The 461,373-nt window shown below is 32.0% G+C and carries 453 protein-coding genes, 8 tRNA genes, 2 other RNA genes and 1 riboswitch (2 of these 464 running past the window's edge); of the genes, 253 read left to right on the top strand and 210 right to left on the bottom strand.

Translation table 11 applies throughout. From position 1 onward, the window contains the following. Positions 1-2,010, bottom strand: partial view of a protein-disulfide reductase DsbD family protein gene (locus AC1EUV_RS07365; protein WP_480198033.1) — the 5' portion only. 30 nt of this gene lie to the left of the window's left edge; only the first 2,010 of its 2,040 coding nucleotides appear in the window; it begins with the start codon at positions 2,008-2,010; its stop codon lies off the left edge, out of view. A gap of 228 nt (positions 2,011-2,238) precedes the next feature. Continuing rightward, a riboswitch (SAM riboswitch) is annotated at positions 2,239-2,348 on the top strand. A 51-nt stretch (positions 2,349-2,399) separates the two neighbouring features. On the opposite strand from AC1EUV_RS07365, the gene AC1EUV_RS07360 reads away from it, so the two are divergent. From AC1EUV_RS07360 to metF, 3 genes are read left to right on the top strand one after another with little or no spacing between them, the layout of a single operon-like run. Continuing rightward, positions 2,400-3,407, top strand: coding sequence for a homocysteine S-methyltransferase family protein (locus AC1EUV_RS07360; RefSeq protein WP_480198032.1), 1,008 nt, complete (start codon positions 2,400-2,402; stop codon positions 3,405-3,407). Beyond that, positions 3,400-6,063: a methionine synthase gene (metH, locus tag AC1EUV_RS07355; protein WP_480198031.1), complete on the top strand. Its 2,664-nt coding sequence runs from the start codon at positions 3,400-3,402 to the stop codon at positions 6,061-6,063. Before AC1EUV_RS07360 ends, metH begins: the two co-directional genes overlap by 8 nt. 1 nt (position 6,064) lies before the next feature. Continuing rightward, on the top strand, positions 6,065-7,021 hold the full coding sequence (metF, locus tag AC1EUV_RS07350; RefSeq protein WP_480198030.1) for a methylenetetrahydrofolate reductase [NAD(P)H]: 957 nt from the start codon (positions 6,065-6,067) through the stop codon (positions 7,019-7,021). 33 nt (positions 7,022-7,054) lie between these two features. On the opposite strand, the gene AC1EUV_RS07345 is transcribed toward metF, so the two are convergent. Next, positions 7,055-7,129 (bottom strand) — tRNA-Pro (locus AC1EUV_RS07345). Between the two features lie 163 nt (positions 7,130-7,292). Here AC1EUV_RS07345 and AC1EUV_RS07340 point away from each other — a divergent pair. After that, positions 7,293-8,342, top strand: a complete 1,050-nt coding sequence (locus AC1EUV_RS07340) for a hypothetical protein (RefSeq protein ID WP_480198029.1) — start codon at positions 7,293-7,295, stop codon at positions 8,340-8,342. A gap of 59 nt (positions 8,343-8,401) precedes the next feature. Here AC1EUV_RS07340 and AC1EUV_RS07335 read toward each other — a convergent pair. Further along, positions 8,402-8,476, bottom strand: a tRNA-Pro gene (locus AC1EUV_RS07335). An 84-nt stretch (positions 8,477-8,560) separates the two neighbouring features. On the opposite strand from AC1EUV_RS07335, the gene AC1EUV_RS07330 reads away from it, so the two are divergent. The 6 genes from AC1EUV_RS07330 to scpA all read left to right on the top strand — a co-directional run bounded on the left by AC1EUV_RS07330 (position 8,561) and on the right by scpA (position 14,776). Then, positions 8,561-9,667 (top strand): PQQ-dependent sugar dehydrogenase, encoded by a 1,107-nt coding sequence (locus tag AC1EUV_RS07330; RefSeq protein WP_480198028.1) that lies wholly within the window; start codon positions 8,561-8,563, stop codon positions 9,665-9,667. Between the two features lie 88 nt (positions 9,668-9,755). Further along, positions 9,756-10,361 (top strand): uridine kinase, encoded by a 606-nt coding sequence (gene udk, locus AC1EUV_RS07325; RefSeq protein WP_480198027.1) that lies wholly within the window; start codon positions 9,756-9,758, stop codon positions 10,359-10,361. A gap of 7 nt (positions 10,362-10,368) precedes the next feature. Beyond that, positions 10,369-10,689: an FtsB family cell division protein gene (locus AC1EUV_RS07320; protein ID WP_480198026.1), complete on the top strand. Its 321-nt coding sequence runs from the start codon at positions 10,369-10,371 to the stop codon at positions 10,687-10,689. Further along, entirely contained in the window at positions 10,689-12,071 is a 1,383-nt protein-coding gene (locus tag AC1EUV_RS07315) for a methylmalonyl-CoA mutase subunit beta (RefSeq protein WP_480198025.1), read from the top strand. Before AC1EUV_RS07320 ends, AC1EUV_RS07315 begins: the two co-directional genes overlap by 1 nt. A gap of 3 nt (positions 12,072-12,074) precedes the next feature. Continuing rightward, positions 12,075-12,716 carry a hypothetical protein gene (locus AC1EUV_RS07310; RefSeq protein ID WP_480198024.1) on the top strand — a complete coding sequence of 214 codons (642 nt, stop codon included), beginning with the start codon at positions 12,075-12,077 and terminating at the stop codon, positions 12,714-12,716. Next, positions 12,716-14,776 carry a methylmalonyl-CoA mutase gene (scpA, locus tag AC1EUV_RS07305; protein ID WP_480198023.1) on the top strand — a complete coding sequence of 687 codons (2,061 nt, stop codon included), beginning with the start codon at positions 12,716-12,718 and terminating at the stop codon, positions 14,774-14,776. The genes AC1EUV_RS07310 and scpA overlap by 1 nt, the downstream gene beginning before the upstream one ends. Here the strand turns inward: scpA and AC1EUV_RS07300 are convergent. From AC1EUV_RS07300 to AC1EUV_RS07270, 7 genes are all read right to left on the bottom strand, one after another. Beyond that, entirely contained in the window at positions 14,773-15,480 is a 708-nt protein-coding gene (locus AC1EUV_RS07300; RefSeq protein ID WP_480198022.1) for a DUF4197 domain-containing protein, read from the bottom strand. The genes scpA and AC1EUV_RS07300 overlap by 4 nt on opposite strands. Before the next feature lie 8 nt (positions 15,481-15,488). After that, positions 15,489-15,848 carry a cupin domain-containing protein gene (locus AC1EUV_RS07295; protein WP_480198021.1) on the bottom strand — a complete coding sequence of 120 codons (360 nt, stop codon included), beginning with the start codon at positions 15,846-15,848 and terminating at the stop codon, positions 15,489-15,491. Positions 15,849-15,961: 113 nt separating this feature from the next. Then, the gene (locus tag AC1EUV_RS07290; protein WP_480198020.1) at positions 15,962-17,542 is read right to left on the bottom strand and encodes an amidase; all 1,581 of its coding nucleotides are present in this window, start codon (positions 17,540-17,542) and stop codon (positions 15,962-15,964) included. Between the two features lie 46 nt (positions 17,543-17,588). Beyond that, positions 17,589-17,810, bottom strand: coding sequence for a hypothetical protein (locus tag AC1EUV_RS07285; protein WP_480198019.1), 222 nt, complete (start codon positions 17,808-17,810; stop codon positions 17,589-17,591). Positions 17,811-17,857: 47 nt separating this feature from the next. Continuing rightward, positions 17,858-18,502: a DinB family protein gene (locus tag AC1EUV_RS07280; RefSeq protein ID WP_480198018.1), complete on the bottom strand. Its 645-nt coding sequence runs from the start codon at positions 18,500-18,502 to the stop codon at positions 17,858-17,860. 102 nt (positions 18,503-18,604) lie between these two features. Further along, positions 18,605-19,381 carry a hypothetical protein gene (locus AC1EUV_RS07275; RefSeq protein ID WP_480198017.1) on the bottom strand — a complete coding sequence of 259 codons (777 nt, stop codon included), beginning with the start codon at positions 19,379-19,381 and terminating at the stop codon, positions 18,605-18,607. 106 nt (positions 19,382-19,487) lie between these two features. Continuing rightward, complete coding sequence (locus tag AC1EUV_RS07270) at positions 19,488-21,731, bottom strand: transglycosylase domain-containing protein (RefSeq protein WP_480198016.1); 2,244 nt, start codon at positions 21,729-21,731, stop codon at positions 19,488-19,490. Positions 21,732-21,964: 233 nt separating this feature from the next. Here AC1EUV_RS07270 and AC1EUV_RS07265 point away from each other — a divergent pair, with 233 nt between their 5' ends. Next, the gene (locus AC1EUV_RS07265; protein ID WP_480198015.1) at positions 21,965-22,480 is read left to right on the top strand and encodes a DUF2892 domain-containing protein; all 516 of its coding nucleotides are present in this window, start codon (positions 21,965-21,967) and stop codon (positions 22,478-22,480) included. Between the two features lie 106 nt (positions 22,481-22,586). Here the strand turns inward: AC1EUV_RS07265 and AC1EUV_RS07260 are convergent, their stop codons facing one another. Beyond that, a complete protein-coding gene (locus AC1EUV_RS07260) occupies positions 22,587-22,877 on the bottom strand; it encodes a type B 50S ribosomal protein L31 (RefSeq protein ID WP_480198014.1) in 291 nt (96 codons plus the stop codon). A 113-nt stretch (positions 22,878-22,990) separates the two neighbouring features. On the opposite strand from AC1EUV_RS07260, the gene AC1EUV_RS07255 reads away from it, so the two are divergent. Further along, complete coding sequence (locus AC1EUV_RS07255) at positions 22,991-24,010, top strand: glutaminyl-peptide cyclotransferase (RefSeq protein WP_480198013.1); 1,020 nt, start codon at positions 22,991-22,993, stop codon at positions 24,008-24,010. A 40-nt stretch (positions 24,011-24,050) separates the two neighbouring features. Continuing rightward, a complete protein-coding gene (locus tag AC1EUV_RS07250; protein WP_480198012.1) occupies positions 24,051-25,574 on the top strand; it encodes a hypothetical protein in 1,524 nt (507 codons plus the stop codon). 43 nt (positions 25,575-25,617) lie between these two features. Here AC1EUV_RS07250 and AC1EUV_RS07245 read toward each other — a convergent pair whose 3' ends face one another. Both AC1EUV_RS07245 and AC1EUV_RS07240 read right to left on the bottom strand, forming a co-directional pair. Next, a complete protein-coding gene (locus AC1EUV_RS07245) occupies positions 25,618-25,998 on the bottom strand; it encodes a hypothetical protein (RefSeq protein ID WP_480198011.1) in 381 nt (126 codons plus the stop codon). Between the two features lie 77 nt (positions 25,999-26,075). Further along, entirely contained in the window at positions 26,076-27,353 is a 1,278-nt protein-coding gene (locus AC1EUV_RS07240) for a metal-dependent hydrolase family protein (protein ID WP_480198010.1), read from the bottom strand. An 80-nt stretch (positions 27,354-27,433) separates the two neighbouring features. Between AC1EUV_RS07240 and AC1EUV_RS07235 the strand changes: the two genes are divergently transcribed. Genes AC1EUV_RS07235 through rluF form a run of 5 tightly spaced genes read left to right on the top strand, consistent with a single transcriptional unit; the run spans position 27,434 to position 31,974 of the window. Next, positions 27,434-28,111, top strand: a complete 678-nt coding sequence (locus AC1EUV_RS07235; protein WP_480198009.1) for an SDR family NAD(P)-dependent oxidoreductase — start codon at positions 27,434-27,436, stop codon at positions 28,109-28,111. A 4-nt stretch (positions 28,112-28,115) separates the two neighbouring features. Then, complete coding sequence (locus tag AC1EUV_RS07230) at positions 28,116-28,709, top strand: SprT-like domain-containing protein (protein WP_480198008.1); 594 nt, start codon at positions 28,116-28,118, stop codon at positions 28,707-28,709. Beyond that, entirely contained in the window at positions 28,709-29,788 is a 1,080-nt protein-coding gene (locus tag AC1EUV_RS07225; protein WP_480198007.1) for a mannose-1-phosphate guanylyltransferase, read from the top strand. Before AC1EUV_RS07230 ends, AC1EUV_RS07225 begins: the two co-directional genes overlap by 1 nt. A gap of 25 nt (positions 29,789-29,813) precedes the next feature. After that, positions 29,814-31,241 carry a DUF389 domain-containing protein gene (locus AC1EUV_RS07220; protein WP_480198006.1) on the top strand — a complete coding sequence of 476 codons (1,428 nt, stop codon included), beginning with the start codon at positions 29,814-29,816 and terminating at the stop codon, positions 31,239-31,241. A gap of 1 nt (position 31,242) precedes the next feature. Continuing rightward, positions 31,243-31,974: a 23S rRNA pseudouridine(2604) synthase RluF gene (gene rluF / locus AC1EUV_RS07215; protein ID WP_480198290.1), complete on the top strand. Its 732-nt coding sequence runs from the start codon at positions 31,243-31,245 to the stop codon at positions 31,972-31,974. A gap of 1 nt (position 31,975) precedes the next feature. Here the strand turns inward: rluF and AC1EUV_RS07210 are convergent, their stop codons facing one another. Then, positions 31,976-32,746: an ABC transporter ATP-binding protein gene (locus AC1EUV_RS07210; RefSeq protein WP_480198005.1), complete on the bottom strand. Its 771-nt coding sequence runs from the start codon at positions 32,744-32,746 to the stop codon at positions 31,976-31,978. After that, on the bottom strand, positions 32,743-33,486 hold the full coding sequence (locus AC1EUV_RS07205; RefSeq protein WP_480198004.1) for an MlaE family ABC transporter permease: 744 nt from the start codon (positions 33,484-33,486) through the stop codon (positions 32,743-32,745). Before AC1EUV_RS07205 ends, AC1EUV_RS07210 begins: the two co-directional genes overlap by 4 nt. 118 nt (positions 33,487-33,604) lie before the next feature. Here AC1EUV_RS07205 and pafA point away from each other — a divergent pair, with 118 nt between their 5' ends. Continuing rightward, positions 33,605-35,248 (top strand): alkaline phosphatase PafA, encoded by a 1,644-nt coding sequence (pafA, locus tag AC1EUV_RS07200; protein ID WP_480198003.1) that lies wholly within the window; start codon positions 33,605-33,607, stop codon positions 35,246-35,248. 208 nt (positions 35,249-35,456) lie between these two features. Here pafA and AC1EUV_RS07195 read toward each other — a convergent pair whose 3' ends face one another. The 7 genes from AC1EUV_RS07195 to porU form a co-directional block, all read right to left on the bottom strand. Continuing rightward, entirely contained in the window at positions 35,457-36,062 is a 606-nt protein-coding gene (locus AC1EUV_RS07195; RefSeq protein WP_480198002.1) for a hypothetical protein, read from the bottom strand. Between the two features lie 7 nt (positions 36,063-36,069). Beyond that, the gene (locus tag AC1EUV_RS07190) at positions 36,070-36,285 is read right to left on the bottom strand and encodes a hypothetical protein (protein WP_480198001.1); all 216 of its coding nucleotides are present in this window, start codon (positions 36,283-36,285) and stop codon (positions 36,070-36,072) included. A gap of 83 nt (positions 36,286-36,368) precedes the next feature. Then, a complete protein-coding gene (locus AC1EUV_RS07185) occupies positions 36,369-37,430 on the bottom strand; it encodes a 3-oxoacyl-ACP synthase III family protein (protein ID WP_480198000.1) in 1,062 nt (353 codons plus the stop codon). A 121-nt stretch (positions 37,431-37,551) separates the two neighbouring features. Next, positions 37,552-37,929: a group III truncated hemoglobin gene (locus AC1EUV_RS07180; protein ID WP_480197999.1), complete on the bottom strand. Its 378-nt coding sequence runs from the start codon at positions 37,927-37,929 to the stop codon at positions 37,552-37,554. Between the two features lie 15 nt (positions 37,930-37,944). Further along, positions 37,945-38,427: a cytidine deaminase gene (gene cdd / locus AC1EUV_RS07175; protein ID WP_480197998.1), complete on the bottom strand. Its 483-nt coding sequence runs from the start codon at positions 38,425-38,427 to the stop codon at positions 37,945-37,947. 91 nt (positions 38,428-38,518) lie between these two features. Further along, positions 38,519-39,667: a type IX secretion system outer membrane channel protein PorV gene (porV, locus tag AC1EUV_RS07170; protein ID WP_480197997.1), complete on the bottom strand. Its 1,149-nt coding sequence runs from the start codon at positions 39,665-39,667 to the stop codon at positions 38,519-38,521. A gap of 31 nt (positions 39,668-39,698) precedes the next feature. Next, entirely contained in the window at positions 39,699-43,166 is a 3,468-nt protein-coding gene (porU, locus tag AC1EUV_RS07165) for a type IX secretion system sortase PorU (RefSeq protein ID WP_480197996.1), read from the bottom strand. Positions 43,167-43,327: 161 nt separating this feature from the next. Here porU and gldJ point away from each other — a divergent pair, with 161 nt between their 5' ends. Both gldJ and AC1EUV_RS07155 read left to right on the top strand, forming a co-directional pair. Further along, complete coding sequence (gldJ, locus tag AC1EUV_RS07160; protein ID WP_480197995.1) at positions 43,328-45,073, top strand: gliding motility lipoprotein GldJ; 1,746 nt, start codon at positions 43,328-43,330, stop codon at positions 45,071-45,073. Between the two features lie 68 nt (positions 45,074-45,141). Beyond that, positions 45,142-46,413, top strand: a complete 1,272-nt coding sequence (locus tag AC1EUV_RS07155) for a UDP-N-acetylmuramoyl-tripeptide--D-alanyl-D-alanine ligase (protein ID WP_480197994.1) — start codon at positions 45,142-45,144, stop codon at positions 46,411-46,413. 13 nt (positions 46,414-46,426) lie between these two features. Here the strand turns inward: AC1EUV_RS07155 and AC1EUV_RS07150 are convergent, their stop codons facing one another. The 4 genes from AC1EUV_RS07150 to AC1EUV_RS07135 all read right to left on the bottom strand — a co-directional run bounded on the left by AC1EUV_RS07150 (position 46,427) and on the right by AC1EUV_RS07135 (position 51,154). Continuing rightward, entirely contained in the window at positions 46,427-47,158 is a 732-nt protein-coding gene (locus tag AC1EUV_RS07150; protein ID WP_480197993.1) for an alpha/beta hydrolase, read from the bottom strand. A 65-nt stretch (positions 47,159-47,223) separates the two neighbouring features. After that, a complete protein-coding gene (argE, locus tag AC1EUV_RS07145; RefSeq protein WP_480197992.1) occupies positions 47,224-48,369 on the bottom strand; it encodes an acetylornithine deacetylase in 1,146 nt (381 codons plus the stop codon). Then, a complete protein-coding gene (locus tag AC1EUV_RS07140; RefSeq protein ID WP_480197991.1) occupies positions 48,369-49,763 on the bottom strand; it encodes a YfcC family protein in 1,395 nt (464 codons plus the stop codon). Before AC1EUV_RS07140 ends, argE begins: the two co-directional genes overlap by 1 nt. Before the next feature lie 125 nt (positions 49,764-49,888). Next, positions 49,889-51,154, bottom strand: coding sequence for a DEAD/DEAH box helicase (locus tag AC1EUV_RS07135; protein ID WP_480197990.1), 1,266 nt, complete (start codon positions 51,152-51,154; stop codon positions 49,889-49,891). Between the two features lie 180 nt (positions 51,155-51,334). Here AC1EUV_RS07135 and AC1EUV_RS07130 point away from each other — a divergent pair, with 180 nt between their 5' ends. Next, a complete protein-coding gene (locus tag AC1EUV_RS07130) occupies positions 51,335-51,958 on the top strand; it encodes a peptidoglycan DD-metalloendopeptidase family protein (protein WP_480197989.1) in 624 nt (207 codons plus the stop codon). Between the two features lie 55 nt (positions 51,959-52,013). Here AC1EUV_RS07130 and AC1EUV_RS07125 read toward each other — a convergent pair whose 3' ends face one another. Both AC1EUV_RS07125 and AC1EUV_RS07120 read right to left on the bottom strand, forming a co-directional pair. Then, positions 52,014-52,817, bottom strand: a complete 804-nt coding sequence (locus AC1EUV_RS07125) for a hypothetical protein (protein ID WP_480197988.1) — start codon at positions 52,815-52,817, stop codon at positions 52,014-52,016. Between the two features lie 98 nt (positions 52,818-52,915). Then, positions 52,916-55,756 carry an ATP-binding protein gene (locus tag AC1EUV_RS07120; RefSeq protein WP_480197987.1) on the bottom strand — a complete coding sequence of 947 codons (2,841 nt, stop codon included), beginning with the start codon at positions 55,754-55,756 and terminating at the stop codon, positions 52,916-52,918. Positions 55,757-55,994: 238 nt separating this feature from the next. Between AC1EUV_RS07120 and AC1EUV_RS07115 the strand changes: the two genes are divergently transcribed. Together AC1EUV_RS07115 and AC1EUV_RS07110 are read left to right on the top strand one after the other, a co-directional pair. Beyond that, positions 55,995-56,540, top strand: coding sequence for a cupin domain-containing protein (locus AC1EUV_RS07115; RefSeq protein WP_480197986.1), 546 nt, complete (start codon positions 55,995-55,997; stop codon positions 56,538-56,540). 36 nt (positions 56,541-56,576) lie between these two features. Next, a complete protein-coding gene (locus tag AC1EUV_RS07110) occupies positions 56,577-57,086 on the top strand; it encodes a hypothetical protein (RefSeq protein WP_480197985.1) in 510 nt (169 codons plus the stop codon). Between the two features lie 68 nt (positions 57,087-57,154). Here AC1EUV_RS07110 and AC1EUV_RS07105 read toward each other — a convergent pair whose 3' ends face one another. From AC1EUV_RS07105 to argS, 3 genes are all read right to left on the bottom strand, one after another. Beyond that, entirely contained in the window at positions 57,155-58,357 is a 1,203-nt protein-coding gene (locus AC1EUV_RS07105) for a PGAP1-like alpha/beta domain-containing protein (RefSeq protein WP_480197984.1), read from the bottom strand. Between the two features lie 208 nt (positions 58,358-58,565). Then, positions 58,566-59,264, bottom strand: coding sequence for a DUF6090 family protein (locus AC1EUV_RS07100; RefSeq protein ID WP_480197983.1), 699 nt, complete (start codon positions 59,262-59,264; stop codon positions 58,566-58,568). Positions 59,265-59,376: 112 nt separating this feature from the next. Then, the gene (argS, locus tag AC1EUV_RS07095) at positions 59,377-61,161 is read right to left on the bottom strand and encodes an arginine--tRNA ligase (protein WP_480197982.1); all 1,785 of its coding nucleotides are present in this window, start codon (positions 61,159-61,161) and stop codon (positions 59,377-59,379) included. Positions 61,162-61,237: 76 nt separating this feature from the next. On the opposite strand from argS, the gene AC1EUV_RS07090 reads away from it, so the two are divergent. The 4 genes from AC1EUV_RS07090 to AC1EUV_RS07075 all read left to right on the top strand — a co-directional run bounded on the left by AC1EUV_RS07090 (position 61,238) and on the right by AC1EUV_RS07075 (position 63,593). Then, positions 61,238-61,603, top strand: a complete 366-nt coding sequence (locus tag AC1EUV_RS07090) for a cupin domain-containing protein (RefSeq protein ID WP_480197981.1) — start codon at positions 61,238-61,240, stop codon at positions 61,601-61,603. Continuing rightward, positions 61,600-62,019 (top strand): VOC family protein, encoded by a 420-nt coding sequence (locus AC1EUV_RS07085; protein ID WP_480197980.1) that lies wholly within the window; start codon positions 61,600-61,602, stop codon positions 62,017-62,019. The genes AC1EUV_RS07090 and AC1EUV_RS07085 overlap by 4 nt, the downstream gene beginning before the upstream one ends. A gap of 201 nt (positions 62,020-62,220) precedes the next feature. Beyond that, on the top strand, positions 62,221-63,339 hold the full coding sequence (locus tag AC1EUV_RS07080) for a DEAD/DEAH box helicase (protein ID WP_480197979.1): 1,119 nt from the start codon (positions 62,221-62,223) through the stop codon (positions 63,337-63,339). Positions 63,340-63,341: 2 nt separating this feature from the next. Continuing rightward, positions 63,342-63,593: a DUF1456 family protein gene (locus AC1EUV_RS07075; protein WP_480197978.1), complete on the top strand. Its 252-nt coding sequence runs from the start codon at positions 63,342-63,344 to the stop codon at positions 63,591-63,593. Positions 63,594-63,602: 9 nt separating this feature from the next. On the opposite strand, the gene folD is transcribed toward AC1EUV_RS07075, so the two are convergent. The 4 genes from folD to AC1EUV_RS07055 form a co-directional block, all read right to left on the bottom strand. After that, positions 63,603-64,478: a bifunctional methylenetetrahydrofolate dehydrogenase/methenyltetrahydrofolate cyclohydrolase FolD gene (gene folD, locus AC1EUV_RS07070; RefSeq protein ID WP_480197977.1), complete on the bottom strand. Its 876-nt coding sequence runs from the start codon at positions 64,476-64,478 to the stop codon at positions 63,603-63,605. A 54-nt stretch (positions 64,479-64,532) separates the two neighbouring features. Then, positions 64,533-65,864: a signal recognition particle protein gene (ffh, locus tag AC1EUV_RS07065; RefSeq protein ID WP_480197976.1), complete on the bottom strand. Its 1,332-nt coding sequence runs from the start codon at positions 65,862-65,864 to the stop codon at positions 64,533-64,535. A 54-nt stretch (positions 65,865-65,918) separates the two neighbouring features. Then, positions 65,919-66,527, bottom strand: coding sequence for an SGNH/GDSL hydrolase family protein (locus tag AC1EUV_RS07060; RefSeq protein WP_480197975.1), 609 nt, complete (start codon positions 66,525-66,527; stop codon positions 65,919-65,921). 79 nt (positions 66,528-66,606) lie between these two features. Further along, positions 66,607-67,455: an alpha/beta hydrolase family protein gene (locus tag AC1EUV_RS07055; protein WP_480197974.1), complete on the bottom strand. Its 849-nt coding sequence runs from the start codon at positions 67,453-67,455 to the stop codon at positions 66,607-66,609. A 146-nt stretch (positions 67,456-67,601) separates the two neighbouring features. Here AC1EUV_RS07055 and AC1EUV_RS07050 point away from each other — a divergent pair, with 146 nt between their 5' ends. Further along, on the top strand, positions 67,602-68,417 hold the full coding sequence (locus AC1EUV_RS07050) for a methyltransferase domain-containing protein (protein ID WP_480197973.1): 816 nt from the start codon (positions 67,602-67,604) through the stop codon (positions 68,415-68,417). Here the strand turns inward: AC1EUV_RS07050 and AC1EUV_RS07045 are convergent. The 5 genes from AC1EUV_RS07045 to AC1EUV_RS07025 all read right to left on the bottom strand — a co-directional run bounded on the left by AC1EUV_RS07045 (position 68,414) and on the right by AC1EUV_RS07025 (position 71,515). Then, a complete protein-coding gene (locus tag AC1EUV_RS07045; RefSeq protein WP_480197972.1) occupies positions 68,414-68,938 on the bottom strand; it encodes a DinB family protein in 525 nt (174 codons plus the stop codon). The genes AC1EUV_RS07050 and AC1EUV_RS07045 overlap by 4 nt on opposite strands. Positions 68,939-69,006: 68 nt before the next feature. Next, entirely contained in the window at positions 69,007-69,516 is a 510-nt protein-coding gene (locus tag AC1EUV_RS07040; protein WP_480197971.1) for a DinB family protein, read from the bottom strand. A gap of 9 nt (positions 69,517-69,525) precedes the next feature. After that, positions 69,526-70,080: a DUF1572 family protein gene (locus AC1EUV_RS07035; protein ID WP_480197970.1), complete on the bottom strand. Its 555-nt coding sequence runs from the start codon at positions 70,078-70,080 to the stop codon at positions 69,526-69,528. A 61-nt stretch (positions 70,081-70,141) separates the two neighbouring features. After that, positions 70,142-70,645, bottom strand: coding sequence for a peptide-methionine (R)-S-oxide reductase MsrB (msrB, locus tag AC1EUV_RS07030; protein ID WP_480197969.1), 504 nt, complete (start codon positions 70,643-70,645; stop codon positions 70,142-70,144). Positions 70,646-70,648: 3 nt separating this feature from the next. Beyond that, the gene (locus tag AC1EUV_RS07025; protein ID WP_480197968.1) at positions 70,649-71,515 is read right to left on the bottom strand and encodes an alpha/beta fold hydrolase; all 867 of its coding nucleotides are present in this window, start codon (positions 71,513-71,515) and stop codon (positions 70,649-70,651) included. A gap of 58 nt (positions 71,516-71,573) precedes the next feature. On the opposite strand from AC1EUV_RS07025, the gene AC1EUV_RS07020 reads away from it, so the two are divergent. From AC1EUV_RS07020 to AC1EUV_RS07010, 3 genes are all read left to right on the top strand, one after another. Continuing rightward, a complete protein-coding gene (locus tag AC1EUV_RS07020) occupies positions 71,574-72,392 on the top strand; it encodes a M48 family metallopeptidase (protein WP_480197967.1) in 819 nt (272 codons plus the stop codon). A gap of 65 nt (positions 72,393-72,457) precedes the next feature. Beyond that, positions 72,458-73,753: an MFS transporter gene (locus tag AC1EUV_RS07015; protein WP_480197966.1), complete on the top strand. Its 1,296-nt coding sequence runs from the start codon at positions 72,458-72,460 to the stop codon at positions 73,751-73,753. A 24-nt stretch (positions 73,754-73,777) separates the two neighbouring features. Continuing rightward, positions 73,778-74,296, top strand: a complete 519-nt coding sequence (locus tag AC1EUV_RS07010; protein WP_480197965.1) for a lipocalin-like domain-containing protein — start codon at positions 73,778-73,780, stop codon at positions 74,294-74,296. Between the two features lie 64 nt (positions 74,297-74,360). On the opposite strand, the gene AC1EUV_RS07005 is transcribed toward AC1EUV_RS07010, so the two are convergent. Further along, the gene (locus tag AC1EUV_RS07005) at positions 74,361-76,103 is read right to left on the bottom strand and encodes a DEAD/DEAH box helicase (protein ID WP_480197964.1); all 1,743 of its coding nucleotides are present in this window, start codon (positions 76,101-76,103) and stop codon (positions 74,361-74,363) included. Positions 76,104-76,216: 113 nt separating this feature from the next. Then, positions 76,217-77,611, bottom strand: coding sequence for a hypothetical protein (locus AC1EUV_RS07000; RefSeq protein ID WP_480197963.1), 1,395 nt, complete (start codon positions 77,609-77,611; stop codon positions 76,217-76,219). A gap of 156 nt (positions 77,612-77,767) precedes the next feature. Here AC1EUV_RS07000 and AC1EUV_RS06995 point away from each other — a divergent pair, with 156 nt between their 5' ends. Beyond that, entirely contained in the window at positions 77,768-79,384 is a 1,617-nt protein-coding gene (locus tag AC1EUV_RS06995; RefSeq protein ID WP_480197962.1) for an ABC-F family ATP-binding cassette domain-containing protein, read from the top strand. Between the two features lie 37 nt (positions 79,385-79,421). Here the strand turns inward: AC1EUV_RS06995 and AC1EUV_RS06990 are convergent, their stop codons facing one another. The 6 genes from AC1EUV_RS06990 to AC1EUV_RS06965 are packed head-to-tail and all read right to left on the bottom strand — an operon-like array spanning position 79,422 to position 85,681. After that, positions 79,422-79,748 (bottom strand): DUF6515 family protein, encoded by a 327-nt coding sequence (locus AC1EUV_RS06990; RefSeq protein ID WP_480197961.1) that lies wholly within the window; start codon positions 79,746-79,748, stop codon positions 79,422-79,424. A gap of 51 nt (positions 79,749-79,799) precedes the next feature. Then, on the bottom strand, positions 79,800-80,267 hold the full coding sequence (locus AC1EUV_RS06985; RefSeq protein WP_480197960.1) for a hypothetical protein: 468 nt from the start codon (positions 80,265-80,267) through the stop codon (positions 79,800-79,802). Positions 80,268-80,275: 8 nt separating this feature from the next. After that, a complete protein-coding gene (locus tag AC1EUV_RS06980; protein ID WP_480197959.1) occupies positions 80,276-80,866 on the bottom strand; it encodes a hypothetical protein in 591 nt (196 codons plus the stop codon). A gap of 39 nt (positions 80,867-80,905) precedes the next feature. Then, a complete protein-coding gene (locus AC1EUV_RS06975; RefSeq protein WP_480197958.1) occupies positions 80,906-81,445 on the bottom strand; it encodes an RNA polymerase sigma factor in 540 nt (179 codons plus the stop codon). Positions 81,446-81,501: 56 nt separating this feature from the next. Continuing rightward, complete coding sequence (locus tag AC1EUV_RS06970; RefSeq protein WP_480197957.1) at positions 81,502-83,961, bottom strand: TonB-dependent receptor; 2,460 nt, start codon at positions 83,959-83,961, stop codon at positions 81,502-81,504. A 25-nt stretch (positions 83,962-83,986) separates the two neighbouring features. Beyond that, entirely contained in the window at positions 83,987-85,681 is a 1,695-nt protein-coding gene (locus tag AC1EUV_RS06965) for a M23 family metallopeptidase (RefSeq protein ID WP_480197956.1), read from the bottom strand. A gap of 163 nt (positions 85,682-85,844) precedes the next feature. Here AC1EUV_RS06965 and AC1EUV_RS06960 point away from each other — a divergent pair, with 163 nt between their 5' ends. From AC1EUV_RS06960 to rny, 4 genes are all read left to right on the top strand, one after another. Continuing rightward, positions 85,845-86,135 (top strand): hypothetical protein, encoded by a 291-nt coding sequence (locus AC1EUV_RS06960; RefSeq protein WP_480197955.1) that lies wholly within the window; start codon positions 85,845-85,847, stop codon positions 86,133-86,135. Between the two features lie 7 nt (positions 86,136-86,142). Then, on the top strand, positions 86,143-86,433 hold the full coding sequence (locus AC1EUV_RS06955; protein ID WP_480197954.1) for a cell division protein ZapA: 291 nt from the start codon (positions 86,143-86,145) through the stop codon (positions 86,431-86,433). Between the two features lie 50 nt (positions 86,434-86,483). After that, positions 86,484-86,591: non-coding RNA, 6S RNA (ssrS, locus tag AC1EUV_RS06950), on the top strand. Between the two features lie 48 nt (positions 86,592-86,639). Further along, on the top strand, positions 86,640-88,205 hold the full coding sequence (gene rny / locus AC1EUV_RS06945; protein WP_480197953.1) for a ribonuclease Y: 1,566 nt from the start codon (positions 86,640-86,642) through the stop codon (positions 88,203-88,205). A 54-nt stretch (positions 88,206-88,259) separates the two neighbouring features. Here the strand turns inward: rny and xerD are convergent, their stop codons facing one another. Next, the gene (xerD, locus tag AC1EUV_RS06940; protein ID WP_480197952.1) at positions 88,260-89,156 is read right to left on the bottom strand and encodes a site-specific tyrosine recombinase XerD; all 897 of its coding nucleotides are present in this window, start codon (positions 89,154-89,156) and stop codon (positions 88,260-88,262) included. Between the two features lie 56 nt (positions 89,157-89,212). On the opposite strand from xerD, the gene AC1EUV_RS06935 reads away from it, so the two are divergent. Continuing rightward, on the top strand, positions 89,213-89,794 hold the full coding sequence (locus AC1EUV_RS06935; protein ID WP_480197951.1) for a porin family protein: 582 nt from the start codon (positions 89,213-89,215) through the stop codon (positions 89,792-89,794). 73 nt (positions 89,795-89,867) lie between these two features. On the opposite strand, the gene AC1EUV_RS06930 is transcribed toward AC1EUV_RS06935, so the two are convergent. After that, positions 89,868-90,200 (bottom strand): TM2 domain-containing protein, encoded by a 333-nt coding sequence (locus AC1EUV_RS06930; protein ID WP_480197950.1) that lies wholly within the window; start codon positions 90,198-90,200, stop codon positions 89,868-89,870. 48 nt (positions 90,201-90,248) lie between these two features. On the opposite strand from AC1EUV_RS06930, the gene AC1EUV_RS06925 reads away from it, so the two are divergent. Further along, positions 90,249-91,133, top strand: coding sequence for a hypothetical protein (locus tag AC1EUV_RS06925; RefSeq protein WP_480197949.1), 885 nt, complete (start codon positions 90,249-90,251; stop codon positions 91,131-91,133). 5 nt (positions 91,134-91,138) lie between these two features. Continuing rightward, entirely contained in the window at positions 91,139-91,555 is a 417-nt protein-coding gene (gene aroQ / locus AC1EUV_RS06920; protein ID WP_480197948.1) for a type II 3-dehydroquinate dehydratase, read from the top strand. On the opposite strand, the gene AC1EUV_RS06915 is transcribed toward aroQ, so the two are convergent. The 4 genes from AC1EUV_RS06915 to AC1EUV_RS06900 form a co-directional block, all read right to left on the bottom strand. Continuing rightward, on the bottom strand, positions 91,552-92,016 hold the full coding sequence (locus AC1EUV_RS06915) for a GNAT family N-acetyltransferase (protein ID WP_480197947.1): 465 nt from the start codon (positions 92,014-92,016) through the stop codon (positions 91,552-91,554). The two genes, aroQ and AC1EUV_RS06915, sit on opposite strands and share 4 nt — an antisense overlap. Positions 92,017-92,021: 5 nt before the next feature. Further along, positions 92,022-92,510, bottom strand: coding sequence for a MarR family winged helix-turn-helix transcriptional regulator (locus AC1EUV_RS06910; RefSeq protein WP_480197946.1), 489 nt, complete (start codon positions 92,508-92,510; stop codon positions 92,022-92,024). A gap of 75 nt (positions 92,511-92,585) precedes the next feature. Then, a complete protein-coding gene (gene ftcD, locus AC1EUV_RS06905; protein WP_480197945.1) occupies positions 92,586-94,277 on the bottom strand; it encodes a glutamate formimidoyltransferase in 1,692 nt (563 codons plus the stop codon). A gap of 1 nt (position 94,278) precedes the next feature. Beyond that, positions 94,279-95,889, bottom strand: a complete 1,611-nt coding sequence (locus tag AC1EUV_RS06900; RefSeq protein ID WP_480197944.1) for a hypothetical protein — start codon at positions 95,887-95,889, stop codon at positions 94,279-94,281. A 135-nt stretch (positions 95,890-96,024) separates the two neighbouring features. Here AC1EUV_RS06900 and AC1EUV_RS06895 point away from each other — a divergent pair, with 135 nt between their 5' ends. Both AC1EUV_RS06895 and AC1EUV_RS06890 read left to right on the top strand, forming a co-directional pair. Beyond that, positions 96,025-96,750, top strand: a complete 726-nt coding sequence (locus AC1EUV_RS06895; protein ID WP_480197943.1) for an FKBP-type peptidyl-prolyl cis-trans isomerase — start codon at positions 96,025-96,027, stop codon at positions 96,748-96,750. Positions 96,751-96,905: 155 nt separating this feature from the next. Next, a complete protein-coding gene (locus AC1EUV_RS06890; protein WP_480197942.1) occupies positions 96,906-97,082 on the top strand; it encodes a hypothetical protein in 177 nt (58 codons plus the stop codon). On the opposite strand, the gene AC1EUV_RS06885 is transcribed toward AC1EUV_RS06890, so the two are convergent. The 6 genes from AC1EUV_RS06885 to AC1EUV_RS06860 form a co-directional block, all read right to left on the bottom strand. Beyond that, positions 97,079-97,549 (bottom strand): nucleoside deaminase, encoded by a 471-nt coding sequence (locus tag AC1EUV_RS06885; RefSeq protein WP_480197941.1) that lies wholly within the window; start codon positions 97,547-97,549, stop codon positions 97,079-97,081. The two genes, AC1EUV_RS06890 and AC1EUV_RS06885, sit on opposite strands and share 4 nt — an antisense overlap. A 6-nt stretch (positions 97,550-97,555) precedes the next feature. After that, positions 97,556-98,953, bottom strand: a complete 1,398-nt coding sequence (gene fumC, locus AC1EUV_RS06880; RefSeq protein ID WP_480197940.1) for a class II fumarate hydratase — start codon at positions 98,951-98,953, stop codon at positions 97,556-97,558. A gap of 60 nt (positions 98,954-99,013) precedes the next feature. Continuing rightward, positions 99,014-99,634 (bottom strand): YqaA family protein, encoded by a 621-nt coding sequence (locus AC1EUV_RS06875; protein ID WP_480197939.1) that lies wholly within the window; start codon positions 99,632-99,634, stop codon positions 99,014-99,016. Between the two features lie 78 nt (positions 99,635-99,712). After that, positions 99,713-102,187, bottom strand: a complete 2,475-nt coding sequence (locus AC1EUV_RS06870; protein ID WP_480197938.1) for a TonB-dependent receptor — start codon at positions 102,185-102,187, stop codon at positions 99,713-99,715. A 90-nt stretch (positions 102,188-102,277) separates the two neighbouring features. After that, a complete protein-coding gene (locus AC1EUV_RS06865) occupies positions 102,278-103,153 on the bottom strand; it encodes a hypothetical protein (protein ID WP_480197937.1) in 876 nt (291 codons plus the stop codon). Between the two features lie 27 nt (positions 103,154-103,180). Further along, positions 103,181-103,642 (bottom strand): hypothetical protein, encoded by a 462-nt coding sequence (locus AC1EUV_RS06860; RefSeq protein WP_480197936.1) that lies wholly within the window; start codon positions 103,640-103,642, stop codon positions 103,181-103,183. A gap of 149 nt (positions 103,643-103,791) precedes the next feature. On the opposite strand from AC1EUV_RS06860, the gene AC1EUV_RS06855 reads away from it, so the two are divergent. After that, positions 103,792-103,956, top strand: coding sequence for a hypothetical protein (locus tag AC1EUV_RS06855; RefSeq protein ID WP_480197935.1), 165 nt, complete (start codon positions 103,792-103,794; stop codon positions 103,954-103,956). 58 nt (positions 103,957-104,014) lie between these two features. Here the strand turns inward: AC1EUV_RS06855 and AC1EUV_RS06850 are convergent, their stop codons facing one another. Both AC1EUV_RS06850 and arsC read right to left on the bottom strand, forming a co-directional pair. Next, a complete protein-coding gene (locus AC1EUV_RS06850) occupies positions 104,015-106,390 on the bottom strand; it encodes a TonB-dependent receptor (protein WP_480197934.1) in 2,376 nt (791 codons plus the stop codon). A gap of 93 nt (positions 106,391-106,483) precedes the next feature. After that, positions 106,484-106,822, bottom strand: a complete 339-nt coding sequence (arsC, locus tag AC1EUV_RS06845; RefSeq protein WP_480197933.1) for an arsenate reductase (glutaredoxin) — start codon at positions 106,820-106,822, stop codon at positions 106,484-106,486. A 70-nt stretch (positions 106,823-106,892) separates the two neighbouring features. Here arsC and AC1EUV_RS06840 point away from each other — a divergent pair, with 70 nt between their 5' ends. From AC1EUV_RS06840 to AC1EUV_RS06825, 4 genes are all read left to right on the top strand, one after another. Beyond that, entirely contained in the window at positions 106,893-107,660 is a 768-nt protein-coding gene (locus AC1EUV_RS06840) for a TatD family hydrolase (protein ID WP_480198289.1), read from the top strand. Beyond that, on the top strand, positions 107,644-108,132 hold the full coding sequence (locus tag AC1EUV_RS06835; protein WP_480197932.1) for a methylated-DNA--[protein]-cysteine S-methyltransferase: 489 nt from the start codon (positions 107,644-107,646) through the stop codon (positions 108,130-108,132). Before AC1EUV_RS06840 ends, AC1EUV_RS06835 begins: the two co-directional genes overlap by 17 nt. Positions 108,133-108,205: 73 nt before the next feature. Beyond that, positions 108,206-111,595, top strand: a complete 3,390-nt coding sequence (locus AC1EUV_RS06830; protein WP_480197931.1) for a hypothetical protein — start codon at positions 108,206-108,208, stop codon at positions 111,593-111,595. Positions 111,596-111,632: 37 nt separating this feature from the next. Further along, the gene (locus tag AC1EUV_RS06825) at positions 111,633-111,986 is read left to right on the top strand and encodes a nuclear transport factor 2 family protein (RefSeq protein ID WP_480197930.1); all 354 of its coding nucleotides are present in this window, start codon (positions 111,633-111,635) and stop codon (positions 111,984-111,986) included. 31 nt (positions 111,987-112,017) lie between these two features. Here the strand turns inward: AC1EUV_RS06825 and AC1EUV_RS06820 are convergent, their stop codons facing one another. The 3 genes from AC1EUV_RS06820 to AC1EUV_RS06810 form a co-directional block, all read right to left on the bottom strand. Next, positions 112,018-113,559: a glycine--tRNA ligase gene (locus AC1EUV_RS06820; protein WP_480197929.1), complete on the bottom strand. Its 1,542-nt coding sequence runs from the start codon at positions 113,557-113,559 to the stop codon at positions 112,018-112,020. 96 nt (positions 113,560-113,655) lie between these two features. Continuing rightward, positions 113,656-114,561 carry a hypothetical protein gene (locus AC1EUV_RS06815; protein ID WP_480197928.1) on the bottom strand — a complete coding sequence of 302 codons (906 nt, stop codon included), beginning with the start codon at positions 114,559-114,561 and terminating at the stop codon, positions 113,656-113,658. 201 nt (positions 114,562-114,762) lie between these two features. Next, positions 114,763-115,320 (bottom strand): class I SAM-dependent methyltransferase, encoded by a 558-nt coding sequence (locus AC1EUV_RS06810; RefSeq protein WP_480197927.1) that lies wholly within the window; start codon positions 115,318-115,320, stop codon positions 114,763-114,765. 43 nt (positions 115,321-115,363) lie between these two features. Here AC1EUV_RS06810 and AC1EUV_RS06805 point away from each other — a divergent pair, with 43 nt between their 5' ends. The 9 genes from AC1EUV_RS06805 (at position 115,364) to hppD (ending at position 124,053) form a co-directional block, all read left to right on the top strand. Then, positions 115,364-116,059 carry a ComF family protein gene (locus AC1EUV_RS06805; protein ID WP_480197926.1) on the top strand — a complete coding sequence of 232 codons (696 nt, stop codon included), beginning with the start codon at positions 115,364-115,366 and terminating at the stop codon, positions 116,057-116,059. Between the two features lie 34 nt (positions 116,060-116,093). Continuing rightward, positions 116,094-117,689 (top strand): Ig-like domain-containing domain, encoded by a 1,596-nt coding sequence (locus AC1EUV_RS06800; protein WP_480197925.1) that lies wholly within the window; start codon positions 116,094-116,096, stop codon positions 117,687-117,689. 135 nt (positions 117,690-117,824) lie between these two features. Next, positions 117,825-118,961: an Mrp/NBP35 family ATP-binding protein gene (locus AC1EUV_RS06795; RefSeq protein WP_480197924.1), complete on the top strand. Its 1,137-nt coding sequence runs from the start codon at positions 117,825-117,827 to the stop codon at positions 118,959-118,961. Positions 118,962-118,964: 3 nt separating this feature from the next. Further along, entirely contained in the window at positions 118,965-119,201 is a 237-nt protein-coding gene (locus AC1EUV_RS06790) for a NifU family protein (RefSeq protein WP_480197923.1), read from the top strand. Between the two features lie 67 nt (positions 119,202-119,268). Beyond that, on the top strand, positions 119,269-120,324 hold the full coding sequence (locus tag AC1EUV_RS06785) for an NAD(P)/FAD-dependent oxidoreductase (protein WP_480197922.1): 1,056 nt from the start codon (positions 119,269-119,271) through the stop codon (positions 120,322-120,324). After that, entirely contained in the window at positions 120,324-121,232 is a 909-nt protein-coding gene (locus tag AC1EUV_RS06780; protein WP_480197921.1) for a sterol desaturase family protein, read from the top strand. The genes AC1EUV_RS06785 and AC1EUV_RS06780 overlap by 1 nt, the downstream gene beginning before the upstream one ends. Beyond that, positions 121,225-121,554 carry a 2Fe-2S iron-sulfur cluster-binding protein gene (locus AC1EUV_RS06775; protein ID WP_480197920.1) on the top strand — a complete coding sequence of 110 codons (330 nt, stop codon included), beginning with the start codon at positions 121,225-121,227 and terminating at the stop codon, positions 121,552-121,554. Before AC1EUV_RS06780 ends, AC1EUV_RS06775 begins: the two co-directional genes overlap by 8 nt. A gap of 159 nt (positions 121,555-121,713) precedes the next feature. Beyond that, positions 121,714-122,880, top strand: coding sequence for a homogentisate 1,2-dioxygenase (locus AC1EUV_RS06770; protein ID WP_480197919.1), 1,167 nt, complete (start codon positions 121,714-121,716; stop codon positions 122,878-122,880). Positions 122,881-122,892: 12 nt separating this feature from the next. After that, entirely contained in the window at positions 122,893-124,053 is a 1,161-nt protein-coding gene (gene hppD, locus AC1EUV_RS06765; RefSeq protein ID WP_480197918.1) for a 4-hydroxyphenylpyruvate dioxygenase, read from the top strand. Positions 124,054-124,094: 41 nt separating this feature from the next. On the opposite strand, the gene AC1EUV_RS06760 is transcribed toward hppD, so the two are convergent. Genes AC1EUV_RS06760 through AC1EUV_RS06750 form a run of 3 tightly spaced genes read right to left on the bottom strand, consistent with a single transcriptional unit; the run spans position 124,095 to position 126,351 of the window. Then, positions 124,095-124,460: a cupin domain-containing protein gene (locus AC1EUV_RS06760; RefSeq protein ID WP_480197917.1), complete on the bottom strand. Its 366-nt coding sequence runs from the start codon at positions 124,458-124,460 to the stop codon at positions 124,095-124,097. A 27-nt stretch (positions 124,461-124,487) separates the two neighbouring features. Continuing rightward, positions 124,488-125,168, bottom strand: coding sequence for a CPBP family intramembrane glutamic endopeptidase (locus AC1EUV_RS06755; protein ID WP_480197916.1), 681 nt, complete (start codon positions 125,166-125,168; stop codon positions 124,488-124,490). A gap of 10 nt (positions 125,169-125,178) precedes the next feature. Beyond that, positions 125,179-126,351, bottom strand: a complete 1,173-nt coding sequence (locus AC1EUV_RS06750; protein ID WP_480197915.1) for a metallophosphoesterase — start codon at positions 126,349-126,351, stop codon at positions 125,179-125,181. Between the two features lie 205 nt (positions 126,352-126,556). Between AC1EUV_RS06750 and AC1EUV_RS06745 the strand changes: the two genes are divergently transcribed. The 6 genes from AC1EUV_RS06745 (at position 126,557) to AC1EUV_RS06720 (ending at position 131,625) form a co-directional block, all read left to right on the top strand. Continuing rightward, positions 126,557-127,381, top strand: a complete 825-nt coding sequence (locus AC1EUV_RS06745) for a sensor histidine kinase (RefSeq protein WP_480197914.1) — start codon at positions 126,557-126,559, stop codon at positions 127,379-127,381. Then, on the top strand, positions 127,378-128,073 hold the full coding sequence (locus AC1EUV_RS06740; protein WP_480197913.1) for a LytR/AlgR family response regulator transcription factor: 696 nt from the start codon (positions 127,378-127,380) through the stop codon (positions 128,071-128,073). The genes AC1EUV_RS06745 and AC1EUV_RS06740 overlap by 4 nt, the downstream gene beginning before the upstream one ends. Before the next feature lie 117 nt (positions 128,074-128,190). Continuing rightward, positions 128,191-129,393 (top strand): IPT/TIG domain-containing protein, encoded by a 1,203-nt coding sequence (locus AC1EUV_RS06735; protein WP_480197912.1) that lies wholly within the window; start codon positions 128,191-128,193, stop codon positions 129,391-129,393. A 50-nt stretch (positions 129,394-129,443) separates the two neighbouring features. Further along, the gene (locus tag AC1EUV_RS06730) at positions 129,444-130,007 is read left to right on the top strand and encodes a hypothetical protein (protein ID WP_480197911.1); all 564 of its coding nucleotides are present in this window, start codon (positions 129,444-129,446) and stop codon (positions 130,005-130,007) included. Between the two features lie 152 nt (positions 130,008-130,159). Further along, a complete protein-coding gene (locus tag AC1EUV_RS06725; RefSeq protein WP_480197910.1) occupies positions 130,160-130,870 on the top strand; it encodes a tetratricopeptide repeat protein in 711 nt (236 codons plus the stop codon). A gap of 167 nt (positions 130,871-131,037) precedes the next feature. Next, positions 131,038-131,625, top strand: a complete 588-nt coding sequence (locus AC1EUV_RS06720) for a hypothetical protein (protein ID WP_480197909.1) — start codon at positions 131,038-131,040, stop codon at positions 131,623-131,625. Between the two features lie 4 nt (positions 131,626-131,629). Here the strand turns inward: AC1EUV_RS06720 and AC1EUV_RS06715 are convergent, their stop codons facing one another. From AC1EUV_RS06715 to kynU, 11 genes are all read right to left on the bottom strand, one after another. Then, positions 131,630-132,709, bottom strand: a complete 1,080-nt coding sequence (locus AC1EUV_RS06715) for an amidohydrolase family protein (protein ID WP_480197908.1) — start codon at positions 132,707-132,709, stop codon at positions 131,630-131,632. 25 nt (positions 132,710-132,734) lie between these two features. Beyond that, on the bottom strand, positions 132,735-133,145 hold the full coding sequence (locus tag AC1EUV_RS06710; protein ID WP_480197907.1) for a PaaI family thioesterase: 411 nt from the start codon (positions 133,143-133,145) through the stop codon (positions 132,735-132,737). Next, on the bottom strand, positions 133,138-133,677 hold the full coding sequence (locus AC1EUV_RS06705; protein ID WP_480197906.1) for a 3-hydroxyanthranilate 3,4-dioxygenase: 540 nt from the start codon (positions 133,675-133,677) through the stop codon (positions 133,138-133,140). Before AC1EUV_RS06705 ends, AC1EUV_RS06710 begins: the two co-directional genes overlap by 8 nt. Before the next feature lie 91 nt (positions 133,678-133,768). Next, positions 133,769-134,554 carry an SDR family oxidoreductase gene (locus tag AC1EUV_RS06700; protein ID WP_480197905.1) on the bottom strand — a complete coding sequence of 262 codons (786 nt, stop codon included), beginning with the start codon at positions 134,552-134,554 and terminating at the stop codon, positions 133,769-133,771. Then, positions 134,555-134,995, bottom strand: coding sequence for a GNAT family N-acetyltransferase (locus AC1EUV_RS06695; protein ID WP_480197904.1), 441 nt, complete (start codon positions 134,993-134,995; stop codon positions 134,555-134,557). It lies immediately after the preceding gene. Between the two features lie 7 nt (positions 134,996-135,002). Beyond that, positions 135,003-136,442 carry an aldehyde dehydrogenase gene (locus AC1EUV_RS06690; protein ID WP_480197903.1) on the bottom strand — a complete coding sequence of 480 codons (1,440 nt, stop codon included), beginning with the start codon at positions 136,440-136,442 and terminating at the stop codon, positions 135,003-135,005. 1 nt (position 136,443) lies between these two features. Continuing rightward, a complete protein-coding gene (locus AC1EUV_RS06685) occupies positions 136,444-136,890 on the bottom strand; it encodes a hypothetical protein (RefSeq protein WP_480197902.1) in 447 nt (148 codons plus the stop codon). A 7-nt stretch (positions 136,891-136,897) separates the two neighbouring features. Further along, on the bottom strand, positions 136,898-137,299 hold the full coding sequence (locus tag AC1EUV_RS06680; RefSeq protein ID WP_480197901.1) for a RidA family protein: 402 nt from the start codon (positions 137,297-137,299) through the stop codon (positions 136,898-136,900). Positions 137,300-137,304: 5 nt separating this feature from the next. Next, a complete protein-coding gene (locus AC1EUV_RS06675) occupies positions 137,305-138,744 on the bottom strand; it encodes an FAD-dependent oxidoreductase (RefSeq protein WP_480197900.1) in 1,440 nt (479 codons plus the stop codon). Between the two features lie 2 nt (positions 138,745-138,746). Beyond that, positions 138,747-139,361, bottom strand: a complete 615-nt coding sequence (locus AC1EUV_RS06670) for an FMN-binding negative transcriptional regulator (RefSeq protein ID WP_480197899.1) — start codon at positions 139,359-139,361, stop codon at positions 138,747-138,749. Then, on the bottom strand, positions 139,361-140,638 hold the full coding sequence (gene kynU, locus AC1EUV_RS06665; RefSeq protein WP_480197898.1) for a kynureninase: 1,278 nt from the start codon (positions 140,636-140,638) through the stop codon (positions 139,361-139,363). Before kynU ends, AC1EUV_RS06670 begins: the two co-directional genes overlap by 1 nt. A gap of 85 nt (positions 140,639-140,723) precedes the next feature. Here kynU and AC1EUV_RS06660 point away from each other — a divergent pair, with 85 nt between their 5' ends. From AC1EUV_RS06660 to AC1EUV_RS06625, 8 genes are all read left to right on the top strand, one after another. Next, positions 140,724-141,872: an MFS transporter gene (locus AC1EUV_RS06660; RefSeq protein ID WP_480197897.1), complete on the top strand. Its 1,149-nt coding sequence runs from the start codon at positions 140,724-140,726 to the stop codon at positions 141,870-141,872. Beyond that, a complete protein-coding gene (locus tag AC1EUV_RS06655) occupies positions 141,873-143,411 on the top strand; it encodes a YifB family Mg chelatase-like AAA ATPase (protein WP_480197896.1) in 1,539 nt (512 codons plus the stop codon). A 70-nt stretch (positions 143,412-143,481) separates the two neighbouring features. Continuing rightward, positions 143,482-144,348, top strand: a complete 867-nt coding sequence (locus AC1EUV_RS06650; protein ID WP_480197895.1) for a DUF6438 domain-containing protein — start codon at positions 143,482-143,484, stop codon at positions 144,346-144,348. A gap of 14 nt (positions 144,349-144,362) precedes the next feature. Further along, a complete protein-coding gene (locus tag AC1EUV_RS06645; protein ID WP_480197894.1) occupies positions 144,363-145,583 on the top strand; it encodes an Nramp family divalent metal transporter in 1,221 nt (406 codons plus the stop codon). Then, positions 145,583-146,317: a 5-oxoprolinase subunit PxpA gene (gene pxpA / locus AC1EUV_RS06640; protein ID WP_480197893.1), complete on the top strand. Its 735-nt coding sequence runs from the start codon at positions 145,583-145,585 to the stop codon at positions 146,315-146,317. The genes AC1EUV_RS06645 and pxpA overlap by 1 nt, the downstream gene beginning before the upstream one ends. Position 146,318: 1 nt before the next feature. Beyond that, positions 146,319-147,053 carry a 5-oxoprolinase subunit PxpB gene (pxpB, locus tag AC1EUV_RS06635; RefSeq protein WP_480197892.1) on the top strand — a complete coding sequence of 245 codons (735 nt, stop codon included), beginning with the start codon at positions 146,319-146,321 and terminating at the stop codon, positions 147,051-147,053. Next, the gene (locus tag AC1EUV_RS06630; protein WP_480197891.1) at positions 147,046-147,894 is read left to right on the top strand and encodes a 5-oxoprolinase subunit C family protein; all 849 of its coding nucleotides are present in this window, start codon (positions 147,046-147,048) and stop codon (positions 147,892-147,894) included. Before pxpB ends, AC1EUV_RS06630 begins: the two co-directional genes overlap by 8 nt. Before the next feature lie 2 nt (positions 147,895-147,896). Continuing rightward, positions 147,897-148,310: a 3D domain-containing protein gene (locus AC1EUV_RS06625; RefSeq protein WP_480197890.1), complete on the top strand. Its 414-nt coding sequence runs from the start codon at positions 147,897-147,899 to the stop codon at positions 148,308-148,310. Here AC1EUV_RS06625 and AC1EUV_RS06620 read toward each other — a convergent pair. Beyond that, positions 148,276-148,893 carry an HAD family hydrolase gene (locus AC1EUV_RS06620; RefSeq protein ID WP_480197889.1) on the bottom strand — a complete coding sequence of 206 codons (618 nt, stop codon included), beginning with the start codon at positions 148,891-148,893 and terminating at the stop codon, positions 148,276-148,278. The two genes, AC1EUV_RS06625 and AC1EUV_RS06620, sit on opposite strands and share 35 nt — an antisense overlap. Before the next feature lie 2 nt (positions 148,894-148,895). Continuing rightward, on the bottom strand, positions 148,896-149,990 hold the full coding sequence (gene prfB / locus AC1EUV_RS06615; protein WP_480197888.1) for a peptide chain release factor 2: 1,095 nt from the start codon (positions 149,988-149,990) through the stop codon (positions 148,896-148,898). 122 nt (positions 149,991-150,112) lie between these two features. Here prfB and AC1EUV_RS06610 point away from each other — a divergent pair, with 122 nt between their 5' ends. Genes AC1EUV_RS06610 through AC1EUV_RS06600 form a run of 3 tightly spaced genes read left to right on the top strand, consistent with a single transcriptional unit; the run spans position 150,113 to position 153,981 of the window. Beyond that, positions 150,113-152,497, top strand: a complete 2,385-nt coding sequence (locus AC1EUV_RS06610) for a zinc-dependent metalloprotease (RefSeq protein ID WP_480197887.1) — start codon at positions 150,113-150,115, stop codon at positions 152,495-152,497. Between the two features lie 9 nt (positions 152,498-152,506). Further along, on the top strand, positions 152,507-153,529 hold the full coding sequence (locus AC1EUV_RS06605) for a threonine aldolase family protein (protein ID WP_480197886.1): 1,023 nt from the start codon (positions 152,507-152,509) through the stop codon (positions 153,527-153,529). Continuing rightward, the gene (locus tag AC1EUV_RS06600; protein WP_480197885.1) at positions 153,529-153,981 is read left to right on the top strand and encodes an N-acetyltransferase family protein; all 453 of its coding nucleotides are present in this window, start codon (positions 153,529-153,531) and stop codon (positions 153,979-153,981) included. Before AC1EUV_RS06605 ends, AC1EUV_RS06600 begins: the two co-directional genes overlap by 1 nt. On the opposite strand, the gene AC1EUV_RS06595 is transcribed toward AC1EUV_RS06600, so the two are convergent. Next, positions 153,982-154,473: a hypothetical protein gene (locus tag AC1EUV_RS06595; protein WP_480197884.1), complete on the bottom strand. Its 492-nt coding sequence runs from the start codon at positions 154,471-154,473 to the stop codon at positions 153,982-153,984. Between the two features lie 87 nt (positions 154,474-154,560). On the opposite strand from AC1EUV_RS06595, the gene AC1EUV_RS06590 reads away from it, so the two are divergent. From AC1EUV_RS06590 to AC1EUV_RS06575, 4 genes are all read left to right on the top strand, one after another. Next, a complete protein-coding gene (locus AC1EUV_RS06590) occupies positions 154,561-155,907 on the top strand; it encodes a M28 family peptidase (RefSeq protein ID WP_480197883.1) in 1,347 nt (448 codons plus the stop codon). Between the two features lie 116 nt (positions 155,908-156,023). Then, positions 156,024-156,671: a peptide-methionine (S)-S-oxide reductase MsrA gene (gene msrA / locus AC1EUV_RS06585; protein ID WP_480198288.1), complete on the top strand. Its 648-nt coding sequence runs from the start codon at positions 156,024-156,026 to the stop codon at positions 156,669-156,671. 94 nt (positions 156,672-156,765) lie between these two features. Further along, complete coding sequence (gene folE / locus AC1EUV_RS06580) at positions 156,766-157,362, top strand: GTP cyclohydrolase I FolE (protein WP_480197882.1); 597 nt, start codon at positions 156,766-156,768, stop codon at positions 157,360-157,362. 47 nt (positions 157,363-157,409) lie between these two features. Next, positions 157,410-157,697 carry a hypothetical protein gene (locus tag AC1EUV_RS06575; protein WP_480197881.1) on the top strand — a complete coding sequence of 96 codons (288 nt, stop codon included), beginning with the start codon at positions 157,410-157,412 and terminating at the stop codon, positions 157,695-157,697. Positions 157,698-157,700: 3 nt separating this feature from the next. On the opposite strand, the gene AC1EUV_RS06570 is transcribed toward AC1EUV_RS06575, so the two are convergent. Next, a complete protein-coding gene (locus AC1EUV_RS06570; protein ID WP_480197880.1) occupies positions 157,701-158,006 on the bottom strand; it encodes a DUF6787 family protein in 306 nt (101 codons plus the stop codon). Positions 158,007-158,112: 106 nt separating this feature from the next. Further along, positions 158,113-158,748 (bottom strand): DUF937 domain-containing protein, encoded by a 636-nt coding sequence (locus tag AC1EUV_RS06565; protein ID WP_480197879.1) that lies wholly within the window; start codon positions 158,746-158,748, stop codon positions 158,113-158,115. A 166-nt stretch (positions 158,749-158,914) separates the two neighbouring features. Between AC1EUV_RS06565 and AC1EUV_RS06560 the strand changes: the two genes are divergently transcribed. From AC1EUV_RS06560 to AC1EUV_RS06520, 9 genes are all read left to right on the top strand, one after another. Continuing rightward, positions 158,915-160,240: a dicarboxylate/amino acid:cation symporter gene (locus tag AC1EUV_RS06560; RefSeq protein ID WP_480197878.1), complete on the top strand. Its 1,326-nt coding sequence runs from the start codon at positions 158,915-158,917 to the stop codon at positions 160,238-160,240. 21 nt (positions 160,241-160,261) lie between these two features. After that, positions 160,262-161,296: a glutathione synthase gene (gene gshB, locus AC1EUV_RS06555; protein ID WP_480197877.1), complete on the top strand. Its 1,035-nt coding sequence runs from the start codon at positions 160,262-160,264 to the stop codon at positions 161,294-161,296. 6 nt (positions 161,297-161,302) lie between these two features. Then, the gene (locus AC1EUV_RS06550) at positions 161,303-162,142 is read left to right on the top strand and encodes a sulfurtransferase (RefSeq protein ID WP_480197876.1); all 840 of its coding nucleotides are present in this window, start codon (positions 161,303-161,305) and stop codon (positions 162,140-162,142) included. 12 nt (positions 162,143-162,154) lie between these two features. After that, positions 162,155-162,985: an N-formylglutamate amidohydrolase gene (locus AC1EUV_RS06545; RefSeq protein WP_480197875.1), complete on the top strand. Its 831-nt coding sequence runs from the start codon at positions 162,155-162,157 to the stop codon at positions 162,983-162,985. A gap of 33 nt (positions 162,986-163,018) precedes the next feature. Beyond that, entirely contained in the window at positions 163,019-164,176 is a 1,158-nt protein-coding gene (locus tag AC1EUV_RS06540; RefSeq protein ID WP_480197874.1) for a peptidase MATCAP family protein, read from the top strand. Positions 164,177-164,180: 4 nt separating this feature from the next. Continuing rightward, positions 164,181-166,004 carry a CPBP family glutamic-type intramembrane protease gene (locus AC1EUV_RS06535; RefSeq protein ID WP_480197873.1) on the top strand — a complete coding sequence of 608 codons (1,824 nt, stop codon included), beginning with the start codon at positions 164,181-164,183 and terminating at the stop codon, positions 166,002-166,004. Between the two features lie 807 nt (positions 166,005-166,811). Continuing rightward, complete coding sequence (locus AC1EUV_RS06530; RefSeq protein WP_480197872.1) at positions 166,812-167,219, top strand: hypothetical protein; 408 nt, start codon at positions 166,812-166,814, stop codon at positions 167,217-167,219. Between the two features lie 82 nt (positions 167,220-167,301). Next, complete coding sequence (locus AC1EUV_RS06525; protein ID WP_480197872.1) at positions 167,302-167,709, top strand: hypothetical protein; 408 nt, start codon at positions 167,302-167,304, stop codon at positions 167,707-167,709. Between the two features lie 19 nt (positions 167,710-167,728). Beyond that, positions 167,729-168,334 carry a DUF2911 domain-containing protein gene (locus AC1EUV_RS06520; protein WP_480197871.1) on the top strand — a complete coding sequence of 202 codons (606 nt, stop codon included), beginning with the start codon at positions 167,729-167,731 and terminating at the stop codon, positions 168,332-168,334. Positions 168,335-168,516: 182 nt separating this feature from the next. On the opposite strand, the gene AC1EUV_RS06515 is transcribed toward AC1EUV_RS06520, so the two are convergent. Continuing rightward, complete coding sequence (locus AC1EUV_RS06515; protein ID WP_480197870.1) at positions 168,517-168,927, bottom strand: thiol-disulfide oxidoreductase DCC family protein; 411 nt, start codon at positions 168,925-168,927, stop codon at positions 168,517-168,519. A 110-nt stretch (positions 168,928-169,037) separates the two neighbouring features. Here AC1EUV_RS06515 and AC1EUV_RS06510 point away from each other — a divergent pair, with 110 nt between their 5' ends. From AC1EUV_RS06510 to AC1EUV_RS06495, 4 genes are read left to right on the top strand one after another with little or no spacing between them, the layout of a single operon-like run. Continuing rightward, a complete protein-coding gene (locus tag AC1EUV_RS06510; RefSeq protein WP_480197869.1) occupies positions 169,038-169,730 on the top strand; it encodes an ABC transporter ATP-binding protein in 693 nt (230 codons plus the stop codon). Between the two features lies 1 nt (position 169,731). Further along, positions 169,732-170,961, top strand: a complete 1,230-nt coding sequence (locus AC1EUV_RS06505) for an ABC transporter permease (RefSeq protein ID WP_480197868.1) — start codon at positions 169,732-169,734, stop codon at positions 170,959-170,961. A 14-nt stretch (positions 170,962-170,975) separates the two neighbouring features. Then, on the top strand, positions 170,976-172,238 hold the full coding sequence (locus tag AC1EUV_RS06500) for an ABC transporter permease (RefSeq protein ID WP_480197867.1): 1,263 nt from the start codon (positions 170,976-170,978) through the stop codon (positions 172,236-172,238). Positions 172,239-172,283: 45 nt separating this feature from the next. Beyond that, positions 172,284-173,399, top strand: coding sequence for an efflux RND transporter periplasmic adaptor subunit (locus tag AC1EUV_RS06495; RefSeq protein ID WP_480197866.1), 1,116 nt, complete (start codon positions 172,284-172,286; stop codon positions 173,397-173,399). 58 nt (positions 173,400-173,457) lie between these two features. Here AC1EUV_RS06495 and AC1EUV_RS06490 read toward each other — a convergent pair whose 3' ends face one another. From AC1EUV_RS06490 to AC1EUV_RS06480, 3 genes are read right to left on the bottom strand one after another with little or no spacing between them, the layout of a single operon-like run. After that, positions 173,458-174,051: an acyloxyacyl hydrolase gene (locus tag AC1EUV_RS06490; RefSeq protein WP_480197865.1), complete on the bottom strand. Its 594-nt coding sequence runs from the start codon at positions 174,049-174,051 to the stop codon at positions 173,458-173,460. A 46-nt stretch (positions 174,052-174,097) separates the two neighbouring features. Further along, positions 174,098-174,985: a 3-hydroxyacyl-CoA dehydrogenase family protein gene (locus AC1EUV_RS06485; protein WP_480197864.1), complete on the bottom strand. Its 888-nt coding sequence runs from the start codon at positions 174,983-174,985 to the stop codon at positions 174,098-174,100. Between the two features lie 47 nt (positions 174,986-175,032). After that, on the bottom strand, positions 175,033-175,992 hold the full coding sequence (locus tag AC1EUV_RS06480; RefSeq protein WP_480197863.1) for a Gfo/Idh/MocA family protein: 960 nt from the start codon (positions 175,990-175,992) through the stop codon (positions 175,033-175,035). Positions 175,993-176,078: 86 nt separating this feature from the next. Here AC1EUV_RS06480 and AC1EUV_RS06475 point away from each other — a divergent pair, with 86 nt between their 5' ends. After that, positions 176,079-176,723, top strand: coding sequence for a protein-L-isoaspartate(D-aspartate) O-methyltransferase (locus tag AC1EUV_RS06475; protein WP_480198287.1), 645 nt, complete (start codon positions 176,079-176,081; stop codon positions 176,721-176,723). On the opposite strand, the gene nadC is transcribed toward AC1EUV_RS06475, so the two are convergent. Further along, positions 176,724-177,584, bottom strand: a complete 861-nt coding sequence (gene nadC / locus AC1EUV_RS06470) for a carboxylating nicotinate-nucleotide diphosphorylase (protein WP_480197862.1) — start codon at positions 177,582-177,584, stop codon at positions 176,724-176,726. Between the two features lie 43 nt (positions 177,585-177,627). On the opposite strand from nadC, the gene rlmH reads away from it, so the two are divergent. Continuing rightward, entirely contained in the window at positions 177,628-178,101 is a 474-nt protein-coding gene (rlmH, locus tag AC1EUV_RS06465; protein ID WP_480197861.1) for a 23S rRNA (pseudouridine(1915)-N(3))-methyltransferase RlmH, read from the top strand. 7 nt (positions 178,102-178,108) lie between these two features. Here rlmH and AC1EUV_RS06460 read toward each other — a convergent pair whose 3' ends face one another. Further along, positions 178,109-179,209 carry a hypothetical protein gene (locus tag AC1EUV_RS06460; RefSeq protein WP_480197860.1) on the bottom strand — a complete coding sequence of 367 codons (1,101 nt, stop codon included), beginning with the start codon at positions 179,207-179,209 and terminating at the stop codon, positions 178,109-178,111. 118 nt (positions 179,210-179,327) lie between these two features. On the opposite strand from AC1EUV_RS06460, the gene AC1EUV_RS06455 reads away from it, so the two are divergent. Both AC1EUV_RS06455 and mscL read left to right on the top strand, forming a co-directional pair. Then, positions 179,328-180,593 (top strand): hypothetical protein, encoded by a 1,266-nt coding sequence (locus AC1EUV_RS06455; protein ID WP_480197859.1) that lies wholly within the window; start codon positions 179,328-179,330, stop codon positions 180,591-180,593. 37 nt (positions 180,594-180,630) lie between these two features. Beyond that, a complete protein-coding gene (gene mscL, locus AC1EUV_RS06450; RefSeq protein WP_480197858.1) occupies positions 180,631-181,080 on the top strand; it encodes a large conductance mechanosensitive channel protein MscL in 450 nt (149 codons plus the stop codon). Positions 181,081-181,095: 15 nt separating this feature from the next. Here mscL and AC1EUV_RS06445 read toward each other — a convergent pair whose 3' ends face one another. The 4 genes from AC1EUV_RS06445 to AC1EUV_RS06430 all read right to left on the bottom strand — a co-directional run bounded on the left by AC1EUV_RS06445 (position 181,096) and on the right by AC1EUV_RS06430 (position 185,469). Then, a complete protein-coding gene (locus AC1EUV_RS06445) occupies positions 181,096-182,802 on the bottom strand; it encodes an alkaline phosphatase family protein (protein ID WP_480197857.1) in 1,707 nt (568 codons plus the stop codon). Between the two features lie 79 nt (positions 182,803-182,881). Further along, positions 182,882-183,907, bottom strand: a complete 1,026-nt coding sequence (locus AC1EUV_RS06440) for a DUF2268 domain-containing putative Zn-dependent protease (RefSeq protein WP_480197856.1) — start codon at positions 183,905-183,907, stop codon at positions 182,882-182,884. Between the two features lie 10 nt (positions 183,908-183,917). Beyond that, complete coding sequence (locus AC1EUV_RS06435) at positions 183,918-184,544, bottom strand: CPBP family intramembrane glutamic endopeptidase (RefSeq protein ID WP_480197855.1); 627 nt, start codon at positions 184,542-184,544, stop codon at positions 183,918-183,920. 82 nt (positions 184,545-184,626) lie between these two features. Next, positions 184,627-185,469, bottom strand: coding sequence for a hypothetical protein (locus tag AC1EUV_RS06430; protein WP_480197854.1), 843 nt, complete (start codon positions 185,467-185,469; stop codon positions 184,627-184,629). 137 nt (positions 185,470-185,606) lie between these two features. Here AC1EUV_RS06430 and AC1EUV_RS06425 point away from each other — a divergent pair, with 137 nt between their 5' ends. Both AC1EUV_RS06425 and AC1EUV_RS06420 read left to right on the top strand, forming a co-directional pair. Next, positions 185,607-186,692 (top strand): sensor histidine kinase, encoded by a 1,086-nt coding sequence (locus AC1EUV_RS06425; protein ID WP_480197853.1) that lies wholly within the window; start codon positions 185,607-185,609, stop codon positions 186,690-186,692. 5 nt (positions 186,693-186,697) lie between these two features. Then, positions 186,698-187,456, top strand: coding sequence for a LytR/AlgR family response regulator transcription factor (locus AC1EUV_RS06420; protein ID WP_480197852.1), 759 nt, complete (start codon positions 186,698-186,700; stop codon positions 187,454-187,456). Positions 187,457-187,594: 138 nt separating this feature from the next. Here AC1EUV_RS06420 and AC1EUV_RS06415 read toward each other — a convergent pair whose 3' ends face one another. Together AC1EUV_RS06415 and AC1EUV_RS06410 are read right to left on the bottom strand one after the other, a co-directional pair. Further along, positions 187,595-187,786 carry a cold-shock protein gene (locus AC1EUV_RS06415; RefSeq protein ID WP_339754736.1) on the bottom strand — a complete coding sequence of 64 codons (192 nt, stop codon included), beginning with the start codon at positions 187,784-187,786 and terminating at the stop codon, positions 187,595-187,597. 123 nt (positions 187,787-187,909) lie between these two features. Continuing rightward, positions 187,910-188,764: a CPBP family intramembrane glutamic endopeptidase gene (locus AC1EUV_RS06410; protein ID WP_480197851.1), complete on the bottom strand. Its 855-nt coding sequence runs from the start codon at positions 188,762-188,764 to the stop codon at positions 187,910-187,912. 87 nt (positions 188,765-188,851) lie between these two features. Here AC1EUV_RS06410 and AC1EUV_RS06405 point away from each other — a divergent pair, with 87 nt between their 5' ends. After that, positions 188,852-189,433 carry a non-canonical purine NTP diphosphatase gene (locus AC1EUV_RS06405; RefSeq protein WP_480197850.1) on the top strand — a complete coding sequence of 194 codons (582 nt, stop codon included), beginning with the start codon at positions 188,852-188,854 and terminating at the stop codon, positions 189,431-189,433. 106 nt (positions 189,434-189,539) lie between these two features. Here AC1EUV_RS06405 and AC1EUV_RS06400 read toward each other — a convergent pair whose 3' ends face one another. Genes AC1EUV_RS06400 through AC1EUV_RS06385 form a run of 4 tightly spaced genes read right to left on the bottom strand, consistent with a single transcriptional unit; the run spans position 189,540 to position 195,826 of the window. After that, positions 189,540-190,412 carry a DUF1684 domain-containing protein gene (locus AC1EUV_RS06400; protein ID WP_480197849.1) on the bottom strand — a complete coding sequence of 291 codons (873 nt, stop codon included), beginning with the start codon at positions 190,410-190,412 and terminating at the stop codon, positions 189,540-189,542. A 50-nt stretch (positions 190,413-190,462) separates the two neighbouring features. Then, positions 190,463-191,314 carry a mechanosensitive ion channel family protein gene (locus AC1EUV_RS06395; protein ID WP_480197848.1) on the bottom strand — a complete coding sequence of 284 codons (852 nt, stop codon included), beginning with the start codon at positions 191,312-191,314 and terminating at the stop codon, positions 190,463-190,465. Position 191,315: 1 nt separating this feature from the next. Continuing rightward, positions 191,316-193,967 (bottom strand): DNA gyrase/topoisomerase IV subunit A, encoded by a 2,652-nt coding sequence (locus AC1EUV_RS06390; protein ID WP_480197847.1) that lies wholly within the window; start codon positions 193,965-193,967, stop codon positions 191,316-191,318. Next, complete coding sequence (locus AC1EUV_RS06385) at positions 193,967-195,826, bottom strand: DNA topoisomerase IV subunit B (RefSeq protein WP_480197846.1); 1,860 nt, start codon at positions 195,824-195,826, stop codon at positions 193,967-193,969. The genes AC1EUV_RS06390 and AC1EUV_RS06385 overlap by 1 nt, the downstream gene beginning before the upstream one ends. 143 nt (positions 195,827-195,969) lie before the next feature. Between AC1EUV_RS06385 and AC1EUV_RS06380 the strand changes: the two genes are divergently transcribed. The 5 genes from AC1EUV_RS06380 (at position 195,970) to AC1EUV_RS06360 (ending at position 202,628) form a co-directional block, all read left to right on the top strand. Beyond that, positions 195,970-196,749, top strand: a complete 780-nt coding sequence (locus AC1EUV_RS06380) for a CDP-alcohol phosphatidyltransferase family protein (protein ID WP_480198286.1) — start codon at positions 195,970-195,972, stop codon at positions 196,747-196,749. Positions 196,750-196,858: 109 nt separating this feature from the next. Then, entirely contained in the window at positions 196,859-200,167 is a 3,309-nt protein-coding gene (locus tag AC1EUV_RS06375; RefSeq protein ID WP_480197845.1) for a T9SS type B sorting domain-containing protein, read from the top strand. A 21-nt stretch (positions 200,168-200,188) separates the two neighbouring features. Next, complete coding sequence (locus AC1EUV_RS06370; RefSeq protein WP_480197844.1) at positions 200,189-201,157, top strand: PorP/SprF family type IX secretion system membrane protein; 969 nt, start codon at positions 200,189-200,191, stop codon at positions 201,155-201,157. Between the two features lie 22 nt (positions 201,158-201,179). Then, complete coding sequence (locus AC1EUV_RS06365) at positions 201,180-201,482, top strand: hypothetical protein (RefSeq protein ID WP_480197843.1); 303 nt, start codon at positions 201,180-201,182, stop codon at positions 201,480-201,482. A gap of 327 nt (positions 201,483-201,809) precedes the next feature. Beyond that, a complete protein-coding gene (locus AC1EUV_RS06360) occupies positions 201,810-202,628 on the top strand; it encodes a hypothetical protein (protein WP_480197842.1) in 819 nt (272 codons plus the stop codon). A gap of 75 nt (positions 202,629-202,703) precedes the next feature. Here the strand turns inward: AC1EUV_RS06360 and AC1EUV_RS06355 are convergent, their stop codons facing one another. From AC1EUV_RS06355 to AC1EUV_RS06335, 5 genes are read right to left on the bottom strand one after another with little or no spacing between them, the layout of a single operon-like run. Next, positions 202,704-203,399 (bottom strand): tetratricopeptide repeat protein, encoded by a 696-nt coding sequence (locus AC1EUV_RS06355; RefSeq protein ID WP_480197841.1) that lies wholly within the window; start codon positions 203,397-203,399, stop codon positions 202,704-202,706. Positions 203,400-203,458: 59 nt separating this feature from the next. Next, positions 203,459-204,199, bottom strand: a complete 741-nt coding sequence (gene lptB, locus AC1EUV_RS06350; RefSeq protein ID WP_480197840.1) for an LPS export ABC transporter ATP-binding protein — start codon at positions 204,197-204,199, stop codon at positions 203,459-203,461. A gap of 3 nt (positions 204,200-204,202) precedes the next feature. After that, positions 204,203-204,802 carry a YdeI/OmpD-associated family protein gene (locus tag AC1EUV_RS06345; RefSeq protein WP_480197839.1) on the bottom strand — a complete coding sequence of 200 codons (600 nt, stop codon included), beginning with the start codon at positions 204,800-204,802 and terminating at the stop codon, positions 204,203-204,205. Positions 204,803-204,835: 33 nt separating this feature from the next. Continuing rightward, complete coding sequence (gene tatC, locus AC1EUV_RS06340; protein WP_480197838.1) at positions 204,836-205,651, bottom strand: twin-arginine translocase subunit TatC; 816 nt, start codon at positions 205,649-205,651, stop codon at positions 204,836-204,838. 1 nt (position 205,652) lies between these two features. Continuing rightward, positions 205,653-206,618 carry a KpsF/GutQ family sugar-phosphate isomerase gene (locus AC1EUV_RS06335; protein WP_480197837.1) on the bottom strand — a complete coding sequence of 322 codons (966 nt, stop codon included), beginning with the start codon at positions 206,616-206,618 and terminating at the stop codon, positions 205,653-205,655. Between the two features lie 81 nt (positions 206,619-206,699). Between AC1EUV_RS06335 and recQ the strand changes: the two genes are divergently transcribed. Continuing rightward, on the top strand, positions 206,700-208,892 hold the full coding sequence (gene recQ, locus AC1EUV_RS06330) for a DNA helicase RecQ (protein ID WP_480197836.1): 2,193 nt from the start codon (positions 206,700-206,702) through the stop codon (positions 208,890-208,892). On the opposite strand, the gene AC1EUV_RS06325 is transcribed toward recQ, so the two are convergent. Together AC1EUV_RS06325 and AC1EUV_RS06320 are read right to left on the bottom strand one after the other, a co-directional pair. Continuing rightward, positions 208,889-209,578 carry a ZIP family metal transporter gene (locus tag AC1EUV_RS06325; protein ID WP_480197835.1) on the bottom strand — a complete coding sequence of 230 codons (690 nt, stop codon included), beginning with the start codon at positions 209,576-209,578 and terminating at the stop codon, positions 208,889-208,891. The genes recQ and AC1EUV_RS06325 overlap by 4 nt on opposite strands. Further along, entirely contained in the window at positions 209,575-210,300 is a 726-nt protein-coding gene (locus tag AC1EUV_RS06320) for a class I SAM-dependent methyltransferase (protein WP_480197834.1), read from the bottom strand. The genes AC1EUV_RS06325 and AC1EUV_RS06320 overlap by 4 nt, the downstream gene beginning before the upstream one ends. A 111-nt stretch (positions 210,301-210,411) precedes the next feature. On the opposite strand from AC1EUV_RS06320, the gene AC1EUV_RS06315 reads away from it, so the two are divergent. Both AC1EUV_RS06315 and AC1EUV_RS06310 read left to right on the top strand, forming a co-directional pair. Next, complete coding sequence (locus AC1EUV_RS06315) at positions 210,412-211,569, top strand: THUMP domain-containing class I SAM-dependent RNA methyltransferase (RefSeq protein ID WP_480197833.1); 1,158 nt, start codon at positions 210,412-210,414, stop codon at positions 211,567-211,569. A gap of 308 nt (positions 211,570-211,877) precedes the next feature. After that, the gene (locus AC1EUV_RS06310; protein ID WP_480197832.1) at positions 211,878-212,624 is read left to right on the top strand and encodes a M15 family metallopeptidase; all 747 of its coding nucleotides are present in this window, start codon (positions 211,878-211,880) and stop codon (positions 212,622-212,624) included. A gap of 54 nt (positions 212,625-212,678) precedes the next feature. Here the strand turns inward: AC1EUV_RS06310 and AC1EUV_RS06305 are convergent. Continuing rightward, positions 212,679-212,752: transfer RNA gene (locus AC1EUV_RS06305), tRNA-Met, on the bottom strand. 129 nt (positions 212,753-212,881) lie between these two features. On the opposite strand from AC1EUV_RS06305, the gene AC1EUV_RS06300 reads away from it, so the two are divergent. Both AC1EUV_RS06300 and AC1EUV_RS06295 read left to right on the top strand, forming a co-directional pair. Continuing rightward, positions 212,882-213,262, top strand: a complete 381-nt coding sequence (locus AC1EUV_RS06300) for an START-like domain-containing protein (protein WP_480197831.1) — start codon at positions 212,882-212,884, stop codon at positions 213,260-213,262. 101 nt (positions 213,263-213,363) lie between these two features. Further along, complete coding sequence (locus tag AC1EUV_RS06295; RefSeq protein WP_480197830.1) at positions 213,364-214,191, top strand: aminotransferase class IV; 828 nt, start codon at positions 213,364-213,366, stop codon at positions 214,189-214,191. On the opposite strand, the gene AC1EUV_RS06290 is transcribed toward AC1EUV_RS06295, so the two are convergent. The 5 genes from AC1EUV_RS06290 to AC1EUV_RS06270 all read right to left on the bottom strand — a co-directional run bounded on the left by AC1EUV_RS06290 (position 214,188) and on the right by AC1EUV_RS06270 (position 218,682). Continuing rightward, positions 214,188-214,745, bottom strand: coding sequence for a YqgE/AlgH family protein (locus AC1EUV_RS06290; RefSeq protein WP_480197829.1), 558 nt, complete (start codon positions 214,743-214,745; stop codon positions 214,188-214,190). The genes AC1EUV_RS06295 and AC1EUV_RS06290 overlap by 4 nt on opposite strands. 89 nt (positions 214,746-214,834) lie before the next feature. Further along, on the bottom strand, positions 214,835-215,107 hold the full coding sequence (locus AC1EUV_RS06285) for an HU family DNA-binding protein (RefSeq protein WP_480197828.1): 273 nt from the start codon (positions 215,105-215,107) through the stop codon (positions 214,835-214,837). Positions 215,108-215,295: 188 nt separating this feature from the next. Continuing rightward, positions 215,296-216,240: a methionyl-tRNA formyltransferase gene (gene fmt / locus AC1EUV_RS06280; RefSeq protein WP_480197827.1), complete on the bottom strand. Its 945-nt coding sequence runs from the start codon at positions 216,238-216,240 to the stop codon at positions 215,296-215,298. Beyond that, positions 216,233-218,143 carry a RecQ family ATP-dependent DNA helicase gene (locus tag AC1EUV_RS06275; RefSeq protein ID WP_480197826.1) on the bottom strand — a complete coding sequence of 637 codons (1,911 nt, stop codon included), beginning with the start codon at positions 218,141-218,143 and terminating at the stop codon, positions 216,233-216,235. Before AC1EUV_RS06275 ends, fmt begins: the two co-directional genes overlap by 8 nt. Next, the gene (locus tag AC1EUV_RS06270; RefSeq protein ID WP_480197825.1) at positions 218,143-218,682 is read right to left on the bottom strand and encodes an AAA family ATPase; all 540 of its coding nucleotides are present in this window, start codon (positions 218,680-218,682) and stop codon (positions 218,143-218,145) included. The genes AC1EUV_RS06275 and AC1EUV_RS06270 overlap by 1 nt, the downstream gene beginning before the upstream one ends. 135 nt (positions 218,683-218,817) lie before the next feature. Between AC1EUV_RS06270 and AC1EUV_RS06265 the strand changes: the two genes are divergently transcribed. The 7 genes from AC1EUV_RS06265 (at position 218,818) to glmM (ending at position 228,221) form a co-directional block, all read left to right on the top strand. Then, on the top strand, positions 218,818-219,099 hold the full coding sequence (locus AC1EUV_RS06265; protein ID WP_480197824.1) for a DUF493 family protein: 282 nt from the start codon (positions 218,818-218,820) through the stop codon (positions 219,097-219,099). 98 nt (positions 219,100-219,197) lie between these two features. After that, on the top strand, positions 219,198-221,096 hold the full coding sequence (locus tag AC1EUV_RS06260) for a peptidylprolyl isomerase (protein ID WP_480197823.1): 1,899 nt from the start codon (positions 219,198-219,200) through the stop codon (positions 221,094-221,096). Positions 221,097-221,128: 32 nt separating this feature from the next. After that, positions 221,129-221,953: a hypothetical protein gene (locus AC1EUV_RS06255; protein ID WP_480197822.1), complete on the top strand. Its 825-nt coding sequence runs from the start codon at positions 221,129-221,131 to the stop codon at positions 221,951-221,953. Further along, positions 221,946-223,343, top strand: coding sequence for a peptidylprolyl isomerase (locus tag AC1EUV_RS06250; protein WP_480197821.1), 1,398 nt, complete (start codon positions 221,946-221,948; stop codon positions 223,341-223,343). The genes AC1EUV_RS06255 and AC1EUV_RS06250 overlap by 8 nt, the downstream gene beginning before the upstream one ends. A 12-nt stretch (positions 223,344-223,355) precedes the next feature. Next, complete coding sequence (locus tag AC1EUV_RS06245; RefSeq protein ID WP_480197820.1) at positions 223,356-224,309, top strand: AAA family ATPase; 954 nt, start codon at positions 223,356-223,358, stop codon at positions 224,307-224,309. Between the two features lie 186 nt (positions 224,310-224,495). Beyond that, positions 224,496-226,736 (top strand): 30S ribosomal protein S1, encoded by a 2,241-nt coding sequence (gene rpsA, locus AC1EUV_RS06240; protein ID WP_480197819.1) that lies wholly within the window; start codon positions 224,496-224,498, stop codon positions 226,734-226,736. Between the two features lie 93 nt (positions 226,737-226,829). Beyond that, positions 226,830-228,221, top strand: a complete 1,392-nt coding sequence (gene glmM / locus AC1EUV_RS06235) for a phosphoglucosamine mutase (RefSeq protein ID WP_480197818.1) — start codon at positions 226,830-226,832, stop codon at positions 228,219-228,221. Here glmM and AC1EUV_RS06230 read toward each other — a convergent pair. Further along, a complete protein-coding gene (locus AC1EUV_RS06230; protein ID WP_480197817.1) occupies positions 228,218-229,108 on the bottom strand; it encodes a lysophospholipid acyltransferase family protein in 891 nt (296 codons plus the stop codon). The genes glmM and AC1EUV_RS06230 overlap by 4 nt on opposite strands. Positions 229,109-229,170: 62 nt before the next feature. On the opposite strand from AC1EUV_RS06230, the gene AC1EUV_RS06225 reads away from it, so the two are divergent. Further along, positions 229,171-229,818, top strand: coding sequence for a rhomboid family intramembrane serine protease (locus AC1EUV_RS06225; RefSeq protein ID WP_480197816.1), 648 nt, complete (start codon positions 229,171-229,173; stop codon positions 229,816-229,818). 5 nt (positions 229,819-229,823) lie between these two features. On the opposite strand, the gene AC1EUV_RS06220 is transcribed toward AC1EUV_RS06225, so the two are convergent. From AC1EUV_RS06220 to AC1EUV_RS06185, 8 genes are all read right to left on the bottom strand, one after another. Then, positions 229,824-230,720: a haloalkane dehalogenase gene (locus tag AC1EUV_RS06220; RefSeq protein ID WP_480197815.1), complete on the bottom strand. Its 897-nt coding sequence runs from the start codon at positions 230,718-230,720 to the stop codon at positions 229,824-229,826. Between the two features lie 18 nt (positions 230,721-230,738). Further along, positions 230,739-231,110 carry a VOC family protein gene (locus tag AC1EUV_RS06215; RefSeq protein WP_480197814.1) on the bottom strand — a complete coding sequence of 124 codons (372 nt, stop codon included), beginning with the start codon at positions 231,108-231,110 and terminating at the stop codon, positions 230,739-230,741. Between the two features lie 149 nt (positions 231,111-231,259). Continuing rightward, entirely contained in the window at positions 231,260-231,871 is a 612-nt protein-coding gene (locus tag AC1EUV_RS06210; protein WP_480197813.1) for an alpha-ketoglutarate-dependent dioxygenase AlkB family protein, read from the bottom strand. Position 231,872: 1 nt separating this feature from the next. Beyond that, positions 231,873-232,796, bottom strand: coding sequence for an alpha/beta fold hydrolase (locus tag AC1EUV_RS06205; RefSeq protein ID WP_480197812.1), 924 nt, complete (start codon positions 232,794-232,796; stop codon positions 231,873-231,875). A gap of 11 nt (positions 232,797-232,807) precedes the next feature. Beyond that, positions 232,808-233,251, bottom strand: coding sequence for an SRPBCC family protein (locus AC1EUV_RS06200; protein WP_480197811.1), 444 nt, complete (start codon positions 233,249-233,251; stop codon positions 232,808-232,810). 76 nt (positions 233,252-233,327) lie between these two features. Further along, positions 233,328-233,846, bottom strand: coding sequence for a DUF4468 domain-containing protein (locus AC1EUV_RS06195; protein ID WP_480197810.1), 519 nt, complete (start codon positions 233,844-233,846; stop codon positions 233,328-233,330). 194 nt (positions 233,847-234,040) lie between these two features. Beyond that, the gene (locus AC1EUV_RS06190; protein ID WP_480198285.1) at positions 234,041-234,850 is read right to left on the bottom strand and encodes a DUF4062 domain-containing protein; all 810 of its coding nucleotides are present in this window, start codon (positions 234,848-234,850) and stop codon (positions 234,041-234,043) included. A 276-nt stretch (positions 234,851-235,126) separates the two neighbouring features. After that, positions 235,127-236,383 (bottom strand): hypothetical protein, encoded by a 1,257-nt coding sequence (locus AC1EUV_RS06185; RefSeq protein WP_480197809.1) that lies wholly within the window; start codon positions 236,381-236,383, stop codon positions 235,127-235,129. A gap of 128 nt (positions 236,384-236,511) precedes the next feature. Between AC1EUV_RS06185 and priA the strand changes: the two genes are divergently transcribed. The 3 genes from priA to AC1EUV_RS06170 all read left to right on the top strand — a co-directional run bounded on the left by priA (position 236,512) and on the right by AC1EUV_RS06170 (position 240,857). Further along, positions 236,512-238,962, top strand: a complete 2,451-nt coding sequence (priA, locus tag AC1EUV_RS06180) for a replication restart helicase PriA (protein ID WP_480197808.1) — start codon at positions 236,512-236,514, stop codon at positions 238,960-238,962. 114 nt (positions 238,963-239,076) lie between these two features. Beyond that, a complete protein-coding gene (locus tag AC1EUV_RS06175; protein WP_480197807.1) occupies positions 239,077-240,108 on the top strand; it encodes a hypothetical protein in 1,032 nt (343 codons plus the stop codon). 101 nt (positions 240,109-240,209) lie between these two features. After that, positions 240,210-240,857, top strand: a complete 648-nt coding sequence (locus tag AC1EUV_RS06170) for a porin family protein (protein WP_480197806.1) — start codon at positions 240,210-240,212, stop codon at positions 240,855-240,857. Positions 240,858-240,873: 16 nt separating this feature from the next. Here the strand turns inward: AC1EUV_RS06170 and AC1EUV_RS06165 are convergent, their stop codons facing one another. Both AC1EUV_RS06165 and AC1EUV_RS06160 read right to left on the bottom strand, forming a co-directional pair. Further along, positions 240,874-241,416 (bottom strand): DinB family protein, encoded by a 543-nt coding sequence (locus tag AC1EUV_RS06165; RefSeq protein ID WP_480197805.1) that lies wholly within the window; start codon positions 241,414-241,416, stop codon positions 240,874-240,876. Between the two features lie 31 nt (positions 241,417-241,447). Beyond that, on the bottom strand, positions 241,448-242,341 hold the full coding sequence (locus tag AC1EUV_RS06160) for a sterol desaturase family protein (protein WP_480197804.1): 894 nt from the start codon (positions 242,339-242,341) through the stop codon (positions 241,448-241,450). Between the two features lie 118 nt (positions 242,342-242,459). Here AC1EUV_RS06160 and rpsF point away from each other — a divergent pair, with 118 nt between their 5' ends. The 5 genes from rpsF (at position 242,460) to AC1EUV_RS06135 (ending at position 247,362) form a co-directional block, all read left to right on the top strand. Further along, positions 242,460-242,801 carry a 30S ribosomal protein S6 gene (gene rpsF / locus AC1EUV_RS06155; protein ID WP_480197803.1) on the top strand — a complete coding sequence of 114 codons (342 nt, stop codon included), beginning with the start codon at positions 242,460-242,462 and terminating at the stop codon, positions 242,799-242,801. A 3-nt stretch (positions 242,802-242,804) separates the two neighbouring features. Next, complete coding sequence (rpsR, locus tag AC1EUV_RS06150) at positions 242,805-243,101, top strand: 30S ribosomal protein S18 (protein WP_480197802.1); 297 nt, start codon at positions 242,805-242,807, stop codon at positions 243,099-243,101. Positions 243,102-243,115: 14 nt separating this feature from the next. Next, the gene (gene rplI / locus AC1EUV_RS06145) at positions 243,116-243,571 is read left to right on the top strand and encodes a 50S ribosomal protein L9 (protein ID WP_480197801.1); all 456 of its coding nucleotides are present in this window, start codon (positions 243,116-243,118) and stop codon (positions 243,569-243,571) included. Positions 243,572-243,700: 129 nt separating this feature from the next. Continuing rightward, positions 243,701-246,799 carry a TonB-dependent receptor gene (locus tag AC1EUV_RS06140; RefSeq protein WP_480197800.1) on the top strand — a complete coding sequence of 1,033 codons (3,099 nt, stop codon included), beginning with the start codon at positions 243,701-243,703 and terminating at the stop codon, positions 246,797-246,799. A gap of 83 nt (positions 246,800-246,882) precedes the next feature. Then, positions 246,883-247,362, top strand: coding sequence for a DUF6495 family protein (locus tag AC1EUV_RS06135; RefSeq protein ID WP_480197799.1), 480 nt, complete (start codon positions 246,883-246,885; stop codon positions 247,360-247,362). Here the strand turns inward: AC1EUV_RS06135 and AC1EUV_RS06130 are convergent. Next, the gene (locus tag AC1EUV_RS06130) at positions 247,349-247,933 is read right to left on the bottom strand and encodes a hypothetical protein (protein WP_480197798.1); all 585 of its coding nucleotides are present in this window, start codon (positions 247,931-247,933) and stop codon (positions 247,349-247,351) included. The genes AC1EUV_RS06135 and AC1EUV_RS06130 overlap by 14 nt on opposite strands. Next, entirely contained in the window at positions 247,926-248,615 is a 690-nt protein-coding gene (locus AC1EUV_RS06125; protein ID WP_480197797.1) for an SIR2 family NAD-dependent protein deacylase, read from the bottom strand. The genes AC1EUV_RS06130 and AC1EUV_RS06125 overlap by 8 nt, the downstream gene beginning before the upstream one ends. Before the next feature lie 51 nt (positions 248,616-248,666). Between AC1EUV_RS06125 and AC1EUV_RS06120 the strand changes: the two genes are divergently transcribed. The 4 genes from AC1EUV_RS06120 (at position 248,667) to AC1EUV_RS06105 (ending at position 253,186) form a co-directional block, all read left to right on the top strand. Further along, positions 248,667-249,335, top strand: coding sequence for a TrmH family RNA methyltransferase (locus AC1EUV_RS06120; protein ID WP_480197796.1), 669 nt, complete (start codon positions 248,667-248,669; stop codon positions 249,333-249,335). Between the two features lie 95 nt (positions 249,336-249,430). Further along, positions 249,431-250,921 (top strand): DUF1800 domain-containing protein, encoded by a 1,491-nt coding sequence (locus AC1EUV_RS06115; protein WP_480197795.1) that lies wholly within the window; start codon positions 249,431-249,433, stop codon positions 250,919-250,921. 6 nt (positions 250,922-250,927) lie between these two features. Further along, positions 250,928-252,538: a DUF1501 domain-containing protein gene (locus tag AC1EUV_RS06110; protein WP_480197794.1), complete on the top strand. Its 1,611-nt coding sequence runs from the start codon at positions 250,928-250,930 to the stop codon at positions 252,536-252,538. A 213-nt stretch (positions 252,539-252,751) separates the two neighbouring features. Next, entirely contained in the window at positions 252,752-253,186 is a 435-nt protein-coding gene (locus tag AC1EUV_RS06105; RefSeq protein WP_480197793.1) for a cold-shock protein, read from the top strand. A gap of 10 nt (positions 253,187-253,196) precedes the next feature. Here AC1EUV_RS06105 and AC1EUV_RS06100 read toward each other — a convergent pair whose 3' ends face one another. The 8 genes from AC1EUV_RS06100 to AC1EUV_RS06065 all read right to left on the bottom strand — a co-directional run bounded on the left by AC1EUV_RS06100 (position 253,197) and on the right by AC1EUV_RS06065 (position 259,983). After that, a complete protein-coding gene (locus tag AC1EUV_RS06100; protein ID WP_480197792.1) occupies positions 253,197-253,415 on the bottom strand; it encodes an RNA-binding S4 domain-containing protein in 219 nt (72 codons plus the stop codon). 2 nt (positions 253,416-253,417) lie between these two features. Beyond that, positions 253,418-253,792, bottom strand: coding sequence for a hypothetical protein (locus tag AC1EUV_RS06095; RefSeq protein ID WP_480197791.1), 375 nt, complete (start codon positions 253,790-253,792; stop codon positions 253,418-253,420). Then, positions 253,792-254,994, bottom strand: a complete 1,203-nt coding sequence (locus tag AC1EUV_RS06090; protein WP_480197790.1) for an alanine dehydrogenase — start codon at positions 254,992-254,994, stop codon at positions 253,792-253,794. Before AC1EUV_RS06090 ends, AC1EUV_RS06095 begins: the two co-directional genes overlap by 1 nt. A gap of 6 nt (positions 254,995-255,000) precedes the next feature. Further along, positions 255,001-255,408, bottom strand: coding sequence for a tRNA (adenosine(37)-N6)-threonylcarbamoyltransferase complex ATPase subunit type 1 TsaE (tsaE, locus tag AC1EUV_RS06085; protein WP_480197789.1), 408 nt, complete (start codon positions 255,406-255,408; stop codon positions 255,001-255,003). 2 nt (positions 255,409-255,410) lie between these two features. Continuing rightward, positions 255,411-256,130, bottom strand: a complete 720-nt coding sequence (locus AC1EUV_RS06080) for a YebC/PmpR family DNA-binding transcriptional regulator (RefSeq protein WP_480197788.1) — start codon at positions 256,128-256,130, stop codon at positions 255,411-255,413. A gap of 15 nt (positions 256,131-256,145) precedes the next feature. Beyond that, positions 256,146-256,787: a hypothetical protein gene (locus tag AC1EUV_RS06075; protein WP_480197787.1), complete on the bottom strand. Its 642-nt coding sequence runs from the start codon at positions 256,785-256,787 to the stop codon at positions 256,146-256,148. Positions 256,788-256,801: 14 nt separating this feature from the next. Further along, on the bottom strand, positions 256,802-258,430 hold the full coding sequence (locus AC1EUV_RS06070) for an acyl-CoA carboxylase subunit beta (protein ID WP_480197786.1): 1,629 nt from the start codon (positions 258,428-258,430) through the stop codon (positions 256,802-256,804). 71 nt (positions 258,431-258,501) lie between these two features. Then, positions 258,502-259,983 carry a helix-turn-helix domain-containing protein gene (locus AC1EUV_RS06065; RefSeq protein WP_480198284.1) on the bottom strand — a complete coding sequence of 494 codons (1,482 nt, stop codon included), beginning with the start codon at positions 259,981-259,983 and terminating at the stop codon, positions 258,502-258,504. Between the two features lie 128 nt (positions 259,984-260,111). Between AC1EUV_RS06065 and aceB the strand changes: the two genes are divergently transcribed. The 11 genes from aceB to AC1EUV_RS06010 all read left to right on the top strand — a co-directional run bounded on the left by aceB (position 260,112) and on the right by AC1EUV_RS06010 (position 269,559). Next, positions 260,112-261,710, top strand: a complete 1,599-nt coding sequence (gene aceB / locus AC1EUV_RS06060; RefSeq protein ID WP_480197785.1) for a malate synthase A — start codon at positions 260,112-260,114, stop codon at positions 261,708-261,710. A 68-nt stretch (positions 261,711-261,778) separates the two neighbouring features. Then, the gene (locus AC1EUV_RS06055; protein WP_480197784.1) at positions 261,779-263,410 is read left to right on the top strand and encodes an isocitrate lyase; all 1,632 of its coding nucleotides are present in this window, start codon (positions 261,779-261,781) and stop codon (positions 263,408-263,410) included. 134 nt (positions 263,411-263,544) lie between these two features. Then, positions 263,545-263,907, top strand: coding sequence for a DoxX family protein (locus AC1EUV_RS06050; RefSeq protein WP_480197783.1), 363 nt, complete (start codon positions 263,545-263,547; stop codon positions 263,905-263,907). A gap of 6 nt (positions 263,908-263,913) precedes the next feature. After that, positions 263,914-264,444, top strand: a complete 531-nt coding sequence (locus tag AC1EUV_RS06045; RefSeq protein ID WP_480197782.1) for an NADPH-dependent FMN reductase — start codon at positions 263,914-263,916, stop codon at positions 264,442-264,444. A gap of 3 nt (positions 264,445-264,447) precedes the next feature. Continuing rightward, complete coding sequence (locus AC1EUV_RS06040; protein WP_480197781.1) at positions 264,448-264,873, top strand: DUF1801 domain-containing protein; 426 nt, start codon at positions 264,448-264,450, stop codon at positions 264,871-264,873. Positions 264,874-264,884: 11 nt separating this feature from the next. Next, positions 264,885-265,316: a (4Fe-4S)-binding protein gene (locus AC1EUV_RS06035; protein ID WP_480197780.1), complete on the top strand. Its 432-nt coding sequence runs from the start codon at positions 264,885-264,887 to the stop codon at positions 265,314-265,316. A gap of 2 nt (positions 265,317-265,318) precedes the next feature. Continuing rightward, positions 265,319-265,600 (top strand): GNAT family N-acetyltransferase, encoded by a 282-nt coding sequence (locus AC1EUV_RS06030; protein WP_480197779.1) that lies wholly within the window; start codon positions 265,319-265,321, stop codon positions 265,598-265,600. Between the two features lie 14 nt (positions 265,601-265,614). Beyond that, positions 265,615-265,863: a glutaredoxin family protein gene (locus tag AC1EUV_RS06025; RefSeq protein WP_480197778.1), complete on the top strand. Its 249-nt coding sequence runs from the start codon at positions 265,615-265,617 to the stop codon at positions 265,861-265,863. 10 nt (positions 265,864-265,873) lie between these two features. Continuing rightward, positions 265,874-266,311 (top strand): MarR family winged helix-turn-helix transcriptional regulator, encoded by a 438-nt coding sequence (locus AC1EUV_RS06020; RefSeq protein ID WP_480197777.1) that lies wholly within the window; start codon positions 265,874-265,876, stop codon positions 266,309-266,311. A 235-nt stretch (positions 266,312-266,546) separates the two neighbouring features. Then, positions 266,547-267,416: a pirin family protein gene (locus tag AC1EUV_RS06015; RefSeq protein WP_480197776.1), complete on the top strand. Its 870-nt coding sequence runs from the start codon at positions 266,547-266,549 to the stop codon at positions 267,414-267,416. Positions 267,417-267,531: 115 nt separating this feature from the next. Next, a complete protein-coding gene (locus tag AC1EUV_RS06010) occupies positions 267,532-269,559 on the top strand; it encodes an oxidoreductase (RefSeq protein ID WP_480197775.1) in 2,028 nt (675 codons plus the stop codon). Between the two features lie 13 nt (positions 269,560-269,572). On the opposite strand, the gene AC1EUV_RS06005 is transcribed toward AC1EUV_RS06010, so the two are convergent. Together AC1EUV_RS06005 and AC1EUV_RS06000 are read right to left on the bottom strand one after the other, a co-directional pair. Then, positions 269,573-270,568: a hypothetical protein gene (locus AC1EUV_RS06005; RefSeq protein ID WP_480197774.1), complete on the bottom strand. Its 996-nt coding sequence runs from the start codon at positions 270,566-270,568 to the stop codon at positions 269,573-269,575. After that, positions 270,568-271,635, bottom strand: coding sequence for a prenyltransferase/squalene oxidase repeat-containing protein (locus tag AC1EUV_RS06000; protein ID WP_480197773.1), 1,068 nt, complete (start codon positions 271,633-271,635; stop codon positions 270,568-270,570). Before AC1EUV_RS06000 ends, AC1EUV_RS06005 begins: the two co-directional genes overlap by 1 nt. Positions 271,636-271,746: 111 nt before the next feature. Between AC1EUV_RS06000 and AC1EUV_RS05995 the strand changes: the two genes are divergently transcribed. From AC1EUV_RS05995 to ettA, 6 genes are all read left to right on the top strand, one after another. After that, positions 271,747-272,136, top strand: coding sequence for a hypothetical protein (locus tag AC1EUV_RS05995; protein ID WP_480197772.1), 390 nt, complete (start codon positions 271,747-271,749; stop codon positions 272,134-272,136). Between the two features lie 38 nt (positions 272,137-272,174). Next, positions 272,175-274,001 (top strand): adenylate/guanylate cyclase domain-containing protein, encoded by a 1,827-nt coding sequence (locus AC1EUV_RS05990; protein WP_480197771.1) that lies wholly within the window; start codon positions 272,175-272,177, stop codon positions 273,999-274,001. 47 nt (positions 274,002-274,048) lie between these two features. Beyond that, positions 274,049-274,558: a Pycsar system effector family protein gene (locus AC1EUV_RS05985; RefSeq protein WP_480197770.1), complete on the top strand. Its 510-nt coding sequence runs from the start codon at positions 274,049-274,051 to the stop codon at positions 274,556-274,558. 20 nt (positions 274,559-274,578) lie between these two features. Next, positions 274,579-275,163, top strand: a complete 585-nt coding sequence (locus tag AC1EUV_RS05980) for an HD domain-containing protein (RefSeq protein ID WP_480197769.1) — start codon at positions 274,579-274,581, stop codon at positions 275,161-275,163. An 87-nt stretch (positions 275,164-275,250) separates the two neighbouring features. After that, positions 275,251-275,433, top strand: a complete 183-nt coding sequence (locus tag AC1EUV_RS05975) for a CAL67264 family membrane protein (RefSeq protein WP_480196406.1) — start codon at positions 275,251-275,253, stop codon at positions 275,431-275,433. A 47-nt stretch (positions 275,434-275,480) separates the two neighbouring features. Beyond that, positions 275,481-277,172 carry an energy-dependent translational throttle protein EttA gene (gene ettA, locus AC1EUV_RS05970; protein WP_480197768.1) on the top strand — a complete coding sequence of 564 codons (1,692 nt, stop codon included), beginning with the start codon at positions 275,481-275,483 and terminating at the stop codon, positions 277,170-277,172. Positions 277,173-277,181: 9 nt separating this feature from the next. Here ettA and AC1EUV_RS05965 read toward each other — a convergent pair whose 3' ends face one another. From AC1EUV_RS05965 to AC1EUV_RS05940, 6 genes are all read right to left on the bottom strand, one after another. After that, positions 277,182-277,550 carry a DUF2200 domain-containing protein gene (locus AC1EUV_RS05965; protein WP_480197767.1) on the bottom strand — a complete coding sequence of 123 codons (369 nt, stop codon included), beginning with the start codon at positions 277,548-277,550 and terminating at the stop codon, positions 277,182-277,184. Between the two features lie 27 nt (positions 277,551-277,577). Then, positions 277,578-278,021, bottom strand: coding sequence for a hypothetical protein (locus AC1EUV_RS05960; RefSeq protein WP_480197766.1), 444 nt, complete (start codon positions 278,019-278,021; stop codon positions 277,578-277,580). A 40-nt stretch (positions 278,022-278,061) separates the two neighbouring features. Next, a complete protein-coding gene (locus tag AC1EUV_RS05955) occupies positions 278,062-278,808 on the bottom strand; it encodes a DUF6090 family protein (RefSeq protein WP_480197765.1) in 747 nt (248 codons plus the stop codon). Positions 278,809-278,917: 109 nt separating this feature from the next. Beyond that, the gene (locus AC1EUV_RS05950; protein ID WP_480197764.1) at positions 278,918-280,252 is read right to left on the bottom strand and encodes a S41 family peptidase; all 1,335 of its coding nucleotides are present in this window, start codon (positions 280,250-280,252) and stop codon (positions 278,918-278,920) included. Positions 280,253-280,283: 31 nt separating this feature from the next. After that, positions 280,284-281,039, bottom strand: coding sequence for an MBL fold metallo-hydrolase (locus tag AC1EUV_RS05945; RefSeq protein ID WP_480197763.1), 756 nt, complete (start codon positions 281,037-281,039; stop codon positions 280,284-280,286). A gap of 91 nt (positions 281,040-281,130) precedes the next feature. Continuing rightward, positions 281,131-281,655, bottom strand: coding sequence for a DUF7935 family protein (locus AC1EUV_RS05940; protein ID WP_480197762.1), 525 nt, complete (start codon positions 281,653-281,655; stop codon positions 281,131-281,133). A gap of 181 nt (positions 281,656-281,836) precedes the next feature. Between AC1EUV_RS05940 and AC1EUV_RS05935 the strand changes: the two genes are divergently transcribed. The 9 genes from AC1EUV_RS05935 (at position 281,837) to AC1EUV_RS05895 (ending at position 291,022) form a co-directional block, all read left to right on the top strand. Further along, the gene (locus tag AC1EUV_RS05935) at positions 281,837-284,167 is read left to right on the top strand and encodes an ATP-dependent helicase (protein ID WP_480197761.1); all 2,331 of its coding nucleotides are present in this window, start codon (positions 281,837-281,839) and stop codon (positions 284,165-284,167) included. A gap of 57 nt (positions 284,168-284,224) precedes the next feature. Continuing rightward, positions 284,225-284,875, top strand: a complete 651-nt coding sequence (locus AC1EUV_RS05930) for a DUF4290 domain-containing protein (protein ID WP_480197760.1) — start codon at positions 284,225-284,227, stop codon at positions 284,873-284,875. A gap of 21 nt (positions 284,876-284,896) precedes the next feature. Beyond that, positions 284,897-286,207: a UDP-N-acetylglucosamine 1-carboxyvinyltransferase gene (gene murA / locus AC1EUV_RS05925; protein WP_480197759.1), complete on the top strand. Its 1,311-nt coding sequence runs from the start codon at positions 284,897-284,899 to the stop codon at positions 286,205-286,207. A gap of 107 nt (positions 286,208-286,314) precedes the next feature. Further along, positions 286,315-286,851, top strand: coding sequence for a nucleotide exchange factor GrpE (locus tag AC1EUV_RS05920; protein ID WP_480197758.1), 537 nt, complete (start codon positions 286,315-286,317; stop codon positions 286,849-286,851). Between the two features lie 8 nt (positions 286,852-286,859). Then, entirely contained in the window at positions 286,860-287,978 is a 1,119-nt protein-coding gene (dnaJ, locus tag AC1EUV_RS05915) for a molecular chaperone DnaJ (RefSeq protein WP_480197757.1), read from the top strand. A gap of 354 nt (positions 287,979-288,332) precedes the next feature. Beyond that, positions 288,333-288,635: RNase P RNA component class A (rnpB, locus tag AC1EUV_RS05910), an RNA gene on the top strand. 50 nt (positions 288,636-288,685) lie between these two features. Then, positions 288,686-289,357, top strand: a complete 672-nt coding sequence (locus AC1EUV_RS05905; protein ID WP_480197756.1) for a Crp/Fnr family transcriptional regulator — start codon at positions 288,686-288,688, stop codon at positions 289,355-289,357. Between the two features lie 71 nt (positions 289,358-289,428). After that, on the top strand, positions 289,429-290,328 hold the full coding sequence (locus AC1EUV_RS05900; RefSeq protein WP_480197755.1) for an anti-sigma factor: 900 nt from the start codon (positions 289,429-289,431) through the stop codon (positions 290,326-290,328). A 112-nt stretch (positions 290,329-290,440) separates the two neighbouring features. Then, entirely contained in the window at positions 290,441-291,022 is a 582-nt protein-coding gene (locus tag AC1EUV_RS05895) for a TlpA family protein disulfide reductase (protein ID WP_480197754.1), read from the top strand. On the opposite strand, the gene AC1EUV_RS05890 is transcribed toward AC1EUV_RS05895, so the two are convergent. The 11 genes from AC1EUV_RS05890 to AC1EUV_RS05840 all read right to left on the bottom strand — a co-directional run bounded on the left by AC1EUV_RS05890 (position 291,023) and on the right by AC1EUV_RS05840 (position 306,034). Beyond that, positions 291,023-292,201: an aspartate aminotransferase family protein gene (locus AC1EUV_RS05890; protein WP_480197753.1), complete on the bottom strand. Its 1,179-nt coding sequence runs from the start codon at positions 292,199-292,201 to the stop codon at positions 291,023-291,025. Positions 292,202-292,206: 5 nt separating this feature from the next. Next, positions 292,207-293,790 (bottom strand): OstA-like protein, encoded by a 1,584-nt coding sequence (locus AC1EUV_RS05885; RefSeq protein WP_480197752.1) that lies wholly within the window; start codon positions 293,788-293,790, stop codon positions 292,207-292,209. Between the two features lie 83 nt (positions 293,791-293,873). Beyond that, the gene (locus AC1EUV_RS05880; RefSeq protein WP_480197751.1) at positions 293,874-295,145 is read right to left on the bottom strand and encodes an adenylosuccinate synthase; all 1,272 of its coding nucleotides are present in this window, start codon (positions 295,143-295,145) and stop codon (positions 293,874-293,876) included. Between the two features lie 9 nt (positions 295,146-295,154). Next, positions 295,155-295,598, bottom strand: coding sequence for a Fur family transcriptional regulator (locus AC1EUV_RS05875; RefSeq protein ID WP_480198283.1), 444 nt, complete (start codon positions 295,596-295,598; stop codon positions 295,155-295,157). Positions 295,599-295,694: 96 nt separating this feature from the next. Further along, entirely contained in the window at positions 295,695-297,911 is a 2,217-nt protein-coding gene (locus tag AC1EUV_RS05870; protein WP_480197750.1) for a RelA/SpoT family protein, read from the bottom strand. 41 nt (positions 297,912-297,952) lie between these two features. Then, the gene (locus AC1EUV_RS05865; RefSeq protein WP_480197749.1) at positions 297,953-299,185 is read right to left on the bottom strand and encodes a M48 family metallopeptidase; all 1,233 of its coding nucleotides are present in this window, start codon (positions 299,183-299,185) and stop codon (positions 297,953-297,955) included. A gap of 1 nt (position 299,186) precedes the next feature. After that, complete coding sequence (locus AC1EUV_RS05860) at positions 299,187-299,648, bottom strand: C40 family peptidase (RefSeq protein ID WP_480197748.1); 462 nt, start codon at positions 299,646-299,648, stop codon at positions 299,187-299,189. Then, entirely contained in the window at positions 299,649-300,446 is a 798-nt protein-coding gene (locus AC1EUV_RS05855; RefSeq protein ID WP_480197747.1) for a TrmH family RNA methyltransferase, read from the bottom strand. Between the two features lie 67 nt (positions 300,447-300,513). Then, positions 300,514-301,818: an amidohydrolase family protein gene (locus tag AC1EUV_RS05850; RefSeq protein WP_480197746.1), complete on the bottom strand. Its 1,305-nt coding sequence runs from the start codon at positions 301,816-301,818 to the stop codon at positions 300,514-300,516. Between the two features lie 12 nt (positions 301,819-301,830). Next, a complete protein-coding gene (locus AC1EUV_RS05845) occupies positions 301,831-304,866 on the bottom strand; it encodes an amidohydrolase family protein (protein ID WP_480197745.1) in 3,036 nt (1,011 codons plus the stop codon). Between the two features lie 91 nt (positions 304,867-304,957). Further along, positions 304,958-306,034: a DUF3810 domain-containing protein gene (locus tag AC1EUV_RS05840; protein WP_480197744.1), complete on the bottom strand. Its 1,077-nt coding sequence runs from the start codon at positions 306,032-306,034 to the stop codon at positions 304,958-304,960. Positions 306,035-306,173: 139 nt separating this feature from the next. Here AC1EUV_RS05840 and dnaB point away from each other — a divergent pair, with 139 nt between their 5' ends. The 5 genes from dnaB to folE (AC1EUV_RS05815) all read left to right on the top strand — a co-directional run bounded on the left by dnaB (position 306,174) and on the right by folE (AC1EUV_RS05815) (position 312,083). Further along, entirely contained in the window at positions 306,174-307,685 is a 1,512-nt protein-coding gene (gene dnaB / locus AC1EUV_RS05835; RefSeq protein WP_480197743.1) for a replicative DNA helicase, read from the top strand. A 9-nt stretch (positions 307,686-307,694) separates the two neighbouring features. Then, on the top strand, positions 307,695-308,951 hold the full coding sequence (locus AC1EUV_RS05830) for an asparagine synthetase B (RefSeq protein WP_480197742.1): 1,257 nt from the start codon (positions 307,695-307,697) through the stop codon (positions 308,949-308,951). Between the two features lie 436 nt (positions 308,952-309,387). Continuing rightward, positions 309,388-309,966 (top strand): DUF4126 domain-containing protein, encoded by a 579-nt coding sequence (locus tag AC1EUV_RS05825; protein ID WP_480197741.1) that lies wholly within the window; start codon positions 309,388-309,390, stop codon positions 309,964-309,966. Positions 309,967-310,000: 34 nt separating this feature from the next. Then, positions 310,001-311,374 carry a histidine--tRNA ligase gene (gene hisS, locus AC1EUV_RS05820; RefSeq protein ID WP_480197740.1) on the top strand — a complete coding sequence of 458 codons (1,374 nt, stop codon included), beginning with the start codon at positions 310,001-310,003 and terminating at the stop codon, positions 311,372-311,374. 61 nt (positions 311,375-311,435) lie between these two features. Beyond that, on the top strand, positions 311,436-312,083 hold the full coding sequence (gene folE / locus AC1EUV_RS05815) for a GTP cyclohydrolase I FolE (protein ID WP_480198282.1): 648 nt from the start codon (positions 311,436-311,438) through the stop codon (positions 312,081-312,083). Between the two features lie 52 nt (positions 312,084-312,135). Here folE (AC1EUV_RS05815) and AC1EUV_RS05810 read toward each other — a convergent pair whose 3' ends face one another. After that, positions 312,136-313,188 carry an acyl-CoA reductase gene (locus AC1EUV_RS05810; RefSeq protein WP_480197739.1) on the bottom strand — a complete coding sequence of 351 codons (1,053 nt, stop codon included), beginning with the start codon at positions 313,186-313,188 and terminating at the stop codon, positions 312,136-312,138. Positions 313,189-313,252: 64 nt separating this feature from the next. Here AC1EUV_RS05810 and AC1EUV_RS05805 point away from each other — a divergent pair, with 64 nt between their 5' ends. Both AC1EUV_RS05805 and speB read left to right on the top strand, forming a co-directional pair. Beyond that, a complete protein-coding gene (locus AC1EUV_RS05805) occupies positions 313,253-313,606 on the top strand; it encodes a 4Fe-4S dicluster domain-containing protein (RefSeq protein WP_480197738.1) in 354 nt (117 codons plus the stop codon). Between the two features lie 95 nt (positions 313,607-313,701). Beyond that, positions 313,702-314,469, top strand: coding sequence for an agmatinase (gene speB, locus AC1EUV_RS05800; RefSeq protein ID WP_480197737.1), 768 nt, complete (start codon positions 313,702-313,704; stop codon positions 314,467-314,469). Between the two features lie 63 nt (positions 314,470-314,532). On the opposite strand, the gene AC1EUV_RS05795 is transcribed toward speB, so the two are convergent. From AC1EUV_RS05795 to AC1EUV_RS05780, 4 genes are all read right to left on the bottom strand, one after another. Then, complete coding sequence (locus tag AC1EUV_RS05795; protein WP_480197736.1) at positions 314,533-317,334, bottom strand: TonB-dependent receptor; 2,802 nt, start codon at positions 317,332-317,334, stop codon at positions 314,533-314,535. Between the two features lie 153 nt (positions 317,335-317,487). Further along, positions 317,488-320,442, bottom strand: coding sequence for a TonB-dependent receptor (locus AC1EUV_RS05790; protein WP_480197735.1), 2,955 nt, complete (start codon positions 320,440-320,442; stop codon positions 317,488-317,490). A gap of 17 nt (positions 320,443-320,459) precedes the next feature. Continuing rightward, positions 320,460-321,461: a FecR family protein gene (locus AC1EUV_RS05785; protein ID WP_480197734.1), complete on the bottom strand. Its 1,002-nt coding sequence runs from the start codon at positions 321,459-321,461 to the stop codon at positions 320,460-320,462. A 108-nt stretch (positions 321,462-321,569) separates the two neighbouring features. Further along, complete coding sequence (locus AC1EUV_RS05780) at positions 321,570-322,142, bottom strand: RNA polymerase sigma factor (protein WP_480197733.1); 573 nt, start codon at positions 322,140-322,142, stop codon at positions 321,570-321,572. A gap of 135 nt (positions 322,143-322,277) precedes the next feature. On the opposite strand from AC1EUV_RS05780, the gene ychF reads away from it, so the two are divergent. Genes ychF through AC1EUV_RS05750 form a run of 6 tightly spaced genes read left to right on the top strand, consistent with a single transcriptional unit; the run spans position 322,278 to position 329,064 of the window. Continuing rightward, the gene (gene ychF / locus AC1EUV_RS05775; RefSeq protein WP_480197732.1) at positions 322,278-323,369 is read left to right on the top strand and encodes a redox-regulated ATPase YchF; all 1,092 of its coding nucleotides are present in this window, start codon (positions 322,278-322,280) and stop codon (positions 323,367-323,369) included. Between the two features lie 9 nt (positions 323,370-323,378). After that, positions 323,379-324,509, top strand: coding sequence for a tRNA guanosine(34) transglycosylase Tgt (gene tgt, locus AC1EUV_RS05770; protein ID WP_480197731.1), 1,131 nt, complete (start codon positions 323,379-323,381; stop codon positions 324,507-324,509). Beyond that, positions 324,510-325,595, top strand: a complete 1,086-nt coding sequence (locus tag AC1EUV_RS05765; protein WP_480197730.1) for an LptF/LptG family permease — start codon at positions 324,510-324,512, stop codon at positions 325,593-325,595. Beyond that, a complete protein-coding gene (locus AC1EUV_RS05760) occupies positions 325,582-326,478 on the top strand; it encodes a DMT family transporter (RefSeq protein ID WP_480197729.1) in 897 nt (298 codons plus the stop codon). Before AC1EUV_RS05765 ends, AC1EUV_RS05760 begins: the two co-directional genes overlap by 14 nt. 51 nt (positions 326,479-326,529) lie before the next feature. After that, positions 326,530-327,483: an acetyl-CoA carboxylase carboxyltransferase subunit alpha gene (locus tag AC1EUV_RS05755; RefSeq protein WP_480197728.1), complete on the top strand. Its 954-nt coding sequence runs from the start codon at positions 326,530-326,532 to the stop codon at positions 327,481-327,483. 9 nt (positions 327,484-327,492) lie between these two features. Beyond that, positions 327,493-329,064 (top strand): NAD(P)H-hydrate dehydratase, encoded by a 1,572-nt coding sequence (locus AC1EUV_RS05750; RefSeq protein WP_480197727.1) that lies wholly within the window; start codon positions 327,493-327,495, stop codon positions 329,062-329,064. Between the two features lie 31 nt (positions 329,065-329,095). On the opposite strand, the gene AC1EUV_RS05745 is transcribed toward AC1EUV_RS05750, so the two are convergent. The 6 genes from AC1EUV_RS05745 to AC1EUV_RS05720 form a co-directional block, all read right to left on the bottom strand. Further along, positions 329,096-330,118 (bottom strand): TlpA family protein disulfide reductase, encoded by a 1,023-nt coding sequence (locus AC1EUV_RS05745; RefSeq protein ID WP_480197726.1) that lies wholly within the window; start codon positions 330,116-330,118, stop codon positions 329,096-329,098. 84 nt (positions 330,119-330,202) lie between these two features. Beyond that, positions 330,203-330,727, bottom strand: coding sequence for a TlpA family protein disulfide reductase (locus tag AC1EUV_RS05740; RefSeq protein WP_480197725.1), 525 nt, complete (start codon positions 330,725-330,727; stop codon positions 330,203-330,205). A 141-nt stretch (positions 330,728-330,868) separates the two neighbouring features. Next, positions 330,869-331,174: a hypothetical protein gene (locus AC1EUV_RS05735; RefSeq protein WP_480197724.1), complete on the bottom strand. Its 306-nt coding sequence runs from the start codon at positions 331,172-331,174 to the stop codon at positions 330,869-330,871. A gap of 70 nt (positions 331,175-331,244) precedes the next feature. Then, positions 331,245-331,625, bottom strand: coding sequence for a hypothetical protein (locus AC1EUV_RS05730; protein ID WP_480197723.1), 381 nt, complete (start codon positions 331,623-331,625; stop codon positions 331,245-331,247). 43 nt (positions 331,626-331,668) lie between these two features. After that, a complete protein-coding gene (locus tag AC1EUV_RS05725; protein ID WP_480197722.1) occupies positions 331,669-332,115 on the bottom strand; it encodes a YybH family protein in 447 nt (148 codons plus the stop codon). Positions 332,116-332,159: 44 nt separating this feature from the next. Continuing rightward, positions 332,160-334,706, bottom strand: coding sequence for an ATP-dependent Clp protease ATP-binding subunit (locus tag AC1EUV_RS05720; RefSeq protein WP_480197721.1), 2,547 nt, complete (start codon positions 334,704-334,706; stop codon positions 332,160-332,162). A 224-nt stretch (positions 334,707-334,930) separates the two neighbouring features. On the opposite strand from AC1EUV_RS05720, the gene gyrA reads away from it, so the two are divergent. Both gyrA and AC1EUV_RS05710 read left to right on the top strand, forming a co-directional pair. Then, on the top strand, positions 334,931-337,450 hold the full coding sequence (gyrA, locus tag AC1EUV_RS05715) for a DNA gyrase subunit A (RefSeq protein ID WP_480197720.1): 2,520 nt from the start codon (positions 334,931-334,933) through the stop codon (positions 337,448-337,450). A 15-nt stretch (positions 337,451-337,465) separates the two neighbouring features. After that, positions 337,466-338,746: a tetratricopeptide repeat protein gene (locus AC1EUV_RS05710; protein WP_480197719.1), complete on the top strand. Its 1,281-nt coding sequence runs from the start codon at positions 337,466-337,468 to the stop codon at positions 338,744-338,746. Between the two features lie 59 nt (positions 338,747-338,805). Here the strand turns inward: AC1EUV_RS05710 and AC1EUV_RS05705 are convergent, their stop codons facing one another. Both AC1EUV_RS05705 and AC1EUV_RS05700 read right to left on the bottom strand, forming a co-directional pair. After that, positions 338,806-339,576 carry a C40 family peptidase gene (locus tag AC1EUV_RS05705; protein WP_480197718.1) on the bottom strand — a complete coding sequence of 257 codons (771 nt, stop codon included), beginning with the start codon at positions 339,574-339,576 and terminating at the stop codon, positions 338,806-338,808. A gap of 5 nt (positions 339,577-339,581) precedes the next feature. After that, complete coding sequence (locus tag AC1EUV_RS05700; RefSeq protein WP_480197717.1) at positions 339,582-340,757, bottom strand: acetyl-CoA C-acyltransferase; 1,176 nt, start codon at positions 340,755-340,757, stop codon at positions 339,582-339,584. A 130-nt stretch (positions 340,758-340,887) separates the two neighbouring features. Between AC1EUV_RS05700 and AC1EUV_RS05695 the strand changes: the two genes are divergently transcribed. Next, positions 340,888-342,945: an HD family phosphohydrolase gene (locus tag AC1EUV_RS05695; RefSeq protein ID WP_480197716.1), complete on the top strand. Its 2,058-nt coding sequence runs from the start codon at positions 340,888-340,890 to the stop codon at positions 342,943-342,945. Positions 342,946-342,981: 36 nt separating this feature from the next. Here the strand turns inward: AC1EUV_RS05695 and AC1EUV_RS05690 are convergent. The 3 genes from AC1EUV_RS05690 to AC1EUV_RS05680 form a co-directional block, all read right to left on the bottom strand. Continuing rightward, positions 342,982-343,055, bottom strand: a tRNA-Arg gene (locus AC1EUV_RS05690). A 13-nt stretch (positions 343,056-343,068) separates the two neighbouring features. Further along, positions 343,069-343,143 (bottom strand) — tRNA-Pro (locus tag AC1EUV_RS05685). A 27-nt stretch (positions 343,144-343,170) separates the two neighbouring features. Then, a tRNA-Ser gene (locus tag AC1EUV_RS05680) sits at positions 343,171-343,257 on the bottom strand. 234 nt (positions 343,258-343,491) lie between these two features. Here AC1EUV_RS05680 and AC1EUV_RS05675 point away from each other — a divergent pair. The 12 genes from AC1EUV_RS05675 to fabD all read left to right on the top strand — a co-directional run bounded on the left by AC1EUV_RS05675 (position 343,492) and on the right by fabD (position 353,612). Beyond that, positions 343,492-343,953, top strand: a complete 462-nt coding sequence (locus AC1EUV_RS05675) for a (2Fe-2S)-binding protein (protein ID WP_480197715.1) — start codon at positions 343,492-343,494, stop codon at positions 343,951-343,953. Continuing rightward, entirely contained in the window at positions 343,953-346,151 is a 2,199-nt protein-coding gene (locus AC1EUV_RS05670) for a xanthine dehydrogenase family protein molybdopterin-binding subunit (RefSeq protein ID WP_480197714.1), read from the top strand. The genes AC1EUV_RS05675 and AC1EUV_RS05670 overlap by 1 nt, the downstream gene beginning before the upstream one ends. Before the next feature lie 4 nt (positions 346,152-346,155). Further along, positions 346,156-346,788, top strand: a complete 633-nt coding sequence (locus tag AC1EUV_RS05665) for a nucleotidyltransferase family protein (RefSeq protein WP_480197713.1) — start codon at positions 346,156-346,158, stop codon at positions 346,786-346,788. Between the two features lie 72 nt (positions 346,789-346,860). Further along, entirely contained in the window at positions 346,861-348,150 is a 1,290-nt protein-coding gene (locus tag AC1EUV_RS05660) for a carboxypeptidase-like regulatory domain-containing protein (RefSeq protein ID WP_480197712.1), read from the top strand. Positions 348,151-348,289: 139 nt separating this feature from the next. Continuing rightward, complete coding sequence (locus AC1EUV_RS05655) at positions 348,290-348,736, top strand: hypothetical protein (protein WP_480197711.1); 447 nt, start codon at positions 348,290-348,292, stop codon at positions 348,734-348,736. Between the two features lie 2 nt (positions 348,737-348,738). After that, a complete protein-coding gene (locus AC1EUV_RS05650; protein ID WP_480197710.1) occupies positions 348,739-348,939 on the top strand; it encodes a helix-turn-helix transcriptional regulator in 201 nt (66 codons plus the stop codon). Between the two features lie 139 nt (positions 348,940-349,078). Beyond that, on the top strand, positions 349,079-349,639 hold the full coding sequence (locus AC1EUV_RS05645) for a DUF4251 domain-containing protein (protein ID WP_480197709.1): 561 nt from the start codon (positions 349,079-349,081) through the stop codon (positions 349,637-349,639). A gap of 1 nt (position 349,640) precedes the next feature. Continuing rightward, positions 349,641-350,291, top strand: coding sequence for a class I SAM-dependent methyltransferase (locus tag AC1EUV_RS05640; RefSeq protein ID WP_480197708.1), 651 nt, complete (start codon positions 349,641-349,643; stop codon positions 350,289-350,291). Positions 350,292-350,355: 64 nt separating this feature from the next. After that, a complete protein-coding gene (locus AC1EUV_RS05635) occupies positions 350,356-350,781 on the top strand; it encodes a hypothetical protein (RefSeq protein ID WP_480197707.1) in 426 nt (141 codons plus the stop codon). 133 nt (positions 350,782-350,914) lie between these two features. Further along, positions 350,915-351,949 (top strand): leishmanolysin-related zinc metalloendopeptidase, encoded by a 1,035-nt coding sequence (locus AC1EUV_RS05630; protein WP_480197706.1) that lies wholly within the window; start codon positions 350,915-350,917, stop codon positions 351,947-351,949. Between the two features lie 389 nt (positions 351,950-352,338). Then, entirely contained in the window at positions 352,339-352,572 is a 234-nt protein-coding gene (locus tag AC1EUV_RS05625) for a hypothetical protein (protein WP_480197705.1), read from the top strand. Positions 352,573-352,721: 149 nt separating this feature from the next. Continuing rightward, on the top strand, positions 352,722-353,612 hold the full coding sequence (fabD, locus tag AC1EUV_RS05620) for an ACP S-malonyltransferase (RefSeq protein WP_480197704.1): 891 nt from the start codon (positions 352,722-352,724) through the stop codon (positions 353,610-353,612). Between the two features lie 228 nt (positions 353,613-353,840). Here the strand turns inward: fabD and AC1EUV_RS05615 are convergent, their stop codons facing one another. Both AC1EUV_RS05615 and AC1EUV_RS05610 read right to left on the bottom strand, forming a co-directional pair. Then, on the bottom strand, positions 353,841-354,539 hold the full coding sequence (locus tag AC1EUV_RS05615) for a LytR/AlgR family response regulator transcription factor (RefSeq protein WP_480197703.1): 699 nt from the start codon (positions 354,537-354,539) through the stop codon (positions 353,841-353,843). A 13-nt stretch (positions 354,540-354,552) separates the two neighbouring features. Beyond that, a complete protein-coding gene (locus AC1EUV_RS05610) occupies positions 354,553-355,551 on the bottom strand; it encodes a sensor histidine kinase (protein ID WP_480197702.1) in 999 nt (332 codons plus the stop codon). Between the two features lie 193 nt (positions 355,552-355,744). Between AC1EUV_RS05610 and AC1EUV_RS05605 the strand changes: the two genes are divergently transcribed. The 12 genes from AC1EUV_RS05605 (at position 355,745) to AC1EUV_RS05550 (ending at position 367,453) form a co-directional block, all read left to right on the top strand. After that, positions 355,745-357,733: an alpha/beta hydrolase-fold protein gene (locus tag AC1EUV_RS05605; RefSeq protein ID WP_480197701.1), complete on the top strand. Its 1,989-nt coding sequence runs from the start codon at positions 355,745-355,747 to the stop codon at positions 357,731-357,733. A 9-nt stretch (positions 357,734-357,742) separates the two neighbouring features. Then, positions 357,743-358,684, top strand: a complete 942-nt coding sequence (locus tag AC1EUV_RS05600) for a hypothetical protein (RefSeq protein ID WP_480197700.1) — start codon at positions 357,743-357,745, stop codon at positions 358,682-358,684. Then, a complete protein-coding gene (locus tag AC1EUV_RS05595) occupies positions 358,677-359,582 on the top strand; it encodes a TolB-like translocation protein (protein WP_480197699.1) in 906 nt (301 codons plus the stop codon). The genes AC1EUV_RS05600 and AC1EUV_RS05595 overlap by 8 nt, the downstream gene beginning before the upstream one ends. A gap of 333 nt (positions 359,583-359,915) precedes the next feature. Next, entirely contained in the window at positions 359,916-360,593 is a 678-nt protein-coding gene (locus AC1EUV_RS05590) for a response regulator transcription factor (RefSeq protein ID WP_480197698.1), read from the top strand. Positions 360,594-360,803: 210 nt separating this feature from the next. Further along, the gene (locus AC1EUV_RS05585; protein ID WP_480197697.1) at positions 360,804-361,325 is read left to right on the top strand and encodes a hypothetical protein; all 522 of its coding nucleotides are present in this window, start codon (positions 360,804-360,806) and stop codon (positions 361,323-361,325) included. 109 nt (positions 361,326-361,434) lie between these two features. Next, positions 361,435-361,629: a hypothetical protein gene (locus AC1EUV_RS05580; protein ID WP_480197696.1), complete on the top strand. Its 195-nt coding sequence runs from the start codon at positions 361,435-361,437 to the stop codon at positions 361,627-361,629. Positions 361,630-361,731: 102 nt separating this feature from the next. Further along, complete coding sequence (locus tag AC1EUV_RS05575; RefSeq protein WP_480197695.1) at positions 361,732-362,247, top strand: hypothetical protein; 516 nt, start codon at positions 361,732-361,734, stop codon at positions 362,245-362,247. A gap of 199 nt (positions 362,248-362,446) precedes the next feature. Further along, positions 362,447-363,025, top strand: a complete 579-nt coding sequence (locus tag AC1EUV_RS05570; RefSeq protein WP_480197694.1) for a hypothetical protein — start codon at positions 362,447-362,449, stop codon at positions 363,023-363,025. 332 nt (positions 363,026-363,357) lie between these two features. Continuing rightward, positions 363,358-363,927 carry a hypothetical protein gene (locus AC1EUV_RS05565; protein WP_480197693.1) on the top strand — a complete coding sequence of 190 codons (570 nt, stop codon included), beginning with the start codon at positions 363,358-363,360 and terminating at the stop codon, positions 363,925-363,927. A 202-nt stretch (positions 363,928-364,129) separates the two neighbouring features. Beyond that, complete coding sequence (gene vsr / locus AC1EUV_RS05560; RefSeq protein ID WP_480197692.1) at positions 364,130-365,956, top strand: DNA mismatch endonuclease Vsr; 1,827 nt, start codon at positions 364,130-364,132, stop codon at positions 365,954-365,956. After that, positions 365,946-366,665: a PmeII family type II restriction endonuclease gene (locus AC1EUV_RS05555; RefSeq protein ID WP_480197691.1), complete on the top strand. Its 720-nt coding sequence runs from the start codon at positions 365,946-365,948 to the stop codon at positions 366,663-366,665. Before vsr ends, AC1EUV_RS05555 begins: the two co-directional genes overlap by 11 nt. 83 nt (positions 366,666-366,748) lie before the next feature. Next, on the top strand, positions 366,749-367,453 hold the full coding sequence (locus AC1EUV_RS05550) for a hypothetical protein (RefSeq protein ID WP_480197690.1): 705 nt from the start codon (positions 366,749-366,751) through the stop codon (positions 367,451-367,453). Between the two features lie 1,027 nt (positions 367,454-368,480). Here AC1EUV_RS05550 and AC1EUV_RS05545 read toward each other — a convergent pair. From AC1EUV_RS05545 to AC1EUV_RS05530, 4 genes are all read right to left on the bottom strand, one after another. After that, a complete protein-coding gene (locus AC1EUV_RS05545; protein ID WP_480197689.1) occupies positions 368,481-368,663 on the bottom strand; it encodes a zinc ribbon domain-containing protein in 183 nt (60 codons plus the stop codon). A gap of 84 nt (positions 368,664-368,747) precedes the next feature. Next, the gene (locus AC1EUV_RS05540) at positions 368,748-370,721 is read right to left on the bottom strand and encodes an alpha-ketoacid dehydrogenase subunit alpha/beta (protein ID WP_480197688.1); all 1,974 of its coding nucleotides are present in this window, start codon (positions 370,719-370,721) and stop codon (positions 368,748-368,750) included. 116 nt (positions 370,722-370,837) lie between these two features. After that, the gene (locus tag AC1EUV_RS05535; protein ID WP_480197687.1) at positions 370,838-371,323 is read right to left on the bottom strand and encodes an Lrp/AsnC family transcriptional regulator; all 486 of its coding nucleotides are present in this window, start codon (positions 371,321-371,323) and stop codon (positions 370,838-370,840) included. 64 nt (positions 371,324-371,387) lie between these two features. After that, positions 371,388-372,509, bottom strand: a complete 1,122-nt coding sequence (locus AC1EUV_RS05530) for a M14 family zinc carboxypeptidase (protein WP_480197686.1) — start codon at positions 372,507-372,509, stop codon at positions 371,388-371,390. A gap of 242 nt (positions 372,510-372,751) precedes the next feature. Between AC1EUV_RS05530 and AC1EUV_RS05525 the strand changes: the two genes are divergently transcribed. Continuing rightward, a complete protein-coding gene (locus AC1EUV_RS05525) occupies positions 372,752-373,111 on the top strand; it encodes a helix-turn-helix domain-containing protein (RefSeq protein WP_480197685.1) in 360 nt (119 codons plus the stop codon). 53 nt (positions 373,112-373,164) lie between these two features. Here the strand turns inward: AC1EUV_RS05525 and AC1EUV_RS05520 are convergent, their stop codons facing one another. The 5 genes from AC1EUV_RS05520 to AC1EUV_RS05500 form a co-directional block, all read right to left on the bottom strand. Continuing rightward, entirely contained in the window at positions 373,165-375,621 is a 2,457-nt protein-coding gene (locus AC1EUV_RS05520; protein WP_480197684.1) for a M1 family aminopeptidase, read from the bottom strand. A 108-nt stretch (positions 375,622-375,729) separates the two neighbouring features. Further along, on the bottom strand, positions 375,730-376,296 hold the full coding sequence (locus AC1EUV_RS05515; RefSeq protein ID WP_480197683.1) for a DUF4252 domain-containing protein: 567 nt from the start codon (positions 376,294-376,296) through the stop codon (positions 375,730-375,732). Between the two features lie 2 nt (positions 376,297-376,298). Then, positions 376,299-376,847, bottom strand: coding sequence for a DUF4252 domain-containing protein (locus AC1EUV_RS05510; protein WP_480197682.1), 549 nt, complete (start codon positions 376,845-376,847; stop codon positions 376,299-376,301). Between the two features lie 29 nt (positions 376,848-376,876). Beyond that, complete coding sequence (locus AC1EUV_RS05505) at positions 376,877-377,323, bottom strand: hypothetical protein (RefSeq protein WP_480197681.1); 447 nt, start codon at positions 377,321-377,323, stop codon at positions 376,877-376,879. Continuing rightward, a complete protein-coding gene (locus AC1EUV_RS05500; protein ID WP_480197680.1) occupies positions 377,310-377,819 on the bottom strand; it encodes an RNA polymerase sigma factor in 510 nt (169 codons plus the stop codon). Before AC1EUV_RS05500 ends, AC1EUV_RS05505 begins: the two co-directional genes overlap by 14 nt. A gap of 198 nt (positions 377,820-378,017) precedes the next feature. Between AC1EUV_RS05500 and AC1EUV_RS05495 the strand changes: the two genes are divergently transcribed. From AC1EUV_RS05495 to AC1EUV_RS05485, 3 genes are read left to right on the top strand one after another with little or no spacing between them, the layout of a single operon-like run. Next, positions 378,018-379,541, top strand: coding sequence for a S41 family peptidase (locus AC1EUV_RS05495; RefSeq protein ID WP_480197679.1), 1,524 nt, complete (start codon positions 378,018-378,020; stop codon positions 379,539-379,541). Between the two features lie 60 nt (positions 379,542-379,601). Continuing rightward, positions 379,602-379,973: an RNA-binding S4 domain-containing protein gene (locus AC1EUV_RS05490; RefSeq protein WP_480198281.1), complete on the top strand. Its 372-nt coding sequence runs from the start codon at positions 379,602-379,604 to the stop codon at positions 379,971-379,973. 34 nt (positions 379,974-380,007) lie between these two features. After that, positions 380,008-380,505, top strand: coding sequence for a phosphoribosyltransferase family protein (locus tag AC1EUV_RS05485; protein WP_480197678.1), 498 nt, complete (start codon positions 380,008-380,010; stop codon positions 380,503-380,505). Here AC1EUV_RS05485 and AC1EUV_RS05480 read toward each other — a convergent pair. Further along, on the bottom strand, positions 380,486-380,998 hold the full coding sequence (locus AC1EUV_RS05480) for a shikimate kinase (RefSeq protein ID WP_480197677.1): 513 nt from the start codon (positions 380,996-380,998) through the stop codon (positions 380,486-380,488). The genes AC1EUV_RS05485 and AC1EUV_RS05480 overlap by 20 nt on opposite strands. Before the next feature lie 111 nt (positions 380,999-381,109). Here AC1EUV_RS05480 and AC1EUV_RS05475 point away from each other — a divergent pair. From AC1EUV_RS05475 to AC1EUV_RS05465, 3 genes are all read left to right on the top strand, one after another. Continuing rightward, positions 381,110-381,182, top strand: a tRNA-Lys gene (locus AC1EUV_RS05475). A 62-nt stretch (positions 381,183-381,244) separates the two neighbouring features. Next, a tRNA-Leu gene (locus tag AC1EUV_RS05470) sits at positions 381,245-381,328 on the top strand. A gap of 94 nt (positions 381,329-381,422) precedes the next feature. Further along, complete coding sequence (locus tag AC1EUV_RS05465) at positions 381,423-382,250, top strand: carboxypeptidase-like regulatory domain-containing protein (protein WP_480197676.1); 828 nt, start codon at positions 381,423-381,425, stop codon at positions 382,248-382,250. Between the two features lie 46 nt (positions 382,251-382,296). Here AC1EUV_RS05465 and AC1EUV_RS05460 read toward each other — a convergent pair whose 3' ends face one another. The 4 genes from AC1EUV_RS05460 to AC1EUV_RS05445 all read right to left on the bottom strand — a co-directional run bounded on the left by AC1EUV_RS05460 (position 382,297) and on the right by AC1EUV_RS05445 (position 389,039). Beyond that, positions 382,297-383,118, bottom strand: a complete 822-nt coding sequence (locus AC1EUV_RS05460; RefSeq protein ID WP_480197675.1) for a prohibitin family protein — start codon at positions 383,116-383,118, stop codon at positions 382,297-382,299. 47 nt (positions 383,119-383,165) lie between these two features. Next, positions 383,166-385,190, bottom strand: a complete 2,025-nt coding sequence (locus AC1EUV_RS05455) for a VWA domain-containing protein (RefSeq protein ID WP_480197674.1) — start codon at positions 385,188-385,190, stop codon at positions 383,166-383,168. 19 nt (positions 385,191-385,209) lie between these two features. Continuing rightward, positions 385,210-385,956 (bottom strand): 3-oxoacyl-[acyl-carrier-protein] reductase, encoded by a 747-nt coding sequence (gene fabG / locus AC1EUV_RS05450; RefSeq protein WP_480197673.1) that lies wholly within the window; start codon positions 385,954-385,956, stop codon positions 385,210-385,212. 119 nt (positions 385,957-386,075) lie between these two features. Beyond that, entirely contained in the window at positions 386,076-389,039 is a 2,964-nt protein-coding gene (locus AC1EUV_RS05445) for a M16 family metallopeptidase (RefSeq protein WP_480197672.1), read from the bottom strand. Between the two features lie 166 nt (positions 389,040-389,205). On the opposite strand from AC1EUV_RS05445, the gene AC1EUV_RS05440 reads away from it, so the two are divergent. Next, positions 389,206-391,137 carry a S9 family peptidase gene (locus tag AC1EUV_RS05440; protein ID WP_480197671.1) on the top strand — a complete coding sequence of 644 codons (1,932 nt, stop codon included), beginning with the start codon at positions 389,206-389,208 and terminating at the stop codon, positions 391,135-391,137. Positions 391,138-391,213: 76 nt separating this feature from the next. Here AC1EUV_RS05440 and sucD read toward each other — a convergent pair whose 3' ends face one another. From sucD to AC1EUV_RS05405, 7 genes are all read right to left on the bottom strand, one after another. Then, positions 391,214-392,086, bottom strand: coding sequence for a succinate--CoA ligase subunit alpha (sucD, locus tag AC1EUV_RS05435; RefSeq protein ID WP_480197670.1), 873 nt, complete (start codon positions 392,084-392,086; stop codon positions 391,214-391,216). A gap of 84 nt (positions 392,087-392,170) precedes the next feature. Continuing rightward, positions 392,171-393,109 (bottom strand): UDP-3-O-(3-hydroxymyristoyl)glucosamine N-acyltransferase, encoded by a 939-nt coding sequence (locus AC1EUV_RS05430; protein ID WP_480197669.1) that lies wholly within the window; start codon positions 393,107-393,109, stop codon positions 392,171-392,173. Positions 393,110-393,117: 8 nt separating this feature from the next. After that, positions 393,118-393,687 carry an elongation factor P gene (gene efp, locus AC1EUV_RS05425; RefSeq protein WP_480197668.1) on the bottom strand — a complete coding sequence of 190 codons (570 nt, stop codon included), beginning with the start codon at positions 393,685-393,687 and terminating at the stop codon, positions 393,118-393,120. Between the two features lie 9 nt (positions 393,688-393,696). Further along, positions 393,697-394,482, bottom strand: a complete 786-nt coding sequence (lpxA, locus tag AC1EUV_RS05420) for an acyl-ACP--UDP-N-acetylglucosamine O-acyltransferase (protein WP_480197667.1) — start codon at positions 394,480-394,482, stop codon at positions 393,697-393,699. Positions 394,483-394,487: 5 nt separating this feature from the next. After that, positions 394,488-395,882: a bifunctional UDP-3-O-[3-hydroxymyristoyl] N-acetylglucosamine deacetylase/3-hydroxyacyl-ACP dehydratase gene (locus tag AC1EUV_RS05415; protein ID WP_480197666.1), complete on the bottom strand. Its 1,395-nt coding sequence runs from the start codon at positions 395,880-395,882 to the stop codon at positions 394,488-394,490. Next, positions 395,882-396,916 (bottom strand): UDP-3-O-(3-hydroxymyristoyl)glucosamine N-acyltransferase, encoded by a 1,035-nt coding sequence (lpxD, locus tag AC1EUV_RS05410; RefSeq protein WP_480197665.1) that lies wholly within the window; start codon positions 396,914-396,916, stop codon positions 395,882-395,884. Before lpxD ends, AC1EUV_RS05415 begins: the two co-directional genes overlap by 1 nt. Positions 396,917-396,958: 42 nt before the next feature. Beyond that, positions 396,959-398,161 (bottom strand): HD domain-containing protein, encoded by a 1,203-nt coding sequence (locus tag AC1EUV_RS05405; RefSeq protein WP_480197664.1) that lies wholly within the window; start codon positions 398,159-398,161, stop codon positions 396,959-396,961. A gap of 59 nt (positions 398,162-398,220) precedes the next feature. On the opposite strand from AC1EUV_RS05405, the gene porX reads away from it, so the two are divergent. From porX to AC1EUV_RS05355, 10 genes are all read left to right on the top strand, one after another. After that, positions 398,221-399,768: a T9SS response regulator signal transducer PorX gene (gene porX, locus AC1EUV_RS05400; protein WP_480197663.1), complete on the top strand. Its 1,548-nt coding sequence runs from the start codon at positions 398,221-398,223 to the stop codon at positions 399,766-399,768. Positions 399,769-399,904: 136 nt separating this feature from the next. Further along, on the top strand, positions 399,905-400,969 hold the full coding sequence (gene serC / locus AC1EUV_RS05395; RefSeq protein ID WP_480197662.1) for a 3-phosphoserine/phosphohydroxythreonine transaminase: 1,065 nt from the start codon (positions 399,905-399,907) through the stop codon (positions 400,967-400,969). A 5-nt stretch (positions 400,970-400,974) separates the two neighbouring features. Then, complete coding sequence (locus AC1EUV_RS05390; RefSeq protein WP_480197661.1) at positions 400,975-401,925, top strand: D-2-hydroxyacid dehydrogenase; 951 nt, start codon at positions 400,975-400,977, stop codon at positions 401,923-401,925. Continuing rightward, the gene (locus AC1EUV_RS05385) at positions 401,926-403,161 is read left to right on the top strand and encodes a DUF1015 domain-containing protein (protein ID WP_480197660.1); all 1,236 of its coding nucleotides are present in this window, start codon (positions 401,926-401,928) and stop codon (positions 403,159-403,161) included. It abuts the gene before it with no gap. A 30-nt stretch (positions 403,162-403,191) separates the two neighbouring features. Continuing rightward, complete coding sequence (locus AC1EUV_RS05380) at positions 403,192-403,848, top strand: YggS family pyridoxal phosphate-dependent enzyme (RefSeq protein WP_480197659.1); 657 nt, start codon at positions 403,192-403,194, stop codon at positions 403,846-403,848. Next, positions 403,848-404,042 carry a YwbE family protein gene (locus AC1EUV_RS05375; protein WP_480197658.1) on the top strand — a complete coding sequence of 65 codons (195 nt, stop codon included), beginning with the start codon at positions 403,848-403,850 and terminating at the stop codon, positions 404,040-404,042. Before AC1EUV_RS05380 ends, AC1EUV_RS05375 begins: the two co-directional genes overlap by 1 nt. 103 nt (positions 404,043-404,145) lie before the next feature. Next, a complete protein-coding gene (locus AC1EUV_RS05370) occupies positions 404,146-405,435 on the top strand; it encodes a metal-dependent hydrolase family protein (protein WP_480197657.1) in 1,290 nt (429 codons plus the stop codon). A 150-nt stretch (positions 405,436-405,585) separates the two neighbouring features. Then, complete coding sequence (locus tag AC1EUV_RS05365) at positions 405,586-405,936, top strand: hypothetical protein (protein WP_480197656.1); 351 nt, start codon at positions 405,586-405,588, stop codon at positions 405,934-405,936. Positions 405,937-406,085: 149 nt separating this feature from the next. Then, on the top strand, positions 406,086-406,373 hold the full coding sequence (locus AC1EUV_RS05360; RefSeq protein ID WP_480197655.1) for a YdhR family protein: 288 nt from the start codon (positions 406,086-406,088) through the stop codon (positions 406,371-406,373). 96 nt (positions 406,374-406,469) lie between these two features. Then, positions 406,470-406,610 (top strand): hypothetical protein, encoded by a 141-nt coding sequence (locus AC1EUV_RS05355; protein WP_480197654.1) that lies wholly within the window; start codon positions 406,470-406,472, stop codon positions 406,608-406,610. A gap of 5 nt (positions 406,611-406,615) precedes the next feature. Here AC1EUV_RS05355 and holA read toward each other — a convergent pair whose 3' ends face one another. Beyond that, positions 406,616-407,620: a DNA polymerase III subunit delta gene (gene holA / locus AC1EUV_RS05350; RefSeq protein ID WP_480197653.1), complete on the bottom strand. Its 1,005-nt coding sequence runs from the start codon at positions 407,618-407,620 to the stop codon at positions 406,616-406,618. Between the two features lie 29 nt (positions 407,621-407,649). Between holA and AC1EUV_RS05345 the strand changes: the two genes are divergently transcribed. The 7 genes from AC1EUV_RS05345 (at position 407,650) to AC1EUV_RS05315 (ending at position 412,124) form a co-directional block, all read left to right on the top strand. Continuing rightward, positions 407,650-408,090 carry a type I restriction enzyme HsdR N-terminal domain-containing protein gene (locus AC1EUV_RS05345; protein ID WP_480197652.1) on the top strand — a complete coding sequence of 147 codons (441 nt, stop codon included), beginning with the start codon at positions 407,650-407,652 and terminating at the stop codon, positions 408,088-408,090. After that, positions 408,087-409,082 carry a glycosyltransferase family 2 protein gene (locus AC1EUV_RS05340; protein WP_480197651.1) on the top strand — a complete coding sequence of 332 codons (996 nt, stop codon included), beginning with the start codon at positions 408,087-408,089 and terminating at the stop codon, positions 409,080-409,082. Before AC1EUV_RS05345 ends, AC1EUV_RS05340 begins: the two co-directional genes overlap by 4 nt. A gap of 26 nt (positions 409,083-409,108) precedes the next feature. Beyond that, on the top strand, positions 409,109-409,552 hold the full coding sequence (locus AC1EUV_RS05335) for a nucleoside deaminase (RefSeq protein WP_480197650.1): 444 nt from the start codon (positions 409,109-409,111) through the stop codon (positions 409,550-409,552). A 2-nt stretch (positions 409,553-409,554) separates the two neighbouring features. Continuing rightward, complete coding sequence (locus AC1EUV_RS05330) at positions 409,555-409,875, top strand: TfoX/Sxy family protein (protein WP_480197649.1); 321 nt, start codon at positions 409,555-409,557, stop codon at positions 409,873-409,875. A 6-nt stretch (positions 409,876-409,881) separates the two neighbouring features. Beyond that, positions 409,882-410,394, top strand: coding sequence for an SRPBCC family protein (locus AC1EUV_RS05325; RefSeq protein WP_480197648.1), 513 nt, complete (start codon positions 409,882-409,884; stop codon positions 410,392-410,394). A 125-nt stretch (positions 410,395-410,519) separates the two neighbouring features. Further along, positions 410,520-411,392, top strand: coding sequence for an OmpA/MotB family protein (locus AC1EUV_RS05320; protein ID WP_480197647.1), 873 nt, complete (start codon positions 410,520-410,522; stop codon positions 411,390-411,392). A gap of 126 nt (positions 411,393-411,518) precedes the next feature. Next, complete coding sequence (locus AC1EUV_RS05315) at positions 411,519-412,124, top strand: trimeric intracellular cation channel family protein (RefSeq protein WP_480198280.1); 606 nt, start codon at positions 411,519-411,521, stop codon at positions 412,122-412,124. Here the strand turns inward: AC1EUV_RS05315 and AC1EUV_RS05310 are convergent. Both AC1EUV_RS05310 and AC1EUV_RS05305 read right to left on the bottom strand, forming a co-directional pair. Further along, positions 412,121-412,966 carry a transketolase gene (locus AC1EUV_RS05310; protein ID WP_480197646.1) on the bottom strand — a complete coding sequence of 282 codons (846 nt, stop codon included), beginning with the start codon at positions 412,964-412,966 and terminating at the stop codon, positions 412,121-412,123. The two genes, AC1EUV_RS05315 and AC1EUV_RS05310, sit on opposite strands and share 4 nt — an antisense overlap. A gap of 88 nt (positions 412,967-413,054) precedes the next feature. Beyond that, a complete protein-coding gene (locus AC1EUV_RS05305) occupies positions 413,055-413,480 on the bottom strand; it encodes a hypothetical protein (RefSeq protein ID WP_480197645.1) in 426 nt (141 codons plus the stop codon). 191 nt (positions 413,481-413,671) lie between these two features. Between AC1EUV_RS05305 and AC1EUV_RS05300 the strand changes: the two genes are divergently transcribed. From AC1EUV_RS05300 to AC1EUV_RS05290, 3 genes are all read left to right on the top strand, one after another. After that, complete coding sequence (locus AC1EUV_RS05300) at positions 413,672-414,040, top strand: DoxX family membrane protein (protein ID WP_480197644.1); 369 nt, start codon at positions 413,672-413,674, stop codon at positions 414,038-414,040. A gap of 103 nt (positions 414,041-414,143) precedes the next feature. Then, positions 414,144-415,442, top strand: a complete 1,299-nt coding sequence (locus tag AC1EUV_RS05295; protein ID WP_480197643.1) for a dipeptidase — start codon at positions 414,144-414,146, stop codon at positions 415,440-415,442. Between the two features lie 20 nt (positions 415,443-415,462). Then, positions 415,463-416,761, top strand: coding sequence for a T9SS type A sorting domain-containing protein (locus tag AC1EUV_RS05290; protein ID WP_480197642.1), 1,299 nt, complete (start codon positions 415,463-415,465; stop codon positions 416,759-416,761). Here AC1EUV_RS05290 and AC1EUV_RS05285 read toward each other — a convergent pair. Both AC1EUV_RS05285 and AC1EUV_RS05280 read right to left on the bottom strand, forming a co-directional pair. Further along, a complete protein-coding gene (locus AC1EUV_RS05285; RefSeq protein ID WP_480197641.1) occupies positions 416,758-417,219 on the bottom strand; it encodes an acyl-CoA thioesterase in 462 nt (153 codons plus the stop codon). The genes AC1EUV_RS05290 and AC1EUV_RS05285 overlap by 4 nt on opposite strands. After that, complete coding sequence (locus tag AC1EUV_RS05280; RefSeq protein ID WP_480197640.1) at positions 417,170-417,562, bottom strand: acyl-CoA thioesterase; 393 nt, start codon at positions 417,560-417,562, stop codon at positions 417,170-417,172. The genes AC1EUV_RS05285 and AC1EUV_RS05280 overlap by 50 nt, the downstream gene beginning before the upstream one ends. A 96-nt stretch (positions 417,563-417,658) precedes the next feature. Here AC1EUV_RS05280 and AC1EUV_RS05275 point away from each other — a divergent pair, with 96 nt between their 5' ends. Further along, a complete protein-coding gene (locus AC1EUV_RS05275) occupies positions 417,659-418,270 on the top strand; it encodes a dioxygenase family protein (RefSeq protein ID WP_480197639.1) in 612 nt (203 codons plus the stop codon). Here AC1EUV_RS05275 and AC1EUV_RS05270 read toward each other — a convergent pair. Next, the gene (locus tag AC1EUV_RS05270; RefSeq protein ID WP_480197638.1) at positions 418,267-419,157 is read right to left on the bottom strand and encodes a DUF72 domain-containing protein; all 891 of its coding nucleotides are present in this window, start codon (positions 419,155-419,157) and stop codon (positions 418,267-418,269) included. The two genes, AC1EUV_RS05275 and AC1EUV_RS05270, sit on opposite strands and share 4 nt — an antisense overlap. Before the next feature lie 93 nt (positions 419,158-419,250). Between AC1EUV_RS05270 and AC1EUV_RS05265 the strand changes: the two genes are divergently transcribed. Further along, complete coding sequence (locus tag AC1EUV_RS05265) at positions 419,251-419,658, top strand: glyoxalase (RefSeq protein WP_480197637.1); 408 nt, start codon at positions 419,251-419,253, stop codon at positions 419,656-419,658. Here the strand turns inward: AC1EUV_RS05265 and AC1EUV_RS05260 are convergent. Together AC1EUV_RS05260 and AC1EUV_RS05255 are read right to left on the bottom strand one after the other, a co-directional pair. Continuing rightward, positions 419,651-420,520 (bottom strand): SIR2 family protein, encoded by an 870-nt coding sequence (locus tag AC1EUV_RS05260; protein ID WP_480197636.1) that lies wholly within the window; start codon positions 420,518-420,520, stop codon positions 419,651-419,653. The two genes, AC1EUV_RS05265 and AC1EUV_RS05260, sit on opposite strands and share 8 nt — an antisense overlap. 6 nt (positions 420,521-420,526) lie before the next feature. Next, positions 420,527-421,204: a DUF2461 domain-containing protein gene (locus AC1EUV_RS05255; RefSeq protein WP_480197635.1), complete on the bottom strand. Its 678-nt coding sequence runs from the start codon at positions 421,202-421,204 to the stop codon at positions 420,527-420,529. 118 nt (positions 421,205-421,322) lie between these two features. Between AC1EUV_RS05255 and AC1EUV_RS05250 the strand changes: the two genes are divergently transcribed. Continuing rightward, positions 421,323-421,739, top strand: a complete 417-nt coding sequence (locus AC1EUV_RS05250) for a hypothetical protein (protein ID WP_480197634.1) — start codon at positions 421,323-421,325, stop codon at positions 421,737-421,739. A 48-nt stretch (positions 421,740-421,787) separates the two neighbouring features. Here the strand turns inward: AC1EUV_RS05250 and AC1EUV_RS05245 are convergent, their stop codons facing one another. Continuing rightward, positions 421,788-422,690: a patatin-like phospholipase family protein gene (locus AC1EUV_RS05245; RefSeq protein ID WP_480197633.1), complete on the bottom strand. Its 903-nt coding sequence runs from the start codon at positions 422,688-422,690 to the stop codon at positions 421,788-421,790. A 67-nt stretch (positions 422,691-422,757) separates the two neighbouring features. Between AC1EUV_RS05245 and AC1EUV_RS05240 the strand changes: the two genes are divergently transcribed. The 13 genes from AC1EUV_RS05240 (at position 422,758) to AC1EUV_RS05180 (ending at position 438,301) form a co-directional block, all read left to right on the top strand. Further along, positions 422,758-423,798, top strand: a complete 1,041-nt coding sequence (locus AC1EUV_RS05240) for a WD40/YVTN/BNR-like repeat-containing protein (RefSeq protein ID WP_480197632.1) — start codon at positions 422,758-422,760, stop codon at positions 423,796-423,798. Beyond that, positions 423,798-424,358 carry a hypothetical protein gene (locus AC1EUV_RS05235; RefSeq protein ID WP_480197631.1) on the top strand — a complete coding sequence of 187 codons (561 nt, stop codon included), beginning with the start codon at positions 423,798-423,800 and terminating at the stop codon, positions 424,356-424,358. Before AC1EUV_RS05240 ends, AC1EUV_RS05235 begins: the two co-directional genes overlap by 1 nt. A 171-nt stretch (positions 424,359-424,529) precedes the next feature. After that, entirely contained in the window at positions 424,530-425,570 is a 1,041-nt protein-coding gene (locus AC1EUV_RS05230) for a hypothetical protein (protein WP_480197630.1), read from the top strand. A gap of 82 nt (positions 425,571-425,652) precedes the next feature. Continuing rightward, positions 425,653-426,888 (top strand): peptidase T, encoded by a 1,236-nt coding sequence (gene pepT, locus AC1EUV_RS05225; RefSeq protein ID WP_480197629.1) that lies wholly within the window; start codon positions 425,653-425,655, stop codon positions 426,886-426,888. An 85-nt stretch (positions 426,889-426,973) separates the two neighbouring features. Continuing rightward, positions 426,974-428,179 carry a diaminopimelate decarboxylase gene (lysA, locus tag AC1EUV_RS05220; protein WP_480197628.1) on the top strand — a complete coding sequence of 402 codons (1,206 nt, stop codon included), beginning with the start codon at positions 426,974-426,976 and terminating at the stop codon, positions 428,177-428,179. Positions 428,180-428,219: 40 nt separating this feature from the next. After that, positions 428,220-429,860, top strand: coding sequence for a M1 family metallopeptidase (locus tag AC1EUV_RS05215; protein ID WP_480197627.1), 1,641 nt, complete (start codon positions 428,220-428,222; stop codon positions 429,858-429,860). Positions 429,861-430,077: 217 nt separating this feature from the next. Further along, positions 430,078-432,525, top strand: coding sequence for a bifunctional aspartate kinase/homoserine dehydrogenase I (gene thrA, locus AC1EUV_RS05210; protein ID WP_480197626.1), 2,448 nt, complete (start codon positions 430,078-430,080; stop codon positions 432,523-432,525). A gap of 3 nt (positions 432,526-432,528) precedes the next feature. Beyond that, positions 432,529-433,449: a homoserine kinase gene (locus tag AC1EUV_RS05205; protein WP_480197625.1), complete on the top strand. Its 921-nt coding sequence runs from the start codon at positions 432,529-432,531 to the stop codon at positions 433,447-433,449. After that, positions 433,450-434,736, top strand: coding sequence for a threonine synthase (thrC, locus tag AC1EUV_RS05200; protein ID WP_480197624.1), 1,287 nt, complete (start codon positions 433,450-433,452; stop codon positions 434,734-434,736). A gap of 34 nt (positions 434,737-434,770) precedes the next feature. Continuing rightward, positions 434,771-435,853, top strand: a complete 1,083-nt coding sequence (gcvT, locus tag AC1EUV_RS05195; RefSeq protein ID WP_480197623.1) for a glycine cleavage system aminomethyltransferase GcvT — start codon at positions 434,771-434,773, stop codon at positions 435,851-435,853. 78 nt (positions 435,854-435,931) lie between these two features. Then, positions 435,932-436,216, top strand: coding sequence for a 4a-hydroxytetrahydrobiopterin dehydratase (locus AC1EUV_RS05190; protein WP_480197622.1), 285 nt, complete (start codon positions 435,932-435,934; stop codon positions 436,214-436,216). 13 nt (positions 436,217-436,229) lie between these two features. After that, positions 436,230-437,357 (top strand): lactonase family protein, encoded by a 1,128-nt coding sequence (locus tag AC1EUV_RS05185; protein ID WP_480197621.1) that lies wholly within the window; start codon positions 436,230-436,232, stop codon positions 437,355-437,357. Between the two features lie 47 nt (positions 437,358-437,404). Continuing rightward, entirely contained in the window at positions 437,405-438,301 is an 897-nt protein-coding gene (locus tag AC1EUV_RS05180) for an MBL fold metallo-hydrolase (protein ID WP_480197620.1), read from the top strand. Here the strand turns inward: AC1EUV_RS05180 and AC1EUV_RS05175 are convergent. Next, positions 438,298-438,840, bottom strand: coding sequence for a 1-acyl-sn-glycerol-3-phosphate acyltransferase (locus AC1EUV_RS05175; RefSeq protein ID WP_480197619.1), 543 nt, complete (start codon positions 438,838-438,840; stop codon positions 438,298-438,300). The genes AC1EUV_RS05180 and AC1EUV_RS05175 overlap by 4 nt on opposite strands. 89 nt (positions 438,841-438,929) lie before the next feature. Here AC1EUV_RS05175 and AC1EUV_RS05170 point away from each other — a divergent pair, with 89 nt between their 5' ends. Together AC1EUV_RS05170 and AC1EUV_RS05165 are read left to right on the top strand one after the other, a co-directional pair. Next, a complete protein-coding gene (locus tag AC1EUV_RS05170; RefSeq protein ID WP_480197618.1) occupies positions 438,930-439,472 on the top strand; it encodes a DsrE family protein in 543 nt (180 codons plus the stop codon). Next, positions 439,472-440,782: a DNA recombination protein RmuC gene (locus tag AC1EUV_RS05165; RefSeq protein ID WP_480197617.1), complete on the top strand. Its 1,311-nt coding sequence runs from the start codon at positions 439,472-439,474 to the stop codon at positions 440,780-440,782. The genes AC1EUV_RS05170 and AC1EUV_RS05165 overlap by 1 nt, the downstream gene beginning before the upstream one ends. 3 nt (positions 440,783-440,785) lie before the next feature. Here the strand turns inward: AC1EUV_RS05165 and AC1EUV_RS05160 are convergent, their stop codons facing one another. Continuing rightward, the gene (locus AC1EUV_RS05160; RefSeq protein ID WP_480197616.1) at positions 440,786-442,507 is read right to left on the bottom strand and encodes an FG-GAP-like repeat-containing protein; all 1,722 of its coding nucleotides are present in this window, start codon (positions 442,505-442,507) and stop codon (positions 440,786-440,788) included. An 89-nt stretch (positions 442,508-442,596) separates the two neighbouring features. Then, positions 442,597-443,871, bottom strand: coding sequence for a serine hydroxymethyltransferase (glyA, locus tag AC1EUV_RS05155; RefSeq protein ID WP_480197615.1), 1,275 nt, complete (start codon positions 443,869-443,871; stop codon positions 442,597-442,599). Between the two features lie 112 nt (positions 443,872-443,983). Here glyA and fahA point away from each other — a divergent pair, with 112 nt between their 5' ends. The 5 genes from fahA (at position 443,984) to AC1EUV_RS05130 (ending at position 449,688) form a co-directional block, all read left to right on the top strand. Continuing rightward, positions 443,984-445,264, top strand: coding sequence for a fumarylacetoacetase (gene fahA, locus AC1EUV_RS05150; protein ID WP_480197614.1), 1,281 nt, complete (start codon positions 443,984-443,986; stop codon positions 445,262-445,264). Between the two features lie 157 nt (positions 445,265-445,421). Beyond that, the gene (locus tag AC1EUV_RS05145) at positions 445,422-446,594 is read left to right on the top strand and encodes a hypothetical protein (protein ID WP_480197613.1); all 1,173 of its coding nucleotides are present in this window, start codon (positions 445,422-445,424) and stop codon (positions 446,592-446,594) included. A 50-nt stretch (positions 446,595-446,644) separates the two neighbouring features. Further along, the gene (locus tag AC1EUV_RS05140) at positions 446,645-447,805 is read left to right on the top strand and encodes an alkaline phosphatase family protein (RefSeq protein ID WP_480197612.1); all 1,161 of its coding nucleotides are present in this window, start codon (positions 446,645-446,647) and stop codon (positions 447,803-447,805) included. Between the two features lie 110 nt (positions 447,806-447,915). Then, positions 447,916-449,100: a hypothetical protein gene (locus tag AC1EUV_RS05135; protein WP_480197611.1), complete on the top strand. Its 1,185-nt coding sequence runs from the start codon at positions 447,916-447,918 to the stop codon at positions 449,098-449,100. A 141-nt stretch (positions 449,101-449,241) separates the two neighbouring features. Continuing rightward, positions 449,242-449,688, top strand: coding sequence for an META domain-containing protein (locus tag AC1EUV_RS05130; RefSeq protein ID WP_480197610.1), 447 nt, complete (start codon positions 449,242-449,244; stop codon positions 449,686-449,688). A 13-nt stretch (positions 449,689-449,701) separates the two neighbouring features. Here the strand turns inward: AC1EUV_RS05130 and ytxJ are convergent, their stop codons facing one another. Then, the gene (gene ytxJ / locus AC1EUV_RS05125) at positions 449,702-450,073 is read right to left on the bottom strand and encodes a bacillithiol system redox-active protein YtxJ (protein WP_480197609.1); all 372 of its coding nucleotides are present in this window, start codon (positions 450,071-450,073) and stop codon (positions 449,702-449,704) included. A 118-nt stretch (positions 450,074-450,191) separates the two neighbouring features. On the opposite strand from ytxJ, the gene clpB reads away from it, so the two are divergent. After that, positions 450,192-452,780: an ATP-dependent chaperone ClpB gene (gene clpB, locus AC1EUV_RS05120; RefSeq protein ID WP_480197608.1), complete on the top strand. Its 2,589-nt coding sequence runs from the start codon at positions 450,192-450,194 to the stop codon at positions 452,778-452,780. 232 nt (positions 452,781-453,012) lie between these two features. Further along, on the top strand, positions 453,013-453,423 hold the full coding sequence (locus AC1EUV_RS05115) for an Hsp20/alpha crystallin family protein (RefSeq protein WP_480197607.1): 411 nt from the start codon (positions 453,013-453,015) through the stop codon (positions 453,421-453,423). 57 nt (positions 453,424-453,480) lie between these two features. Here the strand turns inward: AC1EUV_RS05115 and AC1EUV_RS05110 are convergent, their stop codons facing one another. Beyond that, positions 453,481-454,203, bottom strand: coding sequence for a CAP domain-containing protein (locus AC1EUV_RS05110; RefSeq protein ID WP_480197606.1), 723 nt, complete (start codon positions 454,201-454,203; stop codon positions 453,481-453,483). A 192-nt stretch (positions 454,204-454,395) separates the two neighbouring features. Between AC1EUV_RS05110 and AC1EUV_RS05105 the strand changes: the two genes are divergently transcribed. Next, positions 454,396-454,758 (top strand): PDZ domain-containing protein, encoded by a 363-nt coding sequence (locus AC1EUV_RS05105; protein ID WP_480197605.1) that lies wholly within the window; start codon positions 454,396-454,398, stop codon positions 454,756-454,758. A gap of 3 nt (positions 454,759-454,761) precedes the next feature. Here AC1EUV_RS05105 and AC1EUV_RS05100 read toward each other — a convergent pair whose 3' ends face one another. Beyond that, positions 454,762-455,688 (bottom strand): alpha/beta fold hydrolase, encoded by a 927-nt coding sequence (locus AC1EUV_RS05100; protein ID WP_480197604.1) that lies wholly within the window; start codon positions 455,686-455,688, stop codon positions 454,762-454,764. 84 nt (positions 455,689-455,772) lie between these two features. On the opposite strand from AC1EUV_RS05100, the gene AC1EUV_RS05095 reads away from it, so the two are divergent. Next, on the top strand, positions 455,773-456,276 hold the full coding sequence (locus AC1EUV_RS05095) for a SixA phosphatase family protein (protein WP_480197603.1): 504 nt from the start codon (positions 455,773-455,775) through the stop codon (positions 456,274-456,276). On the opposite strand, the gene AC1EUV_RS05090 is transcribed toward AC1EUV_RS05095, so the two are convergent. Next, the gene (locus AC1EUV_RS05090) at positions 456,273-456,686 is read right to left on the bottom strand and encodes a DUF6691 family protein (RefSeq protein ID WP_480197602.1); all 414 of its coding nucleotides are present in this window, start codon (positions 456,684-456,686) and stop codon (positions 456,273-456,275) included. The two genes, AC1EUV_RS05095 and AC1EUV_RS05090, sit on opposite strands and share 4 nt — an antisense overlap. A gap of 3 nt (positions 456,687-456,689) precedes the next feature. After that, positions 456,690-457,247 carry a YeeE/YedE family protein gene (locus tag AC1EUV_RS05085; RefSeq protein ID WP_480197601.1) on the bottom strand — a complete coding sequence of 186 codons (558 nt, stop codon included), beginning with the start codon at positions 457,245-457,247 and terminating at the stop codon, positions 456,690-456,692. A 72-nt stretch (positions 457,248-457,319) separates the two neighbouring features. Here AC1EUV_RS05085 and smpB point away from each other — a divergent pair, with 72 nt between their 5' ends. The 5 genes from smpB (at position 457,320) to AC1EUV_RS05060 (ending at position 460,985) form a co-directional block, all read left to right on the top strand. Then, entirely contained in the window at positions 457,320-457,778 is a 459-nt protein-coding gene (gene smpB, locus AC1EUV_RS05080) for an SsrA-binding protein SmpB (RefSeq protein WP_480197600.1), read from the top strand. Further along, positions 457,775-458,707 (top strand): geranylgeranylglycerol-phosphate geranylgeranyltransferase, encoded by a 933-nt coding sequence (locus AC1EUV_RS05075; protein WP_480197599.1) that lies wholly within the window; start codon positions 457,775-457,777, stop codon positions 458,705-458,707. The genes smpB and AC1EUV_RS05075 overlap by 4 nt, the downstream gene beginning before the upstream one ends. Next, complete coding sequence (locus tag AC1EUV_RS05070; protein ID WP_480197598.1) at positions 458,694-459,275, top strand: Maf-like protein; 582 nt, start codon at positions 458,694-458,696, stop codon at positions 459,273-459,275. The genes AC1EUV_RS05075 and AC1EUV_RS05070 overlap by 14 nt, the downstream gene beginning before the upstream one ends. Before the next feature lie 50 nt (positions 459,276-459,325). Next, positions 459,326-460,279 (top strand): transketolase family protein, encoded by a 954-nt coding sequence (locus AC1EUV_RS05065; protein WP_480197597.1) that lies wholly within the window; start codon positions 459,326-459,328, stop codon positions 460,277-460,279. A gap of 79 nt (positions 460,280-460,358) precedes the next feature. Beyond that, positions 460,359-460,985: an outer membrane beta-barrel protein gene (locus AC1EUV_RS05060; protein WP_480197596.1), complete on the top strand. Its 627-nt coding sequence runs from the start codon at positions 460,359-460,361 to the stop codon at positions 460,983-460,985. A gap of 60 nt (positions 460,986-461,045) precedes the next feature. Here the strand turns inward: AC1EUV_RS05060 and AC1EUV_RS05055 are convergent, their stop codons facing one another. Beyond that, a protein-coding gene (locus tag AC1EUV_RS05055; protein WP_480197595.1) for an FKBP-type peptidyl-prolyl cis-trans isomerase crosses the window boundary here: on the bottom strand, positions 461,046-461,373 show its final stretch. The gene runs 536 nt beyond the window's last position; the window shows 328 of its 864 coding nt (coding positions 537-864); its start codon lies beyond the right edge, outside the window — the gene reads right to left on this strand; its stop codon occupies positions 461,046-461,048.

Below are 461,373 nucleotides of genomic sequence, written 5' to 3'. Positions count from 1 at the left end.
TTTAAAATTACCAATTCCTTCTTTTAACCATGCCAAGTAACTTTCTATGTTAGGATCATAAGCTGAATACTCATTTAGATTATCACCATTATGATCTAATAATACATAATATGGTTGAGCATTGGCTTTGTATTTTTTTATCTGAAAATCACTCCACTTGTTACCTATAGATTTGATCTTTTTACCAGTAGTCTCAGAAGTATATTGTTCACTTTCTGGTAATGCTCTTTTGTCGTCTACATATAGAGAAATTAAAACAATATCATTTTTTAAAATATTAAGAATTTTTGGGTCAGACCATACGCGTTCTTCCATTTTACGACAATTTACACAGGCATGACCAGTAAAATCTAATAATACAGGCTTATTTTCTTTTTTGGCATATTCCATTCCCTTATTGTAATCTAGAAATGCGACAATGTTATGCGGTCCATATTTCGCTCCTTCTGGTAGGGATTCTTTAACTCCATTATCACTACTTGAAAATTTCATATAGCCTACGCCATTAGGAGACTCGCTATATTGCATAGGTGGTGGGAAACCACTAATAAATTTAAGTGGTGCTCCCCATAAACCAGGAATTAGATATATTGTAAATGATAAAACGATTAAACCAAAACTTAATCTGCCAACAGATATGTAAGTTAAAGGCGAATCATGAGGAAGTTGAATTTTGCCAAAAAGATAAAGAGTTAAAGCACCAAATATAGCGATCCATATGGCTAAAAATACTTCTCTTTCTAATAAATGCAATTGCAAAACTAAATCTGCATTTGATAAAAATTTAAATGCCAATGCTAATTCAAGAAAACCTAAAACTACTTTTACTGTGTTTAACCATCCACCAGATTTGGGTAATGAATTTAACCATCCCGGGAATGCTGCAAATAATGCGAATGGCAAAGCTATAGCTGATGAAAATCCTAACATACCAACAATTGGAGCAATACCACCTTTTGATGCTGCTTCCACCAGTAAAGTTCCCACTATTGGTCCAGTACATGAAAAGGAAACAATTGCTAATGCCAATGCCATAAAAAATATCCCTATAAGTCCACCTTTGTCTGCCTGCGCATCAACTTTAGTACCCCAAGAACTGGGTAGGGTAAGCTCAAAAGCTCCTAAAAAGGATACTGCAAAGATTACCAGTAATAAAAAGAAAATTAGGTTAAACCAAACATTGGTCGATAAAGCATTCAGCGAATCGGCACCAAAAATAGCCACTACTAAAGAGCCCAATAAAACATAAATTATAATGATAGATAAGCCATAAATAATAGCATTCTTGATACCTGCTGCTCTAGTTTTACTTTGTTTTGTAAAAAAGCTTACAGTCATTGGTATCATGGGAAAAACGCAAGGTGTCAAAAGGGCGGCAAAACCAGAGAAGAACGCAATTAGAAAAATACCTAGAAGGCCTCTACTTTTTTTCTTTTCTTTCTTAGTAATTTTATCCTTCGAGACACTATTATTAATATCACTTTTGGAATTATCATTTGCTACATTACTAACATTTTCAGATGTGTTATTTGAGATGTTTATGTCTGTTGCAGCTTCACCTTGTGCAGAAAAGTTTAATTCAACTTCTGTTGGAGGTAAGCAATTAGAATCATCACAAACCATAAACTCAACTGTTTCAGTAATATCAATTTTATCCTCAGTTAAGAGTTGAATTCGCTGTTTAAAGGAAGCTTTGTCTTCAAAGTATTTAATATTCATTTCGAATACTTTATCAAACTCTTCGTGACCTTCTTCTTCTTTAGTTTTACCAATTAGTTTATACTTTCCTTCAATATCTTTAAAGCTAAATGTGGTAGGTATTGGACCATCTTCGGGAATGCTTTGTGAGTATAAATGCCAACCCTGATCTATAGTGGCTGTTGCAATCAAATCAAATTCTGATTCAGTTATTTTTTCAACAGAAGTTGTCCATTTTACAGGTTCGTAAATTTGTGAAAAAGAGTTTAATGTAACTCCTAAAAGTATAAATAGAATGGATAGTTTTTTCATTTTATAAATAATAATGATGCTAAGATAATCTTCTTAGGCGGTAAACTGAAGTCATCATTACAAATAATGAAACTATAAAGTTGATTTTAAGAAAATTTTGGCTTTAATATTAGACAATCAATATAAATTATTAAGCTATGAGTTTGTAGGGATAATTAAAAAACATTGAAAAAACTTTGATATTAAATTATTTTAATTGAATATTTGTCTTGTTCATTAATTTATTGATTGTTATCACGAAAGGCAGAGGGATTAGACCCAACGAAGCCTTAGCAACCCTTTTCTTTTAAAGTAGGTGCTAAATTCTACAAATTATTTATTAATTTGAAAGATAACCGCTAGTAATATTCTCTTACTTTTCGGATGACATATTGATACAAAATTCAATAATGTCTACCATTTATACAGAAATACAAAAACGAATTCTTATACTCGATGGAGCTATGGGTACTATGCTTCAGCAGTATAATTTTACTGAAGAAGACTTTCGTGGAGAGCGGTTTAAAGATTATCCCACTTCGCTAAAAGGAAATAATGACCTTTTATCTATTACGCAACCCGACGCTATTAAAGAAATTCACCAGAAATATTTTGAAGCAGGCGCAGATATCATAGAAACCAATACATTTTCAGGAACTACAATTGCAATGGCAGATTATCAAATGGAAGATTTAGTCTATGAATTGAATTATCAATCAGCCAAAATAGCAAAAGAGGTGGCTTTGGAGTTTACAAATGTTAACCCTGAAAAACCTCGATTTGTAGCTGGTAGTATTGGTCCAACCAATAGAACGGCTAGTCTTTCGCCAGACGTTAATGATCCTGGTTATAGGGCTGTGACTTTTGATGAATTGCGAATTGCATACAAGCAACAAGTAGAAGCTTTAGTTGATGGTGGTGCAGATATTTTATTGGTAGAAACCATTTTTGATACATTAAATGCAAAAGCCGCTTTATTTGCTATAGAAGAGGTTAAAGATGAAAAGCAAATTGATATTCCAATTATGGTGTCAGGTACTATTACTGATGCATCTGGTAGAACATTGTCTGGTCAAACTGTTGAGGCTTTTTTAATTTCTATTTCTCATATTCCATTATTAAGTGTAGGTTTTAATTGTGCATTAGGTGCAGAACAGTTAAAACCCTATTTACAAAGATTATCTAGAGAATCTAATTTTTATACATCTGCACATCCAAATGCAGGATTGCCAAATGCTTTTGGTGAATATGATGAATCACCAAAAGATATGCAACAATTTATTGAGAGCTATTTAAAAGATGGTCTTATTAATATTATTGGTGGTTGTTGCGGCACTAGTCCTGCACATATTAAGGCAATTGCAGAAGTAGCTTCTACTTATGAACCTAGAAAAATTATAGAAAAGGTAAATGAATAGATACTTAACATTATCAGGTTTAGAGCCATTAGTGGTTACACCCCAAAGTAATTTTATCAATGTGGGTGAGCGTACAAATGTTACGGGTTCTCGTAAATTTCTTCGATTGATTAAAGAGGAAAAATATAATGAAGCACTAGCAGTAGCTCGACATCAAGTGGAAGGAGGCGCGCAGATTTTAGATGTGAATATGGATGAAGGCATGCTAGATGGTGTGCATGCTATGAAAACTTTTCTTAATCTTATTGCGTCCGAACCAGATATTGCTCGTATTCCAATAATGATAGATAGCTCTAAATGGGAGATTATTGAAGCTGGATTACAAGTAGTCCAAGGTAAATCTGTAGTAAATTCTATCAGCCTAAAGGAGGGAGAAGAAGAATTTATTCGGCAAGCAAAATTGATTAAACGGTATGGAGCTGCAACTATTGTTATGGCATTCGATGAAGTAGGGCAAGCTGATAATTACAAACGGCGCATAGAAATTTGTGAACGCTCATATAAAATATTAGTAGACATTGTTCACTTTCCACCTGAGGATATCATTTTTGATCCAAATATTTTTCCTGTGGCTACAGGTATGGAAGAGCATAAAAAAAATGCACTAGATTTTTTTAATGCTACTAAATGGATTCGTGAGAATTTACCTTATGCCAATGTATCTGGTGGTGTAAGTAATGTTTCTTTTTCATTTAGAGGAAATGATATAGTACGCGAAGCAATGCATTCGGCATTTTTATATCATGCGATTCAGCATGGTATGAATATGGGTATAGTTAACCCAACAATGTTAGAGGTATATGATAATATTCCGGAAGATTTATTAGAACATGTAGAAGACGTATTGTTAGATAGAAGAGATGATGCAACAGATCGATTACTAGATTTTGCCGAAACGGTAAAAGGGATTAAAAAGGATGATTCTGTAAAAGCAAAAGAATGGAGGAGTGGTAATTTACAAGATCGCATAACACATAGTTTAGTAAAAGGTATAGATGCACATGTAGTTGAAGATGTTGAAGAAGCAAGACTATCTGTTTCAAGACCTATAGAGGTGATTGAAGGACATTTAATGACGGGTATGAACGTAGTTGGTGATTTATTTGGCAGTGGTAAGATGTTCTTGCCTCAGGTAGTGAAATCGGCGCGTGTTATGAAGAGGGCCGTGGCACATTTACAACCATTTATTGAGGCTGAAAAAGATGGAAAAGCTCAATCGGCTGGTCGCATTCTTATGGCAACTGTTAAAGGTGATGTTCATGATATAGGTAAAAATATTGTGAGCGTTGTTTTAGGATGTAATAATTATGAAATTGTTGATTTGGGTGTAATGGTACCTCCAGAAAAAATAATAGAAGCAGCTAAAAAAGAAAATGTAGATGTTATAGGATTAAGCGGTTTGATTACTCCTTCATTAGATGAAATGGTATACCTCGCTAATGAAATGGATAAACAACAAATGAATATTCCATTGTTAATTGGGGGTGCTACAACATCTAGAGCACATACAGCTGTAAAGATAGCACCGAAATACCAAAATACAGTTGTTCATGTAAATGATGCATCACGCGCTGTAACTGTAGTTGGTAACTTATTACAGGAAAATAATAAGATTTATAAAAGTCAAATCCGAGATGAGTATATTAAGTTTAGAGAGCAGTTTTTAAATAGAAGTAAACAAAAAGAATATGTTTCTATTGAAGAAGCACGCAAAAGAAAGTTCAAAATTGATTGGAATAATTCTAAAATAGCCAAACCAAATAGTTTAGGTATACAAGTCATTGAAGACTTTGATTTAAAAAAATTAGTAGATTTCATTGATTGGAGCCCTTTTTTCCGTTCTTGGGATTTACATGGAAGGTATCCGGCTATTTTTGAAGATGAAGTTGTAGGTAAACAAGCTACAGAACTATATAAGGACGCAAAAGGACTTTTAGATAAAATTGTAACTCAAAAATTACTAAAGGCAAAAGCTATATTCGGATTGTTCCCTGCAAATTCTATAAATGATGATGATATTGAAGTTGAAGTATATAATAAGACGTATAAATTCCTATCGCTGCGACAGCAATTAAAGAAGCGAGAAGGTAAACCAAGCTTTGCTTTAGCTGATTTTATAGCTCCAAAAGACTCAGAATTACAAGATTATATGGGATGTTTTTGTGTTTCGACAGGGTTTGGAACACAAGAACTAGCTGAGCAATTCGAAGTTGATAATGATGACTACAATTCTATTATGGTAAAGGCTTTGGCAGATCGCTTGGCTGAAGCTTTTGCAGAATATTTACATAAAGAAGTACGAACAAAACATTGGGGATACGCATCTGGAGAAAACCTTAATAATGAAGAACTAATTAAAGAAAGTTATAAAGGTATACGTCCGGCACCTGGTTATCCTGCATGTCCAGATCACTTAGAAAAGAAAACCATTTGGAAAGTACTAGATGTAGAAAAACAGATTGGTGTTCAATTAACAGAAAGTTTAGCCATGTGGCCAGCTGCTAGTGTAAGTGGTTATTATTTTGCCAACGAACAAGCTAAATATTTTGGCTTGGGTAAAATTACAGAAGGCCAGTTAGAAGATTATAGAAAAAGACGAGATATAAATATTGATAAGGCCAGAAAATGGTTGAGCCCTAATTTAGTAAACAACTAGCATGAAAGTAACCGAACATATAAAAAAAGCAAACGGAAAAACATTGTTTTCCTTTGAAATACTACCTCCGTTAAAAGGACAAGATATTCAATCAATTTTCGATAATATTGATCCTTTAATGGAATTTAATCCTCCTTTTATTGATGTAACATATCATAGGGAAGAATATACTTTTAAAGAATTAGAGAATGGATTGCTTAAAAAGCAAGTTGTAAAAAAACGTCCAGGTACAGTTGGAATTTGTGCCGCCATCCAAAATAAATATCAAGTAGATGCAATTCCCCATATTTTATGCGGTGGATTTACAAAAGAGGACACAGAAAACTTTTTAATTGACCTTGATTTCTTAGGGATTAATAATGTGGTGGCTTTACGTGGTGACGCAGTTAAAAGTGAAATCTATTTTAAGCCAGAGAAAGAAGGACATCATTTTGCAAGTGACCTAGTAAATCAAATTCAAAAACTAAACAATGGCATATATTTAGATGATGATTTACAAAATACGTCAAAAACAGATTTTTGTATAGGTGTGGCTGGTTACCCAGAAAAACACGCTGAGGCACCAAGTTTTGATAGCGACATACATTTCTTAAAAAAGAAAATTAAAAAAGGTGCTGATTACATTGTTACACAGATGTTTTTTGATAACACAAAATATTTTGAATTTGTTGATAAGTGCAGGTCAGAAGGCATCACTGTCCCGATAATACCAGGATTAAAACCTATTTCAACAAAAAAACAATTGAATTTGATTCCGCATCGATTTAAAGTAGATCTACCAGATGAATTAATAATGGCCGTTGTAAAATGTAAGGACAATAAAGAGGTTAGACAAGTAGGTATTGAATGGAGTATTGCACAGAGTAAAGAACTTATTAAAAACGGAGTTCCTTTTTTACATTACTATTCTATGGGGAAAAGTGATAATATTAAAGCAATTGCCTCAAAGGTATTTTAAGAATATTATTGAAGACTTCGTTAAATCTCTTTGTCGGGGTGAGAGGATTCGAACCTCCGATCTCACGGCCCCCAGCCGTGCACTTTAACCGGACTAAGCTACACCCCGAGAGCTTCCAAAAATATAAAAAGTTACTAAAGAAATGCTTGTTTAATTTAGGAGATATTAACATTCATAACGTCTGAAGTTGCTAACTAAAAAATATCACATTGATATAATTTTAATAGTTTGATTTTTAATGTCTTATATTTGTAATAGCTACCAAGTTATTATGAAAAAGTCTAGATTTAAATTTCTTTTAATTTCTTTGTTGTTTTTTTATTGTATTTCGTTTTCTCAGAAGATAAATGAGTTAAAAGAGACATTACTTTTTGATACAACGGAAATTCTTGGTATTGAGTTGAGGTATTCACAAAAAGGTATTAAGAAAAATTCCAAGAAAGGCTCATATATAAAAGCTAACCTAACATATCTAAATAATGATGGTTCTCATAATATCTTAAATGCAGATATAAGAGCAAGAGGTAATTATAGGCTTAAAAATTGTTATTATGCTCCAGTGAAAATAAAGATTAATGAATTAGAATCTAAAGAGACATTATTTGAAGGACACAAAAAATTCAAAATGGTATTACCATGCCTTAGACAGAAAAGTTCTAATGACAATGTTGTTAAAGAGTATTTAGCTTATAAAATTTATGAAAATATCTCACCTTATCATTTTAAAACTAGGTTATTAGATGTTAAATTTATAGAACTCAGAGGAAATAAAACCATAGAGCATAAAATAAAGGGTATATTAATAGAAGATGATTTAAATTTTGCAAAAAGACATCAAGGCAAAGTGTTAAAAAGACCAATCCACCCTTTACAACAAGATGATATTTGTTCTGTAAAAAATGCGTTTTTTCAATATATGATTGCTAATACAGATTATTCTATGGCGTATCGACATAATGAGAAACTTTTTTATATCAATAAAAAAATAATATGTACTCCTTATGATTTTGATATGTCTGGTCTAGTAAATGCTAGCTATGCAGTAGTCTCTCAAATTCAAAATGAACAATTACCAATTAGTAAAGTTACTCAAAGAATGTATAGAGGTTTTAAAAGAGATCGGAAATATCTTGAAGAAGCTAGGCAAGATTTTATTAAAAAAAAGCAAGAAATCATTACTGTAATTGATGAGATAAAGCCATATTTTGATGATAAAGATAAATTTAAAGAAGCTAAAATGTTTATCTTAAGTTTTTATAATACATTACTAGATACTAATCAATTTAATAAGAAAATAGTGAGTAAGGCACGAACAAAGTAATCAATTATTAAAACTAGACTCTTCAGTTAGAAAATTTGTTTCTGCCAGAATTTAATTTGTCGGGGTGGCAGGATTCGAACCTGCGACCTCCGCGTCCCAAACGCGGCGCGATAACCGGGCTACGCTACACCCCGAAAATAAGTTTGCAAATATATGCTTTTTCTTAACAGTTACAATAGATTATTATTTGTAAATTCACTTCACTTAACACTCCTGTAATGAAACATTTATTTTATAACTGTGCACTCATATTTCTAATCACTTTTTCTGCTTGTGCTCAGAAGAGTACGCCTAAGAACTCCGAATATACATATGAAGTTATTGTGCCTGATTTATATAACCCTTGGGGTTTTACATTTTTGCCTGATAATTCTTTACTTGTTAATGAAAAGTCAGGGAAATTAATTCAATATAAAGGGGATAAGAAGTCCGAAATAAATGGATTGCCTGAAGTTGAATTATTAGGTCAGGGAGGACTAATGGACATTAAATTGCACCCTAACTATAGTGAAAATGGATGGATCTATATTTCTTATGCATCTACTGAAGGTGCAGGTAATGGTGCTAATACTGCGATAATGAGATTTAAACTAAATAATAATCAAATTATTAATAAGCAATTACTTTATAAAGCTACTCCAAATACCGGTAGAGGACAGCATTTCGGATCAAGAATTGAATTTGATAATGAAGGGTATCTTTATTTTACAATTGGTGATCGTGGTAATAGAGATGTGAACCCACAAGATATTACAAGAGATGGTGGTAAAGTATATCGTTTAAACGATGATGGTTCAATTCCTTCAGAAAATCCTTTTGTAAATAGTACTGACGCTAAACCTGCAATTTTTTCTTATGGCCATCGTAACCCTCAAGGAATGATAAAACATCCTACTACAGGAGAAATATGGACTCACGAACATGGTCCAAGAGGAGGCGACGAAATAAATATTATAAAAAAAGGTGAAAATTATGGTTGGCCTTTGGCTAGTTATGGTATAAATTATGACGGAACATCATTTACTGAACATACATCTTTACCAAAGATGGTGTCACCTATTCATTATTGGACACCGTCTATAGCTCCAAGCGGAATGACATTTGTTACTGGTAATGTTTACCCTGAATTAAAAGGTAATTTATTAGTCGGGTCTCTTAGATTCCAATATTTAAATCGATGTATAATTGATGGAAGTAAAATTGTGAAAGAGGAGCGGTTATTAGATGGTATAGGTCGTGTGCGTAGTATACAACAAGGATCAGATGGTTATATTTATTTGGGAGTAGAAAATTTAGGAATTGTCAAAATGATTCAAAAGAACTAACTCTGTACAGTTTTTACAAATCAAAAAACTTTATTTAAAAAGATTAAAATAATTAGTTACTTTGCCTTAACCAAATAAACTAATTTTCATGCTTATTATCGGAATTGCTGGGGGTACGGGTAGTGGTAAAACTACTGTAGTAAACCAAATAATAAATGAATTGCCAGACGAAGAAGTAACTGTAATTTCTCAAGATTCATATTATAAAGCAACCGATAATCTTACCTTTGATGAGCGCTCTAAAATTAATTTTGATCATCCTAGAGCTATCGATTTCAAATTATTAGTTGAACATCTAAATAATTTAAAAAAGGGTAATGCCATAGAGCAACCAGTATATTCATTTGCTACTCATAATAGAACAAAAGATACCATAAAGACACATCCAAGTAAGGTGGTTATAGTCGAAGGTATTTTAATTTTTGCAAAGCGAAAAGTACGTGATTTATTAGACATTAAAGTATTTGTTCATGCTGATTCAGACGAACGATTAATAAGAAGGTTAAAACGTGATATTCAAGAACGAGGTAGAGACATGGATGAGGTGTTGCAGCGATACCATGAAACCTTAAAGCCTATGCATGAGCAGTTTATAGAACCTATGAAAGAATATGCAGATCTTATTATACCTAATAATAAATACAATACTGTTGCGGTAGATATTGTTAAGACTATTATTAATGAGAAATTATAGGTTTTAGATGACATTCAAACAATTTAGAAATAAGCCTTTTGTGAAATTTATTAGTAATAGATATGTTATTATTATATTGATATTTCTAGTTTGGATGCTAATTTTCGACGAGAATTCCTATTTAAACCATCGCGAATTAGATAAAGAGATTGATAAACTCGAAAAATCTACTGATTATTATAAAGACGAAATCAAACGTGATAAAAAGGTTATAGAAAATTTGAAAGATCCAGATTCATTGGAAAAATTCGCACGTGAAGAATATAGAATGAAAAAGAAAAATGAAGATATTTATATTATTGAATTTGATACCTTAAAAGAGAAATAATGAGTGAGTTTTTATTTAACGAATTTGATAAGGTATCAGCAAAACAATGGAAGCAAAAGATTCAAGTTGATCTTAAAGGAGCTGATTATAATGAAACTCTGATTTGGGAATCAAATGAAGGAATAAAAGTAAAACCTTTCTACCATCAAGATAATTTTGAAACTATAGAGGTTCCTGAAGTTGATGGCGAAACAGCTATTTGTCAATCTATTTTTATTTCAGATGAGCAAATAGCAAATTTTTTGGCAAAAGATGCCTTAAGTCGTGGTGCAACTACCATAAAGTTTGAAGGTAATGAACCTTTTGATATTGAAAAACTTCTACAGAATGTTACCCCAAACGAAGTCGAAGGATATCTTTATTTTAAATTAAATTTCCTTTCAGAAAGTTTTTATACCGATCTTATAGAAAGGACTAAAGATTATAAAGTATTTCTTAATATCGATCCAATCGGTCGACTTGCTAAAGATGGTAATTGGTTTAGAAACAAGGATGCTGATTTTCAAATTGTTAAAAATTTACTTTCTAAGTCATCTGAAAAGGTAAACGTAATAGGTGTTGATGTTAGTTTGTATCAAAACGCAGGAGCAAATAGTGTACAACAAATAGCATATGCGTTGGCACATGCCAATGAATACCTAAACGTTATTACAAACGATAAAAATGTTATTACGAGTGAAGTCGAGAAGTCTTTTCAATTCAATTTTGCTGTCGGGAGCAATTATTTCTTCGAAATTGCCAAGCTAAGAACATTCAGATATTTATGGAGCCAGTTATGTAAAGAGCATAACCTAGAAATTGAGCCGCAAATTTTTGTTACACCAAGTACACGTAATAAAACATTGTATGATTATAATACCAATATGCTCCGTACAACTACAGAATGTATGAGTGCATTGTTAGGGGGGGCAAATACAATATCAAATATTGCTTATGATTCAATTTATAATAAAAAGAATGAATTTGGTGAACGAATAGCGCGAAATCAATTATTGATTTTAAGAGATGAAAGTTATTTTAAAGAAGCATCAAAGTTTACCGAAGGATCTTATTATATAGAATCTTTAACCAAGCAATTAGCCGAAAAAGCGTTAGAATTGTTTAAAGATATTGAAAAGTCAGGAGGATTTTTAAAGCAATTATTTGAGGGAACAATTCAACGTAAAATTGCTGAAAGTGCTCAAAAAGAACAAACTCAATTTGATAACGGAGCTGAAATTTTATTAGGAACAAATAAGCACCCTAATCAAAAGGATGTAATGAAAAATGATTTAGAGTTGTATCCATTTGTAAAAACAAAAACCAGAAAAACATTGATTCAACCAATTATACCAAAGCGTTTAGCTGAGCAATTAGAACAAGAACGTTTGAACAATGAATAATAGATGAGAAAGATTTTATTTTTAGTATTGATAGCGGTTGTATTATCCTGCAAAAAAAGTAAAGGGTTTAGTGAAGATATGCTTAAGAAACCTGTTGATTTTGGGCAATATTATGCACTTGAAAAAGATCAGATAAAACTATTTTTACCCGAAGGTTATAAAGAATTATCAGAGAGTGAAATTAAAAGTTTTCATGAGTCCATAAGTAATAAAGATGAGCGTTACTATTACAAAAAAGCTTATGAACAAAGAAAAGTAACTCGAGGGAACCATTATGACTTTTATAATGAAGAATTATTTTCAGAAGTTTATGTAAATGCACTTCCTTATATGCCTTTTAATAAGAGTAATGCAAGCCAATTGCTTTACTATCTGAGAAAAAATCATGAACAATACCAAAGAGCAACAGGGATTTTTCATAATAAAATTAAAGCAACTTACATAGGTCAACAAGGTTTACAGGTATTTAAAGCCAAATATCGGTTAACAAGATTCAATTCTTATGATGAGAATTCTGATGAAGAAGATTACGAAATGTTTAGTACTATTTATTTGATTTCTTCAAATCAAAAAACATTTTTATTGAATATTATGACACCTTTTGAAATGGATTTTGATCCTTTTATTAGAAAGATACAACTATAATGCTGAGGAAAAATATTCAAAATATAGAACTCAAAACTCAACACTCAAAAGTAAAAATTTTTGAGCATGAGAATTTTGTTGCCGGTATTGCCCCAAATTTACGTGGACCATATTCAACAATGTATGTACGCCGTCCATGGACGATCCGTCAATATGCAGGTTTTTCTACTGCAGAAGAGAGTAATGCCTTTTACCGTAGAAATTTAGCAGCTGGTCAAAAAGGCTTGTCTGTAGCATTCGATTTAGCTACACATCGCGGATATGATTCAGATCACGAGAGGGTACAAGGAGATGTAGGTAAAGCTGGTGTAGCTATCGATTCTGTTGAGGATATGAAAATTCTTTTTGATCAAATTCCTCTGGATCAAATGTCAGTATCAATGACTATGAATGGTGCTGTATTACCAATTCTAGCATTTTACATAGTAGCTGCAGAAGAGCAGGGGGTAAGCCCTGAAAAATTATCTGGAACTATCCAAAATGACATTCTAAAGGAGTTTATGGTGCGTAATACATATATCTACCCACCGACACCTTCAATGAAGATTATTGCTGATATTTTTAAATATACCAGCAAGAATATGCCAAAGTTTAACTCTATTTCCATTTCTGGTTATCATATGCAGGAAGCTGGAGCTACACCTGAAATTGAATTGGCATATACCTTAGCAGATGGATTAGAATATATTAGAACTGGAATCGAAGCTGGAATGGATATAGATAGTTTTGCTCCGCGTTTATCGTTTTTCTGGGCTATTGGTATGCACCATTTTCAGGAAATTGCTAAGCTTAGAGCTGGTAGGATGTTATGGGCTAAGATTGTCAAACAATTTAATCCTAAGAACTCTAAATCATTGACATTAAGAACACATTGCCAAACAAGTGGTTGGAGTTTAACAGCTCAAGATCCATTTAATAATGTGGCTAGAACTGCAATAGAGGCTATGGCAGCAGCTTTTGGTGGTACACAGAGTTTACATACAAATGCCTTAGACGAGGCGATTGCTTTGCCTACCGATTTTTCGGCGCGCATAGCTCGTAATACCCAAATTTATATTCAAGAAGAGACTAAAATTACGAAGACGGTTGATCCCTGGGCTGGTTCTTACTATGTAGAACAACTAACAGAAGATATCGCTAATAAAGCTTGGGAATTGATTCAGGAAGTAGAAGACCTTGGTGGGATGACTAAGGCGATTGAAAAAGGAATACCAAAACTAAGAATAGAGGAAGCAGCGGCTAAAAAGCAAGCACGAATAGATAGTGGACAAGATGTAATTGTAGGAGTAAATAAATATCAGTTAAAAGAGGAAGACCCATTACATATCCTTGAGGTAGATAATCAGGCTGTTCGTAATTCTCAGATCAAAAGACTAGATCAACTTAAAGCAGATAGAAACCCTGAAAAAGTAAGAGAAACCCTGACTAAATTAACTGAGTGTGCTAAATCGAGTGAAGGAAATTTACTAGCTTTGGCTGTAGATGCTGCTAAAGAAAGAGCTACCTTAGGAGAGATATCTAACGCTTTAGAATCTATTTTTGGGCGATATAAAGCAAGTATAAATTCAATAACTGGCGTGTATAGTAGAGAAATAAAAGAAGATGAAAGCTTTAAAAAGGCAATTGAACTAGCAGATAAATTTGCTGAGTTAGAAGGTCGTCGTCCTCGTATTATGGTTGCTAAAATGGGGCAAGATGGACATGATCGGGGAGCTAAAGTTGTAGCTACCAGTTTTGCCGATCTTGGTTTTGATGTAGACATTGGTCCATTGTTTCAAACACCCAAAGAAGCTGCCAAGCAGGCTGTGGAGAACGATGTACATATTTTAGGTGTTTCTTCTTTAGCAGCTGGGCATAAAACCTTAGTACCTCAAGTTTTAGAAGAACTGAAGAATTATGGACGCGAAGACATTATGGTTATAGCTGGTGGCGTAATTCCACCACAAGACTATCAATTCTTATTTGATGCTGGTGTGGTAGGTGTTTTTGGACCTGGTACTAAAATTGCTAAAGCTGCAATTGAAATATTAGAAATATTAATAGAAAGCACAGAAGATTAATCCTGTAAAGCAAATACACGTTGTAAAAGTGTATTTGTTCTTGAGGCAATATTTGTTCTAATTTCTTTCTCTTGTATGGCAATCATAGTGTAAACACCACCTAAAGCTTCATTTGTTACATAATCTGTCAAGTCAGGATTTACTTTATTAAATACAATTGGTAAACTATTGTATTTATTGATTAGGTTTTTCCAAATTTCATCTGCTCCTACCTTTTTGAATGAACTATTTATAACTGGATGAAACTTATCATATAACTCCTTTGAAGTATTGTTTTCTAAATAATTAGTTGCAGCATTATCACTACCTAATAAAATATTTCGAGCATCAGCAAAAGTTATATTAGTTACTGCATTTACAAAAATTGGTGTCGCTTCTTTAACGGCATCTTCAGCAGCCCTGTTTAATACTTTTAATCCTTCATCTGCTAAATTACCTAAGCCTACATTACGTAATGTTTTGTCTACTTTTTGCAATTCTTGTGGAAGCAGAATTTTCACTAATTCATTTTTATAGAAACCATCTTTTAAGGTTAATTTTTGCACTTGTTTATCTATGCCAATTTCTAACGCTTGTTTTAATCCGGAAATTATATCGGTATTTGAAACGGTAGCTTGAGGAAGTTGGTTTACTACTTGTTGTAATTCTGCACAAGAGCTTAAAATGAGCATTGACAGAAAAAGAGATATTCTTAAGTGTTTCATTTTTTTAATTAGATTTTTTCAAATTTTTCTTTTGTCAGTGCATGTTTAACGTTTCCTGTATGTTTAATATTACTTGGTTCAAATAATAAAACCCAGACTTCTTCATGAGCTATAGGTTTGTGCTCAACACCTTTTGGTACAATAATCATTTCTCCTTCATTGAGTGTAATAGTTTTATCTCTAAATTCTAAAACAAGGCTACCTTTAATAATAAAGAATAATTCATCTTCATTTTTATGATCATGCCAAACAAATTCACCTTTGAGTTTGGCTAGTTTGACGTCTTGTCCATTCAATTGTCCAATAATTTTCGGGCTCCAATGCTCATTGAATAAATTAAACTTTTCTTTAATATTTGCTACTTCCATATTTTTTAATCTTATTGTCAATTCGAGTGGTTTTAGAAGAAAAAGTGTATCGAGAATTATTTGTTTTCGACACAAAATTCTTTCAGAATTTCATTCAAACTGACCCTGTGCTGTTAATGTTCTAAAAACTTGGGTGCTTTTCTATGTTTTGTTCCCTGTTCATAAGCATAAGCAATTTCTAATAAATTAGGCTCACTCCAAGCACGACCAAATATAGAAATACCAACTGGTAATTCACCAATAAAACCCATTGGAACCGTAATATTAGGATATCCTGCTCTTGCAGCTGGAGATGAACTCCCTAGCCCAAAAGAATCTCCATTTAAATGATCTGTTTTCCATGCTGGTCCTCCTGTAGGAGCAACAATAGCATCCAAATTATGTTCATTCATCACTCTATCTATGCCATTCTCTCTAGATCCTTTTAACATATTAGCCAACGTAGTTTTATATTCTTTAGAATCTAAGCCACCTTTTTCTTGTGCCATTTCTAAATAGCGCTGGTTGAAAAACTCTAATTCAATAGAATCTTTTTTATTGAATTCAATCAATTCTTCTAGGTTCTTAATCTTAGCGTTTGATCCAAGAGATTCAAAGTATTTATTTAAGCCATCTTTATATTCATAAAGCATAATTTGAAAGGACATACCACCAATAGTATTATCAGCAATTTTATCTATTTCAATAATTTCTGCTCCCTGGGTTTTCATATAATCTATAGCCTGATTAAAAAGTGTATCTACCTTAAAATTTCTTCCTAAAGGAGCTTTATACATGCCTATTCTTTTTCCTTTTAGACCATCTTTTTTTAAGAATTGAGTATAATCTTTTTGAATATAATCTTTACTAGCTAAAGTTTTTGTGTCAGTTGAGTCAACTCCCGTTAAAACATTTAAACAAAGTGTAGCATCAGTCAATGATCTTGCCATCGGTCCTGCAGTATCTTGAGTAAATGAAATTGGAATTATACCTGAACGACTTATCAAACCAACTGTTGGCTTTATGCCCACGACGCCATTTGCATTTGAAGGACAAACAATAGAACCATTTGTTTCTGTACCAATAGCAATTAAGCTTAACCCGGCTGAGACCGAAGCGCCAGAACCAGAGCTTGATCCGCACGGGTTGCGATCTAAAACATATGGGTTTTTTGTTTGACCATTAATTCCGCTCCAACCACTTGAGGACATTTGCCCTCTAAAATTTGCCCACTCGCTTAAATTCGCCTTAGCAATTATTATTGCTCCTGCTTCTTTTAGTTTTTTTGCTACATAACTGTCTTGTAAAGGTTTTGACTCTTGTAAGGCCCTTGATCCTGCAGTGGTATACATATTGTCATGTGTGTCAATATTATCCTTTAAAATGATTGGAATACCATGTAATGCTCCTCTAGATCTTCCTCCTTTTAATTCTTGATCTAATTGCTCTGCTATAGTTAATGCATCGGGATTTACTTGAATAATGGAGTTTAATTTTGGGCCGTTATTATCTATTTCTTCAATTCTGTTTAAATATTTTTGAGTAACATCTTTAATAGTGAATATCCCATTATTGTAACCTTCTTTAAGGTTGCTTATCGTAATATTTTCGAAATCGAAATCAGTTTCTTTATTGTTATCAACTTTTGTTTCTTGTTTACATGTTACAAATAGAAATAAAAAAGATAGCGTTGCTAGTTTTTGAGCAAAAGACATTAAGTATAGTTTTTAGAATTATTATGTAGTATAAAGATATTTAATTTTAGTGAATGAGTAACTTTTTAGTTGTTGCATCAACTTCTTTCCATACATGTGGATTGTGAATAGTATCATTTTCTTGTCGCCACTTTTTATACGAACCTAGCTCATCAACTTCACGTTCACTAATTAGTTCCATGGTTTTACCAGATATAGATCGTTCATATTCTTGAACGCCACATACTTCACATATTCTAATTGTAGTTTTTGGTAAAAGTAATAACAACAAAAGCAGTGCAAAAAATATAAAAATGAGATACTTAAAGTTAAATCTCACTTTTTGGGTAATCTTTTCTTAATAAACTTTATTTGTCCAAGATGATTTGATTCATGTTCGCAAACATGAAACCATTTGCAATAATTGTTTGTAGGTTTATTTTGAAAAAAAACTTCTGATTTTTGAATCCAATTATCATCACGTTTGGTAAATTCTTTTTTAGTTACATCTCGTACTTCTTCTAACTTATTTAAATAATATGAAATATCATTTCCTTTTATTACTTCTCTTCCTTTCTTACCAAGACCCATAGGTACATCCCATTCTTTTTTAATATCATCACTCCAACTTCCCCATTCCATTTCATTAAAAGTATTTAGTTGATAATATTTTTCTGTAGCAGCTAAGTGTAAAAGCATAGCTCCAATTGAATTTGATTCATCATCTATTTGATAATCTAATTCTTCGGCAGAAAGATCTTTGACCTGTCTTACTACCAATGCTCGCATCATGGTCATCATAGAAAGTAATGAACCAACATGAGAAGAATAACCTTCTTGTGGACCTACCATATAAATATTATCATTTGAATGGAGTAATGGAGTTTCTGCCTGAGTCATTGAAGGAATCAGTGCAATTCCTGCGGTTAGCAGTGCTGACTTTTTGATAAAATTTCTGCGATTATCCGAAGATGTTTCCATTTTAAAGAAAATTTAGTTAATTCTTTAAAGTTAAGCTAAAATTGAGTACAAAAAAATCCGCAACAAAATTGCTACGGATTTTTAATTTTTTATATAAAAATACTAGTCTTCAGATATATTAGCAACGGCCTTACCTAAAGCTTCTTCTTTAGTACTTTTTACAAATTCAAATTCACCATCAAGTTGAATTTTTACAAGTTCTCTGTCATTATTAACCCAGTAGTAAGCAGGTTTTACTTTTTTGCCTTGATGTACAAATTTGTGTAATGATTGAGTTTCACCAGCAACATCAGTATCAAATTGACCTAAATAGTTAATAGTTTGACCTTTTTTTACATATAATTTTGTTTCATCTAAAGAATTAAACTTAAAAGTACCTTCTGCTTTATTAAATGGTAAATTAGGAACAACAGCCCATACATTGAAAGATGGTATAGTTTCTAATGGCATTCTAATAACCGCGCTATGATTTGGATATAAAAATTGATTTACTTCTGGATCATTGGTAATCTCATTTTTAAAATCACCTTGAAAACTCCAATACGAAGCATTTCTTTTTGTTTTCACACGCTCACCATTATAAACCACAGGATTCATATTAGAATCTATAGTGCCATTAAATTGAATTTTTGAAGCGTTTGCTAATTTATTACTCTCACAAGTTGTAGAGGTCGTAAACTGTAATTTTTCATTACCAAAATAAGCATTTACAGTAGTGTTAAGAATTGATTCAGCATTATCAACATCAACTCTTTCTAGGCTAATATATCCGCTACCATCAGTAGCTTTATACCAGACTTTTTTAGATTTTTTTTCGCCATTAAATGCCGAAAGTACTAAAAGGCAAGCAATTAATACAAGGGGTAGATTTCTTTTCATGTTTAAGCAATTAATAATTATTAATAGTCAAATATAAGTTATTTTGCTAATAATTAGACGTTCATATTGTTAAATGGTTGCTTTTTCTTAACCAAATGCATGTATTTTAAGACTCCTTACGTCTTTCTTCTCTTCGTTTTTTACGCTTTGCTTTTCGTTCTGCGCGCCGTCTAGCTCTGTCTAATGTAGTTTCTTCTTTTTTAAATATGCCGTTGAAGAATTTTGATATTCCAGAGTCTTCTTCATAATCTTCACAAGTCATCGTAACTGCTAAATCATCTGATAGACTATCAAATTCAGAGATATATGTTTTTTTAATCCAATTCGTTTTTTGTACGCGTTGCAATGTTTTAGCAACCAGAGGTAAAGCCAGTGTGCTACCAGCTCCATTTGATCCAGAATTAAATTTGATTATTGGTGAGGAAGCTCCAACGCGTGTTACTAGTACTAATTTAGGATTGTATGCTGCAAACCATGCATCTGCATAATCTTGTGAAGTTCCAGTCTTTCCTGCCAAAGGTAAATTGATTCCGTATTTATTTTTTAAAGAAGCTCCAGTACCATCAGTTACCGCCTTTTGTAACATTGCATTTAATAGCGTGGTTATTTTCTCGCTTAGTATGCGCTTTTCACTTTTTAGTAGCTTATTATAGTAAATAACTTTACCTTCTGATGTTTTTATAGATACAATAGTTTTAGGCTCTATTTTATATCCACCATTTGCAAAGGCTGAGTAGGCAATAGCTGTTTCATAAATACTTGCACTTGATGTACCTAGTGCTAATGAAGGTTTGTTTATTAATTTCTGTGAAAAACCCATACGATTCCATAAACTATCAATTGAACTAAATGGAGTTTCTAAAAAGAGGTTTATAGTAGGAATATTCAATGATTTTGCCAAGGATGCTGCTAATGTATAGTTACCACCAGTAGACTTATCATAATTCTGTGGTTGCCAGTTGTTAAAGTCCGTCAGTACTAATTTATCATTATCTAGATAGTCACAAGGAGACATGTCATTTTCTAAAGCAGTAGCGTACAAAATGGGTTTAAAGGTAGATGCAATCTGTCTCTGAGCAAAAATCTGGTCATAAGGTTGTGTTCGATAATCGATACCGCCTATCCATGTTTTTACAGCTCCGGTAGTAGGCTCTAAAGCCAAAAAACCGGCATGCAATAATGTAAGCGTGTGTTTTAAACTATCTCTGACAGAAATAGAATCGGTATAAAAACCATTCCAACCGAAAAGTTCTCTGTTTTTTCGCTCATTTGCCTTTTTACTAAGCTTCAAACGTTTTAATTCTTTAGTTACTAATTCATTCAGTTTTTTATTACTTTGACCACTTTTGTGCTGTTTTCTTAAGCGATTTTGCATAACGCTTAAATGACTTTTAAAAGCATTAAGAGCGTATTTCTGAAGATTTAGATTTAGCGTTGTTTTAATAGTTAATCCGCTTTTTTCAATACTATAATCTGTACCATCTCTTTTATTAATAGCATCTAAGATCTTCTTTACATCTTTTTTTACTTCAGCTAAAAAATAATTAGCTGGACCTTCAGATTCTAAATTGGCATAGTCTAATTTTAATGGAAGTTGTTGTAGCGAATCTTTTTCTTTAGTTTGTATATATCCATATTTTTCCATTTGCGCCAAGACAACATTGCGACGATTTATTGCATTTTCAGGGTACAATCGTGGATTGTAATAGGTGTTGGCTTTTAGCATACCAATTAAGACAGCAGCTTCCTCTTTTTTTAGCTTTTCAACTGGTTTGTTGTAGTAGCGTCTAGAAGCTGTTTCTATACCGAGTACGTTTTCCCCGAAAGGGACAGTGTTTAAATAAAGCGTTAGAATATCTTCTTTAGAATAAATACCTTCTAATCTATGGGCTAAAAAAGCTTCTTTAGTTTTATTTACTAACATGGTCAACGGGCCATACTTTTTACGGCCATACATATTCTTTGCTAGTTGCTGATTAATGGTGCTACCACCTCCAGCACTTTTTTTATTAAAGAGTATGGTTTTAAAAAGCACACGTAGCAAACTACGAGAATCTACCCCTTCGTGTTCAAAATAACGAGCGTCTTCGGTCGCGACTAAAGCATTTATAAGATGCTTAGGTAATTTATCATAGGTAATATTTATTCTGTTTTCGGCATAATATTTACCTATAATTGAACTCTCTTCAGATAGTACTAAGGTTGCGGTTTGATTCTTGAATTCTTTCAATTGATCAGCCGTATAGAGAGGGCCAAAAATCCCATAATACACTGATGTTATATATAAACTAAAACCTATACCGCATATAAGAATAATGGTTATTAAATACTTGAATAGTTTTTTAAACATTGATAGAAAGGAGAATTATCATTTAAAATCTTTGATTTTAACGTTATAATTTACTGATTATTATTTGATAAGTATAGTATTCTTAATAAATTTATTTTGTTCTATGTATTCTATCTGATGCATAGAAAGTTTAGTTTAAATTTGGCTCCTATGGAGTTAGTTTTTTGAACTTTTTTATATGAGGTAAAGCCAAAATCATTTTGTAAATTGCGCCTCTAAATTTTAATTTCTAGATGTTTAATAAAAATATAAAATTAGTATTAGCTGTAGGTATTTTTGCTTGGGCGGTTTATCAATTTGTAGAAGGTAATATTGGTAATGGAATCTCTTTGATTTTATTGGCGGGTATATTTGTTTTTTTCTATTTTAAGAATGAATTTTTGTTACTAGCGTTTTTACGTATGCGTAAACAAGATTTTGCAGGTGCTACTAAGTGGTTATCATATATTAAGAATCCAAGTGCTGCCTTAATACAGAAACAAGAAGGGTATTATAATTTTTTGCAAGGTATTATGGTGTCTCAAACTAATTTAACTCAGGCGGAAAAGTTTTTCAAGAAAGCTATTAAACTCGGCTTATCAATGGATCATGATCTTGCTATGGCAAAATTACAATTGGCAGGTGTTGCTGCTACTAAGCGTAGAAAAAGAGAAGCAACTAATCTAATAGCTGAAGCTAAGAAACTAGATAAGCATGGTATGCTCAAGGAGCAAATACAACAACTAAAACAACAAATGAAACGTATTTAGTTACAATAAGTTTCTTAAAATTAAAAAACCTCGAAATGTATATTTCGAGGTTTTTTGTTTCCAATCTTAAAGGGGAGAAAGGATAGAAATCTTTAATGAGCTAAATTTATTCTTCTTCTTGAGAAGCAGCTTCTACTTTAGGAGCTTCTTTTTTAAACTTAGCATATTTGTTTTTAAACTTATCAATACGACCAGCCGTATCAACTAATTTAACTTTACCAGTGTAATATGGGTGTGATGTTCTAGAAATCTCAAGTTTCACTAACGGATACTCAACACCATCTACCTCAATTGTTTCTTTTGTATCAGCAGTAGAACGCGTTAAAAACACATCATTGTTAGACATATCTTTAAAAGCGACCATTCTATAATTTTCTGGATGAATTCCTTTTCTCATCGTAATCTTCTTTTTAATTGTTAAATAACTGCTTTGCAGTTTTGAGAGTGCAAATTTAATACTATTTTTGAAAATTCAAACTATAAAAATACTTTTTACTCAAAAATTAAATAATGACCTTTAGATTACTTTCTATCATTAGTGTTTTAGCACTTTTTTTATCAGCTTGTGGTAACCAATATAAGTTAAAATTGACCTCTCCGAAAACCATAAATGTAAATGAGAAATTGAGTTTTACAGTTTCAGAAAAGAATAACAAACCTATTGATTCTGTTCGTTATTACCTTGACGGGAAGCGCTTAATCGCCAATTCAGACATTAATATAGATAATAATCGACTAGGTAAACATGCTATATCAGCTACAGTTTTTTACGGTGAAAAGCAAAAACAGCTAACAAACACAGTACATTTTTTAGCGGCAGAAGCTCCAGAAATTTATGTATATGAAATTGTAAATGAATTTCCACATGATAAAGATGCTTTTACACAAGGACTGGAATTTCACAACGACTTCTTATATGAAAGTACGGGACAATATGGAGAATCATCTTTGAGAAAAGTAAATTTAGAAACAGGTGAGGTATTACAAAAACATGATTTAGGAAAACAGTATTTTGGCGAAGGCATAACTATTTTTGGTAATAATGTTTACATGTTAACTTGGCAAAGTAAAAAAGGATTTGTATTCGATCTTGAAACTTTTGACCAAAAGAATGAGTTTGTTTATAATCAAAGTAAAGAAGGTTGGGGTTTAACTCATAATGCAGAAAAATTGATTAAAAGTGATGGTACAGAGCGTATTTGGTTTTTAAACCCTGATACGCAAAAAGAAGAGGGTTTTATTGAAATTTATACCAATAAGCGCAAAGCTGATGATTTAAATGAATTAGAATATATAGATGGTAAAATCTATGCAAATATGTGGCAGCGTAATAGTATAGTAATTGTTGATTCAAAAAGTGGCGCCGTTGTTGGTATAGTAGACATGAAAGGGTTGCAGTCTAAAGCAGGTCAATCTGGTAATGATCATGTTCTTAATGGAATAGCCTATGATGCGGCTAATAATCGTCTGTTTGTAACTGGTAAGAGATGGAATAAAGTCTTTGAAATAAAGCTTAAAAAGAAGCAATAAACTAATAGTTATCTTAGTTATAACTTTATAAAATTAAAGAATGCGTTCTGGTCTTTTTTTACTTATTGTACTTCTCGTTTCATTAGGTTCGTGCCGTAAAGATTTTGATACTATTCTAAGTAAAGGTGAACTTCAATTTTCTAAAGACACTATTTTTTTAGATACTGTTTTTACAAATGTTGGTTCTAGCACAAGAAGCTTTAAAGTTTATAATAGAAGTAATGATGCGATTACAATTCCAACTATTGCGTTAGGTAGGGGAGATAATTCTTTTTATCGATTAAATGTTGATGGAATTCCTGGTAAAGCATTTCAGAATATCGATATACTTGCAAAAGACAGCATTTACATATTTGTAGAAGCTACTATAGATTTTAATCAAGTTACAAACCCTATTTATACCGACTCTATTGTTTTTGATGCTGCTAATAACTTTCAAGATGTAGATTTGGTAACCTTAGTTCAAGATGCGCACTTTTTGTTTCCTAGTCGTGACTCGCAAGGTATTGTAGAAACTATTGTTTTGGGTCAAGATGAAATGGGTGATGATATAACAGTTAATGGATTTTTATTGGATGATGATACTACTTGGCAAAATGATAAACCCTATGTAGTCTATGGTTATGTAGGCGTGCCTGCTAATAAGACATTAACCATAGAGGCAGGAACAAAAGTTTACTTTCATGACAATTCAGGATTATTAGTACAACCAGAGGGTTCTTTAAAAGTAAATGGAGAATTAGATAATGAAGTTATTTTTGAAGGCGATCGTTTAGAACCTACTTTTTCTGAAGTTGCTGGGCAATGGGGTACAATATGGCTTCGTTCGGGAAGTAAAAATAATGAGATTGATTATGCCATTATTAAGAACGGAGTTATTGGTTTGTTGGTTGATGATATAAATGGAACAGATCCAACTCTTACAATAAAAAATACGCAGATTTATAATACCTCTAATTTTGGAATTTTAGGTAGGCAAACAAATATTCTTGGTGAAAATCTTGTGCTGGCTAATAGTGGTCAATCTGTACTTGCATGTACAGTAGGAGGCGTCTACAATTTTACACATTGTACATTTGCCAACTATTGGAGAGGTGGATTTAGACAATTTCCGACTGTACTGGTAAATAACTTTTTTACTTCTATAGAGAATGGAAATGAGATTGTAACTCCAGTTGATTTACTAGCTGCTAATTTCACCAATGTCATCATTGATGGAAATCAGAATGTAGAATTTATAGTTGATAGAGTAGAAGGAGCTGATTTTAATTTTAATGTAGAAAATAGCTTATTAAAATTTGACACCACTAATACTGAATTATTAAATAATCCACTTTTTGATTTTAATGATGGTAGTTTATATCAAAATATTATTTTAAACGGCGAACCTCGATTTCGAGATATAATTAATAATGATTTTATTATTGGACAAGATTCAGGTGCAAATGGTAATGCGTCTTTAACTGGAGCTACCTTAGTACCATTTGACATTTTAGGCGTTAATAGGACTTCATTACCAGATATTGGTGCTTATCAACATATTAATTTTGAAGAGGGTAATTAGATTCGCAGCAATGAAATATACACCTTGTTGTAGTGCGTTTTTATTAAATCGTTTTCAATATTTTTTTAGCCTCCAAAATGGAAATTTCCTTTTCAGAATCAACTAATTTCATTGCTTTAGCATTTGCATGCTCACAGGAATCTCGAATAGCCCTTTTTTCAACTTCCGATATTCCGCCTTCATTCATTTCCAATTGTTGAATAACCATGATAAATGAAGGCCCGAAGATACCATTCCTTTCCGGAACCAATTCTTTGGTAATTTTTCTCATTAAAATTTCCGCTTTTTCATAGTCCGAAAACACTATTCTCGAATCAGAAAATTCCCCATCCATACTTTTACATTTTCCATTATCTAATCTACAGATTTCAATCCGATTCTTATATAATTTCACAAATAGTGGGATACCCTTAAAAAGCTTCATTTGATTAGTTTAATGCACTACAACGGTATGTATATAGTTAATATTAGCTATATATTTATTATAACAGTTTTAGAATTTTATTTTTTATACACCTTACCATTCTTCATCACAAAAACTACATTTTCCATAGTATTTATATTTTTAGTTGGGTCATCATTTACAGCAATAATATCTGCTAATTTCCCTTTTTCAATAGAACCTAGTTCATCGGTCATTTCTAATACTTTTGCATTGGTAACAGTAGCAGATTGTATGGTTTCCATTGCTGGCATACCAGCTTCAACCATATAACCAAACTCTTTACCATTTTCACCATGATCAAAAACACCAGCATCAGTACCAAAAGCAACACCAACACCTTTTTTATAGGCTTTACCAAAAGTATCTTGAATTTTTGGCCCTATTGCTAATGCCTTAGGTACAATAATTTCAGGGAAGTAGCCTTTAATCTTTGCCTTAGCCTCTACAGACTTACCAGCTGTAATAGTAGGTACATAATAGGCATTATGTTTTTTCATCAAGTCCATAGTTTCTTCGCTCATTAATGTGCCATGTTCTATAGTTTTTACACCTCCAATTATAGCACGTTGCATACCTTCATCACCATGAGCATGGGCAGCAACGTGCATACCATAATCTTTAGCTGTTTGCGTTATTGCCTTTATTTCCTCTACAGTAAATTGAGGGTTTTGTCCACTTTTCGCAACGCTTAACACACCACCAGTTGCTGTTATTTTAATCATGTCAGCTCCATTTTTATAACGCTGACGCACCGCTTTTTTAGCATCATCTACACTATTTACTACACCATCTTTTGGCCCAGGATCTCCCATTAGCTCTTTGCGCCTACCATTTGTTGGATCGGCATGACCACCAGTGGTTCCTATAGCTTTTTCCGCCGTTATTATTCTAGGCCCATCTACTTTTCCTGCATTTATTGCATTTCGAAGTGAAACATTTACTCCACTTCCACCAAGGTCTCTAACCGTCGTAAAACCTGCTAATAAGGTTGTTTTAGCATACTTTTGAGCATCGTAGGCTACATCGGCATCATTCATAACATATTCTTCTATATACGATTTTGGGTTTAATTGCCCCTCAATATGTACATGCATATCAATCAATCCAGGCATTACAGTTTTATCCTTTAAATCTATAATCTGAACCTTATCACCTTTGGGTATAACATAACCCGCTATAACATTCTTAATTTTGTTGCCAGAAACAACAACGGTCATTTCTTTTTTAATTTTTCCTGTATTGGTATCTATTAATTTTCCGCAATAGAGGTATTTTTCTTGAGCATTAATTGCTAAAGACATCATTAAACATAAAATAAAAAAGAACTGTTTCATTGTATTTGAATTATTTGTTAGAAGTCATAAAAGTATCAAAAAAAAGTGGTAGATTTCTCTCATGATCCTATATTAATAGAATGAATAAAAAAAATATAGTTATTACAGGTGCAAGTAGAGGTATAGGTTTAGAATTGGTAAAGCAATTAACCACTGCGGGACATAAAGTTCTAGCGCTTTCGCGGAATGTGGACCCGTTAGAGAATTTGTCTTCAGAAAATCTAAGTGTAGATATCGGTAATGACGCTGACTTAGCAAAAGTAAGAGACACAATTTCCAAGAATTGGAAGCAAGTAGATTGCATTATTCATAACGCAGGAAAGTTAATTAATAAGCCATTTTCTGATACTACTACATATGATTTCTTAGAAGTTTATAAAGTGAATGTCTTTGCTGTGGCGGAATTGACGCGCTTATTATTGCCTTTTCTTAAAAAGGGTAGTCATGTAGTTTCAATTAGTAGTATGGGAGGCATACAAGGAAGCATGAAATTTCCAGGATTGGCAGCTTATTCATCTTCTAAAGGAGCTATAATTACGTTAACTGAGCTACTCGCAGAAGAATACAAAGAGAAAGGTATAGCCTTTAACGCATTAGCTCTAGGGGCAGTACAAACAGAAATGTTAGAAGAAGCTTTTCCCGGTTATAAAGCGCCAACTACAGCTACAGAAATGGCAACTTATATAGCTGATTTTACTTTAACTAAGCATCAATTTTATAATGGTAAAGTATTGCAAGTATCTTCGAGTACCCCATAAATGAATGAAAGAAGTATTGCAAAAATATATTCCAGAAGCTGCTGTTGATTTAGTTATTGAATTATTAGATCAAAACCCATGTACTCTAAAAGTCGTAAGAAATCGTAAAACTAAACATGGTGATTTTAGACGTCTAACCAATGGTAAAGAAATAATTACTATTAATAGTGATCTGAATCAATATCGATTTTTACTGACATTGATTCATGAATTAGCACATTTAGCTACCTATAAAAAACATAAAAGAGTAAAGCCACACGGAATTGAGTGGAAGCAAACTTTTCAGCATTTAATGTTGCCCTTTTTGCGTCCTGAAATTTATCCTGAAAACTTACTTCCGCTTTTGGCGAATTATTTTAAGAACCCTAAAGCAAGTACAGATACCGATGTTAAATTATCATTAGCGTTAAAACAATATGACGAACGCAATGGAAAGAGCTTTATATTTGAATTATCCATAGAACAAAAATTTATCTATAATAAACGTATTTTTGTGAAAGGCGAAAAACGCCGAACACGTTTTGGATGTGTTGAAGTAAAAAGTGGTAAAACCTATTTATTTCATCAAAATGCAGAAGTAGAATTAATAGAGAATTAATGAATAAGAATTATTACGCAGTAATTATGGCTGGTGGCGTTGGTTCACGATTTTGGCCAGTGAGTACCCAGAATTTCCCTAAACAGTTTCATGATATGTTAGGAACTGGAGATTCTTTAATCCAAAAAACATTTGATCGTTTAGGTAAATTGATTCCAAACGAGAATATTTTAATATCGACAAACCAACGTTATAAAGATTTAGTATTAAATCAATTAGCGGGAAAAGTTACTGATAAACAGCTTGTGTTAGAACCAGCAATGCGAAATACAGCTCCCTGTATTTTATATTCAGCATTAAAAATTTACAATGAAAACCCAGACGCAGTAATGATAGTGGCTCCTTCCGATCATTGGATAGAAGATGAATACGAATTTATAAGTAATATTGAAACTGCCTTTAAAGCTTGTGCATCACACGATATTTTAATGACCTTGGGTATACAACCATCGTATGCTAATACTGGTTATGGATATATTCATTTTGAAAATGAGAATTCCGAAATAAAGAAGGTAAAACAATTTACCGAAAAACCAGATTTAGAAACTGCTACTCAGTTTTATGAAAGTGGAGAATATTTATGGAATGCTGGTATATTTATTTGGAGTATGAAAAGCATACTTAAAGCGTTTGAAGATTTTTTGCCTGAGATGCATCAGCTATTTTGTGAAGGCAATAATGTGTATAATACTGAATTTGAAGATGATTTTATTAAATCAAATTATGAGAACGCTGAAAATATATCCATTGATTATGGCGTGATGCAAAGCGCAAATAATATTTATGTGTTACCAGTAGATTTCGGATGGAATGATCTAGGTACTTGGAGTTCATTATACGAGAAGTTACCTAAAGATAATGCGAGCAACGCTACGGTAAATGGTAAATCTATTTTTAAGAATGCGTCTGGCAATATGGTAAGTACGCAATCTAAGAAACATGTAGTGATACAGGGGCTAGATGATTTTATTGTGGTGGAAAAAGATGATGTATTGCTTATTTGTCCTAAAAAAGAAGAACAGCATATCAAACAAATAGTTGCCAAAGTAAAAGAAACTTTTGGTGATGAGTTAGTATAATTCCTATAAGTTAAAATCGAAACCTATGGAAGAAGATAAAAAAGTAGAAGTAGAATTAGACATAAAAAAGGAGGAAGTAAAAAAAGAATTTACAGGCTTTTTTGCTAGTGTAAAAGAATTTTTAAATGGCCTTCTAGATATCCGCCGGGGCACAGATAAAGAAGGTACCATACAAGAGATTAAAGACAATATTTTTATGCGTGGTCATACAGCATGGATACTTGTTTTCTCCATTCTTATAGCATCTATTGGTCTAAATGCCAATTCTACAGCGGTGGTTATCGGAGCTATGTTAATTTCTCCTTTAATGGGGCCAATTTTAGGTGTTGGTATGTCCATTGGTATTAACGATATAGATACATTACGTAAATCTATGGTCAATCTTGGAGTAATGATCGGCTTAAGTTTATTAACATCTTTCTTATTCTTTTTAATTCCATTATTTCAAGAAGCTACACCAGAAATATTAGCTAGAACGCGTCCAGATGTCCGTGATGTTTTTATTGCTATTGCTGGTGGCTTGGCTTTAATAGTAGCAATTAGCAGACCTTCTCCTCAAACAAATACAGTTGCTGGTGTTGCAATCGCTACGGCATTAATGCCACCTTTATGTACTGCAGGTTATGGACTAGGTACTGGTAATTTAAATTTCTTTTTTGGAGCCATGTTCTTATTTACCATCAATACTATTTTTATTGCATTAGCAACATTTTTGATTGTGAAGTATTTACGCTTTCCGATGGTTAAGTATATTAATTCTGCGAGACGTAAAACAATTGCGCGTTTTGCCTCATTTGTAGCTTTTGTAATTTTGGCAGGAAGTATTTATTCTTTTTATAATCTATTTAAAGAAAATCAGTTTAAACAAATGGCGCATAGCTTTATTCAAGAATTAAAGGATGGAGGAGTAGCTATTTTAGGAGAGGATAAAGAGAATGTAAACTATTTAGATAGAACTATTACGTTGCCATTGCTCGGTAGTATGAGACCTCAATCTGAGATTGATGGGTGGAAGGTAAAGATGCAAGAGATGGGATTAAAAGATGTGAATCTGGTTATTCAACAAGGTGATGATTCTGAGATCAGGCAGCAAGTACAAGATCTGCAAGATTTATATTCTCAAAATCAAAAGATAATTACTTCGCGTGATGAAACAATTAAAGAAAAAGATGAAAAAATTCGATTGTTAGAGAATCAATTATCTAGAATAAATGAGAGCAGTGTTCCTTTATATCAAGTGGGTGAGGAGGCTAAAGTGTTATTTCCGGCGTTGGAAGAATTATCATATTCAGATAAGATTAAAACTAATTTCAAATCAATAGACACAGTAAGAGTTTTTCAATTCAATTGGTACGATTCTATACCTAGAAAAACAATTAGACAAGATGATCCTAAATTGAGAGCCTGGTTAAAAACACGTCTAAAATTAGATACATTGCGCGTAAGCAATTAGTATAGAAGAACAACATTTGATACGTATTAATAAATATCTTACTGAAGTTGGTTATTGTTCTAGACGAGCTGCTGACAAGTTGATTGACCAGGGTCGTGTAACAATTAATGGCAAAGTACCAGAATTGGGCACGAAGATTTCTACGACAGATGAGGTTCGCGTAGATGGTAAATTAATAGGCGAATCTAAAGAACAACATGTATATCTAGCTTTTAATAAGCCTATAGGTATTGTTTGTACTACAGATACGCGTGTAGAGAAGGACAATATTATTGATTACATAAACTACCCAACGCGAATTTTTCCTATTGGTAGGCTAGACAAGCCGAGTGAAGGGCTGATTTTTTTAACTAATGATGGTGATATAGTAAACAAGATTTTACGCGCAAGAAATAACCATGAAAAGGAATATATTGTTACTGTTGATAAGCCAGTAACTAGTTACTTTATTCGAAAAATGGGTAATGGTGTACCAATTTTAGACACGATTACCAGAAAGTGTCATGTTGAGCAAATTAGCAAATACAAATTCAAAATAATTTTGACTCAAGGGTTGAATCGACAGATTCGCCGTATGAGTGAATATCTGGGTTATAAAGTAACCAAACTAAAGCGTATTAGAATTATGAATATTTCTTTAGATGTTTCAGTAGGGAAGTGGCGTTATTTTACTGAAGGTGAGTTAAAAGAATTAAATAGATTGGTGTCAAATTCTACAAAAGAAAATAATTAAACTACAAATTATCTTCCTTTAATTGAGCTTCTCTAACTTTTTTAAATAGGTTAGAAGAATAGACAAAGTCTGTCACAGCTTCGTTGTCAGTTTTAAACACAAGATCACTATGTCCATCCCATTCTTTAACTCCATTTTTTAGGAAAATAATCTTTTCTCCAATTTCCATCACAGAATTCATATCGTGCGAATTAATAATTGTTGTAATGTTGTATTCTTTTGTGATTTCCTGAATCAGATTATCAATAACAATTGCTGTTTTTGGGTCAAGCCCTGAATTTGGTTCGTCACAAAACAAATATTTAGGATTCATTACAATAGCTCTAGCGATTGCTACACGTTTTTGCATACCACCTGAAAGCTCAGCAGGATATTTTTTGTTAGAATCTTCAAGATTAACACGTTTTAGCACAAAGTTCACACGCTCTAACATCTCATCTAAAGGTTTTTTGGTAAACATCTTTAGAGGAAACATAACATTTTCTTCTACTGTTGAAGAATCAAAAAGGGCACTTCCTTGAAATACCATACCGATGTCTTTTCTTAGATTTCTTTTATCATCTTCATTCATTTCAGTATAGCTCACACCATCATAAGAAATATCACCTTTTTCTGGAGTAAATAATCCTAGCATACATTTTAAAAGAACTGTTTTACCTGAACCACTTTGCCCAATAACTAAGCTAGTCTTACCGTTTTCGAAAGTAGCATTAATACCCTTGAGCACTGGCTCACCATCAAACTCTTTATAAATATCTTTTACTTCTATCATTTGCCAAGTATCATTTGAGTTAAAAAGTAATTTAAAACGATAATGACAATACTTGTCCAAACTACAGCTCTAGTACTGGCTTTACCAACTTCAATAGCACCGCCATTAACAAAAAAACCATGATAAGCTGGTATTGTTGCAATTACAAATGCAAATACCGCTGTTTTAATAATAGAATATGTGAAATGAAATGGTATAAAGCCAAATCGTATTCCCTCAATGTATTCATTTGAACTGACGAGTCCAGTAATGATGCCAGCAACCCATCCTCCAAAAATTCCTAAAAAAATACTGATAATAATGATAAATGGATAAAAGAATACAGTAGCAATGATTTTAGGCAACACTAAATGATTTAAAGAATTAATACCCATTACTTCTAATGCATCAATTTGCTCGGTAACACGCATAGTACCAATACTTGATGTTATGTATGAACCAACTTTTCCGGCTAGTATAATTGAGATAAGAGTAGGGGAAAACTCTAATATTAAAGACTCCCTAGATGCAAATCCAATCAAATATTTTGGAGTTAGTGGATTTTCTAAATTTAGCGCCGTTTGTATAACAACTACACCTCCAACAAAGAATGAAATAAAGGCAACAATTCCAATAGAACTAATGCCAAGGTCTTCTATTTCTTTAAAAATAGCTTCTCTAAAAACAGAACCTTTTTGAGGTCTTTTAAAGACATTACTTAGCATGCTAAAGTATTTGCCAATATGTTCAATATAATTCATCTATATAATGAGAATAATTGCTATATAATTAAGATTAATTCATAATTACATAACTTCAAAAATAGGATTTTAAATATTAAATAGACTATTTTTGATAAATATTAAAATCAAAATTCTTATGAATCGATTTCTCACATTTTTGTTGGCTTTAGTATTTATTTCTTTGGCAAATGCACAACAACAAAATTCATTAGAGAATACAAGACCTAAGCTAGTTGTTGGTATTGTTGTGGATCAAATGCGATATGATTACTTAACTAGGTTTTATGATAAATATGGAGAAGGAGGTTTTAAACTTTTAATGAACAAAGGATTTAATTGTAAGAATAATCATTACAATTATGTGCCTACTTATACAGGTCCCGGTCATGCGTCAATTTTTACTGGTACAACACCAAAATACCATGGTATTATATCCAATCAATGGTATGATAAAGTGACAAAAAAAGAAGTGTATTGTGCTTCTGATACATTGGTTAGCCCAGTAGGTTCTGGAAGCAATGATGATAGAATGTCTCCTCGTAGGTTATTAACAACTACTTTTTCTGATGAGAATCGGTTATATACGCAGATGAAAGGAAAATCAATAGGTATTTCTATAAAAGATCGTAGTGCCATATTCCCTGTGGGACATACAGGTAACGCCGCTTATTGGTTTCATGGTAGCGGTATTGGGAAATGGGTAACTAGTTCATATTATATTGAGAAGTTACCAAAATGGGTAAATGATTTTAATGATAAAAAGAACATAGAGACCTATCTAAAGGAATGGAAAACACTTTATGATATAAATACCTATACAGAAAGTGGACCAGATTTAAATACTTTTGAAGGTGGATTTGTAGGAAAGAAAACAGCAACGCTGCCATATGATTTAAATGCACTAAAAGATGATAACTGGGGATATAGTATTATAAAATCTTCACCTTTTGGCAATTCGCTAACTACAGATTTTGCACTAAAAGCAATTGATGCTGAAGAACTAGGTAAAGATAACCATACCGATGTGCTAACAATCAGCTATTCTAGTACAGATTATATTGGTCATAACTTTGGAGCCAACTCAAAAGAAATAGAAGATACTTATATAAGGCTAGATAAAGATCTTGAACGTTTACTTAATAATTTGAATACCAAAGTAGGTAAAAACAATTATGTAGTTTTCTTGACCTCAGATCACGGAGCTGTAAATGTTCCTTCATTTCTCGAAACCTTAAGAATACCTTCTGGTTACTTTAGCTTAGCTCATTTTACTAGACAATTAAATGGATTTTTGATTAAAAAATATGGCACTACAAAAATCATAGAAAATTTTAGCAATAATCAGTTGTTTATTGATAGAGATAAATTAAAAGAATTAAGCTTAGATTTATTAGAAGTTGAAGAAGCTATAGCTGAAGAAATTATAAATTTTAGGCATATTGCAAAGGTCTATACTGCACATACTATGAGTACTACGGCTTTTAATAAAGGAGTTGAAGAATTGTTACAGAATGGATATAATCAGAAAAGTTCTGGCGACATTTTGGTAGTAAAGGATCCTGCTGTTATTACCTATCCTAAAACAGGTTCTACACATGGTTCAAGCAACAATTACGATACGCATGTACCGTTGCTATTTTATGGAAAAGGGATTAAAAAAGGAAGTTTGTATAGAAAGACAACTATTACTGATATTGCACCTACAATTTCTGTGCTATTACAAATGAGTTTCCCGAATGGAGCTACTGGCGAGGTTATTCCTGAAGTTTTTGATCGATAAATTTGTCAATCTTTCTTTTATGAATTATTTTTCTTTTCTTTTTTTCAGAATTTATAATTTGCAAAACGAGTAGAAAAGCAAATAATAGAAGTGCTATAATTATCTTGTTCGCCATCATCTTTAGAGTATTTAACAATATTTAAACGCCCTTAATTTGAGTTTATTATATAAAAAAAACCTCTGATGAATTTCAGAGGTTTTTATGTACTTATTCTTTTTTATCTTTTTTTACCTTATCAAGCTTTTCTTTTTGCTTCTTTACTTTCTCTCTTGAAGATTTTACCTTTTCTTGTACTTTATTTAGTTTTTCTTCTACAATTTTAATTTTTTCTTCTTTTTTAGCGTGCTCTTCACCACTAACTCTTTTCTCTTCCTTAGCTCTATTATTTCTTTCACGAGCTTTTTTTAGACGTTCTCTCTGATAATTTATGATACGTTCATTATTTACAAGTCTCTCTTCGTCTCCTTTTACTTTATTTTTAGCTTCTTCAGCTCTAGTTTGACCAAATTCCTTCCCAGAAAGATTACCCTTATTTTTACCATAAGCATTTCCATTTCCTTTATCATTTTTCTCCTTCTTTGCCCTTTTTTCTTTTTTTTCCTTTCTGTTGTTTTGCTCTAGCTCTTCAGCTTCTTCTTCAATGTCTTCGCCAACCTTTTTTACTTTTTCTTTAGCTTCTTTGGTCTTTTCTTTACCTTTTTGCTTCATTTGTTCAGACTTTTCTTTGCCTTTTCCTTTCTGAGCGTAGGTAAATTCTGTTCCGGTAAACACAACTAAAGCTACAATCGCTATGATTATTTTAATTGATTTCATGTTTTAATTATTTTATAATACTGTCTAATTCTTTTAAATCTTGTTCAACTTGTTTTAAGTCAGCTTCAACTTCAACAGTAGAAGCTTTAACTTCTTGGGCTAATTCTTCAACTTCCTGTACAGTTTTAGCTAACTCTTCATTTTCTTTTTTTGATTTTTCATTTCCGCAACTAGCTAAAAATAAAATAGCTGTAAATAGAGCTAAAATTTTTGATAATTTCATAAGTGATATTTTAGTATTTGACACTAAAACGAAGTATAAGTCACTTAAGTATGTTGATTAACAGAATGTTATTAACTCTTAGATTAGTATTTATAAACAATTGCATTTATATTCATGCCTGCTCCAACTGAGGCCAAGATAATAACATCACCTTTTTTAACTTGATGATTTTCTAATTGTCCTTTTACAACTAGATCAAGCAATGTAGGAACCGTGGCGACCGAACTATTCCCTAGTTTATGAATGCTCATTGGCATTACATGCTCTGGTTCAGGTGTTTTATATAATCTAAAGAATCTTTTAATAATAGCTTCATCCATTTTTTCGTTTGCCTGATGTATAAACACCTTTTTAACATCATTAATTGATACGCCACTTTTATCTAGGGCAACTTTCATTGCTAATGGTACATTATTTAAAGCATATTCATAAATTTTACGACCATGCATTTTAATATAACGTACCTTCGGATCGGTATTTGGTATATTCGACTTACCCATAAATAGGTAATTGGCTTCTTCGTAGGTGTGCGACTGTGTAGCATGACTCATGATGCCAGATTTACCATTTTCACTAAATTCTAAAACACAAGCACCGGCTCCATCAGAATAAATCATAGAATCTCTATCGTGCATATCTAAAACCCTAGATAAAGTTTCAGAACCAATTACCAAACATTTTTTTGCTAAGCCTGCTCGTATAAAGGTATGTGCTTGAATAACTCCTTCTACCCATCCCGGGCAACCAAAAATAACATCATAAGCAACGCAATTTGGGTTTTTAATCTTTAACAAATATTTTACTCGTGCTGCTAAGCTTGGCATAATATCAGTTTGAATAGTCCCTTTTTTTATGTCACCAAAATTTTGAGCTAAAATGATATAATCTAATTCTTCAGGATTAACACCTGAATTTTCTATGGCTCTTTGCCCTGCAATAGCAGCTATATCACTAGATTGTTCTGTATCGGTTACATAACGTCTTTCTTCAATACCAGTAATAGCTTTGAATTTTTTAATAATAACATCATTTTTAGCCTCAAAAGGCTCATTTTTGTCGCTATAAAATCGTTCATTATTAAAATCTTCGTTTGTTTTAACAACTGATGGTATATAACTTCCAGTTCCTGTTATTACAGAATTCATATGGTTAGGCTTTTATATTAAGGCTAAGCTAAGTCATTTTATATAAAACCAATGAGAATAATTAAAATACTTTTATTAGATATTTGATTTTTAGATATGTACTAACTCTGAGTATAAAAAATTATAAATCCTGTAATTTTATTTGCATGATAGTAGCAATTGATAAAGCTCGATTTTTTGCTATAATAGATTTTTGACCACTAAAATTAGCATCAATAGAAGTGTTAAAATGAGTTAGCCAAATATCAAAATGCTCCTTTTTAAACGGTTTGACTTTGTGTAGTGAAAAATGAGGTTTCATTGCATTTTTACTATATTTTGTAGTTCCAAAGAGAATGTCTTCCCAAAAATTTGCAATGGTTTCAAGATGTTTTTTGAGTTCTTGTTCAGTATTTATATGCTCAAAAAAATAGCTAATTAGATTATCACTTAAAAGCTTTTTATAGAACTCATCAATAAAATAATCAATATCTTCTCGAGTTGTGATGTCTTTTTTCATAAAAGAGAATCACTTTTAAAGGAATGATTTATCAAAGCCTAAAGGAAGTAGATTTTTTAGAGATGTAGTTTTAATGATCTTACCAGTCTCTCCCATAAAAAATATTGCTATAGGTTTTTTTTGTTTGGTTTCATATTCCGCAATGGTCTGTCTACAGGAGCCACAAGGCGCAACAGGTTGGTCTACTTTTTTATTAGTCGAACTTGCTGAAATTGCCATTTTTAAAATAGTTTCTTTTGGATAATTTGCTCCAGCGTTATAGATAGCTACTCGTTCGGCACATAATCCTGAAGGATAAGCTGCATTTTCTTGATTATTGCCTAAAATGATTTCCTTATTATCTAATAGTAGGGCTGCACCTACACTAAAGTTCGAATAAGGAGCATATGCTTTCTTTCTTGCAGCTATGGCTTGTTCCATTAATTGTTGTTCTTCTAAAGACAACTCATTAATGTCATCGTAAACAATGAACTCTGTTTTTAGTTCAATTCTTTTCATTTGCTTAAATAGGAACCTTAAATATAGATAAAAAAATAATCATTTCAGCATACACCAAAATGATTATTTTATCTTTTTTATGTAATTCTAATTAAAAATCTTCATAAGAATCACCGAAGTTAAATGTTAGAGAAAAACGTAATGTGTTTTCTAATGGGTTATTTACATCTGATGAATTTAATAAGTATGACAGATTTAAATCTATCGCATTAAATCTAAAGCCAGCACCTAAAGTAAAATATTTACGTTGTCCTTTTTGTTCACTTTCATTAAAATACCCTGCTCTAAACGCAAAGGTATTATCATACATGTACTCAGCACCTAAGGCCCAGGTGAATTCCTTTAATTCTTCGCTAAACCCGCCAGGTGCATCACCAAAAGATTGGAAAATACCACCTAAAAAGCCAGTATCCTCTTGTCTATAACCAATAAGTTCGCCAGCACTATTTGTAACGGGTATACTAGGACTTGGCACCAATAATTTGTTGAATTCTAGATTAGTTGATATTGTATTAAAGTCATCTAAAATAAAGTCAAAACCACCACCTAATTTTAAATTTGTTGGTATAAAATTTTCTTGTCCTCCATCAGTCAAGGTCACTTTTGGGCCTATATTAGAAATGTTGAAACCTCCGCGCCATTTACCATTAAAACTTCCATAATTTTTTTCTTCTGATTGATAGTAACCAGATACATCAACAGCAAATGTATTTACGGTATTTATGTTTGAGTTATCCACATTTAATGCATAATCTGAACGAATATATCGCACGCCAACTGCCATAGCATATTCTTCACTTAGCTTTAATCCATATGAAAAGTCCAATGCTAATTCATTTGGATTTTCTGACCCAATACCTTGTCCATCACCAGCAGTTAGCTCTATAGTACCTAAAGAAAAGTATTTTAGGCTAGCTGCCCAGGCGCTACTTTCATTAATTCTATTTGCAAATGATAAGCTACTAATGAATACATCATTAGTAAGATTTCGTAACCATGGCGTATAATTGACACCAATAGCATATTGTGATTCTAAGAAAGTAAATTTTGCAGGATTATGGTGTTGCGAGTTTGCATCTGGTCTAGAAGCAACACCTATATCACCCATACCTCCAGATCGCGCATCAGGTACAATTAATAAGAATGGAGCTGCGGTAGTGATAGGGTTATCAATATCTTGTGAATATCCTTTTACTAATGAAGCGGATATAATGACTAAAAATAAAAGTGTTTTTTTCATGAAAATGAGAGTCAGTTTTCGTTAAAGGGATTTACTGTAATATTACTAGTTTTTCAAATTTTTTAGCCTTGGCATTTGATAATGTAGATCGAACATTTAATTTATAAACATAAACACCTTTACCAATTTTATTACCAAAATCATCTAAACCATCCCAAGAAATTGTTCGTGCTAAATTTCCTTCTGTTTGAACGGTCTGATTGATTGTCTTAATCAGTTTACCAGAAACAGTAAAAATTTGTATTTGAACTTCTAGAGGTTCATTAGGTTTATTATGATTAAACCAAAACTCTGTGTAGTTAATCATCGGATTCGGGTAATTTAACACATGGTCAAGTACCAAATCTCTATCATCTACTACAACAAAATTTAACGTAGCTTCTGACGGATTATTGTATGTATCCCAACATTTAAATGAAATTGTATGCGGACCAGGTTCTAAATTTCTAAATGGAAATTTTACTTTACCCTTCGTAAAATCATCTAATTCAGTCTGATAGAAGTCGTTTAAAATAAAAGGGTTGGCCTGATCGCCATCTAATACTGCAATAATATCATGGTCTACTGCAGTTATTGATGTATTAATTCCAGAATTATCTTCGAGTACTCCAATTAAAAAAGGAGATTCATTAGTGTTGCCACCGTCTACAAAAGATTCATCATTCATAAATAATTTTATGGTTGGGCCTAAGTTATCTTCTGGGGCATTTTCATTAATACCACCAATAACTATATCTCTATTAAATCCCGATTTATCTATTTGTTGATTATCTGCATACATGCTAATTTTTGATTTACCAAAAGCTATTCTAATATCTCTTGGTACTATAAAGTCGAATTTAAAAGTGCCATTGGTTACTGAGGCCTGTCCTCTAAAAATTTTACTTTCTATAGCGTCAAAAGTTAATTTTCTTCCAAAATTATCATTATCCAAAGTGCTTCTGTCTACAGACTTGTCAAAAATGGTTGCAGATAATTTTCCATTAAAGTTACTCAATTGCGTATCAGATGCGTCAGTTACTATGCCTTCTAAAGTGACTCTAGACAAGGCTTTTAAGGTGTCTAAAGACTGAGTAATATCAACATTATTCATTTTAGTGATTTTTATGTTTGGCTTTGGTTGCGCCAATTTCATTGCAGGGTCTCCTAAAAAATATACAAATAAGCGTTGACTTGTTCTCGGTGATAACGGATCATTTTTCATTTCCATCATAGCTTGAGCAATCGTATAGTTTTCATTATTAAAACTAAAAAGCTTTTCTATAAGTATTTCATTATAACGTTGCCCTACAGAAATAAAAATTTCTCTTGTTGTTGTAATCATACTTGTTGCACCTCCATTTGGGTTGAGAAAAACAAATTCACCTGCAGTGGGGCGTAGTGGATTATCAAAACGAGAGAATTCACAAGTCACAGTAACCATTAGAGGTAAGGTATTAGGATTATTCCAGCTATTGATCTGGTCTACTTCTAAAAATCGTTCATTAGCCCAACCACCTTCACCTCCATGACCAAAATAGTTTAAGACCAATGTGCCAGTTTCAATGGCATTGTCAATTGCTTCTTCAACAGTTGGATAGCGTTCACCTCCAGAAGATGTTTGCTGTACAAAAGCATCTGCATAGATCTTTGTAATATTTAGTTCTGGTTTATTTAGCGCAATCTCATCAGCTATACGTTCTACGGTTTGCTGTAATACAAATTCACCCGCAGTGTCAGGATCATCAGCTACAACTGTAATTCTGTTGCGCCAATCACCAAAAGAACTTGTAGCATAATATGATAACGTTTTATCAATTGTTTGTTTAGCTTCTGTAATGGTAGTAACTGGATATCTGCCTGTAACTACGTCTTGTTGATCTGTAGTAGTCAATGCCCCTTCGCTATCATCCATCATTCCATAATAATCATCTGTCACATAAGATCTAGCGAGATCAAAACTTTCAAAAGATTGAAAAGCAGGAATGATATTATTATTACTATTTATTCTGTCTTTAAAATCATAAGATGCATCACCGAATAGACATACAAATTTTATACGTTCATCTGTGCTTGTTGCATTTACATACAAATGCCTCACAAAATCTCTAATTGCAGTTAGATCCGGAGAACCAGAACTAAATTCATTATAAATTTGATTGATATCTATAACCAATGTATTGAGGTCTGAATTTGTTCTATGATATTCTGCAAGTCTTTCAGCTTCGTTTGATAAATAATTTTGGGTAATAATTACATAATCTACATTTTGCAGAATGTGTAAATTCTGATTTGAAATTAGGCTATTTGATAACAATTCAGGAGTGAAATAATCATTATCATTTAGAGTAATATATTCGCGCAAAGCTCCTCCATTTGATTTAAACGTGAAGTTACTACTACTAGATTGATTAGTTATAATTGATGGGTTTATATAATCTGTTACATCCCATAATTGAGCTATATTATTTGAGTTTTGTATAGTATATTCAATAATAGAAGTAAAAGGTTCATTTGACGCTTGAAAGTTTCTGAAAGAGAATTGTTTATCATCAGCAGTTAAATTCTTCTTCCCAATAATTTCTACATAATCTAAATGTGCTCTTGCTGATGGATTACCATTATTATTATAAGTGATCTCTACAGCTATTTGTTCACTAGAAACATTTATGTTTTGAATGGCTTCACGTGGAATTGCTAATGTTAAATTATTAATAGAAGATGGTATTGCGGGAAAATTAATAGTTGTTAAATTTTGACCATTTACTTTAATTTCCATAGAAGAGGTTGTAAACGATTCTATAACACCTCTTACACGTACGTAAATGTCTTGGCTATTAGCAATATTATTAAAGGTAAAGTTAACGGTGGTAGTGTTTTCAAAACTAAGATCTTGACCAAACCATTGTTGACCATTTGAAAACAAATTTACTTCATCTTCTTCATAAACTAAATAATCATTAAATGTATTGACCTGGAAAGTGGCCGGCGATGTATTCTCAGGAGCTGTTTGTATTCTCTTACCTAATCCATTATCGGTCGTAATAAAATAATATGCTTTATCAGAATAGATATTATTTTGGTGTCTAGTTAATTCGGGTTGTGAGGTATTAGTAATCCATTGGTGTGGGCCTTTCGCATAAAACAATATAAAATCATTAGGATCAAAACTATCATCTGCCTCTCCTATTACTTGTATAGCATTTTCTTGAAGACCGTCATATCTAAAATTACTATTTAACATAGGTAGTAATTGACCGCCATTACCAAATATTCGAATATTTTTAGGATTAATTTCGCTAACGTTTATCCCTAAATTTTGTAAAAAAGATCTATCAATTCTAAAAACCCCAGTTGTATCTACAGCGAACTTATACCAAGTACCATTTGATAATACAGAATTTTTTACCGTAGAAGTAGATGTTAGTTTTTGCGCAGAAGTTACTTGTGACAGTAAGGAGTAGCTTATAAACAAAGCTATAATAAGAATTAGAAATTTAGGTGTCTTAAGCATCTTCATATACAAAACGAAAGTTAACATGTGTTATTTTAATATTTTGCAACATTACATATAATAAAGAAATAAAACAATCGTTATACATGCATCGAGTGCACTTTGTGTACCGTGTAGATTAAAATAAACAGGACTACAAAACCCCTAAATTAAATATTAAAGTAAATATGAAAAGGTTTATAGGAAAAAAAGTTTTATTAACTGTTCTTATCGCAGGATTTTTAGCTAGCTGTGGAAAGAAAGGTAGAACATCTTCTGAATTGACAGGTTGGAACTTTAATGATCCAACATATGGAGGATTTACAGCAAATACTAACTATCAAGGTCAAAAGGTGCCACCAGGAATGGTGTTAATAGAAGGTGGTACGTTTACCATGGGTAGAGTACAAGATGATGTAATGTTCGATTGGAATACCACACCTACAAAACAACAAATTAGATCTTTTTATATGGATCAAGCTGAGGTGACTAACTTAGAATATTTATTTTATTTACAATATTTAGAAAAGGTTTTCCCTCCGCAGGATGATAATTACAGAAAAATTTATCAAGCCGCTTTACCTGATACATTGGTATGGAGAGACGCACTTGGGTTTAATGAATTATTGACAGAAAGTTATTTACGTCACCCATCTTATGCCGATTATCCAGTAGTTGGTGTTTCTTGGAATCAAGCTACTGAATATTGTAAATGGAGAACGGATAGAGTTAATGAAAAGATTTTATACGATAAAGGTGTACTAAATAAATTATTTGACCAAGACTCATTAGTTGTAGAAGGGAAAAATCGTTTTGATACTGGTGCATATTTAGCAAACCCATACTTATTATTTGATGGAGATTCTTCAATCTATAATAAAGGTTTACCTGATTATACACAAAAGCGTAAAAAGAGTGATAAAGGTCCAAAAAGAGATGCGGACGGTAACAAGATTAAAAGAACAAGAGGAAGTAAAAAATCTTCTAAAGGTCAATTTACAGGGCGTCATGTAAAAACATCAGACGGTGTTTTAGCACAACGATTTAGATTGCCGACAGAAGCTGAATGGGAATATGCTGCAAAAGCATTAATAGAAAATAGAGAATATAATACTATTAGAGGTCGTAAAAAGTACTCTTGGAATGGTCGTTATACACGTGATCAATCTAAAAGAAGAGCAGGTGATCAATTAGCTAACTTTAAACAAGGTAAAGGAGATTATAGTGGTCTTGCGGGATGGAGTAATGATGGTGCAGATATTACCATTAAAGTGAAATCTTATGATCCTAATGCATTTGGTTTATATGATATGTCTGGTAATGTTGCGGAATGGGTAGCAGATGTATACAGACCAATAGTAGATAATGATGCAAACGACTTTAACTACTTTAGAGGTAATGTATTTAAGAAACCATTGATTGATGCCGAAGGTAAAGTAGTAGTAGTAGATTATAACAGTATTGAATTTGATACTTTGGATAATGGTAAGATAGTACCAAAAGATTTACCAGGTAGTGTTAAGTATGTGCCAATTACTAAGCGTGATGCATTTATGAGACCTAACTATGAAAAAGCTAATAACATAGCAATTGGTGATGGTGACCTTTCTTCTACAAGAGATTATTTTAAAGAAGAGGATGAAATGGAAATCAAGCCAAGAATGTATAATTCGCCTAAAAACCCTCGTCAGATCGGTGAAAGTGGATTAATTATTCAACAATATGATACACAAAAACGTACAACACTAATTAGTGACCAATCAAGAGTATATAAGGGCGGGTCATGGAGAGATAGAGAATATTGGTTAGATCCTTCTCAGCGTAGATATCTACCGGAATATATGGCTACCAACTTTATCGGTTTCCGTTGTGCAACAGATAAATTAGGAGCTATGACACAAAAAAGGAGACGTAAGACTCCGTTAAGAAAATAATTATAACCAAAGATCATATTTACAAGAAACTCAACACAATTTTGTGTTGAGTTTTTTATTTTTACGCAATGGACATATCCCAAATATATCAACTTTATAAAAAGACATTTTTAGTTTCTACTGATACTAGAAAAATTACGCATGGCTGTATATTCTTTGCTTTGAAGGGTGACAATTTTAATGGCAACGCCTTTGCGGAAGAAGCTTTAGAAAAAGGGGCTTCTTATGTTTTAATAGATGAAGCTAGCTATAAAACAGACCGAAGAATGCTACTCGTTGATAATGTTTTAGAGACGTTACAAAAACTAGCAACATATCATAGAAGACAATTAGACATTCAAATTATTTCTTTAACGGGGAGTAATGGCAAGACTACTACCAAAGAGTTAATAAATGCAGTGCTATTAAAAAAGTTTAAGACCACAGCTACATTAGGAAATTTAAATAACCATATTGGGGTTCCATTGACTTTGTTGTCTATGACGGATAAAACGGAAATAGGTATTGTAGAAATGGGTGCTAATCATTTAAAAGAAATAGCATTTTTATGCTCAATTGCAGAACCAGATTATGGTTACATCACCAATTTTGGAAAAGCGCATTTAGAAGGGTTTGGTAGTCTAGAAGGCGTAGTAGAAGGTAAAACAGAACTTTATGGATACCTTAAGGAAAATGATAAGCAAGTATTTGTGAATGCCAACGATCAAAAGCAATTAGAAAAATCTAAAGGAATACAACAAATTACTTTTGGCAATACCAATCCTGATATAGATATTAAGTTTTTGGAAGCGAACCCATTTGTGAAGGTTAGATATAATGGTAAATTGATAGAAAGTAAACTTATAGGTAGTTATAATTTTAATAATATTGCTGCTGCAATTACTATTGGTAGCTATTTTAAAGTTGATGGTAGTCTTATGAAAGAGGCTATCGAAAGTTATACGCCATCTAATAATAGATCACAAATTATTCAAAAAGGTTCTAATAAGATTATTTTAGATGCTTATAACGCTAACCCAAGCAGTATGCAGGTTGCTTTAGAGAATTTTTCTGGTTTAACCGGTAAAAATAAGATTGCCATTTTAGGAGATATGTTTGAACTTGGAAGTGAAGCTAAAGACGAACATCAAAGAATTGCTAATTTAGCTATTGATTTTAATATAGATAAAGTATATCTACTGGGTGAAAATTTCTATAAAATTTCGAACTCTAAAGTAAAAAAATATAAAACCTTTGAGGATTTTAAAGATCATTTCTCTGGTCAGAATATTGAAAATTCAACTCTTTTGATCAAGGCCTCTCGTGGAATGGCTTTAGAGCGCATTTTAGATATACTTTAATTCTACAATAATCTTATTTACTTGCCTCTAGAAACTTTTCAAAAGCCTTCCAATAGCCTTTTTGTCCATCAGTTGTTTCCCATAAGGCACGTGAACCATGAATACCTTTTTCTAGAGGTTTATAATGTTTAATGTATTGGGGTTTTACATTACGAAGTAATTTTTCCACAGGTTTAGTTTCTCTATTTGATGAGGTTATAAAAGCAGGTATCTTAATAGGTTTAATCAACTTGGCTAGATCCTTCCCTTTTAAATATTCTCCAGGACTAAAAGCAGCAACAGCTTTAATCTTTTTATTGCGTTCACCGGCAATCCACAGAGCTAAAGAAGCAGAGTAGGAGCTACCAACGAGAATAATAGGTTGTTTCCCGTTAAGGTTATACAAATAGTCAATAGCAGCTTCAACATCTTGCTTAGCACCTGCAAACCCGACATTCATTCTTTTATTATTGGCATCAATGGCAGTTTGGTTTTTAATGCCATTAGCCTCATTACCGGATCTCTGATCAACTGCCATACAAGAAAAACCTAGATCATTTAATTTTTTAGCTGTTTTGATGTATTCACCACGACTAAAACCAGCTTGATGGCATAATAAAACTGTTGGGGGTATATCTTTTAAGAAATAAGTGTCGGCTGTTATTTTTACAGAATCTTTCGCATAAAAATTAATAGTTTGTTTTTCAACTTGAGCAAAAGAAACATGTAAAAAGAAAACAAAAATAAAAAAGAAAGCTTTTTGCATAATTAGATCAATTTATTAGCTAAACTTAATAAATAATTGAAAAGCAAAATAAATTTTAACGCTTTTTAAGAAAATTCAATTACTAAATTTTCTAACATTTCAACTCCTTTTTGTAACTGATTTATTTCTGTAAATTCATCGGCTCGGTGCGCTTGCTCAATAGAACCTTGACCACAAATAATAGCCTGAAAGCCTGCTTCTGCAAATTGACCAGCTTCGGTTGCGTACGCCGCGGTATCCCAAGTATAATTATTAACTAATTTTTGGGTAAAAGCAACTATATCATCATTTTGACTAGTGTCTAGAGTTGCGACTGGAGGGTGTAATACCGTATTCGTAATTTTAAATTCGGGGTACTTTTTGCGAACTTCTTTTTCATGCTGAGCACAAAAGGCATAATAATCTTCAAAAATTTCTAAAATATTATCTTTTGGTATTACACGTACATCCCATTCAAACACAGTGTAATCCGCAACTACGTTGGTTGCAATTCCTCCATTTATCTGCCCAACATGTATAGTAGAATGAGGTGGGTTAAAACGATCGTCTTTATTTTTTAAAACGAGTTCTTTCATCTTCTTTTCTAACCAAATAATAAGCTTTGTACTTTCGTGTATGGCACTTACCTCTTTATGTATCCCGCTGCTATGTCCAGCAGAACCATTTACTTCTGTTTTTAAATAACAAATACCTTTTTGACCTATAATTGGTTGTAATAAAGATGGTTCTCCGATAATCGCATATTTTGGAGTTTCTTTATAATATGATTTTATGTGCTCGGCTAGTTCTGGCGCCGCGAGGCACCCTATTTCTTCGTCATAGGAAAATGCAAAGTAGATTGGTGTTTTTAAATCTGCTTTTACCATTTTTGGCAATACAGCTAGACAGCATGCTAAAAAACCTTTCATGTCTGCTGTACCTCTTCCGTATAATTTGCCATCCTTTTCCGTTAAGGTAAAAGGATCTGTAGTCCAATTTTGACCTTTTACAGGAACCACATCAGTATGTCCTGATAATATAACGCCATCATTAACTTCAGGACCAATTCTACAATGTAAAGAAGCTTTGGTATTATCCTTATTAGGGACTAAGACCGTTTCAATATCGTAATTTTCTATATACTCCTTAATCCAATATATAATTGATAAGTTGCTATCTCCACCTAGAACAGGAAAAGAAACTAATTTTTCTAAAATTTTGATAACTTCCATTAACTATAATTAATTGCTGTTGCTACCACAAGCGCTACCCACGATATTGCTAAAATCGCTAAAACTACCGGTAAAATAAATTTAAGCCATCTATCAATTGGTACTCTGCACATGCTCAACATGGCGATCAAACCACCAAGCGTAGGGTTTACTAAATTAGTAACTCCATCGCCGATTTGAAACGCTAACACAGTAGTTTGTCTTGTTAAACCTAATACCTCCCCAAGAGGTATCATAATTGGCAATGTAGCTAAGGCTTGACCACTACCAGACGGTATAAATAAATTAATTACGCTTTGCGATATTGACATACCAATAGCAGATAGATATTGAGGTAAACCTTGCAATACTTCTGCCATTTGAAAAGAAATGGTATCACTTATATTTCCCATTTCCATTAATACTTTAATAGAGGTTGCAAAACCGACCATAAAAGCTCCAGGAGCGGCAATAGCTACACCTTTCAAAACATTTTCGCTTAACGTTGTTGCAGACATTTTTGAAGCAATACCACAACCTATTGCTATCATTAAAAAAATAGCTGAGAGCTCATTAATATACCAAGATCTTGTAAATACTCCCCAAAGTATTACTAGTAAACCTATTACAAAGATTGATATTACTATAATGTCTGTTAAGCTGAGTGTATAATCTTTAAGTTTCTTTGATAGAGAAATTCCTTCTTCATTTAATCCTTTTCCTAAACCTTTATCAGGATTTTTAGTAATTTTTTTTAAATACCTTACATTATAATATGCTATTAAAGCTAAACCTAAAAAACATAAAATACTACGAAGCCAAGCTCCAGAAAATAATGCTAACTCTCCAATTTTATGTCCAACACCAACGGTATATGGATTAATAGGTGATAGACCAAAACCAATAGTAATTGCACCAACTGAGATTCCAGCAGCTAAAATTAGGTCACCACCCAAAGCTAGGCTTAATACGGCGGCAATTGGCACTAGCCCTATGTTATGTTCATAACCTACGGCCACACCCATAAAGCCATAAAAAAATGTCATTAATACTACAATTAGGTATTTTTTTTCATTCCCAAGTTTATTTACAAGTGTACCTACTGCATTTTCAACGGCTTTAGTAGCATTCATGATATTAAACATAATTCCGCCCGCCAATACCACAAAGATTACCTCTGCAGCAGTTTTAAAACCTAGCGGAATTGCCATAAACATATCTAAAAAAGAAACTGGTGTATTGGTAATTTGTTTATAAGAGCCAGGCATTACTCTATTTTTTCCATCTATTAAAACACGTTCAAATTGACCAGCAGGTAATAAATATGTTAATACAGTAACAAAAATTATGATGATAAAAATTAATACAATGGCATGAGGGATTTTAGAATACCATGGTTTTCTAGGAATGGTCAAAGTTTATGTAGTTTAAAAGTGCAATATAAGAACTATTGTTTTATATGAAACTGCCTATCTTTTTTATGAAAGTTATCTTTAGGCTTATGTAACATTAAAGTTGCATTTTCCACAATACGGAAGTTTTATGAATCCCTATTTCTAGATCTATTTCTACTCGATTTCCCCCTATTATTATTTTTTCTACCCCTGCGAAAGTTTCTAGATTTAGAATTCTTTTTTAAAGGTTCAGATTCTTCTTTTGCTTCATTTATATCATGAATAAAAGGATGCTCTTTTATTACAGGAATATTTTGACGAATTAGTTTCTGAATACTTTTCAGATATGGGCGTTCGTCTTTATCACAAAATGATAACGCTATACCACTAGCTTTTGCTCTACCAGTTCTACCAATACGATGTACATAAGTTTCGGGAATGTTAGGTAAGTCATAATTAATAACAAAAGATAAAGCAGATACATCAATGCCTCTAGCCGCAATATCTGTGGCTATTAAAACACGTGTATCACCATTTTTAAAATTCTCTAAGGCTTTTTGTCGTGCGCCTTGCGATTTGTTACCATGAATAGCTTCTGCTTTTATTTTAGCTCTATCTAGTAGCTTTACTATTTTATTTGCACCATGTTTTGTGCGAGAAAAGACCAGTGTAGAACCTGTTACTCTGGTTTCTAGTAAATGAATCAGCAATTTTATTTTAGCTTTTTTTGAGACAAAATATAGAGCTTGATCTACTTTTTCGGCTGTTGCTTGTTTTGGTTTAATAGTCACTTTTTCGTACTTGCCTAATATTTTTTGAGATAAGGCTATAATACTAGCTGGCATCGTCGCAGAAAAGAATAGAGATTGACGTTTAGGAGGTAACTTTGCGATAATCTTTCGAATATCATGTATAAAACCCATGTCTAGCATCTGGTCAGCTTCATCTAATACAAAATATTCAATGTCTCTTAATGTAATAAAGCCTTGTTGCATTAAGTCTAATAACCTACCAGGTGTAGCTACTAAAATATCTACACCTTGTTTTAAAGCTTGGGTTTGTGCGCCTTGTTTTACCCCACCAAAAATGACGGTATTTTTTATACCTGTGTATTTACCATAAGCTGTAAAACTCTCCGCAATTTGTATTGCAAGTTCTCGAGTAGGTGTAACAACTAAAGCTTTTATTCTACGCTGTTTGTCTCTAAGCTTAATATTATTGTAAAGGTGTTGTAGTATGGGTATCGAGAATGCAGCAGTTTTGCCTGTACCAGTTTGTGCACAACCTAATAAATCTTTGTTACGAAGTAAAATTGGAATTGATTGTTCTTGTATAGGTGTTGGTTGCGTATAGCCTTGGTCGTCTAGGGCTTTTAATATAGGCTCAATTAAACCTAAGTCTTTAAATGTCATATAGTTTTTTGTACAGAGCACAAAGGTAGTTGATTAATTAGTACAATTTGCTTTTATATTATTTAAGTAAAGTTTATTCGAGTATTCTTATTTTTACGCTTCAATAATGTGTTTTTATTTATGCTAAAGAAATCTTTTTCTAAATTTTTAAATGCTATACGTAATAAACCACTTTATGTTATGGACGATTCAATTGCTTTAGATAAATATATGGCTATTAATCTGTCAGTTGAGAATAAAGACTTAAAGGAAATTAATATTTCTAATTATAAAGAATGTGATACTTATATCAACTCATACTTAAAAAAATACAATGCACAAATAGCTTATGGCGGATATCTTGAAGAACGAAATTTGTATAAAGGCGAGCACAATTTTATCGGATCTGAAGAGCGAAACATTCACTTGGGTGTTGACCTTTGGTGTAAATCTGGAACAAAAGTTATTGCTGTTTTAGATGGAGAAATTCATAGTTATAATAACAATAAAAGTTTAGGCGATTATGGACCAACTATTATTATAAAACACGTAATGGATGAGGTGGAATTCTATTCTTTATATGGTCATTTAAGCTTGAATTCTTTACAAGGATTACAAATAGGACAGAAGGTTACAAAAGGGCAAACCATTGCTACTTTGGGTTTGTCAGAGGTTAATGGAGGTTATGCACCTCATTTACATTTTCAATTGATTAAAGATTTACAAAATAATTTTGGTGATTATCCAGGTGTTTGTAGTAAGAAAGATTTAGAGTTTCATAAAATGAATTGCCCTAATCCAAATTTACTATTGGGATTGAGGTAGTTTCGCTTATCAAGATCTAAATACAATAAAAATGTAATATTTCTTTAAGATTGGCTTATTGTTCGTAGTAATTAAAATTATAAGTATATGTTTCAGAAAGAAATTGTAGCACACCTTTCCAAACAAATCCATTTTCATTATAATCAAATGCTATCGATCGGTATTCTTGATAAAAATGTCCAATACCTGTTAATTTAGAAGAACTTGTTGGATTTTCATCTGAAATTTTCAAATTCAAAACAGCATAAAGTACACCAAGTTGTAATTCAAAAACTGGGTTATGAATAGGATTGAGTTTTACTTTACTATTAAAATCTGAAAAAGTAGTTTCACTTACATATTCATTGTTGGGATTGTTGTCACTAACGGATAAGGTGATACTCTCTATATTATTATTTAAGTCCCTAGTGAATATTTCTTCTATAATTGTATTATTATTATCAGTATAAAATATCTTCGTAGAATCGATGAATTCATTAGTTGTTTTAATAATCACTGTACTCTCATTAATTGAGTTTTCAACAGGGGTTATGGTTATTTGATTATTGTCATACTCAATAGTAAATTCAGTAGTTTGTTCATCACTGGGATTGAAATAGTTAATAGTTACTATCAGTCCTACAGCTTTATCATTATCATAGTCTAAGTCGAATGTAGTTTTATGACTTATGCTGGTAAATTCAATATTTTGAATACGATCATTTTCAGAGTAAAAAATCTCTGTTTTCAGCGCATTAGTTTCTATTAACTTTAGTAATCCCGGGTTTTCAATAATAGTATCCTCACGGTCATCTTCAGTAGAGCAAGAAACTATCAACAAGACTGCAATTAAGCAAAAGAATAATTTGAATTTTTTCATATGTTCATAATAATGCATATAACGTTTGAATTCAATCAAAGTTATTAATTGAATGGCGAATTTCGAAGAAAAATTGATAAGAAACAAATGAAATTAACTCATACTTTACTAGGCAGTATACCGAACTTTTCTTTAAAACTTTTAGTAAAATAAGACATATTAGAATATCCTACTGAATAGGCAATTTCTGAAACAGAACCAGCCTTGCTTTCAAGTAATTTTCTTGCTTCGTTTAATCGTATTTCACTTACTAGTTGCCCTGCAGACTTATTGGTTAAAGCCTTTAATTTTCTGTGTAATTGCGCTCGACTAAAACCTACATTAGAAGCAATATCTTCTACAGATAGAAGTTCATTATCTAAATTATTTTTAATAGTTTTTGCTACTTTTTGTAAAAACTGATCATCTACAGATTGTAGATCTAAATCTTCAATGAGGGTCAGATCTAATGATTTAAATTGTTCCCATATTTTTTTGCGAGCTGCTATTAAATTTTTGGTACGTATTAAAAGCTCGTCGGCATCAAAAGGTTTTGTAATATAAGCATCAGCACCTAAAGTTAATCCAGCCATTTTATTAGATTGTCCCGCTTTAGCGGTTAGCATGATAACAGGAATATGACTGGTCTTTAAATTTGCTTTAAGTGAATTACAGAGCTGATAACCATCCTTTTTTGGCATCATTACATCACTAATTACTAAATCTGGTATATGCTCAAAGGCCATTCGTTCACCTTGCAATCCGTCGTCAGCGGTAATTACTTTATAATGATGTTTTAATATCTCTGAAATAAACTCCTGTAGGTCTTTATTATCCTCTACTAAAAGCACAACATTTTCATGATGTTCATTAGTAGAATCATCTTGATTCACCAATTCTTTCTCATCAATCAAAGATTCATCAAGCTTATTATTTTCCTCATAAATTTTTCGAATTATTACAGATTCGGGCAAATCATTGAGTGTGATTGGTAGTCTTACTTTAAAGGTTGTACCACGGCCTTTTTCACTATGTACACTTATTTTACCATTATGTAAGTCTATGAGTTCTTTAGTTAAGGCTAACCCTATACCAGACCCTTTGGCCTCAGTTCCTTCAACTCTATAAAAGCGATCGAAAATACGATTGATTTCTTCTTTACTTATTCCTTTACCAGTATCACCTATTTCTAAAGTTATATTTTTATTATTATGACTAACATCTATATTTACCGCTCCACCTTGTGAAGTGTATTTAAAAGCATTAGAAAGAAGATTATTAATTATTTTTTCAAGTTTGTCTTTATCATAGTAGGCTAGTTTAGGTTCTTCTGCAAAATGAGTATTTAAACTAATATTTTGACGCTCTGCCATGCTTTCAAAAGAAAATACCTGGGAGCGAATGAATTGCATTAAATTACCTTTCTTTAAATTTAAATGAAGATTGCCACTTTCAATTTTTGAAAGATCCAATAATTGATCAACGAGCATTTGCAATCTTGAGGTATTTTTTTTAATAACTTGAAAAGATTTTTCATTTAATAAAATGGAGTTATTCAACTTATCGCTCGATAGTTTTTTAGCTTGTTGTAGCGGGCCATTTATCAACGCTAATGGTGTTCTAAATTCATGACTTATGTTGGCAAAGAAGCGTGTTTTAACTTCATCAAGATCTTTCATCCGTTGTATCTCAGCGAAAGAACGCTCAGATTGTAATCTTTCATCTTGTGCTCTTTGCGTTGTTTTTTGCTGTCTATAAGCAATACCAAATGCGTATATAATTATCTGTAGAAATATACCAGTAGCAAAAGGGTCTATTCTAAAAGGAAGTTTTATAATTCCCATTGCCCAAAGTGTTCCAACAATTAAAAAAAGACTAGCTATCAAAGAACCTATACCGAAGTACCTAGCAAAAAGGTCTTTTTTAAAGCTTAAAACTATAGAAAGTATGAGACTACCTAAGGTATAAATATTTAATAGTTGATAGTGTATACCTACACTTGTAAAATATGTTTGGGGTTTAAAAATAATTACATAGCTCGTCATAATAATTATTTCTGCTAGTATAAATAATGCTAAACCTAGCATAAATTTATCCAGTACAGGAAACTTCTTTTTAGACTCAACAAAAGACCTACCAAAAAACCAAAATGTAAAATAGATACCATTGGCAATGAGCATCCAGACTGGATATCTAAACTTCGATATAGAGCCAAGAATAAGCCCTATTGTCATAGCTTGGGTTAACATACAGAACAGTAACCATAGCGAAAACCAAAAAAAGATACGCTGTCTTGAATAAATAAATTGTAAGATGTGGAATAAAAAGATTATAAAAGTTACTCCAAACATAAAAATATTAAAACTGTTGTTGAATTGATAGATTTGATGATAAAAAGGTTGTTTTGGGCTTCTTGCAGATAAATTAAAATAAGTAGGATAACCAATGCTGTTTCCTTGGGCCTTAATTATTATTGAGATAGGTAAATTTTTCGGTAGATCATCAATTTTAATGTTATTTAAAACCCAATTAGCCTTGCTATCTCTTTCTTTTTTTGGGTATTCTACACCACTCTTTTTATGAAACAATAATTGATTGTTTGCATAGGCATATACATCTATTTTTCCGTTGCTTTTTGTCCATGCTGGCGGGCCAATCATTTTGTCTTCAAAATGTAAGCCCCATCCTTTTAAAGAGTCTTTAATTATTAGATTTAGTTTTCCCCAATAGGTAGTTCCAACATTTAGATACCTAGGTAATTCATTACCTTTTTGAAAATGCATGATTGAATCACGAAGAATAATTTCTGGCGTAAAACTATCTGTACTATCAGCATATACTTTAAGGTGTGTATTAAGATCATGAACAGGATATTTAGGGTCTAGTTCATAAATACTTTGCCCAGATACCAATTGTATCGCGAGCATAAATAATAAAGTATATAATAATCTAAGCTTCATATTTTATCGAAAAGTTACTAAAATTTATCTGTATTTCTATTTAAATGCTAAGATCACCAGTTTGATTATGAAGCACTAACACCATTGTTTCATTATATAACATAACTGTCTCTTCTATCACTTTTGATACAAAATAGCTATAGGTTGCAACCTGAGTGTTAACAGATCATGCTTTCTAAAAATAGCTTTGTACTAAACTTTTAAAGGTCATCAAATTAGAATTAAAAAAAACATAGTTATGAATAGAAAAACATTTTTAAATCAGTTAAAAGGAATAGGAGTACTAGCCATGCTTCCCGTAACTTCAGTAATGGCAAATACTACTTCAGGCCCTGTTACAGATAAAAGGACAAAAGAAAAAGTAATTACAGCTGAAGCTGGAAAAGAATTAATGGTACTTGGTAATAAACAAGTACATAAGTTAGTAGGTAAGGATACTAATAATCAGTTTTTTGAATGGATTGATTATTTAAAGCCAGGGTCTGGTATTCCGCCACATGTTCATACCAAAGAAGATGAAATATTTCGTGTAGTAGAGGGAACTGTAGAATTTACTATCGGAGAAAAAAAATCTGTTTTACAAGCTGGTGATATGGCATTTGCACCTAAAAATATTCCACATTCGTGGAGAGTTGTTGGTGATAAAGATGCTCAATTAAATGTTTCTGTATATCCTGCTGGCATGGAGTTTATGTTCGAAGAATTTGACAAAATGCCTCCAGGGAAACCTGACCTTAATAAAGTAGCAACTATAAGTGCAAAGTATGGAATTAAGTTCGTGTAAACAAATAACAAATTATTAATCAAAATCATAAATAACATGAAAACGAAAAAATTAAAAATGTTAAAAGTATTGTCTCTTTTACTTTTAATCACCGCTTTTTTAGGGTGCAGCAGCGATGATGATGGAGTACAGCTCGCTCAATGGGAGATTGAAGTTAATCAATTAAAAGAAGCTATGGCCAAATATGAAAATATTGATGTAGCTACCTCAGAAGGCTTTTTTGATGTATCTGGGTTTGTACCTAACATGGGGCATCACTATCTTTTGCCTCCACGAGTTGATAATACTTTTGAATTGTTAAGTCCAGAGATAATATTGTACGCGCCTGATAGTAATGGGAATATGGAATTTGTTGCAGTAGAATATGTAACTCCGGTTGTAGATTTAGATAATCCAGAAACGCCACCTGAAGGATTTACAGGAAGCGAAGACCATTGGCATTTGAATACTAATTTAAGTCAGTGGCAATTACATGTATGGATAGGTAAAGATAACCCTGACGGAATCTTTGCAGAGTTTAATCCCGCTGTTGGAACCGGAAACTAAACTTTGAAAAATTGTTTTGAAAAAGAGCTTTTGATTAATAAACCCAAACTGAAAGTTTGGGTTTATTTTTAAATATACAACCACTCCTTTATTTTAGTATATACTTTTGGACTACTTAGCAAATCTATATGAGTACTCTCATAAGTGATCCAAGTATTTTTTTTCTTAAAATTTAAATTTTTAATAGCATCTTTATGTTTCCCTAAGGCACTATCTATACCAACCAACCTATCTCCTAATAATCGAGATGATAATGAGTCTGTCTCTTTTTTAACACAAGCAGCTATACTAAAACATGCTATTTGTTCAGGTAAAGGAATGATTTGTTTTTTTTCTGTTTGCATTTCGAAACGATCACTACCTTGCCAATCTTGATCCACTAGATAACCATACCTTAAATCTGTTACACCAGCACTTCTTATTTTCCCTAGTCTTGCAAAAGGTTTTGTATAGGGTATTGTCTCTAGAATAACATCTAAATAGTTACCAGCCCTTTCTAAAGGTGTGCCATGATGAGGTGTTCCTAAAAAAACGACTTTTTTTAGATGCTTTATCCAATGTTTTTGTTGCTGTTGCCCATAATGCATTGCACTTCTAGTTACTAAACCACCCATACTATGAGCAACAATGGTTAGTTCTTCTATAGGTACTGGCCAATTAACTATTAATTTTTCTAATAATTCATTAAAGTTTTGCCCATTGGTAGAAATATGGCGACCACTATTGTAATGTAGGTAAATAAGTGTTTTGCGTAACTCTTTTGCTAATACTACACCATGGTTATGTTCTTTTTGGGTCCATTGTATATCATTCATACAAGAACCATGTACCATCAAAAGTATTTTTCCATTTATATCAGGATAAGCTAATGTAATATTTTTACTATCAAGTGGTATAACTTTTGCCTGATGCCTAAATTGCATAGTAACCCTTAACGGATTTTCTTTTTCTTCTAAATAATCTCCGATCACGCCATTTAAAGCTGACCTTATAGCTTCCTTTTTCTCTGTACTTTTTAGTTGGCCAAATGTAGGTGCTAATTGTTCTAAACCTTTATCTAAACCATTTCCGATAAGTTTGGTACTCCATTTAATATTTTTATAAGTAATACCAGCTATATTAGTAATAAGATGTTGAATGGGAGTTGACGGTAAAAATGGAGGATGTACAACTCGCTTGTGCATTGCCTCGACCAAATCTGTTATACCTAATGTAGCTTCTGTAATTAAACGAGTAATGCCTTGTAAATCTGAATTTTTATTTTTTGACATTTAATACTGTGCCTATGATACATGAAAGATAAATAAATTTGAGTTTGTTTTGGCTAAAAAAGAAAAAGTTCGCTTATCGTGTTTGTGTATGATTTCGTTGCGTATTTCAGTAACTAAATTAGCAAATACAAACCAGATAGAAAATCCGCGAGGATTTTCGTAAGTAGGCGAGTACTAGCAATGAATTATACACGGTGTTGTGCTTTCGTTATTTTTTAGAAATTAAGCTAATCAATTCCTTTGCCTTAATAGCGTTTTCCTCAATTATAAGTATTTGATTTTCAAAAGTAGAAATTTGCCAATTTACAAGGGACATTAATTTTCCGTTTTCTAACTCTTCAATAACTTCTTTAGGGTCGACAAGAAAATCTTTTTTATGATTTAACATTAAGAGTAAAGGGCCTTCAATATGATCCGACACAAAGTTTGCGTGAAATTCAATATTACTATTATATTTTACACAATTTACCAAGTAATATGTTTGTAAACTTTTACTTATTTGACTATTTTCAATATGCTTTATAATTCCAGATTCTAACATTTTAGTATAAGATAATCCAAAATTTTTGGAACTTGAATTCATCGCCAAAGAATTTGGCAATTGAGACAAATCAATTTCATCATATTTTCTTTCAGTAACCTTATAAAGGTAGTCAGTGTATCTTTTTATGTTAGATATATTCTCATTAAAATGAATTATGTCCGACTCTAATTCAGCTTCTATCTGTTCCAAGAAATTCGCTACTTCCTTTTTTTCTAACCTGTTTGTATTCCAATTATTAATCGATAAGGCAATTAAAATTCCAATAACAACAAGAAAAATTTCACCAATTGCATATTTAAAATACTTTCCAGTTTTGTTTTCCATAAGTAAGTTTTGGCGAATTTGTCTAAAGAATTTTATCATTGGTTAGCGGTTGGTTTTAATGAAGCACAAAGTTTAGATATCGTTCCGTTTTAATGAACTATATCGGTCGATAAGCGAAGTTAGCCGAAAATAATTTAAGAATCAAGCTAAATTACATACGCTCAGGTACTGTAATACCTAATAAACCAAAAGCAGATTTAATTACTTCAGCAACCTTATCAGAAAGTTGTGTTCTAAAGATTTTTTCTTGCTCACTTTGTGAGCCCAAAATAGGTACACTTTGGTAGAATGAATTGTATTCTTTTACCAGATTGTAAGTATAATTAGCAATTAATGCTGGACTATAATTCTGTGCAGCTTGCTCAATTGTTTCTGGAAAAAGTGAAAGCTGTTTTAAAAGATTACGTTCTTTTTCATGTAAAGACTCTTCGATTACGCTTAGGGTGTTAGAATAATCAAAATCAGCTTTTCGTAAAATTGATTGAATTCTAGCATAGGTATATTGAATAAAAGGACCAGTATTTCCTTGAAAATCGATAGACTCTTTTGGGTCAAATAGAATTCGTTTTTTAGGATCTACTTTTAAAATATAATATTTAAGTGCTCCAAGACCTATGGTTTTATACAAAGATTTCTTTTCATCTTCTGTATAACCTTCTAATTTGCCTAATTCCTCAGAAATTTCTCGAGCAGTATTAGCCATTTCTATAATCAAATCGTCAGCGTCTACTACTGTTCCTTCACGAGATTTCATCTTTCCTGAAGGAAGATCTACCATGCCGTAGCTTAAATGGTAGAGGTTTTTAGCCCAATCAAATCCTAATTTCTTAAGTATTAGAAATAATACTTTAAAGTGATAATCTTGCTCATTACCAACAGTATATACTAACCCACCAACATCTGGATGATCTTTAATACGTTGAATGGCCGTACCAATATCTTGGGTCATATAAACAGCTGTGCCATCTGAACGTAATACTATTTTTTCATCTAAACCTTCATCGGTTAGATCACACCAAACGGAACCATCTTCTTTTTTAAAGAATACGCCCGTTTTTAAACCTTCTGCAACAAACTCTTTTCCTAATAGATACGTGTTACTTTCATAATATAACTTATCGAAATCTACACCTAAGTTTTTATAGGTTATATTAAATCCATCATATACCCAACCATTCATCATTTTCCAAAGCTCTACTGTTTCTGATTGTCCAGCCTCCCATTTTCTGAGCATCGCTTGAGCTTCGAGTAGGATAGGGGCTTGCTTTTTAGCATCTGCTTCAGTAATACCTTCCGCGACAAGCGTATTGATTTCTTTTTTATACTCTTGATCAAATTTTACGTAATAATTCCCAACAAGTTTATCTCCTTTTAATTCTGTTGATTCTGGCGTCTCACCATTTCCATAACGTTGCCAAGCTAACATACTTTTACAGATATGTATACCTCTATCGTTAATGATCTGCGTTTTGTAAACTTTTTTACCCGATGCTTTTAAGATTTCGGCAACTGAATATCCTAAAAGAATATTACGCATATGTCCTAAATGTAATGGCTTGTTTGTATTAGGCGAAGAATATTCTACCATTACGGCATTTTCATCCATGTTAAGAAAAGAAATTCCATAATTAGTAGTTTGATAAATTTCGTTAAACTGATCCAAGAAATAAGTGTCATTTAATTCAATATTCAAGAACCCCTTTACTACGTTAAAATTGGCAACTTCACTTACATGTTCTTTAATATATTCACCTAACTTAGTGGCAATCTCAACAGGATTTCCTTTAACTACTCGTAAAAAAGGAAACACCACAACAGTAATATCACCAGTAAATTCTTTACGCGTAGCTTGAAATTCAACAGATTCTATAGATGCATTGTAAATCTCGTTAAACGCTTTTTCTATTGTGTGCTTAAGTGTTTCTTGAATAGTCATTCATCAAAAAATTAAGGCGCAAAATTAAACATTTAGCTTTCAAATTGCTATTTTTATTCTTGGTAATTAAGATACTATGTCTAAAAAATATACAATTCAAAAATCTCCATTTATAGTACCCACTACTGACGGAAAACTAATTGAAGAGCATTTTGGTAATGCCACTGATGGTAATTCAAATATTAGTATTGCTCACATGGTGGCGCCTCCTGGTTGGAGCGAACCTTTTCAAACGCCTGAATTTGATGAGTATACCTATATTATTAGGGGAAAAAAACAGTTTATAGTTGATGATGAGACTCTGGTTTTGGAACAAGGACAATCTATAAAGATAGATAAGAATACTCGAGTTCAATACTCAAATCCGTTTGATGTGGAATGCGAATATTTAGCTGTGTGCTCGCCTGCTTTTTCAATAAATTTGGTAAATAGAGAAGAATGAGTATTCAACCATTTCATATAGCCATACCTGTTCATAATTTAGATGAATGCCGAACTTTTTATAGAGAAATTTTAGGCTGCGAAGAAGGCAGGAGCAGTGATCATTGGGTAGACTTTAACTTATTTGGACACCAATTAGTGATTCATTACAAACCTAAATCAGAAGAACAATTGCACACTAATCCTGTGGATGGTAAAAATGTACCTGTACCTCATTATGGGGTTGTACTCGAGTGGGAACAATTTCACACTTTTGTTAATGAACTCGAGGCAAAAGGAGTTGAATTTGTCATTGAACCTTATGTCCGTTTTAAAGACGAGATAGGGGAGCAAGCTACAATGTTTTTTTTAGACCCTGCATGTAATGCTTTAGAGTTTAAAGCATTTAAAGATATTACTCAGCTATTTGCAAAATAAAGGTTAAAGATTTCTTAAATAAGAATTCCTTAACATTCTACGATTGTATTATGAGTAATTTTATACAATAAATCTAAAGTTATGCTAGTGTATTTAATTATAGAACTTATTTTAGCCATTCTTTCTTCCGTGGCTTAATGATTTTGTTACTTAGAACGTTTACTACTTATAAGAAGCATATATTTGCATTTTATAAGAGATATGTCGGCATTTTTAGATTTAGGAGTTAACAAAAAATATATAAAAGCTTTAAACGAATTAGGGATAAAATCACCTACAGAAATTCAAGAAAAAGCAATTCCCATCTTAGTAAATTCAAAAACAGACTTTATTGGCTTAGCGCAGACGGGTACAGGTAAAACAGCTGCTTATGGTTTACCAATTTTACATAGCATTGATGCAAATTTACCTATTGTTCAAGCATTGGTTTTGTCACCAACAAGAGAATTAGTTCAACAGATTAAAAAACAGTTATTTAAATTTACTAAGTATACTGATGACAAGATATTTCTAGAAGCTATTTATGGAGGTGAAAAAATTGATAAGCAAATAAATCGTTTACAAAGACCTACACATGTTATTGTGGCTACTCCTGGGCGTTTAATTGATTTGATAGAAAGAAAAACGGTCGATCTTAGAGCAATTAAAACGTTGGTTTTAGATGAAGCTGATGAAATGTTAAGCATGGGTTTTAAACAAGAATTAGATACTATTTTAAAGTACACTGCTGGAACTAGAAATACATGGTTATTTTCCGCCACAATGCCTGATGAAATTCAGAAAATTATTATGAATTATATGAGTACTGATGCGGAAAAAGTTGAAGTAAACAAAAATGCTCTAGTAAACGCAAATATTAGCCATCAATATTTCTTAACTTCTATAAAGGATAAAACAAGCAAACTTTTGCAAGTTCTTGATAAAAGAGTTGAAGATAGAGGTATTATTTTTTGTCGTACAAAGCTCGGTGCGCAAAGCTTAGCTAAAGAATTAAAAGAAGAAGGATTTTCAGTAGATGCATTAGAAGGAGATATGCAACAAAAAGAACGCGATAAAGTAATGCGTGCATTTAAAAATAAAAGCTTGCAGCTTTTGGTTTCAACAGATGTTTCAGCTAGAGGGATTGATGTAAATAATCTTGGTTTTGTCATTCACCACCAATTACCTGAAAATTTAGAATATTACACGCATAGAAGTGGTAGAACGGCTAGAGCAGGAAAGACAGGAGACTCTATTGCTTTGGTTTTGCCAAGTGAACTACAGCGTATTCACGAAATTCAAAAGGCACTAGGTATTCAGTTTAAAGAATCAATTATTTAGATATGGCATTGACAAATAATGATATTTTTAAAAAATTGAGAGTAGCATTAAAGTTACGAGACGATGATATTGTAAAGATTTGTGCTTTAGTAGATTTTAAAGTGTCTAAATCAGAAATAGGTTCTTTTTTTAGGAATGAAAATCATCCTAAGTATGTTGAATGCGGAGATCAAATTTTACGTAATTTCTTAAACGGATTGGTGATTCACTTACGAGGACCAATGCCTCTAAAAAAAGAAAATAAATCCAGTTAAAGAATAAATTTAGCTTTTATTTTCGCAAGCCAGAAGTGTGTTTTTTAATAACATAGCGATAGTCATAGGTCCGACACCACCAGGAACTGGTGTAATAAAGCTAGACTTTTTACTCACCTCTTCGAAAGCTACATCACCAGCTAAACGATAACCTCGTTTTTTAGAAGTGTCATCAACACGTGTAATACCTACGTCTATTACTACTACTCCTTCTTTTACCATATCAGCTGTTAAGAATTCAGGAATACCTAAAGCGGCAACTATAATATCTGCTTGACGTGTAATTTCAGGTAAATTTTTAGTACGACTATGTGTTAGAGTTACTGTAGCATTACCTTGTTTTCGTTTTTGAGCAAGTAGTATACTCATTGGCTCTCCAACTATATGACTTCTACCAATTACTACTACATGTTTTCCGCTTGTTTCTACTTCATAACGCTCTAATAATTCTAAAATCCCGTATGGTGTAGCAGGTAAAAAAGTAGGCATATTTAAGGCCATTTTACCAACATTAGTAGGGTGAAATCCATCCACATCTTTATCAGGATGTACAGCCATGGTTACTTTTAATTCATCAATATGTTTTGGTAGGGGTAATTGAACGATGAATCCATCGATGTCAGCATCGTTGTTTAATTTGTCAATTTCATTCAATAGTTCTTCTTCAGAAATGGTATCTTCTAACTTAACCAAAGTAGACTTAAAGCCAACTCGTTCACACGATTTTACTTTACTGTTCACATAGGTCATGCTGGCACCATCGTTCCCGACAAGTACAGCTGCTAGATGGGGTGTTTTTTTACCTTCGGCCTTACGCTTGGCGACAATTTCTGTAATTTCATCTTTAATAGTATTCGAAGTCGTTTTTCCGTCAAGTAAAATCATTTATTTAGAGTTTTTATAATTAAAAAAGGCTACTTAAGTAAGCAGCCCGTTATATTATCTTCCCATTCCTTTCATCATTTGCATCATGCGTTTGCCGCCTCCACCTTGCATCATTTTCATCATTTTGCTCATCTGATCAAACTGTTTCATGAGTTGATTCACTTCTTGAACGGTTGTGCCAGATCCCTTAGCAATACGTTTTTTTCTGCTTGCATTGATAGTTGCTGGCGTACTTCTTTCTTTAGGTGTCATTGAATGAATAATAGCTTCTATACCTTTAAAAGCATCATCGTCTATATCTACATCTTTCATCGCTTTACCAACGCCAGGTATCATACCAACAAGGTCCTTCATGTTACCCATCTTTTTGATCTGTTGAATCTGCTTTAAGAAATCATCAAAACCAAACTGATTCTTGGCAATTTTCTTTTGAATTTTACGAGCTTCTTCCTCATCATATTGTTCTTGAGCACGCTCTACTAACGATACCACATCACCCATACCAAGTATACGGTCTGCCATACGATCAGGATGGAAAACATCGATTGCTTCCATCTTTTCACCGGTACCTATAAACTTAATAGGCTTGTCTACAACTGATTTAATTGATAAAGCAGCACCACCGCGTGTATCACCATCTAATTTGGTTAATACTACACCTTCAAAATTTAAAATGTCATTAAAGGCTTTTGCAGTGTTTACAGCATCTTGACCTGTCATAGAATCTACTACAAACAGTGTTTCTTGAGGCTGTACAGCTTTATGAATGTTCGAAATTTCAGTCATCATTTCGTCATCAACAGCTAAACGACCAGCGGTATCAATAATAACTACATTTTTTCCATTTGCTTTTGCATGTTTGATGGCGTTTTGAGAAATTTCAACCGGATTTTGATTTCCTTCTTCAGCATATACTTCAACACCAATCTGCTCACCAACAACTTTTAATTGATTGATCGCCGCAGGACGGTACACATCACAACCGACCAACAATACTTGTTTGGTCTTTTTATTTTTAAGGTAGTTAGCCAGTTTCCCTGAAAAGGTAGTCTTACCAGAACCTTGTAAACCAGACATTAAAATAACAGTCGGTGATCCGCCAAGGTTAATACCTGCAGTTTCGCCACCCATTAACTCGGTTAACTCATCTTTAACAATCTTTACAAGTAGTTCACCTGGTTTTAATGCTGTTAATACATTCTGACCAAGTGCTTTTTCTTTAACACGGTTTGTAAATTGTTTAGCTATTTTAAAGTTAACATCGGCATCTAAAAGGGCTCTACGAACCTCTTTAAGCGTTTCTGCAACATTTATTTCGGTAATTTTTCCATGTCCTTTTAAAACATGAAAGGCTTTATCTAATTTATCACTTAAATTATTAAACATAATCCTGCGTCATTTTTTGTAAGTGGCAAAGATAAGAATTTGTGTGTAGAAATTTTAATTGGAAAAGAGTGTTTTTACGATAATTTCAGCAGCTTTTTTACTGCCTTTTTCGGATGGATGAAATCCATCTGCCCCATAATAGGAAAAGTCATTAGTTTCATCGAAATGCTCCTTCCAAATCTTACCGACAGGTGCGAGGAAGGCTTTATTTTTTTCAGCAGCATCTGTATGATTTTTGATCACGCCATCATAGGTTTGGTAGTACTGTCTCGATGGCCACACCATAAAATAGACCAATTTTGTTTTGTTTTGATCACACAGTTTTTTAATTTTTTTGCCATATTGAATAAGACTGCTTCTACCATAAGGTTGTGACGATGGGCCTTGTTGAATGATCACAAAATCGTAATGATTCTTTTTTATCAACTCTTGAACTATACCATCATTAAAATGATCTTCTAAAGCATAGTTTGGCTGGGCGATCATTTTGGTTATAACCTTTTCACCTTCTTTTTTGGCTTCATCTTCTACAAGTACGGGTAAATTATTGGTATAAGTAAGACTGTTACCAATAAAGAGGATGCTAGTTTTGGCATCAGATTGAGAAAATCCAATCTGAACTAAAATAATTAATAAACCGAAAATAATTTTTTTATCATGCATTTTATACGGGATTGATTAATATAGATTGAAAGTAATTATTAGATATAGTTAATACTTATAGCTGTAGTAAATGGTGTTTTTATTTTTTATTTTTGTTTAGCCATTCTATTAGTGTATTTATTACTTTAACTCTATTACTAATGAAATTATGATCAGATTCTAACATTTCAAAATCAACATTTTCTAATGGTTTAATCCAATTCTGATTGTTTTGGGTGTCTTCTATTAATAATACTTTTTTCTGTTTTAACAGGTCTTTATATAATAGTACATCGTATCGAGTTTTATTATCAAATATTTCTTGTAAAAAAGCTGAAGGATTTATATTTAGCATTATTTGCTTTTTTAGGTACTTTTTCCATCTTGAAAGTTTACTTAAATCGTGAATAGGATGAGTGCTGGAACCAGCATTCATAGATGAGATAGCTATAATTTTCTTTACTCTATTGTTTTTACTCCCTTGTATTAAAGCAATTCCACCACCAAAACTGCGTCCTAATATCACAAAATCATTAATGTTTATTCTTAATTTTTTAGAGTTTTCATTATTAGATAAGTATTTTATTATTTCATCTACATCTTCTAGACAATTGGAGTATAAAAACTCTCCTTGACTTCCCCATGACCCTCGATAATTAAAATGAATTACATTTCTACCCGTTCTTCTCAAAGATTGAGCGATATCAAACTGGTTATCATTTCCAGGTAATCCATGCACCATTATTACCGTTTCTTTTGGCTTTTTTCCACTAGCGATAAAAGCGTATCCTGCAATCGAATCTCCTTTTATATCAATAATCATTTCCTTATTGAAAGCTGGAAACATTGAATCAACAGAAAAATCACTGAAAGCTTTATTGCTATATGTTTGACCTACTCCGTAATAATGAATAAGTGCAATGGAGACTAATATTATTATTTTTCTCATGATTTTATTTAACTGATACCAATTTAATATAATTTGTTTAATACTTTATTAAAGTGAATGTTGGTAAATAAAGTTAGTTTTTTAAATAGTCACAATCAATATTTTCAAGTATATTTTATAATTTAGATACAAACTAACTCTTACTAATGTCACAACAAGAAAACAATGCCTATATTTTAGGTACAGAAACTGCAGAATTACATCGTTTAGGCTTACAGCACCAAGTTTGGTCTAGTGAGGCCATTAAAAGCTGGGAATTAGCAGGCTTTACTGCCGGGCAAACCTTTTTAGACTTGGGTTGTGGTCCTGGATTTTGCACCACCGAATTAGCCTATATAGCAGGAGAAAAAGGTAAAGTAATAGGCATTGATAAATCTGCATATTATATTGATTTTTTAGATAAAGTTGCTGAACAATTTAACTTAAATATTGAGACACAATGCTGTGATTTTGATGATATGCAATTAGATGATAATAGTATAGATGGTGTGTATGATCGTTGGGCCATGGCATGGATATCAAACCCTAAAGAGGTACTTGCCAAGATTCATAAAGCATTAAAAAAAGATGGAGTAGTGGTAACTCAAGAATATTTTGATTGGTCTACTTTACAATCGGAACCTCATATACCAGCTTTAGCTAAAGCTATTGCCGCAGCATTACAAAGTCTTAGAGATCAGAATGATATTGACGTTGGCAGAAAGCTACCAATATATTTTGAGGAATGTGGTTTTAAAGTAATTAGCACACGACCGCTTACAAAAATGGCAACGCCTAATCAGTTTACTTGGCATTGGCCAAAAAGTTTTTTTCATATCTACTTTCCTAAATTAGTTGACGCAGGTTATTTAACTCAGAAAGAAGTAGAAGAAGCTTTATTAGCTTTTAAAGACTTAGAAAAAATATCAGGCGCTACAATTTTTACACCTGCAATGCGTGAAGTAATTGCAAGAAAAATTTAATGTCTATCTTTTAAGGTATTTGTGTGATGTTCTACATGATAGGCTGTCCACATAATAATTTCGCGTACGGGCATTTTACCCATTAAGGGATGTGGTAAAATAAGATTATCAAGGTCTTTATCTTTCCATTTATTGGTTTTGTATTGTAACTTTTTATTTTCTGTTTTAAGTCTATTTAAAATATAGTCTTTCTCACTGGGTTTAGGAATTTTTACTTTTGAATTAAACTCTTTTGCTTTTTCTATATTTTGTGACAATTTATCTTGATACTTTTTTACAACGGCGTCATACGCTCTAACTTCTCTATTTGCTTTACCGAACTTAGAACGGAGCAAAAATTTAGGCATACTTAACGCATCATTTACCTTTTTTATACTTTGTAATAAATGTAGAGAATGTTGTCCAGAAGTCCATTTACCATTTGGGCCCTTTTCCCAGTTTTCTTGGGGTTCAGTCTCTAACCAATTAAACAAGTTCTTGTGTTTTTCTTCTAATAATTCTGTAATAGATTCCTTATCCATAAGTGATGAATTTTCGCTTTAAATATATAAAAAATGAAAAACTTACTATTTTAAGAAAATTATGGATGTTATTGTTCTAAGATTTCTAGGATACTTGCTATATGGTGATCGTCATGTTCTGCGGTAAAAAATGCCATATCTACAGCTCTCATCGGTACTTTTAATCGTGGATGTGTTGCAACGAATTGTTGTGAATCATCATCTAAACTCTTTAAAGAGGTAATTAAAACTGCTCTTTTTAGATTAAATTCTTCAATCAATTTTTTAATAGATTTTTCATTATGATTAGCGGCATAAGTTCTTTTATTACTCATGTCTGCTGCTCTTAAAATTTCTTTTCTATTCATAAAATCAGTAACTCTACCAATATGTAAATCTTCTAGATCGACCAAATGACCTATATGTTCTTTGATACTCCATTTGTTATCAAATTGATTTCTCAAATAATCATCAGGTATATTTTTAGTCAAACTTTTTATACGGATAGTAACATCGCCAAGTCGTGATAAAATATTTGGTAGCCATCCTGGTGGAATATCTAAGTTAAACTTACGATCTACCCATTTTGTGCGTTGCATAATTAAAGTTTAAAGTTCGTCTAAAAAATGACCTCTATGTTTTTCTTTGCTAAATTTTTCTTTGTTATATGCTTCAGATTGATTTTTTGGTACTGACAAGCTTTTCCAATTACTGCCTTTCATCATTTTCCCTAAATAGACTATTTGTCCAACATGGAACGGATAATGGCATAATTGTCTATTAATAGCTTCGGTAACAGAATGCCCTATATTTCTTATATAAACAATACGATCTAAATCCTCAGCTTTGAGCGAATTAATAATAGTAAATAAGGAATGCCATCCAGATTCCCAATAGGCAATAACTTCTTCTTTAGTAGTAAAAGTATTTATAAATTCTTGATCTCTATTTCGCCATTCTTTTTCACCATCTTCGGTGTAGAAATTCGTCCAACGACTTAGCATATTACCGGCAATATGTTTTACAATAATGGCTATAGAATTATCATCTATATTACTTTGCCAAAATAGTTGTTCTTCAGTAAGTTGTTCAAATGTTTTATCACCCAGACCTTTGTAATAATTAAATTGTTTTTGAATGCTGTCTATATAATTTTCTTTCATGCTATTATAAATAAAAAGAGCCCTCAAAACTGAGGACTCTAATTTAATTAAAACTTTTATCTTATTCTGATTTTACAAATTTAATAGAACTGGTATTTACACAATATCTTTTACCGGTTGTTTCGCGTGGACCATCATCAAAAATATGACCTAAGTGGCTATCACATCTTGTACATGTAATTTCTGTACGAATCATACCATGACTTGTATCTCTCGTGAATTCTATAGTACCGGGTATTGAATCATCAAAAGAAGGCCAACCACAGTGCGATTCATATTTAGTGCCCGATTCAAACAATTGTAAATCACATGCTCTACAATGATATGTACCTTTCTCGAAATGCTTAGTATAACCACCATCTCCGGGTCTATCTGTACCTTTTTGGCGTAGTACATAATATTCTTGCGGCGTAAGCTCTGCTTTCCACTCAGCTTCAGTTTTAACCACTTTTTCTACCTTTTTTGTCATTTGTTTTTTTGTAAGTTTTTCACTTTTCTTCTGTTGTGCAATTGAGGTACAACTTATTAATACCAACACTAGAGATAAAGACAGTAAGCGTTTCATAGTTTATACTTTAATAAATTCAATAATTCTTTTTATTACGTCGCTATTCCGTAAAATTTTTCTATGGCCTAATCCATTAGTAATTACCAATGAGCCATGTTGTAAATTTTGACGTAATTTAAAAGCACTACTTACATCTACATCTGTATCTTTAGTATCATGTAAAACCAATACGGGTATTGTAATCTTTTTGGCAGATTCGTTAGCCGAAATAGTTTTTACATTTTTGCTATTTGTATTATTAATATGTGTTTTAATTTTATCAGAAACTTTTTGTTTTAATTGTAATTTTTGAACAAAGGCATTAATTATTTTATTAAAAGAGCCTTCAATACCAATAGTAACAATCTTGTTGGTAAATGGACTTTCTGCTTGTGCATTTAGAATAGTAATACCACCATATGAGTGACCAATAGCAGCTTCAAATGGACCATATTTCTCAGCAATATATTTTACAATTTCTACATTTTCTAGTAACGAAATTGACTTACCTTTTGATTGACCATGAGCAGGAGCATCGTAGGTTATCACCATCATACCATTTTCTAACAATTTATCGGCAATTTCATATAATTGAGTGCCTCTACCAGCCCAACCATGCGTCAATAAAACCTTAGTTTTTGAAAATCCATATTCATAAAGCACGACTTCATTTTCTACTCCTGGTATTTGGATAGGAATGTTCTTTGCACTCTTACGCATCATCAATTCACGCTCAGGTGTTGGAAGTTTTGGAGGCGTTAAAAATAATTTTAAAGCAAACTTAGCAGCTAAAGAAGTCGAAAGAAATTGAAGTGTTTTTCCTTTGGTTATAATAGAAGAAGGAACTTCAAATGCATTTTTTGGAACGGATTTTGAATTGTTATTCATGAACACTAATTTAGGTAAAATTTGTATATTTACGAGTAAACAAAAAACGAATAGTATTATGAAAAAAATAGTAGCACTTAGTATAGTTTCTTTATTCCTGTGGAGCTGTAGTACTGTGCCGATTACAGGAAGAAAGCAATTTAGCTTAGTTAGTGATGCACAAATTTTGCCAATGGCTTTCCAACAATATCAAGGATTTCTTGATAATAATAAAGTTTCTACAAATGCAGAGATGACCAACCAAATTAAAACGGTTGGTAAACGTATTGCTGGTGCTGTAGACCGCTATATGCGAGCAAATGGTATGGCAGAAAAAGCGGATGCCTATAGATGGGAATTTAACCTTATTGATGATAAAACTGTAAATGCTTGGGCAATGCCTGGTGGTAAAACTGTTTTTTATACTGGCATCATGCCTATTGCTAAAAATGTTGATGGTGTTGCTGCCATTATGGGGCATGAGGTAGCACATGCTTTTGCTAGACACGGAGCAGAGCGAATGTCAACAGGTATGCTGGCACAAGCTGGTGGATTGGGCGTAGCATTGGCTACGGGTAATAAAAGTCCACAACAACGTCAATTATGGATGACGGCCTATGGTATTGGTTCGCAATTGGGGCAGCTAAAATTTAGTAGAACTCACGAAACCGAAGCTGATAAGTTAGGCGTAGTATTTATGATTATGGCTGGGTATAATCCTGCTGAATCTGTAAACGTTTGGGTACGCATGAGTCAACGTGCAGGCAAACAAGCTGCTCCACCAGAATTTTTAAGTACACATCCTTCTAATCAGACACGTATTAAAGGATTAACTGAATGGATTCCGCAGGCTAAAGTGATTGCAAAACGCTTAAATGCCCAAACTATGGCTAACTAAAAGATATTAGAATTAATTAGTACATTGTGAGCCGATCTTAACCGATCGGCTCTTATTTTTTACTTATGCTACAACGAGGAGACAAAAAATTAATCAATGCCTGGGCTTTTTACGATTGGGCAAATTCAGTATATTCTTTAGCAATTTCAACAGCTATTTTTCCATTGTATTATGGTGCAGTAACTAAAGATAAAGTAGTTTGGTTTTTAGGTACTAATTGGGATCATCCAGATTCACTGTATAGCTATGCGCTCTCATTTTCTTTTTTAATAGTCGCGTTTATTTCACCAGTACTTTCAGGTATTGCAGATTACACGGGCAATAAATTGAAATTTTTAAAGGCGTTTTGTTGGCTAGGGTCGCTTTCTGTAATGGCTTTGTATTTTTTTGATGGACCTGAAACCACTTGGATTGGTATTGTTTTTTCCATTTTGGCAAGTATTGGCTTTTGGGGGAGTATTGTTTTTTACAATGCATATTTGCCTGAAGTTGCTTACCCAGAACAACAGGATGCAGTTAGTGCTAAAGGATTTATTTATGGATACGCTGGTTCGGTTATATTGTTGATTATTAATTTAATAATGATAATGAAGCCTGAACTATTTGGAATTGAAACTGGTATGGCATCTCGTATTTCATTTATTATGATAGGTCTTTGGTGGCTTGGTTTTTCACATGTAACTTTTAGTAAGCTACCGAATAATGTATATCATAAAAAGCCAGAAAAGGATTATATCTGGAAAGGATTGAGAGAGTTACAGATCGTTGCAAAAGACTTGGTTAATTATCCACAACTTAAAACTTTTTTGATTTCATTTTTCTTGCTGAGTGTTGGTGTACAGACCATTATATTAATGGCAGCAATTTTTGGATCTAATGAATTAGGACTGCCATCTACTAACCTTATTATAACAATAATTGTGGTGCAATTAGTAGCAATAGTTGGTGCTGCAATTTTTTCTAGGGTTTCTGCACGTGTTGGAAATATTAAGGCACTTAAAATAACTTTAGCTATTTGGACTGGTGTTTGTTTTTTAGCCTTTATGCTAGATAAGAGTCAAGAAAATGTGCATATTTATTTTTATGGATTAGGTGGATTATTAGGCTTAGTGCAAGGTGCTATTCAATCTTTAACACGATCTACGTATTCTAAGCTATTACCTGAAACTGAAGACCATGCAACCTATTTTAGCTTTTATGATGTCACTGAAAAAATAGCCATTGTTTTAGGAACTTTTGTTTATGGTTTGTTATATGCGATTACAGACTCTATGCAATGGAGCGTATTGTTTTTGGCTATATTCTTTTTAGCGTCATTTATAGTATTGAGCTATGTTAAGAAAACGAAATATGTTCAATAATTAATTTAATATAAAAACAGTGATATGAAGAGTTTACAATTTTTAATAATATTATTTATTGTTTTTTTATTAATTAGATGTAATAATAAGACGAATATTTCAGACTCAGAGGTGAATCAATTTTTAGGACTTTGGTCTCTTCATATTGTGGAACAAAGGGATCCTGTAACTAATGCTTGGAGTGAATGGAGAAATGGAATGCAGGGCTACATTCTATATGATGATAAAAACAATATGTCCGTTCATTTAACTACAAAAGGCTATGAAAATACAGATCTCGATTTTCCTAACTTTACTGATACAATATCAAATGATGCACTAAAGTATCTAACAAATTCATACACTTACTTTTCAAAATATAGTATAGATACTGTAAGGAATGAAGTTACACATGCTAGAATATCTCATTCTAATCCACAAGAATGGAATGATGTAGTAGTAAGAAGATATACTTTTAAAGGAGATACTTTAATTCTCAAACCATTAGAAAAATCAAATGCACAATTGAGGTTAAAATGGATTAAAGACTCTAAGAACAACTAAAAAAACGACCAGCTAAAAACGTAAGTTTCTAACTGGTCTAAGGTAATTCAAATTTCCACTAAAACTACCTTTTTCTACTTCTTCTACCACTAGATTGGTTTCTATTACTATTGCTTTGATAAGAACGATTTCCTTTATTAAAATCACCTCCTCCAGAGCGACGTCTTCCTCCACCAAAACCACCACGTTTTCTGCCCCTAGATTGTAACTTTTGCTTTTTAGTCACCTCTACAATTACACCTCTTCCTTCAAATTCAGTATTTCTAAAAGATTTTAGAATAGCATCTTCAACATTCTTGTCAATTTCAAAAAATGAAAAGTTTTTAAGTATTTCTATTTGACCAATCTCAACATTTCCTTTATCTAAATTTTCATTGATAAATCCAATTAAACGGGCAGGATTTAATTTATCTATTTTTCCTAAATTAATATAGAACCTAGTAAAGTTTTCATCTCCACTTCTTCTGCGCTCTTTAGATGTGTCGCCATTTAGGTCTTGAGCACCTTCATAATAAGATAAAAATTGATTGAATTCTATAGAAACAAATTTTCTAATTAACTCTTCTCTATCTAATCCTTCTAATTTAGAATAAATTCCATCAAGGTAACCTTCAATTTGACTTTCATTTACTTCAACATCTTTTACTTTTTCTATTAATTTGAATAATTGTTTCTCGCAGATTTCTTTTCCATTAGGAACTTGTTTTGCATCAAACTTTTTGCCGATCTTTTTTTCGATTGGTGAAAGCTTTCTCTTTTCTCCGTTAGTAACAATTGCTATAGAAATACCCTTGTTTCCAGCTCTACCTGTTCTACCACTTCTGTGTGTATAAGACTCGGCTTCGTCTGGTAGTTTATAATTAATTACATGAGTTAAGCTGTTAACATCCAGCCCACGAGCTGCAACATCTGTAGCAACTAAAATCTGTAAATGTTTATTTCTAAACTTTTCCATAACAATATCTCGTTGTGCTTGCGAAAGATCACCATGCAGAGCATCTGCGTTATAACCATCTGCAATTAGCTTGGCAGCAACATCCTTTGTTTCTCTACGAGTTCTACAAAAAACAATACCATAAATATCTGGATTGATATCAGCTAAGCGTTTTAAAGCAGGATATCTATTTCTCTCTGAAACCAAATAAAATTCATGCGAAACATTATCAGAACCAGAATTGCGTCTACCAGCGTCTATTTCTACTGGATTCTTCATGTAGTTCTTAGCTATAGCGTTTACTTCTTTTGGGAAGGTAGCTGAAAATAATAAGGTTTGCTTGCTATTAGGAGTTACTTCTAGAACTTTATCTAAATCTTCTTTAAAGCCCATATTAAGCATTTCATCGGCTTCATCTAAGACAACCCATTTTATATTACTTAATTTTAACTTTTTACGATTTATAAGATCTACAGTTCTACCAGGAGTACCTACAACAATTTGAGCACCTTTTTTTAAACCTCTAATCTGTTTTTCGATATCTGATCCGCCATAGACAGTAATCACATTTAGATTTTTAATGTTTTTAGAGAATTCTTCTATGTTTTTGCCAATCTGTATAGCCAATTCTCTTGTAGGTGATAAGATTATGGCTTGTGTTTCTTTAGAAGCTGTATCGACTTGTTCTATAATAGGCAAACTAAAAGCAGCAGTTTTACCTGTACCAGTTTGAGCAAAGGCTTTTAAGTCATCTTTTGATGCTAAAATTTGCGGAATTGTTTTTTCCTGAATAGGAGTTGGTTGTTCATACCCTAGATCAACTAAAGCAGAAACAATTACTTGGTTTAAACCAAGTTCATTGAATTGAGACATATGTATTATTTATCAAACTAAGGCTCCAAAGTAAAATGCTCGTTAGCAGATAAATAAGCCCCTTGTTTATGAGGGCGCAAAAGTACATTAAATAAATTGATAAAGCACTATAATTAGTGTTTTTCAAGTTTCTTCAATTGTTTTTGAAAGTAATGACTAGAGAGATGAGTAAATCCTTTTTTTGCAATACCATTTTTATCAACTAATATGGCTCTAGAATGATCCAAATGTAACCAACTATTATCAATGTTTTTATCTAATCTGAATTGCTCCTTATCAGTTAATTTATAGGATTTAACATAAGATTTCCATTTAGGATTATTAGCATCTATACCTACAAATAAAATATCTGGGAATTGTTTTTTAAGATATTTTACACGCTTAGCCATATTCTCTATCTGACGATGACTTTTTGGCCAAAAATAGATGACAGCATTAGAACCTTTTACTACATCATTGATAAGTACTTTATTACCATAAGAATTTAAAACAATAAGTTTAGGGAGTTCAGTATTATCAGGTAAATTTTCATTAGCGCTAATAAGATTTCTTATTTCAGCATTATGTTTTTCATCAGTAGAATATTCAAAAAATAACTTCTTAGCTCTTTCCTTTTGTGGTTTAGAAATATAATCACTTAGACATACATTCCACATGGCTTCACCAAGTAGATTGTTTTTTAATTTTTTATTTTTAACATTATCTGCAACTATCTCTAGAAAATTAACAGCCATTGAGCTTTTATGTTCATCAAGTATTTCTTGCTCATAGCTTAAATGATATATATAGGTTTTAATATAATCGTGATATGCATACAGGTCATGCAGATCATCATCGTTCATGTTAATACTTTTTCTGAACTTATAGAATTTAGGAAGCATGTGGGGGTATTCTTTTAAACCCAATGCTTTTTTATGACGATAAGGGTATGCCTCTTTCTTTTTATATAATGGAAGTTCCATTGCTGCTACTGCATATTTTTCAAACAATGGAGAAATATCTGAAGCATCCTCTTTTAAAGTATAGAATAACTTTTGTTTTTCTTTTAATAATGAATCTATTTTTAATTGAAATAAGCTGTCATTCAGTTTATAATAATCATAAAATAATTTATCCTCTTTTTCATTAATTAAAAATATATTAATCAGCAAATTATTTTTGTCTGCTCCTTTACCGCTAAAAACAAGTGACTCATCAAAGTCCCAGGTATTAAGTCTCATCAATAAGCTATCAGTAGGCTCTAAAAAAATAAATTGTACTTCAGGGCCATGTTTAAAAGTGTACATTCCTTCTTTAATAGAATCAAATTCGAAAAGGAATTTATTTTTTTCTGATAACTTTGTTGAATCTAAAAGTTGTTCTCCTTTAAAAAAGAAAATATGAGAATCTTTAGGGTTAATGATTTTCCCCCCAAAATAAGTAGTATCGGTGACACCTTTTTCACCAACACAAGCAGAGAGAACGATAAGAAGAAGTAATAGTAATTTATATTTCAATAACTTTTTCATTTAAAATGAGCTCAAATCTAACATAATCCTTTCAACAAAACAAAAGTAGCTATCAGACTTGTGCAACCCTGTTAATTAGATGTTAAAATATACCGTTAATAATAGTTAAAAAAGGTGCTATTTCATTACTTTTGCCAAAATTTTAAAATAGGCAATATGTTAACGGTTTCTAACTTATCTGTACAATTTGGTAAACGTATATTATTTGATGAGGTAAATACAACCTTTACTAAAGGCAATTGTTATGGAATTATAGGTGCTAATGGTGCTGGTAAATCTACTTTTTTGAAGATACTTTCTGGTCAACAAGAAGCTACATCTGGCTCAGTTTCATTAGAAACTGGTAAACGTATGTCTGTACTTTCCCAAGATCACTTTGCTTATGATGAATTTCCAGTTTTAGAAACGGTATTAAAGGGTAACAAGCCTTTATATGATGTAAAAACTGAAATGGATAAACTGTATGCTGATTACTCTGATGAAAATGCTGATAGAATAGGAGAGTTGCAAGTACAATATGAAGAAATAGATGGTTGGAATGCTGAAAGTGATGCTGCAGCTTTATTATCAAATTTAGGAATCAAAGAAGATTCACATTATACATTAATGGGCGATTTAGATGGAAAGTCTAAAGTACGTGTATTAATTGCTCAGGCACTATTCGGAAATCCTGATGTGTTGATTATGGATGAGCCTACCAATGATTTGGATTACGAAACTATTTCTTGGTTAGAACATTTTTTAGCAAATTATGATAACACTGTGATCGTAGTTTCACACGATAGACACTTTTTAGATGCCGTTTGTACACATATTTCTGATATAGATTTTAGTAAGATTAATCACTATTCTGGTAATTATACGTTCTGGTATGAATCAAGCCAATTGGCGGCCCGTCAACGAGCTCAGCAGAATAAAAAAGCTGAAGAAAAGAAAAAAGAATTAGAAGAATTTATTCGTCGTTTTTCTGCCAATGTTGCAAAGTCTAAGCAGGCTACAAGTAGAAAGAAAATGATCGAAAAATTAAATATTGAAGATATAAAGCCATCAAGTAGACGTTATCCGGCTATTATTTTTGATCGTGACCGAGAAGCTGGTGATCAAATATTAAATATTGAAGGGTTAAGTAAAACGTTGGATGGTGAACTATTATTTAAAGATATTCACATCAATTTGACCAAAGGTGATAAGGTGGTTGTTTTTTCTAGAAACTCTAAAGCGGTTACTGCTTTTTATGAAATAATTAATGATCAAATAAAAGCTGACTCAGGAAAATTTAATTGGGGAGTTACAACTTCGCAAGCATATTTACCACTAGATAATTCAGAATTCTTTAAAAGTAACTTGACTTTAGTAGATTGGTTACGTCAGTGGGCGACTACTGAAGAAGAACGAGAAGAGGTTTATATACGTGGATTCTTAGGTAAAATGATATTTAGTGGCGAAGAAGCATTAAAGAAATGTAATGTGTTGTCTGGAGGAGAAAAAGTACGTTGTATGCTGTCTAGAATGATGATGATAAGAGCCAATGTATTAATGATAGATGAACCAACAAATCATTTAGATCTAGAATCTATACAAGCATTCAATAATTCATTAAAGAATTTTAAAGGAACGGTTTTATTTTCTACACACGATCACGAATTTGCACAGACAGTTGCTAATCGTATTATTGAATTAACACCTAGTGGTGTTATAGATCGTTATATGACATTCGATGAGTATTTTCAAGATGATAAGATTAAAGAGTTAAGAAATAAGATGTATTCGTAAACTAAAAAAGGAAGCTATTTAGCTTCCTTTTTTAGTTTTATAATCTTACTACTTCGTAGTAGTCATTTCCTTTTTTATAAAATACTCCTCTGCATTTATAATACTTTTTACCAGCCATACTTACAATTTTACCACCTTCGGGTAAAAAAGTAATCTTAGCTCCTTTAGGGGCAGGTTTTAATACATACTTGTTTTTCATTTTAGTATGCCATAATCCATCTATAACATAGTAGGTAATTCCATCATGTTTTGCAATGTTTTCTTGCTTTTCTGTATGCTTTATAGTTTCTTTTTCTTGGGCTTGTATAGTTGTAAACCCTAAGAACATAATCAACATCAATACTATATTTTTTAGCTTATTCATCTGTAAAAGATTGTTTTATATTATCAATTTAGTTTAATAACGTAGTTTCTGTTAGTTTCTTGCACGTTTTTGCAAATTACTTTTGCGTTTATTTCTAAATTCTCTCAATAACTTTTTATTGAAATCTTGTTCTGCTCTAAAAAGCATTATAATTTTTTTCCCAGAAACAATATTTTTAAGTTTTTGTTGTAGTTCTTGTTTGGCTTTTGCTACTTCAAAATCTATATTTATAAATTCACTTAAAATAGTATTAGCTTCGTTATCTGATAACTGATTAACACCACCAGCTTCTCTCATTCTCTTCGATAATTCCCTGGTTTTTAAAGTTTTTAAACTATAGATTTTCTTATCGTACTCGTTATAAACTGGCCAGAATTGCTGTGCCTCTTTTGAAGATAAATCAAGAGCATTAGTTATAAAGGCCGTTTTCATTGCTTTTATTTTTTCCCTAGCATTTTGCTGAGCAAATACTTGCAGTGAGAACAAGGTTATAATTAGTATTAAAAAAAACTTTTTCATTACTTTTTTTAGTTTTCCAAGATCATACTTTCAACATCCGTACCATTTAAATAATCTAACAGCTCAGCATCCTCGTCAAAAGTATCATTTTCTGATAAATCTACATCATTAAAAACCTCTGCAATTTCATAGCTATCTAGAGAAATTAAATCACTTTCAATCCATTCTTCAATTTCTGTTTCAGCCACTGCATCTGAAGGTGATGTTCTATTATAATTGATCACAAAAATGAATAATAAAGAAGCTGCTACAGCCAATGGAAGAATTACTTTTTTAAGACGGCTATTTAATGAAATAACTTTTGGTTCTTTTTGCTTTTCTTCATTTATTCGGTCAAAGACTCTATCTTCAAGTGTATCAAAGTAATCTTTTGGAATATCGAAACTTTCGGTTTTTATAAATTCTTTACCTAATTTATTAAATAGATTATCTTCAATTGAATCAAAATATCCTTTTGGTGTAGTAAAGCCATCCTTATCGGGAAATGTTTTTGTTTTTAATTCAGTCATAACGGAATCTTCTATGGTGTCAAAATATCCTTTCGGAACTTTGAATCCGCTTCCTTTTTGTTTTAATATGTCTAAATTACTTTGTTTCATTTCGCCAGTAAGACTAAAAATTACATAGATGGTTTAATATTATTGTGTTAAAAAATGCTCAATTTTTTTTACCGCATGATGGTATGATGCTTTTAACGATCCAACAGAAGTCTCTAGCGCATCAGATATTTCTTGATATTTCATATCATCAAAATACTTCATATTAAATACTAATTGTTGTTTTTGAGGTAATGTAGCAATTGCCTTTTGTAATTTTAATTGCATTTCATCGCCATCGTAATGTACATCTGCCTCTAAACTTTCGGCTAGCTTATATTGCATTTCACTAATGTCAATATTATTGCTTTTTGCTCTTTTATTGATAAAAGTTATTGATTCATTAGTTGCGATACGATACATCCATGAATAAAGTTTGCTATCTGCATTAAATTTATCAATATTTCTATAAACTTTTATGAAAGTGTTTTGTAATACATCGTCGGTGTCATTATGTGAAATGACAATTTTTCGAATATGCCAATACAAACGCTCTTTATATTGCGTCATTAATTCTCTGAACGCAATATCTTGAGTCTGTGCATTTTTTAGCTGTTCGATAAGTACCGATTCTTCTATCACTAAGCTTGGATTTTGTACTTAGACTATTAACGAAGAAAAAGGTTTAATATTGAATGTTAAAAGCGAACACTTGTTTTAATATTTAAAACTCTACCAGATAAGAAGTTTGGTACAGCTACGGATTGTTGCGAAGCAATATCGCGCACCCATGTATTTGTGATAGAATTTTGAACATCGAACATATTAAATAGCTCGATACCTACAGAAAATTCTTTAAATTTTTGTAGCCAAGTTGCTCTTGGCTTCTTTTTTTGATCTACCAATACATAAGAAATACCCACATCTGACCTAAAATAATCTTTTAATCGATTTTGAAATATATAGGGATCGGCATATGAAGGCGACCCTCCAGGAACACCAGTATTATATACCATGTTTAAATACATTTTTAGATTAGGATTACTTGGTACATAATCTTGAAAAAGGATGGCAAATTTTAATCTCTGGTCAGTTGGTCTAGAAATATAGCCACGATCTTCAATATTTTCTTTGGTGATTAAATAACCGAAAGTTACATATGATTCTGTACCTGGAACAAATTCACCGTTTAATCGAGCATCAAAGCCTGTAGCATATGCTTTTGCATTGTTTTTAGCACGATAACGTATTTGAACATTATCTACTGTAAACGGATTTACATCCGATAATGATTTATAATAGGCTTCGGTAACTAATTTAAAAGGTCTATCCCATAATTTAAAGCTATAATCGTTACCTAATACAAAATGTATAGAACGCTGTGCTTTAACTTCAGGATGTACTATTCCAAGAGAATCTCTTAGTTCACGATAAAAAGGAGGCTGGTAATAATAACCACCAGATAATCTAAAAAGCATATCTTTTTTCCAGTCTGGCTTAAACGCAAATTGTGCTCTAGGGCTTATAACGGTATGCTTGTCTGAGGCTTCATTTTTTGGTTTAACAGTCCAGTTTTGGGCTCTCACACCTAAGTTAATCCACAATTGATGCTTGCCGATATCAAATTGCCTACTCCATTGTGCAAACCCAGAAATACGATTTGTGGTCACATCGTTAAAAGCTCTGGCACTTGTAAAAGGAACTATAGGACCAACAAAAGGAGTATAAGGTTCATCATTTCTTGGCAACAGACTAGGTGGTCTTATTGAGAACCCAGCAGAATCTATCACTTCCCATTCAATAATCCTATCCTTGATATTTTCTGTTTGATACTTAACGCCAATTTCAAAAACATTTTCATCTTTTTTTAAAGTAGCTTTTGCCTGTACATTCGAGATAAATGCATCAAGATCATTACGAGCATGATCTAATTGTGAGCCAATTGATTGTGTAAATTCTACATCACCAAAATTATCACTACCAAAATCTGCATTCACTTCACCAATGCTGTAAGCACCAAAAATATCAAAATGTTCTTCTTCTTGAGTATTATAAGTAGAAGTAATTAAATTAAGAACTAGATCATCATTTACTATGTAAGTTGCTTTTAAAGCTCCAAATAAGGTTAAGTAGTTGTCATTTTCACGCCCTTCATAATTAACAACTAGTGCTTGAGCGTTTGCAATTGTTCCAAAATTTGTTCTACGAGTTATTGGAGTATAGTCATAATTATTCAGTGAAAATGTACCTAAAAAATCTAAGCTAAATTTATTAGTAAATTCATAGGATAGATATGTTTGCGCATCAGTAAAATTAGGTCTAAAGTTGGTTTCAGTATCCTTTGAGTTGACAAAAAGACTATTATTTCTATAGCGTATACCTAATATTGCTGATAATTTTTTGTCAAGCATTTCTCCTTCAACGGTAACACTTGCTCCTAGTAAGCTTGCATCTGCTGCTAGATTAAATTCTTTAGGTTTTTTATAGGTAATATCTAAAACAGAAGATAATTTATCGCCATATTTGGCTTGAAATCCGCCTGCCGAAAATTTTATATTCCGAGTTAAATTAGGATTCACAAAACTTAATCCTTCTTGTTGACCAGATCGAACCAAAAATGGCCGATAAACTTCAATTCCGTTTACATAAACAAGGTTTTCGTCATAATTTCCACCACGAACATTGTACTGTGTACTTAATTCATTATTACCACTAACGCCCAAGCCAATATTTCGCAACGTTGCTTCAATACCAGCGTTAGCACCAGGTAATTCCTTGGCGGTTTCTATATTTACATTGTCTATACCTTTTACTTTATCTCTATTATCTTGAACAACAACTTCTTTGATCTGTTCTGTTTTGGTTTTGAGTTTAGGGGAAAAAGTTACCGTACGATTTCTAGAAACACGAATCCGTTTAGTTAAAGTGTTGTATGAAACGTGGCTAAATATAATAGTTATAAATCTACCAGAAGGAATTTGTAATTGATATTCGCCTTTAGTATTAGAAGCTGTACCAGTTTTCTCAAAGCGTATAGTTACATCTTTAATTGGTTGGCCATTTTCATCTTTTATAATACCTTTTAAAGTACCAGTTTGGGCATGTAAGAAACTTATAAATAGAAAAAAGACAAAAGTAGCTGTAATAGAATTTTTCAAAAAAAGAAGCTTTACGTTCTAAAAATTATGGTTTTCTATAAAACGTTGCAATATACGTATTCGTATTATTAACATTATCAACAGCAATTAGTTTTAATGTATGTTTCTCACCTGCTAAAACCTTGTCATTAAAATCGTAAGTTAGTAATCCTCTTTTGGCATCAAATTCCATTAAAATCCATTCACCATCAATTTCTGCTCGGTACGATTTTATTCCTGAAAGGCCATCCGATATACGTACTTTCAAATATCGAAATTTACTTAAATCTTGGTTCTTTTTAAAATTAATTGGTTTGATTTTAGGTTTTTGATTATCAGAAAACAAAGCATAGTTGCCTAAATAATTATTCAATGTGTATAGTTTGTTTTCTTTTCGCTCTGTTCTGGAATAATATGGTATTCCTTTTGTATTTATCCTTCCTATAAATAACTTGTCTTGTTCATCTTTTGAATATCTAGAAACATTGAATGTTAAAGTAAATTTTCTATGTACTGGTACGCCAGGATTGTGAAGTTTTACAACATCATCCTCATGTTTAAAGTCAAAATAAAAATCATTATAAAAGCTACGCTTCGGAAAAGCTACCGTTACTGTACTATCAGAAATTTTATTAAATATATTTCTTTTAAAGTGATACGGCGTCTCCTTTATGCGCTTTTTAACATAAATTGAATCTTTCTTACCTTTTACAGGAATAAGAAGTTTCGTTTCATTTCCTTTAAAATCTGTCGCTTTTATTTGCACAGTATAAGAAGCACCATCTTCTACTTTTAAATAACCTTTATTTATTAATTTTTTATAAATACTAAGTTTATTAGCTGGTTCTACAAAGCATTTTTGTATACGCTGTCTTTTTTTATAAAATCGACCAAAGTCTATTAATGAGTTTATATACCGAGATTCACTAAAAGAAAATGTATTAACAGTATGTTGGTACATAGTAGTGCCATTTACCTTCATCTCTAGATTGAACAAACCATTATTATTTAATGCACCATCTAGTTTATCTATTGCATTAATACCAAAACCAATAGTTCCATAAGCTTCAATTTTTTGAGCCAATAAACTACCATCTGCCTGTTTTTTTAAGGTCAATTCTTTAATTCGACTACTTTGATTAACATGAGAAGTGTCTCCAAAAGAATAGACAACACCAGCTCTTATTTCAGGTTTTTTTGAATCGGCAACATCAATACCAAAATACATAGGGTTGATTGGCTTAGCATCAGCATCTCTTATTTCGTAATGCAAATGGGGGCCGCCAGAACTACCACTGTTTCCGCTAAAAGCGATTATTTCGTCTTTTTCTACTTTTAATTCATTTGATTTTGGAAATAGTTGAATAACAAAACTTTCTTTTTCGTATTGTTTCTTCTTAACGTACTCCTCAATTTTGGGTGAAAACTTGTTTAAATGACCATATACAGTTGTGTAACCGTTTGGATGCGTAATGTATAACGCTTTGCCATAACCCCAATGCGATATTTTTATACGAGAAACATATCCTTCAGCAGAAGAAAACACCTTTAAACCTATTCTCTTTTGAGTCTTAATATCTAAACCAGAATGAAAATGATTGCTACGCAATTCGCCAAAGGTTCCGCTAAGAATTAGTGGTATATCTAATGGTTTCCTAAAATAATCTTTAGGATAATCCATTTGAGAATTAGACAATAAAATAGAACCGAAAAAAAGTAAAACTAAAAGTATTCTCCCCATAATTTTGGCTAAAATACAGATTAGAAAATAAAATCAAAAAAGAAAAATTAAGAAATTGTGAATCAGATATTTGTGCATAACTTTTCACATAAAACACCAAAACAGTTGCTTAATTAAAACAGTAATGCTAAATTTGTTGATATAGTTTATACTCTTTGTTTTAATGAGTAATGTTTTAGAAATAGTTGATTCTCTGCAAAGTAAATTAGATAAACTAATTACTAAGTATGAATTATTAAAAGTTGAAAATCAACAATTGCTTGAAAAAAGTAATCAACTAATTCAAAAAATAGATTCGCAGAAAGAATCGATGAGTACAATAGAAAATAAGTACGAATCATTAAGAGTTGCTAATGCAATTGTAGGCAGCAAAGAAGATAAACATACAACTAAATTAAAGATAAATACGTTAATACGCGAAATTGATAAATGTATTGCTCAGTTAGGTGAGTAGGTTCTAAATGGATGATAACCTTAGAATAAAAGTTACTATTGGAGATAGAGTTTACCCCTTAACAATAAAGAGTGAAGGTGAAGAGGAAGGTATTCGCAAAGCCGTAAAGAAAATAAACGATCTTATAAAGAAGTTTGAAGAGAATTATGAAGTGAGAGATAAGCAAGATGTGTTAGCAATGTGTGCTTTACAGTTTGCGTCTTTACAAGAGGTTAAAAGTATTTATAACGAGCAAGATGCTCTCAAAATTGAAAGTAAAATAAAAGAGATGAGTTCGCTGTTAGATTCTCATCTATAAGTTCTTTAAAATACAACAATTACTGCCTACATTAGTTATTTGTTTATTAAACTCAACACGATTTTATTAAAAAGGGTGAGTTTTAGTTGCGAAAGCGTGCCAATTTAATTTGGATTTTTGACCAACTAGTTAGCCCTAAACTTGTTTACAAGGAGTTTAAAAACCCCAAACTAGTGTAGGCTTTTTTTATACTTAAAATTAACGAAATGGAAGGAATGATAATGCCAATATTACTTGGTGTAGTTGGTTTGATTATAGGCTTTATAATAGCTAAAGCTTTAGAAAAAAACAAAGCATCGCTAATATTGAAAAATGCCAAAAAACAAGCCTCATCTGTGTTAAAGGAAGCTAGATTAGAAGGTGAATCACTTAAAAAGGATAAAATATTACAAGCAAAAGAAAAATTTATAGAGTTAAAAACAGAACACGAAAAAGTAATTCTTGCGAGAGATAAAAAGATTACTGAAGCTGAAAAAAGAATACGCGATAAAGAATCAAAGATATCACAAGAGTTAGATAAAAATACAAAGTTGAGTAAATCTCTAGAGGCTAAACAAGCAGATTATAATTATCGCCTAGAGTTTTTAGAAAAGAAAAAAACTGAAGCTGAAAAATTGCATAAAAAGCAAGTAGAGCAGCTTGAAGTTATTTCAGGTTTATCGGCAGACGATGCAAAAACTCAATTGGTTGAATCTTTAAAAGAAGAAGCTAAGACAGATGCCATGGCTGTTATTCAAGATACAATTGAAGAAGCTAAATTAACCGCTCAACAAGAGGCAAAAAAGATAGTATTAAGTACTATTCAACGTGTAGGGGTAGAGCAAACAGTAGAAAACTGTGTATCGGTATTTAATTTAGAATCAGATGATGTAAAGGGTCGTATTATTGGTCGTGAAGGTCGTAATATTAGAGCATTAGAATCTGCTACCGGAGTTGAAATTATTGTTGATGACACGCCAGAAGCGATTATTCTTTCTTGCTTTGATCCTATACGTAGAGAGATTGCGCGTTTATCTATGCATAAATTAGTTACTGATGGTAGAATTCACCCCGCACGTATAGAAGAGGTCGTTGCTAAGACTAAAAAAGAAATCAATCAAGAAATTATAGAAGTTGGTAAGCGTACAGTGATCGATTTAGGTATTCACGGATTACATCCTGAATTAATTAAAACTGTAGGTAGGATGAAGTACCGTTCTTCTTACGGACAAAATCTTTTGCAGCACTCACGCGAAGTTGCAAATCTTTGTGCTTTAATGGCAGCAGAACTTGGCTTAAACCCTAAAGTTGCTAAAAGAGCAGGACTATTACATGATATTGGTAAAGTGCCAGAAACTGAAAGTGAATTGCCACATGCGTTGCTTGGAATGGAATGGGCTGAAAAATATGGTGAAAAGAAAGATGTATGTAATGCTATTGGTGCTCACCATGACGAAATTGAAATGAAATCATTGATAGCACCTATTGTACAAGTATGTGACGCCATATCTGGTGCAAGACCAGGAGCTAGACGCCAAGTATTAGATTCTTATATACAACGATTAAAAGACCTAGAAGATGTTGCTTTTGGGTTTTCAGGAGTTCAAAAGGCATATGCTATACAAGCCGGTAGAGAGTTACGCGTAATTGTAGAAAGTGAAAAAGTTGATGATATAAAGGCATCAGAATTATCATTTAATATTTCTCAAAAAATACAAAATGATATGACATATCCTGGTCAGGTTAGAGTGACGGTAATTCGTGAAACACGAGCTGTTAATATCGCCAAGTAAAATTTACTAATTCAAATATTGTTGAAGATCCTTTTCCGTTACGGAGAAGGATTTTTACTTTCTAGGATGATACTTTTCTACAACTTCTTTTAAGAAGGTTTTATCAATATGCATATAGACTTCAGTAGTAGTAATGCTCTCGTGACCTAACATTTGTTGTATTGACCTAAGATCTGCTTCATTTTCTAATAAATGTGTGGCGAAAGAATGCCTAAATGTATGTGGACTCACATTTTTTCTAATTCCTGCTTTTTCTGTAGCATCTTTAACTATTAAAAAGATCATATTCCGTGTAAGCTGTTTTCCTCTTCTGTTTAGAAACAAAGTGTCTTCGAACCCTTTTTTAGGTTTTATATGATTTCGAACTTGATTTATGTAAATTAGAATTAGTTTCTGAGTATACGAGTTGATAGGGACAAACCGCTGTTTATCACCTTTACCAATAACACGGACAAATCCTTCATCAAAAAATAGATCTGAAAGCTGTAAGGTAATAAGTTCCGTAACACGTAACCCGCAGCTATATAAAGTCTCCAATATGGTTTTGTTACGTTGCCCTTGAGGTAAGCTAAGATCAATAGAATCTATAATTGACTTTACTTCTTCAAAAGATAAGGTATCTGGTAATTTTCTACCAATTTTTGGAGCTTCAATAAGCTGTGTAGGATTGTCTGTTCTATAATCTTCAAAAATCAGATAATCAAAAAAACTACGGAGACCAGAGATTATGCGAGATTGCGATCGTGCATTTACTGTTTTAGCAATCTCATATACAAATTGCTGTAGGGTGTCAAGAGAAATGGTTATTGGAGAAACGATGATTTCATTGGTATCTAAAAATTGCATCAATTTTTTTACATCTCTTGTATAATTTTGAACAGAATTAATAGCTAACCCTCGTTCTATTTTAAGATATAGTTGATAATCTTTCAATGCATTATGCCAATTCATAATAAAAAATCACTTCTAATTTTAGTATATTGCAATATAACTTTAAATCAATTATTATGAAAAAAATGAGTTTAGTTATCCTATTAGTAATTTTTAGTATTACTTCAATAAATGCTCAAGGAGAAACTAGTTTTGGTGTAACAGGTGGATTTATCAATGGTTCAGGTAAAGCTTCTGTTGCTGGTTTTGATATAGCAGAAGTACAGAATGGTTCAGGTTTTTTTATTGGATTATTAGCCGACATTGGAGTGGCGGAAAAATTTAGTGTGCAGCCTGAAGTGCTTTATGCTGGGATAGATGGAGAAGGAGTGATATTAATACCAGTTATGGCTAAATATTATATTGCAGAAAAATTTAACTTACAAGCTGGACCTCAGTTAGACTTCTTAACAGGATTAAATGAATTTGAGAAAAGAGCAATTAAAACAACAGGATTTAGTTTAGGTTTTGGAGCAGGGTTCGATATTAATGAAAGTTTTGCAGTACAAGCTAGATATAATATTGGGCTAAATAATAGAGTAGACAGTGGTTTAACAGATCTTATAGATGATTTAAATATACCTATTATTGGTGGTTTAATCAATCCAGAACTTAAAGTAAATACCTTTCAAATTGGTTTAGTTTATAACTTTCAATAGTTTATTATAAATTGATAGAATAAAAAAAGCCAATGTTTTGACATTGGCTTTTTTTATCTTATGGTTAATTAGGTTAAAATTTGTCAGTCAGTATATTGATTAAATCAACAATAGCCCAAATTCCAAGACCTCCAATAGTAAGAATAAATAAGATATTCCAACCTACTGGTTTTTTGTAGTACCATCTGTGAGCAGCAAAGGGCCATCCTAAAAAGAACCATAAAGCCACACCAACCCACTTGTCTTGATTTTGACTTGAAGTAGTTAACGCAACAACTTCCTCGGTTTCTACTTTCAATTCAGAATTTACATCTGTTTTGGCTACTCTTTTTACAGGAAAAGAGGCATAAGTAGCGGTAATAGTTAACATAAACACTAATACCGTAATGATTGTTTTGATTTTCATAATATATTAATTTAATTTGCCATCCAAAGTACTAAAAACTTTATCAAAATGAAACCAAAATATTCTTTTTTGATTATTATATTTTTAACCTTTTCTGTATCAGTATTAAAGGCTCAGCAACATCATGAATTTTTAGGTTTTGTGTTTCTAAATGATACGACTAACATATCCTATAGGTTGATATTTTCAGAAAATAAAGGAGAAATAAGTGGTTATTCTATCACAGATTTACATGGTGAACATGAAACTAAAAATGTAATTTCTGGAAAATATGACAAGCAGAAAAAAGAATTTGTTTTTAAAGAGAAAGATATTGTTTATACAAAGTCACCTGTAACCCAGCAAGATTTTTGTTTTGTTAATTTTACGGGTAAACTAAAATTAGCTAGTAAGAAAAGTAAACTGACAGGTAGTTTTAAGGGACTCTTTAATGATGGAACTAAGTGTATCGATGGAGAAATTAGGCTCGCTGGTACAGAAGCTTTGTATAAAAGAATGAATAGATTGAGCAAGAAAATTTCTAAAACAAAAAGAATAGACGATGCTACCAAAAAAAGAATAAACCCTGTTAGAATTTTAGATAGCATAAGAATGAATACATTGAAGGAAGGTGAGGTTACTTCAGTTTTTTGGAAATCTAATAAATTTAAGATGGAGATTTGGGATGCGGGCAAAGAAGATGGAGATAGAATTACTGTTTTAGTGAATGGCAAAGAGGTCTTGGCCAACTACGAAATCACTCATACAAAAAAGATAGTTACTTTTGATTTGGTAAAACAAAAGAATATCGTTGTAATTAAGGCAGAAAATATGGGGAATATATCGCCAAATACTGCTAAAATAGCTTTGTATGATGGAAATAATGAGTTAGGTTTATATACAAATCTTAATAAAGATAAAACAACAACGGTAACTGTAATTAAGCGTAAATAACATAGATGAAACTTATAATTATTAACGGCCCTAATTTAAATTTGCTTGGTAAACGAGAACCAGAAGTTTATGGGAATACCAGTTTTGAAGATTTGTTTAAAGAGCTACAGAATAAATATCCTCAACTTCAGTTAGACTATTTTCAGTCTAATATTGAAGGAGAAATTATAGATAAACTGCACGAAGTAGGATTTAATTATGATGGCATTATTTTAAACGCAGCAGCTTATACACATACTTCAGTTGGAATTGGTGATGCGGTTAAAGCAATAGAAACTGGGGTTATAGAAGTGCATATTTCTAATGTTTCTTCCCGTGAAGAGTTTAGACATAATTCTTATATCGCTCCGAATGCTTCAGGAATCATTATTGGTTTCGGATTAAAAGGATATGAACTTGCTATCGAATCTTTTTTAGACTAAAGTTTCAAAACCATTTTTATATCACTTCTGGCATACGGGCTATTTGCTTGAATAGCTACTTCTTTAAAGCCATATTTTCTATATATATAAATTGCATTTTCTAATTTAGTGTTAGAATAGAGCAGGAGCTCTTCCCATCCTTGATTTTTAGCAAACTCAATACAATATTGCATAAGTTGTTGGCCAATTTTTAATCCTTGAAATTTAGGCGAAACGGCCATCTTGCTCAATTCGTAACCCTCGTCTTCATTCATTAAAGCGACTGTACCCGCTACTTGTCCTTGCTGTAGAGCAAAGAATATATGCCCACCTTTATCTATAATGTAGTTTTTTGCATTATTTAAAACTTCTTTATCATGCTCTTCAACATAAAAAAATTTCTCTAACCATTCAATATTTAAATCTCTAAAATGATTTGAATATTCTTCTCTAAATGATATTATTTCTATAGGATGTTTCATCATCATTATTTTAACTTAGTAATTACAGTTTCACTAAATGATTTTTTATTTAATTCAGTTTCAACATAAGTAATATGATCTAGCAATGTTTTATTTTCTCTTTTCTGTGTTATTTTTTTTATTTCTTCGTCTATTATTTTCCAAACTGGTTTTAATTCTTCTAGAATCGTTGTACCTTTTTCCGTCAAACTGATTTTACGTTTTCTTTTGTCATGTTTATCTGTTATAGAAACTATTAGTTTCTTTTTTATTAAACTATTAACATATTGTGTTACTGCTGGTTGTGTAACTTTTAATGAGCTGCTAATCTCACTAATTGAAAGTTCATCTTGTTCACTAACAAGTTTAAAAATAGGCATATGATAAGGGTCAAAATCTAGCTTTGATTCTTTGTATATCCTTATAACTTCTTTCATTATTTGATCACTAAGTCTTTTTAATCTTGAACCTAAAGCCAGCTCTTGAAATTGTATTAACTTATCAGAATTATTCATTATACATAAATATTTATATAAATACTTATGCAAATTTATAAAATATTATTTAAATACCAAAATGGAGTAGTAGTATTACATTTTACTATCAATAAGATCGATAATTTCTTTTTCTTCTTTTAAAGTTGACTGATAGATAATTTCAGCTTTATCTAAAATATTATCTGCAAAGTTTCTATCTTTTATGTCTTTTGCATTTATACGAACGTTAAAATACGCTCCAATTACGGCAGTTCTAGCGCATAACACACCAACTCCGGCATCAGATAACGAATTTTGAAGTCCATCTTTTGCCATTGCTTTCATCACTTCTATAGAATTGTAAGCAGTTTGCATAACTTGAAGCGGAACTTCAGTAGCATATTTTGTTGCATTTTCTATAGCTTGTTGACGTATTTTTTTCTCTTCATCAGAACCTTTTGGCATTCTAAATCCTTCAATAATTTTGTTGAATGCATTCGTATCTTCATCAACTAGAAACAGTAGTTTGTTCTTGTAATCTTGCCCCTTTTCAGCCCATTTAGAATAGAATTCCCACTTTTCATCCCATCCTGGCTTATGGGCTGATAGATTAGCAACCATGGTGCCTAATGAAACCCCTAAGGCGCCTACATATGCAGAGATTGATCCACCACCTGGAGCCATAGATTCACTAGCGGTTTCATCCGCGAAATCATCTAACTTAAAATCAATTAATTTCTTAGAATTATCGTCAAGCATATATTCAATAACTTTTTCTTTAGGATTAAAAGGTTTTAAATCGTCTAAACCAAGTGACTTTATCGCAATTTTTATTTTTTCCGATTCTGCAATACCCAATGAACGATTTTGCTTGATTAGAAAATAATTAGCCGCATCTAACATTGCTTTTAGGGGCACAAGACCAACTAGTTCTGAACCGGTAACACGTAAACCTCTTTCTTGAGCAACTTTGCAACTTTCGTCAAAAGCCTCATGCATAGACGTAATTGAAATATTGGTTAAGTTATAAGAAATCTGAGCGATACCATACTCTTCAATATACCAACCAATTCCTTTTACGGCTTTCAGCTTGCCAGGCATACGAACTGGTTCTCCATTTTTGTCTAATATTTTTTTGCCAGTAATAGGATTTCCTTCACGTTTAATTCTACCAGCTTCGCGAATATCAAAGGCAATTGCATTAGCGCGACGCGTAGAAGTAGTATTTAAATTAATATTATAAGCAATTAAAAAATCGCGAGAAGAGATGGCAGTGGCGCCACTTCTAGAAACAGAATCATTAAACTCTGATGGCCCGAAATCTGGTTTCCAATTGGGATCAACTAATTTTTTCGAAAGCCCTTCATATTCACCTGAGCGACAATTTGCTAAATTCTTTCGCTTTTCTTCTTTTGCAGCGTTCTCGTAGAAATATCCTGGTATACCAAGTTCATCACCAACTCGTTTTCCTAATTTATGAGCATATTTAGCTGTTTCTTCTAAGGTTATGCCTGAAATTGGTACTAATGGGCAAACGTCTGTAGCACCAAAACGAGGATGTTCACCAGAATGCTTCCTCATATCTATTAGTTCGGAAGCCTTTTTAATTAATCGAAAAGCTGCTTCAATAACCGGTTCGGGTTCGCCAACAAAAGTTATTACAGTTCTATTTGTTGCTTTACCAGGATCTATATCTAATAATTTCACGCCTTCAACTGTTTCAACAATTTTAGCTATTTCATTAATTCTTGCTGAGTCTTGTCCTTCACTGATATTAGGAACACATTCTATAAGTTGCTTTTGCATTTTAATTACAATCTAATTTATTACTTATTCTATATACTCTGGAATAAGGAGATATAGTACCATTTACTACACTTTTTACACGAACATACCAATCGCTCCCATAAGCTACAGGAAGTCCAAAAGTATTGGTAGTACGGTGAGAAGTTTGATAATATGCCCAAGTAGAACTTGTTGTATACTCAACAATATACTCAGTTGCGTTGTTAACTGGAGCCCATTTTACTAAAGCTATATCGTAACCAGAGTTTGAAGTTATAACGGATGAGAACTGAGTAGGAGCATTATTATTTTTTACTACTAAAACTTGGGAAGGGTAGGATTCATACCCATCGAAATTTCTTACAGCTTTTATTCTTACATAAAAAATAGCATTTTTAGCTATTGGTATTCCCAAGATATTATTAGTTCTTATAGAAGTAGTAAAATAAGCAAAAGTTGGACTTGTAGAATATTCAGCAATGTATTCTGAGGACCCACTAACCTCCCTCCAAGTGATACGTGCAATATCTGGATTTCCAATTGTAATTGATGAGGATAAATCAACAGGAATTTGTGCATCTGTGTAGTCAACAATATTACCATGATTGCCCAATTCATTTCGCTCTAGGAAATAATTGTTATTTGGAGACCTAACTCTGATAACATTTTTCAACCTAACATCATTGGGAGGTGTGTCTAAAATAAACTTATTATCTGTAAAAATAGTTTCTTCTCCTACGATAGATGCAAACCTGAAACCACCATGACCGTCTGGGTTCGGATATATTTTGTTTCTTAAGTCAAAAGTATTATTTTCTATAACGGCACCTGGGGCACCATTTATAGTCCAAATGCGATCGTTAAGCCAATTATTCTTTATTTTGACATTACTTGTTAATCCATCATTAATTGTATCGCTTTGTAACACAATAGCCGCGTTACCAGTTTCAATATCAAAAACATTACCTTCAATTAAAATATTAGTTAATTCATCGTTAGGAGCGAAACCAGACGCATTGTCAATTTTCATTCCAGGTGTTCCCGTTCCTTTATTAACATTAAAGCAATTATCTTTAATTGTTAATTTTGATAGTTTTTGCCCAAAAAAACAATTTGCAAACCCATTCATATTATTATTTCTAATTATTACTTCGCCTACCCGATCAGATTGAGTAACTACAGTCGTTGCAGAAATTGCAATTGGATAATTGGTATCAGGATCATAAGGTGCATCTGTATAAAAAGTGTTATTCTCAATAAGAACATATTTGTGGCCTCCTCTAATTCTGATTGCTAAGCCATCAGGATTTGCAAAAGTAGAATTCTTAACAATTATACTATCATAACCTTTGCCTACATAATTATCTGGATCCTCAGGCGTAATATCTGTAGTTATAAATATTTCTGCTTCGTTAAACGTTATTCCATCAAAAATTAAGGTGCCACAGCTTTCAGAAGCTAAAATATTTATGTCATTGGATATTACATCTCCTGAATTATACAATGGATTTGGGTTTCCACAGCTAGATGAAGATTTATTATTTATACTAATTTCAATAATAGATTCTTTTTCGCAATTAAAAAGAATTATTATAAAGATAAAAAAAACCAAACTTTTAAAAAATAATTTCATAATAGAGTAATTGGTGTTTTATATTATATCAAATTTAAAATTGTTTTCTAAATAGAATACATCAATCAACAAAAAATGTAAAGAATAATCATATAATTTTTCTATTTTTGGCGCTTATTAAAAATGAAATATAGAATGAGATTACTTAAAATTTTTGCTGTTGTACTATTTGTAGCAACATTGGCTTCTTGTAATAGTCAAGGAGTAACAAAGAAATCATTAGATAGCGAAGTTGATTCAGTTAGTTATGCTATTGGTATGGACATAGCCAATAACTTAAAAAGATTTGATGAACTTGATAGAGAATTATTAATTCAAGGAATTAGAAATGGTATAGATTCTACAAATCTTTTAATGAATTATGATAAGATAACACCAGTTGTTAGAGCTTATATGACTAAAAAACAGGTTGAAGATCGTGAAAAACAGCAAGAAGATGCTTTAAAAAATGCTGAAAAAGAATTTGGTGAAGTAAAAACAGCTGGGGAAATTTTTTTAGAAGAAAATAAAGCAAAAGAAGGCGTAAAAATTACAGAAAGCGGTCTGCAATATGTAGTTCTTAAAGAAGGTAGCGGTGCTAAACCAGTACCCGCGGATAAAGTAAAAGTACATTATCATGGAACTTTAGCAGATGGAACTGTATTTGATAGTTCGGTAGATAGAGGTACTCCATCTGAGTTTTTTGTAAGTCAAGTTATTAGAGGATGGACTGAAGGTTTACAATTAATGTCAGTAGGTTCAAAGTATAAATTTTTTGTTCCACAAGAATTAGCTTATGGAGCTTTTCCTCGTCAAGGTGGAAAGATAAGACCGTTTGATGCCCTAGTATTTGAAGTAGAATTATTAGATATAGTTAAATAACAATATAATTATTAATAAGAATTTTAGAAGCCAGTAACAAATAGTTACTGGCTTCTTGCTTTTACTAGATTATTGTTGGAATATTTTTTGGTTAAAGGAATATATACTAAAACCATTTTATGATTCGTTATTCTAAATAATCAAACTCGCTAAACATGGAAAACAATTTTAACCCTGAAAACGAATCAACACGTTTTAAAAAAAAGAAAAAGAAATACTTCGATCCTTACAAGAAAGATAAGTATACCATATCAAAATTAAAAGAATATAAAAAATATCTCGAATATTTGGAGACAGTAAGAGCTCAAGGTAATTTAGATTTAGAGTATTAATATTCTATTTTATCTTCTTTCTCGGACCATTTTTTAAATGGTTCTAACGCAATATCTCTAGCACATTGTTCAAAAGGAATACTACGCTTATCGTAAGGTAAAGGAATTTCTTTATAGATAAATTCATCATCAAACCCAATATCAGCAGCATCCTGTTGATTACTACCATAGTATACCTTTTTAGGCCGAGCCCAATAAATGGCACCTAAACACATAGGGCAAGGCTCACATGATGTGTATATTATACAATCGTCTAACTGAAAAGTTCCTAAATTTTTACAAGCATCTCTAATGGCAGTAACTTCTGCATGTGCCGTTGGGTCATTTGTTGAAGTTACTTTATTATTTCCTCTCCCAACTATTTCTCCATCTTTTACAACAATACAACCGAAAGGACCTCCTTCATTATTTTGCATTCCTTTTAAAGCAGCTTTTACTGCTTCACTCATAAACTCTTTATGGTTCATTGATCTTTATTTTAAACTTCCAGTCATATCTTCTGGCTTTACCCATTCATCATACTGCTCTTCAGTAACATAGCCTAACCTTATAGCTTCTTCTTTTAAAGTAGTTCCATTAGCATGCGCTGTATTAGCAATTTCAGCAGCTTTGTAATAACCTATTTTGGTATTTAAAGCAGTTACTAGCATTAAAGAATTATTCAATAACTCTTTGATCACTTTAGTATTAGGCTCAATACCAACAGCACAATTAACATTAAATGACACACAAGCATCACCAATTAATCTAGCCGATTGTAATAGATTGGCTGCCATCATAGGTTTAAATACATTTAATTCGTAATGTCCTTGTGTCCCACCAACAGTTACTGCAACATCATTACCTATAACCTGTGCACAAACCATAGTTAAGGCTTCTGCTTGGGTAGGGTTAACCTTGCCAGGCATAATTGATGAGCCAGGTTCATTAGCAGGGATAATCAGCTCACCAATACCTGAACGAGGCCCTGATGCCATCATTCTAATGTCATTTGCTATTTTATTTAAAGAAACTGCTAATTGTTTTAAAGCTCCATGAGATTCAACAATAGCATCATGCGCCGCTAAAGCTTCAAATTTATTTTCAGCAGTTATAAATGGTAAGCTTGTAAAATCAGCAATATATTTTGCTACAGTAACATCATAACCATTAGGAGTGTTTAATCCTGTTCCTACAGCAGTACCACCTAAAGCTAATTCAGAAAGATGGTCTAATGTATTTTTCAATGCTTTTAATCCATGATCTAATTGTGATACATAGCCAGAAAATTCTTGACCAACAGTTAAAGGAGTTGCATCCATTAAATGTGTACGACCAATCTTAACTACATCTTTGAATTCTTTAGCTTTGCTATCTAAGGTGTTTCTTAGCTTTTCTACTCCTGGAATAGTAGTTTCTACAATCATCTTATAACATGCAATGTGCATACCAGTGGGGAATGTATCGTTAGATGATTGTGACTTGTTTACATCATCATTTGGCTGAATAGTCTTTTCTCCTTCCCCAATCTTTTTGCCTGCAATTTCATGAGCTCGGTTGGCTATCACCTCATTAACATTCATATTACTTTGGGTGCCAGAACCAGTTTGCCAAATAACCAATGGAAATTGATCATCATGTTTTCCACCAAGTATTTCATCACATACCTGAGCAATTAAATTGCGTTTTTCTTCAGCTAAAACCCCTAGTTTACAGTTGGTATAAGCTGCAGCTTTTTTAAGATAAGCAAATCCGTAAACAACCTCTAAAGGCATTGATGCTGGAGCTCCAATTTTAAAATTATTTCTTGATCTTTCAGTCTGTGCGCCCCAATATTTATCGGCAGGTACTTTTACCTCGCCCATAGTATCTTTTTCTATTCTGTAGTCCATCTAAATGAATTGATTTTGTGGACTGCAAAGTTACAAAATAGCTGATGAATGATAGTTGAATTATTGAACGATTTGGAAGATTGCTAAAGCATAAATAGCAAAACGGGCGAACCGAAATAATCCAAATGCAATAACACCTTTTAAAGGATACTGTATCATACCTGCTGCCATGCAAGTAATAGAAAAGGGTATAGGTAATAAAGCTCCGGTAAGAATTAAAAACCCACCCCACTTTTTAGTATTCTTTAAATGCTTTGCCATTTTGTTTTCGAGATAATTCTTAATGGCATTTATTTTTAAAGCAGCTTTTCCTATAAAAAATGAGATAATACCACCTATATAAGATAGCGTTGCTAAAATTGATAGTGATAAAATGGGATTACTCGTTTTTTTAGACCAAGCAATGAAAATCTCTGGAGGAATTAACCCTAAGAATGATTCTGATAAAAAGAAAATAATGAGAATACCCTTAGTAGAATAGATTTCAGTTATTCTCTGAAGCCCATCATTTATATTGTAAACATAAGAGTTGAATAGAACCAGAGCAATAACAATAGCTAAAATAGGCAATATAGCTTTCTTTAAGCTATTACCTATAAAACTATAAAAACCGGTATATGAATAATACTGATGTAATAGTTTAAACCTTGACTTCTTTTGTGCTCTAGCGCCTTTTTTCATTTTCAAACAAGGCGCAAAAGTAAGAACTATTTTACGTTAATCAAATACCATACTTTATGATTAACTTAAATTTATGAATTAACCACCAAATTCACCTTCTCCACCTTCAAAGTTTTCTCTTTGTGGACGTTCACGCTTCTTCTTTTGATTGAAACGATAAATAAAACTTAATGATATTTGACGCTCGCGCCATTGAAATTCTCCTTCAGAAAGTGTAGTTGGATTTTCTCTACTACCGAAATAAGTAGTGCTTTGACGCTTACGTGAGTTGAACAAATCATTCACATTTAAAACTAAAGAGGCCTTGTCTTTGAATAAATCTTTACTAAAAGATAGGTTGGTAACAAATATTCCGTCTCTATCTGATTGTGCATTTGATTGCGGTCCTCTATACATAATACGAGTTTGCCATTGAATCTTAGGAGGTAAGGTAATTCTTGAGTTAAAACGAGTAAACCAGCTACTTTCATTTACTTCATTTAAGATAGTTGTTACCTGATCTCCGCTCGGAGTTGTATAGACATAAGTAAATGCATCAGTATTAAACTTGAAGTAGTTAAAAGAAGCGGAAAACCTTGCCCATTTTGTCGGAGAATAGTTTGCAGTGAATTCAAAACCATAACGGTTTTCATCATTCAAATTAATAGGCTGTCTGATAAATACATTTGTACCGTTTCTTACTTCTGTAATTGATACTGGCCTAATTAAATCTGTAGAAATTTGATAGTATAGGGATGCTCCTAAATCTAATTTGATAATTTTTGTATTATATCCTAGGTCAAATGAACTTGTAAATGTTGGAGTCAAATCTGGATTTCCTCTAAAGATATTAGTTGCAGAACTTCTACTTTCAAAAGGATTTAAAAACCAATGACGAGGTCTTCTTAACCTTCTACTGTATCCTAAAGTAATATTTTCTCTATCATTTAGTTCATAACCTAAATTTATTGTTGGAAACCATTCTGTAAAGTTTTTATCAGATGTTTGATTGGTTGTAATAACATCTAAATCAATATCTGTTATTTCTGTTCTTAAGCCCAGTAAATATGAAAATTTATTTATTTTACTACCAAACTGAGTGTAAAATGCATAGATATTTTGCTTGAAGTTAATAGCATTTGATGGATCAAAACTATTATTAGGATCTAAGATGCGAACTCTAAAATCAGAATCTAAGTCTTGCAAGGTTGTTTTGTGCCCAATTTCGAACTGACTCTTTTCACCTATAGGCAATACATAATCTATTTGCAATAATTTATCAGTAGAACTAGTTATTTGTGAATTATTTTCTGAAAGTGTTCCATTCGTTGTAATTGGGGCGTTTTCGGTTTCATTACTTTCACCATATTGTAAATCAATGGTAAGTTTTTGCCCTTTACCGTCAAAATTATTGGTGTAATTTATAGAGTATTGAGTATCTGCACCGTCTTCTACTTCATCTTCTATACGAATCTCATCATGAAGTATTTGAGTTGGGTCATCAAACTGATATCTACTGGTAATATTGGTAGCTACATCATCTCCTTTGGAATCTCTGTAAAAGAAGGAACCTGTAATAGAACTATTTTTGGTTAAGTAATACTCTAAACCTAAAGAAGCATTAAAATTTTTATTTTTTCTATCAAAAGTTCTATCCTCGGTTTGGGTGCTATCAATAATATTATCATTACCTAGATAAGAGAATTTTGAAAAGGAATTTCCAGGACCCTTTCTATAAGAATATCCAATATTTGAAAACAAATTAATTTTCTTTGTACGATAGTTTAGGTTAGGCGCTATTCTTAGTTGATTAGGATATCCTGCAGTGAGGTTGACAGAACCATTAAAACCTGTTATTTTTCCTTTTCTTAGAATAATGTTTAAAATTCCTGCAGTACCTTCTGCATCATAGCGTGCAGAAGGGGAGGTGATTACTTCTACCTTTTCTATGGCGTCTGCAGGTAAATTACGTAATGCATCAGTACCATTTAAACCTACTAAAGCTGATGGTTTACCATCTATAAGAATTCTAACATTTTCATTCCCTCTAAGGCTTACGGCTCCTTCGGCGTCTACATTTACAGAAGGAACGTTGTCTAAAACATCTGAGGCAGTACCCCCTTTAACGGTCATATCTTTACCAACGTTATATATTTTTTTATCGAGTCTAATTTCTACAGTCGATTTTTCAGCAATAACTTCAACTTCATCTAAATTTTCACTATCAGTTTCTAGAAAAATTGTGCCTAAATTTAGATTCTCTAGAATAGATTTATTATTTATTTTATGAGTTTTAAATGAGATAAATTCAACTGAAATATTATAGGTTCCCTTAAAGACTTCTATTGTAAAATTTCCTTTGTTATCGGTTAGACCACCAGTAACTCTTTTTCCTCTAACAGGAGTAATTACAATGGTGGCATATTCTAAAGGTTGCTTAGTTTCTTTATCAATTACTTTACCTGTAATTTCAACTTTTTCTATTTGAGTATTTCTTTGTTGAGGTCTTTGAGAAGTTGCTATTTGACACATTGTTAAAACAAATATCAATAGCAGTATTTGATTAATTTTCATTAAATTATGATAATTTGAGTTAAAAACTCTTAGATAGATCGAAAGTACTTTGGTTTAAATTAGTTTCAGTTAAAAATCTGTTAAAAGAAATTACTTAAAACTAAAAATATAACTTATACCAGCGTTAATAAAGGTAGTGTTATCTAAATTCCGTTCAAAGGCAAGCGCATTTGGAAAGTTGAAATTGTAACCAAATTCAAATTGAAAATCGTTAATTTCTAAATTTAAAGGAATTGATAATTGTGTATTTCTAAGGGCATATGTTTCAAACTCATTTACAATTCTATCAATTATTGGGAGATCAATTACCAGATCATCAATTCTTGAAGTATCTATATTTTCATTACCCAGAATAAATGACAATTGAAGATTTAAAGATACTTGATGTTTGTTATTTATTTTAAAAAGATCAACTGAGCTGTAAATTTCAAAGTTATTTTGAATTCCTTGTTCTTCACCAAAAAAGTATGATACACCGGCAGAGGCACCTAGTAATTGGTTGTTAGTTTCAATACTAAAAGTTGCATCTAAACTATTCTCAAAATCTCTTGACTCAGAATCTGTAAAGATATATCTACTATAACTTAGGTCATAACTAAAATTGTCATGTTTTCCGAAGCTATTTGTATAACCTGCTATTGCGGTAGTTAAATCCCATTTTGGATCAAATTCGCTATAAAAGGCTCCAGACATGCCTAAATAAAAACCACTATGGTGTTGATATAATATTTGGGGAGAAAGGCTAAACTGATCTATATTTAAATCTCTACCAAGAAAATATGTTTTATCATTATATTCTAAAGAAATATAAATTAAATGTTGTTTACTTAATTGATCAATATAATCTATAACATCTAACTCTTCGGAGATTAATTCATCTATAATGGCGTCAATTTCTTCTTCGGCCTGAGCATAAGAATTGATGGCAATAAACGAAAGTGCAAGAATTAAAAAAAACTTTTTCATATAGATTTAGGTAAGTATAAAAAGCTCTTATTGATCAATATTTTGTCTTATTAATTGTCGTAAACGACGAATCAACCTTTTTCTATCACGTATTTTTTTATCATTAATAAAATGTCTTAATCGTACCATCTGTCGTTTAGATATTGTTTTTCTAAATTGTATACGTTTATTCTTTAATATATTTCTATTTGTTTTAAGGTCAGATAATTGCTTCGAAGAAAGAGATTTTCTTAGCAATTTAGCTCTATCAGACTTTGATAAGTTCTTATTTGCTAAAATTCTTTTTTGATCGGCAGAAAGATTGTTTTTGATACTTTCTCTAATTTGTCTTTTTAAAAGTAATTGCTCTTTTAATATTGTTTTCTGCTCTTGTGTTAGTGAAAGAGAATTTAATTCAGTATCATAATTTTCATTTTCTTGAGAAAAAGAAAACGTGGTACCCATAAATAGTACTACTATAACTGTGAAGAGTTTTTTATAAAACACCATTTCTAATTCATTTTTAGTTAATTAGACTACTAAACTTCAAAAAGGTTTAAAACTATTAATATGTTGAACTAAAAAATAAGAAAATATATATGCAAAGTAAAAAATATATTTTATTTTTGACCTAAATTTAAATGCTTCAAATTTTTATTATGGAATTTCAACATTTTGTAGGTTTCTTAATTTTCTTAACCGTTTTTACAATGGGTTTTTGGATGATGATATTTTTATTGACTTTTGTAATTCCTTATTGGATTATAGGTTATTTAAGAGAAGAATTTAAATTAAAACGAGAAGCTAAGAAGAAAGATAATTAGGTTTTAAGGATAAAGTTTATATAAAAAAAGGATGGTAAATACCATCCTTTTTTATTGCTTACAGTTTTTTATCTTGTTTATCTTCTAGATCATCTTTGTTTATATCTCGACTTCTATCTTTTGAACTTCGCCTTTTTTGATTAAATCTATACGTAAATGTTAATTGGTATTGGTTTTCGTAACGAACATCTCTAAAAGTTAATGTGTTAGCTTCAAAAGATCGATAATTAAACTTTTTAGAGCTAAAAACATCTGTAATCTTAAATGTTAATGAAGCTTTCTTTTTAAATAGGTCTTTACTAATAGTTAAATTAGAAAAATGAATGGTTCTAAGTTTTGTTAAACCATTTTCTATAGGTGATTGATATACATGTTGCGCATTTATCTTTAATCCATTATTAAATGAAAGAAAAGCACCACCGCTCGCATACCAAGTAGTGTTAGTTATATTGTAGGCTGGATCAATTGCATTGGTGATTTTTTGCCTATAAGGACTTACATAAGCATTTAGTCTAAAGTTCTTAGAAAACCTATAAGTTAAGTCTAGATCAACACCAGTAACATTGTTATCTCCGCTGTTGATAGGGATTCTTCTAAAAATGTCTTGTCCATCTGAAGTTTGCTCACCAGTATTTTCAATTACTGATAAAAATTGATCAGAAGCAAAATTTAAAAAGATAGAAGAAACTAACGTTAGCTTTTTAAAACTTTTATCATATAAAATTTCAAGGTAATTCGTATAAAAAGGATTTAAATTTTGATTACCTACAGTTTGAAAACGTTCATCTGTATAAGCAATAAACGGATTAATTTGTGCAATTGTTGGTCTATCTATAGAACGAGAATAATTTAAAGACAAATAACTATCATCATCAATTTCATATGCAAGTGTAGCAGATGGAAAGATATCAGTATATGATTTGTTAATCTCAGAGTTAGAATTTTGCTGTCCTAAATCTATTTCAGATATCTCTGCTCTTAACCCTAGTGAATATGAAAACTTGTTATGTGTTGCATTATATAAACCATAAAAAGCATGCACTTTTTCATCATAATTAACCATATCATCGAGGCCGCCAATAGTTACAAAATCATTAATAAGATTATCGAATTGTGAAACATTAAAATCATTATCATAAAATCGGAATGTGCCTTTATAACCAAGTTGTAAGGTTTGATTTTCATTAAAAGGAAATGTATAATCTATTTGAGCTAAGAAATTATCTAATGTTTGATCTTTATCAGATTTTTGAAGGATTAAGTCACCAATATTCGGAATCTCATTAATATTGGTTTTATTTTCAGAATCAGTATTTTCATATTTTAGATCAATAGATAAGTTATGTCCATCATCATTAAATTTGATTTTATGACCAATGCTAGCTTCAATTCTGGAACCATCATCATTTTCATTTACATTTCTGATAAAATCAGGTTCAGAAAGATTAGATCTAAAGTTTTTATTATTACTGTTTACTAGAAAAGACGTAGAGAGCGTGTGTTTTTCACCTAAATAAAAATCACTACCGATATTAAAAAGAAAGCTATTACGCTTTTGGTTATCAACTCTATGCTCAGAAAAATCAAAAAATGGTTGACTAATATTGGTAAACTTTTTTCTATTCTGGTTATTAAAACTAATTGTTGAATACAGATTCATATTGTCTGTATCTTCATTAATAAAAGTAGAAAACCCATGATTGTCTGGGATACCTGTATGTACCTCAATTGAACCATTTAACCCTATTCCCTGTCTTTTTTTAGTAATTATATTTAGAATAGCTCCACCGCCGCCTTCGGCACTATATTTGGCAGATCTAGTAATAATTTCGACTCTATCGATGCTGTTTGAAGGAATTGTTTTTAGAATATCTGTATTATTGTCTAAACCAAATTGTGGCTTACCATCTACTAATACTGTTGCATTACCACCACGGGCTTGAATGTTACCTTCATCATCAACTCTAACAGATGGAGTATTGTTTAGTACATCAATAGCATTACCACCCACATTTGCAATATCGGCTGATGCATTGTATACTTTTTTATTGAATTTAGATTCAAAAATTTTTTTCTCTGCTACTATTTCAACTTCATTTAAAGTATTATCTGGTGATAAATTAATGACACCAAGGTTAAAATTATCTTTAAATTCTTGTAAAGAGAGAACGTAAGTTTTAAAAGAGAGAAACTGAATTTTTATAGTATAAAACCCTGTTGTAATTTGCAGTTTAAACTTTCCGTTTTTAACTGTAGAAGTACCAGCTAAAATACTATCAGTTTTTGATTGAACCGTTACAGTAGCATATTCTAATGGTTCTTTTGTTTCATTGTCTATTACTTTTCCAGAAATTGTAATTTGTTTAGTATTTACATTCTGACTAAAAACAGTAAAGTTTAAAAAAAGTAAAATAAACAGGAAGCAATTTTTCATACAATTTGGCGTATAAAAAACAAAAGTATCATAACTTATTGAATTAAAAAATAGTGGTTTATAGTGATTTTTATACCCATAAACCACTAGTTTTTATAATAGTTTTTTTATATTTTCAGGAGGTCTTCCTATTACAGCTTTGTTACCTTTAACTACTATAGGTCTTTCTATCAATTTTGGATGTTCGCTCATAGCTTTTAAAACCTCATCATCGCTTAGTTCTTTTCCTTTAAAATGCTCTTTCCAGATTTTCTCATTTTTTCGAACTAATTGAATAGGTTTTATATCAAGCATTTCTAATATTGCTTTTAGTTCTAAAGTTGTTGGAGGGTTTTCGAGATAGTTTACTATTTCAAAATCTTGATTTGACTCTTCAAGAATAAAAAGGCCTTCACGACTCTTACGGCATCTATTATTGTGATAAATTTTCATGAATGTTTATTTATGATGTAAATATAGTTAAGCCTTTTTAAAAACTAAGTTATCTTTGGCATTCTATACTATGATTATTACAGACACACATACACATCTTTATTCTGAGCAATTTGATGACGATAGAAAAGCAATGATGCAACGCGCTTTTGATGCAGGAATTTCTCGTTTTTTTATTCCAGCAATTGATTCTTCGTACACGGATTCGATGTTAGCTTTAGAAAAATCATATCCTGATAAAGTCTTTTTAATGATGGGTTTGCACCCAACATCAGTAAAAGAAAATTATAAAGAAGAATTAGCTTTAGCAAAAAAATGGTTAGATAAGCGTCATTTTTATGCTGTTGGAGAAATTGGTATTGACCTATATTGGGATAAGAGTTTTTTAGAACAACAACAAGAGGCTTTTAAGACACAAATTAAATGGGCAAAAGAAAAAGAGCTACCAATTATAATTCATTGTCGAGAATCTTTTGATGAAATATTTGAAGTTTTAGAAGGTGAAAAAGATGAAAAATTACGAGGAATTTTCCATTGCTTTACAGGAAATTTAAAACAAGCACATAGAGCATTGTCTTTTAATATGAAATTAGGCATTGGTGGAGTTGTTACCTTTAAAAATGGAGGTGTTGATAAGTTCTTAAACGAAATTTCACTAGAAAACATTGTCTTAGAGACCGACTCACCTTATTTAGCACCAGTACCTTTCCGAGGAAAGCGAAATGAAAGTAGTTATATTGTTAATGTTTTGGATAAATTGGTAGATATTTATAATTTAACTCCTCAAGAAATAGCTGAGATTACTACACAAAATTCTAAAGATGTTTTTCGAATTTGATAAAGTAACATACTATAAAACTCCGATTGGTATTGCCAGAATTGTTGGCGATGAAAATGGAATATCGTCAATTTCGGTTGTAGACGGTGAGCAAGAGACTTCAGATGTAATTCCAGAGCCCTTACAAGAATGTGTTAGGCAATTGGATGAATATTTTAACAAAGAAAGAAAAACATTTAGCTTAAAGTTAAACCCTGAAGGTACAGACTTTCAGAAAAGTGTGTGGAATGAGTTAGAACAAATACCTTATGGAGAAAAGCGTAGTTATATGAAGCAAGCTGAAAAGTTAGGTGACGTAAAAGCGATTAGAGCTGTTGCTAATGCGAATGCTAAAAATCCAATTTGGATAGTTGTTCCATGTCATCGTATTATTGGAAGTGATGGTTCATTAACTGGTTATGCCGGTGGTTTGTGGCGTAAAAGATGGTTGCTAGAGCATGAAAATCCACCATCTCAACAATCTTTGTTTTAAAACTTCTATTTGATCTAAAACACTACTCATTTAATTTTTAAATTATTTTTACTTTCAAAACGTTTTGTATTTGATGAAGAAAGTTATTTGTCTTTTTTTACTATTAGTAGGATTTTCTTCTCTTGCACAGACGCCATCTAAAAACTTTAGAAAAAAAACAATAAAGGTTGTTAGTGATACAATTCGGGTTGATTCAATAAGTATTAGTCCTTATAACTTTAAAGTTTTCGATAATAACAAAATTCTGATTGATAGTGTCAACTATGCAATTGATTTTTCGAAAGCTTTACTAGTCTTAAATAGCAAGAAATATAGTGAAATCATGGTTGAGTATAATGCACTACCTGAATTTCTTACCAAGAGCTACAGTATATTCGATAAAAGCATGATTGTACCTAAAAGAACAAACACATCTAGATTATATAGTGCAAAGCCAAAGAAAAATAATAGCTTTTTTAAACCTTTTGATGGTTTAAATACGAGCGGAAGCATATCACGTGGATTTACAGTTGGCAATAATCAAGATGCAGTACTAAATTCAAATCTTGACTTGCAAATATCAGGATATTTATCTGACAAAGTACAACTAAGAGCTTCTATTACCGATACAAATATTCCATTACAAGATGGAGGATATACACAGCGTTTAAATGAATTTGATCGTGTTTTTATTGAATTATTTAGTGATAACTGGTCTATAAAAGCTGGTGATGTCAATCTGCAAAATACAACTAGTAATTTTCTAAGGTTTAATAAAAAAGTAGCAGGGGTGGATGTTAATGCAACTTTAAATCATGAAAACAGTAAAACAAATGCTTACGCTTCTGGTGCCATTGTAAGAGGTCAATTTGCACGAAATTCTATTGTTGCACAAGAAGCAAATCAAGGCCCTTATCTAATCTCTGGTAATGCCAATGAACAGTTATTATTAATAATTTCGGGTAGTGAAACGGTTTATGTAAATGGCACCCCACTAAGACGTGGCGAAAATTATGATTATATAATTAATTACAATACGGCAGAGATAACTTTTAATCCAACGTATCCTATCAATGCTAATATGCGTATCGTGGTTGAATACCAATTTGCTGAACGTAATTATACACGTTTTGTAACCTATAACGGTGCTCAGTACGAATCAGATAAATTAAAAATCGGGTTTAATTTTTACAACGAAAACGATGCTAAAAATCAAACTAATCAACAAGATCTTACCGATACACAACGTCAAATTTTAGCTGATGCAGGTGACGACCTTACAAAGATGGTTGTTCCATCTGCCATTCCACAGGCATTTTCTGAAAATGCAATTTTGTATAAAAAAGAATTAATAAATAGTGAAGAGGTATTTGTATTTTCAAATAATGAAAATGATGATTTGTTTACCGTTCGTTTTAGTTTTGTAGGGACAAATCAGGGTAATTATCGAATTCAGAGTACAGTAGCTACTGGCAGAATTTATGAATATATAGCTCCGTTAAGCGGAGTTTCACAAGGTGATTACGAGCCTATTGTACAATTAGCCGCTCCAGATAAATTACAAATAGCGACGCTTAATGCTGAGTATATCCCTTCAGATAAGACACAGATTCAAACAGAAATAGCCTATAGCAATAATGATATAAATTTATTCTCTTCATTAGATGATAATAACAACACGGGATTTGCAGCCAAAATAAACTGGAATCAGTTATTGATTGATGAACCATGGAAACTGACGGCATCAATAGGTTTTGAAACAATTGATCAAGATTTTAAAACTATAGAGCGCTTTCGTAACATTGAGTTTAATCGTGATTGGGATTTGGTGAACCCTCTCGGGAATCAACAGTTTTTAAAAACATCAATGGCATATCAAAATAAAGAAAAAGGTATTGTTTCTTATATGTTTGAAAACCTCCGCTTTAGCAAAAACTTTAATGGGATTCGGCACAACTTTTTATCTGATTTACATTTAAATAAAACAAATATAAATCTTAATGGTAGCTTTTTGAGTAATGATAATGAGATAACTGAAACTGAATTTTTGAGATGGTATTCTACTGTAAAACAACATTTTAAAAAAAGTTGGGTAGGGGTAAAGTTTAATACAGAAGATAATGATAGAAGAGAATCGATTACAAATATTCCTTCTGCGTTAAATCACAAATTTGTAGAATACGAAGCTTTTACAGGAGTGGGAGATACGGCTAAGGTACATGCTGAATTTGGTTATAATTATAGAACTACTGATAGTGTTCGAGTAAATCAATGGCAACACATTAATAACACTAATACTTATTTTTTACGTTCTAAATTAATACAATCTAAAAATGCTGATCTTAACATTTTTGCTAGTTATAGAACTATAGATAACGAGAATACAGCTAATGAAGAAGCTCTTAATTCTCGTCTAATATATCGTCAACAATTGTTTAATAACGGTATTTCTTTTAATACAGTTTACGAAACAAATTCTGGAACGTTGCCGCAACAAGAATTTAATTATGTAGAAGTTGAGCCCGGACAAGGTTTTTATAGGTGGATAGATTATAATGAGAACGGAATTCAAGAATTAGATGAATTTGAAATAGCCCAGTTTCCAGATGAGGCTATTTATGTTCGTGTAGCTCTACCAACAACCCAATTTATAAAAACGCATCAAAACAAATTTAGCCAGGCGTTAACATTAAATGCTTCACAATGGAGAAACAAAAAAGGATTTAAAAAATTTCTATCACATTTTGTAAACCAATCTTTTGTTCTAGTAGATAGTAAAACAGAGAGAGAGGGTAATTCTTTTAATTTAAATCCATTTGATATTGATAATTCATTGTCGTTGATTTTAAATTTAAAAAATAGCTTGTATTTTAATAGAGGTAAACAGCTATATTCAACAATATATACTTATTTAGACACACGTAATAAAACGGCTTTTTCTTTTGGTACACAAGAGAATATTTTAAGATCTCATCAGTTACAATTTATTCATAAGATTGGTAAGTTTTGGTTATTTGATGTTAAAGGAATTAAAACAGAAAATGAAAGTACTTCTAATAGTTTTACTAGTAGAAATTTTTTGTTAGAGAATTATACACTGAACCCAAAAATATCTTATATCTATAGTAAGAACTCACGCTTTGAAGTATTTTATAACTTTAAAAATAAAGAAAATCAATTGGGTGATTTAGAAACTTTAGAAAGTCAGAACATTGGCATCAATTTTTTTGCTGCAAATAAGCAAAAGTTATCTTTAAATGCCACTGCAACAGTTTTTTTTAATGACTTTAATGGAGAGCAGAACTCACCTGTAGCATTTCAGATGTTAGAAGGATTGCAACCAGGCACTAACTATACTTGGAACTTAAATTTTCAACATAAGATAACATCTTATTTAGACATTAATCTTAATTATTTAGGGAGAAAATCACCTACATCTAAATCAATTCACACAGGCACTATACAATTAAGAGCATCCTTTTAGAATTTATAATTAACTTGAAAACTAAAAATCAATCATTATGAAATCTAGAGAACTAATACAGAGATGGTTTGAAATTTGGAGAAAAGGAGATTTCCATAGTATTCCTGTTTCAGATACTTTTAAACATACAAGCCCTTTTGGCACAATCGATGGTAAAAAAGCCTATCTAGATTTAGTAGAATCTAATAAAGATAAATTTTTGGGTTACCGTTTTGAGATTCATGATGAAATCTATGGAAAAGATAATGCCTGTGTGAGATATACGGCCAAACAAGGTGATGACTTTTCTCTAGATGTTAGTGAATGGTATTATGTTAAAGATGGTCTTATTGAAGAAATTGTTGCTTACTATCATATAGGTGAAATTAAAGAAGAGCGCCAATTAGAATAATTTATCTTGATTCTTAATGAAATTTAGTAAACTATATCTTCATTAACCAAGAACGTACGTCTACTTCTTGCTTGATAATAGTTGATAATTCTTCAATCTTTACGCGTTGCTGCTCCATAGTATCCCTATGACGAATAGTAACTGTATTATCTTCTAAAGTATCATGATCTACCGTTATACAGAAAGGTGTTCCGTTGGCGTCTTGCCTTCTATAGCGGCGTCCTACAGCATCTTTTTCATCATAAATAACATTGAAATCCCATTTAAGATCATCAATAATTTTTCGAGCTATTTCTGGTAAACCATCTTTTTTTACTAATGGTAGAACTGCAGCTTTTGTAGGTGCTAGTACAGCAGGTAGCTTTAACACAGTACGTGTAGTGCCATTTTCTAATACTTCTTCTTGTAATGAATTTGAAAAAACTGCTAAAAACATTCTATCTAAACCAATAGATGTCTCTAGTACATATGGTACATAACTTTTATTTTCTTCAGTATCAAAATACTGCAGCTTTTTACCTGAAAATTCTTCATGCTGTTTAAGGTCGAAATCAGTTCTTGAATGAATACCTTCTAGTTCCTTAAATCCGAATGGGAATTTGAATTCGATATCTGAAGCAGCATCGGCATAATGTGCTAATTTTTCATGATCGTGGAATCGGTAATTATCTTCACCCATACCAAGTGACAAGTGCCATTTTAAACGTACTTCTTTCCAATGTTTATACCATTCAGCTTGTGTGCCTGGTTTGATAAAGAATTGCATTTCCATTTGTTCAAACTCACGCATTCTAAAGATAAACTGGCGTGCTACAATCTCATTTCTAAATGCTTTACCAGTTTGAGCAATACCAAACGGAATTTTTTGTCTACTTGTTTTTTGAACATTCAAAAAGTTTACAAATATACCTTGTGCCGTTTCTGGTCTTAGATAAAGATCCATGGCACTTTCGGCAGAAGCACCTAGTTTGGTGCCAAACATTAAGTTGAATTGCTTAACGTCTGTCCAATTTTTACTTCCGGTTAACGGATCGGCAATTTCTAATTCTTCAATCAATGCTTTAACATCAGCTAAATCTTCATTATCTAAAGACTTCGCCATCCGATAAAGCGTCTTATTTATTTTTTCTTGGTATCCTAAAACTCTTGGGTTTGTAGCTAAGAACTGTCCCTTGTCAAAAGAATCACCAAATCGTTTAGCAGCTTTTTTTACCTCCTTTTCAATTTTAGCTTCGATCTTAGCGCAGTAATCTTCGATCAATACATCAGCTCGATAACGTTTTTTAGAATCTTTATTATCGATTAATGGATCATTAAATGCATCAACGTGACCAGAAGCTTTCCAAGTAGTAGGGTGCATAAAGATGGCAGCATCTATCCCTACAATATTTTCATTCATTTGTACCATGGCTTTCCACCAGTAGTCACGAATATTCTTTTTTAACTCAGCACCATTTTGAGCATAGTCATAGACAGCGCTAAGCCCGTCATAAATTTCACTACTCTGAAAAATGTATCCATACTCTTTGGCATGAGATACTACCTTTTTAAATTGATCGTCTTGATTTGCCATAAGGCGCAAAAATAGCTAAATTAAGAGAATGATAAAATAAAAAGGGAAGCAATTATGCTTCCCTTTTATTGGTTTTATTTTGGTATATATATATTCTTATAATCCTAAGAATGCATCTTTTAATTCTAATGTAGTAGCACCTACTAATACACCATCAACATAAACTTTGATAGGGTATAAACCTTTAGAAAACTTTTGAGAAATATTTTCTACAAATAGAACTACATCTTTTGCAGCATTTTCATACTCAACAGCAGTTTGATCAGTATAACCAACTTCTTCGCCAGTAGTTAAAGCAAATGTGCCTTTTTGGCTAATGATTTTTCCACTTGGAGTGTTGATAATAACAGTAGCTTGCTTTTCACCAGGAGTAGCAATTTCATTCTTTTCAAGTCTAAATGAAACTCTTACTGCAGTAGCTTTTTGAGCTTTATTAGTTTCTGCATACTTACCATTACTTCTTAAACGCATAGCAGTAGCATTTACAGAATTCACTCTTAATACTCCACCAATCTCAACTTTTTTAGCAAGATCTAAATTTTGTGCAATTAACGTGTCGTTATAACTAGTTTGCTCAATTAATTTACCAGTAATACTGTCTTTTTCTACAACTAATAAATTGTTAGCTAATTTTAAAGAATCTGTTAGATTTACCAATCTTTCGTTTGTAGACTCAAGATCAGCAATTTTAGATCTATAACGTCTAATCAATCTCCAATTAGTGTTCTTTAAGTTTTTAACTGAATCTCTAAACGCAACTATTTTTTCTCTCTCTACTTTTAACTCTTCAGACATTGTTGTGTTCTGAGCTATGGCATTGTCATATTTTTCTTCCATAGCAGTTAGGTTTCCTAAAATTTGTTCTTTTTCTTCTTTTAGGAATTGTTCAGCTTCTTGATGTTTGCTGTTGCTTCTTAAAGTATAGGCTCCAAGCCCAACTAATAAAGCTAGTAAAATACCAATAAGGATTTTTTTGTTGTTTGAAGATTTGTTTTCTTCCATGGTTTAAAGTTTAATTTTTGAGTTAAAAAAGACTATGTTGCTTCAAACGTAAATTTAAGCAAAATGGTATATTAAAACTCTAGTTTTTTTAATTCGTTAATAACATAAATTTAGTAGGGCGTATTTACACCTTTTAACTTAGCAAAATTAGAAACCAATTCTAAAGAGAATCTAAAGATTAGAAATAACTGCACTAAAAGATTATTTTTTGCACTTATATATAAATGCTGGAGGTATATTTCGCACTTCAAATTCAAGTTCTACACTATCTTTAAAAACTTTTTTTAACCTTTTATAATAGGTTAAAGAATATTGGTATTGAATAAATAAACTGTTGTTTTTTAAGGAGTTATATGAATTCTTAAGAATTGATTTTGCAATTTTTTTTGGAAGGTTTGTCAACGGCAAGCTTGATACTATATAATCAACTTTTTCTATATTCAATTTTTCTATTTCAATCTGTATATTTTCTGCAGATTCCTTTAGAAGGATGAAACGTTTATCGTTAATTTCTGATAAGTAATCATAAAATTGATCATTAATTTCAAAACTGATTAATTTACTGTCATTAGATAGATTTGTTAATAAGTCTTTAGTTAAAGAACCGTTACCTGGACCAAATTCTACTATGGTTATTGTTTTAGAAAAGTTAATATCTTCTAACATTCTCTTGGTTAAAAAACGAGAACTGGGTACGATAGTACCAGAAGATTTTAAATTTTTAACTGCTTCCTTAAAGAAAGCTCTTTTAGTTTGCAAATTTTTTCAGTTTAAATAAAACAGTTAACTTTCTAGAAAATAGATGGCAAAGATGCATTTTTTTAAAGAGATATTTAACTTGTTCTTTCCAGAAGTTTGTAATTGTTGTAATGAACAGTTATTGAAAAATGAAAAGCTTATTTGTTTAAAATGTAGGTTTGATCTACCATTAGCCGAAATAACTAATGTGAACGATAATTTAGTAGAAAGAGCATTTTATGGTAGAATTCCTATAGAGTTTGCCACTTCTTTATTTCTGTACAAGCAAAAAGGCTCTGTACAGAAATTAATTCACCAATTAAAATATAAAGGTAATGAAGAACTTGCAGTACTATTTGGTCAATGGCTCGGAAATGAATTGAATAAAAGTGATAGATTACCAAAAATAGATTATGTGGTTCCTGTTCCATTGCATAAAAGAAAGTTAAGAACAAGAGGATATAATCAAGTAACCAAATTCGGTCAAGAAATTGCTAAAGAAATTGGTGCTATATTCATAGAAGATAAATTAGTATCAATTTCAACTTCAGAAACTCAATCTAAAAAACAACGTCTTGATCGTTGGAAGAATGTAAAAGAGAAGTTTTATCTGAACGATAATCAGATGTTTAAAAATAAAAGCATCTTATTAGTTGATGATATTATTACAACTGGAGCTACTTTAGAAGCATGTGTCATTGAATTGCAAAAGTCTGAGAAAGTAAAAATTAGCATTGCGTCTATAGCTTTTACATCGTAAAAAATAGTTGTTAATTTGCTGTAAATATTATGTAATGATCTTTAGAGTATTTATACTACTTTTTTTATTGGTATTTGCCACTTCTAATTGCGCTAAACGAGGACGTCCAACTGGCGGACCTAAAGATTCAATTGCGCCAGTAATGGTAACTGCACGCCCTAATTTTGAAACAACCAATTTTAAGGAAGATGAAATTCGAATTTATTTCGATGAGTATATAAAGCTTAAAGATTTAAGTAAACAATTGGTTATTTCACCCCCAATGAAATATCAGCCAATTATTACTCCTCTGGGTACTCCTAGTAAGTATATTAAAATAAAAATCTTAGATACTTTAAAAGAGAATACCACGTATACATTTAATTTTGGACAAAGTGTAGTCGATAATACAGAAGAAAATCCATTGCGAAACTTTAAGTATGTGTTTTCTACAGGCGACTATATAGATTCTTTAAAAGTTTCGGGTACTATTAAAGATGCATTTAATGAGTTAGCCGATACAGATGTGTCAATATTATTATATGAATTGAATGAAGCTTATAAAGACTCTACAATTTATAAAGAAAAACCATTGTACGTGGGGAATACTTTAGATTCTACCTTGTGGGAAATCACAAATATAAAAGCTGGTAAATATAAAATTATAGCACTTAAGGATGCAAGTAAAGATTATATATTTAACCCTAAACAAGACAAAATAGGTTTTCTCGAAAAGGAAATTAGTATACCAGAAGATTCTGTTGGACATGAAGTTATTTTATTTAAGGAAATACTTCCATATAGGTTAAATCGCCCAAGTGAAGAAACAAATAATAGACTTTTATTTGGTTATGAAGGATTAGTGGATAATATCAGTATAAATGATTTATCTAATCAACTTGATTTTAAATCTGTTATTGTTCCTGAAAAAGGCAAAGATTCGCTTAATTTTTGGTATAAAAATACTGCATTAGATTCATTGTATTTAGAAGTTGTAAACAGAATTTATAGAGATACGGTTACAATTAGAAGACGTTCTAAAAAAGTAGATTCGTTGCAAATTACTACGAATACAAGAGGAACATTGTTTCTTAGAGATACCTTAAAATTGCTAAGTAATATTCCATTAGAGAGTATAGATTCAACAAAAATTTCTTTTACTACGAAAGATTCGACTGAAGTAGCTTACAATTTAGAGTTTAAAAAACTCTCTAATGAAGTTCTTTTTAATTTTGAAAAAAAGCAAGATGATAAGTACAAATTACAATTATTACCAGAAGCAATTGTAGATTTTTATGGTAGCGTGAATGATACTTTGAATTATAATTTTCAGACCAAAAAAACATCTGACTATGGCAGCGTGTATTTAAGTTTACAAAATGTTGCTAGCTACCCTATAATTATTCAAATGATGAAAAGTGATGGAGAATTAGTAGAAGAAATATACGCCGAATCTGCCCAAGAATTTGAATTTATAAACTTACAGCCTGCCAAATACAAAATAAGACTTATTTACGATGATAATAAGAATGGTAAGTGGGATACTGGTAATTTTTTGCTAAAAGTTCAACCCGAAAAAGTGGTTTATTATCCAAGAGAATTAGATGTTCGAGCTAACTGGGAGATGCCAGAAACTTTTATACTTAAATAACTTTTGTAATTATTTCCTATTTTTTTCAAAATTTACAAATAAGCGTAGTTAATTCTACTATAAATTATTGCTATTCATTTCTTTTCTAGTGTAAGTTAGAAAGGTTATCTTTGTAATTTAGAATGAATATAAACTGTGAAGTTAGATAAACAAGAAATATATAAGGCTTTAGATACAATTACTGCACCAGGTGAAGGTAAAAGTTTATTGGAAAGTAAAGCAGTAGCCAATGTGGTTACTTTCGGGCAAGAAGTTATTGTAGACGTGATAATTTCTAACCCTACATTACAGGCTAAAAAGAAGGTTGAAGTTGAAATTATGAAAGCCATACATCAATATGTAGATCAAAAAGCTGATGTAAAGGTAAATGTAAAGGTAAATGCACCAAAAAAACCTGAGCAGAACCTTATAAGAGGAAAGAAGATAGAAGGAATTAAAAACATTATAGCCGTTGCTTCGGGTAAAGGCGGTGTAGGCAAGTCTACTATTACAGCAAATTTAGCGATTACATTGTCTAAAATGGGATTTAAGGTTGGTGTTTTAGATGCTGATGTCTATGGTCCATCTATGCCTATTATGTTTGATGTTGAAGGAGAAAGACCTTTATCTGTTACTGTTGATGGTCGTTCAAAAATGAAACCGATTGAGAATTATGGTGTTAAATTATTATCATTAGGATTCTTTACACAGCCTAATCAAGCAGTTATTTGGCGAGGGCCTATGGCTTCTAAAGCATTAAATCAAATGATATTTGATGCCGATTGGGGAGAGCTTGATTTTATGTTATTAGATTTACCTCCAGGTACTGGTGATATTCATTTATCAATTGTACAATCATTACCAATTACAGGAGCAGTAATTGTAAGTACACCACAAAATATTGCTTTGGCTGATGCTAAAAAAGGGGTGGCTATGTTTGAACAAGAAAGTATTCAAGTACCAGTTCTAGGGTTAGTAGAAAATATGAGCTATTTTACGCCTGAAGAACTACCCGACAATAAGTATTATATCTTTGGTAAAGACGGAGCAAAGAATTTGGCAGAAGATATAAGTACTTCGTTTTTAGGTGAGATTCCATTAGTACAAAGTATCCGAGAAGCTGGTGATGTAGGACACCCAGTGGCATTGCAAACTAATACGCCATTAGAAGATGTTTTTACAGATATCACTAAAAATATGATCACTCAATTGGTACAACGTAATAAAGATTTACCACCAACAGAAGCGGTTAAAATAACAACAATGGCAGGTTGTAGTGCTATTAAAAACTAAAGAATGGGAGCAAAAGAATTAAAGCAGAATATTGAAAAAGCCTTAACGGAAATTAGACCTTTTTTACAGGCTGATGGCGGTAATATTTCATTGGTTTCTGTAGATAATGATGTGGTTAAAGTACAGTTAGAAGGAGCTTGCATAAGCTGCTCTGTAAATCAGATGACCTTAAAGAATGGAGTAGAGGCAACCATTAAAAAATACGCACCTCAAATTCAAGAAGTAATTAGTGTAGAATAAAAATTGATGACTTTTGTCATATTTTAAAAAGAACTATCAAATTACTTTTGAATAGTATTTTATTTAAATGATTAAGACCGACATATTAATTATTGGAGCAGGCCCAACAGGGCTTTTTACAGTTTTTGAGGCAGGCTTATTAAAGCTTAGATGCCATTTAATTGATGCCTTACCAAAAGCAGGCGGACAGTGTTCTGAAATATACCCTAAGAAACCTATTTATGATATTCCTGCATATCCAGAGATTCTAGCTGGTGATTTAACTAATAAATTATTAGAACAATGTAAACAGTTTGAACCTGGTTTTACCTTAGGAGAACGCGCTGATATTATTGATAAACAAGATGATGGTACATTTATAGTTACTACTAATAAAGGAACCAAGCATCAGGCTCCAGTTGTAGCAATAGCTGGTGGTTTAGGGAGCTTTGAACCACGTAAACCCCCAATACCAAGTATTTCTAGTTTTGAAGATAAAGGCGTAGAATATATGATTCGTGAACCTGAACTATATAGAAATAAAAATGTAGTTATTGCTGGTGGTGGTGATTCGGCATTAGATTGGTCTATCTTCTTAACCGATGTAGCTAAATCAGTTACTTTAATACACAGAAGAAATGAATTTAGAGGAGCATTAGATAGTGTAGATAAGGTTCAAGAATTAAAAAATGAAGGAAAGATTACTCTAATTACTCCTGCCGAAGTAAAAGGAATCGTTGGTAAAGATCATGTTACGGGAGTTGAAGTTCATAAATCAGGAGAAGAACGTTTTGTATTAGAAACAGATCATTTTATTCCATTATTTGGTTTATCTCCTAAATTAGGACCAATTGCAGATTGGGGATTAGAAATTGAAAAGAATGCCATTAAAGTAAATAATGCGTTAGATTACCAAACAAATATCGAAGGTATTTACGCTATTGGCGATGTTAATACGTATCCTGGTAAATTAAAGTTGATTCTTTGCGGATTTCATGAAGCTACACTTATGTGTCAAAGTGCATACAAGCGTATTCACCCTGACAAAAAATATGTAATGAAATATACTACCGTTGGAGGCGTAGAAGGATTTGACGGTACAAAGAAGGAAGCACCAAAAGCAGTTGTTAAGAAAATAGAGTAATGTCTTTTTTAGAATACATACAACAACTCTCTCAAGACAAACTTATTTATTTTGCTGTTCCTGTATTTCTAATCTCTATGGTGATAGAATATTTTATTGCTAAAGAGAAATATTATGCAAAAGATACTGGAGTTTCACTCTTAATGATGGTATTTTCTGGCATTATTGAATTTATACCTAAAGTTCTAGCCTTTATAGCACTTTTCTATTTACATGAAATCAGTCCTTTAAAAGATGTTGTTCAACGTCAGTGGTGGGCTTGGTTATTGCTTATTTTTGTTGATGATTTTGCTTATTACTGGTTTCATAGAATGAATCATGAAGTCCGCTTATTTTGGGCAGGTCATGTGCCGCATCATTCGTCAGTTTATTTAAATTTAGGAACTGCTTTGCGACAAGGTGTAGGCGAACGAATTCATAAATTTTTATTCTGGATTTGGATCCCATTATTAGGATTTGACCCTTTGATGATGTTTACCATGATGGGTATTAGCCTTATTTATCAATTTTGGATTCATACAGAATTAGTTGATAAATTACCGAAACCAATTGAACTTATTTTTAATACACCATCACATCATCGTGTACACCATGCATCTAATATTCGATATTTGGATTGTAATCATGCAGGTATTTTTATCATTTGGGATCGAATATTCGGCACATTTTCTGAGGAGGTAAAAGAAATAGATCATCCTATTTATGGTTTAACTGTTAATATTGAAACTTTTCATCCTGTAAAAGTAGCAACTCATGAATATGCTTCAATTTGGAAAGATGTTAAAAGAGCCAATAAATTGAGTGACAAATTAAATTATATTTTTAACGCGCCAGGTTGGAGTCATGATGGTCATGATAAGCGAGCGAAAGTATTACGTAAAAAATTGAAAGAACAAGAGAATGTCTGATATTACCATATATATTACGGATAGAGAAGGAGTAAGCCACGAAATTCTAGCACCAACAGATATGGCTATGAATTTAATGGAAGTTGTTCGTTCTTATGAATTAGCAGAAGAGGGTACAATTGGTGTATGCGGTGGTATGGCTATGTGTGCTTCTTGTCAATGCTATGTAAAATCTAATCACCAATTACCAGAAATGTCTCCTGATGAAGATTTAATGCTTGCTGAAGCATTTTATGTAGAAGATAATAGCCGTTTGGGGTGTCAGATTCCTATGACTCCAGAGTTAGATGGTCTTGAGGTTGAATTAGCTCCAGAATCTTAAAAATTATTGTTTATCTTTGGGTAGTTAATGTTACTAAAGATGAATACGTCTTTCAAAGAATTATTATTACTTCTTAAATTCTTGATGAAAAGAAATCCTGAATGAAGATTACTATTCGATTAGTAAACTTTAATATTCATAACATTAAAATAAATAAATATGCCTAGATATCATAAATTAGGTACTATACCTCAAAAGAGGCACACTATTTTTAAAAGCCCGGAAGGCAATTATTATTACGAAGAATTATTTGGCACTATTGGTTTTGACGGAATGTCGTCATTACTATACCATACACATAGACCTACACAGGTTAAAGAGGTGCTAAAATCGTATAGTGTGGCTCCAAAAATTGCTGTAGAGAAAAATATGAAAGCGCTGAGTCTTAACGGATTTAAAGTACCAGCAATCAATGATTTTTTAGGAAGTAGAAAACCAATTTTAGTTAATAATGATTGTCAAATTATTTTAGCTGCTCCCAAAAAATCTTTAAGAGATTATTTTTATAAGAATACAGATTCTGATGAAGTAATCTTTATTCATAGGGGAACAGGAAAGCTGAGAACTTTCTTAGGAAACATAGATTTTAAATATGGAGATTATCTGGTAATTCCTCGAGGAATGATTTATCAGATAGACTTTGATTCGGAAGATAACAGATTGTTTATCGTAGAATCAAAACATCCTATTTATACACCGAAACGTTATAGAAATTGGTTTGGTCAGCATTTGGAACATTCACCTTTTTGCGAGCGTGATATGCATCCGCCAAGTGAATTGGAAACCTATTCTGATAAAGGAGATTTTATCTTAAAGGTTAAGAAAGAAGATATGATACATGAATATGTGTATGCATATCATCCGTTTAGTGTTGTTGGTTGGGATGGTTATAATTATCCATATAAATTCTCAATTCATGATTTTGAACCAATTACTGGACGTGTACACCAACCACCACCAGTACACCAGACATTCGAAACGAGCGCGTTTGTAATTTGTTCGTTTGTTCCAAGATTGTATGATTACCATCCGCAATCAATACCAGCACCTTATAATCACAGTAATATAGATTCTGATGAGGTATTGTATTATGTAGATGGTGATTTTATGAGTAGAAATAATATTGATGTTGGCCAGATTACGTTGCATCCAGCTGGTATTCCACATGGCCCTCATCCAGGAGCTATGGAGCGCAGTATTGGTCAAACCGAAACAGAAGAATTAGCGGTAATGGTTGATACTTTTAAACCATTAATGGTTACCGAAGATGCAATTAAAATTGATACAGGAGATTATCATCTTTCATGGTTAGATGAAAATCATTAAAAGAAAAATATAATGGCAGGAATAAAAAATTTAACAGATTTACAAAATACAGAATACGGATTAAAGAAAATTTTCGAAGAAGCAGAAGATTTTCTTCCGTTAAATGGAACAGATTATGTAGAATTATACGTTGGTAATGCAAAGCAATCAGCACATTTCTATAAAACGGCATTTGGGTTTCAGTCAGAAGCGTATGCTGGACTAGAAACTGGAATGAAAGACAGAGTTTCGTATGTATTAAAACAAGATAAAATACGATTGGTATTAACGACACCTTTAGAAAAAGGAGGTGAGCTCAACAGACATATAGATGAGCACGGAGATGGTGTAAAAATTGTTGCGCTTTGGGTAGACGATGCTACAAAATCGTTTGAAGAAACTACCAAAAGAGGTGCAAAACCTTATATGGAACCCACAAAAGAAGAGGATGAAAATGGTCATGTTATTCGTTCGGGAATTTATACTTACGGTGAAACCATACATATTTTCGTAGAACGTAAGAATTACAATGGTGTCTTTTTACCAGGTTATAAAAAATGGGAATCTCATTATAACCCAGAGCCAGTTGGATTAAAATTTATTGACCATATGGTTGGTAATGTTGGTTGGGGTAAAATGAAAGAATGGTGTGAGTTCTACGCTAGAACCATGGGCTTTGCACAAATTATTTCATTTACTGATGATGATATTTCTACAGATTACACTGCTTTAATGAGTAAGGTAATGAGTAACGGTAATGGTAGAATTAAATTCCCAATTAATGAACCAGCAGAAGGAAAGAAAAAATCACAAATAGAGGAATATTTAGATTTTTATAATGGAGCAGGAGTACAGCATATTGCTGTTGCTACGAACGATATTGTAGCAACAGTTTCTGCTATGCGTGATAGAGGTGTAGAATTTTTATATGTACCTAGTGAGTATTATGATGATTTATTAGATCGTGTTGGCAAAATAGATGAAGATGTTGAGGTGTTAAAGAAACATGGAATTTTAATTGATAGAGACGAAGAAGGTTATTTGTTACAGATTTTCACAAAACCAATTGTAGATAGACCAACGATGTTTTTTGAAGTAATACAACGTAAAGGTGCTCAGTCTTTTGGTGTTGGCAATTTTAAAGCCTTGTTTGAAGCAATAGAAAGAGAACAAGCGAACAGAGGAACGCTTTAAAGTTTATATGATAAAAGAGCCTTGTTTTTCAAGGCTCTTTTTTAATTAAGTAAACGTTGTTCATCTATTTTTTTTGTAATATCAACTACAGTTGTTCCGGTATGAAGTGTAGTTTTGTGCTCTATAAGCATGATTTTACATTCTTCTTTTGATGAAACACGATGTCTTTTTCCTTTTTGAACGATGAAAATGTCTCCTTTTTTCATAAAAAAAGCACGCTGACCTTCAATTTCAAATAACAGATTACCTTCAACAATATAAAACAATTCATCTTCATTTTCATGTACATGCCATGGTACTTTATTTCCAAGTATTATTACAATTTTGATATACACATCATTAACTTCTCCTATTATTTTAGGCGAAAAAAAGTCTTCTAATTCCTCAAATTTTTCTAGTAAATTCATATTGTATATTATTAATCGAGTCATATTTTACCCTAATAACTGCTCAAATAATTTAATTATAGGATTTTCTATATCCAAATAAAGAAATGTCAAACCAATGGTGTCATGAAAACCGTGCATTAATATCAAAAGCCATAAATTGTCTCTATTTTTTAAAAATACGAGTGAATAAATAAATGCAAATGGTATTATACCAATTACACCCGAAAGCCCTTGATAGTAATGAGAAGCACCAAAGTAAATTGCTATTATTATAGCTGAAATCATCCAAGATTTTTTGGAATTACCAAACAATTCTGCTATCCACTTAAGATAATATCCCCTAAAGACAAGTTCTTCTCCAAAGGCTACAAAAGTCCATACGATAACAAGTATCGTTAAAAAACCAGCAGTATTATGTTTTATATCTTCTAAAGATGATAAATCTGATTCCCCAAAGTATTGATCTATTATGATACTTAAGGGTACATATGCAACTAATATCATTACGGATAACAGCAATGCTTTAACAATCGTCTTTTTTGTCAGTTTTTTTGAAAAACCAAATAATGACCACTTGTAATTGCTCGACCAAGCTATTAACCCTACAATACTTAATCCAAAGAAAAAGCTAAAGTTCCTATCAATAAAGTTTAATAAAGGAGCCAAAAGCATTACCGCGACTACAATGTATGGCTTTGTTAAGGTGTTATATATTTTAGCTTTCATATGCCCATTTTTATAATTCATTTCTTTCCCCAGTGTACAATACTTGATAGTATTTATCATATTCAATTAAAAGCCCTTCTGATTTTCTATTCGGCCAACTGTTTATATAGTCTTTTGGATGGGTTACATCTATTGCATATACTTTTCCGTTATACAATTTTTTTACCATAGATTGTATGGTGTGACCAACAACGATACTTTTTGCATTAAATTTTTGGATCCCTTTCTCTACATCATTTTGAGATAGATCATCATTAAAATAACCTCGATACCAACAAATTCCCTTTTTATGCGAGATAATGAGCTGCTCTACTGTTTTTTCAGGTTTTGGGAAATAACTCCTATAATAGTTTTCTCTATTAATATGGTTAATTTCATCCAAAGTGACATTAGAGTTAGCTAATTCTGGATGTATACCTCCATGAGTAAATAATATTCCATTTATAAGTTCAATGGTATTTTTACTGGATAGCCATCTACCCAAAACAGAATTTTTACTATATAAATCAAATTGTTGTTTTCCTAAAATTGACGCTACGGCATAATATTTTTGTTCAGCAGATTTATATTGCCCCTGCATATTGTATAATTCATGGTTTCCAAGAATAAAATGCACAAACCCTCCATGTTTTTTCGCTTCTTGTTCCAGTTTATAAATAAACCATAATACTTGTGTTGTTGAAAAGCCTCTATCTACAAAATCTCCAACCAGTACCAAATGGCCTTTATTAAAAGTCCAATTAAGATTTTTATCTATTACTTTATTGGCGATTAAAAAATTACGAAATGTCTTGTAACCACTTTCAATATCTGAAATGGCCAAAACCTTGTTACCATCATTATAAATGGATTTTGGTGCTTGAAATTCTGTTTTTAATCCAAAACTAAAAGTTGTAGAATCCAATGGGAAATGACAATTTATGGTTGTCGGTTCTGTCGATGCATAGGTTTTCGTATCTACATAAAACCCTTCATCTTTATTTCCTTTTATATAGTTAACATTTATGGTACTATCGTTTTCATAGAAAACATAAGGACCTTCATGATTTAAGTTGTATCGCATTGAATTATGCCCAAACCTAAATGTTCCGTTCAAATACGTGTAAACTGAAACACCTATTATTGACAATACGATTATTGTTACAGATATATGCTTTAAATACCTAATTACTCTTTTTTTCATTTCTATTAAAATTTCGTTGACACAAATGTGACTATTTTCAAAAACTTCAAAAACTAATTGGGATGTAATACCTATGAATTGAGTTGCAAACACCTAATTTGATGCTGAAATCACTTTATATAGTTTTAAAATCAGTTTACCCCTCAAACCATTATGTTTGCCCCATTAACTTTAAATGCTGATAAACAATTTGTTATTTTGCGGCATGATTAATTGGATATATAGAAACAAAAAAGTACTTCTTTTTATTGGTGGCATTTCATTATTAATGCCACTATGCTACTTAACGTACGTTGTCATGACTTCTGATGGATATTCAACTACTGTTTCACTAAACATTAATACAGTTTTCAAGTACATCATTTTTACATATTATATTTTATTGATTGCATCGGTAATTGCCTATGCTGTGTATTGGGTTTTCAAACAAACAAAGCAGATAATTAATTTGAAAAACGAAAAAACCGCAACAGAATTAAGGCTCTTAAAATCACAAGTTAATCCACACTTTTTCTTCAATATGCTCAACAATCTTTACGGATTAGTTGATACTGATTCAGTAAAAGCTAAACAATTAATTTTAAAGCTTTCTGACATGATGCGTTATAGTATTTATGAAGGGCAAAATGATCAAGTAACACTGCAAGAAGAAATAGATTTTATTTCTAATTATATAGAACTGCATAAGATGAGATATTATAAAAAAACTGATGTTTCATTTAGTATAGAGGTTGAAAATAACACATTAAAAGTGATGCCTTTGCTATTCATAATTTTGGTAGAAAATGCTTTTAAACATGGTGTAGAGGTATTGAGAAAAGATGCATTTGTTTGTATAAAGTTAAAAACGAACAACAAGAAAGTTCAATTTGAAATTAAAAACAATTTTGACAAAGCACATAGAACCGAAAAAGGTATTGGGTTGAATAATTTAACAAGACGTTTAGAGTTGGTATATCTCAAGAAGCATAGTTTTTCTACTGAAGTAGTAGATACCGTATTCAAAGCAACATTAGAAATAGAATTATGACGAACTATATAATCATAGATGACGAGTATGTAGCCCATGATATTATAAAAGGCTATTGTGATAAGTTTCCCAACTTTAAGTTGGCTAAAAACTGTTATGACGCTATAGAAGCACTTGAATATTTACGATCAAAGCATGTGGATTTAATGTTTTTAGATCTAAATATGCCAAAGCTGAAGGGTTTCGAATTTTTAAAATCATTGCAGAATCCGCCAAAAGTCATTGTAACAACTGCTTACAAAGAATTTGCCTTGGATGGTTTTGAGTTGAATGTGGTAGATTATTTGCTAAAGCCATTCAGTTTTGAGCGTTTCGTAAAAGCCATAAATAAAATCGAAGTGGCAAAGTCTAATTCAAATGCTACTTCTGCTTTATCTTCTATTACAGACGAAAGCATTTTTGTAAAGTCTAACAAAAGGTTGATTCAAGTTAAACTTGACACTGTTTTATTTGTTGAATCTGTTGGAAACTATTGCAAAATAATAACAGAAGATGAAGAAATTCAGATACGAGAAAAAGTTTCTGATTTTATCAATAAACTTCCTCAAGGTGAATTCTTTCAAGTTCATAAATCCTTTATTGTATCAAAGAATCATATCAAGTCAATTGAGGGCAATCGAATTTTTATTAAAGATTATACAGTTCCTATAGGGAAAGTATACAAAACAAATCTTAACAAATTACTTAGGTAATTTAATTCACTAAATATTTTCGTGCTATTTATAAAAATGAAAAAAATTCTGGTGCACATAAATGTCTGAAAATGTTGTTGGTATAAATTAAACGTTAATACTGAAAAATAAATGAATATGAAAAAAATTATAATTGTATTTATGCTATTAACCTTTGGGTCATGTGGAGATGACGATGAAGTAATAATTCAAAAATCACCAGAAGTTAATGAAATAACACATGAACCAATTGCAACAGGTTCTGAATTAGTAATTACTGGCAAAGATTTAGATAATAGCCCTGTGGTTATTTTTAATGGAGAAACTATTAGTCCAGTTTCAGTAACAAGTACTGCAATCACTATAAATATTCCAGATAATGCGTCTAGCGGAAAGCTGGAGATTGAATTTGAGCAAGAAGCATATAAAACAGAAGCTTTTATAAAAGTTTTAGATACTGGTTGGGATGTTTTTGACGCATCTAATTTTTTTCAAGTAGAATTTGTTTCTAAGGAAGTTGGCTTCGCCATGCGCAGGGAGAGCAATAGACAACTAATACACAAAACCATTAATGGTGGTAGTACATGGTCTTCTATTTTGGAAGTGCCTGCTCCCAGTTCTCTATTCGAAGCCGTTTCGGCCAATGCAGTTTACATTAGAACAACTTCTAATGTTATAAAAAAAACAGTTGATGGAGGCGCTACTTGGCAAGACGTTGAAGTGTTAGACTTGAGCTATATAATTGAAAAACCGTTTTTTAAAGATGAGTCAGTAGGGTTTTTATTAGCTGATAAATTGGGGAAATCATATGTTTTTAAAACAATAGACGGTGGAAATACTTGGAACGAAAATCTCCAAATAGATACTCCAACTCATAAAATTGAAGTAGTATATCAAAATAAAGATGTAATTATTTTATTAGATCGTGGTAATAATGAGTTCATTAAAACGGAAGATGCTGGCACAAGATGGTTAACCAGTGATTCAAATTTTTCCACACTTGCTCCAATTACTTATAATTTTATAAATCAAAATACTGCTTGGTTATACATTGAACCATTAATAAATAGTTCTGGTGGATTATTTAAAACATCTGACCAAGGTAAAACTTGGGAAAATATTGAGTTTCCTGAAATATCAGAAAGGATTATTAACATCACTTTTTTCAATGATTTGCAAGGGCATGTGCTTACGGAAGAAGGAGGAAGTCTATATACCATTGATGGAGGTGAGACATGGAAATTATTTTATATAAATGTCGATAATATTACATCTATCACATTATTTGAGAATAATTCATATGTAGTAGCAGACGGTCAAATTTTAATTAAAAATCACTAAATCAATTAAGTTATACAATGCTAAAAAATATATTTTTTTGTTTAATCGTTATGTCAGTTTCTCCATTTCAATGCAATCCAGACGAGAATGAACCAGATATTTTTGCTATAGCTGATGAACCAAATATGGTTACTGTTGAGAATAATCAAACTATTTTTTCTATAGATGAAGAAATTATAATTAATACACTAATATCAAATGCTGTAACTAGTATAGAAAATGAAAATCTAATGCTTACAGATTATTTAGATGAAAATGAAGATTCGCTTTCTTATTGGCTGTATATATATAAAGACGGAGAAGATGGAGAACTTCAAGGTGTACCAATAGCATTTGCTGAAGCTGAAATAGGAAATGTATTCTATGAAGCATTAGATCACGGAATGTCTATTTCAAATACTTTTGAAGCCGAAGAAAATGCCTTCATTAGTCAAATAAAATTTAAACTGTCCGAACCCGGAGCTTATTATATTGGAGGTGGATATTATGATAGTTATACAGATCATCAAAAGGTAAAAATCATCCCCTATAACGGAAGGAATGGTCGGGTAAAGGTATTAACATCTATTGTAAATGTAAATGAAAATGGATTGTATGAATTTACTGTTGAGTAGGTTCATGGTTTGTTTCATACCCTATAGAGTGTTACTAAACCGTCTACAAATAGTGAATTTTAGTAACTAATAATTTAAATATGAAATTAACTAACTTATTATTTTTGATATTAATAATGTCTTGCAAAAACAATCATATAAATAAAAAAGAAATGCAATTGAAAACTATTCCAATTACAACATCATCCCAAGAGGCAAAAGAACATTTTATAAAAGCAAGAAATTTAGTTCAAAATGGATTAAATAACAATCCTGAAGAACATTATAAAAAGGCCATTGAATTAGATAGTTCTTTTGTAAGAATGTATAATTATATATCTATTTATTCGCCCAATGACTCTATAAAAAAATTGAATCATGAGCTTGCCAAAAAATATAAACATTTAGTTTCTAAAGAAGAGCAAATGTTAGTTGACGCAATAGAATATAGATTTAATACCCCAGATGATATAAAAGAAGAAAAGCTATTCAAATTAGCAGAGCTGTGTTCAGAAGATAAATATCTACACCATACTATTTGTTTTTTATTGTTTCGTAAGAACCCTGGTCTTGCTATCAAAGCGGGAGAAAAATCTGTACAACTAGATAAGAATTATGGCTCAGGTTATAATATATTAGGCTATGCTTATATAAACAATAACGAATTAGACAAGGCTGAGGTGGCCTTCGATGATTTTATAAGATGCGAGCCTAAGAACGCAAATCCATATGATTCTAAAGGAGATTTAATGCTTCAACTCGAAAAATATGATGAAGCATTAGTTTTAAAACAAAAAGCTTACCAATTGGACAAGTCTTTTGACTGGATACCTAAAGAAATAATTGAAATTAAAGCTAAGATAGATTTATTAACTAGTAAATAATTGCTTACTATAATTTTTTAAAAATAAAAAGACCAGTCTATTGTAATATTTAATTTACTAGTACTTGCTAAGCAATAACGTTTTTATAACTTCATAATATGAAAAGCTCTAATGATGATTTTTTTACTTTTAAAGCAACGTTTTTAGAATCTTGTTATCTATAGATTATGAAAAAAAGAATATTATATTTCTCGTTAGTAATTCTATTATCAGCTTTTCAATGTGAAGATGAAGAGTATGTTCCTGATTATATAGTTGAAAAGAATGATTTAATTGAAATTGGAAATAACCTAACTTCATTTTCTATAAATGATTATATTTTTATTAATACAAAAATAAGTAACCAACAAATTACTACGAATAGCAGCACTATTAATTTACTTGATTTTATTGTTGGCAATGATTTCAATCTATACCACTCTTTGGTACTTTATAAATTAAATGCCGAAAATGAAGAAATACCCTATTTTATTGAAAGTGTTGATATAGAAAATGGAGATATTCAGTTTAATGACCAAAATCCTTTTTTTAACTTAATTAGTTCTTATAGTGAATCAGAAGATAGTTTTGAGAGTAAAATAGGAATAAAATTAACAAAGTCTGGTGATTATTTATTAAAATCTGGCGTGTCTAGATTTAATAAACAAGTGATAATTTTTGATTTAAACGGAAGCGCATCTACGGGCACTTTGCAATTAAACACATCTATATTAAACGCTGATGAGGATGGTATTTATAGGTTTAAGGTTGAATGATTTATTATAAAATTTTATCAACCAACTCCTGTTTCTTTTTTTCATCATCTCCAAACAACCATTGTAAGACATTGTCTTCCCACATTTGTTCTTTTTGAGTTTCGGTAATGATACTTCTGTCAATGGCTAGATCTAATATTTTACCAGGATAAGAAGATTGTTTTTCGCTTTCCATTTCACCTAACGGATACGGATCGTCTAAACCAATTAATACTTGATCAGAACCCTGATTCTTAACAAGCAGATCTAAAGAACCAGTATCATGAACAAGCGTGTCGAAGAATATATTTTTATGCCCAACCGCTTTTCTTGGATGACTTTTCCCTTCAAAAAGGTCAGGTCTACCATCAAATCCTTGAATTCTACGACCAAGATTCATTTGTGCTAGTTGTCCGCCATGCGCAAAGCAAATACGCATGTTAGGATACTTTTCATAATAACCATTTAAGGTTAAAAAATGGTACGCATCTGCACATTGTGCCAGCATCCATATTAAATGGAAACGCCAAGAAGTATTTTGTAGTTTTATAAACTTTTCACCATCATAAGGATGTATTTCTATTGCTAGATTATATTTATTTGCCATTTCAAAAATAGGCTCATTCTCTTCATCAAAAATACAACGCCAAGTACCGATGGTATCCATATAATGAGTAGGTAAACACAATAAGCGCATATCTAAAACCTCTACACAACGTTCAATTTCCCAACAGGCGCCACGTACAAAGCCCGGATGAACTACAAAACCACAGGTAAATTTACTAGGATGATCGTGTTGAACTTTTGCATTAAAATCATTCTGAAAACGTAAAGCTTGCTTCATTTCTTCTAAACGAAGTCCGTTACCATATAACTGTGATAAGTTTAAAACAACGGCATGATCGATCTTAAAATGATCCATCCATTCGAGCTTTTCATTTAAAAAGAAACTAGAGTCTGTTACCGGGCGGCTCCAATCTTTCTGTAGCATAAATTTTCGATCATTGTCTACCCAAAAAATACCTTTATCTTTCATATAAGCAGGAATTTGCTCAGGATAAGGTAATAAGTGTGAGTGACCGTTAATTCTTAATTTACGTTTCATATATAATTTCCGCGAAAGCGAATTTTTAATTATTTTTAGGTTCTAAACAATACATGGTCGCTTGCATTGTTGCAAAAATAGTTTCTTCATCGCCATCAGTTACTTTAGCTTCACAAAAAGTCAATGTTTTGCCACTTTTTACAACTTTACCAATAGCTACTATTTTATCTGCCTTAGCTGCTCGCATAAAATTGGTTTTAAATTCTACACTCAACACATTAGAACCTTCTGGCATCATAGAATGTGCAGCATAACCACAGGCAACATCAGCTAAACTTGTTAATACACCTGCATGAAAATAACCATGTTGTTGCGTTAATTTTTCATTAAAATCACATTCAAGTTTTACCAAACCTTTTTCTATAGATACCAATCTAGCGCCAAGAGTTTGCATAAAACCTTGCTTGTAAAAACTTTCTCTAGAAGCTTCAATCATGCTCTAATTGCACCTTTTTAGGAGGCTCCATTACGGCGTTACAATTTGGACATGAACGTTTTTCCATATCGCCATAGTATTTATCAAAGATTTTAGGCATATCCGTTTCAATATTATCTAGTGTAAAATCTTCTTCGTATAATTTGGTAGTACAGTTTTCACAGAACCAAAGCAAAGCATCTTGCACATCTTTTTCACGCGGATATTCAATTACCAAACCAACAGTATTTGCCCCTCGTTGTGGCGAATGTGGTACTTTAGGCGGCAATAAAAACATTTCCCCTTCTTTAATATGAATATCTTTTGGTGTACCCTTATCAATTACTTTTAATGTAATATCACCTTCTACCTGATAGAAAAATTCTGGTGTTTCATTATAGTGATAATCTTTACGACTATTTGGGCCACCAACAACCATCACAATAAAGTCACCATCTTTCCAAACTACTTTATTTCCTACAGGTGGTTTAAGTAGATGGCGATTTTCTTCGATCCAAGCTTTAAAATTTATGGGAGGATATAACTTACTCATACTATTTTATTTTGGGCGTGCCCCTTTGGGTCGGGCTTTTCGCGCTACATGGTAGCTTGCTGCAATCCCTCACGCGTGTTATGCTATAAATTTACAAAGATTTTGTTCTACCACCATCAACAGGAACGTTAATTCCGTTTATATAACTTGCAGCTTCACTTGCTAAAAAGGCAACTGCATTGGCAATTTCACCAGGTTGCGCAAAGCGCTTAGCAGGAATTCCATTCTTCATAGCTCTAGAAATGTCATCTACAGATTTACCTGTTTTTTCAGCCTTATTTTTAATAATCTCACTTAATCGTTCTGTTGAAGTAGCTCCGGGCAGAACATTATTCACAGTAATACCAAATTCTCCCAATTCATTCGCTAAGGTTTTACTCCAATTAGCTACAGCACCACGTATAGTATTAGAAACGCCTAATCCGTCTAAAGGCTGTTTTACCGATGTTGATATAATATTAATAATTCTACCGTAATCAGCTTCTTTCATACTTGGTACAACTGTTTGAGCTAGTATATGATTACACTTTAGATGTTGGGTAAATGCTTTTTCAAAAGCATCAACGTCAGCAGAAAATACAGGCCCACCAGCAGGTCCACCAGTATTGTTTATTAAAATATGATAGGTGCCAACTCTTTGTAGTTGTTCTGCTACTTTTTGACCAACCTCTTCAGGATTGGTAAAATCGGCAACCACATAATTATGATCTTGGTATTTGTTTGGTAATTCTGCTAATACAGCTTTTAACTTTTCTTCGTTACGAGCAACAAGGGTAACATTTGCTCCTAAATCTGCTAATGCAATTGCAGACGCTTTGCCTATACCTTGTGTACTACCGCATACCAAGGCATTTTTTTTAGTTAAGTTTAGGTTCATTTATTCGTATATTTTTTTAGCCCTTTGGCTCATTCTATCCATTAGTTTTGATGGATTTTTTATGGGTTCAAATCCAAATTTCTCATATAATCCGTGGGCATCTCTCGTTGCCAACATCCATTTATCGACATTTTTTAGTGATGGAAAATTTAATATTTTTTCCATTAACAACTTTCCTAAGCCTTTTCCTTGAAATTCTTCGATAACATAAACATCAAGTAGGTATGCAAAAAATATTCTATCCGTCATCACTCGGCTATATGCTATTTGCTTACCATCATGAAACAATCCAAAGTTTATAGAGTTTTCTATAGCTATTCTCTGCTCGTCTAAAGTACGTAAATTACCCCAATACGAATTTTTAACGAACGAGAAAATGGCGTTTAAATCCATTTCTTCTGTGTTAGAAGAAAAGTAAATAGAATCGCTAACTTCTATCATAGATTCATTAATATTTTATACATACATTTTTAGGTTCTGTAAAAAACCGTAAGGCTTCAAAGCCACCTTCACGACCTACGCCAGAATCTTTTACACCACCAAAAGGTGTGCGTAGATCACGCATTAACCAAGTATTTACCCAGACTATTCCGGCATGTAGCTGTTTAGTCATTCGCATGGTACGTTTTAAATCACTAGTCCATAAAGTAGCAGATAAACCATATTTTACTTTGTTAGCCATTGCTAATACTTCTTCTTCAGTTTTGAATGGCATTACCGTAACAACTGGGCCAAAAACTTCTTCCTGATTGATACGGCATTCATCAGTATCAACTTCAATAATAGTTGGTTCCATATAATAACCATTTTCATAACCTTCTATGGTTAATTGATTACCACCATATAATACGTTGCCACCTTCTTCTTTAGCGATATCGACGTAGTTCAATACCTTTTCTAAGTGAGATTTAGACACCAACGCACCAAATTTGGTGTCCGGCGCAGCTGGATGGCCTACTTTATTTTTTGAAACTACATCTACAAAATCTTTTTTGAATTGCTCATAAATAGATTCTTCAACAAAAATTCTACTTCCGCATAAGCAAATTTGACCTTGATTGCCAAATGAAGATCTTATAGTATTGATGAGCATATCACCATAATCACAATCTGCAAAAATGATATTTGGGTTCTTACCACCGAGTTCTAAAGACAATTTTTTAAACATCGGCGCTGCAACTTTAGCAATATGAGCACCAGTAGTTGTACCACCAGTAAAAGAAATTGCTTTAATATCTGGATGCGCAACAATTGCTTGCCCAGCTGAACCACCTAAACCATGAACAATATTCAGAACACCGTTAGGTAAACCAGCTTCTGTACAAATTTCACCTAATAAATAAGCTGTCATGGGCGTAACCTCACTTGGTTTTGCAACTACACAATTACCGGCTGCAATTGCTGGTGCTATCTTCCAGGTAAAGAGATAGAGTGGGAGGTTCCATGGTGAAATACAACCTACTACACCAATTGGCTGACGTAAGGTATAATTTATAGCATCGTGACCAACACTTTCATGGCTTTCGCTAGCAAACTGTGTAATAGCATTGGCAAAGAATCTAAAATTGCTTGAAGCTCTCGGTATATCTACAGCTTTTGCTAGCCAGATTGGTTTGCCATTGTCTTTACTTTCTGCTTCAACAAGTCTATCTAGGTTTTGCTCAATAAGCTCAGAGATTTTGAGCATAATTCTACTACGCTCTTCAAAAGAAGTATTAGACCAAGACTCAAAAGCTGTTTTAGCAGCAATATAAGCTACTTCTACATCATCTTTAGATGAATTTGGTATTTGCCCATGGATTTCACCGTTGGCCGGGCAATAGTTGTCTATCCACTCATCTGAAATTGGATTTACATATTGACCGTTTATATAGTTCTTAATTTTCAATTTATCTTAAATTATTTTGCCTAAACCATTTTGTTTTAAATTTTCTTCCTTTAGTGTCTACAATAACAATCTTACTTTTTAAAAATTTCTTTTCATTAGTATCATAAAACTTAACATATTCAGTTTCTGACAATTGAATTTCTCTCCATTCTTCGGGATTTAGAGGCTTATATTCTGTTTGCTTTCTATACTGGTTGTAATTAATCCCTTTTCTTTCAGCTATTCTACCATTTTTAACAAAAAACTCTATTCGTCTAATATAAATAGGCTTTTGACCTAAATTTGTAAGCGTAATATAACATTTATACAAATCATTTTTTTTACTCTTAAAGCATTTAATTTGAAGCTTTTTCTTTTTACTTATAATAAGTAAATAAACATTTAAAGTTAAACTTAGTACAGCTACTATAAAAATTAATGAACTCCAATTAATACTTTCAAAACTCATAGAATGATTAAGTTTTCTTATAAGCCATTACTTTGATTTCGACTACCAAATCAGGATGTGGTAACTGATGTACAGCTACAGTTGTTCTTGTTGGCCCGGTTTCTTTATCAAAAAACTCAGCATAGGCTTTGTTATAACCTGCAAAATCATTCATATTTACCAAGAAAGAAGTAACATCTACAATATCTTTTAATGAAGCACCTTCCTTTGCAAGGTTTTTTTCAATGTTTTGTAGTACCTCTCGCGTCTGAACTTCTATATTGAGTCGTTTTGTATCCATTTCATCAATAATATCCACTCCTGCAATGGTATTGTCAGCTCTTCGAGAACTGGTACCCGAAACAAATATAAAATCACCAACTCTTTTAGTATGTGGATAGGCCCCTCTTGGTGTTACTTTATCACTCATAATTTTTATTTTAATCCTGCAATTTTATCCTCCTTAAGGATTTCATTGGTTTCTTGATTTACTTTATGCAATATTTTTTTTAACTCTTCTTTTGTCATATCGAGCCCTTCGACTCCGCTCAGGATAGACTCTGACGAGATGTCATCGTCTGCAATCATATTTAAAATTGCCTTGTCTTGTGCTCTTCCTTTTTGCATTGCTTTTTGATATGGCATATCTTCATTAAAGGTAACCATCGAATATTTTGAGAAATATTCTTCGGGAAAATTCTCTTCAAAAGCCATTTCTAAAGTACGCTTTTCTTTAAATATAGGATTGGCTACATGATCACGCATTTCGTAATAATTATCAATAGCCAAATCTGCAATAGCATCGGTATCTTTTTTACGTTCTTTTTCGAATGTTTTAAAAATAGTTTCCCAATCGTCTTCATGCTTTTCTAAAATAGCATCAAAAACGGTGACATCCTCGAAAGAGGCATTCATACCTTGTCCGTAAAACGGAACAATAGCATGTGCGGCATCACCCATTAATAAGGTTTTGTTCTTATAATGCCAGGGAGAACATTTTACTGTACCCAAGGCTCCAGTAGGATTATTAGCAAATTCTTCTGCAATATTAGGAATCAAAGCCAACGCATCGGGAAATTGTGTTTTGAAAAAATCTTTGATACGTTGTTCTGTAGTTAGATTATTGAAATTATATTCGCCTTCATCATAACTTAAAAAGAGTGTTACTGTAAAACTTCCGTCAAGGTTAGCCAAAGCAATTAGCATATAATCTCCTCTAGGCCAGATGTGTAAATAATCTTTACTTAATAGATGTTCACCTTTATTAGAAGCAGGAATTTCTAATTCTTTATAGCCATGTGTTAGATAGTTTTGAGAATAACTAAATAAGAATTTACGCTCTAAATAGTAACTTTTTCTTAGTGCAGAACCGGCTCCATCCGTACCGAAAATAACATCGCCTTTTACTTTAAAATCACTTTTAGTATTATAATCATAAAAAGTAGCTACATTATTTTCTATGTCTACAGCAGTACATTTTTTATTAAAATGAATTGTTAAGCTGTTATATAAATCTGCCTCAGACAATAATAAGCCATTTAATTCACCACGAGAGATGGAATTGATATACTCACCACTTCTTCCAGAATAATTTGAAGGAAACGTATTACTTTCTTTATCATGAATTAAACGCCCATACATAGGTATACAAAGCGGTTTCACCTTGTCTTCAACGCCAGCTAACCGCATTGCCTTTAAGCCTCTATCTGAAAGTGCCAGATTGATTGAACGACCTGCGGAAATATCTGTTGTTCGTAAATCTGGTCTGCTTTCGTAAACATTTACGGTATAACCACGTTGGGCCAAACGTAAAGCAAGTAGTGATCCACATAAACCAGCACCTATTATTAATATATTTTCGTTTCTTGAACTCATTATTATGATCGTTGTTTTTTCATTTCTTTAGCAATAGCTTTTGATCCTACATCTTTTTTATTTTTCAATTCTGAAATAATGGTTGTATGGTTCTTGTCATTATGCGTTTGTGATAATTTATATGCGGCTTGTATGTCCGTTACTTCAATTTCAAACCCAACAATACCACGAATCTGATTCATTGTTTTTTTGGAGAGTTCTTCTATTTTTACTGGGTTTTTAGAGGATTTCTCATATTTTTCCATGAGGTGCTTTAAAGAATCATACAATGCTTCCCCTTCAATAATTTTAATTGTTCCGTACACTTGCACTGCAATATAATTCCATGTGGGAACTTCTTCAAAATCATACCAAGAAGATGATACATAACTATGTGGCCCATTAAATATACATAACACCTCAGTATCATTTTTAAAATGTTTCCAATGCGGATTTCCTTTCGAAAGATGTCCTTGTAGGATATCTTTACCAGATTTATTTGTGGTAAGTTCTAAAGGAATATGTGTTGCTAAAGATTTACCTTCGCTATTACTAACAAGAATTCCAAAACTGTTTTGCTGAATAAAATCTTTTACTTCAGCTATATTTTCATTCTTATAATACTTAGGGATATACATTAAAGCATAGATATTAATAGCTCAACCATTTTATATACATCTACATACGAATTGTAAAATGGTACTGGAGCACAACGAATTACATCTGGTTCGCGCCAATCTGTAATTACATGAGCTTCCATTAACTTATTATGTAAAGACTTGTCAGCATTTTTAACTTGAATAGACAATTGACAACCTCTTTCTTCTGGATTCGAGGGTGTAATAACCTTGATTCTATCTGTATCAATTTGATTAATCAAAAATTCAAAGTAGCCTGTTAGTTTTAATGATTTTTCTCTTAAGGCTTCCATACCCACTTCATTAAATAAATCTAAAGACGCTCTTATCGCTGCCATTGATAATATGGGAGGATTGCTTAACTGCCAACCTTCGGCACCAGGCATTACATCAAAAGGTTGACGCATGTTAAACCTTGTTTCTTTATTATGGTTCCACCAGCCTGAAAAACGTGGTAAATCTTTATTGTGAGCGTGTTTTTCATGCACAAAAAGGCCTGCTAAGCTACCCGGGCCAGAATTTAAATATTTATATGTACACCAAGCGGCAAAATCAACTTCAGAATCATGTAATTCGGGTTCGATGTTTCCAGCGCCATGCGCCAAATCTATGCCAACAATACAATCGTTTGAATGACCTATTTCAGCAATTCTTTTTAAATCTAAATATTGACCAGTATAATAATTAACACCGCCAATAAGTAACAATACTATTTCATCACCTTGTTCTTCTAAAATAGCTTCAAGATCTTCAAGATGAAGTAGTTCCTCACCACTTCGAGGCCTCCATTCTACTAAGGCTTCTTTCGGATCGTATCCATGAAACTTTAATTGCGACTCAACCGCATAGCGGTCAGATGGAAAAGCATCGCTTTCAATGACAATTTTATATTTGGTTTTTGTTGGTTGGTAAAAAGAAACCATTAGTAAGTGCAGATTAGTAGTTAAAGTGTTCATAATAACCACTTCAATAGGCTTAGCACCAACTACTTTAGCCATTTTTTCTGTTAAAAATTCGTGATAAGGCATCCAAGGGTTCTTTGCTTCGAAATGCCCTTCCACACCATATTTTGCCCAATCGTCAAGTTCCTGTTGAACATACTGCTGAGTAATTTTTGGTTGAAGCCCAAGAGAATTTCCTGTAAAATATAACCAGTTATTACCATTTTTATCTTTAGGAATATGAAACTGTTTTCGGTATTCTTTTAATGGGTCTTGTCTATCCATTTTTTCAGCAAAAGCAATACTTGCTTCGAATTCAGTAGAAATTTGGGTCATAAAATTTAACTAGGTTCACAAATGTAAGAATTTAGTAAGTTATTAAAACTAATTTTTAATTGCTATTTTAGATATGCTATTAGCTATGGAAGCATTAAAATTAATATTCTCTAGAGGAAGATATTTCGGGCCTGCATTTGTGTTTACTACGCTTAATATTTTATTAGGCACTTGGGCAATTTATATTCCAAAAATAAAATCTAGAATAGGCATTGATGAAGGCCAATTAGGTTTAGCTATTTTTTTTATGGCTTTAGGTACTTTGCTATTAATTGTAATGGCTCCAAAAATTATGAGTCGCATTGGTGTAGGTAAGGCAACTGCCTGGGGTATTTTTATTGCAATTTTTACGTTTGTTATACCATTTTCAACAACCGATTATACATGGCTTTGTATCGGTATGTTTATTGTAGGAGCATTTTTTGGCTTCACCGATGTAGCTATGAATACTTTAGTTACAGAAATTGAAAAAGAAGACACTGCACATATAATGTCTGCAAATCATGGTTTTTTTAGCTTGGGAGGCTTAATTAGCGGTGGAGTAGGCGGTCTTTTTCTTACAAAAAGCAGCGTGCCTATTTATCATTTATTGATAGTTATGGTTATCGTTTTAATAGTTAATTTAATTTTTGTGAATTACTATTATAATATGAAATTTGATAAGGAGCAGAAAGAAAAATTTAAATTGAAAAATTTTAAGCCTTTAATTGCTTTAGCTTTAATTGCTTTTTTGGTGATGGCTAGTGAAGGTGCAATAGTAGATTGGAGTGCATTATATCTTGAAAAAGTTTCCTTGGCAAAGTTATCGTGCACAAGTTTAGGTTTTACTGCTTTTTCCGCCACAATGGCTTTGGGTCGTTTCTTTGGTGATGCGATTAGCAAAAATTTAGGTTCTAAGACTATTATTTTAATTGGTACTTTCCTTGGTGCACTAGGCTTCGCTTCTGTGTTATTGGTAAATCAAATATTGGTAATAATGGGCTTTGGGTTAGTAGGCTTGGGATTGTCTGTAATTATACCAGAGCTTTTTCGTTTGGGTGGAAAGACAGAAGGAATACCGTCTGCTCAAGGTATATCATTTATATCAGGTCTTGGTTTTTTTGGTTTTTTGATTGGTCCAGTACTACTTGGATTTTTAGCAGAAACATCAAGCTTAAGACTTAGTTTTTTTGCATTGTTGTGCTTTATTTTTATATCTTTCCTTTTAGGATTACAACTAAAAATTAAAAAATAAATGCTTGTAAAAGTCTATGGAAGTGCTGTATTCGGTGTAGAGGCAACGACCATTACAGTAGAGGTAAATGTTGATAAAGGAATAGGTTACCATCTAGTAGGCTTACCTGATAATGCTATTAAAGAAAGTAATTATAGAATTGCAGCAGCGCTTCAAAATAATGGTTATAAAATTCCTGGGAAAAAGATCACTATAAATATGGCACCGGCCGATTTACGTAAAGAAGGTTCAGCTTATGATTTAACCTTGGCAATCGGAATTTTACAAGCATCATCACAAATAAAAGGTAAAAGCATTGAGGGTTATCTTATAATGGGAGAGCTTTCTTTGGATGGAAGTTTGCAACCAATAAAAGGTGCCCTGCCAATTGCAATTAAAGCAAGAGAGGAAGGCTTTAAAGGATTTATTTTACCAAAACAGAATGCAAAAGAGGCTGCTATTGTTAATGATTTAGATGTTTATGGAGTTGAAAACATTAAAGAAGTAATAGAATTTTTTGAAGGAAGTTCAGAACTCCAACCTACTATAGTAGATACACGTAAAGAATTTTTTGATAATTTAGAAAACCCAGAATTTGATTTCTCCGATGTTAAAGGTCAAGAATCCATAAAACGTTGTATGGAAATAGCAGCAGCCGGTGGGCATAATATTATTTTAATTGGCCCACCAGGATCTGGTAAAACAATGTTGGCAAAGAGGTTGCCAAGTATTTTGCCTCCTATGACTTTACTGGAAGCACTCGAAACGACTAAAATTCATTCAGTAGTAGGTCGGGTAAAAGAACATTCGGGGCTTATGAGCCAACGACCTTTTAGATCTCCTCATCATACAATTTCTGATGTAGCTCTTGTTGGAGGAGGTGCTTACCCTCAACCCGGAGAAATTTCACTTTCTCATAATGGCGTTTTATTTTTGGATGAACTACCAGAATTTAAGCGTACTGTGTTAGAAGTAATGCGTCAACCATTAGAAGATAGAGAAGTTACAATTTCAAGGGCAAAATTTACAGTTACTTATCCTTCTTCGTTTATGTTGGTAGCTAGTATGAATCCTAGCCCGAGTGGTTATTTTAACGATACCGAAGGTCATGTAACTTCGAGCCCTGCAGAGATGCAGCGCTATTTAGGTAAAGTTTCAGGGCCTTTATTAGATAGAATAGATATTCATATAGAAGTACAACCAGTTCCGTTTGAAAAATTGTCTGAGGAAAAGAAGGGTGAAGCTAGTAAGTATATTAGAGAGCGAGTGACAAAGGCAAGAGAAACTCAAACGAATCGATTTAAAGGTATAGGTGCTATGCATTATAATGCACAAATGTCAGTTAAACAGATTAGAAAGTACTGCGTTTTAAATGAGCAATCTAAAGAATTAATTAAGACGGCTATGGAGCGTTTAAACCTGTCTGCAAGAGCTTATGACCGTATTTTAAAAGTAGCGAGAACAATTGCTGATTTAGATGGCTCAGAAAGCGTTTTATCAGATCATATTTCTGAGGCCATTCAATATAGAAGCCTTGATCGAGAAGGGTGGTTAGGTTAGTTAAAGATTTGCATATCAGTATTTAGTAAAAAATTCTTAAATTTGATGCACCCTACATAATAACTCTCCTATGAAACCGAGTTTAAATATTTTGGCATTGCTATTGGTTGTGATGGTTTTTGGCCAAACTTCAAAGAAAGATTCAATGCTTATTACTGGCATAGAGTGGGTCAATAAAGACTTAGATTATTTTAGATTTGAACACGATACGCTTATTTATAGCATTGCTGATAAAAAACATAAATTGTATTATGATTTTGGAAAAAAGAAATTAACTCTAAAAGAATTATATAGAGTTGGTGGAGGTGATATTAAAGAGGAAAAGTTAGAGTTTAAAATCAAACATATTGATAAAAAAAAGCTGATAATTTTCCCAATAGATGACAAGTTAGAATTAGATCAAGAAATCCATTATAAATTAGATTATGCTCCATTTTTTAAGAGAAAGAGTTTTGCTTTTTATAATAGGGAAAATGAATATGGTTATATAGATTATAAAAAAATTACATTTCATGGATCTACTTGTTTTGGTACCTGCCCGTCTTTTTCTTTAGAAATAAATAGAGGAGGAGAAGTGTTTTATCAAGGTAGAGTATATACCAAAGAGTTTACTGGTAATTTTCAAGGAATTTTAGAAAAAGATGAGCGTATTAAACTTCATAAAATATTGAATCGAAGTAAAATAGCTGAAATAAATAACAATTGGAAACAGACTTCACGACCTACAGATACTCCTAGATATAATTATATTATTGAACTTAGAAATGGTGAAATAATTGAAATTAACACGAATGATCAACATCCTATTTTAGATAAACTGTCAAATTACCTTGTAGATATTTCAGAAAAACTAAAACTTGCAAAAGCAAAAGAAAAACACTCTTTTGTAAAGCCTTCTATAAATGCTATTGAAATAGTGTCTAGAATTGAAGATTAATATATCTTTATTCTGTGTTTAAATTCTTTAAAAATATAGGCCCTGGTCCTTTAGTTGCAGCAGCTTTTATCGGTCCTGGTACAGTTACATTATGTACCTTGGCTGGTGTAAATTTTGGCTACGCTTTACTTTGGGCGATGATATTGTCAATTATTGCAACTATTATATTACAAGAAATGGCTGCAAGACTAGGTATTATTACCCAAAAGGGATTATCAGAAATTATCAGATTTGAACTTCAAAATCCAATTATTAGAACATTTTCAGTTGTTTTAATACTTTCTGCTATTGTAATTGGTAATGCCGCTTATGAAGCCGGTAATATTAGTGGAGGCGTTTTAGGCTTAGAAACAATTTTTGAAATAAAAAAAATACAGTTTGCAGGCTTGTCAATCAATCTTTTTAGTGTTTTAATAGGTATTGTAGCTTTTGTTCTATTGTATTTAGGTAATTATAAATTGCTAGAAAAATGTTTAATTGTATTAGTAATTTTAATGAGCATTGCTTTTTTAGTTACAGCAATTCTTACAAAACCAAGTTTATCAGAAATATTTAAAGGGTTTATTCCAAAGTTTCCAGATGATAGTATTTTGACTATTGTCGGATTAATTGGAACTACGGTTGTACCTTATAATTTGTTTCTACATGCTTCCCTGGTTAAAGAGAAATGGCATAATAAGAATGATTTACATTTAGCTAGAAAGGATACTGTTATAGCGGTTATACTTGGTGGGATGGTTTCTATGGCTATTATTGTATCCGCTTCAGCTATACAATCAGGAGAAGTAAATAATGCAGCAGATTTAGCAAAAGGATTAGAGCCTTTGTTCGGAAATTATGCAAAATATTTTCTAGCATTGGGGTTATTTGCTGCTGGAATTACCAGTGCAATTACAGCTCCATTAGCAGCGGCATATGTAGCTAAAGGATGTTTTGGATGGGAGAACAACCTTAAATCTAAGAAGTTTAAAGCTGTATGGATGTTTATCTTGTTTTTAGGTGTATTGTTTTCATCCACTGGTTTTAAATCTATAGAGATCATCAAATTTGCTCAAGTGGCTAATGGAGTTTTATTACCAATCATAGCAGGATTCTTACTTTGGATCATGAATAAAGAAAGTGTACTAGGCGCTTTTAAAAATACTACAAGACAGAACGTTATAGGTTTTATCATTTTAGCAATTACCATTTTTTTAGGATTAAAAAGTATTTTTAAAGTATTCAATTTATTGTGATGCATACTATAGATATTAATTGTGATGTTGGTGAAGGTTTAAATAATGAATCAGAGTTGATGCCTTATATATCATCATGTTCTATAGCTTGTGGGAGGCACGCAGGTAGTAAAAAAACTATAAGAAAAGTAGTAGATCTGGCTCTAAAATATGATGTTAAGATTGGCGCTCATCCTTCTTTTCCTGACAAAGCTAATTTTGGTCGAGTTCGACTTGAAATGTCATTAAATGAATTGCAAAAAAGTGTTGAAGAACAGATTCAATTTGTAATTGATGTTTGTAATGAAGAAGATACTCAGCTACATCATATAAAACCACATGGAGCTTTATATAATTTAACTGCGATTGATAAATCGCATGCCGAAGTAGTAATAAAAGCCGTTAAAAATTGTGCTCAAAGTGCTTTTTTATATGTACCATACAATTCGGTAATTCAAAAATTAGCTGAAAGAGATAATTTGAAAATTAAAGTTGAAGCTTTTGCAGATAGAAATTACAATCAAGATTTAACATTAGTTTCTCGAAAGTTAAAGAATGCGGTTATAATAGATAAGCAAGAATTAGTAAATCATCTATTAAAAATAATCATCAATAAAAAGGTAAAAACAGTTGATGGAGTAGAAGTAAATCTAGAGGCAGAAACATTCTGTTTTCATGGTGATAATCCTAGGGCTATAGACTTGTTAAAATTTGCTTCAAAAGAACTCAAAAAAGAAGGAATAAAAATTACCTAATTTGAGTCACTATAAACTTACATATAAACCCTTTGGAAGCAGCGCTATTTTAATAGAATGGCCGCCAGAAATTAATGAAAATACCTTAAGTGATGTCTTAAATTTCAAAAAAACAATAGAAGAAGAATATATTAAAGTTAAAATTGAAGTAATTAATGCATATAGCTCATTAACAATATTTTATTATGGCACTATAGAGAATGTTTATAGTGAGTTTTTGACTCTAAAAGAGTTATACAAAAGGCAAAGTACGAAAAAAAATCAAAATACAAATCTTTGGAAAATTCCGGTATGTTATGACGAAAATTTTGGCATTGATTTAGAAGAAATTTCAAAAAAAAATAAGCTCTCAAAAGACGAAATTATTAGATTGCATTTCAGTAGAAAGTATACTATTTTTTTTATTGGCTTTTTACCCGGATTTTTATACCTCGGCGGCTTGCGAAAACAACTCCACTTTCCACGCAAAGAAAACCCAAGAATTTTAGTTAAAAAAGGAGCTGTTGGAATAGGAGGTGCCCAAACTGGAATTTATCCTCAACAAAGTGCGGGAGGTTGGAATATTATTGGTAACTCACCTATTTCCTTTTTTGATAGAAAAAATCAGCAACCATGTTTTGCTAAAGCAGGTGATTCAGTCCGATTTATTCCAATAAGCATTGAGGAACATAAAGAGATAAGTAATTTAATTGCCTATAGACGGTATCAGATAGAAAGTGAGGTGCTACATGTTTAAAGTACTAAAGCAAGGTGCATATTCTACCATACAAGACTTGGGGCGCTATAACTTTAGGGAATATGGAGTTCCGATTTCTGGTGTAATGGATCAATATTCTGCAAAATTGGCAAATCTATTAATTGGAAATAGTGTAAATGATGCAGTTGTTGAGGTAACTTTTAATGGAGAATTTCTATTTACAAGAGAAACTATCCTTTGTGTTTCTGGTGCTGACCTTAATGCAACAATTAACAATCAAGCTTTCCAAACTAATCATCCTGTTAAAGTAAAAGAAAGCGGTATATTAAAGTTTAATAATCCTAATTATGGAATTAGAGCTTATATTGCCGTTAAAGGTGGTTTTTTGAATAAACAAGTACTTGGTAGTAGAAGCTTTTTTAAGGAAATTACTATGAAATACGTCTTGCAGAAAGAAGATGAGGTTTTTTATGAATCATATGTTGGTAAAGATAGCCTCTCTTTCTCGCATGTTAAGGTTAGTATTGGTCATTTTGATAATCAAATTATTGAAGTGTTTAAAGGTCCAGAATATGAGTTACTAAATACTAAACAAAAAGACGTTTTAGAACAAACTGACTTTACTGTTTCTAACGAAAATAGTAGGATGGGTTATAAATTAGTGGAAATATTGGAAAATAAGCTAGATTCAATGCTTACTTCTTCAGTAATGCCAGGAACGGTACAACTTACCCCGTCGGGAACTCTAATCATTTTAATGCGTGATTGTGGTGTTACAGGAGGCTACTCTAGAATTTTACAGTTAACTGAAGAATCAATCAACAGACTAGCTCAAAAGACCACAAATGACATTATTAAGTTTAAATTGGTAGATTTATAAACATGAGAGCTTCTATTTTAATAGTATTATTATTAATCTTTTCCTGTAAAAAGAAAGACCCTTACATCTGGAAAGAACTAGAAGTTAAAGCTACTGCTTATAATTCTACTAGGGCACAAACTTCTGGTAATCCTAGTATTGCTGCTTGGGGTGATACCTTAAAACCTGGAATGAAATGTATTGCAGTTTCTCGTGATTTGATTCGATTAGGGTTAAAGCATAATACACCTATTAAAATTGAAGGATTGGATAGTATTTATTTGGTGAAAGATAAAATGCATCGCCGTAAGCGTAACCAAATAGATATCTATATGGGCAAAGACATTAAAAAAGCTAAAGAGTGGGGTGTAGTAAAAAACCTAAAAATTCAATACGGAATTCTTAAAAATGAACTCCCAAGTGATTCAATTCGTTAGTTAACTGCTGGCTGTTTTTAAATTGAATTGCATGTATACCAAGTACTCTAGCTGCTTCTACGTTTTTTAGATTGTCATCTATAAAAACACAGTTTTCGGCTGTTAAATTATAGCGTTCTAAAATAATATCATAAATATCTCTAAACGGTTTTCTGGTTTTTTCAGTTCCAGAAACCACAATACCTTTAAACCATCGTAAAAACTCATAACGCTCTAACGCTACGGGAAACGTTTCAGCACTCCAATTTGTTAAAGCATATAAGTTATAATTATTAGTTTCTTTTAGTTTTGTAAGTATTTCAACACCTTCTTTAATGGGTCCACCAAGCATTTCATGCCATCGCTCATAATACGTTCTAATTAAGGCTTCATGTTTTGGGTATTCTTCAACCAGTACTTTATTACCATCTTCAATAAGTCTACCAGCATCATGTTCTTCATTCCACTCATGAGTGCAGATGTTGTTTAAAAACCAATCGACTTTAGTTTCATCTCCATTAAAAACTTGACGATATACATATTTTGGGTTCCAGTCAATAAGAACACCTCCAAGGTCGTAAATGATTGTGTTAATTTTAGTCATATTTAATCTTGTTTCTGCCCATTTGCCATCAAAAAGGCTTTTAAAAAAGCATCAATATTGCCATCCATAACAGCATCTACATTGCCAGTTTCTTCAGCCGTACGTATATCTTTTACTAATTTATATGGGTGCATTACATAGTTACGTATCTGACTTCCCCATTCATTTTTCATTTTATTGGCTTCTATATTGGCTCTAGCTTCTTGTCGTTTCTCTAATTCTATTTGATACAATTGAGATTTAAGCATCTGTAAGGCTGTTGCTCTATTATCGTGCTGTGAACGTGAATTAGAACATGAAATTTGAATCCCCGTAGGTTTATGAGTTAATTGAACTTTAGTTTCTACCTTATTCACATTTTGCCCGCCTGCTCCACTAGAACGCGCGGTAGTTATCTCAATATCAGCAGGATTGATGTCAATTTCAATCGTATCATCAGCTACCGGGTATACATATACCGAAGCAAAAGAAGTATGGCGTTTGGCATTACTATCAAATGGTGAAATACGAACCAATCTGTGTACACCATTTTCACTTTTTAACCATCCAAATGCATAGTCGCCATCAAATTGTAATGAAACTGTTTTTATTCCTGCTACATCACCTTCTTGATAATTCAATTCTTTGATTTTCATGCCATGCTTTTCTCCCCACATCATATACATCCGCATTAGCATAGATGCCCAATCGCAACTTTCAGTACCTCCAGCACCAGCAGTAATTTGTAAAACTGCATTTAGATCATCACCTTCTTCAGAAAGCATATTCTTAAATTCCATTTCTTCCAAAAAAGAATTAGATTTATGAAATACTTCCATAATTTCTTCTTCACTCGCTTCACCATCCTTATAGAAATCATATAAAATTTGAAGTTCTTCGCTATCAGTCTTAGCAGTATTATAATCTTCTATCCACTTTTTCTTAAAACGAAGTGAACGCATTAATTTTTCGGCTTCCTTTGGGTCATTCCAAAAGTTGGGATCTGCAGATTTTTCCTCTTCATTAGAAATCTCGATAAGCTTTTGATCAATATTCAAATAACCTTTCAGCTTTTCAACACGTTCGTTAATATCCTTAATTTGGTCTTGTGTAATCATAGTCGTCAGCAAAAATAAACTTTTACTACGCAACTAAAAACTTGCGGCCTATTATGTTTCTAGATTTCTCATTACTTTAGCATGGCAATCTTAAAAATAGATTTCTTTTAAATTTTACTGCAATGAAACAACTAACTTTCTTCCTTTTATTATTCATTTCAATTTCTACATCTTTTGCTCAGTTTTTTGATAGTCAGAAAAATATAGATGAGTATAAAGGCTACTTTAATTTTTATTATGATGACGATACAGATAAGGTTTACTTGGTTATTGATAAGTTAGGTACAGAATTTTTATATGTGCATTCGTTGTCTGAAGGATTAGGTTCTAATGATATAGGATTAGACAGGGGACAACTTGGTGGTGAAAAGGTTGTTTTTTTTAAAAAAGCTGGAAACAAACTCTTATTAATAGAACCGAATCAAAACTATAGAGCAATAACAGATAATAAAGAAGAAAAGCAATCTGTAAAAGAGGCGTTTGCTAAGTCTGTGCTTTGGGGTTTTAAGATTGACAAAGAAAAGAATGGTAAATATTTAGTAGATGCTACAGACTTTTTTATGCGTGATGCACATGGAGTTGTAAATAGACTGGCTTCAAATAAGCAAGGAAATTATAAATTAGACAAATCTAGAAGTGCTTTTAACTTAGAGCGCACAAAGGCATTCCCGAAAAATGTAGAGTTTGATTTATTATTAACCTTTACAGGGAAACCAAATGGAAATAATATTAGAAGTGTTGCGCCAGATGCAACAGCTGTTACATCTCACCAGCATCATTCGTTTGTTGAATTGCCAGATAACAAGTATAAGCCTAGAGTTTATGATCCGCGTTGCGGTTCTTGGCAAATGACCTATATGGATTATGCTACACCTGTGGATCAACCTATTGTAAAAAGATATATATACCGCCATAGATTAGAAAAGAAAGATCCTACGGCCGCTATTAGTGAAGCTAAAGAACCCATTATTTATTATTTAGATAGAGGAACCCCAGAACCAGTTCGTTCTGCTTTATTGGATGGAGGACGTTGGTGGAATCAGGCTTTTGAAGCAGCCGGTTATAAAGATGCTTTTCAGGTAAAGATGTTGCCAGAAGGAGCTGATCCTCTAGATGTAAGATATAATATGATTCAGTGGGTACATCGATCAACTCGTGGTTGGAGTTATGGTGGAAGTATTTCGGATCCCCGAACAGGAGAGATTATAAAAGGGCATGTTAGTTTAGGTAGTTTACGTATTCGTCAAGATTTTTTAATTGCTCAGGCTTTACAAGCGCCATATAAATTTAATGATACTGATGACAAGTTTGCGTTAGAAATGGCAATTGCTAGAATTCGTCAGCTTTCTGCACATGAAATAGGCCACACTTTAGGATTTGCACATAATTTTGCAGCGAGCACCAATAATAGAAGCTCAGTGATGGATTATCCGCACCCTCAACTGTCATTAAAAGATGAGAAAATAGATTTTTCAAATGCTTATGATGATAAAATAGGTGAATGGGATAAAGTAACTGTTGCTTATGCATACCAAGATTTTACCAATAATGAAGAATCGCAACTAGAGAAGATTTTAAATGATGCTTTTGCAAAAGGATTACGTTTTATTACCGATGCAGATGCAAGGTCAAAAGGAAGTGCACATGCATATGCACATCTATGGGATAACGGAACATCAGCTTCAGATGAATTGGAAAATGTCTTGGCTATTAGAAAGCATGCAATAGATAACTTTTCTACAGATAATATTAGAAGTAAGACGCCATATTCAGTTTTAGAAGATGTATTTGTACCACTGTACTTTTTTCATAGATATCAAACCGATGCGGCTTCTAAATTAATTGGAGGTTTAGATTATACGTATGCTATAAAAGGTCAAAATGAGCTAATTGTAAAAAGAGTTGATGGTGAAACAGAAAGAAAAGCTTTAAAGGCTTTGTTAAAAACCATAGATGTTGATGAAATAGCTATACCAAAACAATTATTAGAACTATTTCCTCCAAGAGCATATGGGTATTGGAGAACGCGAGAAAGCTTTAAATCTAAAGTTGGAGTTGCATTTGATCCTTACGGAGCGGTACAAACCGCTAGTCAATTTACACTAGGTTTTTTATTACACCCAGATAGAGCCAATAGATTAGTACAGCATAAAAGTTTAGATAATTCTCAATTGGGTTTATCAGAAGTTTTAGAAGAGTTGGTAAAAGTTTCTTTCGATAAAAATTACAAAGATTCGTATCATCAAGCGTTACAAGAAATTATCAAATCAGAGGTTTTAAACGCTATGTTTGTGTTGGTAACTAATAAGAATTTATACCCTCAAGCTAAAGCGATTATTAATGGTAAGATTGACAATTTGAGTCAGAAATTAAGTAGAAATACGAAAGCGAGCTCATTGGACAAAGAATACATAAAAATGATTTCTGATTTTAAGAAAAAACCATCAGCTTATAAAAGCAAAGTCGCTCCTAAAATTCCTGATGGTTCTCCAATTGGAATGGAATAATTATTTAATATGGTTATAAATTTAATTAGCGACACAGTAACTAAGCCTACAGAAGGAATGCTAAATGCCATGATGAATACTGAGGTGGGCGACGATGTATTTGGTGCAGACCCTACTGTAAATGCTTTGCAGACAAAAGCTGCAGAACTATTTGGTATGGAAGAAGCTTTGTTTTTTCCTTCAGGTACTATGGCTAATCAAGCTGCTATAAAATTGCACACAAACCCTGGTGATCAAATGATTTGTGATAAATGGGCTCATGTGTATAATTATGAAGGTGGTGGCGCCGCTTTTAATTCTAGTGTTTCATGTAAATTGTTAGCTGGTGATCGAGGTATGTTTACCGCAAAACAGGTAAAAGAAAATATTAGTAATCCTGATGATATTCATGCTTCTCTAACTTCATTAGTAGCTGTTGAAAATACGACTAACAAAGGTGGTGGCGCTTGTTGGAATTTTAGTGAGCTCAAAAATATTAGAAGCATTTGCGACACTAATAATTTAGCTTATCATCTTGATGGTGCTCGCTTATTTAATGCGCTTGTTGTAAAGAATGAATCACCAAAGCAATATGGAGAATTATTTGATACTATTTCTATTTGTCTGTCTAAAGGGTTAGGGTGCCCTGTGGGCTCACTCTTGTTAGGAACTAAAGAGCAAATAAATAAAACACTTCGAATTAGAAAACTATTTGGCGGAGGTATGCGTCAAGCGGGTTATTTAGCTGCCGCAGGTATTTACGCGTTAGAAAATAATATAAAGCGATTAGCCGACGACCACAAAAAAGCTAAAGAAATAGCTGAAGTTTTATCATCATTTTCTTATATAAAAAAGGTAGAACCTGTTGAAACCAATATTATCATTTTTAATATTCAGGATGATATTGATGAACAAGAATTTGTGCAAAAACTAAAAGACAAAGGAATCTTAATTGTTGGTATGGGGCAAGGTAAGTTACGTATCGTTACACATCTTGACTTTACAGATGTGATGCTTGAAAAGTTAATAAAAGAGCTTAAAGAATTGTATTAATGATTATAAGAGAAGCATCAAAAGAAGATGTTCTACATATTGTTAAGATGATAGCCCAAGATAAGTTGGGTCAACTACGCGAAGATTATAAAGAGCCACTTCCCGAAAAATACTATAAAGCTTTTGAAAATATAGATGTAGATGAAAATCAAGAGCTCGTGGTAGTTGAAAATAATCAACACGAAGTAGTTGGTACCTTGCAGTTAAGTTTTATTCAATATTTAACTTATAAAGGAGGTATTCGTGCACAAATAGAAGCAGTTAGAGTTAGAGAAGATCAACGTGGTAAAGGATTAGGAGAAGAGTTATTTAAATGGGCGATAAACAGAGCAAAAGAAAAAGGTGCTCATTTGATTCAATTAACTACAGATAAAAAAAGACCTAAAGCTCTAAGGTTTTATGAAAAGCTTGGTTTTAAAGGTTCTCATGAAGGAATGAAATTACACTTTTGATTAAAAATACACTCTAATAATTGGCGACCACGCGGAAGCAAATACACTTTTATCATCATTGTATAGTGTATCATACCGTATTCCAAAAGCTGCCCATCCTGTTCTATATGCGACACCCAAATAAAGCGTTGGTATGTCAATATTCACATCTTCAAATCCTACCAATTTTTGATTAACAAAGAGTTGCTCGAACTCAGCCGATAATTGCAAAAATTCAGAAGGGTTGTACAGTGTAACAACTCCAATTCCAAATACGTTAGATTTTAAATCAAAGTTTTTATTGTAGAGGTAACTCAAAGTTGGACCAACAGCAAATTGATCATTAAACCCAAAAATAGCGCTTGGAGATATAGCAATAGTAGTTTGATTAGAACCAAAAGCTAGACCAAAACCACCACCAAAGCGAACATTATCCCAAAATTTGGGTTGATCGTCATCTTGTGCAAAGCCGACAAACGAAATAAAAAGAGCAATTAGCAGAACTTTTTTCATAATGAATTGATGTTTAATACGTCTAAGATAATTATTCTTTTAAATAATAGTAATTTTACTAAATCCTAACTAAATAAAATTTAAAATATGAGATTTAAATTATCCATTTTAACTTTTCTTATTTCAATATTTTCTTTTTCTCAAAGTGATGTCTCAAAAATATTATCTGAAATAGCAACTGCACCCTCCGCAGAGCGAATAGAAAAACACATCAGAAAATTGGCAAATTTTGGTACTCGACATACCTTATCGGATACTGTTTCAACAACTCGTGGTATTGGTGCAGCCCGTAGATGGATTAAATCTGAATTTGATGTTATTTCTAAAGCATGCAATAATTGTTTAGAAGTAAGTTATCAACGAAATTTAGTTCCAAAAAATGATCGAAGAATAGTAAAAGATGTAGAAGTGGTTAATGTATTGGCAATTCAGCGAGGCACAAAATATCCGAATCGCTATGTGATTATGTCGGGTGATATTGATTCGAGAGTTTCCGATCCTAACAATTATATTTCAGATTCACCTGGTGCCAATGACAATGCGTCTGGTATGGCTGGGACTATTGAAGCAGCTAGAGTTTTAAGTAAATATAAATTTCCTGTTTCAATTATTTATGCTGGTCTTTCTGGAGAAGAGCAAGGATTATACGGAGGTCAACATATGGCTAAAGTTGCTAAAGAACAAGGATGGGATATTATTGGCATTTTGAACAATGATATGATTGGTAATATAAAAGGAATTGATGGAGTAGTAGATAATAGTAGTTTTAGAGTATTTTCTGAAGCCATTTCTATGGAAATGTCCGATCAACAAAAAAATAGAATGCGATATTATGGTGGTGAAATTGATGGACCATCAAGACAATTAGCTAGATATATTGACAAATTAACTGATAACTATATGACCAACCTAGATGCAATTATGATCTATCGCTTAGATCGTTTTGGTAGAGGAGGGCACCATCGACCATTTAATGATCAAGGATTTACAGGCGTTCGTATTATGGAAACACATGAAAATTACAATGAACAGCATCAAGATTTAAGAACAGAAAACGGGATTAAATATGGTGATGTGATCGAATCTGTAAATTTTGATTATGCAGCAAAACTTACTGCGGTAAATGCCTTAACATTAGCATCTTTAGCTTCGGCTCCAGTGGAACCTAAAAATGTAAGCATTGGTGGAGCTGTACGACCATCTACTAGACTAAAATGGGATGCTGTTAATGATGATGATTTAATTGGTTATAAAGTCTACTGGCGAGACACTACTTCGCCTCAATGGCAGTATAGTAGGTTTGTAGGTAAAGTAACCGATTACACTTTAGAGAATATTGTAATTGATAATTATCTTTTTGGGGTAGCTTCAGTAGGGAAAAATGGTGCAGAAAGCTTAATCCAGTTTCCACGAAAGTTAATTCCAAGAAATTAACATTTTAACATATAATTGAGCTTAAATCTTAAATAGTGTTAAATTTTAAATTTAGGTGTAATTATTTCATAACTTAATCGTCATATAGGTAAAGAATGAAAATTGATTGAGATTTGATTAAAAAAAGTGTCGTTTTCGTTTTTATTTTATCCTTTTTATCATGTAATTTATCAGCTAAAGAAAAAAAGGAAATTAAGGAAATAAGAATGGAACCTATAGAACAGAAAAATTTAGAATTGGCAACTTTCGGTAACGGATGTTTTTGGTGTACCGAAGCCATTTTTGAACAATTAGAAGGAGTTAAAAAAGTTGAATCGGGTTATGCAGGCGGTACTGTAAAGAATCCAACATATAAAGCAGTTTGTACGGGTAATACTGGTCATGCAGAAGTTATTAGGTTGACATATGATCCGAAAGTTATTAGTTACCGTGAGTTATTAGATGTATTTTTTAATACGCATGATCCTACAACTTTGAATAGACAAGGAGCAGATGTTGGCACACAATACAGATCGGCTATTTTCTATCATAATGATGTGCAAAAAGCTGAAGCTGAGAAGATAATAGCCGATTTGACAAAAGAAAGAGTATTTGATGATAAAATTGTTACTGAGATAACATCCATTAATAATTATTATGTAGCAGAAAATTATCATCAAGATTATTATAATAACAACAAGAACCAAGGATATTGTCGTGCAGTGATAAATCCTAAATTAGAAAAGTTCGTAAAGAAATATAAAAGTAAGCTGAAGAAGCAATAAAATTTGGTTGATTTTTGGTTTTGAAGGTTTGTCGGAATTCATTTTTTGGCAAACCTTCTTTCTTTTTATATCTTTAAATAATTAAAATAGAAAAATGCCTTACAGAAAGTTCGAAGAGTATAATATTGATGTAACTGATGATATTAAAGATAAATATCAATCGATAATTGATAGTATTGGAGAAGATACTAATCGTGATGGTTTACTAAAAACCCCTGAACGAGCTTCAAAAGCCATGCAATATTTAACATCTGGTTATGAAATGGATGCTGAAGAAATCTTAAAATCTGCTTTATTTGACGAAGATTATTCTGAAATGGTTATTGTTAAAGATATTGAATTATATTCTCTTTGCGAGCACCATATACTACCATTTTTTGGTAAAGCTCATATAGCCTATATACCGAATGGTAAGATTGTTGGGCTAAGTAAACTTCCACGTGTTGTTGATGTTTTTGCTAGACGATTGCAAGTTCAAGAAAGATTGACTGATCAAATTGTTAATTCTATTAATAACGTGTTACAACCTCAAGGCGTGGCGGTAGTTATAGAGGCTAGCCATATGTGTATGATGATGCGAGGTGTACAAAAGCAGAATTCGGTAACAACAACATCAGCATTTAGAGGTGCTTTTAAAAATATGGAAACTCGCACAGAGTTCTTAAAATTGATAAGCTCAGATCTGTCTTAAAGTTGGCACTTTTATTGCTGTGGTATGTTTGAATTAATCAAAAAACTATGACAGAAAATAAATACAAAAAATTAGCTATTGGTCTAGTACTAGATGCTTTTGGATATGCATCGTTTGCATTTCCATTTTTAGATATTGTTTGGGCGCCACTTTCAGCCTATTTTATGACAAAACTTTACGAAGGTAGAAAAGGTAAAATAGCAGCGGCTATTACTTTTATAGAAGAAGCAATGCCCTTTTTAGATGTAATACCAACATTTACTTTAATGTGGTTGTATACCTATGTTTTTGAAAATAAAAAGGAAACAATTGTCGAGGTAGAAGCTCAAGCTTAATAATTATTTTTTAAATAAAAATCCCAACCCTAATCGGGTTAGGAATTTTTTTTCAAAATTCCAGAAAAACTTAAATTGACCAAATAGCCACCCAACAATGGGTAAGGTTATTTGGTAAATAGGGAAAATCAGCAAAAAGCGAATGGTATAATATAACCATGGAGAAAATGCTTCTTTTGAGATGCCAAGAAATTCGGTAACCGGTTTTGCTACCCAAGCGGAAAACGAACCATTAATAGCAAAAACCAATAGAATAGCTACTATTGCCCAATTACTTTCTATACCCCAGCGTTCTTTTAATTTTTCCATCTAAAAAATTTCTGCGACAAAAGTACAATTAGATTTTTTTGTAAAAAAGTTAAGAAATAAAAAAGGTTGAGCGACGCTCAACCTTTTAACTTTTATGCAATCATTGTTATTTCTTTCCAAACAATCCTCCCAATAATCCACCAAGACCGCTACTTTTCTTAGATCCACCTAAAACCATTCCGGCTACATCATCTAAAACACTACCATCACCGTCAGCATCTAGAATTTTTTCTAAGAAACTTTGTTCTTGCTGAGAAGAATTTCCACCAAGCATTCCACCTAATAAGCCACCCAAATCATTAGGTTGTCTTACATTTTGCTGTTTTGTTTGTTTACCTAGAACTCCCATTAAAATTGGAGCAGCTACTTTTAAAATATTCGCCACAGAACCCGCGTCTATACCGGCTTTTTGACCAATTACTTGTTCAACACCACTCTGTCTGTTACCTAAAATATGTCCTAGTATTTTACCACCATCATTAGTAACTTCTTGATTTACACCTCCTTTAAAAAGGTCACCAAGATTATCTAAGATACCGCCGTCATGTTTTCCTAAAGCTCCTAATAATCCTTCAGCCCCTTGAGGTGTAGAAGCATTACGTTGCATTGCTTTCATTAAAACTGGTAGTGCCATTGTAAGCACACTACTTGTTTTGTTGGTGTCTTGTCCAGTTGAGCCAGCTACACCAGAGATAATTGTTTTCCCTAAATCACTATTTAGAAGGTCTAAAATTCCTGCCATTTTGTTTGTTGTTTATTTTGATTAATACTTATTCACAAGATACGATATTTACTCATATATCTATTATTTTGACCACCAAATCTTAGATAAGTCACATCAATTAGAAAATAGTGATTTTATATTGTCAGATATTTTCTATCTTTCAACTTCAATTTAAACTACTCAAATGAAAAAACTAGCCCTGCACTGGCAAATTCTTATCGGAATGTTAGCCGGACTTTTATTCGGATTTTTAATGACCCAAATTTCTTGGGGTAAAGAATTCGTTTTAGATTGGATAAAACCTATAGGATCAATTTTTGTTAAACTGCTAAAATTGATTGCTATACCTTTAATATTAGCTTCTCTTGTTAAAGGAATATCAGATTTAAAAGATATTTCTAAGTTTAGAAATATTGGCTTAAGAACTATTGGGATTTATATGATTACTACGGTAGTTGCAATTACTATTGGGTTAGCATTAGTAAATATTATGGAGCCAGGAGATGGTATCTCAGAAGAGACAATTACCAAATTAACAGATACTTATGCCAATGATAGTAGTGTACAAGGTAAAATTGCTGAAGCGACCAAGCAAAAGAATAGTGGTCCGCTACAATTTTTAGAAGATATGGTTCCAGATAATGCTATGGCTGCGATGAGTAATAATAAGTTGATGCTACAAGTCATTTTCTTTACTATCTTTTTAGGAATTTCGATGCTATTAATAGGCGAGAAAAGAGCAAAACCATTAAAAGATTTCTTCGATGCTTTAAACGATGTAGTATTGAAAATGGTAGATCTTATTATGTTATCTGCGCCAGTAGCTGTATTTGCTTTATTAGCTAATGTTGTGGTTTCATCGGGTGATTCAGATATTCTACTAGCTCTACTAAAATATGCAGGCGTTGTGCTATTAGGTTTATTAATTATGGTTACGTTTTATAGTTTCTTAGTTGCATCCTTTACAAAGAAAAACCCATTTTGGTTTTTAAAACAAATTAGCCCCGCGCAATTATTGGCTTTTTCTACAAGTAGTAGTGCTGCTACTTTACCCGTTACAATGGAAAGAGTAGAAGAGCATATCGGTGTAGATAAAGAAGTATCTAGCTTTGTATTACCTGTTGGGGCTACTATTAATATGGACGGAACAAGCTTATACCAAGCCGTAGCTGCTGTTTTTATTTTTCAAGCTTTAGGTTTGGACCTAACTTTTGGTGATCAAATAACAATCGTTTTAACTGCTTTATTAGCTTCCATCGGAAGTGCTGCAGTACCTGGAGCTGGTATGGTAATGCTAGTTATAGTGTTAGAATCTGTTGGACTTCCACCCGAATTATTACCAATAGGTTTAGCATTAATCTTTGCAGTTGATAGACCTTTAGATATGTGTAGAACTGTGGTTAATGTAACTGGTGATGCTACTGTTTCTATGGTTGTAGCCAAATCTGTTGGTAAATTAGGTGAACCAAAACCTAAAGAGTGGGATGATCATTATGATGAAGTAAAATAATATAAATTAACTGAACTAACTATGAATGTTTGTTTTTTAATGTATCCATGGGAGAGTATTCAATCTCCTGAAAACGACACATCGTTGGCATTAATTCACGAATGTGTTAAAAGAGGTCACGGTGTAGCATTATGTGCTCCTGCAAACTTAACAATTAGAAACAGCGTGACTTGTGCCTTTGTTACTATAATTGAAAGAATGGATAAGGTGCCTGGTTCACTAAAATCCTTTCATAAGAATGCTACGACGCGTGAAGAGATGCTTCCTTTGGCAGGATTTGATGTCATCTTTATGCGTGCTGAACCGCCATTAGATCCTTTAATGTTGAATTTTCTCGATTCAGTAAAAGATGATGTGTTTATTGTCAACTCTGTTCGAGGAATGCGCGAAGCGAATAATAAATTATATACTGCGGTATTTGAAGATCCAGATAATGAAATTATTCCTGTAACGCATGTTTCAAAGAATAAAGATTATCTGATTAAAATGATTGAAGAATCTTCTTCAGATAAGATGATTTTAAAACCTTTAAATGGTTTTGGAGGATCTGGTGTTATTCTTATAGAAAAAGCTGCGATGGGCAATATAAATTCATTGCTAGATTTCTATATAAGTAAGAGTGAAGGTGGCTCAGATTACGTGATATTACAAGAATATATAGAAGGTGCAGATCAAGGAGACGTTCGAGTATTACTTTTAAATGGAGTGCCAATTGGAGCTATGAGACGTATTCCAGGTGATAAAGATCATCGATCAAATGTGTCTGCTGGCGGAACCGTTGCTAAACACAAGTTAACTACTCAAGAAAAATTATTGTGTAAAAAGATCGGTCCAAAATTAGTAAAAGATGGGCTGTATTTTGTTGGAATAGACGTTATAGGTGGTAAACTTGTTGAAGTTAATGTGATGAGCCCTGGAGGAATAACATATATTAATAAAGTATATAAAGTAAAGCTTCAAGAAAAAGTTATTGACTTTTTAGAAAGTAAAGTTTTAGAAAGAAATGCTGCTTTTAATCGTAAAACAGATCTCCGAAAGATAGTTGATGAAGCTTAATGTGCTATGGACGGATTTAACCCTCCTTTAGTTTCTGTAGGATGGCTTTCTAAAAATTTTGAAAAGCCTAATTTGGTTATTTTAAATGCTACTATTCCTAAAGTTACTTCAGCTGAAACTAGAGTTGTTAATCAGAAGCAAATTAAAGGTGCTCGTTTTTTTGATATAAAGAATACTTTTAGTGATGTCGAATCTAACTTACCAAATACTTTTCCATCTGAACAGCAATTTGAAATTGAAACTGAAAAATTAGGAATAAATGATGATAGCTTTATAGTAGTTTATGATGATTATGGGGTTTATTCGAGCCCTCGAGCCTGGTGGCTTTTTAAATCTTTTGGTCATAAAAATGTAGCTGTACTAAACGGAGGTTTGCCTCTTTGGAAGAAAAAAGATCTACCATTAGAAATGTCAAAAGTATATAGTGGTGTAAAAGGAAATTTTAAAGCTATTTACCAGAATAACTCAATAAAGGATTACAAAGAAGTACTTTCCTTAATAGATTCTAAGAGCATAAAGATTTTGGATGCTCGTTCACAAGATCGCTTTAACGGAAGCACGCTTGAGCCCAGAGAAGGTTTACTAAGTGGTCATATACCAAGTTCAGAAAATTTGCCTTATGGTCATCTCCTTAATGAAGGAGAACTTATCACAAGAGAAAATTTAGTCAATAAGTTTAAAGACTATCAAGATAAAGAGCTTGTGTTTTCTTGTGGCTCTGGTATTACTGCATGTATTTTGGCTTTGGGTGCGGATTTAGCTGGGCATAAAAAGATATCTGTCTATGATGGTTCTTGGACTGAATGGGGAAGTAAGCACAAATTACCAATTGAAACAAATAACTAAATATTTATTGCTATGCTAAAACTTTCAGTTGATCAAATAATTCAAAAAATAAATAATCAAGAAACTTTCGAGGCAGTTTCTGAAGATTATTCATTCACTATAAAAATAGACGAATATGTGCATTATGTCTGTGGTGCTGTGCATGATGGACATCAATTTAGAAAAGAACTATGGGATAACTGTCTGCATACAGAATATGAGCGTTGGTTCGAAGAAGATCCTGCTACTAAAGAAATGGTAAAAACGCATCCTATCATTATTGCTGGTATGGATTCTCGTTTTGAGTATGACCTCAATCGAGAACCTAAAAGAGCGATTTATGAAGATGCTTGGGGAAAGCAATTATGGAGAAGTCCTTTACCAAAAGAGATGCATGGTAAGAGTTTAGAAAAGCACTATAATTTTTATAAAGTTGTGAATGCGTTGATAGGAAAATTAGAAGAATTGTTTGGTATTTGTGTTGTTTACGATATGCACAGCTATAATTGGAAACGATGGGATAGGGAAGTGCCTACTTGGAATTTAGGTGCTGCCAATATTGATAATGATCGATTTGGGAATGAAGTAGAATTATGGAGATCTATGCTAGAAAAGATGCAACTACCTAACGGTATAAAATCTACCTCCAAAATTAACGATACTTTTCACGGTAATGGTTACTTTTTAAAGTTTATCACAGAACATTTTAATAATACTTTGGTTCTGGCTACCGAAATTGCTAAAGTGTATTGTGATGAATTAAATCAAATTATGTACCCTGAAGTTGTAGCTGCCGTAGAAAAATCGTTAAGAACTGATTTAAAAACACACGCTAATGTTTTCTACACCAATCATAAAGTTTAAATTTGCCCTACCTTATTGAAGAATTGATATTTGATGAAAGAATCTGAAATTGCTACCGAAGCCTTATTTAAAATAGATAATTATATAGATCAATTAGTTAAGAAAATTGAACTATTAAGTTATGTAAATCCTATTAATATAGAAGAACAAAAACAAGAGTTCTTTGCTTCGAAATATTTAACAGATCCAGTTTTTGAATATCCAAGTATAGATTTTGATAAGTTTAAGTTGCACAGAGAGTTCTTTGCTCAGCCAATTGAACTGATTGAAGATAAGGATTTAAGAAAGCTGTATGAAGAGATTGTTTATTTTTATTCAGGATTAATACAATGTATTGAAACAATAGGTGAAGGAAAGAAATTCTATTATAATAGTTTGCATTCATTTGGTACACCAACTGAACAAGATGTTGAGAATGCTAAATTTATTCTTCATTTTGATGAAGAAGATGGTAATTCTGAGCAGTTTCAACCTAGGTATTCTCCACAACAAGCTGAACAGATTTTTAGAGATTACTCTAAGCAATATGATTTTACGTATGAAATAAAGTATTCTGGGAAGATGGGTGCGATTGCTATGGTGCTCAATAATATTAAGACGCTTGTCATTAATAGTAATCATAGATTTTCTGATAATCAGATGGCCGTATTAACAAATCATGAAATCGGTGTTCATATGGTTACGACAATGAACGGTTTATTACATCCGTTAAAGATCTTTTCACATGGTTTTCCCAATAATGTAGAAACACAAGAAGGCCTGGCTGTTTTTAGTGAATATATGTCAGGGAATTTAACTATAAAACGCCTTAAAGAGTTATCTTATAGAGTAATTGCTGTTGATAGTCTTGCTAAAGGCTATCCATTTTCTAAGACATTTAGATTATTGCATAACGTATATGATCTAGATAGAGAAGAAGCTTTTTATATTACTATGCGTGCGCATAGAGGTGGAGGTTTTACTAAAGACTATTTGTATTTAACTGGACTAAAAAAGGTTTTCGATTACTGCAATGAAGGAAAGGATATGAGTTTGCTTCTTACAGGAAAAGTATCATTAGAATACGCAAGTGTAATACAAACGCTTATAAATAAAGGATATGCTGTGTCTTCTAAGCATATCACAAATTCTTATAAAGAGAATAAGAATACAAATAAGACTATAGATTTTATACTTAAAAGTTTAAAATAGATTCATGACAAAATATTTTATTCTAATCTTTTTTACATTCTTTTTTACTTATTGCTTTTCTCAAGAAAAAACGGTTAATAGTGTTGATAGTCATAAATATTTTGTAGAAAAATTAAAGAGTTCTAAAGATTTGATATATAAGGATGTTTTAGAAAAGTATAATGATTATATTAAAAATAACCCTGATGATATTTTAACTAAGGTTTACAAATGTAAGTTTATAGGTAGTGCATATTATGATCAATATGAAGATTATAATGAGAATTATGAAGAAACGGAAGAATGTATTAACTCTCTTTATGAATTTTATCCAGATCACCCCGAAGTATTACTATATAAGTTAGAATATATCTATGGAGAAGAAAGAGAGAACTTTATTGAAAAATTAATAAATATTTATAAGGAAAATAAAGATAATTGGACTTCAGAACAAGCTGGCGAACTCTATAAACAGGCTACTTATTTTTACCAAAACGATAAACATGGTATTGCCATATTATATTCATTACAAGCAGAAAAAATTAATGATAGTATAGATTTAACACTTCAAAGAGCTAGGGCACATATAGAATTAGGAAATGATAAAAAAGCACGAGAAGCTGTATTATCTAAATTATCTAATAATAGCGAAACTTGGATATTAAAACAAAAAGCTGAACTGTTACTCCGACTAAATGAAAATGAAGAAGCATTAAAAACTTTCGAAAGATTAAACATTAAAGACTCAACATATTCAAATAATGAAAGTCTTTACAAGATATTTTTAAAAAATAAGAAATACCAAATTGCGAGAAATTATCTTGTAAAAGATACTTTAATAGAATGGAATAGAGAAAACGCAATTAAGAACTTATTAAAACATGATTTGTCCTATTCTGATGCTGATATTGCTTTTAAAACCTTTAAAAGAGCCCAGCAAAATGACTATTTCAATGACTTCTTTGGAGTTAATCGTATACGATTAGCGTTAAAGGGCAAAATTTTTGGGTGGTCGTTTAATGATTCGACACATATTTTAATTTTATTTACTTCAATTCTTCTGCTTTTTATTATTCCCTATATATGGATTTTGCCTATATATTTTTCTGGAAATGTATTGTTTAGGAATAAAGCTAAAGCTATAATTAATTTTGATTGGAAATTAAGACATTTCTGGCTTATTAGCTTTTCTTATCTTCTAATAAATTTTGTTCTTCAGTTGGTTTTTGATTATAAGGCTACAATAGATTATTTTTTTTATGATATAGAAGGAGAAGAGGATATGACACTTTTAATAAAGACTAATTTCTGGTTTATTATATTAATGTTTTTTTCTACTTTACTTTTTTTAAATAAAGAAAGGATTAAGTATTTATACAAATCTAATATTGGTGTTTTAAGGATTCTTTCCCTATCTATAACTTTTTTAGTATTTAATTTTATAGTTATAAGGTTTTTAAAATTATTTATTGATTTTAATGTTATTCCTTCGTTTAGTATTAAAGAAGTTATAACTAGTTTAATTGAACAAAATGGAATATTTGTTGCAATTGTAATAGTTGCGGGATTAGTACCTATATATGAAGAAATTATTTTTAGAGGAATTATTTTCAGCTCTGTTGAAAAACGTGTTGGATTTTGGTTAGGTAATTTTACCCAAGCTATCTTGTTTGCATTAGTACATGATAACTTATCGTTGTTTATATATTATTTTATTTTCGGATTTATCTTAGGGTATGTTGTTAAACGAAGTAAAGGACTTCTAGCCGGAATTATATTTCACTCAGTAAATAATGCAGTAGCTTGCTTAATTATTTACTATACCATCAAAATGCAAAGTTTCTTTTAATATAACCACTTCATTTGAAAGAATAAAAGAATACAAATGAAACTATATATTTTATACTTTAAAATTTAAAATATTACTGCTCTATACTGTTACAAAAAGCTTATAGAGGTTTCATTTTTTGCGATTTTCTGATATTATTTCCTCTAAAATTGATTTAATACGTCCGATAAATTTTGAATTTTAATACTTGAAAATGGGTACTTTTTTTGGTGAGAATTAGCAGTTTTTAAAAAAATATTGATCAATATTTCACTATTACCTCTGTTGTTATTAAATTAACAATCTGAAAATCAATAAATTAACTGTAAAATGAAAAAATCATGGTTTTCCATGAGTTTTAAAAATCACTAATTGCTCTATTGACATATATAGTTCTTTGTGGTATGTTAGCAATGTATTTCGTTAATTATTCTTGAATTCTTTACTCAGTATCTTGAGTGCGGTCTTCAAAACAAACAAAGAGTTTAAAGATTTTATAAAATAACTATTTAAGTTATTGGTAAGTCGCTATTACATTTATAAGGAAATTTTATCCTTCAGTTTTAAAATCTTTAATTATCAATTTTAGTTTTCTCAATTATGAGAATTTGTGAGTAGTTCACACTATTCATAACGGATTTAATGTTGCTTTATTGTAAAGTTAACATAGGGAGATTACATCTTAAATTTAAATCGAAATACAATTTAAGATGTTGAAATACAACGAAATACATAGTTTTAACGAGATATTGTATGACTTGCTCCTTTCTTTCCTTAATTAAAATTGATCACAGTAACTAAAAAGTATAACAATTAAAAATTAGAATCATGAAGAAAGTAGTTTTAACCATCGCAATAAGTTTAGTAGCCTTAGTAACATTTGCTCAAAGCACAGAGGCACCACAGAGAATGAAATATGTAACAACTGGTCCAGACGGTTCTGTAGCCATGACCATTATAGATGATACTAGAGAAGATAATATGAAATTAGAATCTGCAGATGTATTTTATAAGTATCAGATTTTAGATCCACGTACAAGTGAGCCAGTATATTCTGCAAAGAATAAAGGTAAATCTTGTGAGATCGATAAGACCAAATTAGCTGCGGGTACTTATAATTTAAAGTTATATACATCGAACTTTGTAATTACTTCAAAAATTACAGTATCAGCAACACGTAAGTTAAACAATGTTCTAAGAGCAGACAATACACTTGCAGTAAATATGAATGACTAATACATAAAAATAATCGACGGACTCCTTTCTTCCTTTAAATAAAATTTAACGTCAAAAAAATAAACAATTAAAAATTAGAATCATGAAGAAAGTAGTTTTAACCATCGCAATAAGTTTAGTAGCCTTAGTAACATTTGCTCAAAGCACAGAGGCACCACAGAGAATGAAATATGTAACAACTGGTCCAGACGGTTCTGTAGCCATGACCATTATAGATGATACTAGAGAAGATAATATGAAATTAGAATCTGCAGATGTATTTTATAAGTATCAGATTTTAGATCCACGTACAAGTGAGCCAGTATATTCTGCAAAGAATAAAGGTAAATCTTGTGAGATCGATAAGACCAAATTAGCTGCGGGTACTTATAATTTAAAGTTATATACATCAAACTTTGTAATTACTTCAAAAATTACAGTATCAGCAACACGTAAGTTAAACAATGTTCTAAGAGCAGACAATACACTAGCTGTAAATATGAATGACTAATACTATCAATAAAATCGCTATGAAAACATTTAATAATCTAAATCAAGAAAAAATGAAGTCTATATATATAAAATTAATCATTGCAATTTATGCAATTACGTTATTCGCCCTTAATGGGAATGCTCAAGGGTTCAAAAACTTAGATAATGCGCCACATGATATAGCATATTTTAGAGAGAGTAGAGTATCAGCTCCATTGGTAAAAGTTATTTATGGTAGACCATCAATAACTAAAAATGAACAAATCTTTGGCAATAAAATTCCATTTGGGGAGTTATGGAGAACAGGAGCTAATGAAGCAACTGAGATAAAGTTATATCAAGATACTGTAATTAATGATGTAGTTGTTAAAGCAGGTACTTATGTTTTGCTAACGATACCAGGTGAAAATGAATGGGAAGTTATCTTGAATTCTAATCTCGATGTTTGGGGTGCATTTCAATATGACCCAAAAGCGGATGTAGCTCGAATCAAAGTCCCCGTTAGCAAGGCAGAATTATTGGAGTCATTTTCTATTGCTTTTAAAAAGAAAGAAGAGCAATTAGATATGGTATTGGCATGGGGTACAACTAGAGTAAAAGTACCTATGCGAGTTGAAGAGCAAGAGTTTTTTGCTAAGCTATAGAATAATTAAAAAAATTAAATGCAATAAAGGAATTAAATGTAAACAAAATGAGAGGCATTTTATTTGACTTGAATGTCAAAATGAAACTTACAGAAATACAAATACTACTTTTACAAGAATAATAATTGTTTCAAAAATGCTTCTCATTAATTAGCCTAGGTCAATCTTCGATCTAGGCTTTTTTAATCTAAAAAACGAATTTTTAATTCGTTACTTGGTATCATACAGTTATCCTTTTTACCGAACCATTTATATCTATTCTTAGCAATAATCAAATAGATAAAGTCTCTAAAAAACTTTGGAATAATTATGAATGAATATAATAGTGGATACAAACCAGATAATTTTCTAGAAATTCTCAGTACCGCTGTAGACTTATCATAGACTTTACCATTCTCTATCAATAAAATGGATTTATAATCTAAATTTTCTTGATTTTTGTGTAACAAAATTTCCTGTCCAGCGTCAGATTGTAGAGAGGAGAATAAAAAATAATTTTTTTTGTCTCTTTTTATGATAAATTGAATAGATGAGTTACATAAATTACAAACTCCATCAAAAAGAATAATTGATTTGCTCTTTAAATTTATCATAAGGCAAAGTTACGGAATAGTAACAGATTAGTTTTTGAATCGTCTTTTAACAAATTATTAGGATTTGCCAATCAGGCAATTCTTAATTTTAATGTTTAATAATTAACCAAATGATTGAAATAAAAAAGCTTCACAAATCTTACCCAATGGGTAAAGATTCTCTTCATGTATTAAAAGGTTTAGACTTAACTATTAAAGAAGGTGAATTTGTATCCATTATGGGATCTTCAGGTTCAGGCAAATCTACTTTATTAAATATTGTTGGTTTATTAGATATTCATGATGAAGGTGAATATTATCTAAATGGCGACTTAATTGAAAAATTGAATGAGAAAAAGGCTGCAGTACTAAGAAACAAATTTTTAGGTTTTGTTTTTCAATCATTTAACTTAATTTCATACAAGACTGCTCTAGAAAATGTAGCCATGCCTCTTTATTACAAAGGTATTAACAGAAAAGAAAGGCAGAAAATTGCCTTAGAGTACTTAGATAAGGTAGAATTAAAAGAATGGGCAAATCATTTACCTAGTGAACTTTCTGGTGGGCAAAAACAACGTGTAGCAATAGCAAGAGCTTTAGTTACACAACCTAAGGTTATATTAGCTGATGAGCCCACAGGTGCATTAGATTCTACAACTTCACATTCGGTAATGGAGTTATTAAAAGAAATCAATAATGAAGGTATGACCGTTTTTGTTATTACCCATGAGGAGGATATTGCAGAGCAAACAGATCGAATTGTTCGATTAAAAGATGGTATTATTATTAGTGATGAGTTGACCAAAAAAGCTAAAGCAGTTTAATATGTTTGATATAGGCCGTTGGCAAGAAATATTTCAATCAATAGGTAAGAATAAGCTTAGAACTTTCTTAGGCGCATTTACTGTTGCCTTAGGTATTTTTATATTCACTGTTCTTTTTGGTATGGGTAACGGGTTGAAAAATACGTTTAATAAATTCTTCTCAGATGACGCTACGAATACCATATTTGTAGGTACAGGAACTACTACTAAAGCGTATAGAGGATTCAAAGAAGGGCGTCAAATACAATTTAAAAATGATGACCTCGAATTGTTAAAAAAGGAGCTCGGAGATAAAATAGAATATATTACCCCAAGAGTATATAAGTCAGTTGAGGTTGTAAATAAGGATGAATCGGGAACTTATAGTTTAAGAGCAGTCTTTCCGGATCATCAATTCTTAGAAAATACAATAATTACGGAAGGTAGATATATAGATAATCGTGATATTAAGAATAAAAGTAAAGTTGTTGTAATCGGACGCTTAGTCAAAGAAGATTTGTTTAAGAATCAACCTGCTTTGGGTAAATTTTTAGAGATGAATGGCAGCACTTACAAGATTGTTGGAATCTTTAGAGATACTGGCGGAGACAATGAAGAGCGTTTAATTTATACTCCAGTAAGTACTACACAATTGGTGCATAAAAATACAGATGAGATTGATCAAATAAACCTATCTTTTAATAAAGCTATTGGAGTATCTGGAGCTAAAAAAATGGTTTCTGATATTAACAAAATCCTGAAGAAAAAACATTCAGTTGCTAAAAGTGATCGAAGTGGTATCTGGATAAGATCTGTTTTTGATAATTACCAACAGAACATGCAGTTTGCAAACATGCTGCAAATGATTGTTTTATGGATTGGTATTGGAACATTGTTTGCTGGAGCCATTGCAATAGGAAATATTATGGTTTTTGTTGTTAAAGAAAGAACGAAAGAGTTAGGTATTAGAAAAGCTCTAGGTGCTACACCAGGTTCAATAGTTGGTTTAATATTGCAAGAATCAGTATTTATTACTGCTATTGCTGGATATATTGGATTGCTTATTGCGGTTTTTGCTCTAAGTAGGATGGGAGACAGCTTAGAAGATTTTTTTATTACAAACCCTCAGGTTAACTCTGGAACAATTATTTCTGCAACAGTTATTTTAGTTTTAGTAGGTGCAATTGCAGGATATATACCCGCTAGACGTGCAGCAAGAATAAAACCAGTAGTAGCATTAAGTGAAGATTAAAAAAACCTAGTATTATGAAATTTATATTTGATAGTGACACTTGGCAAGAAATATTCGGCTCGATAAAAAAGAGTAAACTAAGAACAGCAATAACAGTTGTAGGTGTTTTATGGGGCATTTTGTTATTCATTACTTTATTAGGTGCTGCGAGAGGAATGGAAAATGGTTTTGATAGGGAATTTAGCAATTTAGCAACAAATAGTATTTTTTTATGGGGAAGCAGAACTGGTGTTCCAAATAAAGGTTTTCAAAGAGGTAGAAGAATTAGATTGAAAGTGCAAGATGCCGAGGCTATAGAAAAATATGTACCAGAGGTAGAATTTGTAGCACCAAGAAACGTGCAAGGCGTTTTTGGGGGCCCACCTGCTCAGGTTAAGAGAAAAACTAATTCTAAAACATATAAGGTTTTTGGTGACTATCCTATATTAGATAACGTTAATAAGATCAAGCTGTATGATGGCAGATTTATTAATAAAAATGATATAGAAACTGAACGTAAAGTATGTATTATTGGTAAAAAAGTTGTAGATGAGTTATTTGAAAAAGATGAGAATGCCGTTGGTGATTATGTAGAAATTAATGGAAGTTTTTTTCAAGTGGTAGGAGTTTATAAAGAACGTACTGGTGGTAGTTTTGAAAGTGATGATTCTATCTATATGCCGTTTACTACGTTTAGAAAACTAAATAATACAGGAGATGGCATTGGCTGGATGGTTATAGCTGCTCATAAAGATGCAGATATTACTAAGGTTGAAAAAGATATAAAGACAGTTTTAAAGCGAAGGCATCAGGTGCATGCGGAAGATGAGAGAGCTTTTGGTTCTTTTAATTTTGGAGAGATGTATGCTAGAATTACTGGCTTTGTAAAAGGAATCAAATTCTTAACATGGTTTGTTGGTATAACTACATTAATTGCTGGTGTTATTGCTATTGGTAGTATTTTGTTAATCACAGTTAAAGAGAGAACTAAAGAAATTGGAATAAGAAGAGCTTTAGGTGCAACACCTAAGGATGTAAAAGGCCAAATAGTGCTAGAATCGGTTTTTTTAACATTAATTGCCGGAGTTTTAGGAATTATTTTCGGAGGACTTATATTATTTATAATAAACGCTACTTTAGTAGGAGGAGATGGTATACCTTTTGTGAATCCTACTGTTAATATTCCAATAGCCATTGGTGCTGTATTGGCCTTAGTAACCTTTGGAACCTTAATTGGTTTAATTCCAGCACAAAGAGCAGTAAGTATTAGACCAATTGAAGCTTTAAGAGAAGAATAATAGAAACATAATATATAAATAATCAACTAAGAAAATCAATAAGAAATGAAAAGAAAGATCATATTTGGTGTCATAGCAGTAGCATTAATAGCAGTGCTGATATGGTTTGGTAAAATGAACAGCAAATCACCTGTTGAATACGAAACTGAAACTGCATTTAAAACCAATATAGTTAAGAAAACTGTGGCAACAGGTAAAGTAACACCTTTAGAAGAGATCGAGATCAAACCACAAATATCTGGTATTATAGACAAAATCTATTTAGAAGAAGGTACTAAGGTTAAAAAAGGAGATCTAATAGCTAAAGTTAGAGTAGTTCCAAATGAGCAATCCTTAAATAGTGCTAGAGGCCGTGTAAATAGTGTTCAAATTCAGTTAAATAATGCTGAGATTTCTTACAATAGAAATAAAGCACTGTATGATAAAGGAGTTATTTCTCGTTCTGAATTTGAAGCTGTTGAATTGACTTTTAATCAAGCAAAGCAAGATTTACGTAATGCTCAAAATGATTACCAAATTATTCGTAGAGGATCTGTTGGTGGAGGTGGAGCTAACACTAATATTAGGGCTCAAATAGCTGGAACAGTATTAGAGATTCCTGTTAAAGAGGGAGATCAAGTAATACAAAGTAATAATTTTAATGCCGGTACTACTATAGCTTCTATTGCGGATATGACTAAGATGATATTCGAAGGTAAAGTAGATGAAGCAGAAGTTGGCAAAATTCAAAAAGATATTGACCTAGATATTACTTTAGGTGCTGTAAATGATAAAAAATTCCCAGCAAAATTAAATTTTATTGCTCCTAAAGGAACTGAAGATAGTGGTGCGGTTCAATTTACTATTAAAGCTGACGTTACCTTGGATGATAGTTACTTTCTACGTGCTGGATATAGTGCTAATGCAGAAATTGTTTTAGAACAAAAGGATAGTGTATTATCTATAAAAGAATCTTTATTACAATTCGATAAAAAGACAGAAGAGCCTTATGTAGAAATACAAACTGGAGAAGATAAGTATGAGAAACGTGATGTAAAGCTGGGAATATCAGATGGTATTAATGTTGAAATTCTTGAAGGAGTAACTCCAGAAGATAAAATTAAGGTTTGGAATAAAAAAGCTAAGAAAGAAGATGACGATGAGGAAGATGATGATAACTAAACTTTAAAAACTAAATAAACTAAATCCGAAGTTAGTTGCCAAACTACTTCGGATTTTTTTATATTCTAAACCCTAACCCAATCTCTAAATTTAAACTATTATAGCCACTATTTCTATCTTGCAATTCTGCATTAGAAACATGATTAAAACTGGGTTTAATTGAAAAAAACCACTTATCACTCATTAGGTAATCTATGGTTAAGCCTAAATTTTCTATAAATGTAAAACCTTTTGATAAACGCTCCGTTTCTGTATCTATTATTGCAGGTCCAAATGATAAATAAGCAAGTAAATCAAACTTCTTTAATATTCTTTTTTTTATAGATAATTCACCTTGAAACGCATATAATTTCATGGATTTCACTTTAGTAAATCGTTCTCTAAGCTCTTCAAAATTTTCTTCATGAGGCTCCACAAAGTACTTATTAAGCAATTGATGTCTAATAAATAGAACTTGAGGTTGTATACTTAAACCCAATTGATACTTTCTTCTGTTTAGTGGATAGTAAAAAGAAGCTTTTACAATATTGGTTTTGTATGAATAGTCTTTATCATTAAAAAAGATGTTATTTTCATTTCCAACTCCAAAGTAGAAACTAATGGCTTTTGGTTTAAATTTAGAAGTATTCTTTTTTTCTTGAGAAATGCACAAAAATACATTTATCAAAAATAAAAAGAGAAGCAATTTCTTTAACACCTTATGAGAACTGAGAAGATATCTTTTCTGCTTTTCTACTTTCTGAATAGTCATAGAATCCTTCACCAGATTTCACACCTAATTTACCAGCTGTTACCATATTAACCAGTAGAGGGCAAGGAGCATATTTCGGATTTCCAAATCCATCATGAAGAACATTTAATATCGATAGACAAACATCTAAACCAATAAAATCTGCTAATTGCAAAGGTCCCATTGGGTGTGCCATTCCTAATTTCATAACAGTATCAATTTCATAAACTCCAGCAACACCTTCGTACAAAGAATAAATAGCTTCATTTAACATTGGCATTAAGATTCTATTAGCTATAAAACCTGGATAATCATTTACTTCTACCGGAACTTTGTTTAGTTTCTTTGAAAGTTCCATTACTGTATTGGTCACTTCATCAGAAGTGTTATAACCTCTAATAACTTCAACTAGTTTCATAATTGGTACAGGATTCATAAAATGCATACCTATAACCATATCTGGTCGTTTGGTAACAGAAGCTATCTTAGTAATAGAAATTGAGGAAGTATTACTAGCCAAAATGGTATCATCTGGGCAAACTTCATCGAGCTCTTTAAATATTTTTAATTTTAAATCAATGTTTTCAGTGGCAGCTTCAACTACTAAGCTAGCATACTGAACACCTTCTTTTATAGAGGTATATGTTTGTATACTATTCAAAGTATCTTGTTTATCTTGCTCAGAGATTTTTTCTTTAGCAACCATTCTATCTAAATTCTTAGAAATGGTCGCTATACCTTTATCTAAAGCTGTTTGTGATACATCTATTAATTGCACTTTATATCCAAACTGTGCAAAAGTATGAGCAATTCCGTTACCCATAGTTCCAGCTCCTATTACAGCTACATTCTTCATAATTTAAATTTGATTTTTATTCCGCGACAGCGAAAGTATAATTTATTTTAAAAACAATCGATTATTTGTTGAGCTACACGTAATGCATTTGCTCCTTGCGTTAAAGTCACAATTGGTTCAGTATTGCTGTTCACTGCGTCAGCAAAAGTTTCTAGCTCGTCTAAAATGGCATTATTAGGTTCTATATCAGGATTTTCGAAATAGATTTGTTTTTTAATACCTTCAGCATTTTGTAAGATCATGGCGAACTCATCAGGGTTTTCCGGCACATCTTTCATTTTTACCACTTCACTTTTCTTTTCTAAAAAGTCAACTGAGATATATGCATCTTTTTGAAAGAAACGAGATTTACGCATATTCTTTAAAGAAATTCTGCTTGCTGTAAGGTTAGCTACACATCCGTTTTGAAATTCTATGCGTGCATTTGCAATATCTGGCGTATCACTAATAACGGCAATTCCGCTGGCATTGATATTACGAACTTTAGAATCAACCACACTTAATATAATATCTATGTCATGAATCATTAAGTCTAAAACTACTGGAACATCAGTGCCACGAGGATTAAATTCAGCTAAGCGGTGGGCTTCGATAAACATTGGGTTTTTAATAGTGTCTTTTACTGCCGTAAACGCAGGGTTAAAACGTTCAACATGGCCAACTTGTCCACGCACATGATGAATACTAGCCAATGTTCTGATTGCCTCAGCTTCCGAAACTGTATTAGTAATAGGTTTCTCTATGAAAATATGTCGACCTTTAATAATAGCTTCTTTAGCACATTCAAAATGAGAAAGAGTGGGTGTTACAATATCAACAACTTCAACAGTATCTATTAGGTCAGTAATTGTATTGAAAACGGTATAACCGAACTCAGCAGATACTTTTTTGGCATTCTCTTTATTAGGATCATAAAAACCAACCAGTTCGTACTTTTCTGATTGTTGTAATAACTTTAAGTGAATTTTACCAAGGTGACCAGCACCTAAAACACCAACTTTTAGCATGGAAAATGATTTTAAACAAAGCTACAAAATAAGCCTTTTTTATTTGTTCTTTTGGTGAATTATTTCCGTAATTTGAAATCAATATGATAAAAGACACAGCCAGACATAAAGGACTTAGAAACCAATTGGTTAAAACAATTAAATCTAAGGGAATTGAAGATGAAAAGGTACTAAAGGCTATTGCTGAAATACCTCGACACTTATTTATGGATTCTGGTTTTATAGACTTTGCATATCAAGACAAGGCTTTTCCTATTGCTGCAGATCAAACAATTTCTCAACCTTATACTGTTGCTTTTCAAACGGAACTATTAAAGATTAAAAAAGGAGATAGGGTTTTAGAAATCGGAACGGGATCTGGATACCAAACTGCAGTTTTGGTTGCCTTAGGTGCTGAAATTTATACTATAGAGCGTCAAAAGGAATTGTATGAAAAGACCCGAAAGTTTTTACCAAAAGTTGGATATGTGGCAAAAAAACTGAATTTTGGTGATGGTTATATTGGTTGGAAAGAATTTGCACCATTCGATAAAGTAATAGTTACTGCTGGAGCACCTTTTGTTCCTAGACCATTGTTAGAACAACTTAAGATAGGTGGTAGGCTTGTAATTCCCATAGGAGACGATGTACAAGTAATGACGCTGTATATTAGAAATAGTGATAAAGACTTTGAAAAACATGAGTTTGGTAATTTCCGATTCGTTCCTATGCTTAAAGAAAGTCAGAAGTAATTATTCGACTGCTTTTAAACTCAAGTCCATATTATAAACAGAGTGGGTAAGTGCTCCTGAAGAAATAAAATCTACACCACATTCTGCATATTTTCTAATAGTTTTTTCATTAATGCCACCAGAAGACTCAGTTAAACATTTATCACCAATCATTTTAACAGCTTTACGGGTATCCTCGTAATTAAAATTGTCTATTAATATTCTGTAAACACCGTCTGATTGCAATATTTCTTCAATTTCAGTTAGATTTCGAGCTTCAACAATAATTTTAAGATCACGATTAGTATCCTTTAGGTATTGCTTTGTTTTATCAATAGCTTTGGTAAGTCCTCCAGCAAAATCAATATGATTATCTTTTAACATAATCATATCATATAAAGCAAAGCGATGGTTTTCGCCACCACCAATTTTTACTGCCCATTTTTCTAAAGCTCTAATACCAGGTGTAGTCTTACGCGTATCTAACACTTTAGTACTAGTTCCTTCTAATAGATCAACAAACTTTTTAGTCTTAGTAGCTATTGCACTCATGCGTTGCATGGCATTCAATACCAATCGCTCTGCTTTTAGAATCGATTGTGATGCTCCCTCAACGTAAAAGACAATATCTCCATACTTAACATTACTGCCATCTTCAATCAAGGTTTCAATAGTCATGTTTTTGTCAACATAATTAAAAACCATTTTAGCAAATTCTACCCCAGCAATAATACCTTTATCTTTTACTAAGAGTTTGGCTTTTCCTTTGGCATCAGCTGGAATACAAGCTAAAGAGCTATGGTCTCCGTCACCTACATCTTCTCTTATAGCATTGCTAATAATTAGCTCTAATTCTTTTTCAAATTGTTGTTGACTGATCATGTATTGAAATTTGTTGAGCAAAAATAAGTTTTATATTTATCAGATGAAAATCAAACTACTTGCGATTGGCAAAACAGATGATAAGCAACTGCTTCTGCTAATCGAAGAATATCAAAAGCGTTTAAAACACTATGTAAAATTTGAATTAGAAGTTATTCCTGACCTTAAAAATGCCAAAAATCTTTCTGAAAAAGAACAAAAAGAACGTGAAGGAGAGTTGATACTTAAGAAATTACAATCTTCAGATCATCTCATCTTATTAGACGAAAAAGGTCGTGAATTTAGATCAATAGAGTTCTCTAAATTCCTACAAAAGAAAATGAATTCAGGAATTAAGCAATTAGTATTTGTTATCGGTGGGCCTTACGGATTTTCAGAAACTGTTTATAAAAAATCACAAGGTAAAGTGTCTTTATCTAAAATGACCTTTTCTCACCAGATGATTCGTTTATTTATGGTAGAACAATTTTATAGGGCGTTTACCATTTTAAAGAATGAACCTTATCATCACGAATAATATTGAATCATTTAATTTTTATTCCATCTTTATCTTTTATTCTACCCGTAACTAACCAGCCGCCAAAATCTTCAGAAACGGCCATTAATAATGTATTCTTGCCTTTTTTAAGATCTAAATACACTCCATCAAATAAACCAACAGTACCCAAATAACGATAGTCTCTAGATCGCCATCTGTTAGTACCCCAGTACAATGGTTTTCCATTTAAAATAACAACAACTCTGTCACTGTAACCAAACTCAAGTAATTCTAATTGATCTTTATCTGAAGTAATTTCTACCTTCGCAAACACAGTATTACCTGGTGTATCATTATAACGTTGAACTAATCTCGAAATATTGGCAGCTGTTCCTTCTTCAATTTTAATTTTACCTACCCATTTTCGAGATTGAACTAAGGAGTCTATTTTTCTTGGAGTTTTTAAAAGCTTTTCATCAAATTTATTTGATACTTGCCATTCTGATATTAGATTTTTTATTGTTTTTCTTTCATTAGGCTTATAGTCTTGTAATTCGGTATTGCTGTTATCAATAGAAATATTTGCCAAATGCATTCCAGAACGATTTCCTCCTCTAAAAATAATATCTCCGCTTTTTGGCTCATGAAAGAGTTTCCATGATAAATTTGGTTTTTCAGCATAATCTAAAAACACTTGAGCTTTATCATCATTTACTACGAGTTTTACATGAGTCCAATCATCGTATTCATATTTATAAGGAAATGAATATTTCTCGCCAAAATATAATTGCCATGGGCTAATACCTTTAGTAGTAGGAGCTGCCTGATTAGCATCTGGGTTTCCTGACTGGTGAGGCCTTATATACCATTGCTCACTATCAAAACCATTTGCTCGAAAATATATACCTGGAAACGCTTGTTCTTCTTTTAAAAAAATATCAAATTCAATGGTTCCATTTAAAAATTTAGTATTCTTTAAAGATATAGCACCACCTTGAAGGTAAATGGCATTTTTACCCTTATACTTTTCAATTACATGAGCGTTTGCTGTTATTTCCCAATTTGTTGTATCAAGAGGTATAATATCTTGTGCGTTTCCTATAACAGTTGATAGGATCAGTATCATTAGTGTTTTTTGAAATTTCATTTCCGTATTATTAAAGTTTGTATCAAATTTATAGATATCTGGCAATCAATAGCAAACAAAGTCGTTCAATTTCATTCATTGTTGTTCATATCAAAACTTTTGTTGATTTTTGTGTTCAATGAATACATACCCAGAACATACACTTGTAAAAAAATGCCTTCTTTTAATAGAAGAGCAGTTAGGTTGGGGTAGCTCCAAATCATGGCATAATGATGTGTTTATTGAATTAAGTGAAAAAATTCAGCAGGAAACACAAGTACTATTAAGTCCTACAACTTTAAAAAGAGTATGGGGCAAAGTAAATTATAAAAATGCACCAAGTATAAGTACTCTGAATACCTTGGCTCAATTTGCAGGGTTTTTAAATTGGCGTGATTTTAAGAATAAGTCAACTATTAGAAAGCCTAATTGGATAAAACAAAAAATATCACCTAACCTAGGTATTATTACTGCTTCGGCTGCAGCGATGACCATCTTATTTTTATCACTTTATTCTATGACAGGTAAAGGTGAGAATATTATACCGGATTATTCTCAAATCGAGTTTAGTAGTAAACCTATTACCGAAGGATTGCCAAATTCAGTTGTCTTTGATTTTGATCTTAAAGATGTAAAATCTGATAGTATTTATATTCAACAATTTTGGGACCCTACCAAAACTATAAAGATAACAAAAGATCAAAAACAAGCCACTGGACAATATTATTATCCTGGCTATTTTAGAGCAAAACTCTTAATTGATGGCCAACTCATAAGAGAGCATGATCTTTTTATTAAAAGTGATGGCTGGGTAGGTACTATAGATTATGAACCAATACCTAAGTATATACAATCAAACAAGATTGTATCTGGTAAGTTAGGCTTTAATGAACAAACTCTAGAAGAAATAAAAGCTAGCGAAAAACCATTGTTGTCTTCTTTTCATTATGTAAATGATATTACACCAATTTCGGGCGATAACTTTATGCTTACTACCTCAATTAAAAATACTTATAACGATAAATGGGCAGTGTGTCAACAGTCTAGCATTGTGGTGGTTGGTACGAAAAGCGCTTTTTTAGTTCCTTTTGCTATTGTTGGTTGTGTTTCAGAAATTGGCATTATGCTAAGTGATGTCTTTTTAAGTGGCAAAGAGCATGATCTTTCTGCATTAGGTACTGATTTATCAGAATTTAAAGACATAAAAATTGAAGCCAAAAATAAATCGGTTACTATCTTTATAAATGATATCAATGTTTTTACTAAGAAATACACCAAATCTATAGGAGACGTGGTTGGTGTACGTTTTCGCTTTTTAGGGGCTGGTGAAGTTGATTATTTAAAAATTACTGATATCGCTAGTAACATACCTTATAGCGAAGATTTTGAGCCAAAAACTTTTTAAGTTTTCCATACATTTGTGCTTCTAATTTCTACCTGTTATGAATTTACTTAAAGAGTTTAAAGAGTTTGCCGTAAAAGGCAATATGATAGATATGGCTATTGGTATTATTATTGGCGCTTCGTTTAATACAGTAATAGATGTGTTGGTTAAAAAGGTATTAATGCCGCCACTTTCTTTAATGTCAAACGGAATTAATTTACAAGACAGACGTATTATTCTACAAAACGCCCAAGTTGATACTAGCGGAGCTATAATTACAGATGAAGTTGCTATTGGTTATGGCGCTTTCGCGGAAGCTTTACTAGATTTTTTAATCATAGGTTTTACCATTTTTATAGTAGTAAAATTTATGAATAGATTGCGTAGAAGAGCTCAAGACACAACAGATGAAACGGTAGTAACACCTAAGGATATAGAATTACTTGCAGGAGTTAAAGAATTATTAGAAGAACAGAATAGCTTGCTGAAAGCAAAGGCAAATTTATAAGCTATAGACTACTTATTAGTTAAGTTTCAGTTTGTTCTCAATAATTTTAGAGATATCTGTGTTTAGGCAAGGGCTACATTGTTCTTCGGAAATTAGAATACCAAAAGAATCAGGATGTTCTAACGAATAACCATGGTCTCCCTTAAATGATGGAACTCCAAAAATAGTTTTAGCTTTTGGATTATAATTCTCAAAGACATATCCTGGATTTAATAACACAAACAGATCACCAGAATTATTATGATTTAATCCTATATCTTTTAAATCATCTTTTTTAAATACTTTATCTATTATTTGTGGTTTTTTAGAGGAGTTATTTAAATTTTTAAGAGCAGTTTCTATTTTACTTAAAGCTTCTACTTTTTCATTTGAACTCAACTTATTATTTAGATAAATATGTGCCGATACTTTTCCAGGAACACCTATTGCTTCCCATTTATTTTTAGTTATTTCAGTTTTAATTCCGCTTTCATTTAAAAGTTTATTAAGATGAATTGAGGTATGTATAGGAGAGAAGCCATGACCTGAAGTTATAATTAGTTCATAACCATTCCCTTTAGCATACTCTTCAAAATCTTCAAAATCTTCATTCATTCTATTGTAAGCATCTATATAATGTTTTTTAATAACTTGCTGTGAATCTTTTAGACTTAAGAATGCGTGACCCATTCTGTCCATTAAAGGATAATCTATCATTATTAAATCGTAATCTTTTCTTTTTGTTGCAAAAGAGAACGCATCCATTACGTAATCTAATTCAGTATTTATTTCTTCAGTTAAAGTAGTATCTGTTATTTTTTTTAATGAATAAAGCGGAATATTTGGCCAACCTTTAGACGTTCCAATTGCACTGTCAATATGTTTTAAAAAACCTTCCGGATAACCTCGATTTTTATACGCAGACCTTATATATAACTTTAAAGTATCATTTGAAGCATTCATCCATTTCATTCTAAATGTTTGATTGAAATTATTTATGTTAAATGACTCAATTTCAGACCATTTATCTATATTTAATTTTTCAACAATGCCATTATCATTATTGTAGTCATCATCAAATAATAATATTCTATTTCTATTGTGTTTTTTTGCATAAATAACTACTGAGTCAGGATTTTGTTTGTTGAATTGAATTTTGGAGTTTCCTTCAATGGTAGAATATTTAATTATTGAATCACTTTCACTATTTCTATCTGCTATTAGATATATAATCTTTGGGCTCGTTAGTTGACTACCTTGAGCAATCAAGTCAACATTTTTAAGGGTATCGCGTTTTCCAAATAAGGTCAATGCACCAATATTTAACACTTTCTTACCTGAAAGAGCTGCTTTTTCCCAAAAGGTTTCTTTGGCAAAACGTTGTGAAAACCCACTAACAAACTGTAAAGAATCACTCTGTTTTATCCCATATATATGTCCAAGAATACCATTCTTGGAAGGTGTAGAACCTGTTTCAAAAGAAGCTATATTAGTACTAGTAACGGCATTGGTTATAGGGGTAAGCTTTTTAATGGTACCTTCTTTTTCTTGGCGTTTAAAGAAACCTTCAGAGTTTTTAGAATTAACATAATCCATTAGCTCTGGGTAAGATATTCCTCTTGCATGAATTACGATCACTTTTTTATCATGATTTTTTGTAGTATTACATGAAAATATTATTAGTATTAACAACGATAGTTTAATTGTTTTGTTTAGATGCTTGAAAATTATAAAGTGTTTCATTTTTGTTTTAAAGTACTATTATAAGATATGTGATAAAAAAATATATTGGAACAACATGGAATTTGTTAAGCTGTAATCATTATTTCCACTTTTTACGATACAAATCGATAAATTTCTGATAGCTTTGAGGCTTATGACTTGATAAAATTTCATTATTGGCTTGTTGTTTATCTAATGACTCATTGTAATAATTTTCGACAATTTTAAATCCTAAGTAATAACCAATCTGAAAAGGCCAATCAGGGTGCTTACTAGAATTACCTGAAAACCAACCTGAGTGTTTGTTTGGGTCTTCATTTAATATTGGTTCTATTAATTTCCAAAGTTCTTTTTCGTGTCTATCTCCATAACCAAACTTTGAAGAATCTTTAAGATTAACACCTAAATATGTAAGAAAATCGGCACTACCTTCTCTAATAAGATAAGCTAAAATTGTTCTATTATCATTTTTATAAATGGAAGTATAATCTTGATCTCCTTGTATATAAGATTGAAGTAAGTGAGCTGTTTCATGAATTGCTACCTGAGGTACATTTTCCACAGAGACTAAAGGAAGTTTTCCTTTTGGAAACAAACCTCCAATTCTATCAAATTCAGACTCATCGATATTTTTATGATAACCGAAATAATCTACACTTATCATATTGGCAGTCATTTCTACACTTCCACCTCCAGCAAATAGTATAAAGTAATATATAGGTGGTATATGAACAAAATCTGACGGGTATAGATTCTTTAGTCCATCAAGACCACGAACAATTTCATGCTCCATCTGTTTTAATTTAATATCTAGAGTTGCTAAGTATTCGTAGTAACTAGGAAAATATTTAACTGCAGCTTGTATTCTCTCTGGTTTGACATCATATCTTGATATCCATGCTTTCATACCTTCAGAACCCTCATTGAAATATTCTTTTATGGCATTAAGAGTATCTCCTTTGCTTTTTACAATTTTTAGAACTTTTCTAAAATTATCAATGTCTTTATAGCTAAACTCATAGTGACTTTGATAATTGTTCTGCGCAACTGCAGAATTTATAAATAATAAAAGGCAAACAGAAATTAATAATTGAAATAATCTAATCTTAAATGTAATTATTCTCATTCCTTAAGATTTAATTTATATAAAGAAGTAATAAACTGATAGAATTTAAAAACCCATGAGTAAGTACATTTAGCCATAAATTCCTTTTATGATAGAGATAAATTATAGCAAATAGCATTCCGGTAATACCAGTTATAATTTGTCCAGATATGCCTTGATAATCATGTAAATAACCGAATAATAGTGATGAAAATAAAACACCAAGTATTACACCTAACTTCTTTGGCAATAAACTCTCTATAGTTTGCAATATATATCCTCTAAAAATTGTTTCTTCTAATAAGCCTCCTACTAACCATCCAATACCTAGACTAATAAAGAGAAGATTAGGTTTACCTGCAATAGTTTCAAAACTCCCATAATTAATTGGCAAGTTGGTTAAGCTCTCAATTACCGGTTTTAAAATATAACCTATAAGAACCAATAAAACCGCATAAATAAATGAGGTTATTAGTAGTTTAAAAATTGACTTATTGTTTTTAAATAAGCTAGTTAGATAGTTGCTGTAATTTGAAAATGCAAATGCAACAATAATTATAAACGTCAGTAATAAGTTTAGATAAGGAATATATATAAAAAGTATTAGGCTTAAAATAATGCCTAGAATAAATAAGCTTATATATTTTGTATTCCTCATTGTTATTAAAATATTATGCCAATAGACCAAAGCCAATACCAAAAACCATTAAAAATATTGGCTAGGTCTATTAAAAAATTGTTTAGGATTTGCCTGCAATTTTTCGTTCGTCTTTAGAGTCGTCAATTACAGCATTAGCAGGCATTTTCATGCGTTCTTCGTCAAATTTTTCGTTTAGTTTGAAATCATAAAGTGCATGATCTCCGTACTGCTTAGTAAGATCTAAGCTATTGGTTGTCATTAATATTGGGTATTTAAGTCCGCCAATATCTGCTGTATAGTTATTAATTCTTAATACTGGCCCGAAAACCTCTTTGTCTTGAGGTATTTTTAAAACATCCAGCAAAGCACCATAGCCAACGGTATATTCATAACCGCTTAAAATATAAGTTTCGCTATCAATATAGAGTGTATATGTGTCTTTTTTAGATTTACCAAGTGTTGGGGTCTGAGTAAAAGACATTTTCACTTTATACACTTCATTTTTAAAGCCTTTGTGCTTTACTTTTTCTACGTTACCTAATTTCACATTGTTGTCTTGTGTTAACCATGGTAAGTTCACATAGTAGTAAAATACTGAATGTTGATGATTAGGAGGATTACCCACACGCCAATCTGTTGTAAAAACTTTTTCACCGTCGTAACTCAATTTAGAGCCAACAAGTGGCCAATCTTGATATGATCTACGAGTTTTCATATCTACTGTTTGGGTTTTGATCCAAAATCGTAGAAACCCTAAGGATTCACTATGCATAGCACTAGTGAATGTGAGTGTTTCTAAATTCTTCCATTTATCATAGCCGCCATGTGCGTTGATCATTTTTTCAATAACTTCTTTTGTTTCTGAAGAAGCATATTGAGGTTGTGCAAAGTTGGTTGTTATAGTTAAAAGAATAACAGCTACACTTAAAATAATTGTTTTCATTTTGTTTAATTTTTAATTCGACACAAAAGTAGAGTCGTTGTATAAGGAAAAAAAGGCTTAAGTTGTAAATGGCAATTAGAGATTTGAATGACAATGGCTGCGTATTGTTCACTGTAAATATTGATTACTTTTACCGAGTGAAAATATTAGTAAGACATAAACTAAGTATTGAAAAGAGAGTTCTCTACCTTATAGCTACTCTTATAAGTTTAATAATAGCTATACATATAAGTAATGCGAATGCGGTTATAACTCATAAAGGAGTATTGCAATATGTGGTATTCTTTTTAACCAATTATTTTGTATGGATATTGCTTCTAGATTATATATATGGAGCACTTATTGAGCTTCAAAATAAGCAACAAAGTATAGCTAAACGTATTAGCGAAGCTTTTATATCTTTTTCGCTACTCTTAATTTTTCACCTACTAATTACCAATATTATTTATTATATCTATTTGGTTGGAGTAGGGAGTTTGAACATTTCTGAAGTTTGGCAAGACTTTAAACCTTTTATCTTAAAATCCTTATTAAGTAGGCTCTCAGATCTTGTAATAATTATTTTAATTATAAAAGCAATAGAGGCCTATACAACCATTCAAAAGCAAAAATTAGAGGTGATTTCTTTAAAGAATGAACTGAACTCTTCTCAATTAAATGCTTTGCGTTCTCAGCTTGATCCTCATTTTTTATTTAATGCCTTGCATACTTTAAATACCTTAATAGGTTATGAGGATGCTAAGGCAAAAAAGATGATTATTAAGATTACACATTTAATGCGTAAGATGCTAGATAGAAGAGATGAGCAGTTAATTACCCTTGCTGAAGAATTAGAATATTTTAAAAATTATCTTGAAATTGAACAAGAACGTTTTCACGACAGATTAGATGTTGAATTAGATGTGGATTATGAAACCTTGCCTTTTAAAGTTCCGGCACTTATTTTACAGCCGCTTATTGAGAATGCCTTTAAACATGGAATTTCTAGGATAGGAGGAAAAGGAAAGATCCATCTCACGACAAACTTAGAAGGGAGTAATTTGCTTTTAACCTTAACAAATTCAATACCGAAAAAGGATAGAGGTACAGTAGCACATTCTACCGAGCATGGTTTAGAGAATTTAAAGAATAGATTGAAGTTGTTTTTTAAGAACCAACAAGAATTTTCAGCAGAGAAAAAGGATGGTTTTTTTGAAGTGAAGCTTAAGTTAATTAAAACATAAAGTATATGAGATTGTCCGTTTTAATTGTTGATGACGAACCACATGCTAGGCGCTATATTAAAGGATTGTTAGAGCAAGACGCTGATGTAACTATGGTTTATGAATGCAAGAACGGACAAGAAATGTTAAACTTCTTAAAGACTAAAGAACCTAACATTATCTTTTTAGATATTAATATGCCAGAGCTTACAGGTATTGAAGTTGCATCACAATTAGAAATGGCAGAAACATTACTAATTTTTTCAACGGCCTATGATCAATATGCTTTAAAAGCTTTTGAAGTAAAAGCTTTTGATTATCTGTTAAAACCATATAGCGATGAGCGATTCTATGAAGTATTTAATAGAGCTAAGTCAACAATAGAGCGTTTTCAGCAAGCTACTTTTAGCGAAAAGTTTGTGTCATTATACCAAGAATACAATCAAAAACTTTCGCCGCATCTTACCGAATTTGTTATTAAAGAAAAAGGTTTTGAAAAAACAATAAGTGTAGAAGAGGTATTATATATTGAAGCCAGTTCGGTATATGCAGTACTTCATTTAAAAAATAAAATTGTTTTGTATAGAGCAGCTCTTAACCTGCTAGAACAACAACTTCCTACTAATTTTATAAGAGTACACCGATCGTATATCATTAATCGAGATTATTTTAAAAAGGTAAAATATTTAAACAATAGCACCTATATGATCACTATGGAAAATGATGACACTATTATTTCTAGCAGGAATTATAAAGAAATTATTTCAAAGAATATTTCTAATTAGGAATTCATTTTAATGATTTATATTTACCGATAGCGAAGATCGTTTATTTATTTGATAAAATCAATAAGTTAAAAATTTAGCATAAAAAAAGCATGTCAGACGACATGCTTTTACATTGTAAAAAAATATTGTAAGTAATTAAATTACTTTTACATTAACTGCGTTTAATCCTTTTTTACCTTCTGTTAAATCGAATTCAACATTGTCTCCTTCTCTAACCTCGTCGATTAATCCAGAAATGTGTACAAAATGCTCTTTATTGTTTCCTTCTTCTGTTATGAATCCAAAACCTTTAGAGTCATTAAAAAATTTTACTGTACCAGTACTCATAATAATAAATTTGTTTAATTAAGTTGCAAAAGTAGTCCTTTTATAATAGCTCGAACTATAAAATGCTATTTCTTTTTGATTTTCAATAAATTAAGGCTCTTTTAGCTGTAACTTGGATTAAAGTTATAAGTTTTGTTGAACTGCTTTTCTCCAATAGTACAGCCCAAATAGCAATGTTACTATAGCAAACATGATTCCATATTCACCTAACCAATGTTGACTACCTTCAGTTTTTGAAGTTAGTGGTGGAAATATTTTCTGCACATAAACATTACTTACTGCATGAAAAATTACTGCAGGCCATAAACTTTTGGATTTAAATGTATAATAAGCCATAATAAATGACATAGAAATGATTACAACAAAAAAAGTAGTCAATTCTAAATAGATATTGCTACCGTAATAAATAATTATTGGCCAATGCCAAGCTGCCCATATAATCCCACTAAACAATGAAACACCCGAAAAAGAAAGTACCTTTCTTAATTCATAGATAAAAAAACCTCGCCAACCTATTTCTTCACCTAAAGTGGTTGCCATAGCTCTAATTACGCCTACTGTTCCTAACAAAACAACCCCAATAATAACCGCAACTGTAGAGGATAAGTTCCCAATTCCTACCAAGCCAAGCTCTTTAGCCCATTCTAAGATCATTTCTTTGTTAGCAAAACTTCCATGCCCAAAACTCCAAATTAGAATATAAGTAATAAGTACATATAACATTGGGACGAGGTATGATAATCTAATATATTTCCAATCTCCCCATTGCCATGGGAGGGAAGCAATAGATCTTTTTTGGAGTTTTAAAGTAATAAAAGCGGCTATTGCTGGACACCACATTAAAGCACCAATGTAGATTCGTGATGGATATAAACTAACAATTGCATAGTGAAATATGGCACTTAAAACTGTAACAATACCTAAAAAGATGAAAATAGTTTTCCATGCTTTTTTTTGTTGCGATATTTTTTCTGACATGATAGCTTGATTGGTTAATCATAATTGAGACGGATAGGTGTTTATATTGTTACATACCTATCATTTGTTTCTTACTTTTGTAGCCAAATGAAAATAATATTCGCTACTCATAACCAACACAAGCTACAAGAAGTACAGCAATTACTACCAAAAAGTATAGAATTATTAAGTCTTACAAATATTAAGTGCACAAAAGATATACCAGAAACAGCTAATACATTACAAGGTAATGCTAAAATAAAAGCTGATTATGTCACCAAAAATTATGGTTATAATTGTTTTGCAGACGATACAGGTTTAGAGGTTATTGCTTTAAATGGCGAGCCTGGTGTATATTCTGCGCGTTATGCAGGTATTTATCATAATTCTGAAGCTAATATGCAAAAGCTACTTGATAATCTTTCAGAGAAAAAAGATCGATCTGCTCAATTTAGAACAGTAATTGCTTTAAACCTTAATGGAGAGCAATATTTGTTTGAAGGCGTTAGTAAAGGTGGAATATTACATGCTAAAAGAGGCGAACAGGGGTTTGGTTATGATCCAATCTTTAAACCAGAGGGATTTAATAAATCATTCGCAGAAATGACCATGCAAGAGAAAAGTGCAATTAGTCATAGAGGTAGGGCAGTAGCTAAACTAGTAGCATTTCTAGAGAATTATTTAACCTAATGCCACTTCGAGTGAAATTCTACAGGAATTTTGTATCGAGAAGTAATTGGATCATATAATTCTCGACACTTCGCTTTGCTCAACTCGAACTGACAGTACTCTTTTATTAAATTCTTTCTATTGTTTCACCTGCTTTTAGCTCAAAAGGTAAATGATTTTGCCTTGGAGGATATAAGCACGTAGTAAAATCATTATACGAGCACGGTGGATTGTATAGCTTATTAAAATCTAAAGTTATCTTACCATCCGTTTCTGGTATATTTATATACACATAGCGCCCGCCTCCATAGGTTTTTTTATCATTCGTATCGTCTGCAACCATTACAAATCCTCCTGTGCCAACATCTAGAGAATACAATTGACCATTGTAGTTAAAATCTACTTTACCAATAAAATTGGTTGAAGCCTGCACACCTAATTGCGATTTTACTTTTTCGGTTTTAGCTTGCTTGTAATGTGTAAAATTTGCATCAAAAATAAATTCACTAGTAGGATCAAAGTAATTAAAACCTCTAAATGTTTTGACTTCAGGATTTTCAGCATCCCAAACTCTTAAAAAATGACTATGAGCTCTAGTAATTATTTGCCATGTTAAACGATCGTGCTTTAATTTTTGAGAGCTTCCATATTCATCAAAGGTTAAGTCAACTGAAGTAATTAAAGAATCGTTATCATTACTTACTTTAATTGCCTTATTCGCTTTAAAATTTAAAGCACTGTCTCTATAGCTAAAAATACCAATTGTATCTGGTAGACTTTCAATATTTAAGACTAGATTATTATCATTATGCTTTCCGAAAACATTTACAGAATCATTCAATTTACTCAGCACAACCAGTTTTAAATAACCAACCTTACGGCTATTCATCTTATCAATTCTGTAGGTATTTAGTTGTGTTAAGTAGTCGTAATCTAATTGTGATTCTTTACCACAACTAAGCAGTAACATAAATACAAGTAAATAAATAATTCTATACATTTAATATAAATTAGGGTGAGATTTATTCTATCAAAGATAAAGAGATTAAGTTAATCAATCATCTTTCTTAAAGGAACAGGTAAATCAATACTTTCTTGCTTAAATCGCTTATGTACGGCTTGTAATAGGTCTGATTTTACTCTAAACTCATCCCATGGCTCTTTTACCCAAACAAAAGCACGCAAATAGATGCCAACCTCGTTCATATCTTTAACTCTAATACGAATTTGCTCTTCGTTGTTCATTATTTGCTCAGGAGTACGATTATCGATAATATAATCGAGCTTTAAAGCTTCCTCACGAATGATTTCAATTGCTTTATCAATATCAGCGTTAAGCCCAATTACAAAATTGTTAAAGCTAAGCACATATTCATCATCGATAGAATTATTAAAAATTGATTCAGTACTTATTACAGAGTTTGGTATAATCAGTTTTTTATTATCGAAAGTATTAATTACCGTATGGCGCAGAGTAATATCGTGAACTATACCTTGCCTAGAATCATCTAACCTTATAAAATCACCTACGCGGAAGGGTCTAAAAATAACAATAAAAGCCCCAGCTATTAAGTTAGAAACAGCTGCTTGAGCTGCAAAACCTAAAATAGCTGCTAATATACCAGCACCAGAGAAAATTAGTGTTGCTCTACTTTTAAATTGTGGTACAGTATAAATAATGAATATAAAAGCTAGTAACCCAATAAAGAATTTTAAAGAATTACGTATAAACTTTAGGCGTGTTATGCTGTATAGTTCATTAGATTTCTTTCGGTTGATATAGGCAACTAATAAAAATCTGGCAAAACGAGAAATTAGCCAAGCTATAAGCAATACTACTATACAGTACAATAATATAGACCAAAAAGAATCCAGCGCTAACTCGTATCCAAATAAACCCATACTAAAATAGTGTTATTTGCCCTTCATCATTACCATCGTTAGACTTTATTTCTTCTTTCTTCTGGTCAGAATCTTTAGCGCTTTCGGTAGTTATTTCTTCTTCATCGACTACTTCAATATCTTCTTCTTGGGGAGCTTCATAAGGTAATGATTCTAGTAAATTAACCTGTTTTATTTTTTCTGTAGTTAATTGATTTCCAATGGCTTTAATACCTTTTATTGAAATGAATTCTTCAAAATTTATTTGTACAGAGTCAAGTGAGCGTTTAGAGAAAATTACTTCTGCCATTGGTCTAAAATCTGTAGCAATAATTTCTAACTGTGATTTAGGATGGTCAGTAATAAATTTTTCTTCTTTATTTGGGTTGTCAATCATAAAACGTTTTACAAAATAACGTTGTTTGTCACCATCGTAATGTACTGCAGATATAGGTTTATTTGGAGTCCATTTTTCTAATACGATCATGTCACTGTCAAAATGCGTAGTTAGTTCAGGCCGGATAGTTTTAGCAATACCAGACTGATTAATAATTAATAATCTATCCTCTGCGGTAAATTCACCCAATAATTCACCTCTTGAATCAACATTTAAGCGTTGTACAGTATCATCAAACCAAATTTTTCGTGGTTTTAGGGTAGAGATACCTTTTTCTTTTAGCTCAATACGTTTTACAGAGTATTTTGTAACTGTGTTTCCTCTAACGCCACGGCCTTTAATCGCTAAATCAGCAAAATCAATATCCCATTTAAGCTTTTTAATGCTGCCTACAGCCCTTAAATGAATAGTAACTACTTCCGCCTCGCCGTTAGGATTTGCTGAGAAATATAACACCTTAGAAGCTTTATTACCAGCCGTAAGGTCATATTCTTTATCGCGTGTTACGCCTGTTACAGCAAAACGCTTCATGTAGGATGGGCCGGATCTACCATCTCGATACATCATATTATAAACAGTGCGTTTATCTTTCTTTTTAAAGACGGCTACATGAATAATACCTTTTCCTACAAAGGTCTTAGAGTCTAGCTTGGTGATAGTCATTTTACCATCTTCTCTAAAGACAATAATATTATCGATATCAGAACAGTCAGTAACAAACTCGTCTCTACGCATTGAGGTACCTATAAAGCCTTCTTCACGATTCACATAGAGTTTAGCATTCTTCATAGCTACTTTACTAGCTACAATGTCTTCAAATACACGAATCTCAGTTTTACGTTCTTTACCCTTGCTGTATTTAGTTTTTAAATTTTTGAAATAATCGATAGCATAGTCAATAAGATTTGCTAGATTTTCTTTTACTTCCGCGATTTTCTCTTCTAAAGCTTCTATGTGCTGTTTTGCCTTGTCGATATCAAATTTTGATATCTTTTTAATCCTAATTTCCGTCAATCGAACTATGTCTTCTTTAGTAACAGCTCTTTTTAGATGTTTAATATGAGGCTTTAACCCTTTGTCTATTGCTTTTATGACTCCTTCCCAAGTTTCTTCTTCTTCTATATCACGGTAAATTCTATTTTCGATAAAAATCCGTTCTAAAGACGCAAAATGCCATTGTTCTTCTAATTCACCAAGCTGTATTTCTAGCTCTTGCTTTAATAGATCGACAGTGTGATCCGTAGATCTACGAAGCATTTCTGTAACACCTATAAAAATTGGTTTATTATTCTCAATAATACAAGCGAGAGGTGAAATTGATTGTTCACAGTTGGTAAAAGCATACAGTGCATCAATGGTTTTATCTGGTGAAACACCATTTGGCAGATGTACTAAAATTTCAACATTTGCAGCTGTATTATCTTCAATACGTTTGATCTTTATCTTCCCTTTTTCATTAGCTTTAAGAATGGAATCTATTAAAGTAGTTGTCGTAGTTCCGTATGGTAATTCATTAATTATTAATGTGTTTTTATTTAATTGAGATATTTTAGATCGAACTCTGATCTTGCCACCTCGTAGTCCATCATTATAATTTGTAACGTCTGCTATACCACCGGTTAAAAAATCTGGAACCAGTTTAAAACTACGCCCTTTTAAATGTTTAATGGAGGCATCAATCAGTTCATTAAAGTTGTGAGGCAAAATTTTAGTTGACAGACCAACTGCTATACCTTCAGCGCCCTGAGCTAGTAATAATGGAAACTTTACTGGCAAATCAATAGGCTCTTTTCTTCTGCCATCATAAGAAGCTTGCCATTCTGTAGTTTTAGGGTTAAAAACAACTTCTAAAGCAAATTTAGATAAACGAGCTTCAATATAACGAGAAGCAGCTGCACGATCACCAGTAAGAATATTCCCCCAGTTACCCTGCATATCAATTAAAAGTTCTTTTTGGCCTAATTGTACCATTGCGTCTGCAATACTTGCATCACCGTGGGGATGATATTGCATAGTATGGCCAACTAGATTAGCAACTTTGTTATAACGTCCATCATCTAAGTCTTTCATAGATTGCATAATACGACGCTGTACAGGTTTAAATCCGTCATCAATTGCTGGTACAGCACGTTCTAATATAACATACGATGCATAGTCAAGAAACCAGTCTTTATACATACCCGTAACACGGGTAATAGTTTCCTGAGAAGAAGTTTCTTCTTGACTGATTTCTTTGTTTGTGTCTAAATGTTCTTCTTGGTTGCTATCTTCTTGCATTATACTTCTTCCTCAACTAAATCTAGTTCAACTTTAAGGTTCTCAATAATAAATTTTTGTCTATCAGGTGTGTTTTTGCCCATGTAGAATGTTAGCAATTGTTCTATGGACATTTCACGATCTAACATTACGGGATCTAAGCGCATGTCTTCCCCAATGAAATGAGCAAATTCATCAGGTGATATTTCGCCCAATCCTTTAAATCGAGTAATCTCTGCTTTTCCTCTTAATTTTTTAATAGCTTTTTGTTTTTCATCTTCAGAATAACAATAATATGTATCTTTTTTATCTCGTACTCTAAACAAAGGCGTTTCTAGAATATATAAATGACCTTCTTTTATAAGTTCAGGAAAGAATTGTAAAAAGAAAGTGATGAGTAATAACCGAATGTGCATACCATCTACGTCGGCATCTGTAGCAATTACTATGTTATTATATCGTAAATTTTCAATACCATCTTCAATATTCAAGGCTGCTTGTAGCAAATTAAATTCTTCGTTCTCATAAACAATTTTTTTGCTCATTCCGAAAGAATTTAATGGTTTTCCACGTAAGCTAAATACAGCTTGGGTATTTACGTTACGAGATTTAGTTATAGAACCACTAGCAGAATCACCTTCTGTAATGAAAAGTGTACTATCAAGACGATTGTCTTTTTTTAGATTATTTAAATGCACACGACAATCACGGAGCTTTTTGTTATGTAAACTTGCTTTCTTAGCACGCTCACGTGCTAGTTTACGAATACCCGACAAATCTTTTCGCTCTCTTTCTGCTTGTAAAATTTTGCCTTGTAAATGTTCTGCAGAAGCAGGATTTTTATGTAGAAAATTATCAAGGTTTGTTTTTACAAAATCATTGATAAATGTACGAACCGTTGGCAAACCACCACCCATTTCGGTAGAACCTAACTTCGTTTTTGTTTGGCTCTCAAATACTGGCTCCATTACTTTAATACTGATAGCAGAAACTATTGATTTTCTGATGTCTGGGGCTTCATAATTTTTTCCGAAAAAATCACGAACAGTCTTAACTATGGCTTCTCTAAACGCATTTTGATGAGTTCCACCTTGAGTTGTATGCTGACCATTTACAAAAGAATGATATTCTTCACTATACTGTGTTTTACTATGCGTTATTGCTACTTCTATATCATCACCTTTTAGATGTATAATAGGGTAGAGCATATCAGATTCTGCAATATTTTCGTCTAATAAATCTTTTAATCCATTTTCAGAAAAGTATTTTTCACCATTAAAAATAACTGTTAAACCAGTGTTTAAGTACACATAGTTTTTTATCATTTTTATGATATACTCATTTCTATATTTATAATTATGAAAAATAGTCTCGTCAGGTATAAAACTTACTTTTGTTCCTTTACGAAGCGATGAGGGTTGAGGGCTTTCATTTAGTGTTAACTCACCTTTTTCAAACTCTGCAATGGCTGTTTGTTCTTCACGAATTGACTGTACTTTGAAATGTGATGAAAGTGCATTAACCGCTTTGGTACCTACACCGTTTAGCCCAACAGATTTTTTAAAGGCCTTAGAATCATACTTACCGCCTGTATTCATTTTAGATACTACATCAACCACTTTACCTAAAGGGATGCCACGGCCATAATCACGAACAGTAACCATTTTATCTTTAACAGAAATTTCAATGGTTTTACCGGCTCCCATTACATATTCATCAATAGAATTATCAAGTACTTCTTTTATAAGAATGTATATGCCATCATCTGGCGAAGAGCCATCTCCTAACTTACCTATATACATACCAGGTCGCATTCGAATATGTTCTTTCCAATCGAGTGAGCGTATATTTTCTTCGGTATAAGTAGTTTGTTTAGCCATTAATAATTATAAATTATGCAGATTTGCTAAAATACTATTTCATACTAAAAAATGAAATGGATTATGGATAATTTATTAACAGTGAAGTTAAGAGATAGAAATATGATTTATTTCTTTAAATTTACCCATGCTAAAACCTAAAAATCATTAAAAAACACGTTCCAAATATTATTACACTTCTAAATTTGTTGAGCGGTATAATTGCAGTAATGTTAGCTACAACAGATCGATTAGTTGAAGCAGCGTTTTTTGTTCTATTAGGTATCTTTTTTGATTTTTTTGATGGATTAATTGCTAGGAAGTTGAATGTTCAGAGTGATTTAGGAGTTCAATTAGACTCGTTAGCTGATATGGTAACTTCTGGTGTGGTACCTGGTATTGTAATGTTTCAATTGTTTATTAAATCCATTCATAAGGATTGGCTAGATGGTTTGTCTTGTGAAATTGGAAACTGGACACTTTTTGAAGAAACTGGGAATTTATCACTGTTTAATACTAAAATTCATGTACTTCCTTTTATTGGCTTGCTATTAACATTGGCAGCAGCATACAGATTGGCAAAATTTAATATTGATAATAGACAAACAACTTCATTTATAGGGTTACCAACTCCTGCTATGACGTTATTTATTATTTCTTTACCTTTAATTCTAAGTTTTAGCGGAAATCAATTTGTAATTGAATTAATTGGAAACAAATATTTCCTCATCTTGACAACATTATTTTTGGCAATTCTTATGAATGTTGAATTACATTTATTTTCCTTAAAACTAAAAGGGTTTTCACTACAAAAGAACGTCATTGAATTGGTATTCTTACTAGCATCATTATTACTACTGATTTTTTTACAATTTGCTGGTATTCCACTAATTATACTATTATATATTTTACTTTCAATAGTTAAAAATAATTATCACAATTAACTATCTCTAAATCAATGTTTTAATTAGATTTTTTTTATCTAATGGCTATTTATAGGAAATAATTCTATGGTTTTATACGTTTAGTGTAAGTAATCGCTAAACATTTGTTATGAATCAAGCCATTAATCATGCAAAGGCTTTTTTGCTATTTGCTTTATTTTTAATAATCCCCACTTTAATTTTTTCGCAGACTACGGTACCTTTTGAGAAAAGGTATGAGAGTACTGGTATTAATGGTGAATTAACCATTATTGGAAATTCTATTTTAGGGCATCCAACCGAAAGCCCCTACAACGGAACAACTCAAAACAATTTTATTGATATGGTGTTTGTGGATATAGACAATGATGCAAGCACATTTAACTCAAGTAGTGCAAGTTTTACAACAAATGCATGTAATAGAGTTGTATATGCTGGATTGTATTGGGGAGCGGTTGTTGCACCAACTACCATTACTGGATTTACTTCTGCACCAAATGAAGTACGATTTAGAACGCCAGGTGGTTCTTATCAGAATGTAATAGCTGATATTTCTAATGCAACTGCGAGGGAAGATTTAGATCGTATTTATTATAAAGATGTAACAAATCTTGTTAATACCACAGGCAACCCATCAGGTGAATATTTTGTAGCTAATGTTAATTCAAGCGAAGGTGCAAGCTCATCAGCTGGATGGTCACTAGTAATTGTTTATGAAGATCCAAACGAACCAAGAAAGTATATATCTACCTTCGACGGTTTTTCTGCGGTTAATCAGGCACCTAATGAAGTGGTTTCTTTTAGTTATTCCGGTTTTGTTACTCCTCCTTCTGGGCCTGTAGAAGGAAAAGTAGGTGTTGCAGCATTAGAAGGTGATTATGGATGGCAAGGTGATAGAATGCAATTTAGAGCGGATAACAACGCTACGTTTACGGACTTATTTGACGCTGCAAACCCAGTTGATAATTTCTTTAATAGTCGAATTACTGATAATGGTATAATAGTAGCAGATAGAAACTTAAATAGTGAAAATACCTTAGGTTGGGATCAAAAATTACTTGATTTAACTGCCTTAAATGCTGGAAACAGTTTAATTGGCAATGGAGAGACTGGAGCAACGGTAAGAGTGAGAAATGATGTCGGAGGTGATTGGATTTATACATTTTTAAATACATTTTCTGTAAATATTATTGAACCAACACTACAAGTGCTTACAAGTGTTGAGGATATTTCGGGAAATCAGATTACATTAAACTCACCTGTACCATTAGGAGCTACCGTATGGTATAACCTTAATTTTCAAAACATAGGGACTGACAATGCGCAAAATACTACTATAAGAAATATACTACCATTTAATGTAACATTAGATGAAAGTACAATAGATTTACCTTCGGGTGTTACCTATACTAGAAGTACAAATGCAAATGGTTTGGTGGTGTTAGAGTTTTCAATACCAGATAACCTTGTATTGAGAGAATCTGACCCTGCTAACGCAGCATACGATATACGATATCAAGTTACAGCTTCAGATCAATGTTTTGATTATTCCGACGCTTGTACAAATGTTTTAGAAAACAGCTTAGAATCTTCATATGATGGCGAAACTTCAGGTACTAATATTACAGCACAGCCTGGTCTTAATGGTATAAACGGTTGTGGACTAGGTAATGAAGGAGCGATGCTACTTTTCGTAGATACAAGTTCATGTCAGTTTGATACTGTATTAGAGTTTTGTAATAATAACCTAACTATTACTGGTGATGATGGCTATAACATATATGAATGGAGAGATGAAGATAACAATTTATTAGCTGCCAATTCAAAAACAATTACGGTTACAGGACCAGGTGTGTATACATGTACTCAAACTAAAGTAGGGTGTACAGTGACTACACGTACAGTTACTGTATTAGGCTTAGATGTAGAATTTACACCTTTTGATAATTTATGTAAAGATAGTGCTGATGGTGGTGTAACTATTAATGTTACTGATGATGCCGCAACATTTGACTATGTTCTATCACAAGGAGGAAGTATATTACAAAGCACAGGGCTAATATCAGCTAAATCACATACTTTTAATGGGTTAGATATTGGCACTTATACAGTTCGTGTTACTAATACAGATGGTTGTTTTGATACTTTTAATTTTCAAGTTCAAGAACCTACCTTATTAACTGCTAGTAACGTTGTCTTAGACAATATTATGCCTTGTAATGGTAATTCCCTCAGCGGAAGAATAGAGGTTACAGGTAATGGAGGTACAATATTTGCCGGAGTTGCAAATGAATATGAATATAGTATGGACGGTAGTGCCTTTCAAGCTTCAAACATATTTGAAACTACTCAGGAAGGTAATCATACAATTACCGTTAGAGATGCGAATAATTGTACAACAACTACAATTGCTAATATAGATTTTGATGAAGAAATTGAATATGAAATTGTAAAGCAAGATGTACTTTGTTATCAAGGTTCAGATGGTAGTATTACTGTTAATGTTGCTCAAAATAATGCAGGTAATACAATATCTTATAGTATAGATGGAGGTACAAACTTTCAATCAAGTTCGACTTTCTCTGGATTACCTAAAGGCGATTATCAAATTATTATCCGCAAAGATAAAGGTGTAAACACTTGTGATATTATAGAGTCGATTACTCTTCTTGAACAAATTGACTTACAATTCGAAGCTGTAGGAGGCTTTTCTTGTGAGGGAGCAGTAAATACCATTACGGCTACTGTGGCGACTGAATTCGCTAATGATGTAACCTATGAGTTGGATGGAGGTTCTTCTAATAGTACTGGTATTTTCGAAAATGTATCTCAAGGTCAACATACAGTTACCGTGCGTCAAAACTCTACTGGATGTACTGCAGAACCTATTAACATTATTATTGATAATTATACACCAGTAACTTTTACGGTTGAAATTAATGAAAGCTCACCAGCTTTAAGAGATTATATAGTCAATGCGGTGAATGGAACACCAGATTATGAATATGCAATGCTTAAAAATCCTTCAGAGAATCAATCTCCTGAAGTAACAGATGAAGATTTTGGGCCGAGCAATGTGTTTATACCACCAAGTGCTGGATTCTATACTTTCTATGTTCGCGATGCGAGAGGGTGTATAGTGGAAGAAATAGTTGAGCTTAAAGATATAGAAATTCCAAATTTCTTTACACCAAATGATGATAATCATAATGATAAGTGGTATCCAAGAAATATAGAATTGTACCCTAATATAGCCATTAAGATTTTTGATAGATATCAGCGTTTAATAGGAACATTTAGCGGGAATAACCAAGAAAATGGCTGGAATGGCCTTTACAAAGGTAAAGAATTGCCTTCTGGAGATTACTGGTATATAGTCAAACTGAATGAACCAACTGACGATAGAGAATTTAAAGGAAACTTTACACTGTATCGCTAATCTACTAAACCCTACAAACCGATGAAAAAAATAGTCTTAATAGTTATAGTTTTCTCTTGCTGTTTTTATGCCAAAGCACAAGAGCTTAAATTATCGCCTTATTCTCAGTATTTGGTTGAAAATCCATATGTGATTTCACCTACTTATGCAGGTTTTAGCGAAGATCATAGTAGATTGCGTTTAAGTGGAGTAGCACAGTGGCTAGGTTTAAAAAATGCACCAAACACGCAAACGTTATCTTTTGATACTAGATTGAATAATGAACGTTCGGGAGTTGGGGTTTTATTTTATAATGATAAAAATGGTAATACCAAGCAAATAGGAGGGCAGCTATCTTATGCGCATCATTTAACGTTGAATGATGCTAATGAGCAGTATTTATCATTAGGTATATCGTATAAATTCAATCATTTTAAAATAGATACTGAAAACTTTTCAACAGGAGGAAGTGACCCAGTTGCTGACCCAGGTATTGGTGCTTCACCCTCTACATCAAATCATAATTTTGAAGTAGGTTTTTTGTATAGATTAAATCAATTTTTCTTCAGTTTTAATGCTTCGAATATATTGAACAAGAAGCTTAAGATATTTGACGTAACCGAACCGCCAAAACTTAGAAACTATTATGTGTATACGGGCTATACATTTACAAGCAATAGTCAAGAATATGAATATGAGCCTTCAATCTATTTTAAACTTTTTGAAGGGGATGGAAGATCAATTACAGATTTAAACTTTAAAACTCGTAAAATAACAGATGATGGTTATATGTGGGCAGGTATTAACGGAAGATTTATTAATGATCAAAGTTTTGAACCGGCTTCTTTGGCAGGACTCTTAGGTTTGAAAAAGGATCAATTCTATGTTGGGTATGCATTTCAATGGAACATCAATGATGCCGCTGAACTAAACAATGCAGGTACACATTTAATCACTCTTGGTTATGATTTCGAAAGAGGTACTGGTAATGCTAGTTGGAGCGGAAATTAAAAACTATTAAAAACTTGAAAAGATGAAATATTTAAGACTAATTATAGTAGCTGGCTTTATTCTATTCGGAATAAATACTACAAGTGCTCAACAGAAAGATAAACAAGTTGAAAGAAAAGTAGCTATAGCAGAAGTACCAAAAGCTGTAAAGAGTACGCTTAAGAACTATTCGGGTTATAAAATAGAAGAACAAGCTACTTTATCAAAAAACAGTAAAGGAAAGAAAGTATATAGATTCAAAATAAAAAGAAAAAATTGGGATTATATATTACTAGTAGATAAAAAAGGAAAAGTTTTAGGAGTAGAAACTGGCGAGGGAAAATAAATAAATTAACCATGAAACATTTTAATCTAGAAACCCTAATTGATTTAGTTGCCATTGTTTTTTTTATGGCAGATAATAATTACGGAAAGGAAACTACAGAGGAAAGTATTTAATAGCTTAAACTAGCTCATCATATATTTTATTAACTTTGTAAATAAGCTAATAATCAGTAGTTTAATATTGATTTAAGAAATAAGGAATGATATAATTAGTTTAGGAATTTTATATGCTTAATTGTTATATATATAAGATATGTTAAACATGCTAATGGTATTTTTTAATAACAATTGAATAATTACAATAATAATTCATTAAAACAACAGTAATATGAAACAAAAAATTACATTTTTTAAAACGATTTTATTTAGAGCTTTTTTATGCTCATCGTTACTATTGTTTGCTTACTGTGATAATAGCAAAGATGAGGTTAATTTACAGCCAGAAAATCTAATTACAAAAAACGCAAAGGTAACAGAGCTAATTATTCAGTTAGCAAGTATTAATATGAATAATAGAGCTGTAAGCTCAAAGAGTTCTCAAAGTTCTTTACCAGAATGTACTGGCTTTAAATATCCAGTCACTTTTGATGCATATTATGGAGATAACCCAACACCTCAACAAATTACCGTTAATAGCGATGAAGAATTGCTAAACTTTTTTAATACCACTTTAACGACGGGTAATTCCTATTATATAATTTTTCCTGTGACATTAATTGATGCTACAGGAGAAGAGACTATTATTAATAGTATAGAAGAATTAGAAGGCACAATTCAAACTGCTCTCGATATTTGTAATGATGATGGTGACAATGACGATGGGGATAACGATGATGGTGACAATGATGACGGAGATGATGATGACGGAGATGATGGTGACAATGACGATGGAGATAACGATGATGGTGGCAACGATGATGACGATGGGGATAACGATAATGGTGACAATGATGATGGAGATGATAATGACGATGGTGATGATAATGACGATGGTGATGATTCAGATGATGATGAGTATGAATACTGTCATAAAAACAATAAGAAAGTATACATTTGCCATAAGGGTATTACCATATGTGTAAGTGTCAATGCTATCTGGGGACACTTAAATCAGCATGAAGAAGATTACTTAGGTAAATGTGATTGATCCTTATTAACTATAAATAAAAAAACCACTATGATTAGATAGTGGTTTTTTTTTTATTTCTTAATTAGTATATAGCTATTTATCTTTCTTTTTCAATTTTTCTATCTGCCTTTTTGCATTTCTGTTTCCAGAATCTAGTATAATTGCTATTTGATAGTTTTTTAGTGATGCAATTGTATCACCTTTTCTAAGAAGTGCATCGGCGTAACTATCATAAACATTTGAACTTTTTGGATATAATTGAATGTTAATTTTAAACACATTAATTGCTTTTTCAAAATCATTGCTTCTCAAATGCCTGTAGCCAGTTCTATTCATTAATCGTTCACCAATTATTGGATTCAAAGAATCTTTACTCTTAATGTTTAAATAACCCTCTAATGCTTTTTCAAAATTATTTTCAGATAAATATTGACTCGGCGTCTTAAAATTATCAGCTACCTTAACATGCTTATAAGTGATAGCACTATCTTTTTCTTTAGGTACAAAAACTAAATATTCTTTATTGTCGCTTGGATTTACTAAGAATTGAATTTTAGAATTCATTTCTTTTACATAAAATGTATCATCACCAGTTTTTAATGGTTTTATGTCTTTGGCTCCTCGCCAATCGATTAGTAATTCACCATCTTTAGAATGAACTCTAGCTAGTTCATCTTCGGTATACAAATAATTACCACTAAACTGATTTAAGAACTTAGGATCATTTGATTTTGAACCACAGGCTAAAAAAATAAAGAGTACAACAATAAGAGAAGAATAATATTTCATGTCGATTTGATATTGATTTTGTAAATAAGACGACTGAAAATTAATTTAGTAACAGGTTTCTAATTATAAAATCGATTCTTTTTTAATTCAAAACTTTCGCCGAGATAAACTTTGCGTACCATTTCATCATCTGCTAATTCTTGTGGTGTGCCTTCTTTTAAAATACCGCCTTCAAACATCAAATAAGTTTTGTCAGTAATTGCAAGAGTTTCTTGTACATTATGGTCAGTTATCAAAATACCTATATTTCTGTCTTTAAGATGCGCTACAATACTTTGAATATCCTCCACAGCAATTGGGTCAACTCCGGCAAAAGGTTCGTCTAAAAGGATGAATTTAGGGTCAGAGGCTAGTGCCCTAGCTATTTCTGTACGTCTACGTTCACCACCAGAGAGTAAATCTCCTCTGTTTTTACGCACATGCCCTAAACTAAATTCATCAATTAATGATTCTAACTTTTCTTTTTGCCGTTTTTTAGACAAGTCTGTAAATTGAAGAACTGCCATTATATTATCTTCAACAGATAACTTTCTAAAAACAGAAGCTTCTTGTGCTAAATATCCAACACCTTTTTGTGCACGTTTGTACATTGAATCATTGGTTATGTCTTCGTTATCAAGAAAAATATGACCTTCGTTAGGTTGTACCATGCCTACAATCATATAAAAAGATGTGGTTTTTCCTGCTCCGTTCGGTCCCAATAATCCAATGATTTCACCTTGTTCTACCTGCAAAGAGATACCTTTTACAACCTTACGGCTACCATATATCTTTTGAATATTTTCTGCTCTTAAAATCAATACTTAACAGTTTTTGTATTTATCATTTAAACCAACTCCACTTAAAATCATTGGTGTAATTTTCTCTATTCTTTTTTCTTTGGTATTAATTCGTTTAGCCTCACTTATATAATCAGCATATTCTCTTTGCTTACCAGGTGTTAAAACATTATAGGCTTGTTCGAGAGAGCTATTATTCTTAAAAGTTTGTAATAATTCATCAGGAATAATAAGTTTTTTAGGCTTTCTGTCGATTTTAACAACCAATCCTTTTTTCTGATTTTCAATTGCCTCGTTTATATAACTTAAAACAATTTCTTCTTTTATATCTTCTTCAGATTTAAACCTCATTTGACGCATAGCCTGAGTTTTCCCTTCTTGAGCATTTTTTAATACTTTATGAGTATCTTCTAGTAAAGCCCCATTAAAAAACCATATTCCAAAATGATTTTTAAAAGCACTAATACCGATAACATTCTTACCATTTATGGTGTAAGTCGGCATACTCCACTTTACAGTTTCTTCTAATTCTGTAGACAATAAAAGTGTTCTTAATTTAATAAGAGCCTCTTTATATTTAGTTTGTTTAGCTATATATGCGTCTATTTTTTTTTGAGCTTCCATTTAAAAGTCGAGTCTAACAAAGTTATAAAGAATTTAAGCACCAGCTGCCTTTTTCTCTTTGCGAATAATAATTTTTGAAATAGTAATACTCACTTCATATAATATAATCATTGGAATCGCTACAATTACCTGACTAATAACATCTGGAGGTGTAATTAATGCTGCTAAAATTAATACCAAGACCAATGCATATTTACGCTGCTTTCTTAAGAATTCAGGTGTCACAAGTCCAAGTTTTGTAAGAAAGAAAATGATAATTGGTAGTTCGAACATTAACCCAGATGATAAAACCGAAGCTCTCAATAATCCTATATACGAACTTAGATCAATATTGTTTTTAACTTCTTCAGCTACGCGATAAGCTCCTAAGAAATTAATAGATAAAGGTGTAATAACAAAGTACCCAAATAAGATTCCTAAAAAGAATAAAAACGATGAGATAATAATAAAACTTTTAGCATTCTTTTGTTCTTTGGGATATAAACCTGGTTTGATAAATTTCCAAATTTCCCACAGAATATAGGGAAATGCTATTATAAACCCAGCTGTAATTGACGTCCATATATGTGCAGAAAACTGACCTGCCATTGTTCTACTTTGCACAATAAACGGAATATCTTCTATGCATAGGCCATCTGTGCCAAACTGCTGAGAAAATGAACATAAAAAGCGATAGGTAAAAAATGAGGAATCTTTTGGTGCAAGAATAATCTGATTAAATATAAAATCTTTCATTATAAAAGCAATGGTAGCCGCAATAAGCACTGCCAATGTAGATCTTATCAATGTCCATCTAAGAACTTCAAGATGGTTTAAAAAAGACATTTCTCCTTGTTCGGTGGCTGCCATTTTAAATTATTCCTTCTTTTAAAAGATCGTGTAAGTGTACTACACCAACATAATTCCCTTTATCTACTACTAAAGTTTGCGTAATATTATGAGCTTCCATTAGTTCTAAAGCATCTATAGCCATAGCAGTAGTTTCTATAGTTTTAGGATTTGATGTCATAATATCTTGTGCTTTCAAGTCATTAATATTTTGATTGTTTTTTAGCATTCTTCGTATATCTCCATCAGTAATAACGCCAAGCACCTTTTGATTTTGGGTAACAGCCGTAGTACCTAAGCGTTTTTCAGAAATTTCTATAATCACATTAGTGATGGAATCATCTTTAGAGACTTCAGGTTTTGCATTTTTATCTACCAAGTCACTAACCCGGAGATATAATCTTTTACCTAAAGAACCTCCTGGATGGTATTTTGCAAAGTCATTGCTAGTAAAATCTTTCATTTCTAACAAGCTAATGGCTAAAGCATCACCAATAACTAATTGTGCTGTAGTGCTAGTAGTGGGAGCAAGGTTATTTGGGCAGGCTTCATGTTCTACATAAGAATTCAGTAAAAAATCTGCTTGTTGACCTAAAAATGAATCTTTGTTTCCAGTAATAGCGATAATTTTATTCTCTGAATTTTTTATTAACGGAACTAAAACTTTTATTTCTGGGGTATTACCACTTTTAGAAATACAAATAACCACATCATCTCTCTGTACAATACCTAAGTCACCGTGAATAGCATCTGCTGCATGCATAAAAATTGCAGGAGTTCCAGTAGAATTTAAAGTAGCCACAATTTTATTTGCAATATTGGCACTTTTTCCTATACCTGTTACAACTACACGCCCGTTAGCGTTTAAGATAAATTTAACGGCGTTTTCAAAGTCTTTGTCCAAAAAATTTATTAAATTCGCTATCGCTTTACTTTCAATAGAAATAGTTTGCCTAGCAATATCTAGAATATTTTTTTTGAGGCTCAAAATAGTTTTAGTTTTTTCAAAAATATATATTAGTAACTATTTGCAAATGTATCTAAAATAATAGATAAATTTTTACCGATTGTGACAAAATTAGACCTACATCAAGCTCTAAAGAAATATTTCGGTTTTTCTCAGTTTAAAGGATTGCAAGAACCGGTAATTAGTAGTATTTTAAATAAAGAAAATACGTTTGTAATAATGCCTACTGGTGGCGGTAAATCATTGTGTTATCAGTTACCAGCTTTGGTTCAAGATGGTACGGCAATTGTAGTTTCCCCTTTAATAGCTTTAATGAAAAATCAAGTAGACGCTTTACGCGGAATATCTACTGATCATGGTATAGCTCATGTATTGAATTCATCCTTGAATAAAACTCAGGTAAATCAAGTGATGGATGATATTCGTAATGGTATTACAAAATTATTATATGTGGCTCCAGAATCCTTAACAAAGGAAGAGTATGTAGATTTTTTAAAAGATCAAAATATATCATTTGTTGCTATAGACGAAGCTCATTGCATTTCAGAATGGGGTCATGATTTTAGACCAGAATACCGCAACCTTAGAAATATTATTAAAAAGATAGACGACGTACCAATAATAGGTTTAACGGCTACAGCTACTCCAAAAGTTCAAGAAGATATCTTAAAAAACTTAGGGATGTCTGATGCTACTACTTTTAAAGCGTCTTTTAATAGAGCCAATTTATTTTATGAAATACGCCCTAAGACAAAAGATGTACAAAAAGATATTATAAAGTTTGTACGACAATACACTGGTAAATCAGGTATTATCTATTGTTTGAGCCGTAAAATGGTAGAAGAAATTGCTCAGATCCTTCAAGTGAATGGTATTAAAGCAATACCGTATCATGCAGGGTTAGATGCTAAAACACGCGCTAAACACCAAGATATGTTTTTAATGGAAGATGCAGATGTGGTGGTAGCCACTATTGCTTTTGGTATGGGTATAGATAAGCCTGATGTACGTTTTGTAATTCATCATGATATTCCTAAAAGTTTAGAAAGTTATTATCAAGAGACTGGTAGAGCTGGTCGAGATGGAGGTGAAGGTTATTGTCTCGCATTTTATGCATATAAGGATATTGAAAAGTTAGAAAAGTTTCTTTCTGGAAAACCGGTAGCTGAACAGGAAATTGGCCATGCGTTACTTCAGGAAGTTGTTTCATACGCCGAAACATCGATGTCGCGTCGTAAATTCCTATTGCATTATTTCGGTGAAGAATTTGATGAAGTCAATGGCGAAGGTGCAGATATGGATGATAATGTACGTAATCCGAAAGCAAAAAAAGAAGCCAAAGATGATGTAAAAACATTGTTAGAGATTATTAGAGATACCAATCAAGAATATAAGTCTAAAGAGATTGTCAATGTAATTACGGGCAAAGAAAACGCATTGTTAAAATCGCGTAAAACGACCGATAAGCCTTTCTTTGGTATAGGTAAAGATAAAGATGCAAGTCATTGGATGGCATTAATTCGTCAAATTTTGGTGGCTGGCTATATCAGTAAAGAAATAGAACAATACGGAGTATTAAAGGTTACAGAAAAGGGATTGAATTTTATAGCAAAGCCCGAATCATTTATGATGACCGAAGATCATGCTTATGATGATGCAAATGACGCAACCATAGTAACTAATAAGAAAAGCTCTGGAGCTGTTGTAGATGAACAGTTAATGAGTATGCTAAAGGACCTTCGCAAAAGCATAGGTAAAAAGAAAGGTGTACCACCTTTTGCTGTCTTTCAGGACCCTTCTTTAGAAGATATGACGTTAAAATATCCTACCACCATTGCAGAATTATCTAACGTTCATGGAGTAGGAGATGGAAAGGCAAAAAAGTTTGGACAATCATTTGTTGACCTCATAGCAAGATATGTAGAGGAGAATGATATTATGAAACCTGATGATTTAGTGGTGAAATCTGCAGGATTGAATTCAGGATTAAAACTTTTTGTCATTCAAAATACCGATAAGAAAATCCCTTTATATGATATTGCCAAATCTAAAGGTTTGTCTATGGGTGAACTTACTAAAGAAATGGAACGTATTGTGTATATGGGAACTAAGCTTAATATAGATTATAGCATTGATGAACTACTGGATGAAGATCAGCAAGAAGAAATTTATGAATATTTTATGGAAGCTGAAAACGATAAAATTCAAGAAGCCTTAGATGAGTTTGATGGTGACTATGACGAAGAAGAACTACGGTTGATGCGAATAAAATTTATTAGCCAAGTAGCTAATTAATGTCCCAAATATTGCGTGCTTAAATAGGCAACTCCAAAGCCCACCAAAACTGCAATAAATTTTTTTATATTAAACTGATGATTTTGTGAACTTTCAAAAAGTATAGCGGTGGCAATATGTAAGAACACACCAATAATGACAGCAGTTATTTCAGTATGATATTCTTGAAAAAAAGTAAAATAATCAGGTATTAATGCACCTAGTGGACTCATTAATGCAAACCCAACTAAAATACCATAGATTGTTAATTTAGAGAGGTTTGTATGTAGTAGAAACGCAGCTAATACCAATGTTACTGGTATCTTATGAATAACAATACCCCAAAGCAACGTATTGTTTTCGCTGCCATGTAATGGAATACCCTCTACAAATGCATGAATACTTAAACTAATCAGTAATAACCAAGGTATAGTTTTTAAATCTCCATGTACATGCACATGACCATGTTCGGCACCTTTAGAAAAATATTCTAAAATGGTTTGTAGTAGAATTCCGAGAAGTATATAAATACCAATATTATGTTGATGACTTTCAAAGACTTCAGGTATTAAATGTAAAACTGTAATAGATAATAAGTAAGCGCCACTAAATGAAAGAAATAGTTGTATGGTTTTTGTTTTAGGTTTTAAGGCTAAAACAACTAAAAAGCCAACAATAACAGCTAAGATTAAAGCAATGTAATTCATTCTAAAACTAAAATTAGTCGGGGTGAATTTTCAGAATTAAATTCATTCAAATTATAGTCGCCAAAGATATGTTTTAATTTTAATCCTGCTTTTTGTATATAATTTTTAAAAGTTTTGAGGTTTATGTTTCGTACATATTCGGTAAAATGATGTGTTTCATTATCAGCTTTAAAGTGAATATCCTTTATTATAAAGTCAGTATTTATGGACCGTTTTATTTTAAATTCAACACCATCTTTTATTTGAACTTCTTCCTTAACTAGAAACTCTTTTACAAATTCTGTATTTAAAAAATCAATAACCAAAACACCATCTTTCTTTAACCCATTTTTTAGATTTTTAAGTACTTCTATGTTTACTTCATCATCATCAAAGTAGCCAAAGCTTGTGAATAGATTAAGAATAGCATTGTACTTACGCTTTAAAGAATTTCGCATATCGTGTACAACAAATTTTAACATACTATTCTCATATTGCTTGGCATGATTTATACTATTTTCTGATAAATCAGCACCAATTACATTATACCCTAGAGAATTTAAAAACACAGAATGACGACCTTTTCCGCAAGGTAAATCTAGAATTTTGCTATTTTTTTTTAGCTTTAAAAAAGCGGTGAGATTGCACATAAATAATTGTGCTTCGTCATCATTTCTATCTTTATATAGAATATGGTAGTACTTAGAGTTGAACCAATATTGAAACCAATTTTTATTATTCATTATAGATAATGCGTAGCACAAAAGTAAGAAATCAATCTATAGTAACCTCTATATGTAATACTGAACTTTATTCACAGTTAATTACTGTACTTTTGCAGAAATATTTTTAGAATGTACGAGAACTTTAAAATGGTCGCGAAAACCATGTTCGGTTTTGAAAGTTTGCTTGCAAAAGAACTACGACAATTAGGTGCTATGGATGTTAAAGAAGGTGTTCGCAGCGTATCGTTTGTTGGTGACAATGGGTTTATGTACAAAGCTAATTTGGCTTTACGCACATCTGTAAGAATCTTAAAACCAATACGAAAGTTTAAAGTTAGAAATGAAAACGATCTGTATAAGCAATTGCAGTTTATAAAATGGGAAAAATATTTTACTGAAAATGAAACTTTTGCTGTTGATGCGGTTGTAAATTCTGATAACTTCACACATTCTCATTATACTGCCTTAAAGTCTAAAGATGCTGTTGTTGATTATTTTAGAGATAAATTTGGTACGCGACCTAGTATAGATATCAAACATCCTAACGTTCAGTTAAATATACATATTCAAAGAGATTTTTGCACAGTCTCTTTAGATAGCTCAGGTGATTCTTTGCATAAGCGAGGTTATAAAAGCGCTACTAATATTGCACCTATTAATGAGGTTTTAGCTGCAGGTTTAGTATTATTAAGTGGTTATGATGGTACACAGCATTTTATTGATCCAATGTGTGGTAGCGGTACTATTTTAATAGAAGCAGCTATGATTGCCAATAATATTCCAGCAAGTATAAATCGACGTGAATTTGGCTTTGAACGTTGGAAAGACTTTGATGAAGAATTATTTGAGAAAATTAGAGAATCCTTATTAAAAAAGATACGCTCATCAGATAAAGAAATTATAGGGCTCGACAAAGCACCTTCCGCAGTTCGAAAAGCATTTGACAATGTTAAGAATGCTAATCTAGATGATTTTATCAAAATTGATCACGAGAATTTTTTCAATACTGAAAAAACAGTGGAAGGTAAAACCATAGTATTATTCAATCCTCCTTATGGTGAACGTTTAGAAATTGATGTTCCAATTTTTTATAAAGAAATTGGTAATACCTTAAAGCAAGGTTACACAGACACAGATGCATGGTTAATTACTTCAGATTTTGAGAAGGGACTTAAAAATGTTGGTCTAAGAACTTCTAAAAAAATCAAAGTATTTAATGGTAAACTTGAATGCCGTTTTGTAAAATACGAGATGTATAAAGGGAGTAAAAAAGATAAAAATCAGTAAATTGGTTACCTCTTAACAAATAAGATGTTGTTAATAAAGATATGTTAAGAGATCAATTTTAATTTTTTAATTATTTGATTTATAGATTTTTATTTTTATTTTTTTTGGTAACTTATATTTTATTACCATAAAAAATCATAGTTATTTTTGTTAATAAATTTGTTCTTCTTTCATAACGAAAACAACATCATTAAATTAATTTAGATTTTAGAAAATTTTAAAGCGAATCTTACTATTTGGGAGGAGTCATAGTGTTTCGTTTAGATTTAAAATTGTAAGAAGTTTTATTTGCTAACTGAAAGATTAAAGTGAACTCAAGAAGAAATTTTTTAAAATCATCTGCATTTACTGGCATTGCTATAATTGCCAGTCCCAATTTGGCATTTACAAACACAGAAGAAAATTTAAGTTTTACCGATAGAGATTTAATTGGTAGAGGCAGACCTGTGTTGTATGGTAAAGGCCATCGTTTATTAAAGAAAGCGCACCAAGCTTTTTCAGAAATGAATTATGAAGCTAGAAAGAGTGGCATGAATATACGTGTTGTTTCTAGTTATAGAAGTTTTAATCATCAAAACTTAATTTGGACACGTAAATATAAACGATATAGATCTAGAAAATTATCACCTAAAGAAGCTGTATTTAGTAATATAAGATATACTGCAATTCCTGGTAGCTCACGCCATCATTGGGGAACAGAGATAGATGTTGTTAATGGAAGTATTAAAACATCAAGATATCCGTTAAGCACTAAGAATTTTCATGGGTATGGTATTTATAAATCTTTTAGAGAGTGGATGGATGCGAATGCTCATAAATTTGGTTATTACCAAGTTTATACTAATGACCATACCAGAAGAGGTTTTAAATATGAACCTTGGCACTATAGTTTTGCAGAGTTAGGCAAGCCTATGTTAAAAGCATATAGAGAGAGAGAAGTGCAAGAGTTGCTTAAAAAGCAAGAATTGTTGGGTCGTCAGCATTTTACTGAAGACTTTATTAAAAAGTATACAAAAGATAATATAATGGGTATCAATCGAAACCTATTATTTTAACCATCAAAACTAAATTTAAATAAAAAACCCAAGCATCTGCTTGGGTTTTTTTTGTAGCGAGGAGCAGAATTGAACTGCCGACCTCAGGGTTATGAATCCTGCGCTCTAACCATCTGAGCTACCTCGCCGTTTTTTGCGGTTGCAAATATAAAAACAAATTTATTGGCTACAAGTAAACAGATTTAATTTTTTGCAAAAAGTTTTTTTTAAAATAAATAATATATATATTGTCAATCATTGTAAAATAGTAATCATTAATGTCTGATAAAGTTAAATTCGATATAGAGTTTCCGATACATTCGTCGCCAAGTTTTTTATACCAGTATTTATCTACGCCTGACGGACTAGGAGAGTGGTTCGCTGATAATGTGAATTCTCGTAGTGATGTGTTCACTTTTATTTGGGATGATTCTGAGGAACAAGCGAAAAGAGTATCGTATAAAACCAATGAAAGAATACGCTATAAGTGGTTAGAAGAAGAAGAGGATACCTATTTTGAATTCAGAATACAAGTTGATGCTATTACTAAAGATGTTTCATTAATTGTAACCGCTTTCTCGGATGAAGATGAAGTTGAAGAATCTAAAATGTTTTGGGAAAACCAAATATCTGAGCTAAAACATACTATCGGAGCTTAATTTTTAATTTATATAATATACTAGAGCCTTATTATAAGGCTTTTTTTGTGCTTAATTTTAAAGCATTGTGTATTTTTGTCCGTTCTTGATAAACTTTTTTCATGATAAATTATAACGGTAAAATTCTATCAAAATCTAATGCTTCAATTTCTATAGAAAATAGAGCTTTTAAATACGGTGACGCCGTATTTGAAACAGTTAAAGTAAGGAATGGAAAAGTGCTTTTTACAGAAGATCATTATTTTAGACTAATGGCATCTACTCGCATGTTACGAATGCATATGCCGATGAGTTTTACTTTAGAGTATTTTGAGAAAGAGATTCTTAATCTTTTGACTAAACTTAATTTAGATAATGCTCGTGTTCGTTTTTCGGTTTATAGAAAAGAAGGTGGTCTTTACACTCCGACCGATAATGAAACAGACTTTTTAATAGAAGCAACTAAACTAACTGAAAAAGTAGTTGAAGAGTACGAAGTAGAACTATTTAAAGATTATTATGTCTATTCAGGGTTATTGTCTACTATTAAATCAAATAATAGACTGATTAATGTAGTAGCAAGTATTTTTAAATCAGAAAATGGTTATGATAATTGTTTACTGCTAAATGAAAAAAAACAATTAGTTGAGGCTATTAATGGTAATATTTTTATTGTTAAAGGCACTACAGTTGTAACCCCCTCACTAGAAGAAGGATGTATTAAAGGTGTAATTAGAAAGAAATTAATAGAATTATTAAAAAAGGATAACGAATTCACAATAGAAGAAACTGCAATTTCCCCTTTTGAATTACAAAAAGCAGATGAAGTTTTTATAACTAATGCAATAGTTGGAATTCAATCGGTTACAAAGTATCGACGTAAAACTTATAAGACTGAGATATCTAAGAGATTAGGTGTAAAACTGAATGCAATGGCTTTGTTGGCTTAGTTTAGGCTTGGATTTTCAGGAGCATTGGCCCATAATTGATATTCACCGCCGAACTTCATCAATTCATCTTTCCAGAAATTTTTGTGTGATACGCCGAAGATGTTTTTGAATTTATTCTCTATTACTTTCCAAGAGGTAGTATCTAATTCATCTTGTAGTTGTTCTTTACTCCATCCAGAATAACCTAAAAAGAAACGAATATCTCTTGGTGATAAAATACCATCTTCTAATAATTTTTGAACACTATCAAAGTCACCGCCCCAAAAGATTCCACGTCCGATCTCAACGCTATCTGGTATTAACTCTGGGATGCGATGTACAAAATATAAATTCTCTTTAGAGACAGGACCGCCATTATAAATTCTAAGATCAGAATCTATTTCTGGAATCAAATCATTAATAGTATAAGTAGATGGTTTATTAATTATAAAGCCAACAGCACCTTCTTCATTATGTTCAGAAAGCAAAATAACTGATCTATTGAATGAAGAGTCATTCAGTATAGATGGTTCGGCCACTAGAAGTTTTCCTTTAGAAGGCTTTAATGTTAACATAAACAATTAATATTCAACTAATATAGTAAAATTTATAACAAAAAAAAACCTCCATTTATTGGAGGTTTTTTTATTTCTTTAAACTATTCTTAGTTCACAGAACCTTTTAATTCAGCACCTGGTCTAAACTTTACTACATTTTTTGCAGCAATTTTAATAGCTTTTCCAGTTTGTGGGTTTCTACCATCTCTTGCAGCTCTTTTAGAAACTGACCAAGAACCAAAACCTACTAAAGAAACTCTTCCTCCTTTTTTAAGTGTACCTTCTACACATCCTACCATACTTTCTAAAGCTTTTTTAGCAGCAGCTTTAGAAATTCCTGCGTCAGCCGCCATAGTTTCTACTAATTCTGATTTGTTCATAATTAAAAAATTAAATTGGTTAAATATTATTTTATGCTTTTCGAGAAAGCCCAACAAATATAGATTTTATAGGGTCTTACGCAAGATTTACTCTTAAAAAATGGATGTTTTGTTGATAAATTAGATGTTTTTGTTAATAAGCATCAATAAAACAATCTAAAATTTACTAAAACCCTATAAATAGGGGCTTACAGAACGTTTACACTCTCTTTAAATGTAAATCCGTTTAAAAAATCTGAAGCAAGCATTTTTCGTTTTCCTGAAAGTTGCAATTCTAGAATTTTTATATATCCTTTTTTTACAGCAATTTTTAACTCTTTTTTGGTATAAACAACTGTACCTATTTTATACTTATTACCAGCTTTTTCCTTTTCTGCTTGGTAAATTTTTAATTCAAATGATTCATCACCATTTTGTAAAATGGTCCAAGAAGCCGGATGTGGGCTTAATCCTCTAATTTTATTATAGATTTTTTTTCTTGATAGTTGCCAATCTATCCTACATGTTTCTTTGTATATTTTTGGAGCAGCTTTTAATTCTTTATCCGGTTGTTTTTCCGTTTTAACTTCATTTTCAGCAATTCTTTTTACAGTTTTTACAACTAATTTACTTCCAACATTCATTAATTTATCATGGAGATCACCAGCGGTATCATTTTTTTTAATTCGAACTTCTTTTTGCAAAATAATCTCTCCGGTATCAATTTTTTTGTCAATGAAAAAAGTAGTAACGCCAGTTTTCTTTTCACCATTAATTATTGCCCAATTTATTGGGGCAGCTCCACGATACTCCGGTAATAAAGAAGCATGAAGATTAAATGTGCCAAACTCAGGCATTTGCCAAACAATTTTTGGTAACATTCTAAATGCAACTACAATTTGTAGATTTGCTTTCAGTTTTTTAAGATTAGCTATAAAATCTTCATTTTTTAAATTTGTTGGTTGTAGAATAGTTAAGTTATTTTCTAAGGCAAATTTTTTAACAGCAGACTGATTCAATTTTCTACCTCTCCCAGCAGGTTTATCGGGTGCTGTAATAACACCAACTACATTATAATTATTTTGTAACAATGTACTTAGAGTGCCAACTGCAAAATCTGGCGTACCCATAAACACAATTCGTAAATCACGCATTAATAATAAGTTCAAATTTATTGTGCGAAGTTAGAGTAATTTTGTTCTTTTCCAATAAGAATTGTAGGGTAGTTAACACTTGATCTTTGTCAAGATATAGTTGTTCTATTATTTCTCTAGATGTGGCTGAACCAGACTCATTTAATAGTTGTAAAATCAATTCTGATGTCTTACCGTAGTCATAAGATTTAATATTAGAATTTTTAGGAGAACAAATATCACATGTACCACAAGGATCTATACTTGTATCATTAAAATAATTGAGTAATTTTACTGTTCTACATACCTTAGAATTATTTACATAATCTAATACGGCATCAAATTTTTGTTGCTTTATTTTATGACGCTGTTTAATGTTTCTTGAAATGCTATTAATTACAAAACTATCTTCTCTTGGTACTAAAAAATGTAGCATATAATCACTACTAATCATTTTATAATCGGCTATTTCATCATCGTGAATTTTCTTTAAAAAATTGACAACTGATTCTTTTGACATAGCCGTTTTATTTGAAATTATAAATTCATCAATCTTAATATGTTGATCGAAGAGACCTCCGTAAGTTCGTAGAATAGTCTTTATAAGCTTATCAATTTCTTCATATTGATGGCTATAATCAAATAATTGCTTTTGATTTACAATAAGTTTGAATGACGATCGTCTGTTGAAATTTTGGTTTAATTCAAGAACCCCTTCTTTTTGTAAAACATCAATAGTCGCAAAGGTTTCGGCATAAGGAAATTTGTATATATTACAAAATTCATTGAGATCAAACTGAAAAAAATCATCAGGATTTTCTCCATTAGCAACTCTATAATACTGATTTAGTTTTTGATAAACATTTTTTAAAAAATCTATAGAAATAATTCCTTTTTTAAATTGCTTCTCAAATTGATTTATAGTTGCTTCGTTATATAAAAGATGAGCTTTTGATCTTTGACCATTTCTGCCTGCTCTACCAGATTCTTGAAGATAATTCTCTAAACTAAAAGATAAATTGGCATGTATAATAGTAGCTACATTCGATTTATCTATACCCATTCCGAAAGCGTTTGTAGCTACCATTATTGGAGTCTTTTCATCTAACCAGTTCTGGTAGGCTTCTTGTTTTTCATTGATAAATAACCCTCCATGATAATAACTGCTTCTAAATCCATTTCGATTCAGATATTCGCTAATGTTTTTTGTGGCTTTTCTGTTACTTACATAAACTATAGCTGGTGATTTTTGCTCAGATAAAATCTGTCTTATTCTATAATTTATATCTTCAATTTTTTCAACCTTATATACTAGCTCGGGTCTTCTTAAGGTTTTACTAAACTGAACAATATCGTTTAATTCAAGGTTTGCTAGAATATCATTAGCTACTTTAGACGTAGCGGTTGCTGTGAGAGCAATAACCGTAGCATTTGGGTGTAATCTAATAAGTGTATTTGTTTTACGGTAAGCAGGCCTAAAATCATGCCCCCATTCAGAAATACAATGCGCCTCATCTATAGCAATAATATTGACATCTAATTGTTTAATTTTTTCTTGAATGAATTCAGATTGTAGTCTTTCGGGTGATAAGTATAAGAATTTATAACCACCATAGCGTAAATTATCGAATAGTTCTACAATTTCATTTTGCCTTAAAGAAGAGGTAAGTGCAAGTGCCTTAATATCTCTTTCTTTTAACCTTTTTACCTGATCTTCCATTAAGGCTACTAGAGGTGAGACCACAATACAAATACCCTTTTTTATTAGGGTAGGGATTTGAAAACAAATTGATTTACCGGCACCAGTTGGTAAGATAGCTAAAACATGTTTGCCTAATAAAACACTGGTGATTATCTCCTCTTGAGGTTCTTTAAAAGAATCATATTTCCAATATTTTTTGAGTACCTCTAATGGAGCAATCATTAATCATTTTTAATAGTTCTTAAAATAAAATCAATACGTTTGTCAACTGAGTCAATTGGTATTTCAATTACATGATAACCTAACTCTTCATAAGCATTTCTTAAATGATTATATATCGCTAGAGATTGTTCAAAGCTTTCGTAGCGTTCTTTATCTGTTATATAAATTTCTTCCCAAGGGGGCATTAAAAAAATAAGATCATATTTATACTTCTTGCTTTTTTTTATATAAACATCAGGACATTCAACACCTAAATAGTTCATATAAGCATGCACATCTGGAATACCTCTGTCAAAAAAAACAAGTTCATGCTTACTTTTATCGACTATTTTGAATTGTTTTTCTCTTCCTTTTAATAAAAGCTTGCTAAATAATAATGGGTCTTCCAAAAAGAGCTGTTCAACACCATCTTCTTGCGCCTTCTTGGTGACTTGTCTAGATATTTCTTCGATGCAATTGTATCCTCTTTCTATTAGCTCATTAATCACTGTAGTTTTGCCAGTACTCGGACCACCTGTTATTACTATTTTTTGCTGCATTTTCCTGTAAAAGTTTCTATCCTAACAAAGAAAAGAAAATATTTAGTTAAGAAGAATAATATCGGTAATTTTGTCATCACTTTTAAAGAAATTCAAATCGGTATTGCTTTTGAATGACTCAGTAAAACAATTATAATGACAAAAGAAGATGCTTTTTACCAAAAACTTAAGGCGAGTTTAGAAGAAACTACTACATTTCCGACAGAATATATGTACAAATTTATTATACCTTCTGATAAAGATAAAATGGCACAGATTGAAGATATTTTTGATTATACTGGAGCTGTAATAAATAAGAAGCCTTCTAAAACCGGAAAGTATAATAGTATTACAGTTAGAGTACAAATGAAAAATGCCGACGAAGTGATTGTAAAATATAAAGAAGTTTCTAGTGTAGAAGGAGTAATTTCTTTGTGATTTATTTAACAACAAAAATGAAAAATAAAAAATATTTTTGTTCGTTCTAAAATCTATTCACATTTTAAAGAATTAAGAAAATATTTTAGAGGAATTTGATGATGATATTTAATAGATTTGTTCTTTTAGTACTTTTATTAATAGGTACTTACAGTTATTCTCAAAGTAAAAAAGATATAATTTTTACTGTAGATTCTAACCCAGTTTATTCAACAGAATTTTTAAGGGTTTTTAATAAAAATAGAGATATTGTTGATGATCAAAACAAAAAAACAATTGATGAATATCTTGAGTTATATATTAACTATAAATTGAAATTGAAGCAAGCTTATGAATTAGGTTTAGATACAGTTGAAAGTTATAAAAAAGAGTTAGAAAAATATAGAGAACAACTTGTTCAACCTTACTTAAAGGATTCTAAAGTAACCAATGCTTTAGTGAAAGAAGCTTACAATAGAATGAAAATGGAGGTTAATGCTAGTCATATACTGGTTAAACTTGACCCTAAATCTTCACCTGTCGATACATTAAAGGCTTATAATAAGATAATGGAAGCGCGATCTAAAGTATTGGATGGAACACCGTTTAATGAAGTTGCCAAAATTTATTCTGAAGATCCTTCCGCACAAAAAAATGGAGGTGATTTGGGGTATTTTTCAGCTTTCGGAATGGTATATCCGTTTGAAAATGCTGCATATACAAATGAAATTGGTAAAGTTTCGCTGCCTTTTAAAACAAATTTCGGCTATCATATAATTAAAGTGAATGATAAAAGACCGTCTAAAGGTGAAATAGAAGTTGCACATATAATGGTCAAAAATAAAAAGGAAGATTCTCTATTTGCAAAAACTCAAATTGATGATATCTATGCCAAAATAAAACAAGGGGATAAGTTTGATTTTTTAGCTCGCAGGTATTCAGATGATAAGCAAAGTGCCATTAATGGAGGTAAACTAAGAAAATTTACCGCAAATAGAATGATTAAACCTTTTGCAGAAGTTTCCTTTTCTTTAGAAAACAAAGGTGATATTTCTAAGCCCTTTGAGACTCCTTATGGTTGGCACGTGGTTCGGTTAATTCAGAAGCATCCTTTAAAAACCTATGATGAGTTAAAGGATGAATTAACAAAAAAGATTGAAAATAGTGAACGTGCAAGAGCTATTGGCAAATCGGTGGCAGATGGTTTAAAGAAAGAGTTTCAGATCAATTATGTTAATGAGATAAAACGTGTCTTTTTACAAAATGATGCAGAAAAAATTGCCATTAATTCCGATAATATGATTTATTCTATTAATGGAGAAAAAGTAAAATTAAAAGACTTAGTTTCTTATAATAGTAAACAACGTAATAAATCTTTGAGAGCCTCATATAATGATTTTTTAGATCAAAAATTATTGAATCATTATAAGAATAATTTAGAAGAAAGAAATCAAGATTTTGCAATAACAATGCAAGAGTATAAAGATGGTTTACTATTGTTTGATCTTTTACAAGAAAAGGTTTGGAAACGTTCAGAAAAGGATACTCTAGCTTTACAAAAATATTTTAATGAGCACAGAGAAGACTATAAGCATAAAAAGCGTGGTGATCTTATCTTAGCTTCTTGCACAAAGTTTGAAAAAGCCGAATTGGTTAAGAAATATTTGAAAGAGAATAAATCTGTTGATGAAATTAAGAAATTAGTGAATGAAGGGCCAACAATTCATGTACTATTTTCAGAAGGTGTTATTGAAGCTGGTAATAAAAAACTACCAAAGAACTTTATATTAAAAAAAGGTGTTTCAGAAATATATAATGAAGAAAAGAACTTTTTTGTTGTAAGGGTTAATGAAGTATTAGAGCCGTCTTTAAAAGAATTAAATGAAGTCAAAGGGTTAGTCATGAATGATTTTCAAGATCAACTTGAAAAAGATTGGATAGCGGATTTGAGAAGTAAATATTCAGTAAAAGTTAACAAACGTACTCTAAAGAGATTAATAAAGCAAAATCCCAATTAGCAGATTTGACTAAAGTAGCTACATATTGTTTCTTGATTTTAATTCTGGCGGTTTCTTGTGTTAATAAATCTGAAAATGACAACGCGGTAGCACGTGTTTATAATAATTACTTATATCAAGATGATCTAAATGCAATATTACCACAAGAATATCTCGAAAAGGATAGTTTATTAATTTCTAAAAACTACGTAGATAATTGGGCGAAAGAACAGTTATTATTAAAGAAGGCAGAAATTAATTTAAGCGAAGATATAGATCAGATTGATGAATTAGTTGCTCAATATCGTCAAGATTTATTGGTAAATAAGTATAAAGAAGCAGTGGTTGAGCAGTATTTAGATACGTTATCAACCTCTAAAGATATTGAGGCCTTTTATACTGAAAACAAGGAAATATTTAGATTAAATGAAGAGCTAGTTAAGATTAAATATATACTTATTGGTAATGAAGTTTTAAACCCAAAAGATTTTGAAGAATTATTTAGATCTAAGAAGAAAGAAGATATTGATAGCTTAAAATCTAAGGAGTTACAACTAAAATCATACAATCTAAATGATTCTATTTGGATACGATTAGATGATATTTTAAAAGAAATACCATCATTTGATAATAGTGACAAAGAACGAATACTAAATAAGACAAAGTTTTTTGAAAAGAAAGATTCATTAGGAGTATATTTGGTCGCCGTTAAAGAAGTTCTTAGAAGAGGAGAAATTGCTCCTATGAGTTATGTTATACCGACGGTTAAACAAATGATATTGCACAGGCGTAAGCTTGAATTATTTAAAAAAATAGAAGAAACACTAATAGAAGATGCAATTAATAATAAAGAATTTGAGATTTATGAGCGTGAGTAGAAAGATAATAATGTTGTTTATGATTGGCTGTACAATTACATCAACATTATATGCGCAAGATACTATCGAGAATGATAGTTCTAAAGTAGAGAAAACGTACCTGAATAGAATAAAACTTGACGGAGTCGCTTCGGTGGTTGGTAAGAATATTGTATTAGATTCAGAGGTTGATGCCTTTAAAAAACAGCTAGAGCAGCAAAGTGAGGGTAAAGTAAAGGCTTCAAGTTGTGAGATTTTAGAACAAGTTATGGATAGAAAATTACTGGCTCATCATGCAGTTATTGATAGTGTGGTAGTTACCGATGCAAGTGTAAATCAAAGAGTTGAACGTAAGATAGCTTATTTAATGCAACAACTAGGTTCAGAAGATAGGTTGGTTAAGTATTATGGGTTTGACAATATTTCTGACTTACGTGGTGAGTTTGTAGAAATTGAAAAAGAATCAGCATTAATTGAACAAATGGAAGCTACGTTAACTGAAAAAGTTGATGTTACTCCTGAAGAAGTAAGAAGCTATTATAAGAGTTTAGAAGATGAAGGTAATTTACCTGATTTTGGTGCTGAAGTAGAGCTAGCTCAAATTGTGCTTTATGCAAACCCGTCTCAAGATGAAACGGATAAAGTCATTAACAGACTAAAAGAGATTAAAAAAGAGGTAGAGAATGGTGATAGTTTCACTATGAAGGCTATTTTGTATTCGGAGGATCCTGGTGTAACAGATAATAAAGGAGCTTACACTATAACCCGTGAGAGCGGATTTGTAAAAGAATTCAAAGAAGCTGCCTTTAGCTTGGATGAAGGAGAAATGTCAGAGCCATTTAAATCAGATTTTGGCTATCATATTTTGCAAGTAGAAAAAATTAGAGGTCAGCAAAGAGATACTAGGCACTTATTACTGCAACCAAAAATTGCTGAAGAAGAAAAATTACAGGTAAAAGATACTTTGGCTCAATTAAGAAAAGATATTTTAACTCTAAAAATGACTTTCGAAGAAGCAGTTGATAAACATTCTGAAGATAAAGATACTAAGAGTAATAAAGGCTTATTAGTAAACCCTTTAACCAGTGACACTAAGTTCGACCTTACAAGAATGGATCCAGCTCTTTACGCTAGAATAAGTGTATTAAAAGAAGGGGAAATAAGTGAAGTCTTTTATGACGAAACTCGAGAAGGTGAAAAAATGTATAAAATCATTTTAGTAAAGAAAAAAACACCGGCTCATAAAGCAGATCTTAGTCAAGATTATGTTAAGATTCAAGATTTGGCTCTCCGCAAGAAAAAAGAAGAAACAATTGCAAAATGGGCAAAAGAGAAAATAGGTGATACGTATATTAAAATTAATAACGATTACAAGAGGTGCACATTTAAGAATAATTGGTCTAAAAACTAATCTACTATCTCTATGTCAGACGTTGCGGCTATCGAAAATCTTGTTAAAAAACATACTCAATTAAAATCAGAAATTGCTAAGGTAATTGTTGGGCAGCACGATGCTATAGACCATGTGTTGTTATCTGTTTTATGTGGTGGTCACTCATTATTGGTAGGTGTACCAGGTTTAGCTAAAACATTGTTAATAAACACGGTAGCAGAAGTATTAGGTTTAAATTTTAAGCGAATACAGTTTACACCGGATTTAATGCCTTCAGATATTTTGGGTAGCGAAATATTAGACGAAAGCAGAAAATTCAAATTTATTAAAGGGCCAATATTTTCGAATATCATTTTAGCCGATGAGATCAATAGAACACCACCAAAAACCCAGGCAGCTTTATTAGAAGCTATGCAAGAAAAAGCTGTGACTGTAGCTGGTCATCATTATAAATTAGATGCGCCATTTTTTGTTTTAGCAACGCAAAACCCTATTGAACAAGAAGGTACATACCCATTACCTGAGGCACAGCTAGACCGCTTTATGTTTTCTATTTATTTAGATTATCCCTCTTTCGAGGAAGAAGTACTAGTTGTTAAGAGTACTACAACTGATGTACAAAATAAAGTGAGTCCAATATTTTCTGCTCAAGAAATTATTGATTTACAACAGTTAATTAGACGAATTCCTGTTGCTGATAATGTAGTTGAATATGCTGTTACGTTAGTTGGTAAAACAAGACCAGATGTAAATGGGGCACCACAGATAATTTCTGATTATATAGATTGGGGAGCAGGTCCAAGAGCGTCACAAAATTTAATTCTAGCAGCTAAAGCTAATGCAGCTGTTAATGGCAAGTATTCACCAGATATAGAGGATGTGCGTAAAGTAGCAAATGCAATACTACGCCATCGAATTGTTAAGAACTATAAAGCTGAAGCTGAAAACATCTCTGAAAAGGAAATTATCACCAAACTTTTCTAACCAATTTTTTTCTTTTTAATCTGTTAATTTACTTATTGTTAAATTGATAAATAAGTTGTAAATTTGCACGCCTTTTTGAGCGAGTTTAGATTTACAAAAAGGATTTACTCAAAAAAGTTAAACATCTCTTAGTTGTTTAATCGCGTAAAAATCTAATAAACAATAAGATACAAAACTATTAGACTTATGTCTAAACTTCAAGAAAAGATCGAGTTATATACTGCAGAAGTTGAAAAACATGGTATAAAAATCGACACAAATTTACTCGCATCAGTAACAAAAGGATTAGGTCCTTCTATCTACAAAGCAGATTCAGAAAAAGTATCAAGCTCAGACTCAAAAGAATTAGAGACTGTAAAAAAGAATTTTTTGATCAAAAAATTAGGTCAAGAAGATTCTGCAAAACTAGATGATGCTATTGCAAAAGCAATTGAAACAATTGGTTCATCAAACAGAAATAAGTATAGAGCTATTTTCTATACTATATTAGTTGAAGAACTAGGATTACAATCTTTTTACGAAACTTCAGAAAAAGAAGAAGTAAAAGAAGAAACTAAAAAAGAAGAAAAAACCGAAATGAAAGAAGAAGCTGTAGCAGAGGCAAAAGCTGAAAAAGTAGAAGAGAAAGTAGAAAAGGTAGAAAAAGTTGAAACTGAAGTTGCTCAATCTGTAGAAGCAACAGCTACTAATACTCAAGAATTTTTAGATAATTTCGACTGGCATAAATACGAAGAAGGTATTGAGGCTGTTGACGAAGAGAAATTAAAAGCTTTCGAGAAAGCTTTAGAGGGTACTGTTGGGTTTGTTGATGAACGCGAAGTAATCGAAGGTACTGTAACACGTTTAACAGAACGTGAAGCTATTATAGATATCAATTCTAAATCAGAAGGTGTAATCTCATTAAATGAGTTCCGTTACAACCCAAATTTAGCTGTTGGTGATACAGTAGAAGTATTAGTTGATAAACGTGAAGATGCTACTGGTCAATTAGTATTATCTCATAAAAAAGCGAGAGTAATCAAAGCTTGGGAGCGTGTAAACACAGCACACGAAACTCAGGAGGTTGTTAATGGTTACGTAAAATGTAGAACTCGTGGAGGTATGATCGTTGACGTATTTGGTATCGAAGCATTCTTACCAGGTTCTCAAATTGATGTGAAACCTATTAGAGATTACGATCAGTATGTTGATAAAACGATGGAATTCAAAGTGGTGAAAATTAATCACGAATTCAAAAACGTTGTGGTATCTCACAAAGCATTGATCGAAGCTGATATCGAATTACAGAAAAAAGAAATTATCAGTCAATTGGAAAAAGGTCAAGTACTAGAAGGTATTGTTAAGAATGTAACATCTTATGGTGTATTTGTTGACCTTGGAGGTGTTGACGGATTAGTACATATTACAGACTTATCTTGGAGTAGAATTAATCACCCAAGTGAAGTTGTAGAATTAGATCAAAAATTAAATGTTGTAATTCTTGATTTTGATGATAACAAGTCAAGAATTCAATTAGGTCTTAAGCAGTTAAGCAAGCACCCTTGGGAGGCTTTAGATGAAAACTTAAAGATTGGTGATAAAGTAAAAGGTAAAGTTGCAATTATTGCTGATTACGGTGCATTTATCGAAGTTTCAGAAGGCGTTGAAGGATTAATCCACGTATCAGAAATGTCTTGGTCTACACATTTGCGTTCAGCTCAAGATTTTGTAAAAGTTGGTGACGAAGTAGAAGCGCAAATCTTAACTTTAGATAGAGAAGAGCGTAAAATGTCTTTAGGTATGAAGCAATTGCATCCAGATCCTTGGACAGATATTACTTCTAAATATGCTGTAGGTTCTAAACATACAGGTATTGTACGTAACTATACAAACTTTGGTGTTTTTGTTGAGTTAGAAGAAGGTATTGACGGCTTAGTATATATCTCTGATTTATCTTGGACTAAGAAAGTGAAACATCCATCAGATTTTGTAAAAGTTGGTGATAACTTAGAAGTTCAAGTATTAGAGTTAGATGTTGAAGGGCGTAAATTAAACTTAGGTCATAAACAAACTCAAGAGAATCCTTGGGATAAATACGAAGAAGTATACACTATTGATTCTGTACACTCTGGTGTTGTAAAAGAGAAAACAGACAAAGGTGCTATTGTAGTATTTAATGACGAAGTTGAGGCATTTGTTCCTAATCGTTATACTGAAAAAGAAGATGGTTCTAAATTAGCTAAAGGCGAAACTTTAGACTTTAAAGTACTAGAATTTAGTAAAGAGTATAGACGAATTGTAGCTTCTCATACTTCAATATTCAAAGCTCAAGAAGAGAGAAACTTTAAGAAAGCTCAAAAGAAAATGGCAGATAGTGTTGAAAAACCAACATTAGGTGATGCTAACGAAGCTTTACAAGCTCTTAAAGATAAAATGGACGGTAAATAAAAGCCAATCATTTTAAATATTTTAAAACCGCTCATATATCGAGCGGTTTTTTTATGCAATATCATTTATATTTGCTTTCATTAAAATTGAACTATGACCTTAATAAAATCAATCTCTGGAATTCGCGGTACTATTGGCGGAAATGTAAACGATAATCTCACTCCTATAGACGCTGCAAAATTTGCTGCAGCTTATGGAACTTGGTTATTAAAAAGGAATAATTCTAAAGATAATTTAAAAGTAATTATTGGTAGAGACGCTCGTATTTCTGGTAAGATGATCAGTAGTATAGTTGCAAATACATTGGTTGGTTTGGGTATTAATGTGGTAGATGTGGGCTTATCTACAACACCAACTGTAGAAGTTGCTGTTCCTTTAGAAAATGCTGATGGAGGTATTATTTTAACAGCATCTCACAATCCGAAGCAATGGAATGCATTAAAATTATTGAATGAAAAGGGTGAGTTCTTAAATGGAGAAGATGGAGCTGAGATTTTAAAAACTGCCGAAGCCGATAATTATGCTTTCGCGGAAGTAGATGATCTTGGTATTTATATGAAGGATAAAGGTTATATAGATCGACATATCGAAGAAGTTTTAAAGTTAGAGTTAGTAGATGCAGAAGCTGTTAGAAATGCAAATTTTAAAGTGGTTGTTGATGCTGTAAATTCTACAGGAGGTATAGCTATTCCTGCTTTATTGGATAGGCTAGGAGTAGAATGTGTTAAACTGTATTGTGAACCCAATGGGCAGTTTCCTCATAATCCAGAGCCGTTAAAAGAACACTTAACAGATATTTCTGAATTAGTAGTTAAAGAAAAAGCACATTGTGGTATTGTTGTAGATCCTGATGTAGACCGTTTAGCGCTGGTATGTGAAGATGGTTCTATGTTTGGTGAAGAATATACACTAGTTGCTTGTGCAGATTATGTATTAAGTCAAACAAGAGGAAATACAGTTTCTAATTTATCATCGTCAAGAGCATTGAGAGATGTCACAGAAAAACATGGTGGTAGATATCAAGCAAGTGCAGTTGGAGAAGTAAATGTTGTTCAGTTGATGAAAGATATAAATGCTGTTATTGGTGGAGAAGGCAATGGAGGTATTATATATCCTGCATCGCATTATGGACGTGATTCATTGGTCGGTGTTGCTCTATTTCTAACACACTTAGCAAAATCAAATATGAGTTGCAAAGCTCTTCGAGAAAGCTATCCTAGTTATTTTATGAGTAAGAATAAAATTCAATTAACTCCGCAATTAGACGTTGATGAAATTTTAAGGACAATGGCTGAACGCTATAAGAATGAAAAAGTAACAACCATAGATGGTGTAAAAGTTGATTTTGAAGCTGAATGGGTGCATCTTAGAAAATCTAATACTGAACCTATTATTAGAATTTATACAGAAAGCACATCACAAGAGAATGCTGATAACTTAGCTAAAAAAGTAATGAAAGAAATTGCCGAAGTAGCCGGTATTTAACTTTTAATTGGAGCTTTATCTATATGCTTAAAGCGTTTATGAGTCCAGAAATAATATTGTGGTGTTTCACGTATTTGTTTTTCTACGATTTCTAAAAACTGATCTGTAATTTTATAATCATCAACTGTCTTAGGATCATCTGTCGTTTCTATAAATGTAGTTTCATAATAACCTCTTTTGATCTTTTTTGTAGTGAAAATCACAATAGGTAAATTATGTTTCTTTGATAAAAGTTCTGCACCAGTATGTATAGGTACATTCTTTACACCCAAAAACTCACCCCAATAGTGCGCTTTCTTAGGTTTGGGTGATTGATCACCCAAAAAACCATAAAGAGATAATTTATTATTTTTTGTATTTTCTCTAATTACAGAAAAAATTTCTTTAGTGGGTACTAAAGTTGTGCCAAATCTTCCTCGGGTGTCTCTTACTTTTTTATCAAAATAAGGGTTCTTCACCTTTTTATAAATGGCATAACCATTAAATTTTACTTGTGTATTTAAAATAAAAATCCATTCCCAATTTCCATAATGTGCAGCAAGTAGCATTCCACTTCGGTTTTCATTTTCTAGCTTATGTAATATGTCTAAATTTTTAAAAGCATATCGTTTGGTTATTTCTTTTTTAGAAATAGTAAAAGACTTTATCATTTCTACAAAAATATCAGTAAAGTGCCGATATGATTTTTTAGCAATATTCTTTATTTCTTCTTCACTCTTTTTTGGGAATGCAAGATTTAAATTATGATAAACAGTTTTTTTACGATAACCAACTATGTAATAGATTATATAATATGCTATATCAGAAATAAAATAGAGTACTCTAAATGGTAAAATTGAGAGTAACCAAATAAAAGGATAAACAAGTATAAAAGTTAAAAATTGCACTCGTAAAATTTTGAGCAAATATCGGTATATAATTTTATCTTTGAACAAAATAATTCTATTGAATGAATGCAGCTGTACTTACTATAATTGCCGCTAATGTTATAGTTTCTTTTAAAGGTTTTTCTGATCGTCTTTTTATTGAGAAAAATAAGTTTCAAGTTGGGCCTATTTTAAAGGGAGAACAATTGCGGATGTTAACTTCTGGATTTTTGCATGTAGATCAAGCACATTTATTCTTCAATATGTTTGCGCTTTATATTTTTGCAGACGAGGTGATTAATCAAGTTGGTGTATTAAAGTTTGTTATTATTTATTTTGGTAGTTTGTTGGCAGGTAGCACTTTGTCTTTAAGTATGCATAAGCGTGAACCTTATTATAGTGCTGTTGGTGCATCTGGAGCAGTAATGGGTATTGTTTATGCCGCTATCATGTTGAATCCTGATATGCGGTTGAGTTTTATATTCTTTCCTGTATTTGCTTTTCCTGGATGGGTATTTGGTGTAGGATATTTTCTATATTCTATATATGGTATGAAAGCGCAACTTGGAAATATTGGTCATAGTGCTCATATGGGTGGGGCGATAGGAGGCTTTGTTTTAACATTAGCATTATACCCTCAAATATTTTTAGAAAATAAAAGAATTATTCTAATTCTGGCTTTACCAATTATATTGATGTTTCTATTTAAAGATAAATTAGAACGGAATTAAATTTGTTATTTATTAGCTAAATAAAACTCAGTAATTAGCATTGCAAGTTCTTCTCCTTTTTCTTCTTGAATAAAATGACCAGCTTCGAGTATGGTATGATTTTGACCCTGTGTGCCGGGAATCATTTTTTGAAATATTTTTTCTGCTCCTTTCATAATATCGTCTTTATCGCCAAAAATGGTTAAAAAAGGTTTTTTCCATTGTGTCAAATGCTTCCATGCTTCTCTATTTTTAATAGCTTCGAGATCGTTTTCTTCTACAGGAACTATCATTGGGAAAATTCTAGCACCAGCTTTATATTCCTCAGAAGGATAAGGAGCATTATAAGCAACAATGATGTCTTCAGATAGCTCTTGATAAGTACCTTTATTGATTATTTTACCAATATCAAATGATGATGAATGTTGGGAATATGCTCGCCAGTTTAAAAAACTCTCAGGCATAGGAAATTCTCCGTTTGGTAAAAATGTATTAGAAGCTACAACCATGTCGAAGTGATTAGGTATTTGTGTAATAATACGAAGCCCAAGTAATCCGCCCCAATCTTGACAAAAAAGAAGTATGTTGGTTAAGTTTAGTTCTTTAATAAATGTAGTAAGCCAATCCATGTGATTTTGATAGCTGTAATCTTTCTGATCAACAAGTTTATCTGATTTGCCAAAACCTATAAGATCAGGTGCTATAGCTCTAAAATTATTGGCTACCAAAACAGGAATCATTTTACGATATAAATATGACCAGCTAGGTTCGCCATGTAACAACAAAACGATCGGATCACTCTTATCGCCTTCGTCTAAATAATGTAATCTTAAACCTTCTTCTACATCGATATAATTACTTGAAAAATTATATCCTGATAAATTTTCGAACCTACTTTCTGGGGTTCTAACTACTTTTTTCATGTTTAACACTTTTAATAATTAGATGTGCTGGTCTATCAATACTGGATTTCCATCAGGATCAACTACTACAAAATTAGCAGGGCCCGAACTAGATTCATCTGCTTCATTTTGAAATTTTATGCCTTTGTTTTTTAGATGTTTTTGAATGTCACGAACATCAGTAAATTTGTCTAATTTTTGCGCGTTTTCATCCCAGCCAGGATTAAAAGTCAAAATATTGTTTTCAAACATTCCTTGAAAAAGACCTACTAAAGCATTACCATTTTTCATAATTAAATAATTTCGTTCTAGTTCTCCTGCAAAGACAGAAAAGCCTAAATTTTCATAAAATTCTTTTGAAGCATGTATGTCTTTTACGGCAAGACTAATAGAAAAAGCACCGAGTTTCATAATAAGTAATTAGAATTTAGTTCATTAAAGATAGTAATTTTAATAGTGTGCTGTTAGTTCGAGTTTTCCGTAGGAAAGTATCGAGAACTCAAACACATCTCGATACAAATTTGCTCATACTTCACAAATTTACTCGATGTGACAAATGATTAGTTCTCTTCGATAGTTCTAAATGTAAGATTGACACGTGGTTTATGTACTTTTTTAGTAGGTGGTAGGCGATGCAACCAATTGGTTTGGGTTTCACCTTTCATCACTAATAAAGAGCCATGTTCTAGAATTAAATCTATTTTTTGTTTAGTTTCTTTATGCTTAAAAGCAAATTTTCGCTCAGCCCCAAAGCTTAGAGAAGCAATTGCGCCATTCTTTTTTAAGTCTTTTTCACCATCACTATGCCAAGCCATACCTTCAGAACCATCATGATAAAGATTTAAAAGGCAAGAGTTATACGTTTCATTTGTTTTTTCTTCTACTAGTTGCTTTAATTTTAGTAATTCAGGTGTCCAAGGCAAAGCGATTTTAATTCTGTTAGAATACGAGTATTCAAATTGTTTTTCTGCATACCAAGCTACTTTACGCTTGGTAATTATTAGTTTACCAAAGATTTTAGCTTCGTCATTTTTCCAATCTATAGTATTTAGTAATTGCTCGTAATAGTAATCTGCTTTTTGTGATGGTAATACTTTTCCATAATAGTTTACGATGCCATCTTTATGTAGTAAATTTTGAGATTCTTCTAATGTGCTACTGAATAAATCCAATTTAGTTATTTATTAATAATTTAGAGTTAAATTCTTTTATTTCTCTTAGCACGATATCAGGATCAGTTTTATGAATATGATGAGGTTTTTCTACGATGATATGTTTTTTTATATGACTTTGTGATTCATCTATCAATTCTTTCATATACCCTAGATACGTATCTTTAGAATTTCCATCATTTGCAGTAGCAGAAATTATATAAATCGGCAAATGACTTAAGGCTACTTTTGTGTTTTTAAATTGCTCTATTGATTCGTCTATAGCTGCCATTTCATTGCCATAGCTTTTTATACTTTTGGAAGTTTTATAAGTTGGGTGTGGCGGGGTAGGCAATAAGTAATATGGGATCCCACTCCAAGAAAGGTTCGTTAAAGCGTAATTAAAAAGTTTTTCGGTATACGATGGAGGTGGTAAACCATCTTTCATTTTTTCATGACTAGGATCAATTAAGAAAAGCCCAGCAGCATTTTCTGGGAATGAATGAGCATAGAAGCGAACATGTGCTCCACCAATTGAGTGACCGACTAAAACATAAGGACCAGGAATCTGTTCTTTAACAAGTAATTCATTTAATTCTTCTGCAATTTGTTTTGTAGTACGAGGAGTTTTTCCTTCTTCGCTAAAACCTAAACCAGACCTATCATACATAAAAACACGACCAATAGTAGCCAATGAATCTTGAATGTTACTCCAAGTATTCATATTTTCACCCAGACCAGTTTCTAATACAAAAGTAAATTCGCCATTACCAAATAATTTATAATGCATTTTGTTATTAGATAAACTAGCAATCTTGCCCGCGGGTAGATACTCTTTAACTACTTTTTTATCATACCTATATTGAGTTATGGTTCCATAAATTAGAATTCCAAAAATGAAAGTAAGTAGCAATTTAAAAAACCATTTGACTATTTTTTTTAGCATAATAGTATAAATTATTCTATATAGTTCTCAGCAAGGTTTTTAAAATTGTTCATCCACTTTTCACCTTGTTTTCTATACATACTTGGATAGAACCAACCCATTAATTTTGGTAAAAAAGTCATACGTATGTAATCAACTTCCATAGTATAGCGCGTTTTATTTTCTTCTAGCTTTGTAAAAGTGGCTAGAAAAGTATTATCCATATGTTTATGATGGTAAAATGCTTCAAATGTTTCTGGTAATTTATTGGTTTTAATGGTTTCGGTTAATACCATATCTCGCTTACCATGTTTATAATACATTTTAGAAATAGCTCCATCTTGACCAACCGTACCACTAACCAATTCTTTTTTCACAAAACCATCTTGATAATCTTTTAAATATTGCGGATCTGCAAACAGTTTTGTAACAATGTCTAAAGACTGATTAATATCTATATGCGCTTTGAATTTCATTTCTTGAAGAAAATTGAACTACTCAAAGATACAAAATGAATGCTTTGGTGTTAAAAGCGAGAGCTTTACCTAATAATCACTTTCCAGAAACTAAATAATTGTAAAAATTGGTATTTAATTCATTTAATATACCTGGTATAGATGTAACGTAAGACTTATACTTTTTTATAACTCTTCCCTTTTTAAAAAGTGAGCTACCATCCTGTAGATCGAAATCTACCCAACCCATATCGTACTTGCTATTGAGTTTTGATTGAATTTTTAAAGGCTCAAACTTGTATTGTCCATCCTCAAAGTTAATTTTAATGGTATATTTTACATGATAGTATTGTTTACCAACATTTATAGCATTCTCTTTTATATTTGAGAATTGTATAAAATCATTTTCGTTTTTGATATTGATAATTTTATCAGGATGCACAAAGTTGACACCAATCCATTGTAGTGCTTTTTTATACAAATCGGCTTTAGAGTTACTTTTGATAGAATATGATATATATTTTGGACTTAAACCTTCTTTGGTATAAATAAATTCATCTTGACTATAAGCTAAAGCTGAAAATATTAGTAGTATATAAACAAGTTTATTTCTCATTTTTAATTGATTTACTCAAATATATAAAATGAAAATTGTGTAAAAAAGATTTAAGTTTCGTTAATCGTGTTCGTGTATGATTAGTTATGGGAAATTCGGTTAGAATTTTCCGATAAAGACACAAGTTAATTAATTCCGAGGATTTTCCGATAGGGAAATCAGAAGTAATTAATTATACACGTTATTAGCTGTAGTTATTCGTTATCCAATTCTTCCAATAAAACTTGAAGATAGAATTGATGACCACTTTCGGTAAACTTGTATCTGTAAATATCACTACCTCCTACATCATCAAGAATTTTAAAAACTGTTAGTCTTTCATAAGGAGCTCTCACCTCCTCAGATCCACTAACATCAAATCCTTTGCCATATCCACCTAATTCATTGCCATTATTTACAAGAAAATTGAATAGATTTTCTTTTTCTCCATCAATTTCTACATTTTCCTTTGCGAGTAAGAGTTTTAACTTACTAAATGGTATTTCTCCAATTAATGAGTCTTCTGTTTTTGAAACCTTCTCTCTTAATTCAGAATTTTCATTGGTTAATCTAGAAATCTCATCTAGTAAAGTACTTGTATTAGTAGTTTTGTCAGGTCTTACCCAACCAAGTAAACTAGAATCATAACTAAATTCGGCTAAAGTTTCGTGTATTGCAATTTTTATATCTTTTGTATCATCCCAAAATTTGACAAGTTTAGAAAGAACTAATGAACGAAAGCTTTTTAATTCTTTAGAGTATGTGTCTTCTAAAGTAGTTCTTCCAAGAACTTTAACCTTTTCGTCAAGGCCTTTTTCAGAGATCACTACAGCAAAAAAAGGTTTCCCTTTCTTTACAGCGTATTCATATTCTAATTGAGTATAACTTTTACCAGACTTTTCATCAACACTACCATAACGTCCACCAAGAATTAATAAATATACATCTGATTCGTCAATCCATCTTTTTATGACAGTCATTTGTGATTCGTTACCTGCATTAAAAAGTTCCATTCCTGCTGGTATGTTTCCAGATGATAGAATTGCTTCTACAGCAGATCGTCTTTCAGTTTTTAAGTCTTAAAAGGTTGAAGAAACAAATACTTGTAGTTTTCTATCTTTCATATTTTTCTAATCTAAAATTATTCAACTATGTTTGGTTTTAATTACAGCTAACGTTTAGGATATTAACTCGTTTTAATGGTTTATATCCACCGATAGCGAAGTTAGCTGAAAATGGGTTAAGAATCAAGCTAAATTAAAAAGGGCTCGCAATTGCGAGCCCTTTTATCCATACCAATTTTACCTTTTCCTTTTTCGTGAAGTGGTAACGGTATTTCTTTGGGGTAATCTGCTAGATTGTTTTCTAACAGTTCTATTTTTAGAAGTAGTATATTTTCTACTACTGCTCGATCTATTTTGTGCTACACGTCTTTGTGGCGCTTTTCTACTTTGTGTTCTAGTCTGCGTTGTAGAACGTCTTTGCACAGTTCTCTGTTGACTATTCGCTCTTGGCGCTGTACTTCTTCTTTCAACAGTTCTACGTTGCTGTGTGGCTCTTGGTGTAGAACGTCTTTCTACAGTTCTTCTTTGTTCTGTAACTCTAGGAGTCGTAGATCTTCTCTGCACCGTTCTGCGCTGTTCTGTAGCTCTAGGCGTTGAACTTCTTTGCGTAGAAGTACCTCTTCTTTGTGTTACTCTAGAATCACTTCTTCTAACGCCTTGAGACCTTCTGTCTACGGACTGATTTCTATTGTTGCGTGCTGAACGTTGTTGTGTACTTCTTCTAACACCCTCATTACGTCTTACAACACGATCACTGCCTCTTCTAATATCACTAGAACGTCTAGCAACTCTTCTACCATCATTATTAGTTCTTACACGCGAATCTATACTTCTAAAACTTCTATTATCTCTTCCTCTTCTATAATCTCTATACTTATACCCTCTAGCATAACCACGACCTCTATAATAATCATATCTAAATGGTCGATAATTACGTCTGTATGGGTTAAAACTAACTATGCAATTAGCAAATAATGGTCTTACAAAATAGTTGTGATATGGATGGTATACATAATTTCTATTCCATCTGTTGATAAACCCTGTATAGTGCGAATACACACCGAATCTATCATAATGGATATTTAAACCACCAACACGGTATAAACGATTGTTGTTGTAACGAATACGTACGTCTCCAGCTTGACTGATACGACCATAATAATCATAAAAAATAGGAATGTCTTCTATCTGTACTATTGCTCCATAGTCATCGTATTGAACATAAGCATCATAATCGTAACCAGAATTATAACTAATACTCACTCCGCCTAAATCTACACCAGCATGAATACCTCCTTGTCTAGGGTTTATATAAAAATCAAACTCACCATTTTGGAATACTGAAAATGTAATACCTCTTTCCACAAAGGTGAACGTATCTCCATAACCATTATAATAGCGAACGCTAGTTACACTTTCTTTGGTCTCGGCAGCAGCGAGAGGAGAAAGGGCAGTTAAAATAAATGCTGCTACTAATACTATTGATTTTCTCATTTTTCTAGTGTTAAGATGTTAATAATTGCTTTTGGTTAGCATTATTATTCTATGAATACCAAACAGCGTGCCAAAAAATGAAATAAGGTTAGCAAGGTTAAATTTGATTCAATATTTTTACAAACCAATTGAATACTACTAATTACATAGATGTTGTTTTACCGATTCCTTTGCAGCGGTTGTTCACCTACGCTATTACTGAGGCCGAAGCTAGTTTTTTAGAACGTGGTATGCGTGTGGCTGTCCCTTTTGGGAAATCGAAGATTTATACAGCACTGCTTTATAAGATTCACAAGGAAGCTCCAGAGGCTTATGACGCTAAAGAAATTCATCAGATTTTAGATGATAGGCCTATTGTAAATGAAAAACAGTTACAGCATTGGCAATGGATAGCAGATTATTATCTATGCTCTTTAGGCGAAGTTGTACGCTCTGCATTACCTTCTTCTTTATTATTAGAAGGTGAAACCTTAGTGTCTTTAAAAGATACCTTTAAGGAAGACATTGATCTAACGAATGATGAATTCTTATTAGTTGAAGCCTTACAACATCAATCTACACTTAAAGTGGATGAAATAGCTGCTATTTTAGATAAAAAGCGAGTATTGCCTATTATTCATAAGCTATTAGATAAGGATGCAGTACAACTAAAAGAAGAACTGTATGAGAGATACAAGCCTAAACTAGTAAAATATGTTCGTTTAAATGATGCATATACAGGTGACGAAAAACTAAATGAACTTTTAGATAGCTTAAATAGAGCCAAAAAACAACGTGAAATTTTACTAACCTATTTTTCTTTGCAGGCATCTAAAAAACCAATTAAAGCTAAAGATTTGATACGGAAAAGTAATGTTTCTGATGCAGTTCTTAAGGCTTTAGTTGATAAAGAAATCTTAGAATTCTATCATTTACAAGTTGATAGAGTTAATTTAAGTAAAGAAAAAAGTAATTTACCAAAATTATCTGATTTTCAACAAGATACTTATAGTGATGTAATTTATAATTTTAAGCAAAAAGATGTCGTTTTATTACATGGAATTACATCTAGTGGTAAGACAGAAATCTATGCAAAACTAATTGAAGAAGTCTTACAAGAAGGAAAACAAGTTTTATACTTATTACCAGAGATCGCTTTAACTACTCAGTTGATTACAAGACTTCAAAATTACTTCGGCGATAAAATATCTGTTTTCCATTCTAAATACTCATTAAACGAACGTGTAGAAGTTTGGAATAATCTCTTGGCCAAAAGAGAAAAAGCACAGTTAATTTTGGGTGCACGTTCAGCTATATTTTTACCTTTTAGTGATTTAGACCTCATTATAGTGGATGAAGAGCATGAAACCTCTTATAAGCAATTTGATCCTGCACCAAGATATCATGCTAGAGATGCTGCAATTATATTGGCAAATATCCATAATGCAAAAACGCTGCTGGGTAGTGCTACTCCATCAATAGAAAGTTATCACAATTCTAAAGAAAATAAATATGGTCTAGTAGAGTTAAATCGTCGTTTTGGCAACGTATTATTACCTGAAATCGAGTTAGTTGATATCAAAGAAGGGTATCGTAAAAAAAGAATGAAGGGTCATTTCTCTGAGCGATTATTGGAATTGATTACTAATGCATTAAAAGAAAAAGAGCAGATCATTTTATTTCAAAATCGTAGAGGTTATTCACCAATAGTAGAATGTACAACCTGTGGTGTTGCACCGCAATGCCCTAATTGTGATGTGAGTTTAACCTTCCATAAATATCGTGATGAATTGCGATGCCATTATTGTGGTTATAACCGATCAATGCCTCAAACGTGTTCCGCTTGTGGTAATGCTACGTTAGATACTAAAGGATTTGGTACAGAGCAGATTGAGCTAGAGTTGAAAGAATTATTTCCAGATACTAAAGTAGGTAGAATGGATTTAGATACTACGCGAGGTAAATATGGTTATGAGAAGATTATTAATTCATTTCAAGCTCAGGAAATAGATATTTTGGTTGGTACTCAAATGCTAAGCAAAGGATTAGACTTTAGCAATGTATCTTTAGTTGGCGTATTGAATGCCGATAATATGCTAAATTTTCCAGATTTTAGGGCACACGAAAGAAGCTTTCAAATGCTAACACAAGTATCGGGTAGGGCAGGACGTGCAAAAAAACGTGGTAAAGTAGCTATACAGACATTTAATCCGTATCATCAGATATTACAGCAAGTAACTACCAATGAATATACTACGATGTTCAAGGAGCAGCTAAATGAACGTCATCAATATCAGTATCCGCCTATAATTCGATTGATAAAAATTACCCTAAAGCATAAAGATTTTTATAAAGTTGATAAGGCAGCTGACTGGTTAGGGAAATCTCTTGTAAATTCTTTTGGAGATAAGGTGCTAGGTCCAACTAGCCCTGCAATTTCTAGAATTAGAAATCAACATATCAAAACTATTTTAATAAAATTACCAAAAGAAAAACCCTTAAAACAATCAAAGAGGATTATTCAAAAAATTAAAAATAGTTTTCAGTCTATAGCTGAGTTTAGATCTGTGCGTTTTAATATAGATGTAGATAATTACTAAAAAAGTAATTATATTAACAGATAAATTGTAATAGAATTTGACACACTTTTTTGAAGAATGAAATATTTATTCATATTATTATTTTTGAGCTGTTCTACTCCAAATGAAGGAGTAATGAGAGAGATAATTCCGATTATTGATAAGCCTATTAATGTCACTAACTATGTTGACACTGTAAAAACCATAAAGGTTACCGATACAATTAAACAATTTGAATCTAAATTTAATATTAATAAAATTAGAGAAATAAATGGTTTAAAGTCTAAAGGAAAATTCTTAATAAATATTGTAGCTAACAGTAACTCTAGTAAATCGATCAAGAATTATAAGTTAACGAATGTTTTAAATGGAGGTTTACATATAGAAGGAGACTATTATGGAAAAACAAATAAATTTTATGAGAAAATAAGTATTGAAAATGTAGAAATAAATGGTTATAAGAATAACGCTATTAAGATTAGTTCTGCTAGGACAAAAACATATTTAAACAATATAATAATCATTCAAAATGATAGTGTTGCGGCTTTTAATGGAGGATCAAAAGGAATAAGCCTCGTAACTGATCCTCGTTCTCCTGAAATTGGAATGACGCACTATATTGATAAAATACAAATTAAATATCCCCGTGCATCTTTTTTATACATGCAAAACCCATATAGTTATTATATAAAATCGATAAAAAGTGATTCTGCGTTTTATAACAATGATGGAACGGATGCAATGATATACAAAAGCGGTGTAGCTTTTATGAAATGGAAGCATTATGGTAAAGCCAAAGGAAGGTATTTTAAAGTGGATACGGTACAATTCATTAACTCAAACCCTAGCGAACAATTAAAGACCTTAAAAGGAGAGGTTGCAGGTAAATATAGAGCTTTAGTGAGATGGGAAGATGTACCTTATTTAGATGCTGGTTACTTGGAGTTTGACCATGTATTTGCAATAAATGGCAATGGTAGAATTAATAAACTTATAGTAAAAGGTAAATATACTAATGTGGCTAGAGTTAAAGGTATTGACATAGATACTTTAATCTTAGATAATGCAAGATTTAACCTGATTAATTCTAAGGTTAAAAACCTAATTGAGATTGGAAAAAATGATTTTAGAAAAAAGAATGTTATTATTAAATATCATAAGAAATGAATATTATAACTAATAAATAACCTATACTAAATATTAATACAACTCGTTTTTATAAAGTATACTCCTTAAAGTCAAACGAAATTCTTTATAAAAGAATATATATGGGAATACAAAATAGATTTTTTAGAAAGGCAATTTCAATTCTTATATTCCTTTTTACTTCACACCTTTCGTTTAGCCAATTTTATCACGGATTAGAACTAGGTATTCACACCAATAATGCTGATTTTATGGTTGGCGAATCTGTAGACCCAAGTAGTAAAGTAGGTTACTTTTTAGGTTATGTGGCTGAACGTGATTTATCAGATAATTTGTTTGTACGATTAGGGATTAATTTTAATCGTCGTGAGTTTGATGCTATTGCTAGAAGAGGTATTAATACTTCTGATGAAAAATGGGGTGTCGATGTAGTTGAAATCCCTATTGGTCTAGGATACTATTTAAATTGGAATAGACGGAAGTTTCAGTTTTTTGTAGACGCAGGTATTAACGTAGGATTTAATACCAGGGCAATCACCGAAAATAAACAAGAAACCATTCGTTTAGATATTGGTAGTGATGCCGATGTAAAAGGTCTTTCTTTTGGTAGTACTGTTGGAGCAGGAGTGCTGGTTAAAAAACGCGTAAAGCTCCGCTTAAGTTATTACAATAGTCTTTCGAGTATTGTAAATACTGAAGGAGATACTTGGAAAAATAAAACTATAGGTTTCTCTATCAACTACTTTTTAAAGGAAAGAGAAGTTTATTAAAGAAGTTATTCCTAGGTTATTGGAATAGAACGTATCTAGGTGGCACCAATCCGTTTAATCTCATGCTAACCAACATTTGACCTCTATGATGCGTTATATGATCTGCAAGTAATAAGAGAATTTGTCTTTTAGACCTATTTAAACCGAAATAATCTAACTTGTCATCTAGCTTTTTGGGGTCAAAATTCTTAATCAGTTTTATAGCCTGATCAAACGTTTTATTGACTGTTTCAATCATTTCTTTTTTAGACTTATTCCTAGTTTTATAGACGGTATCAGTTTTCCAATCTCTAGATGCTCTGTCACCTAAAAGTGATTGACTGTGCCAATCTAAGGCAAACCCAATATGCATTAGGTTTTCGACAAAAGACAAAGACTCTTGTGTAGCTTTAAAATCATATTTTTCTTCATGCATAGTTTCGGCTACAAGAATTAAATACTTATGCGAATTTTCTAGTCGTTCTAAATAATCTTTAATAAAAACATCTTCTTGAGCTTGTAAAGGAGGTACCACTAGACCAAACAAAAGAACTAAAGTTAAAATAAATATGTGTTTCATAATAGTGAGAATTATTGCTTTTCATTTAGATTTAATTTTTATTTGATCTTTCCCATTCCCTACGCAAATCGGAAGAAATAGTACCAGTACCATCGTGTTTCCAACCAGGTGGTTTAATAAAATATTTTAATCGATTAATTAAAGATGCTCTTTTTTGAGAAGCATCTTTAAACATACCAATCCATTCATGAAAAGCAACGTATAAAGGATTAAATGAATTGATGTTTTTTACCAATCCGTATATAGGTTTTTCAACTTCAGGCTCAAAAGAACCAAACCACTTGTCCCATATAATAAAAATGCCGGCATGATTTCTATCTAGATATTGAGGATTTGTCGCATGGTGTACTCTGTGATGTGACGGTGTATTAAATATAGCTTCAAACCACCAAGACGTTTTTTTTATAAACTCGGTATGTATCCAATACTGATAAATCAAACTAACAGACATTTGTGCTAATATCATTACGGGGTGAAATCCCAGTAATGGTAAAGGCAACCAAAAAACAAACGATAAAAAACTGCCAGACCATGTTTGCCGTAATGCTGTGCTCAAATTATATTTTTGCGATGAATGATGTACCACATGACTAGCCCAAAAGAACCTACTTTCATGACTTACCCTATGAAACCAATAATAAACAAAATCATCAGCAAATAGAATCAACATCCATCCCCACCAAACAAATGGAATAGTAAATAATCTAAAATTGTTATAGATATAGATAAAAATAACAAAGATCATAGCTTTACTGATCAATCCTAAAAAAACATTACCAAGACCCATAGCTAAAGACGTTACAGCATCTTTTGTTTCGTATGCTTTTGCTTTTTCACGAGCATCAACCAGCACTTCTATCAACAACGTGATTACAAAGAATGGAATTGCATAATGTATGAGGTTCGGAATTTCTGGTACTTGCATAAAATGAGCTATTTAGTGCTATTTCAAAACTACACTTTTTTAATAAAATTTATATATAGTTATAAGAAGAATATCGTATATTTGCACGCTTAAAATTAAATAATAAAAAATTATTAACATGAATCATTACGAAACTGTTTTCATTTTGAATCCCGTTTTATCTGATACTCAGGTAAAGGAAACAGTAAAGAAGTTTGAAGACTACTTGGTTTCTAAAGGTGCCGAAATGACTCACAAAGAAGATTGGGGCTTAAAAAAATTAGCTTATACAATCCAAAAGAAAAAAACTGGTTTTTATCATTTATTCGAGTACAAAGTAGCTGGTGACGCTATTGCTCCTTTTGAATTAGAATTTAGAAGAGACGATAGTGTTATGCGTTATTTAACTGTAAAGTTAGATAAGCATGCTGCGGCTTGGGCAGAGGTTAGAAAGGAACGTGTAAAAGCATCAAAAAACTAAGGTATGGCATCAATAGATCAACAAGCAAAAGAAGGAAATAAAGCAGAGATCAGGTATTTAACTCCGTTAGATATTGATACGCAAAAGAAAGAGAAATACTGTCGTTTTAAGAAAAACGGTATTAAATATATAGATTATAAAGATGCAGATTTTTTAATGTATTTAGTAAATGAGCAAGGTAAAATTTTACCTCGTCGTTTAACAGGTACTTCATTAAAATATCAACGTAAAGTATCTCAGGCAATTAAAAGAGCGCGTCATTTGGCATTAATGCCTTATGTAGGTGATATGTTAAAATAATAAAAGATACGATTATGGAACTTATATTAAAGAAAGACGTAGCGAATTTAGGATTTATAGACGATGTAGTAACTGTTAAGAATGGTTATGGTCGTAATTTTTTAATCCCTCAAGGATATGCTGTTTTAGCAACTACTTCTGCTAAAAAAGTATTAGCTGAAAATGTAAAGCAAAGAGCGCATAGAGAAGCAAATATTATTGCAGAAGCTAATAAAACTGCTGAAGCTTTAAAAGCATTAGAAATTAAGATTACTGCTAAAACAGGAACTGGAGATAAATTATTTGGTTCAGTAAGTAATGCTGATGTAGCTGAAGCGTTTGCTAAAGCTGGTAATGAAATTGAAAAGAAATATATTTCTGTTGCTGGTGGTTTAGTAAAACGTTTAGGTAAATACAACGCTAAAGTGCGTTTGCATAGAGAGGTAGTTGTAGAAGTACCTTTTGATGTTGTTGCTGAAGCAAAGAAATAAACATATTGTTGATTAATTCAACTGTAAGAATTAAAGCTATCCTTTTCGGATAGCTTTTTTTTTTATACTTTCGTAAGGATGCACTAGTATTATTAGCATTAAACTAAATTCAAATAAACTCAGATAATTATGAAAAAAATGTACTTTTTTGCAGTACTATTCTTTTGTATTGCACTAACATCGTTTGCTCAAGTTACTACTTCTAATATTAGAGGTCTTGTAGTAGATGATCAAAATCAGCCATTACCTGGAGCCAGCGTTGTAGCTGTACATACACCAACAGGTACAAAATATGGAGGCACGACTAACTTCGATGGTCGTTATAACTTATTAAACATGAGAGTTGGTGGACCTTATATAGTTACATTAAGCTATGTTGGTTTTAAAACTCAGGAAATTAAGGATATTTTTTTAACACTAGGTAAGACTTATTCACTAGACTTATCTATGGTCCCAGATAGCCAACAATTAGACGAGGTAGTTATTAGAGGAACAGGAGGTAACAGTGTTTTTGGTAATGATAGAACGGGCTCAGAAACCAGTGTTGGTCGTAGAGAGCTAACAACTTTACCTACCATTTCACGTTCACAAGCTGATTTTACAAGGTTAGAGCCATCTTCTAGTGGAGGTTCTTTTGGAGGCCGTAATGATCAATTTAATAATTTTTCACTTGATGGCGCAATTTTTAATAACCCATTTGGATTGGACGCTGCGACACCTGGAGGTCAAACAGATTCTCAACCAGTGTCATTAGATGCGATTGATCAGATTCAGGTATCACTAGCGCCGTATGATGTTACGCAAGCTGGTTTTACAGGGGCCTCTGTAAACGCAGTTACTAAAAGTGGTACAAATGAGTTCCATGGTACTGTGTATGGATTCTATAGAAACGAAGATATTACTGGTAGAAAGATACAGGGTGATAAATTGCCAAAAGCAGAACTTTCTCAAACTCAATATGGATTAAGTGTTGGTGGACCAATTGTAAAAAACAAATTATTCTTTTTTATCAATTTTGAAAAAGATGAAAGAGATGATTTAGGTCAAAACTTTTTACCAAATACAGGCTCAGGTGCAGTTAATGAATCAAGAGTGTTAGAATCAGACTTAATTGCAGTTCAAACTGCTTTACGAGCTGTTGGGTATGACCCAGGAGAATATCAAGGTTTTATCCATAAATCCAATTCTACTAAAGGTATTTTTAAGTTAGATTGGAATATTAATGATAATAATAGAATGGCATTAATTTATAACTTTTTAGATGCTTCTAAAGATAAACCTGCTCACCCAACTGCAATTCAATTTAGAGAAGCCAGTGCTACTACTTTGCAGTTTCAAAACTCAGGCTATCAAATCAACAATAAGTTAAACTCAGTTCAATTAGAGTTAAATTCAACGCTGAGTGATAATATGACAAATAAATTTCAAATTGGTTATACACATTTTGACGATTTTAGAAACCCTTTCTCTGTACCAGCTCCTTCTATAAATATAACTAGAGATGGCACGAATTATATTATCGCAGGTCATGAACCATTTTCTGTGCATAATAGATTAGACCAAAAGGTATTTCAAATGACTAATAACTTAAATATCTTTAGTGGAGATCATACGTTTACTGTTGGTTTTTCATACGAACGTTTTCAATTTGATAACTCTTTTAATTTAGTAGCTTATGGTTTTGACCTTTTTGGAGGTGTTGATATTGCTGATTTTGACGCAAATAATTACGTTGGAGCGTTACAAAATGCTCAGAATGTATTTGATGCTAACAATGCAGTACCACCTGGAACACCGGGAGGATGGGCTTTAGCAGAAACTAATGTAGGACAATTATCAGTTTATGCACAAGATGACTGGAATATTACGGATAGATTCAAAATTACTTATGGTGTTCGTTTTGACAAACCATTGTTCTTTGATTCATCTGAAAAAGCGGCAGAAGTAATAAGCAGAGGATTTGTTTTACCAAACATACCATATTTTAATCCTAATACTGGTCAATCTACTTTGATAGATAATACGCAGATGCCAAATAATAAATTTTTGATTTCACCTAGATTAGGATTTAACTGGGATGTAAATGGAGATGATACTTTTCAACTTAGGGGAGGATCAGGATTGTTTACGGGGCGTTTTCCTTTTGTATGGTTAGGGAATCAAATAGCAAATCCAGATGTATTTTTCTTACAAGCAGTAGACCCTGATTATCAATTTCCACAAGTTTGGAGAACAAATATTGGTGCCGATAAACGCTTTGAAAGTGGTCTAGTTTTAACCGCTGATGTTTCTTATACTAAAGATATTAATGGACCTCACGTTCAAAATTGGGGATTATTTGCTCCTTCAGGCACTTTGCAAGGAGTTGATAACAGACCGATTTATGAAGCTTCAGATATTATTGGTGGTGCTGGTGAAGGACCATTTGTTTTTACAAATTCTGACAAAGGAAGAATCTGGAATGCATCTTTTAAAGCTCAAAAAACATGGGAAAACAATTTATATGCAATGGTAGCTTATAATTATTTAGATGCTCAAGATGTAAATTCAATCGAAGCAGAAATTACAAGTGATGCATTTGCCGGTAATCCAGCTGTTGGTAATGTAAATAATGATGTATTAGCAAACTCTAGGTATGGAGATAAACACAGAATAATTGGTGCAGTTAGTAAAAAATGGACTTATAGTAACGATAAATGGAGTACAACGCTGTCGACATTCTTTGAGTATGCTCAAGGTGGTCGTTTTAATTATACTTATGGAGGTGATATTAATGGTGATGGTTCTGGCTTAAATGATCTATTATATATACCTACGTCTGGAGATATTGGTAACATGCAATTTTCTGGCCCTGGACAAGGTCAAGCTCTTGAAGCATTTATTCAACAGGATGAATATTTAAGTGGAAGAAGAGGACAATATGCCGAAAGATATGCAGCCTTAGCTCCTTGGAGAGGTAAATGGGATATGAAGTTTATTCAAGAACTAAAAGTATCAGATGATAATGCTATACAGTTTAGTGTTGATATTTTAAATTTAAGTAATTTACTGAATTCTGATTGGGGCGTGGTTGAAGTAAATAATACTAGACAACCTATAGGGGTTTCGGTAGATGCTAATAATGTGCCTACTTATTCATTTGATACATCTTTAACTGAAACTTTTGGTGCAGATACGAGTTTATTATCTAGATGGCAAATGCAATTAGGTCTTAGATATATTTTCTAAATTCTACTAAATAAATAATAGTAAAAAACCGTTCTAATATAGAGCGGTTTTTTATTTTTGCCGCCAGTTTAGTAAAGACAGAAATGAAGTATCGACAATTAAGTAAAGAACAATTTGAAGCATTGCATAAAGAGTTTGCACAATTTTTAGCAACCCAGCAGATAGATGCAAAGGAATGGAATGATATTAAATCTACAAAACCAGAAATGGCCCAAGAAGAATTAAATTTGTTTAGCGATCTAGTTTGGGATGATGCCTTAACCAAAACCAAGTATTTAGAACATTTTTCACAACAAAATATTAATTTATTTAAATGTGAAGAAAAATCGATTTCTAGACTTGTAGTGCAGATTAACAAAATAGGTTTTGATTTTTTTAAAGAAGAAGACTATAATTGGTTTATTGATAATACCAATAATGAAGTTGTACAGTTTATGAAAGGAACTAAAAAATATAACAAAGAACGCAATCAAGAACTTTTTGATTTGGTTGAGAAGGGTAGTGTAATTTCTGATGGTAAGTTATACGAAAGTTTACAGCTATTAATTTCTAATAAAGCTTAAGTAAATTTTTATTTTGTATTGCTGAAATTACTTTCTTGCCTCTATTTTTATAACCAGTGCTACCAGTAGGTAAACTTTTATTAATAACTTGAATTAGTTCTGGGTGTATCCAATTAAATTTATTCCCTAGTAGGTATAAAGAATACATTGAATGTGCCTGTATTGCAATTGTCTTGTCTGTAATCATCCAATCAAAACTCACTTCTGTAAATAACTCCAGAGTATCATTTTTTAGCTTTTCTGTAATAGCAGGATTACATTTTATAAAGTATTCAACACAAAATATCTCTATTAACTTAGCGCAAGCCCTTACAGAACCATCAAACTTTACTACTTTTAATAAGCTACAAAATCCAACGATATAAGGTAATAAAATCTTTTTATTTTTTTTAACGGCTAACTCTAGTATCCTTGCTGAATAAACAGATTCTTTTTCATTGACCTTATTCATGTTTTCTAACAAGACCGGGATAAAACCTTGATCGGTAATAGCTGAACTAACAAGTAATTCTCTATTTTCCCATCTATATTTTCTTTTAACAATTAGTTTGTTGAAAAGCTCTTTATCCATCTAAAAGTTGATTGATTAAAAGATTAACGCCAATTGTAGCCTTTTCAGAAATAATTGTCAAATTATTAAAATCGCTTTTAGCAACTGAAGGTTTTGGATCAATAAAATATATAGGAATATTTGGCTTGGCATAATGCACCAAAATAGCAGCAGGATATACTTGCATTGATGTGCCAATAATAACTAAAATGTCAGCCTGTTCTGTAATTTGTATTGCAGGTTCTAGCATAGGAACAGCTTCGCCAAACCAAACGATATGTGGGCGCATTTGTGCACCATCCTCAGATAAATCACCAAGAACAATATCTTTATTACACACGAACACTAAGTGTTCATTATGGGTACTTCTAGCTTTTAGTAACTCACCATGCAAGTGCAGAACATCAGAGCTTCCTGCACGCTCGTGTAAATCATCTACATTTTGAGTAACTATTGTTACATTATATTTATCCTCTAATTCGGCTAAAGCTACATGAGCACTATTAGGTTCTACTTCAAATAATTGTCGTCGTCGCTGATTATAAAAGTCTAATACCAATTCTGGGTTCGCAGCGAATCCTTCAGGTGATGCTACTTCCATCACATCATGACCCTCCCAAAGACCACCTGAATCCCTAAAAGTATTAACGCCACTTTCAGCACTCATTCCCGCTCCAGTAAGAACTACGATTTTTTTCTTCATAATTAATTAAGCTAATTTACTTTATTCTATTTTTATAAAAAATTAATTGGGGTGATAGATACTCAGCTTTTAAAATATTTGGAATCCATTATCACGGAAAATAGAAAAAAGACTTTTGAAAAGGTGTTAGGTGAGAGAACAAGACATTTTACGGTTGTCTTAGAGGATATTTATCAAAAGCATAATACAAGTGCAGTAGTACGTAGTTGTGATGTTTTCGGGATCCAGGATTTATATATTATTGAAAATAGATACAATAGCTATGTGTCAAATCAAGTAGCAAAAGGGGCACAAAAATGGATTGACTTCCATGAATTCAATTCTAAACAATATAATACTAAAGATTGTATTGACACCTTGCGTGCTAGAGATTATCAAATTATTGCTACAACTCCTCACAACGAATCATGTTATTTAAAAGATTTTGATGTTTCAAAAAAGTCTGCTTTTGTATTTGGTGTTGAAAAAGCAGGCGTTTCTGAATATATGATGAAAGAAGCTGATGGATTTTTAAAGATACCAATGGTTGGTTTTACAGAGAGCTTAAATATTTCGGTGGCTGCTGCTATTATTTTAAATGATCTTACGACACGTTTACGTAATTCAAATGTAAATTGGCACCTTACAGAAGATGAAAAAAATGAAAAAAGGTTAGATTGGTGTAAAAAGACAATTAATAATGTAAATCAAATAATTGATAGATTCTATGCTAAGAATTAAACATCTTTAGATTTTCTTTAGATTCAAAAACTACATTCGGTTCTTACAATATTAATAACAGAATACTCGTTATTAATAAGTTAAAAGGTAAATAAATGATCAATAACTTAGTGTCATGTAATACCTCCCCGTTAAATATTTTTGTTCCTACAGCTACCAATCTTTGGGATGCCGTTAAGGTTAGACACTTACACAATCGACTAGCTTTTGGTGTTGATCCTTCTTTAATTACCAATGCTTTGGCTATATCTCCAGATGCATATGTAGATCAACTTATTGATAATGCTATGGGCTTGGCTCCAACTCTAGAACCTACATGGGCACCACTAGATCCAGTAGATTATCCAGCAAATGGCTTTACATATAGCGAAGATGAAAATGAATTACTTATTCAAGAAACTCAATATACATTTATAAAAGAGTTATTAGATAATGGAGTTAGAGGGAGATTAACATTGTTTTGGCATAATCATTTTGTAACAAGAGCTAATGAATATGAGTTTGCTGGTTATGCGTTTAAATACTTTCAAGCTCTACAAAGAAATTGTCTAGGTAATTTTAAAGATTTTACACATGAAATGGGATTAAATAATGCCATGCTTAAATTCTTAAACGGGTTTGAAAATACTGCTGGTAGCCCTAACGAGAATTATGCAAGAGAATTGTATGAATTATTTACGCTGGGAGAGGGAAATGGTTATACAGAAGATGATATTGTAGAAACTTCACGTGCCTTGACTGGATATAACGATTATTCAAATGGTGAAAACTCAACAATAGTTTTTAATCCGGATAATTTTGACATAGACGATAAAACAATTTTCGGTCAAACTGGTAATTGGGGATATGATGATGTTATTGATATAGTTTTCGCACAACGTACTCAGCTAATAGCACGTTATATTTGTGAAAAGATCTACATAAATTTTGTAAGTCCTGAAGCTGATGATCAAATTCATCAAAATATTATAAATCCATTAGCAGATATCTTTATTGCTAATAATTTTGACATTGCTCCGGTATTAAGAACACTTTTTAAAAGTGAGCATTTTTATGATGAAAAGGCTAGAAATACTATTATTAAAAGCCCATTAGATCTAATTATTCAATTTATTATTTCATCAGGATTAAACTTTGGTGACTATGAGATGAATAAAGAGTTCATTTATGGTGCAGCTAGAGTATTTGATCAAAATATTCTAAATCCACCAACTGTTTTTGGGTGGCCAGGTGATAGAAACTGGATCAATTCAGGAACTATTACATTTAGATTAGGCTTTTTGTGTAAAGATGTAATCTATTGGGCTTGGGAACAAAATGAAGAACAATTCAGGCAATTTGCTAGAGACGTTTCAAGTAATAGTAATGATGCTGATTTTGTAGCTGCTTCAATCTTTGAAACTATTATGGGTGAAATCCCATATACTGTAGATGATTACCAAACTGGTATAGATGTCTTTAAAAGTAGAGTGCCATCGAATTATTTTGATGATAATTTATGGACATTGAGTTTTGAAGGTGTACCATTAGAAGTACGCGATTTATTAGAATATATAGTCTCCCTTCCAGATTATCAACTTAAATAAAGACATATGTGTTCACCTAAAGATATATACAATATACATTCAAATTGTAATACAGATGACCATAAAAAGTGGAATCGCCGCTCTTTTATGCAAACATTAGGTTTAGGAGGAGCTGGTGCTACTTTAATGATGAGTGGTATACCTATGGCTTTTGGACAGCCTACACCGCTTACAAATGCATTAGGAAAATCTGAATCTGGTAGAATACTTTTACTAGTAAGATTGCAAGGAGGGAATGACGGCCTAAATACTATTGTTCCAATTTATGACTATGATCGTTACGCCAATTATAGACCTACATTGCGACATGATATGGCAGATATATATAAACTTTCAGCAGATTTTGGTGTGCCAAGTTATTTGCAAGAATGGATGGAACCTATTTGGGAAGGTGGTTGTATGAAGGTTGTTCATGGCACAGGTTATGAAGATCAAAATCTTTCTCATTTTACAGGTACGGATAATATGTCTAGAGGAACAGATGATGATTTAGTAGAAACTGGTGTATATGGGCGTTATTTTGAAAGCATTTACCCAGATTATTTATTGAATTTACCCGAAGCCCCTCCAGCATTGCAAATTGGTGGTGTTGGTGATATTATTTTAACTGGATCTCAAAGCAGTTATGGATTAACTGTTGCTAATACTCGTCAGCTACTACAAATAGCATCAACAGGAGAACTATTTGATGTTGCTAATGTTCCAGACTGTACACGAGGTTCACAACTTCAGTTTGTGCGAGGCGTGTTAAATGCTACTTTAAAATACTCTGAGGTTATTCAGAACGCCTATAATTCACAAACAAACACAGTAGAGTTTCCCGACACAGATTTAGGTAATTCGTTAGCGGTTATATCTCGAACAATTAAAGCTGGAATGGCTACCTGCGTCTATATGGTAAATATTGATGGATTTGACACTCATGCAAACCAGCCAGAAAGACACCAAGAGTTACTTTCAGATATTTCTCAATCTATCATGGCATTTTATCATGATCTTGAACCAAGTGGTCGCGATAACGACGTCTTAACTATGACGTTTTCTGAATTTGGAAGAAGAGTACGTGAGAATGGTTCAAATGGAACAGATCATGGTACAGCCGCACCAATGTTATTATTTGGTCCGTCATTAAATGGTAGTGGTTTTGTTGGTGATCATCCTAGTATGAGCAATCTTACTAGAGGAGGTAATTTAAATTACACTCAAGATTATATTAATGTATATGGAACGGTGATGGAACAGTGGTTATGTATTGACCCTACTGTAATCAATCAATCAATACCTAGACCATATACACCTATTGATCTTGGCTTCTCTTGTACCAGTGGAGTAACAAACCACGATTATTTAATACGTGAAAACTTTGAACACACGCCTATTTATGATCAAGGCAATGTTGCAATACGAATCAATAATAATTTAGAAGAAAGTTATGAGATTACGTTGTTTAATGTAATTGGACAAAAAACAGGCACGTTATTTAGCGATGTGTTAGAACCAGGGCAACACGATATAAGTATTACAGAGCAATTACCTCAATTAACAGCTGGTGTCTATATTTACAACATTAATAAGAACAACCGTAACTACAGTAAGAAGATTATTATTAGTGGTTAGTCAGTTTACAATCTAACAAATAATTATTTCTAAAGTTTTAAGGTAAATTTAAAGCCAAATCTTATATTTGTAGTAGTTTAAGGGATTATCCTTAGTTATTAACCCAATTGTTTGAGAAATTATTCTAAATAATTTTCACCTTTCTTTCAAGCATTCGTTTAGTCTCTCAATTTTTCTTAAACTATAGTATTAACCTATATTGTAATTAAACGAATGGCAAAATCGCAACAAACATTTAATAAAAAGGAAAAAGAAAAAAAACGTCTTAAAAAGCGCGAAGAAAAAGCTAAAAAGAAAGAAGCTAGAAAAGCAGAAAAAGGCGGTGGTATTCCTTTTGCTTATGTAGATCACAATGGACAATTAACTGACACACCTCCAGATCCTGCAATGAAACAAAAGGTCGATGCCGAAACCATAAACCTTGATTATACTAAGGAAGAAGTGGAGGTAGACCCAATTAGAAATGGTAAGGTTGCATTTTTTGATTCTTCAAAAGGTTTCGGATTTATTACTGATATAGATACTCAAGAAAAATACTTTACGCACGTAAGTGGTTTGATTGACGAGATTTCTGAAAATGATAAAGTCACTTTTGAGCTGGAAAAAGGCGCCAAAGGAATGAATGCAGTTCGCGTTAAAAAGAAGTAATTATTTATTGTTAAATAACTTTAATTTTATGTTTTTCAATTTGAACTAGATCATTTTTTCTTATTTTTTTTCTGACTCTAGTTTCAATACTGCCATTTACTAATACTTCTTCATTCTGAATTAGAATTTTTGCATGACCGCCAGTTTGTGCCAATTGCAAAAGCTGTAACAGGTTATTTAGTTGAATATACTCGTGTTCTTTTGATAATTGAAAAGTTTGCTCTTTCATTTTTATTGATTAAAATAAATTCTCTGCACAGTTACTATTGTATCACAATTTTCAACATAGATAGAAGAGTATCTTTCTTTTAAATAACCATCTATCCAGTAGTAACGACAAGGTTCTTGTCTTGGTTTACTTTTAGAAAAATCGATATCTCCATGACTTAAGAAATAGGCAATTTCAGTAGAATCAATATTATTTTCTATCATTAACTGTCGTACTTCAGTGGTATAATTCCTGTCCTTATTACGTAAGATTTCTAGCATCCTTGCATTCGGAAAGTAATTACATGAAGCATTCTTCCCGTTAAGGAAAAATAGTAATAAAACAATACCAATAAAAAAACCGAAACCAAACAGCGTGAAACGTCGTTTTAAACTCATTAAATAATCAATAAATTAATATCTCTAAAAGGAAGACCGAACCAATCAGCTATAGCTTTATTGGTTAAAATTCCGTGGTAAAAATACATTCCTTTTCTGAGACTTTTATCGAATCTTGCGGCATTTTCTATACCACCTTCTTCTGCAATATGTAATAAGTAAGGTGTAAATATATTACTGATTGATAATGAGGCTGTTCTAGCATATCTAGAAGGTATATTTGGTACACAGTAATGTATAACTCCATGCTTTGTAAAAGTAGGTTTCTTATGAGTGGTAATTTCGGAAGTTTCAAAACATCCACCACTGTCAATGCTTACATCAACAATTACGGCACCATCTTTCATTTGTTCAACCATTTCTTCACTAACAACTATTGGCGTTCTTGTTTTACCACGAATAGCACCAATAGCTACATCACATCGCATTAAAGCCTTTTGTAATGTTTTTGGTTGCACAGTAGAAGTGTATACCGGATGGTTTAAGCTTTCTTGTAGTCTTCTTAATTTAGTAATAGAATTATCAAACACTTTAACACGTGCGCCTAAACCCATAGCTGATCTGGCAGCAAATTCACCAACAGTACCCGCTCCTAAAATTACAATATCAGATGGTGGTACACCGCCAATATTACCAAATAACAAGCCGTTACCTCCATTAGAGTTACTCATTAATTCTGACGCGATAAGAACGGAAGAAATTCCGGCAATCTCACTTAATGATTTCACAACAGGATATACACCATGTTCATCAGTAATAAAATCGAAAGCAATAGCTGTAATACGTTTTTTTGCCAGCGCTTCAAAGTACTTTTTATTTTGTGTTTTTAATTGCAAAGCTGAAAGTAAAACGCTTTGCGGATTGATCATTTCAATTTCCTTTATTGAAGGAGGTTCTACTTTTAAGATGATATTACAACCAAAAACTTCTTCTACATTATACGATATTTTCGCACCAGCTTCAGAATATTCATTATCTGTATAATTGGTGCCTTCACCAGCGCCAGACTCTACTACAATTCTATGACCATGATTAGTTAAAGCAGCTACAGCGTCTGGAGTTAGACAAATACGCTTTTCTTGAAGATGAGTTTCTTTGGGAATACCAATAAACAATTCACCTTTTTGCTTTTTTATCTCAAGCATTTCTGGCTTAGGCATTAATTCTTCCTTACTAAAAGGCGAAAATTGTTTTTTACTCATAATTGGTTATTTGATGGTAATAGAGCGCGTTCCATCATCATTTATTGATAAATGAATAGCAACAGCATTTAAAGGTAGTAAATTTTTAACTTTTTCTGGCCATTCGATCAAGCACCAATTACCACTATAAAAATAATCATCTACACCGATGTCTAAAGCTTCTTCTTCACTATTAATTCTATAAAAATCAAAATGATAAATGATTTCCCCTTGTCGGGAATGATATTCGTTAATTAAAGAGAAAGTAGGGGAAGAGACAACATCTTTTACACCTAATTGTTTCGCTAGTTCTATTATAAGCGTCGTCTTACCAACACCCATTTCACCATTAAAGAGTAGTGTTTTCCCTTTAACGGTATTTATTAAAGTTCTAGCAATTTTTGGTAGTTCATTAATAGAATAAGTCTCATTCATTTTTAATTCATTTCCATAGAATGATACACATTTTGCACATCATCATCTTCTTCCAATTTTTCTAATAACTTTTCTACATCTGATTGCTCTTCTTCTGAGAGTTTTTTTGTAGTTGTCGGAATACGCTCAAATCCTGAAGATAGTATTTCAACGTTATTTTCTTCAAAAAACGACTGAATCGCGCCAAATTGCTCAAATGGAGCGTAGATAATAATACCTTCTTCATCATCAAAGATTTCTTCAACATCAAAATCAATCAGCTCAAGTTCTAGTTCTTCCATGTCAATTAAAATATCTTCTTTCTTAACCGTAAAATTACAAGTATGATCAAACATAAATACAACAGAACCTGAGGTGCCTAAAGTGCCATCGCATTTATTAAAAGCCGCACGCACATTAGCTACAGTTCGATTATTATTATCTGTTGCAGTTTCAACCAATACAGCAATACCATGAGGAGCATATCCTTCAAATAAAGTTTCTTTATAATTAGCTGTGTCTTTATCAGATGCCTTTTTTATAGCACGCTCAACATTGTCTTTAGGCATATTAGCTGCCTTTGCATTTTGAATAACTGCTCTAAGTCTTGAATTTGTATCAGGGTTGGGGCCACCTTCTTTAACCGCCATTACAATGTCTTTACCAATACGCGTAAAGGTTTTGGCCATAGCTGACCAACGTTTCATTTTTCGTGCTTTTCTAAACTCGAATGCTCTTCCCATTTATTAAAACATTATTTATTTACTACAATTTTTATTATAAAACTCAACTACTTCCATAATATCCTTTTTCTTAAATTCTTTGTTTAGTATTTTTTCCACCAAATTTTTACAATCTTTAAAGTATTCTGATGCAGCTTTTTTGAAATTTTTCGAAAATAAACCACCCTTTGTTCCTAAATGGGTAACGATGTCTTCATTTTCTTTTATCACATAATAATCACTTATTGAATAAGAACCGCCTCCTATCATCATACCAGGGCCGTTTACCCCTCCACCTGTAAACATAGGAGTATTATAACCTTCTTTAAGTCTTTTATATAAGGTAACATTTCCCTTTACTATGAGTTCTAACAATTTTGGAGAATCTTGATCTTTAATATTTACATAGTAGTAAGTAGAATGTTTTATATCACCCCTAGCGTTAAATAGATGAACATTTACCTTTTCTTTAATTTTTATATATACTATATCTTTACTAGTGTAAATTATTTTTTTGTCACCTTTCTTTTTTCTAAACCTAATTTTTTCTCCAAATTTTGTAAATTTAGCAAGACCAGTTATTTCTGTTCCATCTTTAAAATAAAGGGTTGCCTCTTGCTTTTGCGCATATGTTGCAACAGCAATGAGAAACATAAATAGAAATAATAATTTTTTCATATAATTTGGTAATATCAAACTTGTAAAAGTCCCAAGTTAAATGGTTTTTCAATCGGTGCATGATTGGCAGCTTCTATACCCATAGATATCCAGGTTCTAGTATCTAGTGGATCTATAACTCCGTCTGTCCAAATACGTGCAGCTGCATAATACGGAGATACTTGTGAGTCATATCGAGACTTTATTTTATTGAAGAGTTCTTCTTCTTTTTCTTTAGTAATTTCTTCACCTTTCTTTTTTAAAGAGGCAGTTTCTATTTGTAATAATACTTTAGCAGCCGAATTACCACTCATTACTGCTAATTCTGCACTTGGCCAAGCAGCTATTAATCTCGGGTCATAAGCCTTTCCACACATGGCATAATTGCCAGCACCATAAGAATTTCCGATAACAATCGTAAACTTTGGTACTACAGAATTACTAACCGCATTTACCATTTTAGCGCCATCTTTTATAATACCACCATGTTCTGATTTACTACCGACCATAAATCCAGTTACATCTTGTAGGAAGACTAATGGAATCTTCTTTTGATTACAATTAGCAATAAAACGAGTTGCTTTATCAGCTGAATCAGAATAGATTACACCACCAAATTGCATTTCACCTTTTTTAGTTTTTACAATTTTTCGTTGATTAGCAACTATCCCTACAGCCCAACCATCGATACGAGCATAAGCTGTTATAATGGTCTGGCCATAACCAGCTTTATATTCATCAAATTCTGAATTGTCTACCAAGCGCTTAATGATTTCATACATGTCATACTGATCATGTCTGGCTTTTGGAAGTATACCATATATTTCATTTGGGTCTAACTTAGGACGCTGAGCTTCAGTCCGATTATATCCAGCTTTTTCAAAATCACCAATCTTACCTATAATATTTTGGATAGTAGACAGGGCATCTTTGTCATCTTTCGCTTTATAATCTGTAACACCAGAAATCTCACAATGTGTAGTTGCACCACCCAAAGTTTCATTATCAATACTTTCTCCGATAGCAGCTTTTACTAGATAACTTCCGGCAAGAAAAATACTTCCTGTCTTATCTACAATCAAAGCTTCATCACTCATAATAGGCAGATAGGCTCCACCTGCTACACAACTACCCATTACAGCAGCTATTTGTGTAATACCCATGCTACTCATTACGGCATTATTTCTGAAAATACGTCCAAAATGTTCTTTATCTGGAAAAATCTCATCTTGCATAGGTAGATATACTCCTGCAGAATCAACTAAGTATATAATAGGCAATCGATTTTCAATAGCAATTTCTTGAGCACGTAGGTTTTTCTTTCCCGTTATTGGGAACCACGCACCTGCCTTTACTGTAGCGTCATTTGCTACAACAATACATTGCTTATCTTGAACATATCCAATTTTAATTACAACTCCTCCAGATGGACAACCGCCATGTTCTTGATACATATCTTCACCGGCAAAAGCACCAATTTCAATCGATGGTTTTTTACTATCCAATAAAAAATCAATACGCTCGCGAGCTGTTAACTTTCCTTTCTGGTGATGTTTGTCAATTCGTTTTTGTCCACCACCTAATTTGACTTTAGCTAAGCGTTTTTTTAAATCTGAAACCAGTAATTTATTATGATCTTCGTTTTTATTGAAGTTGATATCCATTAAAATCTATAATTATTTAGAATTGTGCTAAAGTACAAAATTGTGTGATTTACCAAGAGTACTTAATCAATTCAATTTGAAAATTTATCCATAATTGAACTAACAATATTTTCAATTTCTTTATGACGCCTTTTAGTAATTAATTTAATTGGTTCAGCAGCTCTTTCTGCACAATTTTTAATTGCACAGGTTTCACAAGTAACTCCTACTTCTTTTGTTTTAATTGTCGTGTCATTAAGAAAATTGATATGCTTTTTTAAGTGTGGAGAAATCAACATGCCTATGCTCACACTTCTGTAAACACCTTGTTTAAAGGGGTCTTCTGTTGCAGATGATAATACTAGGTATTTACTCTTACTATCTGGATAATCTGATATCTGTACATCAAATACGTGTTTCTTATCATGTTGATTAGATAATAAATTCAGAGTCCGCAATGACACCCATCTCCTACAATAATGCTCTTTAGATTCAGTAGCTCTGGGTGCTTGTTGTTGTGTAATATGTAGCTCTTTATTAAGGTGATAAAGATTACTGCCTAACTCATGTGTAAACCTTAAAAAGAACAAGTTTTTAAAGTGAAATTGCTTAGGTAGAACATTTGTTAATCGCTGGTAAAATGTTTCGGGAGAGTTGGTAAACTTAAACATTAATTCAGTAAATGAATCTTTATGAAATGTTTCTTTTTGGAAGAAATTTTTTAATTCTTCAATCAACCGATCCTTTGGTATTAATAAAGCTCCTGCAAAATAGGAGGCTAAAAAGTTATTTAAAACCTGATCGAAATTCTCAAACTTTATCCAAGGAAAAGTATACAGTCGATCCTCAATTTTTAAATAGTTATAAGCTATTTCTTTTGCATAAATAAATCGTTTTTGAGATTCACCTATATTACTACTTATTAGCAAATTTTTCTTTTTAGGAATGAAAATTGAGCGTAACTCATTCAGGTTGTCATGTTTAGATAACTCTTTATTATTTATGGTGTATTTATATTCTTCAATTAATATTTCTTCTAATTCTTTTGTAGAAACTTGTTTGGAAAGATTGACACTATAGGCTTTGGCAAATTTTTCTACTACTACTTCTATTTCTTCAAAATAATTATTTTGAGCTTCTTGATAGGAACGTAAAGATGCCAAGAAAAAGCTTTCTTTTGAAAAACTATAATGCTGAGCAATTTTTATAACTGTGTTTATAAAGGCATTTACTTTAACAGGAGCATTAGCAACAATATCTATAAGAGTACTCTCCTTAATTCCAAAAACTTCAAGAGGTATTTCTTTCAAAATTTTAGATTGTAAAATCTCACCAACTGGAGCAAGATTCTTATCTAATTTTAATGAAACTAAATGATCATAAGGAACTTCTAAAGCGTCAGAAAGTATTACTATTTTATCTGTTTTAGGATATTTTTTTCCTTTTTCAATCTCGTTTAGATAAGATTTTGAAAGCCCAGTTAATTTTGATAATCCAAAAAGAGATAGATTCCTTTCGGTTCGTATTTGCTTGATTTTCAATCCAAAAATCAAGCGAATATATTCTTCTTCAATAACCATAGTGTTGCAAATTATGATCTGCGAATGTACAAAAAATAATAAATTTAAAAAATTTAGCGAACGTTCGCTTGTTTGCTAACGTTTTTTATTATATGTTTGTTGCGTCATCTAAAAAATATACTATGATATTTAACGAAGTAGTTGCCAATAAGGTGAAAATTTACAGTTCAAATATTTCTAACTATGAAGAAGTATTAAGTGATGGAGCTTTAGAGTTTTTAATCAATTTACATGATCGTTTTAATGATAAAAGATTAGAATTGTTAGTGAAAAGAATAGAACAACAAGAAAAGTTCGACAAAGGTTATTTACCAACTTTTCCAAAAGAAACAAAAGAAGTTCGAGAAGGCGACTGGGTTGCGGCTCCATTACCTCAAGATTTGTTAGATCGAAGAGTAGAAATTACAGGGCCAACAGATCGCAAAATGGTCATTAACGCTTTGAATTCTGACGCTAAGGTATTTATGGCAGATTTTGAAGATAGTAATTCACCAACTTTCGATAATATGATGGAGGGGCAGATCAACCTTAGAGATGCTGTAAATAAAACAATCACTTTTGATAGTCCCACCAAAGGAAAAACATATCAATTAAATGAAAATGTTGCAACACTATTGGTTAGACCAAGAGGTTTACATCTAAATGAAAAACATTTAACAATAGAAGGTGAAGCGATGTCTGGCTCTTTAGTCGATTTTGGCTTGTACTTTTTTCATAATGTAAAACAATTATTGGCTAATGGTAGTGGGCCTTATTTCTATCTGCCAAAATTAGAGCATTACCTAGAAGCTCGATGGTGGAATGAAGTTTTTGTATTTGCGCAAGAATATTTAGGAATTCCGCAGCAAACTATTAAAGCTACAGTTTTAATAGAAACGATTACTGCCAGTTTTCAACTAGATGAAATTATTTATGAGTTGAGAGATCATATGGCTGGCCTAAATTGCGGACGTTGGGATTATATTTTCTCTTATATTAAAAAATTAAAAAAGCATAAAAACTTCTTTGTACCAGATAGAGCACAGGTAACTATGGCCACACCATTTATGGAAGCATATTCATTACGAGTAATTCAAAGGTGTCATAAGCGCGGTGTGCATGCTATGGGCGGTATGGCAGCGCAAATACCTATAAAAAATAATGAAGAAGCTAATAAAAGAGCTTTTGAAAAGATTAAAAAAGGCAAAGAACGTGAAGTTAAAAATGGTCATGATGGTACATGGGTAGCACACCCAGGCTTGGTTACATTGGCTACAGAAATTTTTAATATACATATGCCAACTAAAAATCAAATTCACATTAAAAGAGCAGAATTAAATGTTACTGAAGAACAATTAATTGAGCAACCTAAAGGTTCGATTACCGAAGAAGGAATTAGAGAGAATATCAATGTTGGTATCTTATATATAGAATCGTGGTTGATGGGCAAAGGTGCTGCGGCATTATATAATTTAATGGAAGATGCAGCTACAGCTGAAATTTCAAGAACACTTGTTTGGCTTTGGTTGCAAAACAAAGTTATGCTAGATAATGAAGAAGTTTTTAGTATAGAGAAATATGTTCAATTGCAACAAGAAGAAATAGAGAAAATTAAAGAATTAGTGGGGGAGGAACGCTATAAAAAAGGAAAATTTGATTTGGCTATTGAATTGTTCGATAAGCTGGTTCTTACTGAAGATTACCAAGAATTTTTAACGCTAGAAGCATATCAATACATATAAAAAAACCACCCCAAAACCGCAAAATTAAAGGGTGATTTAATAAACGTAAATTAATACAATACAAAACTATGAAAAATCTCAGACAAGCAAATTATAGTTCTGCAATAGATACTATAAAAAACCTTAAAGAAAAGTACGGACACACCTGGAATACTATTAAGCCAGAAAGAGCAGCTAGAATGAGGATGCAAAATCGTTTTAAAACAGGATTAGATATTGCCAAGTACACTGCCTCAATTATGAGAAGTGATATGGCTGAGTATGATCTAAATCCATCTAAATACACACAGTCATTAGGATGCTGGCATGGGTTTGTGGCACAGCAAAAAATGATTGCGGTAAAAAAGCATCATAAAACAACTAGCAAAAGGTATTTGTACTTATCGGGTTGGATGGTTGCTGCATTGCGCTCAGAGTTTGGACCATTACCAGATCAATCAATGCATGAAAAAACAGCAGTTCCATCACTTATTGAAGAAATTTATGATTTCTTACGTCAAGCAGATGCTATTGAATTGAATGATTTGTTTAGAAAACTTGAGAATGGTGAAGATGTGCAAGAGAAAATAGATAATTTCGAAACTCATATCGTCCCTATTATTGCAGATATTGATGCAGGTTTTGGTAATGAAGAAGCTACTTATTTATTAGCTAAGAAAATGATTCAAGCTGGTGCTTGTGCCATTCAAATAGAAAATCAAGTTTCAGATGCTAAGCAATGTGGTCATCAAGACGGGAAAGTTACGGTGCCTCATGAGGATTTTATTGCTAAACTAAATGCTATACGATATGCATTTTTAGAATTAGGTGTAGAAGATGGCGTTATTGTAGCAAGAACAGACTCTGAGGGTGCTGGTCTTACGCAAAAATTACCTGTAAGTAAAGAACCAGGTGATTTAGCATCGAAATATTTAGCATTTGTTGAAGCTGAGGAGATTACTATTGAAGAAGCTAAGGAAGATGATGTGCTGCTAAGAAGGAACGGAAAATTAGTGCGGCCTACTAGATTAGCAAATGGTCTATATAAATTTAAAAAGGGATCTAACATCGATAGGGTAGTCTTAGATTGTATAACGAGTTTGCAAAATGGTGCTGACTTATTATGGATAGAAACCCCAACACCAGATCTAAAGCAAATCGCTCATATGGTTAATAGAGTTAGAGAAGTTATGCCAAATGCAAAATTAATATACAACAACTCTCCATCCTTTAATTGGACGCTAAATTTCCGTAATCAGGCTTATGAAGACATGTTAGAAGAAGGTGAAAATATGACTGGTTATGATAGAAATAATTTAATGGATGCTCAGTATGATGGATCAGAATTATGCCATAGGGCAGATGTGAAAATTAAGAATTTCCAAGTTGATGGAGCAAAAGAAGCTGGTATTTTCCATCATTTAATTACATTGCCTACTTATCATACAACAGCACTGCATATGAATGATCTCGCCAAAGATTATTTTGGTAAAGAAGCAATGCTAGCTTATGTAAAAGGTGTACAAAGACAAGAAATTCGTAAAGGAGTTTCATGCGTGAAGCATCAACGAATGGCTGGGTCTGATCTTGGCGATGATCATAAAACATTCTTTGCTGGTGATAATGCGTTAAAAGCAGGAGGTGAGAAAAATACTTCTAATCAGTTCAAATTGGTTGAAGAAAAAGCACAAAAAGAGCCAGTAATGAACGCCGTAGCCTAGATAAATATATCAAATTATAAGAGAGCCTCCATTTTGAGGCTCTTTTTTTGTTTAGGTAAATACCATGTAAATAGTTTCCTTGGAAACTAAATTTATTTTTCATAACTTTGCATCAAATTAAAAACATAATCAAAATGAAAAGAGATAAAATAATCTATTACATCGCAACTGGCTTGTTAACTTTATTAATGTTATTTTCAGTTAGTCAGTATTTCTTTAATCATGACCAAGTGTCAGAGTTTTTTAAAGGTTTTGGCTATCCGACTTATATCATTTATCCATATGCTATTGCTAAACTATTTGGTCTTGTAGCTATTTGGTTTGTTGGTAATAAAGTTTTAAAAGAATGGGCTTATGCCGGATTTTTCTTTGCATTCGTATTAGCCTTTTTTGCACATGTTATGATTAACGATGGAGAGCAAATGGGAGCTGTAGTGGCGATGGTGTTACTTATTGTATCATATATTTATAGTAAAAAATTAGGAAAAACATTATAAAACAACATGAAGAGAATCACAGCTTTTGCAGGAAGTAGTAGTAAAACATCGATCAATAAACAATTGGCTGCCTACGCAGGTAGTTTATTATACGGTAATGAAGTAAGGGTATTAGACCTAAACGATTATGAGTTGCCATTATATAGTATAGATATAGAGAATGAAAATGGCATACCAGAAAATGCTAAGGAGTTTTTAGAAGAGTTACAATCTTCTGATGGGATTATCCTTTCATTGGCTGAACATAATGGGGCTTATTCGGCAGCTTTTAAAAACTTGTTTGACTGGATGTCTCGTATAGATGGTAAGTTATTAAAAGACATTCCAATGTTGTTAATGGCAACCTCACCAGGAGGTAGAGGAGGAGCTTCAGTTTTAGAATTAGCAAATAGTCGTTTCCCTTACATGGGCGGAAACATTGTGAGTAGTTTTTCTTTACCAAGCTTTTTTGATAACTTTAAGGAAGGAAAAATTTCTGATGAACCCTTGAATGATAAGTTAAAAGATGCTGTGGAGGTCCTAAAAAATAAATTTTAAGCGATGTCATCATATTTAAAAACTAAAGAAAACAATGAAGATGTTTTAACATTCCTAAATACTATTGAGGATGCGACTAAACAACAAGATTGTTTTGAGTTATTAAATATGATGAAAGACATTTCTGACACTGGCGCAAAAATGTGGGGTAGTAAGATGGTTGGATTTGGTAAGTACAGCTATAAAACTAAAGCTGGCAAAGAAGGTGAGTGGTTTTTAACAGGATTTTCACCTAGAAATAGAAAGAATGATATTTCATTACACCTAATGTTTGGTTTAGAAGATCAAACCGAACTTCTAGATAAATTAGGAAAACACAGTATGGGTAAAGGCTGCTTATATCTTAAAAAACTTTCAGATGTAGATACATCAGTTTTAAAAGATATTATTAGCAATTCTTATCATCATATGAAACAAAATACTAACTAAATTTTACTGATATGTCAGATACAAAAGAAGTAGTAAAACATTATAGTAATGACGATATTACTGTAGTTTGGAAACCAGGAATATGCATTCATGCAAAAAATTGTTGGAAAGGATTATTACAAGTATTTAATCCACAAAATCGTCCTTGGATCAATATGGATGGAGCCTCCACAGAGCGTATAAAAAAGCAAGTAGAAGCGTGTCCTTCAGGAGCATTATCCTATATCTCAAAGGGAGAAGATAATAAAGAAGCTGTTCAATTGGAAACTAAAGTAGAGGCCTTAGAAAATGGACCATTATTAGTATATGGAACGTTGAATATTACAAACTCTGATGGCTCAAAAGAAGTGAAAAATAAAACAACAGCTTTTTGTAGATGTGGCGCTTCAAACAATAAGCCTTATTGTGACGGAGCTCATGTAAAAGTAGATTTTAGAGGATAACTATGAATATTCAACAAGAAGATGATGGTAAAAAAGGAGAATTTTACCTCGAAGTTGATGGAAAACGAGAGGCATTAATGACTTATACTTGGGCCGGCAGCGATAAGCTTATAATAGATCATACAGAAGTTGGCGATGGCCTAAGAGGGCAAGGAGTTGGTTATAAGTTGGTAGAAGCTTCAGTTAATTTTATGAGAGAAAATAATATAAAAGCAATGCCTTTATGTCCATTTGCTAAAGCTGTTTTCGATAAAAACCCTGAATATTCGGATGTGTTATTTTAATGAGAAAGTAAACTATGAAGATAAAATTATACGGTAAGAAAGGTCATGCGCATACAGTAGCATATAAGAACTTTTTGAGGATGGCTGAAATACCATTTGAATACAAAGACATCATGGTGGACGAAGATGCTAAAGCACATACTCAAGAACTATATGATGGAGCTATTAAAGTACCAACATTATTTGTAGATGAGGAAGTGTATAAAACACCAACTTCAGACACATTTAATAAGGTAATGAAAGACTTAAAGTTAAGAGGGTAATTTGCTGGTAATGGGTGATATAGCTAAAGATATAAATTCAAAATTCGCAAATGACAAGGTGAAGGCTTTATTAAATATTATATATACAGCTAATTGGATTAGTAGTAAACAAAATACATTTTTTAAACCTTACGGAATATCACCTCAACAATATAATATCCTTAGGATTTTAAGAGGAGCCAAAGAGCCTTTAAAAGTTCAAGTTATTAAAGAACGAATGCTAGAACGAGCACCCAATGCAACTCGTTTAATGGATAAACTTTGTGCAAAAGAATTAATTGAAAGATTATCTTGTCCGGATGATAGGCGAGTGGTGCATATAAATATTACTAAAAAGGGGTTGGATCTTTTAAAAGTAATTGATACTAATTTTAATGAAGACTTACTGGCTAACTTAAATAATAAAGAAGCTACTCAGTTAAGTGATTTATTAGATAAGATTAGATAATGTTGTTATTCCTGCGTGGATAGGAATCCAGTAGAATAAAATTTTTTACATTAATTGTTTCCTAGGAAACTAAATCATTTTATTCTAAACTTATTACAGAATAGAGACAAGACTTATTACAGAATAGAGACAAGAAGAGAAAACATGAAGCTAAAATTTAAAAAACAGAAAATACCAAACAACTTTCTATTTAATACCAAATAGAAATAGAAGTATAATCTGAAATAAAAATAAAATGAATAATTTAAAAACTATAGAACATAAACTAGGTAGTCCATTAGTAAATATGGGGCCAATACGATTACGGCAACCGATACCAAATACAACGATAGACCAGGTAGATCCATTTTTGTTATTACATCATTATGGTCCTTATGCAATTAGTGCATTTAACAACCCTTTTGATTTGGGTCCACATCCACATAGAGGATTCGAACCTATAACATTATTGTTTAAAGGAGAGCAATTGCATCGCGATTCTTTAGGTAATGAAATGTTGGTAAAAGCAGGTGATGTACAATGGACAACAGCTGGACGTGGTATTATTCATGCAGAAGGGCCTTCTAAAGAGTTTGTTGAAAGAGGAGGTGAATTGGAAGGTATTCAGCTATGGCTAAACCTTCCGGCTAAAGATAAAATGATGCCAGCAGCATATCAGCATGTTAAACATGAAGACATGCCGGTAATAGAAAACGATGAGAAAACTATTAGTTTAAAAATTGTGGCAGGAGAACAAGCTGGTAAAAAAGGAGTGGTTAAAACACAGACAGATGTTAACGTATTTACAGTGAAGGCTAAACAGGAAGGAACAATGAAAGTTGTAATTCCTGAGAGTCACAAATCATTGATCTATTTGTTAGACGGAGAAGTATTCGTAAATAATGAAGCTTTACTTAAAAAAGGAGCCATGCAAACGATAACATTTAATCAAGATGGTAATAGTATAGAATTTGAAGCTAGACAAGAAAGTACTTTATTAATACTATCTGGTGAACCGATTAATGAAAAAGTAGCTCAATATGGGCCCTATGTAATGAATACTCAAACTGAAATTATGGAAGCCATGAGAGACTTTCAGCAAGGTAAGATGGGGTATTTATATTAATATTTTCTGTAAATAGTGAATGCACATAAAACTCGAGTTAACTCTCGAGTTTTTTTCTTTATAAAAAGAAAGTTATCTTGCAGACTATTATGCGTGCATAATAAATTTTTAAACTATGAGTAAGTACAAACATATTTTTGAACCATTAGATTTAGGTTTTACTACAATTAAGAATAGAATTTTAATGGGTTCTATGCATACGGGTTTAGAGGAAGAGAAAAATGGATACGAGCGTATGGCAGCATTTTATGCAGAGCGTGCACGAGGAGGTGTCGGTTTAATTGTTACTGGAGGTATTGCACCTAATATTCAAGGATGGACAGGGCCTTTTTCTGCTAGATTGAGCTCAAAAAAACATGCTAGACATCACAAGAAAATAACTGAAGCAGTTCATAAAGAAGGTGGTAAAATATGTATGCAAATATTACATGCTGGTCGTTATGGATATCATCCTTTTAATGTGGCTCCTTCTGCGATTAAGGCTCCAATAAATCGTTTCAAACCTTTTAAATTAAATAAATCAGGCATCAATCGTACTATTCGCGATTTTGTAAACTGTGCTAAGTTGTCTAAAGAAGCTGGTTATGATGGTATTGAAATTATGGGCTCAGAAGGTTATCTGATCAATCAATTTATTACCGAAAGAACCAATAAGCGCAGTGATGAATATGGTGGGAGCTACGAAAACAGAATGCGACTACCAATTGAACTAGTTAAAAAAACAAGAGAAGCAGTAGGTGAAGAATACATTATTATCTATAGATTATCGATGCTCGATTTGGTGGAGAAGGGTAGTACTTGGCAAGAGGTGGTTCAGTTGGGTAAAGAAATAGAAAAAGCTGGTGCTACCATTATTAATACAGGTATTGGCTGGCACGAAGCGCGTATTCCTACTATCGCAACCTCAGTTCCTAGAGCTGCTTTTACTTGGGTAACCAAAAAAATGAAGTCAGAGATTTCTATTCCGTTAGTTACTTCAAATAGAATTAATATGCCAGAGACTGCTGAGAAAGTTTTGGCTGAAGGTGATGCCGATATGATCTCTATGGCACGCCCCTTTTTGGCAGATGCCGATTGGGTAAATAAAGCTTACACGGAAAAAGATGATGAAATAAATACGTGTATTGCTTGTAACCAAGCATGTTTAGACCACGTTTTTAAGCAAAAAGTAGCTAGTTGTTTGGTAAATCCTCGTGCTTGTCACGAAACAGAATTAGTTTATACAGAAGCTTCCATAAAAAAGAAAATTGCTGTTATCGGTGCAGGCCCAGCAGGATTGGCAGCTTCTACAGTTGCGGCGCAACGAGGTCATGAAGTTACGTTGTATGATGCTGATAGCGAAGTTGGTGGGCAATTCAATATTGCGAAGCAGATACCTGGTAAGGAAGAATTTTACGAAACCATTCGTTATTTTAAAAAACAATTAGAGTTACACAACGTAGATGTGCAGTTAAATACTAGAATGAACGTAGAAGATTTAGCTAAATTAGATTTTGATGAAGTTATTTTGGCTACTGGTATTATTCCACGTACGCCTAGAATTGAAGGTGTAGATCACGAAAAAGTATTAAGTTACATAGATGTTTTAAAGCATAAAAAGCTTGTAGGTAAAAGAGTTGCAGTTATTGGTGCAGGAGGGATCGGTTTCGATACTGCTGAATATTTAGCTCACGAAGGAGAATCACCATCATTAAATATTGATACTTGGTTAAAAGAGTGGGGTATTGATAAAACTATGGAAGCCAGAAGTGGCATTGAAGGTGTTAAACCCGAAATAGAACCATCACCAAGAAAAATATTTATGTTTAAGCGTAGTAAAGGAAAGTTTGGAGGTAAATTAGGCAAAACCACAGGTTGGATTCACCGTTCTACATTAAAAAAGAAGAATGTTCAGTTTATCAATCAAGTAGAATATACTAAGATTGATGACCAAGGATTACATTATGTTCAAAATGAAGAGGAAAAGCTCATAGATGTTGATAACGTAGTAATCTGTGCAGGTCAATTACCTTTTAAAGAACTACTAGAACCTTTACAAGCTAAAGGATTAAAAGTACATGTAATTGGTGGAGCCGATATTGCTGCAGAACTAGACGCAAAAAGAGCTATAGACCAAGGTAGTAGGTTAGCCGCTAAAATTTAATATTTGACAATAACTAATATTTAAGCCACTGCCATAAAGAGGCTGAGATAAGCCCTAAAGTGTGTTGTTCAACTTGTTTAGTAGGATTTAGTTTTTGAATAGAAAAAACTAGCTTTTCGATAATATCATTGGAAATTTTTTCAGCTAGATTCGATTGTGTCCATATAGTAATTAATCGTTCATTCAAAGATTCATCGTGATCATTTGTAAAGATTAATGGGTCTTCTAAAGCAGCTTTATATAAGAATAAATTCCACTGATTAGCTTTAAGATCATTCCATACATCTTTAGCATCGTCAATGACCCAATAGCAATTCCCGATGGACCTTCCTATTCCATGCATGAGTAATTCTTTATTTCTAACATTACTTTTAGCAACATACCTAGCCATCACTTCAAAAGGACCTGATGACTTAAGTTCAAGTGCAGATCTGATTTCAGTTAAATTTGTTGTATTTAAGTGTTTCGTTTTAGAAAGAAAAATCTGTGCTTCGAATAAATGTTTTAACAGATTAAAGATAGTTTCAGACTCATGAATCGTTTCTTCATTAATATCCTGAAGAACTCCCTTTGTTAAACTACTCAAGTATTCTTCCATTGGACTTAGAGAATAATTTTCAGAACAGTTACTATTGATAAAAGGTTTAAATACCTGTAAAGAAGTAACTCTATCTACACCTATATCAGTTTCGTCACATACATAATCAAAAACACTAATACCTAAATTAAAGCGTCCACACCAATCTCGAGATATTGCCATTTCTTCGGCATTTAACGAAAATAGTTCACCAAATACTTTAGCAATTAGGGCGCCAAACCCATATACTGATTTTAATTGACTAGATGTTGGGATCGTTAAATCATCCTTAGAATGTTTGATCTTAACATCTTTAAAATCTACACGTTCTCGTGTTTCAATATATTCCGCTAAAAAATCTTGATGATTTGGTAATCCTGCCTTTTGCCAGGCTATAAAAAAAACGGTTTCAAAATGGTCATCCCAATTCATTAAGTGGTAGATTCTTTGGCTTTAAAGCTATTATATTGTTGAGATTCTGTTTGTCTACAGAAATCTAAGGCATAACAAGCCATAGCTGTAGCAAAAATTCCGTTTTGATCTTTAACATAGGAGTTACCCCCTCCATTTTCTAGACTCCAAGTATTAACAATAGCTGGGTTTTTAATATTGGGCATAGGAATACGCAAAATATAATCTCCATCCCAAGATCCATTAGATTGTTGAGATTGTAGCAAAGCTTTTAAGCACTGTTCCCTTTCTTTATTAGTACCAATATATGATAAATGTGTTAATGTTTCTAATGCCATAGCGGTTGAAAAAGCATTCGATTCATCAGATGATTCAATACCAAACGTTCCGTTTGAAAGTTGTCGGTTAATCAAGCTTTTTACAATTTTCTTAGCATGTTCTTTTGGTAAAACCTTTTGTTGTTTAAATAATGCTCTTAATAAAAGTGTTGTAGTATAATAAGGACCTCGCCACCAATAAGAATCGATAAAACCTTCATTCTCTTGATCAATCAACCACTGTAAAATTACTGGTACTTTTTCATTATTAATATCAGCTAGTATGGTGGCAATAGAAACATCAGGGTGAGCCGACGTCCAACCAGCAATAATTTCCTTACTTGGTGCAGAAATGAATTCACCAATACCAGATTCTATGTTATAGGTTGCAATACCATGTTCGATAAAATGACTCCATAAAAATGTTCTGGCTTTATGTAAGTCAATGTCTTTTAATTCATCAAAAGATTGTAAAGCCATTAAAGACCATGCTGTAGAATCAGCATCGGGTGGAACAATTGCACTATAAGACCAAGCACCCATTGCATGGCGAGAATTTAAAAGAAATTTTTGAGATGCTTTAATAACATCTTTTTGCTGGGTAAGCTTGCTAATGTGTGCTAGAACAAAACCAGTTACCCAAATATCAGATGTACCAGCCAGAGTAGGAAATCCTTGCCATCTACCATCATTATTTTGAGATAAAAGATAATTTATTCCATTATCGATTACTTTATCTATATCAGATTTAGACTTAAGAAATAAGTTCATCTACAGTTAGTTACAATTGAGTTTTAAAGATACTGGATTTTTTCACTTCAAAAAAAATTGATTATATTTAAAGAATCAATTAGAAATTAAACCTACTAAACCCCCTTCACAATGGACAGAATTATTACAATTACAGGCTGTGATCCAGTAAACAAAACACTCACCTTATCAGATAAGGGCACAACTAATGCAATACCAGGTGACCAGGTAACTTGGAAAATAGGAGCTGGCTCTGGCGTTGCGAAGATCGTTGCAATAAAAAATAAAAAAACATCAGTAGATGTATTTAGCCCAGACCCTCATCCACTTAATAACGGCACAACCGACTGGCAGGGAACAATTAATTCTGGAATAGAATTTCCTCCAAAGGGAGAGGGGCCGCAAGAGTTAACAGAAGATTACTCAATTACCTGGAATTCCGTAAGCGGAGGAGGTTGGCTGCAAAAAGATCCTATTAATGATATTCTTACGGATCCAAAAATTAGGGTTAAGCCTCAATAATAATTATGCAATTTAATAGAAAAACCTGTTGTCTTATAATGGGTTTTTTTTACATTTTACCATTTTCTAGTACTGCACAGGATCAGCGTATTGCTGATAGTTTATCAGCTATATATAAAGCAGATAAGGTTCAAGGGAAAGCTAAGCTGATCTTACTAGAAGATTTGGCTTTTAATGAGATTAATGATTTTGAAAAGGGTTCACAATATGCCGAGGAGTTAATCAGCCTATCAATACAACTAGGGGATAATCATTACATGTCAAAGGGTTATTTTCAAAAAGGTAATGCAAAACAACTTATGGGGAATTGGGAAGAGGCAATAGCTTCTTATTTCAAAAGTGCAAAAATTGCTAAAAAAGAAAAATTAAGTTCGCTTGAAGGAAGTTCTTATGGTGCGATTGCAGATATTTATTCTAATTCTGATAATCACACAAATGCCATGCTTTACTATGAGAAAGCAATTGTTACCTTAAGAAATTCGACAGATAGAATAGCTTTAGCGTCTTTTATTATGAATGCGGGAGATGCTTTACTAACCAATAAAAAATATGATTCAGCTTTGGTGTATTTTAAAGAATCTGGCGAAATTTTTGAAAAAATCAATTACCATGTTGGAAAAGCATATAATTTAGGTAATATTGGTATGGTGTATGCCAATACTGGCAAAAGTAATTTAGCTGAAGCTAATATTAATGAAGCTATTGACATATTAGAAGAATCTAGAGATTATTATCCAATTAGTGTATATCTCATGGCTATGTCAGACATTTATGTAGAAAAAAAAGATCATGGTTCTGCATTAAATTATGCCCATAGAAGTTTAGAATTAGGGGTGAAATATCAGCTTAAGGATCAAATAGCAGATGCCAATCTTAAACTATCTGAATTATATGAAACAGCCGGTAATGCAGCTAATTCCTTAAAACATTATAAAGCTCATATTGCTTATAGAGATAGTGTTAACAATATAACCACCGTACAATCTATGGCCGATCAGCGTACAGACTTTGAGGTATCCCAAAAACAAACAGAGCTTGATCTTGTAGAGCAAAGACGAAAAAATCAACAAAACATTGCCATTGCTACAGCAGTTACAACTTTATTAATTGGGTTTTTAGCATTTGGACTGTACAGGCGTAATAAATTTATACAACGCACAAAAAAGATTATTGAAGAAGAAAAGGAGCGCTCTGATAATTTATTGCTAAATATATTACCCGAAGAAACCGCACAAGAACTAAAAGAGACAGGTAAGGTACAAGCTAAAAAATACGATTCAGCAAGTATTTTATTTACAGATTTTAAAGGCTTTACATCGCTTTCAAAAGAATTGCCTCCTGAAGACTTGGTAAAAACCATAGGCTTATATTTTTCAAAATTTGACTCGATTATTGAAAAACATGGTTTAGAAAAAATAAAAACCATTGGTGATGCTTATATGTGTGTTGGAGGATTGCATGGTGATAAAGAAAATCATGCTTACAGAATGGTGCTAGCCGCTTTTGACATTGCTGCATTTGTGAACGAAGCTAAAAAGACGGCATCAGCAGATAAATTAACATTCGATATCCGTATCGGTATTAATACTGGTCCTGTGGTAGCCGGAGTGGTAGGAACCAGGAAATTTGCCTATGATATATGGGGCGATTCTGTAAATGTAGCAGCTCGTATGGAATCTAATTCTGAGCCTGGTAAGATTAATATTTCAGAAGATACTTATAAAATCGTAAAAGATAAATTTGAATGTGAACCTAGAGGTGAAATAGCCGTTAAAAATAGAGGTAAGATGAAAATGTATTTTGTTAATGACTTAAAAAACAAAGAGATATCCGCTGTTAGTGTAGAAAATACTATAGAAATTTAAGTTTTTATTGTATATTTATAGAACTAGATCAACCAAGTTATTTATACATGAGTGTTATCGATCCTAATAATTTTTGGGAACAGTTAGAAAGATTAGAAAAATTAATTAGAGCGTCAGAATTAAAAGCTGGTGTTATTTTTTCTTTTCATAGTCTTATTTTAGGTCTTTTTGCTGATCGAATAGAACATTTTAGTCAAATTTTCAAAGGAAATATTCTACTAATTTTCTTGGCTATTTTTTGGATAGCCTCCGTCTTAATTTCGATCTATTTCTGTTTTAAATGTTTTAGACCTCGTATTGAGCTTAAATACGATAAAAATGTATTTTTTTTTAGAGACGCGGTTAACAGTTTTGGTGATATTAAAGATTATACCAAAAAGATAATTGATGTTGTCGGAAGTGAAGAAGAACTATTCAAACAACTAAGTGAACAAATTCACGTCGAAAGTAAAATAATAGATCAAAAATTTAAGAGTGTTAATCAATCAATTAAGTATTTTGGTATCAGTTTTATTTTTATAATTCTTATACTGTTGTTATCATTGATTAATCTATAACAGCGGATTAATTTCATTTAATGAAAGGGTATATTAAGCTTAGAAAAAGGATTTTAGAGATTCTACAGACTGAGTTATCTAAAAAACTCTACTACCATGGTCTTGGTCATACGTTAGATGTTCTATATGTCTGCAATCAATATATCAAAAGAGAAAAAATTGACCCTTACAATGCCAAATTACTTAGATTGGCAGCTTTACTCCATGATATTGGTTTTATTACGTCCAACAAAAATCATGAAGAACATGGTGTAAAGATTGCAGATGCGTTAATGACTGAATTTGGTTTCTCAAAAAAAGATTTCAAAATTATTAAAGGGTTAATTATGGCGACTAAAATTCCACAATCACCCAAAAATAAGTTAGAAAAAATTATTTGTGATGCAGATTTAGATTATCTAGGTAGATCAGATTTTAAAAAAATTAGCAAAGCTCTTCTTAAGGAACTCATTGAGTTTTCCGAAATTCAACCTGAAGAATGGAGTACCATTCAAATTAAATTCTTAGAAAAGCATAAATATCATACTGATTTTGCAAAAAAGAATAGACAACCCAAAAAAGAAGAAAGAATTTCTGAACTTAAAGAATTGGTAACAAATAGCTAAGCTTGTTCATACCAAAAGAATGTTAGCTTGTAGCATACTACTCAAAAAATTCCGATATTTGTCATTCCCTAACCAAAACTGAAAAATATGGCAATGAATAAAAATACCGTTTTAGGCTACGCAACAATGTTGATGATAATAATGGGCATTATATTAATTTTAATGGGTGCTTACCGTTATGATGACGTAGCAGGATGGGGTTTTGCAACAGTAGGTATTGGTTTTTTTGCTATTGCCTGGGTGTTTAATGCACTTAAGGGACGCGTTTAATTATTTCATTTTCTATTTTTACTTAATTTTTACCAAATTAACTAACTATGTCTGACGATAAGAAGGTCATTTTTTCAATGAATAAGGTTTCTAAAACCTATCAAAGTACCAATAAACAAGTTTTAAAAGATATTTATCTAAGTTTTTTTTATGGAGCCAAAATCGGTATTCTTGGTTTAAATGGTTCCGGTAAATCGACTTTATTAAAGATTATTGCTGGGGTTGAAAAAAGTTATCAAGGCGATGTTGTTTTTTCACCAGGATATAAAGTTGGGTACTTAGAGCAAGAACCTCAATTAGATGAATCTAAAACAGTTATAGATATAGTTAAGGAAGGTGTAGCAGAAACTGTTGCAATATTAGATGAATACAATAAGATCAATAATATGTTTGGTCTAGAAGAAGTGTATTCTGATGCAGAGAAGATGGAAAAGTTAATGGCGCAGCAAGCAGAATTACAAGACAAGATAGATGCTGCAAATGCTTGGGAACTAGATACTAAGTTAGAAATTGCAATGGACGCGTTGCGTACCCCTGAACCAGACAAACCAATTTCCGTATTATCTGGTGGAGAAAGAAGACGCGTAGCTCTTTGTAGATTATTATTGCAAGAACCAGAAATTCTTTTGCTAGATGAGCCTACAAACCATTTAGATGCAGAATCTGTACATTGGTTAGAGCATCATTTAGCACAATATAAAGGAACTGTAATTGCGGTTACGCACGATAGGTATTTTTTAGATAATGTAGCAGGTTGGATACTTGAACTAGATAGAGGAGAGGGTATTCCTTGGAAAGGAAATTACTCATCTTGGTTAGACCAAAAGTCAAAACGATTAGCACAAGAGAGCAAGTCTGCTTCAAAACGTCAAAAGACACTAGAGCGAGAGTTGGAATGGGTACGGCAAGGAGCTAAGGGTCGTCAAACAAAGCAGAAAGCACGTTTAAAGAATTATGATAAATTAATGAGTCAAGATCAAAAGCAGCTTGACGAAAAACTTGAAATATATATACCAAATGGGCCTAGATTAGGTACTAATGTAATAGAAGCATCAGGTGTTTCTAAAGCTTTTGATGATAAATTGTTATATGAAAACTTAGGTTTTAACCTACCTCAAGCAGGAATTGTAGGTATAATTGGGCCAAATGGTGCTGGTAAAACCACTATTTTTAAAATGATAATGGGCGAAGAAACTCCTGATAAAGGAGAGTTTAAAGTTGGTGAAACTGCAAAGATCGCTTATGTTGATCAGAGTCATTCAAATATTGACCCTAATAAAACTATTTGGCAAAATTTTTCTGATGAGCAAGAACTTGTAATGATGGGCGGTAAGCAAGTAAATTCTAGGGCTTATTTAAGTCGTTTTAATTTTGCTGGAAGTGAGCAGAATAAAAATGTATCTGCACTTTCTGGTGGTGAAAGAAACCGATTGCATTTAGCAATGACATTAAAAGAAGAAGGCAATGTATTACTTTTGGATGAGCCAACTAACGATCTAGATGTAAATACTTTACGTGCTTTAGAAGAAGGGTTAGAAAATTTTGCAGGCTGTGCAGTTGTTATTTCTCACGACCGTTGGTTTTTAGATAGAATTTGTACTCATATCTTAGCTTTTGAAGGCGATAGTCAAGTATATTTCTTTGAAGGTTCTTTTTCTGATTACGAAGAGAATAAAAAGAAACGATTGGGTGCAGACATAATGCCAAAACGTATAAAATATAAGAAGCTAATTAGATAATCTTAGTAATTAAGCTCGTAAAATTTTCTCCATTTTACGACCTCTTGCCAATTCATCAATCAGCTTTTCCATGCGTCTACATTGTTTATACACTTCAAATTCATCTTCTATTTCTTCAATTCGATAACCACAAACAACTCCTTTAATCATGTGTGCATTGGAATGGATTTTTGCTTTTTCAAAAAACGTTCTAAAAGTTACTTTTTCTGTAATAAGTGATTTTAATTTATTTTCGTCAAAACCTGTAAACCACTCTATTACTTGATGGAACTCTTCTTTTGTTCTTCCATGCTTTTCTAATCTATTCCAGTAAAGAGGGTAAATAGATGCAAATATCATATTAGCTGCTTTCTCATTTTTCTCAACTGTAACTTTCATTTTTATTTGATTTTGAATTAATGTGTATTATTGAATAGAGCTATTCTTGATCTTTTTGAGTGCTTTAGGAAATGTGTTAGTCATAAATTCTTGATGCTCATCCATAACATCAATTTCAACCTTAAGTGTGTTTATGTTATTACCTTCGATAAGTATATAAGTTTCTGTAGCTCCAGTCCATTTTTTTGTTTCATCATCAACAGGTTGTTCTTTTCCTGATTCGACGCTTCCTATATGCTTAAATGTAATGATTTTATTAGGAATATGCTTTTCAATAATACTGTAGATACCATTTTGGTCTGATCCTAGAAAATGTACTTTACTTCCTTCTTCCCAGTTATGTGCTACTACATAAGATCCTTCAAAGAAAACACTTGCCCATTCACGATAAGCTTTCTCATCCCAAAGTGCTTTCCAAATCGCAGCTTTTTTAGCTTTAATATCAATAGAAAATTCTAGTCGGTTGATCATATTATTTGAATAAATATTTTACAAAGTATCTCTACATTTTTTATTTATTTAATTCTTTTTTTAAGCTTGATTGAAGTTCTTTGTTTGCTGCTAAAAGTTTTTTGAGTGCAGATAAAGTCCATGAGGTTTTAATTCCTAAATCGAACAGTAATTGGTCTAACTCTATGGTGCCATATTGTTCTTTTAGTTTTGATTTAGAAAAGATATTAGTTTCTCTTAAGTCATAATAGTCTAGATGATAATTCTTAAATAATTCTTTGGTATCATTAACCCCGTATTTTGATAAAAATGGTTTTATTGGTTTCTCTTTATAATCTGATAATTGTTCAATAGCTTTATCTACATGACTCTCTTTTATGAAATAATCATCGATTTTATCTCTGATATAATCTTTGCTTATTTCCTTGATATATTCTGAATAATTAGCTTCAATTACTAAAGAAAAAATCTGTGCGGCTCGTAAAGTACTGTAGCTAAATAATGAATCATTAACCGAAACCCCTTGAGTTTCTTGATAAATATTATTGAGCATTGATTTATCTCGTTTATAATACTTAATATTAGCATTTATTCTGTTTTCATCGGCTTGCAAATCGGTAATTATACGAGCGTATAACGCTCTTTCATTTATTCTATCTTTTCTTTTCTCATTCCAATTGTTGATTTGAAGTGCAATTAAAATTCCAATAACAACAAGAATAATCTCACCAATAGCATACTTAATGTACTTTCCAGTTTTTCCTTGGAAAAGTAGATTTTGCCTAATTTTTCTAAAGAATTTTATCATATCCTATTTTTCAAAAAAGCGGAAATATTAAAGATTGTAATAGTGAAAAACAAGATTTAGATATCGCTTTGATTTAATAAATTTATTATAATGAAAATTTTATCAAAGGTTAATTATTTTTTTTATTCTTATCTGTACGACCTGTGTCATATAACCCTTCAATAGCAACAATTTTGTTATTCTCTTTCAAAAATCTCACTCTAAAGTAGGAAATACCACTAACCATAAATTTATTTTCATCCATCGGGATAAGTTCATGCTTTCCGCGGTTTGCTCTTTGGTAATATAATTTACCATTTTCCATAGTAACTTTTCGTTCATCGTAAGTTCCAACATAGGTTTTTAATATAGATTTCTCTACAGTTACTGGGTTGTTCAAAGTCTTTTTATTACCCAACATCCAATCATATCTAAATTTTTGTTGATGATCTGTAGCTTTGCCAGCTAAATATTCTAAAGCGTTTAGTTCTGCAATGTCTAAAGCTTTATCGGCTTTGACTTTAATATGAGGAACAACTCCAGTTCCTTCCCAATTGGTTTTAGTAATTGGATTTATAGCTCTACCAGAAGGTGTCCATAACATGAAACCCTCGCTAACATTAATCGTTCCTCCAGGATGAGCACCACCACCCGTTATCTCACCTATTAGTGTAGCTCGCTCTAAATTTTTTAAATTATATGAGAATTCTTCTGCCGCCGAAAATGTTCTATTACTAGTAAGAACATATACTTTTGCGTTTGGATTTCTTTTTCCCGGAACATGTGGTAATGTCCACGTTTGCGTTTTAGTATCAGTTGGTCTCCAATAAAAATTATTAAGATGCACACGCTCTGGAGAAAATAAGTAGCTCGTAATTAATTGAATCATGCTTGGTGATCCGCCTCCATTATTACGAAGATCAATAATAATTACACCAGTATTACTCAAAAAATTCATAGCGGCAACTGCAGTTTCACTTGCATATTGAGGATCCATAAAAGCTCTTAAATCTAAATAGCCAATATTACCATCCAGTATTTTAACATCTTTAAATCCAAAATTTTGAAATCGCATTCTATTAACACGATTCTCAACCAATTTAAGACTATCTTCTTCGTTAACGGCTTGCTGTTCTTCAGGAATTCTTTCAGGATTATAAATTACCCTGAGATGCTTATCTTTACTAACCGCTTGTAAGTCTTTGGTAAGAGTTGTAGCAAAAATATGGGGATCATTTATGGATTTATAATTCCCTTTGTTGAGATTGCCTTTTATTTGCAAATTCATTTTCTCAGCCACCTTTGGAAATACATAATTGGAACTTATGATGCTTGCAACAGAGTCAATAACTTTTGAAATTTGTGCCTGAGTTATATTAGTTGTTCTATTTTGAGCTTCTAGCTTAATTGTTAAATAGATGAATAAAAAGCAAGCTAGAAAGATTGTATATTTATTTTGTTTCATCTTCTTTACTAAATATTGATTTCTAATAGTATTATTTCATATACCAATCGCGTAAACGTACCTCAATGTTTTTGTTCTTAGCATTTACCAATTCTTTAAACTTTTTGGTATCACTAATATCTGGTCTTCCTCTATAGTGATATGGGTATACAATTTTAGGTTTAAAATCTAAGACAGCACTAGCCGCTTGGTTTATATCCATAGTGTATGGTAAATTCATACAAACAAAAGCTACATCTATGCCGCGTTGATTACGCATCTCTTGTATATCTTCTGTATCACCAGAAATATAAATACCTTTTCCGCCAAGGTTTATAAAATAACCATTACCACGTCCTCTTGGGTGACGAGAAGTATTATCCTCAGGTAAATTATACATAGGCAATGCATTAATAAATATGTTATCTTCTACATGTATTCCGCCATTTTTTACAACGGCTAATTGTTTTTCATAATCTTTTTTAAGCATATCTGCAACTGCCTGTGGAACTACAAATTTTGCATTCTTAGTATCTAATTCTTTTAAAGTTTCAAGATTGGTATGATCTCCATGTATATCGGTAATCAAAATTAGATCCGGTTTATCTAGATCTTTAAAGCGTTCGGCTCCTCCGTAAGGATCTATATAAATGGTTTTACCATTCCATTGTAAGACCAATGTGCCATGTAAAATAGGCTGAATGATAATATCACCTTCTTCAGATTTTATAACATCTGGGTCTGGTCGTTGGGCAAAACATAAAGTTGTAATGAACAGTACTAATAAGAAGGGGAATTTAGTTTTCATTTGTTTGTTTTAATAGTTAGATTGTTCAGATGTATTTAAATAAAGAATTTACTACATCTTAATTATAATGACTCCATTTATAATTTGTTAATTAAAAAATTGTACTTACTTCTTTTTTTACATAATCTAAAGCAACTTTAGTTGGAGGTAAATCACTTTCGCCAGTACGTTTTATAATAGCGGTTTGCATAGTTTTAGCGTCTATCACTTCGCCTTCTAATAAAATAGTTCTAATAAAGTTTAAAGTGTTGTTTTTTGCAGTAGTAATTAGATCCCAACATTCATTAGTCATGTATACTTGTTGTGCTAAATTATGCTCATATTCTTTTTCTACAGCAGTCAATAACTTTTTAAAATATGCTGGTTTATCATTACTCGCTGGGCTAATTCGGGCAGCTAAACTGTTTGGTGTTATGCGTTCTAAAAATAACGCCATACGCTCATAAGCTTGCAATCTAGTAGGCAAAGCTACACCTTGCTTCTCTTTACGTAATTGATAAATTCTAGCATTTTTTTCATTGTTAACATGTAATCTAAAAAAGTATAAAGCCACCGCTCCTGTTACAATTGCTGGCAGGGTATAAGCAATCAATTGAGTAAAATTTTCTGTATCCATTTAAAGTTTTAATATTAGTTGAACCAAATTTAACAAAAACTAAATGAAACTTACTTTTATAGGCTTCAATTTCTTTATATTTTAACTAAATTTTTTCCTTAATAATTACTATATTTTGTCAATAACTTTAATTGTAATACTATAGTAACAATTGTACTTTTGAAATGCTAAAAATGTTTGCGTGACGGATTACCTCGAGAATTTAAACGAAGCCCAAAAACAAGCTGTATTACATAAACAAGGACCCATGATCATCATTGCTGGTGCTGGTTCAGGTAAAACACGTGTGCTTACATATCGCATTGCATATTTAATGAGTCAAGGTGTAGATGCCTTTAGCATTTTAGCATTGACATTTACCAATAAGGCTGCTCGCGAAATGAAGAATCGTATTGGGCAAATTGTTGGTGAAGGTGAAGCTAAGAACTTATGGATGGGCACTTTTCACTCTGTTTTTGCAAGAATTTTACGCTCTGAGGCAGAAAAGTTAGGGTATCCGTCTAATTTTACCATTTATGATACTCAAGATTCTGTAAGACTCTTAACTTCAATTATAAAGGAATTACAATTGGATAAAGATCGATACAAACCAAAACAAATATTAGGACGAATATCTCAATTTAAAAATAGCTTGATTACGGTTAAAGCATATCATAATTCACCAGAATTGCAAGAAGCTGATGTTATGGCAAGTCGCCCTAAAACTGGTGAAATTTATAATCAGTATGTCGAAAGATGTTTTAAGGCTGGTGCGATGGATTTTGATGATTTATTGTTGAGGACAAATGAATTGTTGACCCGTTTTCCAGAGGTATTAGCAAAATACCAAGATCGATTTAGATATATTTTGGTAGATGAGTATCAAGATACTAATCATTCGCAATATTTAATTGTTAGAGCTTTAGCAGATAGATTTCAGAATATTTGTGTAGTTGGTGATGATTCGCAGAGTATTTATGGCTTTCGTGGTGCTAATATTCAAAACATTTTGAATTTTCAAAAGGACTATGATGATGTAAGAATATTCAAACTAGAACAAAATTATAGGTCTACAAGTAATATAGTAGAAGCTGCTAATAGTGTTATTGAAAAGAATAAAACCAAACTAGATAAAGAAATTTGGACCTCAAACGATAGAGGTGAAAAGGTAAAAATTATGCGTACCCTTTCAGATGGTGAAGAAGGTCGGTTTGTCGCAGACTCCATTTTTGACAATAAGATCAATAATCAGCTAAAGAATGGCAATTTTGCTGTACTTTATAGAACTAATGCGCAATCTAGAGCAATTGAAGATGCCTTACGTAAAAAGGATATTGCTTATAGAATTTATGGAGGTTTGTCATTTTACCAACGTAAAGAAATTAAAGACGTGTTATCGTATCTACGTTTACTGGTTAACCCTAGTGACGAAGAGGCCTTAAAACGTGTAATAAATTACCCAGCAAGAGGAATAGGGCAAACTACAGTTGATAAATTAATAGTCGCTGCGAATCATTATAAAAGATCAATTTTTGAAATTTTAGAAAATCTTGATAAGATTGATTTAAAGATTAATTCAGGTACTAAAGCAAAATTGAATGATTTTGTAACCATGATCAAAAGTTTTCAAGTTGAAGCGGAAACCAAAAATGCTTTTGAAGTTGCAGATCATGTAATTAAAAAGACATATATCGTTAAAGATATTGAGAAAGAAGCAACGCCTGAAGCTGTTAACAGAGTAGAGAACGTACAAGAACTACTAAATGGTATTAAAGATTTTATAGAAGAGCAAAAAGAAAAGGAAGAAGATGCTTCTTTAGCATTCTTTTTAGAAGATGTTGCTTTGGCTACCGATTTTGATAATGATAAAAAGCATAATCAAGATGTAGTTTCTCTAATGACTATTCACTTAGCAAAAGGGTTAGAATTTCAATATGTTTACATTGTTGGTTTAGAAGAAAATTTATTTCCTTCCGCAATGAGCATGAATACTCGTAGCGAACTAGAAGAAGAGCGTCGTTTATTTTATGTGGCGTTAACTCGCGCAGAAAAACAAGCATATTTAAGTTACGCGCATTCACGGTATCGTTGGGGGAAACTAATAGACTGTGAACCAAGTCGTTTTTTAGAAGAAATAGACGATAAATTTTTAGAACATTTAACACCAAAATTGCCTAAGCAAATCAATCGTTTTGTAAACGAAGATATTTTTGGAAGCGTTCCACAGGATAAAATTCGTTTTAAAAAACCAATATCAAGAACGATAAATAAGCCTTCAAAAAAGGAGAAACATTCCCCGAAAGGTGTAAAAATTAATCCGCCTAAGAACTTAAAAAAAGTAAGTGCTATAACCACTAATCTATTCGATAGTAATATTACTGTTGGTAACATTGTTGAACATGCTAAATTTGGTAAAGGCGAAGTGATTAATTTAGAAGGAAAAGGATCTAATAAAAAAGCAGAAATAAAATTCGAATCTGTCGGTAATAAAAAGTTATTACTACAGTTCGCTAAACTTAAAATTTTGACATAAAAGACAATCGTTTTATAGAAATAATTGTTTATTTGTGTTATATAATAAATAAGTATAATGGAGTTTGATTTAGAATACAATTCAGAGAGAGAACATTTAATAATTCCCGAGTATGGGAGACACCTTCAGAAATTAGTAAACCACTGTATTGCTATAGAAGATAAAGAAAAACGCAATAAAATGGCCAATGCTATAGTAGATGTAATGGGTAATTTACAACCGCATCTACGAGATGTGCCAGATTTTCAACATAAATTATGGGATCAGCTTTTTATTATGTCTGATTTTAAATTGGAGGCAGATTCACCATATCCAAAGCCTTCTAAAGAAGAATTGACAGCCAAACCAGACGCTTTAAATTATCCTAGATCGGCTTCAAAATATCGTTTTTACGGAAATAATATTCAGATAATGATTGATACAGCATTGCAATGGGAAGATGGCGAAATGAAGGATGCATTGGTATTTACCATAGCTAATCACATGAAGAAATGCTACCTAAATTGGAATAAAGATACGGTAGAAGATAATGTTATTTTCGAGCACTTGTCTGAACTTTCTGATGGTAAATTACAGCTTACTTCCGATGCCGAGACATTATCAGAAAGTAAGAGTTTATTGCGTGCCAAATCACGTAATAACAATAATAAAAAGAACCAAAAAAATCAGAAAAATCAAAAGTCGAATAAAAACTGGAAACGACGTTAAATTATTATGATCAAATAACTTATGGGAACATTTAAAATTGAAGGAGGGCATCAATTAAAAGGAGAAATAACACCTCAAGGAGCAAAAAATGAAGCATTACAAATTTTATGTGCTGTTTTGTTAACTCCAGAAGAAGTGCATATTGATAATATACCAGATATTGTAGATGTAAATAAACTCATAAAGTTATTGAGTAATTTAGGGGTAAAGATTCAGAAGAACGGTAAAGGTTCATATACATTTAAAGCTGATGATGTTAACTTAAAATACTTAGAGTCAACAGAATTTAAAGAAGAAGGTAAAGGTTTACGCGGTTCTATCATGATTGTCGGCCCCTTACTAGGGCGTTTTGGTAAAGGATATATACCAAAACCTGGAGGTGATAAAATTGGTCGCCGTCGTTTAGATACTCACTTTGAAGGTTTTATCAATCTTGGAGCGAAGTTTCGCTATAATAAAGAAGACTATTTCTATGGAGTAGAAGCAAAGAAGCTAAAAGGAGCTTATATGCTATTAGATGAAGCTTCTGTTACTGGTACAGCTAACATAGTAATGGCTGCAGTTCTTGCTGAAGGAAAAACTACTATTTATAACGCGGCTTGCGAACCTTATTTACAGCAATTATGCAAAATGCTAAATAGAATGGGAGCTAAGATTTCTGGTGTAGGTTCAAATATGCTAGAAATTGAAGGTGTTGATTCTTTGGGAGGTACAGACCATAGAATGCTACCAGATATGATTGAAATTGGTAGTTGGATAGGTTTAGCTGCTATGACCAAAAGTGAATTAACAATAAAAAATGTTAGCTGGAATGATCTTGGACAAATCCCCGATGTATTTAGAAAATTGGGAATAACTTTAGAACGTAAAGGAGACGATATTTATGTGCCTGAACATAAAAAAGGCTATGAAATACAAAGTTATATTGATGGCTCCATCCTTACTATTGCCGATGCTCCATGGCCAGGGTTTACTCCAGATTTACTTAGTATAGTATTAGTTGTTGCGACTCAAGCTAGAGGTAGTGTTTTGATTCATCAAAAAATGTTTGAAAGCCGTTTGTTCTTTGTTGATAAATTGATTGATATGGGCGCAAAAATTATTTTGTGCGATCCGCATAGAGCTACAGTAATCGGGCATGATTTTAAATCAGATCTAAAAGCTACAACAATGACTTCACCTGATATTAGAGCTGGTATTTCATTATTAATTGCAGCCTTATCTGCAAGTGGTACTTCTACCATCCACAATATCAACCAGATAGATAGAGGTTATGAGAATATTGATGGACGGTTGAAAGCTATTGGAGCTAAGATTACAAGAGTAAATTAATTTGCTAAAAACTTACCGTTAATAACTATAATGTCAATTTGGCACAATGTCAATATTGGCAGTACTTTTGCACATTAAATTAAGATTAAAATTATCGACTGAAAATCATGAGTAAAAAAGAGAATATAAAAGAAGAGGAACAAGTAGTTGAAGAAACACAAGCAAAAGAAGAAGAAGAAGTTCTTGAAGCTGAAAAAGAACCTACTACAGAAGAATTACTCCAGCAAGAAAAAGATAAATATTTACGTTTATTTGCTGAATTCGAAAATTATAAAAAGCGTACTAGTAAAGAACGAATAGAGTTATTCAAGACGGCTGGTCAAGACGTTATGACAGCTATATTACCTGTATTGGATGATTTTGAGCGTGCTTTAACTCATATTGAAGATGATAAAGAAGCAGAAGAGTTACGAAAAGGAGTATTACTGATTTATCAAAAGTTGGTTACAGCTTTAGAACAAAAAGGATTATCAAAAATTGAAGTGAAGAAGGGTGATGTATTTGATTCTGAAGTTCACGAAGCAGTAACACAAATCCCAGCTCCTTCAAAAAAACTAAAAGGTAAAGTGATTGATACAGTTGAACAAGGTTATAAATTAGGGGAAAAAATTATTCGTTTCCCTAAAGTTGTAATTGGGCAATAAGTAAGATAATGGCTAAACAAGATTATTACGAAATATTAGGCGTTAGCAAAAATGCAACGACTGCTGAGATAAAAAAAGCATATCGCAAGATGGCTATTAAATATCATCCAGATAAAAATCCAGATGATAAAACCGCTGAAGAGAAATTTAAACAAGCAGCCGAGGCTTATGAAGTGTTGAGTAATGCTGATAAAAAAGCACGCTATGATCAGTTTGGTCATGCAGCTTTTGAAGGTGGAGCTGGTGGTTTCGGTGGAGGCGGAATGAATATGGAAGACATATTTAGTCAGTTTGGAGATATCTTTGGTGGAGCTTTCGGAGGTGCATTCGGTGGTGGTTTTGGCGGAGGTGGTAGAGGTCGAGTTAAAGGCAGTAACCTTAGAATTCGAGTAAAACTTACTTTAAAAGAAATCCTTAATGGAGTAGAGAAGAAGGTAAAAGTAAAGCGTAAAGTGCAAGCTGAAGGCGTAACTTATAAAACATGTTCAACTTGTAATGGTCAAGGCCAAGTTATGCAAGTTACCAATACTATATTGGGCAGAATGCAGACCGCAAGTACTTGCCCAACTTGTCAAGGTGCTGGTGAGTCTATAGATAAAAGACCGGCCGGCGCAGATGCCCATGGCTTAGTAGCTAAAGAAGAAAATGTTTCTATAAAAATACCACCTGGGGTTACAGATGGAGTACAATTAAAAGTTGCCGGAAAAGGTAATGATGCACCTGGTAATGGTATAGCAGGTGATCTATTGGTAGTAATTCAGGAAGAGGAACATCCTAACTTAAAAAGAGAAGGGAATAATTTACATCATGATATGTATGTAAGTTTTTCTGAGGCTGTTTTAGGTGGCGCAAAAGAAATTGACACTTTAACAGGAAAAGTTAGAGTTAAAATTGATAATGGTGTACAATCTGGAAAAATATTACGCTTGCGTGGAAAAGGGTTGCCAAGTTTAGACGGATATGGAAAAGGAGATTTACTGGTTCATGTAAATGTTTGGACACCTAAGGAGCTAACAAAAGAGCAAAGACAATTCTTTGAGAACATGAAAGATGATGAAAATTTTAAACCAGAACCAACGACTGGCGACAGATCATTTTTTGAGAAAGTAAAGGATATGTTTTCATAACTAAAAGTTAAAATTTTAAAAAAGAAAGACATTTATTGCGAAAATCATTTTTTGTTTAGTGATTTTTTATATATTTGTCCAGTTGAGCGTAAAGCTCAACAACTTTTTCTTTTTCATAGCAATTTTCCCACTCTATTAGAGTGGGTTTTTTTATGCTTAAAAAATTACTGAAAATAGCCTTTTAAAAAATTAAAAAATATTTAATGTTTTTATACAATATTGATTGTGGTAAATCGTTATGGTCTTGTATTACTGTTTTAATAGTACGGTAATATTTCTTTTTCATAGCAATTTTCCCGCTCCCTTTTAGAGAGCGGGATTTTTTTTACTCATTTTTAAGCGTACTTTTGCAGTTAAGTAGACCACCTTATCGCATCATTTAATGATGAGGAAAGTCCGGACACCGCAGAGTATCATAGCGGATAACATCCGTCCAGCGTAAGCTGAGGACTAGTGCAACAGAAAGCAAGTACAGTTCGGCTGTAGTGAAATCAGGTAAACTCTATGAGGTGCAATGTTACATATATTGAAGTTTGAGAACTACTCGTTCGATTTCAAGGGGTAAGCAGCTAAAGTTATATAGTAATATATAATGTAGATAAATGATAAGGAGCCGTTCCAACGGTTACAGAATCCGGCTTATGGTCTACTTTTTTTGTAAGAACTTCATTTACTTTTCGACCATTAATTAAAACCAATATCAAAAGATGAATAATTTCTGGTATTTTGAAGATGTTAATCTGTTCAAAATTTTGTGCCCACATAAATATCCTGCTTATAAAAAAGCGCACGATCTAAGCATCTATAAAAAAAGTGATTATATCTACTTTGAAGAAGATTCTGCTAACAAAATCTATTTGATAGATAAGGGGAAAGTGAAAATTGGCTATTATACAGAGGATGGTGAAGAAGTGATTAAAGCTATTTTATCACGAGGAGAAATTTTTGGTGAAAAGGCAATTTTAGGCATTGATAAGCGGAATGAATTTGCACAATCTATAGATAACAAAACAGCAATTTGCCCAGTTGGTAGAGATACAATGTATAATTTAATGCGTGATAATGTATCAGTAAGCTTTAAAATTTATAAGTTTATAGGTTTACGCATTAAAAGATTAGAACGCAGATTAGAATTACTACTTTTTAAAGATACTAAAACACGATTATTAGAATTTTTGAATGAAATGTTTGAAGATTATGGATATGATTGTGAAAAAACTGGTGATCAAGTAATTTGCCACCCGTATACGCAAAAAGATATTGCTTCATTAATAGGTACTTCAAGGCCCACTTTAAATATTCTTCTAAATGAATTAAAAGAAGAGAAAATCATTAATTTCAATAGAAAAGAAATCAGAATTTTAAAAAAAGTTGCTTAATGTAAGCTAGCTAACATTTTATAATATTTTATCAGTTTAAATTTGATTAATTAATATTAAAATTGATAAATATGTTAAAAAGGGTTTTTGTAATAGCTTTTGTGGCTATTAGTTTAGTTTTCAGTTCATGCTCATCTGATGATGATGGACCGGTTAACGCAAATCTTACGTTAAATATTAGCGGTTTAGAAGATTTAGGTGCAGATTTTGTTTATGAAGGATGGATTATTGTAAATGGAGCCCCAGTTAGTACAGGCACATTTACGAGTACTGCAACAGGACAAGCATTTTCTGTAGATGCAACTCAATTGGCAGCAGCCACTAGATTTGTCTTAACTATTGAGCCTGCTGGTGAAACTGGAGTAGAAGCTGCAACTCCAGCAGATACTAAATTACTTGTTGGTGATTTTAGTGGTACAACTGCAAATGTATCAATTGGTACAGTCGCTGATTTTAACTCCATTACGCCATCTGGTCAATTCTTTTTGAGAGCACCTACAGATGAAGCAGCTGGTACAGGCAATAATGGAAATGATGAAAGTGGTATTTGGTTTGGTATACCAGGGATGCCACCAACACCATCGTTAGTCTTACCTACTTTAGAGGCAGGTTGGAAATATGAAGGTTGGGTTGTTGTAGACGGAACTGGCCCATTATCCACAGGTACATTCACTGCTTTTGATATGGCAGATGATAATGCAGGTGATCCAAATTCATTTAATGGTACAGAGAATGCAGGTCCTCCAATTCCTGGAGAAGATTTCTTTAATAATGCTCCAGCAGGTTTCACATTCCCTTTAGATATTAGAGGTAGAACTGTGGTAATATCTATTGAACCATCACCAGATAATTCTCCAACTCCATTTTTATTAAAACCATTATCAGGTATAGCAGGTAATGATACAGCTCCAGCAACTTATGATTTGAGTTTTAGTAATGGTTCATTTCCAACAGGAAGTGTAACTAGATAGTTTTTATTTTATAATAATTGGGGTAAAATGTGATATCGAAAGGTATCACATTTTTTATATTAGATTTGTAAGGAATTATTATAACATATACTAAACTAGAAATATTATAGTTATGACTAAAAAGCGAAGAAGCCTTCTTCTAAATATTTTATTCTTTGCCTTTCTTTTTTTTCTTTTTACACCATACAGTTTAGGTGTTAGAGCAAAACTAACTCAAGGATTAACTTATTTAAAAAGTTTTGTTAGTTCACCTGAAGTTAATGAAGTTAGTAATCGTAAAACGTTAGATACTTATAATGTCGCTTTAAGCGGAATCAATAATGCTACTAATACTAATTTAGATAATTTAAAAGGAAAAGTAGTTTTGATAAATCATTGGGCAACCTGGTGCCCTCCGTGCAGAGCGGAAATGCCATCTTTTGATAAGCTATATAAAGATTATAGTAATAAAGTAACTTTTCTTTTTTTAACTACAGATACAAAAAGAGTTGTAGAAAAGTATTATAAGGTTAATAACTTTGATTTCCCTACATACAATTTACAATCGCAAATACCAGAACAGATCAATACTAGAAGTATTCCTGCTACATTTATATTAGATAAAAATGGTAATGTGGCTTTAGAAGAGTTTGGTCCAGCAGATTGGAATACTAATAAAGTAAGAGAAACCTTAGATGGTTTGTTAGCTGAATAATCAATTTACTTCTTCAATAACGCCTAGAAGAATTTTACATCCATCTTCAATTTCTTTATTACTGATTGTAAGCGGTGGTGTAATGCGCACAGCTTTTTCTTCATACAATAGCCAAAAAAGAAGCAATCCTTTTTCGAGCGATCTTAGAATGACTTTTGATGCTACTTCAGAAGACTCAAACAATATTGCTAGCATTAATCCTTTTCCGCGAATTTCTTTAATGGCGGAATGTTTCAATAGTGATTTAAATAACTGCTCTTTTTGCAAAGTCTCAACAATTAAATTATTTGACTGTAATTCTTTAACTGTAGCCAAAGCAGAAGAAGCAATTACTGGATGCCCTCCAAAAGTAGTTATATGACCTAATTTTGGGTTATGACTTAAGCTTTTCATTATTTTAGTAGAAGCTATAAAAGCACCAATTGGCATACCACCTCCTAATCCTTTACCCGCAATAATAATATCTGGTATAACATTGTAATTTTCAAACCCCCAAAAAGTTCCTGTTCTGCCCACGCCAGATTGAATTTCATCTAAAATCAATAAGGCACCTACTTCATTACAACGTTCTTTTACCTTTACTAAATAATTTTCTGCAGGCTCTATAAATCCTGCTCCACCTTGAATAGTTTCAAGAATCACTGCAGCTGTTTTGTACGTAATACTTTCCAAGTCATTGAAATTATTAAACTCAATAAATTTTATACCTGGAATTAAAGGGCGAAAAGCTCGGCTCTGTTCTTCTGTACCACATACACTCATAGCTCCTTGAGTATTGCCGTGATAGGCATTTTTTGCAGCTATAATTTCTGAGCGGTCAGTATATTTTTTAGCAAGTTTCAACGCACCTTCGGTTGCTTCTGTACCAGAGTTAGTTAAGTAAACACTATCTAAATTAATAGGCAGGGTATTAACTAAGGCTTTACATAATTCAACTTGTGATTCTTGTATAAACTCACCATATACCATTACATGAGTGTGCTTTTCTAACTGATTTATAATGACTTTTTTAATTTTAGGATGATTATGCCCTAAACTATTAGCAGAAACACCAGCAATAAAATCCAAGTATCTCTTTCCGGTAGTATCATATATATAACTACCATTTGCATGAGAGATTTCTAGAGCTAAGGGGTGTTCTGAAGTTTGTGCTTGATATTTAAAGAAATCAGATTTCATTCGATCTAATTTTCTTCTACTTTAGAATTTTTTTCAATAGCTCTTTTTTTGATTTTCTCATCAGTATTATCTGTAGATATGATGTTAAAATCATCTTTAGTAAAGATGTCATCTTTGGTTAAAGGGCGTTCACTTTCTCGCCAGACAAAGCCTTTCAACTTTCTCACATTATCAGGCAATTGAGATGGAGGATAGGTAGCACCATCTGGTTTTGTTAAAAATCGTGCTTCTTGAATTTGACTGTCTTTAAATAGAAATTTCATAGAACTACAAGTAGTCTTATCTATTCCTATAAGACCATTGGTGCTTTCATCTCGCGCGTAATAAATCATTTCACCATTTCCAACAATATTCACATCATGTAAATCATTGTCTATAAATTTCCCTAACAGAATTCTTCCTTTAATTTGATTGTATCCGGCAGAATCTTTTTGAACTATAAATGCGTTACGCCAAACTTTTAAACTATCTAATTGTTCGGTTTTGGTATTAGAAAGTAATTGGATGGTGTCTCCAGTAATCTGATTATTTTCTGACCATAAAACAGGATTTCTAAATAACTTTGTTAATCCAGTAGACTGATTAGCATGTATGGAATCACACTTTCCGCTAAGGTTACTCTTAAAGAATTTTACTCTCTTGAAGGCTCTAATAATTCTATTTTCTGGTTTACCGGTTGCTAATAAGGTATCACCATGTACATACATAGAATCTTTATCAACCTCCATGATAGCAACTGCGCGGTCGACTACATAAGCAGAGTCTAATTGCTGAAAAAATTCTGCATAACCACCTTTAATGATGGAATTATTGACAGTATCTTTTAATTGAATGTTTTTAGTCGCAGAGGCATAACCTTTATTCCTATCGTAATATAAACTGTCCGCTGTTATTTCACGGTTTTGGTGAATAATACGTGAATTCTTGGTGAAATACGACACATTTTCTTTAGTGTCATAAAATCCATTCTCAGTATAGATAAAATTCTCTTCACCCGTTATTGTCGAAGGTCCAAACAAATACGTTTTACCATTACTTGTAAAATAATCTAAATGATTTGATTTCAATACGTAGTCAGGGTTGGTCAGTACAACATCCGATTGTGCTTGAAATTTTGAAGTTTTTAAATAGTAATTACCAGTTTTACTTTCTAATACATTTACTGTATCTCTAATAGTAGCTCCGCTTCTATAATAAAGCAATTGTTTTAGTCTATCAAAGCGTAAGGTATCAGTAGTCAGCGTCATTAATGGATCTTTTAAAACCACGTCACCCCAAGACAATGCTTTTTTCGTATTACCATTGTATTGTACATAGCGACTTGTTTGAGTGATGGTATCACCCTGATTTAAGACTACATCTCCAAAGGCTTTTAAAATGTTATCTTTTTTATAATGGATTGCTTTTTTACTACGTAATGATATTCCTTCATGCTCTACATAGACATTGCCTAAAAGAATAGTGGCACCAGGATACTTCTCTTCATCTATAGTAGAATTATCTGCATGTACTATATGTATGCGTTTCTGCTGCGCAAAAACTGAAATAGAAATGATTATAAAAAAGATGCTAAACAGTAGTTTTTTCAAGCTAATTATAATTTGCTACAAAACTAAGGAAAAAGCAGCGAGTCAATTACAACTTTCATGTTTTTAAGAATAGTTTAGTAGTTCTATCTTAAAATAGTCTGCTTTCTATCAGGACCAACAGAAACAATTTTGATAGGAACTTCTAGTTCTTTTTCTATAAAATCTATATATGTATTTAGGTTTGGTGGTAATTCATCGGCAGATGTCATTTTAGTGAGATCAGCTTGCCAACCTTTTAATTCTGTATAGTTTACCGATACATTTTCCGGCTCAATATTGTATGGCAAATGTGTAATTTCTTTCCCTTTATAGTTATACGAAGTACACACTTTTAAAGTATCGAAACCAGATAATACATCGCCTTTCATCATCATAAGTTGTGTTACACCATTAACTTCTACAGCATATTTTAATGCAACTAGATCTAACCAACCACAGCGCCTTGGACGACCAGTTGTAGCTCCAAATTCATGACCAACACGACCCATGGTCTCACCATCTTTATCAAATAGTTCAGTAGGGAAAGGTCCAGAACCTACACGCGTGGTATACGCTTTAAAAATACCAAAAACCTCACCAATTCTATTTGGCGCAACACCTAAACCAGTACAGGCTCCAGCTGCTGTTGTATTTGATGATGTTACAAATGGGTATGTTCCGAAATCAATATCTAATAATGACCCTTGTGCACCCTCCGCTAAAATTGTTTTGCCGCTTTTCATTGCTTGACTTAGATACTCTTCACTATCAATAAATGTCAGTTCTTTTAACGTATCTACAGCTTTACAGAATTCTGTTTCAAGTTCCTCTAAATCATATTGAATATCAACCTCAAAGAAATCGAGCATTTTAATATGCTTCGCAGTAAGTGCTTTGTATTTATCTTTCCAATTATCTAATTCTAAATCACCAACACGCATTCCGTTACGTCCGGTTTTATCCATATAAGTTGGACCAATCCCTTTTAAAGTAGAGCCAATCTTGGCTTTTCCTTTAGAAGTTTCTGATGCTGCATCTAATAAACGATGCGTAGGTAGAATTAAATGTGCTTTTCTGGAGATTAATAATTTCGATTTGTAATCAATATTATGAATAGATAAATTATCTAATTCTTTTTTGAAAATTACAGGATCTATAACAACGCCATTCCCAACAAGATTCATAGCACTTTCGTGGAAAATACCAGATGGAATTGTATGTAATACATGCTTATTTCCATCAAAAATCAGCGTATGCCCTGCATTTGGACCACCCTGAAAACGTGCAATAATATCATAGTTCTTAGTTAGAACGTCTACAATTTTCCCTTTTCCTTCATCACCCCATTGTAGTCCTAATAGTAAATCTACCGTCATGTAAATAGTTTATTTTTTTTGGTTTTTAGAGCCATAGAAATAGAGTGAATGTTTATCGATAGTAACATCGAAAACTTCTTCTATGGTTTTTTTAATAATCTGAATTCTAGGATCACAAAATTCAATGACCTCACCTGTGTCTTCTAGAATTAAATGATCGTGCTGTTTATCAAAATATGATTTTTCGTAATGCGATTGATTTTGTCCAAATTGATGACGTCTTACCAAACCACATTCCAACAATAATTCAATGGTGTTATAAAGTGTAGCACGACTCACACGATAATTCTTATTCTTCATATAGATATATAAAGATTCTATATCGAAATGATCACTATGATCATAAATCTCTTGAAGAATAGCATAGCGCTCTGGCGTTTTTCTATGGCTATTCTTTTCTAAGAATTTTGTGAAAACATTTTTTACAATTTCTTGATTTTTATTGTTTTCTATTTGCTTTGTTGTGCTCATAATTACCAAACAAATTTACACTTTAATTGAAAAATTAATGAGATGAAATAGTAAAAAGATTAACAACTTGTAAACAAGTTAGTTTAGGCGTTGAATTTTATCAATACCGTCAATTTTTTTAAGCTGATTTGTAAGCTTTTTAAGCTGAGAATTGTTTTTTATACTTATGGCAATTTTACCCTCAAAAACACCGTCATTACCAGCAATATTAATACTATGTATGTTTACATGCATACTGTTTGAAATAACCCTGGTTACTTCATTTACCAATCCCATATTGTCTAAACCAGTAATCTTAAGTGTTACTTTATATTCTTGTTGTGAAGAATCTATCCACTTTGCAGGCATAACTCTATACGCAAACTGAGATTGCAAACTGATCGCATTTGGGCAATTTTGTTTGTGCACTTTTATACCATCATTAACTGTAACAAACCCAAATACTTTATCACCAGGAATGGGGTTACAACAATTAGCTAATTTGTAATCTAGTTTGTCTTCATCCTTACCAAAAACCAAAAGATCATAATTATTAGTAACCTCTTGAAAGGAAGTATCTATCTCATTTGGTGTTTGTCTGCGTAATTTACTTTTAAAGAAACTGTAAAGAGCATTACTACGTTGTGCTACATAATCCTTTAGTTGCTGGTTTTCAATAGAACCATTGCCAATGCGATAAAATAAATCAAGACTTGTTTTAAGCTTAAAAAAATTAACTAATTCATTAACTGTCTTTTCATTTAATTGAATTTTTAAATGACGTAGTTTTCGTTCTAAAATCTCTTTTCCTTCTGCAGCAATTTGTTTTTGCTCATCTTTTAAGGCGGACTTTATCTTAGATTTAGCTCTTGCAGTTTTGGCAATATCTAACCAGCTTAACTTTGGTTTTTGTGATTTTGAAGTAATTACATCCACTTGATCACCACTTTTTAGTTCATAGCTAAGAGGAACTAATTTACCGTTTACACGGGCACCACGACAACGCATGCCAACTTCTGTATGAATTGCGAACGCAAAATCAATTGGTGTAGCACCTTTTGGTAATGATTTTATATCCCCTTTAGGCGTAAAAACATAAATTTCTTTGGCATATAAATTCAATTTGAATTGTTCAACAAAGTCAACAGCATTTACATCAGGGTTTTCAAGTGTTTCTTTTAATCTATTTAACCAAACTTCTAAACCAGATTCTTTTTCATTAGCATGCTTATATCTAAAATGAGCAGCATAACCTTTTTCAGCAATCTCATCCATACGCTCAGAACGGATTTGTACTTCTACCCAGCGTCCTTTAGCTCCCATTACCGTAATATGGAGAGATTCATAGCCAGTAGACTTGGGTTGAGAAATCCAATCACGTAATCTATTAGGATTTGGCCTAAAATGATCGGTTACTATGGAATATATTTTCCAAGCATCGAATTTTTCTCTTTCTTCTGTAGATTTGTATATAATACGGATGGCAAATTTGTCATAAACTTCATCGAAAGATACATTCTGAATTTGCATCTTTTTTCGGATTGAAAAAATAGATTTTGGTCTACCTTTTATGGAGTACTCTAATTTTTCCTTATCTAGAGATGACTTTATAATACTGGCAAATGATTCTATATACTTATTTTGCTCTTCTTTGCTTTCTTGAATTTTTGTTTGAATATCATTATATACTTCGGGTTCAGTATATTTTAGCCCTAAGTCTTCTAGGTCTGTTTTAATATTATAAAGCCCTAAACGATGTGCTAATGGAGCATAGATATATAAGGTCTCGGAAGAAATCTTTATTTGCTTAGGCTGTGGCATGGCGTCCATGGTTTGCATATTGTGCAATCTATCAGCAATTTTTATCAAGATAACACGCACATCATCATTTAGCGTAAGCAACATTTTTCTAAAATTCTCTGCTTGAACTGATATATTTTGTTCTTTACTTAAATGAGAAATTTTCGTTAACCCGTTAACGATTCTTGCTATGGTTTCGCCAAATAGTTGCTCAATATCTTCAAAAGTATAATCTTCAGAATCTTCTACCACGTCATGTAAGAGGGCGGAAGCAATGGACGTAGCACCTAAACCAATTTCATTGGCAACTAATTTAGCTACAGCAATTGGGTGGTAAATATATGGCTCACCTGTTTTTCTTCGCTGATCTTTATGGGCATCAGCGGCAATATCAAAAGCTTTGCGAATCAATTTCTTGTCTTTTGGAGACAAGGTTTGATACGTTTCGCTAAGCATATCTTTATAGCGCTTGGCGATCTCTTTTTTCTCTTCTTCTAATGTTGCTACATATGCCATAGATTAAAAGTAGTACAAAGATTTTTACTGTACAAGCTATTTTAACGCGATAAATTTTGAACTCTTTGTAAGAGTGTTGGATGTGAATAATGGGCAAAAACATAACTCTTATGAGGAGTTAAATTACTCAGATTATTCGTAGATAATTTCTTTAAAGATGAAATTAAAGACAAGGCATTATGATGTTTTTTGGCATAATCATCAGCTTGGTATTCAAATTTTCGTGAAATATAATTCATGATAAGACCTGTCAATTCTGAAATAGGAGTATAGAGTACACCAAATGCGATAAGACTAATATGAAAGCTTGGTTTTTCAACACCTAAAGCATCAGCTAATAATTGGTTACCTATAAATAAGGATAGAATATACAAAGTAAAACCAGTGGTTAAAATAGAAACAATCATATTAAAAATTACATGCTTTTTTTTATAATGACCAACTTCGTGAGCTAATACGGCAACTATTTCATCTGGTTCTAGATCATTTATTAAAGTATCATATAAAACTATTCTCTTTTTTGAACCAAAACCGGTAAAATATGCATTAGCTCGAGATGAGCGTTTTGAGCCATCAATCACAAATATTTTATCTAGGTTAAAACCTACTTTAATAGCGAAATCTTCTAGCTTAGATTTCAATTCACCTTCTTCCAAGGGCGTTTGCTTATTAAATAATGGAACTATTAAAGTTGAATAAAATAGCATCATAAAAACTGAAAATGAAGCTATAAATACCCAGGTATAAATCCAGAAATTTTTTCCTGTTAACTGATAAAACCAAACAATTAATGCTAAAATTCCTCCACCAAGAACGATAGTAAGTAACCAACCTTTTAGTTTATCTAAAAAGAATAATTGCTTAGTAGATTTATTAAAACCATATTTTTCTTCGATTACAAATGTTTGATAATAGGATAGAGGGGTGGTTAAAATATCACTTGCTAGCATGATAATACCAAAGAATACGAGCGTAATTACAATTTCGTTTGAACTAAAATTTCTTGCTACAGTATCTACATAGGCAAATCCATCCAAATAGAAAAAAGCAATAGTTGCAATAAAAGATACAATTGAAATAAGCATCGAAAACTTAAAACTTTCTTTTTTGTATTGCTGCGATTTTTGATAGCGCTCTTCATCATAAACATCTTTCAATTCATTAGGTATTTCATCATCAAAATGCTTTGCATTTTTAATATCTAAGTATTTATTAATTAAAAAATTAATAACCAATATTGCTATAATTACTATAAATAAATTTTCTGCTGTCATTTTAGTTATTTTTGAGTATTCTTTTTGAAAAACGATACTTACGTTTCCAATACTCATTCTTTAAACTTGATTTAATGATTCCTTTAGAGGTAGAGCTGTGCATAAATAAGTTATTACCCATATATATGCCTACATGCCTATACTTTCTTGATGGTCTAAAAAAAACTAAATCACCTATTTTAAGTTTACTTTTACCTACTTTTTTTCCAAGATGTGCAATTTCTTTAGTTGTCCTTGGTAATTGAATGTTTAAAGCATCTTTATATACCTTATTTACATAACCTGAGCAGTCAAAACCACGTCTGTCTGTACCACCATATTTATAAGGCACACCTTTATAAATTTTAAATTGAGCCTCTAGTTTATTTTTAGTTGAAGCGGTCTTTGCTGCTCTTTTCGAACTCCCACAACTTGCCATAAAAACCAATAATACACTAAAAACTAAAAGATGTTTGATTCTCATTTAACTAAAATTACGTTGCCGTTTAGCTTCAAAGATCAAAATTCCTGCCGAAACCGATACATTCATTGAGTCTATTTCTCCTTGCATTGGTATAATAATATTCTGGGCACTATTTTTTAACCATTCATCACTTAATCCAGTAGCTTCTGTACCCACAATTATAGCACTCGATTTAGAATAATCTACCCTCTGATACTCTTTTGAAGCTGTCAATGCTGCACAATATATATTAATGTCCTTCTTTTTTAAAAAAGAAATAATCTCAGCAGTACTAGCCATTGCAATTTGATTAGTAAATACGCAGCCTACACTTGAACGAATGATATTGGGATTATATAGATCAGTTTTAGGATTAGCAATTAATACAGCATCTACATTTGCTGCATCTGCTGTGCGTAGCAAAGCACCTATATTACCAGGTTTTTCAGGAGCTTCAGCTACTAATATTAAAGGATTTTCTCGATTAATATTAACCGTATCAAGTGAATGTTTCTTAGTTTTAAAAATTGCCAAAATACCTTCGGTAGAATCTCTACGCGCCAATTTTTCATAGACCTCCTTACCAATTTTAATGATGTTAGCTTCTTTTGTGTTAAGTGCTTGTAAACTGCTATCATTGTAGATTTCGGCACAAAAGAGTAAAGAATCTAATTGGTAATCACTTTTTAAAGCTAAAGAAAGCTCTCGTTTTCCTTCTACTACAAATAAACCTGATTTTTTACGCACTCTAGATTTCTCTTGAAGTTGTAAAATATCTTTTACTAATTGATTTTGTATGCTTGTAATCTCTTTATACACTATGAAAATTTGTCAAAAATATAAAAAGCTCCCGAGAAGGGAGCTTTTATAATTCATTAAAGAAATTTTATTTGCTACTAAGCTTTTCTAGATAACGTTTATGTAGTTTAGTTTGATGCGTTTCTAAACTGATATCCCGACCTTGAATAAATGCTTTATCAATTATATTAGTACGCATGTCTAGAGCATCTCCTTTAGAAATAAAGAGTGTAGCGTCTTTACCAACTTCTAAACTACCAGCTATATTATCTATGCCTAATATTTTTGCAGCATTTAAGGTTATCAATTGAACAGCTTGTTCTTTATCTAGACCATGCGCAGCATACGTGCCAGCATAAAATGGCAAGTTACGTGTATTCATACGCTCCATTTGACCTTCCATCTCAATAGCTACAATTAAGCCTTTGTCGGTTAGTTGTTTCGCTAACTTAAAAGTGCCAATTGCATCATGATCTTCAGCCCACGGTAAACGATGTGGACGTGGTATAAGTACAGGAATATTATGCTGTTTTAGTAAATCAGCAGCTAGACCAGCTTCATCTCCATGAACTAATACTAAATTATTTATACCAACGTTTTTTGCCCAATTTATAGCATCTATAATAGCTTTTTCTCTAGATGCGTGGATGTATAATTTTTGGCTGCCATCTAATAACCCTTTAACGGCTTCGTATGGTAGATTCTTATCTTTCTGTCCTTGATTTAAATACGCCTTAGCATTACTAAAGAAGTTTTCTATTTCGCCCACTTGTTTTTTGTAATTTTTACTAGGCTTAAAGGCAGGATCTTCACCCAACCACCAACGCCCGCGTTGAAAAACAGCTGGCCAATTTATGTGAATACCGTCATCAATTTTTAAAGCAGCATCTTCCCAGTTCCATGCATCCAATTGTACGATGGATGATGTGCCGGATACTCTTCCACCTCTAGGTGTTATTTGTGCTATTAGAACTCCATTTGGCCGCATACTTTCTACCACTTTTGACTCAGCATTATAAGCAATTAAACTACGAATGTGTGGCAAAAAATTACCAACTTCGTCAAAATCTCTAGTAGCCCTTACTGCGCCAATTTCTGCTAGCCCTAGTGACGTATTCGTAGCTATAAAACCTGGGTACACATGTTTACCAGATGCATTTATAACTCTAGAAAAGTTACTTGTAGTTGCTCCACTAGAATTTCCAACGTAGGTAATCTTACCATTATCAAAACCAACTGCTGCATTTTCTACAACTTGACCATTGCCAATATGTGCCGTAACGCCTGTAATCAAAATAGATTCACTTTGCTTAGAAGCTGGTGTTTGTTGGGCAAAACTTAAAGAACCTACCAACAATACCGAAACGAATAATATTTTTATTAAATTTTTCATGTCTATAAATTTTTATTGTTGATAGATTAGAGTATCACAATGTAAAGCTTCCTTTTTCTTAGTTTTTGGAGGCTGAGTTTTCATACCCTTATTTTTTGCCTTAAGCATCATATTAATAAGTTGATTGCGTTCCTTTTTGATTGCCTTGTCCATTTCTGGAAGTTTCTCCAGATCATAATAGATAGTACCTTCTATCATTGTCTTTTCTGCTTTGGTATAAATAGACATTGGATGATCAGACCACAGCACTAGGTCTGCATCTTTACCAACTTTTACACTACCAACCCTATCATCTATATGTAACATTTTTGCAGGATTAAGGGTTACAAACTTCCAAGCATCTTCTTCAGAAACACCACCGTATTTTACGGTTTTAGCCGCTTCTTGATTTAATCTTCTAGACATTTCTCTATCATCAGAATTAATAGCAGTTAATACTCCTGCTTTATGCATAATTGCTGCATTAAACGGAATTGCATCATTTACTTCATACTTATAAGCCCACCAGTCTGAGAATGTAGAACCTGCAACACCATGCTTTTGCATTTTGTCAGCTACTTTATAACCTTCTAGAATATGTGTAAAGGTGTTAATATTGAAACCAAATTTCTCTGCAACCTTCATCAGCATATTGATCTCACTTTGTACATACGAGTGACAAGAAATAAAACGTTCTTTATTTAATATCTGTGCTAATACTTCTAGCTCTATATCCTTTCTTGGAGCTTTTGTTCTAGCTTTAGCTTTCGTGGATAGTTTATTATACGCCTTCCATTTAGCGTCATATTCTTTGGCGCGTTGAAAATAATCAGTATAGACCTGTTCAACACCCATTCTGGTCTGAGGAAACCTAGTTGTGTTAACATCTCCCCAATTACTTTGCTTTACATTTTCACCTAAAGCAAATTTGATAAAAGGATCTGCATTTGGGTTTATTAGTTTATCCGCTGTTTCTCCCCATTTTAATTTGATAACGGCAGAACGGCCACCGATAGGATTCGCAGAACCATGTAAGATTTGAATTGAAGTGACACCTCCAGAAAGATTTCGAAAAATATTTATATCGCTATCATTAACAACATCTTCAATTGAAACTTCGGCAGTAGAATTATGTCCAGCTTCATTAACTGCTGCCGTAGCTATATGTGAATGTTCATCTACAATACCAGCTGTTAGGTGTTTATCAGTAGCGTCAATTTCTTTAGCTCCATTAGCGGAAAGATTTTTACCAATTTGAGCAATTTTTCCATTTTTAACTAATACATCTGTATTTTCAAGAATGCCATCTGTTTCATTAGTCCACACAGTAGCATTTTTAAATAACACATCTTCTTTTGAAGCTTTTTCATTCAAACCATAAGCGGTATTGGGGAATGATATTGGCAGAACTAGCGGGTTTTCATCTTTCTTTTTAGCCTCCTGTTTAGCTTCATCTTTTTTATCACTTGTCTTTTTTATTGCCGACCAAGTGGTGGCATTACCGTTGGTCAAAGTTCCTCTTCCGTTAAGATTGTCAGAATTAGTTATAGTAGAATTTAATCGGATAAACTCAGTCGATTTTTCATTTTGAGGATTGAAGAATATATTTACCCATCCACCTTTATAATTGATTTTGCTAGAGATTTTAGTGGAGTCTTTTTTTAATGTAATCTTCGGTTTAGAAATTTCGCCACCAATATTCATTTTATATTTATTACCAGCTACGGAAAGATCATATTCTCCTCTAATATCTTTAACAGTCATATCATTTATCACATTTTTATGACCCAAAACCCAGTTCTCATACAGTGTTGTTTTATTGTTAAAAATATCGTCCGAAGTAATTAGGAAGTTAGCTAATGACCCATTCTTTAAACTACCTATCAAATTACTTTTCCCTAATAGTCGAGCAGGAGTAGTAGTTAAAGCTTCCAGAGCTTTTGTTTTATCTAAACCATGCTTAATGGCATTTTGTAAGTTCTTTTTAAAGTCAGCTACTTTTTTCAATTTATTAGTAGTAATTGCGAAATTCACACCATTTTCAGCTAATATTTTAGGATTAGTTGGAGCTTGATTCCAATGACGCATATCTTTTAATTCTACTATAGCAGCATTAATAGGATCACTAACATCATAAGCAGCCGGGAAATTAATAGGGATGATATAATTAGCGTTTGTGCCTTTTACTTCGGCAATACGAGCATATTCATCACCACCACCTTTAAGTATATAGTTTACTCCAAATTCATTAGCTATTTTATCAGCTCGTAAACTGTTGACCATACTACCAGCGTCAAATATTTGTGGCAAGCCCATATTTTTATTAAAAGCTTCTATAGATCGATCTTTAGTATCTGAATCACCATTAGCATACCATTTTGCATCATGATACACTTGCCTTATAAGTGCCATAGCTCCCATCAAGGAGGTTGGATAAGATTGTCTTGATGAGTTTCCTTTTGCAAATGAAAAATGTTGTGCCGATCTATCGCTTAAAATACGTTTATCGTTTCCAGAATCTGAATCAAGTGCAACTAAAGTTCCTGTGCCACGAATAATACCATCTTGAAAGTGTGTATTAACTACCCCGAAACCGGCTTTTACAAGTTCTTTTGCTTTCTTAGAATCGAATTTTAATTTATCTACAGCGTTGATTTCTGGCGTAATATGATCATTCCAATAGTACCCTTTACGGCTAGCATCATATTGTGGACGTTGACCTTGTGCATTCTTACGCTTAGGTTTTTCTATACCAAAATCTGAATAGATATCAATAAAAGATGGATATATATGTTTACCACTAAGGTCAACAACTACCGCATTTTTTGGTATAGTAACAGAAGCTCCTGCAGAGACTACTTTACCATTTTGAATTAATAATGTTCCGTTATCGATAATCTGAGAAGGAGTTACATGAATCTTTGCATTTGTAAAAGCCGTATAGTTCTTATTATTTGCTTTTACACCATCGTTTTTGGGAAAGTATTCTTGAGCGTTAAGCGTACTATAAGTAACACTAGCTACAAAAAATAGCATTCCTAAAAACAACTTTAAAAATTGTTTCTTCATAGTTGAATTAAGAGAATTAGTTAAGGTTATAAAGTTAGAGTTATTAAAATTATTAGGAATGGTTTTCTTAAAATTAACATTTATTTAAGAATTAGGGTAAGCCGTATTTTTTTCTGTAGGCAACTAATAAACCTACCATATTGCTATATCCTTTTATACCATCTTGTTGTTGATTGGCTTTTAAATAATTGTCATAAAATAATTTAAAAAAGGGTTCAGCTTTGTTTTGATAAGACCTCCAGAAGTCTTGAGACTCTTTAATGTTCTTAATAATTCCTTTTGGGATGCTATCAATTAATTGCTTACCAATTATGGAGTCTTTACCATAAGTAGCTCCAACCGCATACCGCAATGCAGTCAGGTAACCAGAATATTGATAATATAGCTCATCATTTTGAGTTGTAGCCAGAAACCCTATGAAGTTAGCTTCACTTTCTGAAGCATAGCCTATCTGATGAGCCACTTCGTGACTTGAAATCATTGGTAAACTTGGTTTTGGCACTAGATAATCTACTTGAGCTTCTCCTGAAAAGGGATTAAAATAACCAGAAAATCCCATATAGGTTAATGGTAAGCTAAATAATGATTTCTTGATGGATTTATTTTGATAATTAAACCTAGGAAGAATTTTGTCTAAGTTAGTATAACCACTTTTCACTTGATTGAATATTTCTTCTTTAGACGAATTTATAGATACTTTTAATGTATCATTATCGGTTATTTGAAGATGAACCTTTTTTATTTTTTTAAGCAAATCTTGCGATAAATAAACGAGATCATTTAACGAGTATTCATCTTGTTCTAGATGCAACGAATTATATAAGGAGTCACGATGGTAATTAATACCCCATAAAAAATGAAACAGAAAATACAACAGAGATACTAGGGCACCAAGTTTGAAAAAATTATTTTTCAGTTCTTTAATACCTTCCTTAAAGAATTTATAAATTGAGATTATTAAAAAAAGACCTAATAAAAAATATAATAGATCACCAAATGAAAAAGGAATCCAACCAATTACTGATCTAAAAACAGATGAGATGTATGGGTAAATTCCGTTAGAATAATAGTTTTCAACGAGTATGGGATACTTACTTATCAAAGCAATAAATGCTAGCTGCAAAAAGAAAAAAAGTGTAAGTATTTTATATATTTTTTGTTTATCCACTGCTCAAAAATAGCTAAATAATATTTGGTTTAAATTTTGATATACTTATTAACAAAACTTTCACTTGTTAACAGAATCTGTCAACAAATAAAGTTCTAACTTAGAGAAAAAATTAGCTTTAAAAAATTACATTTGCGTGATGGAAAACTTACACCCAATTCGCACTAAAAATATCAAAAAAGGAACTCTAATTAACCTTGAAAAAGGTAAGCTTCCACCTCAAGCAGTTGATTTAGAGGAAGCTGTGTTGGGGGCTATGATGATTGATAAAAAAGGAGTAGATGATGTGATTGATATTTTACATGCAGATGCTTTTTACAAACAGGCTCATCAAGATATATTTAATGCAATGTTTTTGTTGTTCAATGCCTCAGAACCTATTGACTTATTAACGGTTTCAAATCAGTTAAGAAAAGAAGGTAAACTTGATAGCGTTGGTGGTGATTTTTATTTAGTAAATCTTACACAAAAAGTAGCATCTTCGGCTCATATAGAATTTCATGCTAGAATTATAATTCAAAAATATATTCAACGACGATTAATTTCAATATCTAGCGAAATTATTGATGAAGCTTATGATGAAACTTCTGATGTTTTTGATTTGTTGGATTCTGCTGAAACTAAGCTTTTTGAAGTAACTCAAGGAAACTTAAAGAAAAGTTCTGAAGCAGCTGAGGGCTTAGTTTCTCAGGCCTTAAAAAAGATAGAAGAAATTGCTGGTAAAGAAGGAATGAGTGGTGTTCCTTCAGGTTTTACAAAATTAGATGCATTAACATCTGGTTGGCAGCCTTCTGACTTAGTGATTCTAGCTGCAAGACCTGGTATGGGTAAAACAGCTTTTGTAATGTCTATGGCAAAAAACATGGCCATTGATTTTGACATTCCTGTAGCCATATTTTCTTTAGAGATGTCTTCTGTACAATTAATTACCAGAATGATTTCTAGTGAAACTGGTATTTCATCAGGCAAACTTCGTAAAGGAGATTTACAACCACACGAATGGGAACAATTAAATGTTAAAGTAAAAAACTTATCTAAAGCACCTATATTTATTGACGACACACCTTCTTTATCAATTTTTGACTTGCGTGCAAAAGCTAGACGTTTGGCTTCACAGCATGATGTAAAAGCTATTGTAATTGATTATTTGCAATTAATGACTGCTGGTACTGCAGCTAAAGGTGGCGGAAATCGTGAACAAGAAATTTCTATGATTTCTCGAAATCTAAAAGCGCTAGCTAAAGAGCTGAATATACCTGTAATAGCATTATCTCAATTATCTCGTGCTGTAGAAACGCGTGGCGGTAGCAAGCGCCCATTATTATCTGACTTACGCGAATCTGGTGCGATTGAGCAAGATGCAGATATTGTATCATTTATATTTAGGCCTGAATATTATGGTCAAACTGAATGGGATGACGAAGAAAGAACTCCATGTGAGGGACAGGCAGAATTTATTGTTGCAAAGCATAGAAATGGTGGTTTAGAGAATATACGGTTGAAGTTTACTGGGCACTTAGCTCAATTCTCAGACTTAGAAGAAGCTTTTGCAACCGAGTTTGAATCTAAAATGAATATTATACCCACCGACACCTTACCAACAGCCGAAGATGTTTTCGGTACGCCAGATGATGGTGATGTTCCGTTTTAAATAATTTGTATGCGTAGGCTTTTAGTTATAGTTTTTTTATTTGTGTGCGGTGTGAATTACGCATCGTTCATATTGATTCCAATGGATGAAGTAGCGCAGAAAAATCATTTAAAAGCTTATGGCATCACCTACTTTTCTTTAGAGAAAGGGATTGATGTTAAATGGCTACTAAATTATAGAGGTGGTTCATTTTTACTAGAAGATCAAGAAATTTTCCGTAAAGAATGTACAATTCGAGGGGTTTCATACGAAGTGATTTCAGATACAGAAGCGCTTCAAATATTAGAAACAATTGAGAGCCCTTCTCAGAATATGGAGGCCGTTGTTTTAGAAAAAGCACCAAAAATAGCCGTGTATTCGCCTAAAGATAAAATGCCCTGGGATGATGCTGTGACTATGGTTTTAAATTATGCTGAAATACCTTACGATATAGTTTATGATGAAGAAGTATTGCAGGACAAATTATTAATGTATGAGTGGTTGCACTTACATCATGAAGATTTTACAGGACAATATGGTAAATTTTATGGTTCCTTTAGAGCAACACCTTGGTATATTGAAGGGAAACGCTATGCAGAAAATTTGGCTAAAAAATTAGGATATTCTAAAGTTTCTGAAGCTAAATTAGCTGTTTCTAGTAGAATTAGAGATTATGTAATTGGTGGCGGGTTTATGTTCGCGATGTGCTCAGCTACTGATAGTTTTGATATAGCTTTGGCGGCTGAAGGGGTTGATATTTGCGAGCCTATGTTTGACGGTGATCCTTCAGAGAGCGGGTATCAGAAGAAAATTGATTTTTCAAAAACATTTGCCTTTAAAGACTTCGAATTGGTTCGTAGCCCGATAGAGTATGAATTTTCTTCTATAGATATGACCCGAAAAAGGAGAATTCCTAGAACTGAAGATTACTTTTCATTACAAGAGTATTCTGCTAAGTGGGACCCTGTTCCAACAATGTTAACTCAAAATCATACACAATTGGTAAAAGGCTTTATGGGACAAACTACAAGTTTTGATCGTAGCACTGTAAAATCTAATGTTTTGGTAATGGGCGAACATAAAGCCAATAGTGAAGCACGTTATATGCATGGTGTAAAAGGTAAGGGTATGTGGACATTCTATGGAGGGCATGACCCAGAAGATTACACACATAGAGTAGGTGATCCTAAAACTGAACTAGATCTACATCCCAATTCCCCTGGCTATCGATTGATCTTAAATAATGTATTGTTTCCTGCTGCAAAGAAAAAGAAACAAAAAACATAAAACCTCCTAAAAAATTAATTTTAAGAGGTTTACGCCTTTTTCACAGTCATATTATGTTTAGCAATTCTTATTTCTAAATATTACTACCCTATATATATCCTAACCATTTTAAGAGAACTGCAAAAAGTATGATACTCAATCCTGAAATGAATAAACCCTTAACTACTCGGTCCCAGAATTGACTATCTTTATTGAATAAACTTTTTCTTTCTTTATTGTTGTACTGCATAGGGTTCAAATTTGGTTAGGATTCAAACATTGATACAACAAATGTAGTGGCTCAAACCCTATAAAAAAAGGGCTTACGTTAAATACAGGAAAAATCCTGTGCAAAAAAGGGGAATTTTCCCCTTTGCAAAATTCAACGTATTTTAGTATAGTAATTTGGCATAATTATAGCGTAATGCTAATTGATTAAATTTTAATTAACCAAAACATGGATTCAGCCACAATATTTAGTATTCTTTTAGGTATCGGTCTAGCTGCCTCAGTAGGCTTTAGGGTATTTGTGCCCTTATTTGCTTTAAGCATTGCGTCACATTACAATATCATTCCACTTAATGAAAGTTGGGAATGGGTTGGTGGCACGCCAGCGATGATAGCATTGGGTATAGCTACTGTTGTAGAAATTGTAGGATACTTGATCCCATGGTTAGATAATGCCTTAGATACAATTGCTGTACCATTGGCTGCAGTTGCAGGTACAGCGGTTATGCTATCTACAGCTGCTGGTTTAGACCCATTAGTAACATGGTCATTGGCAATTATTGCCGGCGGTGGTACTGCTACAGCTATAAAAACATCTACATCTACTACACGGTTAGCTTCTACTGCGACAACAGGCGGCATTGCAAACCCTGTGGTGTCTACTGTAGAAACGGGTTCTTCTATTGTAATGTCTATACTAGCCTTGGTGGCGCCATTATTAGCCATTATTTTAGTAGTTGTGGTACTTTGGTTAATGTTTAAAGTTTTTAAGTGGTTCAAACCTTCTAAAAAAGTAAGCGAAACGTAAATTATTTTCAGATATTTGCAGCTTAGTTTTAGAAATGGCACAAAAACCAAGCATACCAAAAGGAACAAGAGACTTTTCATCTACAGAAGTTGCAAAACGTAATTATATATTTTCTAGGATTAAAAGTCAATTTGAGTTATTTGGTTTTCAACCTATTGAAACACCAAGTTTTGAAAATTCTTCTACCCTTATGGGGAAATATGGAGAGGAAGGAGATCGCTTGATTTTTAAGATTTTAAACTCAGGAGACTTTTTAGCTAAAACGGATGAAACTTTATTAAAGGATAAGAATAGCACAAAAGTTACTGCTCAAATTTCTGAAAAGGCTTTACGTTATGATTTGACAGTGCCATTCGCGCGATATGTGGTACAGAATCAAAACGATTTGGTATTTCCATTTAAGCGTTACCAAATGCAACCAGTTTGGCGTGCAGACAGACCTCAAAAAGGGCGTTTTAGAGAATTTTATCAATGTGACGCAGATGTAGTTGGTAGTAAATCTTTACTGCAAGAGGTAGAGTTTATCCAGTTATATGATGCTATCTTTTCTGATCTAGGTATTTCTGCAACTATTAAGCTAAACAACAGAAAAATATTATCTGGTATTGCAGAAATTATCGGTGCCAAAGATAAGCTGATAGACTTTACTGTAGCCTTAGATAAATTAGATAAAATAGGTGAGGAGGGTGTTGTTAAAGAAATGTTGGCAAAAGGTATTTCTGATGATGCAATATCGAAAATGAAACCGCTTTTTAATTTATCTGGTAGTAGCGAAGAGCAACTAGATCAATTGAAAGGTATCCTAGCTACTTCCGACGAAGGTTTGCAAGGTGTTAAAGATTTGCAATTTGTTATAGAAAATGTAACCAAACTAGGTCTTTCTTTATCTAACCTGCAATTAGATGTAACCCTAGCCCGTGGATTAAACTATTATACTGGTGCAATTTTTGAAGTAGTTGCAAATGATGTAAAATTAGGTTCTATTGGCGGCGGCGGTAGATATGATGACCTTACAGGAATCTTTGGTTTAAAAGATATGAGTGGTATTGGTATTTCATTTGGTTTGGATAGAATCTATCTAGTTCTAGAAGAATTAAGTTTATTTAAACAATCAGTTGAATTGCCAAAACCTAAAGTGTTGTTTTTAAATTTTGGAGAGAAAGAATCTATCTTTTGCTTAGAAGCACTAAAAAGCTTCCGCGAAAGCGAAATAAAAGCTGAGATATATCCTGATAAAGCGAAGATAAAAAAGCAGATGAACTATGCTAATAAACGCGAAATTGAATATGTAGTGTTGGTTGGTGAATCTGAATTAGAGAATAAGAATTATACATTAAAGAATATGAATTCTGGTGAGCAAACTATTTGTGATCTTAGCACTTTGATACAAACAGTGAAGAATTCGTAATTTTGTAAAAAATATAGAGCATATGTTTGAAGGAAAGAATGGTAAATGTACAGTAGAAGAAATGGGAGATGATCATTTGTTTACATCTGCAAAAACACCATTGCGTGATGATGCATTTGATATTTCTGATGAAGAAAAGATACAAGCCATAGAAGAAGATATGGCGCACATACTTCATAAGTTAGGTATGGATTTAACAGACGATAGCCTTAAAGGCACACCAAAGCGTGTTGCTAAGATGTTTGTAAAAGAAATTTTTGGAGGATTAAACCCAAAGAATAAGCCTAAGCCGTCTACTTTTGATAATAACTACAAGTATGGTGAGATGTTGGTAGAAAAGAATATTACTGTGTATTCCACCTGTGAGCATCATTTATTGCCAATTGTTGGTAGGGCACATGTCGCTTATATTTCTAACGGAAATGTGATTGGTTTATCGAAGATGAATCGTATTGTAGATTACTATGCCAAGCGTCCACAAGTACAGGAACGTTTAACCATGCAGATCGTACAAGAGTTACAACAAGCATTGGGCACAGAAGATGTTGCTTGTGTGATAGATGCAAAACATTTATGTGTTAATTCTAGAGGAATTAGAGATGTAGCTAGCAGTACAGTTACATCGGAATTTGGAGGTAAATTTAAAGATGATAGTACTAAACGTGAGTTTTTAGATTATATAAAGCTAGAAACGGACTTTGGAGATTAAAATATCAAATAAAGAATAAAAAAAGCTCAAGATAACTCTTGAGTTTTTTTTATTATAAGTTGTTCAAGAATTCCATTGTGTCGACACCGTCAGCATAATCAGATAAAGACGGTTGTTGTGTTTTGCCAAAATCAACAGTGTTTTCTAAACTATTACTAACAACACATTGAATCTGTTCTCTTTCTTCAATTAGTTTTTTATTTAAAGAATCTAGATCATCATAATATTCATAGAACAGGCTAGAAATAGGTGAGGAGTAACTAGGATCTTCCTTTAACATTAAGAATCCGTTTTCTAACAAATCAAATTCACTCATTAAATACACGGCTTTGTTATAATCGTAGTTATTAGCGTATTTTTTATAATTGATAATATCTTTATAATCATATATTGCACCAAATAGCTGATCAAAATCATAATTTTTAGGTACAAATAATTTAGAAACACTTCTACAGCCTAATCCGAAATAACGAAAAATGTCTTCACCTAATCCAACAAGTTCTTCTTTAGATTCTTTACCAGTCAGCACAGCAACGCTGTTTCTATTTTTACGAATAATATTCGATTGCTTACCAAAATAATACTCAAAATAACGAGCTGTATTATTACTTCCAGTAGCGATTACTGCATCAAAATCTTCTAGTTTTTCTTCAGTAAAAGCAATTTTATCTTTTAATTCAGGCTCAATATGTTCTAAATACTTTGATATAAGCGGAAGAAAGTGTTTATCGTTAGAAGATTGTTTGACAACAATAGAATGTCCAGAAACTAATACTGATAAAAAATCATGAAACCCAACCAAAGGGATATTGCCTGCCATAATTACTGCAATAGTTCTTGCATTGGTATTTAAATTGTATTTAGAGGTCCAGTTATTTAAATTGCTTAATGTTAATTCTTTAGACCAAGATTCAAAAGCATATAAAATATTTCCCTCGGTAAACCAACCATTAAATTCCTTAGCTCTTTTAATTTGTAGTTTAAACGCATCAAAAAATAGATCATTCAATAAAACGCCTTCTTTTTGCTCAATATTTTCTCTTGAAAATTGACTTAGAAAATTTCCAAATTCAACAAAAGCATTGATTCTGTTTTGCGATAACATTTATTCGTTTTTTACGTTCTTGTTTTCGTAACTTTGCGACTGCAAATTTAATCGAATTTAAATTATGGCAATTATTATAACAGATGAATGTATAAACTGTGGTGCTTGTGAGCCAGAATGCCCAAATACTGCTATTTATGAAGGTGCCGACGATTGGCGTTATAAAGATGGAACTTCTTTAACAGGAAAGGTCGTTTTACCTAATGGAAATGAAGTAGATGCTGATGAAGTTCAAGAACCAGTTTCAGATGAGATCTATTATATTGTTCCTGATAAATGTACAGAATGTAAAGGGTTTCATGAAGAGCCACAATGTGCTGCTGTATGTCCTGTAGATTGTTGTGTGCCAGATGAAGATAATGTAGAAACTGAAGAAGAACTTCTTGGTAAGCAAAGATTCATGCATCCAGAAGATTAATTAAAAATAGAAGTAATTACTATATAAATCCTAAACTTAAAGTTTGGGATTTTTTTATTCAATATTTTAATGGATATTTATGGTAAATAAAACTGATGAGCAAAATTAATATACAAGGAATACAATTTGATAAAAAATCATCTTATCAAAGAGGACCAGCATTTGCACCACCATTAATAAGAGAAGCACTACACTCTGGTTCTATGAATTTATTTTCAGAAAATGGCAGTTCGATTGAGCATTTAATTGACGACAAAGGAGATTTTGAAATCTCTGATTATTTTGGAATAGAAGAAATAACCAAAAATCATTTAGATAGTAAGGTTCTGACACTTGGAGGTGATCATTCTATTACATATCCAATAATAAAAGCTTATCAAAAAAAATATTCTAAGCTAGATATTCTCCATATAGATGCACATTCTGATTTATATGATGATTTTGAAGGAGATAAATATTCACATGCATGTCCTTTTGCTAGAATAATGGAAAACAAACTAGTTGTAAGATTGGTGCAAGTTGGAATAAGAACATTAAATGATCATCAAGCTGAGCAAGCAAAGAAATACAATGTAGAAATTCATCAAATGAAAGATCTTGATATTTCTTCTATTTCAAAGTTTGAAAATCCTTTATATATCTCTTTAGATATGGATGCCTTTGATCCTGCATACGCTCCTGGAGTTTCACATCATGAGCCAGGTGGATTGTCATCTAGACAAGTTATAGAACTAATTCAGAATTTAAATGCAGAGATTGTTGGTGCAGACATCGTTGAATACAACTCCAATAGAGACTTTCAAAATATGACAGCATTTCTTGCTGCTAAAATGATGAAAGAGATTATTGCTAAAATGAGATAAAAAAACCGAGTATTTAAATTTATACTCGGTTTTTCATATAATAAAAACTTAATTCAATTCTATTTAAAACTTATAGTTTAATGATAAATTAAACATAGTACCTAATTGACTAAAATGATAACCATCATAAGTCATTTGAGAATAACGCTGATTAAATGTTATCAGATTAGACTGACCTTGAACTTGTGTAGGATCATTAAGAATAGCAGCTCCAGCCGCATTTTCTGCTTTGAAAGACCATTCTGGTAAAACATTTAATAAATTGTTTACGTTTAATGCGATTGTTACTTTTTCTGAAGCATTAAAGTTGATCCCTAAATCTGTCACTATTTTTGGTGTGAACTCTGTCCCTATATTAAAGATGCCATTTGCATCCGTTGATAAACCTTGTTGAAAGAATGAAGTTTTACCAAAATATGTGTTGTTTAAATTAAATCCAAACTTACCAACATCATAATTTGCGCCCAATATCCATTTAGTTTTTGGTCTTGAAGTGAAAAATAGAGCTTCTTGAGTCTGATTTACAACAGATTGTCCAGCATTTGCAACTAAAGGAATATTCTTAACCGCTCCATCTCTTTCGTTTTCAATAGTATAATTTCCAGATAGGTTTAAATCTAAATTCCCTTTACCAATCTCAATATTTTTCTGACTTAAAACCACATCTATACCAGATGTTTTTGTGTCAATCGCATTTGAAAAGAAACTAATATCACTTAAGTTATTTTCACTTAGTAGAATATCTAAAGGATTATTGGCATCACCAGTGGGTCCAATCTCTGTACCTAAAACTATCCTGTCTTTAACTGCAATATTGTAATAATCTACAGTGAATGATAAATTGTTTGTTATTTTACCACCAAAACCAATTGTAAAGTTTGTAGATTCCTCAGCATCTAATTCTGGGATATTCAAAAGTTTAGCTTGAGTTGATACATTATTAATCAATCCACCAACTTGGATGCCCGATCCAGGTACAAAGCTATATTGTGCTTTTTGAGTAAAAATTTGATGTAGTGTTGGAGCTCTGAATCCTGTTGAATATGATCCTCTCAAAGTTAAATCATCTGTGATTTTATATCTTGAACTTAACTTATAAACGAACGTATTTCCGAAATCTGAATAATTTTCAGTTCTTATGGTACCACTTAATAAAAACTCTTCACTAACATCAAAATCTATACTAAAATAACCTCCAAAATTATATCTGTTAAATTTTCCAGAATTTTGAGGTGCATTTCCTGAAAAAGAGTCAGCACCACCACCATCATAAGAATCTAAAGTACCCTCAATAACTTCAAACACTTCGTTTCTAAACTCAGCACCGAAACCTATACTTACTTGATCAGATAAAATTTTTGAGATATCGATATTACCTACATTATGGGTAAATCTAGTCCCACCTGGGTCAAATGTTTGAGCACTATTCTCTCTATAGAGTTGTGACCCTTCGGTTACTTCACCATCATCAATTTGTCCATTATTATTAGCATCGACCCATGTTGATGGAGAAAAAACGACATTTCTATTATGAGAATTTCTTACTTTATATGTTTGGGTATTTCCTCCAGTTGTATAACTTAAGTCAACATTCCAGTCATTTATTTTAGTTTTTAAGCCTATAGTTCCATTATAATCATTTAAAAGACCATCGAACGTTGGTACATAACCATCATAACCACCAGCATTGTTTGGATTATTTCCTGGGAAGAAATCTGCTAGATATGGAAAATCATCAACAGTTCTCCAATATGGAGTTCTATAATTTGCAAAACTGTTTACGTTCTTATAAACATAAGCTGCATTAAAATATAATTGTGTGTCTTCGTTAACATCGTAACCAGCATTTATTAAAAACTTAGAAGCTGCTGTTTCTGGAGATCCATTTATGTTTCCAGCGTCAGGGCGTCGAGATAAAAATTCACGTACATCTGCTATATCGGCACCAAAATCTGCCGCTTCTCCTTCAGCACTAACAGTGCCAGGTCTATTTGCCAAATTTACTTTTGATAGGTCGATAGTATAATTTATAAACCCTTTTCCATCTCCTATTTCGGTTCCATTGTTTACAGCAATACCAACCATCTCACCATCTCCTTCACTAGTCATACCAGTTCTTAATGTTGCTGAACCATCATTTACTTTGTCTTTAAGTATAATATTCATTACCCCGGCAATAGCATCAGAACCATATTGTGCTGAGGCACCATCTCGTAATACTTCAACTCGCTTAATTGCATCTGTTGGTATCGCAGATATATCTGCACCGGTTTCACCACGACCTGGAGAGGTTTGTGTATACAATAAGGCACTTAGATTTTTTCTCTTACCATTAATTAAAATTAATGTTCTACTTGGTCCCATATTTCTAATTTCATACGGATCTAGTAGCGAAGTAGCATCATTTACAGGTGTTTGAACCGTATTGAACGAAGGAATCCTGTATTGCAATGCTTTGTCGAACGTTACCTGACCAGTCGATTGTAAATCTTTTGCTGGTAAAACATCAACTGGTAATGGAGTATCAGCATTACTTCTAGGTGCTGTTCTAGAACCCACAACAACTACTTCATCTAACTCTTGACCACTCGCCAATGAAACATTTACTACCGATCTACCATTAACAACGACTTCTTTTGTTGTATATCCAACAAAACTCACTACAATAGTTGCATTACTACCTACATCTAACGAATAATTTCCTTCGAAGTCGGTAGTTGTCCCATTAGTGGTTCCTTTTTCAACTACGCTTGCCCCTGGCAAGGGTTGATTATCTGAATCAGTAACTGTTCCAGAAATTGTGCTTTGTGCTAAGACAGTACTAATACTGAAAACAACACTTAATAAGAATAAAAATTTCTTCATGTAAATTATTTAAATTAATATTATTTTATTGGCTAAATTTTGAAAATAATGACACCAATTAGATATATAAGCACTTAATTATGATTAGATACTCTTAAATTTTTAATTATTTTTTAATTAAAATTTAAATAATTGATTTACAGTGAGAATGAATTAGAACTTATAGGTAAGCTTAGTATAATAGAAAGATCCATTTGTTCCCATTTGAACCGAATCCCAATAACCTCCACTATCAGTCCATGTATTTTGTTGAGAAGGATAAATATTAAATATGTTGTTAGCCCCTAACCAAAATCTTAGATTTTTTGAAACAGAATAACCAAAGTTAATATCTGTTGTTAGTTTCGGATTATAAATATCTGTAGCTTTTTCCAATCTATCTTGACTATTTATATATGGAGAATCTATATCTTCAAATTGTAAAGGTTGTGTTATTTGCCAATCTATTAATTTTAAACTACTGAATCTTGTTAAATTTAAATTAACATCTAGCTTATTGTTACTATAAGATGCATTAAAATTGAATTTATTCTTTGGTGCAGATGCTAATAAAAAATGTTGATCTCTTATACCAAAAAATATTTCTTGATCTAGAGTTTTATTATTGATACTTTCAATACTCATAGTATTGAAGTTGCCGGCAAATGTTAAGTCCAATTTACTTCTAGCAAACTTCTTTTTCCATGTAAAAATAATATCTAACCCTAAAGTCTTTGTGTCAACTCCGTTTGCAAAGAATTGGACATCTTTAATATTCGGAGAAATGGTTGATGCATCAAAATTACCTGTTAAAATAATTCGATCTTTAATTTTTACATAATATGCGTCTGCCGTGGCACTAAAATTATTGATTTTTGTTGTAAACCCTAAACTTCCATTTAAAGCTATTTCTTCTGTAAGATTGCCAATACCAAACTCTTTAGTAATAGGGCTGTCGTTTGGTGCTAAAATAGATTCTGACGGCTGACTTCCTATAAAATTTGTAAACGTTAAGTTATAGTATATTTGAGCTAGCGAAGGTGCTCTAAACCCAGTACTAAAAGCACCGCGAAGGTTAAAGTTATTACTTGCTTTTACTCTGGTTGATAACTTAATATTTAACGTGTTTCCAAAGTCGCTGTATCTTTCAAACCTACCTGAAACACCAAACATAAAGACATCTGAAAAATCAGCCTCGGTATCTAAATATAAAGCTAAATTACTTCTATTTCTATCAACAACGTTTTCTACGGAGTACCCTGGAAATCCTTGAGATCCACCTGGTCTAATGATTCCATTATGCATAACTAAATTATCCAATGGAGTTTGATTATTAATTACGCTACCATTGATATCATAAGTGGCATAAGAAGCCTCTTCTCCTGAAAAAATTTTATAATTTTCAATACGATATTCCGTTCCAAAAGCTAAGTTTAATCCCTTAAATATATTGCTATAATATCTTGAAACATCTATACCTGTGGTATTCTGACTTAGCGAGTGGCCACCAGCATTAAAGTTTGTTGGTGACAATTGTTGCAAAGTGGCATTTAGCGTTTCTTTAATATGATATTTGAACTTATTTCTGCCATAAGAATTATTGACATCAATATGCCAATCGTTAAACTGAGCTTTAAATCCAGATGAAAAGGACACATCTGTAATTGTTGCTGTAATTAATGGGTTAAAACCATTGGGATAAATACTTACCACATTTCTTGGACTATCACTATTTCTAGTAAAAGCATACGATTCTGAGTCTCTAGAGCTATAACCGCTATTTACATAAAAATTAATTTTGTTGTTTAATGGGATTTCAGAATTTAAAAACATTGTGTATTCATTTAATCCCGCCTCTCCATACTTCTCTCTAAAATTAGCTCCTGGTCTTAAAGTATTCTCTCTAGATAAGAACTCGGTAGATAAATTAATAAAACCTTTTTTAAAGGCTTTCATTCCATAATTTGCTGATAATTTTATTGTATTTCCATCAGTTCCCTTAGTTGAATTAGGGAAATTTCCTTTGGCATTTGCGTTATGAAAACCATATGTTATATTTCCTCTAAAAACGTCAATATTGTCATTCAGAACTATATTAATTACTCCCGCAATTGCATCTGAACCATACTGGGCAGAGGCGCCATCTCTTAAAACTTCTATCTTTTTAATGGCTGACGCAGGTATGGTGTTAAGATCGGTACCCGAATTTCCCCTTCCTCTGGTTCCATACAAATTTATTAGTGAAGATTGATGCCTTCTTTTGCCGTTAATTAACACTAATGTTTGATCGGGGCCAAGACCTCTTAGCGATGCCGGAACAATATGATCAGCTCCATCGGCACCAGACTGTTTGGAAGCATTGAATGATGGGATAACATATTGCAATAATTGATTTATTTCTATTCGTCCACCTTTATCGATAGCTTCTTCAATATTAACAACATCTATTGCAGAAGGGGTATCTACGGCAGTTCTATTAGCATTTCTAGAGCCCACAATTTGGATTTCATCTAAAAACTCACCATGCTCCAAAATAATATCGAGTCGTTTTTGTTGACTAGCATTTACGCTTTTAGCAGTATAACCCACGAAGCTAATATCTAATACAACATTTATATTAAGGGTATTAAGTTTAAAGTAACCGTTTCCATTTGTAAAAGTTCCATTATCAGTATTTTTTTCTATAATACTTGCACCGTACAATGGTTTTCCAAAAGCATCAGTTACTCTACCCAAAATAGTTCTCCTGGTATTACTTACAATGGTAGAATCTTTTTTATTAATCAAAGAATTGTTAGTGCTATTTTTATTATATGTTGGTTTTGATTGATTTTCTTCATCATATACTACAAAGTAGTTATTACCTAAATTATCGTAGTGTAATTTTGTATTTTGTTTTAATTGGTTAATTATTGCTTTAAAATCTGATAATCTGTATAGTGAGGTTTCTACATATATATCTTGAAGAAGCTCGGAGTCATATGTGAAAAATACTTTATATTTTTCACCTAGATACTCTAAAAACGACGTTAACTTAATTCTTTGACCATTATTAACCTCTTGAGAAAAAACACATAAATTAAAGTTGAGTGTAATAAAGAAGATTATAAACAATAATCTATTTGACATAAACTTTTGAAATAAAACTATTTCTTACGAATATATAACTTGTTATTATCATTTAAGATAGTTACTTGAGCTGTTTTTTCAATTGTTTTAATACAAATATCTAAATCTCGAGTTGGAATAGCGCCAGTAATTAATATATTTTTACACTTTTGATCTTCGAAAATAGGTTCTATACCGTAAGTAGCCTCTATTTTTTCAAATGCTACAATTAGAGGAGTTCTATCAAATGTTAAAGACCCTTCTTTCCATGAAGTTTGTGAACTTGACTTATTATTACTTTTCTCTTCTATAATGCTATTTAATTTATGAGAATAAGAGATTAGATCGCCAGGAGCCATTATTTTTTCTTTACCATTTTTTAGTTTAAGCTCAATATTTCCCTCTTCTAAATATACCTGCGTTTGCTCTTTACGGTTATTTACATTAAATTCTGTACCGTAGACTTCGATCTTTAAGTCATCCGTTTCTACCCAAAATTTGGCATTTGAAGATTTTTTCTTTTCTACTTCGAAATAAGCTTCTCCTTTTAAAAAAATACTTCTTGCTTCATTTTGATAATATGAAATACTTGAATTTGCGTTTAAAGTAATAAAACTACCATCAGGTAAACTTATATCTAAAATTTCTCCAAATGTAGTTTTGTGAGTAATGTGTATATTTCTATTAGTAAAATAAATTAGAGAAATAGATATAAACAAAAGGATAGAAGCAGCTACACCAAAAAAACTTTTATTTTTGTAAAACATGGTAGATAGAATTGGTGTTTTCTTCTGCTCTTTAATTGTTCTTTCGAGACGACTCCACTCTGTATCGATAATTGATGCGTCAACATCTTTTTTATTAAACTGAATACCAACAATTATTTCTTTTGCATCCAAAGCAAGCTCCTTTTTGTCGGGATTGTTTAAAATCCAGTTTTCCCAAAAATCAATATCACTTAATTGACTTTTTGTTGCCCAATTTTTAAAAGATTTATCGTTCAAAAAATCTTCTATATTCAAATAATCCTTTTTATTCATGTAGGGTTTAATAATTTATAACAATTTATGTTTGTACTTTTCCTTTTTAATTCTAAAGATACTTTTAAGAATTTTATACTCCTTTTTTTTTCCTTTAATTATACTATCTCATAAAATATCTTTTAAAATTTTACTTAATGCTACATCCTGACGTAATCTTTTAATCGTTTTGTATAATGAATTTACTACACTTTGGTAATTTATATCCAAGATTTCAGCAATCTCATTAATAGATAAATTGCTATAATATTTTAAATAAATAATCTCTTTTTGTTTTTTTGGCAACTTATTAAGCGAATTTAAAAGACTGGCATTTTTAAATTCTTTTATTTCTTGATTTATAATAATATCTTCTTCACAGAAATGAAAACCTAGATCACTTGGGTTTATATTTTCCATTGCTAATCTCGTTCTATTTTCTTTCATCATTTTTATAAGGCGTCTTCGAAATGCAGTAAATAAGTATGGTTTTAAATTATTTAAATCTGCTAAATTAGCTCTATGATCATATATGTATAGAAAAAAACCTTGTAGACAATCCTTAGCTAAGTCGCTGTCATTAGAAATTTTTAGACCATAATAGTAAAGCGGTGAATAATAAGATTTAAAAAGCACAGCCAAAGCTTTAAGATCACCATCTTTTAATGCATTCCATAACGCTTCTTCTGGTAGATTTTTCATATAGTCTAAAAGCCGTAGCCAATTGTAGCAAAGTTAGAATAATTTAGAGTAAAATCAACAAGGATAGATTTCAACATAATTCTGTGGTCAATCTTAACACAAAGCACTATATTTGCACCGCTAAAATTATACTTAATGAAAGCCGGAATTGTAGGATTACCAAATGTAGGGAAATCAACTTTATTTAACTGTTTATCAAATGCTAAAGCGCAAAGTGCGAACTTTCCCTTTTGTACTATAGAACCGAATATTGGTGTAGTAAATGTGCCAGATAAACGCTTAGAAAAATTAGAAGAGTTGGTGGATCCTGAAAAAGTATTACCAGCAACAGTTGAGATTGTTGATATTGCTGGTTTGGTAAAGGGCGCTAGCAAAGGTGAAGGATTGGGTAATCAGTTCTTGGCGAATATAAGAGAGACAGATGCTATAATTCATGTATTACGTTGCTTTGATAATGATAATATTGTGCATGTTGATGGTTCTGTAGACCCTATAAGAGATAAAGAAACAATAGATATAGAACTACAGTTAAAAGATTTAGAAACTGTTGAAAAGCGATTAGAACGTGTAAAACGTACGGCCAAAACTGGAAATAAAGAAGCTCAAGCTGAATTAGTTGTTTTGGAAAAAATAAAGGATACTTTAGAAAGTGGTAAGTCAGTTAGAGCTATAGAACGAAATGAAAAGGAGGCAGAATTTATGCAGCCTATGCAGTTTATAACAGATAAACCTGTTTTATATGTATGTAATGTAGATGAAGCTGCTGCAAAAAACGGAAACGCCTATGTAGAAAAAGTGAAGGAAGCTGTAGACGATGAAAATGCTGAAGTAATCATTCTAGCTGTTGGTACTGAGGCGGATATTACTGAATTAGAAACCTACGAAGAGCGCCAAATGTTTTTAGAAGATTTAGGTTTAGAAGAAGCAGGCGCTTCTAAATTAATTAGAGCTGCTTATAAATTATTGAATTTACAAACATATTTTACTGCAGGTAAAAAAGAAGTTAGAGCTTGGACTATCAATATTGGAGATACCGCACCACAAGCAGCTGGAGTTATCCACACGGATTTCGAAAAAGGATTTATTCGTGCCGAAGTAATGAAATATGACGATTTTGTAACATTAGGTAGTGAAGCTAAAGTTAAAGAAGCTGGTAAATTAGCAGTTCAAGGTAAAGAATATGTTGTAGCTGATGGAGATGTAATGCATTTTAGATTTAACGTTTAAGTAAATTCTATGGAATTTGAACTTAAAGGATTAGATCAAAATAGTAGGGCTAGGGCGGGAGAGATAATTACAGATCATGGTGTTATCGATACGCCTATTTTTATGCCAGTTGGTACTGTAGCTTCTGTAAAAAGTGTACATCAACGGGAGTTAAAAAATGACATCAATGCAGATATCATTCTTGGTAATACATATCATTTATATTTAAGACCTCAAACTACTATTTTAGAACAGGCAGGAGGTTTGCATAAATTCATGAATTGGGATCGACCGATTCTAACGGATTCTGGTGGTTATCAAGTCTATTCTCTTTCTGGAAATAATAAAATTACCGAAGACGGTGTAAAGTTCAAATCTCATATTGATGGTTCTTCACACTTCTTTTCTCCTGAATTCTCAATGGATATTCAGCGTAGTATTGGCGCAGATATTATTATGGCTTTTGACGAATGCACGCCTTATCCATGTGAATATGGTTACGCAAAGCAATCTATGCATATGACACACCGTTGGCTGCATAGATGTATTGATCATTTAAATAAGACTCCAGAACTTTACGATTACAAGCAAACATTTTTTCCTATAGTACAAGGAAGTACTTATAAAGATCTCCGTAAACAATCTGCTGAATATATTGCTTCTGTTGAAGCGGAAGGAAATGCCATTGGAGGACTTTCAGTTGGCGAACCAGCTGAAGAAATGTATGAAATGACAGATATAGTTTGCAATATTTTACCCGAGGATAAACCAAGATATTTAATGGGCGTTGGTACACCAATAAACATACTTGAAAATATTGCTTTGGGTATTGATATGTTTGATTGTGTAATGCCAACGCGTAATGCACGTAATGGTATGTTATTTACAGCACATGGTACTATAAATATTAAGAACAAGAAATGGGCAGATGATTTTTCACCAATAGATGAAATGAATCATTGCTTTGTAGATACAGAGTATTCAAAAGCATATTTACGTCATTTATTTGCTTCCAAAGAATATTTAGGTAAACAAATTGCTTCAATACACAATTTGGCATTTTATTTATGGTTGGTTCGTCAAGCGAGAAAACATATCTTAGCGGGAGATTTTACTATTTGGAAAAACCAAATGGTAAACCAAATGAATAAACGATTGTAAGTGCGAAAGCTCGACAGATATATACTCAAGAAATATTTCACTTCTTTTTTCTTTACACTGCTTATTTTAATACCAATTGCGGTTGCAATTGATATTTCTGATAAAATAGGTAAATTTTTAGCGCATTCAGATCTAGGAGCTTTAGAGATAATTAACGATTATTATATACCATTTATTATATTTTACGCTAATACGTTTATGCCATTAGCATTATTTATTTCTACAATTCTGTTTACTTCGAAGCTTGCCAACGATACTGAAATAGTGGCCATAAATAGTGCTGGAATTTCCTTCACTCGTTTTCTGAGACCTTATTTTATTGGAGCAACAATTATTGCATTAATAGCTTTTGTCGCAAATCATTTTATTGTACCAAAAACCAATGGCACATTCGAAGAATTTCAAGATAATTACACGCGTAGAACTAAAAAATCAAAAACATTTGTATCGAATGTAAACCTACAATTAACTAAAAATGACTTTGTATATTTTAGAAGTTATGATCTAAAAAGAAATACAGGCTCAGATTTTTCATACGAACGATTCAATGGGTTGCAATTGAAATATAAATTAAGTTCGAAGAGTATTAAATTCAATGAAAAAGATTCAATATATACACTTTCAAATTATAAGAAACGGTTCGTAATGTCAAAAAATGATAGTATATATTCTGGGCAAAAGTTAGATACCATTTTTAACTTTAAACCTCAAGATTTGTTATATACAAGCACTATAGCCAAAGCGATGAATTCTTATGATTTGAATAACCATATAAATATATCTGAAAAAAGAGGCGTTAGTAATTTAAATCAATACAAAGTTGAATTTTATAAAAGAACTAGCCTACCGATTTCATCGTTTATTTTAACAATAATTGCTGTAGCTCTCGCTTCTAAAAAGAGAAGGGGTGGGGTTGGTGTTAATTTGGCACTTGGTGTTGCAATTATGTTTTCTTACGTTTTTTTTCTTAAAGTATTTGAGGTACTTGGTTCAGGTGCAACATCAAACCCATTATTTATGGTTTGGTTACCCAATGTACTGTTTGGAATCTTAGCTGTTTATCTATATATCAATGCTAAGAGATAAACTAAAACATAATCTTCATTTACATTTATTGGTTTTTATTGCTGGGTTTACAGCAATTTTAGGTGAACTGATTAGCATTGAAGCCTTTTCATTGGTTTGGTATAGAATGGTAATAGCCGGTATTTTAATGTTTGCATATATTAAAATCGCCAAAATGAGTATTACTGTTTCTAAGAAAAGATTGCTTCAGTTTTTAGGTGCTGGAGTTATAATAGCCTTGCATTGGATTACTTTTTTTGCATCCATAAAGGAAGCAAATATATCAATTGCACTCGCTATGTTTTCAACAGGAGCTTTTTTTGCAGCGATTATAGAACCAGTTTTTTATAAAAGAAGGGTTAGAACTTATGAGCTGCTTTTTGGATTATTAGTAATATTTGGAGTTTATCTAATAATAGATAGTGAAATAAAATATTTGACAGGAATTCTATTGGGAATTTCTTCTGCATTTTTTTCGTCGTTATTTGCAGTTATTAATGGACGATTTGTGGAAAAAGAGAATGCGACCGTTATTTCATTTTACGAATTTATAGGTGGAGTAGCCTTTATTAGTATATACTTAGCGATTTTTGGCGTTGGTTTTAATGAAGAGTTTTTTACATTAAATTCTAGCGACTGGCTATATATATTTGTCCTTGCATCAGTTTGCACAGCATACGCATTTATTGGTGCAGTTTATATAATGAAGTTCATAAGCCCCTTTACTGTAGTGTTAACTTATAACCTTGAACCTGTGTACGGTATTGTTTTAGCTATTATTATTTTTGGAAAGAGTGAAATTATGAGCACAAATTTTTATTACGGAGCAATGCTTATTTTGGCTACAGTTATTTTGGATGGATTGTTTAAAAATTATCCAAACCTATTCAGATTAAAAAAATAAACTCTTCCATACAAAGTTCATATATTTGTACACCTAACTTAATTAACCCGAATGGAATATTTAGATTTTGAAAAGCCTATTCAAGAGTTGGAAGAACAACTCGAAAAGTGCTTGTTGATTGGTAAAGAAAGTGATATCGATGTCTCGGAAACCTGTCAACAAATCGAAAAGAAATTAGAAAAAGCAAAGAAAGATATATACAAGAACTTAACTCCGTGGCAACGTGTTCAGTTATCACGTCATCCAAATAGACCTTATACTTTAGATCACATAAATGCCTTAACCAAAGGTACATTTATGGAATTGCACGGTGATAGAACCGTAAAAGATGATAAAGCAATGGTCGGTGGTTTAGGGAAGATTGGAGATCAATCTTTTATGTTTATAGGTCAACAAAAAGGATATAATACTAAGACGCGTCAATATCGTAATTTCGGTATGGCAAATCCTGAAGGATATCGTAAAGCATTGCGCTTAATGAGAATGGCTGAAAAGTTCAATATTCCTGTAGTGACTTTAATAGATACTCCTGGTGCTTATCCTGGTTTAGAAGCAGAAGAACGTGGTCAAGGCGAAGCCATTGCACGTAATATTTTTGAAATGTCTAAGCTAAAAACGCCTATTATATCGATTATTATTGGCGAAGGAGCTTCAGGTGGAGCCGTTGGTATTGGTGTTGGTGATCGTGTTTTTATGATGGAAAACACTTGGTATACTGTTATTTCACCAGAATCATGTTCGTCAATTTTATGGCGCAGTTGGGAGTACAAAGAACAAGCAGCCGAAGCATTAAAGTTGACAGCCACAGACATGAAAAAACTAAAGTTAATCGATGGTATTATTAAGGAGCCTTTTGGTGGTGCACATAGTAATAGAGACGAAGCTTTTAAAATTATTGAAAAGCAAATTTTAAAGTCTTTCGATCAGCTTAAAGACCTTTCAATAAAAGAATTGGTTGAAAAGCGTATGGAAAAGTACGCTGATATGGGTGTATATAAAGATTAAGTTCATTTCATGAAAATACTTTCCGCTGAACAATTATATCAGGCAGATCAAGTAACCATTAAAAAAGGAGAGATGACTTCTGCGGATCTAATGGAGCGCGCTGCGACCTTATGTTTCCAGTGGATTCACAATAGACTTCAAGGCAATACAATACCAATTCGTGTATTTTGCGGTACAGGTAATAATGGTGGCGATGGTTTAGTTATAGCGCGTCATTTAAAACAGCATGGTTATAATGTAGCTACCTTTGTTGTTAATTGTGGTAATGAGAGAACCCAAGACTTTTTAACTAATTACGAGCGTTTAAAAGAATTAGGTGTCTGGCCAGAAATGATTACTTGTCAAACTGATCTACCAGAAATTTCAGAAAATGACATGATCATTGATGCAATTTTTGGTTTAGGATTGTCACGCCCACCGAAAGGTGTTATAAAAGAAGTTATTGAACATATTAATAAGTCTAATGCTTATGTGCTTTCGGTAGATGTACCTTCGGGCATGTATGCTGCTAAAGCAATAGAAGATAAAGAAGCTGTAATTAGAGCTTATCATGTACTAACATTTCAAGCACCAAAGTTATCTTTTGTTTTACCCGAAAATCAAGAATTTCTAAGCACTTGGGAGGTTATTGATATTGGTTTGGATGCTGAATTTATTTTTAAAGTAGAAGCTGATTATTTTATTACTGAAAAGCCGGATGTGTTACCCTTGTATAAGTATCGGCAACAATTTTCTCATAAAGGCGACTATGGTCATTCATTGCTAATTGGTGGTAGTTTTGGTAAAATTGGTGCTATTTCACTAGCATCTCGTGCTGCTTTAAATATTGGTAGTGGTTTGGTGACAGCTTATATTCCAAAATGTGGCTATCAAGTTTTGCAGACAGCTTTACCTGAAGTAATGGTAGAAGTTGATATGGAAGATGAAATTCAAAAGATAAATTCTAAAGTTACTGCTAATGCTATTGGAATAGGAGTTGGGCTAGGTACGTCTAGCAAAACTTTATCAGGATTTAAAGAGTTCTTATCTAAAAACAAAACACCATTGGTTATTGATGCTGATGCTATTAATTTATTAGCAAAGGATAAATCTCTTTTAAAGTTAATCCCGAAAGGATCAGTGTTAACACCACATCCTAAAGAATTTGAACGTTTAGTGGGTAAATGGAAAGATGACTTTGATAAATTGGATAAGCTTAAAAAACTAGCTTCTAAACTTGAAACTATTATCGTTCTGAAAGGGGCTTATACAGCAATTGCTTATAATGATAAAATTTACTTTAATGCAACTGGTAACCCTGGGTTAGCGACTGGTGGTAGCGGCGATGTGCTTACTGGTATTATAACAGGATTGGTAGCACAAGAATATTCATCATTTGAAGCAAGCGTTTTTGGTGTTTATTTACACGGAAAAACTGCTGAACTAGCTATGAAAGACTTGGTATTTGAAACATTTACAGCTTCAGATAGTATAGATTATTTATCAGATGCTTTTAAATACTTATTTAAAAGAGAACAATTGCCACAACAAGAAGTTCACCAAGAAGAACAAGATACAGAAGACTCTGAAGTACATGTATAAAAAAAAGACTCAATTTTGAGTCTTTTTTGTTCTATATATTCAATTCCTTAAATAATTTCTTTAACTGAGGATCTGAGGGTCTTGGAGCGTCTGAACTCACAATATTCCCATCAGGATCAATTAATATAAATCTAGGTATGCCAGTAATTCTATAATCTTGTACAAACTTAGAATTCCAATCTTTATCAGCTAAAACTTGAACTCCCTTAAGATCACGTTCGTCAACCATTCTCTTCCATTTGTCTTTATTTTTTTGTTCATCTATAGACAATCCCACGAAAGTAATATTCTTATTATGATATTCAGTTTCTAATTCTTTTAAATAAGGTATCTCGCGCTTACAAGGTCCACACCAAGTAGCCCAAACATCTACATATACGTATTTACCCTTAAGATCGTCTAAGGCAACGCTTTTACCTTCAAGATTTGGATAATTAAATTTTGGTGACGGTTTACCTTTTCCTAAAATTTTAAGTAACTCATGTTTCTGTTGATAGTTTGAAGTTAGATATTTAATAAATTGCTCATTTGATCTATTCTCATAATCAACAAAACCCGAATCTAAGTCGTTAGCATTGGTAATTAGATCGCTCATAGATTTTTTTAAAGTATTTACTTTAGTATCGAAAGCTGGTTTGTCCAATTCAAAAAAAGAATTAAAATTCTCTAACCCTTCTTTTTCTTCAAAACGACTTTTATTGCTCATATAGTTGTTTGTGCCAGCTCCTAATCCAGCAAAAGAAATAGAATTTGATAAATCATTAGCATCAAAATTTGCTTGAAGATTATAACCATTTTTTAAAAAAATAAAAGTTTGATTCGGCTGATGCTCTAGCATATAAAAACCATCTTTTACAGAAATGGTATCAGAAAAAGAACCATGTTTATTCACCAAAATTTCTCTTTTAAAGTCTGGGCCATTTAGGATTATCTTTTCTGATGTTGGATTGGTAATCTTCCCCGAAAGGGTCGCGTAATCTTTTACAACTTCTTCTTTTTTACAGCTTAAAACTAGTAGAACAGATGCAAAAAAGATTATTGATAATTTCTTCATTAACTTAAGTGTTAGTAGTTCTTAAAAATTAAATATTCTAAGAGACCGCTAATTTAAGACTTCCTTACAGTAATTGCGAAGTATTTATTTTTTTAAAATAGAATTTAACAGATCTTTTAACTTTTCTTGCGAAGGTTTTGGCGCAAAGGCATCTATAATTATGCCATTAGTATCTATTAAAATTGCTCGAGGAATATTGATAACGTTGTAAGATTTTATAAAGTCAGATTGCCAATCTTTATCGACTATTAATTGAATTCCTTTTAAGTTTTGATCTTTAATTTCTTTTAACCACTTTGATTTATCTCTATTGTAGTCTACAGAAATATTGATAAATACTATATTCTCTTTATACAATTTAGTTAGCTCTTCTAGATGTGGCAGTTCTTCCTTACTAGGTTTGCTCCAAGTTGTCCAGAGGTTTATATATACATATTTGCCTTTAAAGCCTTCTAGATTAACAAGTCGATTGGTGTTGTCTTTAAATGAAAATTTTGGCGAAACTTTGCCTGGTGCAATGGCAGTTTTCTCGAAGTTACGTGTTACTTCTTTGCTTAAGGTAAAGGAGAGGGTGCCTAAGACTACAATTAATAATAGTAGATTCCTCATGTTTAGCGATTTTGGGATTTATTGTATAATATAAACGCCAAAATTTAAAAATATTGTGCCTTTAGTTTTAAATTAGTACTAAACTAAATATTTAAAAAAGAATGATTTAACTAATAAATTGTAAAGTAATAATTAATGATGTTATATGCAGATTGTACAAAAGCGATTTTTTGATCTCTTTAAAAATTTGTTTTTAGGTGGGATCGGTTTATGACATTTTTCGCAAAAGCTATGATAACCATCATCAATTTTTGCTAGCATCATTTTAAGTGCTTTTAGCTTGTGCTCTACAATTTCAATTCTACGTTCGGCTATAGAGTGGTCTAATATTCTGTTACGAGAAATACTCTTTGTAGTATGACTTTTATATTCAGCAATAGAATTGTAAGTGCTAGTTATTTCATTTACAATTCTTTCTTGCAAAGACGTTGTTTGATCTTTAGTCATAATAGCTCAGTTGAAATTCGAATATACTAAATAATTAATTGATTTCTAGAACGTAAAGTCACTAAAATTATTACTGTTGATAGCCTATATTTTTATTTGAAGACTTAGATGGTATAATCTCTACAAAGTAATAAACAAGTGATGCTATAGAACTTACAAGTACTAATAGAATGATCCACATAATCTTAGTATTACTATCTTTTTCCTTATTATTGCTTACGTGAACTATGTAATAGATCATAATTACTAATTTTATAATCACGGCAAGCACCACTACTATAATAATTGTAGTTAATGATTGAAAAAATTCTACAGGGAGCTCGTTATGATTATTTTCAGCTTCTATAATATTCCCTAATAAGAATGTGAAAAAATAAATAATATAGATTAGACTAAGTAAGAAAGGCAAAAAGGTTAAAATACCTAACCATATTTTTTTTGAATTACTCATAGTGTTGATAATTAACTTTTTAAAGATACAAAAGATAAACTATCTAAGGTAATAAGGTATAATGTCCATGAATACATAACCATTTGCCATTTTCTTTCACAAATATTCTGGTAGATTTTCCTTTGGTAGCAAATGGCTTGCCATTTGTTGAACCCGAATCTGACCAATAATAAGTTATAAAAGCTGTATTACCATTTATTGTGACCTTTGACTCATGCATTTCTGTATGGATGGGAGTTGAACTATCAATCCAATCTTTTATGCCTTTTATTTCAGCTGCTTTACCAGAGCGTAAAACAGAATCATATTCGCCGAATTGCGTAAAATCCTCATGTACATAAGATGAATATCTATCTATATCGCCTTTTTCAATGGCATCCCACATGTCTATTAATGTGGACTTGATAAGCTCTTTTTCTTTGAGAGAATTTACTCCAGTTTTACAACTTGATAGTATTATTAAAAATAGTAGATAAGTAATTTTTTTCATGAAATTATTGCAAAAAAATCCCTCCAAAAGGAGGGAAGTGAAACTTATTCTTTTTCTTCGGCTGCTTTTTTAGCCTTCTTAATCTTTATAGTGAGCTCATCAGTTTTTTCATCGAGATCCATAAAGATACTATCGTTTTCTTTAAGCTTGGAATTTACAATTTCTTCGGCCAACGCATCTTCTATATATTTCTGTATTGCACGTTTTAATGGTCTAGCACCATATTGCTTATCGAAACCTTTATCAGCGATATAATCTTTAGCCTTATCACTTAATGTCATTTTGTAACCAAGTCCGTCAATACGTTCTAATAGCTTTTCTAATTCAATGTCAATAATAGCATGAATGTCTTCTTTCTCTAATGCATTAAATACAATTACATCATCAATTCTGTTCAAGAACTCAGGTGCAAAGCTTTTCTTTAAGGCATTTTCAATCACACTTTTTGCATTAGCATCTGCTTGTTCTTTCTTAGAAGCTGTACCAAAGCCAACACCGGTACCAAAGTCTTTTAACTGACGGGCACCAATATTAGATGTCATAATAATGATAGTGTGTCTAAAATCAATTTTTCTACCTAGACTATCTGTAATATAACCATCGTCTAATATCTGTAATAACATATTAAACACATCTGGATGTGCTTTTTCTATTTCGTCAAGTAAGACTACAGAATACGGTTTTCGACGAATCTTTTCTGTTAATTGTCCACCTTCTTCATATCCAACGTATCCTGGAGGCGCTCCTATCAAACGAGAAATAGCAAATTTTTCCATGTATTCGCTCATGTCAATACGAACTAGAGCGTCTTGAGAATCAAATAATTCACGTGCTAATACTTTTGCCAATTGCGTTTTACCAACACCTGTTTGGCCTAAGAAAATAAAGGAACCAATTGGTTTGTTCGGGTCTTTTAACCCAACTCTATTACGTTGAATGGCTTTTACAACTTTTTCTACAGCCTCATTTTGACCAATCACTTTGCCTTTAATTAGGTTGTGCAAATCGGCTAAACGAGCACTTTCTGCTTCGGCTATTCTATTTACAGGTATACCTGTCATCATAGAGACTACTTCAGCAACATTATCTTCAGTAACAGTTTCTTTATGTAATTTAGATTGATTTTCCCATTCTTGCTGAGCTGTTGTTAATTCTTTTTCTATGCGCTTTTCATCATCTCTCAGGCGCGCTGCTTCTTCATATTTTTGATTCTTTACAACGTTGTTTTTCAGCTCTCTAACATCTTCTAATTGCTTTTCTAATTCAAGTACCTGCTTAGGTACCACAATGTTGGTGATATGAATTCTAGATCCTGCTTCATCTAAAGCATCTATTGCTTTGTCTGGCAAGAAACGATCCGTCATATAGCGATTCGTTAACTTTACACAAGCTTCAATAGCTTCATCAGTAAAGACTACATTGTGATGATCTTCGTATTTATCTTTAATATTATTTAATATTTGAATAGTTTCTTCAACTGAAGTTGGTTCAACCATTACTTTTTGAAAACGACGTTCTAAAGCACCATCTTTTTCGATGTTTTGACGGAATTCGTCCAAAGTAGTGGCACCTATACATTGAATTTCACCTCTTGCTAAGGCTGGTTTAAACATATTTGAAGCATCAAGAGAGCCTGTAGCTCCACCTGCACCAACTATGGTATGAATTTCGTCAATAAAAAGAATAATGTCATCATTTTTTTCAAGCTCATTCATTAACGCTTTCATACGTTCTTCAAACTGACCACGATATTTTGTGCCCGCAACAAGACTAGCCAAATCAAGAGAAACAATACGTTTATTGAAAAGTATTCTGGAAACTTTACGTTGAATAATCCGTAATGCCAAACCTTCAGCGATAGCAGATTTACCAACGCCTGGTTCACCGATCAAAATAGGGTTGTTCTTTTTTCTTCGACTTAAAATCTGTGAGATGCGCTCTATTTCCTTTTGTCTACCAACTACAGGGTCTAACTTGCCTTCTTCGGCTAAAGCCGTTAAATCACGCCCAAAATTATCCAGAACAGGTGTTTTAGACTTCTTAGTAGTCTTTCCTTTTTGACTGGAACCTTCAAAAGGGTTTTGCTTAGGCTCATCAAACTCATCATCGCCTTGTGTTTCAGCTCTTGGAGTTATCGAGATGTCGTCATCTAAAAATAATTGACTGAAAATGTTTTTTACTTCATCATAATCAATGTCAAAACGATTTAATAGTTTAGTTGTAGGATCATTCTCATTACGCAATACACATAATAATAAATGAGCAGTACTAACTGCCTTGCTTTTGTATAATTTAGCTTCTAAAAAAGTAGTTTTTAATGCTTTTTCTGCTTGTTTTGTTAGATGCAGGCTTTTTTTGTCATTTCCATCAACAGCTTCTGGATTGGCAGGACTCAAACCTTCAATCTTTTTACGTAGCGTGTCTAAATCAACATCAAGCGTAGTTAATATATCTATTGCTTCTCCATTTGCCTTACGTAATAAACCTAACATAAGATGCTCAGTTCCAATAAAGTCATGCCCTAATCGTAAGGCCTCTTCTTTACTGTAAGCAATCACATCTTTTACTTTTGGTGAAAAATTATCGTCCATAAAATATATTTATTGTCGTAAAATTAGTAGAATTTTTTAATTATTAATTACAAAAGTTATGCCCATCTATCAACAGTGACGTAATGGCATGTAAAACAGCTCATTTGCTATAGTTGATTGTTAATAAAAACTGTTAATAAAACTACACTTTTTTACAATTAAAAAATTGCATTTGTTGTATATTGCTCCTTTAATAAAAACGAGTAAAACATAAAGAAAATTATATGGCAGAAGGCGAAAAGTTAATTCCTATTAATATTGAAGAAGAGATGAAGTCATCGTACATTGATTATTCAATGTCGGTGATTGTATCAAGAGCATTACCAGATGTACGCGATGGTTTAAAACCAGTGCATAGAAGAGTGTTGTTTGGTATGCATGAATTAGGAATAAAAGCAACTGGAGCGCATAAAAAATCAGCTAGAGTAGTTGGTGAGGTTTTAGGTAAGTATCACCCACATGGTGATACATCTGTATATGATGCTATGGTGCGTATGGCTCAAGATTGGAGCATGCGTTATGAAATGGTTGATGGCCAAGGTAACTTTGGTTCTCCAGATGGTGACAGCCCAGCAGCAATGCGTTATACCGAGGTTAGAATGCGCAAAATATCGGAAGACATGTTGGCCGATATTGATAAGGACACTGTAGATCATCGTTTAAATTTTGATGACACTTTACAAGAACCAACAGTTCTTCCTACTCGTATACCAAGTTTATTGGTAAATGGAGCTTCTGGTATTGCAGTTGGCATGGCCACTAATATGGCTCCACATAATTTAACTGAAGTTGTAGATGGTACAGTAGCATATATTGATAATAATGCTATTGAGATTGATGAGTTAATGCAACACATAAAAGCACCAGATTTCCCTACAGGTGGAACTATTTATGGTTATGATGGTGTTAAGGATGCTTTTCATACAGGACGCGGTCGCATCGTTATGCGTGCTAAAACCTCTTTCGAGGAAGTGAATGGTAGAGAATGTATAGTTGTTACAGAATTACCATATCAGGTAAATGGTGCTGATTTAATGAAAAAAACAGCGGACCTTGTAAATGATAAAAAAATTGACGGAATTGCTTCTTTAAGAGATGAAACAAGTAGAAAAGGAAGGAGATTAGTTTATGTTCTGAAACGTGATGCAATACCAAACATTGTTCTCAATAAATTATATAAGTATACAGCATTACAGACATCATTTAGTGTAAACAATATTGCGTTGGTAAATGGTCGTCCAGAAATGCTGAATCTAAAAGATTTAATTAGACATTTTGTTGATCACAGGCATGAAGTTGTAGTTCGCAGAACAAAATATGAATTAGCTAAAGCGGAAGCTAGAGCACATATATTAGAAGGGTTAATAATTGCTTCGGATAATATAGATGAAGTAATTAAATTAATCCGTGCTTCTAAGAATGCTGATGAGGCTCGTGAGACGTTGATGAAGCGGTTTGAATTATCTGAAATTCAAGCTAAAGCGATTGTCGAAATGAGATTGCGTCAGTTAACTGGATTAGAGCAAGATAAATTAAGAGGTGAGTATGAAGAAATCAAAAAATTGATTGAAGATTTAAAAGATATTCTTGATGATGAAGGGCGTAGAATGACCATTATAAAAGATGAGTTATTAGAAATTAAAGAAAAGTACGGAGATACTAGGAGGTCTGAAATTGAGTATGCAGGTGGCGACATGAGCATTGAAGATATGATTCCTGATTCTAAGGTAGTGGTAACTATTTCTCATGCTGGTTATGTAAAAAGAACAAATCTTGATGAATATAAAGTCCAGAATAGAGGAGGACGTGGTCAAAAGGGTTCGGCTACTAGAAATGAGGATTTCTTAGAGCACTTGTTTGTTGCTACAAATCATCAATATATGTTGTTCTTTACTCAAAAAGGTAAGGTCTTTTGGATGCGCGTATATGAAATTCCCGAAGGTAGTAAAACATCTAAAGGGCGTGCAATTCAGAACCTTGTAAATATTGAGCCAGATGATAAAGTAAAAGCATTTATTTGCACGCAAGATCTTAAAGATGAGGAGTATGTAAATAGTAATTATGTAGTCATGGTTACTAAAAAAGGGCAAACCAAAAAAACATCATTGGAGCAATATTCTAGGCCAAGAACTAATGGTATTAATGCTATTACTATTAGGGATGGGGATGAGCTGTTAGAAGCTAAACTAACTGATGGCAATAGTCAAATAATGATTGGTGCAAAATCTGGTAAGGCGATTCGTTTTGAAGAAGCAAAGACTAGACCTATGGGTAGAAATGCTTCTGGTGTTCGTGGAATCAAATTAGCTAGCGATAAAGATGAAGTAATCGGTATGATCTCTGTAAATGATATGGAGAGTAATATTCTAGTAGTTTCTGAAAATGGTTATGGAAAACGATCTAGTTTGGAAGACTATAGAATTACAAATCGTGGTGGAAAAGGTGTTAAAACTATTAATGTTACAGAAAAAACTGGTAATTTAGTAGCTATAAAGAATGTAACTGACGATGACGATTTAATGATCATCAATAAATCTGGTATCACCATTCGTATGGCGGTTGCAGATTTACGTGTTATGGGTAGAGCTACTCAAGGAGTCAAATTAATAAATATTAAAGGAGATGATTCAATTGCTGCTGTAGCTAAAGTGATGCATGAAGAAGATGAAGAGAATGATGATTTAGAAAATGGCACGGAAATTGAAAATAAAGACTCGAACAATTCAACAAACAATCAAGAATAATTAATTAGAATCAAAATGAAAAAATTAGGTTTAGTGTTATTAGCAGCAACTATAAGTTTGTCGGCTTATGCACAAAAAGATGCAATAAAAGCTTTAGAAAAAGCATCAAAGAATGGTGATTTAGCTGCCGCAAAAACTGCCATCAGTAGCGCAGAAGGAGCTTTAGAAGATAAATATAAAGCTAAGTTTTACTTTTTAAAGGCCAAAACATATTATGATGTTGCTAAAGCTAATTCAGAAGGAGCTAGTGCTGCCTATGAAACAGCTGCTAAATCTTTTCAAGATTTAATTGCTTTTGAAAAGCAATCTGGTAAGGCTAAGTACACTCAAGAAGCTGAACCAATGCTTAATGCTTTAATATCTGATGTGTCTCAAAAAGGAATTAAAGAATATCAAGATAAAGAGTATACAAGTGCTAAAAAGACATTAAATCAAGTTTACAATTTAAGTAAAAAAGATACTGTTTTTTTAGAATATGCCGCAAATGCTGCTTATTTAGATAAAGATTATGATACGGCCTTAGAATATTTCACATCTTTAAAAGATATGGGGTATACAAATATTGCTACTCAGTATACTGCAGTAAATGTTCAAACAGGCGAGCGTGAAAGTTTGCGTTCTAAAGCTGAAATGGATTTAATGATTAAAACGAAACAATATAAAGAGCCTAAAACTGAGGTAAGTGAATCTAAAAAAGCTTCGATTATAAAAAATATTGCTTTTATTTTAGTAGAAAAAGGAGATGTTGAAAATGCGATTGTAGCTGTAAAAGAAGCGAGAAAAACTGATCCTAAAGATATTAATATGCTCTTAACAGAAGCAAATTTGTTACTTAAATTAGGAAAAAAAGATGAGTTTAAATCTTTAATGGAAGAAGCGATTGCTTCTGATCCTAATAATGCAAGTTTACATTTTAACGTAGGAGTAATTAATCAAGAACAGGGTAAGATAGAGGATGCTAAGCTAAATTATAACAAGGCAATTGAGTTGGACCCTAATTATTCAGACGCCTATTTAAACCTTGGTTCAGTTATGTTAGAAAAAGATAAAGATTTGGTTGAAGAAATGAATAACAATTTGAGCAACTTTAAGAAGTATGATGAAATAAAAGCTAGACAAGTAGAATTATATAAAGAAGTAATTCCCGTTTACGAAAAAGCATTTGCTATTAAAAAGGATAAAAATGGTAAACCTGATGTTGATATAGCAAGAACATTAATGAGCTTATATGAAAATGTTGAAATGGATAACAAGTATAAAGAAATGAAAGCTATTTGGGATGCTTCAAAAGAATAAGTAGCAAAAAACTTAATTGCAAAAAATAAAAAACTCGCTAAAATTAGCGAGTTTTTTATTTAGAATATTTTTTTAATTACCCTAAGCTTATGTGTATGTTTCTTGAGTTCTTCATTAAAGATACCGCTTTGATCTAATCTGTCAATACGAACTCTACCGCTTGCATGAATTATATAATTGTTAGCCATTATGATTCCTACATGTATTATTTCACCTTCTTTATTGTCAAAAAAAGCTAAGTCACCGGGTTCGCTTTCTTCTATAAAACTTAAAACATCACCTTGGGTAGCTTGCTGCGAAGCATCTCTTAACAGCTTATAGCCATTTAATTTGTAGACCATTTGAGTTAATCCTGAACAATCAATCCCAAACGGTATTTTACCTCCCCACAAATATGGTGCATTTAAATACATAAAAGCAGTTTTCACTAAGTTGCTTTTATCATTCTTTGATGAAGATGATTTTCCTTCAAAAGAAAATTTTAATGAGTCAAAATTTAGCTCACCATTTTCTAATATTGGTAGTGAGGCACCCAATGGAATTGGAAGTAACTGATTTTCATCATTAGAAACAAAATTCACTAATTCAGTAGAAATAGTTATTTTTTCTTTTTCTAATTTTTTATAATATTCTTTTGATACTGATAGGTATTGCTTTTCGTCTATCCATCCTTCGTAGTCATCATATGAAAGTCGAATTTTTCTCCACTGCCTAGATTTCTCCAGTACTTTAAAATGCTCTCCAAATAATACTTGAGATACTAACTCACTTTTATCATTTGGTTCATCACGTAAAGGAATTACACTTAGATTACAAATACCGTAGTTCATTAAAATTAGATTCTTTCAATTACCATAGCACTAGCGCCGCCGCCGCCATTACATATAGCCGCCGCTCCTAATTTCGCATTATTTTGTTCTAATATATTAATAAGTGTTATTAAAATTCGAACACCAGAACAGCCAAGTGGATGCCCTAATGAAACAGCCCCTCCGTTTACATTTACTTTTTCATCAGTGAGGCCTAGGATTTTCATATTTGCTAAACCAACTATGGAGAAAGCTTCATTAAGTTCAAAATAATCGATCTCATCTTGAGAAACTCCAGCTTTAAAGAGCGCTTTTGGCAATGCTTTTGCAGGAGCGGTAGTGAACCATTCAGGTTCATGAGCAGCATCAGCATAGCCTCTTATTTTTGCGATTGGTTTTAAACCTAACTCGTTAGCTTTTTCAGCTGACATTAATACCATTGCCCCAGCACCATCGTTTATTGTTGAAGCATTAGCAGCTGTAACTGTACCTTCTTTTGTGAAAGCAGGGCGTAACGATGGAATTTTTTCCATCTTTACGTTTTTATATTCTTCATCTTCTGATACAACTATAGGTTCTCCACGCCTTTGAGGAACTTCAACTGATATAACTTCATTAGCAAATTTACCTTCAGACCAAGCTTTTGCTGAACGTTGATAAGATTGTACTGCAAATACATCCTGATCTTCACGAGAAAATTCATATTTATCAGCGCAAGCATCAGCACAAACTCCCATAGCAGATTCATTATAAACATCTACCAACCCATCCTTTTGCATCCCATCTTCCATTTTAACGGGGCCAAATTTCGCTCCATTTCTGGCATGATAATAATGTGGAATTAAACTCATATTTTCCATACCGCCAGCTACAACAATCTCTGCATCACCAAGTGCAATGGCTTGTGCGGCATTCATAACACTTTTCATACCAGAAGCACATACTTTGTTAACAGTTGTACAAGGTATAGTGTCAGGTAAACCAGAAAAGATTGCTGCTTGTCTCGCAGGTGCTTGTCCAGTTCCAGCTTGAACAACATTACCCATATATACTTCATCAACTAGTTTCGGATCTAAGTTAATTTTTCCTAAAGCACCCTTAATTGCTGCTGCCCCTAATTTTGGCGCAGGCACAGTAGATAAAGAACCTAAAAAACTACCTATTGGTGTTCTAACAGCAGATACGATGACAACTTCCTTCATTTTTTATTTTATTGAGTTTATTATTATCAATGTTTTCTGTGGCGAATTTAACCAATTTTAAGGAATCTTTCTTGACTAGATTTATTTATTCGTTACTATTTTTTTACATTTGAGACATACTTTTTATTAAATGAAAAACTTTATAAATAATCTTTATCAAAATCATTCTTTCATCTATAAAGTTTTCTTATTTATAATTACTACGGCTAGTATTGTTTATTTATTTCCAAAAGGAGGGCATTTTGGTTTGGATATCCAAAAAGGTAAGCCATGGCAATCAGATAACTTATATGCACCGTTTGATTTTGCAATTCAAAAATCTGAGGAAGAAATAGATAAAGAAAATCAAGAAATAGAATCAAACAAGAAGCTCTATTTTTCTTATAATCAAGATATTGTAAATAGAGTTAAAAATAATTATGCTGAAAGAACTAAACTAAGTTTACCTGATACTTTATTTAGTCGTTTTAGTAAAACAAATGTTGTTGATTTTGGAAAAAGAATCTTAGACGATATTTATAAAAATGGTTATTTAGATCGTGACGATAGAAGTAATGCCGATTTAAAACAACTGGTAACATTAAAAAAGGGTAATACTGCACAACAAGTTGCTTATAATAGATTTATTAATCAAGAATCTATACATTCAGTGATTAATAATAATTTTAACCGTAGTCGATATCAACGGTTCAAAAATCCTTTAACTACAATTATTTTAGAAGTATTAGAACCAAATGTTTATTATGATGATAATTTTACTCAAAAGGTATTAAATGAAGAGTTGAGTAGTATATCTAAAACAAAAGGATTAGTATCTGAAAATGAGCGTATTATATCTAAAGGTGACGTTGTTGAAGGGAAAAAGCACGAGATATTGACATCCTTAAAAAATGAATATAAATCTCAGCTTTGGAGTAAATCCAATTATAATTGGATAGTTTTTGGTTATATTGTCTTGGTAGCATTAGCATTGCTAATGCTATTATTATTTATACAGAAATATAGGCCAGAAATTTTTGAGAACAATACCAAGGTTACATTTATTTTCTTCAATGTTTTATTGATGGTTTTTTTGGTCACTTTGATAGTAAAATATAAAGTTGAATATTTATATGTAGTACCATTGATCATTCTTCCAATTATTTTAAAAGCCTTTTTTGATGCCAGATTGGGCCTTTTTACTCATGTACTCACAGTTTTGTTATTAGGATTTATAGTTCCTAATAGTTTTGAATTTATCTTTTTACAGATAATTGCTGGTATCATTACCATACTTACTGTATCCGAATTATATAGACGAGCAAATCTGTTTATATCAATTAGCCAAATAACTTTGGTATATATGATAGCTTATTTTGCTTTTTCAATTATACAGGAAGGAAATGCCGATAAGCTCAATTGGGAATATTTTGGATTATTTGCTTTAAATGGAGTGCTATCCTTTTTATCACTACTTTTCATATTGATATATGAAAAAGTATTTAGTTTAGTTTCAGATGTTTCGTTATTAGAATTATCAAATACCAATTCAAAATTATTAAGAGAATTAGCCGAAAAGGCACCAGGTACTTTTCAACATTCGATGCAAGTTGCTAATCTGGCAGAAGCTAGCGCTAATGAAATAGGTGCAAATGCTATGTTAGTAAGGACTGGAGCTTTGTATCATGATATTGGGAAAATGGCGAACCCAATGTATTTTACAGAAAATCAGACAACTAATGTAAATCCGCATAATGAATTAACCCCTAAAGATAGCGCAGATATAATCATTGGGCATGTTATTAAGGGAATAGAGATTGCTAAAAAATATGGTTTACCAGACAGGGTCATTGATTTTATACGTACTCACCATGGCACTAGTCAAGTGTATTATTTTTATAAAAAACAAAAAGAGCTTTCGCCTGGATTACTGGATATAAAAGATTTTACTTATCGCGGTCCTATACCATTTTCTAAAGAGACAGCCATTTTAATGATGTGTGATGCAGCTGAAGCCGCTTCGAAAAGTATAAAGGAACCCACTGCACAATTAATTGATGATCTTATTGAAAAAATTATTGATACTCAGATGCAGAACAATCAGTTTTTAAATGCCGATATTACTTTTAAAGAAATACAAATGATTAAAAAAGTAATTAAAAAGAAGCTGAATAATATTTATCATTTACGGATAGAATATCCTGAATAAAAACAAAAAAACCTTACAAAAAGTAAGGCTTTTAAGTGATCGCGACAGGATTCGAACCTGTGACCGTCTGCTTAGAAGGCAGATGCTCTATCCAGCTGAGCTACGCGACCAGTAACTCTTTTGTCGGGGTGGCAGGATTCGAACCTGCGACCTCCGCGTCCCAAACGCGGCGCGATAACCGGGCTACGCTACACCCCGAATGGTTATCTAACATTCAATAAAATGCGGAGAGGAAGGGATTCGAACCCCCGGTACCCTTGCGGGTACAACTCCTTAGCAGGGAGCCCCGTTCGACCACTCCGGCACCTCTCCAAAATTTTAATAAACAACACTTCTAAAAGCGCGGGTGCAAATGTAATAAATTTGATGTGTAGCCACAATAGCTTTTTGTAAAAATTTAATATTTTTTTACCTCTAGAAAAAATTCAAAACTTTAATTTACTTAGAATCAATTTAAATCATAATGCATTTAACATTTCGTCAATATAAAATATCAATATTATGTAGTAACTTTAAGGCAGAAAGTAATAAACTTAAATTTAATATATGGCTAAAATTAAGATTAATAATAAAACACATCATGTAGATGTCGACCCAAATATGCCTTTATTGTGGGCAATTAGAGATATTGTCGGTTTGACAGGAACAAAATATGGATGTGGTAAAGGTTTATGTGGTGCTTGCACTGTTTTAATTGATGGCCAGCCAACTAGATCATGTTTAACACCGGTTTCTATAGCGGATGGTAAATCTATTTTAACCATAGAAGGTGTAGAAAATGAAAATAAAGTATTGCAAGAAGTTTGGGAAGATCTAAATGTTCCTCAATGTGGTTATTGTCAATCTGGACAGATAATGTCAGCCGTTGCTTTATTAAAAGGCAATAATAATCCTAGTGATGAGGATATTGATATTGCCATGAATGGGAATATATGCCGTTGTGGAACATATGATAGAATCCGTAAAGCAATCCACAAAACTGCCGAATTAACTCAAGATAACTCATAATGAATCCAATAAATAATATAAGTCGTAGAAGTTTTATTAGAAATCTTGGGCTTGCGTCTGGAGGATTGATTTTAGCATGTAACATACCTGCCTCTAAAGATAAAGTAGAGAAAATAAGACCCTTTAATGGCTCAACATTTGAGCCAAACTTATTTGTACAACTTAAAGATAATGGGGAGCTAGTGTTATTAGCTACACGTTCAGAAATGGGTAATGGTGTACGTACATCATTACCATCAGTGATCGCTGATGAAATGGATGCAGATTGGAAATACGTAAGCGTAGCTCAAGCAACAGGTAATGCTAAGTTTTTAGATCAAAACACAGACGGTTCTCGCAGTATTCGATATTTGTTTGAACCAATGCGAAAAATGGGTGCCGCAGCTAAAGCTATGTTGATTACTGCAGCAGCAGCAAAATGGCAGGTTTCCGAAGATGATTGTAAAGCCGAAAATCACTACATCGTTAATAAAACGAATAATAAAAAGTTATTCTTTGGAGATTTGGTCGCTGATGCCGCCAAACTTGAAGTGCCCGAGAATCCTAAGCTAAAAGACCCAAAAGATTTTAAGTATATAGGTACAAATTTAAAAAGCATCGATGCTTCTGGTTATGCTTCTGGTAAACCAAAATATGGAATTGATATTAAGATTGACGGTATGAAGTATGCAGCGATTGCTAGATGTCCTGTTACTTTTGGTACTGTAAAAAATTATAATAAAGAAGAAGCTTTAAAAGTAGCCGACGTTAGCAATGTTGTAGAGATACCGAGGGTAGCAAAACCATTTGGAGCTTTAGGTGGCATCGCTGTAATAGCAGACAATACTTGGGCAGCTTTTAAAGGTAAAGAGGCTTTACAAGTAGAATGGGATCTAGGTAAGAATAAAGATGCTTCTACAGACTCATACGATAAAATGATTCTTGAAAATGTACATAAGAAAGGAAAAGAAGTTCGTAATGATGGCAACGTAAATACTGCTTTTAAAAATGCTGAGCATATAGTAGAGAGTACATTTCAAATGCCTTATTTGGTACATGCACCTATGGAGGTGCCAAATGCAACTGCTAGACTTGCAGATGGAAAGTGTGAGGTTTGGGCTCCAATACAAGATCCGCAAACTGCTCGTAAAGAAGTGGCAGATTTTCTGGAGACTGATCTAGAAAATGTTACAATTAATGTTACTTTTTTAGGTGGTGGATTTGGGCGTAAATCGAAACCAGATTTTATTATTGAGGCGGTTTCATTAGCTAAAACTTTAAATGTGCCTGTTCAAGTTGTTTGGACTCGAGAAGATGATATACAACACAGTTATTATCACGCTGTAAGCGCGCAATATATGAAAGGCTCATTAGATAAAGATGGAAATGTAACGGGGTGGTTACATAGGGTAGCTTATCCTTCAATAGCATCAACATTCGCGCCAGATAGTGGTTTTGCAGCTGGTTTTGAATTCGGTATGGGGCTCACTAACATTCCATACAATATTAATAATGTTCGCTGCGAGAATGGCAAGGCTCCTGCTCATCTAAGAATGGGGTGGTTTAGGTCGGTAATAAATATTATTCAAGGTCATTCTGTAAATGTATTTGTAGATGAGCTTGCTGCTAAAGCAGGAAAGGACCCTTTACAATTTAGACTAGATTTAATTGGTGATGATCGAATTGAGGAATCTAAATCTGGTTATAATTTCGATACAGCAAAATTAAAGCATGTGTTAAAGAAGGCTGCTGAAAATGCTAAATGGGGTAGAGAGTTACCAGAAGGGCACGGATTAGGTATCGCCGTACATTATAGTTTTTATTCTTATATCGCCACTGTTATGGAAGTTTCGGTAAAAAATGATAAGTTAAAAGTCCATGATGTTTGGTCAGTTATTGATTGTGGTACTGCGGTTAATACAGATACTATTGAATCTCAAATGCAAGGTGCGGCCATATTTGGATTGTCATTAGCATATTATGGTAAAATCACAACTAATGATGGGGCTATAGTACAAAGTAATTATCACGATTATCAAATGCTACGTATTTCTGATGCACCAAAAGTACACGTAGAAATTATTAAAAGTAATGATAAACCAACGGGAGTTGGTGAGCCAGGCGTTCCGGTTATAGCTCCTGCCTTAAGTAATGCGATTTTTGCTGCTACAGGTAAACGTTATCATAATTTACCTTTAATGGATGAAGGCTTAGTGTAAGTATATGAAAGATAGCCCTGTTTTAGTGATCCTTGCTGGTGGTAAATCTAGTAGGATGGGTACACCAAAGGGATTGTTAGAGTTTGGAGGTAATTATTGGATATTAGAACAGATTTCTCGCTACAAGAATGTTGAGAATCCCGAAGTAGTTATAGGGCTTGGATATGATTATGAGTTATATTTTGATAAAATACCGTGGTTTAAGAATGCTTTAAGCAGATATAATTATTTTAATGGAGTAGGAGTTAGGATTGTAATCAACACAACACCAGAGAAGGGTAAATTTTCCACTTTGGTGAGTGTTTTGAAGGAAGTAGAGCTTGATAAAGAAGTGTTAATTTTGCCGATTGATGTCCCTCTACTATCAGAGGGTCAATTAGAAAAAATTATAGAAGAAAAGGGTAATATAGTATTACCTAGATGCAATGATAAAAATGGGCATCCTGTAAAAATATCAGCACCAATATGGAATACTTTTATTGATATAACTATTGATAACAAAGACGCTCGACTTGATTTTTTGATTAAAAAAAATAATTCAAAAATTACTTTAATTAATGTTTTAGATAATTCTATTAATCAAAATATTAACACATTAGAAAAATGGAATAAATTTTTATATCAAAACACTTTATAAAATTATACTTTTAAATTAAATATTATAGTTTAACGTTAAGATTTGCCAATTATGAGAACTAACTATTATAACTTGAGCTTTTATAAAAAAGATATAACTACATTTTTTTTATCACTTTTTTTATTGTTTTCGCTTCCCATTTCATCTCTTGCTTTTCAGCAAAAAAAATCTGATGATTTTAAAGAGTACAGTGGCGTTATTTTAGACGAACAATCAAAGAGACCTTTAGTTTTTGCATCAATAACTATTAAGAATACCAATATTAGTACAGTTACTAACAATGACGGCGAGTTTCTTCTTAAGGTGCCAAACAATATGCTAGATAGCAGTATGATAGTTTCTTTTTTGGGCTACCAGATTAAAGAAGTTTCAATTACATCTTTATCTAAAAAAAACAATAAAATAGCTCTAGCAGTTTCTGTTGTTGAACTACCTGAAATAAATGTGAAGCTTCCTAAAAATGCTTCAGAACTAGTACGTCAAACACTTAAGAAAAAGGGGGTTAATAATTTAGATGAACAAGCTTTAATGACTGCTTTTTACAGAGAAACAATTAAGAAGCGTAGAAAGAATGTTTCTTTAGCCGAAGCAATTGTTACAGTCTATAAACAGCCATATACTTCTGCAAAAAGGGATAAAATAAAGCTATACAAGGCTAGAAAGAGTACGGATTACACAAAACTAGACACGTTAGCATTAAAACTTCAAGGTGGTCCTTTTAATGCACTTTATATAGACTTAATGAAGTATCCAGAATATATCTTTACTGAAGATATGCTTAATCTATATGCATTTAGCTTTGCGCCTTCTACTACTATTAATGAGAGGCCTGTATATGTTGTAAACTTTAAACAAAGAGATGACATTGGTGAACCGCTCTATTATGGAAAGTTATTTATTGATTCAGAATCATTAGCATTAACTAGTGCTATTTATAATTTAAATGTTGAAAATGAAGAATTGGTGAGTAATTTATTTGTTAAAAGCAAGCCTAAAGATGTTAAGGTATACCCTACAAAAGCAGCATACAGGGTTGATTATCGAGAAAAAAATGGTAAATGGTATTATGGTTACAGTAATGTACAGCTAACATTTAAAATAGACAAAAAGCGCAAGTGGTTTAACTCATATTATTCATTATCGAGTGAAATGGCTATTACCGATTGGAAATTAGATGATGATGAAAATTTAAAATTAAAAGAGCGTCTTAAGCCATCTATTATTATTGCAGACGAAGCGTCAGGGTTTTCAGATCCAGAATTTTGGGGAGCATATAATGTAATCGAGCCAGAAAAATCAATAGAATCTGCAATTAGAAAAATTCAACGTCAATTAAAGAAGGCCTCCAATTCTGGCCCATAAGAGAGTAGCCATTTATAATTTTAATGAGTTGTCTAATTTGTCAACTCATTTTTTTTGGGAAAAATTTTGTTGAAATCAAAATGTAAAGTATATTTGTCATTATATAAAATATATTTGTCAATTTGTAAAATAAATTATTATGAATAAATCCGCATCAATATGTGAAAGAGAGCAGAGTCAATTAAATAAAATGAACAAATTTCAATTGTCTAATTCTTTTAAAAATATAGGGTATTATATAGCTTTTGGAATATTTGCTTTAATGATTTTAAAAAAGTTTATAGATGAACCCAGTTGGGTGAAACCTTTATTAAGAAAAGGATTGTTATTAGGTATGTTATTAATTTCTATTTCAAAAGATAAAATAGAAGACGAGTATATAGAGAGTTTGCGTTCACAATCATATAGATTAGCCTTTATTATGGCTGTAGTTTATGCTTTAGTTCAACCTGTAGTAAATTATGTAGTAGGTTCTTTATTAGACTCGAATGAATCATTTAATGACTTTAGTTATTTTGAAGTTTTGTTTTTTATGCTCGTAGTTCAGCTAATGATATTTTGGCAATTGAAAAGATACAATAAATAAGCATGAAAAACACTATAAAAGTACAACGTGCAATATTAGACATTACCCAAGATGATTTAGCAAAAATGATTGGAGTATCTCGACAAACCATAAATTCTATTGAAAAAAATAGATATGTACCATCTACGGTATTATCCTTAAAACTTTCAAAAGTGTTTAACAAACCAGTAAATGATTTCTTTGAATTAGACTCTAATGATTAACCTTCTTTTGATTTTTCTATTTTGGATACTAAATATTATATTTCTGTATATAAAAACGTTATAAATCAGTTAAATAAAGTTAAAGTTTAGTGGATATTGTCAGTTATTAATTAATTTAACATCACTAAAATCTAAGAATATGAAAAGGTATATTGCATTAATTTGTATTCTATTTATTTTTTTGGGATGTTCTTCTACAAAGACCAATATAGCTCAAAAGGATACTAAGCAGTTAGATGATATTATAGAAAATAAATCTTTTAAAATTATTTCTGACAAAGCGTTACCACAAATTACTAATGCTTTGGTTCAGATTAGTAATGCTAGACTTCTACCACCAGGCAGTACTGTTGGAAATATAAGTTTAATTGGTAATCCAAATTTTTTGCAGGTAAACGATAGCATAGTTAAAGCTTTCTTACCATTCTATGGAGAGAGAAGAATGGGAGCAAACTTTAGTAATACAAGAAACGGTATCCAATTTGAGGCAGTACCAAAAGATTATTCTGTTACTGAAGGAAAAAACGACAGCTATGAAATAAGATTCACAGTTAACGATAAAAATATTCCCAATCAAAACTATAGCGTATTTGTACAAATATTTTCAGATCTATCTAGCGCAATAAATATTAATAGTTCACATCTTTCATCTATTCAATATAGAGGTACGGCTAGTAGTATTAAAGCAGAAGATGAATAGTATGCAATATTCATTTATCTATTTTATTATTGCATTTGCTTGCTTCAATTTTTCAATTAACGCACAGTATACTTCAGAAGATTGGAAAGCTCGAGATAAATGGATGAAAATAGATAATTTTCTTGATTTATCAGCTATTAAAGCTGGAGATATAATCGCAGATATAGGTTCTCACGAAGGTTATCTTACAATGCATTTATCAAAACGAGTAGGAAAGGAGGGTGAAGTGTATGCTGTTGATGTGCGTAATGATCGACTTGTAAGATTAAAGTCTAATGCTAACAATCGTAACATTAATAACGTTGTAACTGTATTGGGCGATTATGATGACCCTAAGCTACCAAAGAATTCTTTAGATAAGATATTTGTAATTGATACTTATCATGAAATGACCTCATATAATAAAATGTTAATACATTTTAAAAATTCTCTAAAATCGGGAGGGCAATTAATCCTTTTAGAAAAGATTAAAAAACATGCAATTGGTAAATCTCGTGATGAACAAGTGAATTCACATACATTATCTTTAAAATATGTAAAGAGAGAACTTGAAGATGCTGGTTTTAAGATAGAAAAACAGATCGATAATTTTGGTTTCTGGGAAAGGAATAAAACTAAACAAATGTGGATTTTAATAGCTGTTAAACCTTAATTAGACAATTTCTAATACTGATTTTCGTTTTTGTTATACAAGCAGTAACCAAAAATTATGTAGTATGAAAAATAATGATCTATTTTTCAGTACCTTTCTTATAGTGCTATTTATTAGCCTATCATCATTTTTAAATAATACATCTTTTATTAATCCTAAACCTGAATTTGGAGGTTGGACAAAGTTAGGCAAACTAATAGTTGGTCAAGGAGTTAGTCACGACGTACTAACATTAACTGAGGAAAAGACAAATATTAAACGATTAAAGCTTAAAATACAAAAAACTTCTGTCTACATTATGAGTATTACGGTACGTTATAAAGATGGTACCTCAGAAGATCATAACATTTCAAGTCGATTAAAAAAAGGAGAATCCACAAGACATTTAGACCTTATAGGTCATTATAGAACTATCGAAAAAATTGTTTTTATTTATAAAGGTAATAGTAACAAAGGAGGTGCAGAACTAGTTGTTCTTGCAAAAGTATAAGTGCATACTTTTATTATAAAAGTTTAATTTTTACCATCCTTTATAATTATTCTAAATTTAAACTGATAAATTGTAGGAATTGAGACTCGTTTAACTTATTTTTAACAAATAATCAAATTTTTAACAAATAATCATGAAAAAAGAATTAAAGAACAATTTTGTTCAACTATTAACTTATGTGGGGGTAATAACACTTTTTGTATTCACCTCTTGTTCTGATGAAGCTTTAGATATAAATTCATCGACGACTTCTCAAGGCAAAAACTTAGCAATATCTTTAAAACCAGATCCAAGTGATTTAATACTCATTGAAGAATCATCAGATGCTACAAGTTTAAAAAGGGCTACTGATGCCGCCGGTGTAGACCGTGGGCGTTTTAATATCTCATTTAGATATATCGTACCAGTTACCGCAGCGCAAGAAGAAGTTTTCGAAGATGCAGCAGCTCGTTGGGAACGAATTATAATTAAAGATGTTCCTTCGTTTACAGGTAGTATCCCTTCGGCATTTTTAGGTGTGCCTGATATCGAAGGCACTGTAGATGACATTATAATAGAAGTGGCTCTTGCTCCAATAGACGGTCCTGGAGGTATACTCGGGCAGGCTGGACCAAGATTTGCTCGTACATCTGACAACTTAACATTAAGTGGTGTTATGTTCTTTGATGTAGATGACCTTGCATTTTTAGATCAATTAGGTTTGTTTGAGGAGGTAATTGTACATGAAATGGGACACGTTCTTGGTATAGGAACTCTTTGGAGTTTTAACAGAAGTCTGCTAGCCGGAACATTCGATGAACCTTATTTTGCGGGTAAAAAGGCAAATGTATTTTGGAATGCTGAAGGTGGAACCGGTGAATTACCTGTTGAAAATATTGGTGGTGGTGGAACACGATTTTCACATTGGAGAGAGTCAGTTTTAAATAATGAGTTAATGACAGGTTTTTTGAACCTTGGAGAAAATCCTCTAAGTCGTATTACTGCAGGTTCTGTTAAAGATTTAGGTTATGGGGCTGCTTCTGTTGGTGAACAATATGATTTACCTAAAGGAGCACCAGGTGTAGATATTAGTACCCTAAGCACCAGTAGTAGTGATCAAGGATTACATATAGCTGCAATGGAAGAAATACTAGAACCAATTGGTTTAGTAACCACTTCAAAAAAATAAATTAGCCCTATCTTAAAGGTCATAATTAATTGATCTTAAGACTAGAGTTGCAAAAAGCTTGTATTAGACATATGTCTAATACAAGCTTTTTTATGACAAGTTTATAATGTTTAATGATTCAATAATGAATTTTCATTAATTGGTTTGGTTTTCTCCCGATCATTCTTTAAAAAACAGCATCTTTTTTTTCGAATAAATAGTTCAATCAATCGTCAGAATCAAAAGGTAAGAATTCAACAGATTCATTTATAAGCAATTGAAGGAAGTTATCTTGCACAATGTTGGATTCATAAATTAAGTTATGAGTTTGACTTACTCTATGCATTCTTTTTTTAACCGAATAAGCATCTTTAGAACAACTATTGAATAGCATTAAAGCAAATACACATATGAAACGATTAAAGCTTAAAATACAAAATACTTCTGTCTACATTATGAGTATTACGGTTCGTTATAAAGATTGTACTTCAAAAGATCATAGCATTTTGCGTCGATTAAAAAAAGGAGAATCCACAAGACATTTAGACCTTATAGGTCATTATAGAACTATTGAAAAAATTGTTTTTGTGTATAAAGGTAATAGTAACAAAGGAGGCGCAGAACAAGTTGTTCTTGCGAAGTAGTAATTTATACTGAATTTAACTAGTACGAACTATAATAGCATTAGAAAAATCCATCTGCTTAATCTATTCCATATTTTTATATAATCATAGTAGCTATGATCGATTCTAATTATATATATTTATACAATTCGAAAAAATCTGTTATAACCATGCATTCATACTTATTTCCAGGCCAAGGAACGCAGTTTCCAGGTATGGGTAAAGATTTATATGAGAAATCAAAATTGGCTCAAGAATACTTTAGACTTGGCAATAAAATTTTAGAGTTTCCAATTACAGATGTAATGTTTGATGGTTCTGCCAAAGATTTAAAACAAACAAAATTTGCCCAACCTGCCATATTTTTACATTCATTTGTTCAATCAAAAATACTTGGTAAAAATTTTAAGCCAGATATGGTTGCTGGGCACTCTTTGGGTGAATTATCGGCATTAGCAGCAGTTGGATCGTTAGATTTCGAATCTGCATTGAAACTTATCTCAATACGTGCGTCAGCTATGCAAAAGGCTTGTGAAGCAGATAATACTGGTATGGCTGTAATTGTTGGCTTATATGACGTTATTGTTCAAAATGCATGTGATCAAATTGCTGGGACAGTTGTTCCAGCTAATTATAATGCTTTAAATCAGGTTGTTATTTCAGGTGAAATGCAAGCCTTAAAAGAGGCATGTGATAAACTTAGACCGGGAGCTATAGCAATAATTGATTTACCCGTAAGTGGAGCATTTCATTCACCATTTATGGAGCCTGTAATTGAGGAATTCCAATTAGCTGTAGAATCAACAAGATTTAATCCTCCTATTTGTCCAGTTTATCAGAATGTAACTGCTAGACCAAGTAAAGATCTAGAACTAATTAAGAAGAACCTAGTTGATCAATTAATTTTTCCTGTCATGTGGAGACATACCGTCCTTCACATGATAGAAGATGGAGCAACTGAATTTACGGAAATTGGCCCTGGAAATTTTTTAAGAAGACTTGTTCGTCAAATAGATAAAAATGTAAGGACTAATACAATTTCACAAGCATTCAAATCTTAGAAATGACTACTAAAAGGAGTATTATATCTTTTGTTTAAGCAGTGATGCACAACAAATATTAAGATTTATACTTCAATATTCTAATTCATGTAATTTAAGTTTTGTTTATAAGCGAAAGTTGTACTACAGTTTCTTTAAGTTATTATAAAAACTTCCATTGCAATGTTAATGAAAGACCGTTTATTTGACATATATAAGAGGAAAAATAATTTGTATAAAGGGAAATAGCTATTTTGATTTTGCCAAAACTTCCAAATTTTCGAAAACAGCAACCTTATACATAGCGCTTACAGGTACTTTTTTATCGTCAATTAACAAATGTGTTCTAGTTGCCTTTGTAACACGATTTAAATTAACAATGTATGATTTATGAGTACGCTGAAAGTTTTTAGATAAAAAGGTTGCAATGTTAATTAGTGTTTCAGATATAAGATACATTCTTGAATCTGTAAATATTTTTAAATAATTTCCAAAACTCTTAATGTACAGAATTGATTTAAATGAAATATTAACGGGAATACCATCATGCTTTATTTGAAGCTCGTTATTTTCATAGTTTTTTTTAGGCTCCGTAATTTTTGAAGCTGAAACTTTGTTAACTGCTTTTAAAAAGCGTTCAATTTTTATAGGCTTCAATAAATAATCAATCACTCCATAATTATAACTTTCTAAGGCATATTCAGAATAAGCCGTAGTTAAAATAACTTTGGGCGGTTCTATCATAGATTGTAAGATTTCCATACCATTCAGTTCAGGCATTTCTATGTCAAGAAAAATAAGGTCAACTTTATTGTGCTGTACGAAATTGACAAATTCAAGCGGATTGCCAGTACTTAGTACCAATTCAAAGTTGTCAATTTTAGAACAATAATCTTCTAATACTTTACGAGCTAGTATTTCATCATCTATGATGCCAATTTTAATCATGATTTGTTGTATCTCATTGCAGTGTTTTTAAATCAATAGATAAATTTACGTGATATTTTATTTTAGAATCATTAATTTCTAAAACATGTGAATTAGTATATAATAATTTTAAACGTCTTCTCACATTCTCTAGTCCCATTCCTTTTCTTTTTGAATCTGAAACCTTTTTAGGTTTGGAATTGCTAATCATAAATTGAAGTGTAGAACGGTTAACCATTACAGAAACAAGTATAGAACTATGTTCGTTCGTACTTTGCGCACCATGCTTAACAGCATTTTCTACAAATGGAATGAGTATCATTGGAGCAATCTTAAGACCTAATACATCTCCATCAATCGAAAATTCAATAGTGCAACGTTTGCTCAGTCTCTTTTCTTCAAGAAGCAAATAATTTTCAATAAATTCTAATTCTTCCTTTAGTAAAACAGTGTCTTTTTTAGCACTCTCTAACTGATATCTCATTAATTCTGAAAGTTGCATGACAACTTCAGGAGTTTCGGACGACTGCTGTCTTGCCAATGAATATATACTATTCAATGAATTGAATAAAAAATGAGGATTTACCTGTTCTTTTAAATAAGTAAGCTCCATTTCTTTTTGTAATTTTTCCTTCTCATCATTTCTTCTTCGAAATAAGATACTTCTTCTCAGAAAGAAAGCAGCCATTCCAGTTCCTGTCGTATAAATAAGAAAAAAGAACATTTTATAAACCCCAATCCAGCTTCCTGGAGAATACCCTTTTAAGTAAGATGTTAGAAATATGGTTCCTATAAGGAGTAAACCATATAAAAAGTACTTTTTTTTATCATAAAAAAGAGGAATAAGGATAAAATGGTTGACCCAAATAACCGCCATGATACTTACAGCAAATCCTAATTGCCATGCATAAAATGCATAATCGCTATCATATTTATTTCTGGATATCCAACCACCCAATATTTCAAGCATGGCCACCAATAAAAAGGCGCCAATATTAAGGAATATGGTATTTCGTAAAGACTTTTTAAGCATAGACTACTTTAATAGTTCATAAAGATACTATCTACAAATACATTTCGTCTTAATTTCTTATAAAATGCTTATATCAATGACGAAATGATCTCGTCATTTAATTAAGGTGTTGATACAATTTTTGAATTCTAGAATGAATAATGATCTACTTTTATAAAACATTTAGATACCATTCATCATCAAAAAGAAAATTATGAGAGCAATTAAATTAATAGTTCTGTCAATTATTTTATTTTCAAATATTGCTTTAGCGCAGGAAAATAGTTCAATAGGAAATCCAACACTAGTTAAAAGTTCTCCACTAGAACTTCCGCAAATTCAGGTCATCCCAATACAAGACACCAAGACGAAAAGAAACTATGAACTTTATGTTGAGTTGCCAGAAAATTATTTAGAAAACGAAAACAAAAGGTATCCTGTTCTGTATTATACAGATGCCATGTGGCATCTTGAAATGTTATCTGGCTCTACAGAATTTATGTTTGAAGACATCATTCTTGTAGGCATTTCTTGGCAGAAGGACAGCGATGGAGCCTTGAAAAAAGAGTTTGGAGACCATGTAAGTCGATACAGAGATTATAGTTTTAGAGCACATTCTAATCCTGAAATTCAAAGAAAAATACATTTCGGACAAGCAGATAAACATTTAGATTTTATTCGTGGTGATGTTATTAAATATGTTGACAAAACCTACCGAACAGATCCAAATAGCAGAACGTATTTTGGATATTCGATGAGTGGTGAATTTGGAGTTTATATACTGCTAACACAGCCTGACACCTTTAACAATTACATAATTGGTAGTCCATCAATAAAGAAAGAAGTGCCTCATTTGGTTGAGCTTCATTCTAAACTTGGGCCATACGATGCATCAGATAGAAAGACAAGCCTGGATTCTAATGTTTTTATTTCACATGGTTCATTAGAAGAAGACATGGTTAAACCAATAGATGAGTTCGTTAAACTATTGAATGATAGAAGAGATAATGGTTTGGCTGTTCAAAGAGTAGTGATTGAAGGTAACCATGAAAGCGCATTTCCTATGACAGCAGTACGTAGCATTGATTGGTTGGTTTCTTTGATGAATCATGAAGCAAAGCCTAACTATTACGAGTCATTTTGGAATATTCCGCATCTTAATAATCCTTATGTGAGTACAACCCCAGAAGATAGAAAAGATGGCATTTTAGTAGATAGTTTATCTGTAGAATCAAATGACTTAAACGGTATCCTCAATTTTTCACAAGATATTTTTAATGGCAAACTTGGGAATTATGATGCCTTACTCATTTCGCACAAAAACAAATTGGTATTTGAATCGTATTATAAAAAAGGACGTGTCAATCTACCACATGGACAAGCATCTGCTGTAAAAGGTTATAGCAGTTTAGTTTTAGGAAGAGCTATTCAAATGGGTTACTTAAAAATGGAAGACCTAAAGAAACCACTGATTAGTTTTCTAAAAGATATTGATCCTAGCAAAATTACTGAAGGCGCTGAAAAAATTACCCTTCATAAGGCATTGACTATGCATGGAGGATTAACAATCGATAGAGACCAATGGAAAGCATTCGAGAACGATTCGGTTCGATTAAAAGGTCAAGGTTTAGTACAGACATTACTTGAGCAAAGCAAACCCATAACGCCAGAGTCTCAGACCTATTTATATGGTAATTTCAATCCAATGTTGGTCATGACAGTTATTGATGCTGTTGTTCCAGGATCTGCGAAGGAATTTATTAAAACCGAGCTCCTAGACAAACTTGGTATAACAGATTATAAATGGTCAACTCATGTTAGTGGTTTACCACAAGCTGGTTGGCAAGCGAGTATCAGGTCGCGCGATATGGTAAAATTGGGGAATCTGGTACTCAATAATGGCAAGTTAAATGGTGAACAATTGATTTCTGCAGAATATCTAGAAAAAGCTACTAGCGGAATTGTTCGACCTTCAATAGACTGGATGCCTAAGAATTATCTTTATGGGTATTTTTGGTACTATACACCTGTAAAAGTTGGTGACAAAAGCTATAAAGGGACATTGGCTTGGGGAGGCGGCGGACAGCGTGTGATAGTTGTAGAAGAATTGGACTTAACCATTGTTATTTCAGGCCACGACCGAGACGATGACAAAATCATGAAATCCATTTTTGAAACCGTTATACCCGCTTTTGCAAAATAATTACAACCAATGAAAACGAATCATTTTATTCTAGCGATTGTAGGAATTTTATTCTTTGTATCCTGCAACTCAAAACAATCCAGTTCAAAGGAGAAAGAAACATTAAGATCTGATACTTATTTAGGACAAAAGCCGCCAGGATTCATTCCAGAAATTTTTGCTCCAGGAATTATTTCAATAAATGGGAGATATGAGCATGGTATCTCGTTTTCTCCTAATTTAGATGAAATCTATTTTTCAGCAAATAAAGAAGACGAAGATCCAAGTATATATATATCAAAACTAGAAGGAAAAAAATGGGCAACTCCTAAAAAAGCAAATTTTACTAAAGGCAAAAAAGCAGGTGAAATGCATCCATTTATAAACCCTAGTGGTACAATTATTCATTTTACAGCTCATGATCCTTTTACATTACCTCACCATAAAGAATCAGTTAAAACTTGGTATGTAAAACGCTTAGAAAATTCATGGAGCGATGCAAAGCAGCTTGATTCACCTATAAATGATGATTTTGTTTTTTATCTAAATGAAGCAAAAAATGGAGATCTTTTTTATACAAATGTGTCGAAAAGAAAAATGTATTATGCACCAAAAAATAATAACAAATATCCCGAAGTACACGAAGTTGGAACCGGAGGTTTTCATGGTTTTATTTCCCCGTCTCAAGATTATTTAGTAGTAAATGCTCGAAATAAAGAAAATGACCAAAGAAAAAGCGATATCTATGTCTATTTTAAGAAAAAAGACGGAACATGGTCAAAATCAATTAACCTTGGCGATGAAGTAAATTCTAATTTCTCTGAAACATGCCCGAGTATTACTCCTGATGGTAAATACTTATTTTTTGGCAGATATAATGAAGAAGGAGGCTTATCAAATTTTTATTGGGTAAGCACTGAAGTTGTCAACAAGTTAAAATTAGCTTATTTCAAAAATTTAATTAATGAATAATATATATATAACAGTACTAATAGCTGTAATACTTTCTTTGCAATCTTGTAATTCAAAAAAACAGCAAATACAAGATAATAATATACCAACTATTGATAATTCATATTTAGGGCAAAAACCTCCAGGTTTAACTCCAATTCCTTTTGCGCCAGGACTAGTTTCTACAGAAATTTATGAATACGATGGTGCATTTACACCAGATATGAAGGCATTTTATTTTATTAGAAGAGGAGAAGAAAATAAAAAATCAGCTTTTTATGAGTACAAATACAATGAAACTAATCGAAAATGGGAAAAATCAGAAATAGCATCTCCATGGATAGGACGACCAGTAATATCTCCAGATGGTGAAATCATGCATTTAGGTGACAGATATTTAAAAAGGACGGAATCTGGATGGTCCGAATTAAAAAACCTTAAACCTCCTACTGTAAGTAATGATTCTATGTATATTATGAGGCTTTCTTCTTCAGCTAATGGTACGTATTATTTTGACACTTATAAAGAGGGTGATACAGCTTTTCCAATTCGCTATTCACGCTTAATAAATGGAAAACATGAAGAACCTAAAGCGTTACCCAAGGCCATAAATACAGGCACTTTTTTAAGCCATCCTTTTATAGCCCCAGACGAATCTTATTTGTTGTTTGATGCTGAAAGGGAAGACGGTTTTGGAGCTTCTGATATTCATATCAGTTTTAAACAAAAAGATGGTACTTGGGGTAATGGAATTAATTTGGGAGATAAGATAAATACCAGCGCATGGGAAGCTTCTGCAAGTATAACGCCAGATGGTAAATATCTCTTCTTTAGTAGAAACGTGGGTTCAGATAATTATGAAAATGTAGATATATTTTGGGTTGACGCTAAAATTATTGAAACTCTAAGACCTAACTAATAAGTCAACTATTTGTATTTAGTAACATTTAAATATTTAAAATGTATTATAATGTTCTGCGTTATGTTACTTTGCTTTGGTAAAAGCAAAGGTTCTCTACTCTTAATTTGCTAAAAAATCTATTCTTAAAAGCTTATTTCACTAAAGTAAATGGAACACTCTTTACCTGAACCGACGAGTAGGGGAATGTGTGTGAATGGAAACGAAACCTTCTGTTTCTACTTTTTTGTGAATAAAAAGGGGGAAAATCCCCTGAAAAAAGGGGAAAAATCCTGTTGAATTAGTTTGAAATCAAAGTTATTTTGTAAGAATAAAATAATTATCCCTAACCCTATGCGACCCCTACAACCCACAAAGCTCTATAAGGTTAGTCAGCTTATTGAAAACAAAGTAATTGACTTAGATGACATCGCCGAGATAATACCGGGCGTACTTCACATAAATTCTACCAGAGATTTGGCGTTTCAGTATATGTCGAAACGAGGCTTAGATCTTTTAAAATATTCATGTGAGGAATTATATGCTCTTGGAGCTGAAGTATTTCATAAACATCAGAGTCCTTATACATTAAACACAGTTTATCCCAAATTATTTGATGAAATTTCTAAAGGTGATAAAAGGAAAGTGTTCACTTTTTTACAAGACTGGCAATATACACCTGAAGACAACCCATTTTATCTTTTTACAACTTCCAAAATTCTCAATGATGAACAGTTGATATCCATTTCCTTATTCCCTGAGGATATTGAAGAAGTCTGCCGTAAAGTAGATCGTTTATTTGGACTAAATAAAACTTTGGAGGTCTATTTCAACAAATACTATACGTTAACTAAAAGGGAAAGGGAAATTTTGGAGCTTTTAGGTAAAGAACTTTCAAGACGAGAAATTTCCGATTTACTATTTATTTCTCCAAAAACCGTCAAGAAACATTCAGAAAATCTATTCAGAAAATTGGGAACTCATAAGAGAATAGATCTTAAAAGAATACAAATAGCTTTTTCTAGTGCTTAATAATAAAAAATAGGCCAATTGGCGTATTGTTCTTACTTAGGTTTTGGTATAAATTTAATTGCAAGAAAATAAGAAATAACTTGTGGAAATTAAGTTTCATTTCTCTTAGATTTCTTAAATGGTTCACTAAATGGAATTTATTTTGCTATTTAGGTACTAGTGTAGATATGCTTTGTTTTGAATAAAGTCTTAGAATTATTTAGTGTAAACATGAAAATAAATAAAACAACATTAGCATTTATTTTACTTATTTTATTTCAATGTCCTTTTTCGTTTGCACAAAAAGATAGTGAAAACTATAATTTAGAAAAAGTATTAAATCAATATGGCGAAGTTAAATTTACAAAACTTTTAAACTCTGAGACTTTAAAATTTTCTAAAGAGAAAAATATAGGATTAAATGTAATTTTAACAACTTACAAAGAAAAGGAAATTAAATACGTTTGGGTTACTTTACCTACCGAAAAAATAAAAATTAATCCTACCTTTTATTTACTTGATTTAGAAATCAAGAATCTTAAGAAACTATTGAATTTTAATGTTGGTAAGTGGGATCGCGGTTTTTTTAAGAATCAGGATAACTGGACAATGGATGCTTCAAAATCGCATACAGGTCTATCAATTAGGTTTTATGAAAAGAATAAATCTAAGGATGAACAAGCACCTATTTTAGTAATTAAAGATAAAGATGCCAGAATATTCATTGAAAAGTTAATTAGTATGATTAATTAATACTTACAAAAATTATTAGGGAAACTGAAATCAAAGACGTTTATGCAAACCCATTAATAAAAGGGGGTAAGCCGAAAACCCATTTAGAGTAGGCAATATATTTATTAAAATGGAGAAGTATAAAGAAGTATCTGAAGAACTGACTAAAGAACTTGAAGAAATCACTCAATTACCTGATGATAAGCAGGATGTAATTGAAGCAATTGAAGAAGAAGCAAAAGAATTTCGTAGATGTATTTGGAGAAGAGGATGTTATTATTGTAAAATTAATGGAAGGTGGAGATTAATACGTTGTATTGGGTGATAATTTAAGGACTTATTTAAAAAATAAGTTCTTAAACTTCAATTTTGTGTTCAACCAAGTGAGTCTTATTTTGCCTAAAGAAACATCTATAAAATAATTTAAATGAAACAGCACTATTACAAAAATCTTATTCTTCATATTCTAATTTTTGCATTCTTTGGGGTATTACACGGACAGGAAGAACGAAATAGTATCAATATACACGAAAGTTTAGTTGATTGGGGGGAAATACAGTATGGGAAAGTTTTGAAATCAAAAACATTAGATATAGGTAATCAGCATGAAATTAAATTCATATGCTTTCAAATTACACATAAAGGTGAGTTCCTAAAATATGTAGAGTTCAGTTTCCGAAGTATTATTAATGGTGAAGAATACAAATGTGTTTTAACCGAGAATGAAATTAGAAATCTTGAAAAGGTGAAAGAATTTAAACCGAATGAATGGAAGAAAGCTTTTTTTGCAAACAAAATAAATCATACAATTGATGCGATTAATTCTGGTAATGGAGTTATTATTAAGATTTATAACATGGAATCTTATCCAAGAGTGCCATTCATGATGGAGAAAAAAACAGCAGAACTGGTCATAGAAACCTTATCAAGACTATTAGGATAATTTAAATTCAATAAATGAAATTTATACCGGTATAAATGTAATTCAACTGCAATATTTTTCCAATCATACTACCGCTAACATTGGCTAGCAGTAATCCTTTGCAGAATGGGGAGAAACCCTGTAGATATTATATTTTGATATACCTAAATTAATGGTCGAAATATATCACAAAATATTAAGTTAAATAAACCTTGACAAAATGAAAAAAGAACAAATTTTCAACCTTTCTCCCGTAGAAGTGGAAACTGTAAGAAGAGCGGCAAAACAGAGATCAAAGTCTTTTGATCCGGCAAAACTATCATATTCAACAAAAGAGTTACATAGTTATGGTCTAGTAAGAGAAGGCTACACAAGAGAGGAAATTTCGAAACTAGGAATTAAACCTGTAATCGTAACTTCAAACGACAAAATTGGAGAAGCTGCACAATCAGAGCTTCAGTTAGATACACCCTTTGGAAGTAAAATTAAAAAATGGCAATTACCTGTTGATATGATGCCTATTAGGGTTGCAAAGACAATTTTTCCCAAAAAATCTGTAGTAAGCGCACATGTACATCCTAAAAATACCGATGATGACCCTGGAGGTGGTTTAAGAATGGTTGCTCAAGGAAGTGTCATTTATCAAGGAGAAACATACCAAGCTGGAGACTGGTTTTTTGTCCCAAATGGAACCTCATATAAATTCACAACAAGTGAAAATGAGGAGACTATAGTATTCTATACCTATACTTTTTTCGGTGCAGCTGAAGGTAATAGATTTTCTCATCCGCATATTTAATAAATAAAAACAAAAATTATGAGTTACAATTATAGAATTAAAGAAATAATGACAAAATTTAATGTTTCAAAAGAAGCCATTGTGGAAATTGAAAAAAGTTTGTTATTAGATTTGGAGGAAAACGGGTTTTTAACAAATTGCAGTGGAGTCCCTAATGGATGCGATCAATCAAAATGCAAATCCAATCAGACTTGTAAGGAAGCTCGCTATGGAAATTGTTATTGTGTTAACAATTAAGTTTTTAAACATCAAATAATCATTGAAATAAGAAAAAGTGTCGAAACAGGAAAAATTTGAATAAAAAAAATGTATTTATTTAACGCGAGTACTATATGTTGAATAACGAAGAATCCAAAAAGCATTGTCTCTTTATTATCGCCCTTATTGGTTTTAGTAATTTAACCACTTCCCAGATTCCTTTTGATTTACGCTGTCCCATACCTTCTGAGTTCAAAATATCAGATTCTTTATCTACAGATCAAAATTATATTATTTATATACCAAAAGAAGATAATGCATATTTTAATGAAACTTTAACGATTACAAAGTCTAGGAAAAAATTTTCTTTAAAGAAATATAAAAAAATAAATTATCAGAGATTCAATAGTAAAAATCACCATAATTTTTATTCAGAGAAACTGAACGATGGTATAGCCTATTCCAATTATTATCAAGATTACTTATTCTATAATTATTACACCCTTACAAATATTCTAACCTTGACTTATAATAGAGTGCTGTATCAGAACTTTTCGAGAAAAAGAAACCACATCTATGATTTTAAGTACACAATTTCATTTGAAAGACCATTTAAAGGGAAGCTTGAAAAATCAGAATTATACAATTATTTCAACAGCAAAAGAACCACTATAAAAAATGCGATTGATTATTGTCATTACTAATAATCTTTTTACAGTTATTTCTTAAAAACCTCTCTTCTAAAAACCTATTTAACCAAAGTTAATGGAACACTCTTTTTGCGATGACGTAGGAGGGAAGTGTAATGTGTGTGGAATGAAATGCTTCAACAAAATTGTGAAAACTTCTTAATAAAAACTTTTATCCCTTTAGGAATATCATCTATTTTTGAGTAAACTTGCTATAATGAATTCAACAATTCCATCTGTTTCAGAAGAACATTTAAAATACTCCAGACGAACTAAGAGGTTGATCGATGGTGAGGTCGTGGAGATAGTACCTCCAGGCATTCAGCGTTCATTGATAATGCAAAGTATTAAGTCAAGTGATACTGGTATTGAGCAAATTATAGAACAGAAATTGATTGAAGAGGGAATTCTTTATACGAAGCCTGAATACATAATTGGTAATATTGATGGTAAGCCAGATTTTGTCTTACCAAAATATAGAGTTGCTATTTTTTGTGACGGTGATTTTTGGCATGGCTATGAATTTAAGAAAGATCAAATTAAAACCAATTCAGAATTTTGGAATAAAAAAATTGAGAAAAATATTGTTAGAGACAAGGAAGTTACCTATAAACTTGAATCTAATAAATGGAAGGTTTTTCGATTTTGGGAACACCAAATTAATACCAATGCTGACGACTGTATAAATGAAATTAGAAACTATATCTTAAAATTAGAAACAGAAGATAATAATAATCGATTCACGTTTATTGATTTATTTTCCGGTATAGGAGGTTTTAGAGTTGCATTGGAAGATCTTGGTGGTAAATGTCTTGGATTTTCTGAAATTGATAAAAAAGCAATAGAAACATATAAATTAAATTTTCTAGGATCAACTTATCATGATGAAATAGAATTGGGTGACATTACGAAAATATCAAAGTTACCTTTTGATGTTGATGTTATAGTTGGAGGAGTACCGTGCCAAGCATGGTCCGTCGCTGGTAAGATGAGAGGCTTTCAGGATTCAAGAGGAAAACTGTGGGAGGACTCAATTCGAGTAGTTAAACTTAATCAGCCAAAGTTTTTTATTTTCGAAAATGTGAAGGGTTTAATGGATCCAAGAAATAGAGAAAGCCTTAATTTAATTGTAACTTCGTTAGAAAACGTAGGCTATAATGTAATTTCTCCAAAACTTTTGAATTCATATGATTTTGGTGTACCACAGAATCGAGATAGAATATTTATTGTTGGTTTTAGAAAAGATTTGCAACTAAAAGAACCATTTAAATATCCGTTGCCCTTAAATATAAAAATGACCATTGCCGATATTCTTGAATCAGTAAATTCTAAAAAAGTTAGGAAAACTAAGATTGATCCTTTCAAGATTCATGGAAATTATGTTCCTAAGGCAAGAAATAGATTTCAAAAAGAAAATGAATTGAATGATTTTTTTGTTTTTTGCGACACTAGAAACGGACATACAAGTATTCATTCATGGGAGTTGAAAAGAACGACTAAAAGGGAAAAAGAAATTTGTATGATCATTTTAAGAAATAGAAGGAAAAAGAAATATGGAAGTGCCGATGGAAATCCTTTAAGCCAATCAGATTTACAGGAATTAATGCCTAATTTGAAAGAGAGAGAATTAGAAAAGCTGGTCGATAAGAATATATTGAAAACAAAAGAAGATGGGAAATATGTTTTTGTGAATTCAAAAAATTCTTCTGGAATAAACGGTGTGTACAGAGTTTATTTACCTCATTCTGAAATATTTTCAACCTTGACAGCTACAGGGACTAAGGATATGATCGCATTAGAATCTATTGAGTCCAATGACCCCATGGAATACAAGGATAAGTTTATTAGAGAAATATATAAAAAGAAAAAATTTAGACCTCTAACAAGTAGAGAAACAGGTAAGTTACAAGGGTTTCCTAATTGGTTTGCGGTTCATGAAATTGAAAGATTCGCTAAGAAGCAATTTGGTAATGCAGTCTCGGCACCTGTGATATATCATTTAGCCAAAAGTATAATTAATGTTATAACATTGGATGAAGAATAAAGATAGAGAAGAAATAATTTCTAAATTCAAGAATTGGTTTCGTGAAACTTTAATTGAAAATCACCGAAAAAATACTGAAAAACTTGTTGATGTAAACGAGTTTAACATTAATCCTTTTTTATTATACTACCTTTCAAATTTTTTAGAAGGTAATTCTGACCCAAAGTCGTTAGCAAAAGCTTTAATTTACCCAAGAGTACTTGGAACTTCAATAACAACTTCATTTGGACAAAATGTACAGTCTTTTGTAACGAAAGTTTTGGATGCTTATGGATCTAGTACACCCGGTATTGATATAGAGTTCATTGATTATTTGGATGGAGACAAAAAATATTGTCAACTAAAATCTGGCCCTAATGCATTAAATAAGGACGACGTAACCACAATTAAAGATCATTTTAAAGGAGTAATTAATTTGTCGAGGACCAATCATTTGAAAATCCCCTACGAAAATCTTGTTTTTGCTTTAATTTATGGTGAAAAGGACGATGCAAATTCATTTATTAGGGTTCTGGAAAAAGACCATGTGGTTTATTATGCTAGAGAATTTTGGCATAGATTCACTGGTGATGACGACTTTTATTTTGATCTGATTAAGGCGGCTGGAGAAGTCGCCAGAGACGTTGATATGAAAAGTATTGTTGAAGATGTCGTAGATAAATTGAGCTTGTCAGTAGAAGATAAATTCAAGGAACTTTATCAGAAATAATTTTTCGAATAATTGCTTTCAACACCCAGATTGATGTAAGAGTGCAAAACTGAATTAGTGATTATTAGTTTATTCCACATTTTATGAAAGTTAAAAATCCCATAACATGGAGCACTCTGGCGAAATTTAATGATAACAAAGTTATTAATAGAGCCTATCTATACTTGTTTATTGTTCCTGCCTTAGCCAAACTATTTTCTAAAATAGAATCACCTTTAAATTTTGTCATCGGCACTCAAAACATTCAAATCATTTTTGATTTACCCTTTAGTTGGAAGTACTTTTTCTTTTCTGCATTATGTTTTACAATTGGAACTTTAATGTTCAATTTAAAGTCACCATTAATAATCAGAAAGGAAAAGTCGTTCGGTGATTTTGTTGCAAGCAAGAAAAGTTATATTCATATTTATGATTACATGAATAACTTGGGAATAAATGATGATTGGGCAGAGGATTTAGGTTTAATTGAATTATCGCCAAGAACTACATTTAAGGAGAGACGGTCAAATTTCAAAAAATTTATTTCGGAAAAACAAGATGGGTTGAAAAAAAAGGTGTTAAAAGGTATTTACTTGTTGAACCATGTAAATGAGGATAGAATACTCTTCACATCGAATGAAAATGATATTGATCATATGAGAGACTCCTTCTGGCGGATATATAATTATGCGGATAACGAAAATATTCCTTGGCTGGTAGTGACTTGGCTAGCTTACAACGCAGGTTTCGTTTTAATTGGAATTGTAATTATTCAAGGTGTAATCGAAGTAATAAGATACATGCTTTAGAATAAACCGGCCTCATAAAACTTTGGTGAAAACTATAGGTGAGGGTAGTGGCTATATTTTAGGTTCGATAGCAGCAGAATGTATGGCTGTCGAAATTATTAATAAATCACTGTTTTTCAACAGATTACGCTACGATCTCTAAAATATAACGAAACGAACCGTACATATTTTCCAAAGTTTTATGCAGCCTTGATTTTTTGTTTCTTTTGCATCAAGGCAAAAGAAAGGTGTAAAGACTTGAAATCGTTGAGTTTCTATTTAACATAATATCTAAAGAAAGAATGCTGAATTAAAAGCAGAATATTAGCAAGTGAATAGAATTTATAAAGTAAATTTATTCTGTTGCGATAAGCTTGTAAAAAAGCTCATGAGATTTTTCTAGTAGAATATTTAATTCTAAACGAATGTTTCATACGAAGCAAAAGCATTTGCTTTTTTTGGTGGCTGCAAGCGATGGAAAATTGAAATTTAAAAATGATTGCATCAGCAATTATGTTTTAAATAAGCAATCGAGCGTTTGGAGGCGGCAATTTTACATAATGCCAAATTATGGGACATTTTACGTAATTATAAAAACCAATCGCTTAGAATCCAATATTTAAAAGTTTTTAAACTCAAGTACCGAATATTGAATTCTTACAACAAACATTCTGGGAAATTTTACATAATATAGAATTATGGCTACATAGAAGTGTATGTACATTGGCCAGCGCGCCGTCTTTCTTAAATATTGCTTCATCCACAGGATAAACCAATATTATAAAATGTACTATAATTTATATTATGTTAAATAGTATTATTTTATACCTCTTCTATTATTAAGTAGATATCATGAATTTGTTGTAACAAAACGACACAAATTACTACCTATTAGTATAACCTTGTTTAAAGATAATGGGAAAAACTAACAATAATTTTATAATAAAACTAAAGCATTGGTTTAGTGCTTTTCACAAACGTGAAGTAAAACAATTCAATACTATGCTAGGTATTAAATCAAACTCTAATAAAAAATGTTGACCTAACCTTATTGAGCTATCGGATTGATCATAACTTTGCTAATGATACCGTAAGCACAATCAACAATCATCTCAAGAGGATTACGACACTTTATACAGTCCTCAATAAACTGCTGTTTTACTTTATCTGTTTCAACAAATGTAGATATCTCATTGTAACAGTATGGGCAATTAAATTCGTGCTCACTCATGACTAATTTCGGTTTTAGTTGTAGCTCTAATTATAGCTAAGGGTTTAATCTAAAACGAATTAGCAGATAAATTATTACAAATTACTAATATTCAATAAGATCTTTTAAGGCAGAATTAAGTTTACTTTTAGCTAAATATTGATGCTCTAAATCGGCTTGAAATGGTATTGGAGTCTCTAAACTTGCTACTCTTTTAACAGGAGCATCTAAATATTCAAAACAATTCTCCATTATTAATGCAGAAATATCGCTTCCAATGCCACCAAATATAGAATCTTCTTGAACTATAATTGCTTTACCTGTCTTTTTAACCGATGTAAAGATTGTTTCGGTATCTAATGGTTGCAATGATCTTAAATCTATTAAATCTGCAGAAATACCTTGATTTTCAAGTTCCTCTAATGCCCAATGCACTGAAGCTCCAAAGCTAATTATTGAAACCTCATTACCTTCTTTTAATAAAGATGCTTTCCCTAAAGGAAGTGTATAATAATCAGTTGGTACATCTTGTCGGATGCTTCTGTACAATGCTTTATGCTCAAAAAACAACACGGGATTTGGATCTTCAATAGCGGTCGCTAATAAACCTTTAGCATCATAAGGAAACGCCGGATATACAACTTTTAATCCTGGCGTTTTAGTAAACCATGCCTCATTGGTCTGGCTATGAAATGGTCCAGCCGCTACTCCAGCTCCACATGGCATTCTAACGACTACATTAGCATTTTGATTCCATCTATAATGAGATTTAGCCAATAAATTAACTATAGGATTAAATCCTGAAGAGACGAAATCTGCAAATTGCATTTCAACTACCGATTTCATTCCATTTACAGACAAACCATATGCTGCTGAAACAATCGCCGATTCACAAATAGGTGTGTTACGTACACGTTCAGTTCCGAATTCATCTATAAAACCTTCAGTTATTTTAAAAACTCCTCCATACTCAGCAATATCTTGTCCCATTATAACAAGATCATTATGATGTTGCATCGCTTGTTTTAATCCTTGTGAAATAGCATCTATCAATCGGATATTTTCTACAGTAGAATTTGATTTAACTTCTTTAAAATCAAAATTTTGAAACACATCATCTAATTCATTTTCTATGGTTGAATTTATAATTTCTTCTTCATTTGCTTCTTTCCAATTCTTATCAATTTGGTTACTCAATTCTTTTTTAATTTCAAGAATTTCTTCCATAGAAATGAGACCTTCATCTAATAGATATTTTTGATAATTCTTTAAAGGATCTCTAGTTGCCCAGGTTTCAATAAGCTCTTTTGGTACATACTTTACACCACTAGCCTCTTCATGACCTCGCATTCTAAAAGTTTTAAACTCTAAGAGCACAGGTCGGGATTTGTTACGAATACTTTTTACAATGGTATCCACTTTAGTAAATACTTCTAAAATATTATTACCCTCAATAATATGCGATTCCATTCCGTAGCCTAAAGCTCTATCTGCTAAATCTTTACAATTATATTGTTCAGCAGTTGGCGTTGACAATCCATATCCATTATTTTCAATACAGAAAAGCACAGGCAATTGCCATACAGACGCAACATTTAAGGCTTCGTGAATATCACCTTCACTAGTACCACCCTCTCCAGTAAACACCGCACAAACCTTTTTGTTGCTCTTTAACTTGTTGGCTAATGCTATACCATCTGCAACCCCAAATTGAGGTCCAAGATGTGAGATCATTCCTACAATATTATACTCTTGTGTACCAAAATGAAAACTACGATCACGTCCTTTTGTAAAACCATTTGCTTTACCCTGCCATTGTGAAAACAATCTATTTAACGGAATATTTCTAGTTGTAAATACGCCTAGATTACGATGCATTGGTAGAATATATTCATCTTCATCCATAGCAGAAGTTAACCCTACAGCTATAGCTTCTTGCCCAATGCCACTAAACCATTTTGAAATTTTACCCTGGCGCAATAAAACCAGCATCTTTTCCTCTATCATACGAGGCTTAAGCATGGCTTTATATAATTCTATTAATTTTTTATCGCTTAACTTCTTTCTACTAAATAACATTAAAAGGCAAACTTTAAGGTTTCAAAAGTAGCAAAATTTGTTTGTAGATAGTCGTAAAATAAAAAATCTTCTTCAAAATTATTGAAGAAGATTTTTAAGGTCTTTTATAGGTATGTTTAGATGATATAATCATTAAAAATTGTATGCATCAAACGTTTTTTATCATTAATTACTTCTTCTAGTGAAATAGATGTTTCTGTTCTTTGAACGCCATTTATATTGTCAATCATAAAGATAATATCTTTAGCATGTCTAGTGTCTTTAGCTCTAAGTTTACAAAACACCGTAAATTTACCTGTAGTTAGGTGAGCTACAGTAATTTCAGGTATATTTTCAATTTCGGTAATTACCTGTTCTGTCAAAGAAGAATTTTCTAAAAGGACACCTACATAAGCAATAAAGGTATATCCCATTTTATCATAATCTACAGTAAGCGTAGACCCTTTTATAACACCTTCTTCTTCCATCTTCTTTACACGAACATGTATTGTACCAGCTGATACCAATAATTTTTTTGCTATATCCGTAAATGGAGTTCTAGCGTTTTCAATTAAAATATCTAATATTTGATGATCTATCTCGTCCAATTTAAACTTTGCCATTATATTTAGTTAAGGGGATTTAACTATGTAAAATTGGAGATTTTATTGAATAAATCCCAAAAAATTAACAATTATTTTTAAGAAATCGTTGTAGTTCTTTTTTGTCTGAAAACTTTAAACCATCTCCATCTATAATTTTATTGGCATTATAGCTCTTTAAATTTCCAATATGCTCTATTACAGGTGTAAACACTATACTTTTATTAATCAGTTCTTCTTTAAAAAGAATACCAATATCAACTTTTTCAGATTCGCTTTCAAGGAAAACATTCTTATAAATGATGTCTAAATAGAATTTTTTATTATTTGGGATGTCGAAATACAGCTTAAAATCTTCAAGTCTATCTTTAAAGCTTATAAAATTTAAACCTTGAAGCAGTGATATAAAATTTAATTTACGAACCACTTCTCTATCATAATCATCTTTAGAATGACCTGCCTCTATTAAAATGGTATTATGCCCCATTTTCTGAAAATTATCGCCTGTTGCTGTTGGATAAAACTCATCAGTATAGCGACCAATATTTCCGGGTATTATCTGTTGTAACAAATCATTTATAGCAATTATAACTCGCATAGTTTCTTTTCTTCCATCTGTAATTGTACGTTCTTTATCAATAGATGGTGCTAAAAAAGATAATGTGGCTGGTCTTTTAGTTTCATCAACGCTAAAAATGGTACGCTGATCATGAAGGTTAAAGCAATAGACAGGGTTTACTTCTTTTAGAGTTTTCACTAGTACAGCACTTTCAGGAGCTTTAAGGTCTATAGCATCTCTATTTAAATCAATGTTATTAGCATTTACTCGAGTATAAACTTGAGCTCCATCGGGATTTAGCATAGGTATGCATATAACTGTACAGTTGCTTAGAATTTGATCTCGCAAATTTGTAAGTTTTTCTGGGTTTTGAAAAAAATTAAACAAGTCAAATAGTGCTTTGGTGCCTGTACTTTCATTACCATGCATTTGTGACCAAATTAAAACCTTGATATCACCAGAACCAATATTGACTCTATAAATAGGTCTTTTTTCTTCTGTCTTACCAATTTCACAAAAAGTAAATGGATACCCTAACTTATTAACTAAGGGTTCAACATCAGACAAAGTAATGTATCGGCCATGCAACGACGACTCTTTATTTTTCTGATGCCACTCTTGAATTTTATTTGCATGAATTTTTATCACGTTACAAATGTAAATAATCATAAGTTTACAAATGTAATTTACAATTGTAAATAAATTTACGATATTTAAGTGTTATGATTGCAAAATATTTAAAAAATAAATAATTTTAGATTTAAGTCATTATTAATCATATTATTAAATTATTTTATATAAAGTATTTAATTATTAAAACCTTATAATTACAGTTATTTAATTCGACTATTTAAAATTAAATAATTTACTTTTGTAACAAATATTTTAATATGATTAACACAGAGCAATTTGGTAAGCGTTTGCGAAAGGTAATGGAGTTCTACCAATTATCTTCAGCTTCTTTAGCAGACGAAATTGGTGTGCAGCGTTCTAGTATTTCTCACTTATTGTCTGGTAGAAATAAGCCAAGCTTAGATTTTGTTTTAAAAGTATTAGATCGATTTAAGGAAGTTGAATTGTATTGGTTAATGAACGGCAAAGGAAATTTTCCAACAAAGGGTACCACTACTCTATCAAAGACAGTCGCGCCTTCTGCATCAGTTGCAGAAAATATATCTAACACCGATAAATCAATTGATCGCATCATTATTTTTTACAATGACGGTACATTTGAAAATTATATTCCATAAAAAAACCTCTTAAAAAATTTTAAGAGGTCTCTGTTATGTTAAATTCGTTGGATCTATTTGATTTCAGCTAAACCTTTTGAGACTACATCGATTAGCTCTTGCTTATTTTCTGAGATTAATTGTTGTTTTGCTAGTGCAACTTGCTCTAACATTTGTTTAATAACCGCATCTGCGCCATAAGCCTTAAACTGTTTGGCTTTAGTTACAAAATCTGCAACCATTATTTTATTAGCTTCTAAGTTATCGCTTAAAGCAATCCATTGAAAGGCTTGCCCATACAAAGCTTGTACATTTTGATCTTCATTAAAAAATAAACCGCTAATAATTTTATCTGCTACAAAAGGCATTTCATTAGCATTTTGCTCTTTTATATAAATTTCTATCAACCCAGGAGCTAAACCTTTTTTGTCTAAAGGATTCACAATAGAATTCGCTTTGGCTATAGCTGCCTCTCTATCTAAAGCATATAAAGCTGTCAATGCATTAGATTGTACGCTGTAAGACTTACTATTTAATGCTTCTTTGAATAACGGAATATATTTACTGTCAGCTAATTTTGATAATATTTTTATACCCTTTGCTCTTACTAAGGTCTTTTGATCATTGGCAACAAGATCTTCAACAATTTTAAGAGCCTCTGCACTTCCATCTAATTTTACATTGTCTAAAGCTAAAATTCTAATTCCGTGATATGGATCATTAAGTGCTTTTAAGATCGTGTTATGAGTAGCTTCATCACTTTGATTTGAAGCTAGTGCTAGAATAGCTTCTCTCCTATCTAAATAATTTGCTTCTTTAGTATTGTATTGATAAATATAGTTTGCAACCGACTTAGCATCCTCTATTTCTGATACTAAAATTTTATCTGCATCTATATTAACCAATTGAGGTTTAGTGGAATACTTAAATGAAAATTGCTCATCTTTATTCTTTACCCATACATTATAACGCTTCTTTATATTATTTTCATAAACATCAATCACTAAAGGAAATTCAAATACTTTATCCGTCTTTTGTTTGATGTTTACAGTTACAGATTTGCCTGTTTCATCATAATCATAGGTAATATCTAATTTAGGGTGCCCTGCACCAAAATACCATTGATTAAAAAACCAATTAAGGTCTTTACCGCTTATTTTTTCTAAGCTTAATCGCAATTGATGAGCCTCTCCTGTGCTGTATTCATTTGCTTTTAAATAGTGATTTAAACCTTTAAAAAATGCTTTATCTCCTAAATAATTACGAAGCATGTGTAGAATATATCCTCCTTTATTATAAGATACGCCATCAAACATATCTTCTCTACTATTATAATGAAAGCGGATAAGGTCTTTTTTCTCATTACCGCCATTTAGATATCCTTGTAAATCGCTGTAACGATGTGCATCTGCATGATCTTTACCATGCTTATGTTCTCTCCATAAATACTCACTGTAACTTGCAAATGATTCATTCATTGTAAGGTTACTCCAGCTTTCAGTAGTTACCAAGTCGCCAAACCAATGATGAAACACTTCATGCGCAATAGTGTCTTCCCAAGTATTTTCATCTATTAATTGACCAGATGTTTGTTGTACAGTTTCGCCATGAATTACAGCTGTTGTATTTTCCATAGCACCACTTACATAATCTCTACAGGCAATCTGAGCGTATTTTGGCCATGGATATTTATAATCTAATAAGTCGGAAAAAAAAGTGAGCATTTCTGGAGTTGTTCCAAAAATTTCTTTTGCGTAAGGCTCATATTCTTTTTCAACATAATAATCTACCGGAATATCATTCCATGTATCTTTTACAACGCTAAACTCTCCGATTCCCATAAAAAATAAATATGGAGCATGTTTTTGATCCAATTTCCAATAATCAGTTCGAGTGCCATCATTATTTTCTGAACTAGTCTCTAAGGTACCATTTGATAGCGTTACGTACTTATTTGGCACTGTTATATAAATTTCTTGGGTAGTTTTTTGATTTGGGGAGTCAATTGTTGGAAACCAACAGCTATTTGATTCAGTCTCGCCCTGAGTCCAAATTTGTGTTGGTTTATTAGGGTCTGTGTCCATAGGATCGATAAAATACAGCCCTTTAGCGTCATTAATTGCGGCACTACCTTCTTGTGTTACTTCTTCAGGTCTTGCCGTGTATGAAATGTATAATGTATATTCCTCATCTTTCACAAATACATTATCTAATGTGATATTTAACTTTTTACCATCATATTCATATTTCAATGCTTTTCCATTTCTGCTAACTTCATGAATTAACATTGCTTTTGCGTCTAACGTTACTGTTTTAGTATTGTAAAAATGAGGCTTTAAGGTTATCCACTCTTCACCTATCAAATGTTGTTTGTCAAAATCGAACTTTACTTTTAATTTAGTATGAACTATATCGTTTATCTTTTCTCTTTCCGCTCTATAAATAGTATTGTCTTCTATGGCTTTTTTTTCTTGAGCGTTAATTGCAATTGTAAAGAATGCAACTAAAATCAACATTTTTAATCTGAACATTTACAGTAATTTAAAATTTAAGAGCCAAATATAATTCAAATATTTGTTAAGTATGGTTAAAAAAAATCCCGCTCAAGGCGGGATTTATAAAGTTTAAAGTGAGATTAGTTAATCTATTTTTATATTATTCGATTTAAAAAAACCTTCTAATTGTTTTAGACCTACGTTACCATTATCAACATTTTGAATACTACTCATCAGCTTCATAATCTTTTCTGGCTTCATATCATCTCCTAAAACACGTACTAAGGCAAACCCTTGTGTTTTATCTGAAGCGTATACAACTACTTCATCAAAACTCTCGGTATTCTCATCTCCTTCGTATTTAATAACAACATCTCTACCTTTATCTTTCATACGCATTAGCTCACTAAACTTTTTGCTTTTTAAAATCTCTTTCACTTTCTTTTTTTCAACATCATATTCAACTCCATTTGTTTCGTTCTTTCTAAAAGCTAATACATTCATTTTCTTAAGAGAGGCTAAGGCATCTTTTGCTTCTGCAGGCACATCACTTTTTAAAGAAATAATACTTGCCGGAATATCTACAGAGATAAAGTTCTTATTATCCTGACTATCTATGTAATACTTCTGTAAAGATGCCTCACTACCAGCACATGCAGTAAAAAATACAGTTATGGCGATCAATACAATAAGGTTTGCTAATCTTTTCATATTTATTTATTCTTTTTTACCTTTTTTAAATGCTCACCACCTTGAATATTCATCTTACTAGTCAATTCAGAGATTTTATTTAAATCAATATCACCAGTTATAGAAACTATTACAGCTTCTGGCTTACGATCTTCGTCACCCATGTGCTTGCTAATACCTTGAACAAACATAAACAGTTCGCTTACATGATCAGCGTCTCTACCCTCTTTCACATAAATTTTCACATTACCTTCCTTATCTTTAACTCTCATTAATTCAGATAGTTTAGAAGACTTTAAGTAATTAGTTACATTAGATTTCATATCAGCTGCGATAGAAGCACTTTCTGTTGCAAAAACACGTAAACTTTTTAAGTTTTTTACCATATTTACATATTCTTTTGCTTCTTCAGAATCTGTACCAATTCTAGACATTAGGTCAAAAGCTCTTTTAGATACTACTACGGTAGATACTTCTTCCATATCTTCATATTTATCAAATACAGATTGTGCAAAAGTAACCATTGGTGCTATTGCTAAAGCAAAAGCTATAATTATTGTTTTTATTTTCATTTTATTGTTTTTATTAGTAATCATGATTTCTATTTTTTTGTTTTAAACACTTTGTTTTGTGCTTTGCTATATTCATTCAATCCTGCAAAAGCAACATTTTCTCCTTTACTTAGGTTTTGAGAAATTAGTTGGAATGCTTTTTGAGTTTCTAACAATGCTAGTTTAGCTTCTTGTTCCTCTTTAGTAGATAAACCACTGTTAAAAGGATTTTGTAAAGAATACACACTAAATAGTAAAACTACAGCTGCGGCCACTGATAACCATTTCCAATTTGAATTTCTAGGTTTTAAAGGAATAGTTTTTGTAAATCGCTCTTCTTTTGTTTTATTAAAATAACCAAAAAGTGCTTTGTATTCTATAAGATGAGAAGCTACGTCATCTTGTGAAAAATACGTTTTTAGAGTTTCTTCTTCTTTTATTGAAGTTCCTGCTTCTAAGTACTTATCTAGTAATTTTTCTATGTTAGCTAATTCCATACTTATGTTGTTTTATGAGTTGTTCTCTAATTGTTTTTCTTGCTCTAGACAATGCTACACGCACTGCTGTTGGTTGTAAGTCAAGAATCTTGCCAATTTCTTCGTATTCATATTGTTCTACATCACGAAGTTGAATGATCAACTTCTGTTTTTCTGGCAAACCTTCTATTAATTCATGTACTTTACTTACACTATCTTCTAATTCTATTTTTCGTTGTAACGAAACACTATCGTCTTTATAGTTGCTATGTACTAAGGTTAAATTATTAGATCTTTTCGCTTTTAATTGATCTAAACAATAATTCTTAGTCATTGTCATGGCAAAAGCTTCAACATTATTATAATCTTTTAGCTTTTCTTTATTCCTCCACAACTTGAGATAAAGTTCTTGGGTAGCATCTTCTGCTTCATCTGTCGAGACTAGCAAACGCTTTGCTAACCTAAAGACTTTATCTTTTAAAGGTAAAACTGTATTTAAAAATTCAGTTTGTTTCATGTTTGGTTTCGTTCTAAGAAATCAGGAATGCTAAATTTTAACATTTTTTTTATACTAATTTCTTCTTTTGGTTTGATTTTTGAACAATGCAATTATCGCATTACAACATTACGACGAGCAAGTTATAATTTTGTTACATCGAGTAATTAAAAATGTTAAATTGCGACGAATTTAATTTAAATACATTAACTAAAATTTATGAAGAAAGCATTTTTAGCATTGTTGTTTGTTTCAATGTTTATAAGTAGTTGTAGTAGTGATGACACAGTAGTTACACCAGGGCCAAGTGTTGTGCTTAATAGTGAAGAGAATGATTTTGTTTGGAAGGCTATGAATTATTGGTATTTTTGGCAAGATGATGTTACTGATTTATCTGATTCTAAAGATGACGACATTGACAGCTATTATACATATCTTAATGGGTTTTCAGATTCAGAAGATCTTTTTAATAGTTTGAAGTTTAGTGCAGATGATTTTTCTTGGTTTGTTCCTGACGTTGATGAACAATTAAATAGCTCTAGAGGAGTCACAGCATCTTATGGCATAGATTTACCCCGTACAGTTTTTTCTTATACAAATACCAATAATAATATTGTTATCTATATTAATTATGTAGTAGAAGGTTCACCAGCTGATAATGCAGGAATTGAAAGAGGTGATCTAATCTATAAAATTAATGGACAAGTTTTAAATGAGACAAATTTTGGGGTATTAAATGATATAATATTTGCAGAACAAGGAGAATCAATTACCATTGGAGTTGGATCATTTGTCAATAATACTATTGAACCTAAAGGTGATGACAAGACTTTGGTTGCCGAACAAGTTTCTGAAAATCCTGTTTATTATAGATCAATTATTGAAGAAGGCGATAAAAAAATTGGTTACTTAGTTTATAACAGATTTAATTATACCTACCATACTGAATTAAACGATGTATTTAATTATTTTAAAACAAATGGAGTTAATGAATTAATTTTAGATTTAAGATATAATCCAGGTGGACAAATCTTAACATCTGCATTTTTAGCCAGTATGATAGAGGGTAATCAAGCTAATGGGGCAACTTTTGCAAGAACTAAATATAATTCTAAAAGGGATGCTAGTAATGGCTTAATTTACCCATTTTTTAATAACCTATTTGTATATAATAAGGAAGGTGAATATATAGAAGGAGGAGATGTACCAGTAAATAGACTTACTAATTTAAATAAGTTGTATATAATAACATCTAATGGCACAGCATCTGCAAGTGAAATGATTATTAATGGACTAAACCCTTCATTAGACATAACTCTAGTTGGTTTAAAAACAGTTGGTAAAAATGAAGGTTCGTTTACAGTAGTAGATGCACCTGAAGATAATAATAATGATCCTTATACCAACATTTCTAATAGAAACCCTAATCATAATGTTGGGCTGCAGCCTATAGTTCTACAAGTGTTTAATAGTTTAGACCAAAGTGATTATGGAGATGGGTTTGATCCAGATGTTGAAATAGATGAAACAGATTTCGCACTTAATATTTTACCATTGGGCAATACTAATGAACCATTATTGAGAGCAGCATTAAATGAGGTGACTGGTGCTAGTGCCAAACAAAAAATAGAAAAATCTTCATCAACAAAACTAAAAGAAAAAGCATTGAAGAAACGTAAGTTTGAAGATGATATGTATATGCTTCCATCAGATATTAAGCTATTAAATAAAGGTTTTAAATAATCTTTATCTTAAATTTATAAATTGCCACCAAAGATTGGTGGCTTTTTTTATTTTTGGATTATGCGAATTGATAAATACTTATGGGCTATACGCTATTATAAAACTAGAAATCAGGCCTCTATTGCTTGTAAAAAAGGTCAGGTACGTGTAAATGATGTAATAACTAAGCCTTCTAAAGAGGTTTATATTGGTGAAAAGATTTCATTGCGTAAAAATCAAATTGTTTATCAGTTAGAAGTCTTGGATACTCCGCCAAATAGAGTTGGTGCAAAATTGGTTGATTTATACAGGAAAGATATTACGCCAAAAGAAGCATTTGATAATCAAGAATTATTAAAATTAGCTAAAGAGCATTATCGAAAAAAAGGAACTGGTAGACCTACTAAAAAAGATCGTAGAGATTTAGAAGACTATACAGATATTGAAAAGTAATTGTTTATATATTTGAAAAGTATAAAATGGCATAATGGAAAAATCTATCATTCTTACCAACGAGGAGATTCAACATAAAATTAGGCGTATTGCTTTTCAGATCTTCGAAAGTAATTCTAAAAACAAAAAAATAATTATTGCTGGAATTTCAGAGAACGGATTTGTATTGGCAAAGGAGTTAAAAAAAGTACTAGACAAAGTATCAGATTTAAATACTACACTTTGTGAGGTGAAAATTAATAAAACAAATCCATTAGAAGATATTACTACTTCTCTTTCTGAAGCCGATTATAAAAATGGTTCTTTAATTTTAGTCGATGACGTATTAAATTCTGGCACTACCCTTATGTATGCTATAAAACATTTTTTAAATGTTCCGCTAAAACAATTTAAAACTGCAGTTTTAGTAAATAGAAATCACAAGAAATATCCTGTTAAAGCCGATTTTAAGGGTATTAGCCTTTCTACTTCTTTACAAGAACATGTAACAGTAGAATTTGGTAAGAAGGAAGCTATAGCATATCTAACTTAATTTCTTTTATAATTTCTTCAACTTTTTTATCATCAATAGAAATTATTCTAGCGGCCTTTTCGTAAAATATAGAACGCTCAAATAAATGTTTAGCAATAAATTCTTTAAGTTGACTATTTTTTAGGTTTTTTATCAATGGCCGACCACTTTTTTCTTGAATTAATCTATCATACAAAGTGCCGATTGAAGCTTTAAGATATATTGAAAAAGTATTATCAATAATTAGATCAATATTATTTGCATAACAAGGTGTTCCACCACCAGCAGATAAGACGTAGTTTTCTTTAGTATTTACAATTTCTTTTAAGTACTTATTTTCTAATCGTCTAAAATAAATTTCACCTTTATCTTTAAAAATATTATTAATTGTATTTTCCTCTTTATCAGATATATAGCTATCTAAATCGATAAATTTATGTTCAATTTTTTCAGCCAAAGCTTTACCAATTGTGGTTTTACCACTACCCATATATCCCATTAAAATTATTTGCATAAAAAACTGATTTTTAGTTAACTAAAATACACGGCAAATATCGAATAAAAAATATTAATTTTTTACTTGTATAATTGATATTTGATAGTATATTTGCATCCGAAATTGATTGACCTGGTAGCTCAGTTGGTAGAGCATCTCCCTTTTAAGGAGAGGGTCCTGGGTTCGAGCCCCAGCCAGGTCACTTTCAAAGATTAAAAGTTAAGCAAATCGCTTAACTTTTTTTATTTTTGACCTCTTTTATTTGCGCGCATGGCGGAATTGGTAGACGCGCCAGCTTGAGGGGCTGGTATCTGTATAGATGTGGAAGTTCGAATCTTCTTGCGCGCACTTTGTAAGTTATCCTTATTTTATATACTAATATTCTGGTATCCTTTTTGTATTATTTTAACATATAATTAATCAAATATTAGTATCATTGCCCATGCAAAAACAGCTACTCTACTTTTTTATTCTCAGTATTATTTGTATAACTTCATATGCTCAGAGCACTATTAATCAAGACTCTATCGGAAAATTGAAAGGGAAAATTATTAGTGTAACCGATAAAAAGCCATTACAAAGCGCACATATTTTAAATCTAAATTCTGTGGTTGGTACTACTACCAATCGAGAAGGTTTATTTGAGATTACGGCCAAAGCCAATGATACTGTTTACATATCTTATATTGGATTTCAATCGATTAAATTAAAGGTAACTAATGACCTTTTAAAAGGGAATGAGCTGGTAATCTCTATTCACGAAAAGACATTAAATATTGATGAAGTTACTATAAAAGCTAATAAGTTAATAGGTGTTTTAGTTGTAGATGCTGCTAGTATACCATTGGATAAATTTAATAGAATTCATATTGAAGGTTTGCCACAAGCTTATGAGATTGGTAGACCATCAGCAAAAGAATACACGTCTGCTGTTAATGCAGTTTTTAATCCTATAGATTTTTGGTATAATAAGTTGGGAAAAGGGCCAAAAGAACTGCGTAAACTTAAAAAATTAAAGCAAGAGGATCAATTACGTGACATTATGGAAGAAAAGTTTAGTCGCGAGATTTTGATGGAATATATGGACATGAGCAGAAAGGATTTAAGTGATCTTCTTAAAGAATGTAACTATTCTAATAGATTCATTAAAAAAGCTAGTGATTTACAGGTTATTGAAGCTGTCTTAGAATGTTATGAAAGTTATAATGCGCTTAAGAAAGGTAAAGTGCAGAAAGATGTAATTCGGATAAATAATAACAAGCAAGGTTAATAAAAAAAACCAGCAAATCGGCTGGTTTTTTTTATCTCAAATTGTTTTAGTTATTGCCTAAAATAAGAGGCATACCATCTTTACCTCCAACAATCACAACTTTAGAGTTAGGTGATTGAGATAATCTTAATGTAGCATCGATACCTTTATCTTGTAAAATCTTATCGGTTAAAGATGCACTTAAAATTCTATTGGCATCAGCTTTACCTTGAGCTTCAATAATTACTTTTTCTGCTTCTTTTGCTGCTGTAACCAATCTAAATTCATACTCTAGAGATTCTTGTTCTTGCTTTAACTTACGTTCAATAGCTTCTTTAATGGTTGGAGGCAACGTTACATCTCTAACTAAAACCTCATTCAACTGTACGAATTGTTTTTCTAAAATCTTTTTAGTTTCTGCAAATATTTCATCTTGTATAGCATCTCGCTTACTTGAATATAGCTGTTCTGGAGTATATCTACCAACAACACTACGAGCAGCACTTCTAATAGCTGGCTGAATTACTCTTTGTAAATAGTTTTCGCCTAAACTTTGATGTAAGTTACCTAAATCTTCATAAACAGGTTGATACCATGCAGATGCATCAATCTGTATTTCTAATCCGTTAGAAGATAAAACTTTCATTTTTTCAAAGAGCTCTTGCTGTCTCACCTCATAAACATGCATATCATTCCATGGCGCTACTATATGAAAACCTTCTCCATAAGTTTTATCAGTCACAACTCCTCCACCAAAGGTTTTATATAAAACTCCAGCTTCACCAGAACCAATTGTAACAGCAGATTTAGTAAATAAAATAATGGAAAGGATTCCTAAAAATATAATTGGCAACCCTAGCTTTGGAAATTTTAATTGTGTATTACTCATTAGTTAAGTTTTTTGATTAGTGATCAAATGTACAACTTATTTGGCTTTTAAATTTTGCCATAATACTTTCTTATGAACCATTCTAAACTCAAAAAGAGTACAACAAAACCAAGTAGCCATTTCCAATTGATTAGTTGTGTCTGCTTTAAAGTGCTTTTTTGAATAGATTTATAACCGTCAGAATCTTTAAGTACATCTAGTAAATCTTTATAATTAGAATGATGATATGCTAAACCTCTGGAGTTAGTCGCTAATAGTTTTAAAGATTCTATATCTGCATAAGTAAACTGTTGTTCTATATTGTAATCTAATACTTTGAATAAACCACCTTTTTGTACATTTTGACCTTCAACTAAAACCGTAAAGTTATATTCACCACTAGTTAAACTAGGAATGGTGGCTTCATAGTACTGCTCGTTTAACCTAAAGGGAAGTTGTTGTCTAACATTGGTTTGATTATTTACCAAATTCAATGATAATTTTGCTCTATTATCTACATTATAATTGCTGTCAAAGTAAGTAGCTTCAATTTTTATAATATCATTTTGATAGACAATAGGTTGATAGCTTAGATCTAAACGACTTCCTTTTTTTTTAATAGATAAATATTGTACTAGTTTATTTATGAAGTTGTCAAAATTTGTAAATGCTTTATTTTGAGTATAAGAAAATGCTCTCCATTTCCAACTATTCTCACCTAATAGAATTGCTCCTCTCCTATCTTTATCTGAATAAGTGGCCAATAAAGGATTATTTACTTGTATACCATTTATACTTTGATACAATATAGTTTCAGAGGGAACATTAAATTTAATTTCGCCAAATTTTGATTGAAGGGGAGGAAGATCACTAAAATTAAGATCATCAACTACAAATGATGCATAACTAGTATTTAAAGTTGCTTGAAAATCTTCCGATTCATTGATTGTGCTTTTTGAAAAATCTCCTTGAATATTATTCAAAAAACTCCAATCTGTTTGGTTACCTGAGATGATAAAATAGTTACTATTCTCTTTAGTAAGTTCTTCAAATATAGTTTGAAAATTTTGGTTGGGTTGATATAATATAACAAGCTGATAATCTTTAGATTCAAAAGAATCACTTGTGTTAATTATCTCAACTTTGCGTTGCTTATTGGCTTCTATTGAGCGCTTTAGCATTCCTAAATCTGGATGTACTATACCGCTTACTAAAGCTATTTTTGATTGTTCATTGATAACTTCTACAACAAAATTCTTTCTATTATTAATTGCATTTAATTCGTTATTAAGTTTCGAAACTCTAATATTATAATTTAATACTCCTACTCTCTCAGCTGTTAAATTAAAACTTACTTTTTCTGAATTTTTATTCTTAGAAAGAGAAATAGTCTTTCTAAACACGGTTGAATTTCCTTGTCTAACAGTAAAATTGGTAGTAATATTTTTATCTCCATTATAATTTACAAATGCTTCTACTGGAAAATAATTATTTAGAAAACTATATTTATTTACGTTTAATTTGGAAATTTTAATATCCTCTTTTGGAATTGTATCACCAACTGCAATTGGGTAAATAGTTGACTTTGATCTATAAAAAGAATAATCTGAACCTAAGGTCTGATTACCATCTGTAACTAAAAGTATTGATGAATTATCATCTTTATACAAATTATCAATTGACTGTAAGGCATCTAATATATTGGTGCTATTAGAAGTGAAGTTTAAAGAATCTAGCTCTTTAGTGTCTTCGGCGAAAGCGAAATAATTTATATCAAACTTTTGATTTAAATCATCGTCAGTTTTAATAGCTTCAAAAATTTCATTTACTTGAGTACCGTTTTTAAGGAATTCTATCGATGATGAATTATCAACTGCAACAAGTAACTTAGGTTTTACAGTTTCTAGTTGCTGACTTTCTATTGTGGGATTAATAATTAAAAGGAATATAGAAAATAAAGCTAAGAAGCGTAAAAAAGTTAGCAATATCGTAATTCGAGATCGTGATTTAGACTTATAAAAGTATTGAAAAACTGCAATTGCCAAAGCGACAATTGCAGCTAAAATAATGTATAAATACGTTGTTGTATCCAAATCTAAATATATACTACTCTTAGGTTAGCATTCCGCCATCAACATTTAAGGTTTGACCAGTAATATAGCTAGACATATCTGATGCCAAGAAAACACAAGCATTAGCAATATCTTCTGGAGTACCACCACGCTTTAAGGGAATGGCATCTCTCCAACTCTGAACAGTCTCTTCAGGTAAGGCTCCTGTCATTTCCGTCTCAATAAAACCAGGAGCAATTACATTACTTCTAATATTTCTAGACCCTAGCTCTAACGCAACAGATTTAGAAAAGCCTATGATTCCTGCTTTAGAAGCAGCATAATTAGCCTGACCAGCATTTCCTTTAACACCAACTACAGAACTCATATTTATAATGGAGCCAGCTCTTTGTTTCATCATGGGCCGTATAACCGCCTTAGTTAAATTAAAAACAGATTTTAAATTAACTTCAATAACCTTATCAAAATCTTCTTCGGAAATGCGCATTAGTAAATTGTCTTTTGTAATACCAGCATTATTGATAAGTACATCAATAGAACCAAACTCTTCTAGTACATTTTTAGCTAATTCTTGAGCGGCATTAAATTCAGCAGCATTTGATTGATATCCTTTAGCTTTTACACCATGTGATTGTAATTCTTTTTCTAAAGCATTTGCAGCATCTATAGAAGAGCTAAATGTAAAAGCAACATTGGCTCCATTTTTTGCAAAAACTTCAGCGATACCTTTACCAATACCACGTGTTGCTCCTGTGATTAAAGCAGTTCTATTTTCGAGTAATTTCATTTGATTTGTTAATTTAATAAGATTCAAATATAATAATTTCTATTCGAGAGATTGATTAAAAAAACCATCATTATGTAGAATAACAATGGTTCTTTAATCAACGGGAAACTAAAATCAAACTATAGTTTTATATCTGTATTCTTATAATTGAATAGATAATCTACATCTAATTCAGTTACTTTACCTAATTTCTTTAAGGCTTCCATCTGTATATCTTTCTTATTACCAATTACCAATGCAGTATATTTATTTCCTTTAATATTTTCATCAAAGAATTTTGCCAGATCGTCTAATGTTATATTTTGAACTTCTTTAAAGATTTCTTCTCTATTATCATAATCAATACCTCTATCCTTTAGGTTTTCATAAGTCCAAAAAATATTAGATTTTGTAATGCGCTCTGCCGCTAGCTTTTTTAATACAGACTCTTTAGCAGCATTAAATTGCTTCTCGGCTTTTGGCATATCATTCATTAATTCTAACATAGCTTCAACTGCTTGTGGTAATTTATTTGCCTGTGTACCTACATAAGCGTAAACGTAGTTAGAATCATCTTTCTTCTTAGCATTAGAATACGCCGAGAAAGCGGAATATGCTAATGATTTAGACTCTCTTATCTCTTGAAAAACAATTGACGATAAACCACTACCAAAATATGCATTAAAAACTCTAGATAGTGCTAGCTTTTTTGGGTCAAATTGTTCACCTTTAGCTACAAATACCAATTCTGATTGCACCATGTCGTAGTCTGTAAAATATACTTGATCACCCGTTTCCTTTTCTTCATATTTAATAGGTGTTGGGTATTCTTTTAAATCATCTGGCAAAATATGTGAGTTATTCATTGCAGTTACTACTGCATCAACATCTTTACCATAGTAGAACACACGCTGTTTATAATTTTTTAAATCTTTAACTAAGTTTACTAGATCATTAGGGTCCATTGATTTTAACTCCTCAGCTGTATAGATATTTCTCAAACGAGAATTCTCTCCGTACTTACCAAAATTGAATAAACCATTCCAAAGAATATTACCTTTTTGAGTTTTATTATCTGTACGATCTTTTAATATTTTGGCTACATACTTATCATAAGATTCCTGATCAGCCTCAGCATTGCTCCATAATTTTTCTAGTAATTCTAATCCTTTAGGTAAGTTTTCTTTTAGACCTGAAATGAAAACATACGATTTATCACCATCCGTTTGAACACCATAAGAGATTCCTAACTTATAAAATTCTTTTTTGAGTTCTTCAGGTGATAGTTCATCCGTGCCTAAAAAATCTAAATAACCAACAGCCAATGACAATTGTTTATTATGATCTCTACCCATGTCAAAAATGATATTTAAATCGAAAAGGTCGTTGTTTTTATTGTTTACATAGGCAACTTCAAGCCCATTTTTAAGTTTAGATTTCTTAATTTCATTTTTATAATCTACAAAAAGTGGCTTCAAATTTTCAGAAACTTGCGCATTGAAATTTTGAACATATTCTGACTGAATATCTCTATTTACTTTAACAGGAGTAATACCAGGATTTTCTACTTTAACTATGCTCTTGTCTTCACCTTTTCTTTTGTAAACAACTACATAATTATCTTTGTAAAATTTATTAGCAAAATCGACTACTTCTTGTTTTGTAATCTTTTTCAGGTCATCTAAAAACTGCACTCTACTTTTCCAGTCTTGACGATGTATAAAAGCATTATAATAAGCAGTTGCTAAAGCTGAATTACTTTCATATTGCTTGGTTTGAGAAAGTTTTAAATCATTAACAACGGCATCTAGCATCCATTCTTCAAATTCTCCTTTTTTTATCTTTTCAATTTGTTCTAACATTAAATCTTTTACTTCTTCTAAAGTCTGACCTTCTTTTGGAGTTCCATCCATATTATGCAAACCATAGTCGTTAAAGAAAATGGTAAAAGAGCCTGCTCTTTGCACCTTTTGCTGTTGATTTAAGTTTAAGTCAAATAAACCAGCTTGACTGTTAGCAAGAAGCATATCTACAAGCGTCACTAACTTTTCTTCTTCACTACCAATAGCACCTGTTCTAAATGTAATAGACATATTTTCTGCTGTAGGTCCAAATACTTCTTTTATGACAGGAGCAGTAATTGGAGCTTCCTTTGGTAATTCAGGATGGATTACTTCCTTATTCTCTAATTTACCAAAGCTTTCGTCTACCATTTTGATAGTTTTATCAAAATCTAAATCACCAACTAAAACCATCGCCATATTATTTGGGACATAATATTTGTTAAAATAGCCATGTATTGCCACCATTGAGGGATTCTTTAAATGCTCAGAAGTACCAATAGTAGTTTGCTGTCCATAAGGATGTGTTGGAAAAAGGCCATCAAGCATTGATGCAAATTTTTTGCGAAAATCGTTGTCTTGACCTCTGTTGAATTCTTCATATACAGCTTCTAACTCTGTGTGAAATAAGCGAAGTACTAATTGACTAAAACGTTCTCCTTCTAAATCCAACCATTTTTTTAATTCATTTGCTGGTATTTTATTATGGTATACTGTTTCTTCTACCCAAGTATGCGCATTTGTTCCTTGAGAGCCGAGAGAAGCAGTCATTTTATCGTATTCATTAGCAATAGAATAGTTTGATGCTTCTAAAGAAACTTGATCTATAGTTTTATAAATTTCTTTTTTCTTTTCGGCATCATTTTCTAACCTATGTTGCTCATACAAATCTGAAATTTTAGACAGGTATTCTTTTTCTCTCTCCCAATCAGCAGTACCGAACTCATCAGTTCCTTTAAACACCATGTGCTCTAAATAGTGAGCCAACCCTGTTGCTTCTTTTGGGTCATAGTTAGAACCAGCTCTAACTGCTATATAGGTCTGAATTTTAGGTTCATCAGTATTCTTACTTAGATATACTTTAAAGCCATTATCTAAAGTATATAGTCTTAACCCCGTTGGATCATTTGTAACTGTTTCATATTTATAGCCGTTGGCATCAGTCTGTAACTCTGCTATAATTGATTTACTATCAACAGTATTCTTGCAGCTTGCTAAAGCAATAAAAACTATTAACATAGCTAGAATTTTAATTTTTCTCATCGTGATAAATTAATGATTTTTAAAAAAAGTTTTCCAAATATAATTAACTGCATATGGTTAAATGAATTAACTCCGTTAATTAATAAAATTTTAACAAAAATTAGTTTTCATGTAACTTTATCAAGAAATGGTCGTCAAGTAAGTATTAACTATAATAATTCAATTCATGAAAAAACTAGCAATGCTATTGCTGTTATCTGTATTTGTAATAGCATGTAAAAACTCAAAAGACGACAAACCTGTCGCAATGAAACCAGCTCCAAAAATTCCAGTTGAGGATTTCTTTAAGAATTCTGAAAAAAGAACATTCCGTCTCTCTCCAAATGGAGAATATGTTGCTTACATGGCTCCATATAAGGATAGAATGAATATTCATGTTCGCAAATTTGATAGTGATTCTGTTACTCGAGTTACAAGTGTAGAAGACCGCGATCTTTCCGGTTATTTTTGGGCAAATAATGATCGTTTGGTTTATATACGTGATAAAGGAGGAAATGAGAATTTTCACCTTTTTGCAGTAAACAAAGACGGCTCTAATGAAAAAGACTTAACTCCATTTGATGGTGTCCGTGCTCAGATCATCGACGACCTTGAAGAAAATCAGGAAGAAATGATCATTGGTCTTAATAAAAGAATTCCACAAGTATTTGATCCGTATAGATTGAATATTAATACGGGTGAAATGGAATTGATATATGAAAACCCGGGTAATATAACCGGTTGGGGTACTGATCATGATGGTAAGTTGCGTTTAGCATATGTTACAAATGGTGTAGATAATACTATTATGTACAGAGAAGCAGAAGACAAGCCTTTTGCTGAAGTTATTACTACTAATTTTAAGGAAACATTAGCTCCTCAATTTTTTGATTTTGACAATGGTAATACTGTTTATGCAGTATCTAACTTAGGAAGAGATAAAGCGGCAATTGTAAAATATGACCTTAAAGAAAATAAAGAAGTAGAAGAAATTTTTATTAATGATGAAGTAGATGCAGGAGGAATATCTTACTCTTCTAAAAGAAAAGTGCCTACAGTAATAAATTTCACTAAAGATAAATTGAATAGAAAATTTTTGGATAAAGAAGCTGAAGATATCTTTAAGAAATTAGAGGTTGAATTAGGTTCTAATAATGAGTATTATGTTACTTCAAGTAACAAAGAAGAAGATAAGTTTTTAATTTATGCAGGGAATGATAAAACTAGAGGTAGTTATTATTATTATGATAAAGCGTCAGGTGATGTAAAGCATATGGCAGATTTAAGTCCATGGATTAAATCTGAGCAAATGGCTGAAATGAAGCCTATCTCCTACACTTCTAGAGATGGATTAAAAATTAATGGTTATTTAACTTTGCCAATAGGAGTCGAAGCTAAAAATCTCCCTGTAGTAATTAATCCACATGGTGGTCCTTGGGCACGTGATAATTGGGGATATAATCCAGAAGTTCAGCTATTAGCAAATAGAGGTTATGCCGTCCTTCAAATGAATTTTAGAGGTTCTACGGGTTACGGCAAAGAATTCTGGGAAAGCTCATTTAAAAAATGGGGGCAAGAAATGCAGAATGATATTACTGATGGTGTGAAATGGTTAATAGATGAAGGCATTGCTGACCCTAAACGTGTTGCTATTTATGGTGGTAGCTATGGCGGTTATGCAACCTTAGCTGGTATTACAAACACTCCAGATTTATATGCAGCAGCGGTAGATTATGTTGGTGTATCTAATCTTTTTACTTTTATGGAAACTATCCCTCCATATTGGGAACCTTATAAGAAAATGTTATATGAAATGGTCGGAGATCCAAGTACTAAGGATAGCATTATGATGAAAGCAAATAGTCCTGTATTTCATGTAGATAAAATTAAAGCTGCATTATTTATTGCACAAGGCGCTAATGATCCTCGTGTTGTTCAAGCTGAATCTGATCAAATGGTTGAAGCTTTGAAGAAAAACGGCGTAACTGTTCAATACATGCTAAAAGAAAATGAAGGGCATGGGTTTAGAAATCAAGAGAACCGTTTTGATTTCTATAACGCAATGACTGAGTTTCTTGATAAGAATATGAAAGAAAAGCCAGAAGAAATCAAAACCTGATTCCTTTTAGTTTTATTAGTTAACGAAAAAGCCTGTCGATTGACAGGCTTTTTATTTTATAAAATTTATAGGATAATTATCCTATAACTTCAGCTACTTTCTTACCAATCTCAGCTGGCGAACTTACTACATGTATACCATTTGCAGCTAAAATTTCCATTTTTGCCTGTGCAGTATCATCTTTACCGCCTACAATCGCTCCTGCATGTCCCATAGTTCTACCAGCAGGTGCAGTTTGCCCCGCGATAAATCCTACAACTGGTTTTCTATTACCATCAGCTTTGATCCATTTAGCAGCATCAGCTTCAAGCTGACCACCTATTTCACCAATCATTACAATACAATCTGTAGCATCATCGTTCATTAGCATTTCTACAGCCTCTTTTGTAGTAGTGCCAATAATAGGATCACCGCCAATACCAATAGCAGTAGTGATACCTAAACCTTGTTTTACAACTTGATCAGCAGCTTCATATGTTAATGTGCCAGATTTAGAAACAATACCAACATTTCCTTTTTTGAAAACAAATCCTGGCATAATACCAACTTTTGCTTCATCTGGAGTAATTACGCCAGGACAATTAGGTCCTACCAAACGACAATCTCTATCGGCAATGTATGCTTTTACTTTAACCATATCCGCAACAGGAATTCCTTCGGTAATACAGATAATTACTTTAATTCCTGCATCAGCAGCTTCCATAATAGCATCCGCTGCAAAAGCCGGTGGTACAAAAATAATACTTGTATTAGCATCAGCTTTTTCTACAGCTTCTGCAACTGTATTAAAAACAGGTTTGTCTAAATGTGTTTGTCCGCCTTTACCTGGCGTTACACCACCAACAACATTGGTACCATACTCTATCATTTGGCCAGCATGAAACGTACCTTCGCTACCTGTAAAACCCTGAACAATGATTTTTGAATTTTTATCTACTAAAACACTCATTGTGATTTATATATTTTAAATTGATTAGTTATCTTAAATAAAACTTAGCAAAAATAATTTTTTAAAAGTGATTGCAAAAGTCTTTTAAGATATATTATTTACTTTTTCAATAATTTGAGGTAAGACCTTAATACCTGCCAATTCTCTATATTTTTTTCGAGCTTCATCACATGGCGAACCAAAATAAGCTTTGCCACCATCTAGATCTCTACCAACACCAGATTGAGCATATACTACTGCTCCTCTACCTATAGTAACGCCACTAATAACTCCAACTTGACCCCAAAGCGTTACTTCATCTTCTAAAACTGTACAGCCAGCTATGCCAACATGAGACGCAATCAAACATCTTCTACCAACAATAGTATCATGAGCAATCTGCACTTGATTGTCAATTTTTGTCCCTTCTTTTATTGTTGTGTTACTCGTAACTCCTCGATCTATAGTGCACGAAGCACCAATTTCTACATTATCTTCTATAAGTACGCTTCCGCTGGATTGCAATTTATCGAAACCTTCTTCTCTTTTCTTATAATAAAAAGCGTCTGCTCCAAGTACAGTTCCTGAATGAATAATTACATTATCTCCTAGGATACAATCATCATAAATTGATACATTGGGATGGATAAGGCAGTTACTACCAATAGATACATTATTACCAATAAATACATTGGGCTGAATTACTGTCCCCTCACCTATCTTAGCTGAAGTAGCTATGGATTTATCAGCGCTTTTAAAAGGATTAAAATGAGATGTTAGTTTATTAAAATCTCTAAATGGATCATCAGAAATCAATAAGGCCTTACCTTCAGGACATTTAACCTTTTTATTAATTAGTATAATTGTAGCAGCGGACTCAAGTGCTTTATCATAATATTTAGGATGATCTACAAAAACAATATCACCAGGTTCAACGACATGAATTTCATTCATTCCTAAAACTGAAAAATTTTCATCTCCAACAAATTCAGAATCAATTAATTTTGATACTTCTTTTAAAGTGTAAGTTCTAGAAAATTTCATTTAGCAAATTATTCTTTTACACGTTCTTGATACGTACCTTTTTCAGTTTCAATTTTAACTTTATCACCTTCATTAATAAATAAAGGAACATTTACTCTAGCACCAGTTTCTACAGTTGCAGGCTTAGTTGCGTTAGTGGCAGTATTACCTTTCACACCAGGTTCTGTGTGCGTAACTTCTAAAATAACACTAGCAGGCATTTCTACGGCCAAAGGAATTTCATCCGCAGCTCTTACAATAACAGTGACTACTTCACCTTCTTTCATTAATTCTGGAGCGTCCAATATATCCTTTTGAAGCTGAATCTGAGTATAATCAGAATTATTCATAAAATGATAAGTAGTCTCTCCTTCACTGTACAAATACTGATATTTACGTGTTTCTACACGAACTTCTTCAATTTTATGACCTGCAGAAAAAGTATTATCTATTACTTTACCTGTTGTCAAACTTTTCAATTTTGTTCTAACAAAAGCTGGACCTTTACCAGGTTTGACATGTTGAAACTCAATAATCTTATATGTATCATTATTATAGACTATACAAAGTCCTTTTTTTATATCCGATGTGTTTGCCATCTAATTCTTTTAATTTGATTTAAAATATCCTTTCATAATACCTCTCTGTGAGTTTTTAATAAACTCTAGTATCTCATCTCTCTCTGAAGTTGCCTCCATTTCTGCTTCAATTATTGAAGCAGCTTGTGTATTATTATAGCTCTTTTGGTATAGAATTCTATAAATATTCTGTATCTCTCTAATTTTTTCTGTAGTAAATCCTCTCCTACGTAATCCAACAGAATTGATTCCCACGTAAGACAAAGGTTCTCTAGCTGCTTTTACATATGGAGGAATGTCTTTTCTAACCAAAGACCCTCCGGTAACAAAAGCATGATTACCTACAGATGCAAATTGATGAACAGCAACCATACCAGCTAACACTACATTATTACCAACTGTAACATGTCCGGCCAAGGTCGAATTATTAGAAAAAATACAACTGTCTCCTACAACACAATCATGACCAACATGGCAATACGCCATAATTAAACAATTATCACCAATTACTGTTTTTAGGCGATCATTTGTTCCTCTATTTATAGTAACACATTCTCTAATAGTGACATTATCGCCTATTTCTACGGTGGTATCTTCACCATCGTATTTAAGATCTTGAGGTATAGCAGAAATTACAGCTCCTGGAAATATTCTACAATTTTTCCCTATACGAGCACCGTCCATAATGGTCACATTAGATCCAATCCAAGTACCAGACCCTATTGTTACATTATGATGAATTGTTGCAAAAGGTTCTACAACTACATTAGTTGCAATTTTTGCACTTGGGTGTATATAAGCTAGTGGTTGATTCATAATGTTTAATCGGTTCTTTTGGCTATCTGAGCCATAAGTTCAGCCTCAGTTACTAATTTACCATTAGCATATGCGTAAGCTTGCATATGACAAATTCCTCTTCTAATTGGCGAAAGTAACTCTAACTTAAAAACCAAAGTATCACCCGGAGTTACTTGTTGTTTAAAACGCACCTTGTCAATTTTAATGAAATATGTTAAGTAATTCTCAGGATCTGATACAGTACTTAATACTAAAATACCACCAGCCTGTGCCATGGCTTCAATTTGTAAAACACCAGGCATTACAGGTGCTCCAGGAAAGTGACCAACAAAGAACGGTTCGTTCATTGTTACATTTTTCATACCTACAACATGTTTATCAGATAATTCGATAATTCGATCTACCAATAAAAAAGGTGGCCTATGTGGAAGCATTTTCATGATTTGATTCACATCCATTAAAGGTTCAGAATTCAAATCAAATTTTGGCACTTTATTGCGCTTCTCAATCTTGATTAACTTGGCCAGTTTTTTTGCAAATTGTGTATTAACTCCATGGCCTGGTTTGTTTGCTATTACTTTTCCGCGAAAGCGTGTACCAACTAATGCTAAATCACCAATAACATCTAATAATTTGTGTCTAGCAGCTTCATTTGGCCAATGCAAGGTTAGATTATCTAATATGCCATTTGGTTTAACAGCTACATTATCTTTCTTAAATGCTACACGTAATTTCTCCATAGTTTCTACAGATAATGGCTTATCTACATACACTATAGCATTATTTAAATCACCTCCTTTTATAAGGTCATTATCTAAAAGCATTTCGATTTCATGTAAAAAACTGAACGTTCTTGCATCAGCTATTTCACTTTTAAAATTTGAAATGTGCTCTAAAGTTGCATTTTGTGTGCCTAACACTTTAGTACCAAAATCTACCATTGTAGTAACTTGGTATTCGTCAGAAGGCATTAGAATAATTTCACTTCCAGTAGCTTCATCCTTGTAAGAAATAACCTCTTTAACTACATATTCTTCTATTTCAGCTTCTTGTTCTTGTACACCTACTTTTTCTAGTGCCTCTATAAAGAATTTAGAAGAACCATCCATAATTGGTGGTTCAGGTGCATCTAATTCAATAGCAATATTGTCAATTCCTAAACCTACAACTGCAGCTAATACATGTTCAGATGTATTTATTTTTACACCATTTTTTTCAAGATTAGTGCCTCTTTGGGTATCAGTAACGTAATCTGCTTTAGCTTCAATAATCGGACTTCCTTCTAAGTCTGTCCTTATAAATGCATAGCCATGGTTTTCAGGAGCTGGCTTAAATGTCAATTTCACTTCTTTACCAGTATGCAAACCAACACCTGAAAGAGAAATTTCTTTTTGAATTGTTTTTTGTTTGGTACTCATTAAACCTTTTCTTGTTCTTTTAATTTCTTTTCTAATTCGTAGACTTTATCTGCTAATCTCGTTAAATTCTTAAAATGAACATACGATTTATTATAATCAGAATATGGAAGCGCTGGGCTACCTTGTACAGTTTCATTATCCTTAAGGTTTCGACCTATACCAGACTGAGCTTGTATTCGAACATTATCGCCAATAATTAGATGACCAGCAATACCAACTTGACCTCCTATTTGACAGCTCTTACCAATTTTAGATGAGCCTGCAATACCAGTTTGTGCTGCAATTACTGTATTCTCATCTATTTCTACGTTATGAGCTATTTGAATTTGATTATCAAGTTTTACTCCTTTTCGTATAATAGTAGATCCTAAGGTAGCTCTATCTATAGTTGTACCAGAGCCGATATCTACATTACTTTCTATAACTACGTTTCCTGTCTGTGGAACTTTATTATAAATACCATTTTCATCAGGAACGAAACCAAATCCATCACATCCAATAATAACACCAGAATGTATTGTGCACTGATTACCAATTTGAGATTCCGAATAAATCTTAGCGCCAGCAAAAATCATAGTATTATCACCAATTGTGACATTATCGCCAATGAAAACATTCGGATAAATCTTAACATTATCTCCTATAATAACATTATCACCTATATAAGAAAAAGCACCTAAGTAAACTTGATTTCCAATTTTAGCTGAATCACTAATATGGTTAGGAGTTTCAATACCTGTCTTATTTAATTTTACCTGATTATAAAATTCTAATAATTTAGAAAATGCCTTATAAGAATCTTCAACTTTTATTAAGGTTGTGTTGATTTCTTTTTCTGGAACAAAAGTACTATTAACAATTGCAACAGAAGCATTAGTAGTATATAAAAAAGGTGTGTATTTAGGGTTTGAAAGAAAGGTCAACGAGCCTTTTTCTCCCTCTTCAATTTTAGAAAGTTTACTAACTTCTTCATCTGGGTTACCAACAACCTCTCCTTCTAAAATATCTGAGATTTGTTTTGCTGTAAATTTCATTCCTGCAAAAGTAAAAAAAATAACGCAATAATTATATGTGTCTTATTTTGGGTAATAGATGAAATTTTTGGTAACCGTTTTGGTTAATGCTTTAATATTGAGATGATCAGATACTTCAACAATATCTGCTATTTTATTCTTCTTAAATTTAATATTAATAGGGTATTTTTCTTTACTATATGCCTGATTACTTATTGTTCCTTTATGGATAAAATAAGGTAGTTCATCTAATGTCATTTGATACTTCTCTCCTACCATCTTTAATTTAGACTGAAATGACGCTTTTGATATCTCTTCATTCTGAATAATGACCTTAGGTAGATTCCGATTGATAATTGATTTGCACAGCTCCGAAAGAACTTTATCATCATGGTTCATCCAAGCTTTTATTGAGCTAACAATATCATAATCATCTAGCTTTGAAAAAATTTCAAGAGATTTAGAATCAAAATCTACATCATTATTTATGAGATAATTTAGATTGTCGCTAATAGATAAATCTTTTTCTTTGATACTTAATTCTTTCGCTCTTTTTAAAATATTTACTAAAATATTTTCTGCTACTAAACTTGTTTTATGTAGATACACCATCCAATACATTAACCTGCGAGCTACAATAAATTTCTCTACAGAATAAATTCCTTTTTTATCAACTACTAAATTCTCATCTACAACGTCTAACATAGTAATTAAACGCTCAGAATTAATATTACCTTCAGTTACTCCACTATAAAAGCTATCTCTTTTTAAATAATCTAAACGATCTATATCTAACTGACTAGCTATTAATTGACAAAAGAAAGGTCGCTCATATTCACCTTTAAACATTTTAATAGCTAACTTTAACTTCCCATCAAACTGATCATTTAATTCTTCCATGAATTTTAATGAAATCGATTCATGATGTACACTTTTTACCAAACTATGCTCCAATGTGTGCGAAAATGGCCCATGGCCAATATCGTGCAGTAAAATGGCAATCTGTAGAGCTTCACTTTCTTCTATAGAAATACTTACTTTTTTTACCCGTAGCACCTCTATAGTCTTTTGCATTAAAAACAGGCATCCAAGAGCGTGTTCGAAGCGAGTATGATGCACACCTGGATATACTAAATAAGACAATCCCATCTGCGAAATTCGCCTTAATCTCTGAAAATAAGGGTGTTCTATAATATCAAAAATTAATGCATTTTGTATTGGAATAAATCCGTAAATTGGGTCGTTAAAAATTTTGAGCTTTTTCAAAAAAAGTAGTTTTAATTAGTAACAAAAATAGACGATTAATTTTAAAAGAAGTTAAGTACATGAGTACAGCAAAAATACTTTGGGTTGATGATGAAATTGAATTATTGAAGCCACATTTATTATTTCTAGAAAAGAAAGATTATAATGTTTCTACTTGTAATAATGGTGCTGAGGCGGTTGAAAGCGTCGACGAAGAAAATTATGATATCGTCTTTTTAGATGAAAACATGCCTGGCTTATCTGGTATTGAGACTTTGGCACAGATTAAAACGAAGCTTCCTAACTTACCCGTTGTAATGATTACGAAAAGTGAAGAAGAGTATATTATGGAAGAAGCAATAGGTGCTAAAATTGCAGATTATCTGATTAAACCTGTAAATCCTAATCAAATTTTATTAACGCTTAAGAAGACATTAGATAATTCGCGTCTTGTTTCTGAAAAAACAACTTCTAGCTATCAGCAAGAATTCAGAAAAATTTCTATGGATTTAGCTATGGTTAATACATTTGACGAATGGATTAATCTTTATAAAAAGTTAGTGCATTGGGAGATTGAACTAGAATCAATTGATGACCCTGGAATGATAGAAATTTTGGAAAGTCAAAAGAACGAAGCCAATTCTCAATTCTTTAAGTTTATTGAGAAAAATTATGAGGGTTGGTTTCATGGTAAAGAAAAACCTGTCTTATCTCATATGCTATTCAAAGATGTAATTGCTCCAGAATTATCTAAAGAACAGGGCACTCTACTCGTGGTGATTGATAACTTAAGATACGATCAGTTAAGAGTCTTAGAACCAGTAATTAATAATTATTATAAAAAAGAAGAAGAAGTTACATTTTATAGCATTTTACCAACGGCAACTCAATATGCTCGTAATGCAATATTTTCCGGTTTAATGCCTTCAGAAATGGAGAAACGTCATTCAGAATATTGGAAAAATGATACTGACGAGGGAGGTAAAAACTTATATGAGAATGAATTTTTGACTGCTCAAATTAAAAGACTTGGTTTAGATATTAAGCACGAGTTCTATAAGATTACGAATATGCCAAATGGTAGAGATTTAGCTCAAAATTTCGCAGGTGTAAAAGACAATGACTTGACTGTAGTTGTGTACAATTTTGTGGATATGCTATCTCACTCTAGAACAGAAATGGAAATGATCAAAGAGTTAGCAGGTGATGACAAAGCCTATAGATCATTAACATTGAGTTGGTTTAAGAATTCACCATTGTTAGAAATTATTCAGAAGGCGCAGCGTATGAATCTTAAATTGATCATTACCACTGATCATGGTACTATTAATACTAAAAGACCTTCTAAAGTTGTCGGCGATAAAAACATTAGTTCAAACCTTCGCTATAAAACAGGTAGAAGTTTAAGTTACTCAGATAAAGAGGTTTATGCAGTTAAAAATCCAAAAGATATTTTTCTTCCAACCATAAATATGAGTAGTTCATTTGTGTTTGCTAAAGAAGACTATTTCTTTGCTTATCCAAATAACTATAATCATTTCGTGAAATATTATAAAAACACCTATCAACATGGTGGAATTTCATTAGAAGAAATGATAATACCATGTGTTGTTATGGAGCCCAAATAAGGTAGTTAGTTTCATTTTATTTTTTTAAATCAATATTTTTAACAAATAGCTAAAAATTGTTAGGTATTTTTTAGATATGTATATGTATTATTTATAATAAATTCTTCAACTTTGTGCTTTCAAAAATTTGAAATAAATGAAGAAGCATAATTTTAGCGCAGGACCTTGTATTTTGCCACAAGAGGTATTAAAACAAGCTTCAGAAGCTGTCTTAAATTTTAATAATGACAATTTATCATTAATTGAGATTTCGCACAGAAGTAAAGGCTTTGTAGAAGTAATGGAAAACGCTCGTAGCTTGGTGTTAGAATTGCTTGATCTTGAAAATAAAGGATATTCGGTATTATTTTTACAAGGAGGAGCTAGTCTCGAATTTTTAATGACTCCTTATAATTTACTTAAAGAAGACGGTAAGGCAGCTTATTTAGATACAGGTACTTGGAGCTCAAAATCTATTAAAGAGGCAAAGTTATTTGGTAATATAGAAGTAGTTGCTTCATCAAAAGATAAGAACTATTCATATATTCCTAAAGATTATATTATACCAGCAAATGCTGATTATTTTCATTGTACAAGTAACAATACCATTTTTGGAACACAGATAAAATCTTTTCCGAACCCAAATGGATTGTTAGTTTGTGATATGAGTTCTGATATTTTTTCAAGAAAATTAGACTTTTCTAAATTTGATTTGATATATGCAGGTGCTCAAAAGAATATGGGGCCAGCAGGTACAACTTTAGTTGTTGTTAAAGACGATATTTTAGGTAAAACTGGTAGAACAATTCCTTCTATGTTAGATTATCAAGTACATCTTTCAAAAGACAGTATGTTTAATACTCCTTCCGTATTCGCGGTATATGTATCAATGTTAACGCTACAATGGTTAAAAGACCTTGGTGGAGTATCAGAAATAGAGGAAATAAACAATGCAAAGGCGGAATTGTTATATGGTGAAATAGATAATAATCCTTTATTTGAAGGAGTAGCAGCTAAAGAAGATAGATCACATATGAATGTTACATTTACACTAACAGATGAATCCTTAAAAGATAAATTTAATAATGCTTGGCAAGCTGCTGGTATTAATGGATTAAATGGTCATCGTTCAGTTGGTGGTTATAGAGCAAGCATCTATAATGCATTACCATTAGAGAGTGTTCAAGTATTGGTAGATGTAATGCAAAATTTTAATAAGTAAACAAAATGAAAATATTAGCAAACGACGGTATCGCAACTAGTGGAATAACTGCTCTTGAAAATGCAGGTTTTGAAGTTATTTTAACCACTGTAGCACAAGAACAGTTGATAAATTATATTAATGAAAATGAAATTGTTGCATTACTTGTGAGAAGTGCTACTAAAGTTAGAAAAAATATTATCGACAATTGTCCATCATTAAAGATTATTGGTCGTGGTGGTGTTGGTATGGATAATATTGATGTAGATTATGCTCGCGAAAAGGGATTACATGTAATTAACACACCGGCTGCCTCTTCACACTCAGTGGCTGAGTTAGTTTTTGCTCATCTTTTTGGTATGGTTCGTTTTTTACACGATTCTAACAGAAATATGCCTTTAGAAGGAGATTCTAAGTTTAAAGACCTTAAAAAAGCGTATGCTAAAGGTGTAGAGTTAAAGGGCAAAACACTTGGTGTATTTGGTTTTGGCCGTATCGGTCAAGCTACAGCTAAAGTTGCCTTAGGCGTGGGAATGAAAGTAGTAGCTTTTGATCCGTTTATTGACGCTGCTAATCTAGAGTTAGAATTCTTTGATGGTCAAACGGTGAGTTTTGAAATTAATACAATTACCAAAGAAGAAGTATTACAACAATCTGATTTTCTTACGCTGCATGTACCGGCACAAGATAAATACGTTATTTCTACAGACGAGTTTGAATTAATGAAAGATGGTGCAGGCATAGTTAACGCAGCCCGTGGCGGAGTTATTGATGAAGTTGCTTTAGTAGAAGCTCTAAAAAGTGGAAAAATATCTCGAGCTGCTTTAGATGTTTTTGAAAATGAACCAACACCAGAAGTTCAATTATTAATGAATCCTGATATTTCGTTAACACCACATATTGGTGCTGCAACTGGAGAAGCTCAAGATAGAATTGGTTCAGAATTAGCAGATCAAATTATTGAGATATTAAAGTAAATGGCTGTAGTAAAGCCTTTTAAAGCTGTTCGTGCTACTAGAGACAAAGTAGCTTTAGTTTCTTCAAAATCTTATGAGGCTTATACTCCTGCTGAGCTAGGTGCCAAACTGGATTTTAATCCATTTACTTTTTTGCACATCATTAACCCTGGCTATAAATACCATCAGGAAGTATCTGGTAAAGAACGTTTTAAATTAGTACACAATCGCTTTATAGAGTTTAAGGAAAATAATATTTTCACAAAAGATAAAACTCCAGCTTTTTACATTTATAAAAAGGTAAATGGACCAAATACTTTTTGCGGAATTATTGCTGCTACCAGTGTAGATGATTACAATAATAATGTCATTAAAAAACATGAAGGCACTATTAAAAGTAGAGAGCAATTATTTCAAAATTATTTAAAAGAAGTTGGCTTTAATGCTGAGCCGGTACTACTCACCTATCCTGATAATGATACTATTCAAGATATTATTGAGAAGTATGAAAGTGTTAGAACCGAGTATGAATTTACAACCACAGACAAGCGAACACATTGCTTATGGTTAGTGACTGATCAATCTGATATTGATAATATTAGCAATGCTTTCGCTAAAATGAATTCTCTATACATTGCAGATGGTCATCATCGTTCTTCTTCCTCTTGTTTATTAGCTAAACAGTTAAAAAAGGAAAATAAAAAGCATACAGGCGACGAGCCTTATAATTTTTTTATGAGCTATTTGATCCCTGAATCTCATTTAAAAATTTCAGAATTTAATCGATTGGTAAAAGATTTAAACGGATTATCTAAAGAGGAATTTTTGATCAAATTAGATGAATGGTTCCGTATAGATAATAAAGGGCAACAATTATATAAGCCAAGTAAGTCACATCATTTTAGTATGTATTTAGATGGTGAATATTACTCTTTATATTTAAGAAAATCTATATATGAATTTACAGATGCTTTAAGCGAATTGGATACTGAGGTATTATATAGAACAGTATTGAAACCAATTTTAGGGATCAAAAACTTAAGAAAGAGCAAACGTATACATTATTCTCATGGCAAGAACGATGCTTTTAAGCTAAAAAGTAAAGTAGATTCTGGTGATTACAAAGTAGCTTTTGGTTTGGTACCTGCTACAGTTGAACAATTAAAAGCAATTGCAGATGCCGATTTGCAAATGCCACCTAAAAGCACGTATATTGAACCAAAATTGCGTAGTGGCTTAACTATGTATGAATTTTAGCACGGAAGCCCGTGCGGACAATTATTTTTTATGATTGCAAAAAACCTTGACGATATAAAATCTACACTTCCAGTGCATGTAACATTAGTTGCAGTTTCTAAAACGAAACCTATTGAAACTATTCTCGAAGCTTATAATGCTGGCCAACGAGTATTTGGTGAGAATAAAATTCAAGAAATGGTAGATAAATATGAGCAATTACCCAAAGATATTGAATGGCATATGATTGGCCACTTGCAACGTAATAAGGTAAAGTATATGGCTCATTTTGTGAGTTTAATTCATGGTGTAGATAGTTTTAAAACCTTAAAAGAAATCAACAAGCAAGCATTAAAACATAATCGTACTATTAACTGTTTATTGCAAGCCAGAATTGCTCAAGAAGATACAAAGTTTGGGCTTCCATTTTCTGAAATAGAATCTATCTTAAGCTCAGAAGAGCTTAAAGAATTGGAGAATGTAAATATAGCCGGTCTGATGGCAATGGCTAGTTTTACTTCTAACCAAGAACAGATACAACAAGAGTTCTCAAGCCTTAATTCTTTTTACCGACAACTCAAATCTCAATACTCAAATCTCAATACTCTCTCTATAGGTATGAGTGGTGATTACTCTTTGGCTATTGAAAACGGTAGTACTATGGTACGTGTTGGAAGTGCTATATTTGGTGCTAGAAACTATAATTAATGGATGGTACTAAGAGAAAAAACATCAAAGTAGGCTTACAAGTTGCTATAATACAAAAGCATCATCAACGTTCTGGTGAATTAACCAAAGGTTTTGTGCAACGTATTTTAACAAATTCTGCTAACCATCCACACGGTATTAAAGTAAAACTTGAAAATGGAATAGTTGGGCGAGTAAAAAAGATACTTTTATAAACCGATAAGCCAAACTCAAACGTTCTGTTATCCCGGAAAATTAGCCGATAATGAGGTATATTTGTTTGTATATAACAAGTTGGCAGTCATTAAAGTGAACATTATGAAAAAACTAAGAGCATCCTTATTGATTATGGTAATTTGGATTTCGGCTATTAGCTGTTTGATGGCACAAGGCTCTGTTCAATACATACTTGCTGGTGGAGTGCTTGATGTTGAAAAAGGACGAATTGAAAAGAATGTTTTAATTGTTATTAAAGACAATAAAATAATTGAACTTACTCCCAATTCAGGTACTTCAACTTTAGATCATTATATTGATCTTTCCGAATTTACGGTCATGCCAGGCCTAATTGACTGTCATACGCATTTAACAGGAGATTGGAGCAAAAAGGAATTTGACCCTTACACACTTCATGTCGGTAGTTTCTCAATTCTAGGGACTATTCATGCAAAAAGGACACTAGAAGCTGGATTCACTTCAGTTCGGGATTTACATGCCTACTTCTATTCAGACATCGCTTTAAGGAATGCTATTAATTCGCAATGGATCAAGGGACCGAGAATTTTTGCAAGTGGTGCAGGACTGTCTATCACAGGAGGTCATGGCGCATGGGGGAATTGGTTAAGCCCACAATTCAAATTTGAAGTTCAAAGCAGTGTAGCTGACGGACCTACCGAAGTAACTAAGAAAACCCGAGAACTAATTAAGTCCAAGGTAGATTGGATAAAAATTTTCGCAACTGGAGGCTTCAGTTCTTCTGTCACGGTTCCCGGAGCTTCTTCTTATACTATTGAGGAAATGAAAGCTGCGGTTAAAGAAGCAGATAATCTTGGAATAAAAGTTGCCGCACACGCCCATGGTGCAGATGGAATAAAGAGAGCATTAAAAGCTGGTGTGCATTCAATAGAACATGCAGCTTTTCTAGACGAAGAATGCATATCACTACTTAAAGAAAAAAAAGCCTACCTATCTATGGACTTATTAGCGGCTCATTTCTCTCTGATTGAGCAGGTTAACGATTATTCGGATAAAAACTTGAAACAGACAAACCAAGAGATGTACAAAGATTATGAAAATCGGTTTCAGCGAGCATATTCTAACGGTGTAAAAATGGTTTTTGGAACAGATGCAGGTGTATATCCACATGGTAGAAATGCTGAGCAATTCAAACTAATGATTGACGCTGGTATGACCGAGATCGATGCTATTAGGTCGGCGACTAGCATCGCTTCAGAACTTTTAGGAAAAGAAGATGAATTAGGTTCGATTGATGTTGGAAAACTTGCTGACTTGATTGCTGTTAAAGGAAATCCGCTGAAAGACATACAAGTATTAGAAAATATTCATTTCGTTATGAAAGATGGAAAAATCTACAAACACGTAAAATAACGCCTGCCAACAACGTGTATAATTAATTGCTTGGGTTTGTGTTGCTCGGGAAGTCCTTCGGATTTCCCTGACGTTTGGTTTCCTTTTACTAAATTAGTTACTGAAACACGCAACGAAATCATATACAAACACTTTACCTATAATTTACAAATGACCTCTAAGGAAATTTATGATATAAAACGAAGTAACTTCATTAAGAAGACACAAGAGTATTTTAACTTTCTTGTTACCGAATTAGATTTTGAAGGTCCTGTTCATAAATTTCATCAACAGAAGAACGGAACTATAACCAGAGATGAATTTCAATATGATGGAATCAATAGTAGTATTGTCATTCTAAACGCTTATCACCCGGTAGATTACGGATTTGAAATAAAATTGACAGACAAATTAAGTAGAAAGAGCAAAATGATACATTACGTCTTGAAAGAAAAACAAGAAATTGAACAAAATTATCTGGAGAAAGCGGCGGAAATTTTAAAAATGGAATTGAAAAAATAAAGAAACTGTAGTTAACAAAGGCTATAATTTAAAGATAAGAATTTCCGTTCAGGAAATTCTTATCTTTAAATCATTGCTTGGTTATCGCAAAGTAGCCCTGTGGATCGTTCTACAACGAGACCATATACAAACCATTAAAGACAATTCGTATGATTTTACAAGTTATAAAATTGAAATCTAATCTCCCCGAAGAAGAATTATTAAAAAAGGCTAAGGAAAGAGAACCTCAATTTAAAGCTATCCCCGGACTTATTCAAAAATACTATGTAAAAACTAGCCAATTAGGCGAGTATGGAGGAATTTATGTTTGGGATTCCCCAGAATCACTACAATCTTTTCGAGATACTGATTTGGCAAAAAGTATTCCTGAAGCATACGAAATTAGTGAAGCTCCAAATATTGAAATCATGAATATTCTTTTTCAATTAAGGGAATAGAAAACTGATTCCTTCAAAAAGTAATCAAAAACTAATACCAACAACGTGTATAAAAATTGATTAAATGGAAGAAAAAAACAAAAAAACTCGGCAAAAATGAGTTTAACTTTAGGAATCTTAGGGTTTCTTGCTGGTGTAGTACTACTTCTATTTAGCGAAAATAAACTAATTGGAACCTTTGGTTCAATAGCTAGTGCTGGTATTGCTTATAAAGGTTATAAAGATTTACAAGAATAAAATAATTAGTGCATCACCTTAAATAGTAATTCCTTTAAAATATCACCTTGTGGTAAATTGCTAGCACCGACACCTTTACTTTTTAAATCAGCATCACGTAATAAAGAAATTACTTGAGATACTTTACGCATTGGGTAGTTACTAGCTGCTTTTTGATAATCGTTAACAAAATATGGGTTTACACGTAAAGCTTTGGCAACACTACCTTTAGACTTATCACGTAAACCATGGTATACCAAAAGTTGTGTAAAAAAACTATTCAATAACGAAATTGTCATCACTAGCGGGTTGCTTTTGGGATTCTGTGCAAAATAAGCAATAATCTGATTGGCTTTTACCACTTGCTTCTCTCCTACCGCTTTACGTAATTCAAAATTATTAAAGTCTTTACTTATACCAATATTATCTTCAATATGCTTAGCCGTAATTAGTTTTTCCTCATCTAAAATAAGTATCAGTTTTTCTAGCTCATTATTAATTTTGGCTAGATCTGTACCTAAAAATTCAACTAGCATTAAAGTTGCCTTTGGTTCTATTTGATATTGCTTACCAGAGAGAACACGTCTAATCCAATCACCCACTTGATTTTCATACAACTTCTTGCTTTCAAATAAAACACCATTTTTGGCAGCTATTTTTGCAAGCTTCTTACGTTTATCGAGTGTTTTGTATTTATAACAGACCACTAATACTGTTGAGGGTTGTGGATTTTCCGCGTATGCGACTAAATTCTCGATAGTACGAGACATATCTTGTGCTTCTTTTACAATTACCACTTGTCGCTCGGCCATCATTGGGAAACGCTTTGCATTAGAAACAATATCTTCTATCGTTACATCGCGTCCGTATAAAACCATTTGGTTAAACCCCTTTTCTTCTTCACTCAATACATTCTTTTCAATATATTCAGATATCTTATCAATATAGTAAGGTTCATCTCCCATTAAAAAATAAATAGGTGCAATGTTGCCTTGCTGTATACTAGAAACTATTTGATTGATTTGCTCCACAACTAAGAAAAAAAGTCCATTTTTGTACTATGCAAGCACTTAATTTTCCTGCATATAAGTTCAAGCTCAAAAATAGCGAAAATAAGCAGCATATTTTTGATGTTATCAGAAAAAAATATGTGATTTTAACCCCCGAAGAATGGGTGCGACAACATGTGCTTCATTATCTAATCGAAGAAAAGAATTATCCGAAGTCTATTATTGCAGTTGAAAAGCAATTGTTAGTCAACGGATTGAGAAAAAGATTCGATGTGTTGATCTTCAATAAAAGAGGATTGCCAGAGATAATTATTGAATGTAAATCACCCAAAATAAGAATCTCGCAAGAAACTTTTGATCAGATTGCTCGTTATAATTTAGAATTAAATGCTAATTATGTAATGGTAACAAACGGATTAGATCATTATTTTTGTAATCTTGATCATAAAAATAAGCAGTATAACTTCTTAAAAGAATTACCTAATCATTGAAAGTTGCCATTGTTATATTAAACTGGGATGGAAAAGAACTATTAGAACAGTTCTTGCCCTCTGTTGTCAAATTTAGCACTGAGGCTGAAGTATATGTTGCCGATAATAACTCTGACGATGATTCTGTAGCCTTTGTTAAGGAAAACTTTCCTAATGTAAAAATAGTTAAGAATACAATAAATGGTGGTTATGCTAAAGGATATAATGATGCTTTGCAACATATTGATGCTGATATTTATTGCTTGGTAAATTCTGATATAGAAGTTACTAAAGGATGGTTAGAACCAATTATAAAAGAGTTTAAAGACAACCCAAAAGTTGCTGCTATTCAGCCTAAAATTTTAGACTATAAAAACAAATCGAAATTTGAATATGCCGGAGCCGCTGGAGGTTATATTGATTCGCTAGGTTATCCTTACTGTCGTGGTAGAATCTTTAATACCTTAGAAGAAGACAAAGGTCAATACAATAATAATCGAGATATTTTCTGGGCTTCTGGCGCTTGTTTTTTTGTGCGTTCACATGTGTTCAACAGTCTAAATGGTTTTGATGAAGATTACTTTGCACATCAAGAAGAGATAGACCTCTGCTGGCGTATTCATAATGCAGGGTATGCTATTCAGTATGTAGCTGACTCTAAAGTATATCATGTTGGTGGCGCAACATTGAGTAATATCAACCCTAAAAAAACATATTTAAACTTTAGAAATAGTCTTTTTACATTGGTAAAGAATCTTCCTAAGGGTAAATTATTCAGCACTATTTTTATGCGTTTAATTTTAGATGGAGTTGCTGGTATTAAATTTCTTTTAGAATTTAAACCTAATCATACATTGGCTATTATAAAAGCACATTTTAGCTTTTATAGTAATTTGAATACGTTTTTGGCTAAAAGAAAAAATCAGTTAAGTAAAAAAGAGAATTACTTTCATTCTAAAAGTATCCTTTATAAATATTTTATTTTAGGTAAAAAAACATTTACAAAACTTTAAATTATATTTGATATAGATTTTTTTTTATGTCATCAACTAAGTTTTACCAAAAAGCATTAGATCAAGCTAAAAAAAGTTACGCTGAAGGTGGAATACCCATTGGTGCTGTTTTAGTATCAAATGATCAAATAATTGGTAAAGGCCATAACCAACGCGTGCAACGATTAAACCCAATACTACATGGTGAAATGGATTGTCTACAAAATGCTGGTAGACAAGCAGATTACACTAATATGACGTTGTACACTACATTGAGCCCTTGTATGATGTGTACAGGGACTATCCTTCAATTTAAGATTAAAAAGGTTGTGATTGGCGAGAATAATAATTTTGATGGAAACATAGATTTTTTAATAGAACAAGGCGTAATAGTTGAACTATTAAATGACAGAGAGACAATAGATTTAATGTCAAGGTTTATTAAAGAAAAACCTGAGCTTTGGAATGAAGATATTTCAGAAATTGGTTGATTATGGCATTTGACGGAGAGTTAGCAAATAAGATAAGAGAGCACATTTCAAGTTATGGAGATGATGTCACTGAAAAGAAAATGTTTGGTGGTATTTGTTTTCTATATAAAGGAAAAATGTCTGTAGGTGTTGTAAATAATGATTTAACAGTAAGAGTTATTGATTCTAAAATGGAACAAGAACTTGAAAAGCATAATGTACGCCCAATGGATTTTACCAAGAGACCAATGAAAGAATTTATTTATGTTGAATTAGAAAATGAACGTAATTTGCCGTACTGGATCGAATTAGGTATTGAACATGCAAAAAGTAAGCTAAAATAACTGGCGATGAAAGAACTAACCTGGGATTCTTTTACCAAAAAGATCCATATCAAAACCGAAATAAACAAACTTTTTAAGCTTTGGACAACAGAAGACGGAATTACCTCTTGGTTTTTAAGCAATGCTGAGTATTTAAGAAATGGTAATAAAATAGATTCGAATGAAATTATAAAAGCTGCTGATTCTTATACTTGGCGCTGGCATAATTGGGATGGCAAAGAAGAAGGTAAAGTACAAGACGTAAAAGAAAATGAATATGTAAAGTTTACGTTTGCTGGAGAAAATGATCTATTGATATCTTTTGAGCAAAAAGATACAGCAGTTTTATTGACACTTACCCAATCTAATATCCCACTCGATGAAAAGAGTAAACTTGAAATTTTCTATGGCTGTAGTAATGGTTGGACTTTCTGGTTGGCCAATCTTAAAGCTTATCTCGAACATGGAATCCTTTTAAATGAAACCGAAATTGATCTTAGAGGTGATGATCTTGCAGGTTATGAATTTGTAAATATGTAATCCAGAATGCGGTTCACAATTTTTATTGAATAATAATACTTCAAATTTTATAAAACTTTAGAAACTCTTTAGATTCTTGCTTTTTATTTGCGGAGTTAAAAACATTAAAATAAATATTTAACTCTATGAAAAAATTATCAGTTTTAATGATCGTTGTATTATTAACAACATCATGTGTGTCTAAAAAGAAGTATCTAACTCTTGAACAAGATAGAGATAATCTTAAAGGTGAACTTCATAAAACATCTATCGCAAAAGAAGAATTAGAACAAAAATTTGCTGCAATTGAGGCAAGAGTAGAAGCTTATAATGCTAAAATTAGCGCTTTAAAAGACGAAACTAGTGCGTTAAAAAAAGAAAGTGACTCTAAACTAACTGTATCTGAAGGTACTGTTATTTCTAATGAAGCTAAAAATCAGATGAGAGCTACCATAGCTAAAATGGATACTGAAGCAGTAAAAGGAGCAAAATCGTTAAAAGATTCAATGAACTTAGCCGTTTCTTATAACTTAAAGAAAACAATGGCTGCAAGTGATTTGAATGAAGATGATGATATCGCTGTTAATATTGATGGTACCGTTGTAATGATCTCAATTTCTGATAAATTATTATTTAACACTGCTAGCTATAGAATTAGTAATAAAGCAGATCACATCTTAAAAAAGATTGCTGATTTAGTTAATTCTGAAGAAAGCTTAGATTTAATGGTAGAAGGTCATACAGATTCTAGAACGATTAGCAATGCGAAAGTGGCTGATAATTGGGACTTAAGTGTTTTAAGAGCAACTTCTGTAGTAAGAAGATTAGAAAATAAGTTTGATATAGCTCCAGAAAAACTAATCGCTTCTGGTAGAAGTTCTTTCCAACCTTTAGTAAGTAATAAAACTAAAGAAGATAGAGCTAGAAATAGAAGAACACGTATCGTTATTTTACCGAACATTGATAAGTTCCTTGCTTTAATGAATAGCGAGCAACAAGTATCGGCAGTAAATGAATAATACTAATAAGTTTTTAAAAACGGCCAGGCTCATAAGTCTGGCTTTTTTTTGCTCCAAATTTTCAATGAAAGAATTAAATTTGGTTCTTGTTTTTGATAACTATTATTATAAATAACTTTAATGAGTATTTTTTACACTTTAGATCTATTGGGTACTGCAGCTTTTGCAATTTCAGGCACATTGATTGCTATCAATAAACGATTAGACCCATTTGGTGTATTTATTATTGCATTTGTAACCGCTGTTGGTGGTGGAACTTTACGTGATATATTGATCGGTAGAAACCCTGTAGGATGGATGCAAGACTTAAATTATGTTTATATTATTATTAGTGCAACAGCTTTTGCAATCATAATTAGAAAAAAGATAGGATATTTAAGTAAATCATTATTTTTATTCGATACCATAGGTCTAGGTATATTTACAATAGTAGGAACCGAAATAGGTATTCAATATGAACTACACCCAGTAATTTCTGTTGCTCTTGGCACAATGACAGCTACATTTGGAGGCGTTATTCGTGATATACTTTGTAATGAAATACCAGTAATCTTTAGAAAAGAAGTATATGCGAGTGCATGTATTATTGGAGCTGTTATTTTTTTGTTACTTTATAAGCTAAACATACCAACAAACTTTAATTATATAACCACAGTATTGATTGTAATTATTGTAAGATTAGTAGCTGTTAAATATAAATTATCTTTGCCTACATTTTATGCTAAGCATTAATAATCACCTAGAGTCTCGGTATTTTGTGCTAAACCAACGGCTAATTGCTCATCATTAGGAGCTTTGCCATGCCAAGCATGAGTATGCATCATAAAATCTACACCGTTACCCATAACTGTATGTAATAAAACACATACTGGTTTGCCATTACCAGTTTTAGATTTAGCAGCTCTCATACCTTCTAATACAGCCTCAATATTATTGCCTTCTTTAATTTCTAACACATCCCAACCAAAAGCTTCGAATTTTTCTTTGAGGTTTCCTAATGGCATCACATCGTCTGTTGATCCATCGATTTGTTGTCCATTATAATCAACCGTAGAAATTAGGTTATCAACTTTTTTACCAGCTGCATACATAATTGCTTCCCAAGCTTGCCCTTCTTGTAGCTCACCATCACCATGCAAGCTATAGACTATAGAATCATCGTGATTCAATTTTTTAGCCTGAGCAGCACCAATAGCCACTGACATACCTTGACCTAATGATCCTGAAGCTACTCTAACGCCTGGTAAATGTTCATGTGTAGTAGGGTGCCCTTGTAATCTCGAGTCTAATTTTCTAAAAGTGGCTAATTCCTTAACGGGGAAAAATCCACTTCTCGCCAACACACTATAATATACCGGTGATATGTGCCCGTTAGAAAGAAAAAACAGGTCTTCTCCTACTCCATCCATATCAAAATCAGTACTATAATTCATTAACTCTTGATACAATACTGTAAAGAATTCTGTACATCCTAATGATCCCCCAGGGTGTCCCGAATTAACGGCATGTACCATACGCAAAATATCGCGTCTTACTTGAGTTGTAAAATCTTCTAATTGTTGTGTTGTTGACATCGAAAAAAAAATTATTTATCCGCAAAAATACATCTTTTAAAAATTGAACCAAATCCAAAATCAAAAGTTATTTGCTAGTTGTTAACAGCTATTTATGATACAACTGATTATGTGTTAATTTAGCGCTACATGTTGAGCAATTATCAGCAGATCCTGAGCCACCAGCGTGCCCATTTGGACATATATAATGATAATCACCAAAAGAATTTTGAGCGGGTGAGGTATTCGTTTGGGTTCCAGAACTAGAATTAAACGGGTCTTTTATTGAATTCTGAGGAATATTTAGACCATGAAATGCTTGATTGTGTTGGTATGCCGTATTACATTCTGGACATACACCTTGCTTATCAGAACCAGCGTGACCATTAGGGCAGGTATAGTGTACTAGCTTTTTTTTATTGCTTTTTTCAGTTTGCTGTACGTTTTCTTTTTTTTCTGGTTTTCCGCGTTCTATACAAGAATTGTACAACAAAACGAAAATTAAAATAACAAGTATATTAGATTTATTACCCATGTTTTTAGATTTAAAACGTAAATCTAAAAACTAATGGATTATCACTAAAAAATAGTTTATAAAATCTAATAACTTACCCTTACTTTATTAAAATATAATATGATATTCAATTGACTACAAGCATTGTAATTATTGATTTTAGTTTTATTTATTACCTTGTTACTCAATTACTAACTTAATATTTTAAATTTATGAACTCTAAAGTCCTATTAGTCATTAGAATTGTTTTTGCACTATTTTTATTATTCTTCGGTGCAAATAAACTTCTTCATTTTTTCGATCCACCACCACCACCAGAGGAAGCAATGGGGTATTGGCAAGCCCTAACTATTTCTAAAACCATGGCGTTGGTAGCCATTGTAGAAATAGCAGCTGGATTAGCGCTGTTATTGAATAAATATGCCGCTTTAATGATGGTTATTTTAATGAGTGTCTCTGTAAACGCTGTTTTATATCATGCCACTCTCGATCCTAGTTCTATTGTAATGGCATTAGCACTACTAGTATTGAATATTGTAATGCTCTATGCATATAAAGACCATTATAAAAGCCTACTCTAACTAATTTTAAAAAGCTCTCAAAACGAGGGCTTTTTTTAAGGTAAATTTAATTTTAACATCAATTTAAAATTGAATCGCTAACTTTATCGAAATTATTTTTGCTATGAAAAAACTTATCGACTTATTTATCCTTTTCTTCATCATTTTTGCTTGTAATAAACCTAAGAGGGTAAATGATAATGAATTAATTGCTACAGCGAAAAAAATCCATGAAAATATTATCACCTTAGATACACATTGTGATATTGATCTAAAGAATTTTACCGATTCAATAAATTATACACATAGATTAGATAATCAAGTGAACTTACCTAAAATGGATGAAGGTGGATTAGATGTGCCTTGGTTTATTGTATATACTGGCCAAGATTCATTAAATGAAAATGGGTATAAAAAAGCATATGAAAATGCTATTTCTAAATTTGATGCTATCCATAGATTAGTAAATGAATATGCCCCAGATAAGATAGAATTGGCGTTAACTTCAGATGATGTAAGGCGAATTCATAAAAGTGGTAAAAAAGTTGCAATGATTGGTATAGAAAATGGGTATCCTGTAGGAGAAGATATTAGCAATATTAAGAAATTTTATGATTTAGGAGGGCGTTATATGTCACTAGCGCATAATGGGCATAGTCAATTAAGTGATTCTAATACTGGCGAAAGTGATGGTGTCTGGTTGTATAACGGATTAAGTGATTTAGGCCGTGAAGTTATAAAGGAAATGAATAAATATGGTATGCTTATTGATATTTCACATCCATCAAAGAAAGCTAATCTAGAGATGATAAAATTATCTAAAGCGCCTGTTATTGCATCTCACTCTTCTGCTAGAGCGGTATCAGATCATAGTAGAAATTTAGACGATGAACAGTTACTTGCTGTTAAAAAGAATGGCGGCGTTGTACAGACTGTTGCTTTAGATGCTTATGTAAATGGTGAAAAGAATGAAACTAGAAGTAAAGAACTTCAGAGAATTGAGAAAGTAGTAATGGATTCTTTAGGTAGCAAATGGTTACCTAGAAATGAAATTATGGCATTAACAAGTGATGAGCGGAATGCTTACATCACAACTTATATAAAGATGAATGGTATTGTTAAAGAAAAAACAAAATCTATGACAGATTTACCACCGGCGGTTAATGTATCTGATTTTGTAGATCACATAGATTATATGGTTAATCTAATCGGAATTGATCATGTAGGTATAAGCTCAGATTTTGATGGTGGTGGTGGTATCGAAGGATGGGGTGATGCCTCAGAAACATTTAATATAACCTTAGAACTTGTAAAGCGTGGTTATACCGAAGAAGAAATTGCTAAACTCTGGAGCGGTAATCTATTACGAGTCTTAGACCAAGCTCAACAAGTCGCAAAAGAAATTCAGGCAAAAGCAAACTAAATTACTTAACTTAGATATTGATGAAATCTAAGCTCCTCTTCCTATCTATATTATTCTTTTTACTAACTAGTAATGCGTTTGCTCAAACATCAGATTTAAGTATAAATGTTTTAGTTGATAATAAAGCGCCACATGTTAGGTCTTTAATAAAGTTTACAATTACAATTACCAATATTGGACCAGACGAGGCCACCGGAGTTTCTATTTATAATGAATTTGGCAATGGATTCGGACAAATTTCATCAATAAGCGATAACGGTATATTGGCTGGAAATACGTTAAATTGGTATGATCTTGTAGTTCCTACTGGCTCCAATATTTCATTACATTTTTATGCTAAAGTGCTTACCAAGGGAGAATATTATAATAAAACTGAAATAGTAGCATCTGATAATCATGACCCAACTAGTGATCCAGACGCAAGTTTTTATGAAAATGATCTAGATGATAGATATGCAGATGATGATGAATTTATATTGACAGTTGTAAGCCTACCCTCTAATTTTGATAAGGATCGACAATTTGATAAAGATGATATTGATGATGATAATGACGGGATACCAGATATTTACGAATCTAATGGTATTAATCCGGATGCAGATTTTGACAATGATGGTACTCCTGTTTATTTAGATGACAATGATGATAACTTTGATATTGGTGATAATGATAGTTATGCAGAATCTTTTTTTGATTTTGACAGAGACAGTATTCCAAATCATTTAGATTATGATGCTGATGGAGATGGGATTTTAGATATTTATGAAACTGGCTTTAAAGATATTGAAATCAGTTTAAAAGGAAAATTGGTTAGTGATTATAGAGATTTTGGAATCAATGGATTACTAGATAAACTTGAGACCTCGACCGATAGTGGAGAGTTGATAAGTAACTTATTGAATACTGATAGTGATGATAGTTGGAATTTTTTAGATATTGATGATGATAATGATGGTATAATAACCGCTAGAGAAAATGCAGATCCGAATGGAGATGGAAATCCTGAAGATGCTCTTGATTCTGATAATGACGGAATACCAGATTATTTAGATTATGATGATCATTTAACAAAAGGTCAAATTGATAATTCTGTTGTATTAGACTCTATTCAGTCAGAAGTTAAGACCGCTACTATTGTTGCAAGAAGATCAGTAGTAGAAGTTAAACTATTTACAGAAAAAGGTCATGAAATAACCCCAACATTACAGCGAGTAGGTAATTTAGTACAGTTAGATATTTCTAATTTAGAGTCTGGTGTGTATTTTTTGCAGTTTATAACAGATAATAAAATAGATATAAAAAGATTGGTAATCGATTAGGTTAATTTATTTACTGAAAATAATCTTAATATCTCTTCCCCAATTCTTTTTGGTTTTAAAGTATTTGCATTTAATAAAACCCATGTAGTTTTACATTTAGTAAGTAAAGTATCTTCTTTATAAATATGTACAACACGGGTAGATTTAACACCAAAAGAATCTTCTATCCAAGTATAAACAGTAATCTTATCGTCTAAAAATGCCTGGTTAAGATAATCTATTTCATGTCTGAGGGCCAACCAAATAGTTTCGCCTCTTAGTTTTTCATCTGCTAAGCTATTCCAATGCTTTTCTGCAGCATCTTGAACCCATTGCAAGTATACAATGTTATTTACATGATTAAGAACATCTAAATGTTCTTTATTTACTTTAAAAGAATAGCTAGAAGAAACTTTATTTTCTGGAATCTTATTCACTCTGAAGTCTATCCTTAACATATTCAACTTTTGTTTTACCATGAGGGGCTGGTTTGCCATCCTTACCTAGATTAACCATTATAATATTATCAACAGTTATAATTACATCTCGTGTCATTTTATTTCTAACTTCACATTTTAGAACTAAAGATGTTTTACCGAACTTGATCACTTCTAAACCGATTTCAATAATATCTCCTTGTTTAGCAGAACTTTTAAAGTCAATTTCTGACATGTATTTGGTAACAATGGCAGAATTATTAAGTTGAATGATTGTATATAGAGCGGCTTCTTCATCAATCCATGCCAATAAGCGACCTCCAAATAAAGTGCTATTAGGGTTTAAGTCTTCAGGTTTGACCCATTTTCTTGTATGAAATCTCATTTTTTAATTTGTTAATCTTTTATTAAACTTCTATAAATCATTTCTTTACAATTAAAATAACTCATAATTTTAAAGGAAATCATAAATTTTAAAGATATGAGATTTTTACTCATAGCATGCATATTAAGTATTGGTTGTGCTAATTCTCAAAAAAATAATAGTAAAGTTGGAGGCAACTGTGAGGGATGCGAAGCTATTTATGAATATGGTGACCACGTTTTAAATCAAGTTGATACTTTACCAGGGTTTGAAAGCGGCTTTCAAAAAATAAAAGTTACTGGAATTATTTATAAAAAGGATGGTAAAACACCAGCTAAAGATGTTGTTTTATATGCTTATCACACAGATCAACAAGGTATTTATCCTAAAAAGGATGATTCTAAAGGTTGGGAGCGTCGTCATGGATATTTACGAGGATGGATAAAGACAGATAGAACGGGTAGGTACACTTTTTACACTTTACGTCCTGCTTCCTATCCTAACACAACTATAGAACAACATATACATTTAACTGTTAAAGAGCCTGACAAAAATGAATATTATATTGATGATATTACGTTTGCAGATGATCCGAATTTAAGTAATAGAACAAAAAATAGACAAAAACCTCGTGGAGGAAAGGGTATTGTGGTTTTAAAAAAAGAAAATGGAATGTTAATAGCTAACCGTGATATTATATTAGGGAAAAACATCCCTAATTACCCTTAAAATAAAGTTGAAGGCTCCTTAGCCATTTGAGGAATTATAAGGTTTGTTCCTAACTCTTTATTCAAATTTTTAATGAAATGTGCTGAAAGCAATGGCGAAGCCTTCTCCAAATTTTGATGAACAAAAAAATGAATTTTTTCCAATCCATTTTCTACCCATTCTTTTAGCCTAATAACCCAATCATCTAGGCGATCATAATCACTCTCATGATTAGCCCCAACGTATCTAATAAAAGCTTCGTTATTGGTTAAACGCATATGCATTAGATCTCTACGTCCTGCAGTATCAACTAGAACATTTGCTATGTTATTTTCTTCTAGTAAATGATATAGTTCTTTAGCAACTTTATCGTTATTAAACCAATTTGTATGTCTAAACTCCATTGCAAGTGGTATTTCTTTTGGCCAACCTTCGGCGAAAGTCACTACTCTATCAAAGTCTTTTGGAGCAAAATTAGAATGCATTTGTAGAAAAATAGTGCCTAATTTCTCTTTAAAATTAGCTGCACCGTATAAATAATTATCTACTGATTCAGTTATATCATTTAAACGTTTCCAATGACTAATTTCTTGATTTAGTTTTGGAAAGAACTTAAATCCTACAGGAGTTTTTTCATTCCATTTCTCAAATTGTTCGGGTGGAAAGTACCGGTAGAATGTTGCATTTAATTCAATACTATTGAACTGACTAGCGTAATAGGCTAATTCATCCTTTGTACCTCTAGGGTAAAATCCTTTTAGGTCTTGTCGATTCCATTTAGCACAACCAACATAAACTTCTAATTGTTGATTACTTTTTGAACAAGTTAATACTCTTCTAGTCTCAATATGATCCTTAGGCATTGTAAAATCTACTAGTTCTGGCTGATTTACACTTCCAAATTTCATTTAATAAATGGTTAATAACTAGTTAATAACTATAATTTTGACTATTGATTCAAAGATACGTAATACTTACTTTTAATTAAACAATTTTATGTTATGAGCGCTAGAAAAACAAAATTAATTGAACTAAGGCCAGTAATTTCATCAATAAGCTTTAACAATCAAATGTCTTCTGATGAGCATTTTCAGAACAAAACAATCCGACCTGTTATCAAATTACAAAATGATTTGATTATTGAAGTTTTTAAAAATTACACTCAAAAACATAAGAATGTTTTTAATACGTTAGCTCTCGAAAAAAAGTATGTATATATTGAAAATGCCATACAGCGTGATGTTAAGTTTAGAAACGCTTTAAAAGGAATAATAATTGGTCAATTTACTGTAGATGAATATAAAATGTATATTCAAAACTCTTCTGCATTAAATAAGCGTATGATGAATATTGTAATTGAACGTTTAAAAGATCAAGTTCAGTTATTTCAAGAACAAAAGGTTAGTTAATATCTTTAATCTTGTTAATCGCCTCCATATAATAATTAGCCCCTATTTCATCAATAATTACTGTTTCTATATTATTTGCTTTCATTAAGGAAATTTTATCCTTATCAGCATATTTTTTTGGAGTATAATAATAAATTTTGTTTTTATTTTTTAATTTATTTTCCAACTGAAATCGCGCTCTGCTCGTTATTAACCACCAAAGATCACTTTCCTCATATCCCAATCTTAAACCAAGTATATGCACATTATTCTTGTAAAATAAATCTAACCAAGAATATTCACTATCTATATTATTTTTAAGCCTATAAATTAAAGGCTTTTTGTCTAAAACTTTATAACTAACTCCAGAAATAATATAATTTCTAAATTGCTGAATTTGACCTCCATAATGCTCATAACCCAAAGTAATACTACTAGGGTAATTTATCTCACCATGAATATGCCAAAATCTTTTATCCTCAATTTTATTATGTCTAAATAAATTATATTTTGTTTCCCTTGGAGTACCAATATTCTTTAAACTTTTAGAAGAAATATTCTTAGAATAAGCTTTTTGCAAAGAATAATCGTAGTTAGTGGTTAAGTAATTTGAACAATTTAAACCCAATAGTTCCTCATGAATTTCAGTGGGTTCTATCACAGAAACAATATTGGCTATTCTAGATTTTAATTCATATTCACTTATATCTCTAGATTTAATTATGCTTAAGTAGATTTTTTCATATAATAACGGAAATGGTATGGAGCTAGATACTCCAATATCAATATTGCCAATTTTAATAATACTGTTCAATAAATGCTTCCATGAGTTTTTATCGTATATATTATTTATTCCATTTCCGATTAAAAGAACTTGAGACATTATTTTTTAGTCTATTAAAGAAACTCCATTCAAATCAGTGGTTAAAACTTCGCTCATATAATCAAACCAAGGGCGAATAGCTTTAAAAGATTTGTCAATTTCTTTAAGAAAATCTGGAGAAGTAACTTCCTTATCTGAATACTTCTTGGTGAATATAAATTGTTTTTTCTTAATCAAATCAATGTTTTCATGTTCTTTATTAAATCCTTTAGGTGCAGTTTTTACTTCATCTCCAACTAGATTTCCCCAAGAATCTTTGAATTTTTTAGCAGAGATAATCTTTCTGAACTCATCAGCATCTAATTCTAATTCTTTACGGATGCGCATTAAATCGGTAGGATTAGGTTCCCAAAATCCTGTGGCTAAAAATGAATCTCCAGGAGCAATATGTAGGTAATAACCACCACGTAAACGAGGTTTTGTTCTACCAAAAGAACCTCCAAAATGTGTTTTATAGGGCGTTTTATCCTTAGAAAATCGAACATCACGATAAATTCTAAAAATTTTCATTTTATCAATATCATCATGTTTATTCAAATTATCATTGATAGTAGTATAAAACTGCTTTATATCAGCTTCTAAATTTTTAAAACGAGGTTTATTTTCTGTAAACCATTCACGGTTATTATTGTTTTTTAAATCTTTAAAAAAAGAGAATACATCTTTAGAAATCTGTAAAGCCATTTGAGTTTTATTTTATGTTTTAAAGATAGAAAACTTCATGAACATAAAAGTTACAATTTTGTTAATACACTGAATTTGATTACTTTGCTGATCATTAACCTATTAATTATTGCAAATTATGACTGATCAAACTACTACAAAACCACCTGTATGGTTTTGGATCGTCTCTATTATTGGACTCCTATGGAATGGTTTAGGAGTAGACCAATATATAGGGCAAGCCTATCAAACCGAACGCTGGAAATCTGCTCTTACAGAAAGTCAAATTGAGATAGCAAATAATGTTCCTTCTTGGTATACCGCTATTTTTGCAGTTGCTGTTTTCGGAGGGTTATTAGGATGTCTATTATTACTTCTTAAAAAGAAATTAGCGTATACAGTATTATTAATTTCATTAATTGCTGTAATAATCCAGATGAGTTACATCACATTTTCTCTTAAAATGGCAAATGTTATGACACCAACGATTATTATTGTATCGTTGCTCTTAGTATGGCTTTCAAAACATGCAGTAAAAAAAGGCTGGATTTCATAAAACTACTGATTATCCATTAAAAAAGCATCAGATTTTTCTGATGCTTTTTTAATCTTTTAACTTGTTCATTTCAAGATGTTGATTCTTAGCATGTTTATAGCCATATTTCCACCATTTCTTCATTAATTTTTTATTGAAGACGAGTGAATTTGTAGTGAGCACAGTAGGCGTATAATATAAATTTAACTTTACGTTTTTATGCTTGGCTTCAAGCTTACCAATACTTACATTGTGGCGTTCAACATGATCTAACATAAATTCAAAAGCATTAGTCATTAACGAAAATGGGTTCTTAGAAGGCAATCTGTTAATTTGAGATACTTCAGTCTCTAAAATAATAGCATCTACTTCTTTAGCACCTCGTAATATAGCTTCTCTAATAGGCACTAAACAACCAAAACCGCCATCGGCATATTCGCAATTATTCTTACGGAGTAAACTCATAAATGGCACATAATTACAAGAACCCCATATCCAATCACAAAAATCTAAATAGTTGTAATCTTTTATAGATTTATATTCTACAGTATTAGCGGTTAAGTTAGATACTGTAATAATAACATCTTTGTCTGAGTTTTTAATCCTGTTAAAGTAATCTTCAGTAACATATTTTCTAATAAATTTCCTAAGATTTTTGCTTTCACCAAAAGTTCTTCGACCATTAATAAAATTCCATAACGTATTTAAGTGATTCACACTTACAACCTTCTCGCCATGTACATTTCTAACAACAAAAGGATTGTTACTAAATATTTTACGTTGACTCACAGTAGTATAAATAGCTTTAAGTTCTCGTAATTTACCTAAAGCAAGGTGTGAAACCATTAAACTGCCAGTAGACGTACCTAAGAATAGATCGTAATCCTTTTCTTTTTTATCAATCAGATATTCTGCAACACCACCTGCAAATGCACCTTTGCTCCCACCGCCAGAAATAACCAATGCCTTCATAAATGTTTAAAGAAAATTAATTGTTTTTACTTAAAAGAATTACTTTTGATAAATCTAAGAATTCTGTATGAATATCAAATCAGTTCTTATTTTATTTTTATGTATCGGATGTATTATTTCTTGTAAAAAAGAGTATCAACCTCGAAATTTTGATACAATTTCTATTACTGAAATAAAAGTGGACAGTTCTAGCATAAGAGCAATTGAAGCATTAAAAGACTCTACCTTACTTTTTGTGACCTCGGATGGTTATTTGGGTTTAGTAAAAGAAATGAAAGTATCAAAACTTCAACAGATTACATATGATACGATTATTCCCCATTTTAGGTCCATTGCTTCCAATGGAGAGCATTCATTTGCGCTAAGTGTAGCAAACCCTGCGTTATTATATCAATTTATAAATGGTGAAACCAATTTAGTTTATAAAGAAGAACATAAAAAAGTATTTTACGATGCTATGGCATTTTTTGATAAGAAATACGGAATTGCTATGGGAGATCCAACAGAAGATTGCTTATCAATTATCTTAACGAAAGATGGAGGGGATTCTTGGGATAAAATTCCTTGTGAAAAGTTACCGAAAGTTGAAGAAGGTGAAGCTGCCTTTGCAGCAAGTAACGGAAACATAGCTATTGTCGATGATAATGTTTGGATTGTTACAGGTGGTAAAAAAGCACGCGTATTTCATTCTCCTGATAAAGGCAATACATGGAAAGTTTATGACACACCCATCACTCAAGGTGGAAAAATGACTGGAATTTACAGTGTTGATTTTTTTGATTCAAACAACGGAATTATATTTGGCGGTGATTGGGAAAATAAGGATGTCAATTTTTCAAATAAAGCCATTACAAGTGATGGAGGTAAAACTTGGCAACTGGTTGCAGATGGAAAAGAACCTGGTTATAAAAGCTCTGTAAGATATGTGCCAGACACATATGGTAAGGAATTATTTGCTGTTGGTTCGACTGGAGTTTCATTTTCAAATGATAGTGGTAATTCTTGGAAAAAAATAAGTGACCAAGGTTATTATACCATTCGTTTTGTGAATAAGAATATGGCTTGGCTAGCAGGAAACAAAAAAATAGGAAAACTTATATTAAATTAATGAAAAAAATAACACTATTAGTACTACTTCTATTAAGTATCCTAGCTTGTAAGAAGGATAATTTAGCATCAGAATTCGATTGTAAAACTAGCACAACTAATGCTGAACTAAAGGAATATCGAGATATCTTAAAAAAATTCAAAATTAAGCTTCCAAAAAACTGGAAAACACAATTATATTATGATGATTATCAATCGGAAATTTATTCTGCCGATACTACAAAAAGTTTAACCGATACATACATAATTGATATTGCTTGGCACCAAGGTGAGTTGAGCTTAGATGAAGAATTTGAAAAAACAGTAAAAGACACATTAGCTATTAAAGAACAACTAACTGTAGAGAAAGCCAATTTTAGTAAATTTCACAACAAACCATGTTATTGGACGCTTTCTAAAGGTAATGCAAATAATTATGCATATAGCAATTTACAAGTGTATATAAAAACGGGACTTGACGAGTATTTTACTGTAACTGCTAAAATTTATGGTAATACCAATGTAGATGAAAGACTATGTGAAGCAATACGATTGAGTGAAAATATGCAGTTTATAGAATAATTGGTTCCAATTTCGATTAAAATACTACCATTTATATATTTTTATTAAAATTTCAGTCCTTTTTCTTATATTTGCATATAACTATTACTCCACATAATGCTATGAAAAGTAAAGTTTTACCCTTCAAAAAAAACTATTAATTAAAATTATATTTATTAAACCCCCTATGCTATGAAAAAAAAATCACTTTTATTTAGTGTATTAATTGTCTTTTTTGCTTTTGTCTCATGTTCAGATGAAAGTGGAATTGAACTAAACGAATTACTAAAAAGCTCACATGAACATAAATCGGGTGAGATTTGTGGTGAAGAAAAAGTTGTAGATCTAATTGCTGGTCAACATATTAATATTGGTACTGTAACTATATCTAACGATGAAACAAATCTCTACGTGAAATATGAAACAACTGGAGATTGGTATTTAACCGAAACCCATGTTTATGTAGGTCCTGATGGAGATATACCTTTAAATGGAGGGGGAAACCCGCGCTTTGGGCACTTTCCTTATAGTCAAGATCACGATAATATTCAAAGTTATACTTATACCATTGATTTATCTAATCTAGATGAATGTTTTGCTGTTGTAACCCATGCTGCAGTTGACAAAATTGTAAACGGAGAAGTTGTACAGGATGAAACTGCATTTGGTTGCGGTGACAAAGAATTTCCAGGTAGACGTTGGGGATGCTATACAGATTATTGTAAACAAGAATGTGAAGATGATGAATGTATTGATGCTTTTGCCTATAAACCAGAGAAAGAGACTTGTTTCCTAGATGATGGGTTTGATCAATGGGGATGGGTATCACAAACTTATTATCAGAACTTTAGATGGTATCAAAATAATTTTGGTGAAAATTATAAAATGCCATTGTATGCTAATGCAGAAGAATGTGATATTTCTAACGGACAAGAAGTTGGTTATGTTGAAATTGCAGCTTTATTTGACGATGATGGTAATTATTATTATTTAAAATATGTAATAACCGATAGTGCATATAAATTATCAGAAGTCAATCTGTTTTTGAGTAGTGAAAATTATCCTCAAGATGCTGAAGGTAATGATACAGTAGCTACAGACTATTATAACTATAGAGCAAGCGGCTTAAATACTCAAGAATATGAATTTCCAAGAGTAGATTGGCCAAATGACTTATTACAAGAATTTGTTTATTTGATTCCGAATGCTAAAATTTGTAAAATAATCGACTAGATAATTTTAATAGAATAATAAAAAAGGGGCTGCTATAGCCTCTTTTTTATTTATTAAATTTAATTTGAATAAATTAGTTTCAATGAAAAAAATTATAGATCGCTTTATAAAATATATAACCGTAGATACTCAATCTGACCCCAACAATCCCGAATTTCCTAGCACCGAAAAGCAATGGAATTTAGCTAAAATTCTTGTTGAAGATCTAAAGGCAATTGGTATGAAAGATGTAACGCTTGATGATAATTGTTATATAATGGCAACGCTACCAAGCAATGTCGATTATAAAATTCCAACAATAGGTTTTATCGCTCACATTGATACAAGTCCAGATTATACAGGTACGAATGTAAATCCTAAAATCCATGAAAACTATGATGGAAAAGATATAGTTTTAAATGAAAAGGAAAATATCGTTTTATCCCCTGATTATTTTGAAGATCTTCTTTTATATGAAGGAAATACTCTAATTACTACAGATGGTACTACCCTACTCGGAGCCGATGATAAAGCTGGTGTAACGGAAATAATCACCGCGATGGAATATCTAATTGAGCATCCAGAAATTAAACATGGTGAAATTCGAATTGCTTTTACACCCGATGAAGAAGTTGGTAAGGGAGCACATTTATTTGACGTTGAAAAGTTTGGTGCAGAATGGGCGTATACTATGGATGGAAGCCAAGTGGGTGAATTAGAATATGAAAATTTTAATGCAGCTGGAGCCAAAGTAATTGTAAATGGTAAAATAGTACATCCTGGTTATGCCAAAGGTAAGATGATTAATTCTATGCTAATTGCTAATGATTTTATCGCTTCTCTCCCAGAAAAAGAAATTCCGCAAGATACTGAGGGTTATGAAGGCTTCTTTCATCTGTATTCTATGAAAGGGGAAGTTGAAAAAACAGAATTGCAGTATATCATCCGTGATCATGACATGGAATTATTTAAAAGACGAAAGGAAGATTTCCAAAAAGTAGCAGATGATATCAATAAAAAACTTGGTAAAGATCTAATTGAAGTTGAAATAACTGATCAATATTACAATATGCGTGAAAAAGTAGAACCTGTAATACATATAGTTGATATAGCGGAAGAAGCCATGATAGATTTAGGGATAGAACCATTAATCAAAGCCATACGGGGAGGAACCGATGGGTCACAACTATCATATATGGGGCTTCCATGTCCTAATATCTTTGCTGGAGGACATAATTTTCATGGAAGATATGAATATGTTCCTGTAGAATCTATGGAAAAAGCTGTAGAGGTTATCGTAAAAATTGCTGAAAAAACGGCTCTGAGATCAAAGAATTAAACAAAAGTCGGTTTTGTGTTTGTATTTACATAAAAATTCCCCTTTTAGTCACTAGTAACTAATTTTGCTCAAAATTATTAATCAGATGAAAAGAGAGACTCTATTAAAGTTAGTTGAAAAATATGACAGTCCACTATACGTTTATGACGCCAAAAAGATTGAAAGTCAATATAAAAGGCTTACTAAAGCTTTTTCTTCTGTTAAGCAATTACGTATCAATTATGCGGCTAAAGCCCTCTCTAATATTAATATCTTAAGTTTATTTAATAAGCTAGGTGCTGGCTTAGATACCGTTTCAATTCAAGAAGTTCAGTTAGGTATAAAAGCAGGTTTTAACCCAGAAAATATTATTTATACACCAAACGGAGTTTCAATGGAAGAAATTGAAAGAGTTTCGAAATTAGGTGCCCGAATAAATATTGACAATTTATCCATTCTAGAATTATTCGGTCAAAAGCATCCAAATATTCCAGTATGTATTCGTATTAATCCACATGTTATGGCTGGTGGTAATCGTAAAATTTCTGTAGGTCATATCGATTCAAAGTTTGGCATATCAATCTATCAAATTCCACTGATCAAGCGCATTGTAGAAAATACTGGTATGACTATAAATGGTATTCACATGCATACTGGTTCTGACATTCTTGATATTGATACTTTTTTACGTGCCACAGAAATTTTATTAGATGTTGTAAAGCAATTCGATAATATAGAGTTTGTAGATTTTGGTAGTGGGTTTAAAGTGCCTTACAAAGAAGGAGATATAGCTACGGATATAGAACAAATGGGTAAGCAATTAACTACTCGTTTTAATGATTTCTGTAAAGAATATGGTAAAGATGTTGCTTTAATGTTTGAGCCTGGTAAATTCTTGGTAAGCGAAGCAGGCCATTTTTTAGCTAAGGTAAATGTGATCAAGCAAACTACTTCTACTGTTTTTGCTGGTGTTGATAGTGGCTTAAACCACCTCATTCGACCAATGCTATATGATGCTTATCATCACATTAAGAATATTTCTAATCCAAAAGGTAGAGAACGTTATTATTCTGTGGTAGGATATATCTGTGAAACCGACACTTTTGGGTCGAATAGAAAGATCGCTGAAATTAGTGAAGGCGATATCTTATGCTTTAATAACGCTGGAGCCTATTGTTATTCAATGGCTTCAAACTACAACTCTCGTTATCGCCCTGCTGAAGTATTAATTTCGAAGGGTAAAGATTACTTAATTAGAAAACGAGAAACCTTTAGCGATATTTTAAAGAATCAAGAAATAGTTGAATTTTAATCATCTGTTTACTAATATTGCGATTAGTAAATAATTCTTGATGAAGATTGTATATAGTTTCTTATTAGTTTCAGCTTGGTTTTTAGCAACCGCCAGTGCACAACAGCAAAATTTTTCACGACAAGATACTTTAAGAGGTTCTATAACTCCCGAAAGAGCCTGGTGGGATTTATTGCATTATGAATTGAGTATGAAGGTAGATCCATCTAATAAAAGTTTAAGTGGGAGCAATAGAATTCGCTATAAAGTTTTAGATAATAATCAGTTGATGCAGATAGATTTACAGCCTCCCATGGAAATTATTACTGTAAAACAGGATGATTTAGAATTAGAGTATAGGCGTGATGAAAATGTCTATTATATAACACTTATAAAGCCTCAAAAAGTGGGTGAGGTAAATGAAATTTCTATTAGCTATAAAGGAATACCAAAGATTAGTAACAACCCTCCTTGGGATGATGGTTTAACATGGTCTAAAGATAAAAATGGAAATGATTTTATTGCCACATCTTGTCAAGGTGGTGGTGCAAGTATTTGGTGGCCGTGTAAAGATCATATGTATGATGAACCAGATGAAGGTATTATTTTAGGCATTACCGCTCCAAAACATTTAGCAAGTGTTGGTAATGGTAGATTAATTTCAACAAAAGAGAATTCTGATGATACGAAGACATTCATTTGGAAAGTCATAAACCCAATCAATAATTATGGTGTAAATATAAATATTGGTGATTATGTACATTTTTCAGAGAAATACAAGGGTGAAAAAGGAGAATTAGACTGTGATTATTGGGTGCTTTCTTATAATTTAAAAAAGGCAAAAAAGCAATTTAAAGAAACTCCGAGAACCCTAGAAGCTTTTGAATATTGGTTTGGCCCCTACCCATTTTATGAAGATAGTTTTAAACTGGTAGAAGTGCCTTATTTAGGCATGGAACATCAAAGTTCTGTAACTTATGGCAATGGTTACCAAAATGGTTATAGAGGTTATGACCTAAGCCAATCGGGTTGGGGTTTAAAATTCGACTTTATAATTGTTCATGAAGGTGGGCATGAGTGGTTTGCAAATAGTATTACGAATATTGATATAGCAGATATGTGGATACATGAAGGTTTTACCGCCTATTCAGAAAATCTCTTCTTAGATTATCATTTTGGTACAGAAGCAAGTAATGCTTATGTAATTGGTACTCGCAAGAATATTCAAAATGATAGGCCAATAATTGGTACTTATAATGTAAATAACGCCGGATCAAGTGACATGTATTATAAAGGGGCCAATATGTTGCATACTCTGCGTCAAGTAGTAAATGATGATAAAAAATGGCGCTCTATTTTAAGAGGCTTAAATAAAGACTTTTATCATCAAACAGTAACTACAGAACAAATAGAAATCTATTTAACCAAGAATATTGGTATCGATATTAAAGGTTTTTTTGATCAATATTTAAGAACTACAAAAATTCCAATATTAGATTATAAAGTTGAAAGAAATAACCTGTTCTATAAATGGAATAATACTGTAGATGATTTTTCAATTCCAATTAAGGTTTTTATCAACAATCATGAAAAATGGATAATCCCATCGAAAGAATGGAAAAAAACAACACTTAAAAGTCTGAATTCAACAATTGAAATAGATAAAAATTTTTATATTAATAAAAATCGTATTAATCCATAAAAAATAATCTATTTTTTATGGTCTAGGTAAAATTACTTTATACATTTGCTTTGTGCTACTAATTAATAAATATACCATCGCCTCAATTATTACTTCTTTCTTCGGGAATAGTATTACTATTATTACTGGCTCAACCCTTCGGGGTTAATATACTACATATCACACTTAGACTATATTTATATTTTTTAAAGTAATTTAATTTTTAATTCATTTTCTTGTGAAAGTTTTAAAATTCGGTGGAACCTCAGTTGGTTCTGCTAAAAACATAGAATCAGTATTAAACATTGTTAAAAAAAACATATCGGATGAAAAGCAGGTCGTAGTAGTTTCTGCCTTTTCAGGAGTGACCGATTTATTATTAAACGGTATCAACGATATAATAAACGGACAAAAGACATTTAAAGTAGTTAGCTCACAGATCGTGGACAGGCATCTTACAGTAATCAATCATTTGATAGATGATGAAGAAACCAAGAATAAAATCTTTAAATACCTCTTGTCAGAACTTGAAAAACTAGAACAACTTTATAAAGGTTTGTCATTAATTAAAGAATTGACACCTAAGGCAGAAGCTAAGATTGTAAGCTTCGGTGAAATTATTTCATCATATGTCATTACAGAAGCCATGAATACAAAAGGGTTCAAAGTAGAAAGAGCGGATACGAGAGAAATTATAGTTGCCAATCATGATTATTTCAATGCTGTAGTTGATTTTAAAGCTACAAACAATAACATTAAACAATTTATTGATAACTCTAATGCAGATGTTATTATTGTTCCTGGATTTGTAGCCTCAAATGCTAAAGGAGAACTAACAGTATTGGGTCGAGGAGGCTCAGACTATACCGCAGCTATCTTTGCTGCTGCTACAGATGCTAAAGTCTTGGAAATATGGACGGATGTGAGTGGTATGTATACTGCCAATCCAAAGATTGTAAAACAAGCCAAAGCTATCAAAGAGATTTCATATCAAGAAGCCATGGAGCTTTCGCACTTTGGTGCTAAAGTACTCTACCCTCCTACTATTCATCCCGTTATTAATAAAATTCCGATCCTAATTAAAAATACGTTTGCACCAAATGATAGAGGTACCTTAATTTCAACTACGATCAGTTCAAGCACTGCTGCCGCTAAGGGTATTAGTCATATCGAGAATATAACGCTTGTTACGCTAGAAGGATCTGGAATGATTGGTATTCCTGGTATTTCAAAACGCGTTTTCGAAGCACTGGCATTACATAATATCAATGTGAAATTAATAACACAGGCGTCTTCAGAACATACTATTTGCATAGGTATTGATGATAAAGACAGTGACATTGCTAAATCAATTATAGATAGCGTATTTGAATTTGAAATTTCAAGAGGTAAAATTGACCCTCTAATCATTGAAAAAAACCTTGCCATTATTGCACTTGTCGGTGATGACATGAAAAATCATCAAGGTATTAGCGGTAAAATGTTTAGTACCTTAGGAAAGAATAATGTAAACGTAAGAGCAATTGCACAAGGGGCTTCAGAAAATAATATTTCTGCTGTCATTGCTAATAAAGATGTTAAAAAAGCATTAAATAGTTTACATGAGCGGTTTTTTGAAGGAAACTTAAAGCAGATTAATCTGTTTATCACTGGAGTTGGAAATGTAGGCAGTAAACTTATTGATCAAGTTATTCAACAACAAGAATATTTGAAGAATCAATTGAATCTCAACGTTAGAATTATTGGTTTATCAAATTCGAAAAAGGTGCTATTTGATGCAGAGGGAATAAACTTAGATACTTGGAAAGAAAAATTAGTATCATCTGAAAATGCTTCATTAGATGAATTTCTAGATAAGGTTAAAACATTAAATCTTCGTAATAGTGTATTTGTAGATATAACCGCTAATAAAGAGGTAGCTAAGCTTTATAAATCGTATCTTAAGAACAGCATTGCAGTGGTAGCCTGTAATAAAATTGCATGTTCAGCAGATCAAGATGAATATACCGAACTTAAGTATTTATCTAAAAAATACAATGCTCCCTATTTATTCGAAACCAATGTAGGTGCAGGATTACCCATAATCAACACATTAAATAATCTAATGGCTTCAGGAGATTCTATCAAATCTATTCATGCGGTTCTATCAGGTAGCCTAAACTTTGTTTTTAATAACTTTAATGACTCTAACACATTTTATGATATTGTAAAGCAAGCTCAAGCTGAAGGATATACCGAACCCGACCCTAGAATTGATCTTAGCGGAGTTGATGTCGCTCGAAAAATATTGATTTTAGCAAGAGAAAGTGGACATCAGTTAGAGTTAGAAGATATTGAGAATAAATCCTTTTTAACAGATAATAATTTGAAAGCAGATAACGTAGATGACTTTTATCAAACACTTAAAATTGATGAGGAACATTTTCAAGAATTATATCAATCAGCTCAATCCAATAAATGCCAACTAAAATATGTAGCATCTCTTAAGAATGGTAAGGCGAGTGTAGGATTACAGGAAATTTCTACTGACCATCCATTCTATAATTTAGAAGGAAAAGATAATATTGTAATGTTCTTTACTGAACGTTATCCAGAACAACCGCTGATTATAAAGGGTGCTGGCGCAGGAGCAGAAGTTACAGCATCAGGGATTTTTGCTGATATAATTCGTGTTGCAAATAATTAAAAGATGAAAGAAATTAGAATTTTTTCTCCAGCTACTGTTGCTAATGTGTCTTGCGGTTTTGATGCATTGGGCTTAGCGCTTGATACGCTTGGAGATGAGATGATATTTAGAAAATCATCTTTAAAAGGAATACGAATTACAAAAATTGAAGGTGCATCGCTTACCTATAATATAAAAAAGAATGTGGCAGGGGTGGTAGCTGAGGCAATGATGAAAGATTACAAGCCAGATTATGGTATAGAAATAGAAATTTATAAAAATTTTAAACCTGGTAGCGGATTAGGAAGTAGTGCTGCAAGTGCTTCAGGTGCAGCATTCGCCATAAATGAATTATTAGATAAACCTTATACACTACTTGAACTTACCAAATTTGCAATGTTAGGGGAAGAAATTGCTTGTGGCACACAAATCGCTGATAATGTATCGGCAGCACTGTATGGTGGTTTCGTACTGGTAAGAAGTTATGACCCGTTAGATATCATAAAGATTCCGACCCCAAATAACTTTGCAATAACAGTAATTCATCCTCAGATAGAAATTAAAACTGAAGACGCGCGTAATGTTTTACCCGAGAAAATATTACTTAAAAATGCAATCACTCAATGGGCAAATGTTGGAGGACTTATAAGTGGACTATATACTGTAGACTATCAATTAATTGCAAATTCATTGCAAGATGTAATTGTAGAACCAGTACGTAAAAAATTAATACCACATTTCGATAAAGTAAAAGAGACCGCTATTAATTCGGGAGCACTTGGAGCTGGCATATCTGGCTCTGGGCCTACCATCTTTGCCTTAAGTAAAGATATGGATACAGCTCTTAGGGTAGCTGAATCAATGGACGTATGCTATAAAAAAACGAGCATACCTTATGAAATTCATACCTCTAACATTAATACACAAGGCGTAAAGATCATCTAAATGAAGTATTATAGTTTAAATAAAAAGGCTCCTCTTGCTAGTTTTGAAGAAGCAGTAGTTAGAGGGTTAGCTCCAGACAGAGGGCTTTATTTTCCAAAGTCAATAAAACCATTACCTGTAGATTTCATCGAAAATCTTAAAGATTATTCAAATGAAGAAATTGCATACAGAACCATTCAGCAATTTATTGGCGATGAAATTCCTGAAAAAGAGCTAAGGCAGCTTGTTAAAGAAACTATTTCATTTGATTTTCCTTTGGTGGAGATTTCCTCTAATGTTTTTTCATTGGAGTTATTCCATGGCCCTACCCTGGCCTTTAAGGATGTCGGAGCACGATTTATGGCACGTTGCTTAAAATATTTCAACTCTAATAAAAATGACCACGTAACCGTATTGGTTGCAACTTCGGGTGATACCGGAGGAGCAGTTGCAAATGGTTTTCTAGGAGTACATGGCACAGATGTGGTCATACTCTACCCTAGTGGTAAAGTGAGTAATATACAAGAAAAGCAACTTACAACCTTAGGAGAAAATATTACTGCATTGGAAGTCGATGGCACTTTTGACGATTGTCAAGAAATGGTAAAAACAGCTTTTTTAGACCAAGTTATTTCAAGAAAATTAACATCAGCCAATTCTATAAATGTAGCCCGATGGTTACCACAAATGTTTTATTATTTCTTTGCTTATAAGCAATTAAAAGAAGAACACAAGGATGTTGTTTTCTCTGTACCTAGTGGTAATTTTGGTAATATCTGTGCAGGGTTAATGGCTCAAAAACTAGGCTTACCAATTAAACACTTTATTGCTTCAACAAATATAAATGACACTGTGCCTAGTTATTTGAAAGAAGGTAATTATAATCCAAAACCAACAAAAGCCACAATTTCTAATGCCATGGATGTTAGTAATCCTAGTAATTTTATTAGAATTCAAGAATTATTTAATGATGACTTAACTGATTTGAAGCGTCATTTTTCTTCTTATTCATTCTCTGATGAAGAAACTCGAAGTGCAATGAAATCTATCTATAAAAATTCAGAATATATCGCAGACCCTCATGGTGCAGTTAGTTATCTTGGTTTAAAAAAATATAATGCATCAAGTGATTCTTGCGGTGTATTTCTAGAAACTGCTCATCCTGTAAAGTTTTTAGATGTTGTAGAAAAAACATTAGATATTAAAGTGCCAATACCTTCGGCAATACAGTCTTTAATTACCAAAGAAAAGCAATCACTTAGAATTTCAAATTATCAAGATTTAAAATCTTTTCTACTCAATAATTAATCAGTAGCTTTGTATTCCTAATTGAAAATTTTGAATGAAAAATACTGCATTAACACATATACACGAATCTTTAGGAGCTAAAATAGTTCCTTTTGCAGGATATAATATGCCTGTGCAATACGAAGGCGTAAACATAGAACACGAAACTGTTAGAAATGGTGTTGGCGTATTTGATGTTTCGCATATGGGCGAATTTGTAATTTCTGGCCCAAATGCGTTGGCACTAATTCAAAAAACTTGCTCAAATGATGCTTCAAAATTATTTGATGGTAAGGCCCAATATAGTTGTATGCCAAACGATGATGGTGGTATAGTTGATGATTTAATTATTTATAGACTAGAAGAAGATAAGTATGTATTAGTAGTAAACGCTTCTAATATTCAAAAAGATTGGGATTGGCTTCAATCTAAAAATGATGTTGGTGCAGAAATGAAAGATGTTTCAGAGAACTTCTCTTTGTTAGCAATACAAGGACCAAAAGCTGCAGAAGCCATGCAGCCATTATCTTCTGTAGACCTTGAAAATATGAAGTATTATACCGTACAAGTTGCTGATTTTGCAGGAATTGAAAATGTAATGATATCTGCAACTGGTTACACAGGCTCAGGAGGATTTGAAATTTATGTTCGTAATGAAGACGTAGAAAAGGTATGGCACAAAGTTTTTGAAGCTGGAGCTGATTACGGTATAAAACCAATTGGCTTAGCTGCACGTGATACTTTGCGTTTAGAAATGGGATTCTGCTTGTATGGAAATGATATTAATGACACTACCTCTCCTATTGAAGCAGGCTTAGGTTGGATTACCAAGTTCACAAAAGAATTTACAAATCATGAAGAGCTTAAAAAACAAAAAGATCATGGTACCGACCGTAAACTAATTGCTTTTGAGTTAAATGATCGTGGTATTCCTCGTCAAGGATATGATATTGTTGACGGTAATGGTAAGAAAATTGGCGAAGTCACTTCTGGTACTATGAGTCCGTCATTAAAAAAAGGAATTGGCCTAGGCTATGTGCCTAGAGTTTTTACAGATGTTGGTAGCATTATTAATATTCAAATTAGAAAAAATGCAGTGCCTGCTACGGTAGTTAAATTACCTTTTTATAAAGAGTAGCCTTATTAAAATAGTATTTCAAAAAGCGAAGCGTAATTTTAATGCTTCGCTTTTTGTATTTTTATAGAAAACAAAATCATGAATAAGTTATCAGGAGATCAAATACAAGAGAAATTAGAACTATACTCTGACTGGGAATATATAGATAATGGACTGGAAACTACGTTAGAATTTGAAAGCTTTAGAGATTGCTTTTCAATTATGACTCGCATCGCGTTTGAGGTAGAAGATCAAAATCATCACCCAGAATGGAGTAATGTATATAACAAGCTAGCCATTCGACTTTCAACCCATGATGCAGGAGGAGTTACTGATAAAGATTTTAGATTACTTGAATCCATTGAAAGTATAATTACTAATTAATAAGCTTTATTTAATGAGACAAATATTTATAATCTTATCAATAGTTCTTTTATTTAACTGTCAAAAAAAGAAAGAAGATATTAAAACAACTGTAATGGATTCTAAAGTAACTCAATCATTTTTTGTTGGAACATATACCAATAAAGACAGTAAAGGAATATATAGTTATTCTCTGCTATCTGATGGTACTTTAAAAAGTAATGGATTAGTAGCAAAATCTAGTAATCCATCATTTTTAGCAAAAGATTCATCCAATAAGTTTTTAGTAGCAGTTAATGAAAACGATAATGAAGATGTAGGTTCTGTTGAATCCTATAGTATAGTAAAAGACACTTTATTATTTCTTGATCGTAAATCTTCTGGTGGTGCACATCCGTGTCATGTTTCACTTAACAGAGATGACTATGTTCTTGTTTCCAATTATACAGGTGGTAATTTAGGCTTATTAAAGCTTGGTGAAAAAGGAGATTTATCCGATTTATTAGATGTTAAACAACATAATGGTAAAGGAACGACAGATAGACAAGAAGCTTCTCATGTACATTTTACTTTACAAAATAACGAATCTGGTTCAATTATATCTTCGGATTTAGGCACAAACGAGCTTTGGTTTTACAAATTAGATACTTTAAACAATAAACTTTTAAGTGCTTCTCAAGATAAACTTAAAGTACAAATTGGTGGAGGCCCACGGCATTTTGTATTTCATCCTAACGGTAAATGGATCTATACTATGAATGAACTTGTTTCAGAAGTTCAGCTTATTAAACTTGAAGATGATGAAACCTATAGTACAAGTGATACGTTTTCAATTTTACCCGATTCTTATACTGATTACAATACTGGTGCTGATATTCATATTTCATCTGATGGTAAATATTTATATGCGTCAAATAGAGGTCATAATAGCATTGCAATTTTACAAATCAATAACGATAATGGACAATTAACTCTAATTGGTCATGAAAACACAAAAGGAGATGGGCCAAGGAATTTTTCTTTATCGCCAGATGAAAAATATTTGCTTGTTGCAAATCAAAATACAGATAATATTATCTCATTTAAACGGAATCTTGCCACGGGCTTATTAACTTTTGTAGATGAAATAGAGGCTCTTACTCCAGTTTGTATTTTATTCTAATTGAAATTAATCTATATATTCTGCGACTTATGTTAAAATTCAATATGATGAAAACAATTTTTTCCATAATTATAGTTCTAATTACAATATCTATTAGTTCCCAAAACAGAGAAATCACAGTTAAAAGCTATAAAGTAACTGATAGTATTTATATGTTGACAGGTTCTGGTGGTAATATTGGTCTATCTATTGGTGAAGATGGTGTTTTTATGATCGATGACCAATTTGCTCCGTTAACTAAAAAGATTTTAGCAGAAATTAAAAGGTTGACAGACAAACCAGTTAAGTTTTTAATAAATACACATTGGCATGGAGATCATACAGGCGGTAACCAAAATATGAGAAGCGAAGGAACCGTAATTGTCGCTCATAAAAATGTTAGAAAACGCATGAGTACTGAGCAATTTAGCTCCTTATGGAATCGAAAAACACCCCCATCTCCAGAAACTGCTTTACCAGTTGTAACTTTTGAAAAAAGTTTAAGTTTTCATTTAAATGGCGAAGAAATTTACGTATTTCACGTACATAATGCTCATACAGATGGTGATGCTTTGATCTATTTTACTAAGAGTAATGTATTGCATACGGGTGATACCTATTTTCAAGGTAAATATCCTTATATAGATTTAGATGCAGGCGGATCTGTAGATGGATACATTAAAGCTGTTAAATTCGCTTTAAATCTTATTGATGATGAGACTAAAATTATTCCTGGTCACAGAAGTATTTCAAATAAAAAAGAGTTACAGACTTTTCTTGCAATGCTAGAAGCTATAAAATCATCTGTTCTAAATGAAATTAAAGCAGGCAAAACTGAGGATGAAGTCACTAATAATGCTTCTCTAACTAAAAAATATGATGATCTCAATTATGGCGATTGGTTTATTAAACCAGATGTAATGCGAAAGACTTTTTATAGAAGTTTAAAAACAGCTAAGAATTAATCAAAGCCTAAATCTGATCGTTTTCCTTTTATCCCTTTAAAATAAGAATAGAAATGTTCAAAATCTTTTTCTTTGTTATCTGTTAAATAATAAGGTTCAGAAATTTTAACTTGCTTATTTTCAAAATCTAAAGTGGCCATAACTACGGGTACATTTGCTCCCTTTGCTATATAATAGAACCCTGTTTTAAATTCAGCTACTTTTTTACGAGTACCTTCGGGGGATAGGGCAAAAATAAAGTGATCTCTAGAATTAAAAATATCTACAATGGCATCAACTGCGTTATTATTTTTTGAACGATCAACAGGCGCTCCTCCCAACCATCTAAATAAAAAGCCAAATGGTGGTTTAAATAAAGATGCTTTACCAACATAATTTACTTTTGCTCCTTTTACATACTTTGCCATAATTGCCATAGGAAAATCTACCCAACTGGTATGTGGTGCAGCTATAATCACATATTTTTTAAGTTTTGGGAAATCATTTACAATCTTCCAACCCATAATATGAATCAAAATAAGCTTTGACAAAAACTTCATTATTCAATGATACAATTTTATAAACAAAACATCAAATCACTATGAATAGCTAAAGATATTTTGTAATATTATTCATTGAAATTTTTAGAATGAAAAACGTATTTATTTTTCTTATTTGCATCTCCTTTTCAGGGATTTACGCTCAAAAACCTCTAAAGAAAGCAGGACCGATTATTAAAGATTTTGGTCATGTTTTTACAATTGAGAATCCAGAATTATTACTAAAAGATGATAAAGTCTATAAAGTGATTTTTGATGTGTATACTAATACTGATAAAGAAGGTGCTATAAACCCATTAATAAATACTGTTGCACGTTATTTAAATATGCATGCCCAGAACGGAGTACTTTCTGAAAATATGAAAGTAGCTTTGGTAATGCACGGCAAAGCTGCTAAAGATGCTTTGAGCAACGATGCATACAAAGAAAAATATCAGATCGATAATCCAAATGCTAAATTGATTAGTGCCTTAAAAGAAGCTAATGTAGATATTTATGTTTGCGGACAATCATACAAGTCTAGAGGTTTACCTATTAAAGGATTATCTAAAGATGTAAAACTATCATTATCAGCCTTAACTGCTTTGGTTGAATATCAAGAAAATGGCTATAAAATCATAAATTTTAATTAATGCAAGAAAGCCTTATCTATATTATAGTTTTTGTAATTGCTGCCATTATTGGTGTGCTATTAGGTATCTATATAAATAATTTAAAAAGTAAAGCGCAATTGAGTGCCTTACAAGAACGTGATAAACTAATGCAAGATTCTATAGATTCTTTGAACAAAGAAATTAAGAAAATAGAAATTGAACGTGATTCAATAAGAGATCTTAAAGAAGAACTCAGGGAAAAATTAGCTGGAAAAAAGAAAGAGATAGAAAATTTATTGAAGACAGATGAAGATCTTGCTAGAGAACAGGAAAATTTAGAAAGAAAATTTGAATTATTAGCCAACAATATTTTAGAAAAGAATTCTTCAAAAATTACCGAGCAGAATAAAGAAAATCTAAAAACGATTTTAAATCCTTTACAGGAAAAAATCAAAACGTTTGAAAAGAAAGTTGAGGATACACATAAAGAAAGCATTGATAGGCATGCTGCATTACGTCAACAAATTTTAGGGTTAAAAGAGCTGAATGAGCAAATGAGCAAAGAAGCCTTAAATCTAACCAAAGCTTTAAAAGGTGATAGTAAAATTCAAGGAAATTGGGGCGAATTGGTTTTAGAGCGTGTTTTAGAAAAATCTGGTTTAGAAAAGGATAGGGAGTATTTTATTCAGCAAAGCTTTAATAATGAAGAAGGCAAGCGAGTACTACCAGATGTTGTGATCTATTTACCCGATAACAAAAAGATGATTATCGATTCAAAAGTATCTCTTACTGCTTATGAACAATTTGTAAATAATGAAGATGAGCAAGAAAAAGAGCAAGCTTTAAAAGAACATGTCGCTTCATTAAATCGACATGTAATTCAGTTGAGTGAAAAGAAGTATGAAGATATTTATGAAATAGAATCTCCTGATTTTGTGCTACTTTTTGTTCCAGTTGAGCCAGCCTTTGCTATTGCTATAAACACAGATAATCAATTATATAACAAGGCTTTCGAAAAGAATATTGTTATCGTTACTCCTTCTACTCTATTGGCAACGTTACGTACAATAGACACTATGTGGAATAATGAAAAGCAGCAACGTAATGCTATTGAGATAGCCCGTCAAGCAGGTTCTTTATATGATAAATTTGACGGTTTAATGAAAGATCTTATAGGTGTTGGTAAAAAAATTGATGCCTCTAAAACAGATTATAATGCTGCAATGAATAAACTATTTGAAGGCAAAGGTAATTTAATTACTAGTGTCGAAAAGATAAAAAAGCTAGGCGCAAAAGCTAAGAAAGCATTGCCGGAAAATATTATTGAACGTGCTCAAGATGAGGAATAAATATTAACTATGTATAATTTTTTTCATAAGCGTTTTTGCTACTTTGGACTTTATTTTTGCAAAATAAATCCCTTTTGGTAAAGTAGATAAATCAATTTTTTGATTTTTTAGTTTGGAAATTTTTTTTGATTCTAATAATCTTCCTAAAATATCATATACTTCTAATTCAACTTCAGTATTAAAATTATTACTTATGGAGAAAATACCGCTTTTACTGGGGTTCGGAAAAATAGTTACAACAGGAACCTCTAACTCTTCTATAGACAGTGTGCTACCTTCAATTATATTTAATGTCTGATTTGCAGAAACATTAGTATAAGTATCTACAATACCACTTAACCATGTAATCTTAATTTCATTCACTACAGCAGCATCGGCTAAACCAACAATTTTTCTTTGAGAATTCTGACCTAAGAAACCTTCTCCGCAAAGTGTATAATAATACTGTTTCTCATCATTAATAGTAATTTCAATTTTAGATCCTATGCCATCTTTATTACTAATATTACCTTGCAAATTAATTTTTATCCAATTATTAGATTTATTACCATTATATTGCCATAAAAAAGTATTACGTAAGGATTGATTTACAACTGCTATATCAGTATAGCCATCATTATTAAAGTCGCCACAAGCATTTGCAAAACTCGCAGCATTATCATTCAATAGACCTACATTATTAGGAATTAAGAATGTATCATTTCCTTGATTTACATAAAGTGCTGATGGTAAGAGACCACCACTTCCATCTGTCATTCCACTAACATAAAGGTCAATATCTGTATCATTCTCTATATCATAAAAAATAGCTCCCCAACCTATACTATTAAAAATAGTTCCCGAGGATATTGCTACATCTGTAAAAGTACCATTACCATTATTTTTTAGTAAGGCATTTCCTTCAGGCGTATTTGTGACATAAATATCCATCCAACCATCTCTATTATAATCTCCAATGGTAGTCGACATAGCATTAAAAGCGAGGTTTGATCCAGATTCAACACTAACATCTGTAAAGGTGCCATCATTATTATTTCTATATAATACATTAGTGTTAACTGTTCTATCATTAGCTAAGTAGATGTCCTGATCTCCATCATTATCATAATCAAAAAAAGCTGCACAAAATGTTTGATAACCTATTTTACTTATTCCTGTTAAGTCACTTACATTGGTAAACGTACCATCCCCATTATTCTTATAAAGTTCATTAGGAACATTCCTTAAAATATCTTTACTACACAAAAAAACATCTAGAAGTCCATCTTTATTATAATCTCCCCAAGAAGCTCCATAAGTATATTTATTTATATCTGGAAAACCCGCACTTGTAGTTACCTCGGTAAAGACAAAATTTCCATCATTGTTAAATAATCTATTTGGTGCATTAAAATTTGCAATAAAAAAATCCTTATCACCGTCATTATCATAATCAACCCAGTTCACTTGTTTTGTATCATTGGTGTCAGAAATATTAAAATCCATTTTAATAAAACTTCCATTATTATTTTTATAAAAAATAATGTCTTGTCCATCTTCTTGGGCATACGTAAGATCATCCCAACCATCTCCATCAAAATCATAAAATGAAACTCCCCCTCCTAAATCGCCATCTGTACTTACCGTATTTAATCCAGTGATTATGGACATGTCTTCATAAGATATTTGACTAAATGTCAACGAAAACATAAATAGACAAAGTATAGTGAGTAAAAATTTTGACATGGTAAGTTGATTATCAGGTTATTCAAATATATTAAAAATAAAAAAGCACCTAAAATTAGGTGCTCTCTATTCTTTTATTTAAAACATAATCAAGCCGTAAACAAGGGACGATTCGCCATTAAAGAATTCACTTTTTCTGCAACAGCTTCTAAAATTTCCTCATTTTCATGATTCACAATTACTTCATCGATTAAAGAAACAATAGTTTCCATATCAGTTTCTTTTAATCCCCTAGTGGTAACTGCAGCAGTACCCACACGAATACCCGAAGTTATAAATGGTGATTTATCATCAAATGGCACCATATTTTTGTTAACAGTAATTTCTGCTTTAACTAAAGCATTCTCGGCTTCTTTACCAGTAATATCCTTATTTCTAAGATCAATTAGCATCATATGATTATCTGTTCCACCAGAAATAATATGATAATCTCTTTCAACAAAAGCTTGTGCCATTGCTGCTGCATTACGTTTTACTTGTATCTGATAATGCAAAAATTCATCCGTTAAAGCTTCGCCAAATGCAATTGCCTTGGCTGCAATAATATGTTCAAGTGGACCACCCTGATTACCAGGGAAAACAGCCATGTTAAAAATTGCTGACATCATTTTTGGTTTACCGCTTTTTAAGATAATACCCCAAGGGTTTTCAAAATCTTTACCCATCAGAATCATTCCACCACGAGGACCACGTAACGTTTTATGAGTAGTTGTAGTAACCACATGGCAATGCGGTATAGGGTCGCTTAAAATACCTTTTGCAATCAATCCTGCTGGATGTGAAATATCTGCCATTAACAAAGCTCCAACATGATCAGCTATTTCTCTAAAGCGCTTAAAATCCATATCGCGAGAATAAGCGGAAGCACCAGCAACAATTAATTGTGGCTTTTCGCGCTCAGCGGTTTCTTGAATCTTATCATAATTTAAGACACCTGTCTCCTTCTCTACTCCGTAGAATGAAGTTTTATATAAATTTCCAGAAAAATTAACAGGAGATCCATGTGTTAAGTGTCCTCCATGCGAAAGGTCAAACCCCAATATTTTATCACCCGGTTTTAACAATGCATAATAAGCAGCTGAATTCGCCTGTGAACCAGAATGTGGTTGTACATTTACATATTCTGCACCAAATAATGCCTTAGCTCTATCTATAGCTAATTGCTCTACCTGATCTACAACTTCACAACCGCCATAGTAACGTTTACCAGGGTAACCTTCAGCATATTTATTAGTTAAAACAGAACCAGCAGCTTCTAATACTTGTTCACTTACAAAGTTTTCTGAAGCTATAAGCTCTAAACCATGTAATTGTCTTTCCTTTTCGTCTTCAATAAGGTCAAAGATTTGTTGATCGCGTTGCATTGTGATAGGTAGTTTATTGAATTGTTAAATAAGTGACCAAAAGTACTAATTTCATTTTTCTAATTCATATAAACATTTATATTTGAACAAAAATTAATTCACAAGTTATCAAATGAAAATAACAGCTAATAACCCTAACAGAATATCTTGGTTGCAAATAGACAAGAATTCAGATTTTCCTATTCAGAACATACCATTTGGTGTCTTTCTTACTAGAGATGATATTATAACGATAGGTACTAGAATTGGTGATTATGCTATCGACCTAGGTGCATTACATCAGTTAGGATATTTTGGCGAGATACCTTTAACAGACGATATTTTCTTGCAAGACACTTTAAACGATTTTATTGCTGACGGTCGAAAAACTTGGAGGTTGGTACGTAATAGAATCGCTGACATTTTTGATACTACAAATGGTGAATTAAGAGATAATGCATCACATAAAGATAGAATCATCTTTAGGATTGATGAAGTAGAGATGAAATTACCTGTTGATGTTGGTGATTATACAGATTTTTATGCTAGTAAAGAACATGCCACTAATGTGGGAAGTTTGTTTCGCGATCCAGAGAATGCACTAATGCCAAATTGGTTGCATATACCTATAGGATATCACGGTAGAAGTTCTTCTATTATTCCTTCAGGAACACCCATAAGAAGACCAATTGGGCAATCTAGACCAGCAGAAGGAAGTAACTCCCCAGGATTTGGACCATCTAAATTGTTAGATTTTGAGCTAGAAATGGCATTTATAACAACAGCTGCAAATGATCTCGGCAAAAGAATCTCAATTGACGAAGCAGAAGAATACATATTCGGCTTAGTATTATTTAATGATTGGAGTGCAAGAGATATCCAAGCTTGGGAATATCAACCATTGGGGCCATTTTTAGGCAAAAGTTTTGCTTCGACAATTTCACCTTGGATAGTTACTTTAGATGCGCTAGAACCATTTAGAGTGAATAATCCAAAACAAGAACCTACTCCACTTCCATATCTTCAAGTTGGCGGTAAAAAAAGTTATGATATTAATTTACAAGTAGGTATTCAACCAGAAGATGCTGATGAAACAGTTGTAGCCAATTCTAACTTCAAATATATGTATTGGACTATGGCGCAGCAGTTAGCTCACCATACTGTAAATGGTTGTAATGTGAGAGCTGGTGATATGATGGGATCTGGTACTATTTCTGGTCCTACTCCAGACAGCTATGGATCTATGCTAGAATTAACCTGGCGAGGAGCTAACCCTATGAAATTGAACAACGGTGCAGAACGTAAGTTTATCAATGATGGTGATACAGTAATTATGAGAGCTTATTGTGAAAACGATGAAGTACATATCGGATTTGGTGAGTGTATTGGTAAAGTACTACCTGCTATAGAATAAAATAACTAATAATTATTTATGAGCCCTCGATTACTAGTTTTTCGAGGGTTTTTGTTTTTAAAGTATTTCGGTTATCTTAGTGCTTAAACCAACAATCAAAAAACAAATGAACTTTTCACAGAAAAATCACAAGCTCATTAATAAAAATATAAGATTAGTGAGTAAAAAACTGACTTACTTATTGATTGGGTTGATCCTAGTTTCATGTGGGGGAACTCAAAAAACCACTAACTATTTACAAACTGGCAATTATACAGAGGCTTTTAATAACTCAATAACTCAATTGACCAAAGATAAAAATAGTAAAGCCAATCAAAAGCATATTCCGCTTCTAAAAGAAGCATATGATAGAGCGGCTCAACAAGATTTAAATGATATTAAATCTTTGAGTACCCAGAATACTCCCGAGGCATTAAAAAGACTTCATGGCAAGTATTTAAATCTAGATTTACGACAAGATGAAGTACGTGTTTTACAACCTTTATACTATGAAGGGCAAGAAATAAAGTTTGATTTCGATGATTATACTGATAAAATTAAAAAATCTAAAGAAGCTTACTCATCATCTTTATACAATTTAGCAATGCAAGAAATGAAGGGCGGCACTCAAGGTGCTCGAAAAGCTTATAAACATTTTGAAGAATTAATCTATGTAAATCCTACTTATAAATCAAATTTAAATCAATTATTGCAAAATGCTAAAAATCAAGGAAGTAGTTTTGTTCTAGTGAAAGTTAAGAATAATGTTAGAACTATACCTAAAGATAGCTTGCAAGGCTTTTCTAGAATTAATTCCGGAGGGTTTGAAAATCAATGGATCGTCTTTCATGATGCTTACGATCGTAAAGTAAAATATGATTATCAGGTAGATGTTTCACTCGATAAATTATCTTTTACAACCCCTGAAACAAAAACGGAAACTGTTCCTCAGGAAGCTAGAGTGCAAGATGGCTGGCAATATAGCTTAGATGCTAATGGAAATGTTAGAAAAGATGATAAAGGTAATGATATTAAAACCCCTAAATATAAAATTATTAGAGCAGAAGTTGTTCTTTATCAACAAAATAAAACTTCAAAATTAGATGGTGCAGTAAATATTAAAAATTTAAAAACAAAGCAATCTTTATCTAATAATCCTATGTTTGGTGAAGCTAAGTTTCAAAATACTTATGGTAAGTATCGAGGAGATCAACGTGCTATAGAGCAAAAATACCATAAAGCATTACAAACAAAAGAAACACCATATCCAAAAGATTATTTATTTGTAAAATATTCAATTAGTAATTTTAAACAAAAAGTAACAGCCTTATTAAGCCAACAGCAGTTTTAAGTTTATTAAAAAGTGGAAGCCTATTAACTATCCTTTTATTTATTGGGACGGTGTCTGCTTTGGCACAAGCAGAGGAAAACTATGTTGTAATGGTCTCTCTAGATGGCTTTAGGCATGATTATATAGAAAAGCATGGAGCAAAAAACCTAAAAGAATTAGCTAAAAAAGGAGTACGTGTAAAACGTATGATACCATCCAATCCGACAAAAACGTTTCCCAATCATTATACCTTAGTCACTGGCTTGTATCCCGACAATCATGGATTAATTGGTAACTATTTCTTTGCTCCTGATATAAACAGAGAATATTCATTACGAGACAGAACAAGTGTACAAGATGGTAGATTCTATGGCGGAGAACCCATTTGGACTACCGCAAAAAAGGCTGGCCTTAAATCTGCTTCATACTTTTGGGTAGGTACAGAAGCTGAAATAAACGGAATACAACCAGATATCTGGAAAAAATATGATCATGATATTAGTTTTGAGCAAAGAGTTGATTCAGTTATATCTTGGCTTAGTCTTCCAAAAGCTAAAAGACCTCGTTTAGCATTATTGTATTTGCATCAACCAGACGGAGCTGGTCATAGATATGGACCGGATAGTAAGGAAGCTAAAGAAAGTGTTCAATATGTAGATCAAATCATGGGTGATTTTTACGGTAGATTGATGCAACTTCCAATTGCGAAACAAATCAATCTAATAGTTGTGGCAGATCATGGTATGCGAAGAATATCTAAAGAGAAACGAATTGTTCTTTCAGATCACGTAAAAAAAGAGTGGTTAGTTGGGGCTTTTGGTAATAATCCTGTATTTACATTAAAAGCTAAGCCCGGTAAAAAAGATAGTGTCTATAATAGCTTAAAGAAGGTCTCTAACCTAAATGTTTTTAAGTGGAAAGAAGCTCCAAAAAGATTAAACCTTGCCAATAATATTAGAACAAACGATATGATTCTTATACCAAAATCTGGCTATAGTTTATTTGAATCTCATGAAAAAATAAGTAATTATAAAGGCGCACATGGCTATATAAATACTGATAAACAAATGAGTGCTGTTTTTTTAGGTGTTGGTAATGCTTTTAAAGAAGGTTATACTAAGAACTGTATAAGAAATGTTGATGTTTATAATTTAGTAGCTCATATTCTAGATATCACACCAGCACAAAATGATGGGAAATTCAAAAGGGTTAAGTCACTTTTAAGAAAGTAAGTTTATACTTGTTTTAATTAATATTTTTTGATTTTCAATAACATCTTTTTCTACAATAAGATATAATTATACTCGTTATATAAGGTGATTAAACCCTAACTAAACAAGTCATGAGAATTGTATCTTTTTTTCTTGCAATTACGCTTCTAATATCATGTAGTACAGCTAGACAAACACAAGAAGCTATAAACACAGGTAATTACTTAAGCGCTATTAATAAAGCTATCACTAAGCTTTCACAAAATAAAACCAGAAAAGGCAATCAAGACATTGTACTATTATTAGAAGAAGCTTTTAAAAGACATTCTGATCGTGAATTAGATCAAATCAATTTCTTAAAGAAAGATGGCAATCCTGTTAATTACGAGAAAATATACAATGCTTATTTAGATCTAAATACAATTCAAGAACGTATTAAACCTTTGCTTCCATTAAGAATTTATGATGAGAATAGAGATGCATCTTTTAGGCTAAAAGACTATTCTAAGAGTATCATATCTGCAAGGAATGATCTTTCAGATTATTTGTACAATAATGCCAACAATTTAGTTGCAAATGCACAATCTAAGCTAGATTTTAGAAATGCTTATGATGATTTTAAGTATTTAAATTCTATTAATCCTGGCTACATGGATATTAGAGAAAAAATTGAAGAAGCTTATCAAAAAGGACTAGACTTTGTAAGTGTTAATGTTTACAATGATTCTGAAATTGTTTTGCCTCAAAGATTAGAAGAAGATCTTTTAAACTTTAACACATATGATTTAAACAACTTGTGGACACGTTTTCATGCAAATCCGCAAAAAGATGTGAATTATGACTATGAGATGCAGTTACAATTTAGCAATATAGACATAAGCCCAGAACAAATGCATACAAAGCATTTAGTAAAAGAAAAACGTATTCAAGATGGTTGGGAGTATGAACTGGATGAAGATGGCAATGTAAAAAAGGATAGTCTTGGTAATGACATTAAAATAGATAAGTTCATTACAGTTAAATGTAACTTCTATGAACATATTCAACAAAAAGAGGTTCAGATTGTAGGAAATGTAAGTTATTTTGATATAGAAACTAAGCAGCAAATCAATTCTTATCCTTTAGCGTCAGGCTTTGTGTTTGAGCATGTATTTGCCGATTATAGAGGTGATAAAAGAGCTTTAGACAAAGAGTTACTTAAATTAGCTTCAAGAGATAGAATTCCATTTCCAAGTAATGAACAAATGGTTTATGACAGTGGTCAAGATTTAAAAAATAGAATAAAATCTATTATTAAGAGGCATGGGTTTAATTAAGAATTGAGAAAAAACATCTATTTAAATCTAGTTTTTAGAGTTTCAATTCAATAAAAAGTACATTTAAAACATTTATTACCATTTACAAATTAATTAAGCAACTAAAGATATAATTCTTCATCTTAAGATAAACAATTAATCATGAAGAATATATTTTACCTCTTTATTATTGCTTTACTTATTTCTTGTAGCTCTGATGACTTTTTTGATGATTCAGATAAATTTTTAGGTACTTGGGTATTAAAGTCTGCTTTTAGTGAGCCAGATTTAGTTTTGGGACCTCCAACTGAATCAAAAGAAGTTAAAATTGTCTTTTCTAACGAAATTGGAACTTTTGAATTTGGCGGAAATTCCTACTGTAGACTCTATGGAGGAGAAATTATAGAATTATCTAATAATAATATTAAATTCTCTGAATTAGTTGTAACAAGCAACCTTTGTGAAGAGGATCAAGTAAATATATTTAATCAAGTATTTCTCGATTGGTTATCTAAATCTAACAAGTATAACCTTGTAGATAATGAGTTAACATTATTTTTTTCTATATCAGGCGATTTAAATAATAAATTAGTTTTTGAAAGAGAGTAGAAAATCACTAAAACTATATTTCTACACTCATAATATCATAATGCGAAGCGTGTGCAGTAACTTTTCCATCCTTTAATACTAATAATTGAGGTGATTGATGTATCACACCAAATCTGTTTGCTATTTCGTTAGAAATATTACGAAATCTCAATAGATCTAAATAATAGAAATCAATCTCTTCAACATCTTCTTGCCTTTCGAATTGCCTTAACACTCCACTACTAATTCCACATCGTGTACTATGCTTAAAAATAGCCTGATATTTATTATTAGAATTTGCAACAATTTCATCTAACTGATTTACTTCAGTTAAAGGTATCCAATTGAGTTTAGGTTGTGTTGGTTCAGAATTACTGTTACCAAATAGGCTTTTTAAAATTCCCATTTATTTAAAATTTTGATTAAAATAGACAAAATGTCTTAAAAAAAATCACTTTTTCGGTCAATTTGTCGTTTAAAAGTACCCTTTCTTACGTTGGCTCATATTTTGACCAAAATAAGATATGAATTTTAATAATTATACCATAAAGTCACAAGAAGCAGTGCAACAAGCGCAGCAAATTGCACAGGGCTTAGGTCATCAACAAATTGAAAATGCACACATTTTAAAAAGTATTTTCGAAGTTGATGAAAACGTTACTCCTTTTCTTTTAAACAAATTAGGAGTGAACGTCGATATTTTTAAACAGACACTAGACAATATATTACAAAGCTTCTCAAAAGTAGAGGGCAGTGAATTGATGCTTTCGCGGAATGCAGGCACTATGTTTAACGATGCTGCAAACATTGCTAAGAAAATGAATGATGAATATGTTTCTATCGAACATTTACTTTTGGCAATGTTAAAAGGGAAAGATAATGCTGCTCAGTTACTAAAGGATAACGGAGTAACCGAAAAAGAATTAACAAAAGCTATTGAAGAACTTAGAAAAGGAAGTAGAGTAACGTCTCAAGGTGCTGAAGACACTTACAACTCATTAGATAAGTACGCAAAGAACTTAAATCAGTTTGCAAATGATGGTAAGCTTGACCCTGTTATTGGCCGTGACGAAGAAATACGTCGTATTCTACAAATCTTATCTCGTAGAACAAAGAATAATCCAATTTTAATTGGTGAACCAGGTGTAGGTAAGACCGCTATTGCAGAAGGCTTAGCACACCGCATAGTAAAAGGTGATGTTCCTGAAAACTTACAGGAAAAGATCATCTACTCGCTTGATATGGGAGCATTGATTGCTGGTGCCAAGTACAAAGGTGAGTTTGAAGAGCGTTTAAAGTCTGTAGTAAAGGAAGTAATTTCTGCTGATGGCCAAATAGTGCTATTTATTGATGAAATACATACGCTAGTTGGTGCTGGTGGTGGTCAAGGTGCTATGGATGCAGCAAACATCTTAAAACCTGCTCTAGCACGTGGAGAACTTCGCGCAATTGGTGCTACTACATTAGATGAGTACCAGAAGCACTTTGAAAAGGACAAAGCTTTAGAGCGTCGTTTCCAAAAAGTTGTTGTAGACGAACCAGATACAGAGAGTGCTATTTCAATCCTTAGAGGTATTAAAGATAAATACGAAGCACATCATAAAGTTCGTATTAAAGATGATGCCATTATAGCCGCAGTAGAATTATCACAGCGTTATATTACGGATAGGTTTCTTCCAGATAAGGCAATTGATTTAATGGATGAATCTGCAGCTAAATTACGAATGGAGATAAATTCTAAGCCAGAAGAGCTTGATGTCTTGGATAGAAAAATCATGCAATTAGAAATTGAAATTGAAGCTATAAAGCGTGAAAATGATAAGGAAAAGCTTCAAAACCTACAAAAAGAAGTTGCCAACTTAAAAGATGAACGCGAATCAATCTATGCAAAATGGAAAAGTGAAAAAGATATTGTAGACAAAGTTCAAACGGCAAAGAAAAATATAGAAAGTTTTAAATTAGAAGCAGAACGCGCTGAAAGAGATGGTGATTATGGTAAGGTAGCTGAAATACGCTACGGAAAAATTAAAACCGAGGAAGAGCAATTAAATAAGCTTCAAAAAGAGCTAGCTGAAAATCAAGAGAATGCCTTAATTAAAGAGGAAGTAACAAGTGAAGATATTGCAGAAGTTGTAGCAAAATGGACAGGTATACCTGTACAAAAAATGTTACAAAGCGAACGCGAAAAATTATTGCATTTAGAAGATGAACTACACAAACGTGTTATTGGTCAAGATGAAGCAATACAAGCTGTTGCAGATGCCGTTCGCCGATCTAGAGCTGGTTTACAAGATGAAAAAAAACCCATAGGATCATTCTTGTTTTTAGGCACAACTGGTGTTGGTAAGACTGAATTGGCTAAAGCATTAGCTGAGTATCTATTTGATGATGAATCGGCAATGACCCGCATTGATATGAGTGAATATCAAGAGCGACATGCAGTTAGTAGATTGGTCGGGGCACCTCCAGGATATGTAGGCTATGATGAAGGTGGGCAATTAACTGAAGCAGTTAGAAGAAAACCATATTCGGTTGTATTACTAGACGAAATTGAAAAAGCACATCCAGATACTTTTAATATTCTATTGCAGGTATTAGATGAAGGTAGGTTAACAGATAATAAAGGTCGTGTAGCTGATTTTAGAAATTCTATTATAATTATGACTTCTAATATTGGAGCTCATATTATTCAAGAGAATTTTAATGAGCTAGATATGAGTAAACGTGAACAGGTTACTGAAAAAACTAAAGTAGATGTGCTAGGTTTACTAAAACAAACTGTTCGCCCTGAGTTTATGAATAGAATTGATGAAGTTATCATGTTTACTCCTTTAAATAAAGCTGAAGTTACCAAAATTGTAGAATTACAACTTGGCGCATTGGTAGATACCTTGGCTGAAAAAGGAATTACAATGACTTGGACTGATGAAGCTATTGATAGTCTATCAAGACAGGGATTTGATCCACAATTCGGCGCAAGACCAATTAAGCGTGTAATTCAACGTAAAGTCTTGAATGAATTATCTAAAGAAATCCTTTCAGGTAAGGTTACATCAGAGAGTAATATTCTATTAGATGCATTTGATGATAAACTAGTATTTAGAAACAAATAATTTACACATCAGTTCGAGCGATTCTAAGTGATTAGGATTGATCTAGAACCTATCTATATATTCAACTCCGCTAAATTAGCGGAGTTTTTTCTGTAAAATACTGACAATCAAATGACAAAATGACTTTATTTTAAGTGATTTTCTGTTAAAATGACATTAAAAACCAATTGGTACTCTCTTTGCCATATAGATATTGAACAACAATTAAAATATAAATTTAAAATAGAATATTATGTTAGTAAAGAGATCAGATTTTCCATTTTTTCCAACACTAGTCGATGACATTTTTAGAGATTTTTCTAGTACTAATTCAACATTACCAGCTGTAAACATTAAAGAGGACAAAAACTCTTTTTCTGTTGAAGTTGCCGTACCGGGTTTAGCCAAAGAAGACATTAATATAAATATCGAAAAGAATGTATTAACAATTTCCTCAAAAAAGAAGATAGAAAACGAAGAAACTAAAGAAAACTATACCCGTAAAGAGTATAGCTATCAATCATTTAAGAGAAGTTTTAATCTACCTAAAGACATTGTAGATAGCGAAGCTATTTCTGCTAACTACAATAATGGTGAGTTAATTATAATAGTGCCAAAAATTGAAAAGGTAGAGCCAAAAGCAAAAATGATTGAGATTAAGTAAGTGATTTTTTAAGTTAGTTAAGATGAACCGCTCTAAGTTTTAGAGCGGTTTTTATATTTAAAGCTTTACAATCTTATAGCCTTTAATTGAATTTTTAATATAAAGGAAGTATATTCCTGTAGAGAGATTTTGAGTATTTATAGATAAACTATTGTTTATTAAAATTTTAGAACCTTGATAAACTATTTGGCCAGTTAGAGATACTAGTTTTAACTCTATATCTGTATCTAAATTATTTCTTAACTTAACAGTTAATCTATCTTTAACAGGGTTAGGATAAATTTTTGCTAATTCAGAATCAACAACGTCATCATTTGACAAGGTTGTATCTCCTTTTCCAAAAATTTGTGTCCAATAATGCCCATAAGTTGAACTATTATCATAAGCATGGCCGATACCCATTTCGTTTATATTATTGTTTAGCATATTATTTAAATGACCACTACTATTTTTCCATTGATTAAATGTAGCTATTACTCCAGAATTACCAGCTGCTATATTCTCACCTCTTGGTGAACCTGTATAGCCGGCATTTATAGATCTCTGTGAGAAACTAGAGCCATTTAATCCTGTATGACTAAAATAATTATTTGTAGCCATGTCGTTTGAGTGGTTAAAAGCCGCTTGATTTAGTGCTGTATTAAGTCTTAATTGTTCAAGACCTCTACTCTGCCTTAAATCATTCACAAGATCTAACATCTCCTGTTCTTCTGCTGTTTGAGAAGATACACTTTGAAAGAAAAATAATATGGGGAGAATTAAATATATAGCTAACCTCATATAAATATATTTAGCGTTAATACATATAATTCTTTTAAAACTTATTTTAATAAGCTCGATATCATCTCAAAATAACAAAAAGATTCTAAAGAAAATCTAATGAGCAATAATTTGGCATTGTAGTTGCTATTTTGATAACGAAACAAATCATAAAATTAAAGTATATTTATAAATCAAAAAATTTAGATCAAAATGAAAAAAATAGTTACAATACTTTTCATCAGCCTATTATTTGTCGGTTACTCGCAAGCTAAAGAAACTAAAGAGAAAAAGAAATGGAAATTCGGTTTACATTTCGACAATCTAAGTGATGCGCAAAGGGGTTTTAATGCAGAAACAAATGGTGTAGTTATTAATAAAGTATCAAAAGATCATCCTGGCGAAGCTGCAGGTATTCAAGTAGGAGATATCTTAACACATGTTGATGCTGTCGAAATTAAAGATCAAGATCATTGTGTTCAAGTAATGAAAGATTATGATACTACAAAAGGTTCTGCAACACTAAAAATTATCCGAAACGGAGTGAAAATGGATATTAAAGTAAAGTTTAAATAGCTTTTACTTTATAAAATTCAATATAAAACCTAGCATTTCGCTGGGTTTTTCTTCTTGTATATAATGCTTAGCGTCTATTAAATGGACATTTTCTGACGCAATACTTAAATCTTTAACTACTTGAAACTCCATAGGCTTCCAATCAAGCATAGTATCATGCTTTCCCCAAATTACCATTGCAGGGATACTTATTTTCTGAACGGTTTCTTTATAATCTGGCAAGGCATTACAAGTACTTGAGAAGAATGTGTAAAGTGAATTGGTTTTACCTTCTAACAGCGGTGTTCTATACCCCTCAACTTCATTTGGTGTAAGGTTGTTATTTACCAAAGCGTTTTTAAATAGTTTCTTCATTATAGTTTTATTGGTCAATTTGTTACTATAAAAACTCATTGATAGTTTTGTAAAAACACCTCTTTCAAACCGCATTGGTGGCTTAAATCCTGATTCATAGATAATAGAATTTAAAATGACTAATCTTTTTATCCTTTTTGGAGCTATCTTAAATAACTCCCAAGTCCATAGACCTCCCGCGTCATGAAAAATATGTGACCAATGCAGAATGTCTAAATGATCCATTAAAGCTAATAATCGTTTTCCATGCGCTTCAGGAGTATATAAATCATATCCTTTTGGAGAATCACTAGAACCAAAACCTAACATATCTGGAACAATTACACGATAATTATTAGACACCAAACTATCTATCATCTTTCTGTATAACCAACCAGAAGTTGGCACGCCATGTAATAAAACTATTACTTCACCCTCTCCTCTATCTATATACTTAATGGTTCCATTACTAGACTTAAATGATTTTTGTTCTTTTCTAAAATCTGCATAGGTAGGTTTGGTTGTATCTATCATATTTCTTTTCGCTTTACATGAAACTACTAAGATAAGCACAAGTAAAAGGTATAGTTGTTTCATTTTCATTGTAGATTTGGTCTATAAATTTAACCAATCATTACTATAACTAACTCTATTTCTTTATTTTTGATCAAATTTTTCAACATGAAAAAGCTTTCTATCCTAATCATTTTAACACTTATTTCTTTTATAGGAATAGCACAAGAAGTTAAAAAATCTACCTATTTTTTAATTCGTCATGCAGAAAAAGATCGTTCTGATGCTGAAAACAAAAATCCCGATCTAAACGAAAAAGGACAACAAAGAGCTTTAAAATGGAGTGAGCTCTTAGCTGATTATGGAATTGACGCTATCTACTCTACTGAATATAATCGCACGATGCAAACAGCAAAGCCTACGACTGAAAAATTAGGGTTAGAAATGAATATTTATCATCCTTTTAAAATAGATTTTGAAAAATTCTTTGAAGAAACTAAAGGAAAAACGGTTTTGGTAGTTGGTCATAGTAATACAATACCATTCTTTGCAAATAAACTTATCGGAGAGGATAAATACCAACAAATGGAAGATAATGATAATGCCAGTTTATTTATTGTTACCATTGAAGGAGATAAAAAATCAGATTTAGTACTTAAAACTAAGGATTAATGAGGAAGCTTATTCTTTAAAATGCCATAGATAAAGGTTCCAACAATCGCGAAAATTATTACAAAAAAAATAGGCAAATAACCTGCTCCTAGTAAAGTAAACATAGGTCCTGGGCATGCTCCTGCCAAAGCCCAACCTAAACCAAAAATAATTCCGCCAAATAAATATCTAAGAATACTAACTTCTTTATTGTTAAATACTATTTCTTGACCATAAAAAGATTTTAACTTAAGCCTTTTAATAAGTTGAACTATAATAATTCCCACCACAACTGCTACGCCAATAATACCGTACATATGAAATGATTCAAAGCGAAACATCTCATAAATACGAAACCAAGATGCAGCTTCAGATTTTATCAATGTAATTCCAAAAACAATTCCTATTAATAAATATACTATTGTTCTCATATTTTAAAATATTAATGGAAAAAGGATATGTATCATAAATAAGCCTCCTATAAAAAAGCCAATTACAGCTATAAGCGATGGTAATTGTAGATCACTTAGACCTGAAATTGCATGACCTGAAGTACAACCACCAGCATATCGAGTGCCAAAGCCTACTAATAGTCCACCTAAAGCTAGAAGAGTTAAACTCTTAATATTAGTAAAGATATTGTTTGCAAATAATTCGGTTGGTAAGTAGGTAGATCCAGCACTTACAAAGCCTAACTTATTCAAATTTTCTATTGTTGCAGGGTTAATTAGAACAGTAGCATCTTCAGTCATATAATTTGCAGCAATATAACCACCAATAATTGTTCCTATTAAAACTGTTAAGTTCCATCGCTGTGCTTTCCAATCAAACTTAAAAAAATCAGCTCTTTTATCAGCTCCACAAATAGTACATAAAGTTCTTAGGTTGGCGGACATACCGAAGCTTCTGTTCATCATTAATAATAAAAACATGACAAGAGCGATCATGCTACCTGAAAAATACCAAGTCCAGGGTTCAAAAATCCAATCCATTTTAAAGTAATTTATAATACAAACATAAAGAAGATTGATGATTTACTACTAAATTTATTTAGTTTTGCGCTTATGCAGCCAAAAATTAATATACAAAATAAAAAAGCACGTTTTGAATATGAAATACTCGATAAATATGTGGCTGGTATTGTGCTAACTGGTACCGAAATAAAATCGGTTAGAGCTAGTAAAGCTCGAATTACTGAAAGTTTCTGCGAGTTTAATGATAAAGGTGAACTATTTGCTATTAACATGTTCATCGAAGAATATATTAATGGCAATGTCTATAACCACAAACCTAAAAGTGAGCGTAAATTGCTATTAAATAAGCGCGAACTAAAAAAATTGCGAAAGGAAATTCAAAATGTAGGTTTAACAATTATTCCGTTGCGTCTGTTTTTGACAGATAAAGGTTGGGCCAAACTAGAAATTGCACTTTGTAAAGGGAAAAAATTACATGACAAGCGTAACACATTAAAAGATAGAGATAACAAGCGTGATTTAGATCGTATAAAAAAGAATTTTTCATGAGCTTGAAATCATTTTTTCAACTTATAAGGTGGAAAAACTTAGTAATGATTGCTCTTATACAGTTGCTTTTTAGATATGTCTACTTCCCTACTTTTGCTATAGACATTACTCTTGACAATCTTCATTTTTACTTACTAGTAATTGCAACAATATCTATTGCTGCTGCCGGAAACATTATTAATGACATCTACGATATAAAGGCTGACATAATTAATAAACCTACAAAACTATTAATTACTAATCCTAAGCAAAAGAAAAGTGCAAACCACTGCTATATTATATTAAATATTTTAGGATTTGCTCTCGGTCTTTATATTTCTATTAAAATCGGTAATTCATCTTTCGTTGGTATTTTTGTACTCACAGCTTTGTTGCTTAAATGGTATTCTTCATATTTAAAAAAGAAACCGTTGATTGGTAATTTAGTGGTTTCTATACTTATTTCATTGAGTATTCTTATAGTCGGTTTCTTCGATATTATTCCTGCTATAACGGAAGAAAACGGTGTTCGTCAATATCATGGGTTCTATACTTTAGTTGATTATGCCATATTTTCATTCATGTTTAATTTCTTAAGAGAGATTATTAAAGATATTGAAGATGTAAATGGAGATATTATATTAAAAATGAAAACATTACCAATATTATTTGGAAGAAAAAGAACGCGTAATATCTTATTCGGTATTTCATTTATTCCGCTTATTCTTGTCACGCTTTATTCGTTTGATAATTTTTCTAGACTACCGATAGTACTTGCATACATGCTTATTGTTGTGATGCTTCCTTTTCTCTATTTTATGAGTAAATTATTATATGCAAAAAAGAAGTCGGATTATAGATTTTTAAGTCGCCTGTTAAAACTTATTATGCTCCTGGGGATCATATCAATCGTAGTAATTTCAATTTCCATACATTATGCTGAAAGATAAATTAGAAAAATATAACATTATTCTTGCTTCTGGTTCCCCTAGAAGGCAACAATTCTTAAAAGATCTAGACCTCGACTTTACTATTAAAACCAAGGATATTGAAGAAATCTATCCAAAGTATTTACATGGTAGTGAAATCACCAACTATTTAGCTGAGTTAAAGGCTTCAGCTTTTGCAGAAGAGTTAGCTAAAAATGATCTATTAATTACAGCTGACACTATTGTACGCTTTCGCGGAAAAGTATTAGGCAAACCTAAGGATGAAAAGGATGCTGTTAATATGTTAAAAGAACTTTCGGGTCAAGTGCATGAGGTTATTTCTTCAATCTCATTAACTTCAATAGATAAACGAAAAACCTTTAGCGACACTACGGAAGTATATTTTAAAGAATTATCAATTGAAGAGATCAATTTTTATATTGAAAACTATAAACCTTATGATAAAGCTGGTGCTTATGGAATACAAGAATGGTTAGGCTTTATTGCGGTTGAAAAGTTAAAAGGTAGTTACTTTAATGTAATGGGATTTCCTGTTCATAAGTTCTATAAAGAAATTATGAAATTTTAGAAAATAAATTATTTCAATATTTATTTTTGCTCATTATTGAAACAACACAAATGAAAAAATACACTTTTACCGAAAAGAAAGATACCCGCTCTGGTTTTGGAGATGGATTAACAGAATTAGGAAGAACAAATCCAAATGTTGTCGCCTTATGTGCGGATCTAGTGGGTTCACTAAAAATGCAAGATTTTATTGATGAAAACCCAGATCGTTTTTTTCAAGTTGGCATTGCAGAAGCTAATATGATGGGTATTGCAGCCGGATTAACAATTGGCGGTAAAATTCCGTTTACAGGTACGTTCGCTAACTTTTCTACGGGTAGAGTGTATGATCAGATTCGACAATCTATAGCTTATTCTGATAAGAATGTAAAAATATGCGCATCTCATGCTGGTTTAACTTTAGGTGAAGATGGAGCTACGCATCAAATTCTAGAAGATATTGGTTTAATGAAAATGTTACCAGGAATGACTGTTATAAATACCTGTGACTATTATCAAACTAAAGCAGCCACCATAGCTATAGCTGACCATGAAGGCCCTGTTTATCTTCGTTTTGGCAGACCAAAAGTACCAGTATTTACTAATCCAGATCAAAAATTTGAAATTGGTAGAGCTGTTCAGCTTACGGAGGGTTCAGATGTAACCGTTGTCGCTACTGGTCATTTAGTTTGGGAAGCATTACAGGCTTCTGAACAGTTAGAAGAAAAAGGTATTTCCGCGGAGGTAATAAATATTCATACAATCAAGCCATTAGATGAAGAAGCTATCTTAAAATCAGTTGCGAAAACAGGTTGTGTCGTAACCGCAGAAGAGCATAATTATTACGGTGGTTTAGGTGAAAGTGTAGCAAGAACTTTAGCAAAGAATAATCCTACTCCACAAGAATTTATTGCTACTAATGATACTTTTGGAGAATCAGGAACGCCAGAACAACTAATGGAAAAGTATGGTTTAAACGCAAAAGCCATTGTGCAAGCAGTTGAAAAGGTTATTTCTAGGAAATAATATTTGACAATTAACATTCTGGTTAGAATATTGGCATCACTTTTGCGTTTGTAAATGAATTAACAAAAAATCATTTATCATGTACAAAGTATTTTTAACAATACTAACACTTACCTTATTCAATTTTTCATTTGCACAAAAAGTAGACTTCGGAGCTAAAGCTGGTTTGAACTACAATTTTGGGGGCGACCTCTCTGAAATACCATCAGGTATAAGTAACAGTTTTCAAAACGCAATTATTGGAGCCGATGATAAAGCTGGTTTCCATGTTGGGCTTTGGGCAAAATTCAACTTATTAGGCTTATATATTAGACCAGAATTAGTTTACACGCAATTAAATAATTCGTATGCTAGTTCGCCCGATAACGTTAATACGGACCTTAAAACAAAGAAAGTTGATGTTCCTGTATTAATAGGTACAAAAATAATTGGACCATTGCATATATTTGGTGGACCTTCATTTCAATATATTACTAAATCTGATTTTAATCAGAGTGAGTTTCAAAACATTAAAACAAAAGATTTTACTGCCGGTTTACAACTTGGTGCTGGATTAGATCTTGGCAGATTAGGAGTTGATGTACGATGGGAAAAAGGTTTTTCTAATGATATTGATGGACAATTTGTTGGTACAAATATTAATGTAGATAATAGGCCAAATCAAATTATATTTGGTTTGTCATATAGATTTAATGAAAGAGATTAAATAATATAATTCTTTCTTAAAATAAAAAGGCTTCGATTTTTCGAAGCCTTTTTATTTTTTTTAATTTGTATCCGGGTCTAGGTAATCTGGAGTACCATCTCCATCTGTATCTTTAGCATCATTTGGGTTGCCATCTCCATTAGGATCTGGATTTTCATCCCTAGTTAAGATACCATCACCATCATCATCTATATCTTGATAATTTGGTATGTTATCATTATCAGTATCATCATTATTTAAATTAGTATCACCATCAACATCTTCATTAATAGATAGAATTTTATCATTATCATGATCTGCTATCTCGACCAAAGCAAGATTGATAAAAAACAAAATAGGAGCATTAGCTGGTATTCCTATAGTACCTACATTCGCATATGCCAATCCA

The sequence above is a fragment of the Maritimimonas sp. 2304DJ26-3 genome (genome assembly GCF_056591635.1).
Note: the sequence above shows the minus strand (reverse complement) of the source record. Positions and strands in the feature narration are given on the sequence as shown.

What these genes read in the sequence shown, in the direction of transcription:
- AC1EUV_RS07360 (WP_480198032.1), top strand. Translation starts at nt 2,400, where the DNA reads ATGTCTACCATTTATACAGAAATACAAAAACGAATTCTTATACTCGAT.
- metH (WP_480198031.1), top strand. Translation starts at nt 3,400, where the DNA reads ATGAATAGATACTTAACATTATCAGGTTTAGAGCCATTAGTGGTTACA.
- metF (WP_480198030.1), top strand. Translation starts at nt 6,065, where the DNA reads ATGAAAGTAACCGAACATATAAAAAAAGCAAACGGAAAAACATTGTTT.
- AC1EUV_RS07340 (WP_480198029.1), top strand. Translation starts at nt 7,293, where the DNA reads ATGAAAAAGTCTAGATTTAAATTTCTTTTAATTTCTTTGTTGTTTTTT.
- AC1EUV_RS07330 (WP_480198028.1), top strand. Translation starts at nt 8,561, where the DNA reads ATGAAACATTTATTTTATAACTGTGCACTCATATTTCTAATCACTTTT.
- udk (WP_480198027.1), top strand. Translation starts at nt 9,756, where the DNA reads ATGCTTATTATCGGAATTGCTGGGGGTACGGGTAGTGGTAAAACTACT.
- AC1EUV_RS07320 (WP_480198026.1), top strand. Translation starts at nt 10,369, where the DNA reads ATGACATTCAAACAATTTAGAAATAAGCCTTTTGTGAAATTTATTAGT.
- AC1EUV_RS07315 (WP_480198025.1), top strand. Translation starts at nt 10,689, where the DNA reads ATGAGTGAGTTTTTATTTAACGAATTTGATAAGGTATCAGCAAAACAA.
- AC1EUV_RS07310 (WP_480198024.1), top strand. Translation starts at nt 12,075, where the DNA reads ATGAGAAAGATTTTATTTTTAGTATTGATAGCGGTTGTATTATCCTGC.
- scpA (WP_480198023.1), top strand. Translation starts at nt 12,716, where the DNA reads ATGCTGAGGAAAAATATTCAAAATATAGAACTCAAAACTCAACACTCA.
- AC1EUV_RS07300 (WP_480198022.1), bottom strand. Translation starts at nt 15,480, where the DNA reads ATGAAACACTTAAGAATATCTCTTTTTCTGTCAATGCTCATTTTAAGC.
- AC1EUV_RS07295 (WP_480198021.1), bottom strand. Translation starts at nt 15,848, where the DNA reads ATGGAAGTAGCAAATATTAAAGAAAAGTTTAATTTATTCAATGAGCAT.
- AC1EUV_RS07290 (WP_480198020.1), bottom strand. Translation starts at nt 17,542, where the DNA reads ATGTCTTTTGCTCAAAAACTAGCAACGCTATCTTTTTTATTTCTATTT.
- AC1EUV_RS07280 (WP_480198018.1), bottom strand. Translation starts at nt 18,502, where the DNA reads ATGGAAACATCTTCGGATAATCGCAGAAATTTTATCAAAAAGTCAGCA.
- AC1EUV_RS07275 (WP_480198017.1), bottom strand. Translation starts at nt 19,381, where the DNA reads ATGAAAAGAAATCTACCCCTTGTATTAATTGCTTGCCTTTTAGTACTT.
- AC1EUV_RS07270 (WP_480198016.1), bottom strand. Translation starts at nt 21,731, where the DNA reads ATGTTTAAAAAACTATTCAAGTATTTAATAACCATTATTCTTATATGC.
- AC1EUV_RS07265 (WP_480198015.1), top strand. Translation starts at nt 21,965, where the DNA reads ATGTTTAATAAAAATATAAAATTAGTATTAGCTGTAGGTATTTTTGCT.
- AC1EUV_RS07260 (WP_480198014.1), bottom strand. Translation starts at nt 22,877, where the DNA reads ATGAGAAAAGGAATTCATCCAGAAAATTATAGAATGGTCGCTTTTAAA.
- AC1EUV_RS07255 (WP_480198013.1), top strand. Translation starts at nt 22,991, where the DNA reads ATGACCTTTAGATTACTTTCTATCATTAGTGTTTTAGCACTTTTTTTA.
- AC1EUV_RS07250 (WP_480198012.1), top strand. Translation starts at nt 24,051, where the DNA reads ATGCGTTCTGGTCTTTTTTTACTTATTGTACTTCTCGTTTCATTAGGT.
- AC1EUV_RS07245 (WP_480198011.1), bottom strand. Translation starts at nt 25,998, where the DNA reads ATGAAGCTTTTTAAGGGTATCCCACTATTTGTGAAATTATATAAGAAT.
- AC1EUV_RS07240 (WP_480198010.1), bottom strand. Translation starts at nt 27,353, where the DNA reads ATGAAACAGTTCTTTTTTATTTTATGTTTAATGATGTCTTTAGCAATT.
- AC1EUV_RS07235 (WP_480198009.1), top strand. Translation starts at nt 27,434, where the DNA reads ATGAATAAAAAAAATATAGTTATTACAGGTGCAAGTAGAGGTATAGGT.
- AC1EUV_RS07230 (WP_480198008.1), top strand. Translation starts at nt 28,116, where the DNA reads ATGAAAGAAGTATTGCAAAAATATATTCCAGAAGCTGCTGTTGATTTA.
- AC1EUV_RS07225 (WP_480198007.1), top strand. Translation starts at nt 28,709, where the DNA reads ATGAATAAGAATTATTACGCAGTAATTATGGCTGGTGGCGTTGGTTCA.
- AC1EUV_RS07220 (WP_480198006.1), top strand. Translation starts at nt 29,814, where the DNA reads ATGGAAGAAGATAAAAAAGTAGAAGTAGAATTAGACATAAAAAAGGAG.
- AC1EUV_RS07210 (WP_480198005.1), bottom strand. Translation starts at nt 32,746, where the DNA reads ATGATAGAAGTAAAAGATATTTATAAAGAGTTTGATGGTGAGCCAGTG.
- AC1EUV_RS07205 (WP_480198004.1), bottom strand. Translation starts at nt 33,486, where the DNA reads ATGAATTATATTGAACATATTGGCAAATACTTTAGCATGCTAAGTAAT.
- pafA (WP_480198003.1), top strand. Translation starts at nt 33,605, where the DNA reads ATGAATCGATTTCTCACATTTTTGTTGGCTTTAGTATTTATTTCTTTG.
- AC1EUV_RS07195 (WP_480198002.1), bottom strand. Translation starts at nt 36,062, where the DNA reads ATGAAATCAATTAAAATAATCATAGCGATTGTAGCTTTAGTTGTGTTT.
- AC1EUV_RS07190 (WP_480198001.1), bottom strand. Translation starts at nt 36,285, where the DNA reads ATGAAATTATCAAAAATTTTAGCTCTATTTACAGCTATTTTATTTTTA.
- AC1EUV_RS07185 (WP_480198000.1), bottom strand. Translation starts at nt 37,430, where the DNA reads ATGAATTCTGTAATAACAGGAACTGGAAGTTATATACCATCAGTTGTT.
- AC1EUV_RS07180 (WP_480197999.1), bottom strand. Translation starts at nt 37,929, where the DNA reads ATGAAAAAAGACATCACAACTCGAGAAGATATTGATTATTTTATTGAT.
- cdd (WP_480197998.1), bottom strand. Translation starts at nt 38,427, where the DNA reads ATGAAAAGAATTGAACTAAAAACAGAGTTCATTGTTTACGATGACATT.
- porV (WP_480197997.1), bottom strand. Translation starts at nt 39,667, where the DNA reads ATGAAAAAAACACTTTTATTTTTAGTCATTATATCCGCTTCATTAGTA.
- porU (WP_480197996.1), bottom strand. Translation starts at nt 43,166, where the DNA reads ATGAAGATGCTTAAGACACCTAAATTTCTAATTCTTATTATAGCTTTG.
- gldJ (WP_480197995.1), top strand. Translation starts at nt 43,328, where the DNA reads ATGAAAAGGTTTATAGGAAAAAAAGTTTTATTAACTGTTCTTATCGCA.
- AC1EUV_RS07155 (WP_480197994.1), top strand. Translation starts at nt 45,142, where the DNA reads ATGGACATATCCCAAATATATCAACTTTATAAAAAGACATTTTTAGTT.
- AC1EUV_RS07150 (WP_480197993.1), bottom strand. Translation starts at nt 47,158, where the DNA reads ATGCAAAAAGCTTTCTTTTTTATTTTTGTTTTCTTTTTACATGTTTCT.
- argE (WP_480197992.1), bottom strand. Translation starts at nt 48,369, where the DNA reads ATGGAAGTTATCAAAATTTTAGAAAAATTAGTTTCTTTTCCTGTTCTA.
- AC1EUV_RS07135 (WP_480197990.1), bottom strand. Translation starts at nt 51,154, where the DNA reads ATGACATTTAAAGACTTAGGTTTAATTGAGCCTATATTAAAAGCCCTA.
- AC1EUV_RS07130 (WP_480197989.1), top strand. Translation starts at nt 51,335, where the DNA reads ATGGACGATTCAATTGCTTTAGATAAATATATGGCTATTAATCTGTCA.
- AC1EUV_RS07125 (WP_480197988.1), bottom strand. Translation starts at nt 52,817, where the DNA reads ATGAAAAAATTCAAATTATTCTTTTGCTTAATTGCAGTCTTGTTGATA.
- AC1EUV_RS07120 (WP_480197987.1), bottom strand. Translation starts at nt 55,756, where the DNA reads ATGAAGCTTAGATTATTATATACTTTATTATTTATGCTCGCGATACAA.
- AC1EUV_RS07115 (WP_480197986.1), top strand. Translation starts at nt 55,995, where the DNA reads ATGAATAGAAAAACATTTTTAAATCAGTTAAAAGGAATAGGAGTACTA.
- AC1EUV_RS07110 (WP_480197985.1), top strand. Translation starts at nt 56,577, where the DNA reads ATGAAAACGAAAAAATTAAAAATGTTAAAAGTATTGTCTCTTTTACTT.
- AC1EUV_RS07105 (WP_480197984.1), bottom strand. Translation starts at nt 58,357, where the DNA reads ATGTCAAAAAATAAAAATTCAGATTTACAAGGCATTACTCGTTTAATT.
- AC1EUV_RS07100 (WP_480197983.1), bottom strand. Translation starts at nt 59,264, where the DNA reads ATGATAAAATTCTTTAGACAAATTCGCCAAAACTTACTTATGGAAAAC.
- argS (WP_480197982.1), bottom strand. Translation starts at nt 61,161, where the DNA reads ATGACTATTCAAGAAACACTTAAGCACACAATAGAAAAAGCGTTTAAC.
- AC1EUV_RS07090 (WP_480197981.1), top strand. Translation starts at nt 61,238, where the DNA reads ATGTCTAAAAAATATACAATTCAAAAATCTCCATTTATAGTACCCACT.
- AC1EUV_RS07085 (WP_480197980.1), top strand. Translation starts at nt 61,600, where the DNA reads ATGAGTATTCAACCATTTCATATAGCCATACCTGTTCATAATTTAGAT.
- AC1EUV_RS07080 (WP_480197979.1), top strand. Translation starts at nt 62,221, where the DNA reads ATGTCGGCATTTTTAGATTTAGGAGTTAACAAAAAATATATAAAAGCT.
- AC1EUV_RS07075 (WP_480197978.1), top strand. Translation starts at nt 63,342, where the DNA reads ATGGCATTGACAAATAATGATATTTTTAAAAAATTGAGAGTAGCATTA.
- folD (WP_480197977.1), bottom strand. Translation starts at nt 64,478, where the DNA reads ATGATTTTACTTGACGGAAAAACGACTTCGAATACTATTAAAGATGAA.
- ffh (WP_480197976.1), bottom strand. Translation starts at nt 65,864, where the DNA reads ATGTTTAATAATTTAAGTGATAAATTAGATAAAGCCTTTCATGTTTTA.
- AC1EUV_RS07060 (WP_480197975.1), bottom strand. Translation starts at nt 66,527, where the DNA reads ATGCATGATAAAAAAATTATTTTCGGTTTATTAATTATTTTAGTTCAG.
- AC1EUV_RS07055 (WP_480197974.1), bottom strand. Translation starts at nt 67,455, where the DNA reads ATGAGAAAAATAATAATATTAGTCTCCATTGCACTTATTCATTATTAC.
- AC1EUV_RS07050 (WP_480197973.1), top strand. Translation starts at nt 67,602, where the DNA reads ATGTCACAACAAGAAAACAATGCCTATATTTTAGGTACAGAAACTGCA.
- AC1EUV_RS07045 (WP_480197972.1), bottom strand. Translation starts at nt 68,938, where the DNA reads ATGGATAAGGAATCTATTACAGAATTATTAGAAGAAAAACACAAGAAC.
- AC1EUV_RS07040 (WP_480197971.1), bottom strand. Translation starts at nt 69,516, where the DNA reads ATGCAACGCACAAAATGGGTAGATCGTAAGTTTAACTTAGATATTCCA.
- AC1EUV_RS07035 (WP_480197970.1), bottom strand. Translation starts at nt 70,080, where the DNA reads ATGAAAGAAAATTATATAGACAGCATTCAAAAACAATTTAATTATTAC.
- msrB (WP_480197969.1), bottom strand. Translation starts at nt 70,645, where the DNA reads ATGAAACGCTTACTGTCTTTATCTCTAGTGTTGGTATTAATAAGTTGT.
- AC1EUV_RS07025 (WP_480197968.1), bottom strand. Translation starts at nt 71,515, where the DNA reads ATGAATAACAATTCAAAATCCGTTCCAAAAAATGCATTTGAAGTTCCT.
- AC1EUV_RS07020 (WP_480197967.1), top strand. Translation starts at nt 71,574, where the DNA reads ATGAAAAAAATAGTAGCACTTAGTATAGTTTCTTTATTCCTGTGGAGC.
- AC1EUV_RS07015 (WP_480197966.1), top strand. Translation starts at nt 72,458, where the DNA reads ATGCTACAACGAGGAGACAAAAAATTAATCAATGCCTGGGCTTTTTAC.
- AC1EUV_RS07010 (WP_480197965.1), top strand. Translation starts at nt 73,778, where the DNA reads ATGAAGAGTTTACAATTTTTAATAATATTATTTATTGTTTTTTTATTA.
- AC1EUV_RS07005 (WP_480197964.1), bottom strand. Translation starts at nt 76,103, where the DNA reads ATGTCTCAATTCAATGAACTTGGTTTAAACCAAGTAATTGTTTCTGCT.
- AC1EUV_RS07000 (WP_480197963.1), bottom strand. Translation starts at nt 77,611, where the DNA reads ATGAAAAAGTTATTGAAATATAAATTACTATTACTTCTTCTTATCGTT.
- AC1EUV_RS06995 (WP_480197962.1), top strand. Translation starts at nt 77,768, where the DNA reads ATGTTAACGGTTTCTAACTTATCTGTACAATTTGGTAAACGTATATTA.
- AC1EUV_RS06990 (WP_480197961.1), bottom strand. Translation starts at nt 79,748, where the DNA reads ATGAATAAGCTAAAAAATATAGTATTGATGTTGATTATGTTCTTAGGG.
- AC1EUV_RS06985 (WP_480197960.1), bottom strand. Translation starts at nt 80,267, where the DNA reads ATGAAAAAGTTTTTTTTAATACTAATTATAACCTTGTTCTCACTGCAA.
- AC1EUV_RS06980 (WP_480197959.1), bottom strand. Translation starts at nt 80,866, where the DNA reads ATGAAACAAAGTAATTTAGACATATTAAAACAAAAAGGAAGCGGATTC.
- AC1EUV_RS06965 (WP_480197956.1), bottom strand. Translation starts at nt 85,681, where the DNA reads ATGGGGAGAATACTTTTAGTTTTACTTTTTTTCGGTTCTATTTTATTG.
- AC1EUV_RS06960 (WP_480197955.1), top strand. Translation starts at nt 85,845, where the DNA reads ATGAGTAATGTTTTAGAAATAGTTGATTCTCTGCAAAGTAAATTAGAT.
- AC1EUV_RS06955 (WP_480197954.1), top strand. Translation starts at nt 86,143, where the DNA reads ATGGATGATAACCTTAGAATAAAAGTTACTATTGGAGATAGAGTTTAC.
- rny (WP_480197953.1), top strand. Translation starts at nt 86,640, where the DNA reads ATGGAAGGAATGATAATGCCAATATTACTTGGTGTAGTTGGTTTGATT.
- xerD (WP_480197952.1), bottom strand. Translation starts at nt 89,156, where the DNA reads ATGAATTGGCATAATGCATTGAAAGATTATCAACTATATCTTAAAATA.
- AC1EUV_RS06935 (WP_480197951.1), top strand. Translation starts at nt 89,213, where the DNA reads ATGAAAAAAATGAGTTTAGTTATCCTATTAGTAATTTTTAGTATTACT.
- AC1EUV_RS06930 (WP_480197950.1), bottom strand. Translation starts at nt 90,200, where the DNA reads ATGAAAATCAAAACAATCATTACGGTATTAGTGTTTATGTTAACTATT.
- AC1EUV_RS06925 (WP_480197949.1), top strand. Translation starts at nt 90,249, where the DNA reads ATGAAACCAAAATATTCTTTTTTGATTATTATATTTTTAACCTTTTCT.
- aroQ (WP_480197948.1), top strand. Translation starts at nt 91,139, where the DNA reads ATGAAACTTATAATTATTAACGGCCCTAATTTAAATTTGCTTGGTAAA.
- AC1EUV_RS06915 (WP_480197947.1), bottom strand. Translation starts at nt 92,016, where the DNA reads ATGAAACATCCTATAGAAATAATATCATTTAGAGAAGAATATTCAAAT.
- AC1EUV_RS06910 (WP_480197946.1), bottom strand. Translation starts at nt 92,510, where the DNA reads ATGAATAATTCTGATAAGTTAATACAATTTCAAGAGCTGGCTTTAGGT.
- ftcD (WP_480197945.1), bottom strand. Translation starts at nt 94,277, where the DNA reads ATGCAAAAGCAACTTATAGAATGTGTTCCTAATATCAGTGAAGGACAA.
- AC1EUV_RS06900 (WP_480197944.1), bottom strand. Translation starts at nt 95,889, where the DNA reads ATGAAATTATTTTTTAAAAGTTTGGTTTTTTTTATCTTTATAATAATT.
- AC1EUV_RS06895 (WP_480197943.1), top strand. Translation starts at nt 96,025, where the DNA reads ATGAGATTACTTAAAATTTTTGCTGTTGTACTATTTGTAGCAACATTG.
- AC1EUV_RS06890 (WP_480197942.1), top strand. Translation starts at nt 96,906, where the DNA reads ATGGAAAACAATTTTAACCCTGAAAACGAATCAACACGTTTTAAAAAA.
- AC1EUV_RS06885 (WP_480197941.1), bottom strand. Translation starts at nt 97,549, where the DNA reads ATGAACCATAAAGAGTTTATGAGTGAAGCAGTAAAAGCTGCTTTAAAA.
- fumC (WP_480197940.1), bottom strand. Translation starts at nt 98,953, where the DNA reads ATGGACTACAGAATAGAAAAAGATACTATGGGCGAGGTAAAAGTACCT.
- AC1EUV_RS06875 (WP_480197939.1), bottom strand. Translation starts at nt 99,634, where the DNA reads ATGAAAAAAGGCGCTAGAGCACAAAAGAAGTCAAGGTTTAAACTATTA.
- AC1EUV_RS06870 (WP_480197938.1), bottom strand. Translation starts at nt 102,187, where the DNA reads ATGAAAATTAATCAAATACTGCTATTGATATTTGTTTTAACAATGTGT.
- AC1EUV_RS06865 (WP_480197937.1), bottom strand. Translation starts at nt 103,153, where the DNA reads ATGAAAAAGTTTTTTTTAATTCTTGCACTTTCGTTTATTGCCATCAAT.
- AC1EUV_RS06860 (WP_480197936.1), bottom strand. Translation starts at nt 103,642, where the DNA reads ATGGTGTTTTATAAAAAACTCTTCACAGTTATAGTAGTACTATTTATG.
- AC1EUV_RS06855 (WP_480197935.1), top strand. Translation starts at nt 103,792, where the DNA reads ATGGAATTTCAACATTTTGTAGGTTTCTTAATTTTCTTAACCGTTTTT.
- AC1EUV_RS06850 (WP_480197934.1), bottom strand. Translation starts at nt 106,390, where the DNA reads ATGAAAAATTGCTTCCTGTTTATTTTACTTTTTTTAAACTTTACTGTT.
- arsC (WP_480197933.1), bottom strand. Translation starts at nt 106,822, where the DNA reads ATGAAAATTTATCACAATAATAGATGCCGTAAGAGTCGTGAAGGCCTT.
- AC1EUV_RS06840 (WP_480198289.1), top strand. Translation starts at nt 106,893, where the DNA reads ATGATTATTACAGACACACATACACATCTTTATTCTGAGCAATTTGAT.
- AC1EUV_RS06835 (WP_480197932.1), top strand. Translation starts at nt 107,644, where the DNA reads ATGTTTTTCGAATTTGATAAAGTAACATACTATAAAACTCCGATTGGT.
- AC1EUV_RS06830 (WP_480197931.1), top strand. Translation starts at nt 108,206, where the DNA reads ATGAAGAAAGTTATTTGTCTTTTTTTACTATTAGTAGGATTTTCTTCT.
- AC1EUV_RS06825 (WP_480197930.1), top strand. Translation starts at nt 111,633, where the DNA reads ATGAAATCTAGAGAACTAATACAGAGATGGTTTGAAATTTGGAGAAAA.
- AC1EUV_RS06820 (WP_480197929.1), bottom strand. Translation starts at nt 113,559, where the DNA reads ATGGCAAATCAAGACGATCAATTTAAAAAGGTAGTATCTCATGCCAAA.
- AC1EUV_RS06815 (WP_480197928.1), bottom strand. Translation starts at nt 114,561, where the DNA reads ATGGAAGAAAACAAATCTTCAAACAACAAAAAAATCCTTATTGGTATT.
- AC1EUV_RS06805 (WP_480197926.1), top strand. Translation starts at nt 115,364, where the DNA reads ATGGCAAAGATGCATTTTTTTAAAGAGATATTTAACTTGTTCTTTCCA.
- AC1EUV_RS06800 (WP_480197925.1), top strand. Translation starts at nt 116,094, where the DNA reads ATGATCTTTAGAGTATTTATACTACTTTTTTTATTGGTATTTGCCACT.
- AC1EUV_RS06790 (WP_480197923.1), top strand. Translation starts at nt 118,965, where the DNA reads ATGGGAGCAAAAGAATTAAAGCAGAATATTGAAAAAGCCTTAACGGAA.
- AC1EUV_RS06785 (WP_480197922.1), top strand. Translation starts at nt 119,269, where the DNA reads ATGATTAAGACCGACATATTAATTATTGGAGCAGGCCCAACAGGGCTT.
- AC1EUV_RS06780 (WP_480197921.1), top strand. Translation starts at nt 120,324, where the DNA reads ATGTCTTTTTTAGAATACATACAACAACTCTCTCAAGACAAACTTATT.
- AC1EUV_RS06775 (WP_480197920.1), top strand. Translation starts at nt 121,225, where the DNA reads ATGTCTGATATTACCATATATATTACGGATAGAGAAGGAGTAAGCCAC.
- AC1EUV_RS06770 (WP_480197919.1), top strand. Translation starts at nt 121,714, where the DNA reads ATGCCTAGATATCATAAATTAGGTACTATACCTCAAAAGAGGCACACT.
- hppD (WP_480197918.1), top strand. Translation starts at nt 122,893, where the DNA reads ATGGCAGGAATAAAAAATTTAACAGATTTACAAAATACAGAATACGGA.
- AC1EUV_RS06760 (WP_480197917.1), bottom strand. Translation starts at nt 124,460, where the DNA reads ATGAATTTACTAGAAAAATTTGAGGAATTAGAAGACTTTTTTTCGCCT.
- AC1EUV_RS06755 (WP_480197916.1), bottom strand. Translation starts at nt 125,168, where the DNA reads ATGAAAGCTAAAATATATAACACCTTAACAAAGCCATACATTGTAGTC.
- AC1EUV_RS06750 (WP_480197915.1), bottom strand. Translation starts at nt 126,351, where the DNA reads ATGAAAAAAAGAGTAATTAGGTATTTAAAGCATATATCTGTAACAATA.
- AC1EUV_RS06745 (WP_480197914.1), top strand. Translation starts at nt 126,557, where the DNA reads ATGATTAATTGGATATATAGAAACAAAAAAGTACTTCTTTTTATTGGT.
- AC1EUV_RS06740 (WP_480197913.1), top strand. Translation starts at nt 127,378, where the DNA reads ATGACGAACTATATAATCATAGATGACGAGTATGTAGCCCATGATATT.
- AC1EUV_RS06735 (WP_480197912.1), top strand. Translation starts at nt 128,191, where the DNA reads ATGAAAAAAATTATAATTGTATTTATGCTATTAACCTTTGGGTCATGT.
- AC1EUV_RS06730 (WP_480197911.1), top strand. Translation starts at nt 129,444, where the DNA reads ATGTCAGTTTCTCCATTTCAATGCAATCCAGACGAGAATGAACCAGAT.
- AC1EUV_RS06725 (WP_480197910.1), top strand. Translation starts at nt 130,160, where the DNA reads ATGCAATTGAAAACTATTCCAATTACAACATCATCCCAAGAGGCAAAA.
- AC1EUV_RS06720 (WP_480197909.1), top strand. Translation starts at nt 131,038, where the DNA reads ATGAAAAAAAGAATATTATATTTCTCGTTAGTAATTCTATTATCAGCT.
- AC1EUV_RS06715 (WP_480197908.1), bottom strand. Translation starts at nt 132,709, where the DNA reads ATGAAACGTAAATTAAGAATTAACGGTCACTCACACTTATTACCTTAT.
- AC1EUV_RS06710 (WP_480197907.1), bottom strand. Translation starts at nt 133,145, where the DNA reads ATGATTGAAGCTTCTAGAGAAAGTTTTTACAAGCAAGGTTTTATGCAA.
- AC1EUV_RS06705 (WP_480197906.1), bottom strand. Translation starts at nt 133,677, where the DNA reads ATGAGTAAGTTATATCCTCCCATAAATTTTAAAGCTTGGATCGAAGAA.
- AC1EUV_RS06700 (WP_480197905.1), bottom strand. Translation starts at nt 134,554, where the DNA reads ATGAACCTAAACTTAACTAAAAAAAATGCCTTGGTATGCGGTAGTACA.
- AC1EUV_RS06695 (WP_480197904.1), bottom strand. Translation starts at nt 134,995, where the DNA reads ATGATAGAAGTTAGCGATTCTATTTACTTTTCTTCTAACACAGAAGAA.
- AC1EUV_RS06685 (WP_480197902.1), bottom strand. Translation starts at nt 136,890, where the DNA reads ATGAGTTTTGAAAGTATTAATTGGAGTTCATTAATTTTTATAGTAGCT.
- AC1EUV_RS06680 (WP_480197901.1), bottom strand. Translation starts at nt 137,299, where the DNA reads ATGAGTGATAAAGTAACACCAAGAGGGGCCTATCCACATACTAAAAGA.
- AC1EUV_RS06675 (WP_480197900.1), bottom strand. Translation starts at nt 138,744, where the DNA reads ATGAGTTCAAGAAACGAAAATATATTAATAATAGGTGCTGGTTTATGT.
- AC1EUV_RS06670 (WP_480197899.1), bottom strand. Translation starts at nt 139,361, where the DNA reads ATGTATATCCCTAAGTATTATAAGAATGAAAATATAGCTGAAGTAAAA.
- kynU (WP_480197898.1), bottom strand. Translation starts at nt 140,638, where the DNA reads ATGACCCAAATTTCTACTGAATTCGAAGCAAGTATTGCTTTTGCTGAA.
- AC1EUV_RS06660 (WP_480197897.1), top strand. Translation starts at nt 140,724, where the DNA reads ATGGAAGCATTAAAATTAATATTCTCTAGAGGAAGATATTTCGGGCCT.
- AC1EUV_RS06655 (WP_480197896.1), top strand. Translation starts at nt 141,873, where the DNA reads ATGCTTGTAAAAGTCTATGGAAGTGCTGTATTCGGTGTAGAGGCAACG.
- AC1EUV_RS06650 (WP_480197895.1), top strand. Translation starts at nt 143,482, where the DNA reads ATGAAACCGAGTTTAAATATTTTGGCATTGCTATTGGTTGTGATGGTT.
- pxpA (WP_480197893.1), top strand. Translation starts at nt 145,583, where the DNA reads ATGCATACTATAGATATTAATTGTGATGTTGGTGAAGGTTTAAATAAT.
- AC1EUV_RS06630 (WP_480197891.1), top strand. Translation starts at nt 147,046, where the DNA reads ATGTTTAAAGTACTAAAGCAAGGTGCATATTCTACCATACAAGACTTG.
- AC1EUV_RS06625 (WP_480197890.1), top strand. Translation starts at nt 147,897, where the DNA reads ATGAGAGCTTCTATTTTAATAGTATTATTATTAATCTTTTCCTGTAAA.
- AC1EUV_RS06620 (WP_480197889.1), bottom strand. Translation starts at nt 148,893, where the DNA reads ATGACTAAAATTAACACAATCATTTACGACCTTGGAGGTGTTCTTATT.
- prfB (WP_480197888.1), bottom strand. Translation starts at nt 149,990, where the DNA reads ATGATTACACAAGACCAAATTAAGGATATTAACGAACGTGTTGAAAAG.
- AC1EUV_RS06610 (WP_480197887.1), top strand. Translation starts at nt 150,113, where the DNA reads ATGAAACAACTAACTTTCTTCCTTTTATTATTCATTTCAATTTCTACA.
- AC1EUV_RS06605 (WP_480197886.1), top strand. Translation starts at nt 152,507, where the DNA reads ATGGTTATAAATTTAATTAGCGACACAGTAACTAAGCCTACAGAAGGA.
- AC1EUV_RS06600 (WP_480197885.1), top strand. Translation starts at nt 153,529, where the DNA reads ATGATTATAAGAGAAGCATCAAAAGAAGATGTTCTACATATTGTTAAG.
- AC1EUV_RS06595 (WP_480197884.1), bottom strand. Translation starts at nt 154,473, where the DNA reads ATGAAAAAAGTTCTGCTAATTGCTCTTTTTATTTCGTTTGTCGGCTTT.
- AC1EUV_RS06590 (WP_480197883.1), top strand. Translation starts at nt 154,561, where the DNA reads ATGAGATTTAAATTATCCATTTTAACTTTTCTTATTTCAATATTTTCT.
- folE (WP_480197882.1), top strand. Translation starts at nt 156,766, where the DNA reads ATGCCTTACAGAAAGTTCGAAGAGTATAATATTGATGTAACTGATGAT.
- AC1EUV_RS06575 (WP_480197881.1), top strand. Translation starts at nt 157,410, where the DNA reads ATGACAGAAAATAAATACAAAAAATTAGCTATTGGTCTAGTACTAGAT.
- AC1EUV_RS06570 (WP_480197880.1), bottom strand. Translation starts at nt 158,006, where the DNA reads ATGGAAAAATTAAAAGAACGCTGGGGTATAGAAAGTAATTGGGCAATA.
- AC1EUV_RS06565 (WP_480197879.1), bottom strand. Translation starts at nt 158,748, where the DNA reads ATGGCAGGAATTTTAGACCTTCTAAATAGTGATTTAGGGAAAACAATT.
- AC1EUV_RS06560 (WP_480197878.1), top strand. Translation starts at nt 158,915, where the DNA reads ATGAAAAAACTAGCCCTGCACTGGCAAATTCTTATCGGAATGTTAGCC.
- gshB (WP_480197877.1), top strand. Translation starts at nt 160,262, where the DNA reads ATGAATGTTTGTTTTTTAATGTATCCATGGGAGAGTATTCAATCTCCT.
- AC1EUV_RS06550 (WP_480197876.1), top strand. Translation starts at nt 161,303, where the DNA reads ATGGACGGATTTAACCCTCCTTTAGTTTCTGTAGGATGGCTTTCTAAA.
- AC1EUV_RS06545 (WP_480197875.1), top strand. Translation starts at nt 162,155, where the DNA reads ATGCTAAAACTTTCAGTTGATCAAATAATTCAAAAAATAAATAATCAA.
- AC1EUV_RS06540 (WP_480197874.1), top strand. Translation starts at nt 163,019, where the DNA reads ATGAAAGAATCTGAAATTGCTACCGAAGCCTTATTTAAAATAGATAAT.
- AC1EUV_RS06535 (WP_480197873.1), top strand. Translation starts at nt 164,181, where the DNA reads ATGACAAAATATTTTATTCTAATCTTTTTTACATTCTTTTTTACTTAT.
- AC1EUV_RS06530 (WP_480197872.1), top strand. Translation starts at nt 166,812, where the DNA reads ATGAAGAAAGTAGTTTTAACCATCGCAATAAGTTTAGTAGCCTTAGTA.
- AC1EUV_RS06525 (WP_480197872.1), top strand. Translation starts at nt 167,302, where the DNA reads ATGAAGAAAGTAGTTTTAACCATCGCAATAAGTTTAGTAGCCTTAGTA.
- AC1EUV_RS06520 (WP_480197871.1), top strand. Translation starts at nt 167,729, where the DNA reads ATGAAAACATTTAATAATCTAAATCAAGAAAAAATGAAGTCTATATAT.
- AC1EUV_RS06515 (WP_480197870.1), bottom strand. Translation starts at nt 168,927, where the DNA reads ATGATAAATTTAAAGAGCAAATCAATTATTCTTTTTGATGGAGTTTGT.
- AC1EUV_RS06510 (WP_480197869.1), top strand. Translation starts at nt 169,038, where the DNA reads ATGATTGAAATAAAAAAGCTTCACAAATCTTACCCAATGGGTAAAGAT.
- AC1EUV_RS06505 (WP_480197868.1), top strand. Translation starts at nt 169,732, where the DNA reads ATGTTTGATATAGGCCGTTGGCAAGAAATATTTCAATCAATAGGTAAG.
- AC1EUV_RS06500 (WP_480197867.1), top strand. Translation starts at nt 170,976, where the DNA reads ATGAAATTTATATTTGATAGTGACACTTGGCAAGAAATATTCGGCTCG.
- AC1EUV_RS06495 (WP_480197866.1), top strand. Translation starts at nt 172,284, where the DNA reads ATGAAAAGAAAGATCATATTTGGTGTCATAGCAGTAGCATTAATAGCA.
- AC1EUV_RS06485 (WP_480197864.1), bottom strand. Translation starts at nt 174,985, where the DNA reads ATGAAGAATGTAGCTGTAATAGGAGCTGGAACTATGGGTAACGGAATT.
- AC1EUV_RS06480 (WP_480197863.1), bottom strand. Translation starts at nt 175,992, where the DNA reads ATGCTAAAAGTTGGTGTTTTAGGTGCTGGTCACCTTGGTAAAATTCAC.
- nadC (WP_480197862.1), bottom strand. Translation starts at nt 177,584, where the DNA reads ATGATCAGTCAACAACAATTTGAAAAAGAATTAGAGCTAATTATTAGC.
- rlmH (WP_480197861.1), top strand. Translation starts at nt 177,628, where the DNA reads ATGAAAATCAAACTACTTGCGATTGGCAAAACAGATGATAAGCAACTG.
- AC1EUV_RS06460 (WP_480197860.1), bottom strand. Translation starts at nt 179,209, where the DNA reads ATGAAATTTCAAAAAACACTAATGATACTGATCCTATCAACTGTTATA.
- AC1EUV_RS06455 (WP_480197859.1), top strand. Translation starts at nt 179,328, where the DNA reads ATGAATACATACCCAGAACATACACTTGTAAAAAAATGCCTTCTTTTA.
- mscL (WP_480197858.1), top strand. Translation starts at nt 180,631, where the DNA reads ATGAATTTACTTAAAGAGTTTAAAGAGTTTGCCGTAAAAGGCAATATG.
- AC1EUV_RS06445 (WP_480197857.1), bottom strand. Translation starts at nt 182,802, where the DNA reads ATGAAACACTTTATAATTTTCAAGCATCTAAACAAAACAATTAAACTA.
- AC1EUV_RS06440 (WP_480197856.1), bottom strand. Translation starts at nt 183,907, where the DNA reads ATGAGAATAATTACATTTAAGATTAGATTATTTCAATTATTAATTTCT.
- AC1EUV_RS06435 (WP_480197855.1), bottom strand. Translation starts at nt 184,544, where the DNA reads ATGAGGAATACAAAATATATAAGCTTATTTATTCTAGGCATTATTTTA.
- AC1EUV_RS06430 (WP_480197854.1), bottom strand. Translation starts at nt 185,469, where the DNA reads ATGAAAACAATTATTTTAAGTGTAGCTGTTATTCTTTTAACTATAACA.
- AC1EUV_RS06420 (WP_480197852.1), top strand. Translation starts at nt 186,698, where the DNA reads ATGAGATTGTCCGTTTTAATTGTTGATGACGAACCACATGCTAGGCGC.
- AC1EUV_RS06415 (WP_339754736.1), bottom strand. Translation starts at nt 187,786, where the DNA reads ATGAGTACTGGTACAGTAAAATTTTTTAATGACTCTAAAGGTTTTGGA.
- AC1EUV_RS06410 (WP_480197851.1), bottom strand. Translation starts at nt 188,764, where the DNA reads ATGTCAGAAAAAATATCGCAACAAAAAAAAGCATGGAAAACTATTTTC.
- AC1EUV_RS06405 (WP_480197850.1), top strand. Translation starts at nt 188,852, where the DNA reads ATGAAAATAATATTCGCTACTCATAACCAACACAAGCTACAAGAAGTA.
- AC1EUV_RS06400 (WP_480197849.1), bottom strand. Translation starts at nt 190,412, where the DNA reads ATGTATAGAATTATTTATTTACTTGTATTTATGTTACTGCTTAGTTGT.
- AC1EUV_RS06395 (WP_480197848.1), bottom strand. Translation starts at nt 191,314, where the DNA reads ATGGGTTTATTTGGATACGAGTTAGCGCTGGATTCTTTTTGGTCTATA.
- AC1EUV_RS06390 (WP_480197847.1), bottom strand. Translation starts at nt 193,967, where the DNA reads ATGCAAGAAGATAGCAACCAAGAAGAACATTTAGACACAAACAAAGAA.
- AC1EUV_RS06385 (WP_480197846.1), bottom strand. Translation starts at nt 195,826, where the DNA reads ATGGCTAAACAAACTACTTATACCGAAGAAAATATACGCTCACTCGAT.
- AC1EUV_RS06375 (WP_480197845.1), top strand. Translation starts at nt 196,859, where the DNA reads ATGAATCAAGCCATTAATCATGCAAAGGCTTTTTTGCTATTTGCTTTA.
- AC1EUV_RS06370 (WP_480197844.1), top strand. Translation starts at nt 200,189, where the DNA reads ATGAAAAAAATAGTCTTAATAGTTATAGTTTTCTCTTGCTGTTTTTAT.
- AC1EUV_RS06365 (WP_480197843.1), top strand. Translation starts at nt 201,180, where the DNA reads ATGAAATATTTAAGACTAATTATAGTAGCTGGCTTTATTCTATTCGGA.
- AC1EUV_RS06360 (WP_480197842.1), top strand. Translation starts at nt 201,810, where the DNA reads ATGAAACAAAAAATTACATTTTTTAAAACGATTTTATTTAGAGCTTTT.
- AC1EUV_RS06355 (WP_480197841.1), bottom strand. Translation starts at nt 203,399, where the DNA reads ATGAAATATTATTCTTCTCTTATTGTTGTACTCTTTATTTTTTTAGCC.
- AC1EUV_RS06345 (WP_480197839.1), bottom strand. Translation starts at nt 204,802, where the DNA reads ATGGAAGCTCAAAAAAAAATAGACGCATATATAGCTAAACAAACTAAA.
- tatC (WP_480197838.1), bottom strand. Translation starts at nt 205,651, where the DNA reads ATGGCAGCCACCGAACAAGGAGAAATGTCTTTTTTAAACCATCTTGAA.
- AC1EUV_RS06325 (WP_480197835.1), bottom strand. Translation starts at nt 209,578, where the DNA reads ATGAATTACATTGCTTTAATCTTAGCTGTTATTGTTGGCTTTTTAGTT.
- AC1EUV_RS06320 (WP_480197834.1), bottom strand. Translation starts at nt 210,300, where the DNA reads ATGAATAATAAAAATTGGTTTCAATATTGGTTCAACTCTAAGTACTAC.
- AC1EUV_RS06315 (WP_480197833.1), top strand. Translation starts at nt 210,412, where the DNA reads ATGTACGAGAACTTTAAAATGGTCGCGAAAACCATGTTCGGTTTTGAA.
- AC1EUV_RS06300 (WP_480197831.1), top strand. Translation starts at nt 212,882, where the DNA reads ATGTCTGATAAAGTTAAATTCGATATAGAGTTTCCGATACATTCGTCG.
- AC1EUV_RS06295 (WP_480197830.1), top strand. Translation starts at nt 213,364, where the DNA reads ATGATAAATTATAACGGTAAAATTCTATCAAAATCTAATGCTTCAATT.
- AC1EUV_RS06290 (WP_480197829.1), bottom strand. Translation starts at nt 214,745, where the DNA reads ATGTTAACATTAAAGCCTTCTAAAGGAAAACTTCTAGTGGCCGAACCA.
- AC1EUV_RS06285 (WP_480197828.1), bottom strand. Translation starts at nt 215,107, where the DNA reads ATGAACAAATCAGAATTAGTAGAAACTATGGCGGCTGACGCAGGAATT.
- fmt (WP_480197827.1), bottom strand. Translation starts at nt 216,240, where the DNA reads ATGCGTGATTTACGAATTGTGTTTATGGGTACGCCAGATTTTGCAGTT.
- AC1EUV_RS06275 (WP_480197826.1), bottom strand. Translation starts at nt 218,143, where the DNA reads ATGATTGCTCCATTAGAGGTACTCAAAAAATATTGGAAATATGATTCT.
- AC1EUV_RS06270 (WP_480197825.1), bottom strand. Translation starts at nt 218,682, where the DNA reads ATGCAGCAAAAAATAGTAATAACAGGTGGTCCGAGTACTGGCAAAACT.
- AC1EUV_RS06265 (WP_480197824.1), top strand. Translation starts at nt 218,818, where the DNA reads ATGACAAAAGAAGATGCTTTTTACCAAAAACTTAAGGCGAGTTTAGAA.
- AC1EUV_RS06260 (WP_480197823.1), top strand. Translation starts at nt 219,198, where the DNA reads ATGATGATATTTAATAGATTTGTTCTTTTAGTACTTTTATTAATAGGT.
- AC1EUV_RS06245 (WP_480197820.1), top strand. Translation starts at nt 223,356, where the DNA reads ATGTCAGACGTTGCGGCTATCGAAAATCTTGTTAAAAAACATACTCAA.
- rpsA (WP_480197819.1), top strand. Translation starts at nt 224,496, where the DNA reads ATGTCTAAACTTCAAGAAAAGATCGAGTTATATACTGCAGAAGTTGAA.
- glmM (WP_480197818.1), top strand. Translation starts at nt 226,830, where the DNA reads ATGACCTTAATAAAATCAATCTCTGGAATTCGCGGTACTATTGGCGGA.
- AC1EUV_RS06225 (WP_480197816.1), top strand. Translation starts at nt 229,171, where the DNA reads ATGAATGCAGCTGTACTTACTATAATTGCCGCTAATGTTATAGTTTCT.
- AC1EUV_RS06220 (WP_480197815.1), bottom strand. Translation starts at nt 230,720, where the DNA reads ATGAAAAAAGTAGTTAGAACCCCAGAAAGTAGGTTCGAAAATTTATCA.
- AC1EUV_RS06215 (WP_480197814.1), bottom strand. Translation starts at nt 231,110, where the DNA reads ATGAAACTCGGTGCTTTTTCTATTAGTCTTGCCGTAAAAGACATACAT.
- AC1EUV_RS06205 (WP_480197812.1), bottom strand. Translation starts at nt 232,796, where the DNA reads ATGCTAAAAAAAATAGTCAAATGGTTTTTTAAATTGCTACTTACTTTC.
- AC1EUV_RS06200 (WP_480197811.1), bottom strand. Translation starts at nt 233,251, where the DNA reads ATGAAATTCAAAGCGCATATAGATATTAATCAGTCTTTAGACATTGTT.
- AC1EUV_RS06195 (WP_480197810.1), bottom strand. Translation starts at nt 233,846, where the DNA reads ATGAGAAATAAACTTGTTTATATACTACTAATATTTTCAGCTTTAGCT.
- AC1EUV_RS06185 (WP_480197809.1), bottom strand. Translation starts at nt 236,383, where the DNA reads ATGAGAAAATCAATAGTATTAGTAGCAGCATTTATTTTAACTGCCCTT.
- AC1EUV_RS06175 (WP_480197807.1), top strand. Translation starts at nt 239,077, where the DNA reads ATGAGAGAGATAATTCCGATTATTGATAAGCCTATTAATGTCACTAAC.
- AC1EUV_RS06170 (WP_480197806.1), top strand. Translation starts at nt 240,210, where the DNA reads ATGGGAATACAAAATAGATTTTTTAGAAAGGCAATTTCAATTCTTATA.
- AC1EUV_RS06165 (WP_480197805.1), bottom strand. Translation starts at nt 241,416, where the DNA reads ATGAAACACATATTTATTTTAACTTTAGTTCTTTTGTTTGGTCTAGTG.
- AC1EUV_RS06160 (WP_480197804.1), bottom strand. Translation starts at nt 242,341, where the DNA reads ATGCAAGTACCAGAAATTCCGAACCTCATACATTATGCAATTCCATTC.
- rpsF (WP_480197803.1), top strand. Translation starts at nt 242,460, where the DNA reads ATGAATCATTACGAAACTGTTTTCATTTTGAATCCCGTTTTATCTGAT.
- rpsR (WP_480197802.1), top strand. Translation starts at nt 242,805, where the DNA reads ATGGCATCAATAGATCAACAAGCAAAAGAAGGAAATAAAGCAGAGATC.
- rplI (WP_480197801.1), top strand. Translation starts at nt 243,116, where the DNA reads ATGGAACTTATATTAAAGAAAGACGTAGCGAATTTAGGATTTATAGAC.
- AC1EUV_RS06140 (WP_480197800.1), top strand. Translation starts at nt 243,701, where the DNA reads ATGAAAAAAATGTACTTTTTTGCAGTACTATTCTTTTGTATTGCACTA.
- AC1EUV_RS06135 (WP_480197799.1), top strand. Translation starts at nt 246,883, where the DNA reads ATGAAGTATCGACAATTAAGTAAAGAACAATTTGAAGCATTGCATAAA.
- AC1EUV_RS06130 (WP_480197798.1), bottom strand. Translation starts at nt 247,933, where the DNA reads ATGGATAAAGAGCTTTTCAACAAACTAATTGTTAAAAGAAAATATAGA.
- AC1EUV_RS06125 (WP_480197797.1), bottom strand. Translation starts at nt 248,615, where the DNA reads ATGAAGAAAAAAATCGTAGTTCTTACTGGAGCGGGAATGAGTGCTGAA.
- AC1EUV_RS06115 (WP_480197795.1), top strand. Translation starts at nt 249,431, where the DNA reads ATGATCAATAACTTAGTGTCATGTAATACCTCCCCGTTAAATATTTTT.
- AC1EUV_RS06110 (WP_480197794.1), top strand. Translation starts at nt 250,928, where the DNA reads ATGTGTTCACCTAAAGATATATACAATATACATTCAAATTGTAATACA.
- AC1EUV_RS06105 (WP_480197793.1), top strand. Translation starts at nt 252,752, where the DNA reads ATGGCAAAATCGCAACAAACATTTAATAAAAAGGAAAAAGAAAAAAAA.
- AC1EUV_RS06100 (WP_480197792.1), bottom strand. Translation starts at nt 253,415, where the DNA reads ATGAAAGAGCAAACTTTTCAATTATCAAAAGAACACGAGTATATTCAA.
- AC1EUV_RS06095 (WP_480197791.1), bottom strand. Translation starts at nt 253,792, where the DNA reads ATGAGTTTAAAACGACGTTTCACGCTGTTTGGTTTCGGTTTTTTTATT.
- AC1EUV_RS06090 (WP_480197790.1), bottom strand. Translation starts at nt 254,994, where the DNA reads ATGAGTAAAAAACAATTTTCGCCTTTTAGTAAGGAAGAATTAATGCCT.
- tsaE (WP_480197789.1), bottom strand. Translation starts at nt 255,408, where the DNA reads ATGAATGAGACTTATTCTATTAATGAACTACCAAAAATTGCTAGAACT.
- AC1EUV_RS06080 (WP_480197788.1), bottom strand. Translation starts at nt 256,130, where the DNA reads ATGGGAAGAGCATTCGAGTTTAGAAAAGCACGAAAAATGAAACGTTGG.
- AC1EUV_RS06075 (WP_480197787.1), bottom strand. Translation starts at nt 256,787, where the DNA reads ATGAAAAAATTATTATTTCTATTTATGTTTCTCATTGCTGTTGCAACA.
- AC1EUV_RS06070 (WP_480197786.1), bottom strand. Translation starts at nt 258,430, where the DNA reads ATGGATATCAACTTCAATAAAAACGAAGATCATAATAAATTACTGGTT.
- aceB (WP_480197785.1), top strand. Translation starts at nt 260,112, where the DNA reads ATGATATTTAACGAAGTAGTTGCCAATAAGGTGAAAATTTACAGTTCA.
- AC1EUV_RS06055 (WP_480197784.1), top strand. Translation starts at nt 261,779, where the DNA reads ATGAAAAATCTCAGACAAGCAAATTATAGTTCTGCAATAGATACTATA.
- AC1EUV_RS06050 (WP_480197783.1), top strand. Translation starts at nt 263,545, where the DNA reads ATGAAAAGAGATAAAATAATCTATTACATCGCAACTGGCTTGTTAACT.
- AC1EUV_RS06045 (WP_480197782.1), top strand. Translation starts at nt 263,914, where the DNA reads ATGAAGAGAATCACAGCTTTTGCAGGAAGTAGTAGTAAAACATCGATC.
- AC1EUV_RS06040 (WP_480197781.1), top strand. Translation starts at nt 264,448, where the DNA reads ATGTCATCATATTTAAAAACTAAAGAAAACAATGAAGATGTTTTAACA.
- AC1EUV_RS06035 (WP_480197780.1), top strand. Translation starts at nt 264,885, where the DNA reads ATGTCAGATACAAAAGAAGTAGTAAAACATTATAGTAATGACGATATT.
- AC1EUV_RS06030 (WP_480197779.1), top strand. Translation starts at nt 265,319, where the DNA reads ATGAATATTCAACAAGAAGATGATGGTAAAAAAGGAGAATTTTACCTC.
- AC1EUV_RS06025 (WP_480197778.1), top strand. Translation starts at nt 265,615, where the DNA reads ATGAAGATAAAATTATACGGTAAGAAAGGTCATGCGCATACAGTAGCA.
- AC1EUV_RS06020 (WP_480197777.1), top strand. Translation starts at nt 265,874, where the DNA reads ATGGGTGATATAGCTAAAGATATAAATTCAAAATTCGCAAATGACAAG.
- AC1EUV_RS06015 (WP_480197776.1), top strand. Translation starts at nt 266,547, where the DNA reads ATGAATAATTTAAAAACTATAGAACATAAACTAGGTAGTCCATTAGTA.
- AC1EUV_RS06010 (WP_480197775.1), top strand. Translation starts at nt 267,532, where the DNA reads ATGAGTAAGTACAAACATATTTTTGAACCATTAGATTTAGGTTTTACT.
- AC1EUV_RS06005 (WP_480197774.1), bottom strand. Translation starts at nt 270,568, where the DNA reads ATGAATTGGGATGACCATTTTGAAACCGTTTTTTTTATAGCCTGGCAA.
- AC1EUV_RS06000 (WP_480197773.1), bottom strand. Translation starts at nt 271,635, where the DNA reads ATGAACTTATTTCTTAAGTCTAAATCTGATATAGATAAAGTAATCGAT.
- AC1EUV_RS05995 (WP_480197772.1), top strand. Translation starts at nt 271,747, where the DNA reads ATGGACAGAATTATTACAATTACAGGCTGTGATCCAGTAAACAAAACA.
- AC1EUV_RS05990 (WP_480197771.1), top strand. Translation starts at nt 272,175, where the DNA reads ATGGGTTTTTTTTACATTTTACCATTTTCTAGTACTGCACAGGATCAG.
- AC1EUV_RS05985 (WP_480197770.1), top strand. Translation starts at nt 274,049, where the DNA reads ATGAGTGTTATCGATCCTAATAATTTTTGGGAACAGTTAGAAAGATTA.
- AC1EUV_RS05980 (WP_480197769.1), top strand. Translation starts at nt 274,579, where the DNA reads ATGAAAGGGTATATTAAGCTTAGAAAAAGGATTTTAGAGATTCTACAG.
- AC1EUV_RS05975 (WP_480196406.1), top strand. Translation starts at nt 275,251, where the DNA reads ATGGCAATGAATAAAAATACCGTTTTAGGCTACGCAACAATGTTGATG.
- ettA (WP_480197768.1), top strand. Translation starts at nt 275,481, where the DNA reads ATGTCTGACGATAAGAAGGTCATTTTTTCAATGAATAAGGTTTCTAAA.
- AC1EUV_RS05965 (WP_480197767.1), bottom strand. Translation starts at nt 277,550, where the DNA reads ATGAAAGTTACAGTTGAGAAAAATGAGAAAGCAGCTAATATGATATTT.
- AC1EUV_RS05960 (WP_480197766.1), bottom strand. Translation starts at nt 278,021, where the DNA reads ATGATCAACCGACTAGAATTTTCTATTGATATTAAAGCTAAAAAAGCT.
- AC1EUV_RS05955 (WP_480197765.1), bottom strand. Translation starts at nt 278,808, where the DNA reads ATGATAAAATTCTTTAGAAAAATTAGGCAAAATCTACTTTTCCAAGGA.
- AC1EUV_RS05950 (WP_480197764.1), bottom strand. Translation starts at nt 280,252, where the DNA reads ATGAAACAAAATAAATATACAATCTTTCTAGCTTGCTTTTTATTCATC.
- AC1EUV_RS05945 (WP_480197763.1), bottom strand. Translation starts at nt 281,039, where the DNA reads ATGAAAACTAAATTCCCCTTCTTATTAGTACTGTTCATTACAACTTTA.
- AC1EUV_RS05940 (WP_480197762.1), bottom strand. Translation starts at nt 281,655, where the DNA reads ATGGATACAGAAAATTTTACTCAATTGATTGCTTATACCCTGCCAGCA.
- AC1EUV_RS05930 (WP_480197760.1), top strand. Translation starts at nt 284,225, where the DNA reads ATGGAGTTTGATTTAGAATACAATTCAGAGAGAGAACATTTAATAATT.
- murA (WP_480197759.1), top strand. Translation starts at nt 284,897, where the DNA reads ATGGGAACATTTAAAATTGAAGGAGGGCATCAATTAAAAGGAGAAATA.
- AC1EUV_RS05920 (WP_480197758.1), top strand. Translation starts at nt 286,315, where the DNA reads ATGAGTAAAAAAGAGAATATAAAAGAAGAGGAACAAGTAGTTGAAGAA.
- dnaJ (WP_480197757.1), top strand. Translation starts at nt 286,860, where the DNA reads ATGGCTAAACAAGATTATTACGAAATATTAGGCGTTAGCAAAAATGCA.
- AC1EUV_RS05905 (WP_480197756.1), top strand. Translation starts at nt 288,686, where the DNA reads ATGAATAATTTCTGGTATTTTGAAGATGTTAATCTGTTCAAAATTTTG.
- AC1EUV_RS05900 (WP_480197755.1), top strand. Translation starts at nt 289,429, where the DNA reads ATGTTAAAAAGGGTTTTTGTAATAGCTTTTGTGGCTATTAGTTTAGTT.
- AC1EUV_RS05895 (WP_480197754.1), top strand. Translation starts at nt 290,441, where the DNA reads ATGACTAAAAAGCGAAGAAGCCTTCTTCTAAATATTTTATTCTTTGCC.
- AC1EUV_RS05890 (WP_480197753.1), bottom strand. Translation starts at nt 292,201, where the DNA reads ATGAAATCTGATTTCTTTAAATATCAAGCACAAACTTCAGAACACCCC.
- AC1EUV_RS05880 (WP_480197751.1), bottom strand. Translation starts at nt 295,145, where the DNA reads ATGACGGTAGATTTACTATTAGGACTACAATGGGGTGATGAAGGAAAA.
- AC1EUV_RS05870 (WP_480197750.1), bottom strand. Translation starts at nt 297,911, where the DNA reads ATGGCATATGTAGCAACATTAGAAGAAGAGAAAAAAGAGATCGCCAAG.
- AC1EUV_RS05865 (WP_480197749.1), bottom strand. Translation starts at nt 299,185, where the DNA reads ATGACAGCAGAAAATTTATTTATAGTAATTATAGCAATATTGGTTATT.
- AC1EUV_RS05860 (WP_480197748.1), bottom strand. Translation starts at nt 299,648, where the DNA reads ATGAGAATCAAACATCTTTTAGTTTTTAGTGTATTATTGGTTTTTATG.
- AC1EUV_RS05850 (WP_480197746.1), bottom strand. Translation starts at nt 301,818, where the DNA reads ATGAAAAATTTAATAAAAATATTATTCGTTTCGGTATTGTTGGTAGGT.
- AC1EUV_RS05845 (WP_480197745.1), bottom strand. Translation starts at nt 304,866, where the DNA reads ATGAAGAAACAATTTTTAAAGTTGTTTTTAGGAATGCTATTTTTTGTA.
- dnaB (WP_480197743.1), top strand. Translation starts at nt 306,174, where the DNA reads ATGGAAAACTTACACCCAATTCGCACTAAAAATATCAAAAAAGGAACT.
- AC1EUV_RS05830 (WP_480197742.1), top strand. Translation starts at nt 307,695, where the DNA reads ATGCGTAGGCTTTTAGTTATAGTTTTTTTATTTGTGTGCGGTGTGAAT.
- AC1EUV_RS05825 (WP_480197741.1), top strand. Translation starts at nt 309,388, where the DNA reads ATGGATTCAGCCACAATATTTAGTATTCTTTTAGGTATCGGTCTAGCT.
- hisS (WP_480197740.1), top strand. Translation starts at nt 310,001, where the DNA reads ATGGCACAAAAACCAAGCATACCAAAAGGAACAAGAGACTTTTCATCT.
- folE (WP_480198282.1), top strand. Translation starts at nt 311,436, where the DNA reads ATGGGAGATGATCATTTGTTTACATCTGCAAAAACACCATTGCGTGAT.
- AC1EUV_RS05810 (WP_480197739.1), bottom strand. Translation starts at nt 313,188, where the DNA reads ATGTTATCGCAAAACAGAATCAATGCTTTTGTTGAATTTGGAAATTTT.
- AC1EUV_RS05805 (WP_480197738.1), top strand. Translation starts at nt 313,253, where the DNA reads ATGGCAATTATTATAACAGATGAATGTATAAACTGTGGTGCTTGTGAG.
- speB (WP_480197737.1), top strand. Translation starts at nt 313,702, where the DNA reads ATGAGCAAAATTAATATACAAGGAATACAATTTGATAAAAAATCATCT.
- AC1EUV_RS05795 (WP_480197736.1), bottom strand. Translation starts at nt 317,334, where the DNA reads ATGAAGAAATTTTTATTCTTATTAAGTGTTGTTTTCAGTATTAGTACT.
- AC1EUV_RS05790 (WP_480197735.1), bottom strand. Translation starts at nt 320,442, where the DNA reads ATGTCAAATAGATTATTGTTTATAATCTTCTTTATTACACTCAACTTT.
- AC1EUV_RS05785 (WP_480197734.1), bottom strand. Translation starts at nt 321,461, where the DNA reads ATGAATAAAAAGGATTATTTGAATATAGAAGATTTTTTGAACGATAAA.
- AC1EUV_RS05780 (WP_480197733.1), bottom strand. Translation starts at nt 322,142, where the DNA reads ATGAAAAATCTACCAGAAGAAGCGTTATGGAATGCATTAAAAGATGGT.
- ychF (WP_480197732.1), top strand. Translation starts at nt 322,278, where the DNA reads ATGAAAGCCGGAATTGTAGGATTACCAAATGTAGGGAAATCAACTTTA.
- tgt (WP_480197731.1), top strand. Translation starts at nt 323,379, where the DNA reads ATGGAATTTGAACTTAAAGGATTAGATCAAAATAGTAGGGCTAGGGCG.
- AC1EUV_RS05760 (WP_480197729.1), top strand. Translation starts at nt 325,582, where the DNA reads ATGCTAAGAGATAAACTAAAACATAATCTTCATTTACATTTATTGGTT.
- AC1EUV_RS05755 (WP_480197728.1), top strand. Translation starts at nt 326,530, where the DNA reads ATGGAATATTTAGATTTTGAAAAGCCTATTCAAGAGTTGGAAGAACAA.
- AC1EUV_RS05750 (WP_480197727.1), top strand. Translation starts at nt 327,493, where the DNA reads ATGAAAATACTTTCCGCTGAACAATTATATCAGGCAGATCAAGTAACC.
- AC1EUV_RS05745 (WP_480197726.1), bottom strand. Translation starts at nt 330,118, where the DNA reads ATGAAGAAATTATCAATAATCTTTTTTGCATCTGTTCTACTAGTTTTA.
- AC1EUV_RS05740 (WP_480197725.1), bottom strand. Translation starts at nt 330,727, where the DNA reads ATGAGGAATCTACTATTATTAATTGTAGTCTTAGGCACCCTCTCCTTT.
- AC1EUV_RS05735 (WP_480197724.1), bottom strand. Translation starts at nt 331,174, where the DNA reads ATGACTAAAGATCAAACAACGTCTTTGCAAGAAAGAATTGTAAATGAA.
- AC1EUV_RS05730 (WP_480197723.1), bottom strand. Translation starts at nt 331,625, where the DNA reads ATGAGTAATTCAAAAAAAATATGGTTAGGTATTTTAACCTTTTTGCCT.
- AC1EUV_RS05725 (WP_480197722.1), bottom strand. Translation starts at nt 332,115, where the DNA reads ATGAAAAAAATTACTTATCTACTATTTTTAATAATACTATCAAGTTGT.
- AC1EUV_RS05720 (WP_480197721.1), bottom strand. Translation starts at nt 334,706, where the DNA reads ATGGACGATAATTTTTCACCAAAAGTAAAAGATGTGATTGCTTACAGT.
- gyrA (WP_480197720.1), top strand. Translation starts at nt 334,931, where the DNA reads ATGGCAGAAGGCGAAAAGTTAATTCCTATTAATATTGAAGAAGAGATG.
- AC1EUV_RS05710 (WP_480197719.1), top strand. Translation starts at nt 337,466, where the DNA reads ATGAAAAAATTAGGTTTAGTGTTATTAGCAGCAACTATAAGTTTGTCG.
- AC1EUV_RS05705 (WP_480197718.1), bottom strand. Translation starts at nt 339,576, where the DNA reads ATGAACTACGGTATTTGTAATCTAAGTGTAATTCCTTTACGTGATGAA.
- AC1EUV_RS05700 (WP_480197717.1), bottom strand. Translation starts at nt 340,757, where the DNA reads ATGAAGGAAGTTGTCATCGTATCTGCTGTTAGAACACCAATAGGTAGT.
- AC1EUV_RS05695 (WP_480197716.1), top strand. Translation starts at nt 340,888, where the DNA reads ATGAAAAACTTTATAAATAATCTTTATCAAAATCATTCTTTCATCTAT.
- AC1EUV_RS05675 (WP_480197715.1), top strand. Translation starts at nt 343,492, where the DNA reads ATGGCTAAAATTAAGATTAATAATAAAACACATCATGTAGATGTCGAC.
- AC1EUV_RS05670 (WP_480197714.1), top strand. Translation starts at nt 343,953, where the DNA reads ATGAATCCAATAAATAATATAAGTCGTAGAAGTTTTATTAGAAATCTT.
- AC1EUV_RS05665 (WP_480197713.1), top strand. Translation starts at nt 346,156, where the DNA reads ATGAAAGATAGCCCTGTTTTAGTGATCCTTGCTGGTGGTAAATCTAGT.
- AC1EUV_RS05655 (WP_480197711.1), top strand. Translation starts at nt 348,290, where the DNA reads ATGAATAAATCCGCATCAATATGTGAAAGAGAGCAGAGTCAATTAAAT.
- AC1EUV_RS05650 (WP_480197710.1), top strand. Translation starts at nt 348,739, where the DNA reads ATGAAAAACACTATAAAAGTACAACGTGCAATATTAGACATTACCCAA.
- AC1EUV_RS05645 (WP_480197709.1), top strand. Translation starts at nt 349,079, where the DNA reads ATGAAAAGGTATATTGCATTAATTTGTATTCTATTTATTTTTTTGGGA.
- AC1EUV_RS05640 (WP_480197708.1), top strand. Translation starts at nt 349,641, where the DNA reads ATGCAATATTCATTTATCTATTTTATTATTGCATTTGCTTGCTTCAAT.
- AC1EUV_RS05635 (WP_480197707.1), top strand. Translation starts at nt 350,356, where the DNA reads ATGAAAAATAATGATCTATTTTTCAGTACCTTTCTTATAGTGCTATTT.
- AC1EUV_RS05630 (WP_480197706.1), top strand. Translation starts at nt 350,915, where the DNA reads ATGAAAAAAGAATTAAAGAACAATTTTGTTCAACTATTAACTTATGTG.
- AC1EUV_RS05625 (WP_480197705.1), top strand. Translation starts at nt 352,339, where the DNA reads ATGAAACGATTAAAGCTTAAAATACAAAATACTTCTGTCTACATTATG.
- fabD (WP_480197704.1), top strand. Translation starts at nt 352,722, where the DNA reads ATGCATTCATACTTATTTCCAGGCCAAGGAACGCAGTTTCCAGGTATG.
- AC1EUV_RS05615 (WP_480197703.1), bottom strand. Translation starts at nt 354,539, where the DNA reads ATGATTAAAATTGGCATCATAGATGATGAAATACTAGCTCGTAAAGTA.
- AC1EUV_RS05610 (WP_480197702.1), bottom strand. Translation starts at nt 355,551, where the DNA reads ATGCTTAAAAAGTCTTTACGAAATACCATATTCCTTAATATTGGCGCC.
- AC1EUV_RS05605 (WP_480197701.1), top strand. Translation starts at nt 355,745, where the DNA reads ATGAGAGCAATTAAATTAATAGTTCTGTCAATTATTTTATTTTCAAAT.
- AC1EUV_RS05600 (WP_480197700.1), top strand. Translation starts at nt 357,743, where the DNA reads ATGAAAACGAATCATTTTATTCTAGCGATTGTAGGAATTTTATTCTTT.
- AC1EUV_RS05595 (WP_480197699.1), top strand. Translation starts at nt 358,677, where the DNA reads ATGAATAATATATATATAACAGTACTAATAGCTGTAATACTTTCTTTG.
- AC1EUV_RS05590 (WP_480197698.1), top strand. Translation starts at nt 359,916, where the DNA reads ATGCGACCCCTACAACCCACAAAGCTCTATAAGGTTAGTCAGCTTATT.
- AC1EUV_RS05585 (WP_480197697.1), top strand. Translation starts at nt 360,804, where the DNA reads ATGAAAATAAATAAAACAACATTAGCATTTATTTTACTTATTTTATTT.
- AC1EUV_RS05580 (WP_480197696.1), top strand. Translation starts at nt 361,435, where the DNA reads ATGGAGAAGTATAAAGAAGTATCTGAAGAACTGACTAAAGAACTTGAA.
- AC1EUV_RS05575 (WP_480197695.1), top strand. Translation starts at nt 361,732, where the DNA reads ATGAAACAGCACTATTACAAAAATCTTATTCTTCATATTCTAATTTTT.
- AC1EUV_RS05570 (WP_480197694.1), top strand. Translation starts at nt 362,447, where the DNA reads ATGAAAAAAGAACAAATTTTCAACCTTTCTCCCGTAGAAGTGGAAACT.
- AC1EUV_RS05565 (WP_480197693.1), top strand. Translation starts at nt 363,358, where the DNA reads ATGTTGAATAACGAAGAATCCAAAAAGCATTGTCTCTTTATTATCGCC.
- vsr (WP_480197692.1), top strand. Translation starts at nt 364,130, where the DNA reads ATGAATTCAACAATTCCATCTGTTTCAGAAGAACATTTAAAATACTCC.
- AC1EUV_RS05555 (WP_480197691.1), top strand. Translation starts at nt 365,946, where the DNA reads ATGAAGAATAAAGATAGAGAAGAAATAATTTCTAAATTCAAGAATTGG.
- AC1EUV_RS05550 (WP_480197690.1), top strand. Translation starts at nt 366,749, where the DNA reads ATGAAAGTTAAAAATCCCATAACATGGAGCACTCTGGCGAAATTTAAT.
- AC1EUV_RS05545 (WP_480197689.1), bottom strand. Translation starts at nt 368,663, where the DNA reads ATGAGTGAGCACGAATTTAATTGCCCATACTGTTACAATGAGATATCT.
- AC1EUV_RS05540 (WP_480197688.1), bottom strand. Translation starts at nt 370,721, where the DNA reads ATGTTATTTAGTAGAAAGAAGTTAAGCGATAAAAAATTAATAGAATTA.
- AC1EUV_RS05535 (WP_480197687.1), bottom strand. Translation starts at nt 371,323, where the DNA reads ATGGCAAAGTTTAAATTGGACGAGATAGATCATCAAATATTAGATATT.
- AC1EUV_RS05525 (WP_480197685.1), top strand. Translation starts at nt 372,752, where the DNA reads ATGATTAACACAGAGCAATTTGGTAAGCGTTTGCGAAAGGTAATGGAG.
- AC1EUV_RS05520 (WP_480197684.1), bottom strand. Translation starts at nt 375,621, where the DNA reads ATGTTCAGATTAAAAATGTTGATTTTAGTTGCATTCTTTACAATTGCA.
- AC1EUV_RS05515 (WP_480197683.1), bottom strand. Translation starts at nt 376,296, where the DNA reads ATGAAAAGATTAGCAAACCTTATTGTATTGATCGCCATAACTGTATTT.
- AC1EUV_RS05510 (WP_480197682.1), bottom strand. Translation starts at nt 376,847, where the DNA reads ATGAAAATAAAAACAATAATTATAGCTTTTGCTTTAGCAATAGCACCA.
- AC1EUV_RS05505 (WP_480197681.1), bottom strand. Translation starts at nt 377,323, where the DNA reads ATGGAATTAGCTAACATAGAAAAATTACTAGATAAGTACTTAGAAGCA.
- AC1EUV_RS05500 (WP_480197680.1), bottom strand. Translation starts at nt 377,819, where the DNA reads ATGAAACAAACTGAATTTTTAAATACAGTTTTACCTTTAAAAGATAAA.
- AC1EUV_RS05495 (WP_480197679.1), top strand. Translation starts at nt 378,018, where the DNA reads ATGAAGAAAGCATTTTTAGCATTGTTGTTTGTTTCAATGTTTATAAGT.
- AC1EUV_RS05490 (WP_480198281.1), top strand. Translation starts at nt 379,602, where the DNA reads ATGCGAATTGATAAATACTTATGGGCTATACGCTATTATAAAACTAGA.
- AC1EUV_RS05485 (WP_480197678.1), top strand. Translation starts at nt 380,008, where the DNA reads ATGGAAAAATCTATCATTCTTACCAACGAGGAGATTCAACATAAAATT.
- AC1EUV_RS05480 (WP_480197677.1), bottom strand. Translation starts at nt 380,998, where the DNA reads ATGCAAATAATTTTAATGGGATATATGGGTAGTGGTAAAACCACAATT.
- AC1EUV_RS05465 (WP_480197676.1), top strand. Translation starts at nt 381,423, where the DNA reads ATGCAAAAACAGCTACTCTACTTTTTTATTCTCAGTATTATTTGTATA.
- AC1EUV_RS05460 (WP_480197675.1), bottom strand. Translation starts at nt 383,118, where the DNA reads ATGAGTAATACACAATTAAAATTTCCAAAGCTAGGGTTGCCAATTATA.
- fabG (WP_480197673.1), bottom strand. Translation starts at nt 385,956, where the DNA reads ATGAAATTACTCGAAAATAGAACTGCTTTAATCACAGGAGCAACACGT.
- AC1EUV_RS05445 (WP_480197672.1), bottom strand. Translation starts at nt 389,039, where the DNA reads ATGAGAAAAATTAAAATTCTAGCTATGTTAATAGTTTTTATTGCTTTA.
- AC1EUV_RS05440 (WP_480197671.1), top strand. Translation starts at nt 389,206, where the DNA reads ATGAAAAAACTAGCAATGCTATTGCTGTTATCTGTATTTGTAATAGCA.
- sucD (WP_480197670.1), bottom strand. Translation starts at nt 392,086, where the DNA reads ATGAGTGTTTTAGTAGATAAAAATTCAAAAATCATTGTTCAGGGTTTT.
- AC1EUV_RS05430 (WP_480197669.1), bottom strand. Translation starts at nt 393,109, where the DNA reads ATGAAATTTTCTAGAACTTACACTTTAAAAGAAGTATCAAAATTAATT.
- efp (WP_480197668.1), bottom strand. Translation starts at nt 393,687, where the DNA reads ATGGCAAACACATCGGATATAAAAAAAGGACTTTGTATAGTCTATAAT.
- lpxA (WP_480197667.1), bottom strand. Translation starts at nt 394,482, where the DNA reads ATGAATCAACCACTAGCTTATATACACCCAAGTGCAAAAATTGCAACT.
- AC1EUV_RS05415 (WP_480197666.1), bottom strand. Translation starts at nt 395,882, where the DNA reads ATGAGTACCAAACAAAAAACAATTCAAAAAGAAATTTCTCTTTCAGGT.
- lpxD (WP_480197665.1), bottom strand. Translation starts at nt 396,916, where the DNA reads ATGAAATTTACAGCAAAACAAATCTCAGATATTTTAGAAGGAGAGGTT.
- porX (WP_480197663.1), top strand. Translation starts at nt 398,221, where the DNA reads ATGAGTACAGCAAAAATACTTTGGGTTGATGATGAAATTGAATTATTG.
- serC (WP_480197662.1), top strand. Translation starts at nt 399,905, where the DNA reads ATGAAGAAGCATAATTTTAGCGCAGGACCTTGTATTTTGCCACAAGAG.
- AC1EUV_RS05390 (WP_480197661.1), top strand. Translation starts at nt 400,975, where the DNA reads ATGAAAATATTAGCAAACGACGGTATCGCAACTAGTGGAATAACTGCT.
- AC1EUV_RS05385 (WP_480197660.1), top strand. Translation starts at nt 401,926, where the DNA reads ATGGCTGTAGTAAAGCCTTTTAAAGCTGTTCGTGCTACTAGAGACAAA.
- AC1EUV_RS05380 (WP_480197659.1), top strand. Translation starts at nt 403,192, where the DNA reads ATGATTGCAAAAAACCTTGACGATATAAAATCTACACTTCCAGTGCAT.
- AC1EUV_RS05375 (WP_480197658.1), top strand. Translation starts at nt 403,848, where the DNA reads ATGGATGGTACTAAGAGAAAAAACATCAAAGTAGGCTTACAAGTTGCT.
- AC1EUV_RS05370 (WP_480197657.1), top strand. Translation starts at nt 404,146, where the DNA reads ATGAAAAAACTAAGAGCATCCTTATTGATTATGGTAATTTGGATTTCG.
- AC1EUV_RS05365 (WP_480197656.1), top strand. Translation starts at nt 405,586, where the DNA reads ATGACCTCTAAGGAAATTTATGATATAAAACGAAGTAACTTCATTAAG.
- AC1EUV_RS05360 (WP_480197655.1), top strand. Translation starts at nt 406,086, where the DNA reads ATGATTTTACAAGTTATAAAATTGAAATCTAATCTCCCCGAAGAAGAA.
- AC1EUV_RS05355 (WP_480197654.1), top strand. Translation starts at nt 406,470, where the DNA reads ATGAGTTTAACTTTAGGAATCTTAGGGTTTCTTGCTGGTGTAGTACTA.
- AC1EUV_RS05345 (WP_480197652.1), top strand. Translation starts at nt 407,650, where the DNA reads ATGCAAGCACTTAATTTTCCTGCATATAAGTTCAAGCTCAAAAATAGC.
- AC1EUV_RS05335 (WP_480197650.1), top strand. Translation starts at nt 409,109, where the DNA reads ATGTCATCAACTAAGTTTTACCAAAAAGCATTAGATCAAGCTAAAAAA.
- AC1EUV_RS05330 (WP_480197649.1), top strand. Translation starts at nt 409,555, where the DNA reads ATGGCATTTGACGGAGAGTTAGCAAATAAGATAAGAGAGCACATTTCA.
- AC1EUV_RS05325 (WP_480197648.1), top strand. Translation starts at nt 409,882, where the DNA reads ATGAAAGAACTAACCTGGGATTCTTTTACCAAAAAGATCCATATCAAA.
- AC1EUV_RS05320 (WP_480197647.1), top strand. Translation starts at nt 410,520, where the DNA reads ATGAAAAAATTATCAGTTTTAATGATCGTTGTATTATTAACAACATCA.
- AC1EUV_RS05310 (WP_480197646.1), bottom strand. Translation starts at nt 412,966, where the DNA reads ATGTCAACAACACAACAATTAGAAGATTTTACAACTCAAGTAAGACGC.
- AC1EUV_RS05305 (WP_480197645.1), bottom strand. Translation starts at nt 413,480, where the DNA reads ATGGGTAATAAATCTAATATACTTGTTATTTTAATTTTCGTTTTGTTG.
- AC1EUV_RS05300 (WP_480197644.1), top strand. Translation starts at nt 413,672, where the DNA reads ATGAACTCTAAAGTCCTATTAGTCATTAGAATTGTTTTTGCACTATTT.
- AC1EUV_RS05295 (WP_480197643.1), top strand. Translation starts at nt 414,144, where the DNA reads ATGAAAAAACTTATCGACTTATTTATCCTTTTCTTCATCATTTTTGCT.
- AC1EUV_RS05290 (WP_480197642.1), top strand. Translation starts at nt 415,463, where the DNA reads ATGAAATCTAAGCTCCTCTTCCTATCTATATTATTCTTTTTACTAACT.
- AC1EUV_RS05285 (WP_480197641.1), bottom strand. Translation starts at nt 417,219, where the DNA reads ATGGTAAAACAAAAGTTGAATATGTTAAGGATAGACTTCAGAGTGAAT.
- AC1EUV_RS05280 (WP_480197640.1), bottom strand. Translation starts at nt 417,562, where the DNA reads ATGAGATTTCATACAAGAAAATGGGTCAAACCTGAAGACTTAAACCCT.
- AC1EUV_RS05275 (WP_480197639.1), top strand. Translation starts at nt 417,659, where the DNA reads ATGAGATTTTTACTCATAGCATGCATATTAAGTATTGGTTGTGCTAAT.
- AC1EUV_RS05270 (WP_480197638.1), bottom strand. Translation starts at nt 419,157, where the DNA reads ATGAAATTTGGAAGTGTAAATCAGCCAGAACTAGTAGATTTTACAATG.
- AC1EUV_RS05265 (WP_480197637.1), top strand. Translation starts at nt 419,251, where the DNA reads ATGAGCGCTAGAAAAACAAAATTAATTGAACTAAGGCCAGTAATTTCA.
- AC1EUV_RS05260 (WP_480197636.1), bottom strand. Translation starts at nt 420,520, where the DNA reads ATGTCTCAAGTTCTTTTAATCGGAAATGGAATAAATAATATATACGAT.
- AC1EUV_RS05255 (WP_480197635.1), bottom strand. Translation starts at nt 421,204, where the DNA reads ATGGCTTTACAGATTTCTAAAGATGTATTCTCTTTTTTTAAAGATTTA.
- AC1EUV_RS05250 (WP_480197634.1), top strand. Translation starts at nt 421,323, where the DNA reads ATGACTGATCAAACTACTACAAAACCACCTGTATGGTTTTGGATCGTC.
- AC1EUV_RS05245 (WP_480197633.1), bottom strand. Translation starts at nt 422,690, where the DNA reads ATGAAGGCATTGGTTATTTCTGGCGGTGGGAGCAAAGGTGCATTTGCA.
- AC1EUV_RS05240 (WP_480197632.1), top strand. Translation starts at nt 422,758, where the DNA reads ATGAATATCAAATCAGTTCTTATTTTATTTTTATGTATCGGATGTATT.
- AC1EUV_RS05235 (WP_480197631.1), top strand. Translation starts at nt 423,798, where the DNA reads ATGAAAAAAATAACACTATTAGTACTACTTCTATTAAGTATCCTAGCT.
- AC1EUV_RS05230 (WP_480197630.1), top strand. Translation starts at nt 424,530, where the DNA reads ATGAAAAAAAAATCACTTTTATTTAGTGTATTAATTGTCTTTTTTGCT.
- pepT (WP_480197629.1), top strand. Translation starts at nt 425,653, where the DNA reads ATGAAAAAAATTATAGATCGCTTTATAAAATATATAACCGTAGATACT.
- lysA (WP_480197628.1), top strand. Translation starts at nt 426,974, where the DNA reads ATGAAAAGAGAGACTCTATTAAAGTTAGTTGAAAAATATGACAGTCCA.
- AC1EUV_RS05215 (WP_480197627.1), top strand. Translation starts at nt 428,220, where the DNA reads ATGAAGATTGTATATAGTTTCTTATTAGTTTCAGCTTGGTTTTTAGCA.
- AC1EUV_RS05205 (WP_480197625.1), top strand. Translation starts at nt 432,529, where the DNA reads ATGAAAGAAATTAGAATTTTTTCTCCAGCTACTGTTGCTAATGTGTCT.
- thrC (WP_480197624.1), top strand. Translation starts at nt 433,450, where the DNA reads ATGAAGTATTATAGTTTAAATAAAAAGGCTCCTCTTGCTAGTTTTGAA.
- gcvT (WP_480197623.1), top strand. Translation starts at nt 434,771, where the DNA reads ATGAAAAATACTGCATTAACACATATACACGAATCTTTAGGAGCTAAA.
- AC1EUV_RS05190 (WP_480197622.1), top strand. Translation starts at nt 435,932, where the DNA reads ATGAATAAGTTATCAGGAGATCAAATACAAGAGAAATTAGAACTATAC.
- AC1EUV_RS05185 (WP_480197621.1), top strand. Translation starts at nt 436,230, where the DNA reads ATGAGACAAATATTTATAATCTTATCAATAGTTCTTTTATTTAACTGT.
- AC1EUV_RS05180 (WP_480197620.1), top strand. Translation starts at nt 437,405, where the DNA reads ATGAAAACAATTTTTTCCATAATTATAGTTCTAATTACAATATCTATT.
- AC1EUV_RS05175 (WP_480197619.1), bottom strand. Translation starts at nt 438,840, where the DNA reads ATGAAGTTTTTGTCAAAGCTTATTTTGATTCATATTATGGGTTGGAAG.
- AC1EUV_RS05170 (WP_480197618.1), top strand. Translation starts at nt 438,930, where the DNA reads ATGAAAAACGTATTTATTTTTCTTATTTGCATCTCCTTTTCAGGGATT.
- AC1EUV_RS05165 (WP_480197617.1), top strand. Translation starts at nt 439,472, where the DNA reads ATGCAAGAAAGCCTTATCTATATTATAGTTTTTGTAATTGCTGCCATT.
- AC1EUV_RS05160 (WP_480197616.1), bottom strand. Translation starts at nt 442,507, where the DNA reads ATGTCAAAATTTTTACTCACTATACTTTGTCTATTTATGTTTTCGTTG.
- glyA (WP_480197615.1), bottom strand. Translation starts at nt 443,871, where the DNA reads ATGCAACGCGATCAACAAATCTTTGACCTTATTGAAGACGAAAAGGAA.
- fahA (WP_480197614.1), top strand. Translation starts at nt 443,984, where the DNA reads ATGAAAATAACAGCTAATAACCCTAACAGAATATCTTGGTTGCAAATA.
- AC1EUV_RS05135 (WP_480197611.1), top strand. Translation starts at nt 447,916, where the DNA reads ATGAGAATTGTATCTTTTTTTCTTGCAATTACGCTTCTAATATCATGT.
- AC1EUV_RS05130 (WP_480197610.1), top strand. Translation starts at nt 449,242, where the DNA reads ATGAAGAATATATTTTACCTCTTTATTATTGCTTTACTTATTTCTTGT.
- ytxJ (WP_480197609.1), bottom strand. Translation starts at nt 450,073, where the DNA reads ATGGGAATTTTAAAAAGCCTATTTGGTAACAGTAATTCTGAACCAACA.
- clpB (WP_480197608.1), top strand. Translation starts at nt 450,192, where the DNA reads ATGAATTTTAATAATTATACCATAAAGTCACAAGAAGCAGTGCAACAA.
- AC1EUV_RS05115 (WP_480197607.1), top strand. Translation starts at nt 453,013, where the DNA reads ATGTTAGTAAAGAGATCAGATTTTCCATTTTTTCCAACACTAGTCGAT.
- AC1EUV_RS05110 (WP_480197606.1), bottom strand. Translation starts at nt 454,203, where the DNA reads ATGAGGTTAGCTATATATTTAATTCTCCCCATATTATTTTTCTTTCAA.
- AC1EUV_RS05105 (WP_480197605.1), top strand. Translation starts at nt 454,396, where the DNA reads ATGAAAAAAATAGTTACAATACTTTTCATCAGCCTATTATTTGTCGGT.
- AC1EUV_RS05100 (WP_480197604.1), bottom strand. Translation starts at nt 455,688, where the DNA reads ATGAAACAACTATACCTTTTACTTGTGCTTATCTTAGTAGTTTCATGT.
- AC1EUV_RS05095 (WP_480197603.1), top strand. Translation starts at nt 455,773, where the DNA reads ATGAAAAAGCTTTCTATCCTAATCATTTTAACACTTATTTCTTTTATA.
- AC1EUV_RS05090 (WP_480197602.1), bottom strand. Translation starts at nt 456,686, where the DNA reads ATGAGAACAATAGTATATTTATTAATAGGAATTGTTTTTGGAATTACA.
- AC1EUV_RS05085 (WP_480197601.1), bottom strand. Translation starts at nt 457,247, where the DNA reads ATGGATTGGATTTTTGAACCCTGGACTTGGTATTTTTCAGGTAGCATG.
- smpB (WP_480197600.1), top strand. Translation starts at nt 457,320, where the DNA reads ATGCAGCCAAAAATTAATATACAAAATAAAAAAGCACGTTTTGAATAT.
- AC1EUV_RS05075 (WP_480197599.1), top strand. Translation starts at nt 457,775, where the DNA reads ATGAGCTTGAAATCATTTTTTCAACTTATAAGGTGGAAAAACTTAGTA.
- AC1EUV_RS05070 (WP_480197598.1), top strand. Translation starts at nt 458,694, where the DNA reads ATGCTGAAAGATAAATTAGAAAAATATAACATTATTCTTGCTTCTGGT.
- AC1EUV_RS05065 (WP_480197597.1), top strand. Translation starts at nt 459,326, where the DNA reads ATGAAAAAATACACTTTTACCGAAAAGAAAGATACCCGCTCTGGTTTT.
- AC1EUV_RS05060 (WP_480197596.1), top strand. Translation starts at nt 460,359, where the DNA reads ATGTACAAAGTATTTTTAACAATACTAACACTTACCTTATTCAATTTT.